A 451952-nucleotide genomic window follows, 5' to 3' on the forward strand; every position below is an offset into this window, starting at 1 on the left:
GCACGGTGCGCTACGTCGGCGATCCCGTGGCCCTGGTCGTCGCCGAGACCCGCGCGCAGGCCGTCGACGCCGCCGAGCTCGTCGACGTCGACTACGACGAGCTGGCGGTCGTGGCCGACGTCGAGTCGGCGCTCGCCGCGGAGGCACCGCTGCAGTTCGAGGAGGTCGGCTCCAACGTCGCGACGGCGCGGTACGACGGGGACCGCTCGGACCCCTTCGCCGGTGCCGACCGGGTGGTCCGGGCGCGCCTGGTCAACCAGCGCATCGCGGTGGCGCCGATCGAGCCGAACGCGATCCTGGTCGAGCCCGGCGACGGCTCGCTGACCGTCCACGTCTCCACCCAGCAGCCGCACATGTCCCGCGACCTCCTGGCGCGGGCCACCGGGATCGACGTGGAGGCCGTCCGCGTCGTCGCCCCGCACGTGGGCGGCGCCTTCGGCGGCAAGGCCGGTGTCGGCCCGGACCACGGCGCCGTCGCGCTGGCCGCGATCGCCCTCGGCCGCCCCGTCGCCTGGGCCGAGACGCGCAGCGAGGCAATGCTCTCGATGCAGGGCCGCGGCCAGGTGCAGTACGCCGAGCTCGGCGTCACCGACGACGGCACGATCACCGGCCTGCGGCTCCGGGTGCTCGGCGAGTGCGGCGCCTATGCCGGCTTCGGCGGGGCGCTGGCCGTCGGGCCGACCTACCTCATGGCCCAGGGGCCCTACGAGATCCCGGAGCTGCGCTTCGACGCCGTCGCGGTGATGACCAACACGGCTCCCGTCGGAGCCTTCCGCGGCGCCGGCCGACCGGAGGCCGCCGCCGCCCTGGAGCGCATCCTGGACGTCGCGGCACGCGAGCTGGGGCTGCCGCCCGAGGAGATCCGCCGGCGGAACCTGATCGCACCGGACGCGTTCCCCTACGCGACGAGCACCGGTGCGACCTACGACAACGGGGAGTACGTCGCCGCGCTGGACGAGGCGCTCCGCATCGCCGACGTCGACGCCGCCCGGGCCGAGCAGCAGCGTCGTCGCGACGCGGGTGAGGTGCGTCAGCTGGGCATCGGCATCGCGACGTACGTCGAGATCACCGGCTTCGGCGGCTCGGAGTACGGCTCGGTCCACCTGCACGAGGACGGCTCGGCGACGGTGATGGCCGGGACCTCGGCCCACGGGCAGGGCCACGCGACGTCGTTCTCGATGCTGGTCAGCGACCGGCTCGGCATCCCGCTCGAGAGGATCACCTACCGCCAGTCCGACACGCAGGCCGTGCGGACCGGCGGGGGCACCGGCGGCTCGCGCTCCCTCCAGCTCGGCGGGAACGCCGTGCGCCAGGCGGCCGACGAGGTGCACGACCGCGCGGTCGCGATCGCCGCGCAGCTGCTCGAGGCCGACCCGGGCGACGTCGAGCTCGACGAGGCGGGCTTCCGCGTCGCCGGCGTGCCCGGGGACGCCCTCCCCTGGACCGCGGTGGTCGCGCACGCGCGCGAGCACGACCTGGAGCTGGACTCCGACACCGACTTCACGCAGGACGGCGCGACCTTCCCGTTCGGTGCGCACGTGGCGATCGTCGAGGTGGACACCGAGACGGGCCGGGTCCGCCCGCTGCGCCACGTCGCCGTCGACGACTGCGGACGCATCCTGAACCCGCTCCTGGTGGCCGGGCAGCAGCACGGCGGTGCGGTCCAGGGCATCAGCCAGGCGCTGTGGGAGGAGATGGTCTACGACGAGAGGGGCACCCCGCTCACGTCGTCGTTCGCCGACTACGCCATGCCGACGGCCGCGGACACGATCACGCTGGAGGTCTCCAGCACCGAGACGCCGACGCCGGCGAACCCGCTCGGGGCCAAGGGCATCGGGGAGTCGGCCACGGTCGGCTCCACGCCCGCGGTGCAGAACGCGGTCGTCGACGCGCTCGCGCACCTGGGCGTGCGGCACGTCGACCTGCCGTGCACCCCCGAGCGCGTGTGGCAGGCGATCGCCGACCCGCACCGCGACCCGTGGCGCGAGCCACCCGCCCGCTTCGACGCCCTCGCGTCGGCGGCGGCGGGCACCGACCCCGAGGTCATCGAGGCCTGAGGATCAGGTGCGGGTGCGGCGCTGGAACGACCGGAGCGCCAGCGGCGCGACCACGGCCGTGATGGCGACGGTCCAGATGATCGTGGTCAGCACGGGGTGCTGCAGCGGGAGCGCCGCGTCGTCCGGGGCGGCCCCGGTGTTGCCCCAGAGCTGGCGCACCGAGAGCACCAGGGAGGAGATCGGGTTCCACTCCGCGACGGTGCGCAGCCACGGCGTCATGCCGTCGGTGGGGGCGAAGGTGTTCGCGAGGAAGGTGATCGGGAACATCGTCGTGAACATGACGCCGTTCACCGCCTCGACCGACCGCATCGCGGAGCCGACCCAGATCCCGATCCAGATCATCGCGAAGCCCCACATCAGCAGCAGGACGTAGGCCAGCACCGCGTCGAGGAAGCCGTCACGGATCCGCCAGCCGATGAGCAGCCCGGTCAGCGACATCACCACGATGCCGATGCTGGAGTGCAGGAGGCTGGACATGCTCCGCCCGACCAGCACGGCGGCGGGGTTGATCGGCAACGAGCGCATCCGGTCGACGATGCCCTTGTCGATGTCGGCGGTCAGCCCGACCGCGACGATGAACGAGGAGAACGCGATCGTCTGGCCCATGATCCCGCCGAGCAGCCACTCGCGGTAGCCGCCCGGGGAGCCGCTCACCTGGATCGAGCCGCCGAACACGAACGCGAAGAGCAGCACGAACATCACCGGCTGGATGGTGACGTCCATCAGCATCTCGGGCATCCGCTTGATGTGGATCAGGTTGCGCCGCACGATCGTGAGCGACTGGCGCAGCAGGCCGGTCTCCCGGATCTCGGGGCGCTCGACGCCCGCGCGCACGGTCCGGCTGTCCTGGGTGGTCACGAGACCATCTCCCCTTCGTCGGTGGCGGTGGCGTCCGGGACGTCCTCGGCACGGTGCCCCGTGAGGTGCAGGAACACGTCGTCCAGGCTCGGGCGCTTGAGGCCGAGGTCGTCGACCTCGATGCTGCTGTCGGCGAAGACCGCGGCGATCCGCGTCATGTCGGCCAGGCCGTTGGCGGGAGCGGTCAGCTGTCGCGCCCCGGTGTCGACGTGCACCTCGGAGACGTGGTCCCGCAGCATCGCCTCGGCGACCGGGAGGTCGGAGGCGTGCGAGACGGTCACGACGAGCGCGGCCCGTCCCGAGCGGTCCTTGAGCTCCAGCGGCGTGCCCTCGGCGATCACCCGGCCCTTGTCGATGACGACGATGCGGTCGGCCAGCTGGTCGGCCTCCTCGAGGTACTGCGTCGTGAGCAGCAGCGTGGTGCCCTCGCGGACCAGCTCGCGCAGCACGTCCCACAGCTCGACGCGGCTGCGCGGGTCGAGGCCGGTCGTCGGCTCGTCGAGGAACAGCACCGGCGGCACCGCGATCAGGCTCACCGCCAGGTCGAGGCGCCGGCGCATGCCTCCGGAGTAGTGCTTGACGACCCGGTTGCCGGCGTCGGCCAGGCTGAACCGCTCGAGCAGGTCCTCGGTCGCGCGCTTGATGTAGGAGGACGAGAGGCCGTAGAGCGCGCCGATCAGGCGGAGGTTCTCGCGGCCGGTCAGCAGCTCGTCGACGGTGGCGGCCTGGCCGGTCAGCCCCATGGCACGGCGCACGGCGGCGGGCTCGGTCACCACGTCGTGGCCGGCGACCCGGGCGGTGCCGCTCGTGGGGACGGTGAGCGTGGTCATCATCCGCACGGTGGTCGTCTTGCCGGCGCCGTTCGGCCCGAGCATGCCCAGCACGCTGCCCTCCGGGACGCTCAGGCTGACCCCGTCGACCGCGAGCGTGTCGCCGAAGCGCTTGACCAGGTTGTCGGCCTCGATGGCCGGGGTGGCACTCATGGCGTCAGCCTAGGTGTGATCGCCGACACCGCCGACCGAATACTCCGCCCCGGCCGACGCGAGGGGGTGGACCACGGCTCCCTAGACTGAGGTGGTGCCTGCCGCCGACCCCGCCGTCTCCGTCGACGGCCTGGTGATGAGGTACGCCGACAAGGTCGCGGTCGACGAGCTCTCGCTGACCGTGGAGCGCGCCAGCATCACCGCCGTCCTCGGCCCCAACGGCGCCGGCAAGACCACCACGCTCGAGACGTGCGAGGGCTACCGCAGGCCCCAGCAGGGCACGGTGCGGGTGCTCGGCCTCGACCCGGTGCGCGACCGCGCCGACCTGCTCCCCCGCATCGGCGTGATGCTGCAGGGCGGCGGCGCCTGGAGCGGCGTGCGGGCGATGGAGATGCTCACGCACATCGCCCGGCTGCACGCCCACCCGCTCGACGTCGCGATGCTCGCGGAGCGGCTGGGTCTCGGGGACTGCGGGCGCACGCCGTACCGCCGCCTGTCCGGGGGCCAGCAGCAGCGCCTCGGGCTCGCCATGGCCGTCGTCGGGCGCCCGGAGATCGTGTTCGTCGACGAGCCCACCGCCGGCATGGACCCGCAGGCCCGCCGCACGACGTGGGCGCTGCTCGAGGAGCTCCGCGACGACGGCGTGACCGTCGTGCTGACCACGCACTACATGGACGAGGCCGAGCGCCTCGCCGACCGGATCCACATCATCGACCACGGGCAGCTGATCGCCTCGGGCTCGCCGCTGGAGCTGACCCGCGGGGGCAGGGCCGCGACGATCCGTCTCGTCGTCACCCGGCCGTTCCCGCCCGGCTCCCCCGACTCGCTCCGTGCGGCGCTCGGCACCGGCACCGAGGTCACCCAGCTCGACGAGGTCAGCCTCCTCGTCACCGGTCCCGCCGACGCCTCCACGCTCGCCAAGGTCTCGCGCTGGTGCGAGGAGAACGACGTGCTCCCGGAGTCGCTGACCCTGGGCCAGCGCAACCTCGAGGACGTCTTCCTCCAGCTGACCGGACGGGAGCTGACCCCGTGAGCGGGACCTTCACCCCGAGGCCGGGTGCCGCTCCCCTGCGCCGCCAGGTGCTCGCCCAGGCCTCCATGGAGTCGCGGCTGATGCTGCGCAACGGCGAGCAGCTGCTGCTGGCCGTCGTGATCCCGGTGATCGTGCTGTTCGGCGCGGTCGAGGGCTCGAAGCACGTCAGCCTCGGGCTCGACCACCCGGCCGTCGACGTCTTCACCCCCGGTGTGCTCGCCCTCGCCGTCATGTCCACCGCGTTCACCTCGCTCGCCATCGCCACCGGCTTCGAGCGGCGCTACGGCGTGATCAAGCGGCTCGGTTCGTCGCCGCTGCCCCGCTCCGGCCTCCTGATGGGCAAGGTCGGCGGCCTGCTGCTCATCGAGGTGCTGCAGGTCGCGGTGATCTCCGTGGTCGGGCTGCTGCTCGGCTGGGACCCGCAGCCCGGGCTGCTGGGGGCCGGCCTGGGCATCGTCCTGGGGACCGCGGCCTTCGCGTCCCTGGGCCTCTTCATCGCCGGGGTGCTCCGGGCCGAGGCGACCCTGGCCGCGGCCAACCTCGTCTACCTGCTCCTGATGGCCGGCGGCGCCGTGGTGCTCCCCGCTACGGCGTACGGCGCCTTCGGGGACCTGGTGCGCTGGCTGCCGTCCGGGGCCCTGGGCGACGTCATGCGCGACGCGCTCATCGACGGCCGGACCACCTGGACCGACCTCGCCGTACTGCTCGCCTGGGCCGTGCTCGGCACCGCCCTGACCGCTAGGACCTTCACGTGGGAGTGACCGCCCGCCTGCCCGACCGCCTGCGCCACCTCGACGACTGGCTGCGGGGCTGGGGCTGGGCCTCGCTCGTCGCCAACGGCGTCCTCGTCGTCACCGGCGGCGTGGTCCGGCTGACCGGCTCCGGGCTCGGGTGCCCGACGTGGCCGCGCTGCACGGAGGAGTCGTTCACCCCGCACGGCGCCTACAACGTGCACTCGGTCATCGAGTTCGGCAACCGGATGCTGACCTACGTCCTGGTCGCCGTCGCCGTCGCGACCTTCGTGGCCGCCTGGCAGTCGGGCCGCCGGGACCTGCGTCGGATCGCCCTGGTCATGGCCCTGGGCATCCCCGCGCAGGCGGTGATCGGCGGCATCACGGTGCTGACCGACCTCAACCCGTGGATCGTGTCCTTCCACCTTCTGTGCTCGCTGGCGATCATCGGCGTCGCGGTCCTGTTCCTGCAGCGCGTCGACCACCCCGCACCGGTCGTCGCCCGCGGGCCCGTGGTCGGGTTGGCCTGGGCGACGTTCGCGGCCGCCTGGCTGGTGCTGTACGTCGGCACGGTGGTGACCGGCTCCGGGCCCCACGCCGGCGACGTCAAGGCGCCGCGCAACGGCCTCGACCCGCTCCAGCTGAGCCAGCTGCACGCCGACGTGGTCTTCCTCTTCGTCGGGCTCACGGTCGGGCTGCTCTTCACGCTGCTCGCGACGGGGGCGTCGGCGCCCGCCCGCACCGCCGTGGTCGTCCTGCTGGCCCTCGAGGTGGGCCAGGGCGCCATCGGCTTCGTGCAGTACTTCACCGACCTGCCGATCGTGCTGGTCGGCTTCCACATGCTCGGTGCGGCGCTGATCTCGGCCAGCGTCACGCACGTGCTGCTGCGGGTCCGCGAACCCGCCTGAGCCGCCCCGGGCAGGGCACAGGCGGGTCCACGAAAATGACGACGGCGGCCCGCACCCCCGTGCTCAGGCCTGCCGTCGTCATAGGGGTAGACGCGACGAACCCGGATTTGGTTGCACGAATCCGGAAAGTTTTTTTCCGGGTCCCTCAGCGGGTCAGCAGCGGGTCGAGCGCGACGGCCACGAACAGCAGCGACAGGTAGAGGTTCGAGGAGTGGAAGAGCCGCATCGGCTGGATCGCGGTGAGGCTCTCGGTGCCCTTGGTGCGCCCCCACATGCGGTGCGCCTCGACCAGGAAGCCGGCGCCGAGCACCGCCGCGGCGATCGGGTAGAACAGGCCCGTGCCCGCGACCGGCCACAGCAGCAGCGAGGTCGCGACCATCACCCAGCTGTAGAGCACGATCTGGCGGCCGACCTCGCGGGCGGGGGCGACGACGGGGAGCATCGGGACGTCGACGTTCGCGTAGTCCTCGCGGTAGCGCAGCGCCAGCGCCCAGGTGTGCGGGGGCGTCCAGAAGAAGACGACCATGAAGAGCACGACGGGGACCCACGACAGGGCGCCGGTGACGGCGGTCCAGCCGATCAGCGCCGGGAAGCAGCCGGCGAGCCCGCCCCAGACGATGTTCTGGGTGGTGCGGCGCTTCAGCAGCATCGTGTAGCCGAAGACGTAGAACGCGTTCGCACCGACGGACAGGAGCGCCGAGAGCGGGTTGACCCAGACGGCGAGGATCACCGTCGAGAGGATGCCGAGCACGAAGCCGAAGACCAGGGCCGAGCGCGGCGACACGATGTGCCGCGGCAGGGCACGGCGACGGGTGCGCCGCATCTGCTCGTCGATGTCGCGGTCGTAGACGCAGTTGAACACCGAGGCGGATCCGGCGGAGAACGTGCCGCCGATGACGGTGGCGACCACGAGGCCGAGCGGCGGGATGCCCCGCGCCGCGAAGAACATGACCGGCACGGTGGTCAGGAGCAGCAGCTCGATGACCCGCGGCTTGGTCAGCCCGACGTACGCCGCGACCACGTCCTTGAAGGTCGCCGGAGCCGCTTCCTCCTGCTGGGCAGCAGAGGCCGACTGGCCGACGTACGTCACGGAGATCCTCGGGTGGGCAGGGTCACCCCGGGAGGGGCGCTTGCTGGGTTCGATCGTATCGCGCCGGATGAGTAGGCTCGGTGGTGCCTGAGTACTCCCGCCTGTGACGTTGCACCCTTCACCGCCCTGCGCACCACCTGCGCACCAGGGGCACCGTCGCGAGGCGCACCGCCACGAGAGGAACCCTGTGAGCAGCACCGCTGGACTGGACTGGACCGAGCTCGACGACAAGGCGGTGGACACCGCGCGCGTCCTGGCCATGGATGCGGTGCAGAAGGTGGGCAACGGCCACCCCGGCACGGCCATGAGCCTGGCCCCCGCGGCGTACCTCCTCTTCCAGAAGGTCATGCGGCACGACCCGGCCGACCCGCGCTGGATCGCGCGCGACCGCTTCGTGCTCTCGTGCGGCCACTCGAGCATCACGCTCTACACGCAGCTGTTCCTCGGCGGCTTCGGCCTCGAGCTCGAGGACCTGCGCGCGCTGCGCACCTGGGGCTCCAAGACCCCCGGTCACCCGGAGCTCCACCACACCGCCGGCGTCGAGGTCACCACCGGCCCGCTCGGCCAGGGCGTCGCGAACGCCGTCGGCATGGCCATGGAGGCCCGCCGCGTGCACGGCCTGCTCGACCCCGAGGCCGCCCCCGGCAAGAGCCTCTTCGACCACCACGTCTACGTCCTCTGCTCCGACGGCGACCTCCAGGAGGGCGTGAGCGGCGAGGCCAGCTCGATCGCCGGCACCCAGGAGCTCGGCAACCTGACGGTCGTCTACGACCGCAACCGGATCTCGATCGAGGGCAACACCGACATCGCCTTCACCGAGGACGTCGCGAAGCGTTACGAGGCCTACGGCTGGGACGTGCAGGTCGTCGACTGGACCAACGGCGGCAAGAAGTACGTCGAGGACGTCCCGGCGCTGTACGACGCGATCACCGCCGCCGGCAAGGTCACGGACAAGCCGTCGCTCATCGTGCTCGACACGATCATCGCCTGGCCCGCGCCCAACGCCCAGGGCACCGAGAAGGCCCACGGCAGCGCGCTCGGCGACGCCGAGGTCGCGGCCACCAAGGAGGTCCTCGGCTGGGACCCCGAGCTCACCTTCCAGGTGCCCGAGGAGGTCCTCGCCCACACCCGCCAGCTCGGTGAGCGCGGCTCCGCGTGGGGCGCCGCGTGGGACGAGCAGTACGCCGCCTGGGCGGACGCCCACCCGGAGCGGGCCACCCTGCTGCACCGGCTCAAGTCGCGGGCCCTGCCCGAGGGGCTCGAGGCCGCACTCCCGACCTTCGAGGCCAGCGAGAAGGGCGTCGCCACCCGCGTGGCGTCCAGCGAAGTCATCAACGCCGTCGCACCGCTGATGCCCGAGCTGTGGGGCGGCTCCGCCGACCTCGCCGGCTCGAACAACACCACGATCAAGGGCGCCCCGTCGTTCCTCCCGAAGAGCCGCGGCGTCGAGGAGTGGAAGGCCGACCCCCACCAGGGTCGGGTGCTCCACTTCGGCATCCGCGAGCACGGCATGGGCGCGATCATGAACGGCATCGCGGCCGACGCCCTCACCCGCGTCTTCGGCGGCACCTTCCTGACGTTCTCGGACTACATGCGCGGAGCGGTGCGGGTCGCGGCCCTGAGCCAGCTGCCCGTCACCTACGTCTGGACCCACGACTCCATCGGCCTCGGCGAGGACGGCCCGACCCACCAGCCGGTCGAGCACCTCGCGGCCCTGCGCGCGATGCCCGGCCTCGACGTCGTCCGCCCCGCGGACGCCAACGAGACGGCCGCCTGCTGGTTCACCATCCTCGGCCACACCGACCGTCCCGCGGCGCTCGCGCTGACCCGCCAGAACGTGCCGGTCTTCCCGCGCGGTGCCGAGGGCTTCGCCGAGACCAGCGAGGTCCACCGCGGCGCCTACGTCCTCGTCGACGCCGAGGGCGGCCGGCCCGACGTGATCCTGCTGGCCACCGGCTCCGAGGTGCAGCTCGCCGTCCAGGCCCGCACCCGGCTCGCCGAGGAGGGCGTCCAGGCCCGGGTCGTGTCGATGCCGTGCCTCGAGTGGTTCGAGGCGCAGGACCAGTCCTACCGCGACACCGTCATCCCGCCGATCGTCAAGGCCCGCGTCTCCGTCGAGGCCGGCGTGAAGCAAGGCTGGCGCGAGTACGTCGGCGACCACGGCCGCATCGTCTCGATCGACCACTACGGCGCCTCGGCCGACTACGCCCGTCTCTACCAGGAGTTCGGCATCACGGCGGAGGCCGTGGTCGCCGCCGCCCACGACAGCATCCGGACGGTCCAGGACTGACCCGACCCCGCCTGGGTACATCACGACCAACGCACCACCGGGAGGAACCCATGAGTGACCGTCTGAAGGCCCTTGCTGACGCAGGGGTGTCCATCTGGCTCGACGACCTGTCGCGCGAGCGCATCGAGTCCGGCAACCTCGCCGAGCTCGTCGAGACCAAGTCCGTCGTCGGCGTGACGACGAACCCCACCATCTTCGCCGGCGCGATCGCCGACGGCGAGCGGTACGACGAGCAGGTCCGCAAGCTCGTCGCCCAGGGTGAGAGGGTCGACCGCGTCATCTTCGAGCTGACCACCGAGGACGTCCGCAACGCCTGCGACATCCTGCGCCCCGTCGCCGACGGCTCGTCCTCGGACGGCCGCGTGTCGATCGAGGTCGAGCCCGACCTGGCCAACGACACCGAGGGCACCATCGCCTCGGCGCGCGCGCTCTGGTCGGCCGTGGACCGCTCCAACGTCCTGATCAAGATCCCCGCGACCGAGGAGGGCCTGCCGGCCATCACGGCCGCGATCGCCGAGGGCATCTCGGTGAACGTGACGCTGATCTTCGGCATCGACCGCTACCGCGCGGTGATGGACGCCTACCTCAGCGGCCTCGAGGCCGCGCGCGACGCCGGGCTCGACCTGTCGCGCATCCAGTCCGTCGCATCGTTCTTCGTGTCCCGCGTGGACTCCGAGATCGACAAGCGCCTCGACGCGATCGGCACCGACGAGGCCACCGCCCTCAAGGGCAAGGCAGCCGTCGCGAACGCCTGGCTCGCCTACGCGGCGTTCGAGGAGGTCGTGGCCAGCGACCGCTGGAAGCAGCTCGCCGACGCCGGCGCGCACCGCCAGCGTCCGCTGTGGGCCTCCACCGGCGTGAAGAGCGACGCCTACCCGGACACGCTCTACGTGAGCGAGCTGGTCGTGGCGGACACCGTCAACACGATGCCCGAGAAGACCATGGACGCGTTCGCGGACCACGGCGAGGTCACCGGCGACACGGTGACCGGCAAGGGCGCCGAGGCGCAGGCGATCTTCGACCGGCTCAGCGCGGTCGGGATCGACTTCGACGACGTGCTCGTCGTGCTCGAGGACGAGGGCGTCGACAAGTTCAAGAAGTCCTGGCAGGAGCTCGTGGAGACCGTCCGCGGCCAGATGGAGAAGGCAGGACAGGCGCAGGCATGACGCAGACAGCTTGGAACACCGTCAAGGCCCCGCACGAGGGAGGGTCCGGAGCGGCGTTCGAGCTGTTCTTCGGCTACCCCGACGAGGCCGCGTTCGCACGGACCGTCGAGCAGCTGGCCGACGACCACGTCGCCAGCGGCATCGCCCGCCGCGACCGGACCCTGTGGGGTCCGGCCGCGGAGGACGAGTCCGGCAAGCGGCTCGCGTGGGTCTCCCTCTCGGAGACCTCGCGGCCGCTGGTCGACGAGATCGTCACCCTGCGCGCCGAGCTCCACGGCAAGGGCCTGACCCGGGTCGTGCTCTGCGGCATGGGCGGCTCCTCCCTAGCCCCCGAGGTGATCTGCGGGGCCGCGGGCGTCGATCTCGACGTCCTCGACTCCTCCGACCCGGACTTCGTCCGCACCGCCCTCGAGAGCCGGCTCGCCGAGACCGTCGTGGTGGTGTCCTCCAAGTCCGGCGGCACCGTCGAGACCGACTCCCAGCGCCGGGCCTTCGAGAAGGCGTTCACGGACGCCGGCATCGACCCCGCCGAGCGGATCGTCGTCGTCACCGACCCGGGCTCGCCGCTGGAGGAGCAGTCGCGTGCCTCCGGCTACCGCGTGTTCCTCGCCGACCCCGAGGTCGGTGGCCGCTACTCCGCCCTCACCGCGTTCGGCCTGGTCCCCAGCGGGCTCGCCGGTGCGGACATCGGCGCCCTGCTCGACGAGGCCGAGGCCATCCGGCCCGCGCTCGAGTCCGACTCCGTCGACAACCCCGGGCTGCGCCTCGGCGGCCTCCTCGGCGCCGCGAACCGCGCCGGGGTCGACAAGGTCGTACTGGCGAACTCCGGGGCGGCGTACGCCGGTTTCGGCGACTGGGCCGAGCAGCTCATCGCCGAGTCCACCGGCAAGGACGGGCAGGGCATCCTGCCGGTCGTCGTCGACCGCCTCGACGCACCGAACTTCACGCCGAGCACGACCGACGAGGTGCTCGCGACCTTCGGACCGACCTTCGTCTTCGGCGGCGACCTGCGCCCCGCCTCCGGCTGGGGCGTGCACGTCGACGCCCCGCTGGGCGCGCAGATGCTGCTGTGGGAGTACGCCACGGCGGTCGCCGGACGCGTCATCGGCATCAACCCCTTCGACCAGCCCGACGTCGAGAGCGCCAAGCAGGCCGCCCGCGACATGCTCGACGGCGGCGGCAGCTCGCCCACGCCGCTCTTCGTCGAGGGTCCGGTCACGGTCTACGCCTCGTCGGGCTGGCTGCCGCCGGAGGTCACCTCCGTGGCCGCCGCCGTCACGGCCCTGCTGGCCGACGTCGACAGCACCCACGGGTACGTCGCCGTCCAGGCCTACCTCGACCGGCACCGCGACGCCGAGCTGGCCTCGGTCCGCGACCAGCTCGCCGTGCGCACCGGCCGCCCCGTCACCTTCGGGTGGGGCCCGCGCTTCCTGCACTCGACCGGGCAGTACCACAAGGGCGGCCCCGCGACCGGCGTCTACCTCCAGGTGACCGGCGACCCGCTGGCCGACCTGGCGGTGCCCGACCGGCCGTTCACGTTCCAGGAGTTCCTGACCGCCCAGGCGGTCGGCGACGGACAGGTGCTGGCCGACAAGGGCCGACCCGTCCTGCGGCTGCACGTCAGCAGCCCGGCCGACCTCGACGCCGTACGAGAGGCCCTCGGGTGACCTACACGAACCCCCTCCGCGACCCGCAGGACCGGCGGCTCCCCCGGATCGCCGGCCCGTGCGGCATGGTGCTCTTCGGCGTGACCGGCGACCTGTCGCGCAAGAAGGTCATGCCCGCGATCTACGACCTGGCCAACCGCGGGCTGCTGCCCCCGGGCTTCAGCCTCGTCGGCTTCGCCCGGCGGGACTGGGCCGACCAGGACTTCGCGCAGATCGTCCACGACTCCGTCAAGCAGTACGCCCGTACGGAGTTCCGCGAGGAGGTCTGGAAGCAGCTCGCCGAGGGCTTCCGCTTCGTCCCGGGCAACTTCGACGACGACGAGGCCTTCGAGCGCCTGCGCCGCACGATCGAGGAGCTCGACGAGGCCCGCGGCACCGGCGGCAACCACGCCTTCTACCTCGCCATCCCGCCGGGCTTCTTCGGCGACGTCGTCGGCCAGCTGCAGGAGCACGGCCTCGCGACGCCCGAGGAGGGCTCGTGGCGGCGTGTCGTCGTCGAGAAGCCCTTCGGCCACGACCTGGAGTCGGCTCGTGAGCTCAACGACGTGCTCGGCGGCGTCTTCGACTCGGGCTCGATCTTCCGGATCGACCACTACCTCGGCAAGGAGACGGTCCAGAACATCCTGGCGCTGCGCTTCGCCAACGAGATGTTCGAGCCGATCTGGAACGCCAACTACGTCGACCACGTGCAGATCACCATGGCCGAGGACATCGGCATCGGTGGCCGGGCCGGCTACTACGACGGCATCGGCGCGGCCCGCGACGTGATCCAGAACCACCTCCTCCAGCTGATGAGCCTGGTGGCGATGGAGGAGCCGACGTCCTTCGACGCCGAGAGCCTGCGGATCGAGAAGCAGAAGGTGCTCTCCAGCATCGTGCTCCCGAACCGCCTCGACCTCACGACGGCCCGCGGGCAGTACGTCCAGGGCTGGCAGGGCGGCGAGAAGGTCGGTGGCTTCCTCGAGGAGGAGGGCATCAAGAAGACCTCCACCACGGAGACGTTCGCCGCGGTCACGCTGCACGTCGACACGCGTCGCTGGGCCGGGGTGCCGTTCTACCTGCGCACCGGCAAGCGCCTCGGACGCCGGGTGACCGAGGTGGCGATCGTCTTCAAGCGGGCGCCCCACCTGCCGTTCTCCGAGTCCTCCACCGAGGAGCTCACCCACAACGCGCTCGTCATCCGGGTCCAGCCCGACGAGGGCATGACCATCCGGTTCGGCTCCAAGGTGCCCGGCACCGCCATGGAGATCCGCGACGTCAACATGGACTTCGCCTACGGCGGCTCCTTCACCGAGGCCAGCCCGGAAGCGTACGAGCGGCTGATCCTGGACGTGCTCCTCGGCGACCCGCCGCTCTTCCCCCGGCACGAGGAGGTCGAGCTCTCCTGGAAGATCCTCGACCCGATCCTCGAGAGCTGGGCGAAGAAGGGGAAGCCCGACACCTACGAGTCCGGCACCTGGGGTCCGGAGTCCGCAGACAAGATGCTGGCCCGCGACGGCCGCGTCTGGAGGAGGCCCTGATGATGGAGCTCACCGACACCAACTCGGCCGCGATCGCCGCCGAGTTCGTGCGCGCCCGTGCCAAGGCGGGCTCGCCCGCCATGGGCATGGTGATGACGCTGATCATCGTCGCCGAGGAGGAGGACGCGGAGGTCGCCATGAAGGCCGCCCGCGCCGCCTCGCACGAGCACCCCGCCCGGGTGCTCGGCGTCATCCTCGGTGACGGCCGCGGTGCGCCGCAGGTCAACGCCCAGGTCGGCACTGGCTCCGGCTGGGGCGGCGAGACCGCCCTGATCCGCCTGAAGGGCGAGGTCACCAAGCACCCCGAGTCCGTGGTGCTGCCGCTGCTGCTCCCCGACTCCCCCGTCGCGATCTGGTGGCCGGCGCACCCGCCGGCCGACCCGGCCGGCGACCCGCTCGGCGCGCTCGCGCAGCGCCGGATCACGGACGCCGCGGCCGCGTCCCGGGGCCGCAACCGCGCCATCCACGACCAGTGCAAGGCCTACGCGAAGGGCAACACCGACCTCGCCTGGACCCGCATCACCTCGTGGCGGGCGCTGCTGGCGGCCTCCCTGGACCAGCACGAGCTCAAGGTCACCGGCGCCACCGTCACGGCCGAGAAGATCAGCCCCAGCGCCGACCTCCTCGCCGCGTGGCTCACCGACCGGCTCAAGATCAAGGTCGAGCGGGTCACCTCGCGCGGCCCGGGCATCACCGAGGTCGTGATGGACACCAAGCAGGGTCCGATCCGGATCTCACGGCCCGACGGGAAGCTGGCGACCTTCGCCTCGCCCGGCCGCCCCGACCGGCCGATCGCGCTCAAGCGTCGCGAGCTGCCGGAGCTGCTGGCCGAGGAGCTGCGCCGCCTCGACGAGGACGACGTGTACGCCGCCACCGCGCGTCGCCTGGCGAAGTCCCGGGTCACGTCGTGAGCGCGGCCCTGGTCGAGGTCCACCCCGACGCCGGCGCCCTGGCCACGGCGATCGCGGGCGAGCTGCTCGCCCGCCTCGCCGACGCACAGGCCCAGGGCCGGGAGCCGCAGATCGGCCTCACCGGCGGGACCATCGCCGACGCCGTGCACCGCGAGGTGGCGCGGCTCTCCCCCGGCTCCGAGGTCGACTGGGCCCGGGTCGTGGTCTGGTGGGGCGACGAGCGCTTCGTCGCCCCCGACGACCCGGAGCGCAACGCGGGGCAGGCGCGAGCAGCGTTCCTCGACGCCGTGGGCGTCCCCGCCGCCCACGTCCACGAGATGCCCTCCACCGCGACGGCCGCCGACGTGGGCACCGGCGCCACGGCGTACGCCTCGGAGCTGCGGGAGCACGGCGCCGGCGAGTTCGAGGTGCTGATGCTCGGCGTCGGGCCCGACGGTCACGTCGCCTCGCTGTTCCCCGGCAACGCCGCCCTCGACGTCGACGACGCTGTCACGGTCGCGGTCACCGACTCCCCCAAGCCCCCGCCCGAGCGGATCAGCCTGACCTTCGCCGCCCTCAACCGCTCGCGCTCGGTCTGGTTCCTCGTCAGCGGCGAGGGCAAGGCCGACGCGGTCGCCCGGGCGCTGTCCGAGACCGACGTCCCCGACGTCCACGAGATCCCCGCCGTCGGCGTGCGTGGCTCCGAGGAGACGGTCTGGTTCCTCGACCGCGAGGCCGCCTCCCGCCTCTGACCCGCCTGGGTGCCGAGTCGGCGCATCTGCAGATCTCAGAGGTGCCGAGTCGGCGCATCTGCAGAAGTTCTCCACAGGCCGCACGGTGCGCTGGTTGGCGCCCGGGTCGGTCGGGCATCGACCGGTCATGGACCTTGACGAGATTCTTGCCAGCGGTGCCCTGGGCACCGATTTCCCACTGCCGACGACCGGCCCGTTCACGTACGCCGAGGCGCTGCAGAGCGGTTTGTCCCGCCACCAGCTCAGCGTGCTGCACCAGGAAGGACTGCTGAGACGGCCGATCAAGGGCGTCTACCTTCCGTCCGCGCTCGGCGACTCGCTCAGCCTGCGAGCCGCCTGCCTCTCGCTCGTCGTCCCCGAGGACTGCGTCGTCGTCGACCGTCACGCCGGTTGGATGCTCGGCGCCCAGATGGTGCTGGCGCCGAACGAGCACCTGGACCTCAGGCCGCTGTCGCTCTACCGCCCCGCCGGACACGGCCGGCTGCGCAACAGCATCGCGGCCAGCGGCGAGCGTGACCTGTCGGACGAGGACGTCATCGAGATCGAGGGACTCCGCGTCACCACCCCGCTGCGGACGGCCTGGGACCTCGGCCGGGTGCGCTGGACCGACGAGGCCATCTCGGGGCTGGACGCGATGCTCCGTCTCGGAGGCTTCACGCGCGAGGAGTTCGAGGACGGGTTCGTGCGCTTCCGAGGGATGCGGTGGGTCACGACGCTCCGGGCGGTCGGCCCGCTCGCCGACGGGCGCAGCGAGTCACCGGGCGAGTCGGTCCTGCGCCTGCGCTGTCACGAGTGTGGTCTGAGGATGACGCCTCAGGTCGAGGTCCACCGGGGCGAGCGGCTGCTCGGCCGGCTCGACCTCGGCGACGAGCCGCTGAAGGTCGGTGTGGAGTACGACGGGGCCGAGTGGCACTCGACGCCGGAGCAGCAGGCGCACGACCGCAGGCGTCGCGGGGAGATCCGCGCCGACGGCTGGATCGTCGAGGCCTTCGACGCGGCCGCCGTGTTCGGGCGGGACCGCGCGTGCGAGGCGGTCATCCGCGAGGCCGCGCTGGCAGCGCGGGCACGTCGCGGGCTGCGCCCGGCGGGCTGAGCGTCTGCAGATGCGCCGACTCGGCGTCGTACACGTCTGCAGATGCGCCGACTCGGCGGTCACCGCGTCTGCAGATGCGCCGACTCGGGGTCTCGGTACGCCGGTCGCGAGCTCGTTCCTCGCTCGCGCGGCTACTCGACCTTTGGCGCTGCTTCGTTGTCTCCCGAGCACGCTCGGGAGACAACGGCGCCTAAAAGATGATGTCGCCGGACTTGCGGCGCGAGCGCAGGAGCGACAGGGCCTCGTCGAGGATGTCGGCCGCCTCCTTGTCGGAGCGGCGCTCCTTCACGTAGGCCAGGTGCGTCTTGTAGGGCTCGATCTTCGTCGCCGGGGGCGCGTTCTCCGAGTCGCGGCCCGCGGGCAGGCCGCACTTGGGGCAGTCCCACGAGTCCGGCACGGTGGCCTCGACCGAGAAGGTCACCACCGAGCTGTGCTCGTGCGAGCAGAAGTACGTGATGGCCTGACGGGGTGCGGCCTCGCCGCGCTCCGCCTCACCCATCGGGCCGGCCCCCACACGGCTACCGCGAATTGCGTTTCCTCCACCAGCCACGACCGGTTCCCTTCGTCAGTTCTGGTACGCGTACAGGAGGCCGAGTGCGATGACGCACGCGAACCAGATGGCGCCGACGCCGACCGTCAGCCGGTCGAGGTTGCGCTCGGCCACCGAGGAGCCCCCGAGCGAGCTCGAGACGCCGCCGCCGAACATGTCGGACATGCCGCCGCCACGACCCTTGTGGAGCAGCACGAGCAGGATCATGATCGCGCTCGATGCCATGAGCAGGATGGTGAAGAGGAGAGTCACGCCGGAAAGCCTACGTCACGCCGCGCCGGTCAGAGGACCGGCATGTCGTAGAAACGGCAGATCCCGCCGAACTCGTCGACCTGGAGGCTCGCGCCACCGACCAGGCAGCCGTCCACGTCCGCCTTGGTCATGATGCCGCCGACGTTGGCGGCCTTGACCGACCCGCCGTAGAGCACGCGGACGCCGGCGGCGGCCGCCTCGCCGTGGGTCTCGGCGATCCGCGAGCGGATCGCCGCGCAGACCTCCTGCGCGTCGTCGGGGGTGGCGACCTCGCCGGTGCCGATCGCCCACACGGGCTCGTAGGCGACGACGAGGTCGGCGACCTGCTCGGGCGTGAAGCCGGCGAGCGAGCCGTCGACCTGGGCGAGGGTGTACGGCACGTGCTCGCCGGCCTGGCGGACCTCGAGGCCCTCGCCGACGCACACGATCGGGGTCATGCCGGCCGCCAGGGCCTTGTGGGCCTTGGCGTTGACGACCTCGTCGGTCTCGGCGTGGTACTCCCGACGCTCGGAGTGGCCGACCACGACGTAGCTGCAGCCGAGCTTGGCCAGCATCCCCGCGGAGATCTCGCCGGTGTAGGCGCCGGAGTCCTGGGTCGAGACGTCCTGGGCGGCGTACTTCACCGCGAGGCGGTCACCGTCGACCAGGGTCTGCACGGAGCGCAGGTCGGTGAACGGGGGTACGACGACCACCTCGACCTTGGCGTAGTCGTGCTTCTTGTCCGCGAGGGTCCAGGCGAGCTTCTGGACCAGGACGACGGCCTCCTGGTGGTTGAGGTTCATCTTCCAGTTGCCCGCCATCAGCGGGGTGCGAGCTGTCTTCGGGGAAGCCATGGGTCAGTCCTCCAGGACCTGGATGCCGGGCAGGTCCTTGCCCTCGAGGTACTCGAGGGAGGCGCCACCACCGGTGGAGATGTGGCCGAACGCCGACTCCTCGAAGCCGAGCTTGCGCACGGCCGCCGCGGAGTCACCGCCGCCCACGACGGAGAGGCCGGGGACCTCGGTGAGGGCCTTGGCGACGGCACGGGTGCCCTCGGCGAAGGCGTCGACCTCGAAGACCCCCATCGGACCGTTCCAGAAGACCGTGCGCGCGTCGGCCAGCGCGGCCGCGAACGCGGCACCCGACGCCGGTCCGATGTCCAGGCCGAGGGCGTCGGCCGGGATCTGGTCCGCCGCGACCACGGCGGGCTCCGGGGTGCGGTCGCCGGACGGGAACGCCGTGTCGACGACGATGTCCGTCGGGAGCAGGATCTCGACGCCAGACTCCTGGGCGCGCTGCAGGTAGGACCGGCAGGTGTCGAGCTGGTCCTCCTCGAGCAGGCTCTTGCCGACCTCGTGGCCCTGGGCCTTGAGGAAGGTGAAGACCATGCCGCCGCCGATGAGGAGCCGGTCGGCCTTGTCGAGCAGGTTGTCGATGACGCCGAGCTTGTCGGAGACCTTGGACCCGCCCAGGACGACGACGTACGGCCGCTCCGGGTCGACCGTGAGGCGACGAAGGACGTCGATCTCGGTCGCGACCAGGTTGCCCATGGCGTGCGGCAGCCGCTGCGCGACGTCGTACACCGACGCCTGCTTGCGGTGCACCACGCCGAAGCCGTCCGAGACGAACCCGTCGGCCAGGGCCGCGAGCTGGTCCGCGAAGGCTCCCCGCTCGCCCTCGTCCTTGCTGGTCTCGCCCGCGTTGAAGCGGACGTTCTCCAGCACGGCGACCTGGCCGTCCAGCAGCCCCTCAACCGTCGAGCGGGCGCTGTCGCCCACCGTGTCGGTCGCGAACGCCACCTCGGCACCGAGCAGCTCGCCGAGGCGCGCCGCCACGGGCCGCAGCGAGTACCGGTCCTCGGGGGCACCCTTCGGGCGGCCGAGGTGCGCCGTCACCACGACCCGCGCCCCGCCGTCCGCCAGGGCCTGGATCGTGGGGACGCTGGCGCGGATCCGGCCGTCGTCGGTGATCGTCGTGCCGTCCAGGGGGACGTTCAGGTCGGAGCGCACCAGGATGCGCTTGCCGGTGAGGCTGCCGCCCAGGGACTGGGCGAGCGAGGAGAGGTCGCTCACGGTCAGAGGGTCTCGCCGATGTAGGTGATCAGGTCGACGAGGCGGTTGGAGTAGCCCCACTCGTTGTCGTACCAGCCGACGACCTTGACCTGGTTGCCGATGACCTTGGTCAGCGGCGCGTCGAAGATGCACGACGCCGGGTCGGTGACGATGTCCGAGGAGACGATCGGGTCGGTGGAGTACTTCAGGAAGCGGCCGTCGGCCGCCTTCTCGATGATCGCGTTGACCTCCTCGACCGTGGTCTCGCGGCCGGCCTCGAAGGTGAGGTCGGTGGCGGAGCCGGTCGGGACGGGGACGCGGATCGCGTAGCCGTCGAGCTTGCCCTTGAGCTCGGGCAGCACGAGGCCGATCGCCTTCGCGGCACCGGTCGAGGTCGGGACCAGGTTCAGCGCGGCGGCACGGGCGCGGCGCAGGTCCTTGTGGATGTTGTCCTGGAGGTTCTGGTCCGCGGTGTAGGCGTGGATCGTCGTCATCAGGCCCTTGACGATGCCGAGGTCGTCGTTGAGCGCCTTGGCCATCGGGCCCAGGCAGTTGGTGGTGCACGACGCGTTCGAGATGACCGTGTGGGTCGCCGGGTCGTAGTCCTCGTGGTTGACGCCCATCACGATGGTGATGTCCTCGTTGGAGGCGGGCGCCGAGATGATGACCTTCTTGGCGCCGGCGTCGACGTGGGCCTTCGCCTTGGTCGCGTCGGTGAAGAAGCCGGTGGACTCGACGACGACGTCGACCCCCAGCTCGCCCCACTTCAGGTCGGCCGGGTTGCGCTCGGCGAACGCCTTGATCTCGACCCCACCGACGACGATCGCGTCGTCGGTCGAGGAGACGTCGGCGTCCAGGCGGCCCAGGATCGAGTCGTACTTGAGCAGGTGCGCGAGCACCGCGTTGTCGGTCAGGTCGTTGACACCGACGATCTCGATGTCGGCGCCCGAGGCGCGGACGGCCCGGAAGAAGTTGCGGCCGATCCGGCCGAATCCGTTGATACCTACGCGAACGGTCACTGCGGGTGCTCCTCAATACGATCGGGCATGGCGGTGAGGCCGACCCTATCGCTAGGCGCGAGCGTGCCGACCCCGCGTCCCGGCGTACGTACGAGTAACCGCTCAGGCCTCGTCGGCGAGCATCTCCGGGGTCAGGGACGACTCGGTGTCCGGGATGCCGAGCTCCTCGGCACGCTTGTCCGCCATCGCCAGCAGGCGACGGATCCGGCCGGCGATCGCGTCCTTCGTGAGGACGGGCTCGTGCAGCTGCCCGAGCTCCTCGAGGGACGCCTGCTTGTGCTCGAGGCGGAGGTGACCGGCCAGGCGCAGGTGGTCCGGGACCTCGTCGCCGAGGATCTCCATGGCCCGGTCGACGCGGGCACCGGCGGCGACGGCCGCGCGGGCGGAGCGGCGCAGGTTCGCGTCGTCGAAGTTGGCGAGGCGGTTCGCGGTCGCGCGCACCTCGCGGCGCATCCGGCGCTCCTCCCAGGCCATCAGCGACTCGTGCGCACCGAGGCGGGTCAGCAGCTGGCCGATCGCGTCGCCGTCGCGGATGACCACGCGGTCGATGCCGCGGACCTCGCGGGCCTTCGCCTGGATGCCGAGCCGGCGGGCGACGCCCACCAGGGCGAGCGCCGCCTCGGGGCCGGGGCAGGTGACCTCCAGCGCGGAGGACCGGCCGGGCTCGGTCAGCGAGCCGTGGGCGAGGAAGGCGCCGCGCCACGCGGCGACCGCGTCGCAGCCGCCGCCGGACACGACGGCGGGCGGCAGACCCCGCACGGGGCGGCCGCGCTGGTCGAGCAGCCCGGTCTGGCGGGCCAGGGCCTCGCCGTCCTTGACGACCCGGACGATGTAGCGGCTGCCCTTGCGGATCCCGTTGCCCTGCACCATCACGACGTCGGACTGGTGGCCGTAGACCTCCGCGATGTCCTTGCGCAGCCGCCGGGCCGCCGCACCGGTGTCCAGCTCGGCCTCGACCACGATGCGCCCGGAGACGATGTGGAGGCCGCCCGCGAAGCGCAGCATCGAGGCGACTTCCGCCTTGCGGCAGCAGGTCTTCGTGATCTGGGTGGAGGACAGCTCTGCCTTCACCTGTGCCGTCATCGCCATGGTGCCGATCCTGCCATGTTGGTCAATCACCCTCGCGCCCAGCCGGGGCCCACCCGAGGCCCGGCCGGGGGCCTAGCCGCGCTGGAGGATCCTCGCATAGGCCTCGGCCAGCCGCACCGGATCGTGGCGGGGGGTGCCGTCGCCCAGCGCCACGTCGTCCAGCACCAGCTCGGCGCCGTACGCCGCCACGAGGCCGGCCAGCTCGTCGGCCTCGACCCCGATGCTGCCGCGGTCGGCGAGGACGGTGTGCACCTTGAGGTCGGGGGCGTGCTCGGCGAGGGCGGCGAGGTGGTCCTCGGGGCCGAACCCCTGGGTCTCCCCCGCCTGCTCGTCGAGGTTCAGGACGAGGATCACCCGGGCGTCGGTCTGCACGAGCGCGGCCCGGAGCTCGGGGACCATCAGGTGCGGGATCACGGAGGTGAACCACGACCCCGGACCGAGCACGACCCAGTCCGCCTCGCGGACCGCCGTCACGGCCTGCGGGCACGGCACCGGCTCGGGCGGGTCGAGGTGGATCGCCTGGATGACGCCGGAGGTCGTGGCGACCTCCACCTGGCCGCGCACGCTGGTCAGCGCCTCGGGGTCGTCGGGGTCGAGGCCGCGGACGTCCGCGGTGATGTCGAGGGGCGAGAGCGCCATCGGCAGCACCCGCCCGGTGGCGCCGAGCAGCCGGCCCACCCACTCGAGCGCCTGGACGTGGTCGCCGAGCTGCTCCCACAGGCTGACGATCAGGAGGTTCCCCACGACGTGGCCGCGCATCTCGCCGTCGCCGGCGAAGCGGTGCTGGAGGACGTCGGACCAGGTGCGGCCCCAGTCGTCGTCGCCGCACAGCGCCGCGAGCGCCATCCGCAGGTCGCCCGGGGGCAGCACGCCGAACTCGCCGCGCAGCCGACCGGACGATCCGCCGTTGTCGGCGACCGTGACGATCGCGGTCAGGTCGTCGACGACGAGGTCGTCGACGAGCCGGCGCAGGGCCGTGAGGGAGGCATGCAGGCCGTGGCCGCCCCCGAGGGCCACGACCGACTGGGCGCGCTCGGACGTCACCGGGCCCTCACTCGCGTCCGAGGTCCCGGTGGGCGGCGCGGGTCGCGAAGCCCAGCGCCGACATGCGGGCGGCGATCTCCTCCGTCATGGCCACGCTGCGGTGCTTGCCGCCGGTGCAGCCGACCGCGACGGTCATGAAGCGCTTGCCCTCGCGGAGGTAGCCGTCGGCGACCCCGGCGAGCACGGGGACGTAGGCGTCCAGGAACTCGGCGGCACCGTCGCGGGACTTGACGTACTCGGCGACGTCGGCGTCGTGCCCGGTGTGCGGGCGCAGGGCGGGGATCCAGAACGGGTTGGGCAGGAAGCGCATGTCGGCCACGAAGTCGGCGTCGACGGGGATGCCGTACTTGAAGCCGAAGCTCATCACGGTCACGTTGAGCCGGGTGGCGTCGGCGGACCCGAACGCCTCGGCGATCCGGTCGGTGAGCTGGTGGACGTTGAGGGTGGTGGTGTCGATGACGAGGTCGGCCTCGCTGCGGAGGTCGCCGAGCACCTCCCGCTCGCGGTGCAGCCCGTCGAGGAGCCGGCCGCTGCCCTGGAGGGGGTGCGGGCGGCGTACGGCCTCCTGGCGGCGGACCAGCGCGTCGTCCGTCGCCTCCAGGAACACCAGGGTCGTACGACGGCCCGTGGCGCCCTGGGCGAGGTTGGCCTGCAGCGACTGGAAGAACGAGCCCGACCGCACGTCCACCACGACGGCGATCGGCTGCTCGACGCCCTTGCTCTCGTCGACGAGCCGCACGACGTCCCGCAGCAGGCTCGGCGGCATGTTGTCGACCACGTAGTAGCCGAGGTCCTCGAGCTCCTTGGCCGCGGTGCTGCGGCCGGCCCCGGTCATGCCGGTGACGACGACGAGCTCGCCCCGGTGGGTGTCGCCGACCATCAGGACTCCTCGATCTCGCCGGTCGCGGTGTTGATGCTGGTGATCACGGGACCAGTCTTGCCGCTCGCGGCGCTCTGGGCGACCGCCTCCTTGATCGCGGTGGCCGTGCGGACCCCGATGCCGGGCACCAGGGCGATCTCGTCGACGCTGGCGGTGCGGAGCTTCTTGAGCGAGCCGAAGTGCTTGAGCAGCGTCTTGCGCCGCACCTCGCCCAGCCCCGGCACGTCGTCCAGCAGGCTCTCGACCATGGTCTTGGAGCGCCGGGAGCGGTGGTGGGTGATCGCGAAGCGGTGCGCCTCGTCGCGCACCCGCTGGAGGAGGTAGAGCCCCTCGGAGGACCGCGCCAGGATGACCGGGTCCTCCTGCGAGGGCAGCCAGACCTCCTCGAGGCGCTTGGCCAGCCCGCACACGGGGATGTCGTCGATGCCGAGCTCGTCGAGGGCGCGCTGGGCGGCGGCCACCTGGGGCGGGCCGCCGTCGACGACGACGAGGCCGGGGGCGTAGGCGAACTTGCGGGGCCGGCCCGTCTCGGGGTCGACCAGCATCGGGCCGCTCTCGGTGGACACCTCCTGGCTGCGGGCCTGCTCGTCGAGGAGCCGGCGGAAGCGCCGGGTGATGACCTGGTGCATGTGGGCGACGTCGTTCTGGCCGACCTGCGCCTCGCCCGGCTCGCCCTTGATGACGAAGCGGCGGTACTCGCCCTTGCGGGGCAGCCCGTCCTCGAAGACGACCATCGAGGCGACCACCTCGGTGCCCTGGAGGTTGGAGATGTCGTAGCACTCGATGCGCAGGGGCACCTCGTCGAGCTCGAGGCTGACCTGGATCTCCTCGAGGGCTCGGTTGCGGGTCGTGAGGTCGCTGGCCCGCTTGGTCTTGTGCAGCACGAGCGCCTGCCCGGCGTTGCGGGCCACGGTCTCCTGGAGCGACTTCTTGTCGCCGCGCTGCGGCACCCGGATCGCGACCTTGCTCCCCCGCAGGTCGCCGAGCAGCTGCTCGAACGTCGCCGGGTCCGGCGGCAGCGCCGGCACCAGGATCTCGCGCGGGATCGTGTCGGCCTCGCCGGCGTACAGCTGGAGCAGGAAGTCCTCGACCAGCTCCGGGGTGCCGCCCTCGTCGACGCGGTCGGCGACCCACCCGCGCTGGCCGCGGATCCGGCCGCCCCGGACGTAGAAGATCTGCACGGCGACCTCGAGCGGGTCCTCCGCGAGCGCGATGATGTCGGCGTCGGCGCCGTCACCGAGGACGACCGCCTGCTTCTCGAGGGCCCGCTCCATCGCGCCGAGGTCGTCGCGCAGGCGGGCGGCCTTCTCGTAGTCCTCGGCCTCGGAGGCGGCGTACATCTCCTTCTTGATGCGCCGCAGGAAGGCCGTGGTCTGGCCGCCCATGAAGTCGCAGAAGTCGTCGACGATCGCGCGGTGCTCCTCGGGCGTCACGTTGCCCACGCAGGGGGCGGCGCACTTGTCGATGTAGCCGAGCAGGCACGGCCGCCCGATCTGCTGCGAGCGCCGGAAGACGCCGTTGCTGCAGGAGCGCATCGGGAAGACGCGCAGCAGCACGTCGACGGTCTCGCGGATCGCCCAGGCGTGGCTGTAGGGGCCGAAGTAGCGGGTGCCCTTGCGCTTGGCGCCCCGCCCGACCATCACGCGGGGGAACTCGTCACCGACCGTGACGGCCAGCCACGGGTAGGACTTGTCGTCGCGGTACTTCACGTTGAAGCGCGGGTCGAACTCCTTGATCCAGGAGTACTCCAGCTGGAGCGCCTCGACCTCGGTGTCGACGGTCGTCCACTCGACGCTGGCCGCGGTGGTCACCATCGTGGCGGTGCGCGGGTGCAGGCCGCCGATGTCCTGGAAGTACGACGAGATCCGCGAGCGGAGGTTCTTCGCCTTGCCGACGTAGACCACCCGGCTGCGCGCGTCGCGGAACCGGTAGACCCCCGGCTGCGTCGGGATGGACCCCGACTCCGGGCGGTAGGACAGGGGCGAGCGAGGCACGGGGCAACCCTACGGGGCGACACGGACAGTGCCGGGCGCGCGGGTTCTGGTCTTTTTAGTGTGGTGTCTTACTCTACTTACATGCCCTGTCGCGACCTCTACGGCTACGGCCTCAGCACGACGGCCGACGCCGCCGCTGCCTACACGCGCGGCACCCGCGAGCTGCTCCGGCTCGGCACGGGCGCGGTCGAGGGCGTCGCCGCCTCGATCGTCCACGACCCGACCTTCGCGCTCGGGCACGCGGCCCTCGCGCTGTTCGGGCACGAGCTGTGCGCCCCCGTCGACGTCCGGGCCCGGTTGCGCGACGCCGTGCGGCACGCGCCGCGGGGCTCGGAGCGCGAGCGCAGCCACGTGCACGCCGTCGTCGCGCACGTGAAGGGCGACTCCGCTCCCCTGGTCCAGCACCTGGCGGCGTACCCCCGCGACGCGGTGCTGCTGTCCACCGCCGTCCCCACGATCGCCTTCGCGGGCGTGACCGAGGTGCCCGAGGAGGCCTGGCAGATCGTCGAGGACGCCCGGCCGGCCTACGGCGACGACTGGTGGTTCAGCGGCCTGCTGGCCTTCGTGCGGCAGGAGCAGGGTCGCTTCGACGAGGCGATGGAGCTCTCCTGCCGCTCCCTGGCGCAGGAGCCCGGGGCGGGCCACTCGGCGCACGCCCGCGCCCACGCGCACTACGAGACCGGCGACCACGCGACCGGGCTCGCCTGGATGGACGCCTGGGTGACCGGCGACGGTGCCGGCATCGACAGCATCAGCCACTTCTCGTGGCACGCGGCGCTGCACGAGCTCTCGCTGGGCGACCTCGACGCCGTACGCCGGCGCTACGACGCCCAGCTGCGGCCCGAGCGCGGCCTCGGCTGCCGCGCGCTGGTCGACAGCGGCTCGCTGCTCTTCCGCTGGGCGCTGACCCCCGACGCGGGCGACGTGCCCGACATCCGCGAGGTCGCCGCGGTGGCCGGTCGTGGGGTGCTCGAGGCGCCGGCCACGCCCTTCCTCGCGATGCACGCCGCGGTCACGCTGCTGGCGCTGGACGACGGCCCCGCCCTGCGTCGTCTGGCAACCCACGCCGAGGGGCACCCCCACGCGACGCAGCGCGAGGTCGTCGCGCCGCTGGCCCACGCACTGGGCCTCATGGTCGCCGGGCGCTCCTCGGCCGCCGCCGACGCCCTGGGCCGCCTGCGCGAGCCCGTGCGACGGCTCGGCGGCTCGGACGCCCAGCGCGAGATCGTCGAGGAGGCGCGGATCGCCGCCCTGCTCCGCGCGGGGAGGTACGACGAGGCGCGGGTGCTGCTCGACGAGCGGCTCGACCGGCGGGCCTCGCCGCGTGACGTGCGGTGGCGTCAGGAGACGCTGATCGAGTCCCCGTCGACGGTGATGGCGACCTCGTCGAGCCCCGTGGTGGCCGGGCCGTTCTCGACCGAGCCGTCCTCGATGGAGAACTTGCTGCCGTGACAGGTGCAGTTGATGGTGCCGCCGTCGACGCTGGCCACCAGGCAGCCCTGGTGCGGGCACACCGCTGAGAAGCACTTGAAGTCGCCCTCGGTGGGCTGGGTGACCACGACCTTCTCGTCGGCGAAGACCGCGCCGCCGCCGACCTCGACGTCCGAGGTGGTCGTCAGCGGACCGGCCGACGGCTTGGCCGTCGAGGCGGTGTCCGAGGCGGTCGAGTCCCCGCCCCCGCAGGCGGCGAGGAGCGGCAGGCCGAGACCCACGGTCGCGGCTCCGGCGAGGGCATGGCGGCGGCTGATCCCATCGGTCGTCACGCGGACGAGCCTATCGGGGCGCCCCCAGCCAGCCGCCACTACCGCTTGGCCGCCCGCTTGCTGGCAGCGGACTTCTTCGCGGCCTTCTTGGTCGGCATCCGGGTCGGCGCCGCCTTGGCCGTGAGCTTCCGGGTGGGCTGCTTGGCCTCGCGGCCCTCCAGCAGCGGCGCCAGGAACTGGCCGGTGTAGCTGGTCGGGTCGGCCGCGACCGCCTCGGGCGTGCCCTCGGCCACCACCATGCCGCCGCGCGAGCCGCCCTCGGGCCCCATGTCGACCAGCCAGTCGGCGGTCTTGATGACGTCCAGGTTGTGCTCGATGACCAGCACCGTGTTGCCCTGGTCGACGAGCCGGCCGAGCACCAGCAGCAGCTTGCGGATGTCCTCGAAGTGCAGGCCGGTGGTCGGCTCGTCGAGGACGTAGACGGTGCGCCCCGTCGAGCGCTTCTGGAGCTCCGAGGACAGCTTCACGCGCTGCGCCTCGCCGCCGGACAGCGTGGTGGCCGGCTGGCCGAGCCGGACGTAGCCGAGGCCGACCTCGACCAGGGTCTGCATGTGGCGCGCGATCGCGGGCACCGCGGCGAAGAAGTCGAGCGCCTCCTCGATCGGCATGTCGAGGACCTCGGCGATGGTCTTGCCCTTGTAGTGCACCTCGAGGGTCTCGCGGTTGTAGCGCGCGCCGTGGCAGACCTCGCACGGGACGTAGACGTCCGGGAGGAAGTTCATCTCGATCTTGATCGTGCCGTCGCCGGCGCACGCCTCGCAGCGCCCGCCCTTGACGTTGAAGGAGAAGCGGCCCTGGAGGTAGCCGCGCATCTTCGCCTCGGGCGTGGCCGCGAAGAGCTTGCGGACGTGGTCGAAGACGCCGGTGTACGTCGCCGGGTTGGACCGCGGCGTGCGCCCGATCGGCGACTGGTCGACGTGGATCACCTTGTCGACGTGCTCGAGGCCGGTGATCTTCTGGTGCCGGCCGGGGACGGCGCGGGCGTGGTAGATCTGCTTGGCCAGCGACGTGTAGAGGATGTCGTTGACGAGCGTGGACTTGCCGGAGCCGGACACCCCGGTCACGGCGACGAAGAGCCCCAGGGGGAACGCGACGTCGACGTTGCGCAGGTTGTGCTCCTTGGCGCCGTGCACCACGAGCTCGCGGTCCTTGGTGCGCGGGCGACGGATCTCCGGCACCGGGATCTCGCGGCGGTGGGAGAGGTACTGCCCGGTCAGCGAGTCGGGGTGCGCGAGCAGGTCGGCGACGCTGCCGCTGTGGACGACCTGGCCGCCGTGCTCGCCGGCGCCCGGCCCGATGTCGACGACCCAGTCGGCAACCCGGATGGTGTCCTCGTCGTGCTCGACCACGATCAGGGTGTTGCCGAGGTCCTTGAGCCGGATCAGGGTCTCAATGAGCCGGTGGTTGTCGCGCTGGTGCAGGCCGATCGACGGCTCGTCGAGCACGTAGAGGACGCCGACCAGGCCGGCCCCGATCTGGGTGGCCAGCCGGATGCGCTGGGCCTCGCCGCCCGACAGCGACCCCGACGGCCGGTTGAGCGAGAGGTAGTCGAGCCCGACGTCGAGCAGGAAGTTGAGCCGCTCCTGGATCTCCTTGAGCACCCGCTCGCCGATCTGGCGCTCGCGCGCGGTCAGCTCGAGGGTCTGCAGGAACTCGGCGGTCTCGTTGATCGGCATCGCGCAGACCTCGGCGATGTTGCGCCCGCCCATGGTGACCGCCATCGAGACCGGCTTGAGCCGGCTCCCCCGGCAGGCCGGGCAGGGCACCTCGCGCATGAAGCCCTCGAAGCGCTCGCGGCTGGTGTCGGACTCGGCCTCCCGGTGCCGGCGCTCGATGTAGGAGCGCACGCCCTCGAACTCGGCGTAGTAGGCGCGCTCGCGGCCGTAGCGGTTGCGGGTGACCACGTGCACCTTGGTCGAGTGGCCGTCGAGGAGGGACTTCTGCGCCTTGGCGGGGATCTTCTCCCACGGGGTGTTCAGGTCGAAGCCGAGCTCGTCGCCGAGCGCGCCCATCAGCCGCAGGAAGTAGTCGGCCACGTGGGCCTGGCTCCAGGGCTGGATCGCGCCCTCGCCGAGGGTGGCCTGCGGGTTCGGCACGACCAGGTCGGGGTCGACCTCCATCCGGGTGCCGAGGCCGCTGCACACCGGGCAGGCGCCGAACGGGGAGTTGAACGAGAACGACCGCGGCTCGAGCTCGTCGGTGTCGATCGTGTGGTCGTTCGGGCAGGACATCTTCTCGCTGAACTTGAGCTCGCGCTCCGGGTCCTTGGCCGGCAGGTCGACGAAGTCGAAGAGCACCAGGCCGCCGGCGAGGTTGAGCGCGGTCTCGACCGAGTCGGTCAGCCGCCGCTTCGAGGTCTCCTTGACCGCGAGCCGGTCGACGACGACCTCGATGGTGTGCTTCTTCTGCTTGTCCAGCTTGGGCGGGTCGTCGAGCGTGTGCGTCTCGCCGTTGACGCGCGCACGGGAGAAGCCCTGGGTCTGCAGCTGTCGGAAGAGCTCGACGTACTCGCCCTTGCGGCCGCGGATCACCGGCGCCAGCACCTGGAAGCGGCGACCCTCCTCGAGCGCGAGGACGCGGTCGACGATCTGCTGCGGCGTCTGCCGCTCGATCGGGGCTCCGCAGGTCGGGCAGTGCGGGCGCCCGGCGCGCGCGTAGAGCAGGCGGAGGTAGTCGTAGACCTCGGTGATCGTGCCGACGGTCGAGCGAGGGTTCTTCGACGTGGACTTCTGGTCGATCGACACCGCGGGCGAGAGGCCCTCGATGAAGTCGACGTCCGGCTTGTCCATCTGGCCCAGGAACTGGCGGGCGTACGCCGAGAGCGACTCGACGTAGCGGCGCTGGCCCTCGGCGAAGATCGTGTCGAACGCGAGCGAGGACTTCCCCGACCCGGACAGGCCCGTGAAGACGATGAGCGAGTCCCGCGGGAGGTCGATCGAGACGTCCTTCAGGTTGTGCTCGCGCGCACCCCGGATGATCAGCTGGTCCTGCATCAAAGTCCTTGAGGAGTCGGTCCCGGTCGTTCGAACAAGTGTTCGTCATCCTACGGGCCGGCGGCAAGGGGGCACGCCGCCCGACGGACAGGCTCCACATTCTCACGCCCCGCCGACAGCGCTGAACCGGTGAGCCGAAAGGGTGAGGCAGGATGGCGGCATGTCCGCCCCCGACCTGACCCGGACCGCGCTCGCCGCCGAGCTCCTGGGCGACGCGTCCCAGCGCCTGGTGCGCTCGGTCGACGCCCTGCCCGAGGAGGGCTGGCCGGGTCCGAGCCTGCTGCCCGGGTGGACGCGCCTGCACGTCCTGGCGCACCTGACCTGCAACGCCGAGGCCCTCGCCGCCGTGCTGCGTGGACTGGCCGCCGGTGAGGCCCTCCCCATGTACCCCTCCCAGGAGCGCCGAGACGCCGACATCGAGGAGGCGGCAGCCCTGGGCGCCAGCGAGCTGCGGACCCGCTTCCTCGGCGCGACCACGGAGTTCGCCGACGCCGTCGCGGGCGTCCCCGAGGACGCCTGGGACCGCGAGGTCGAGCGGGTCCCCGGCGGGCCGACGTTCGTGGCCGCGGCCGTCCCGGAGATGAGGCTGCGCGAGGTCGAGATCCACCACGTCGACCTCGCCGCCGGCCCGACGCACACCGACTGGTCCCCCGGCTTCGCCGCGCTCGTCCTGGACGCGATGAGCAGCCGGCCCCGCGGACCCCACGGCCTGACCGCCGACCCCACGGACCTCGACCGGACGTGGACGTACGACGAGGGCGGGCCGGTCGTGACCGGCACCGCCGCCGACCTCGCCTGGTGGCTGACCGGCCGCGGTCGCGGCGAGGGACTGACGAGCGAGACCGGCACGCTGCCGGAGATCGGAGCCTGGTGACCATGACCGAGCCGACGGACGAGACCTACACCGGCGACGTGACGCCCGGGGGCGACCCCGACGTCCGCGACCTGGGCGCGCTGCGCATCACCAAGCTGGCCGTCGACCCCGAGATGTCGAACAACTGCTACCTGCTGACCTGCACCACGAGCGGGGCGCAGGTGCTGATCGACGCGGCCGCCGAGCCCGAGCGGCTGCTGCCGCTCATCGGCGAGGCCGGGCTGACCGCCGTCGTCACCACCCACCAGCACTGGGACCACCACCGGGCCCTGGCCGACGTCGTCGAGGCGACGGGCGCCGAGGTCGTGGCGGGCGTCCCGGACGCCGACGCGATCACCGCGCAGACCGGCGTCGCCGTCACCCGCGCCGTCAAGCAGGCCGACGTCGTCGCGGTCGGCGACTGCTCCCTGGAGGTCATCTCGATCGCGGGCCACACCCCCGGCTCGATCGCCCTGCTGCACACCGACGCCACTGGCCGGCCGCACCTGTTCACCGGTGACTCGCTCTTCCCCGGCGGCGTCGGCAACACCTTCGGCGACGAGGCGGCCTTCGTGCAGCTGATCGACGACGTCGAGACCAAGATCTTCCAGCGGCTGCCCGACGAGACCTGGTTCTACCCCGGCCACGGCGGCGACTCCACGCTCGGCGCCGAGCGGCCCAGCCTCGCGGAGTGGCGCCAGCGGGGCTGGTAGCCCACCTGGCCACCGGTCGGTCAGGTGGCCGTCAGGTGCCCCTCGGCAGACTGGGTGGGTGAACGACCTCGCGGGCCCGCCCGCCATCCGGCTCCACGAGCTCCGCAAGGAGTTCGGCCACGTCGTGGCGGTCGACGGGATCGACCTGACCGTCCCGACCGGGGCGGTCTTCGGCTACCTCGGGCCCAACGGCGCCGGCAAGACGACCTCGCTGCGCATCATGACCGGCCTGATCCGGCCGACCTCCGGGACGGCCGAGCTCTTCGGCCGCAACCCGGCGGTGGAGGGCGTGGGCGCGCTCGACGGCGTCGCGGGCTTCGTCGAGTCGCCGATGTTCTACCCCTACCTCTCCGGGCGCCGGAACCTCCGCCTGCTGGCCTCCCTCGACGGCGGTCGCGACGACGAGCGCGTCGAGGAGGTGCTCGGCATCGTCGAGCTCGACGGGCGCGGGAACGACAAGGTGGGCGGCTACTCGCAGGGGATGCGCCAGCGGCTCGGCCTCGCGGCGGCGCTCCTGCGGCGGCCCCGGCTGCTGCTGCTCGACGAGCCGACCAACGGCCTGGACCCCGGCGGGATGCGCGACATGCGCCGCCTCATCGGCGAGCTCGCGGACGACGGCCTCACGGTGCTGCTCTCCTCCCACCTGATGGGCGAGGTCGAGCAGCTGTGCACCGAGCTCGCGATCATCGCGAAGGGCCGGATCCGCTTCGCCGGCACCCTCGACGAGCTGCGCTCCGGCCACGGCAACGCGGACTACCGGCTCAGCGTCACCGACGTTCGCCGGGCCCTCGCGACCTGCTCGGACCTCGACGGCGTCGAGCTGACCACCGACGACTCCGGCAGCCTGCTGGTCCGCGCCGACCCGGCCGACGCCGCCCGGCTCACGGTGCGGCTCGGCCAGGAGGGCATCGGCATCCTGGCGATGCTGCCCGACGCGCCCTCGCTGGAGCAGCTGTTCTTCGACCTCACCGAGGCCCCCGCCGCCGGCGAGCCGGCCGCCGCGTGAGCACCTACGCCTGGGAGCTGCGCAAGCTGGTCGCGCAGCGCCGCACCCTCATCGGCCTCGTCGTCGCCGTCCTCATCCCGCTGGCCTTCGCGATCGGCCTGGCCGTCAACCCCGCCAAGCCGCCGGCCGCGGGCGAGACGATCGACCCGGACGTCTACATCACCCTCGCCTACAACTCCTCCGGGCTGGTGCTGCCCCTCATCGCGCTCTTCTTCTCCTCGCTGGTGCTGCTGCCGCTGCTCGCCGCCCTGGTCGCCGGCGACATCGTCGCGGCCGAGGACGTCAACCAGACGCTCAAGACGGTCCTGACCCGCTCGACGTCCCGGCTGCGCCTGCTCGGCGCCAAGGCCGGCGCCACCGCGACGTACGTCGTGCTCCTGCTCGTGCTCTTCGGCGTCAGCGGGACGGTCATCGGCGCGGTCGCCGGCGGCGCGAACCCGGTCCCGCTCGGTGGCGTCCCCCTCGGGCCGACCGGCTTCACCCTGGGCGCCCACGAGATCGGTGTGGGCGCGATGCTCGGGCGGATCGCCCTGGCGGTCGCGATCTACGCGATGCCGCTGCTGGCGGTCAGCGCCTGGGGCTTCCTGCTCTCGACCGTCACCCGCAACAGCGGGGCCGCGATCGTCGGCATGCTGGTCTTCAGCTTCGCCAACCAGATCATCGGCTTCCTGCCGAGCATCCCGGAGAGCGTGACCCGCTGGCTGCTCACCGACCAGTTCACCGCCTGGCAGACCGCGCTCGGGACCGCGGTCGACACCGCCCCGATCTGGCACGCCCTGCTGGTCAGCGTCGTGTACGGCGTCCCGCCGCTCGTGCTGAGCGCCTGGTGGTTCCGGCGCCGCGACGTCCTGGTCTGACGGACCCGCTCAGCTGGCGCGCAGGCCGCCGTCGTAGGGCCAGAAGCCGGGCTCCGAGATCGGCGGCAGGCCGTCGAAGCGGCCCAGCTCGCGTCGCGTCAGCGGCTGCGCCGAGATCGGCACCACCGGGGCCGGGGCGACCACGTCGACCGGCGCCGGCCCGGAATTGAGGTCGGCGAAGAGCGTCAGCGAGCGCCGGTCCGGGACGGTCCCCTCGGCGAGGTGGCGCTCGAGGGCGCCCTGCCCCATCCCCGCACGCACGCACAGCGCGAGGAGCTCGGCGTCGTGCCGCTCCACCCAGCGCCACATGGTGGTCGCGGGCAGCCCGAGCGCCGCGGCTCCGGCCATCACGTCGGCCAGCAGCGCCGGGGGCAGCTGGTCGGCGAGGTGCCGCTCGACGTCCAGGGTATTGATCCGGTCGGCGTGGTCGCGGAGGTACCGCTCGCGACGCTGGACCTCGCGGGCCTCGGAGGCGGGCCGGGTCGAGCCGGCGCAGAAGGCGAGGGTGGCGACGAGGACGACGAGGGTCAGGCCGAGGATCATGAGGGCTCCCGAGGGGCGGTGGTGGTCCCCGGTTGTTGCCCGCGGGCGGACGGGGACAAACGACCGCCGCAACCCGGTCTGGACACGTGGTCCAGACCGCTGGACCACGTGTCGGACAGTGGCCGTCGGTCAGTGGTACGTGACCTTGACGGTGTCCGTGGCCGGGACCGACTGGCAGCCCAGCCGGATGCCCTCGGCGAGGTCCTCGGCGTCCAGGACGTCGTTGTGGAGCATGGCCACCTCGCCCTCGAGCAGCCGGACCGCGCAGGCCGAGCACTCCCCCTCGCGGCAGGAGTACGGCGCCTTGACCCCCTTCGCCTCCAGGTGCTCGAGCAGCTTCGTCCCGGGCGCCCAGTCGTCGAAGGTGTACTCCTGGCCGTCGAGCTCGACCTCGAGCTTCACCGGTCCCGACGGCCCCTCCGGCACCGTCGCGTCGAGGTCCGCGGACTCGTCCAGGTCGGTCTCGGCGTCCTCGATCTCGTGCTCGGCGACCTCCTGGTCGTGCAGGTCGCCGAAGGGGTTGCCCCCGAGCGAGACGAACTTCTCCTGGTGCCGGCGCTCGCGCGGGAACTCCAGCTCGCGCAGCGCGGCCACGGTCATCTTCATGAACGGCGGCGGCCCGCACACGAAGGCGTCGTACGTCGGGTAGGCCGACGCGAACGCCTTCATCTGCTCCTGGCTCGGCAGCCCCTGCACCGACTCGAGCCAGTGCACGACCAGCAGCCGGTCGGGGTGCTCCGCGGCCAGGGCGGTCAGCGCCTCGGCGAAGATGACCGACCGCTCGTCGCGGTTGGCGTAGAACAGCACGACCCGACCGGTGCCACGGGCCAGGGCGGTCCGGGTGATCGACAGGACCGGCGTGATGCCGGAGCCGCCCGCGAGGAGCAGCAGGTCGGCGTCGAGCGAGGCCGGGGTGAAGATGCCGCTGGGCGGCAGCACCCGCAGGGTGTCGCCCTCGCGGAGGTGGTCGCAGATCCAGTTCGAGGCGTACCCGTCGGCCGTCCGCTTGACGGTGATGGTCAGCGGGCCGTCGCCGAGGGGGCTGCTCGACAGCGAGTAGCACCGGGCCGCCACGCCGGTCCGGTCGCTCGGCACCGCGACGGTCAGGAACTGCCCCGGGCGGTAGGTGAAGTGCTCCTCGGCCCCGGCCGGGACCTCGAAGCTGATCGAGTGGGCGTCCGCCGTCTCCTCGACGACGTCGACCACCGTCAGCTCGAAGGAGTCGGTGTCCATCAGTATCCGTCCTCGGCGCCGATCGGGAGGTGGCCCTCGCGCACTGCGGCCTCGATGCTGGCCAGCAGGCGCGGGCAGCCTACTTTCACGTCGCGCGGACTCGTGTGACGGGCCAGCTCGGGGCACTGCTCCCGGGCGCCGCCGGACCACTGGATCGAGGTGTGCTGCTCGCTGTTCTTCTTCACGCCGACGACGGCCAGGCAGTCGAGGCAGGCCACCTCGACCAGCCGGGCCCGGGTGTAGAGGCGCTGGTCCTCCGCGGTGCCGGGGCTGGTCGGGACGAAGGACGCCATCAGGTGCCGGCCTCCGCGGCCCGCTTCGCGAGGTTCTCGGCGACCTCCACCTGCCAGTACTCGTTGGCCAGGGTCGTGTCGACCTCGAACTCGAAGCGGTCGACCATCTCGGGCGCGACGTCGGCGACGTCGACGTAGAACTGCTCGTACCACCGCCGCAGCTGGTAGACCGGCCCGTCCTCCTCGCAGAGGAGCGGGTTCTGCACGGGGGCCTTGTTCTTCCAGATGTGCACGTCCTGGAGGAAGCCGCCGCCGAACATCTCGGCGTACTTCTGGCTGATGAACGCCGCGGTCGCGTCGTCGATGCCCTCGGGCTTCTTGACGGTGATGCCGTACTGCAGCGTGAAGGAGTCCGGGCCGGTCGGGAGGTGGCAGTTGATCAGGATGACCTCGGTCCGGAAGCCCTTGTAGTCCACGTCGAGCCAGTTGATCATGTACGACGGCCCGTAGTAGGTGGCCTCGGACTTGAGGAACAGCTCGGCGTCCCCGCCGTACCCGCCCGTCTTGTCGGGGCGGCCCTTCGACTCCATGAACTGGGTCGCGACGTGCCCCTCGAAGACGTTGCGGAAGCTCGTGGGGAACGAGAAGTGCACGTAGTAGAAGTGCGCCATGTCGACGACGTTGTCGATGAGCTCGCGGCAGTGGGAGTCGGTGATCGGCACGACCTCCCACGACCAGGGGGTGTACTCGTCGGTGCCGACTCCGGGGAGCTCGGGCGGCAGCAGGTCGTGGTCGGGGGCGCTGCCCTCGACGTCGTGCCAGACCAGCAATTGCTGGTTGCGCACGGCGGTGGCGTACTTCTGGGTGCGGGCGCGCAGCGGCACCCGGCGGGCGTACGGGATCGCCTTGCACTTCCCGTCGCCTCCCCAGCGCCAGTCGTGGAACGGGCAGGCGATCTCGTCGCCCTTGACGCTCCCCTGGGTCAGGTCGCCGCCCATGTGGCGGCAGTAGCCGTCGAGCACCTGCAGCTCGCCGGCCGTGTCGGCCCAGACGACCAGCTTGCTGCCGAATGCCTCGATGCCGTGCGGCTGCCCGTCCCGGAAGGAGTCCACCAGGCCCAGGCAGTGCCAGCCCCGGGCGAAGCGGGTGGGGGGCGTTCCGTGGTCGAGCTGGCGCGTTTCGCTCATGGCACCATTATGGACCAGAACGAGAACACGTTCTAGTCTGGCGGACATGCACATCGCCCTCTCCCCCGAACACCTCCGGCTCCGCGAGGAGCTGCGGGAGTACTTCGCGGCGCTCGTCACCCCCGAACGGCGCGCGGGCCTCGCCGCCGCGACCGGCCAGTTCGGTCAGGGGGAGTTCGGCGAGGCGGGGGTCTACCAGGAGGTCATCCGGCAGCTCGGCGCCGACGGCTGGCTCGGGATCGGGTGGCCCGAGGAGTACGGCGGCCAGGCCCGCTCGATGGTGGAGCAGCTGATCTTCACCGACGCGGCCGCGGTCGCCGGCGTGCCGATCCCCTACCTGACGCTCAACACCGTCGGGCCGACGATCATGCGCTACGGCACCGACGAGCAGAAGGAGTACTTCCTCCCCCGCATCCTCCGCGGCGAGCTGCACTTCTCGATCGGCTACTCCGAGCCGGGCTCGGGCACCGACCTCGCCTCGCTGACGACCCGCGCGACGCGGGAAGGCGACGAGTGGGTGATCAACGGCCAGAAGATGTGGACCTCGCTCATCCAGTACGCCGACTGGATCTGGCTGGCCTGCCGCACCGACCCCGACCTGCCCCGCCACAAGGGCCTCTCGATGATCCTGGTCCCGGCCGATGCTCCCGGCTTCTCCTACACGCCCGTGCACACGGTCGCCGGCGTCAGCACCAGCGCGACGTACTACGAGGACGTGCGCGTGCCCGCCGCGAACCTCGTCGGCGAGCTGAACGGCGGCTGGTCGCTGATGACCAACCAGCTGAACCACGAGCGGGTCGCGCTGACCTCCTCCGCGCCGCTGGCCCACTCGATCGAGCTCGTGCGACGGTGGGCGCAGGAGACGAAGAACCCGGACGGCCAGCGGGTGATCGACGCGGAGTGGGTGCAGATCGCCCTGGGGCGCGCGCACGCCCGCACCGAGGCCCTGTCGCTGATCAACTGGAAGCTGGCCGCGGACGCCGACGCCGGTGTCTCGTTGTCGCCGGCCGAGGCCTCGGCGACCAAGATCTACGGCTCGGAGCTGGCCACCGAGGTCTACCGGTCTCTGATGGAGGTCGTCGGCCCGAACGCCGGGATCACCGGCGACTCCGAGGGCGCGGTCCTCGCGGGTCGGCTCGAGCGCTACCACCGCTCGGCGCTCGTGATGACCTTCGGCGGCGGCACCAACGAGATCCAGCGCGACATCATCGGCTACGTGGGCCTCGGCCTGCCCGCGGCGAAGCGCTAGGTCTCGCTACACCCGCTCGTTCCTCGCGGGCACTCGACCACCGAAAGGCAGCAGATGGACTTCACCTTCACCCCCGAGCAGGACGACGCCGCCGCGCTGGCGGCGCGGATCCTCACGGACCGTGCCACGCACGAGCGGATGCGGGCCGTCGAGGGCGGCGGCGACCGCTTCGACCGCGACCTGTGGGCCGAGCTGGGCCGGGCCGGGCTGCTGGGGCTCGCGCTGCCCGAGGAGCACGACGGCGCCGGCCTGGGCCTGCTCGAGCTGTGCCGGGTGCTGGTCGAGGTCGGACGCACGGTCGCACCGGTGCCGCTGGCGGCGCACGGGCCCGCCGCCCTGCTGCTCGCCGAGCACGGCACCGAGGCCCAGCAGGCGGCCTGGCTGCCGGCCGCCGCGTCCGGCGGCTGCGTCGTGACGGCCGCGGTCGCCGAGGACCGCTCCTTCTCCCCCGCCCGTCCCACCACCGTGGCGACCGCCGCCGGTGACAAGGCGGAGGACGGCTTCACGCTCACCGGCAGCAAGTCGATCGTGCCGGCCGGGACCTACGCCGACCTGTTCCTCGTCCCGGCCGACACCGGGGACGGCGTGGCCGTCTTCCTGGTCGAGCCGGGCGACGCCGGGGTCGGCGTCGTCGCACAGCGGTTCTCGGACGGCGACGCGGTCGCCCGCCTGGACCTCGACGCGGTGGTGCTCGGCCCCGACCGCCTGCTCGGGGCGGCCGACGGCGCCGCGGCACAGCGGCTCCGGCAGCTGCTCGTGCTGGCCGCCTCCGCCGAGCAGCTGGGCGTCACGGAGGGCGCGCTGGCCCTCACGGCGGCGTACGCGAAGACCCGCGAGCAGTTCGGCCGCCCGATCGGGACCTTCCAGGCGGTGTCGCAGCGGCTCGCGGACGGCTTCATCGACGTGCTCGCGCAGCGCCTGACGCTCTGGCAGGCCGCCTGGCGGCTCAGCCAGGGGCTGCCCGCCGAGACCGAGGTGGCGACCGCCAAGCTCTGGGCCGCCGACGCCGGTCACCGGCTGGCCCACACCACCGTGCACGTGCACGGCGGCGTCGGGATCGACCTCGACGGGACCGCGCACCGCTACTTCACGACCGCGAAGCGCTTCGAGTTCCTGTACGGCGCCGGCACCGAGCAGGCGCTGACCGTCGGGCGGGCCCTGGCGGCGGAGCCGGCTTGAGCGGGACCGTCCGCGAGCAGCTGCTGGCGCGCGCGGGCGACCCCGGGGCCGGTCTGCTCTTCGAGGACGCGGCCTGGACCTGGGACGAGGTCGTGCACGCGTCCGCCGTGCGGGCCGCCGTGCTCGCGGAGCTGCTCCCCCACGACGGACCCCCGCACGTCGGGCTGCTGCTCGACAACGTCCCCGAGTTCGCCTTCCTGCTCGGCGGCGCCGCGCTGTCCGGCCAGGTGGTCGTCGGGCTCAACACGACCCGGCGGGGCGCGGCGCTCGCCGCCGACGTGCGGCGCTCGGACACCCGGCTGGTGCTGACGGACGCGACGTACGCCGGCCTCCTCGAGGACCTGCGCCTCGACGTGCCGGTGCTCCGCGTCGACTCCCACGTGTGGGCGGACCTGCTGGCCCGGCACGCGGACGCGTCGCTACCGCAGGCGTCGGTCACGGCCGACGACCTGCTCATGCTGATCTTCACGTCCGGCACGTCGGGCGAGCCGAAGGCCGTCAACGTCACGCACGAGAAGGTCGCGCACCCGGGGCGGTTCCTCTCCGAGCGCTTCGGGCTCGGGCCGGGCGACGTGGCCTACCTGTCGATGCCGCTCTTCCACTCCAACGCCGTGATGGCCGGCTGGGGGCCGGCGCTCGCGTCCGGCGCCACCGTGGCGCTGGCTCGCCGCTTCAGCGCCTCGGGCTTCCTGCCGGACGTGCGCCGTCACGGGGCGACGTACGCCACCTACGTCGGGAAGCCGCTGACCTACGTCCTGGCCACCCCGGAGCGGGACGACGACGCCGAGAACCCGCTGCGCCTGGTGTTCGGCAACGAGGCCAACGAGCGCGACATCGACGACTTCGCGCGGCGCTTCGGCTGCGTGGTCGTGGATTCCTACTCCTCGACCGAGAACGCCGTCATCGTGCAGCGGGTGCCCGGCATGCCGCCGGGCAGCCTCGGCCGGCCCGTCGAGGGCGTCGCCGTGCTCGACCCGGAGACGAGGGCGGAGGTCCCCGTCGCGGAGTTCGGCCCGGACGGCCGGCTGCTCAACGCCGAGGCGGCGACCGGCGAGATCGTGAACACGACCGGCGCCGGCGCGTTCGCGGGCTACTACCGCGACCCCGACGCCGAGGCCGAGCGGATGCGCGGCGGGATGTACTGGTCCGGCGACCTCGCCTACCGCGACGCCGCCGGCTTCCTCTACTTCGCCGGCCGCACCGCCGACTGGCTCCGCGTCGACGGCGAGAACCTCGCCGCCGCCCCGATCGAGCGGGTGCTGCTGCGGCACCCGGACGTCGCGGAGGCGGCGGTGTACGCCGTGCCCGACCACGTCGGCGACCTGGTCGCGGCCGCCGTCACGGTGCGCCGGCCGCTCGGGGCCGACGCCCTGGCGACCTTCCTGGCCACGCAGCCCGACCTGTCGCCCCAGGCCTGGCCGCGGTTCCTGCGCGTGCTCGACGAGCTCCCGCGCACCGCCACCAACAAGGTGCTCAAGCGCCGGCTCACCGCCGACGGCGTCGCCGACGCCGTTCCCGTTCCCCACCCCTGAGGAGATCCCCGTGGCCGAGACCGTCCAGCAGCTGCTCCGCGAGCGCGCCGCCGACGAGACCGTCGGCCTGCGCCACGGCGACCGGGCGTGGACCTGGCGCGAGCACCTGGACGAGGCCGCCACCGAGGCGGCCGCCCTCATCGCGCTGGCCGACCCCGACCGACCCCTCCACGTGGGCACTCTGCTCGGCAACACCCCGGAGATGCTGCGCGCGATGGCCGCGGCCGGGCTCGGCGGCTACGTGCTGTGCGGCATCAACACCACCCGCCGCGGTGACGGGCTGCTCGCCGACATCCGGCGGGCCGAGTGCCAGCTGCTGGTGACCGACGCCGAGCACCTCCCGCTGCTCGCGGGGCTCGACCTGGCCGGCGTACGCGTCCTGGACGTCTCCTCCGCGGAGTGGGCCGAGCGGGTGGCCGCGCCCGTCACCGTCGAGGAGCTCGTCCCGCACCGCGAGGTCGAGGCGATGGACACGCTGATGATGATCTTCACGTCCGGCACCAGCGGCGACCCCAAGGCCGTCCAGGTGGCCCACCTGATGGTGCTCTTCTCCGGGCTCAACCTGGTCGGCCGGTTCGCGATGACGAGCGACGACGTCTGCTACCTCTCGATGCCGCTGTTCCACTCCAACGCCGTCGTGGCCGGCTGGGCGGTGGCGATCGGCAGCGGCGCGGCAATGGTGCCGGCGAAGTTCTCCGCGTCGCGGTTCGTCGCCGACGTGCGGCACTACGGGGTGACGTACATGAACTACGTCGGCAAACCGCTCGCCTACGTCCTCGCGACGCCCGAGCAGCCCGACGACGCCGACAACACCCTGCGGGTCGCCTTCGGCAACGAGGCCGGCGACCGGGACATCGACGAGTTCGCCCGGCGGTTCGACTGCCAGGTGATGGACGGGTTCGGCTCGACCGAGCTGGCCGTCATCATCACCCGGGAGAACGGCACCCCGCCCGGGTCGATCGGCAAGGGCTTCGACGGCGTCGCGGTCTACGACAGCGAGACCGTCACGGAGTGCGACGTCGCCGTCTTCGACGAGCACGGGGCGCTCGCCAACGCCGACCGCGCGGTCGGCGAGCTCGTGAACACGCAGGGGGCGGGCTACTTCCAGGGCTACTACAACGACCCGGCCGCGAACGACGAGCGGATGCGGCACGGGATGTACTGGTCCGGCGACCTCGCCTACCGCGACGCCGACGGCTGGATCTACCTCGCCGGGCGCACCGCCGACTGGATGCGCGTCGACGGGGAGAACCTCGCGGCGGCGCCGATCGAGCGGATCCTGGAGCGGTTGCCGGCACTGAGCCGCGTCGCGGTGTACGCCGTCCCGGACGCCGCCGTCGGCGACCAGGTGATGGCGGCGATCGTGCTGCAGGACGAGGCCACACTGACGCCCGGCGAGCTCGAGGCGTTCCTCGCGGCGCAGCCCGACCTGTCCCCCAAGGCCTGGCCGCGGTTCGTCCGCCTGGCCGACGACCTGCCCAGCACGGCGACCAACAAGGTGCTCAAGCGCGAGCTGATCGCGCAGGGCGCGACCGCCGGCGACGGCGTGCTGTGGACCCGTGAGTCCCGCGGGACGGCGTACGCCTGACCTACGCTGGCGGCATGGGACCTCGGGGGAAGCGTCGCGGCGCGTGGATGGTGAGGCTGGTCGTCGCGCTGGGACTGCTCGGCCCGGCCGGCCTGCTCACCGCCTGCGGTGACGACGTCGCGACGCCGGGCGCCACCTCCGGGTCGACGATCCCCGTCGGTGACCTCACCGTCCGTCCCGGCGAGCTCGTCTGGGCCGTGGGCTCCACGGTCCACGTCGGCGACCGGAGCGAGGACGTCGGCCGGCGGATCGACCAGTTCGTCGTCGGGCCGCACGGCATCTACTACGTCAGCCACGGGTCGCTCTGGTTCACCGACCTCGACCGCGAGAAGCGGGTGGTGGAGCGGCTCCGCTTCACGAGCCCGGTGCTCTCGCCCGACGGGCGGTACATCGGGTTCCTGGACTTCTCGACCGCCCCCGCCTCGACCGTCGTCTACGACCTCGAGACCGGGCGCGAGACCGTCCGCGACGACTCGGGCATGGGAGACGCGAAGGACGACCTGGCCGACCTCTACGAGGACGCGGAGCCGTTCTTCCTCGGGTTCGACCACGAGGCGGCGTACTCCCAGGGCGTCGACGACTCCGTCTTCCGGATCCCGCTCGACGGTTCGGACGTGACCGTGCAGCGTCGTGGCACGGGGTCCGGCCGGGTCCCGGCGGCGGTGCTGCCGCCGCCCGGGCAGGGACGGCAGATCCGCACCGGGCTCGGCGGGGAGATCTCCCCCGACGGCACGGTCGCCCTCCGGAACCTCATGAACCTGCGCTTCCGCCCGGTGGCGCGGACCGGGGACGGCGGACCGCTCGACGTCGCCCTCGGGGGCGACCGCAACCGGTTCGCCATCGCCGGCTGGCTCGACGACCACCGGGTCTGGGGTGCCGCCGGGCGCGCGCGGGGCGCGGTGTCCCTGGGCCGGTCCGCGACGCTCGTCGCGTGCGACCTGCGGCCCGGAGGGCGCTGCGAGGACCTGTCGGACCCGATCCCCCTGGACGATCACCACACCGTGATGTTCGACGGGCGCTGGTTGGGGTTCTGAGGGGCGCTGGTCCCGGGCTCAGGCCGGCTCAGGCCGGCTCAGGCCGGCTCAGGCCGGGTCGAGGACGAAGATGCGGACGTCGCGGCCGGTGATGCGCTGCTGGTACTTCAGGTAGCCGCCGTACACGCCGGCCGAGTTCGCCATCACCTCGGCGCGCTCCGCCTCGCTCGCGGGCCGGGCGACGGCGGCCTGCGTGATCCGGTCGTGGACGATCGTCAGGTGCGGGTCGGCCTCGAGGTTGTAGACCCACGCCGGGGTGTGCTGCTGGCCGAAGTTGGTGCCCAGCAGCGCCAAGGTGTCGCCGATGGGGATGCTGATGAGCGGCGTCGTTCGCGCCTGCCCGCTCTTGCGACCGGTGGTGGTCACCGTGACGACCGGGAGCCCGGCCAGCAGCTGCGGGACGGTGGCACGCCCCTTGGTCACCCGGAGCAGCGCCCGGTCGAGGTGGCGCAGCGTCTTCGAGAAGAGCCAGGCTCCCGGCTTCGACGAGGCGAAGGCCTGCATCACCCGCTGGAACGGGTTGGGCCGGTGGTGGCGGTACTGCAGGTCGGCGGCGAGTCCCATGGAGGGACGCTAGACCCGGAGGCGGCCGCGTGTCTGTCGGATGGCGAACGCTGCCGCGCTGCGTGCCGTCGACACGGCATCGGCGTCAGCGGCCTGGGACGGGCGACTCGCCGCGGTGATCGACTTCGGGACCTGCGGGGTCGGCGACCCTTCGTGCGACCTGGCGGTCGCCTGGACGCTGCTCGACGCCGCCGGCCGCCGGGTGTTCCGCGAGCGCCTCGACGTCGACGACGCGAGCTAGGCGCGTGGGCGCGGCTGGGCGCTCGGGAAGACGCTGGCCGAGCTCGCGTCGGCGCTCGGCGACCTGGAGGGCGACGCCGACGAGGCGGGGTCGGCACGCGGCTGAGGCGCCGCAGACAGGTCGAGAACCAACGGCCCACTTGTCATCCACAGGCGCTGACCGGGAGCCGGGTCGAACCTAGAATCGACAGCATGTTCGAACCCGCGTCCGCCCCTCCGTCGCCCGGCCCCGCGCCGTCGGTGGCCGAGCTCGCGCGCCTGCTCGACGGGCTGTCGCAGGTGCGGGTGGACAGCGAGCGCGACGGCATCGACCAGCTCGAGGCGCTGGAGCGGGTGAAGTCCGCCTGCGCCGCCGCCCAGGCGCGGATCACCGCGGACCTGGACGTCCGCCGCGCGGCGCGCTCGACGGCGGCTCGCATGTCCGGGTCGGCTCCCCTCCCCGGCCACCGCGACCCGCACAGCGCCGCCGGGCTGGCGTCCGCTGTCGCGCTGGCGCGGCGCGAGAGCCCGCACCGTGGCCGGCGCCACCTCGCGCTGGCCGTCGCACTCGGCGACCTGCCGGAGACGCTGGCGGCCCTGGAGCGGGGAGACCTCTCCGAGGAGGCGGCGCTGGTCGTCGCCGAGGAGACGCAGGACCTTGCGCTCACCGATCGTCGCCACGCCGACGGCCTGCTGGCGGACCGGTGCGACGACCCGTGGGAGGGCCTGGGGCTGGACGAGCTGCGGCGCTGCGTCCGCGGGATCGCGCAGGAGTGCGACGAGGATGCCGTGCGCCGCCGCCGCGCCCGGGCCCTGCGCGGTCGCCGGGTCACGGGCCGGCTGCTGCGCGACGGCACCGCCCAGATCAGCGCGGTCGTGGCCGACTGGCAGCTCGCCGCCGTCCAGTCCTCGCTCGCCGAGGCCGCCGACCGGGCCCGCGCCGCCGGGGACGACCGCACCCGCGGCCAGGTCATGGCCGACACGTTCGTGGCCCGCCTGACCAACCAGGTCACCGCCGTCGCGACCCCCGTCGCCGTCGGGATCGTGATCAGCGCCGAGGCCCTGCTGGGCGACGACGACTCCCCCGCCCACGTCGACGGCGTCGGCCCGGTCCCGGCGTCGATCGCTCGGCGCCTGGTCGCCGCGAGCCCCGACGTCCGCTCGACCGTCCGCCGCCTGTTCGCGTGCCCCGAGACCGGCAGCCTGCTGGCCATGGACTCCCGGGCACGCCGCTTCCCCGCCGGCCTCAGGGACTTCGTCCGGATCCGCGACCAGTTCTGCCGCACCCCCTGGTGCGACGCTCCCGTCCGGCACACCGACCACCCCCGACCGCGCCGTCGCGGCGGCCCCACCGACCGGGTCAACAGCCAGGGCCTGTGCGAGGCGTGCAACTACGCCAAGGAGGCCGCCGGCTGGCGACATCGGACCGTGTCCGAGCCCCACGAGCAGCACACGGTCGAGATCACCACCCCCACCGGGCACGTGCACCGGTCGCGCGCGCCCGCGCAGCCGATGCCGACCTCCGGCGGCCGGCTGCCCGCGGTCCGGATCCGCGATCTCGCGAGCGCCTGACGGCAGCGCGCGAGCGGCGACGGCTCAAGGCCGCTCGCAGAAGGCCGTCGTGAGCACGTAGCCGGCCGCGCCCAGCATGCCCCGGAGCGTCTCGTCGCCCGGGTCCTGGCTCACCACCGACACGCCCGCCCCACGGGCCGCGGCCGCGGACTCGATCCGGGTCAGCGCATCCGGGGACTCGACCTCCGTCACGAGCAGCACCGGTCCGCCGGGGTCGTAGACCGGGGGCGCGGCGACGAGCCGGCCCGCGGCGCCGGGGACCCTCACGGCCAGGTCCACGTCCTCGGCTGCCGGCGCCGCCTCGGCCCGGTCGAGGTCGCGGTGCCACCAGAGCTCCACCGGCACGAGGCCGACCTGCTCGGCGGCGGCCATCCGCGCAGTCTCGAACACCGGCACGACGAACCGCAGACACCCACCCAGGTGCAGCGCGTGGCGCAACAGGTCCACGCCCTCCGTTGCCCACAGGTCGCCATCGGCCTCGCCCGCCGCTGCGTCGTCCACCAGCCACGTCCCTCCCCGGGACAGCGCGATCAGGAAGGCGTGGTCCGTGCGAACCGCGACCACGTCCGGCGAGTCGATCAGGTGCCCGAGGAAGTCCCGGTGCCGGGCCTTCGCCTCAGCCGCTGGAGCCCAGAACCGTGGCGCGTGCGGCACCAGCGACTCACGGCGGTGCGACGCGAGGAGGGTGACCCAATCGAGGTCGGCAGCCGTCAGCCGACGTACACCGCCACCGCGCGTCATGTCCGTGGACCCGTCAGCGCAGCAGCTTCCCCAGCCCGTTGACCAGCTTGACGACGTAGAAGCCCGAGTTGCCGTCGGAGTACCACACCGACTTCCGCTTCACGTCCCACGCGGGCTGCGACATGGCGAAGGCCCCCATGGCGGTGGGGTTGTCGGGCCGGCTGGAGGGCAGCACCTTGTTGTAGTAGCCGGCCTCGACCGGGTGCTTCAGGTCGGTGATGTCGAAGAGCCGCAGCCCCGACAGGATCATCGAGCAGGCGACGATCTTCGGGTTGTCGCGGGTGGGCACCGAGCAGTAGTGGCCGGCGTACCCCTGGACCGGGAGGTTCGCGCCGGGGTCGTTCTTCTGCGCACCGGCACGGGCGGCGGGCTGGTGCACCGCGAGGCGCAGGTTCGAGACCACGTGCGCCTTCTTGGGGTTCGTGATGTCGATGATCCGGGCGGCGCCGACGCCCGCCTTTGACTGGTCCGCCTGGGTGAAGTCGTAGTTGGCGTACTCGTCGACCTCGAGGAGGTAGCTGCGACCGCCGCGGGTGAACGGCTCCGGGACCTGCGGGATCGAGTGCTCGGGCCAGGTGAGGTCCTTGATCACGTGGACCTGGGGGTTGGGCACGCGGTCCTGGATCTCGCTCACGTCGAGGATCCGCAGGCCGCCGGTGGAGAACTTCGCGCCCTGGGACTGGTCGTTGCCGATGTTGGCGACGTACAACGTCCGGCCGTCGGCCGAGAGCCGCATGCCGTGGTAGTTCACGCCGACCTGCTCGAAGACCGGGACGGGCACGGTCGGGTCGCTGACGTCGAGGGCGACCAGCGTCTGGCCGCCGGTGCTGGAGGCGTAGAACGTCTTGCCGTCGGGCGCGAAGCCGCTCTCGTGGCCGAGGACGGGGCCAGGCGTCGAGGACAGCAGCGCCGGGTGCCGGCAGTCGGTCTTCACGTCGTAGAGGTCGAGGAGGCCGGGCAGCGTCGCGGGGTTGCCGGAGACCGCGCCGAGCAGGCCGCGCTTCTTGTTGAGCAGCACCGACTCGTGCGGGGTGTCCATGGCCGCCGTGGTCAGCGTCGCGGTCTGCTTCGGGTGCCGCGGGTGGTCCATGTCGAGCACGATCACGCCGAGGCCGGTGCCGGCGTTGAAGACGACGTCCTTCGGGAACAGCAGCGTCGAGTCGTAGTAGGCGCAGACGTGCCCCTGGCGGTCGCGGTAGCGCAGCACCTTGAAGCCACCGGTCTTGCCCTGGTGGGCGACCCGCTCGGTGTTGCAGCGGTAGTCCTTCTTGATCCGCCCGTCGTCGTAGTCCTTCTGCGGGACGCGCCCCTGGATGTCGGTCTCCGGTCGGGCACCCGGCCCGCAGTCGGCCTGCGGCGTCGCCGCGGGGAAGGACGAGCCGGTGGCGGACAGCACGTCTGAGACGGCCAGGCCGGTCAGCGCCACCGCGAGCGCCGCGGAGGCGACCCCCAGGCGACGCAGGGCGGGGGTACGACGACGCGCGCGGATGACCATGTGCTCTCCAGAGACTCGACTGGTGTGACGGTACCCACCTGACGGGCTGTTCAGCCCCGGATCTCGTCCAACCGGGCGACCGCGTCCTCGAAGCCCGAGACGAGCTCGGCCACGACCTCGGCGACGGGCCGGACGGCGTTCATCCGCCCGACGATCTGGCCGACCGGCATCGAGATCACGTCGGGGTCGTTGCTGGCGCTGATCCGGTTGTGCGCCTCGGCCACGAGGAGGTTCTGCAGCGGCATCGGCAGCGGCGACGGGGCGCCGTCCTCCGCCCAGGCCTCGGTCCACTTCGTCTTGAGCAGGCGGGCCGGCTTCCCGGTGTAGACCCGGGTGCGCACCGTGTCGCTGCTGGTCGCGCGGGTGAAGGCGGTCTCCCAGGCCTCGGAGTTGGAGCCGAGGCCGCGGTACTCCTCCGTGCCGAGCCAGATCGAGCCGGTCCACACGCCCTGGGCGCCGAGCGCGAGCGAGGCCGCCACCTGGCGGCCGGAGCCGATCCCGCCGGCACCGAGGACGGGCACGTCCGGACCGACGGCGTCGACGATGTCGGGGGTGAGGACCATGCTGGCGACCTCGCCGGTGTGGCCGCCGGCCTCGTAGCCCTGGGCGATGATGATGTCCACGCCGTTGGCGACGTGGCTCAGCGCGTGCTTGGCCGCGCCGGCCAGGGCGGCGACCTGGATGCCGTGCTCGTGGCAGGTGTCGATGATGTCCTTGGGCGGCGAGCCGAGGGCGTTGGCGATCAGCACCGGTCGGTGCTGCAGCGCCACGTCGAGGTGCGAGCGGGCCACGGAGTGCAGCCAGCCGAGCACGCCCTCGCGGCCCTCCCCCTCGGGCAGCGGCGGGACGCCCAGCTTCAGCAGCGTCTGCTCCACGAAGCTCACGTGGTCCGGCGGGATCATCGCCTTGAGGTCGATCGAGGTGCCCTCGGTCGGGATCTTCATCGGCATGACGATGTCCACGCCGTACGGCTTGCCGTCCGTGTTGTCGTCGAGCCAGGTCAGGACCCGCTCGAGCTCCTCGGTGTCGTTGAAGCGGACGCAGCCGAGGACGCCGAGTCCGCCGGCCCGCGACACCGCCGCCGCGACGTGCTCGGAGGGGGTGAACGCGAAGATCGGGTGGTCGATCCCGAACTGCTCACACAGCGGCGTGCGCAAGGGCCATCTCCTTCGCCTGGGGGTACTGCGCCTTGCCGGTGGCGTTGCGCGGCACCCGGTCGACCAGGGTCAGCGCGCGGGGCAGCTTGTAGCCGGACAGGTGGGCGCGCAGGTAGGTGCGCAGCTCGTCGAGCTCGAGGGTCGCGCCCTCGCGCAGCTCGACGACCGCGGCCACCGCCTGGCCGAAGGTGTCGTCGGGGACGCCGACCACGAGCACGTCGTACACCGCGGGGTGGCCCTTGATGGCCATCTCCACCTCTTCGGGGTAGACCTTCTCGCCGCCGGTGTTCACGCAGTTGGAGCCGCGGCCGAGCATCGTGACCTTGCCGTCCTCCTCGACGCGGGCGAAGTCGCCGGGGACGGAGTACCGCTTGCCGTCGATCTCGAGGAAGGTGGCGGCGGACTTGGCCGGGTCCTTGTAGTAGCCGACGGGGACCGAGCCGCCGCGGCCGAGGCGGCCGACCTTGCCGACGCTGGTCGCGAGGTCGAGCACCCGGTTGTCCTCGTCGATGACCACGCTGGCCGGGCCGAGCGCGACCACCGGGCCGTCGCTGCTGATGTTGCCCTTCTCCTGCATGCCCATGCCCTGGAAGCCGGTCTCGGAGGCGCCGATCGAGTCGGTGAAGATCGCGTTCGGGAACGCCGCCATCCAGCGCTCCTTGATCGCACGGCTGAAGATCGCGGCGCTGCTGGAGACCGCGAACAGGCTCGCGCCGGAGAAGGTGCCGGCCGCCTCGTAGGCCTCGATCAGCGGGCGGGCCATCGCGTCGCCGGTCATGAAGATCAGCTGGACGCCCTCGCGGTCGATGATCTCCCACGTGCGGACCGGGTCGAACTTCGGCTCGAGGACCGTGAGGTGCCCGGCGAAGAGGTGCATCAGCAGCCCGGCCTGCGCGCCGCCGTGCATGAGCGGGCTGAGCGGGAAGGTGACCATCCGCGGGTCGTTCGCCTGCTTCGACTGGTCGTACTCCTCCAACGGGGTGCCGGTGTAGAAGTCGATGCCGCCGCCGAGCACCCTCCAGAAGTCCTCGTGGCGCCACATGACGCCCTTCGGGAAGCCGGTCGTGCCACCGGTGTAGATGATGTGGAGGTCGTCGGGGCTGCGCTCGCCGAAGCCGCGCTCGGGGCTCTGGGCGCCGAGGGCGTCGTCCCACAGGACCCCGCCGTACGACGACACGTCGGCCTGGTTGTCCGGCTCGAGCACGTCGGGCATCACCACCGCGACGCGGAGCTTCTCGTGCTTCGGCCAGCAGGCCGCCACCAGCGGCGCGTAGCTGCGCTCGTGGACCAGCGCCACGATGTCGGCGTTCTCGAAGAGGTAGTTCAGCTCGCCCTCGACGTAGCGGTAGTTCACGTTGATGTTGACCGCACGGATCTTGACCACCGCGAGCACCGCCACGACGTGCTCGATGCTGTTCTTGGCGAAGATGCCCACGTGGTCGCCGGGGCCGACGCCCTGGCTGGTCAGGTGGTGCGCCAGACGGTTGGCATCGGCCTCGAGCTCGGCGTAGGTCACGGCCCGGTCCCCGACCTTCAGGGCGAGGTTGTCCGGGGCGGCGTCGACAGCGTGCTCGAAGAGATCGGCGATGTTGTGGGCCACGCGGCGAGACTAGAACACGTTCTTGTTTTTGGCTAGGCTCACGCTCATGAGCGACTCCGAGACGGCCGCGCCCGCCCCCGCCCCGCCCCAGGAGCCCCACTGCCTGGTGGAGCAGGACGGCCACAAGCTGATCGTCACGATGAACCGTCCCGAGGCGCGCAACGCGCTGTCCGGGGAGATGCTCGCGATCATGTCGGACGCCTGGGACCGGGTGAACGAGGACGACTCGATCCGGGTCTGCATCCTCACCGGCGCCGGCGGCTACTTCTGCGCGGGCGCGGACCTCAAGGCGATGGACTCCCGCCCGCCGTCGGAGAGCTTCGAGTCGGGCGAGTTCGACCCGTCGGTCATCAAGTCGCTGCTGAAAGGCTTCCGCCTGACCAAGCCGCTGATCGCCGCGGTCGAGGGCCCGGCGGTCGCCGGCGGCACGGAGATCCTCCAGGGCACCGACATCCGCGTGGCCGGCGAGTCCGCGAAGTTCGGGGTCGCCGAGGCCCGCTGGAGCCTCTACCCCATGGGCGGCTCGGCGGTGCGCCTGATCCGCCAGCTCCCCTACACCGTGGCGGCCGAGCTGCTCCTGACCGGGCGCACGATGAAGGCACCGGAGGCCAAGGAGGTCGGGCTCATCGGGCACGTCGTCCCGGACGGCCAGGCGCTGGCCAAGGCGCACGAGATCGCCGACCTGATCGCCGCCAACGGCCCGCTCGCGGTGCAGGCGATCCTCAAGACGATGCGCGACTCCGAGGGCCGGCACGAGGACGAGTGCTGGGCCGACGACGCCCGCGTGGGCGCCGCGGTCTTCGCCTCCAACGACGCCAAGGAGGGGCCGCGCGCGTTCCTCGAGAAGCGCGCGCCGCAGTTCACCGGCACCTGACGCGCCGGCCGGTCGTCAGACCGGGGTGATCGGGAGCGAGCGCCGGGGCTCGAACGCGAAGCCGGCGCCCGTGCTGAACCGGGTCACCGCCACGGCGTCCGCCTCCCGGGCAGGCTCGTCCCGGCGTACGACGTGGGCGGTCCAGTCCGTGGCGGTGCCGGTGACCTCGACGTCGAGGTGGGGGTCGACGGCGCGGACGACGGCCTGCAGCGGCGCGACCTCGCCCGGACCGCAGAGGCCGAGCCAGCCGTCGTCCTCGTGGGCCGGGGACGACGCGACGGTGAGGCTGTCCCCCACCTCCACCGAGACGTACGCCGCCGGGTTGAGCACCGGGTGCAGCGCGAGCGTCCGCAGGGCGCCCGCGACGTCGCGGGTCAGGCCCAGCGCCCGGTGCAGCCGCTCGGCGGCGATCCCCGCGATGCCGACGAGCTGCTGGCGGCACAGGTCCCGCGCCTCGTCGGGCGGCAGCCGCCGATGCACGGCGCGGACGAAGCCCAGGTCGAGCAGGTGCATCTGCAGGCAGACCTCGTCGGCCAGCCGGACCAGGGCGCCGTGCGAGAAGGCACCGAAGTCCAGGTCGGACAACAGCGGCCCGGCGTAGTCGGTGGCCCCCTCGTCCGGACCGGCGGCGGGGATCGGCTCCAGCACGGTCGTCGCCGCCCGGGAGGACCGCAGCGCGGTGCAGCCGGCGGACTCGGTGACCACGGGGTGGGCGTCGTCGATGACGACCGTCCAGGCGCAGTGCGGCGTCCGGCCGGCCGGCGAGCGCGGCGGCCGGTGGATCGGCCGCACCTGCGCGCGCGGGTTGGTCGCGACGGCCGTGGCGTCGAAGGTCGGGTCCTCGATGTCGTGGCACATCGAGCGGACGTAGTCCTCCCCCATCGGCTCGACGTCCATCAGCGCGCCGCAGTGGTCGAGGTGGAACTCGCCGTGCCACGGGTCGTGCACGGTGTAGCGGAAGTCCATGAACTGGGGCGGCGCCCCGATGTCGAGCTGCAGGCCCTTGAAGATCGTGACCACGTCACCGGGCTCGTCCGGCGGGGCGGCGAAGCCCAGCGCCTCCTGCATCCGGCGGGTGTAGACCGGGCTCGCCGCGCTCCACTCCTCGATGGCGACCTGCGCCATCTCCTCGCGCCCCAGCCGGCCGATCACGAACGCCATGCCGGAGCGGTCGATGAGCTGCCCGACGAGGAGCAGCTCGGGCAGCAGGACGGCCAGCTCGGCCCTCGTGAGGTCGGCGTACCTGCTTCGAGGCTCAGCCGACGGCACGGTCCCCCGTCCAGTACGCCGCCCGCAGCGCCTTCTTGTCCGGCTTGCCGAGTCCGGTGAGCGGCAGCGCGTCCGCGACGATCACCTGCTTGGGCGACTGCACCGCCCCCTTGCGCTCCTTGACCATCGCCTGGATCTCGGCGGTCATCGTCGCGACCGACTCCTCGTCGCGTGCGGCGTCCTCGCGCAGCACCACGATCGCCGTGACCGCCTCGCCGAACTTCTCGTGCGGGGTGCCGATCACGCCGACCTGGGCGACCGCCGGGTGCTCGGCGACGACGTCCTCGACCTCGCGCGGGAAGACGTTGAAGCCGCCCGTGACGATCATGTCCTTGGTCCGGTCGACGATGAACCAGAAGCCGTCCTCGTCCTCGCGGGCGACGTCGCCGGTGTGCATCCAGCCGTCGCGGAAGGTCTCGGCCGTCTCGTCGGGCAGGTTCCAGTAGCCACCCGCCAGCAGCGGCCCGGCGACGCAGATCTCGCCGGGCTCGCCGACCGCGACGGGGCGACCGTCCTCGCCGAGCAGCGCCGTACGCAGGAACGCCGACGGGCGCCCGCACGAGGCCAGCCGCTTCTCGTCGTGGTCGCCCTTGGGGAGGTAGGAGATCACCATCGGCGCCTCGGACTGGCCGTAGTACTGCGCGAAGATCGGGCCGAAGCGGTCGATCGCCTCGCGCAGCCGCACCGGGTTGATCGCGGACGCGCCGTAGTAGACGGTCTCCAGCGACGACAGGTCCCGGGTGCGCGAGTCCGGGTGGTCCATCAGCGCGTAGAGCATCGACGGCACCAGCATGGTCGCGGTGATCCGTCGCTCCTCGATGGTGCGCAGCACCTCGGCCGGGTCGAAGCGCGGCAGCACGACCAGCGAGCCGCCCTTGATCACGGTCGGCACGAAGAACGCCGCGCCCGCGTGCGACAGCGGCGTGCACATGAGGAAGGTCGGCGACTCGGGCCACTCCCACTCGGCCATCTGCACCTGGGTCATCGTCGCCATGGCCCGGGCCGTGCCGATCACGCCCTTCGGCTTGCCGGTCGTGCCGCCGGTGTAGGTGATCGAGACGATGTGGTCGGGCTCGAGGGTGACGACCTCGAGGGGTCGTGGCTCGAACGACGCGGCCGCTGCCGCCAGGTCGTGGCCGACGTGGCTGAGCTCGTCGGGCACCGGCCCGATCGTCAGCACCTTCTCGAGCTTGGGGCACCGCTCGAGCAGGCCGAGCGCCCGCTCGACGAACATCGGCACCGGGTCGATCGTCAGTGTGGTGATCTCGGCGTCGTTGATGACGTAGGCGTGGTCGTCGAGCGAGCCGAGCGGGTGCAGGGAGGTACGCCGGTAGCCCTGCGTCTGGCCGGCCCCGATGATGAACAGCACCTCGGGGCGGTTCAGCGCGAGCAGCGCGCCGGCGGTCCCCCGGCCGGCGCCCAGCGACTCGAAGGCCTGCACGAACTGGCTGACCCGGGCGGCGGTCTCCCCGCCCGTCAGCGTCGTGTCGCCCAGGAACATCACCGGCTTGTCGCGGTGGCGCTTCAGCGCCGCCGCCATCAGGTGGCCGTTGTGGGTCCCGAGGCGCAGCTGGTCGGAGGAGTCCGTCATGCCGCCGAGACTAGAACGTGTTTCAGTTCGGGGCAACGGTGCGCGCGAGGACGGCCGACAGCGCCCGGTCGACCGCGTCGTAGACGCCGGCCGCCCGCAGGTCCGCCGTGAGCTGCTCGTTGAGCCCGCCGGGCGTCGCCACCTCGGCGGTCAGCCCGGCGAGGTCGGGCGGGCCGCCGTCGCCGGTCCGCAGCGTGTCGGCGACCCCCGAGAAGACGGCCGCCACGTAGCCCCGGGCCTCGGGCCCGTCGACCCCCTGGGTCGCCAGCCACCCGGCGATCGCGTCGAGGTAGGCGTAGTGCGCCGCGACCGTGGCGGACGCGGCCGACAGCGCGTCGTACGCCGTCTCCTCGGCGACCGGGAGCACCCGCCCGACCCGGGCGAACAGGTCGGTCACCGCCGGCACCGGAGGATGCACCGTCGTCATGCCCTCGCGGGCGGCGGCGGACGGGAGCGGGTTCGCCCGGACGACCTCGCCGGCGGGCGTGGCCCAGCGGGCCAGGTCGGCCAGCGGCACCCCGGCGACCAGGCTCACCACCAGGTGGTGGGTGCCGAAGGTCAGGTCGCCCAGCACCGCCTCGGCCTGCTGCGGCAGCACGGCGACGAGCACGGTGCCGGCGCCGTCGACCACGGCCTGGTTGTCGGCCGCGACCCGCACGGTCGGGAAGCGGGCCGCGAGCGCCTCGGCGTGGGCGCGCCCCCGCGGCGAGAGGAGCACCTGGGGCGCGTCCTCGACCCCCTCGCACAGACCGGTGACGATCGCCGCCGCGAGAGCGCCGACGCCGATGACGCCGTACGTCGGGTCCGTCGGCATCAGGCGAGGACCTCGGCGATCCGGCGCACCTCGTCGGCGCTGCGGCAGCTGAGCAGCAGCGTCGTCACCCCGGTCGCCTCCCACGCCGCGGCCCGGTCGCGCACCTCGGCCTCGGTGCCGATGATGTGCATGTCGTCGACCAGCTCGTCGGGGATGAGCGCGGTCGCCTCGTCCTTCTTCCCGTCGAGGTAGAGGCGCTGCACCTCGTCGGATAGTTCGGCGTAGCCCATCCGCTCGAAGACCTGCTTGTGGAAGTTCTGCTCCTTGGCGCCCATGCCGCCCATGTAGAGCGAGACGACCGGCTTCATCGCGTCGATGACGGCGGCCTTCTCGTCGGCGTCGGCGACGACCTGCACGTGGCAGGTCGCCGCGATCTCGAAGTCGTCGCGCGTGCGGCGGGCGCCCGGGCGGGCAAAACCCTCGTCGAGCCAGGGCTGGTACATCCCCGCCGACTTCGGCGTGTAGAAGATCGGGATCCAGCCGTCGGCGATCTCGGCCGTCTGGGCGACGTTCTTGGGGCCCTCGGCCCCGAGCCAGATCGGGATGTCGGACCGCAGCGGGTGCACGATCGGCTTGAGCGGCTTGCCGAGCCCGACGGCGCCCTCACCGACGTACGGCAGCGGGTAGTGCGGCCCGTCGTTCGTGACCTTCTCCTCGCGGGCGAGGACCTGGCGGATGATGTCGACGACCTCGCGGGTCCGGGCGAGCGGCTTGCTGAACGGCTGGCCGTACCACCCCTCCACGACCTGCGGGCCGCTCACGCCCATGCCGAGGACCACCCGGCCGCCGCTGAGGTGGTCGAGGGTGAGGGCGTGCATCGCGATCGAGGTGGGGGCGCGGCCGGACATCTGGACGATCGACGTCCCCAGCCGGACCCGCGACGTCTCGCGGCCCCACCAGGCCAGCGGCGTGAAGGCGTCGGAGCCCCACGCCTCGGCGGTGAAGATCGCGTCGAAGCCCGACTCCTCGGCGGCCGCGACGAGCTCGCCGACCCCGGCGGGCGGCTGCGCGCCCCAGTACCCCAGCTGCAGTCCCAGTTTCATGTCGCCACCCTCTCAGAAGCCCCGTCGGCCGCTTGCCAGCAGGGTAGAACGTGTTCTACTTTCGTGCCATGTCCCGCACCCTCTCGGCCCCGGTGACGGTGGCCTTCGACTACACCCGCTCGGTCGGACCGGTCCTGGGCCGCTTCCTCGGAGGGCTCCGCGACGGCCGCTTGGTCGGGGCCCGGACCTCGGACGGCCGGGTGGTCGTGCCGCCGCCGGAGTACGACCCCGTGACGCACGCCGCCACCGACGACTTCGTCGAGGTCGCGGCCACCGGGACGGTCACGTCGTGGTCCTGGGTGCCGGAGCCGGTCAAGGGCCAGCCCCTGGACCGCCCCTTCGCCTTCGCGCTGGTCACCCTCGACGGGGCCGACGTCCCGTTGCTGCACGCGCTCGACGTCGCCTCCCCCGCCGACGTCTCGACGGGCATGCGGGTGCGGGTGCGCTGGGCCGAGGAGCGGGTCGGCGCGATCACCGACATCGCGTGCTTTGAGCCGGACGGTGGTTTCGAGACAGGCGCCAGGGCGCCTTCCTCAACCAGCGAGTCGGTGGTTGAGGAGGTTGCGCAGCAACCGTCTCGAAACCACGAACCCGTCACCACCCTCACCACCCCCGTCTCCCTCGACTACCTCTACGCCGCGTCGCCGGAGGAGTCGGCGTTCTACCGCGGCCTGCTGGAGGGCAGGATCCTCGGCCAGCGCTGCCCGGTCTGCCACAAGGTCTACGTGCCGCCGCGCAGTGCCTGCCCGGTCGACGGCGTGGCCACGACCGACGAGGTCGAGCTCGCCCACGTCGGCACGGTCACGACCTTCTGCATCGTCAACGTGCCGTTCCTCGGCCAGCGGATCACGCCGCCGTACGTCTCGGCGTACGTCCTGCTCGACGGTGCCGACATCGCCTTCCTCCACCTGATCCTCGACGTCCCGGCCGAGGAGGTGCGGATGGGCATGCGCGTCGAGGCCGTGTGGAAGCCGCGCGACGAGTGGGGCACCACGATCGAGAACATCAGCCACTTCCGTCCGACCGGCGAGCCGGACGCGGACTTCGCGACCTACCAGCAGCACCTGTGATCTCGACAAGCTCGATCAACGGAGAGTGACATGAGAGACGTTGCCGTCGTCGGGTTCGCCCAGCGACAGATGAGCGAGTTCGACGGCTCCCCCACCTGCGTGGAGCTGCTCGTGCCGCTCTTCGCCGAGTGCTACGAGCAGACCGGGTGGAACCGCCACGACATCGGCTTCTGGTGCTCCGGGTCGTCGGACTACCTCGCCGGGCGGTCGTTCTCGTTCGTCTCGGCCGTCGACGCGATCGGCGTGATCCCGCCGGTCAACGAGTCGCACGTGGAGATGGACGCCGCGTGGGCGCTCTACGAGGCCTGGCTGAAGATCCAGACGGGCGAGGTCGACACCGCGCTGGTCTACGGCTTCGGCAAGTCGTCGGCCGGCGTGCTGCGCCGGACGCTCGCGCTGCAGCTGGACCCCTACAACATGACGCCGCTGTGGCCCGACACCGTGTCCCTGGCCGGCCTGCAGGCCCGCGCCGGCATCGACGCCGCGCTCTGGGACGAGCGCGCGATGGCCGAGGTGGTCAACCGCTCGCTGACGGACGCCGAGAAGAACGAGTACGCCGTGCGCCGGGGCGGCTCGTCGGTCGATGAGCTGCTGGCCCGGCCGATGTACGCCGACCCGCTGCGCAAGCACGACTGCGCCCCGGTCACCGACGGGGCCGCGGCGATCGTGCTGGCCGCGGACGACCGGGCGCGCAGCGTCGCCGACCGGCCGGCCTGGATCACGAGCATCGCGCACTCCGTCGACCCGATCAGCATGGGAAGCCGCGACCTGACCCGCTCCCCCTCGGCGGCTGCGGCCGCCCGGTCGGCCGACTTCGACGGGCTCGAGGTCGCCGAGCTGCACGCGCCGTTCAGCCACCAGGAGCTGGTGCTGCGCAGCGAGCTCGGGCTGCCCGACGACGTACGCCTCAACCCGTCCGGCGGACCGCTCGCGGGGAACCCGATGTTCACCGGCGGGCTGATCCGGATCGGCGAGGCCGCCCGGCGGGTCTGGGACGGCAGCGCGTCCAAGGTGCTCGGCCACGCGACCAGCGGGCCGGCCCTGCAGCAGAACCTCGTGTGCGTGATGGAGGGACAGTCGTGAGCAAGCAGCCGGCGGCCGTGGTCGGCATCGGCCAGACGCACCACCGCGCCAAGCGGGAGGACGTCTCGATGGCGGGCCTGTGCCGCGAGGCGATGGACCGGGCGCTCGAGGACGCCGGGCTGACGCTCGACGACATCGACGCGATCGTGGTCGGCAAGGCGCCCGACCTCTTCGAGGGCGTGATGATGCCGGAGCTGTTCCTGGCGGAGTCGCTCGGCGCGGCCGGCAAGCCGCTGCTCCGCGTGCACACCGCCGGCTCGGTGGGCGGCTCGACCGCGATCGTCGCGGCGTCGCTCGTCCAGGCGGGCGTGCACCGGCGGGTGCTGACCGTGGCCTTCGAGAAGCAGTCCGAGTCCAACGCGATGTGGGCGCTCTCGGTGCCGGTGCCGTTCAACATGCCCGTGCACGCCGGCGCCGGTGGCTACTTCGCCCCGCACGTCCGCTCCTACATCCGCCGCTCGGGGGCGCCCACGCACGTGGGGGCGATCGTCGCGGCCAAGGACCGGCAGAACGCCCTGCTCAACCCCTACGCCCACCTCAAGAACCCCGACACCACCGTCGAGTCGGTGCTGGCCTCGCAGATGCTGTGGGACCCGATCCGCTACGACGAGACCTGCCCGTCGTCCGACGGCGCCTGCGCGCTGGTGATCGCGGACGAGGACACCGCCCGCGGGGCCACCGCCCCGGCGTGGATCCACGGCACCGTGATGCGCTCCGAGGCCACCTCGGCGGCGGAGCGCGACCAGGTCAACCCGCAGGCCGGCCGGGACGCGGCGGCGTACCTCTGGAAGCAGGCGGGCATCACGAACCCGCTCGAGGAGATCGACGCGGCCGAGATCTACGTGCCGTTCTCGTGGTTCGAGCCGATGTGGCTGGAGAACCTCGGCTTCACCGCCGAGGGCGAGGGCTGGCGGCTCACCGAGTCCGGGGGCACGGCGCTCGACGGCGTGCTGCCCGTGAACTGCTCGGGCGGCGTGCTGTCGTCGAACCCGATCGGCGCGTCCGGGATGCTGCGCTTCGCCGAGGCGGCCCTGCAGGTGCGCGGGCTGGCCGGCGAGCACCAGGTCGACGGGGCGCGGCGCGCCCTGGGGCACGCCTACGGCGGCGGGTCGCAGTTCTTCGCCATGTGGGTCGTCGGCGCCGAGCCGCCGACGAGCTGAGCCTCGCGGGGCTCCGGCCTCAGTAGCCCGGGAAGACCTCGCGCAGCTGGGCGAGCGTGACGTTGCCGCTGACGTCGACGCCGGCCGGGGTGTGCTCCGGCTTCAGGCGACCGCTGAGGAGTCGGACGCCGGCCTCGAGCGGTCCCTCCAGGGTCGCGGTGGGTGCACCTGCCTCCGTCACGAGGCGTACGCCGTCGTCGACGACGACCGCGTAACCGGAGTCGCCCAGGGCCACCGTGGCCGGCTCGGCCAGCCGGTCGGGCTTGCCCACGAAGCCGAGCAGGAAGCCGATCCCGCCCGAGAAGTGCTCGGCGAGCAGCGCGGCCGAGTCCGCACGGAGCGTCGCGGCTGGGTCGATGCCGACGGTGACGTCCCAGGCGTGGGCGGCCACCTCGTTCAGTCGCATCCCGAGGGCGGTGACCAACGGCACCGGCTCGGGCAGGAAGCCCAGGTCGACCGTGCGCGTGGCGCGCTCGTCGGCGTCGTACGCCTCGAAGGTCTCGACGAGGCGGGCGTCGTGCTCGACGAAGCCGTCGGCCTGCTCGCGCGGGGACGCGGCGTCCCAGCGGTCCCAGACCTGCTGGTTGTCGGTCGGCGTGCCGGTGACGGAGCCGAGGTTGATCTCGGCGCCGCTGCCGAGGTGCGAGAGGACCTGGGCGACGGTCCACTCCGAGGCGCCGGAGGGGCCGGCGAGGGCGTCGTCGTCGAGCGTCGCGACCAGCGCGGCCAGCTCGTCGTGGTGGGCGCGGAGGGCCGCGATGCTGCGGTCGGCGAGATCGGTCATGTGACGCGCAACACCGCCGCGCCGCCGGTTCTTCCCGCGGGGGTGCCGTTCTCTAGGCTCGGGTCATGATCGAGCTCCGCACCCCGACCCAGATCGAGGAGATGCGCCCCGCCGGGCGCTTCGTCGCCTCCGTCCTCACCCGGCTCGCCGAGGCTGCCGACGTGGGGGTGAACCTGCTCGAGCTCGACGCCCTGGCCCACGAGATGATCCGCGAGCGCGGCGCGGAGTCGTGCTACCTCGACTACCACCCGTCGTTCGGTGCCTCGCCGTTCGGCAAGGTGCTCTGCACGTCGGTGAACGACGCGGTCCTGCACGGGCTCCCCCACGACTACCGGCTGCGCGACGGCGACCTGCTCAGCGTCGACTTCGCGGCCAGCGTCGACGGCTGGGTCGCCGACTCGGCGTACAGCCTGGTCGTCGGGACGCCCCGCGACGAGGACCTCGCGCTGATCGAGACCACCGACCGCGCGCTCGCGGCCGGCATCGCGGCCGCGACCGTCGGCCACCGGATCGGCGACATCTCGCACGCGATCGCCGAGGTCGGCCGCGCGGCCGGGCTGCGGATCAACACGCAGTTCGGCGGCCACGGCGTCGGCCGGACCATGCACGGCGACCCGCACATCCCGAACGACGGCCGCCCGGGCCGCGGCTTCCCGCTGCGCGCCGGCCTGGTGATCGCGATCGAGCCGTGGTTCCTGCACACGACCGACGAGATCTACACCGACGCCGACGGGTGGACGCTGCGCAGCGCGGACGGCTCGCGCGGCGCGCACATGGAGCACACCATCGCGATCACCGCGGACGGTCCGGTCGTGCTGACCGCCCGCGGCTGAGGTCTCGGCGTACGCCCTCTCAGGCGTACTTGACCTGGAGCTCCTTGAGCCCGTGGATCCACCCGTGGCGGAGCCGCTTGGGCTCGGCCAGCTTGGTGATGTCGGGCGCGTGGTCGGCGAGCGCCTCGAAGATCAGGCTCACCTCCTGGCGGGCCAGGTTGGCGCCGATGCAGTAGTGCGCGCCGTGGCCGCCGAAGGCGACGTGCGGGTTCGGCGAGCGGGTGATGTCGAAGGTGTACGGGTCGTCGAAGACGTCCTCGTCGAAGTTGGCGCTGCCGTAGAACAGCCCGACCCGCTCGCCCTGCTTGACGGTCACGCCGCCGACCTCGACGTCGCGGAGCGCGGTGCGCTGGAAGACGTTGACGGGGGTGCCCCAGCGGATCACCTCGTCGACCATCGTGGCCGGGCGCTCCTTCTTCCACAGCTCCCACTGGTCGGGGTTGTCGAGGAAGGCGTTCATCCCGTGCGTGATGGCGTTGCGGGTCGTCTCGTTGCCGGCGACGGTCAGCATGATGACGAAGTAGCCGAACTCGTCGTCGTTGAGCCCGCGCCCGTCCTTGTCGGCGTGCACCAGCTTCGTGACGAGGTCGTCGCGGGGGTTCTCCTTGCGGTCGGCGGCCATCGTCATCGCGTAGCCGAGGATCTCGGCGGCGGCCACGTCCGGCTCCCCGGCGTAGTCGGGGTCCTCGTTGGCGAGCATCTGGTTGGACCAGTCGAAGAGCTTGCGGCGGTCCTCCTGGGGGACGCCGAGGAGGTCGGCGATCGCCTGGAGCGGGAGCTCGGCCGCGACCTCGTCGACGAAGTTGCCGGTGCCCCGCTGGACGGCCTCCTGGACGATCTGGGTGGCCCGCTCGCGCATGATCACGTCGAGGGCGCCGATCGCGCGGGGGGTGAACCCGCGGCTGATGATGTGTCGCGTCGAGGTGTGCTCGGGCGGGTCCTGGTTGATCAGCATCACGCGCTGCAGCTCGACCATGTCGCGCAGCATCCCCTCCTGGAAGCGGATGATCGCGCCGTTCTCCGAGGAGGAGAAGTCCTTGCTGTTCTTGGAGACCGCGGCCACGTCGGCGTGCTTCGACAGCGCGTAGTAGCCGGTGCCGGACTCGACCGACATGCCGTCGCGCGACGCCTGGGGCTGCTCGACCCAGTGGACCGGGGCGTTCTTCCGCAGCGCGAGGAACTGCTCGTGCGGGATCGCGGCCCAGTTCACGTCCGGGTCCGTGAAGTCGAAGCCTTCGGGGATGACGTCGGTCGTGGTCACGGGAGCTCCTTGCTGGCGGCGGTGCTGGTCGGACGGCAATACTGGAACGTGTTCTAGTGGTGATCGTTACATACTCCCGGAATGTTGTGAAGGTCGCCGGGCGGGTGCGGCCGAGTTTTTGCCGTGCGCGTCCCCGGGCGCTTGTGGGCGAACGAGAACGTGTTCTACTTTTGCGTCATGGGCACCCCGGTGATCGTCGACGCAGTCCGCACTCCCCTCGGCAAGCGGGGCGGGTGGCTGTCCGGCGTCCATCCCGCCGCACTGCTGGGCTTCGCGCAGGCGGAGGTGCTGCGCCGCGCCGGGATCGACCCCGACGAGATCGAGCAGGTGGTGGGCGGCGTCGTCACCCAGGCCGGCGAGCAGTCCAACGACATGGTCCGCCGGGCCTGGCTGTACGCCGGCCTGCCCCGGCACACCGGCGGCACCGCCATCGACGCGCAGTGCGGCTCCGGCCAGCAGTCGGCCCACCTGGTGCACGACATGGTGGCCGCCGGCACCATCACGGCCGGCGTCGCGTGCGGCGTCGAGTCGATGTCGCGCATCCCCCTGGGCGCGAACGTCCCTGCCGGCCTCGGCGACCCCCGGCCGGACGACTGGGACATCGACCTGCCCAACCAGTTCGAGGCCGCCGACCGGATCGCGCGCCACCGCGGCCTGACCCGGTCCGACCTGGAGGCGTTCGGGCTGGCCTCGCAGGTCAAGGCCCGGGCCGCGGTCGACGAGGGGCGCTTCAAGCGCGAGATCGCGCCGTACGCCGGTCCTGGCGTCGGTGACGGGCCCGTCGGCGGTCCCGTCGACACCGACCAGGGCCTGCGCGACACGACGCTCGAGGGGCTGGCCGGTCTCAAGCCCGTGCTGGAGGGCGGCCTGCACACCGCCGGCACGTCGTCGCAGATCTCCGACGGCGCCTCGGCCGTGCTGATCATGGACTCGGACCGGGCTGCCGCGCTCGGCCTCACCCCCCGGGCCCGGATCGTGACCCACTGCCTCGTGGGCTCGGACCCGTACTTCCACCTCGACGGCCCCGTCGACGCCACCTACCGGCTCCTGCAGCGCACCGGAATGGCGATCTCCGACTTCGACCTCTTCGAGGTCAACGAGGCCTTCGCCTCCGTCGTGCTGTCCTGGGCCCAGGTGCACGACGTCGACCTCGACCGCGTCAACGTCAACGGCGGCGCCATCGCCCTGGGCCACCCCGTCGGCTCCACCGGCACCCGCCTGATCACCACCGCCCTCCACGAGCTCGAGCGCCGCGACGCCTCCACCGCCCTGATCTCGATGTGTGCCGGTGGTGCCATGGCGACCGGGACGGTGCTGGAGCGGGTGTGAGGGCTCGGGGAAGTTTCACCGGGTACCCGGTGAAACTGGCGCTCCTGTCATGGAATTCCGGCCGACAAGCGCCAGATTCTTGACACCAGTGGCGTGGTGGAGGTCGAGCTCCGGGGGTTCTCCACAGATGTGAGGTCGGCGGCGTACCTGGTCGATCGAGCGGGGATCAGATCACCATGGTCCTCGAACTCATGACGCCATCCGGGCTGCTGCTACGTCGCGATGCGATCGCGAGCGGGTACGACGACAAGCACCTCCTGCGGCTGGTCAAGCGCGGCGACCTGATCCGGATCCGCCAAGGTGCCTACGCGAGCAGTGTCGTCTGGAAGGTGTCGGACGAGCCTGCGCGGCACGCGCTCATCAGCGAGGCAGTCCTGCTCCAGTACGACGACCACGTGGCGCTCTCGCACGACAGCGCCTGTCTCGCCCACGGCGGGCCGAACTGGGGGCTCGATCTGCGCGCCATCCACCTCACTCACTTCCAGGGCGGCGGTCGTGCCACCGCCGGACTCGTCCACCACAACGGCTCCTGCCACGTGACCGACGTGACCAAGCTGCCCACGGGTCACTGGGTCACGAGCCCGGCGCGAACCGTCCTGGACGTGGCCACGCGACACGGAGTCGACGTAGGCGTCGTGGTGGCCGACGATTTCCTGCATCGCGGGCTCACCACCCTCGACGAGCTCCGGATGTGCCACGCCACGCGCCAGGACTGGCCTCACGGACTCGCCGTACGCCTCGTTCTCGACCTGGCGGACGGCCGATCCGAGTCCGTTGGCGAGACGTTGTGGCGCGGCTTGTGCCGGCGGATGCGCCTGCCGCGACCCGAACTGCAGTGGCACGTCTACGACCACAACGGAGTGCTGGTCGGCCGCACCGATCTCGCCTGGCCGCACCACCGCCTGCTGGGTGAGTTCGACGGGAAGTCGAAGTACCTGCGCCTGAGACTCCAGGGCGAGACCATCGAGGAGACGGTGATGCGCGAGAAGGCGCGGGAGGACCGGCTGCGCGAGACCACAGGCTGGCAGATGATCCGCGTGGTGTGGGCCGACCTCTTCCGTCCCGAGCAGACCGCGGCCCGCATTCGGCGGCTGATGAACCGGGCGGCCTGACCGGCCTCCTGTCATGAAACTGGCGCTTGTGTCATGGAGTTCCATGACACAAGCGCCAGTTTCACCGGGTACCCGGTGAAACTGCTACGCCCCGTACACCGGCTCCGGCGCAGGCGCCTCCGCCACAAGAGCCCGGACAGCAGCACCGACGTCGCGCGCGTCCCACCTCGCACCAGCACCGCCAGCACCGCCAGCACCACCATCAGCACCCACCGCAGCCACAGCGGATGGCCCGTGCGCCCACCCGGTCTCGAGGGTGAGGCGGGCGCCGTCGATCTCGAGGACGCGGCCGGTGACGTCGGCGGAGTCGACGGAAGCGAGCCAGGCGACGACGGGTGAGTTGTCCTCGGGCAGGGCCATGGCGGAGGTGTCGAAGGCGCCCTCGGTCATCCGGGTGCGGGCGACGGGGGCGATCGCGTTCACGGTCACCCCGTAGCGCCCCAGCTCCTGCGCCGCCACCAGCGTGAGCCCGGCGATGCCGGCCTTGGCGGCGGAGTACGTCGCCTGCCCGACCGAGCCCTGCAGCCCGGCGCCGGACGAGGTGTTGACGACCCGTGCGGCGCGGGTGCGGCCGGCCTTGGCCTCCGCGCGCCACCACGCGCCGGCGTGCCGCAGCATGGCGAAGTGCCCCTTGAGGTGCACGCGGATGACCGCGTCCCACTCCTCCTCGGAGGTGCTGACGAGCATCCGGTCGCGGACGAAGCCGGCGTTGTTGACGAGGATGTCGAGGCCGCCGTACGTCGTGACCGCCTGCTCGACCAGCGCCGCCGAGTCGGCGAAGTCCGCGACGTCGGCGGCATTCGCGACCGCCCGGCCTCCCGCGGCCACGATCGCGGCGACCACCTCCTCGGCGGGCGACTCCCCCGTGCCCTCGCCGGCGAGCGAGACACCGAAGTCGTTGACCACGACGGCGGCGCCGTGGCGCGCCAGCTCGAGGGCGTGCGCCCGGCCGATGCCGCGCCCCGCCCCGGTCACGATGGCGACGCGTCCGTCGAGAAGCTGGGTCACGAGGTCTCCTGGGGCACAGAGGGAAGGGCGGACAGGAAGGCGGGCGGCTCCCCGCCGCCGTGGCAGGCCACGCGCGCGCCGGAGACGTACGACGCCAGGTCGGACGCCAGGAACGCCGCGACGTGCCCGACCTCGACCGGGGTGGCCATTCGGCCGAGCGGGATGGTGCGCTCGATGGCGACGACCCCGGCGTCGCCGCCGTAGTGGTCGTCGGTGTTCTCGGTCCGGCACAGCCCGACGTCGATCGCGTTGACCCGCACGCGCGGCGCCCACTCCACCGCGAGCGACTGGGTGAGCGCGTCGAGCCCGGCCTTGGCGGCGCCGTAGGCCGCCGTGCCGGGCGAGGGCCGCAGCGCGGACACCGAGGAGATGTTGACGATCGCGCCGCCGGCGGCCTGGCGCTGCATCACCGCGTTCGCCGCCTGCGCCATCGCCAGCGGCGCGAGCAGGTTGAGGCCGACGACCTTGTCGTGGAAGCGGGGCGAGGCGTCCGCCGCCAGGGCGTACGGCGCTCCCCCGGCGTTGTTGACCAGCACGTCGAGGCGGCCGTGGTCGGCGACGATCCCGTCGACGAGCGCGGCCACGGCCTCGACGTCCCGGACGTCGCAGACGCGGTGCTCGGTGCCGGGCGCCGGGTCGGAGGGGGTCCGCGAGCACGTCACCACGACCGCGCCGGCCGCGGCGAACACCGACGCGATGCCCGCGCCGATGCCGGCGCTGCCGCCGGTCACGAGCACGACGCGTCCGGTCAGGTCGAGGGCCAGCGTCATGCTGGTAGCCTACCAAGCAAGCGTTAGGTTTGTCCGATCCACCGCCCCCGTCACCCCACCCAGGAGCGTGCATGACGATCACCTCCGACCTCCGCGACGACGGCATCCGCGTCGTGACGATGTCCCACCCGCCGGTGAACGCGCTGACCGTGCAGGGCTGGTTCGACCTCGCCGGCGCCCTCGACGAGGCGAGCGCGGACACCGCGACCCGCGTGGTCGTGCTGCGCGCCGAGGGCCGGGGCTTCAACGCCGGGGTCGACATCAAGGAGATGCAGAGCACGACCGGCTTCGACGCCCTCCTCGGCGCGAACAAGGGCTGCTTCGCTGCGTTCAAGGCGGTCTACGAGTGCGCCGTGCCCGTCGTCGCCGCCGTGCACGGCCACTGCCTCGGCGGCGGCGTCGGGCTGGTCGGCAACGCCGACTGCGTCGTGGCGAGCGAGGACGCCTACTTCGGCGTCCCGGAGGTCAAGCAGGGCGCCCTCGGCGCCGCCACCCACATGGCGAGGCTGGTGCCGCAGCACCTGATGCGGACGCTCTACTACACGTCCCGGACCATCACCGCGGCCGAGCTGGTGCCGCACGGCAGCGTGCTCGAGGTGGTCCCCCGCGACCGCCTCGACGACGCCGCGCTCCAGGTCGCCGGTGAGATCGCCGCCCAGGACCCGCGCGTGATCCGGGCCGCCAAGGAGTGCCTCAACGGCATCGACCCCGTCGACGTCAACGCGAGCTACCGCTTCGAGCAGGGCTTCACGATGGAGCTGAACCTGATGGGCGTCAGCGACGACCTGCGGGACTCGTTCGTGAATCGGCAGAGCGCGCGGGAGGAGAGGTGAGCGCCACACCCCGCGACAAGCGGATGACGGTCGACGAGGTCGTGGCCCAGCTGCGCGACGGCATGACGATCGGGATCGGGGGCTGGGGGCCGCGCCGCAAGCCGATGGCCCTGGTGCGCGCGATCCTCCGCTCGGACCTCACCGACCTCACGATCGTCAGCTGGGGCGGCGCCGACGTCGGGCTGCTGGTGCGCGCCGGCAAGGTCCGCCGGCTCGTCTACGCGTTCGTCTCGCTCGACAGCGTCCCGCTCGAGCCGAACTTCCAGCGCGCCCGTCAGGCCGGCACGATCCCCGAGGTGGTCGAGCTCGACGAGGGCATGTTCCAGACCGGCCTCCGGGCCGCCGCGCAGCGGCTGCCGTTCCTGCCGATGCGGGCGGGCCTCGGCTCGGACGTCCTCGTCCACAACCCCGACATCGCCACCGTCACCAGCCCGTACGCCGACCCGGAGACGGGCGTCCAGGAGGAGCTCGTCGCGGTGCCGGCCCTCCGGCTCGACGTCGCGCTGGTCCACCTGAACCGGGCGGACCGGCACGGCAACGCGACGTACCTCGGCCCCGACCCCTACTTCGACGACCTCTTCGCGATGGCGGCCGACCGCACCTACCTGAGCGTCGAGCAGGTCGTCGACACCGCGGGCCTCACGGTCGACACCCCGGTCCAGCGGCTGCTGCTCAGCCGGATGCTCGTCACCGGCGTGGTCGAGACGCCGAACGGCGCGCACTTCACGACCTGCACGCCCGACTACGAGCGCGACGAGCCCTTCCAGAAGGCGTACGCCGCCGCCGCGGCCGCCAGCGACGAGGACTGGGCGGCGTTCGAGGAGCGCTTCCTGTCCGGCGACGAGGCGGCCTACCAGCGCGCGGTGCGCGCGTTCCACGAGGAGCAGGCATGAGCGAGCAGGCCACCCGCGCGGACGTCTGCGCCGCGGCGATCGCCGACGCCTTCCGCGACGACGGCGAGCTGTTCGCCAGCCCGATGGGGCTGCTGCCGATGCTCGGCGTGCGCCTCGCGAAGCTGACCAGCAACCCGGACCTGGTCATCTCCGACGGGGAGTCGCTGTTCCTGGCCGGGGTGCCGCCGCTGTTCGCGAAGGGCGTCGTCGTCGAGGGCTGGATCCCCTTCCGCAAGGTCTTCGACGTGGTCGCCCACGGCCGGCGGCACGTGATGATGGGCGCCACCCAGGTGGACCGTCACGGCAACCAGAACATCAGCGCGATCGGCGACTTCGACCGGCCGCGGCGCCAGCTGCTCGGCTCGCGCGGGGCACCGGGCAACACGGTCAACAACCGCACGTCGTACTGGGTCCCGAAGCACTCCCCCCGCGTCTTCGTCGAGCAGGTCGACGTCGTCTCCGGTGTCGGTCCGGCCCGGGCACGCGAGGCCGGCCCGGCCGCGGCGCGCTTCAACGACATCCACCGGGTCGTCAGCAACCTGGCCGTCCTCGACGTGCGCGGTGAGGGCGACACCCTGCGGGTGCTGAGCCTGCACCCGGGCGTCGGGGCCGACGAGGTCCGCGAGGCCACCGGCTTCGACCTCGACGTGCCCGCCGACGTCGTGACCACCCGCGAGCCCACCCTCGAGGAGCTCGTGATCATCCGCGAGGTCCTCGACCCGAAGGGGCTGCGCTTCAAGGAGGTCCCCGCGTGATCGAGCAGCTGCTCCGCACCCCGCTCACCGACCTGACCGGTGTCCGCCACCCCGTCGTGCAGACCGGGATGGGCTGGGTGTCCGGGCCGCGCCTGGTCAGCGGCACCGCCAACGCCGGCGGCCTTGGCCTCCTGGCCAGCGCCACGATGTCCCTCGAGGAGCTCGAGCACGCGATCGTCGAGGTGAGATCCCGCACCGACGCGCCGTTCGGCGTCAACCTCCGCGCCGACGCGGGTGACGCGGTCGACCGCTGCGACCTGCTGATCAGGCACGGGGTCAAGGTCGCGTCGTTCGCGCTCGCCCCGAAGCAGGACCTGATCAAGCGACTCAAGGACCACGGCATCGTCGTGATGCCGTCGATCGGTGCGGCCCGGCACGCCGAGAAGGTCGCGGCCTGGGGCGCCGACGCCGTGATGGTCCAGGGCGGCGAGGGCGGCGGGCACACCGGCCCGGTGCCGACCACGCTGCTGCTCCCGACGGTGCTCGACGCCGTCGACATCCCGGTCGTCGCCGCCGGCGGCTTCTTCGACGGGCGCGGCCTCGCGGCCGCGCTGTCGTACGGCGCCGCGGGGGTCGGCATGGGCACGCGGTTCCTCCTCACCCGGGACAGCGCGGTGCCGGACGCCGTCAAGGAGCTCTACCTCGCCCGGGGGCTCACCGACACCGTCGTCACCGCCAAGGTCGACGGGATGCCGCACCGGATGCTGCGCACCGACCTGGTCGAGGAGATCGAGGAGGGCAGCGCCCTGCGCCGTCTCGTCCCGACCGCCCGGCGGACGCTGGAGTTCAAGCGCACCAGCGGGATGGGCTGGCTGGACCTGGCCCGCGACGGGCGCAGCATGCGCCGGACGCAGGGGCGCACGCTCGCCCAGATGACGCTCGCCGCCAACACCCCCACGATGCTCAAGGCCGGCCTCGTCGACGGCGACACCACGGCCGGTGTCCTCGCCAGCGGTCAGGTCGTCGGCGTGATCGACGACCTGCCCAGCTGCGAGGAGCTCATCGACCGGGTCGTCACCCGGGCGGCCGACGAGCTGCGCCGCGCCGCCGCACACGTGGTCTGAGCCGGGTCGCGCGCGCTCACAGCTTGCGCTGGAAGGAGACCGCCCGGCCGAGCACGACGTACCCCAGCACCTCGTTGACGTCGATCATGTGCCGGTTCTCCTCGGCGTTCCACGTGTCGATCGTCGCGAGCTGCGGCTCCGCCTCGTGCAGCCACCGCAGCATCTCCAGCTTCAGCAGGAGCCCGAGCCGGTGCCCGCGGTGCGCGGCCACGACAGAGGTGTCGTGCTGCTCGCCGATCTCCGGCCGCTCGGTGTCGACCCCGACCACGGTCACCCCCGCGAGCTCGCCGGTCCCGCGGTGCCGGGCGAAGACCTTGTACGGCCGGATGCCGCGCCCCTCCATCGCCGTCTCGTACGCCCGGATCCGCTCGGCGTCGTAGACCTCGTCCTCGATGTCGAGGCCGCCGAGCGGCGCGTCGTTGATCGCCGCCGTCATCACGGCCATCGCCTCGAGCTCCTCCTCCGGCGTCGGCCCGAGGCGCCGGACCAGGTCGTACGCCGCGGCGTGCGGCCGCGCGTCGTCGTACGCCGCGTCGAGCGCCGCCCGGTCGAGGTCGGCCAGCACCTGGCGACGCCCCACCTCGACGTGCTTCTCCTCGAAGCCGTGGCCCTCCGCGAAGCCACGCGCCGCGTCCGCCTCCCACCAGCCGATGCCGACGGTCGTGCGGCCCTCGGAGCGGGCCCGCTCGAGGAGCGTCGCGAGCAGGGCCGAGCCGTGGCCGCGGCGCCGGTGCTCGGGGTGCACCTCGACGTCGAGCCAGGCCAGGTGCAGGTTGTCGCGCCGGCTGACGGCGTACTCCCCCATCGCCACCGGCGCGCCGTCGACCCGCGCCACGTAGCCGACGGCGGGCTCGAGGTCCCAGCCGTAGCGGAACAGCCCGGCCGCCTCGCGCTCGGTCATGTCGTGCTCCCAGGGGGCGCCGGCACGGCGTACGGCGTTGGTCACGGTGACGTACCCGCGCACCGCCTCCCGGTCGTCCGGGTCGAGCTCGACGATCTCCATGGACCGAGCATGAAGCCCGGACGGCCGGCGTGCATCCCGATTATCCTTCGGCGCGTGAACACCCTCGGTCGACGGACCCTCCTCCTCATGATCCCGGTCAACCTGGTGCTCATCGTCTGGGTCTGGTTCGGTCGGGTCGTCTTCGGCGTGGGTGGGTGGTTCTTCCTCATCTTCATGCTGTCGGTCGTGCCGGTGCTGCTCATCGCCCTGCTCGTCACCACGATCCTGGCCTTCACCCAGCCCGGACGACCCCGGTCCCTGACGGGCAGCCAGGCCGTGACCCAGGTGGTCGTGTGGGTCGCGATGTTCGTCTTCGGCGCCTTCATGCCGGACTTCGGCGACACCGACGACAGCCACATCTCGTTGCTCACCCAGGTCTTCGGCCCCAGCGACGCCGCGCTCAGCGCGAGCTACACGATCGCCTTCGGCGCCGCCGCGGTGGTCCTCGTCAGCTACCTCGTGCTGCTGGTGATGCTGATCGCCGACCGGCGCAAGCAGGAGCGGCCGCCACCCCCGAGGGTGACGACCGCTCCCGTGTGATCGGTCAGGCGTTCCCGGTCAGCTCAGGTTGAGCGCCGTGTCGTCCAGCACGAAGCTGGTCTGCAGCGAGGCGTCCTCGGTGCCGCTGAAGCTCAGCGTCACCGTGTGGCCCGCGAAGGACGAGACGTTGAACGACTTCAGCACGTAGCCCGTGGCCTTGTTCAGGTTCGAGTACGTCGCCAGCGTGGTCGAGCCGGCCTTGACGGTCAGCTTGTCGTACGCCGACGTCGTGGTCGTCTCGGCACTGTCGATGTGCAGGTAGAACGAGAACGTCGCGCTGCACCCGGCCGGGATGGTGACCGACTGCGACAGCGTGTCGGTGTGCGTGGCGCCGTAGCCGTTGAGCCACGCCTTCCACGAACCCGTGCGCGCCGCCTCGCCGGTGCTGCTGTCCACGACGCCCGTGGACGCGGTCCAGGGAGCCGCGCTGCCGGTCTCGAAGCCGGGGTTGCCGAGCTTCTGGCCGGAGCAGGTGCCACCACCGGAGCCGCTGACGGTGAAGGTGAACGACGTCGAGCCGGTGGCGCCGGCCGCGTCCTTCGCGGTGGCGGTGACCGAGTAGGTCCCGGCCGTGGTGGGCGTGCCCGACACGGTGCCGCTGGAGGCGCCGATGGTGACGCCGGCCGGGAGGCCGGTCGCCGTCCAGGTGTAGGGCGAGGTGCCGCCGCTGGCCGCGAGCGTGAAGGACGAGATCGCGGTGCCGACCGTGCCGGACTTGTTGCCCGGGTTGGTGACCGAGACGGCCGAGCCGCCCGCGGTGCAGGTCGGGTCAGCGGTCTGCGCGGGGACGCTGACGGCGTTCCACGCGGCCTTGACGGCGTTGAACTGGGCGCAGGTGGCGTCCAGGTTCTTGGCTGCGGTCAGCGTCCAGGTGCGGTACTTCAGGTACGACGACGTCGACGTCTTCATCAGCATCGCGTTGTACATGATCTTCATGGCCTTCTGGATCCCGATGCCGGTCAGCGTGGTGCTGTTGCAGGTCGGGCTGGTCGGCTGGCCGTCGGTGGGGTTGGTGCCCTCGGCGAGCAGGTAGAACCAGTGGTTGCCGGGGCCGGCGGCCGAGTGCACCTCGGACGTCGGGGTCGACGACGAGTAGCAGTTGGCGTCGCCCGCGAGGGACGGGTTGTACATGTAGCGGATCGGGCCGCTGCCGACCAGGTTGACCTGCTCGCCGACGGTGTAGTCGGGACGGTCGGTGCCGTTGTTGGCGTACCACTCGGTGGCCGCGCCGAACGTGTCGGCGACGAACTCCTGGGTGCCGTTGCCCGAGATGCCGCCGGGCGTGGTGTCGTCGACACCGTGGCCGAACTCGTGGGCGACCACGTCGATGGAGCCGATCCACTTGCCACCGGTCTGCGTGTGGCCGACCTGGACCTGGGTGCCGTCGTAGTAGGCGTTGACGTCGTTGAGGCCGACCCGGATCGGCACCCAGCCGCCGGAGCCGTTCATGCCGCTGCGGCCGAGCCACGTCGACAGCATCTGCCGCTCCTGCTCGGCGCTGTAGAACGCGTCCACGCAGCCGGTCTCGCGGTTGGTGGCGTCACCGTTGCCCCACGAGTCGTCGGAGCCGGAGAACGTCACGTTCGTCGCGGCGTCCTGGCAGACGAGGGTGGCGGCGTTGCTGTTCTTCATGGAGTACGTCGAACCCGACAGCGTGGTCGGGATCGTCACCGTGCCGGCGTACGCCGAGCTGCCGGTGCCCTCGAGCACGTGCTCCTTGGTGGAGAGGACCTTGCCGGTGAGCGCGTCGACGTACACCGAGAGCCGCGAGGCCTCGCCGGCGCGGGTGCCGGTGACCAGGGTCTCCCAGGCCAGGCGCGAGGCGCCACGCTGCACGACGACCAGGCGGGTGGCGCCGACCTGCGGGCCCTTGACCTGGCGGGCCGAGGTGGCGCGGGCGGCGGCCTTGCCGACCCGCGGCGTCACCGAGGCGAGCCGGGTGGGACGCGTCTGCGCGACCGAGGTGTCCAGCACCTTGCCGCGCGAGTCCGTGACGACGACGAAGTCGCCGCCGATGACGGGCAGGCCGCGGTAGGTGCGGTCGTACGACGCGTACTGCAGGCCCTGGGAGGACTGCACGGGCCGGGCCCGGAAGCCGTCGTGCGCGCCGATGCGCAGGGCGGGGGCGCGGTCGGCGATCAGCTGGCGGGCGGACGAGGTGGCCCGGGCGTGCGCGTCCGCGCCGCTGGGCCGTGCTGCGTGGTTGACCGAGGATGCGTCCGCACCGGTGGGCACGGAGACGATGGCCACCGCCGAGATGAGGGCTGCTGTGAAGCCCCCGGCGACGAGTCGTTTCACACGACACTCCATTCATGAGGGCTCGAGGGAACCCGGATCTGACGAACAGGAATGGTCCGGCCGCGCGCGAGGCGTGCGACAACTTGAACCGTGCGGAGCCTGTTCCTCCGGAAGGTTTGTGGTCAACGGTTCCGGCGTGCAGGACTGTGCAATGCACGGACCTGCAAATGTCTGCGGGAGCGATCCGGCCGTCAGAGACGTTCGACGACGGTCACGTTGGCCTGGCCGCCGCCCTCGCACATCGTCTGGAGGCCGTAGCGGCCGCCGGTGCGCTCGAGCTCGGCCAGCAGGGTCGTCATCAGCCGGGTGCCGGTCGCGCCGATCGGGTGCCCCAGCGCGATCCCGCCGCCGTTGACGTTGACCCGGTCGTGCGGGGCACCGGTCTCCTTCATCCACGCGAGCACCACGGAGGCGAAGGCCTCGTTGCACTCGAAGAGGTCGATGTCGTCGATCGCGAGCCCGGTGCGCGCCAGGGCGTGTCGGGTCGCCTCGATGGGACCGGTGAGCATCCAGACGGGGTCGTCGCCCCGGACGCTGAGGTGGTGCACCCGGGCCCGCGGGGTCAGCCCGTGCTCGCGGACGGCCCGCTCGGAGGCGACGAGCACGGCGCTGGAGGCGTCGCAGATCTGCGAGGCGACCGCCGCGGTGATCCGGCCTCCCTCGGCCAGCGGCTGCAGGCCGGCCATCTTCTCGAGCGAGGTCTCGCGCGGGCACTGGTCGGTGTCGAAGGAGCTGCCGTCGGCCAGGGTCACCGGCGCGATCTCGCCGGCGAAGCGGCCCTCCGCGATCGCGGTGCGCGCCCGGTCGTGCGAGGCCAGTGCGAAGGCCTCCATGTCCTCGCGGGTGATCTCCCAGCGCTCGGCGATCATCTCGGCGGAGCGGAACTGGCTGACCTCCTGGTCGGCGTACCGCGCCCGCCAGCCCGGCGACTCGGCGAACGGCGTGGAGAAGCCGTACTGCTGCCCGACGAGCATCGCCGCCGAGATCGGGATCGCGCTCATGTTCTGCACGCCGCCGGCGACGACGAGGTCCTGGGTGCCGGACATGACCCCCTGGGCGGCGAAGTGGACGGCCTGCTGCGATGACCCGCACTGCCGGTCGATGGTGACGCCCGGGACGTGGTCGGGCAGCCCGGCGACGAGCCAGGCGGTGCGGGCGACGTCACCGGCCTGCGAGCCGATCGTGTCGCAGCAACCGAGGATGACGTCGTCCACGGCACCCGGGTCGACCCCGGTGCGCTCCATCAGCGCGGTCAGCGTGTGGGCGGCGAGGTCGGCGGAGTGGACGCCCGCGAGCGCGCCACCGCGCTTGCCGACCGGTGTCCGCACGGCGTCGACGAGGTAGGCCTCAGGCACAGTGGATCCCTTCCAGGAGGATCGAGAGGTACTGGCGGGCGATCTCGGTGTGGGTCCGCCGGCCCCCGGGGCGGTACCACGACACCGCGACCCAGACGGTGTCGCGGATGAAGCGGTAGGTCAGCTCGACGTCGAGGTCGTCGCGCAGCACGCCGGCCTCGATGCCGTTGCGGAGCAGCGTCAGCCAGACGTCGCGGGACTGCTCGTTGCGCTCGGCGAGGTAGCCGAACCGCTCGAAGGTCAGCAGGTGGGCGGCCTCGTTCTGGAAGATCGCCACCTCGTCGCGGTGCTTGTCGATCGCCTCGAACGAGACGACGACGGCCTGCTCGAGCTGGTCGAGGGGGCCGGCGTCGCTGGCCAGGATCGCGTCGTACTGCCCGAACAGCTCCTCCTGAAAGGTCCGGAGGATCTCGTCGACCATCGACTCCTTGGAGTCGAAGTGGTGGTAGAGGCTGCCGGACAGGATCCCGGACGCGTCCGCGATGTCGCGGACGGTGGTGTTCTTGAAGCCCTTCTCCGCGAAGAGACCCGCGGCGATGGCGAGCAGCTCCTCGCGCCGGGTCGCGCTCCCTTCCGTCGCGTCAGGCATGCTGGCTGCTCACCGAGACGACCTCGCCGGTCAGGTAGGTCGCGTAGTCGCTGGCCAGGAACACCATCACGTTGGCGACCTCCCACGGCTCCGCGGCGCGGCCGAAGGCCTCGCGCTGCTTGAGCTCGTGGAGCAGCTCGTCGGAGGTGACCTTCGCGAGGAACGGGTGCATCGCGAGGCTCGGGCTGACCGCGTTGACGCGGATGCCGTGGGGCGCCAGGTCAAGCGCCGAGCAGCGGGTCAGGGCCATCACGCCGGCCTTGGCGGCCGCGTAGTGCGCCTGGCCCTCCTGCGCGCGCCAGCCGATCACCGAGGCGTTGTTGACGATGACGCCACGACGGCCCGCGGCGACCATCCGGTTGCCGGCAGCGCGCACGCAGCGGAAGGTGCCGGTCAGGGTGATGTCGAGGACCCGGAGCCACTGCTCGTCGGTCATCTCCAGGACACTCGCGGTGCCGCCCAGCCCGGCGTTGTTGACCATCACGTCCACGCCACCGAGCTCGTCGGCCACGTCCAGGAGCGCGGTCACCTGGGCCTCGTCGGTCACGTCGCAGACCAGCTGCCGGACGCGGTCGGCGCCGAACTCGGCCGCCAGCGCCTCCTCCGCCTCGGCGAGGCGCCGCGCGTGGGTGTCGCTGAAGACGACGGCCTTCGCCCCCTCCTCGAGCGCCCGGCGTACGACGGCGGCGCCGATGCCCGCGCCGGCCGCGGCCGTCACGACCACCACCTTGCCCGCCAGCAGGTCGTGGCCGGCGACGTAGTCGGGGACGGGTTGCTCGGGTCGGGTCGCTGTCATCCACGTGCCTCTCGGGGAAGGCCGAGCACGCGCTCGGCCAGGATCGTGCGCTGGACCTCGTCGCTGCCGCCGTAGATCGAGTCGGCGCGCGAGAAGAGGTAGAGCCGCTGCCACGGGTCGAGGTCGTACGTCGAGCCGTCGCCGCGCGCGACCAGGCCGGACGGGCCGGCCACGTCCATGGCGAGCTCGCCGAGCCGCTTGTGCCAGCGCGCCCAGGCCAGCTTGAAGATCGAGGCGGCTCCCCCGCCGGCGGACGAGTCGTCGCCGCCGGTGACGGCGGCGAGGCCGCGCAGCGCGTGGGCGCGCATCGCCGAGAGCCCGACCGTCGCGTCGGCGAGCCGGTCGCGGAGCAGCGGGTCGTCGATCGCGCCGTTCTCCCGGGCGAGCGCCACGAGCGCGTCGAGCTCGCGGCCGAAGGCGACGACCTGGCCCAGCGTCGAGACCCCGCGCTCGAGGCCGAGCAGCCCCATCGCCACGCCCCAGCCGCGGCCGGGCTCGCCGACGACCAGGTCGGCGTCGGTGGTCGCGCCCGTGAAGAAGACCTCGTTGAACTCCGACCCGCCGGTCAGCTGCTCGATGGGGCGCACGTCGACGCCGTCCTGGTCGAGCGGCACGAGCAGGAAGGACAGCCCGTGGTGGCGCTCGGAGCCGGGCTCGGTCCGCGCGATCACGAAGCACCACTGGGAGAAGTGCGCGTTGGACGTCCACACCTTCTGGCCGTCGACCACCCAGTGCTGCGCCCCGGGGTCGCCGACCAGCCGGGCCTTCGTCTGCACGTTCGCGAGGTCGGAGCCCGCGCCGGGCTCGGAGTACCCCTGCGCCCACAGCTCCTCGACCGCCACGATGCGCGGCAGGAAGCGCCGCTGCTGCTCCGGGGTCCCGAACGCGATCAGGGTCGGGCCCAGAAGCTCCTCGCCGAGGTGGTTGACCCGGGCGGGTGCGTCGGCGCGGGCGTACTCCTCGTGGAAGATCACCTGCTGCAGCAGGCTCAGCCCGCGGCCGCCGTGCTCCTCCGGCCAGCCCAGGCAGGTCCACCCGTAGGCGGCCAGGTGCCTGTTCCACGCGAGCCGCTCCTCGAGCGCCTCGTGGTCGCGACCGGCGCCGCCGAGCCCCCGGAGCGCGGCGAAGTCGCCGCTCAGGTGCTCCTCGAGCCAGGCCCGCACCTCGGCGCGGAAGGCCTGGTCCGTCTCGGAGTAGGTCAGGTCCACGAGTGGTAGCCTACCAAGCAAATGCTTGGTCTGGAGACGCTGCCCGCCCTGCTCCGCGACGCCGCGGAGCGGTTCGGCGACCACCCGGCGTACGTCGAGGGCGTCGGCGACCAGCGACGGACGGTGTCGTACCGCGAGCTGCTGCACCTCGTCGAGACCACCAGCGCGACCTACGTGAGCAACGGGGCGTGCTGCGGCGACCGGATCGTGCTGTGGGGCCCCAACAGCATCGACTGGGCCGTCGCGGCCCTCGCGGTGTCGTACGCCGGCGCCGTGCTGGTCCCGGTCAACTCGCGCTACACCGGGCACGAGGTCGCCGACGTCGTGCGGCGCACGGACGCCCGGATGGTCGTGGTCGACGACGGCTTCCTCGGCCGCGACCAGGTGGGAGAGCTGCGCGCTGCCGGGATCGGGGACCCCACGGACCCGAACCGGGACATCCTGCTGACGGTCAGCACGCTGGAGCACCTGGTCGACTTCTCGCAGCAGAACGACCCGATGGGGCACGGGAGCCGCACCCCCGACGACGTCGCCGACATCCTCTTCACCTCCGGCACGACCGGCCGGTCCAAGGGCGCGATGTCGGCGCATCGCCAGACCATCGGGGTGGCGCGGGCGTGGGCGGAGCTCGGCGGCGTGCGGCAGGACGACCGCTACCTCGTGGTCAACCCGTTCTTCCACTCCTTCGGCTACAAGATCGGCATCGTGGTCGGGCTGCTGACGGGCGCGACGCTCTACCCCGTCGCGACCTTCGACCTCGACGCGACGATGGACCTGATCGAGCGGGAGCGGATCACGCTGCTGCCCGGCGCTCCCACGATCTACCAGTCGTTGCTGGGCGCACCGGGCCGCGCCGCGCGCGACTTGTCGTCGCTGCGGCTGGCCGTCACCGGTGCCGCCGTCGTCCCCGTCGTGCTCATCGAGCGGATGCGGGCGTCGGCGCCGGAGGGGCTGGGCATCGACCAGGTCGTCACGGCGTTCGGGATGACCGAGGCCGTGGTCGTGACGATGTGCCGCGAGGGCGACCCGGCCGAGCTCGTGGCGACCACGTGCGGGCGTGCGGTCCCCGGCATGGAGACCCGCATCGACGCCCCCGACGAGCACGGCGCGGGCGAGCTGCTGGTCCGCGGCGACTACGTCATGCAGGGCTACCTCGACGACCCGGCCGCGACGGCCGAGGCGATCGACGAGGACGGCTGGCTGCACACCGGCGACGTCGGCAGGCTCGACGCGGAGGGCAACCTGACGATCACCGACCGGCTCAAGGACATGTACATCTCCGGCGGCTTCAACGTCTACCCGGCCGAGGTCGAGCAGGCCCTGGCCCGGCTGGACGGCGTCGCCGACGTCGCGGTCGTCGGGGTGCCCGACGACCGGATGGGCGAGGTCGGGACGGCGTACGTCGTGCGCGCCGCCGGCGCGAGCCTGACCGCTGACGACGTCATCGCCTTCAGCCGCGAGCGGCTGGCGAACTTCAAGGCGCCGCGGCGGGTCGAGTTCGTCGACGCGCTGCCGCGGAACCTGTCCGGCAAGGTGCTCAAGAACGAGCTGCGCGGTGGCTGAGGGTCTCGATACGCCGCCTCGTTCCTCGGCGGCCACTCGACCGACGACCGACGAGGACCAGTGGACCCCTTCGGCAGCCACTCGACCGACGACCGACGAGGAGGACCAGTGGACCTGAGCCTGTCCGAGACCGAGCTCGCCTTCCGGGACGAGGCGCGCGCCTGGCTGGCCGCGAACGTGCCGGCCGAGCCGCTGCCGTCGATGGACACCGCCGAGGGTTTCGTCGCCCACCAGGAGTGGGAGGCCCGGCTCGCGGAGGCGCGCTGGTCGGTCGTGTCCTGGCCGCGGGAGGTCGGCGGGCGGGAGGCGTCGCTGGTGGAGTGGGTGCTCTTCGAGGAGGAGTACCACCGCGCCGGGGCGCCGGGCCGCGTCTCGCAGAACGGCATCTTCCTGCTCGCCCCGATCCTCTTCGACCACGGGACGCCCGAGCAGCAGCAGCGCTTCCTCCCCTCGATGGCGACGGGCGAGCGGATCTGGGCGCAGGCCTGGTCCGAGCCCGAGGCCGGCTCCGACCTCGCGTCGCTCACGTCGTCGGCCCGGCGCGACGAGGACCGCGGCGGCTGGCTGCTCAACGGGCAGAAGACCTGGTCCTCGCGGGCCGCCTTCGCCCACTGGGGGTTCGGGCTGTTCCGTTCGGACGTCGCCGCCGAACGGCACCGCGGGCTGACCTACCTCCTCTTCCCGCTGGACGCGCCCGGGGTGACGGTGCGGCCGATCGCCCAGCTCGACGGCGAGGCCGGCTTCGCCGAGATCTTCCTCGAGGACGTCTTCGTCCCGGACGCCGACGTGCTCGGCGCCCCCGGGGACGGGTGGCGGGTCGCGATGTCGACCGCCGGCAACGAGCGCGGCCTGTCGCTGCGCTCCCCCGGGCGGTTCTGCGCCGCCGCCGACCGGCTGGTCGAGCTGTATCGGAACCGCAGTGGTTTCGAGACAGGCGCCAGGGCGCCTTCCTCAACCACCGGGGGGGACCACCACCGCGACCGGGTCGTCGACGCCTGGATCGCGGCGCAGGCCTACCGGCTCTACACGTGGGGCACGGTCACGCGGCTCGCGGCCGGGGGCGACGTGGGTGCGGCGGGCTCGGTCAACAAGGTCTTCTGGTCCGAGCTCGACATCGCCCTGCACGAGACCGCCCTCGACCTCCTCGGCCCGGAGGCGGAGGTCGAGTCGGCCTGGCTGGACGGCTACACCTTCTCCCTGAGCGGACCCATCTACGCCGGCACCAACGAGATCCAGCGCAACATCGTGGCCGAGCGGATCCTCGGCCTGCCGAAGGAGCCGCGGGGGGCCGCCCGATGAGGTTCGAGCTCACCGACGACCAGCGCGACTTCGGCGCCTCCCTCGACCGGCTGCTCGCCGGGGCCGACACCGTGGCGGTCGCCCGCGCCTGGGCCGCTGACGACACCGCCCCGGGGCTGGCCCTGTGGAAGCGGCTCGCCGAGCAGGGCGTCACCTCGCTCGCCGTGCCGGACTCCGGCGCGACCCCGGTCGACCTCGTGGTCGCCTTCGAGGCGCTGGGCCGGCACGCCGTGCCGGGCCCGTGGGTCGAGTCCGCGGCGTACGCCCCGATCGCGCTCGGCGAGGACATCTCGGAGCAGGTCGTGACGGCCGCGGTCGCGCCGCACGTGCCGTACGCCCTGGACGCGGACGTCGCCGACCGGGTGCTGTCGGTCCGGGACGGGGCGCTCCTCGACGCCACCGCCGGCGAGCGACGGACCTCCGTCGACCGGACCCGCCGCCTCTTCGAGGTGGCGCCGGGCGAGTCGGCGCCTGCCGGCGACCTCGTTGCGGCGTTCGACTCCGCGGTGCTCGCGACGTCGGCCCAGCTGCTCGGCTGCGGCGAGCGGCTGCTGGACGACGCCGTCGCCTACGTGAAGCAGCGCCGGCAGTTCGGCCGCGAGATCGGGTCCTACCAGGCGGTCAAGCACGCGCTGGCCGACGTCCGCATCGCGCTCGACTTCGCCCGCCCGCTCGTGCTGGGAGCGGCACTCGCCGGCACGACGCGGACCCGGGACGTCGCGGCCGCCAAGGTGGCGTGCGCCGACGCGGCGTACCTCGCCTCGCGCACCGCGCTGCAGGTGCACGGCGCCGTCGGCTACACCGCCGAGCTGGACCTCAGCCTCTGGATCACCAAGGTGCGCGCGCTGGTGACCGCGTGGGGCACGCCGACGCACCACCGCGGCGTGGTGCTGGCGTCGCTGCTCGACGGCGGGGCCGCCTGATGGACTTCGCGCTGACCGAGGAGCAGCAGGAGCTCGCGGCCACCGTCCGCGCCCTGCTGGCGCGGCGGGCGGACTCCGCCGCGGTGCGCGCGGCCGCGACCTCGGTCCACGGCCACGACGAGGCGCTGTGGCAGACGCTCTGCGAGCAGATCGGGGTCGCCGCGCTCGGCATCCCCGAGGAGCTCGGCGGGGCCGGCTTCACGCTCTTCGAGGCCCTGGTGGCGCTCGAGGAGGTCGGGCGCTCGCTGGCGCCCACTCCCCTGCTGGCCAGTCTCGTGACGTCCGAGGCGCTGCTCGCGGGGGCCGACGCCGACGCGCAGGCCCGGCTGCTGCCCCGGATCGCGGCGGGCGAGGTCGCGGCCTTCGTCGACGGGGCGTCCCCCGTCCTCGACGGGGACCGCGCGAGCGTCCTCGTGCTCGCCACGGACGACGGGCTCTTCGAGGTCGACCCGGCGGCCGCCGTCCGCACCTGGGCGCCGTCGATGGATCAGACGGTCCGGCTCGCGAGCGTGGCCGTCGACCCGGCCTCGGCCGGGCTGACGCGGATCGCCGCCGACGCCGGAGCCGCGCGGGCGCGGGCCGCGCTGGTCGGTGCCGTCGGTGTCGCGGCACTTCAGGTCGGCTGCGCCGCCCGTGCGCTGGAGATGACGGTGGCGTACAGCAAGGAGCGCGTGCAGTTCGGCCGGCCGATCGGGTCGTTCCAGGCGCTCAAGCACCGGATGGCCGACATGCTCGTCGAGCTCGAGCTCGGCCGCGCGGCCTCCTGGCAGGCGTCGTACGCCGTCGCGTCGGCCGCCAGCGACGCGGCCCGGCTCGCGCACGTCGCGAAGGCGTGCTGCGGCGACGCGCTGGCGCTGATCGCGGCCGAGACCGTGCAGCTGCACGGGGGGATCGCGATCACCTGGGAGCACGACGCCCAGCTGGTCTTCAAGCGGGCCCACGCCCTGGGCCAGCTGTTCGGGACGGCCTCCGCCCACCGTGCGCTGATCGACCTCTGAGCCCGGAATCCCTGTTTCCACGGGGGTTCCCGGCCCGAATCTCCGGGTTTCCTCAAGGCCGCCGCAATGGTCTGGCAAGGTTCACCGAAGCCCCTTCAGCACGCACGATCGCGCTGCCACGCTGGTCCCACCAGCACGCACCGACCTGAGACGGAGACCGTCGTGACCACTCGCACCGCTCGCCCCGCCGCCGCCACCGCACCCGCCGAGCTGCCCGCCTCCGTCGCCAACCCGCGCCGCGTCACCTGGTCCGGCCTGCCGAAGACCTCCTGACCCTCAGAACGCGGAGACCGGGCCCCCGGCCCGCTCGGTCCGCGCCAGGGCCCGCAGGACGTCGTCCTGGCCGCGCCGGCGCGCGGCCAGCGCCGCGAGCAGCGCGAGCACCGGCTCCAGCACCTCGGGCTCGAAGGCCGGCGTCGGCCGACCCAGGCTGACGGCCAGGTCGTCCGCGTGCACGACCAGCTCCATCAGCCGCACGACCAGGAAGTCGTCGCGCTCCAGGGAGCAGTCCTGCCAGGGGACGTAGACGGCCGGACCGGCCGCCGCGATCGCGGCGCCGAGCTCGGACCGGGAGCGCTCGAGGATCCCCCGCGACTCCTCCACACCCGGGCCGGCCATCTCGTTGAAGTCGTCGCGGATCGAGGTGTTCTCCGGGGCGTCGACGGGCGCGAGCAGCCAGTCGACCCGCTCGAAGTAGTCCGCCAGCGACAGCACCTGCGCGTGCGGCGGCGAGCCGTGGCCGAGGAACGCGACGGCACACTCCGGCTGGCTGACGAGGTGCCGCACCAGCCCGCCGAGGGTCATCCCGGGCAACACCGACTCCTGCTCCCAGCGCTCCGCGACCTCGGGGGCGGCGACGAGGTCGACGAGGGCGTCGACCGCCCGGACGACGGCGGCGTGGTCGAGGGTCCCGGCGAAGGTCAGCGTCATGCGGGGAGGATAGGGCTGCCCGCCGACAGTGGCGAGGCCCGCGGCGCTCAGGTGAGGATCCGCTCCAGGAACTGCACCTGGCGCGCGACCGACTGCTCGAAGAGCTCCCCGACGTAGATGTCGAAGTGGCCGGCGTCGAGCGCGAGCACCTCGGCACGGTCGCCCAGCCGCTCCGCCACCGCGCGCACGGCGCTGACGGGGGCGACGTTGTCGGCCTCGGCGACGACCAGGAACGCCTCGCAGCGCACCTTCGCGGCGTGCCGCACCGGCCGGTTCGCGGCGATCCGCAGGATCCCGCGCGCGCACATCTCGTTGCGGAAGGTCGGCCCCGTGATCGCCTCGTAGCCCGCGCGGGCGCCCGGCGCCGAGATGACCGCGGTCGAGCCCGGGTCGCCGACGACGGGGACGAGGTACGGCGCCCGCCGCGTCAGCGCGCGGGCGGCGTCGCGCAGGCCGGCGGCCGTGAGCGCCGCGGTCTTGCCGGACCCGCTGGTCTCGCGGACCCCGAGCAGTGCGGCCAGCCCGTCCATGGCGGCACCTTGGCTGATCACGCCGTGGACCCGGGGGTCCTGGGCCGCTACGACGATGACGTGGCCGCCGGAGTACGAGCTGCCCCAGAGCACGATCCGCTCGGGGTCGACCCCGTCGCGGGCCCGGGCCGCGGCGATCGCGGCGTGGTAGTCCTCACGGTGGCGCAGGTGGTGCACGTCCTGGCGCAGCGCACCCCCCGACGTACCGAAGCCGCGGTAGTCGAAGACCAGCACGTCGCACCCGGCGGCCGCGAAGCGCTCGGCGAAGGGCAGCAGGCCCGTGTCGCGGGTGCCGCCGAAGCCGTGCGCCATGACGACGCAGGGGCGGCCACGGTCGGTGGCGAGCACGTCGGTGGTGGCGGAGAGGTACCACGCCTCGCACCGGTCGCCGTGGCTGTCGAACGTGATCGTCTCCATGTCTCTCCTTCGTCCTGGGTGCAACAGTGACCCCATGAGCCAACCACTGCGCGTGATCCCGGCCGCGGACCTGGTGCCCGCCGACCCCACTCCCGGGATGCAACGAACGATCGCCTTCGAGGTCCCGGGCCTGTGGGCGGGCCGCCTCGAGACCGAGCCCGGCAGCACCTCGGGCTGGCACCACCACGACGTCAACGAGTCCAGCCTGTACGTCGTCTCCGGCGTCGTCCGCCTGGAGTTCGAGGGGCGGGAGGGCTACGTCGAGGCCGGCCCCGGCGACTTCGTCCACGTCCCCGCGCACACGGTCCACCGCGAGAGCAACCCCGGCACCGACCCCGCCGTCGTCGTCATCGCCCGCGCCGGCGACGGCATCCCCACCGTCAACGTCGACGAGCCGCCCGCGCCGCACGCCTGAGTCTCAGGGAGCCGTCAGCAGCCCCGCCCGCTCGCCGCCGAGCGTGTCGATCCGGGTGGTCAGGTCCCGCTCCCGGTGGGCCAGGCGGACCCGGACCTCGTGCACCGTGGCGGCCGCCCCGTCGGTGCGCCGGGCGGCCTGCGTGATCCGGTCGCGCACGGCCCAGTCGCTGAAGATGTTGTCGAACCAGACGTCGAACGCCTGGGTCAGCCCGTCGACGGACAGGCCCTGCACGACGGCCTTCACCCCGACGTCGGCGAGCTCGGTCGAGAGGTGCCGCAGCGCGCCGTCGGCGTCGTGGAGGAGCCGCTGCGCCTCGTCCATCCGGTTGTACTTGATGGCGTCGGTGATCAGGCCGCCGCCCAGGAAGGTGTCGTACGTCGCCCAGTCGCTCGCCGCCCCCAGCTTCCGGCGGACCCGCTCCAGCGCTCCGGCAGCCGCCTCCCCCGCGGCGATCGCCTCGCGCACCTCGGTGAGCTCCGCGAGCGCCCCCGCCACCTCGTCCGCGAGGGCGACCAGGCGCTCGCCGGCCGGACCGGGGACGGACCGCAGCCAGAGCTCCTTCGCGGCCATCGCCTTGTCCAGGGCACCGTCCACGTCGCCCAGGGCCGCGAGCTCGGCCTCGGCCCGCACGACCTCCTGCCGGCAGACCGCCGCGGACGACTCGGCCCGCGCCACGGCGTACTCCGCGACCTGCTGCTCGGCCCGCTCCCGGTCGAGCTCGGTGTCCCGTGCGCCCCGCAGCGTGGCCCAGATCCTCGTGGGGCTGAACGTCTCCAGGGCCCGCACGTCCGCCTGCTCGTCGGCCAGCCCCTGCCGCGCGGCCGCGACTGCCTGCTGGGCCTCGGCCTCCGCGGCCGCGGCCCGGGTCAGCCGGGCCCGCACCCGGTCGTGCTCGCGCACCGCCGCCAGGGCGGTCTCGAGCTCGCGGTGGACGGTGGCGGCGTCGTCGTTCGGCACCCGCCGCACCCTACGCGCGCGGCGCCGGGGTGGCGGTGACCTGTCACCCGTCGCGGGGGCGTCGCCGGTTGATCACCCACTGCCCGGCGGGCCTCACGGTGGCCGCGTCGCCGCCATGACGCGGGAAGCACCCGACACGCCGGCCGTCGGGTGCTTCCCGCGTCGTGGCGTCCTCGCGCCGGCGCGGCCTTGGCCGGCGGTGACCTGGCCACCGTTCCCGGGCCCCAGCAGGTGGCTGACCCACCGCCCACCCCGCACCGCCCGGTGGCGGTGACCTGTCAACCGTCGCCCCGGCCCGCAGGTTGACCACCCACCGCCCGACCGCGTCCCGCACCAGCACCGCCACCTCAGTCGGTGGAGCGGTACTCCCCGCGGTAGAACAGCAGCGGCTCCTCGGGGCCGGCCGCGGCGAGCTCGAGCACCCGGCCGATGACGATGAAGTGGTCGCCGGCCTCGTGCACGGCGTGGATGGTGCAGTCGACGTGGCCGAGGACGCCGTCGAGGACCGGGGAGCCGGTGGCCTCGGAGGGGCGCCAGGTGACCGAGGCGAACTTGTCGACGCCGCGCGAGGCCATCGTGTTCGAGAGGTCGGCCTGGTCGGCGGCGAGGAAGTTCACGCAGAACTTGCCGGACCGCTGGATCAGCGGCCAGGCGCGCGAGGTCTTGGCGGGGACGAACAGCACCAGGGGCGGGTCGAGCGAGACGCTCGAGAAGGACTGGCAGGTCAGGCCGACGGGCTGGCCGCCGCTGGTCGAGGTGACGACGGTGACGCCGGAGGCGAAGCGGCCGAGCACGTCGCGGAACCGGCGGGCCGCGGCGACCGCGGCCGGGTCGTCGCTGTGCACGCCGCTCGACTCGCCGGGGCGGAACTCGAAGTCCACGTCGACGTCGCCGAGCCACGAGTTGATCAGGTCCGGGCTGGGCCAGGTCTCGCGTGCGTCGGGGTTCATCCCCTCCGGGATCTCCCGGCTGGCCTCCGAGCTCATGCGTCCCACGGTAGTCACTGCGTCCGGGTCACGGTGTGCGGGTCACTGGTCACGGGTCACTGGCCGCCGCCGAAGTCGTGGCCCCAGTACGACACGGCCGTCGACTCCCGCGCCACCCAGCGGTCGTCCTGCACCGTCAGCCCGTCGGTGCCGAACTCGATGTCGAAGCCGCCGGGCGAGCGCACGTAGAACGAGATCATCTCGTCGTTCATGTGCCGCCCGAGCGTGGCGGACAGGGGGGCCCGGTGCTTGCGGACCCGCTCCAGCGCGCGACCCACGTCGTCGAGCCGGTCGACCTCGAGCATGATGTGGACGCACTTCGACGGGTTCGGCATCGGCAGGAACGCCAGCGAGTGGTGCCGCGGGTTGACGCCCAGGAAGCGCAGCCAGACCTTCGAGCCGGGCTCCTTGCCCACGAACTCCCCCGGCATGCTCATCGAGTCGCGCAGCCGGAAGCCGAGCACGTCGGTGTAGAACCGCAGCGCCTCGACGTCGTCGAGCACGGGCAGCACGATGTGGCCCATCCCCTGGTCGCCGGTCACGAAGGTGGCGGCGTACGGCGTGACGACGGGACGCGACTCGTAGGTGATGCCGTGGAACAGCTCGAACACGTTGTCCCACGGGTCGCTGAAGCGGACCAGCTCCTGCACGCGTCGCTCGGCGAGCTCGTCGGCGGAGCCCTCCTCGAACGCGACGCCGGCCTTCTGCAGGTGCTCGCGGGCCTCCTGCAGCGCCCGGTGGTCGGCGAGCTCCCAGCCCACGCAGCTCAGCTCGTCGACGTCGGACGGGACGACGACGAGGCGGGCGGAGACCTGGTCGATGCGCCAGTACTGGTGGTCGGGGTTCGGTCCTCGTCCCTCGGCGAGCCCGAGCACCTTGCCGGCGAAGTGCTGCCACTGCGACGGGTCGGTGCTGGCCACGCGGACGTAGCCCATCGACTTCACGTCGATCGTCATCAGCGGCTCCGCTCGACGTGGCGGGACAGGAAGGCGGTGGTGATCTCGGCGAACTCGTCGGCCGCCTCGATCTGCGCCCAGTGCCCGCAGTTCGGGAAGACGTGCAGCTGGGCCTTCGGGATCAGCTTGAGCGCGACCATCGCGCCGTCGAGCGGGTTGACGCGGTCCTCGCGGCCCCAGGTCAGCAGCGTGTGCTTGCGCAGCCGGTGCGCCTCGCGCCAGAGCATGCCGTCCTCGGCGGTGTCCGGGTTCCAGAACGACATCCCCATCGAGCGCATCGCGTCCTGCGCGCCGGGCGCGGTCGCGTCGGCGAAGCGCTCCTCGACGAGCTCGTCGGTGACCAGCGACTGGTCCACGACCATGGTCGAGATGAACGCCCGAAGCTTCTCGCGCGTGGGGTCGCCGCCGAAGTCCATCAGGCGCTGGACACCCTCGGTGGGGTCGGCGTGGAAGAGGTTCAGCGAGAGCCCGCCCGGGCCCATCAGCACCAGCCGGCCGACCCGGTCGGGGTGGCTCAGCGCCAGCCGCATGGCGGTGCCGCCGCCGAGGCTGTTGCCGAGCAGGTGCACGCGCTCGATGCCGAGCTCGTCGAGGAGGCGTACGACGAGGTCGGACGAGAACCGGTAGTAGTTGCCGACCACCGGCGGCTTGTCCGAGCCACCGAAGCCGGGCTGGTCGACGGCCAGCGTGCGGAACGACGAGGCGAAGCGGGGCATCGCGGGGCCGAAGTTCGACCACGCGGAGGCTCCCGGCCCACCGCCGTGCAGCAGCACCAGCGGCAGCCCGCCGCCGGTCCCGCTCCCGGACCCGGCCTCGTAGTAGTTCAGCGTGACGTCGCCGGCCTCGGCGGTCTTGACCGCGACGGAGCGGCGGGCCGACTCCTGGGTGATCGTCATCGGGTCAGTACATCCCCGGGTCGACCTTGTGGCCGAACTCGTGGGCGCCGTACATCTGCAGCGCCCGCTCCGGGTCGTTGGCCGCGTGCACGCGACCGGCGTGGGCGTCGCGCCAGGCGCGCTGGAGGTAGGTGCCCTCCGCCAGCGCCCGGCCGCCCGACGCCTCGAAGAGCTGGTCGATCGCGTCGATGGCGCGCTGGCTGCCGATCACCTGGTCGCGGCGCACCTTGAGCCGCAGCCCGAGCGGGATCTTCTCACCGCGCTCGACGTGCGCCTGCTCCTCACGGATGTTGTTGGTCAGCAGCGCCCAGGCGGCGTCGATCTCCGAGGACGCGCGGGCGATCCGGACCGCGGCGAAGGGGTCGAGCGACGCCTTCTCGCCGAGGTACGCCGCGCGGGTGCGCTTCTGCTGCATCTCCACGTGCTCGGCGTACGCGCCCATCGCCATCCCGATGATCGGCGTCGTGATCGTGCCGGTGAAGATCGAGTGGAAGGGCAGCTTGTAGAGGTCGGAGGTGTTCTGCTCCTGGCCGGGGCCGAAGCAGCGGCCGGTGTCGCCCATCGACAGCGTGAACGCCTCGGGGACGAAGACGTCCTCGACGAGGATGTCGTTGGAGCCGGTGCCCTTGAGCCCGACCATGTGCCAGACGTCGACGATGGTGTACTTCTCGCGCGGCACCATGAAGGTCCGGAAGTCGACGACCTGCCCGTCCTCGTTGAAGACGAGGCCGCCGAGCAGCACCCAGCTGCAGTGGTCGCAGCCGGACGAGAAGCTCCACTTGCCCGACAGCGTGAAGCCGCCGTCGGTGAGGACGGCCTTGCCGGTGGGGGCGTACGACGAGCTCAGCCGGGTCGAGGTGTCCGAGCCCCAGACCGCCTGCTGGGCCTCGTCCGAGAAGAGCGCCACCTGCCAGGGGTGCACCCCGACGACCGCGGACATCCAGCCGGTGGAGCCGCAGGCACCCGCGATGTCGCGGACGGCGGTGTAGAAGTCGATCGGGTCGGCCTCGTGGCCGTCGAAGCGCTGCGGCTGGAGCATCTTGAAGAAGCCGACCTCGTCGAGCTCCTTGACCGAGGCCTCGGGCACGACGCGCAGGCGTTCGGCCTCGTCGGCGCGCTCGCGGATCGAGGGCAGCAGATCGCGGACTCCGTCGAGAACAGCCTGGGACTGTGAGCTCGCCATGGGACTTCTCCTGTCGTGGTGGACAGGACCAATACTAGAACACGTTCTTGTTTTGGTCGAGACTGCGGGCCGACTCGCCACCGGCGGGTCGCCCGGCCCTCACCCGTCGGCACCCCGGGTGGCCGCGGCCGCCGCCTCCACGCGCGCGACGTGCGCCGGCCAGTCGTAGTCGCCCGTCATGTTCGCGTCCTGCGCGAAGCGCCCCGCCGCGCCGTCCAGGCCCTCGCGCAGGATGTCGGCGTGCCCGGCGTGCCGGCAGGTCTCGGCCACCATGTGGACGAGGATCTGGTGCAACGTCACCTGGCGTCGCTCCGGCGCCCACCAGGGCACCTCGCCGACGGTGTCGAGGTCGCACGCGGCGACCGTGTCGGCGGCCATGGCCCAGGCGCGGTGGTAGAGCCCGACGACGTCCTCGCGGGTCTCCCCCGGCGTGACGTAGAGGTCGTCGTTCATGTCCGCGCCGTCCGCGTGCCAGGGCAGCTCCTCGCCGTGCGGGCGCCCGAAGGTGTCACCGAAGTAGCCCAGCTCGACGCTGGCCAGGTGCTTGACGAGGCCGAGGAGGTTCGTCCCGGTGGGCGTGAGCGGGCGGCGCACGTCGTACTCCGGCAGCCCCTCGAGCTTCCACACCAGCGCCTCGCGCGCGTTCTGGAGGTAGTCGAGCAGGGTGTCCTTCGGGTCCGCGATCGTCATGACCGACACCCTGCCACCACCCGCGGCCACTCAGCCGGCGCGGAACGAGCGCCGGACCTCGCTCGGCAGCGCACCCGCCCGCTGACGGAAGAACTTCGTGAAGTTGGAGGCCTCCCCGAAGCCGAGGTGCTCCGCGATCCGCCCGATGCCGAGCTCGCCGTGCGCGAGCAGCCGCCGCGCCTCCAGCATCACCCGCTCGTCGACCAGCTCCTTGGGGCTCTGCCCGGTCGCGGCCCGAGTGGCGCGAGCCAGCGTGCGGGTGGAGTAGCCCAGGCGGGCGGCGTACGCCGTGACGTCGCGCTCGCTGCGGAAGTGCCGCTCGACGTCGTCGACCAGCTCGTCGAACACCGGCGAGCGCACGCGTCGCGCCTCGTCGGCCCGTGACGAGAAGTCCAGCAGCGTGGCCGCCAGCAGCAGCCGCAGGACCGCGGCGCGCGTGGCCCCCGCCAAGGGGCGCGGATCCTCGGCCACCGCCACCAGGTCACGGACCCGTCGGGCCAGCGGCGCCGCCGCCTCGCCGACGAGGACGGGCGAGCGGGGCCGGTCGAGCACGTCGCCGCACTCCGGGACCGCGTCGAGGAAGGCGGCCTCGAAGATCACCACGGTGCCGTCGTACGCCGTCATGTCGCCCCACTGGTGCACCTGCCCGGCCCGCGCCCACAGCACCGAGCCCGGCGGGAGCGCGACCTCCTCGAAGTCCACGAGGTGCCGGCCGGCGCCCTCGTCGACGACGACCAGGAAGTGGAAGGCGAGACGCTGCGGCCGCCGGAACTCCTCGGCGGGCGCCCGCTCGCGCAGGTCGGCCACGGACATCACCTCGCAGCCGGGGACCTGCCCCATGCCGGCCGCGAAACCCACGCGGCGGATCGGCTCGTCGTGTCGCACATCCACCATGCTACGTCGCACGCAGACCCGGTCCCGTGCGCGTCGGCGACCTACTTTGAACAGGTAGGACCATCCACGAGAGGAACCACCATGACCAGCATCGCCATCTTCGGCGGCACCGGGTACGCCGGCGGCCACATCGCCCGCGAGGCCGTCCGCCGCGGCCACGACGTCACGTCGTACACCCGCTCCCTGCCCACCACCCCGGACGCCGGGGTCGACACCCGCACCGGCTCCCTGCACGACGCCGACCTGGTCGCCCGGGTCGCCGCGGACGCCGACGTGGTCGTCGTCGCGACCCACGCGCTCGGGGGCGAGGACCCCGACCTGCTCCAGGCGCTGCCCGCCCTGCGCGACGCGGCCCTGGCCTCCGGCACCCGGCTCTCCTTCGTCGGCGGCGCCGGCAGCTCGCTGGTCGCACCGGGCGGCCCCCGGCTGCTCGACGGCGACGACTTCCACGAGGACTGGAAGCCCGAGGCCACCGCCCACGCCGCGGTCCTGGACGCGCTGCGCGCGGACGAGTCCGCGCTGGACTGGTTCTACGTCAGCCCGGCAGCACTGTTCGGCGCCTGGGCCCCCGGCGAGGCGACCGGTCGCTACCGCACCGGCGGCGACGTCCTGGTCACCCAGGCCGACGGCACCTCCGAGATCTCCGGTGCCGACCTCGCCGTCGCGTTCGTCGACGAGATCGAGCAGCCCAAGCACACCCGGCAGCGGTTCACCGTCGGGCACTGAGTCCGCGAGGGCGCCGGCCGGGAGCTGGAGAGCATCAGCGCGGACTCCCCCCGCGCAGGAGCTGGCCGAGCGCGACCCGCCGCAGCCGGTGCCACTCGAGCTGGGCCAGGACGAGGACGGCGAGCACCAGGACGACCGGACCGCCGAGCGCCCACGGCGGGATGCTGATCGCCGGCGCTCCCGTCTGCCCGGTGACCCGCTCCAGCGACAGCTGCCCGAACATCACCAGCGCCGCACCGAGCCCGAGCACCACGCCGGCGACCGCCCCGATCAGCACCGGTGCGAGCAGCTCACCGGCCAGGAGGCGCCGCAGCTGGTGGTCGCGCAGCCCGAGGGCACGCAGGCGCCCCAGGGAGACCGCCCGGGAGTCGGCCTCGCCCGCCGCTGCCAGGGCGACGCCGAGCACCGCGAAGAGCAGCAGGAGCATTGACGCGGCTCCGGCCAGCAGCACCAGGCCAGAGGCGAGCGGAGCCGCGCGGCGGGCGTCCAGCTCGTCGGCGGCGACCACGACGTCGTCGGCCGGGCCGACCCGGGCCAGGAGCGCGGAGGCCGCCCGCGGTCCGACCACCCAGACGGTGTTCGGCTCGACCGCGCCCCCGGCACGCGCGTAGGCGGCGGCGTCGACGACCACCACGGGCTGGACGGTGTCCTGGACGCGCGGAGCGGTGCCGACCACGTGCAGCCGCACCGCGGAGCCGTCGGCGCCGGGGAGCGAGAAGTCGTCCTGCAGGCCGGCCGGTCCGCCGAGGAGCAGGGCCGGGACGTCGGCGGCGTCGTCACGCCCCAGACGCGCGAGGGCAGGTGCGTCCGGCAGCGCGCTGACGGTGAGGAGGTGCGCGTAGGCGGACGCGTCGACCACCGCGAGCAGGACCGTGGCGGCGTCGCTCCCCGAGGTCGCCGGCACGGCCTCCTCGATCCGGGCGGCCGCTGCGGCCCGCACGCCGGGTGCTCCCTCGAGGGCGCTCACCACCTCGGTCGCGGACCCTCCCGGTGCCAGCGTCGCCCGAGCGTCGCCACCGACACCGAGCAGGGCACCGGCAGCCTGGCCGCGCTGCTCGGTGCTGCTCAGCGAGACGGCGAAGGCGAGCTGTGCGACGGTCACCGTGACGACGAGGAGCGGCAGCGTGCGCACACCCGTCTCGCGCACCCTGGCGGCGACGAAGAAGGCGACGCCCCCCGACGTACGACGTGTGGCGTCGAGCAGCACGCGGGCGAGGCTGGGAACCGCGGCCACGACGAGAAGGGCACCGGCGACGCTCCACCAGACCGGTGCACTCGCGGCGGTCGGGTCACCGTCCCCCACCACGCCCCGCTGCCGCAGGGCGACGAGGGAGAGCACGGCGGCTGCGACCACCGCCGCCACGGCCGCGGTGCGGCGCAGCTGCCGACCTCGGGCGGCGACCCGGCGGGCGTTGCGGTTGGCCGGGGTCCGGCGCGGGTCGGTGGCCCGCGACGCGAACATCGCTCCGCGCACTCCGGCCGCCACCGCCGCGAGGAACGGCACCGCGAGCCACCAGGTCCACGCGGCGTGCCCGAGCGCGAGCCGTGCCCCGAGCACCCCGACGACGACCCCGACCAGCACCCACGCGGCGGCCTCGACGACGAGCTCGGCAGCGATCTCGGCCAGGGTCGCGCCTCGTTCGCGGCTGACCAGGACCGAGGGCGCTCGGCGCCGCACGAGGAGGTCGGCGGCCAGGCCCAGCACGAGCAGCGCGCAGAGGAGGAGCGACAGGATCAGGACGTCCGCCTGCCCCCGAGCGGCGGAGACCTGGGAGCGACCGTCCGCCACGACCCTGTCGAGCTCGCTGTCCCAGACGGCGCCGCCGGGCACGTGGGGGGCCGACTTCAGGGCGGCGATGGCCCGCACCAGCTGCTCCGAGCCGGACCACCGCACGGCGTCCGGCCGCGGCGTGGTGTAGACGCGCTCGCGCAGGTCGTCCTCCGGCGCGGCGAGCTGCAGGTCAGGCAGGGCGGCGGCCGAGACGAGGGCACCGGCGGCCGCGGTCGGCACGCCCGCCGTGACCCCCCGCACCGGGTCCAGCAGCTGCGGGACGGGCTGCCACACCGGGTCGCCGGGATCACGTGCCTCGAAGATCCCGCTGACCCGGGCGACGACCGGGCGCCCCTGGTGGTCCTTCATCGTGAGCCGGTCACCGGGCCGGAGTCCCAGCGCCGTCGCCGAGGCCTGCGACAGGGCCACCTGGACGGTCCAGGGACCGGCGTCGGCCGCCAGCTGGGTCTCGGCGCGGTCCGCTCCGACGGTCGCTCGTGGAGGGCCGCCGGAGACGTAGCGGACCTCGGGGCTGCCGGTGGGGGCGCCGAGGTAGGCCAGCGTGAGGTAGCGACCGGGCCCGGCGTCGAGCAGCTGCAGGGGCGTGGTCGTGACCCCGGCGATCCCGCCCCGGACGACGTCGGCGACCCGGTCCGGGAGGAGCAGCTGGGCGCCGGCCACGGCGACCCGCAGCCGGGCGGCCGCGCGGGGGTCCCGCGTGCGGACGTCGTAGAACTGGTCGTCGCGGTCGAAGGTGCCGACGACGACGCCCTGGGCACCGGCCTTGCGCACGGCGTCGGCGAGGGCCTGGTCCGAGGCACGGGTCGTCAGCGGACCCGCCGCCGCCAGGAGCGAGGTCGTGAGCGCGACGACCACGGCCACCAGCACCAGCGGGCCGGGATCGGTGCGCATCCGGCCGACGATGCTCGGCACGTGCAGTCGCGGCCGGGCGGTGATCCTCACTCCCCCTCCCGCAGGAGTGCCGGATCCGCGGCGGCGACCTGCGAGGTCGCCGCCACCGCCGCGATCACCAGGCAGCCGGCCACGAGGCCCGCGGCGAGCAGGGCCTCCGCGGCCCACGGCCAGACGAGGACCGCCGACGGGACCGGCGCCGTCCCGTCCTCGGACCTGACCAGGTCGCGGGAGAACGCGAGCGCCGCTCCGGCGCCCACGCCCACCCCGGTCACGACGAGGGCGACGAGGAGGACAGCGTGCTGCACCCCGACGAGCCGCCGAGCTCCTCCCCGGGGCAGCCCCAGCGCCCGCAGCCGCGCGATCTCGCTCGTCCGCCTCCGGCGGTCCGCACTCACGACGAGCGCAGCACCCGCGAGGAACAGGAGCACCGCCGAGCCGGCGACGGCCAGGTAGGCGACCGGGAGCACCACCTGGAGGGGGCCCTGCGTCAGGTCGGCGGTGACCTGGCCCCGGGTCGTCACGTCGCCGAGCTCCAGCGCGCCCAGTGCGCCGGTCGCCCCTGCGCCGGGGGCGGACACCCAGAACGCGTCCACGACCGGCTCGAGGTGCCCACTGCCGACCAGGGCCCGGGACACGGTGTCCGCGTCGGCCAGGACGGCCACCTGCCCCGGCGCGGAGGGGACCGACGGCACGATGTCGACGACGTCCAGCGTGAGGTTGCCGGTGCCGACCGTGGCGGAGAGTCGCCCGCCCACCTTGGTCCCCACGGCATCGGCCAGCGCCCGCGAGACGGCGACCGGGAGGGACGTCGGCATCTCGAACGACGTGGCCAGCACGTCGCCGGCCTCGTAGCGGAGATAGGCCATCCGGACCTGCGTGCGCGTCGTGAGGACGGTCGCCGCCGCGGTCTGCTTCGCCGAGACCGTCGTACCGACGACCGCACCCTCGGAGCCCAGCACCTGCGCCCGCCAGTCCGAGGAGGCGTCCGAGGGCGATCCTCCCGACCTGGGGAAGCGCAGCGACATCGAGACCCCCGCGACGCGGCCCGTGCTGCTCCCGGCGTCCTCGAGACTCAGCCGGAACGCCACGACCTGCCCGCGCGTCCCCGGCGCCACCGACCACTCCAGGGGGTGCGGGTGCCCGTCCAGGGGCACCGGCGCGGCCTCGAGCGTGCTGCGCAGACCCGTCGCGTCCTGCACGACCAGCGTCGGCACCGCGGTCACCACGACGCCCCGGGGGGCACGGCCGGTCAGCGAGACGCCCGAGCCGTCGGCGGGGACGGGGACTCCGCGGACGGCGTCACGCGGCGCCAGCGCGTCGCCGACGTCGGCCCAGGTCTCGCCTCCGCCGAGACGCCCGCGGAGGAGGGCGCCCGCGTGCCGCGCGTCGATCGCCACCAGCCGGGGCGGCTCGCCCGGGGTCCCCAGGAACGCGCCGAGGGTCAGCGGCCGCGCGACGACCGGCGACACGAGCGATCCGCGGGCGCCCGCCGCCCGCCCGATGCGCGCGGCGTCGGCCGCGGTCGGTGGGGCGTCGAGCACGAGGGAGAGATCCGCACCGACCATCAGGTCCGCCTGGTCGCGCTGCGAGCGCTCCCAGGTGGCATGGGTCGCGACACCGAACGCGGCAGCGGCCGAGGCCAGCGAGAGCAGCACCAGCGCCGTCCCGGCGCCGAGGCGGAGCGCCGACGGGTCCAGGGCGATCGGGAGCAGGGAACGGGAACGGCGCGTGGCGGCCGCGACGCCTGCGAAGAGAGGCGGCAGGGTGCGCACGGCGACCACCGTCACCGCGGCCAGGCTCACCGCGGGCGCGAGCAGCAGCAGGGCGTCACCGGAGGTCGACGTCGACGACCGGGAGTCGAGCTGCCACCAGGCGACGGCGGCCGCCACGAGGAGCAACCCGTCGACGCCGGACCGGGCCCAGGCGCGTCGGCGCCCGGGCGGGCGGGCCGTGTCGGGGGTCGCGAGCGGTGACACGACGAGGACGAGGCTGAGGAGGAGGGCGCCCGCCGAGGCCGCGACGAGGAGACCCGGGGTGAGCGTCGGGCTCTCGACCAGCCGTGCGGCGCGCAGGCTCGGGAGCCGGGTGACCGCGGCGTGCGCGAGCACGGCCGCCGGCACGGCGACGACCGTCGAGACCACCGCGAGGAGGACCGACTCGACCAGCGCCGCGCCGACCTGCTGGCCGGGCGAGAGCCCGAGCGCCGTCGTGAGGTCCCGCTCACGCGTGCGGCTGTCGGCGAGGAGCCGACCGGCCAGCACGAGGGCGGCGACGCCCAGGATCGTGTCCAGCAGCAGGGCGACCAGCAGCGCGGACCGGGTGGCCGCCTGCTGGGCGTGCAGCCGCGCGACGGTTGCGGGCAGCCGCGACCCGACCCGCGTGATCCCGGCCGCGTCGCCCACCCGCTCCGAGAGCAGCGTGGAGGCTCCGGCCAGCGACCCCACCGTCGCGCGCAGCGACGCGTCGTCGGCAGCGGCCAGGTCGGGCCGGCCGTCCACCCGCAGCGCGGCCAGGTCGAGACCGGTGCGCGGGAACGCCGCGTCGTCGACCAGGAACGGCCCGTACGCCGCCGTGGTCACGCCGCTGGCGGTGAAGGCGGGGTCGACCCCCGCACCGGCCAACGGGTCGGTCTCCGAGGCGGGACTCGGCACGCCGCGGAAGGTCCCGACGATGACGACCGTCGTCCGGTGGTCGCTGTCCCCCGTGCCCCGGCCGGGTCCCAGCCGCAGGCGGTCACCGATCCGGAGGCGCAACCCCCGGGCCGCGGCGTCCGGGGCGACTGCCTCGACCGGCGACCCCGCGCCGGCGTCGGGCCACCGGCCCGAGGTCAGGCTCCCGCGTCCCGCGGCGGCGTCGGTGGTCGCGAGGTACCCGAACCGACCCGACTCGCCGATCTGCCGCATCTCGGAGGTCGCCGTCCCGACCAGGGACGGGTGCAGCGGGGCGAGGACGTCCCGGACGACCCCGCGCGCCTCCTGGCGGGCGGGCCCGAGGTCGCTCCCGGCCACGTCCACGAGGTAGGCGGTCACGTCGACGTCGTCCGGTTGCGAGCGCTGCACCTGCTCCGAGAACGACCGCGGTCCCGTCACGCCCAGCAGCAGCGTGTAGAAGCCCACGAGGGTCGTGGCGACGGCGACCAGGACCACGACCGCCGCCAGCAACCGGCGTTGCGCCCAGGCCCGGCGGACCACCAGCCTCAGCACGCTCTGGTCATCTCAGGTCTCGACCCGGCCGTCGGCGATGGTGAGGACGCGGTCCGCCAGGGAGACCAGGACCTGGTCGTGCGTCGCCACCACGGCCGTGACCCCCTCGGACTCGACGATGCCGCGGAGCAGCGCCATCACCGACAGACCGGTCTCGGCGTCGAGCTGACCGGTCGGCTCGTCCGCGATGAGCAGCCGCGGCGATCCGGCCAGCGCCCGGGCGATCGCCACGCGTTGCTGCTGCCCACCCGACAGCTCACCGGGCCGCTGCGCGGCGTGCGCGCCCAGCCCGACCAGGTCGAGGAGCAGCGCGGCCCGGCGCTCGCGCTCGGCCACGGGCGTGCGCCGCAGGCGCAGCGGGACGCCGACGTTCTCGAGGGCGGTGAGCGACGGGAGCAGCCCGAACGACTGGAAGACGTAGGAGACCGTCTCGCGGCGCAGGGTGCTCAGCCCCGCGTCGTCGAGGCCGGTCAGCTCGGTCCCGTCGACCCGGACGGTCCCGGAGTCCGGGCGGTCCAGCCCGCCGAGCAGGTTGAGCAGGGTCGTCTTGCCCGAGCCGGACCGGCCGACCACGGCGAGCATCTCGCCGGACCTGACGTCGAGGGAGACGTCGCGCAGGGCGTGCACCGTGCTCGGCTCGGAGCCGTAGGTCCGCGACAGTCCGCGCGCCGCGACCATCGGCGCACCGCCCACGTCCGTCATCGCTCGCCACCGCGGTCGGAGCGGATCTCGATGCTGTCCTCGGTCAGGGCCAGGCGGACCCGGTGGGTCAGCGCCAGGGCCTCGCGGAACTCCCGCGGCACCTGGACACGACCGGCCCGGTCCATGACCGCGAACTCCTCGGCGATCCCGGGGACGCCCTCCGCCCCGTCGCTGCGCAGCACCTCGCTGCTGGTGCGGCCGTCCCGGATGGCGACCGTGCGCGCCACCTGGCCGCTCACGCCGGCGTCGTGGGTGACGATGACGACCGTGGTCCCCCACTCGCGGTTGGCGGTCCGCAGCGCAGCGAACACCTCCTGGGCCGACGCGCTGTCGAGCTCACCGGTCGGCTCGTCGGTCAGGAGGACCTGGGGGCGGTTCGCGAGCGCGACGCAGATGGCCACCCGCTGCTGCTCCCCTCCGGACATCTGGTGCGGCTTCAGGTCGGTGCAGTGCTGCACGCCGAGGGTCTCGAACAGTTCCTCCGTGCGCTGCCGACGCTCACGGCGCGGCACGCCGGCGAAGCTCTGCGGGAGGTCGACGACCTGGGCGGCCGTGAGGTAGGGCACCAGGTTGCGGCTGCTCTGCTGCCGCACGAAGCCGACCACGTGCCGGCGGTAGTGGACGCGCTCGCGACGCGTCATGCCGAGCAGGTCGTGCCCGGCCACCCGGGCCCGCCCGGCGGTCGCCGCGTCGACGCCGGCGAGCACCTGGAGCAACGTCGACTTGCCGGACCCCGAGGCACCGACGATCGCCACCATCTCGCGGTCGTGCACCAGCAGGTCGAGGCCCTGCAGCGCCTGCACCTCGACGGTGTCGGTCTGGTAGACGCGCAGCAGGTTGTCGCACACGATGACCGCGTCGTGGCCGAACTCCTGCGCTCGCGCGCCCCCGTGTGCCATGCCCTGCTCTCCTCCGTCCACCGATCTGGTCGGTGCGGGCCGCGCGCGGACTCCGGCCTCGCGACGAGACTGTACCCAGCGGCGGCCCCACCGTGGTCTCGATGCGGAGGCGTCGTGACGCGCTCCTAGGAGTTGGCCGCTTCCTTGTCCTGCTCGGCCTTGAGCATCAGCGCGATGTCGATGAGCTGGTCCTCCTGGCCGCCGATCAGCTTGCGGCGGCCGGCCTCGAGCAGGATCTTCGCGCCGGAGACGCCGTAGCGGTCGGCGGCGTTCCCGGCGTGCTTGAGGAACGAGGAGTACACCCCGGCGTACCCCATCATCAGCGTCATCCGGTCGAGCTGGCACTCCTCCGGCATCGCCGGCCTGATCACGTCCTCGGAGGCGTCGACGATCGTCAGGAAGTCGATGCCGGTGCGCCAGCCGAGCTTGTCGCAGACCCCGACGAACGCCTCGAGCGGCGTGTTGCCGGCGCCCGCGCCGAAGCGGCGGACCGAGCCGTCGATCTGGGTGGCGCCGGCGCGGGCCGCGATGACGGTGTTGGCGACGCCGAGGCCGAGGTTCTCGTGGCCGTGGAAGCCGACGCTGGCCTCGTGGCCGATCTCGGCGACCAGCGCCGCGACCCGGTCGGCGGTCTGCTCCATGACGAGGGCGCCGGCCGAGTCCACGACGTAGACGCACTGGCAGCCGGCGTCGACCATGGTGCGGGCCTGCCGCGCGAGCACCTCCGGCGGCTGGGTGTGGCTCATCATCAGGAAGCCGACGGTCTCGAGGCCGAGCTCCCGGGCCAGCCCGAAGTGCTGGATCGAGGTGTCGGCCTCGGTGCAGTGCGTGGCGATCCGGCAGATCTCGCCGCCGTTGTCCTGCGCCGCGCGGATGTCGTCCTTGGTGCCGACCCCCGGCAGCATGAGGAAGGCGATCCGGGCGTTGACGGCCGTCTCCGCCGCGATCCGGATCAGCTCCTGCTCGGGCGTGCGGCTGAAGCCGTAGTTGAAGCTCGAGCCGCCCAGGCCGTCGCCGTGGGTCACCTCGATCACCGGCACGCCCGAGGCGTCCAGGGCCTCGACGATGTCGTGCACCTCCTGCGCGGTGAACTGGTGCCGCTTGTGGTGCGAGCCGTCGCGCAGGCAGGTGTCGGTCAGGCGCAGGTCGAGGTCGCCCCCGTGCGCGTCCTTCCACGTCCGGCTGAGCGTGTCACGGTCGGTGCTCATGTCAGGTCCTGTCCTTCGGAGAAGTGGTTTCGAGACGGTCGCTGCGCGACCTCCTCAACCACCGGTGCTCCGCGCGATGTTCTCGCCCACCTGGGTGGCGGCGGCGGTCATGATGTCGAGGTTGCCGGCGTACGGCGGGAGGAAGTCGCCCGCCCCCTCGACCTCGACGAAGATGCTCACCTTGGTCTGGCCCCGGGTCGCCGGCGACGGGTCGTCGATCTGCGGCTCCTGCAGCAGGCGGTAGCCGGGGACGTACTCCTGCACGGCCTTCTCCATCGCGACGATCGAGGCGACGATCGCGTCCCGGTCGGCGTCCGGCCGGACGGCGCAGAAGATCGTGTCGCGCATGATCATCGGCGGGTCGGCGGGGTTCAGGATGATGATCGCCTTGCCCTGCTCGGCGCCGCCGATCTCGCGGACCCCGCGGCTCGTCGTGCGGGTGAACTCGTCGATGTTGGCGCGGGTGCCGGGCCCGGCGCTGACGCTGGCGACCGACGCGACGATCTCGGCGTACGACACCGTCGCGGCGCGCGAGACCGCCGCGACCATCGGGATCGTGGCCTGGCCGCCGCAGGTGATCATGTTGACATTCATCGCGCCGAGGTGGTCCTCGCCGTTGACCGGCGGGATCACGGCGGGGCCGACGGCGGCGGGCGTCAGGTCGATCGCCCGGATGCCGGCCTCCTCGTAGCGCGGGGCGTACTCGCGGTGCACGTAGGCCGAGGTCGCCTCGAAGATCAGGTCCGGCAGCACGTCCTGCTTGAGCAGCCAGTCCACGCCCTCGTGGCTGGCCTCGAGCCCCTGCTCCTCGGCGAGGCGCAGCCCGTCGCTGGTCGGGTCGACGCCGATCATCCAGCGCGGCTCGACGACGTCGCTGCGGAGCAGCTTGTACATCAGGTCGGTGCCGATGTTGCCGGGGCCGACGATGGCGGCGGTGAGCCGTTCGGTGGTCATCGGGTTCCTCTCACGGGGTCTCGAGACGGTTGCTGCGCAACCTCCTCGACCACCGACGGTCAGTCGGTGAAGGACAGGCGGACGGTGCCGAGACCGTCGAGGACGGCCTCGAAGTCGTCGCCGGGGCGGACGTCGATCGCGCGGTGCACGCTGCCGGGCAGGATCACGTTGCCGGCCTCGAGGGTGACCCCGAAGGTCGCGACCTTGCGGGCCAGCCAGGCCACCGCCGTCACGGGGTTGCCGAGAACGGCGTCGGAGCGGCCCTCGGCGACCTGCTCGCCGTTGCGGGTGAGCCGGGCCTCGATCGAGCGGAGGTCGAGGTCGGCGGGCTTCACGCGGTCCGGGCCGAGCACGTAGCCGGCCGAGCTCGCGTTGTCGGCGATGGTGTCGCCGATCCGGATGTCCCAGTCGCGGATCCGGCTGTCGATCAGCTCGATCGCCGGCGCGACCGCCTCGGTGGCGGCGAGCACGTCGTCCTCGGTGCAGCCCTCGCCCGGCAGGTCGGCGCCGAGGACGAAGCCGACCTCGACCTCGACGCGCGGGTAGCAGTACCGCCCGGCACTGACAGGCCGGTCCTCGGAGACGGCCATGTCCGAGAGCAGGTGGCCGTAGTCCGGCTCGTCGACGCCCATCATCTCCTGCATGGCGCGCGAGGAGAGCCCGACCTTGTGCCCGTGCACGGTGGCGCCGGTCGCGAGCCGGCGCCGGATGTTGAGCAGCTGCACCTCGTAGGCGTCGACGACGTCGATCTCCGGCCAGGTCTCCCGCAGCGGCGGGATCGGGCGGCGGTCGCGCTCGGCGGCGGCCAGGGCGGCCGCGACCTCGCGTCGTACGTCGTCGGAGAGCATGGCCGCCATACTAGAACCTGTTACAGTTCTGCGCCATGAGTGGGTCTCGACAAGCTCGACCGACGAGTGCTGCGCAGCCGCGACCAGTGAGCAGCACGTCCGCCCTGCCGGCCGAGGTCGACGTCGTGGTGGTGGGTGCCGGAGGGGCCGGGATGACGGCCGCCCTGGCGGCCCGGACGCACGGCCTGGACACGGTCCTGCTCGAGAAGAGCGCCTACTTCGGCGGCTCCACCGCGCGCAGCGGCGGGGGCGTCTGGATCCCGGGCAACTACGCGCTGCGCGACGCCGGGCAAGCCGACGCCGCCGAGGAGTCCAAGCGCTACCTCGACGCGATCGTCGGCGACGTGGTGCCCAAGGTCCGTCGCGACACCTACGTCGACCGCGGTCCCGAGGTGATGGACTTCCTCCGCGCGCGCACGCCGGTGCGCTTCGCATGGGTGCCGCAGTACGCCGACTACCACCCCGAGGCGCCGGGCGGCCGCGCCGCCGGTCGCAGCGTCGAGCCGGTCCCGCTGGACGCGAGCTTCCTCGGCGACGAGCTCGAGCACCTGCACCCGGCGTACACCAAGGCGCCCGCGAACCTGATCGTCACGCAGGCCGACTTCCGCAAGATCAGCCTCGGGCTGCGCACCGTCCGCGGGCCGCTGACGATGGCCAAGGTGCTGCTCAAGCGGGTGCTGAGCGGGCTGCGCGGCCGGAAGATGTACGCGATGGGCAACGCGCTCGCGATCGGGCTGCGCCAGGGCCTGCGCGACGCGGGCGTGCCGCTGCACTACGAGACCGAGCTCCGCGACCTGGTGATCGAGGACGGCCGGGTCGTCGGCGTGCGCGTGCTCCGCGACGGCGTCGAGCAGTTCGTGCGGGCCCGCCGTGGGGTGATCCTCGGCAGCGGCGGCTTCGAGAAGAACCTCGAGATGCGCGAGAAGCACCAGCCGCACCCGACGTCGGTCGACTGGACGACCGGCTCGCAGTTCAACACCGGCGGCGGCGTGCTCGCCGGCATCGCCGCGGGCGCCGACACCGACCTGCTCGACGACGCCTGGTGGGGGCCGACGATCCCGCTGCCGTCGGGGCCGTGGTTCTGCCTCGCCGAGCGCAACCTGCCCGGCTCGATCATCGTGAACGCCGCGGGCAAGAGGTACATGAACGAGGCGCTGCCGTACGTCGAGGCCGTCCACGAGATCTACGCCGGCGAGGCGACCGGTGTCTCGCACGTGCCGTCCTGGCTGGTGATGGACCAGCGCTACCGCAACCGCTACCTCTTCGCCGGACTGTCGCCCCGGCAGCCGTTCCCCGGGCGCTGGTACAAGTCCGGCACGGTCGTGAAGGGCGCCACCCTCGACGAGCTGGCCGCCGCCATCGAGGTGCCGCCCTCGGCCCTCGAGGAGACCGTCGAGCGCTTCAACGGCTTCGCCCGCTCCGGTGTCGACGCCGACTTCCACCGCGGCGAGAGCGCCTACGACCAGTACTACTCCGACCCCACCGTGAAGCCGAACCCGTCGCTGCACGTCATCGACCAGGGCCCGTTCTACGCCGTGAAGATCGTCCCCGGCGACCTCGGCACCAAGGGCGGGCTGGTCACCGACGAGCGCGCCCGCGTGCTCCGCGCGGACGGCTCGGTCATCCCCGGCCTCTACGCCGCGGGCAACGTCTCGTCCGCCGTGATGGGGCGGACCTACGCCGGCCCCGGCGCCACCATCGGCCCGGCGCTGACCTTCGGCTACCTCGCCGCCGAGGACATCGCCACGTCGGTGGTCGAGGAGGTTGCGCAGCAACGTACGCCGGGGGTTGAGGAGGTTGCGCAGCAACCGCCCCCGGTGGTTGAGGAGGTTGCGCAGCAACCGCCGCCGGTGGTTGAGGAGGTTGCGCAGCAACCGTCTCGAAACCACCCCGACGACACCGGAGCGGCCTGATGCCCATCGACCCGTCCGTCGCGGTCGGTGCCGATCTCGGCGCCGTGGACTTCTCGTGGGACGAGAGCGACGTGCTGCTCTACCACCTCGCCGTCGGCGCGGGCTCGCGTCCGGGCGACAACCTCTCCCCCGCCGCCCTGCGCTGGACGCTGGACGGCCCCGGGCTGCAGGTGCTGCCGTCGTTCGGCGTCGTGGCGCCGACCTTCCACATGACCGACCCGCCGCCGCTGGACCTGCCGGGGTGCGACATCAACCTCGCCCAGGTCGTGCACGGGTCGCAGTCGGTCACGCTGCACGGCCCGATCCCCACCTCGGGGTCCGGGACCGTCCGCACGCGGATCAGCGAGGTCTGGGACAAGGGCAAGGCCGCGGTGATCTGGCAGGAGGGCGTCGCGACGGCGGCGGACGGCGCGGAGCTTTGGACCACCCGCTCGTCGATCTTCGTGCGCGGCGAGGGCGGCTGGGGCGGCGACCGCGGCTCCTCGTCGCCGGTCCCGCTGCCCGAGCGCACCCCGGACACGGAGACGACGTACGACGTCACGCCCCAGCAGGCGCTGCTCTACCGCCTGTGCGGCGACCGGAACCCGCTCCACGCGGACCCGTCGTTCGCCGAGGTGGCCGGCTTCCCGGCGCCGATCCTGCACGGGCTGTGCTCGTACGGCATCGTGCTGCGCACGCTGACCGACGAGCTGCTCGACGGCGACGCCGCGCGGGTCGGGGGCTTCGCGGTGAAGTTCGCCGGCGTGGTCTTCCCCGGGGAGTCGATCCGGGTGCGCGGCTGGGTCGAGGACGGCCGGATCGTCGCCTCGGCGACCGTCGCCGGGTCCGGTGACCGCGACGGCGCCCCGGTGCTCGGCGACGTGGTGCTCGACCTGGCCTGACGCGGCACCCGCGAGCTCAGGACGGCTTGCGGGCCAGGACGTAGAGCCGCTCGGTGGACTCGTCGCGGGCGGCGAGGGCGCCGCGGTGGTACCACTCCAGGTCGACCAGCCCGGCCGCCTCGACGAGCCGGCGGATCTCGGCCGGGTCGTGCAGCACGAAGTCGAGGTCGATCTCGTGGTCGAACCAGTCGTCGGCGTGCCGGACCTCGGCACCGACGTGCAGCGCAAGCACCAGCAGGCCGCCCGGGGCGAGTGGCCTCGCCAGCGCGGCGAGGGCGCCGGGCAGCTCGGAGGAGGCGAGGTGGATGAGGGAGTACCACGCCAGCACCGCCGCCCAGCCCGCACTGGTCGTCGGGCGCATCAGCCGCCGCAGGTCGCCGACCTCGTAGCGACCTCCGGGGAATCGCCGCTGCGCCTCGGCGACCATCGCCGGGGAAAGGTCGATGCCGGTCGCGTCGGCACCGGCGGCGGCGAGGTACGCCGTCACGTGGCCCGGCCCGGTGCCCACCTCGACCACGGGGTCGCTGCCGGCGGCGGCCGCCACGCTGTCCAGCAGCCACCGCTCGAAGGGCAGCTCCTGGAGCTCGTCGGCCAGCCGCTCGGCGTACGTCGCCGCGACGGCGTCGTACGACGACCGGACGCGGGCGTCGCGGGCCTCGGCACCGTCGGCGAGCACGCTCTCCCGGTCGACCGCGGCCGCGGCGCCGGCCCCACCGCCCGCACCGCCCGCACCGCCGCCGGCGGGGCCGACCTCGACCGGCCCGAGCAGGTGCACCCAGCGGTTGTCCTGCTGGCCGGCCTGGCGCGGCAGCTCGCGGACCAGCGGGCCGAGGGGCGCGTCCCGGGCCGCCAGGCGAGCCAGGCAGGCCTCGACCTCGTGCCGGTCGGCGAACGGGTGCAGCCTCTCGGTCCGGGTCCTCAGCGCGCCGGGCGCCTGCGGGCCGCGCAGCAGCAGCACGGTGACCAGCGCGCGCTCGTCGTCGGCGAGGTCGAGCAGCTCGGCGAGGACCTGGTGGTACTTCAGCGTCCGCCGCCCGCGGTCGGCCCACACGACCCGGACCAGCTCGCGGGTCCGCAGGCGCTTCACGATCGCCTCGATGTCGGCCTCGGACCAGTCGACAACCGGCTCACGGCTGCTGGTCTGGTTGCAGGCGCCCCGGAGCCCCGACAGCGACAGCGGGTAGGACGCCGGGACGGTGCGCTCCTTCTCCAGCAGCGCGCCGAGCACCCGCTGCTCCTCGGCGTCCAGCACGGGGAGCACAGCAGGTGCGGAGACAGTCGGGTCGGCCATGGGCGCGACCCTAGCCAAGCCCCAGGTCCGCGAGCACCCGCTCCAGCGTGCGCAGCCCACGCTGGGCGAAGGCCGGGACCGTGTCCCAGTAGTACGGGATCCCGGTCAGCGCCGGCGCGAGGGTGCAGCCGCGGCCGCGCCGCCAGACGGCGTCGTCGTACCCGCACCGCTCGTCCACGACCTCGCGGAACCTCCCGGCCGCCTCGACGGAGAGCGTCGACCAGTACGGCGTCAGGTCCGGGCCCGGGTCGCCCACCCCGAGCGCGCCGAAGTCGATGACCGCGCTCAGGTGCCCGCCGTCGACGAGCAGGTTCCCGGCCAGCAGGTCGCCGTGGATCCAGACCGGGTCGCCGGCGTGGTCGGGCGCCTCGAGGCAGTGCTCCCAGGCCCGCAGCGCGGCCGGGCCGTCGATCCGGTCGCCGGCCTCGACGATCGCCGAGCGCACCGACTCGTCCCACCCGCGGATCGGGGCGCCCCGGCTGGAGCCGGTCTTCAGCGGGCCACCGGTGGCGTCGACGGCGTGCAGGTCGGCCACGAAGCCGGCCAGCTCCTCGGCCAGCACGAACGGGTCGACGTTGTCGGCGGTCGGCGTCTGGCCCGGGAGCCAGGGGGCGACGGACCAGCGGAAGGGGTACGCCGCGCTCGGCTCGCCCAGCGCCACGGGCACCGGCAGCGTGACCGGGACGTGATTCACCAGCCGCGGCAGCCAGGTCGCGTCGCTGTCGGCCTGGTCGGCGGCCCAGCCGATGATCGGCATCCGGGCGACCAGGTCGTCGCCGAGGCGGTAGAGCGCGTGGTCGGTCCCGAACTCCGCCACCGGCCGCAGCGGCAGGTCGGCCCACTGGGGGAACTGTGCGTCGACGAGGTCGCGGACCAGCCCGAGGGGGACGTCGATGCCGTCGGCGTGGATGCTCACCCGGGCGAGGCTAGGTGTCCGGTGTCGTGGCGTCGACCGAGTTGTCGGCACACTGGCACCGTGCCCGCCGACCCGATCCAGCGCCTGCTGGCCGCGCCGCCGGACCTGCCGGTCGTCGCGGGGCTCGGGGCCGTCGCCGCCGCTCTCGACGACCGGCGCTGCGTCGTCGTGCAGGCGCCGCCCGGCACCGGCAAGACGACGATGGTGCCGCCGTCGGTGGCGGCCTCCGTCGACGGACGCGTCGTCGTCACGCAGCCGCGCCGGATCGCGGCGCGGGCCGCCGCCCGCCGCCTCGCCTCGCTGCTCGGCGAGCCCGTCGGCGCGACGGTGGGGTACGCCGTCCGCGGGGACCGCCGCTCCGGCGCGGCGACCCGGATCGAGTTCGTCACCACCGGCGTGCTTCTCCGCCGCCTCCAGCGCGACCCCGAGCTCGCGGGCTTCGGCGCGGTCGTCCTCGACGAGGTGCACGAGCGCCAGCTGGACGCCGACCTCACCCTCGCGCTGCTGCTCGAGGTCCGCGAGAGCCTGCGCCCGGACCTGCGGCTCGTCGCGATGTCGGCGACCGTCGAGGCCGAGCGGACCGCGTCGCTCGTCGGGGGCGGCACCCCGGCGCCCGTGGTCGCGGTCCCCGGCGCGCTGCACCCCGTCGCCCACGTCTGGAGCCCGCTGCCGGCGGGCGTGCGCCGCGCCGACGAACGCGGCCTCACCCCGGCCTTCCTCGACCACGTCGCCGCGACCGTGCGCCGGGCCCTCGACGAGCAGGCGGGCGACGTGCTCGCCTTCCTGCCCGGGGTGGGCGAGGTGGCCGGGGTGGTGTCCCGGCTGGCGGGGGTCGGACCCGGCGTCGACGTGCTGCCGCTGCACGGCCGGCTACCGTCCGCCGAGCAGGACCGGGCGCTCAGCCCGGGACCCCGACGCCGGGTCGTGGTCTCGACCGCGGTGGCCGAGTCGTCGCTGACGGTGCCGGGCGTCCGGGTCGTCGTCGACGCGGGGCTCTCGCGCCAGCCGCGCACCGACCACCGGCGTGGGCTGGCCGGGCTGGTCACGGTGGGCGTCAGCCGGGCTGCGGCCGAGCAGCGGGCCGGCCGGGCCGGCCGGGAGGGTCCCGGGGCGGCGTACCGCTGCTGGTCGGAGGCGGACCACGCCCACCTCGCGGCGCACCCGGAGCCCGAGATCGCGACGGCCGACCTGACGTCGTTCGCCCTCGAGATCGCCGCCTGGGGCAGCCCCGACCCGGCCGGGCTCGCGCTCCTCGACCAGCCGCCGGCCGCGGCCCTGGACGCGGCGCGCACCACCTTGCGCGCCCTCGGCGCGGTCGAGGACGACGGCACGGTCACGCCCCGCGGCCGGGCCATCGCCGGCGTGCCGGTCGACCCCCGGCTCGCCCGGGCACTGCTCGACGGGGCCGAGGTCGTCGGGGCCCAGCGCGCCGCCGAGATCGTGGCGCTGCTCGCCGAGGACGTCCGCGCGCCCGGCGGCGACCTGGTCGCGGCGCTCCGCGGGCTGCGTCGTGGCGGCCCCGCCGCGGGGGCGTGGCGCGCGGCGGTCGACCGCCTGCGGACGTCGGTGCCACACGGCGGGACCGACACGGACCACCGGCTCACCGACGACGTCGCCGTCGGCCTGGTGGTCGCGCTCGCGCACCCCGACCGGGTGGCGCGGCTCCGGCCGGGCCGCAAGGACGGCTCGACGACGTACCTCATGACCTCCGGCACCGGGGCCACGCTCCCGCCGGGCTCGGGTCTCGTCGGCCTGCCCTGGCTGGCCATCGCGGACGCCGATCGCCGACCCGGGGTCCGCGACGCGACGATCCGCTCGGCGGCGCCGCTGAGCGAGGACCTCGCCCTCGAGGCCGCGTCCGGGCTCTGGCACGAGGCCGACGAGGTCGGCTGGGCCGACGGGCGGGTCGTCGCGCGTCGCGTCACGCGCGTCGGGGCGATCGAGCTCGCCGCGGCGCCCCTCGAGAGTCCCGACCCCGCGCTGGTCGCCGACGCCGTCCGGGACGGGCTGCGGCGCGACGGGCTCGCGATCTTCCGCTGGACCGACGCCGCGGTCGCGCTGCGCCAGCGGCTCGCCTTCCTGCACGGCGCGCTGGGCGCGCCCTGGCCGGACGTCTCCGACGACGCCCTCCTGAACGCGCTCGACACCTGGCTCGGGCCCGACCTCGCGCGGGTCCGGGGCGCCCGCGACCTCCAGCGCGTGGACGTGCTCGCGGCGTTGCGACGCCTGCTGCCGTGGCCCGAGTCCGGCCGGCTCGACGAGCTCGCCCCCGAGACCGTACGGGTGCCCAGCGGGTCGCAGGTGCGGGTGTCGTACGACGGCGAGCAGCCGGTCCTGGCGGTGCGCGTCCAGGAGGTGTTCGGATGGGCCGCGGCGCCGAAGCTCGCGGACGGCCGGGTCCCACTGCTGCTGCACCTGCTCTCCCCCGCCCGCCGGCCGGCGGCCGTGACGTCGGACCTGGCGTCGTTCTGGGTCAGCGGCTACCCGCAGGTGCGCGCCGAGCTGCGCGGGCGCTACCCCAAGCACGCCTGGCCGGACGACCCGACGACCGCGCCACCGACACGGGGCGTGCGCCGCCCGCGGGACGCGCAGGTCAGTCGACCCGGTCGCGGGTCGCGCGGCTGACCGTGCCGGCATCGGGGTCCCAGCGCCGCAGCTCGGTGAGCGTCAGCTCGACGTCACCGTGGCCGAGCACGTCGAGCGCCTGCTGGGCGTCGGCGCGCGGGAGCCGCCGCCCGAGCGTCAGGTGCGGCAGCCAGCCGGGGTGCTGCGGCGACTCGACGTGCGCGCGGATCCGCAGCACCGCCGCCATCAGCTCGTCGTCCACGTCGACCACCCGCGCCAGCGTGATCTTGCGGCCGCCCAGCACCAGCAGCCCCGACGTCCGCACGGTCAGCGGCAGCAGCGGCTCGAGCTCGTCGACGGCGAGCCGCTCCACCGCCGCGGTGATCGCGGGAGCGGCGACCAGCGTGAGGTGCGGGGTGTTGGTCATGCCGCGGTGGTCCAGCTGAGAGCGCAGCCCGGCGTCCCGGAGCGCCTGCCAGTCCGCGACGACCGCCTCGCGGCCGGCGTCGTCGGGGAGCAGCTCGAGCGAGTGGTAGAGCATCACGCCAACCAGGGGGTCGCGCGCCGGGTGTGGGCGGCCTTGCGGGCCGGGTCGAGGCCGTCGTACAGCTTCGCGACCATGCGGGAGCGCGGGTTCGCGTCGAAGACGTCGTGGTGGTCGCGGACGAACGTCCAGTAGAGCGCGTCCCAGTCGTCGCGCCACTCGCCGGGACCGAGGTCGGACATCTTCTTGAGGTAGTTGCTGCCCGAGACGTAGGGCTTCGTCGTGATCGCGTCCGCGGCGGCGAACTGGCTCATCGCGTAGACGTTCGGCACCATCACCCAGTCGTAGGCGTCGACGAACATCTCCATGAACCACTCGTACGCCGCGTCCGGGTCCGTCCGCAGCAGGCACATCGCGTTGCCGAGCACCATCAGCCGCTCGATGTGGTGGGCGTAGCCGGTGTCGAGCACCCGGCGCAGGACCACGTCGACCGGCTCGAGCCCGGTCTCGGCGGTCCACCAGCCCTCGGCCAGCGGCCGGCCGTGCTCGAGCCGGTTGCTGGTGCGCATCGCGCGGCCGCGCTGGACGTAGGTCGCGCGCATGTACTCCCGCCACCCGATCACCTGCCGGACGAAGCCCTCCAGGGACGCGAGCGGCACGTCGCCGGCGCCGTCGGACGCACGGGCCAGCGCCCGGTCGAGCACGTCGCGCGGGGACAGCAGCCCGATGTTGAGGCCGGGGGTCAGCAGCGAGTGGAAGAGCACGCCGTGCGCGCCGGAGATCGCGTCCTCGTAGGGGCCGAACTCGGCGAACCGGTCGGTGAGGAAGGCGTCGTACGCCGCCTGCGCCTCGGCGTGCGAGGTCGGCCAGGCGAAGGAGTCGGCGTTGCCGGGGGCGTCGGGGAACTCGTCGGCGACCCAGGCGATCGCGTCGTCGACGTAGGCGTGCCGGGACTCCGGGGCGGGGACGGCCGGGACAGGGTGGTTGCGCGGCAGCTTCTTGCGGTTGTCCTCGTCGAAGGACCACTGGCCACCGACGGGACTCCCGTCGGCCTCGACCAGGACGCCGAGTCGGCGGCGCTGCCAGGTGTAGAAGGTCTGCATCCGGCTGCGCCCGGAGCCGAGCTGGGCGGCGACGTCGGCGCGGCTGGTGAGGAAGTTCGGGCTCTCGAGCACCTCGTCTGCGGTGAGCTCGTGGCCGGCGTCCGCCAGCGCGGCGGTGAGGTCGCGGCTCAGCCAGTCGTCGACGACGTCGTGGACGGTGAGCGTGAACGGCGCCAGCTCGGCGAGCAGCGCGGCGAGGGCCGCCCGCGAGGTGGTGCGCGCCGAGGTCTCGACGACGTGCACCTCGAAGCCGGCCTCGCGGAGCCGGTCGGCGAAGCGGCGCATCGAGACCCGGTGCAGGACCAGCTTCTGGGCGTGGAAGCGGTACTGCCGGAACAGCAGGTCGTGCTCGACCAGCACGAAGCGCGTGCCGTCCGCGGCGTCGAGGTGCTCCTCGAAGAGCTGGTGCGGCAGCACCAGGTGGACGGGTCGTTCCTGCATGGGCCGAGAGTAGACATACTCGCGGCATGAGCCTCCTGGACAGCTGGACCCGTGGCGAGCACAGCACCGACGGCATGACGCACCCGACGTACCGCAAGGGCAGCGGGCCGGGCGTCGTCGTCATCCACGAGATCCCCGGGCTGACCGACAAGGTGATCGGCTTCGGCGAGGAGGTCGTGGCCGCGGGGTTCACCGTGGTGATGCCGCACCTGTTCGGCGACGCGGCCGGCTCGATGTCGGCCGGTGCCGTCGCGAAGGTGCTGCCGAAGCTGTGCGTGAGCCGCGAGTTCACGGTGCTGGCCACCGGTGAGACCTCGCCGATCGCCGCCTGGACGCGCAGCCTCGCGCGCGACCTGCACGCCGAGCTCGGTGGACCGGGCGTCGGCGCGCTGGGCATGTGCTTCACCGGCGGCTTCGCGCTGGCGATGATGGTCGACAGCTCCGTCGTCGCGCCGGTGCTGTGCCAGCCGTCGCTGCCGTTCGCCGTGGGCCGGGCCCGCGGCGCCGACCTGAACCTCTCGCCCGCCGACCTGGCGACGGTCAAGGAGCGGGCGGCCGGCGGGTGCGAGGTGCTGGGGCTGCGCTACCGCAAGGACGGCGCGGTCGGGACCCGCTTCGACACGCTGAGCCGCGAGCTCGGCGGCGCGTTCCTGCGCGTCGACCTCGAGGGCAAGGGGCACTCCACCGTCACCGAGCACCGCTCCCCCGAGGCCGTCGCCCGGGTGCTCGGGTTCTTCGAGGAGAAGCTGCGCGGCTGAGCGCTGCTGACCGTCGCTCAGCCCGCCGGGCTCCAGCCCAGGGCCGGCCCGAGGTGCGTCGCGATGTCGGTGAGGATCTGCACGTAGTCGTCGTGGGTGAACGAGAACGGCAGGGCGAACGCGACCTCGTCGACCTCGCGGAAGCCGGCGTGGGCGTACAACCGCTCGGCGATCTGCTCGGACGTCCCGACCAGGTCCGGGGCGAACATCATCCGCGCGGGCCCCTGCGGGGTCGCCGTGCGGGCGAGCCGGGAGGCGGCGTACGCCTCGTACGTCGCGACCTGCTCCCGCGACGCGCTGTCGGTCGGGATCACGACCAGGCCCTGCGACACCCGCGCCGCGGGTCCGTCCGGGTGGTGCTCGCGGAAGCGCCGGATGTGGGACTGCTGGATCTCGGCGAAGTCCTCGGACTCCTCGGCCTTCACGACGCTGCTGGTGAGGAAGTTCATGCCGTGCTCGCCGGCCCACTGCGCGGAGCGCAGGCTGGCGCCGCCGTACCAGAGCCGGCTCGCCAGGCCCGCGCTGTGCGGCTGGACGCGGTCGGAGAACTCCTCGATGCCCTCGGTGCCCCGGAACGGACTGACGGCCTCGCCGCGCACCATCCGCAGCAGCCGCTCGACCCGCTCGTAGGTGAAGTCCTCGGCGTCGGCGGTGTCGGGGTAGAGCGCCTCGCGGACGTCGTCCCACCGCATCGGCGGCCCGACGCTGAGCCCCGGGTTGAGGCGGCCGCCCGAGAGCAGGTCCACGGTCGCGAGGTCCTCCGCGAGCCGGAGCGGGTTCTCCCAGCCGAGCGGGATGACCGCGGTGCCCAGCTCGATGCGGCGGGTGCGCTGGGTGGCCGCGGCGAGGATCGCGACGGGCGAGGAGATGCCGTACTGCAGGTGCCGGTGCCGCACCCACGCGCTGTCGAAGCCGAGCTGCTCGCCGAGCTCGATCACCCGCAGGGTCGACTCGTGCCCCGGTGCCGGGTCGGCGCCGTCGAAGAGGCCGATGGTCAGGAAGCCCAGCTTGCGCAGGGGAAGGGACGGCTCGGGCACGCTTCCGAGCCTAGCCAGCGGGTCCTCCCAGCGGACCGCTGAGTGTCCCGGAACCGGATCGTCCGGGACCGCGCCTAGCGTCGCGTCATGGACATGTTGACGGGAGCACAGATCACCGAGGCCGACCTGGCCGACTGGCGCCAGCTGGGGCAGGGCCTGCACACGAGGTACCGCATCGGAGACTTCGCCGCCGGTGCCCGGTTCGTCGCGGCGCTGGCCGAGGCCGGCGACGCGGGCGGCCACCACCCGCGCGTGACGCTGGGCGAGGGGTACGCCGACCTGAAGCTGATCAGCGACGACGCGGTGTACCGCGACGGCGAGGGGGTCGAGCACCTCGTCTCCTGGGTGACCCAGCGCGACGTCGACCTGGCGCGGCGGATCACCGAGATCGCCGCGGCCCAGGGCGTCGACGCCGATCCGGCCTCGCTCACCACCATCGAGCTGGCGCTGGACACGGCGTCCTCGTCGCGGGTCGCGCCCTTCTGGGCGGCGCTGCTGACGGGCGGCACCGCGGCCATGGGCCGCGGCTCGACGGGCGACGACGTCCGGGACGCGACCGGTCAGACGCCGATCCTGTGGTTCCAGGACACCGAGGAGCACGACCCGCCGCGGCAGCGCTTCCACCTGGACGTCTGGGTCGCGCCCGAGGTGGCCGGGCAGCGGATCGCCGCCGCGGTCGCCGCGGGCGGGGTCGTCGTGGACGACAGCCAGGCGCCGTCGTACGTCGTGGTCGCCGACCTGGACGGCAACAGGGCCTGCGTCTGCACCTCCCAGCGGCCGGCCTCGGAGGGCTGACCGGGCCGTCGGGCCGGGGCTAGGCTGCCGGCCATGTGGTCGCTGTGGTCGGAGAACTCGGTGCTCTCGATCCTCTCGCAGGACTCGGTCCTGTCGATCGGGAGCGCGGCGTCCTTCGCGTCGTTCGCCTCGGTGGGGTCCTTCGCCTCCGCGGGCTCCATCGGCTCGTCGATGTCGCTCGCGTCGGTGTTCTCCCACCAGTCGAACGGGTCCGCGCTCTCGCACCAGAGCGGCGGCTCGGTCCTCTCGAGCCAGTCCCAGCACGCCCTGCTCGGCCACCGCACCGGCGGGTCCGTGCCGCCGCGGCTGGTGGGTGCCGGCGTGCTGCTCACCCTCGCCGCGATCGGCGCCCACCGCGCGCTGCGCTGAGGTCGGGGACGGTGCCGTCGCCGTTGCGGATTGGTCACCAACCGCACGTCTGGGGGCACATTTCCTGCGGTTTGTGACCAATCGTGGCGGTCATCGGAGCCCACAGGCCCGCCCGTATCCCCGGGTTCAGACCCCCACGGTCAGCTCGTGCAGCAGCACCGTCGGGTCGCACCCCTCGCCGTTGGGCTCGGTCTCGTCGAGCTCGAAGGAGTCCTCCTGCCGCGCGAGCTGCCGGTGGTGGGCTGCCCAGGCAGTCACTCGCAGGTCGTAGGTCGCGCCCGCGCGGAACGGCTCGTCACCGAACGCGCCGGCGACGACGTGCAGGTCGCCGCCGTCGCGGGACACGCCCGCGTCGAGCACACGCTTGCCGCCCACCCTCGACACAAGCGTGGCGGTCGAGCACCGGTCCTCGACGCACAGGCGGGCGCGCAGGGTCACGACCTCGCTGGGCACCGACGGATCGAGCCTGATCAGGAGGTGCGAGGCCTCGGGCATCAGGTCCGAGCACGTCGTGGTCGAGCACCCCGACAGCCCGAGCAGCACCGCCGACGCCGCCAGGGCAGCGACCCCGCAGCGCACCACCGGCCGACCATCCATGCCCGGAGTCTGTCCAGCGGGGTGGCGCGTCATCGAGGGTCGTGGGCGATCGTTACCCCTTCGAGACGCCCGGCGCGCCAGCCCAAACCTGTTGACCGCGCGGGCGTACGTCGGACAGCCTGCGCGCGTGACCCGTACCCCCGCCCTCCTCCTGCTCGGGGCCATGGGCACCGGCAAGAGCGACACGTCGTACCACGTCTTCTCGCGGCTCTACCGCTCCGGCATCCCGACCGCCCGTCTCGATCTCGACGACATCGGGATGTGCCACCCGGCGCCGCCGGACGACCCCGACAACTTCGTCGTCAAGGCGGAGGCGATGGGGGCCGCCTGGCGGGTCTTCGCCTCCCACGGCGCGCGCTGCCTGGTCGTCTCCGGGGCCATCGACACCCCCGAGCTCGTCGACCTCCACACGAGCCAGCTCCCCGACGCCGACTGGACCGTGGTCCGCCTGCGGATCGGCACCGAGGAGCGCCGGCGTCGGGTGCTGTCGCGCGGGATCCTGCTCGGCTACACCGAGGCCGAGATGGAGCCGACGATCGCTGCCGGCGACGCCGACGAGCGCGTCGTCGAGAGCCGCGACCTCACGCCGCTCGTGATCGACACCGACGGCCTGGACCGCACCCAGGTCGCCGACCTGGTGCTCGCGCGGACCGGCTGGCCGAAGCCGGGCGAGGCGGCCGCGGTCACCGCCTGACGGCGCCGCCCCCGTTCAGCCGGCGAGCGACAGGTCGATCTCGTCCTGACCGTCCTGCTTCACGATGAGCCGCTTCGGGATACCACCGAATCCCTGAACCAGGAACAGGTCGCGGTTGGCGTCCGCGGTGCAGACGTCACCCGTCTCCGAGACCGTCACCGTCACGGTGCTCCCGCTCTGCTCGGCACGCCCGCGCGGAGGGCAGCTCCCGCTGTACAGCGGGGTCGACACGAAGACGATGACCTGCGAATCCGCCAGGTAGCGCGCGTTCGGGACGTCGTCACGCTGCATCGACAGGGGCGCCAGCTCGATGCCGTTCACGACAGTGACGCTCGGTCCGGACCCGGGGTCGTCGCCCCCGCACGCCGACAGCGTCAGGGCCGCCAGCACCCCCACCAGCCCGATCGCACGCCGTGTCCTCATCGCGGCCCCTTCCCGTGCCAGAAGTGTGCCGCGTCGGGTGGACGCCTCGCAGGGACTTGCCGCGACTCCCCCGGCGGGCACGCCGCTGTCCGCGCCGCCTGACAGGCTGACCCCATGTCCCGGATCTCGCTCTCGCGACTGCCGGGCGACCGGGTCCGGGTCGTCGAGGGCGAGGCGGAGCGGACCAGCGCGCTGGCCGACCTCCCGGCGTACGTCGCGGGGCGCGAGCGCGCCGACAGCGACTCCGGCACGCCGCGCTGGGTGTGGGACGACACCGCCCGGTGGTACCCCCCTCTCCTCGCCGCCGGGGTCCGCGTCGGGCGCTGCCACGACCTGCGGCTCGGGCGCCAGATCCTGCGGCGCGCGCCGGCGGTCGACGGAGGGCTGCTCGCGGGCGAGGAGTCCGAGCACTGGGACCGGCTCCGGCCCAGCGCGCCGTCCGACCCGGTGCTCTTCTCGGTCGACGACACCGCCGAGCACCTGCGCGCGGACGTCGAGGACGCCCGCCAGCTGGCCGCGGTCGAGGCGTCCGCGGAGGCGACCCAGCTGCGCCTGCTGCTGGCGGCGGAGTCGGCGGGGGCGCTCGTCGCCGCCGAGATGACGGACGCCGGGGTGCCGTGGCGCAGCGACGTGCACGAGCGGCTGCTCACCGACCTGCTCGGGCCACGCCCGCCCCGCGGCGCCCGTCCCCAGCGGCTCGAGGCGCTGGCGGCGGAGATCCGGCAGGCCCTCGACTCCCCCGGGCTCAACCCCGACTCCCGCCCCGACCTGCTGGCCGCGCTGCGCCGGCAGGGGCTCGAGGTCGCCGACACCCGGGCCTCCTCGCTGCGGGCGCTCGACCACCCGGGGATCGCCCCGCTGCTGCGCTACAAGCAGCTGGCGCACCTCTTCTCGACCAACGGCTGGGTGTGGATCGACCAGTGGGTCCGCGACGGCCGCTTCCGCCCGTCGTACCAACCCGCCGGTTCGACCACCGGCCGCTGGTCCTCGAACGGCGGCGGCGCGCTGTCCTTCCCCGTCCAGGTCCGGCCGGCGGCCGTGGCCGACGAGGGCTGGACCTTCGTCGTCGCGGACGTCGCCCAGCTCGAGCCGCGGGTGCTCGCCGGGATGAGTGGCGACCAGGCGCTGGCGCGGTCGGCCCGCGGCACGGACCTCTACCAGGGCATGGTCGACGACGGCGCCGTCGCGAGCCGCCAGGACGCCAAGCTGGGGCTGCTCGGCGCGATGTACGGCGCCACCAGCGGCGAGAGCGGCCGGATGGTCGCCGGCCTGACCCGGCGCTACCCGGCGGCGTTCGGCCTGGTCGAGGAGGCGGCCAGGGCCGGCGAGCGCGGCCAGGTCGTGCGCACGCTGCTCGGGCGCGGCTCCCCCAGCCTCGGCGAGGCCTGGGACCGCGACCCCGACGACCCGACGCCGGACGTCGAGAGCCTGGCGCGCTACCGACGCGCGTACGGCCGCTTCACCCGCAACTTCGTCGTCCAGGGCACCGGCGCCGAGTGGGCGCTGTGCTGGATCGCCGACCTGCGCAACCGGCTCTGGGCGCTCGGGGGCGGGCCAGAGGACGGGCCGCTCGACGCCCGCCCGCACCTCGTCTTCTTCCTGCACGACGAGGTCGTGGTGCACACCCCGGTCGCTCTCGCGGACGAGGTCGCCGCGGCCACGACCGCCGCGGCGGCGACCGCCGGCGGCCTGCTCTTCCGCGACCTGAGCATCGACTTCCCGCTCAACGTCTCGGTCGTGACGTCGTACGCCGACGCCGGCAAGCCCGGCGCCGCCGTCGAGCCATGAAACTCGCACGACACCGACCCCCTCCGACCGGGAGAATCCTCCGCGATGCTCACCGCCCTGCTCCGTCACGCCAGCCCGCCGTCGCCGCTCGCGGGGCGGCTCGCCGCGCAGTCGCTGCTCTTCGCGCTGGGCGAGGGCACCTTCATGACCGGCTCGGCGGTGTTCTTCACCCAGATCGTCGGGCTGTCGGCCGCCCAGGTCGGGCTCGGCCTGACCTTCGCCGGCGCCGCGTCGTTCGTGGCGGCACTGCCGATGGGCAAGCTCGTCGACCGGTTCGGGCCCAAGAAGATGTGGGCGCTCAGCGCCACCGGCCAGGCGGCGATGTTCGCGCTGTGGCCGTTCATCACGGACTTCCGTGGCTACGTCCTGATGGCGGTCGGGATGGAGGTCATCGGCTCGCTCGGCAACGCGGCCCACGGTGCGTACACGATCGACGTGCTGCCACCGGACCAGCGGGTCCGCTCCCGGGCGTACATGTACTCCGCGCTCAACGCCGGCTTCACGATCGGCTCGATGCTGGGCGGCATCGCGCTGGCCTTCGACTCGAACGACGTCCTGCACGCCATCCCGTGGTTCACCGCGCTCGTCTTCCTCGTCAACGCGCTCGCGATCGTCCGGCTGCCGCGGGCCTCGCACGACGACCGCACCCCGGAGAGCCGCAAGGTCAAGATCCCCGGGCCCGGCCCGCTGCGGAACCCGGGCTGGCTGCTCACCGAGTTCTTCGGCGGCGTCTTCTGGACCAACCAGGTGCTGCTGAACATCGTCATCCCGCTGTGGCTGGTGCAGGAGACCGACGCCCCGAGGGTGCTGCTGGCCTTCCTGTTCGGCACCAACACCGTGATGTGCATCTTCCTGCCGATGGCCGCCGCACGCGGCGTCCACGACGTGCCGACCGCGCTGCGGGCGGTCCGGGTCTCGGCCTGCTTCTTCGTGCTGTCCTGCCTGATCACCCTCGCCACGCACGACACGGTCGGCTGGGTCACGATCGCCCTGGTGTGGCTGGGCCACGTCACGGTGACGGGCGCGGAGCTGTACCTCTCCGCCGCCAGCTGGTCCTTCGAGGCGGAGCTGATGGACCCCCGCCAGCGGGGTGCCTACCAGGGCGCCTCCGAGCTCAGCGGCACCCTCGGTCGCGTCTGGGCCCCGGCGCTCTACACGTTCCTCGCGATGGAGTGGGGCGCGGCGGGCTGGCTGCTCATCGCCGCGATCATCGTGGTCGCGACGATCGGCATCCACCCGTCCACGCGCATGGCACGCCGGTTCCTCGAGCGGCACGTCCCGGCCCAGGTGCTCGCGGACGCGCGCGCCTCCACCGACGAGCCGGACGAGGCGCTCGCCGTCGGGCCGCCGTCGCTCATCGACCCGGTGGATCCTGCGCTGACGCCCCGGCCCTGACGCGGCCCTGCCGAGACCTCAGACGAGACCTCAGACGTGACCGCTCAGCTGCGCCAGCCGGACCGCGAGCGCGTCCACCATCGCGGCGGCCCGCTTCGCGGACACCGCCGAGGAGCGATCGCCGCCCTCGGCGGAGACGGGCAGCACGTCGACGGAGAGCTTGGCGCCCCCGGCCAGGGCCCGCAGCTCGTCGAGCTTGGCCGCGAACGGCGAGCCGCTGCCGGGTGAGTAGTAGTCGAGGACCTCGTCCAGCTCGTCGGCGTACAGATCCGTCTTGGTGACCGCGATGACCAGCCACACCGGCCGGTCGCGGCGCACGGCCATCGACGCGATCCGGTGCGAGGTGATCGCCCAGTCCTCGAGCTCGGCGGCGAGCAGCTGCTCGCGGGTCGCGGTCGCGGTGCCGGTGGTGCCGGCGGTCCGCCGGGGGGTGGCGTAGCCGTTGGCGACCACGTGGATCACGCCGTCGACCGGCTCGTCGTGGAAGACCTCGTCGAGGGCGCCGAGCCGGGTGGCCGCGTTGTCGCCGGGAACGACGAGGAAACGGAAGCCGTGCAGGCGCCGGCCCCGGCGCGTGCGTCGCTCCATGGTGGCCGAGCCGACCTCGGCCACGCCCTCCCCGGAGGTACGCCGGGAGAGCCGGTCGGCCAGCCGCGTCTTGCCGACGCCCGTCATCCCCGTCACGGCGACCGTGGGGAAGCGTCGGCGGAAGATCCCGCCGACCCGCTCGGGCGCCGAGGCCAGACCGGTGAGCACGGTCCCCGCGATCGTCGCGCCCAGGGCGGTGCGCCCCGACGGCGGCAGGATCGTGCGGATGCGGTCGGTGGTGCGGGACACGGGGCCTCCTCGGCCGGTCACGGATCGGGTGGACCTGGAGGTCCGAGCCTACGGTCCGCAGCCGGACGCCCCGGGCCGCACCCGAGGCTCAGGTCCTGCGCGGCGCCAGGATGCAGAACTCGTTGCCCTCGGGGTCGGCCAGCACCTCCCACGGGACGTCGCCCTGCCCGACGTCGACCCGGGTGGCGCCGGCCGCCAGGAACTTCGCGACCTCGGCCTCCTGGTCGTCGGGCCGGAAGTCCAGGTGGAGGCGGTTCTTGCCCTGCTTGGCCCTGTCCACCTTCTCGAACATGATCCCGGGCAGGCGGTCCTCGGACTCCCGGATCTCGAACTCGTAGACCGAGTCGTCGAGGACCACCCAGCCCAGCACGTCGGCCCACCAGTGCCCCAGCGCCTGGGTGTCCTCCGCCGCGATGATGATCTGCTCCCACTCGAGACTCATGCGGGTGATCCTAGGAAGCGCCGCCGACATCCGCGAGGCGATTGATCCGCGGGTCGACCGGGTGCGGGCTCAGTCGTACCAGGAGCGGGCGGGCAGCTCGGCGTCGCGCTCGTCGCGGCCACCTGGGCGGCGATCCGAGCGCGACCGCAGGATCGACTCCGTCGTCACGACGATCGCGGCGAGCACCGACAGCGCCATGACCAGCGACCAGCCGGCCTGGGCGCCGTGGACGATCCCGATCTCGTCGCCGTGGGTGTCGTACGACGCTCCCCACGTCCGCGGGTCGAGCACCACGACGAGCACGACCAGCACCCCGGCGTACACCCCGCACCTCGCCGGACCGGACATGCGCGGCTCCCCTCGTCGACGACGCGCCCCGCCCAGCGTAGGGCGGTGGACGGGTCGGGAGCGGGAAAGCGGCACCGAACCGTGACCGCCCCGCGGGACGTCATCGGGTCCGAGGGCTATCGCGCTCGGATCCGATGACGTCCGGCACGGCACGGGCCCGACCAGTCCAGCGGCACCGGAACGGCGCAAACCCCGTGCTTCCGGCCCGCAGGGGCTACGGTGAGGGAGTTGGCCGGGGATGCTGCAGACATCATCGTGCTGATGCACTCGAGAAGGTGCTCCCGCACTGGTTCACACCGGGCGGGGGCATCCAGCTCGACCATCCGTCTGGCCGAGAATCCAGCCTCATGGCTCCAGGATCGGCCGACGATGCACGACCCCGCAGGACACGACCCCGCAGGACCCGCTCCGACCGACCCGATCCGGGTCGCCGTCCTCGACGAGTCCGAGCTCCTCGTCTCGGGCCTCCGCAGCATGCTGGCCGCCCGTACCGACCGCGTCGTGGTGGTCCCGCTAGGGCACCGCGAGGCGATCCCGGACGACGTCGACGTCGTGCTGTACGACGTGGTGCGGCGCACTTCGAACGGCCCCTCGCTCCGGGCGCTGGCCCAGACGTCCGCCGCGCGCGTCGTCGTCTTCAGCTGGCACGCCGACTGCCCCGGGGTGGCGCACGCGCTCCGGGCGGGCGCCGCGGGCTTCCTCGCCAAGACCGCCACGGCCGCGGAGGTGCTCGACGCGCTCGAGGACGTGCACGCGGGGCGGCCCATCCGTCACGTCGCCCGTGGTCCGCGCTGCCCGCTCCACCACGGGGCGGTCGGGACACCGTCGGGGCTGAGCGCCCGGGAGGCCGAGGTGCTGGACCTGATCGCCCGCGGCCGGAGCAACCAGGAGATCGCCGATGCCTGCTTCCTGAGCGTCAACTCGGTCAAGACCTACGTGCGCACGGCGTACCGCAAGATCGGCGTCGAGCGCCGCACCCACGCGGTCGCCTGGGCGCTCGCACACGGGCTCGGGGCGGGCGGCCCCGCCGGCGGCCGCGCCCCGACGTCACAGCACTGAGCGTCAGTCGAGGCAGAACTCGTTGCCCTCGACGTCCTGCATGACCAGGCAGGACTCGTTGAAGCCGTCCGCCTCCAGCAGCCGGACGCGCACCCCGCCGAGCGCGACGAGCCGCTCGCCCTCGGCGACCAGCGTGGCGCGCCGCTCCTCGCCCACCAGCCCGGTGGCGGCGCGGACGTCGAGGTGGACGCGGTTCTTGACGACCTTGCCCTCAGGCACCCGCTGGAAGAACAGCCGCGGCCCGGCGCCGGTGGGGTCCACGCAGGCGTACGCCGACCCCTGTTGGTCGGGCGGCAGCGAGGCGTCGAAGTCGCGCCACGAGTCGAAGCCCGGGGGCGGCGGCGGCACGACGTACCCCAGCACCTCGCACCAGAACAGCGCCACCCGCTCCGGGTCGGCGCAGTCGAACGTCACCTGGACCTGCTTGACCGACGTCATGGGGGCAGCCTAGGCACGCGCGACTCCGTGGCGCGAGACTGAGCCGGCCCCCTGTCGGATCGGCGGTGCCGCGCTCGTAGCAGGGGCGAGGGGCGGTACGACGCTGCCCGGACGAGGAGAACCCGATGAAGCTGCTGCTCACCTCCGGTGGGGTCACGAACCCGACCATCCACCAGGCGCTGGTGGACCTGCTCCCCCGAGCGTTGGCCGACTGCACCGCGCTCGCCATCCCCAGCGCGCAGTGGGGCCACCCGCACTGCACGCCGACCTCGGCGCGGAACTTCGCGGTCGACGGGACCCCGCCGACCATGACCGGGCTCGGCTGGCGCTCGGTCGGCCTGCTGGAGCTGACCGCGCTGCCCACCATCGACCCGGAGCGCTGGATCCCGTGGGTGCGCGAGGCCGACGTGCTGCTCGTGGACGGCGGCGACGCGACGTACCTCGCCCACTGGCTCCGCGCGTCCGGGCTCGCGGACCTGCTGCCGGAGCTGACCGGGACGGTGTGGGTCGGGGTGAGCGCCGGGAGCATGGTGATGACGCCGCGGATCGGCGAGGACTTCACGAGCTGGCGGCCGCCGGCCGGGAGCGGGGCGAGCAGCGACACCCTCGGTCTCGTCGACTTCTCGATCTTCCCGCACCTCGACCACCCGATGATGCCGGAGAACACGATGGCCGTGGCCGAGCGCTGGCGCGAGGAGGTCGACGGGCCGGCGTACGTCCTCGACGACCAGTCGGCCGTCCGCGTGGTCGACGGCACCGTGGACGTCGTCTCCGAGGGGCAGTGGCGCCACCTGCCCTGACGGGGGTCGACCGACACCGACCCGGGTGTAGGAACGACCCGGCGCCGTTCGTAGTAAGGGTGAGAGCGGGCGACCGGCCCGCAGGAGCTGAGGAGACAGCGATGACGCGGTACCTGATGGCGGTCTACGGACCGGCCGAGCGCAACGAGTTCGGGACCTACGCCTCGCAGGAGGAGATGGACGAGGCCATGGCGGCCACCGGCGCCTTCAACGAGAGCCTGCGCGAGCGCGGCCACTGGGTGTTCGCCGACGGGCTGGGTCCGGTCAGCAACGCCACGGTCGTCGACGGTCAGGGGTCCGCGCCGGTCGTCACGGACGGCCCGTACCTCGAGTCGAAGGAGTACCTCGGCGGCTTCTGGATCATCGAGGCCCCCGACCTCGACGTGGCGCTGGCGCTCGCCGCCGAGGGCTCCCGGGCCTGCCGCGGCAAGGTCGAGGTGCGCCCGTTCGAGGCTCCGTGAGCGCCGCGTGACCGAGGCCGCCGACGCGATCACCCGGGTCCACCGCGAGGAGTGGGCCCGGGTCGTCGCCACCCTGGCCCGCCGCCTCGGGGACCTCGACGTCGCCGAGGAGATGGCGGCGGAGGCGTTCGCGATCGCGGTCGAGCGCTGGCCGCGTGACGGCGTACCCCCCAACCCCGGCGCGTGGCTCACCACCACCGCCAACCGCCGCGCGATCGACCGGCTGCGTCGCGAGTCGCGGCGCGACGACAAGGAGCAGGAGGCCCGGATGCTGTACGACGACGTGCCGGCCGAGCCGCTCGGCGTCATCGACGACGACCGGCTGCGGCTGGTCTTCACGTGCTGCCACCCGGCGCTCGCGCCGGAGGCCCGGGTCGCGCTGACGCTGCGGATGGTCGGCGGGCTGACCGTGCCCGAGATCGCCCGCGCGTTCCTGGTCCCGGAGGCCACGCTCGGGCAGCGGATCACCCGGGCGAAGGCCAAGATCAAGGCGGCCCGGATCCCCTACCGTGTGCCCGCCGCCGAGGACCTGCCCGCGCGGGTGAGTGGCGTCCTCGCGGTGCTCTACCTCGTCTTCAACGAGGGCTACCTCGCCTCCGACCCCGACCAGGACCCGGTCCGCAGCGACCTGACCGGCGAGGCGATCCGGCTCACCCGGCTCGTCCACGCCCTCCTGCCGTACGACGGCGAGGTCGCCGGCCTGCTCGCGCTGATGCTCCTCACCGAGGCGCGTCGGCCGGCGCGGCTGTCGGCGGACGGCGAGCTGGTCGTCCTGGCCGAGCAGGACCGCGGCGCCTGGGACCCGGCGCTGGTGGCCGAGGGGCAGGCGCTGGTGCGCGAGCGGCTGGCCGCCGTCGCGGCCGGGCAGGGGCGGCCCGGCCGCTACCAGATCCTCGCGGCGATCAACGCCGTCCACACCTCCGCGCGCGACATCCGAGACACCGACTGGGGGCAGGTCGTGGCGCTCTACGACCAGCTGGTCCGCGTCGACCCCAGCCCGATCGTCGCGCTGAACCGCGCCGTCGCGGTCGCGGAGCTCGACGGGCCCGAGGTGGCCCTGGCCCTGGTCGACCGGCTCGACCTGGCCGGCTACCACGCCTTCCACGTCACGCGGGCCGACCTGCTGCGCCGGCTCGGCCGCTCCGCGGACGCGCGTGCGGCGTACGACTCCGCCCTCGCCCTGGCCGGCAACTCCGCCGAGGTCGCCCACCTCACCCGCCGGCGCGACCAGCTGGCGCCCGCCGCCGGCACAGACCACCAGCCACCCGCGACGTAACGGCCCGCGCGACCCCTCGTTGAAGCGGTCGTGAACGCGCGTCGTCTCCTGCTGCCGGTGGTCGCCCTCGCTCTCGTGGTGCTCGGCACCTCGACCGCGCAAGGCAGTCCGTCCGAGTCCTACGTCGGCCCGCACACCGGCAACGGCCGGCTGCCGGCCGGGTGCATCGTCGACCGGGACCCGATCAACCCGGACAACCACTGCTACCACATGAAGGTCGGGCTGAACGCGCTCGATTCGCCGAAGGTCGACGTCGACGTGCTCATCCCGGTCTCGCCGGCCGCCGAGCGCGACATGCGCGTCGCCACGCAGGCGGTGCAGATGTGGGACGACGGGCTGCACTACCTCGCGAACCAGATGGGGCTGCCCTGGCTGGTCAAGGGCTTCGCCATGGACGTCCGCACGCACGAGATCCCCGTGGGCGACGACGGCCAGCCGACCGACCCGATCCACCTCGTCGACCCCGAGATCGTGGTGGTCGTGTCGAACCCGGCCGGCGGCATCGGGATCGGCATCGACCCGACGGCCTTCGGCGAGGCGCTGGGGCTGTACGACGACCAGGGCGTGCCCTGCACGCAGGTCCCGAACCCCTTCAGCATGTCCGCGTGGCAGGCCCGCGACGGCTTCGAGCAGCACGACGGCGAGCCCGGCGGCACCTATGTCGAGGACTGCGGCGGGGTGGGCGGCAACGTCTGCTTCGCGGTCAACGGCGCGGTGGACCCGGCGACCGGCGCGAGCGACTTCTTCCCGCTCTTCGACCTGGTGAGCCACGAGTTCGGCCACTGCCTCACCCTCGGCCACGTGGGCGACGGCGCCGACGGCCCGTGGGGCCCGACGCCGACCAACGACATCATGGCGTACAGCACCGATCCGCCGCTGATCAACAAGTGCGTCTCCACGCTCGACGTCGAGGGCTTCGCGCTGCGGATGAGCAACTACCTCGACGTGAACGGCGACGGGCACGTCGACGACCACGACCACCTCGTCCCCAACGACAAGCGCGGCGACGGGACGAGCTCGTTCCAGGTCCAGCACCCCGACGATCACCACTACGCCTCGCCGACCGGCGACCCCGCGGACTGTCCGCAGGCCGACCAGTCGCTGGTCCCCGGTGCCGAGGGCGACTTCATGCCCAAGCCCGTCGCCACCACCCGGCCCCGGCTCCGCGTCGGCGACGTCACCGCCGTCGACGGCCACCTGCACGTCGCGGGCGTGGCGAGGCGCGTGCCGCTGGGCAAGCAGCCGACGGCGTACGCCGGCTCGCGGACGGACGCCGGAGGCGACTCCTACTCCCCCGTGACCGATCTCGAGGGCGTCCGCGTCAAGGTCACCCGGACCGCCGTCGACGCGGTCATCGACGCCGCCCAGGTCTGGCCGGTCGTCGACGGGACCTCACCGGTCGCCTACAGCCTCACGATCAACGGGCGGCGGCTCGACTCCTTCGTGCCGACCGGCGGCACCGACGACCAGCCCGTCGTCATGGACAACGGCACCGGCTACTACCTGCCGCCGGGCACCGCCTCGTGGGACACCACCAAGAACACGGTGACCTTCCACGTGCGGCGCGACTACCTCGCCGACCAGAGCATCCGGGCGCCGTACAACGTCTACGCCGTCACCGGCTACCACGCCCGCTCCAACGACTGGATCGCCAACGACGACCTCGCGCCCGACAAGCTCGACCTCGACCTGGCCGCACCGAAGCTGGGACCCGAGACCCGCGACGCCCCGGTGGCGGACCGCGTCACGAGCAGCACGGCGAAGGTCGGCAGCGGCTCGTTCGTGCCCAGCGACTCGACCTTCGGGGTCGGGCTGGTCAGCGCCACCGACAGCCGCGACCGGGTCCCGCTCCCGATCCGCCGGCAGTCCTCGGCCCTCGTCACCCTGACCTGGACCGGAGACGCCACGCTCGGCCTGACCGTCGGCGGCGGCTCGTCGCAGCAGGTCGTCAAGGACGACACCGGCGTGCTGCAGGTCCTGGTGCCGTGGGCCCGCCGCGACCTCACCGTCACGGTCGACCCGCAGGAGGTCCTCGACCCGACCGACTACACGCTGACCGTCAAGCGCACGACCGTGGTCGCGGACCGCGACGGCGACCACGTCCCGGACGTGGCCGACAGCTGCCCGGGCTCACGCGGCCCGAGCGCCGGTGGCGGCTGCCCCGACCGCGACCACGACACGGTCTTCGACTCCGACGACGCCTGCCCCGGCGTCCCCGGCGCCGGCACCGACGGCTGCCCGACCGCCGGCGGCGAGCGCGTGGTCGTGCTCCTCGACGGCAAGCGCGTCGACGCCGCCAGCGTCCTCACCGCCCACGGCCCGTCCCGCTTCCGCCTCGACGCGCCTGTCTCGCGCGGCCGTCACACGCTCGTGGTGCGGTGGTACGACGGCGCGAAGCTGCTCGCCAGCGCTCGGCGCACCGTGAACTGAGGGTCCCGCCCGCGGCCGTCACCCGTGGCGTCGAGAAACGACGTGGCCGGCGCGACTCACTCTGTAGGTGGCCGCCGCGTAGCCCGGTGACGTCAGGGTGAGTCGCACACTCATCCGGCTCCCGAGGTCTGCCGTGGTCAAGCGGTGGGACTGACGTCGGGCGCCTGACCGATCGAGAGGGCGCCCGTCGGCCAGCCACTGGAAGGAGGCGGCCGCGGCCGGATCCGATCGTCGCCCCACGAGACGGAGGACGCTGCCGACCTGGAGCCTGCCGCGGATGAGACCGCGGTCGAGGACGGTCAGGGCCCCGAGCGCCACGGGGCCTGTGGACGACGTGGTCACGGACCCGTCTGCGTGACCCGGCGCCGACGCCCGGACGCGGACCGACAGCCGCGAGCCGAGATCGCGCGGTTGCAAGGTGAGGAAGCTCGACGTCGCCCCGGGGACGGGGACGCCGTCGCGGTACCACTGGTAGGCGAGTGCCTGGGCCGCCGGCGACCACGTGCCCGGGTCGACGTTCAGCGTCCTCCCGACGCGGGGCGATCCCAGGACGGCCGGAGGGACCACGTCGACCACCGACGGGTCACCCAGGTCCGATGCCCGCACCGGCTCGGCCGTCGAGGCGACCACGATCGCCGTCCGCCAACCGGGTCGGCTGCCGGTCACCTGCAGGCTGAGCCGCTGACCCACCTCCTCCGGGGTGGGGGTGAAGCTCGGCCCATCTGCTCCTGCGATGGGTGACCCGCCCGCCTGCCACTGGAAGTGGAGGTCGACCGGTTGTGGCTGCCACCCCGCCACGACCGCCTCCACGGGCACGCCGACCACAGGTGGGGCGAGGGGAAGCGTGACCGTTCCCTCGGTCACGGCCGACTGTCCCCGCATCGTGAACAGCTCACCCGGTCCGACCAGGAACCGCCCACCACTGGCGGCGCCGCCCACCTCGATCGAGAACACCTGGCTGGACCCCGTGTCGTTGTGGCCCACGATGCCGATCTCGCCGTCAGGATTCCGGAAGGCTGCGTACGACACTCCAGGGCTCGGCGAGCTGTCGATGACGACCGCCCCCGGGTCAGCGGCACGGCTGAGATGGGCCAGGGTGAAGAACTCCGGTCCCCGGCTGACGGCGGCCGTCTGACTGTCGACGTCGACCACTCCGCGGCAGGTGGCACACCCACCCGTGTGGGGACCGTGCTGCTCGTCGAGAGCGAGGTTCCACATCATCAGGCCGGTCGACCCGGCGTCGATCGCTCCCGCGACGAGGTTGTCCATGTCCCATCGGAACGTGCCGGCGAAGCCGTCATCGGTGCCGGTGCACTCGGTGACGACCGAGGGCACGGAGGTCCCCGCCATCTGCGAGGGGCTGCCGCCGTAGCAGTGGAACGCGGCGGCTGCGAACATGCCCGGCGCTCCCGCCTGGACGACGTCGTAGTGACCTCGGTGACTCCAGTTGTGGTCGACCGACCACAGCTGGACGCCCCGCTGCTCCAGCCCGGCGCCCACCGTCTTCGCCAGGCTGATCATCTGCGCGTCCGACATCGTCATCGTCGGGTAGCTGGCACTGCTGTGGAACGGTTCGTTCCCGAGTGTCATGGCCAGCACCGGCATCCCGCGCGTCCTGAGCCAGTCGGCCTGGGCCAGCAGCAGTCGGCCGTAGGCGCCGAGGCTCGCGCTCGTGAGGGCGCCACCGTTGAGGGCGCCCGAGTCCTTCATCGAGGCCGGGGCCGTCCACGGCACGGCCACGAGCTGCAGGTCCGGCCTCAAGGACATGAGTCGTTGGCTCACCACCTCCGTGCTCGTCACCGCCTCCGAGGGAACATCGAGGGTCCCGCTGGAGTCGGACCATCCGAAGGCCCAGGGCGCGGTGGAGAAGTCGGTGGCACTGAGCGGCAGGCGGACCAGGTTCAGGTGTGCTCCATCCGCCCGGCCGGGGTCGAACAGGACCGCGGTCGCCTCGTGGTTGCTCGCGAGGATCCCCGCCGACGCATCCGTGAGCGCGGCACCGGCGCCGATCCAGGTCTGGTGGGTGAGTTCGGGCGAGACGGCGAGCACGCGCGTCGCCGCCTGCTCCACCGGAGCGGACGACGCCAACCGGAGGCCGGGGTCGGAGGGCGACGACCGCCATCCCCGCCACGCCGACGCCGCATCGGCATCGGCCGGGACCCGATCGACCCGTGGACTGCTGGCTGCTCGCACAGGAGCAGACACGAGGCCGCCGGCGGCTGGACCCGCACCGATCACCACCGCCGCCACGGCGAGTGCGAGCGACCTCCGTCGACGGACGGACACCTTCATCTGATCAGGAACCGTTCCCAACCCCCGACGCTCGTCGCGCGTGCCCGGAGCATGCCGTAGCCCTTGCCCGTGTAGTCGAGCTCGGCGGAGACGTAGCGGCCGTTACCGAGGGCATAGATGGCACAACCCGTGCTGCAGTTCCCCACCAGTCGGAAGCCCTCCCAGCTGCCGGACGCGTTGCTCGAGACGCCCCGCATCTCCCCCCAGGCGTAGCCCTGGTAATCGAACTGCGGCATGACCAGCCGTCGGTTGACCAGTGACTGGATCAGGCAGCGACTGGCGCAGTCGCCGATCAGCCGGAAGCGCTCCCAGTCGCTCCCGACCGCCGTTCTCTCCGCTCTCACCATCGCCTGGTCGTTGCCCGTGTAGTTCACCTCCGTCGTCACGTAACGACTGTTCGCCGGGGAGTAGATCGTGACGATGTCGATTCCGGAGCACTCCTGGGCCGGCATCGCACCTGTCTCGGGGAGGTTGCCGGCCTCGGACATCGCCATGCCCCGGATGACCGAACGCCCTCGCTGCAGGCACTCGAAGTCGTAGCCGTCCGGTATCCAGCGACGCGTGTTCCCCTCCATGTAGTACGCGGGGCCTTCGTTCGTGACGACGATCCTGTCGTTCATCGAACAGCCCCAGGCGTCGCCCTCGGCCAGGCTGTTGGCCTGCTCGCCCGAGACGCCGTTGCGGGAGACGTGCCATCCGTTCACCCAGCGCCAGCACACGTTGTCGCCGTAGGTGGGGACGTGGTGGCGGACTGCGTTCCCGTCCACCGCCCAGCACACGCCGTCGTTGCGGCAGACGAGCGTGTTCTTGACGGCCTCGGGGTCGAGCATCGTCGGCTCGTTCGTGCCGGGGAGGAAGGTCTGAACCTCATCGGCCGGCCACGGACCGACGACCTCGTACGAGCGACTGAGCGCGGCGAACGTCTCGGTGTCCGGGATCCAGTGGCGCGTGTTGGAGCCGTCCACGAAGTACGACGCCCCGTCATCCGACTTCACCACCCGCGGACCGACCACGCACGGCCACGCATCGCCCTCGGTGAGCGACGACGCCTGGGCACCCGAGAGACCGGTGGCCGTGACGGCGAATCCGCGCAGGCGGCGCCAGCAGGTGTCGTCGCGTGCGTAGGGGATGTGGTGGCGGACCTTGTTGGCATCCACGACCCAGGAGATCCCGTCGTTGCGCCGGATGATCGAGTTGGCCGGGATGGCCGCGGGATCGAGGCGGCTGGTCTCGGTCCCTCCGTCGGGAAGCTCCTTGATCGCGGCCTCGTCGTACGACGCGACGACCGGCACCCGTCGCTTCCAGTAGTCGAAGGTCCACCCGTCGGCGATCCAGTACCGCTTCCCCCCGCTGATGCGATAGGCCGGGTAGGGCTGCGGCTTGTCGAGCGCCTGGACCACCGTCCCCTCGATCGAGCAGTCGTACTTGGTGGTGGACTCGGGGATCGACGCGGCCGCCTCACCGCTGAGACCGGTCAGGCCGACGGCCCGGCGGTGCACGGCACGGGCGCACACATCGACGGCCTTGCTCGGGATGTGGTGACGTTCGCCGCCCACCACGACCCACGAGATCCCGTCGTTCCGTCGGATGATCTGGCCCTCGACCCTGGCGGGTGACACGCAGTCCTTGGCGGCGGGTCCGGCAGGGAAGCCGTCGATCTGGGTCTGCTCGACCGCGACTGCTTCGAGCCCGCGGTCGACGAGGCAGAAGTAGGTCCACGTCGTGGCGATCGAGTGCTTCTGCAGATCGGCGTCGATCAGGTAGGACTTGCCGGTCGGGCTGGTGATGATCTTGTTCTTGAACGAGGCACCGTCCAGCACGGTGAGCGACAGGTCCTGGTCGTCCGTCCTGCCCTCGCTGTCCGTGAACCTGATGGTCACGGCGTAGGAGCCGGTCTTGGCGGGCGTCCCGACCACCTTGCTCCCCGACAGGCTCATCCCCGACGGGAGGGCACCTCCGGCGATGCGCCAGGATCCGGGCCGGTTGTCGGTGGTCGTGAGGCCGGCGGTGTACTGCTGCCCACGTACGGCGGGGGCGAGCTTGGCTGAGCTGATGGTGGGTCCAGCGAAGTAGTCGCGACGGAACAGGGGCCACGACTTGTCGACGACCTTGTCTGCCTCGGCCTCGAACTTGACGCAGAGGTCGGCGCCCCAGAGCTGGGCGCACCGTTGCATGCTCAGTCCGATGTCGACACTCAGCAGGTGCTCGGCGTTCAACCACGGCACCTGTGTCGGAGCGAAGGTCACCTGGGGGCCCGTGTTCACCTCCACGTAGGGACCCGCGACGCCGTACAGCTCGGTCGTCAGCCGGGCGCTCAGCTGGCCCTTGAGCTGGCCGGTTACGTCCTGGGGGTAGTCGATGTCCTTGGAGAAGTGGGCGGCGGGCGGGTTGAAGCCGTGCGTCAGGCCCCCGGCCATGGAGGCCTGCGCCCATGCGCTGGTCGTGAGCGACCCGCTGATGTCCATGCCGACGGAGGTGCCGAGGGAGGCGCTCGCCTCACCGAAGAACTCGAGGGTCGGCACGATGACGACCGGAACGGGCCCGATGCTGAAGGTGATCGGAGTGAAGCGGATGCTGGGCCCGAGCTGCTGCCGGGCGATGGCGCACGTGCCCGCGGCATCGAGGTGCGCTCCCAGCACGGCTGTCAGGTCCGCGCTGGCCTCGGCGCGGAGGAAGGAGCTCTGGGGGTTCGTGGCATCGAAGCCGGCCGAGAAGGTGAGGGCCAGCGAACCCGTCATCGAGCGCGTCACGCTGAAGTCGGCGCCGGTGTCGCACTTGATGAGACTGGCCAGCCCCCTGGCCGAGATCCGACGACCGGTGCTCGCCGAGACGGCGGTGGTCTCGGTGAGGTCGACCTTGACCTGCTGACTGAAGGAGAGATCGGTGAACGCCTCGGTGAGCTTGGCCGGCACCAGCGTGTACGCCGTTCCCCCGGCTGATTCGTCGACGTCCTGGACTCGGGCGACCAGGCCCGACGGTGTCGCTGCGGAGGTGCCCAGCACGAGCACGGATCCTGCCGTCGCGGTCGGCGGGCCGCTCACCTCGAGCAGCTGAGTGCCGTCGGGCTGCGCGGTCACGTCCTGCACCCGCTCACCGGGGACCACCCGGGTGTCCTTCGCGATCACCGTGTCGTAGAGCACCCGCGCCCGGCCGGGCTCGCTGCGCCGGACACGGGTCCGAGCGCCCAGCACCCGAGGAACCGCCGTGCCGCCGGTGAACTGTCGTGTCGCGGCCGTCACGACGTACCGACCGGTGGGGACCGCCCGGAACCGCGTCGTCTTGTGGATCGTCCTGGCCCATCCCCGGGGTCCGGAGACCCTCACCTTCGGGCGCACTCCTCGCGGGGCCGAGACACGGACGGTCAGTCGGGGCCGGGACGGCTTGGTCCCCGCCGGGTGCGGTTGAGCCCGACGCCCGACGGTCGCTCTGGCCGGCGTGGTGTGGGCGGCGGTGTCGACAGCGGCTGGCCAGGCCTGCACGGGTGATTCGATAATCCCGCCCAACGGCACCAAGGCCACGATGACGCTTGCACAGAGCAGTCTCTTCAACACGCCCGAACCCCCCGAATCGGCGGTGGGAGGGACACGTCGGTATCCGTCGACTCGCCACCAGGGCCGAATGTAGGACCGGGCCGACGCCACCGAGGGCAAAGGGAGTAGATGCCACCTCTAGGGGTGACTCCGTCACCCAGAGGTCTAGCCCGGCGACGTCATGGCGGCTGCGTCACTACTCACCCTTGATGACGAAGTAGCTGCCCCGGATCGTGCCGGCCAGCTTCGACTTCTGACGGGCGAACTTGAAGCGGTCGGCGAGCTCCTCGGGGACCTCCATCCCGTCGGAGAGCTTGAAGCCGACGGCGCGCTTGCCGCCGTCCTCGATCGTGTACATCACGTTGATCGCCAGCCCGGACTCGTAGAAGACGTACGCCATCCGCATCCCGTCGACCTCGAAGGCCGAGGCCTCGAGCGGCTTCGAGGCGATCGTGATGTCGCGCTCCTCCGCGAGCACCCGGTGCACGAAGTCGACCGTCTCGTTCGCCTCGTCCGCGGGCTCGGTGGTGAAGACGTGGTCGTACTTGTTCTTGTAGTAGCGCGCCTCGTTCGCCCGCAGGCCGGCGAGCGCCTCGGTCACCGGGGACGACTCGAGGCCGACCGTGGACACGTCCGTGAAGTCGACGACGTACGACATGGGGCACCTCCGGCGGAGCTGACGGGTGGGTCAGGTGGGGCCACCGTAACCACGTCACCAGGTCACGGACACCATGGAGCAGTGGAGACGACCCAGGCACGCGAGCGGCTCGAGGCCGAGCGGGCGCAGACGCTCAGTCGCCTGGCGAGCCTGACCGGCGACTACGACGAGGTCGTGGCGGCGTCGCGCGACACCAACGCCGACGACGAGCACGACCCCGAGGGTGCGACGATCGCCTTCGAGCGCTCGCAGCTCGGGGCGCTCGTGCGGCAGGCGCGCGACCACCTCGCGGAGGTCGACGCCGCGGTCCAGCGGCTCGCGGACGCGACGTACGGCGTGTGCGAGCACTGCGGCGGGCCGGTCGGCGAGGAACGCCTCGAGGCGAGACCGACGGCGCGCACCTGCATCGGCTGCGCCTCGTAGGGGTACGACGCAGCACCGCAGGCCCGACGAACAGAACAGAGGACCACGTGAAGATCCTGGTGACAGGCGCGACCGGCTACGTCGGGGGCCGGCTCGTGCCGCTGCTCCTCGAGCGCGGGCACGACGTACGCACGACCACCAGCGACCCCGACCGCGAGCAGCCCTGGTGGGGCGACCGCGTCGAGACCGTGGTCATGGACGCGCTGGACGACGAGCAGGTCGCGGCCGCGTGCGAGGGCGTGGAGGCGGTCTACTACCTGATCCACGGCATGGGCGGCGACGACTTCGCCGAGACCGACCGGAAGGCCGCGACCCACCTCGCCGAGGCGGTGCGCCGCCACGGCGTCAGCCGGGTCGTCTACCTCTCCGGGGTGGTGCCGGACGTGCCCGACGAGGAGCTCTCCGAGCACATCACCTCGCGCCGCGAGGTCGAGCGGATCCTCACCGACACCCCCGCGACCGTCGTGGTGCTGCGCGCCGCCGTGCTGATGGGCAGCGGCTCCACGTCGTTCGAGATCATCCGCCAGGTGAGCGAGCGCCTGCCGGTGCACACAGTCCCGACCTGGATGGACTCGCTGGTCCAGCCGATCGCGATCGTCGACGTGCTCGAGGCGCTGGTCGGCGCGCTGGCATACGACGGTCCCTCGCGCCACTTCGACGTGGGCGGACCCGACCGGCTGCCGTACGCCGAGCTCCTGGACTCGTTCACCACCCACGCCGGCCTCACCCGCCCGCAGGTGGGCGTGCCGCTGCTGCCGACCGCCTTGGTCGGGACCCTGGTCGGCAGCCTCACCGACGTGCCCCGGCCCACCGTCGAGGCGCTGGTCGAGAGCCTGCGCCACGACATGGTCGCGGCCGACGAGGACTTCCTCGCCCTGCTGCCCGACGACCATGAGCTGCTCGGGCTGGACGAGTCCTTCCGCCGGGCACTGGCCGAGCCGGCCTCGGCGTCCTCGCCCGCGACCGCCGACCCGATGGGGCCGCTGCCGCAGGACCCGGCCTGGGCCAGCGGCGGCGACACCCGCCCGGTGGCCGCGAAGGTCATCGACGCGGTCAAGGACGTGCTGCCCGGGTCGTGACGAGGCGGCTCAGTCGCCGCTGTCGAAGCCGCGGAACGTCCCGTCCCGCTCGTCGGCGTAGTCCGCGAACTCGTGGAAGTCCATGTTCGCGATCGCCAGGTTGGCCTCGATCGAGGCGATCTCGGGGACGGCGCAGCGGAACGTGCGGCCCAGGAAGGTGTCGAACTCGGCAGCCTCCTCGGGATCCGGGCACGAGAGGTCGACGTAGGCGAGCGTGATCTCTCCCCCGGCCCGTGCCTCCCCCATCGACGGGGCATCCGCCAGCACGGCGTAGCCCACCGGCTCGCCGCCGGCCGCCTGGATGGCCGCGGCCAGCGAGGCGCCCGTGGCGCCGTCGTACGCCGGGTCGTCGATCGGGCTGGACGGCGGTGCCACCAGGTCGTCGAGGTCACCGGCCCCGACGATGTCGACTGGGGTGCTCATGGCGGCGAGGACGGACGCCCAGGCGGTGTCGTCGCTGCGGTCGGTGCGCACGAGCGCGAGGGTCTCCCGCTCGAAAGCGGTGGCGAGTGGCGTGAGGTCCATGGCGGCATTGTGGCGTGCGCGGGGCCACCGCGATGAGTTTCACTGGCGACCGCGGTCTTCACCCACCACCACCCCACGCCGAGGAGCACCCATGTCCGACCCGGTCCCGTCGTCCCTGCGCAAGGTCGTCTCGTGGCACTTCGTGTCCGCGGACGGGGTGGCCGAGGACCCCGACCGCTTCTTCACGACGTGGGACGACGAGACCGACGTGCGGAGCAACGAGGTCATCGCCACCCAGGACACGGTCGTCCTCGGCCGCCGCACCCACGACGAGTGGGCGCCGTTCTGGCCCACCAGCGACATCGAGCCGTTCGCGACGTTCATCAACGCCGTGACGAAGTACGTCGCCACGTCGACGCCCCTCGGCCACGACTGGACCAACACCCACGTCATCGAGGGCGACCTGGCCGACGCCGTACGCCACCTCCGGGCGCAGCCGGGCGGCGACATCGGCGTGCACGCCAGCATCTCCGTGACGCGGGCGCTCATCACCGCCGGCCTCGTCGACGAGATCCGGATGGTGGTGATGCCGACGGTGATCGGGTCCGGGCGGTCACTCCTGGCGGGCCTCCCCGAGCTGAAGCTCGAGATGCTCGGCTGCGAGACGACACCGGCCGGGCACCTGCTGCTCGACTACCGGGTGCGACCCGCGGCCTGATCGCCGGCGCCGATGGCGGCCCCGTCGACGTCCAGCGAGCAGGCGGCGACGTCGTCCTCGCCGACCTGCGGCGGCCTCGTGACCGGGACCGTCAGCAGGAGCGGCTCGCGGACGGTGCCGTCCACCCGGACGGTGCGGGTCGCCGAGCCGACCGGGCGCGAGGTGTTCTCGTCGGCGTACGCCGTGACGGTGACCGTGACCTCGCGCGCGCTCGGCGCGTAGCCGGCCACGGTCAGCGTCGCCTCGACCGAGCCGGCACCGGCGTCGTAGCGGCAGCTGGAGTGCCCCTCGCTGCCGCCCCACCCGACCGTGAGGCCGGGCCGGGGACCGGGGGCAGGGAGGCGCAGAGGGGCCGGGCGAACCGGGTCGTCAGCGCCGAGCAAGAGGCCCCAGACGATCATCGCGGTCGCGAGCCCACCGTGCACCAGGAGGTGGAGGCCCCAGCGGCGACGCCGGCGCCGCCCGGATGAGGGGTCGCTGGCGTCGCGGGTCATGCTCAGGAGTGTCCTCGCGACGAGGCACCCCGTCGATCGTCAGGCGCAGTCGCGGCAGATGTCCGTGCCGGGGGTCTCGCGGCGGGACACGTGCTGGACGAGGTAGCAGGACGTGCAGGTGAACTCGTCGGCCTGCCGCGGGGTGACCTCGATGGAGAGCGTTTCGTGGGACAGGTCCGCGCCGGGGAGCTCGTAGGTCTCGGCGACCTCGGCCTCGTCCTCGTCGACCTTGCCCGAGGTCTTGTCCTGCTCGCCCGAGGTGAGTCGGCGGGCCTCGAGGCTCTCTTCCTTCTGCTCGTCCTCGGTCTTGCGTGATGCGTCGTAGTCAGTGGCCATGTGCGGGATCCTTCCGGGGCGGAGCGCGAATGTTAGCCCCGTCCGGCCCTTCTCCCTGCATCAGGACGCCCCCGCGAGATCCGGGCGAGATCCGCGCCGGTCGGCGGCGGCCCGAATGGTGACGCAGGTCTCCACGACAGCGGTGTTGGCGAGACCCCACAGACGAGTTTCTGGCCGTCCTCCCGCGGGCAGTCTCCCCGCATGTGGACGGCCCTCACGACCGGCGGTGGCGCCTGGATCACGATCAAAGGATCGGGCCACGTGCTGCGCGCGATCGACTGCTCGCGATTCTCCGAGCAGCGCAACACGTCAGCGTGCCAGTCCCGGGGCGACACGACTGTCGGCATCTTTGTCGTCGCGGCGGTCGTGCTGCTGGTCATCGGGTACGCCGCCTGGCGCTGGTGGATGAGGAAGGTCGAGAGGGCCGGACGCGACCGCAAGGACCCGGAGACGTGAGCGGCAGCGGGCTCAGTGGCACCTAGGGTGGCCCCGTGAGCGACGTACTGGACGAGGGACCGTTCTTCCACGGCACCAAGGCCGACCTGGTGGTGGGTGACCTGCTGACCGCCGGCCGGCGGTCGAACTACCGCCCCGAGATCGTGATGAACCACATCTACTTCACCGCGCTGGAGAGCGGCGCCGGGCTGGCCGCGGAGCTCGCGGTCGGCGACGCCGAGCCGCGGGTCTACGTCGTCGAGCCGACCGGTGACTTCGAGAACGACCCGAACGTCACCGACAAGAAGTTCCCCGGCAACCCCACCCGGTCCTACCGCAGCACCGAGCCGCTGCGGGTGGTCGGCGAGGTGCTCGACTGGACCCGGCTGACCCCCGAGGCGCTGCAGGCCTGGCGCGACCGGCTCGTGGTGATCCGCGACGTCGAGCGCGGCGAGATCATCAACTAGCGCCCCGTCAGGACGCCGCCTTCCGCGTGAAGGTGAGGTGGGTGACGCCGGTCGGCGAGGACACCGCCTCGACGTCGTACCCCTCCTCCAGCGCCTCGAGCCCGTCCCAGAGCCGGACGCCGCGGCCCAGCACGATCGGCACCTGGACGACGTGCAGGTGGTCGACGAGACCGGCGGCGAGGAAGTCGCGGGCCATCGTGGGGCCGCCACCGATGCGGACGTCCTGGCCACCCGCGGCCTCGCGGGCCACCTCGAGCGCCTCGGCGGGCGAGGCCTCGAGGAAGTGGAACGTCGTCCCGCCCTCCATCTCCAGCGGCGGCCGCGCGTGGTGCGTCAGCACGAAGGTCGGCGTGTGGAAGGGCGGGTTGGGACCCCACCAGCCCTTCCAGTCCGCGTCGTCCTGCCAGCCGGGCGGGCCGAACTTGTTGGCACCCATGATCTCCGCGCCGATGCCGGGCCCGAACTGCTGGGCGAAGACGTCGTCGACCCCGGTGCTGCCGGTCGGGCTCCAGTAGCGCGTGGCCATCATCCACGCGTGCAGGCGGTGACCCGCGTGGCCGAACGGCGCCTCCAGCGACTGCGGCTCGCCGGTGGCGAAGCCGTCGAGCGAGATGGCCAGGTTGTGGATCCGGGTGCGGGACATCCGCGCTCCTCGAGGGGTGGTTGGGCGTGCGTGGTCGGGCGGTGGTCGCGGTGGCGTGTCGCAGGTCGACGGTCGGACCGCCGACACCGAAGATTCTCACCGATCGCCGACAACCGGCAGGGGCGGCGAACCAATCGCCTCGTCCGGGCATCGGACCGGTGACGCCGTCCCCAGGAGGAACCGTGCCCGTGTCACCCCGAGCCCTGCCGCTCACGCTCGCCGCCCTGCTCGCCCTCGCGCTCCCGTCGGGCGCGGGTGCTGCGGGAGCCGCCGGAGCCGCGGCGCCCACCGCGACCACCGGCCGCGCGGCGGCACCCGTGACTCAGGTGAACGACTGCTGGTCCACCGACAACGGCGAGCCGGTGATCGACTCGTACGACGTCTCCCCCGCCGTCGTCGACACGGACGCCGGCCCGGTCGAGGTCCAGCTCACCGTGCAGGCCCACGACACCGGCGGGCCGGGCCCGGCAACCGGCCTGCGGTCGGTCAGGTTCAGCCTGTGGGCGGCTCAGCCGTACTCCGGCCCCCGCGACGGGCAGTCGTTGGACACCCTCCTGACCCAGGACAGCGACGGGTCGTGGCACGGCTCGGTCACCGTGCCGGCCCACACCGGCGCGACCTACAACTCCCAGATCACCGTCGTCGACGGCGCCGACGAGGGCACGCTCAGCGAGGCCCACCTGGTCTACGAGCAGCAGCAGGACGTCCTCACCGCGACCGGGACGGAGGAGTTCCCGGACGACACCACCGCCCCGACCATGACCGCCCTTTCCGTCAGCAGGACCCAGGTGGACACACGCCGCCGTGCGCAGTCGGTCGACCTCGAGGCGACCGTGACCGACGACGACTCCGGCGTCCAGCGGGTCGACGTCTTCCTGCTCCGCAAGGACCGCACCAGCAACAACGGCGGCATCGACACGGTCACGCTGACCCGGGTCGAGGGGACCGACACCTTCCGTGGCCGGGTGCGGTTCCGGCGCTGGCTGGGCAACTCCCAGCGGGTGCTCTTCGCTGAGGTGGAGGACCGGGCAGGCAACACCCGCCGCTACCGCCGCGAGACCATGGCCGAGCGCGGCTTCGCGTCCCGCATCGACGTCGTGTCCGGGCCGTACAACGTGGAGGGGCCACGCGTCGTCCGGGTGCTGCGAGCGGCACCGTCGATCGACGTACGCCGCCACGGCGGGTGGTACGCCGTCCGCGTCCTCCTCGCCGACCGCCAGGGCATCCGCGCCGCGCAGGTCCGGCTCGCCACGGACAACCCTCCCGCCCAGCTGCACCGTGTCTCGGGCACCGACCGCCGCGCGGTCTGGGCCGGCCGCGTCCACGTCCGCCCCTGCTCGTCGGGGCCGCGGACGACCGACCTGCACGTGCGCACCTGGGACCGGCAGGGCCGCACCGGCAACGACCACTCCCGCGACGTACGCCTCATCACCCGCGACCTCACGCCCGCCTGGGCCCGCAGCGTGTGGCGCAACACCCCGCACGTCTTCACCTTCGACGAGCCGGTCCACGGCATCTCGCCGACGAACGTCGTGGTGTACGACGCGGACGCCGCCGATCCCCACCAGATCGCCGGCACCTGGGCCTGCCGCAACGGCGCCGGGTCGACCGTCGACTGCCTCACCGGCCCGGTCATCAAGGCGACCTTCACCGCCGACGACCCCGACGCCCCCGCCCCCGGCGCCGTCGACTGGTCCCCCGACCACCACCTCGACGTGCTCGACCGCAAGGGCAACCCGTCGGGGCTGCTGCTGTCGCCGATGGTGCTCGACTGATGAGCTCGTCCGGGGTCGAGGGAAAGCGGACCGGTGCGCCTCCGTGTCACCTACGATCCCGGAGCAGCGGGCGGAAGCCGCCGGCACCCCTGACGGAAGTGAGCCCCACGTTGTCGAAGCGCGGCACGATCGCAGCAGTCATCACGGCCTTCCTCGTGGTCACGGGACCGGCCGCACACGCCGGCACCTGGAGCCACACCGACCCGACCGGCGATGCCCGCGTCGGCGCCTCCGGCAGCACCGGCGAGGGTGACATCGGCCGGGTGAAGGCGACGGCGAACCAGCGGACCCTGCGCCTCTCCTGGCGCGCCGCACCCGAGGGCACGTGGACCAACGGGATGTTCTGGCAGCTGGACACCGTCAAGTCGGATGCCGGCCCCGAGTTCATGATCAGCTGGACCTACGACCTGTCGGGCCGCGCCTACCTCGGCCGCATCGAGTCGTGGACCAAGGGCTGGGCGGGCGGTCCGAGTGCCACGCGCTGCAAGGGGCTCAAGGTGGCCGCGGCGAGCGGATCCACCCCCGGGCAGGACTACCGGGTGCCGCTCCGCTGCCTCAAGACCGCTGGCGTCAAGCCCGCCAGGATCCGCGTGAACCTCGAGTCGTCCGACCTGAGCAGCAGCTACGCGCTCGACGCGGCGCGTGGGCACCACCGCTTCGGCCGCTGGATCTCGACGCAGTGAGGCGCACCCTGCTCATCGCGGTCCTGTCCGCGGTGCTGCTCGCGGCGGGCGTCCCCTCGCCTGCCGGCTGGTCCGCGAGCCGCGAGGTCCAGGACGCGGAGACCACCACGATGACGGGTGACGTCGAGATCTCCAGCGTGACCTTCACCCACGGTCGTCGCCACATCAGCATGCGAGCCGAGTTCGCCAGCCTGCCCGACTACGTCGAGTACTACCGCTTCGAGCTCCACGGCCCTCGCGGTCACTCCTGGTCGCTGGGGTGGGCGCACGAGTCCGCGCAGTGGGACGACCACAAGCGCGTCAAGTGGATCTACCTCTTCGAGCCGACGTTCCGTCACCTCCGCTGCAAGGTCGCCTGGCGCCAGGACCTCGAGGCGGGACTCGTGACGGCCCGGTTCCCCACGCGGTGCCTGCGCATCAAGGGCAAGGCCGTGCCGTGGCTGCGCATGCAGTTCTCCGCGGAGGACATCTACGAGGACAGCCACATCCAGGACTGGGCGCCCGGCGGCAACAGCAACAACGGCGACCCGGGTCGGTTCACCAAGCGCATCCGCCGCGGCTGAGGCTCCCGACGTACGACGTGGTCATGGCCATCCCCCTAGCCCCGATCGTCATGGCGTCGTGCGCCGCCCTGTGCGTCGGCGGGGTGGTGCTGATGGTCGTCAGCCGCAACGACCTGGTGGGCAAGCCGCAGAAGGTCAGGAACTTCAACCTCGCCCGCTACCCCCGCATGCCGATCCAGCACACCCCGCTCGCGCCGATCCCGGACCGCTCGACGCGCTGGCAGGTCGGCCTGGGGCTGCTGATCTACCCGTGGATCGGGTTCGTCATCAGCGGCCTGCTGTGGCTCGACTCCCGGCACTGAGTGCAGGACGCGTCAGTGCCGCTTCTGGATCAGCGCGACGTACGCCAGGGCAACGCCCAGGCCCGCGATGACCGGGCCGAAGGAGCGCTGGCCGTCGGAGCCCGCGAAGGTCCAGATCGCGCCGAGGACGATCATGGCCAGCGCAACCAGCGACCACAGGATCTTCAGCGCCAGGGCCGGGCTGCCGTAGCGGTTGTCGAGGTCCGGCTTCACCACGCCGACTCTAGCCGGGCGGCGACGGGCCCGGCCCGCCCATCGGCGATCATGTGCCCATGGATCACCAGCAGGCACCGGCGAAGGTTGTCACCCTCTGCGGCTCGACGAGGTTCGAGGCCGAATTCGCCGAGGTGACCGAGCGGCTCACGCTCGAGGGGTACGTCGTGCTCGGACCCGGCACCTTCGACCTCCCCGACCAGCCGGACGCCGCCGCGGCGCTCAAGGACCGGCTCGGCGCCCTGCACCTGCAGAAGGTCCGGATGGCCGACGAGGTGTACGTCGTGGACCCGGACCCGGGCGGCTACGTCGGTGAGTCGACCCGGCGCGAGATCTCGCTCGCGGAGTCGCTCGGCACGCCGGTCCGCTACCTCAGCCGCGACGAGCACCGCCCCGCGCCGGCCGGGCAGCCCGCGGGGACGGCGACGGTCGCCGACCTCCTGGCCGACTACCCCGTGCAGGTCGACATCCCCGTCGCCTGGGCGGACATGGACGCGATGGGGCACGTCAACAACGTCGTCTACTTCCGCTACTTCGAGACCGTGCGCATCGAGTGCTTCGCCGCGCTCGGCCTGGGCCCGATCGGGAAGGCGACCGACGTCGGGCCGATCCTGCACTCGACGAGCTGCCGCTACCGCATCCCGCTCACCCACCCCGACACCGTCACCGTCGGGGCACGCATCGGGGAGGTCGGCGAGGACCGGTTCGACATGACCTACCGGGTGGTCAGCCACCGTCACGGCGCGGTCGCGGCCGAGGGCCAGGCGCTGGTCGTGACCTTCTCCTACTCCACCGGCACCAAGGCACCGGTCCCGGACGAGCTCCGCACCCGGCTGCTCGAGCTGAGCGACTGAGCGCACTGAGCGCACTGAGCAACAGGCCTCAGCGCGCGGTCGCCGACCCGAGGTAGCCGTAGGTCCACGGCGTGTGCGGCCCGGGCAGGAATTCCGCCCGCACCGGCCCGAGCGCCAGCCCCGACCCGGCGACGAGGGCCGGCACGTCACGGCTCAGGTGGCACCCACCCGCGACCCGGCGCTGCAGCGGGTCGAGCCGGCGCTGCCACCGCGCCATCCCGGCCGTGGGAGCCAGCCCGTGCTCGAGGAACGCGAAGCTGCCGCCGGGCCGCAGCACCCGGCGTACCTCCTCCAGCGCCAGCGCGGGGTCCGGGATGGTGCAGAGCGTGAACGTGCAGAGCACGTGGTCGTACGTCGCGTCCGCCGCCGCGAGCCGCTGGCCGTCCAGCCCGACCCGGTGCACGGGCAGGTCGTGGCGGGCGCGACGCCGCTCGGAGAGCGCCCAGCCGCGGTCGGACGGCTCGACCGCGTCCATCCGGGTGACCGCGCTCGGGAGGTGCCGCAGGTTGAGCCCGCCGCCGAAACCCAGCTCGAGGACCGTGCCGCTCAGGCCGGCGCACGCCTCGGCGCGGAGCTCGCCGATCTCGCGGCCCTTGAGCGCCCGGTCGACGAGCCCGGGCACGACGCGTTTCTCCCACCAGCCGGTCATGCTCCGAGACTAGGCGTCGGCCCGCGCGTCATCACCCGTGCGCGCCGGCCGCGTCGACCGGCCGGCGACCACGCCGCTGGCGGCGAGCAGGACGAGCGCGAGGACACCGCTGCCGACCGCGGCGCGGAACCTCGCCGTGCTGGCGGAGTAGCACTCGGCCCCCACCTCGTCGACGAAGGCACGGGAGTGCTCGCCGCCCGGCCCCTCGTCGTTGTCGTTGAGCGCGGCGTCCCACGGGGCGATGGTGCAGCCGACCTCGCCCACCGGTCCCCCGCCGTTCACGTCCGAGGCGCTGACGTCCACCGACGTGTTGTCGAACGCCAGGAACAGGCCGACCAGCAGCAGCAGGACGGCGCCGAGGAGGCAGGCCAGCGACACGCGACGAGGGGACACAGCGGGACCCTACGACGTACGGGCGCACCCGCGCGGCCGGACGCGTCAGGCACCGTCCTCGGTCAGGCTCGCGGGTGGCAGCCAGTCGGCACCGAGCAGCTCGGCGAGGGCGGTGAGGCCGGTGGTGTCGCCGCCCACGGTGTCGGAGGCGGCCGCGATGCGCTCCACCATCACCTTGCCGACCTGCTCCTCGACGGTGCCCTCGGCGTAGGCGATGTGCCACGGCGAGACCTGGTGGTCGCGGTGGGTGCGGCCGGTCACCTGGCGTCCCGCGATGCCCGAGAAGCGGGCCTGGTGGAAGATCCCGACCCGGGGCTCGGTGCTCGCCACGAGGCCGTCGTCGAGGGTCTCGCCGGCGTGCAGGCTGATCGAGGCGACGGTGGTGAAGACGCAGACCTTCGCCTGCCCGGTCTGGAAGCGGAGCCGCTCGGCCTCGGGGTCGAACCGGTCGCGGCCGTAGATCGTTGCCACCTCGATGCCGGCGTCCCGCAGCCGGTCGGCGATCGGGTCGGCGGCCGTCCCGACGAACTCGACCGAGCACGCCACCTGGCGCTCCGCCCGCACCTGCTGCGCGATCCAGTCGACCGTCGAGTCGACCCGGATCAGTCCGGCCTTCTGGCGGAACCGCAGCAGCGCGGCCCGGCCCTTCGCGACGTTGCGGCCGCGTCGGGCGATGTCCATCTCCCGGCAGAACTCGCCCCACTCCGCGTCGTACGACGCCCTCTCGGCCGGCGTGAGCGTCACCGGCATCCCGGAGATCGGCACCGGCCCCCACGCCGCCGCGCGGTGCAGCATGGCCGGCGGCCGCTCCTCGTCGAGCCAGCCGCGCACCAGCTTGAGGTCGGCGGCGCGCCGGGTCGGGTCGGTGGTCCACGTGGCGCCGTACCTCCCGTGCTCCACCTCCACCCCGTGCCGCTCGAGCGCGGCGGCGAACGTCGCGTCGGGCTTGGTCGCCGAGGTCCACTCCCGCATGGGCTCGCCGAGCACCTGGGCGTACGCCGGCGCGAGGTACGGCAGCTCCAGCGGAGTGTGCCCGGGCGTCGCGGTCGTCGCGATGACGAACGGCGCCTGGTCGTGCGGCCTGCCGTGGCCCGAGATCTTCGCCCAGAGCTTCCAACGCTTCGTGGTCGTACGTCGCAGCGCGTGCGCCTCGTCCGCGATGATCACGTCCCACGTGTGGTCCGTGACCTTGTCCAGCCGGTCCCACGTGATCACGACCCACTCGAGCCCGCCGTCGCCCAGCGCCGCGATGGTGCGGCACCAGTGCCCGATCGTGATTGCCGCGGGTCGGTCGGCGACGACGAGCACCCGCTCGGCGCCACGCAGGTCCCCCACCGCGCTCGCCCCGAGCACCGCCGAGATCGTCTTGCCCACCCCGGGCTCGTCGGCCAGCAGGAACAACCGCCCGCCCGCCTCGGCCCGCGCCGCGATCGCGTCCGCCGCCTCGAACTGGACCCGCCGCGGCTCCAGCGCCTCGGTCGGCTCAGGGTTTGGCGTCGGGCTGTCCGGGTTGAGCGTGTTCTCGACGAACCGCCCGAGCGTGTAGGGACCCGGGGCGTACGGCGCCAGGTGCGCCGGCAGGTCCCGCCCGACGTACAGATGCGTCTTCACCGCCGGGTGCCAGCTCGCCCCGTCGACCTGGGTGCCGTACGGCACGTCCAGCACCCACAGCCGCTCCCCCGGCCCGGCCACCGGCAACGGTCGTGGCGCCGACCGCGGGCTGCTGCGTCGACGACCGCTGGATCGTCGCGTCCTGGCCATCCGAGAACGCTAGCCGGGCCGACCGCGAGAGCGATCTGCCGACTCGCCGGGCGAGAACCTCTCGCGAGGGTCACGATGGGAGACATGTTCATCGATGCCACCCCCGAGGAAGACGCCGACGGTGCCCTCGGTGCGTACTACCAACAGCAACGTGATGCGTGGGGCTTCCTCCCGAACTACGCCGCCGCCTTCTCGACGCGTCCGGACGTCGCGGCCGCCTGGAACGCCCTCAACAAGTCCATCCGCGACGGGATGGAGCGACGCCGCTTCGAGATCGCGACGATCGGCGCGGCCCGGGCACTCGGCTCGACCTACTGCACGGCCGCCCACTCGAAATTCCTGCGGGACGCCTGTGACGACGAGGCCACCATGCTCGCCATCGCCACGGACCCGGACGGCGCAACTCTCGACGACCAGGACCGAGCCGTCTACGAGTTCGCAGCCAAGGTGGCTCAGGACGCAGCGTCGATCCAGCAGGAAGACGTCGATCGCCTCCGCGCGCACGGGCTCTCCGACGCCGACGTCGCGGACGTGGTCTTCGCGGCCGCCGCCCGGTGCTTCTTCACCCGCGTCCTGGACGGCCTCGGTGCGCAGCTCGACGTCCAGACCGCGCAGGCCTTCACCCCGGAGGTCCTGGCCTCGATGGTCGTCGGGCGCCCCGTCGCGGAGGTCTGAGTCTCGACCGACGGCAGACCGGGCTCAGCGCAAGGCGTGCAGCTCGTCGAGAGCGCGATAGCCGCGCTCGACCACCTCGGCGACGACATCTGGTCGCCCGAGACGGATGGTCCACTCGAGCTGCAGGAGGATCTGGGTCGCCACGAGGACCGCGGCGCCCTCCCCGACCACGTCGAGGATCCTCGCCCAGAGCCGTCGCCGTACGTCGTCCAGCGGATCCTGGATGGTGTTCCACAGGAGGGTGACCAGATCGGTCGCTCGCGTGCCGCTGCCGGCGTTCCCGATGTCCACGAGCGCCACGACCGCTCCGTCACGGACCAGGACGTTGCTGGGGTTGAGATCTGCGTGGACCATGTCCGGCGCCGTGGATGGCGGCGGCGCGTCGGCACACGCGAGCCGCACGCGCTCGACCAGGGCCGACACCTCCGAGGAATGCCCTGCGATCTTGCCCACCGCCTGGCGCAGAGACGACTGCTCGGGCGTCTCGTGGAGGTCTGGCCTGACGGGAGCCGCTGCCTGACCGGTGGCGACCCGCCAGGCGTACGACCAGTGGTCGTAGTCCTCGGATGCTTGGCCGGCCTGGAGCTCGACGATCTCCATCAGCTGCTCGACGAGGGACGGGGTGAGCTCCGGCGCGGGAGCCGCGTCCACGAACTCCATCAGGTGCCACACATGAGTGTCGGTGGCCCCCACACCGAGCCAGGCGGGCGTGGGGTAGCCGCGCCAACGCATGTGTTCGACGACTCTCTGAGCTCGCAGGCCCTCGCCCAGGTGACCGGGGTGCGTCGAGGGCGCCGCCTTGAGAACGGCATCTGTCCCTCCGGTCAGTCGGACGCGCACGGCACCCGCGTTGAGACCTCCGGGGAAGCGACCGAGGACCGTGACCTCTGTCCCGGCCACGCTGGCCACGTCGTCCAGGACCTCGGCCGGCAGATCGACCGTCCGAGCATCCGTCATCGCCGCATCGTGCCACGACCGCTCATCGGCAGGTGCGGGTGTTCGGCCCTGCCCACAGGCGGCGGATGGGGCACCCCAAGACTGCGCGGCGCAGTGGGTGGGCGCGGCCAGTCTGAAGTCGGCAGGTTCGGTCGGTGCGTGATGTCACACTCCGCTCATGGAGTGGACGAGGGCAGGAACGGCGGCAGCTGGCTTCAGTGGATATATCCGCTTCGCGGACCTTTCTGAGGCGTCGGTGCCAAGCGGGCCGGGTGTCTACCTGGTGTTGAGCGAGGCCGTTGGAATCCCTGCATTTCTCGCCGATAGTCCGGCCGGGTGGTTCAAGGGCAAGGACCCGTCCGTCAGATCCGACGTGCTCCAGCAGGCATGGGTCGACGGTGCGCAGGTGCTCTACATCGGGAAGGCGAGCGCGGGCGCACGAGGACGTCGGGGAATTGCGAAACGGCTCGACGAGTTCCGGCGGCACGGGGCCGGCGAGCCTGTTGGGCACTGGGGTGGTCGCTACCTCTGGCAGTTGGCCGACGCCGATTCACTGCTAGTCGCGTGGCGTGAAACCCCCGACTCTGAACCCGAGGACCTGGAGTCCGAACTCATCGCTGAGTTCATGAACAGGTGGGGAGCACGTCCATTCGCGAACCGGAAGGCCGGCCGCAGGATCGCTCCAAGCTGACGGCCGCGGCGATTCCGCTTTTGTGGACCAACAGCCACCGGCCGGCCATAGAGTCCGGTCATGACCGGCCCGATCACGCCCAAGGGGCTCGCGGCAGAACTGGGGGTTGCTGCCAGGACGATCCGGCAGTGGCTGAGAGACCAAGGCTGGCAGAGCGTGCCCTACACGCGCTGGGAACTGACGCAGGAGCAGGCCGAGCAGGTCCGAACCCGATTCAGAACCTGAGGCGGTGCTCGATACAGCCAACTCAGCCGGAGGACTGGGTCGTTGGCGGTGGCTGACGCACGCGAGCCAGGCCGACCGCGTGCCTTGCCTCGCCGCGCTAGGCGGCTTGGGTGAGAGCTTCATGAGGCAAGATTCAGCACATGGACCCCATATTCGGCTCGTCTGGTCAGGTCGTCGCTTGGTCTGAAGGCGATGAGATCCTCTCGCTGGACGGCCAATATCTAGCCTTTCTCCACACCGGCAGCATCATCGCTTACAACGGCGACGGGCATATCGGCTGGTTCGACGAGGGCGTCTTCTGGGACTCGAGTTTTCGCGCCGTAGGCATGCTCCGCGACGCGACAGCACGCCTGCCGAGACCCGGACTTGGTGGAGTGCCGGGACGACCGGGTCGAGCGGGACGTCCTGGGCGACCGGGTGTTCCTGGCACTCCCGGCCGACCCGGCAGGAGCAACGCCTGGTCATCGTCGTCTTGGTCATCGTGGCAGCCCTGAGGAACTTCGCGCGCCACCCTCGCGGCAGACTGACGCAGTCGGTGCTCTGAGAAGGCATGAGGCGGGCTTCCGGCTGGGACCTTAGAGACAGCGGGACTAACCGGGCTCAATTTGCGCCACGCCGTTAGGCCAACGCTGGGAGCTCTCGGCGCGCGCCGTAGCTGCATAATCGCGAAACCACACCTCTTGTCGGGTGCGCCCGTAACATTCGGGCCGTGCCGGTGATTCTTGAACTGATGGCGCTTAGTGTCGTGTCCTTATGGGGCGTGACTCTGGCGGCGACCGCCTTCCTGCAAAGGACAGCCGTCAAGATCTGGCTGTGGTTCCTGTCTATCGCCGGAACCCTGGCCACGGTTGCCCTGTCGGAGACCGTCCGACAGAGCGTAGCGGCCGCCTTCAACTAATTTCTGCCGGATCGCTCGCTCCCGCGTTGCGAGAGATTCGCGGTGGAATGACGCAGGTTCCTGCAGCAGTCACTGGGTCGGCTCCCTCGGACGCCGGAAGGCAAACCGTCGCCATGCAGGTCGACCATCTCGCGCGTGAGGCACGTGCGGCGTTAGCAGCCTTCTATAACGCTCTCCACCTCAACCGTTGCGCGGCTCATCTCAGACGGTTCTGGTCCTTGCCCAGTGTCTTGGCTTCCCTGACCACAGGCGACCGCGCTTATCCGTCGACCCGCGCCAGGAGATCCGGGCTTATTGACGATCACGATCGATAATGAGCCATGAGTACGTCGACAACAGGCGCTTCACTGTCCGCGCTTCAGCTAGCCCCCTATGCGTCTGTGCTCGTCTTGATGTGTGACGACCCCGATCCTCGGATCTACTTCGACGCACTGTGTAGGCAGGCAAGGATTCTCAAGGCAAAGGGCCGAGGCGGTCGCGAAGTCACAATCATGGCCAGCGGTCTGGAAGACGCGGACGAGGTGCTACGCGGACGAAGCGCGGGCGACATGACGATCGCTGCCGACGCATTCGCCGCTCGCACCATCAAGTTGCCCACGTGGGCAAAGGACGGCTTCTCAGACGTGGTCCACGACCTCTTCTTCGCCTACCTTCATGGTCGATTGATCGCTGTTCACTGTGACGGCTCCCTAGCGAAAGCGATCCTGGGCTGGATCGATCGCCCGCCTCGGCCCCCGCTGCGGCGCGTGGACGCCGGGGTTCTGAACGAAGCACTGTTGTCGGGCGAAGCAAAGGGTTTGTGGCTGCGTGGAACGCATGTCCGCCGTTCCACGAAGGCCGATGCGAAAACACTGTCGGGCACCGATCTCGGTGCTGCCCTTGATCCTGTACAGGACGCGACCTATTCAATGGGCTCTGCCAAGGCCAACATCCGCACCAACGCAGCCTTCGCGGCGCTAACTGGAATCGTCGGTGTCACCCCGCGCCGATCACGTGTCTGGTTCCGGCCAACTCAATCACTCGCAGACTTCATTGACGTGTGCACCGATCTATTGCTCGCTCTGGATGCCGTCATAGTCGCTGGCAATTCAAACGACCGCCCATTCCCCTGGCTAGCAACGGAATTGCACGCTCTACAAGGCGTGGAGCATGCCTTTGATCTCACGTGGTCGACGCCGCAGTCGCTGCCGACTCTGCAGTGGACGGACGAGATGGAGCAGGCAGCCGAAACTCTTGAACGCGCAACGATCACCGTGAACGGACGAGCCGGAACTCCTGATTTCGAACTTGAGGTGGGCCTAGACGGCCGTGTCGCTGGACGACTTGGTTGCACAGTTACGCGTCTTGACAAACAAACCGAGTTGCACTTCGGTTTTCGAGGAACGCCAACTGACGCGGGTCATGCCCGAGAGGTTCTTGACGCGTTGGAACAGACCGAGTTGCTGACGGTTCATTTCGCTAGTGGACATGCCATCACAGACAGCGCCATCTGGACGAGCCAGGTCAGCGACGCGCCGTTTCCCGCATGGGAGTGGGTTGATTTCGCTGGTTACCGCGTAAACCGCGAGAAGACAGATGTCCCTCTCGATCTCCTGCACGCGTCGATCGCTACCGGGGGCGACGACTCCTTGTTTGCTTGGGTAGTCGACCAGTTCGGGTCGGCCGGCCACTTGACGTGTGATGACGGGGCGAACGAGGTGTGCGACTTCGTGCACCTCGCAGATGACGACACTCTCAGCTTGATTCACGTTAAGGCAGCGGGCACTGACTCGCCGCTCAGAAGACCGAGCGCCGGCAAATACGAGGTGGTCGTCGGGCAAGCCACCAAGAACGTGCGGTATCTCCAAAGTCGCACGCTCGATGAAGCCCTGCGCACCCACTTTGATCGGGCAACCTGGCTGGCCGGTGTGCGACAGCCCGATCGCTCACTACTACTCGCAGCCCTCGCGGCGCGAGATCCCGCGGCTGGGTCTGCGGTGGTGATAGTGCAGCCCCATGTCACTGTGTCGGCGCGACAATCCGCCCGCACGGCACTGACCGGCGCGGACGCCACCCGGATTCGACTCTTGGAGACGATGCTCAACGCTGCCCGGGGATCTATGACCGCCGTCGGGAGTGAACTTCGGGTCATCGGGTCCAGCTAGTTGACGCACGCCGGGCCACTCGGAAGATCAGGGCTTTGAGCCTCCGTCTCAGTGGGCGGAGTTGAGGCGTCCACCAACTGCTCAGCGCTTCCTGTTGGAGCCCCGAGCGAAAAACTAGACGCCGGCGACGTAGGCGGTGAGGAAGTGGACTCCGTGGCGGTCGAGGTTTCCTCGTGCGCGGTCATAGTGCTCAGTGGTCCTGGGGTCGGCATGTCGAGCGAGGATCTATGCGTCACGGAGCGGAACGCCCGCATCTAGGGCGTTGGTGGTCGCCGCGTGACGAAGCGAATGCGGGCTGATGTGACGCGGGATGCGGGCAGCCTTCGCGACCCGGGCGACCGGTGCACGTCGCGGCGGTCGATCGGCTTGCTGGAGACAGGGCGAAGGATCAGTCGCCCGGTGATCCGCTCTCTGCGGCAGGTCTCCAGGACGCGGAGCACCGGGACGGTCAAGGGCATAGTGGCGGGCTTGTCGCCTTTGCCCACGAGGTGCAGGAGGCGGTGGCCTCGTAGGGTCTCGGCGTAGTCTTCGATGCGAACTCGCGGCTGCTTCGGAAGCTCGTAGCGCGTTTTCCCCAGCAGGTAGGCGAGGGTGCCGTGGTGAACGGTGACGGTCTGAGCGACCTGGAGGAAGCGGATCAGTTCGAGCCGGTCGAGGCCTTGGATCCGGGACTCGTCGTTGTGAACCTTCGACAGCCGTGCGTAGACGGCCGGGTCGGACGGGGCGCCCGTCGTTTACGTTAGAAGTATGCCAGCGCTTGAGGAACTACTGACCGCAATGGATCGCACCTCGGCAAACCTCGCCAAACTCGACACGATCTTGCAACTGGCCACTCCGCACTTCCCATCCGGACCTTCCGCCGGCTCTAACCGGGACTACGACAATCTGCGGCGGAACTGGTCAGAAATCCTGTCCGAGTTGCCTCCGATTGACGGCTACCGTCTCGAGGAGCAGCTCCCCGATATCGATGAAGTCGGCCGCAACTTCATCGATTACGCCGACATCGGCGAGCCTCCTTTCGGTGCATGGGAGCAGCTCGAGGCTCCAGGACGCGCGCTCGACGACTACAGATTCCGGCTTGGCAAAGCTCGACGTACCGCCGTGCGCGGCAGGACGGAGACGCTGGTCAGCCAGATCAACAGCGCGCTTCCCCGCGTAGTCATTGCTGTGAAACACCGAGAAGTCGGCGAGTTCTATGCCGACGATGACACGGCCATCGTCGACGAGGCCTTCCGCGAGCTTGATCGCCTGATCGGTGACGGTCCCGCGCGGAGCGGCCGCTGGTCGGATATGGCGCGCCACTTGAGTTTCAGCCAAACCCACGACTGGCGGGACATCGCCAGCTTGGACTGGCCTGATATCAGGGAGCGACTCGACGTGGCTGGAAGTGCAGAGTTCGACCCCATCGCGGTTGGAGACGTCGATCTAGGCCAAGCCGCGGCGTCCCAACCAAGTGGCGGAGTCTCGTCAGGCATCGGATGGGACCGATTGAACGCCGAAGGATTTGAGCGGATTCTGTTCGACTTGCTCCGAGGGCTTCCGGGTTACGAGAACGTCCAATGGCTTATGAAGACGAACGCGCCCGACAAGGGGCGTGACCTGTCCGTGGATCGACACATCTTCGACCCGGCTGGGCCGGTCAAGATCGACCGAACGATCGTCCAGGCGAAGCATTGGCTCGCTACGTCGATTCGTCCGAGCGATGTCCAAGACGCATTGGCCACCCTCTCGCTCTGGGAGCCACCCGCAATCAGAAGCCTCGTGATTGCGACCAGCGGCCGGTTTACCGCCGATGCAATTGGAGTCATCGAGAAGCACAACTCCGATGGCAAAGTACCGCTGATCGAGATGTGGGCGAACAGTCAATTGGAGACCCTCCTTGCCAAGCGCCCCGACATCGTGGAGGCACACGGCCTCCGAACACACTGATGTTTAGCGCCCACCTGGCGCAGCGCGGCCCAGCTGGAGGGTCACGGGAGAACGACGGCTAGTTCGCCTCCCGTACGTCGGGGTCTAGGCCCCAGTCGCAGTGGAGTGTTCGCGGCGGAATCACGCATGACGTCGCGGGCGACTAGAGAAATTTCACACGTTCGGACTCGGGTCGGCCGTCTACGAGCTTTCTGGGCCCTGCGGTGCCTCTTCAGGGTGGGGCTCGGAATCCGCCGTGAGCATTCCGGAGAGGGACGACCACGAGACGCAGCAGCAGCCACCAGGCGTAGACCGAAGTCCTGCTCCACGAGGCTCCATCGGTGAGGAGCCCGTGTCGTTTCGGAGGTTGGCTCCTTCTTGCTCGGAAGGCAGCAGCACACCGGCCGGCTAAACCCCCAGCACCAACCCACTCGTCGGCACCCCGGTGCCGGCGGTGACGAGCACGTGCTCGACGTCGGGGACGGGGTTGACGGAGGTGCCGCGGACCTGGCGGACGCCTTCGGCGATGCCGTTCATGCCGTGGATGTAGGCCTCGCCGAGCTGGCCGCCGTGGGTGTTGAGGGGCAGGCGGCCGCCGATCTCGATGGCGCCGTCGGCGATGAAGCCGGGGGCCTCGCCGCGGCCGCAGAAGCCGAGCTCCTCCAGCTGCATGAGGACGTACGGCGTGAAGTGGTCGTAGAGCACGGCCATCTGCATGTCGGCCGGGCCGAGGCCGGACTGGCGCCACAGCTCGCGGCCGACGACGCCCATCTCGGGGATGCCGATGTCCTGGCGGTAGTACGACGTCATCACGAACTGGTCGGTGCCGCTCCCCTGCGCGGCGGCGGCGACGTACGCCGGCTGCTGGGCCAGGTCGCGGGCACGCTCGGCCGACACGATGACCAGGGCGACCGCGCCGTCGCTCTCCTGGCAGCAGTCGAGCAGGTGCAGCGGCTCCACGATCATCCGTGACGCCTGGTGGTCGTCGATGGTGATCGGTTTGCCGTAGAAGAACGCGTTCGGGTTGGTCGCCGCGTGGCGCCGGTCGGCCACGGCGACGGCGCCGAAGTCGGCCGACGTGGCGCCGTACTCGTGCAGGTAGCGCTGCGCCTGCATCGCCACCGTCGCGGCCGGGGTGCCGAGGCCCATCGGGTAGGTCCACGCGTTGTCGAGGCCGTTGGTGTTGACCTGCTGCGCCGCCGCGACCGAGAACTGCCCGAAGCGGCTGCCCGAGCGCTCGTTGAAGCCGCGGTAGGCCACCACCACGTCGGCCACGCCCGTCGCCACCGCCATCGCGGCCTGCTGCACGGTCGCGCACGCTCCCCCGCCGCCGAAGTTGATCCGGCTGAAGAAGCGCAGCTCGCCGCACCCGAGCTCGCGGGCCACCGCGATCTCCGAGGACGTGTCCATCGTGAACGTCGTGACGCCGTCGACGTCCGCCGGCGTCAGCCCGCAGTCGGCCAGCGCGTGCTGGACCGCCTCGACCGACAGCTGCAGCTCGGAGCGGCCCGACTCCTTGGAGAACTCCGTCGCGCCGATGCCGACGATCGCGGCCTTCCTGCTGAGGCCGGTCATTGCGGGGCTCCGTGGTTTCGAGACGGTTGCTGCGCAACCTCCTCAACCACCGGGGGCGGGGCTCCGTGGTTTCGAGACGGTTGCTGCGCAACCTCCTCAACCACCGGGGCCGACGGTTGCTGCGCAACCTCCTCAACAACCGGGGCCGACGAGATCCGCACGGTACCGGTGACGTGGTCGCCCAGCGACACGGAGCCGCGGACGTCGAGGACCGCGACGCCGTCCTCGACGGAGGCGACGCTGCCGGTGAAGGTGAGAGTGTCGTAGGGGTACGCCGGGGCGCCGAGCCGGATCGCGATGCCGCGGATCTGGACGTCGGGTCCGGCCCAGTCGGTGACGTACCGCTCGACGAGCCCCGTCGAGGTCAGGATGTTGAGGAAGATGTCCTTCGACCCGTGCGACTGCGCCAGGTCGCGGTCGTGGTGCACGTCCTGGAAGTCCCGCGTCGCGATCGCGGTGCTCACCACGAGCGTCGGCGTGATCGGGACCTCCCAGGGCGGGAGCAGGTCTCCGGGCGTCATGCGGTCCTCCACACGGGCAGGGTCAGGTCGTCGTCGATGCGGCGGAAGTCGACCTGCACGGGCATGCCGATGCGTACGTCGTCGGGCTCGAGCCCCACGAGCTCGCCGACCATCCGGACGCCCTCCTCGAGGTCGACGAGGCCGATCAGGATCGGCAGCTCGCGTCCGGGGACGGGCGGGTGCCGGTGGACGACGTACGAGAAGACCGTCCCGCGGCCCGACGCCACCACGTGGCCGCGGTCGAGCGCGCCGCAGTCCGGGCAGGCCGGGCCGGGCGGGAAGCGGAGGTGGCCGCAGGGGTTGCAGGTCTGGATGCGGAGCTCGCCGGCGGCGGTGCCGTCCCAGAAGAACTGGGTGTCGCGGTTCTTCATGGGGCGGAGGACGAAGGTGTCCTCGGGTGGTGGTTTCGAGACAGGCGCTAGCGCGCCTTCCTCAACCACCGGGGCTTCCTCAACCACCGGGGTGGGTGGTTTCGAGACGGTTGCTAGCGCAACCTCCTCAACCACCGGGGGCGCGCCTTCCTCAACCACCGGTGCCGCCTTGGGCTTGAACTTGAGGACGCGGAACAGCATCGTCGCGACGAGCTCGTCGCCGACGTACCACCGGTTGCGGGAGGTGACGAAGTAGCCCTCGCCCATGCCGGTCTGCTTGGGGCCGACGACGGAGTCGAGGGCGGTGGTGACGCGGACCTGCTCGCCGACGCGGAGGTAGCGCTCGTAGGTCTGCTCGCAGTTCGTGCCGAGGACGGCGGTGAAGCCGGCGTCGGTGAGCACCCGCATCATCCCGTGCAGGGGGTCGTCCGCGGGCGGGCGGCCGCCGAGGCCGTACATCGTCCACACCTGGGCCATCGACGGCGGCGCCTCGCCGGTGGCCGAGGGGCCGCGGAAGCGCGGGCTGTCGAGGCCCATCGCCTCCAGCCAGCTGTTGATCGTCGGCTGGTTGACCGGGTCGCGGCCCTCGCGCTCCGCGGCCTCGCCGAGGGCCTGGATCCGCTCGGCCTCGGCCATGATCTGGTCGTGGGAGTCGCTCATCGGGGCACCTTCGGCAGCCCCAGCCCGAACATCGCGATCAGCTCGCGCTGCACCTCCGAGACACCGCCGCCGAAGGTGAGGACGAGGTTCCGCTTCGCCTGCGCGTCGAGGTAGGCCATCAGGTCGCGGGTCGCCGGGTCGGCGGGGTCGCCGTACCGGTGCAGGATGCCGGTCAGCGTCGCGGACAGGTGCTGGACCTGCTCGGAGGCGAAGACCTTCGACGACGACGCGTCGCCCACCGAGATCTCGCCGACTGCGGCCGCGCGGGCGACCTCCCAGTTCAGCAGCTCGTTCACGCGGAACGCCGCGGTCACCTCACCCATGGCGCGTACGACGTCGGGCCGCTCGAGCACACCCACGGAAGTCGCCCACGCCCGCACGCGGTCGCGCAGCCCCTCGAGACGACCGGCGGGGCCGAGCATCACGCGCTCGTGGTTGAGCTGGGTGGTGATCAGCCGCCAGCCCTGGTTCTCCTCCCCCACGAGCATGTCGACGGGGACGCGGACGTCGTTGAAGTACGTCGCGTTGACGTGGTGCGAGCCGTCCGCGGTGATGATCGGCGTCCAGGAGTAGCCGGGGTCCGAGGTGTCGACGATGAGGATCGAGATGCCCTTGTGCTTGGGGGCGTCCGGGTCGGTCCGCACCGCCAGCCAGAGGTAGTCCGCCTGGTGCCCGCCGGTCGTCCACAGCTTCTGCCCGTTGACCACGTAGTGGTCGCCGTCCTTGCGCGCGGTCGTCCGCAGCGACGCCAGGTCGGTGCCGGCGCCGGGCTCGCTGTAGCCGATCGCGAAGTGCACGTCGCCCGCGAGGATCCGCTTGAGGAACAGGTCCTTCTGCTTCTCCGTGCCGTAGCGGATCAGCGTCGGCCCGACGGTCTGCAGCGTCACCGCCGGCAGGTGCACGTCGGCGCGCTGCGCCTCGTTCGCGAAGATCGTCTGCTCGATCTCGCCGAGCCCGTGGCCGCCGTACTCCGTCGGCCAGCCGATCCCCATCCACCCGTCGTCGCCGAGCCGCCGCACCATCGCCTGGTAGGTCTCGCCGTGCCGGTCCACCCCCATCTCGCGGTGGTCGTCGTGGTCGACGAGCCCGGTGAAGTAGTCGCGCAGCGTCGCCTTCAGCTCGCGCTGCTGCGCCGTCAGCTCGAGGTTCTTCGCGGCCGGGTCCTCGACGTGCACGTCCTCGACCGAGGCACCCAGGTCGTGCGCGATGTCGGTGATCCAGGAGAAGTAGCGGTGCAGCGGGTAGGTCACGTCGACGCCCATTCCGCCGTGCAGGTGGTGGCAGGTGCGGAGGGCGGCCGGGCCCTCGGTGGCCGTCCAGTACGCCGCCACGGCGAGGTCGTCGGTCACGTCGAGCCCCGCGCCGATCCGCCACGCGGCGTTCTCGGACGCGAGCGCGATCGTCCGGGAGGCGATGTAGACGTCAGCGACCTGCTGGGCCACGGCCTGGAACTCCGCCAGCCGGCGACCGAACTGCTCGCGGCCCTTGACGTACGCCGCGGTCAGGTCGCGCGCGCCGGCGACGACGCCCGCGGCCGTCAGGCACAGGCCGACGACCGCGTGCTCGCGCAGGCTCCGCGCGGCGTCGCCCTCGAGGAGCTCGGCCGGAGCACCCTCGAGCACGACGGTGTGGGTGGTGCGGCCGCTGGACGAGCCTGACTCGTGCAGCGTCACGCCGGGGCCGGTCGGGTCGACCAGCGCGACGACGACGCGGTCGCCGTCGAGGGCCGGGACCAGCAGCCGCGCCGCGCGGTCCGCGAAGGTCACGCCCACCTTGCGCCCGCTGACCGAGCCCGCGCCGGCGTCGTACGTCGTGGAGGGGGTGTGCGGGATGCCCGCGCCGACCTCCCGGACGGCGGGCGTCAGGAGCACCGAGCCGTCGGCGACGCCGGGCAGCCAGGCGTCGCGCTGGGCCTCCGTGCCGGCGGCCGCCAGCACCAGCGCGCCGCAGCAGAGCGTCTCCCAGACCGGGAGCTGGACGGCGCGGGCGCCGGTCTCGCGCAGCAGCACGCCGACCTCGCCGAGCCCGAGCCCCTCGCCGCCCTGCGCCTGCGGGACCGCGAGCGCGAGCAGGCCGGCGGACGCGAGCGCCGCCCAGGTGGCGTCGAGGTCGTCCGTGGCCCGGTCGAGCGCCTCGGTGACGACCGCGCGCACTGCGTCGGTGGCCTCGGCGGCCTCGGCGTCCGGGACCTCGTACCCGTCCTGACCCACGCGCTTCTCCTGCCGATGTCGGGGTGCCTGACACCCAGAACTGTAACCTGTTCTAGTCTAGGGCGCATGAGCGTGTTCTCCCCGCGGGCGTTGCTGCGTCGACAGGTCTACATGCCCTGGGCCGCCATCCCGCCCGGGGAGATGGTCGAGCTGGCCGGCCGCGGGTCGACGTACGTCACCGACACCCCCGGGCCGCACCCCGACTCCCCCACGATCGTGCTGCTGCACGCGGTCGGCTGCACGGGCCTGCTGACGTGGTACCCCGCCATCAAGCCGCTCTCCCGGCGCTTCCGCGTCGTCACGATGGACCAGCGCTGGCACGGCCGCGGCATCCAGTCCGAGGAGTTCTCGCTGCGCGACTGCGCCGACGACGTCGCGGCGCTCATCGACACGCTGGGGCTGCGCGACGTGATCGTGGCGGGCTACTCGATGGGCTCGATCATCGCCCAGCGCGTCTGGCGCCAGCACCCCGACAAGATCGAGGGGCTCGTGCTCTGTGCGACCACCGACCGCTTCCGCTCGACCGGCCTCGAGCGCGCCTTCCACCAGGGCATGGAGGTCGCGATGCTCGGCACGCGCGGCTTCTCCCGCTCGCGGATCGCGGTGCGCACGGCGCGTACGGCGGCCAAGGCGCTCGACCTCGGACCCTCGGACATCCACGACTGGGCGATGCGCGAGTTCAACAGCACCAGCCCCTGGGCCGTCGGGCAGGCCGTGGCCGCGCTGGGCCGCCACCACTCGCGGCCGTGGCTGGACCGCATCGACGTGCCGACCGCGGTGGTCGTGACGCTGCGCGACAAGGTGCTGCCGCCCGACAACCAGATCGCGATCGCGCGGCGGATCCCGGGCGCGACCATCCACGACATCGACGCCGGTCACGCCGCCTGCGTGCTGCAGGCCGAGACCTTCGTGCCGGCGCTCGTCGAGGCGGCCGTCACCGTCAACGCGCGACGGCGGGACCTGCGGCGCGCCTGAGCGTCAGGCCTTGGCCGGCGTCTTCTTCGCGGGCGTCTTCTTGGCTGGGGCCTTCTTCGCGGCGGCCTTGGCGGCGGCCTTCTTGGCCGGCGGCTTCGTGGACGCACGCTTGCGGATCGGCGTGGCCGTCTCCTGCGCCAGCACGGCCTCCTTCAGCGCGGCCAGCTCGGCCGGGAAGCGCTTGACCAGGTCGTCGACCTCCGGCATCGACTCGCGGCACGCGATCAGCCCGACGTGCACCTTGCCGTTGTTCGACATCACCGTGACGTTGAGGCCGGCGCCGTGGAAGACCGGGCCGAGGGGGTAGAGCGCGAGGATCTCGGCACCCATGAAGTACAGCGGCATCGGCGGGCCAGGCACGTTGGAGATGACCAGGTTGTGGACCACCGGGTGCTTCTCGGCGAGCCGCAACCCGGCGTACGCCCGCACGGCGAGGCCGAAGGTCCGCGGCGCGGCGAACTCCGCCCAGTCCTGCAGGGTCTCCGCGCTGATCGCGCTGTGGTGGTCCTTGGCGTTGCGGTTGTTCTCGGCCATGTCCTCGAGCCGCTCGAGCGGGTCCTCGGTGTCGGTGCCGAGCTTGGCGAAGAGCGCCGAGACCTTGTTGGCGCCGCCCGAGCGCTTCGACTCCTCGCGCACGGAGACCGGCACGGTGGCGAGCAGTGAGTTCTCCGGGAGCTCGTCGCGGTCGAGCAGGTAGGACCGCAGCGCGCCGCCGGCGACGGCCAGCACCACGTCGTTCACGGTCGTGCCGGTGGCGGTCTTGATCGCGCGGATGTCCTCGAGGTCCATGTCGGCGAAGGCGATCGCGCGGTGGCCGGTGATGGTGCCGTTGAACGACGTGCGCGGCGCCGAGAACGGCGCAGCCATGGCGGTGCCCTCGCGGGCACGGCCGACGGTCTTGGTGATCAGCTGGGCCGACGGCGAGAGCAGCTTCGCGGCCAGGACCGGCCGGGTGGCGTTGCTGACGACCGCGCGGGTCAGCAGCTCGGCGCGGTGCGGCGAGCGGCCGTGGCGGGTCTTGGGGCCGAGCGAGAGCGGCTCGGCGTCGGCCTCGAGGCTGCACAGGTGCGAGATGAGGTTCGAGCCCGAGACCCCGTCGACCGTGGCGTGGTGCATCTTGGTGAACACGACGATCTTGCCGTCGTCGTACCCCTCGATGATCCACATCTCCCACAGCGGCCGCGAGCGGTCCAGCTGGAGCCCGGCGAGGTGCCCGGCCAGCTCGTTGAGCTCGGCGTACCCACCCGGCGCGGGCAACGACAGCCGGTGCACGTGCCGGTCGATGTCGAAGTGCGTGTCCTTGACCCAGATCGGGTGGTCGAGGCCGAGCGGGACCTTGCGCAGCTTGCGGGTGAACTCCGGGACGTCGCGCACGCGGCGGGCGATCTCGCTCTTGACGTCGATGAACGAGTAGCCGTTCGGCATGGTGCTCGGGTCCAGCACGATCAGGCCGCAGACGTGCAGCAGCTGCTCCGGGGTCTCCAGGTAGAGGAAGCTGGCGTCGAGTCCTGACAGGCGGTCCATGCGCACATCCTAGGGTCGGAACTGAAACATGTTCTAGTTGCTCAACGAGCGCCCGGCGTCCGCGCCACGGGTGACGACCGTCTCACCCCGTCCCTACCCCCGGGCGGTGGCTCGAACCCTCGGACGCCCACCGGTCTGATCCAGAACGTGTTCTAGAGTCGGGGCGTGTCCTTCCTGCGCCGACAGATCGTCACCGCGGTCCTCACCGCCAACGCCGTCCGACCGCTCCCGGGCTTCCGGCCCGGCCTCGCGTCGTTCTTCCCCGGCTGGATCACCAGCGAGCTCGCCCCGCACCTGCTGACGCTCACCGCAGCCGACGCGGCCGTGCACGCGCGCCGGGCGTCGGGCGGCTCCGACGTACGCCGCAGCCGGGCCGGGCTCGCCCTGGCCGCCGCCAGCGCCGCCGGGCTGACCTTCCTCATCGACCAGTCGCGCCGGGTCAAGGACAAGGCCGAGGACGCGCTCGTCGAGGGCATCGGCGTCGACTACGTCGAGCAGCTCGACGCCGCGCCCACGCCCGCCGAGCTCCGGACGCCGTGGCGCTCGCTGGTCAACCCGTTCCGGATGCGGAACAAGGACGTCGAGGTGATCAAGAACGTCGCCTATGCCCCCGAGACCGGCAAGCGCGGGCTGCTCGACATCTACCGTCCCGCCGACGGCTCCGCGTCCGGCGCGCCCGTGCTGCTCCAGGTGCACGGCGGCGGCTGGACGATCGGCAACAAGGACCAGCAGGGCATCCCGCTGATGCAACACCTCGCCGCGAAGGGCTGGGTGTGCGTGGCGATCAACTACCGCCTCTCCCCCCGCGACGCCTTCCCCGCGCACGTCGTCGACGTGAAGCGCGCGATCGCCTGGGTGAAGGAGCACGTCGCGGAGTACGGCGGCGACCCGTCGTACCTCGCCATCACCGGCGGCTCCGCGGGCGGCCACCTCTCCTCGCTCGCCGCGGTCACGGCCAACGACCCGGCGTACCAACCCGGCTTCGAGGACGCCGACACCACCGTGCAGGTCGCCGTCCCGCACTACGGCGTCTACGACTTCGCCGGCTCGACCGGGCTGAAGTCCGCCGAGCTGATGCGCGACACCTTCCTCGCGCCGAAGATCCTGCAGAAGCGCTGGACCGACTCCCCCGACGACTTCGAGGCCGCGTCGCCGGTGCTGCGGGTGACCGCCGATGCTCCCGACTTCTTCGTGCTCCACGGCGCCCACGACACCCTCGTCTCCGTCGAGCAGGCGCGGCTGTTCGTCGCGCGGCTGCGCGAGGTCTCCGAGAAGTCGGTCGTGTACGCCGAGCTCCCCGGCGCCCAGCACGCCTTCGACGTCTTCCCCTCGATCCGCTCCGCGCACATCGTGCGCGCCATCGACCGCTACCTGCACTGGCACTGGAACACCTGGCGCTCCGGCCAGGAGCCGTCCGACGAGATGGCCGAGCAGGCCGGGACGGGCGCGTCCACCAACTGAGCCCCGGTGATTGAGGCGCCTCCCGGTGGTTGAGGAAGGCGCGCTGGAGCCTGTCTCGAAACCACCCTGCGGTGGTTGAGGCGCCTCCCGGTGGTTGAGGAGGTTGCGCTGGCAACCGTCTCGAAACCACCCTGCGGTGGTTGACGCGCCTCCCGGTGGTTGAGGAGGTTGCGCTGGCAACCGTCTCGAAACCACCCCACCCCTGCCACGACCCGAGGCCGTCTGTGGTCCGGCCTCTGCCCGCCTGGACGTAGTCGCGGTGTAGGGGATTTATTGGATATGTGGTCGCCGTGGGTGCCGGGGCTACTCCTCCCTGAGGTCGCTTTCAGAGTCTCCGTGGGTGCCACTGGCCCGCTGTGGTCGTCGTTCGAAACTTTGCCCGATTATTTTACTTTCGGACTGTCAATCAGGCTCATTCTGACCCCTGGACTGTCGGTGGTCCCTGATTGACTTTCCCCATGAAGACGTTCACCGACGACGGACCGCGCCACGCGATCTCGCGTGCCGTGCGCGATGTCGGCGAACGCATCACGGACGTTGCTGAGACCCCGGTCTGGTCGATGACCGCGGATGAGGCCGGGGCCACGCTGGTGGAGCTGACCCGGCTCTCGGCGAGAGTCGCCGAGCTCGAAGCCCGCGTCGCCGTCCACGCTGCCTCCGTCGACGTCGGCTCGTCCGTCGGCGCGACCTCCACGCAAGCGTGGTGGGCAACTCAGACGCTCCAGACGCATCGGACGGCCGCGGCGAAGATCCACCTCGCCGAGGCCCTCGGCCGATGGCACGTGGTCCGCCAGGCCCTGTCCTCCGGGGCGATCCTGACCGAGCAGGCCCAAGTCATCACCCGGGCCTTGGAGGACCTCCCCGACGACGTTGACCCCGAGACCCGGGTGCTGGCGGAGAAGCACCTCGTCGACCTGGCCGCCGACCACGACGCCGCCGACCTGCGACGGCTCGGCCGCGGCCTCCTCGAGGTCATCGACCCCGCTGCCGGCGAGGACGAGGAGCGCCGCCGGCTCGAGGATGAGGAGCGCAAGGCCCGCCAGAAGATGCGGCTCACCATGAGCGACGACGGGCACGGCGCCTGCCACGGCCGCTTCACCATCCCGGCCGCCCAAGGCGCCATGCTCAAGAAGATCCTCCAAGGCATCGCGGCCCCGAAGCACCAGACCGCAGTTCATGGACCCGGAGTCGAGCGGAAGCCGAGTCCGGAGCGGATGGGTGCGGCGCTCTGCGAGCTCATCGAGCGCTACCCCACCGACCGGCTCCCCAACGCGGGTGGAGTCAACACGACGGTGGTGATCACGATGCCGCTCGAGACGCTCCTCGGTGCCGAGAAGGCCGCCACCCTCGACACCGGCGACAAGATCACCGCCAGCCAGGCGCGCCGCCTCGCCTGCGAGGCCGGCACCATCCCCGCCGTCCTCGGCGGGAAGTCCGAGGTCCTCGACCTGGGCCGGACTCGCCGCTACTTCTCCAAGGCCCAACACCTCGCCCTCGGCATCCAGCAGGGCGGTTGCACCGCCGACGGATGCGACTGGCCACCCAGCATGTGCCACGCCCACCACGACCGCTTCTGGGCCCACGGCGGCAACACCGACCTCAAAGACGGCAGACTCCTCTGCCCACGACATCACGCGCGGGCACACGACCCCACCTTCACCATGACCAAGCTCCCCGGCGGGAAGGTCGCCTTCACCCGGCGGACATAGGCCGACCCGGAGTTGCAGATCAGTAACAGCCGCAGACACCGCGGCACCATCCGGGCGACCATGCGACATGTCGCTCGCACGTCGCGCTGCCCTCAGCGCGCTCGCTCTCGCGGTGGCTGCCCTGTCCTCGTGCAGCGCCAGCGCATGCCCGGTCGCCTCTCCCGGGCTCGCCAGCAACGACTGCAGCGGTGAGATCGAGTTCGGGGACCGCGTCTACGTCATCCAGTACCTCGACCACCGCATCCCCACCGATGAGGTCCTCGAGAAGAAGCTGGTGAGGGGTCAGGCCCTGCCGTGCGACGACACCGCCGATGCCGACTGCAGCGGCGGCAGCGCATCGCGCTCCGTGCCGATCGCGGCCGTCAGGATCCGTGGGATCCCCGCGGACGAGGCACTCTTGCGGAGCAGCGACCGCTTCGGTCGCAAGGCCCTGCTGGTGCCGGCGGACACGAGCTACGCCCCGGTGATCTCGGCGCGGGTGCAGCGGCTGATCGACCGCTACCGCACGCACCCACGGCACGGCCCGTTCGCGGCTCAGGAGAGCGCGCGCAAGTAGCGCCGCGTGATCGCCCGCTGGACCAGGCGCCCGGCCGGACCGCCGGCGCGGGACAGCAGCGTCGCCGGCCGCGAGAAGGCGCGGATGTCGAGGGAGACGGTGCCGTCCGGCGCGCGTCGTACAACGAAGAGCTCCTCGCCGCGCTCCGGGTGACCGGGGAGCGTGCCGTAGGCGAAGCCGACACGGTCCGGCTCCGCCACGACGTGGACGACGCGGACCGGTGCTCGCAGCGCCAGCGGGCCGATGCCCAGGCGGAGAACGCCGGTGCCGCCCTCGGTGACGGTCGGGGCGGCCTCCTCGACGCGGATGCCGGACCGGCGCTGCACCTGCCACGCCAGGATGTCCCGCGACACCCGCTCGAAGCACGCGTCGCCGCGACCGATCACGGCGCTGCGCTCGAGGTGGTGGTAGCCGGCCGGCAAGGCCGCCAGCGTCGCGCCGACCTCGGCGTATGTGAACGTCGGCTCGGCCATGTCGCCATGATGCCCGGTCGCCGATCGTGACCTGCTCGTGACGCCGCAGGGCGCCAACCCGTGTGACGATCGGAGCGGGGTGAGCGGATCAGCACGAGGTGCGGGGCACGTACGGCGGCGGTCGTGGTCGTCGGTCTGCTCGCGCTCTCGTCCCTCACCGGGTGCGACGACGCGACGTCCGCCGAGAGCGGGCCCGTCCAAACGGCCGACACCGCCGTCGACGAGATGACCGCGCACGGCGGGCAGATCTGTCCCGCGCGGCTGCCCCGGTCGGCGACCGACGACAACAGCGTCGGGGGCGGGCCGGTCGCACCCGAGGCGCCGCGTCTCGGAGCGCCCGACGCGGCCTGGATCTGCCGCTACGAGCCCCACCTCGGCCGGCGCACACCCACCGACGGGCGCGTCGTGACGTTCCGCGCGACCGGGGACGCCCGGCCCGTCGAGGCCGAGCGCCTGCCCGACTTCGCCGCGGCGCTCGCCGGTCTGGAGACCGCCGATCCCGATAGGTCGTGCTTCGCGGACCTCGGGCCGCGCTGGATGCTGGTCTACGCGCTCGACCACGACCTCACGGGCGTGGTGATGAACGAGTACGGCTGCGGGGACGTGCGCCTGACTGACGACCCGTTCGACGTCGCGCCGGGCGATGCCACGCAGCCGGGCACGGTGGCCGGCATCCTCAGCGCACCCGAAGGGTTCCTCGCGGCCCTGAAGTCGGCGTACGCCGACGGTGCCTGACCGGGGAGCGCCCGAGGCCGGCCGTGTGGCCCACGCGGGGTCGCTCGGCTCGTAGAGTCACCACCGTGACCCGACTGATCCACCTCAACGGGCCGCCGGGGATCGGGAAGTCGACCCTGGCGCGGCGGTACGCCGGCGAGCACCCGGGGGTGCTGGCCTGCGACATCGACGTGCTGCGGACGTTCATCGGCGGCTGGGAGAACGACTTCGCCGGTGCGGGCGGGCTGGTCCGGCCGGCGGCGCTGGCGATGATCACGGCGTACCTGGCCGGGGGCCACGACGTGGTGCTCCCCCAGATGCTGGTCGACCCCGGGGAGGTCGCACGGTTCGAGGCCGCCGCGACGTCGGCCGGGGCGGAGTACGTCGAGCGGTTCCTCGTCGACTCGCCCGACGGCGCGATCGCGCGCTTCCACCGCCGCGGGGACGAGGCCGAGGCTCAGGATCCCTGGCACGCGCAGATCCGCGCGATCGTCGCCGCCGAGGGTGGGGACGACCGCCTCGCGGCCTGCCACGCCGGCCTCGAGCGCCTGCGGGCCGAGCGCCCGGGTGCGGTGGCGATCACGAGCACCGAGGGCGACGTCGACGCGACGTACGCCGCACTCCTGGCCTCGCTGACCTGACGCCGCACCGGGTTGCGGACGCCCGAGGACGGGAAATCGCAGGACAGCACGGCGTACGCCGTGACAGGTTGCGCCCATGTCGACGGAGTCCCGGGACGAGCGGATGGAACGGGCCGCCGCGACCAACGAGCTGCACCGCCCGGTGGAGGTCACCGGCGAGACCGTGGTCCGGCCAGCCACCCCGGCCTCGGCGACCGTGCACGCGTTCCTCCGCCACCTGGGCGCCCAGGGCCTGACGAGCGTGCCGGAGCCGCTGGCCCTGGACGGCGAGACCGAGACGCTGCGCTTCATCCCCGGCGACAGCGGCGGCGACGGATGGCGGCACCAGCACGACGAGCGCGGGCTGCGCTCCGCGGCCCGGCTGCTGCGCGAGCTCCACGACGCCTCGGTCGGGTGGGTGCCGCCGGACGGCGCGGTGTTCGTGCCGCCGGCCGACGACGAGCGCGACCCGGACCCGTCGTACGGCGACGAGGTCGTCTTCTGCCAGGGCGACCCGGGTCCGTGGAACTTCGTCTGGCACGACCGCGAGGCCGTCGCCCTGCTGGACTGGGACTTCCTGCACCCGGGGCGGCGGGTGGACGACGTGGCCTACGCGCTGATCTGGTTCGCCCCGCTGCGCGACGACGACGACTGCCTGGTGTGGCACCACTTCCCCGAGCTGCCGGACCGGCGGGCGCGGGTCGAGGCGTTCCTCGACGCCTACGGCTGGGCGGGCGACCTGGACGTCGCCGAGGCCGCGATCCAGCGCCGCTGGCGCACCGTTGCCACCCTGCGCGCGCTGGCCGAGGCCGGCGTCGAGCCGCAGCGCACCTGGGTCGAGGAGGGCAGCATCGGCGACGAGCTCGCCGAGATCCGCTGGATCGAGGACAACCGGCGGCTCCTGGACTGACCCGACGAATCAGCGCGGCAGCCCGAGGATCCGCTCGCCGGCGACGTTCCGCAGGATCTGGGTGGTGCCGCCGGCGATCGACAGGCACCGGGTGTTGAGCAGCTCCCACACCGCGTCGCGGACGTCGTCGGTCACCATCGCCGCTCGGTCGCCGAGGAGGGTGACGACCAGCTCGGCGCCGTCCTGCCGGTTCCGCACGCCGAGCAGCTTGGCGACGCTCGACTCCGGCCCCGGGCCCTGGCCGGCCAGCGAGCGCAGCGTCGAGCGCACCCCCAGCAGCGCACACACGGTCGAGAGGGCGACCGAGCGCCCGACGGCGACGCGCTGCGCGACGGTCAGTCCCCCGGCCGCCGCGAGCTCGACGGCGCGCTCGGTGCTCTTGGCCAGCCGACTCGTCGCCATCGCGATCCGCTCGTTGGCCAGCGTCGTGCGCGCGAGCCGCCAGCCGCCGTCGACCTCCCCCACGAGGCAGTCGTCGGGCACGAGCACGTCGTCGAGGAACACCTCGTTGAAGAGCGCCTGGCCGGTGATCTCGCGCAGGGGGCGTACGTCGATGCCCTCGGACCGCATGTCGACGAGGAAGTAGCTGATCCCCTTGTGCTGCGGCGCGTCCGGGTTCGTCCGCGCCAGGCAGATGCCCCAGTCGGCGCGGTCCGCGACCGAGGTCCACACCTTCTGGCCGGTCAGCCGCCAGCCGCCCTCCACCCGCTCGGCCCGGGTCCGCAGCGAGGCCAGGTCGGAGCCCGAGCCCGGCTCGGAGAACAGCTGGCACCACACCAGGTCGCCCCGCAGCGACGGCGTCACGAACCGCTCCCGCTGGGCGTCGGTGCCGTGCTCGAAGATCGTCGGCAGCGCCCAGCCCGCGATCACGATGTCCGGCCGCTCGACCCCGGCCCGCGCGAGCTCCTGGTCGATGACCAGCTGGGTGACCGGGTCGGCGCCCAGGCCGTACGGCGCGGGCCAGTGCGGCGTGAGGTAGCCCGTCTCCACCAAGGCCGCCCGCCGCTCCCCCTCGGGCAGCGCCGCGATCCCGTCCACCCGGGCGGCGACGTCGCCGCGGATCGCGTCGTCCCGGCCGTCGAGGTCCACCTGCAGGGTTCGTCGTACGCCGTCCGCGGCCGTGGCCGCCAGCCGCTCGGCCGCGGCGTCGGTGTCGCCGATCAGCGCGCGCAGCGCGAGCGCGCGCCGCAGGTAGAGGTGGGCGTCGTGCTCGAAGGTGAACCCGATCCCACCCAGCACCTGGATGCACGACTTGGCGACCGCCACCGCGCCGTCGAAGCAGACCGCCGCCGCGACCTCGGCGGAGAACGCCCACTGGTCGTCGTCCCCGAACGCCACCGCCGCCACGTCCCAGGCGGCCGCCGTCACGGACTCGGCGGTCTCCAGCATCTCGGCGCACAGGTGCTTGACCGCCTGGAAGCTGCCGATCTTCTGGCCGAACTGCTCGCGGACCTTGGCGTACTCCACCGCCGTCTCCAGGCACCACCGCGCGACGCCGGACGCCTCGGCCGCCGCGAGCGTCACGGCGGCACGGTGCACGAGCCGGGCGGTCAGCCCGGGCACCGGCACCAGGTCCTCCAGCGCGGCGTCGACCGTGACCGTGCCGCACCGGCGCGACAGGTCCAGCGGCGTCGCCGACGCCACCGTCACGGAGCCGGACGGCACCACGAACCACCGCTCGTCGCGCGCGGCGCCGGAGGGCGCGGCCGCGCCGAGGAGGAGGTACGGCGCCCCCGGGGCGTCCCAGACGACCTGGACGGTGCCGGTGAGCCGGTCACCGAGCACCAGCGACGGCGCCGGCCCCACGGCGACCGCGGCCCCGCTGCCGATCGCGGCGGCGATGCCGTCGGTCTCCCCGAGCAGGGACGCCGCGACCGCCGTGCCGAGGAGCGGACCGGGCACCAGCGCGGCCGCGCACGCCTCCAGCGCGACCGCGACGTCCAGCACCGATCCCCCGCCGCCGCCGGCGGCCTCGGGCAGCCCGATCGTCGCGATCCCCATCGACCCGATGCCCTTCCAGAGCGTCGCGAAGTCGGCGTCGGGGTCCTCCTCGGCCGCCCGGACCACGTCGATCCCGCCCGCGCCGGCCGCCCAGGTGCGCAGGCTGGCCGCGAGGTCGACGTGCTCGTCGGTGATGCCGATTGACACGACCCCTCCCCCGTCTTTCGGTAGTCGAGTAGGTCGCGCAGCGACCGTCCCTCAGTGCTTTCGGTAGTCGAGTAGGTCGCGCAGCGACCGTCCCCGGTGTTTTCGGTAGTCGAGTAGGTCGCGCAGCGACCGTATCGAGACTAGAACGTGTTCCAACTCTATAGGCTCACGACCGTGACGGACATGCCCGCCGACCTGCTGACCCACGCCCTGGCCGCCAAGGGCTTCATGCCCGAGGACGAGGGGCTCCTGCTGCACCGCGTGGCGCGCGAGCGGCTCCCCCACGGCCCGGTGCTGGAGGTGGGGACCTACTGCGGCAAGTCCGCGATCTACCTCGGCGCCGCCGCCCGCGAGGTCGCCAGCCCCGACGGGGTCGTCTTCACCGTCGACCACCACCGCGGCTCGGAGGAGAACCAGGCCGGCTGGGAGCACCACGACGCGACGCTCGTCGACGACGAGCTCGGCCTGATGGACACGCTGCCGGTCTTCAGGCGCACGCTCGCGCTCGCCGGGCTCGAGGACCACGTCGTGGCGGTCGTCGGCCGCAGCACCACGGTGAGCCGGCAGTGGCGCACCCCGCTGTCGATGCTGTTCATCGACGGCGGTCACGCCGAGGAGCACGCCCAGAACGACTACACCGGCTGGGCGCGCTGGCTCGCGACCGGCGCCAGCCTGGTGATCCACGACGTCTTCCCGGACCCGGCCGACGGCGGGCAGCCGCCGTACCACGTCTTCCAGCGCGCCCTGGCGAGCGGCGACTTCACCGAGGTCGAGGAGCTCGGCTCGATGCGCGTCCTACGACGTGTGCGCGGAGACGCCGGCGACCCGGTCACCTGACGCGCCCGACGGCGAGGAGCAGCCGCACTCCAGCGCCAGCTCCTGGAAGTCCGGCACCAGCGTCGCGCCGCGCATGATGTCGGAGCCGCCCGAGCCGTGCCCGAGCGCGTCGACCGCGAGGATCACCGCGGCGGCGGTGTACGTCGTGTGCTCGTGCGGCCAGTTGACCTGGTCGGGGAAGACCCAGCCGGTCCAGTACTTCCCGTCCTCGGTCCGCAGGTGCTGCACGTCGGTGAGCAGCTGCAGCGCACGCTCCCGGTCACCCGCCGCGTCCAGCGCGAGCACCAGCTCGCAGGTCTCGGCGCCGGTCACCCACGGGTTGCGGTCGACGCAGCGGATGCCGAGCCCGGGCTCGACGAAGTCGTCCCAGCGCGTCGCCAGCAGCTCGAGGGCCGCCGGTCCGCGGACGGCGCCGCCGAGAACGGGGTAGTACCAGTCCATGGAGAACTCGGACTTGTCGAGGAACAGGTCGCGGTGCTCGCGCAGCGCGTGGCCCAACCGGCCGCCGGCCAGTTCCCACTCGGGCTGCGGCTCGTCGACGAGCTCGGAGAGCGCCACGCCGGCGCGCAGCGCCTGGTAGATGCTCGACGACCCGGCGACCAGCGCGTCGGCGTTCACGGCACCCGGCTCGCCGTCGGTCCACTCCTGGGACCAGGCGATGCCGCCGAACGGCAGCTGCAGGGAGACCACCCAGTCGAGACCGGCGCGCACGGCCGGCCAGTGGCGGCGTACGAACTCCTCGTCGCGGCGGACCAGCCAGTTGTGCCAGACGCCGACGGCGAGGTACGCCGACATGTTGGTCTCGCCGCTGTGGTCCTCGATCTCGCCGGCGACGATCTTCATCGGCCAGGAGCCGTCGGGGCGCTGGGTGTCGAGGCACCACTGGAAGGCGCGGTCGGACGCCTCGACCTGGCCGCCGACGAGCAGCGCCATCGCGGCCTCGACGTGGTTCCAGACGTCGGTGTGCTCGCCGACGGTCCAGGGCACGGCGCCGCTCGGCTCCTGCATCGCGGCGATCGAGGCGGCGGTGGCCGCGACGTCGTGCACGCTGAGGAGGCCGTCGACGGCCGGGACCCAGGTCGGGAGGTCAGTGGTGGAGTCGGCCAACGATCAGGGCTTCCGGAAGTAGAGCACCATGCTCTTGCCGATGAGCGGGTCGAGCACCTTGCCGGCGACCTGGAGCGCCTTGGGCTGCTTCATGATCTCCCAGACCAGGAGCTTGTGGTACGCCTTGGCGAGCGGGTGGTCGTCGTTCCGCACACCGACAGCGCACTTGATCCACCAGTACGGCGAGTGCAGGCCGTGGGCATAGTCCTTGCCCTCGAACTCCAGCCCGGCGTTGACGACCTTGCCGATCAGCTCCTGGTCGGAGTAGATGCGGATGTGGCCGCCGGGGGTGTTGTGGTAGTCGTCGGAGAGCTTCCAGTTGACGATCTCGGGGAACCAGCGCGGCACCGAGACGGCCAGCGTGCCGCCCGGGCGGAGCACGCGGACGAGCTCCTCGATCGCCTGGATGTCGGCGGGGATGTGCTCGAGCACCTCGGCCGCCACGACGCGGTCGAACTCGCCGTCGGCGAAGGGCAGCGACAGCGCGTCGCCCTCCTTGACGTCGGCCTCGGCGCCCGCGGGCACCTCGCCGGCCTCCTTCATCGCGACGAAGAGGTCGCGCACGCCGGACAGCTCGTCGGCGTCCTGGTCGAAGGCGATCACGTCACCACCGCGGCGGTACATCTCGAACGCGTGCCGACCGGCACCGCAGCCCATGTCCAGGACCCGGTCCCCGGGGCGCAGCCCGAGCCGGTCGAAGTCAACGGTCAGCACTGGTGGTCTCTCCCTCGAATTCGGTGATCACGTTCTCGTACGCCGCCGCCGTGGCCGCGGCCACCGCACGCCAGCTGAACATCTCGTCGACGCGCTGGCGGCCGGCGCGGCCCATCTCGGCGCGGCGCTCCGGGTCGTCGAGCACGGCGGCGATCGCGTGGGTGAGCTCGGCGACGTCGCCCGGGGTGACCAGGTCGGCGCAGAGGCCGTCCGGGCCGACGACCTCGGGGATCGCGCCGGCGCGGGAGACGACCAGCGGGGTGGCGCAGGCCATCAGCTCGGCGGTCGGCAGCGAGAAGCCCTCGTAGAGCGACGGCACGCAGGCCAGCTCGGCCGAGCCCATCAGCTCCACGAGCTCGGCGTCGCTGACGCCGCTCACGAAGCGGACGGCGTCGCCGATCGAGAGCTTGTCGATGAGCTGCTCGGTCCGGCCGCCCGGCTGCGGCTTGGTGACCAGCAGCAGCTCGAGGTCGCGCTCGGTGCGGAGCTTGGCGAAGGCCTCGAGGAGCGTCGCGATGCCCTTCATCGGGGCGTCGGCGCTGGCCATCGCGATGATCCGGCCGGGGACACGCGGCTTGGTCGGGGGCTGGAAGCCGTCGTCGACGCCGAGCAGGATGACCTGCATCTTCGCGGGGTCGACCCCGAAGTCACGGGCGATGTCGCGGGCGGACGACTCCGAGGGGGTCAGGATCTTGCGGGCCTTGCGGGCGACCTTGCCCTGCATCCGCAGGAAGCCGTACCACCGGCGGACCGAGAGCTTCTTGCGCCACGGCGCGGCCTCGAGGTCGATGCGGCGGTCGAAGGTGATCGGGTGGTGCAGCGTCGTGATGAGCGGCAGGCCGAGCTTCTCGATGTCGAGCATGCCGTAACCCAGGACCTGGTTGTCGTGGACGATGTCGAAGTCGTCGACGCGCTTGCGGAGCAGCTTGAGGACGCGCGTGCTGAAGGTCTTCGGCTCCGGGAAGCCGGCCGTGCACATCGTGAGGAACTCCTCGACGTCCACCAGGTCGCGGAACTCCGACGGCTTCGGCACCCGGAACGGGTCGGGCTCGCGGTAGAGGTCCAGGCTCGGGACCTTCGTCAGCGTCACGCCGGGGTCGAGCTCCGGGTAGGGCTGGCCAGAGAACACCTCGACGGAGTGGCCGAGGTTCACCAGCTCCCGGCTCAGGTGCCGGACGTAGATGCCCTGCCCCCCGCAGTGGGGTTTGCTCCGATAGGACAGAAGGGCAATCCGCATCGCCGCGACCTCTCTCTCGATCTCCGGACACGTGCCGGATGTGGGTGTCTGCGCTGACACGCCGGGCCGGACGAAGTGAAACGTGTTCCTATTATGTCTCACCGCTTGCTAGCCTAATGGGCCCGTATCAATTGCCACCTGGAGGCACCGTGAGCAGCGTCAACTCGCTGTCCGTCGAGGACCTGGGGTCCGCGGCACAGCGCGACCGCCGCAAGCGCATCCTGGACGCGACGATCGTCCTGGCCTCGAAGGGCGGCTTCGACGCCGTCCAGATGCGGGCCGTCGCCGAGCAGGCGGACGTCGCCCTCGGCACGCTCTACCGCTACTTCCCCTCCAAGATCCACCTGCTGGTCTCCGCGCTGGGCCGCGAGTTCGAGCGCGCCGAGCTCACGCTCCGCGACAAGCCGATCCCGGGCGACGACGCGGCCGACCGCGTCATCTTCGTGCTCAAGAAGACCACCCGCGGCATGCAGGGCGACCCGCACCTCACCGAGGCCCTCACCCGGGCCTTCATGTTCGCCGACTCCTCCGTGCAGTCCGAGATCCACACCGTGGGCATGCTGATGACCACGATGCTGACCCGCGCCATGCACCCGGGCCAGCTCGAGCTCACCGACGACGACGTCGCGATCGCCAAGGTGCTGGGCGACGTGTGGCTCTCCGCCCTGGTCGGCTGGGTCACCGGGCGCAGCACGGCCGACGAGGTCGCCCAGCAGATCGAGGTCGCGGTCCGCCTGCTGCTCCGCTGAGCGGTCCCCCGAGCCGCCCCGCCGGGCGGCTCAGCCGCCGAACGCGTGGGTGGCGGTCACGCCGCCGTCGATCGCGATCTCGGCCCCGTTGACGTAGGAGCTCTCGTCGCTGGCGAGGTAGACGTACAGCGGCGCGATGTCCGCCGGGTGACCGACCCGGCGCAGGGGAATCTTGCTGGCGCCGTACTCCATCGCGGCGTCGCCCCCGTGCACGCGCGTCATGGGGGTGTCGATCATGCCCGGGTGCACGGAGTTCACCCGGATGCCCTTGGGGCCGAGCTCCATCGCGGCGACCTTGGTCATGCCGCGGATCGCGAACTTCGTCGCGGAGTACGCCGCGCAGGCGGCCATCCCGCCGAGGCCCTCGATCGACGAGGCGTTGACGATCGAGCCGCCGCCGTTCTTGCGCATCGTGCGGGCCACCGACTTCATGCCGAGGAAGCAGCCGAGCTGGTTGACCCGGAAGACCAGCTCGAACTCCTCGACCTCCATCCGCTCGATCTCGCCGAAGCGCAGGATGCCGGCGTTGTTGACGAGGACGTTGACCGGCCCGAAGCGCTCCTCGGTGTCCGCGACGAGCGCGATCCAGGACGCCTGGTCGCTGACGTCGTGGTGGGCGAAGTGGACCGAGCCCGGCGCCACGAGGTCGAGCTCCTTCGCGAGCGCCTCGCCCGCGTCGGTGGCGATGTCCGCGATCACGACCTTGGCCCCCTCGGCCACGAAGGCGCGGCAGATGCCGGCGCCCTGGCCCTGGGCGCCGCCGGTGACGATCGCGATCTTGTCCTTGAGGCGGTCCATGCTCGGTCTTCCTTCTCGGTGGTCAGGCCTGGAGCTGCATGATCGAGTCCGCGGCGAAGCCGACGGCCGGGTCCCGGCCGTCGAAGTAGCCGCCCAGCTGCTGGTCGAGGTCGGCCAGGCTCCACGTGGCGCCGGCCTTGTCGAAGCGCTGCTCGACGACGGGGGCAGCGACCAGGGCGACCATCCCGCCGTACACGACGAACACCTGGCCGGTGATCCGCTCGGCGGCCGGTGAGGCGAGGTAGGCGACCAGCGGCGCGACGTGGTCGGGTGAGTACGGGTCGACCTCCTGGCCCGACTCGTCCTCGCCGAAGACCTGCGCGGTCATGGCCGTGCGGGCCCGCGGGCAGATCGCGTTGGCGCGCACGCCGGAGCTGCCCAGGGCCCGGGCGGTCGACACGGTGAGGGCGGCGATGCCGGCCTTGGCGGCCGCGTAGTTGGCCTGGCCGGGCGGGCCGCTGAGGAAGGCCTCGGACGCCGTGTTGACGACCCGGCCGTAGACCGGCGCCCCGGTCGCCTTGGCCTGGGCGCGCCAGTGGGCGCCGGCGTTGCGGGAGAGCAGGAAGTGCCCGCGCAGGTGCACGCGGATCACGTCGTCCCACTCCTCGTCGCTGAGGTTGAAGAGCATCCGGTCGCGGGTCATGCCGGCGTTGTTGACCACGATGTCCAGGCTGCCGAGGTCGAGGGCGGCCGTGACCAGGGCGTCGGCGGTGCTGCGCTCCCCCACGTCGCCGGGGACCACGGTGGCCGTGCCTCCGCGGGAGCGGATCTCCTCGGCCGCCTCGTCGGCGCCGCCGGGCAGGTCGTTGAGCACCACGCTCGCCCCGGCGTCCGCGAGCGCGAGGGCCTCGGCGCGACCGAGGCCCGCGCCGGCGCCGGTCACGACCGCCACCCTGCCGTCGAGCGAGAGCTGGCCGGACGGGTCGTCGGCTCCCGGGGCCATCAGTCGGCGAGCGAGATCGCCGCGCGCGGGCAGGCCGCCACGGCGCGCTTGACGTTCTCGACGTTCTCGTCGGTCGTCTCCTCGGTGTGCAGCTGCAGGAAGTCGTCGTCGTCCAGCTCGAACACCTCCGGGGCCAGGGCCTCGCAGAGGGCGTTGGACTCGCAGAGGTCGAAGTCGACCTTGATCTTCATGGGGTTCCTCTCTCTCGGGACGTCGGACGGGCAGGGCGACGGATCAGACCATCTTGCGGTGGTCCCACGTCGCCACGTGCTCGGGATGGATGATCACGGCGATCCGCTTGGTGGCCTGCTTGTCGACCATGTCGCGGCCGATGTCGCCGAGCTCCTCGAACGACGAGGCGCCGACCATCCGGGTCGCGACCGCCGCACCGATCGCGTGGATGCGGTCGTGGTCGCGGACGAGCTCGGCGGTGCCGTTGATCGACACCCCGCGCAGCTCGAAGTAGTCGGTGCCGTCCTCGACCAGCGCGCTGACCCGCGGGTCGCGCTCCAGGTTGCGGATCTTCTGGCTGCGGCCGTAGGTCCAGAAGGCGATCTCGCCGTCCAGCACCACGTAGAACAGCGTCGTCAGGTGCGGCGCCCCGTCCTTGCCGATGCTTGCGACCTGCACCTTGAGGTTGGCGTCGAGGAAGTCCGTGACCTCCTGCTCCGACATCTTGACCGCGTCGCGTCCGCTCATGGGTCAGCTCCCTTCGCTCGAGTGGCCCGGGAAGACGTGGGCCGACGGGTCGATGGCCACGGCGGCGTTGTTGACCGCGGTCGCCGCCTCGCCGAACCCGACCGCGATCAGGCGCACCTTGCCGGCGTACTCCGTGATGTCGCCGGCGGCGAAGACCCGCTCCAGGCTGGTGCGCATGGCCGGGTTGACCACGACGTGACGCTTCTCGACCTCGATCCCCCACTGCTGCAGCGGCCCGAGGTCGGCGATGAAGCCGAGCGCGGCGACCACGGCCTGCGCGGGCAGCGTGAGCTGCTCCCCGTCGGCGGTGACGTCGAGCGCCTCGACGTGGCCGTTGCCGCGGAAGGCGGTCACCTCGGCCTTGGTGACGATGCGGACCGACGAGGCGCGGACCTGCTCGACGGTGCGGGCGTGCGCGCGGAAGGCGTCGCGGCGGTGCACGAGCGTGACCGACCGCGCGACCGGCTCGAGGTGCAGGGCCCAGTCGAAGGCGCTGTCACCACCGCCGACGATGACGACGTCCTTGCCGGCGTACGGCGCGAAGCTCGGCACGAAGAACTCCAGCCCACGGCCCAGCCAGCCGTCACCGGCGGGCAGCGGCCGGGGGCTGAACTTGCCGATGCCGGCGGTGATCAGCACCGCGCCGGCGCTGATCTCCCGGCCGTCGTCGAGCCCGACCACGACCCGCTCGTCGCCGTCGGCGCTCGTCTCGTGCCGCAAAGTGGTGGCCGTGCGGTCCAGGAAGTACGCCGGGTCCGCGGTCGTCGCCTGCGCGACCAGGCCCTCGACGAGGTCGCGCCCCTTGATGCTCGGGAAGCCGGCGACGTCCAGGATCTGCTTCTCGGGGTACATCGCCGTGATCTGGCCGCCGAGCTCCGGCAGCGAGTCGACGACGGCGACGCGGAGCCCGCGGAAGCCGGCGTAGTACGCCGCGAAGAGGCCGGTCGGGCCGGCGCCGATGATGAGCAGGTCGGTGTCCACGGGACGCGCGTCGGCGTCGTGGGAGCTGGGTGACGGCACGACGGCGATCCTTCCCCTCCCGGGCGCGGACCCACAAGGGGCACAGACTGGAACGTGTTCTAGTTCGACGAACCTAGTCGGGCCACGGACGGGTGTCCAGCACCGCGCGGCCGGTCAGTTCGTGTCGATGCCCGCGACCAGCCAGCCGCCGGAGGTGTGCACCATCGTCATCTTGACGCGGTACTGCGACACCGAGGTGTCCTTGCCGTCCCGGGTGGTCGCCTGGTTGACGAAGATCAGCGCCTCGACCCGCTCCGACGACGCGCTCATCACGCCGGCCGCGACGACCTGCGACTGCACCTCGGTCTTCGCCGCGACGAAGGCGTCCTTGATCTGCTCCGCGGTCTGGCGGTACTCCGCCGCGAAGGCGTCCGTCATCCGGCTGGTCGCGTCGTCGACCTGGGCGTCGTAGTCCTTGTACGACGTCGAGAGGATCTTCCCGACGTCCTGCGACGCGGTGTCGACCGCGGTCCGGTGCGCCATCTCGCCGGTGACCACCGGTCGCCCGGCGGAGACCACCGGCTCGGAGCGGCCCCAGACGTAGTACGCCTCCGCCCCCGCGACGCCGAGCAGCAGCACCAGCGCGACGACCAGCGCGATGGTGGTCCGTGCGCCGGACGTGCGCGGCTCCTCGTCGTCGGTCGGCGTCTGCAGATGCGCCGACTCGGCGGGCTCGGCGGGCTTCGGCGTCTGCAGACGCGCCGACTCGGGGGGCTCCGGCGTCTGCAGATGCGCCGACTCGGCGGGCTCGGGGACGCCCGAGGCGACGCGGCGCGGACGGGCGGTGGGGTTGCGGGAGCCGACGACGGGCTTGCGCGGCGGGCGGGGGGTCGAGGCCATCGCGATCAGCCCACGAACTGGAGGTGGTTGGTGAGCCAGCGGCCGTCCTCGAGGACGAGGTCGAGCTGGAGGCGGAAGTTCCGCGCGACCGGCTTGCCGCCGGTCTGGTTGTTGGCGACGGTGCCCGAGGTCGCGGCGATCACCGTCGCGCTGTCGGCGTCGACGTCGACGACCCCGGCCCAGACGACGTCGCCGTCCATCACCGACTTGTTCTCGGTCAGCACCTGGGTGACGCCCTTGCTGGAGGAGTCGTACTGCTTGCGGAAGCTGCCGGTCGCCCCGGCGGCGACCTTGTCGATGCTGGCCTGGGCGTCGTCGTAGCGGATGTTGATGAACGCCTCGGCCTCGGTCGTCGCCGCGGCGAGCACGTCGCCGTAGCGGTCCTGGTCGGTCGCGGCGCTCGCCCGGGTGTCGTGGGTGCGGTAGACGAGGAAGCCGCCGAAGACGCAGGCGCACGCGACGAGCAGCGTGACCGCGTAGAGCGCGAGGTTGAGCCCGCGGCGCGGTCGGGGAGCAGCGGTCACGGGCTGGCCACCGGGCCCACCAGGAGCCATTTCCACGAGTCTCCTCCGAGGATCGACAGGTTGCCCTGGTCCTGGAAGCGCACCGGGTCACCGTTCTGGTCGACGGCGCCGTCCACGACGCCCGTCGTGGGATCGTACGAGCCCGTGTAGGAGCGGGGCGGAGAGGGGTTGCCGCTGCCGCCGGGGGCGTACTTCCCACCGCGCATGTTGTACGGCGAGGGGCTGGTGCACCGGGCGGGGAAGATCGGCCCGTCGCTGAGCTGGTCGCCGCGGCGCCACTGGCTCTTGGGCTTGTAGCCCTCGGTGCACGGCTGGACCTTGTTGGCGAACTGCAGGTTCACCCGGCCGTAGCCGTCCGGCGGCGTGCCCGTGAAGCCGCTGGAGATCGTGCGCGGGAAGGTCACCAGCAGCTGCTCGATGCCCGACAGGTGCGAGACCACGACCTGGTTGATGCTCACCGCGTTGCCCAGCAGCACCGGCAGCGTGGGCTCGAGGTCCTGGAGGAGCGCGTCCACCTCGCGGGCCGCCCCGGGCGTCTCCTGCAGGACGGTCCGCAGGTCCCCGTCGCTCTCGCGCAGCGAGTCGGTGAGCAGCTTGAGGTCGTGGGAGAACGAGCGGATGTTCTCGCCGTTGTCGCGCTGGGTCTTCAGGACCGTCATGCCGTTGTCGAGCAGGCTGATCGTCTCGTCCTCGTGCGCGGAGGCCTCGTCGATGAACTTCCCGCCGTCGTCGATGAGGTGCTGCAGCGGCCGGCCGGTGTCGTCGAAGAACAGCCCCAGCTCGTGCACGGTCACCTGCAGCGCCTTCTTGTCGACCGAGCTGACGAACTGGTCGAGCTCGACGAGCAGGTCGGCCTCGTCGACCGGCAGCGACTTCGCGCTGCCGGCGATCGTGCTGCCGTTCTCGGCGTACGGCCCCTGGTCGTCGGGCGGCTCGAAGTCGAGGTACTGCTCCCCCACCGCCGACAGGTTGTGGACGTACATCGGCGAGTCCATCGGCAGCTTCGTGCCGTCCTTGAGCGCCAGGTCGAGCCGGACGCCGTCGTCGTCGACGTGCATCGCAGAGACCTTGCCGATCTTGTAGCCGCGGTAGGTCACCTCGCTGCCCTCGAAGAGCCCGCCGCTCGTGGGCAGGGTCGCGTGGATGGTGATGCCGCGGCCGAGGACGCGGTCGACGAAGCCGAGGTAGGACGCCGTGACGTAGACGATGCCCACGGCGCTCAGCACGAGGAACGCCGCGATCCGGATCCGGACGCCGGTGGTCATCATGACGTGCCTCCGTAGATCGCGGACGGGGCGTACGTCGGGGACGGCTCACCGCTCGCGAACATCGCGCCCAGGCCGGTGGCCCCCGTGACTCCCGGCAGCCCCGGGATCTCCGGCAGCCCGGGTCCGTCGGGCACCTGGTTGACGACCTGGCAGACCTCGTTGTCCTTGTTCTTGTCCTTCTTGCAGGCCTTCTTGAGCTTCTTGTACGAGTCGGCGTCCTTGAGCACCTTGGCGCACGCCTTGGAGCTGATGTCGCCGCTCTGCAGGCACTTCTGCACGTCGCTGAGGACCTGGCCCGGGTCGGGCGGCTCGACCGGCGGGATCGGCAGGCCGGGGTCGTCCGGGATCGGCACGAAGTCGGAGAGGTTGATGCCGGCGCGGATGTAGGCGTTGGCGTAGTCGCCCTTGACGACGTTCGCGGCCTCCTTGGGGAACGGGAAGCTGATCGCCATGTCCAGGCCGGGGGCCAGGCTGTCGCCCGCGTCGCTGAGCTTGCTGAGCACCGGGCGCAGCTCGGCGAGCGTCTTGATCAGGTCGTCCTTGCTGGCGCCGATCACCCGGGTGCCGACGACGCCGAGGTTGTCGAGCGCCTTGAGCATCCCGATCAGCTCGTCGTGCTGGTCGTCGAGCACCGACACGGCCGGCCCGATGACGTCGAGCGCCTCGCCGATGGTCCCCCGCTCCTCGTTGAGGGTCGCGGTCAGGTTGTTCATCGACTCGAGCGCCGAGATGATGTCGGCCTTCTGGGCGTCCAGGGTGCCGATGACGTCCTCGAGCGAGCCGAGCAGGTGCTTGAGCCGGCCGGTCCGGCCGTCCATCACCTTGTTGAGCTCCTCGGTGATCGTGCCGAGCTGGCCGACGCCGCCGCCGCTGAGCAGGAACGACAGCGCGCCCAGGACCTCCTCGACCTCGGGGTTCCGGCCGGTCGCGGACAGCGGGATGTTGTCGTTCGCCCCGAGGCGGCCCTTGGGCTCCTCGTCGGCCGGCGGCTCGAGGGCGACGTACTTCTCGCCCAGCAGGCTGACCTGGCGGATGTCGGCGATCGCGTTGTCCGGGAGGACCACGTCCTTGCGGACCCGCATGGTGATCTTGGCGTGCCAGCCGACCCGCTCGATGTCGGTGACCTCGCCGACGGTCACGTCGTCCACCATCACCGGCGACTTCGGCACCACGTTGAGGATGTCGGCGAACTCCGCCGTGACGACGTAGGAGTCGCCGTCGCTCACGGGACCGCCGGGCAGTGGCAGGTCGTAGGCGCCGTCGAACTTGCAGCCCGTCGCCAGCAGCGCCAGCGTGGCCGCGAGCACGGTCCAGCGCGCCGCCCTCACGAGCCACCGCCCATGAGCTCGCTCAGACCGGCCGCACTGTCGTCGGCGTACTGCCCCTGCGCCCGGTCCGAGGAGCCGAGCACGTCGCCGACGCTCGGCATGCTGTTCTTCGGCAGCTTCAGCCCGCCGCCGCCGGTCTGGTTGCCGTCGCCGGGACTGGTCTGCTCCTCGGCCGGCTCGATCTGCTTGAAGATCTGGCAGGCCAGGTCCTTGCTGGCCTTCGGCAGGCCGGACTGCTGGACGATCGAGCACAGGAAGCCGTCGAGGTCGCCGAAGGTGCCGTTCACGCCGATCCGCGAGCCGATCGACCCCGACTTGTTGTTGAAGGCGATCGCGAGGTTGCCCAGCGCGAGCGGCGCGACCTGCAGGGCGTCGTCGATGCTGCCCTTCTCGGAGTTGATGTTCTTCATCACCCGGGTGAACTTCTCCAGGTCGGTGACCAGCGCGCCGCGGTTGTCGTGGACGAAGGTGCGCACGGTGCCGACGGCGTCCGCGACGGCCGCCAGCGCCTGCCGGAGCTCGACCCGCTCCCCCGCCAGCTGCGACGAGACGCCGCTGAGGTCCTTGATGAAGGCGCGCACCAGCTTGTCGTTGGTGCCGAGCACCTGGGAGAACTTCGCGAGCTGGGTGACGGTCGCGAAGAGGTCGCCGCTCCCCTGGCCGAACGTCGTGGCCGCCTCGGAGAGGTTCCGGATCATGTCGTTGCCGAGCTGGCCCTCGCCCTCGAGGTTCTTCGCACCGGCCCGGAGCAGGTGGTTGAGCGTGCCGTCCTTGTTGACGCCGTTCGGGCCCAGCGCCTCGGACAGGTCGCGGAGGCTGGCGTAGATCCGGTCCAGCTCGACGGGGACGCCGGTGTCGGGCAGCGCGATGTCGGCGCCGTCCGCCATCACGGTCCCCTTCGTGTACGCCGGGGTGAGCTGGACGAACCGGTCGGCGACGAGCGTCGGGGTGACGATCACGGCCTTGGCGTCGTCGGGGACCTTGTACTTCGCGTCGTAGGTCATCTCGACGCGCACCGAGTTGCCCTCGGGGATCACCGCGGTCACCCGGCCCACGTTGACGCCCAGGATGCGCACGTCGGTGCCCTTGTAGACGCTGACCGCCCGCGGGAAGTGGGCGGTGACCGTCTTCTCCTCGCTGGGCGTGCGCACCAGGAAGAAGGTGGCCGCGAGGAGGGCGACGGCCACGGCCACCACCACGACCCGGAGGTTGAAGGACTTCGTCATCGTCGCCTCACCCCTCGTCCGGGACGAACTCGCCGGTCGGGATCGCGGCGAGGTTGACGACGTAGGCGTCGAACCACGGGCCGGTGCCGATGATGTTGCCCAGGATCGAGGCGTAGGGGCCGACGGCGGCGAGCGTCGCCTTCAGCTGCTTCTCCTTGTCGTTGAGCAGGTCGAGCAGGTCGTCGACCTCGGCGAGCGCCGGGGCGATCTGGGCCTTGTTGTCCGTGGCGACGCCGCGGAGCTGGACCGCGAGGATCCGGGCGTTCACGAGCAGCCGGTGGATGGCGGCCTTGCGACGGCGTACCTCCTGGAAGACGAGGTCGCTGTTCTTCATCAGGTCGACGATGTCCTCGCTGCGGTCCGCCAGCACCTTCGTGACGCCCTTGGAGCTCTTCAGCAGCGCCTGGATCTGCGCGTCGCGGGAGGCCACGGTGCGCGAGAGCCGCGAGATGCCCTCGAAGCTGTCGTGGATCTGCGGCCCGGCCGCGTTGACGGTGCCGGAGACGACGTCGAGGGCCTTCTCGAGCTGGTCGGTGTCGATCCGCTCGGTGGTCGTGGTGAGGTCGCCGAAGACGCCGACGATGTCGTACGCCGACTCGGTGCGGTCGAGCGGGATCACGTCGTCCTGGCCGAGCTGGCCGGGCCCGGCGGGCGTCAGGTTGAGGAACTTCTCGCCCAGCAGGTTGAGCACCTCGACCGACGCCTTGCTGTCCGTGCCGAACTCGACACCGCGGTCCACCTCGAAGGTGACCAGCACCTTGTTGCTGTTCTCGAGGCTGACGTCCTGGACGCGGCCGACCCGGATCCCGCCGACCTGCACCATGTTGCCCTTGTGCAGTCCGGAGGCGTCGGCGAACTCCGCCTGGTAGCTGTCGCCGCCGAACCCGGGGAACTTCGACAGGTTGAAGGCCGCCGCCATCACCAGCAGCATCACCACGACGGTGATCGCGCCGAGGCGGAGGACGCGGGCCTCCGAGCGCCGGCTCACGACTGGCACCTCGCAGCCGTGGAGTTGAACGACAGGTGGTTGAGGTCGTGCCGCAGCTGCTTGATCCCGGGGATGCCCTGCAGGATCGGGATGGTGATCTTCCCCTGGAAGCCGCAGAGGTAGTAGTTGTACCAAGACCCGTAGGTGCCGGTCCGGGTCTGGTCGGTCATCGACTCGGGCAGCCGGTCGAGCAGCGCGGTGAGCACCTCGGTGTTCTTCGGCTTGTTCAGCAGGGCGGCCAGCCGGCGGAGCTCGGCGACGTCCGCCTTGACCAGCGGGCGGCCCTCCTTCAGCAGGTCGGCGACGACGGCCGTGAGCTGCGAGACGTTGTCGAGCGACGAGCCGATCGTGGAGCGGTCGCGGGCCAGGTCGGTCATCCAGCCCTTGAGCTCGAGGACCAGCCGGTTCAGCTGCTCGTGGTGCTGGTCGACGGTCGAGAGGGTCTGGCCGAGGTTGTCGATCACCTCGCCGATCAGCTGGTCGCGGTCGGCGAGCGTGTTGGTGAGCGACGCGGTCTTCTGCAGCAGGCCCTCGATGGTGCCGCCCTCGCCCTGCAGCACCTGGACGAGGTTCATGCTGAGGTCGTTGACCTGCTTCGGGTTCAGCGCCTGGAAGAGCGGCTGGAAGCCGTTGAAGAGCACGGTGAGGTCGAGCGCCGGCTGCGTGTGGTCGACCGGGATCGTGGCGTCGGGCTCCAGCGGCTCCGCGCCGGAGTCGGCGCCCTCCTCGAGCCCGAGGTAGCGGTCGCCCACGAGGTTGAGGAAGCGGATCTCGGCGCGCGAGGCGGTGGTCAGCTGGACCTCGTCCTTGACCCGGAAGGTCACCAGCGCCTCGTTGCGCTCGTAGTGCTCGACCTTGCGGACCTCGCCGACGCTGACGCCGGCGATCCGGACGTCGTCGCCCTTCTCGAGCATCGAGGCGCTCGTGAAGACGGCCTTGAACTCGTGCGCCCCGCCGAAGCCGATGTTGCCCATGATCGCGGCGAGCAGGCCGGTCACCAGGATCGAGACGACCGTGAAGATGCCGAGCTTGATCCCGGCGGCGATGGTGACGCTGTTGCGGCTCACGAGCGCGCACCCCCGCCCCGCACGACGGGTCCGTAGAGGAGCGCGCCGAGCGAGCCGTAGCTGTCGGCCGGGCGCCCCGAGGACTGCGCGAGCATCGCGTTGACGATCGCCTTCTCGCCCTCGGTGCCGGCGAAACCGCTGGTGGGGTTCGCGTCCGTGGTGGCCGGCGCGCGCTGCGGCTGGGTGCCGGGCGTCGTGCTCGTGGGCGGGTTGTCGTCCATGTCGGTGCCGTCGTCGAGCGGCTGCGGGCCGATCGGGACGGGCGGGTTCGGCAGCCCGAGGCACCACGGGCCGTGGCCGACCTCGCCGTAGACCGGCCGGTCGCGTTGGTCGTACTCGCGGTACTGCGGGGTGTTGAACTGGAAGTACTGCCGGATGATGTTGCCGGCGAACACCTTGGCCAGGAACGGCTGGTAGCGCGCGAGCCCCTTGAGCAGGCAGGGGTACTCCGGCGAGTAGACCGCGAGCAGCCGGGTCAGCGGCTCGGTGACCTGCCCGATCCGGATGATGTTGGTCTCGTTGTCGGACAGGATCCGCGTCGAGGTGTCCGCGAGACCGGTGAGGTCGCTGAAGAAGACGTCGAGGTCGTCCTTCTTCTCGATCACCGTCTTGCCGGTGACGGTGACGTTGCGGAGCACGTCGATCAGGTCGGGAGCGGCGATGTCGTAGTCGTCCGCGACCTGCGCGAGGAGCACGAGGTCCTGGCGCAGCGTCGGCAGGTGGTCGTCGATCACGCCGAGGTAGGAGTCGAGGTCGTCGAGCGTCTGGCCGATCTGCTCGCCCCGCCCGCCGAGCGCCGTCGCGAGCGCGTTCAGCGTCTTGTTGAGGTCGGCGGGCTGGACCGAGCGCAGCAGCGGGAACAGGTTGGCGAGGATCCGGCTGAGCTCGACGTTCGTCTCGACGCGGCTGGACGGGATCACGTCCCCGTCGGACAGCGACGCCTTCGAGGGCGAGTCGGGCTTCATGAAGGAGATGTACTTCTGGCCGAACAGCGTGGTCGGCAGGATCTGGACGTCGACGTTCTCGGGGATCGCCTTCGCCGCGGCCGGGTCCAGGGCGACCTTGATCGAGGCCTCCTTGCCGTCCTGGGCGATCTCGCGGACCTGCCCGACCAGGACGCCGTTGATGCGCACGTCGCCGAACTTCGCGAGCTGCAGGCCGGCGCGGTCGGCCTTGATCGTCACCATCGTGACCGAGTCGAAGACCTTCTGGTAGACCGCGATCGAGAAGCCGATGAGCAGCGCGATCGCCGTCAGGAAGGCGATGCCCGCGAGCAGCAGCCGGCGGTGCTCCGCCGGGCTGTCGTGGTGGATGTTGACGAGCACGCGGCTACCCCGTGATCCGCACGGTGGTGGTCGAGCCCCAGATCGCGAAGCTCAGGAAGAAGTCCGCGACCACCACGGTCACGATGCTGGTGCGGATCGCCCGGCCCACGGCCATGCCGACGCCCGCGGGCCCGCCCGAGGCGGTGTAGCCGTAGTAGCAGTGGATCAGGATGATCGCGGTCGCGAGGAAGAGCAGCTTGAAGAACGACCAGAGCATGTCGATCGGTGGCAGGAACTGCAGGAAGTAGTGGTCGTAGGTGCCCGGCGACTGGCCGTAGACCAGCGTGGTGATCAGGCGGGGCGAGAGGTACGACGCGCTCAGCGCCACGATGTAGAGCGGGATGACGGCGACGAACGCCGCGATCATCCGGGTCGTCACCAGGAACGGCAGCGACGGGATCCCCATCACCTCGAGCGCGTCGATCTCCTCGGAGATCCGCATCGCGCCGAGCCGGGCGGTGTAGCCGCAGCCGACGGTCGCGGCGAGCGCGATCGAGGAGATCAGCGGCGCCACCTCGCGGGTGTTGAAGTAGGCGGAGATGAACGCGCTGAACTTCGCGACGCCGATCTGGCTCAGCGAGGCGTAGCCCTGGATGCCGACCTCGGTGCCGGCGAAGAACGCGAGGAAGGCGATCACCCCGACGGTGCCGGCGATGAAGGTCAGCCCGCCCGCGCCGAAGGTGATCTCGGCGAGGGTGTTGATGATCTCGCGCTTGTAGCGACGGATCGCGCGCGGCGTCCAGGCGATCGCCTTGATGTAGAACAGCAGCTGGTCGCCGTACGCCTCGAGGGAGTCGCGACGACCCTGGACGAACGCGCTGCCGAGCGCCGAGATGCTCGCCATCAGAGCCCCGGTGGCGGGACGACTTGGAAGTAGATCGCCGTGATCACGGCGTTCATGAAGAACAGCAGCATGAACGAGACGATCACGGACTCGTTGACCGCGCGGCCCACGCCGCTGGGGCCGCCGCCGGCGTTGAGGCCCTTGTAGGCGCCGACGATCGCGGCGAGCCAGCCGAAGATGATCGCCTTGACCATCGAGATGTAGAGGTCGGGCAGCGTGGCGAGCGCCGTGAACGACGAGAGGAAGGCACCGGCCGAGCCGCCGGTGACGATCACGATGAAGAAGTAGGAGCCGCCGATCCCGGCGCCGATCACCAGGCCGTTGATCATCATCGAGACGAACATCGTCGCGAGCACCCGCGGGACGACCAGGCGGGCCAGGGGGTCGACCCCGAGCACCTCCATCGCGTCGATCTCCTCGCGGATCTTGCGGGCGCCCATGTCGGAGCAGATCGCGGAGCCGGCCGCGCCGGCGATGAGGAGGGCGGCGGCGATGGGGGCCGCCTCGCGGACCACGGCGAGGACGGCGGTGGCCCCGGCGAAGGACTGGGCGCCGAGCTGGCCGGTGAGGTTGCCGACCTGGAGCGAGATGACCGCGCCGAACGGGATCGAGACCAGCAGCGTCGGCATCAGCGTGACGCTGGTGATGAACCAGGCCTGCTCGAGGAACTCGCGGGCCTGGAAGCGCGTGGTGAAGATCAGCTTCGTGACGTCGACGACCATGGCAGCGATCTCGCCCGGCCCGCGGATCACGGACACAGCGGAAAATGCCATCGGTCACCTCCCCACGCTTGTCTAGACGGCGGCCACAGACTAGAACGTGTTCTTGTTCGCGGCAATGGGCGCCACGGCGTGTCCCACCCGCTGATCGGTCCGCCCGGATCGGCCCTCGAGGTGACGCCTGTCACAGGCTAGGCCGGGGCGCGGTCCTAGGATGCGGAATGTGGAAGACACCGGCGCCTGGGCAGATTTCTCCCACGACCCCCGCGATCCGGCCCACGCCGGGCTGCGGGCCGCGGACCGCGACCGGGACGCCGCGCAGCACCTGCTGACCGAGGCGTACGCCGACGGCCGGCTCGACCGCGCGGAGTTCGACACCCGCAGCGAGCAGGTGGCCGCCGCCCGCACCCTCGGCGAGCTCCCGCCGCTCCTGGCCGACCTGGTCGCCGCTCCCGTCCGCGGCTCCCGGCTCCCGGCGCGCACCTCCCCCGCCGAGATCCAGGCCCAGGCCCAGCGCGCCTACGAGTCCGACCGCCGCGAGGCGTTCCTCGGCTTCCTCGGCCCCAGCCTGATCTGCCTGGTGATCTGGCTGGTCATCAGCTGGGGCTCCTTCGGCAGCTCGTTCTTCTGGCCGGGCTTCGTGATCGCGGGGACCGGCATCAACGTGGTCCGCACGCTGGTCCGGCGGCAGGACATCGTCGACGAGCACGTGCGACGGATCGAGAAGAAGCAGGCCAAGGACGAGGCCAAGGAGCTGCGCGCCCGGGAGCGCCCCGACGCGGACCCGGCGCCCCGCGACGACGACGGGACCGCTTCGTGACCCGCTCCGCCCGGGAGACCGGCCGCGTGGTCGTGCAGCACCCGTCGGCGGTGCTGCTCGCCGCCCAGCTGGTGGCCGTGCTGGCCTACCCGTTCCTCGACGAGTCGACCACGGGGCGGGCCCTGCTCGGCGTCGTGGGCACGGCGGTCGTGCTGATCGCGGTGTGGGCGGTGCGTCGTACCCCCGCCCTGTCCTGGGTCGCCGCCCTGCTGGGCGTGCCGGCGATGGTGTTCACCGTCGTCGAGGCCTTCCACCCGGGCAACGACGCGATCGTGCTGGTCAACGCGCTGCTGCACGCGCCGTTCTACTTCTTCGTCTCCTACGCGATGATCCGCTACCTCTTCCACGACGACCGGGTCACGCGCGACGAGCTCTACGCGACGGGCGCCGCCTTCACGGTGGTGGCGTGGGGCTTCGCCTACGTCTACGCCGCCGTGCAGGTCGTCTGGCCGGGGTCCTTCATCGGCGCGAGCGGACCAGGCGACCGGAGCTGGTTCGAGCTGCTCTTCCTGTCCTTCACCACGCTCACCAGCGTGGGGCTGTCCGACGTGACGCCGGTGCTCCCGAACGCCCGCTCGTTCGTGATGGTCGAGCAGGTCGCCGGGGTGCTGTACGTCGCATTGGTGGTCGCCCGGCTGGTGGGGCTCACCGTCGCCCGCAAGGCCCGCTGAGCTCCGCTCAGCCCTCCCAGCCGGCGGGCCGGTGCTTCTTCGGCAGCTTCGAGACCACGAGCCGGTAGGACTCGTCCACGGCCTCGAGCAGCTCGTCGTCGGGGATGGCGCCGTCGTACGCCAGGTCGTTCCACCCGGACCGCCCGATGTAGGCCATCACGGTGGCGTCGCCCGGGTAGCGCTCGAGCCACTCGTCCGCGACTTCCCGCGAGGCGCCGCCCTTGACCCCGACTCCCCCGCTGCCGAGGAAGGCGAAGATCTTGCCGGCGGCGCCGTCGCCGACCTTGATGACCGGGTGCTCGTGGTCCCAGGGGTTGTCCGGCCAGGCGCCCGGCTTGGCCAGGCAGTGCTCCTGCATCGTGGCGACGTCCATGCGGTCAGTCCTCGTCGCCCTCGTCCTCGTCGTCGAGCAGGCCGTCCTTGCGGGCGGCGGCCACGATGCGGCGTACGTCGGCGAGCGAGCCGCACCCGTCGTCGATCAGCTGGTTGCGGGCCGTCGCGAAGGCCGCACCGAGCTCGGCGCGGGCGGTCTCGGAGACCTCGTCGCGGGCCGGGTTGAGGATGCTTAGCTCCTCCTCGGTCAGGTGGTGGTTGACCACCTTGGCGAGCTCCTCGACCGCGTCGTCGAACGCCTGGGTGTCGGTGCCCTTGAGCTCGAGGACGGCCAGCAGGGCCTCGTGGCCCTCGGCGTGCTCCTCCTGGCCGTGCTCGGCCTCGTGCTCGCCGACCGCCTTCTTGCGCTTCAGCTGCGGGTAGACGTGCTCCTCCTCGGCGGTCGCGTGCGCGACGTGCAGCGCGGCGAAGGCCTGCCGCACGGCGTCGCGGTCGGAGCTGGAGTCTCGGAGGTCGCGCAGCAGCGCCTCGAAGCGGCGGTGGTCGTCGAGGATCAGGTCCACGACGTCCCCGCTGACGGGTCGGCCCAGGTCGATGGTGGTCATGCCCCGAACTCTAGGGTGGAGCCGATGACGGAGCACCCGGGGACCACGCGCGACCGTCCCCCGCTGGCTGCCGTGGCGCGGGTGCTGGTCGTGACCGTGGTTCTGTCGGTGGTGCTCTCGCTGCTGCACGTGCCGTCGGCCGTGCTGTTCGGCTCGCTGCTGGGTGGGATGGCGCACGCGCTGACGTCCCCCGTGGAGATCCGGGTGCCGGCCACGGCGTTCCGCCTCGGCCAGGCGCTGATCGGCGTCACCATCGGCTCGCTGGTCAGCCTCTCCGCGCTCGCCGGCATGGGCAGCGCGCTGCTGCCGATCACCGCCGTCACGGTCGGGACCGTGCTGGTCAGCCTCGCGGCCGGGCGGCTGCTGGCGGTGCGGCGCGACGTGTCCGAGGTGACCGGCGCCTTCGCGATGATCGCCGGCGGGGCGTCCGGCGTGGTCGCAATCGCCCGCGAGCTGGGGGCGGACGACCGCGTGGTGACGGTCGTGCAGTACCTCCGGGTGCTGCTCGTGCTGCTCACCATGCCGCTGGTGACCGCGCTGGTCTTCCACCCCGAACGGGGCGTCGGGACGTTCGAGGTCGGGAGCGCGACGCTGGTGCAGGACCTGGCGTACGTCGCGGTCGCGCTCGCCGGCGGGCTGCTGATCGCCCGGTTCGTGCCGGTCACGACCGCGACCCTGCTCGGCCCGCTGGCCGTGGCTGCCGTGGTGAGCTCCGCGGGGTGGCTCGGGACGCCGTCGGTCCCCGTGGCGCTGCAGTGGGCGGCGTACGCCCTGATCGGGGTGCAGGTGGGGCTGCGGTTCACCCGGGCCAGCCTGGCGTCGATCACCCGGATGCTGCCGGTCGTGCTGCTGATCATCGTCGCGATGATCGCGCTGACCGCCGCGATGGGTGCGGCGCTGGCGTGGCTGACGCCGGTCGACGGGCTGACGGCGTACCTCGCGACCACGCCGGGCGGGCTGTTCGCGGTGCTGGCGACGGCGGCCGACAGCGGGTCGGACGTGACCTACGTGATGGCGGTGCAGCTGTTCCGGCTGCTGGTGATCCTGCTGCTCACGCCGGCGCTCGCACGACTCCTTCGAGCTCGTCGCGGCTGACGACCGCGCGCGTGCGGCGGCGGTAGCGCCAGACCTGGGTGAGGCCGACCGCCCAGAGGACGTACTGCGCGCTCATCGCCCAGCGGAACGCCGACGGCGGGTAGGTCGTGCTGCCGCCCGGCGTGCGCCAGTCGAGGATCAGCCCGATCGTGACGACCAGCAGCAGGCTGGCCAGGAAGCCGCCCTGGTTGATGATGCCGCTGGCGCTGGCCAGCCGCTCCGCGGGGTTGGAGGTGCGGCCGAGGTCGAAGCCGATCATCGAGGCCGGTCCCCCGATGCCGACGACGAAGGCGAGCACGACGAGCACCGGCAGCGGGGCGTTGCCGGGCCACAGCAGCACGACGGTCCAGATCGTGACGATCGCGCTGACGATGGCGAGCACCGCCGTCGAGCGGTGCCACGGGTGGGCGCCGACGAGCCAGCCGAGGACCGGGCCGGCGCACATGATCGCGACGACGATGACGGTCAGCAGGAAGCCGGCGGTCGCCGGGCTGCGGCCCTCGCCGCGCACGAAGAACGGGTAGCCCCAGAGCAGCGCGAGCGTGGTCGCGGAGAACTGCGTGGAGAAGTGCATCCAGAAGCCGAGTCGGGTGCCGGGGTGCGCCCAGGACGCCGCGAGGCTGGTGCGGACCGCCGCGAAGGACAGGCTCGGGCCGCGCAGGGTGCGGGCGGCCGGTGAGTCGCGCAGCACGAGCAGCGCCAGCACGCCCAGGACGATGCCGGCCGACGCGGCGATGAGGTAGGCCGTGGTCCAGCCGAGGTGGCTCAGCGCCCAGGTCATCGGGATGGCCGCGAGCAGCGCACCGGCCTGGCCGATGGTGCCGGTCACCTGGGTGACGAACGGGATCCGTCGGGTGGGGAACCAGCTGCTCACGAGCCGCAGCACGCAGATGAAGGTCATCGCGTCGCCCATGCCGACGAACACGCGCGCCACCAGGGCGAGCGGGTAGCTCTCGGCAAGCGCGAAGCCGGTCTGCCCCAGGGTCATCAGCAGGGTTCCGGTGAGCAGCACGCTGCGGGAGCCGAAGCGGTCGACCAGGAGCCCGACGGGCACCTGCATGCCGGCGTACACCAGCAGCTGGAGCATCGTGAACGTCGCCAGCTGCGAGGCGGAGATGTCGAAGCGGTCGGCGGCCGTGAGGCCGGCGACGGCGAGGCTGGAGCGGTGGAAGACGGCGACGAAGTAGATCGCGAGGCCGACGAGCCACACGGACCAGGCGCCGCTCTGGACGGGACTGCGGGAGCGGCTCACTTCCGGGATTTTACGCTGCCCTCTCCCGGGTCACCTGGTTGCCTCCATCATCTGGCGGAGCTCCTTCTTGAGGCCCGAGATCTCGTCGCGCAGGCGGGCGGCCAGCTCGAACTGCAGCTCGCCGGCGGCGCCCTTCATCTGGTCGGTCAGCTCCTGGATGAGCTGGGCCAGGTCCGAGCTCGGCATGCCGGCGAGGTCGGCGGCGTGCTGGCCGGCCGCGGCCTTGGACAGCCCGGGCACCGGCTGCTTGGCCTTGACTCCCCCGGCGCGACCCTTGGCCTCGGTGCCGGCCCAGGTCTGCAGCAGCTCCTGGGTGGTCTCGTCCTCGCGCGCCAGCATCTCGGTGATGTCCGCGATCTTCTTGCGCAGCGGTGTCGGGTCGATGCCGTGGGCGGTGTTGTAGGCGACCTGCTTCTCGCGACGCCGGTTGGTCTCGTCGATCGCCCGCTCCATCGAGGGGGTGATCTTGTCGGCGTACATGTGGACCTGGCCGGAGACGTTGCGGGCGGCGCGGCCGATCGTCTGGATGAGCGACTTGTCGGAGCGCAGGAAGCCCTCCTTGTCGGCGTCGAGGATCGCGACGAGCGACACCTCCGGCAGGTCGAGGCCCTCGCGCAGGAGGTTGATGCCGACGAGGACGTCGTAGTCGCCCAGGCGCAGGTCGCGGAGCAGCTCGATCCGCTTGAGGGTGTCGACCTCGGAGTGGAGGTAGCGGGTGCGGACGCCGGCGTCGAGGAGGTAGTCGGTGAGGTCCTCGGACATCTTCTTGGTCAGCGTGGTGACGAGGATGCGCTCGTTCTTGTCGGTGCGCAGCCGGATCTCGTGGATCAGGTCGTCGATCTGGCCCTTGGTCGGCTTGACCACGACCTCGGGGTCGATCAGCCCGGTCGGGCGGATGATCTGCTCGACGGCGTTCTCGGGGCCGCCGATCTTGTCCAGCTCGTAGTTGCCCGGCGTCGCGGAGAGGTAGATCGTCTGGCCGATCCGGTCGAGGAACTCCTCCCAGCGCAGCGGCCGGTTGTCCATCGCGCTCGGCAGCCGGAAGCCGTGGTCGACGAGGTTGCGCTTGCGCGACATGTCGCCTTCGTACATCCCGCCGATCTGCGGCACCGCGACGTGGGACTCGTCGACAACGGTGATGAAGTCCTCGGGGAAGTAGTCGAGCAGGCAGTTGGGCGCGGAGCCGCGGACCCGGCCGTCCATGTGCATCGAGTAGTTCTCGATGCCGGAGCAGGAGCCGACCTGGCGCATCATCTCGACGTCGTACGTCGTGCGCATCCGCAGCCGCTGGGCCTCGAGCAGCTTGCCCTGCTTCTCGAAGGTCGCGAGCTGGTCCTCCAGCTCGAGCTCGATGCCCCGGATCGCGCGCTCCATCCGCTCCGGGCCGGCGACGTAGTGGGTCGCCGGGAAGAGGTAGAGCTCCTGGTCCTCGGTGAGCACCTCGCCGGTCACGGCGTGCAGCGTCATCAGGCGCTCGATCTCGTCGCCGAAGAACTCGATGCGGACCGCGTGCTCCTCGTAGACCGGGAAGACCTCGAGGGTGTCGCCACGGACGCGGAAGGTGCCGCGGGTGAAGGCCATGTCGTTGCGGGTGTACTGGATCTCGACGAGCTGGCGCAGGATCGAGTCGCGGTCGCGCTCCTCGCCGACCTTGAGCCGCAGCATGCGGTCGACGTACTCCTGCGGGGTGCCGAGGCCGTAGATGCAGGAGACCGTGCTGACCACGATCACGTCGCGCCGCGTCAGCAGCGAGTTGGTCGCGCTGTGCCGCAGCCGCTCGACCTCCTCGTTGATCGAGGAGTCCTTCTCGATGTAGGTGTCCGTCTGCGGGACGTAGGCCTCGGGCTGGTAGTAGTCGTAGTAGGAGACGAAGTACTCGATCGCGTTGTCCGGGAAGAGCTGGCGCAGCTCGTTCGCGAACTGCGCGGCCAGCGTCTTGTTGGGCTGCAGCACCAGTAGCGGGCGCTGCACCTGCTCGGCCACCCAGGCCACCGACGCCGTCTTGCCCGTGCCGGTCGCACCCAGCAGGACGACGTCCTTGACGCCCCCCTTCACCCGCTTGGTGATCTCCGCGATCGCGGTCGGCTGGTCGCCGGAGGGCGAGTAGTCCGAGACCACCTTGAAGGGGGCCACCCGGCGCTCGAGATCGGTCACTGGTCGCATGTCCTCCAGCGTACGGGCGACCTCCGACAGTGGGGATGTCGTCGCGTGTGGCGGGTGGGCAGAGCTGGCTCAGGTTGCTGGTCCGTCCGCAATATGACCCCATGACGACGACCCCCAAGGCTGTGGCGATCTATGCGCGGATCAGCAGCGACACCGACGGCACCGGCGCAGGTGTGGCGCGTCAGGTCCAGGACTGCCATGCCCTGGCCGAGCGCTTGACGTGGGCGGTCTCGGGTGAGTACCTCGACAACGATGTCTCCGCCTATTCGGGCCGACGACGCCCCGAGTACGAGCGCCTCCTAGGCGACATCGGCGACGGCTTCATCGATGGGGTGCTCGTGTGGCACCAGGACCGACTGCACCGCAGACCGATCGAGCTGGAGCAGTTCTTCACCGTGATCGACACCGCGGGGATCGCGAACAACGTGAAGACAGTGACCGGAAACAGCGATTTCGGAACCGGCGACGGGGTGTTCATTGCCCAACTGATCGGGGCTGTCGCAGCCAAGGAATCTGCCGACAAGTCCCGCAGGGTGGCACGCAAGAACGACCAGAACGCAGCTGAGGGCAAGCCACACCGCGGGTCCACCCGGCCCTACGGCTACCGCAGTGACTTCACCACCATCGACCCCGAGGAAGCGTGACTGTTCCGCGTCATGGTCGATCGCCTCCTCGCCGGGGAATCGACCCGCTCGATCGCGTCCTGGCTCAACGCTGAAGGACATCCAACGGTGACGGCGCCGACTGGCGCACCAGCACCCTGCGCGGGATGCTGCTCAACCCCCGCTACGCCGGACAACGCGTCCACCCAGGTCAGATCGTTGGGCCCGGGCCATGGGCACCGATCATCGATGAAGACATTCACCGCAAGATCGCGATCGCGTTCCAGGAACGAGCATCCTCGGGTCGACGCGCTCCCCAGCGATACCTCCTCTCGGGGCTGCTGCGCTGCGGACGCTGCGAAAACCGGCTGTTCTCCAGCCCTCGCGCGGACCGCCGCCGCTACGTATGCCTCTCGGGTCCTGACCACGGCGGCTGTGGACGCCTGACCGTGACCGCGCCTGCACTGGAAGAACTCATCACCGAGGCAGTCCTCTACCGCCTTGACAGCCCTGAGCTAGCCGACACGATCCACGGACGCGGCAGCAGTGACGACCGCATCCAAATCCTCTCTACCGACCTCGATGCCGCGGACGCGCGCCGCGAGGAACTGTCTACGGCCTACGGCGAGGGCACCATCGAAATTGCGGAATGGCTCATCGCCCGACGACCCATCGAGCAACGCATCGAGCAGACCACGCGTGCTCTCGCTCGCCTGACCAAGACCAGCAACCTGACGACCTTCATGGGCACTGGTTCGGAACTGCGCGCAGCCTGGGCCGGACTGAACCTCGACCGGCAACACGCCATCGTCAAAGCGGTCCTCGACCACGCCGCTATCGCACCCGGCCGTGCTGGCGTCCAGAGCGTTGAGCTGGAGCGGGTTTCACCGATCTGGCGCGTCTGACCCTCACCGCACCGTCTAGCCATGGCGGTTGATCGGGCACGGTGCGGCGTGGCCGCACCCCCACCCGCGTTCGTCCCTCACGCGCGCGGGGCCCCTGCGGACCCGAGACACGCCGCACCGAACCGCACCCGATCAACCACGCCCCAAAAGATGGTGCGCAATCAGGATGGGTCCCACTCGCTCGGCCCGAAGCATCCCGATTCGTTGCAGCGCAGACACACCCAGAAATCGGCGACCTCTCGATATCCGCGCGGTAGCTGGGCGAGCATCTGGCCCGCCACGGTGTCCCCGAGCGCCCTTGCTGCCTCGGCCCCGGTGAACCACCGCAGCACCCGACTCCCGCAGACCGGGCAGAACTGGCGGAACAGCTGAGCCAACGCCAGATCGGGCACGAGCTCGATCAACGATTCCGACAACGGGTGTGGACCACCCCGCGCACGTTCATCGGCCCGTCGGGCCTCCTGAAACCGCCCACCCTGCGCACTCCTGCGTCGTCTGCTCATGACGCCTTCCTCTCCCGCCTGGCGTCGGGGTCGGGAACCCGTCCGCGCTGCGCTGCCGGGTGGGTTCCCGACCCCGCCAACCAGGAGGGCAGCGACCCGTGTCATGACCCGCCGATCACACACGCGCACCGGGATCGCTTGATCGGCGCAGGACCGCTCGACCCATGCCGCGATCGCAGCCACATCCACGCCGCTCATGCCCACTGAGCCCAGACCGCCGGCGGACCATGCCACGCCGGCTCGTCGTCGGAATGCCACACACGCACCGGAGCGCGTTGACCCAGCAGGTCAGATGCGCGCGCGATCACGTCCTGCGCCGAACGCCCCACACGTGCACTCGGACGGGCCGGAACCCCTGCGCCACGTCGTAGCGATGCCGTCCGTGGATGCGCTGGTCTGCAAACGACTTTGCGACGTACTTCGACAAGTAACCCGACGCCCGCCGCGCTTCTCCCCGAGCGCCAGCGCCCATCGCTCAACCGCTTGATGTGTACGAACCTGTGCCCCCACGCAGATTCGATCAACGAACGTTTGATGTAGCGACACGCCGCAAAGTGCAGGTGCAACCGCTCCTGGTCCTTGTGAAACGCGGGCACCCAGGCGTACGGAAACGCCTCACCGTCAAGCGCCGAGCGGAGACGACGGAAAACAATCCGACATCTCTGCGTGCCTGAGCTGCATCGGTGCAGAACGGGGGCCCGTAAGTCAGCGTTCCCAATCGCGTCAGCTCATTGGACACGCAGTAGCGACGCAGCCGGGCACGTGCCCGACGGGCCGCCTCGAACCGAGCCCGCTCCCGACGAGCCGCCTCCAGTTCAGCCAGCTCCACCGGATCCTCGACCACAGTCCAGCCCGACCCAGTACCTCGAGGTCGCTTGGAGATGAAACAGCCGCCGGCCTCTCCCGCGCCGGGATACAGGGACAACGACCAACCCGCACCAACAGCGGGTACACGAACAGAGCGACCAGACGCAGAGACCTCGCACGACGCAGCAACAGAATGTTGCTGGTTCCGTGCGGTAGTCGCTAGTTGTGCCGGTCAGCTACAGCCCTGGATACGCGCTCTACCGTCCAACGCGTCCCTGCCGACAGTCCCGCCGCGGTCTCTCCTGTGTGCGGAACCCGTTCTTCATCGTCTCTGTCGGGCTCTCCCCGATCCCTTCGAACCAAGCACCGCCAGCATCCGCTACGAACTACACCTATGCAAGCTCCAACCCGCGAATCGTCTAGAGCACGTCCGCAGGCGACGACGAGTTGTGTTGCAGATCAAGTCAAGGTGAGACATGCGTGTGTCGAAGGCTGAGGCTGGTGGCGGGCGCTACCCCCGGTTAGTAGTCGTAGACATCTCTGCTGCGTTGATTCTCCCAGCGATAGCGACGCTCCCACGCTTCGTCTGATTTGTCGTCCATGTAGTCGGATTCACTGAAGACCATGTGCTCGGCTTCGCCGTCGATAGACAGAACCTTCTCCTTGGTCAGCCCCGTCCCGTGCAAGAGCGAGAAGCTGAGCCGAGCATTTGCTAACGGGATACCGGTCAGGTCGACACCACGAAGATCGGCACCAGTGAGATCGGCGCCTGACAGGTTGGCCCGCACCAGGCGCGCTCCTCGCAGGTTGGCACCCGTAAGGTCGGCGCCGCGCAGATCGCTGCCGCTGAGATCTGCCCCTGACATATCAACGTCTTGCAATTGCGCGCCCGTGAAATCAACGCTATCCACAGTGGCATTAGCAAAGGATGCCCGACGAGCAGTCACATCCTGCAATATGGCGTTACTGAGCGTCGATTGAGCCAAATTGGCGGCTATAAGCGACGCCGAGTGGAGGTTAGTCGCAGTCAGGTCGGATAGGCGCAGGTCCACCGACGCTGGAAACGTGACGTCGGCAAGGTTGCCAGCCGTGAGCTTGCAAGATCGAAGATTGACCTGCCCTTCGCCTGCGAGATGCTTCCTTCCTAATTCAGTAAGCGCGGCGATAACGTCCAGCGGAACATCCATGGAGATCCCGCGGGAACTATCGCGCACGAACGCTGCGAGTACCTGACTCACAGTGGCACGATCGCCAGGCGAATCGTTTGCCACTCTAGAAAGGGCGTAGATGCCACCGAGCCGGATGCTCATCGCCTCGTCGCCGAGTTGCTGCACGGCCTCGGTGTATCTACCTGTCGCGTTTGCATCGCGATCCAACTGATGACGCAGATGGGTGTACAGCAGCGTCACTCCAGCGCCGATCGCCGCAATGGTGGCCAGGACTGTTCTACGTTCTTGAGTGAGCGCGTCCGCCCTTTGAGCGGCACTCAGACCTCCAGACGGGATGAGGTTCGGTGGCAGGAAATACAGAAGGACGTATGCCGCAAGCGCAGCTGTTAGGCCAGCCATCACCATCATGCGAAGGCCATTAATCGGCGTGACGTGCAACTCATTTCGCGCATAGGCCCTGCTCCTGAACCACCGGCGCCACCCAGGCGCTTGGTAAAGAATGGCTAGCGCCAAGAGAATAGGCGACCAGTTTTGAGCAATTACGGCGGCCGCCTGACTGGCGATCTGACTCCAGTCGAATCGCAGCCGCATGGCGCGGATTGCAAGGTAGATGGAGGGAGCAACCACTGTAAGGGCTGCGACTCCTGCAAGTAATTCGACACCGTCAATATAAATTGGCGAGCTGTTACGCAGCAATGCAGCAACGGAAAGCGCACCTGTGACTGCAAGACACACTGTGACCCAGCCGCCGGGTAGCTGCTCTAAGCGATCAAACAATCCGATCGAATTATCGAGCTCTAGGGCGGTGGTTGCGGCGAGCGCCCCGCCGATGAAGAACCCCGACCATTCCGGAACACTGGAACCCGGGTCAAAGAACTTGGCCACGTGCAAATAGACCGTAATGCCGACGCCGATGATTAGCCACATCAACGGGAGCAATGCCCATGGCCAATGATCCCAGGCGACGCTCGCGACCCATCTCGCTCCAATACTTATAGGCTCCGAGATCAGTATTACGAGGAAGCCGAGCACGCCCGCAAGAAGCAGGCAGTATCGAGTCCGCAAGCGGAGGCGTTTAGACACGTGGTCGTCGTCGTCATCGCGGTGGCCATGGTGGACAACCTGCTCGTCAAGAAACCTCACCGCGAGACGGTATCTGACAACCGCCCCCTGGGGGCGTCATCTAGCACTCAAGGAACCGCCCCTTGTTTCAAGGCCGGATTCCGTCAGGGCTCGCCGCAGTTCCCCTCACTCGAAGTTGAGGTGGGAGCGGGTGTACTTGCGACTAGCGAGGTTGGCAAGCCAGGTCTGTCCGGCTCCTTCGGACGGCACGATCCGGCCCGACGCCCGCCGACGCGCTTGTCCACAGAAGCGACACCCGCCCCTTTCCTCGATCTCCGAGTTGGCATATAATCGTATACATGTTCGATGCATCGAAAGGCGGATCTCGGACCCTCGTCCACGAGCTCACCCGCCTGCCGGAGGCGGCCAGCGATGCCGAGCGGATCGACCGGATCCGGGCAATGGAGGAGGCGAAGAACGCTCTCTGCGCGGCCCAAGCCCGTGAGGCGGCGGCGCTCGACGCGTCCGTCCGGGCCGAGCGCGAGCAGGCTGGAGTTCGCGCCGACAAGCGCGGGGTCGGGATCGGGGCGCAGGTCGGGCTGGCCCGCCGCGAGTCGCCGCACCGCGGCGCGATCCTGCTCGGGCTCGGCAAGATCCTCGCCACCGAGATGCCGTGGACGCGCAGGGCGATGGAGGCCGGCGTCCTGTCGGAGTACCGCGCCACCCTGCTCGTGCGCGAGACCGCTCAGCTGACGCTGGAGGACCGGCAGACCATCGACCGCGAGGTGGCGGGCGACCTCACGCGACTCGAGCAGCTCGGCGACCGGGAGCTGGTCGCGGAGGTCCAACGCCGGGCCTACCAGCTCGACGCCGACTCGGTGCTGCGGCGGGCCCGCCGTGCCGAGTCCGACCGGACCGTCACCATCCGGCCCGCGCCCGACGCGATGGTCTACCTCACCTCCCTCCTGCCGATGGCCGCCGGCGTCTCGGCGTACGCCGCCCTCACCAAGCAGGCCGACAGCCTCCGCGCCGCCGGTGACGCACGCTCGCGCGGCCAGGCGATGGCCGACACCGTCGTCGAGCGGCTGACCGGGCGCGCCAGCACCGCTCCGGTCCCGGTCAGCGTCGGCCTCGTGATGACCGACCGCACCCTGCTGGCCGGGGACGACGAGCCCGCCGAGCTGCTCGGGCACGGCGTCGTCCCGGCCGGCTGGGCCCGCGACCTCGTGACGTCGGCAGCCGGCGCCGGCGCCGGCGCGGCGTGGTTCCGCCGTCTCTACACCGCCCCGACCACCGGCCGGCTGCTCGCCCTGGACGCGCTGTCCCGCACCTTCCCGCAGGGACTCAGCCGCTGGATCGCCCTGCGCGACCGGGCCACGTGCCGAACGCCCTGGTGCTCCGCACCCGCCCGGCACGCCGACCACGTGGTCCGGGCCGCCGACGGGGGTCCCACCTCGGCCGCCAACGGCCAAGGCCTCTGCGTCGCCTGCAACCTCGCCAAGGAGGGTCTTGGCTGGACCGCCCGACCACGACCCGGGCCGCGCCACACCGTCGAGATCGTCACCCCGACCGGACACACCTACCGGTCGACCGCTCCCCCGATGCCGGGGACCCGACCCCGCATCAGGGTCGACCGCGCCTTCAGCGAGGTCGAGCTCGAGCTCGCCGCCTGAGCCGTCTGCGATTAGGCCTGTTCCGCGACCTGGGACGCCTCGGCGCCCACCCTCGGAGTCCGGGGCGTGACGAGCAGGGAGATCGCGACGTAGAGGAGCGCGATGACGGCGAACGCCCAGAAGTTGTGCGTGAGGTCGTTCGCCGTGTGGAAGCTGTCGTCGGAGTAGGTGCCGCTCGAGGTGAGGTCCTCCCGCCACGACCGGGTCCACAACCCCAGGAGGCCGAAGATCATCGCGGCGCCCAGGGCCCGTCGCAGCAGCGCTTCGTCACGGAAGAGACTCGTGACGGGATCGTAAGTCGCAACATCCCGCCGGCGGGACACACTTCGGCGGACACTGTCCGCATGGGGCGATCACGCAGGGCGACGGCCGCTCTCGTCGCGGCCGCGCTGATCGTCGTCGTCGGCCTCGGGGTCGCCGCGGCCCTGGTCCTCGGCCGCGACGGCGGCCAGGAGCAGGACGTCGTCCTCGACGGCCGGTGGCAGATGACGCACGCCGTCGCCGATGACCTCGACGTCGGCTTCGCTGGAGGCGAAGGCACCCCGACCCTGGTCTTCCACCTCGGCGAGCAGGCGCTCTCGGGGTGCGAGGTGATCGGGTGGGAGACCACCGTCGACGGATCCGAGGTGCACTTCGGCGACCTGGACGTCGGCCACATGATGACCTGTCCGCCTGGGCGCCAACCCGACCCCCTTGACGGGCATTACGCCGACCTCCTCGCCACCGTCGACCACGCAGAGCGCAGCGACGACCGGCTGGTGCTCACCGGCCCCGGCCTGGAGCTGACCTTCGCGCCGCTGCCGGTCCACCGCTACCACGGCCGCTGAGGCGAGCCGGGCACCAGACTCACACCGGGCTCGCGTCCTCCACCAGCAACCGGTGCAACGCGGCGAGGCCGCGGGAGGTGTGGCTCTTGACCGTGCCCGGCGCGATCGACAGCTCGTCCGCGGTCTCCTCGACGCTCAGGCCCAGCCAGTGCCGCAGGACCACGGTCCGTCGCTGCATCGGCGGCAAGAGTCGCAGCGCGGCCAGCAGGTCCAGGTGCTCCGCCGACTCCGTCGCGGCCGCCGACGGCAGCCGGGTCAGCTCCTCCTCGGACATCCGGCTGCGCCGACGGTGCCAGGGCCGGCGCCGGTCGTCGAGGTCCGCGTTGACGATCACCCGCCGGGCGAACGCCTCCTCGGAGCCGCGGGTCCGCACTTGCGGCCAGGCGAGGTACAGCTTCACCAGCGCCTCCTGCAGCACGTCCTCGGCGCGGGCGTCGTCGGCGCACACGGCGTACGCGATCCGGCGCAGCCTGTCCTGGCTCGCCGCGACGAACTCGACGTACGACGCCTCGTCCCGGCCCGCAGCTCCGCCCGCAGCACCGCTCCCGGCACCACCCACAGGACGGCTCACTCGGACGTCCCGGCGGCGACGAAGCGGACGAAGTCGGCGAAGTCGCGGACGACGACGCCGCCCTCGAAGGGCTCGTAGAACGCGTGGCCGCTCCGGCGACCGTCGGCGAGCACGAAGTAGGTGTGCCCGTCGATCCGCACCTCGGCGACCGACTGGCGGGCGTACTGCTCCCTGTTGCCGGTGTCGACGTCGGTCCGTTGCCGCACGATCTCGACGCCGGGCTGCGCGACCAGCACCTTCGAGGTGTCGTCCGCGAAGTGCACCAGCCGGTCGGCGAAGCGCGGCTGGTCGAGCACCGAGGCCGTCTCGTTCTCCGCCCAGAGCGCGAAGTCGGAGGTCCAGCGGTCCGGGTCGTCGAGGCTGCCGTACGTCGCGGTGCTGCCCGCGTCCTGGAAGCCGGCCCACCAGAAGGTGCCGTCCGTGCCCTCGAGCGGCGACGTCGACGGGCTACCGGCCCCGTCGCGGGCAGGCGCCTGCCACTTCACCTCGATCGCGTACGAGTGGGCGACGCCGGCCGCCGCCCCACCCGCACCGACCGGGTCGGCGATCGAGCGGACCACGGCGGCCTCGGGCGCGATCCACAACCGGCCGTCCGGCGCGATCGCCGCGGGGCCGTGGTTGCCGTACTCCTGCGCCCACGACGGGATCTCGTCCGTGGAGAAGGTGTCGATCCGACCCGTGCCGGCCTCGACCCGCAGGTCCGAGAGCGACCGGGGCGCGACCACGCCGCCGCTCGCGACGACGTCGGGTCGGTGCTCCCGGGCGCGCTCGGGGCCGGACCCCAGCGGCAGCAGCTGCGAGGCGACGAGCACGCCCGCCGCGACGAGGCCGAGGGCGCCACCCGCGCGCCGTCGGCGACGGGTGCGTCGCGCCCGGCGGCCGGCCGCGAGGTAGTGCTCCGGCGGGAGCGGGGCGAGCCCGTCGAGGCGTGCGTCAAGGGCGGGGCCGACATCGGTGGTTTCGATCATGGTCCCCAGACGTACGGCGGCCCGACGGCGTTGTCATGCACCCCGCAAGATTCCCACGCCGGACAGACGCCCGCCCGGGCTACCGCGAGGCCAACCGCCCCGCGAGGTACGGCGCGGTCGCGCCCACCCCGGCCGCCGCGACGTCCGCGGGCGTCCCGGTCGCGACGACCTGCCCGCCGCCGTCACCGCCGCCCGGACCCAGGTCGACCACCCAGTCCGCGGTCGCGATCGTGTCGAGGTCGTGCTCGACCAGCACCACCGTGTTGCCGGCGTCGACGAGACGGTGCAGCTGACGCAGCAGCAGGGCGATGTCGGCCGGGTGCAGCCCGGCGGTGGGCTCGTCGAGGAGGTAGAGCGCGTGCCCCCGTCGGGCGCGCTGCAGCTCGGTCGCCAGCTTGATCCGCTGCGCCTCTCCCCCGCTGAGCTCGGTGGCCGGCTGCCCCAGCCGCAGGTAGCCCAGGCCGACGTCGCGCAGCGTCCCGAGGCTGCGTGCCGCGGCCGGCACGTCCGCGAGGAAGACGGCGGCGTCGTCGACCGACAGCGCCAGCACGTCCGCGATGCTCCTGCCCCGGTAGGTCACCGACAGCGTCTCGTCGTTGTAGCGCGCGCCGTGGCAGGCGGGGCACTCGGAGTAGGTCCCCGGCAGGAACAGCAGCTCGACCGCGACGAAGCCCTCGCCCTGGCACGTCTCGCAACGCCCCTCGGGCACGTTGAAGGAGAACCGCCCGGCGGCGTACCCGCGAGCGCGCGCCTCGTCGGTGGCAGCGAAGACCTTGCGGACGGCGTCGAAGAGACCGGTGTACGTCGCCAGGTTGGACCGCGGGGTGCGCCCGATCGGCCGCTGGTCGACGCGGACCAGCCGGTCGAACGCCTCCAGCCCGGCGACGTCCGCGACGTCGACCTCGAGGTCGGCGTCGTCCGGGTCGTCCACCGCCTGCCCGAGGTACCCGCGGACGACCTCGGCCAGCACCTGGGTGACCAGCGTCGACTTGCCCGACCCGGACACCCCGGTGACGGCGGTGAGCACGCCGAGCGGGACGTCGACCGAGACGTCCTGCAGGTTGTGCCGTGAGACCCCGCGCAGGTGCAACCAGCCGGCCGGCTCCCGCAGCGGGTGCTCGAAGGCCGGCTCGCGCCCGAAGAGGTACGCCGACGTGACTGACTCGTCCACCGCCTCGAGCCCGGCGACCGGCCCGCTGTAGAGGACCCGTCCGCCGCCCTCGCCGGCGCCCGGCCCGATGTCGACGACCCAGTCGGCACGGCGTACGACGTCGAGGTCGTGCTCCACGACGAAGAGGGAGTTCCCCGAGGCCTTGAGGCGGTCCAGCACGTCGAGCAGCGGGGCCGCGTCGGCCGGGTGCAGCCCGGCGGACGGCTCGTCGAGGACGTAGACGACGCCGAACAGGCCGGACCGCAGCTGGGTCGCGATCCGCAGCCTCTGGGCCTCGCCGGGCGAGAGGGTGGTCGAGCTGCGCCCGAGGCCGAGGTAGCCGAGCCCGAGGTCGAGCAGCACCTCGATCCGCGCCACCAGGTCCGTGCAGATCCGGACGGCGACCTCGTTCGTCGACTCCGGCAGCGCCGCCACCGGACGCAGCAGGGCGACCAGGTCGGTCAGCGACATCGCGTTGACCTCGGCGATGGACGCGCCGGCCACGGTGACGGCCAGGGCCTCGGGGCGCAGCCCGCTGCCGTGGCAGACCGGGCACGGGACGCTGCGGACGAAGCGCAGCGCCCGCTCACGCATCCGCTCGCTCTTGGAGTCCGACAGCACGTGCATCACGTGGCTGCGCGCGCTCCAGAACTTGCCGTAGTAGCCGTGGTCGATCCGGTCCCGCTCCGGCTTGATGAGCACGGACGGCTGCTCGTCGGTGAACAGCAGCCAGTCGCGGTCCTTCTTGCGCAGCGCGCGCCAGGGCACGTCCACGTCGATGCCGAGCCCGGTCACGATGCTGCGGAGGTTCGCGCCCTGCCAGGCACCCGGCCATGCGGCGATCGCGCCGTCGCGGATGCTGAGGTCGCGGTCCGGGACGAGCAGGTCCTCCGCGACGTCGTGCACGACGCCGAGGCCGTGGCAGCGCAGGCACGCGCCGCTGGCGGTGTTCGGCGAGAACGCCTCGGCCGCCAGGTGCCCGGCGCCGGCCGGGTAGGTCCCGGCGCGGGAGTAGAGGATGCGCAGCAGGTTGGACAGCGTCGTCAGCGTGCCGACCGTCGAGCGCGAGCTCGGGGCGCCGCGCCGCTGCTGGAGGGCGACCGCGGGCGGCAGCCCGGTGATCTCCTGAACGTGCGGGGCGCCGACCTGCTGCAGCAGCCGACGGGCGTACGGCGCCACCGACTCGAAGTAGCGGCGCTGCGCCTCGGCGTAGAGCGTGCCGAACGCGAGCGACGACTTGCCGGACCCGGACACCCCGGTGAAGGCGACCATCGCGTCGCGGGGCAGGTCGACGTCGACGTCGCGCAGGTTGTGCTCGGTGGCGCCGCGCACGCGCACGAAGGAGTCGTTCCCGGGGGTGTCCATCGGGACGCCGTACCCGTTGCGCCGGGGGCTACCCCGGACCGGCAGGTGTCGAACGACTCAGACAGGGGGCAGGCGCGCGTCAGCACCGCGTGCGCACCTCGGCCACGCAGCGGTCCGAGCCGGCGCCGCCGTCGGCGCTGTCGCGACCGGGCCCGCCGTCGAGGCGGTCGTCCCCGGCGCCCCCGAGCAGCTCGTCGTCGGCGTCCCCGCCGAGCACCCGGTCGTCACCCGCGCCGCCGCGCAGCTTCGGCCCGGGCTCCTCGCCGCAGTCGCCGACCGCGACCAGCCGGTCGTCGCCGTTGCCGCCGGCCAGGATGATCCGGCAGCCGTAGGTCCAGAGCCGGTTGGCGCCGTCTCCGCCGATCACTCGGGCCCGGCCGCGGCCGGAGTAGGCGTCGACGTCCTCGATCCCGCTCAGCGTCGCGTCCGCGACCGCCGGGTCGTCGAAGGTCATCGCGTCGCCGAGGCGGACGGCGTACGCCTGGTCGTCGGCGACCACGAGCCGGTCGGTGCCGGCGCCGCCGTCGAGCACGCCCGCGCCGGCGTCCGGCAGCGTGAAGGTCGGGCGGACGTGGAAGCGGTCGTTGCCGCCGCCGAGGTCGACGCGGGCGTAGGAGCTCGCCCAGACGGTCTCCTTGGCGTCGCTGCCGCGGAAGGTCAGCGACGCACGGCCCGGCACCGGGAGCCGATAGTCGTCGACGCCCGAGAAGGTGAACTCGCGGCCGCCGTCGCGCTTCGCCACCCCGGCGGTCGCGTCGACGAGCCACTCGCCGCCCACGCCGTCGGGCCACTCCCACTCGAGGACGTCGCGGCCGGTGCCGAGCACCAGGCTGCTCACGGCGTTCGCGGCGGTCGCCTCGACGACCACCCGGTCCCCGGAGCCGCCGGTGTCGACGACGTCGCGGAGCGGCACGTCGGGCTGACCGACGAACACCTGGTCGCGGCCGCCGCCGGTCGTGATCGTGTCGGCCTCCGCGTCCACCGCGTCCTCCGGCCCGGTGCGGCGCGCGTCATTGCGGTCCCCCGCCCACACGTCGTCGGGCTCGCCGGCGCCGGTGAAGGTGTCGGCGCCCTCGCCCAGCACGACCACGACGTACGCCGTCGCGCCGGCCTCGACGGTGACGTCGTCGTTCCCCATGCCGGCGTACACCGTGCGCGTCTCGTCGGCGGCCGGGTCCGACGCGGGCCCCGGGCCCTTGGTCACGCAGACCCGGTCCGCGCCGCCGGCGGCGCGGACCTCGGGCACCCCGCGGGAGACGATCACGTCGGGCCCGTCGGTGCCGCGCACGACGTCGCTGCCGGGCTCCCCGACCACGGTCGCGGGCTCGCCCTGGCAGGTCGGCGCACCGAGCCGGGCACCGGCGGAGGACAGGGGCACCACGAGGGCCGGAGCCAGGGCGAGGAGCAGCGCACCTGCGGCGCTGACCCGGACAGCGGGGCGGGACATGGCAACACCTCGAGACGTGGAGACCCGCCGATGCTAGGCCGCCGACGTGGGCAACGCGGGGACGCGTGGCCGCCCCACTAGATTGACCTCGTGAGCCGTCGCCCCCGTTCCTCGACCGAGAGGCTGATGCGGATCCTGCGCCACACCCTGCTCACGATCGTCGGGGTGCAGCTGGGTGTCGCGATCGGCATGTCGCTCGTCGACTCCTACCGCCGCCGGGGCAAGAAGCCCAAGCCGTTCCCGGTCACCGCGCCGCGCACCGTCGAGATCGGCGAGGGCACCGTGACGACGTACACCTACGGCGCCGACCTCTACGCCGACATGCTGGCGGCGATCGAGGGCGCGCGGCGGCAGATCCTCTTCGAGACCTACATCTGGAAGGGCGACGAGGTCGGCGAGCAGTTCAAGGCCGCGCTGGCCGCGGCGGCCGACCGCGGCGTCGAGGTCTACTGCATCTACGACGGCTTCGCGAACCTCGTCGTCTCGCCGCGCTTCAAGCACTTCCCGGCCAACATGCTGGTGCTGCGCTACCCCGTCTACACCGCCGGGCTGCGCTTCTTTGACCTGCGACGCTACGGCCGCGACCACCGCAAGATCCTGGTCGTCGATGACTCGGTCGGGTTCGTCGGCGGCTACAACATCGGGACGCCGTACGAGACCGAGTGGCGTGACACGCACGTGCGCATCACCGGCCCCGGGGTCTGGGACCTCAAGCGCGCGTTCGCGGACTTCTGGAACCTCAACCGGCGCCGCCGGATCCGGCACAGCGAGCGGCCGCTGCTGCTCGAGACCGCGTCGACCTGGGAGCCCCAGATCCGCTTCCACCGCAACGTGCCGCGGTTGTGGATGTTCCCGATCCGGTCGATGTACCTCGAGGCGATCAACCGTGCGAGCCACAACGTCTGGATGACGCACGCCTACTTCATCCCGGACCAGGACTTCGTGGACGCGATGAAGGACGCCGCGCGGCGCGGGGTCGACGTGCGGCTGCTGGTGCCGCTGAAGTCGAACCACATCGTGGCCGACTGGATCTCGCGCGGCTACTTCTCCCAGCTGCTCGGCGCCGGCGTGCGGATCTTCCGCTTCCGCGACGCGATGGTGCACGCGAAGACGTCCACGGTCGACGGCACCTGGTCGACGGTCGGCACCGCCAACGTCGACCGGCTCAGCCTGCAGGGCAACTACGAGATCAACGTCGAGGTCATCGACGAGTCGTTCGCGAAGACGCTCGAGGAGATCTACGAGGTCGACGAGTCGAACAGCCTCGAGCTCACCAGCAGCGAGTGGGAGGCGCGCGACCTGCACCGCAAGTTCACCGAGTTCGTGCTGGCCCCGCTGCGTCCGCTGCTCTGAGGTACGCCGTCAGGCGGTCGCCCCGAACGCCCCGAACGCTCCGCCCGGTCCGAGGGCGAGCGCGGCGAAGCGCTCGCCGACCAGGCGGTGCGTGGCGGCGTCGGGGTGCAGACCGTCCGGCAGCGGCAGCAGCACGTGGTCGGCCTCGCCGTACAGGTCGCGTCCGTCGAGCAGGTGCAGGTGCTGGTCGCCCGCGGCCCGGCGCTCCGCGACGATCCGGCTCAGCTCCTCGCGGACGACCGTGAGCGTCAGCTTCCCCTGGGCGACCTCGGCGGGGTCGCCGCCGGCCAGGAAGCGGATCCGGCCCTCGGCGAAGCCGCTGAGGTCCGGCGTGCTGGGGCCGGGGGTCTCCTCGTGGATCGGGCAGAGGATCGGCGACACCACCAGCAGCGGGGTCGTGGGGTGCCCGTCGCGGATCGTGTCGAGGAAGCCGTGCACCGCGGGGCCGAGCGCCCGCCGCCGCATCAGGTCGGTGTTGACCAGGTTGATGCCGATCTTGACGCTCACCAGGTCGGCCGGGGTGTCCCGCATGACGCGGGCCGTGAACGGGTCGAGCAGCGCGCTGCCGCCGAAGCCGAGGTTGACGAGCTCGACGCCCCCCTCGCGGGCGGCGATCGCCGGCCACGTCGTGCTCGGGCTCGCCGCGTCGGACCCCTGGCTGATCGAGCTGCCGTGGTGCAGCCAGGTGCGGCGCCCGGCACCGGGGGCCGGGGCGTCCGGCTCGACCGGGGCGTCCGTGCGGAGCGCGACCAGGTGGGTGATCTCGTTGTGGGGCAGCCAGATCTCGACGACCTTGTCGCGGTCGGGCAGCCCGTCGAAGCGCACCGTCCCCGGCTCACCGGCGTGGTGCGTGGTGCCGCCCGTGGTCATGTCGATCTCGAGCACGTGGCCCGCGCTGCCGTGCGCCTGCGCGGCGGGCTCCCCGTCGACCAGCAGGTCGTAGGTGCCCTCCGGTCGCGGCGGCGCCCCGACGTACGACATCCGCGTGCGGAGCGTGTCCAGCTCGACGACGGTCGCGCGGGTCCGCAGGACGAGGCGTACGCCGGAGGGCTGGGCCTCCGCCATCGCGAGCTGGCCGTCGGCGGCCTGCGCGCGGGCCCACGCGGGCAGCCGGTGCGGGGCCAGCCCGCGACCCGTGTCCTCGAGCTCGGCCGCGCCGCGGACCAGCCCGGCGGTGATCGGGGTGCTGGCGAGATAGGTCATGTCCCCACCCTCTCAACCGGGTGGGCGGCTCCCGCGACCGGTCAGCGCGCGACCGAGACCGCCACCGTGCCGGCGGCGCCGGGCACGACCTTCAGCGTCAGCCGTCCGCGGTGCCCCGCGACGACCCGGTGCGGGCCGTGGCCACCGCGGTAGCTGACGGTGTAGGTCCGGCCGGGGCGGTAGGCCCGCGGGGTGCGCACGGTGGCCGGGTTCGCCGCGACCAGCGTGAAGCGGGACCGGGTGGCGTCGTCGAGCATGCTCCAGTCCTGCGCGGCGCTGCGGTGGTTGCGGACGCGGTAGCCCCACTGGCGCCAGTGCTTGTCGACCGAGCGGTACGACACCGAGGCCGGACGGGTGCGGTGCTCGCGGACGACCTTCCGCAGCTGCGGGAGGTACTGCTCCAGGTCGCGCGCCCAGTAGGGCCACGAGTGGGTGCCGGGGCCGTAGTCGTCGTAGGTGTAGGCGACGTGCGCCGCGTCCGCGGCCTGCACGAAGTAGCCCGTCGACTCGTGCACGAGGCCCTCGATCCCGGAGCCGGCGGGGGTCGTCGGGCTGGGCTCGTCGTACGGCCCGGTGGCGCCGTTGCCGCACCACAGCGCCAGGTCGGTGTCGGCCAGGTTGGTGACGATCGAGGCCGGGTTGTGGCCCTTCCAGTTGAGCTCGCGGGTGGCCGGGTCACCGAACATCGCGTCGGCCGGGACGCCGTCGAGGGTGGTCGCGATGACCGAGACGATGCCGGTGCCGATCGAGCGGGCCCGCGGGTCCTCGAAGATGTCCGGAGCGCCCGAGAAGGACGCCGCCGAGACGAACAGGTCGGGGTGGCGGGCGGCGTACGAGAAGGAGCCGAAGCCGCCCTGCGAGAGTCCGGCGATCGCCCGGCCCCAGCGGCCGCGGACGGTGCGGAGGTTGGCGTCGATCCACGGGACGAGCTGGTTGATGTGGAAGGTCTCCCAGTTCGCCGTGCCGAGGACGGTCTCCTGGTCCACCCAGTTCGTGAAGAACGAGCCGCCGTTGGAGTCGTAGCCCATGTCCGGCATCACCACGACGAACGGGAAGGCCCGCGAGGTCTGCCGCGCGCGGCCCATGTCGACCCAGTCGTTCGCGCCGCCGCTGGTGCCGTGGAAGAGGTAGAGCGACGGGTAGCGGCGGTGCGTCCGGCCGTAGCCGACTGGCAGCAGGATCGTCACGCGCACCGGCCGCTCGAGCTGCTTCGTCGCCACCACGAGGTGCCACTCGCGCCGGCTGGTCCGGGTCGCCTTCACCACGTGCAGGCCGTGGCCGTCGCGGAAGTGCGGGCGCCCCTTGGTGAGGGCTGCGTCGGCCGCTTCGGCCGCGGCCGGCGCGAGAGGCGCGGCGGTGGCGGCGTGGACGGCGGGCGCGGCGTACGACGGCGGCGCGGCGTCGGCCGGGACCGGGGCGAGCGCGGCGGCCGCGAGGGCGGCGGTGAGCGCGAGACGGCGGAGCGGGGCGAGGGACCGGGCGGGAGGGGTCTGCACCCGGCCGAACCTAGACGGGCGACGGCCCCACGTCGAGAGCCACGTCGAGCGCCGTGTCGAGGCAGAGGTCAGGGCCGGGTGACCCGGGCCGGCAGGTGCGTGCGCGGCGCCATCCGGGCGCCGTGGCGCGGCCGGCGCAGCCCGGCGGCGGCGAGCAGCGCGGGGACCCGGCCGCGGTGCGGGCGCCACGGCTCGAGGTAGGCCTCCAGCTCGGCGTCGTCGAACGGCGTGCCGGTCAGCGCCCAGCCGACGTCCTTGGCGACGTGGTAGTCGAAGAACGAGACGGCGTCGGCGTCGCCGTACGCCCGCTGGCGGACCTCGGCGCTGGTCCACACGCCGATGCCGGGGAGGGTCCGCAGCCGGCGGTCGGCCTCCTCGACGGGCAGGTCGACGGTGCGCTCCAGCGCGTCGGCGACCCGGGCCGCGGTGACGATCGTGCGCGAGCGCGCGGGGTCGATGTGCAGCTTCAGCCACTCCCACGACGGGATGGCGCGGAGCTGCTCGGCGGTCGGCTGGATCCAGAGCTTCTGCTCGACCCCCGGGCCGGGCGCGCGCTCGCCGAAGCGGTGCACGAGCATCCGGAAGCCGGCGAAGGCCTCCTGCCCGGTGACCTTCTGCTCGATGATCGCCGGGACCAGCGCCTCCATCACCAGCCCGCTGCGGCCGACGCGCATCGTGTCGAACCGACGCCAGGCCTCGACGAGCACCGGGTGCCGCGGCTCGAAGCCGGTCACGTCGTCGTCGGCCCCCAGCAGGCCGGGCACGGACGCGAGCGCCCAGTCGGCGCCCGGCCCCCAGGCCTCGGCGTGGATCTCGCCGTCGGCGGCTCGCACGTCGATGACCAGGGTGGCGACGCCCTCGGGCGTGCGGAGGCCGCGCCAGTGGCGGCCGGCGAGGTCGAGGCGGTAGGTCGGATCGCCGCCGCCGTGCCGCTGCTGCCGCAGGATGTGCGCGGCGGGGCAGGCCCAGTCGGGTCGCCACACACGGGTGCGGGCGGCCTCGGACGACATGCGCACGACGCTAGCCGACCGCGCCGACGCCCGGGCACGGACGCCGGGCGGCATACCCCGACGCGCGTCCTACAGTGACCCGCATGACGCTCCAGATCGCCGACGAGCACCGTGTCCGCACGCTGACCCTCGACCGGCCGGAGGCGCTGAACGCCTTCAACGAGGAGCTGTACGACGCCACCGCCGAGGCCCTGCTGGCGGCCGCCGAGGACCCGGCGGTCGCGGTGGTCCTGCTCACCGGCAACGGCCGCGGCTTCAGCGCCGGGACCGACCTGCTCGAGATGCACGCGCGCACCACCGACCCGGCGTTCGTGCCCGGGAAGCACGGCTTCCAGGGGTTCCTGGACGCGCTGGTCGCATTCCCGAAGCCTTTGGTCTGCGCGGTCAACGGCCTGGGGCTCGGCATCGGCGCGACGATCCTCGGCTTCGCCGACCTCGCGTTCATGTCGGCGACCGCCCGGCTCAAGTGCCCCTTCACCAGCCTGGGGGTGGCGCCCGAGGCCGCGTCGTCGTACCTCCTCCCCCTGCTGGTCGGGCGGCAGAACGCCGTCTGGCTGCTGCAGTCCTCGGCGTGGGTCGACGCCGCGACCGCGCGGGAGATGGGCCTGGTGTGGCAGGTCTGCGAGCCCGACGACCTGCTGCCGACCGCCCGGCGGCACGCCGAGGTCCTGGCGGCGAAGCCGGTCTCGAGCCTCGTCGCGGTCAAGCGGACGATGACCGAGCCGCTGCGCGCCGGGATCGCGGCGGCGCGGGAGCGGGAGAACGCCGCGTTCGCCGAGCTGATGGGCGGCCCGGCCAACCGGGAGGCGCTGACGGCGTTCGCCGAGGGACGCGAGCCCGACTTCACGGCGCTGCCGCCCGGCTGGTGAGGCTCAGCCCGCCGGCTTCGGGTCCGGCACGTCGTCGAAGGAGTCCGGCGTCTCGATCCAGGTGAAGTGGTCGTGCGGCCAGACCAGCACCATCACCTTGCCGACGACGAGGTCGGTGTCGACGTACTCCTCGCCCTTGCGGCAGCCGAGGTACGGCGCCTTGCACAGGTGCGCCGACGAGTCGCGGGAGTTGTGGCGGTTGTCGCCCATCACGAAGACGTGCCCGGCCGGCACCGGCCCCGCGCGCCAGTGGCACGACTCGACCATCGGCCCGTTGCAGGTGTCCTGCTCGACGATGTAGCCGCCCTCGCGCAGCGGCTGGCCGTTGACCGAGATCCGGCCGCGGTCGTCGCAGCACACGATCACGTCGCCGGCCACGCCGATCACCCGCTTCACCAGGTGGCCGCCGGTCGGATAGAGCCCGATGTGCGACATCCCCCGCGCCAGGAGGCTGGTCGGCCCCTTCGCCTCGTCGGGGTCCAGCCAGCCACCCGGGTCCTCGAAGACGATGACGTCGCCGCGCTCGGGACCGCCGGACCAGTACGACGGCTTCTCGACCAGGATCCGGTCGTTCTTCACCAGCCCCGGCTCCATGGACTCCGACGGGATGTAGAACGCCTGCACCAGGAAGATCTTGATCAGGATCGCGAGGGCCACGGCGACGACGACGAGGATCAGCGTCTCCTGCCAGAACGGTCGTCGCCGACGCGCCTGCCCCTCGCCCATCCGGTCCCCCGCGGCCTTCCCGAGCCGCCCGTGCGTGCTCCGCCGCAGCAGTATCACCCGGGAGGGGGCCCGGCGTCAGGACTCTGACCCGGGTCGGGGCGTCCGGCCCGCCTCGCCTTGGCGATCGTCTCCTCGACGACCGCGTCGAGCCGCGCGCCCGCGGGCCAGCCCGCGTAGTGGCAGACGAACACCACGATCTCCCGCAGGGCGGCGTCGTCGAGCTCGCCGTTGGCGTACGCCGCGGGCACCTGGATGCCGAGCACGTCCGCCGAGCCGGTGGCCGCGAGCATCCCGATGAGCAGCAGCCGCCGGTCGCGGTCGGAGAGACCGGGCCGGTTCCAGATGTCGGCGAAGAGGTGGTCGGCGGTGTAGCCGAAGAAGGCGTTGCCCTGTCCGTCGGCGGCCCCGCCCATGTCGAAGCCGTAGACCTGCTCCATCTTCTCCAGGCCGCGGCGGCGGGTCTCGGGCAGGTGGTCGAACGTCCCGGGCTCACTCATCGGTGCCCTCCTGGGCGTGGTCGGGCGGGGTGGTCGTCGGCAGGCCCAGGCCGGGCCCGAGGCGCTCGAGGGCGAGCCGGGCGAGGGGCACGTCGATGCCGAGGTCGTCGGCGAGCTCGGTGGCGAGGCGCAGGTCCTTCTCCCCCAGCGCGCGCACGTGGCCGAGGACGTCGAACCAGAAGTCGTCGGGGTCGACCGGGGCCGTCGTGGCGCGGTGCATGATCGCGCCCGGCCCGCCGGTGACGGCGTCGGTGTGCCGGACCACCCGGCCCAGCTCGAGCAGGTCGAGCCCGGCCGCCTCGGCCAGCCGCTGCGCCTCGGTGACGGCCGTGAAGGCGACGAAGTGGACGAGGTTGCGGGCCAGCTTCATCCGGGTGCCCGCGCCGACCGGCCCGGCGTGCACCACGTGCGAGCCCAGGGTCGCGAACGGCCCGGCGCAGGCGGCGAAGGCCTCGTCGCTGCCGCCCACCAGGATCGCCAGCGTGCCGTCGGCCGCTCCCATGGCGCCGCCGCTCACCGGCGCGTCGACGAGGCGTACGCCGTGCCGCTCGGCCGTGATCGCGAGCTGGCGCGGGGTGGCGGGCGCGACCGTGGAGTGGATCGCGACCGTGAGCCCGTCGTGCGCGGCGCCGAGCACCTGGCCGAGGACGTCGCGCACCTGCTCGTCGTCGCGGACCATCACGCACACGAGGTCGACGGCGGCCGCGAGCTCGGCGACGCTGCCCGCCGCGGTCGCGCCGGCCGCCTCCAGCTCCGCGAGCGGCGCCGGCTCCACGTCGTACACCCAGAGCCCGGCGGGCCGGGTCGCGAGCCGCAGCGCCATCGGCCTGCCGATGTTGCCGAGCCCGACGAAGCCGACGCGGGTGTCGTCGCCGGTGCGCGTGGTCACCGGAAGACCTGCCCGCCGTCGACGGCGAGGACCTGGCCGGTGACCCAGGCGGCCTCGTCGGAGAGCAGGAAGAGGCAGGCGCCGACGAGGTCCTGCGGCTGGCCCATCCGCTTGATCGCGAGCCCCTTCACCAGGTCCCTCGCCGCGTCGCCGGCCTGCACCCGCGTGGCCTCGGTGTCGGTGGGGCCGGGGGCGACCGCGTTGACGCGGATCCGCATCCCGCCGAGCTCGTGCGCGAGCTGCTGGGTCAGGCCGTTCATGCCGACCTTGGCGAGGCCGTAGAAGCCGGAGTAGAGCCAGGCCGCCGTGCTGCTCTGGTTGACGATCGCGCCGCCGCCGCGGGCCTGCATGTGGGGGTAGCAGGCGCGGGTCATCAGCAGCGCGCCGTCCATGTTCACCGCCATGAAGCGGCGGTAGTAGTCCCAGTCGACGCTGACGAGCAGGTCGAACTCCATCGCGCCGTAGATCGCCGCGTTGTTGACGAGCAGGTCGATCCCGCCGAGCTCCTCGACGGTGCGCGCGGCCAGCGCGAGCGTGGACTCCGGCGACGACACGTCGGTCTCGACGAACAGTGCGCGACCGCCGGCCGCCTCGATGGCGGCGGCCACCCGCTCCCCCGCCGCGACGTCGATGTCCGCGACCACGACGGCCGCCCCCTCGGCCGCGAGCGCGTGTGCGTAGGCCTCGCCGATCCCCTGCGCCGCGCCCGTGACGACGGCGACCTTGTCCTGGAAACGCATCCCGCTCCTCACGCCGGCTCCCTCATGCTGGTTGGGCGATCGTCTTGGTCTCGAGGTACTCCTCGAAGCCGGCCACGCCCATCTCCCGGCCGAGGCCGGACTGCTTGTAGCCGCCGAACGGCGCGTCGGGGCTGAACCACACGCCGCCGTTGACGGCCACCGTGCCGGTGCGGATCCGGGCGGCGACGGCCCGCGCGCGCTCCAGCGAGCCGGACTCGACCGAGCCCGAGAGGCCGTACGCCGACGCGTTGGCGATCCGCACGGCGTCGTCGTCCCCGTCGTGCGCGATCACCACCAGCACCGGGCCGAAGATCTCCTCCTGCGCCAGCCGGCTGGTGTTGTCGAGCCCGGCCACCACGGTCGGCTCGACCCAGAAGCCGTCCTGCTCGATGACGTGGCCGCCGGTGGCGAACGTCCCGCCCTCCTCCTCGGCCAGCCGCAGGTAGGCCTCGACCCGGTCGCGCTGCACCTGCGAGATGACCGGGCCGCAGATCGCGCCGGGATCGGTCGGGTCCTTGGCGCCGATCGACGCCATGGTGGCGGCGGCGACCTCCACCGCCTCGTCGTACCGCGCGCGCGGCACCACCAGCCGCGTCGTGATCGCGCAGCCCTGGCCGGCGTGGAGGCAGGCGGTGAACGCCGTCGCGGCGGCGGCCGCGGCGAGGTCGGCGTCGTCGAGCACGATCGCCGCGGACTTGCCGCCCAGCTCCAGGAAGACCCGCTTCAGCGTCGGCGCCGCGGCCGCCATGATCGCGCGGCCGGTGGCGGTCGAGCCGGTGAACGACACCATGTCGACGCGCGGATCCGTGGTCAGCCGGGCGGCCACCTCGTCCGACCGCGGGGTGACGACGTTGAGGACGCCGGGCGGCAGGTCGGTGCGCTCCGCGGCCAGCCGCCCGAGCTCGGCCGCCACCCACGGCGTGTCCGGGGCCGGCTTGAGCACCACGGTGCAGCCGGCGGCCAGGGCCGGCCCGACCTTGGCGAGGTTGATCTGGGTCGGCACGTTCCACGGCGTGATCGCGGCGACCACGCCGACCGGCTCGCGGCGCACCGTCCGGCGGGAGGGGATGCCCATCGGCCGCGCCACCCCGAGGTCGGTCTCCCAGGCGTAGCCCTCGGCGAGGTCCGTGACCCAGCGCAACCCCTCGACCGGCACCTCGAAGCCGGCCGCGACCATCATGAAGCCGGGCATGCCGACCTCGGCGGTCGTCAGCGCCTCGAAGGACTCCCGCTCCTCCAGCAGTGCGGCGTGCAGCTGACGGAGGCAGCGCACCCGCAGGGCGACGTCCGTGGACCAGTCGGTCTCGTCGAAGGCCCGCCGAGCGGCGGCGATCGCGGCGTCCACGTCGTCGGCCGTCGCGTCGGGCGCCTGCCCGATCTCGCGACCGGTGGCCGGGTTCAGGACGGCGTACGACGCCCCGTCGCTCGCCTCCGTGAGCCGACCGTCCACCAGCAGGCGGGCGGGGGCAGTCACGGGCGCTCCCCCTTGGCCGCGTGCTCCCCCGCGTCGACCGGCGGCGGCCAGACCGTCGACGGCAGGTCGGCCAGCCGGTAGTGCCCGGGCTGCGTCATCCCGTCCAGCCCCATCCGGTCGAGCAGGCCCTGCGGCGCCCTGCCGGACCCGGCCAGCGCGAGGAACGTCGTGGCAGTCGAGCCGAGGTCGAACCAGTCGCGCTGCCAGCCGATCTCGAGGCCATCGGGCCCCGCGACCAGGCCGAACCACGAGCCGCCGATGCCGAGGATCTCGTACTCCTTGCCGGAGTCGTCCGCGATCCCGGCACGCTGGCGCCAGAAGCCGATGACCATGCCGTTCGACTCGTCCATCACGGTCGCGACGTAGTCGTAGTGCCAGCCGTCGAGGCCGGCCATCTCGGTGCCGAGCGCCCAGTCCCGGATCTGCTCGCGGCCGACGGCCATGAAGTGCTCGTCGGGGGTGTACATCCAGCCGTACGTCGCGTCCTCGGCGTACGAGTCAGCGAGCACCCGCCAGTCGTTGCGCCGCTCGGCCTCCCGGTTCGCCGCCAGCCAGCCCTGCCAGAACGCGTCCATGTCGCTGCGGTTCACGAGTCCTCCTCTACGCCCAGCGCCCTCGCCGGGCAGTACCGCACGGCGTCCTCGACCTGCGGCCGCAGGTCCTCGTCGGGGTGCTCCTGCAGGACCACGACCCGGTCGGCGCCCTCGTCGAAGCCGAACACGGTCGGCGCCTCGCCCTGGCACATCCGGTGCGCCTGGCACAGGTCCAGGTCGGCGGAGACCCTCATCGCGCTCACCGCCCGGCCCGCCGTCGGTAGCGGACCCGGCACGGCTGCTCGAGCTGGATGACCATCTTGGAGACGTCGTCGCGGTAGGACTCCGACGGCTGCGCCATCGCGAACTCGTAGTCGCGCAGCAGCACCGAGAAGATCGCCTTGAGCTGCATCATCGCGAAGGCTGAGCCGACGCAGCGGTGCCGGCCGGCGCCGAACGGGATCCACGTCCAGCGGTTGAGCAGGTCCTCCTGCCGGGGGTCGAGGTAGCGCCCCGGGTCGAAGCGGTCGGGCTCGGGGAAGTCCTCGGGGATCCGGTTCGACACCTTCGGGGTCGCCCCGACCATCGAGCCGGGGGCGATCGTGTGCCCACCCAGCTCGACCTCCTCCTGCACCACGCGCAGCAGCAGGATCAGCGGCGGGTGCAGCCGCAGGGTCTCCTTGAGCGCGGCCTCGAGGCGCGGGATCGCGCGCAGCGCCTGGAAGGAGATCTCGGAGCCGTCCGCGTAGAGGTCGTCGAGCTCGGCGGTGACGTCGGCCAGCACCTCGGGGTGCCGCAGCAGCTCGATCAGGGTCCACGCGGCGGTCCCCGACGAGGTGTGGTGGCCCGCGAACATCATCGAGATGAAGATCCCGGTGATGGCGTCGGCCGAGTAGTGCGGCGACCCGTCCGGCTCCGTCAGCGAGACCAGCACGTCGAGCAGGTCGCGCTCCTCGCGCGGGACGGCGCCGCGGGCGACCCGCTTGTCGATGATCGCCTGGACGAGCCCCACGAGCTCGAGCCGGGCGGCATCCCGCTCGCGGAAGCTCGCGATGTCGGCGTACGGGTCGACGAACGCGAGCGCGTCGGTGCCCTTCTCCAGGCGGTGGTAGTGGTGGGCGAACGACGCGTCGAGCTCCTCGCGGAACGGCGTGCCGACCAGGCAGGCCGACGTCGTGTAGATCGTGAGCTCGGCGAACCAGTCGAGCAGGTCGATCTCGCCCTCGTCGCCCCAGTCCGCGACCATCCGGCGGATCTCGTGCTCGATCGTGGCGGCGTGGCCGCGCATCATGTCGCCGCGCAGCGCCTGGTTCCGCAGCATCTCCTGCCGCTGTTCGGGGGTCGCGTCGAAGACGACGCCCTCGCCGAAGATCGGCGTCATGAAGGGGTACGCCGCGCCCTGGTCCAGCACGGAGTCCGGCGCGCGGAAGAACGCCTCGTTGGCCTCGGCCCCGCTGACCAGCACGACGTCGCGGTCGGCCAGCCGGAAGCGGCCGACGTCCCCGCACTCGTCGCGGACCCGCTGCAGCAGGCCGATCGGGTCCTCGCGCAGCTCCTGCAGGTGGCCGTGCGGGTCGTCGGGGTGCCGGCGCGAGACCTCGCGCACTCCGGTGGTCGAGGAAGGCGCGCCAGCGCCTGTCTCGAAACCTCCGTCAGGATCCGGGCCGCTCATGCTTCCTCCACGGGTGCTTCGGGCGTGACCTCGACGAGGTTCAGGTGGACGCCGCGGCGGGCGCCGACGACGGTGGCGATCGCGTCGGCGATCGCGGCGGGCTTGAGGAAGTGCGGGTGCCGGGCGTGCCCGAAGCGGACCCACTGGGTCAGCACCTCGCCGGCCGCCTCGTCGCTCCAGTCGGTGCCCATCTCGCTCCAGGTGGGGCCGGGACGGACGACGCTGGCGCGGACGCCGGTGCCCTCGAGCTCCATCTGCATCGCCTGGACCATGCCCTCGAGGCCCCACTTGCCGGCGGTGTAGGCCGCCATGAACGGCCGGGCCCGCACGGCGACGTCGGAGGACACGAAGACGACGTCGCCGCGGCGCCGCTCGACCATCGCGGGCACGAAGGCCCGCACCAGCCGGTGCGCCCCGGTGACGGCCAGGTCGAGCTCGCGGGCGAACCGCTCGGTCTCGACCTCGTGGGTGACGCCCGGTGCCACGGCGCCCGCGTTGGAGACGAGTACCTCCACGTCACCGAGGTCGCGGGCGACCGCGGCCGCGAAGGCCGCGACGGAGTCGGCGTCGGTCACGTCGAGCGCATGCGCTACGGCCTCGCCCCCGACCGCGCGGACCTGCGCGGCGACCTCCTCGCAGCGCTCGACGCGCCGGGCGCCCAGGGCCACGGGGTGACCGGCGGCCGCGAGGGTCAGGGCGGTGGCCGCCCCGATCCCGGAGGACGCTCCGGTCACGACGGCGGGCCTGCGCTCGGGGTGCGGGTGGCGGGTCATCGCATCTCCACGCGGATCGGCAGCCGCGCGAAGCCGCGCACGCTGGTCGAGTGCACCCGCCTGGCGGCTGGGGTGTCGACCTCGAAGGTCCGCACCCGGCGTACGAGCTCGTCGAGCGCGACCCGGGCCTCGAGCCTGGCCAGGTTGGCCCCGAGGCAGAAGTGCCGGCCGCCGCCGAAGCTCAGGCTCTGCGCCAGCTCGGCCGGGTCGCGGTGCAGGTCGTAGCGCGCGGGCTCGCTGAAGACCCGCTCGTCGCGGTTCGCGGAGCCGAGGACGAGGAGCAGCTTGGCACCGGCGGGCGCGACCCGGCCGTGGAGCGCGACGTCCCGCTTCAGGTGGCGGGCCAGCATCTGGCTCGAGGTGTCGAAGCGCAGTGTCTCCTCGATCCACGGCCCCACGAGCGCGAGGTCGGCGGGATCGGCGAAGACCTCGTCGCGCTGGTCCGGTTGGGCGGCGAGGTGGTGCAGCGCGTTGCCGAGCAGCTTGGTCGTGGTCTCGTTGCCGGCCACGCCCATGAGGAAGAGGAACGCCACGATCTCGTGGTCCTCGAGCCGGTCGCCGTCGACCTCGGCGGCGAGCAGCGCGGAGGTCAGGTCATCGCCGGGGCGACGCTTCCGCTCGGCGAGGAAGCCCTCGTAGTAGGCGATCAGGTCGAGCGCCGCCGTCATGCCGACGGGGGGTACGTCGTGGACGCCCGGCTCGCGGTGCACGGTCAGGTCGCCCAGCCGGCGGATCTCGTCGCGGTCGGCCTCGGGCACGCCCATCAGCTCGGAGATGACGTCCATCGGCAGCCGGCCGGCGACGTCGGTGATCCAGTCGAGGCTGCCGGACTCCCCGGGGCCGGGCAGGACGGCGTCGAGGTGGTGGTCGGTCAGGCGCTGGATCCGCGGCTCGAGCTCGCGCACCCGGCGCGGGGTGAAGCCCTTGGAGACGAGCGACCGCAGCCGGGACTGGCGGGGCGGGTCGAGCGCGAGGAAGGACATCACCCGGTGCGCGTCCTTGTGCCAGGCACTCGCGTCCAGCGAGACGCCCATGGCGTTGGAGTACGTGTCGTCGTCGCGCACGGCCGCCGCGATGTCGGCGTGGCGGGAGAGCACCCACAGGTCGTGCTGCTCGTCGTGGTGCAGCGGGTCCTCGTCGCGCAGCCGCGCGTAGACCGGGTAGGGGTCGTCCTGGAAGGCGTAGTCGTAGGGGTCGAACGCGATCGGCGCCCCGCCGACGTGCTGGTCGGTGACGGTCACTGGCCCTCCATGGTGTGGCCGTGGCAGATCGCGGCCACGACGTCGTCGAGCCGCTCGCCCATCTCGGTGTAGGTGAGCACGCCCATGCCGGCCTGGAGCAGCGCGCCGGAGAACGCCAGCACCAGCGCCTCCAGCACCCGCGGGTCGGCGGGCTCGCCGATCGCGTCGCGGAAGCGGTTGGCGAACTCGGTCCCGATCTCGAGCCGCAGCCGCTCGACCTCGGGGTCGTGGGCCAGCAGGGCCGTGGTCGCGGCGGCCGCGAGCTCGGGGGCGCCGGCGAGCATCGTGGCCATGTGCCGGGTCACGGCCTGCAGCCGGTCGACGGCCCGCGGGCCGGCGGGCTCCGGCCCGGGGTCGGTCACGAGCCGGCGCCAGAACAGCTCGGCGAAGAGGTGGTTGCGGGAGGCGAAGTAGGTGTACGCCGTGGCCGACGAGACCCCCGCCCGGACCGCGACCGTGCGGATCGTCAGCGCGTCGACGCCGACGGCGCGCAGCTCCTCGTCACCGGCGACGAGGAGCCGCTCGACGGTCTCGGCCTGGCGGGTGTTGAGCCCGGACCGCGGACCGGCGGAGTAACTGGACACCTGTCCAATCTAGAACGTGTTCTCGTTCGAGCGCAAGGGTGTCGGTGCGATCGGACAGGATGGGCCCGTGCTGCTCACCGAACTCGTCGCCACCTCCCGCACCGTCGCCGCCACCCGCTCCCGCAAGGCCAAGGTGGCCGCGATCGCGGAGCTGCTGGCCACGGCCGCCCCCGACGAGCTCGAGACCGTGACGTCCTACCTCGGCGGCACGCTGCGCCAGCGCCGCACCGGCCTGGGCTGGCGCGGGCTGAGCACCCTCCCCGACCCGGCCGACTCCCCCAGCCTCGAGGTCACCGAGGTGCACGAGACCTTCGACGCGATCGCGGCGATCAGCGGCTCCGGCTCCCAGGCGGCCCGGGCGACGGCCGTGGCCGACCTGTTCTCCCGCGCCACCGAGGACGAGCAGGAGTGGCTGCGCGGCCTGGCCACCGGCGCCGTCCGGCAGGGCGCCCTCGACGCCCTGGTCCAGGAGGCGGTCGCCGCCGCCGCGGGCGTCCCGCTCGGCGCCGTACGCCGCGCCGCGATGCTGGTCGGCGCCACCACGCCGGTCGCGGTCGCCGCGATGACCGGCGGCGAGGAGGCGCTGGCCGCGTTCGGGCTGGAGGTCGGCCGGCCGGTCCTGCCGATGCTCGCCTCCAGCGCGCCGGACCTCGAGGCCGCGATCGCCAAGGCCGGCGGCGGGGAGGTCGCGGTCGACACCAAGCTCGACGGCATCCGGATCCAGGTGCACCGCGACGGCGACGAGATCCTCATCGCCACCCGCACCCTCGACGACATCACGGCCCGACTGCCCGAGGTCGTCGAGATCGCCCGGGCCCTGCCCGCGGAGCGGCTCGTCCTCGACGGCGAGGCAATTGCGCTCGACGACGCCGGCCGGCCGCGGCCGTTCCAGGAGACCGCCTCGCGGACGGCCCAGGCCGCCGGGGTGGTCGTGACGCCGTACTTCTTCGACGTGCTGCACCTCGACGGCGAGGACCTCCTCGACGCCCCCGGCACCGAGCGGCTGGCCGCCCTCGAGCGGCTGGTGCCGGAGGCGTACCGCGTCCCCCGCCTGGTCACCGCCGACCCGGAGGCCGCCGCCGACTTCCTCGCCGACGCCATCGCCGGCGGCCACGAGGGCGTGGTCGTCAAGAACACCGCCGCGGCGTACGACGCCGGCCGCCGCGGCGCCGCCTGGGTCAAGGTCAAGCCCGTCCACACCCTCGACCTCGTCGTGCTGGCCGTCGAGTGGGGCAGCGGGCGCCGCGAGGGCTGGCTCTCCAACATCCACCTCGGCGCCCGCGACCCGGACACCGGCGAGTTCGTCATGCTCGGCAAGACCTTCAAGGGCATGACCGACGAGATCCTCGCCTGGCAGACCCGGCGCTTCACCGAGCTGGCCCTCGACCCCTCCGAGGTCAAGGCGCACTACGTCGTCCCCGTCCGCCCCGAGCAGGTCGTCGAGATCGCCATCGACGGCGTCCAGCGCTCCACCCGCTACCCCGGCGGCGTCGCCCTCCGCTTCGCCCGGGTCGTGCGCTACCGCGACGACAAGGCCCCGCACGAGGTCGACACCCTCGAGACGGTGCGGGGCTTCCTCGCCGGCTGACGACCCAGGCTTCTGCGGTTGATCGGTGCCACCTGGTGACACCGATCAACCGCAGAAACGACCAAGGCGAGCCGCGGACCAGCCCGGTCGGCTCCGGGCGCGCGTCGACCCGGTTGTGCGGTGGATCCGGTTCACCAGGTGAACTGGATCCACCACACAGTCACCCGCCCCACTCTTCCCGACCTGCCCCGCCCCCTAGCCGACCGTCGACGCACCAGGGAGATCCGTCACACTCGTCGCACAGGTGTGTCACACCCTGTTGCACGCGGGATACGCTCGCTCAATGCCTCCCACTCCGGCACGCGCTCCCGAGACCGATGGTCGCCGCTCCGCCGCCGCCCAGCGCCGCAGGGCGCGCGAGCGCGAGATCCTCGCGGCGACGCGGGCGCTGTTCGACGAGCGCGGGGTGCGCGACGCGCAGATCGAGGACATCGCGAAGGCGGTGGGGATCAACCGGGCGATCGTGTACCGCCACTTCACCGGCAAGGAGGAGCTCTTCGCGCTCACCCTGGTCGGCTACCTTGACGAGCTGCGGACCGCCCTCGCCGAGGCAGCGGCCGCGCACGAGGACGCCCGGGACCGGCTCGAGGCGATCGTGGGCGCGTTCGTCGACTACGGGCTGGCCTACCCCGCCTTCATCGACTGCGCGCAGACCCTGATGCGCCGGCGCGGCCCCGAGCTCCTCGACGAGATGAGCGAGAGCGCGCTCTTCCGCCTCGGCCGCGGCATCTCCGGCTGCCTGGCCACGCTCACCAGCGCGCTGCAGGCCGGCGTCGACTCCGGCGACTTCCGGGTCTCCGACCCGTCGCTGCTCGCCAACACGCTCTACGCCAGCGGGCTCGGTGCCCTGCAGCTGGCTCGGGTCGGGATCCTCGTCGACGAGGCCGCACCCGGCATCCCCAGCGTCGGCGAGATCTCGCCGCAGCAGGTCAAGGACTACCTGGTGGCGTCCGCGACCGCGCTCGCCACCATGCCCTGACCGACCAGCAACACGGCCGACCCGGCGCAGCCCGTCAGCCCTCCGGCGGGTCCTCGAGGCGCGGCGCACCGTCGGGCGCAGGAGTCCGCGCGAGGTTCATCGTCAGCGCGAGGGTCGTGTAGTACCCGACCGTGACCACCACCTCGACCAGCCGCTCCTCACCGAGGGCGGCCAGGGCAGCGGCGTACGACGCGTCGTCGACCTGACCGGTCTCCAGCAGCGCCCGCGCGAGGTCGGCGACCAGCGCCAGCTCGGGTCGGCCGCTGGCGGGCCGGCGCCCGGCGGCGACGTCGTCGGTCACCGACGGCGGCACGCCCTTCGCGGCGGCGAGAGGCTGGTGGAAGCCCCACTCGAACTGCTGGTGCCAGTGCCGCGCGACGACCAGGACGGTGAGCTCGAAGAGGTCGTCGTCCAGGACGCTGCCGAAGCGGAGGTGCTCCCCCACCAGCTGCAGTCGCGTCATCAGCTCGGGGCTGCGGAGCAGCGGCACGAACGGTCCGACGAGCCCGCCCCGCGGGCCGGCCGTGATCCGCTCCACGGCCGCCCGCTGGGCGTCGGTCAGGTCGCCGTCCTCCGGCATCCCGATCCGGACGGGCTCGTCGGCACTCATCCGCGTGCGGGTCAGCGCTCCAGGATCGCGACGACGCCCTGGCCGCCGGCGGCGCAGATCGAGATCAGCGCGCGGCCCGACCCCTTCTCCGCGAGCAGCTTGGCGGCGACGTTGATGATCCGGCCGCCGGTCGCGGCGAACGGGTGGCCCGCGGCGAGCGAGGAGCCGTTCACGTTGAGCTTGCTGCGGTCGATCGAGCCGAGGGGGGCGTCGAGGCCGAGGCGCTCCTTGCAGAACACCGGGTCCTCCCAAGCCTTGAGCGTCGAGAGCACCTGCGAGGCGAAGGCCTCGTGGATCTCGTAGAAGTCGAAGTCCTGCAGGGTGAGCCCGTTGCGGGCGAGCATCCGCGGGACGGCGTACGCCGGGGCCATCAGCAGGCCCTCGCCGCCGTGGACGTAGTCGACCGAGGCGGTCTCGGAGTCCGCGAAGAACGCGAGCGGCTCGAGGTCGTGCTCGGCGGCCCAGTCCTCGGAGGCCAGCAGGACGGCGGAGGCGCCGTCGGTCAGCGGGGTGGAGTTGGCGGCGGTCATGGTGGCGGCCTCGCCCTTGCCGAAGACCGGCTTCAGCTTCGCGAGCTTCTCGACCGAGGAGTCCGGGCGCAGGTTGTTGTCGCGCTCGACGCCGCGGAACGGCGTCACCTGGTCGTCGAGGAAGCCACGGTCGTACGCCGCGGCCAGCTTCTGGTGCGACGAAGCGGCCAGCTCGTCCTGGTCCTCGCGGGTGATCTGCCACTCGAGGGCGGTCAGCGCGGCGTGCTCGCCCATGGAGAGGCGGGTCCGCGGCTCGCCGTTCTGCGGGATCTCGAGGCCGATGTCGCCGGGCCGGATCTGGCCGAGGGCGACGAGCTTGCCCTTGGTGTCGCGGGCGGCGTTGACCTTCATCAGCTTCTTGCGCAGCTTGTCGCTGATCGCGACGGGCGCGTCGGAGGTGGTGTCGGTGCCACCGGCGATGCCGGAGTCGATCTGGCCGAGCGCGATCTTGTTCGCGACCTGGATCGCGGCCTGGAGGCCGGTGCCGCAGGCCTGCTGGATGTCGGTGGCGGGCGTCTCGGGCGACAGCTTCGAGCCGAGCACGGACTCACGCGTCAGGTTGAAGTCGCGGGCGTGCTTGAGCACGGCACCGGCGACGACCTCGCCGACGCGCTCGTTCTCGAGGCCGAAGCGGGTCACCAGGCCGTCGATCGCGGCGGTCAGCATCTCCTGGTTGGAGACGGACGCGTAGACGGAGTTCGAGCGGGCGAACGGGATGCGGTTGCCGCCGATGACGGCGACGCGACGGGTCGTGGAGGTCATGGACACATCCTTGCCCTTCCCGCCCTGCTGGAGAAGGCTATGAGGGGCACGTCACGAAATGTGGACGCAGTGTTACACGTCTAGTTACATGTTCCCCGAGCGAGCCGTCGGGCACCCCTGACGGCTCGACCCACGACTACTGGAGGAACCCTCCCCATGAGCGACAAGTACCAGAGCTTCACGGCGTCCCCGATCGGCAAGCTGCTCGTCAAGAACCTCGGGCTGCCCGCCCCCATGAAGCTCGACCGCTACACCGAGGGCGCCCCGCTCGTCGACGGCACGGTCGTGGTCGGCGGTCGCGGTCGCCTGGCCGAGTCGCTCCCCGGCCTGCTCGACACCCTCGGCATTGCCTCGACCGAGGTCGCCGAGGAGGGCGCGACGTACAAGGGCCTGGTCTTCGACGCCACCGGCATCACCGGCTCGGCCGACCTGGTCGCGCTCCGCGACTTCTTCACCCCGCTGCTGCGCAGCCTCGACCGCTGCCCGCGCCTCGTCGTGCTCGGCACGCCGCCGGAGCTGCTCGAGGGCGGCGAGCGCGTAGCGCAGCGTGCGCTCGAGGGCTTCACCCGCAGCCTCGGCAAGGAGATCGGCCGCGGCGGCACCGTCCAGCTCGTGTACGTCGCCGAGGGCGCCGAGGCGGCCACCGCCTCGACCCTGGGCTTCCTGCTCTCCCCCAAGTCGGCCTACGTCTCGGGCCAGGTGGTCCGCATCGGCGCGACCGGCTCGGTCAAGGCCCCGGCCGTCCAGGACTGGCAGCGCCCGCTGACCGGCAAGGTCGCCCTGGTGACCGGCGCGAGCCGCGGCATCGGCGAGCAGATCGCCCGCGTCCTGCACCGCGACGGCGCGACCGTGCTGGGCGTGGACGTGCCCCAGGCGGCCAGCGAGCTGCAGGTCGTCATGAAGGAGATCGACGGCGACTGGCTGACCCTCGACATCACGGCGGCCGACGCGCCGCAGCGCATCGCCCACCACCTCAAGGAGAAGCACGGCGGGGTCGACGTGGTCGTCCACAACGCCGGCATCACGCGTGACAAGAAGCTGGCCAACATGCAGGAGGACCGCTGGGACTCCGTCATCGCGGTCAACCTCACCGCGCCCGAGCGGATCACCCGCGAACTGCTCGACCAGGGCGTCGTGAACCCGAACGGCGCCATCGTCGGCGTCGCCTCGATCGCGGGCATCGCCGGGAACGTCGGGCAGACGAACTACGCCGCCTCCAAGGCCGGCGTCATCGGCTTCGTGGACTCGCTGGCCGGCGAGCTCGAGGACGGCATCACGATCAACGCCGTCGCGCCGGGCTTCATCATCACCGCGATGACCGCGGCCGTGCCGTTCGCGACCCGCGAGGTCGGCCAGCGTCTCAACGCGATGTCCCAGGGCGGCCTGCCGGTCGACGTGGCCGAGACGATCGCGTGGTACGCCAACCCCGGCTCCAGCGCCGTCAACGGCAACGTGGTCCGCGTCTGCGGCCAGATGATGCTGGGGGCCTGAGATGACCGAGCCCCGCGTGGTCGAGGGGACGCCCGGCGCGCTGCCGCAGCTGCTCAAGGCGGCGCTGCCGTCGTTGCCGGTCGTGAACCTGCTGCCCGGCATCCGCAAGAGCGGGTCGACGCTGCCCGACCTGGCGCTGACGCGTCACGACGTGCCGGTCGACCCGGCCCACGCGGCGGCGTACGCCTCCGTCTGCGGCTTCCCGACCAAGGACGTGCTGCCGCTGACCTACCCGCACATGCTGGCCTTCGGGCTGCACATGGCGATCATGACCGACGGGTCCTTCCCGTTCCCGGCCATCGGCACCGTGCACCTCGAGAACTCCATCACCCAGCACCGGGCGATCACGGCCGACGAGCGGCTGCAGGTGACGGCCCGGCCCGAGCACCTCCGCCCGCACGCCAAGGGCCAGGTCTTCGACATGGTCACGACCGTGCACGCGGCCGGCGAGCTGGTGTGGGAGGAGACCTCGACGTTCCTGCGGCGCGGGCGCGGCGACGCGGACGCCCCGGCGGGCACGCCGCTCCCCCAGGTCGAGCCGACCGGGACGCGGTGGCCGCTGGCCGGCGACCTCGGCCGGAGGTACGCCGCGGTGTCGGGCGACCACAACCCGATCCACCTCTACCCGCTGACCGCGAAGGCGCTGGGCTTCCCCCGGCAGATCGCCCACGGCATGTGGAGCAAGGCCCGCTGCGTCGCGGCGCTCGAGAACCGGCTCCCCGACGCGGTCCGCGTCGACGTCGCCTTCAAGAAGCCGATCCTGCTCCCCGGCACGGTGGCCTTCGGCTCCCGGCCCGAGGGCGAGGGCTACGCCTTCTCGCTCAGCAACCCGAAGAGCGGCGCCCCCCACCTGGCCGGGCTCACGACCGCCCTCTGAGGCCCGCGGCCGCGATGGCCGCGGCGCCGAGCAGCGTCAGCGCCGTCGAGACCAGCACCGCGGTGTTCCACCCGTCGACGACGCCACCGCCGGTGTGCGTCGCGACGGTCACGAAGAGCGTGATGCCGATCGCGGCGCCGAGGTAGCGCGAGGTGTTGTTGGCGCCGCTGCCCATGGCCGCCCGGTCGGGCGGCACGCTGGCGACGGCCTCGCGGCCGAGCACCGCGTTGAGGACGCCGGTGGCGATGCCGCTCACGGCCATCGGCACGACCAGCCGCCACGGGCTCGAGTCCGCGGCCAGGCCGTAGCCGCAGGCCTGACCGACCGCCACGCCCACCAGCAGCAGGGCGACGGGGAACGGCCCCTCGAGCGGGTGCGGCAGCCGCCGCACGAGCATCGAGGTGACCACGCTGGTGCCGGCCCACGGGACGACCAGCAGGGAGGCGACCCACAGGCTGGTCCCGAGGCCGAGCTGGGCGACGGTCGGGACGAACGACGACATGCCGATGATCCCCAGGCCGAGGACCAGCGAGCCCATCGTGGCGCCGCGGAAGCGGCGGTTGCCGAGCAGCGTCGGGTCGAGCAGCGGGGTGCCCACGCGGGACTCCACCAGCACGAAGGCCGCGAACCCCAGCACGGCGAGCACGGCCAGCACGACGGTGGGGGTGTCGATGCCGTTGCGGCCCTGGGTGAGCGCCGAGACGAGCAGCGTCATGGCCGCGACGAGGAGCACAAGGCCGGGCACGTCGATCGAACGGGCGCTCGCAGCGCGCGACTCGGGCATCGCGCGGACGGTCGCCGCGAGCAGCACGGCGGCCAGGACCGCGGTGACGGCGTACGTCTCGCGCCAGCCGGTGCCGACGTCCAGGGCGGCCGCGAGGACGGCTCCCGACGCGATGCCGAGGCCGACGCTGGCGCCCCAGACCGAGGTCGCGTGCACGCGCTCGGGTCCGGGCGGGAAGTGGTGGGCGAGCAGCGCCAGGCCGCAGGCGAGGATGGCCGCACCGCCGGCGCCCTCGAGGACGCGGGCGGCCACGAACAGCAGCGACTCCTGCGCCACGGCGCACAGGACGGCGCCCAGGGCCAAGGCGGCCAGGCCGGCGACGTACACCCGGCGGCGGCCGAAGGTGTCGCCGAGCACCCCCGAGGCGAGCAGGGCCGCGGCCAGGCCGACGCTCATCGAGCTGAGGATCCAGGCGCGAGCCACGGCGCCGGCGCCGAGGTCGGCGGCGGTGGCCGGGACGGTGGCCATCGGCGTCACGTAGGTGACGAGCACGAGGGCGGTCCCGAGGGCCACGAGCGGCAAGAGGAGACCGCGCTCCCCCGTCGACGCGCCCGCGGCACCCGAGTCCGCGTTCGAGCCAGTAGGTTTGACATTCAAACTCATGCGCAGGACGCTAACACCCCACCCCGACGAAGGGAACCCGCCGGTGCCCAGCGCCACCCCGCCGATCACCCTGGCCGAGCTGCCCGGTCGACCGTGCCCGATCGCGGCGTCGCTGGAGGTCGTCGGCGAGCGCTGGTCGTTGCTGGTGGTCCGCGAGATCCACCTCGGGAACACCCGCTTCTCGGGCATCGTGCGCGGCACCGGCGCGCCCCGCGACCGGGTCGCCGCGCGGCTCCGGGCGCTGGAGGCGGCAGGCGTCGTCGAACGACGTGCCTACTGCGACGCTCCCCCGCGCCACGACTACCACCTGACCGCGTCCGGCCGCGCGCTCGTGCCGGTGCTCGACGCCCTGCTCGCCTGGGGCAAGGAGCACGCCGTCGCCCCCACCGACCCCGATCGCGACCGTCACCTGACGGTGCCGAAGGAGCCCCGATGACCAGCACCGCCCCCGAGAGCTGGGGCCCCGCACGCTCCCGCACCGTGACCTGGCACGACCCGATGATCGGGGCGAGCGAGGGACTGAGCCGCCCCGGGCTGGACTACCTGCAGGCGATGATCGACGGCGAGCTGCCGCCGCCCCCGATCTCCGGGCTCGTGCAGATGGGCCTGGTCTCGGTCGAGCCGGGGCGCGTGGTGTTCACCTGCCTGCCCGACGAGTCGGCGTACAACCCGATCGGCGCGGTGCACGGCGGCCTGGTCTGCACGCTGCTCGACTCCGTCGCCGGGTGCGCGCTGCACAGCACGCTGCCGCAGGGCAAGGGGTACACCTCGGTCGAGATCAAGGTGAGCTACCTCAAGGCCGTCCGGGCCACGAGCGGGACCCTGACCGCCGTCGGCACGGTCGTGAAGGCCGGCTCGCGGGTCGGCTTCACCGAGGGCGTCGTCACCGACGCGTCCGGCGCCGTCGTGGCGACCGCGACCAGCACGCTGCTCGTCTTCGACCTGCCGACCGCCTGAGCCCGTCGCCCGCACGGGGCTGCGCCTAGCAGCCGGAGCTGGGACCGGTGCACTACGCCACCCTGGCCGATCGGCCATTTCTGCCGGGAACGCTCGCCTGCGCCGGAGGGGCGGACCTAGCCTGCGAGCGTGATGGCAGCTCGGGAACGCACCAGCGCCCTGCTCGGAGGACTCCTCCTGGCAGCGGCGGCACTCGCGGGCGCCGCGCTCTCGGTGCCGGCCGCGGGCCCGTCCGGCGGCTCGCCCGGTGACACCGTGACGGGGACGATCGACACCCGCGTCGAGCCGGCCTTCGCGGCGAGCTGCATCGGCTACTGCCAGCACCCCACGAACGCCGCCAAGGTGTTCCGCTGGGGGCTCGAGGACTGGCGGCAGGAGTTCGAGACCGGCTCGCTCAGCGACCACTGGCACACCAGCGTCGACGACGCGATCGGCCAGCAGCAGGGCATGCTGACGATCAAGGCAGCCAGCGACTCGGGCACCGTGCGGGTCTGGCCCGACGACCAGTCGGCGACCACCGGCCGCTGGGAGTCGCGGGTGCGCGCCTTCGAGAAGACCACCGACGGCACGCCGTACCGCTTCACGTGGGAGCTGGTCCCGGTCGGCGCGGACGCCTGCCAGGCACTGACGATCGTGCTGGCGTCGTACGTCCCCGGCGACGAGGTCGCGACCGGCTCCGTCACGACGCTGCCCGACCACCAGTTCACGTTCTCCCGCAAGCGCGACCTGCGCTCGCGCGCCTGGCACACGTACGCCGTCGAGGTGACGCCCACGCGGATCTCGTGGTTCGTCGACACCAAGGTGATGCGGACCGAGCGGCGCCCGGAGGTGCTGTCGGGGCTGGAGTACCGTCCGCAGTTCGTCATGGAGGCCGTCGACGGCTCCGAGATGCGCGAGTCGTGGATGCAGATGGACTGGGTCCGCTACTACACGCTCAAGCGGCCCAACGCGAAGCCGGTCAAGGCGCCGCCGATGGACCTGACCACCCTGACGACGCTGCCGACCTGCTGAGCCCGCGTCAGTCGCGCAGGCCCGTCGCGATCTCGGCGAGCGCGTCCTCGAGCGTGACGGACGGCGTCCAGCCCCACCGCTGGGCGCGGGTGGCGAGCAGGCGACCGGTCCACGCGGGCTGGTCGTCCCACACGGGCTCGACACCCACGGCCGTCGTGACGGTCTCGACGTAGTCGCGCACCGTCGCCGGTCCGGCCGCGACGTTGACCGGCGTGCAGCCGCCCTCGACCGGACCCTGCTCCGGGTCCGTGCCCGCGGCGATCCGGCCGGTCGCGACGTCCGCCACGAACGCCGCGAGGTCGTCGAGGTGGACCCAGGCGAAGCTCTGCTGCGGGACCGCGTGCCGGGCCTGCTCGTGCTCGCGGATGGCGGCGGGGCGCAGGGAGTTCCACACCGAGGTCTCGCCGGCGCCGAGGATGGCGGGCGGGCGGACGAGCACGCGGGTGAGGCCGTCGACCTCGGCCAGCGCGGCGTCGGTGTCGCGCTTGGTCACCGAGTAGTCGTCGGCGTCGTCCGCCACCAGCGCCGACGCCTCGTCGACGTCCCCCGCCTCGGGCGAGCGGTCGTAGACCGCCCCCGTCGAGATGTGCACGAGACGCTCGACGCCGGCCGCGCTCGCCGCCCGCGCGACGACCGGCGTCCCGTCGACGCCGATCCGCTGCTGGGTGGCGCGGTCCGAGCCCATCGGGTGCACCGTCGTGACGACCGCGGTCGCCCCCTCCACGACCTCCGCGGCGAACGACTCGTCGAAGAACTCCCCCACCCGCTCCTCGACACCGTCGAGCCGCGGCGCGGTGCCGGGACGGCGTACGACGGCGCGCACGGTGGCCCCCCGCTCGACGAGGGCCGCGCACGTGCGCGCGCCGACGAGGCCGTTGGCGCCGGTGACGACGATGATCGGAGGCGAGGTGGTGTCGGTCATCCCGCCAGCCTTGCAGGCTCGGGCAACTTCCTCACGACCGCTGCCGGATCAGCCCCTCCTGGGCGACGGTGGCGACGAGCAGGCCGTCCTGGGTGAAGACGCGGGCCAGGGCGAGGCCGCGCGAGTTCGACGCGGACGGCGAGGCCTGGTCGTAGAGCCACCACTCGTCGGCACGGAACGGCCGGTGGAACCAGATCGTGTGGTCGAGCGAGGCCATCTGGACCGACGACGGGTTGGTCTCGTGGGCCGACAGCGTGGCGCCGAGCAGGGACATGTCGCTGGCGTAGGTGAAGGCCGCGAGGTGCTCGACCGGGTCGTCGGAGAGCCGGCCGTTGATGCGGATCCACATCCGGGCGCGAGCCGGGCGCGAGTCGTCGGCGGGCAGCCCGCGCAGCGAGGTGCCGAGGTGCCGCGCCTCGAGCGCGCCCCACTCCTTGGCGAGCTGGTCGCTGTCCTTGTTGCCGGCCTTGCGCATCAGGTCGACGAGGTCGAGCCCCTGCTCGGGAGGGGGTACGTCGGCGGGCATGACGTCCTGGTGCTCGAAGCCGTCCTCGGCGCGCTGGAAGCTCGCCGTGAGGTAGTAGATCGGGCGGCCGTGCTGGCGCGCGACCACGCGCCGGGTGGCGAAGGAGCGCCCGTCCCGGATCCGCTCGACGTCGTAGATGATCGGCACCGAGGTGTCGCCGGGCAGCAGGAAGTACGAGTGCAGCGAGTGCGTGACGTAGGCCGGGTCGACGGTGCGCACGCCGGCGATCAGCGCCTGGGCGGCCACCTGCCCGCCGTACACGCGCGGCCGCTCGGTGTCGGCCTCGCGTCCGCGGTAGAGGTCGACGTCGAGCTGCTCGACGTCGAGCAGCGAGACGAGGTCGGAGACGGGAGCGTTGTCAGCCACGGTGTCGGATCAGCCCTTCCTGGGCGACGGTGGCCGCGAGGACCCCGTCCTGGGTGAACACCCGCGCGAGCGCGAGCCCCCGACCGCCGGAGGCCGAGGGGCTCTCCTGGTCGTAGAGCCACCACGCGTCGGCGCGGAACGGCCGGTGGAACCACACGCTGTGGTCCAGCGAGGCGACCTGCATGCCGGGGCTCGTCACGTGCACGCCGTGCGGCACGAGCGTCGAGCCGAGCAGCGTCATGTCGCTGGCGTAGGTGAACGCCGCGAGGTGCTGCAGCGGGTCGTCGGAGAGCTCGCCGTTGACCCGGATCCAGAGCCGGGCCCGCGCGGGTCGGGCCGGGTCCTCGGGCAGGCCCGAGCGCGAGGTGCCGACCGAGCGCACGTCGAGGGCGGCCCACTCGCGCTCCCACTCCTCGGTGTTCCCGCTTCCCCGCGCCCGGAACATCGCCCCGAGGTCGATCCCCTCCTCGGGCGGGATCACGTCGGGCATCGCGTCCTGGTGCTCGAAGCCGTCCTCGGCGCGCTGGAAGTTGGCGGTGAGGAAGTAGATCGGGCGGCCGTGCTGGCGCGCGGCGACGCGGCGGGTGCCGAACGAGCGCCCGTCGCGCAGCCGCTCGACGTCGTAGATGATCGGGACCGAGGTGTCGCCCGGCCGCAGGAAGTAGGAGTGCAGCGAGTGCGCGACGTACGCCGGGTCCGTGGTGCGCGCGGCGGCGAGCAGCGCCTGGGCCGCGACCTGCCCGCCGAAGACCCGCTGCAGCGAGGTGTCGGGCTGGCGACCGCGGAACAGGTCGTCGTCGAGCGTCTCGAGGTCGAGCAGGGCGACGAGCTCGTCGGCTGAGGCGGGCACGGTGACTCCTGGTGGGGCGAGCGGTCAGGGGCGGTCGATGTCCGGCGAGCCGGAGCCCCCGGCGGAGTCCGGGTCGTCGAGCCCGGCGAGGAACTGCTCGAACTGCTGGCCGATCTCCTCACCGGTCGGCAGCGGCTGGTCGTCGGCGAGCAGGCTGCTGCCGTTCTCCTCGGCCCGCTCGAAGGCGTCGTACTGCCGCTCGAGCGCCTGCACGACCTCCTCGACCTCGTCGTTGGCGGCGAGGTAGCGGGCGATCTCGACCTCGCGGTCCTCGGCCTCGGCGGCCAGCCCGGAGAGGTCGATCGTCAGCCGACCGGCCTTCTCGACGTTCTCGAGCAGCGCGCCGGACGCCTTCGGGTAGTCGAGCTGGGCCAGGTAGTGCGGGATGTGCGCCACGAAGCCCTGGGCGTCGTGGCCCCACTCGCCGAGCCGGACCTCGAGCAGCGCCTGGGCGCTGGAGGGGATCCGCAGCTCGCCGCGCCACGGGCTGTCCCCGGAGATCAGCGCGGGGTTGTTGGCGTGGTGGGTGATCGCGATCGGGCGCGTGTGCGGCACCGCCATCGGCACCGAGCCGACGCTGACGACGCGCGAGACGCCGAAGCGCTCGACCACGTCGCGGACCGCGCGGGCGAAGGCCTCCCAGCGGTTGTCGGGCTCCGGCCCGCTCAGCAGGAGGTACGGCGTCTCGCCGCTGTCCTGCAGCAGCCGGACCACCAGGCGCGGCGCGTCGTAGGCCTCGTAGTGGTCCCGCACGAACGACATCGCCGGTCGCCGGGCGCGGTAGTCGTGGAACTGGTCGACGTCGAAGGTCGCGACCACGCGGCCCCCACCGTCGTTGAGGTCGATGAGGTGCTGAGCGGCCAGGGCGCCGGCGTTGCCCGCGTCGAGGAACCCGTCGAGGACCACCACCATCGTGAGCGCGGTGGTGTCGTCGAGCTCGGGCACGTCGTCGACGATGTGCACGAGTCGGGGTTCCTGGGACACGGGGGCGTCCTTCCTCTGGGGCGTACGGGCCGCTCGGACAGGGCTGCGGGGCAGCCTGACCGCCGAGGAGCAGCGCCGGTCCCGCCCACGATATTCCCCCTGCTCCTCCGCGCGCCGGGCGGCGGGCCGCGAGGTGACGACACCCACACCCGCGATCTGCTGCCGGCGTTGTTACCGAGGGGTAACGTTGCCCGCGCACCATCCACCGCCCTCAGTCAGTTCCCCCGAGGAGACTTCTGTGTCGAGAGAGCCACGACAGCTGCGCGAGGTCGTCTTCGTCGACGGCGTCCGCACCCCCTTCGGTGTCGGCAAGGCCAGTGGCCAGTACGCCGAGACCCGCGCCGACGACCTGGTCGTCAAGTGCATCCGCGACCTGCTGCGCCGCAACCCGAGCCTCCCTCCCGAGCGCGTGGACGAGGTCGCGATCGCGGCCACCACGCAGATCGGCGACCAGGGCCTGACCATCGGCCGCACCGCCGCGCTGCTCGCCGGCCTGCCGCAGAGCGTCCCCGGCTTCGCGATCGACCGGATGTGCGCCGGCGCGATGACGGCCGTGACCACCACCGCCTCGGGCATCGCCTTCGGCTCGTACGACGTCGCGATCGCCGGCGGCGTCGAGCACATGGGCCGCCACCCCATGGGTGAGGGCGTCGACCCGAACCCGCGGATCATGTCCGAGCGGGTCGTGAACCCCGACGCGCTCGTGATGGGCAAGACCGCCGAGAACCTGCACGACCGCTACCCCACGATCACCAAGGAGCGCGTCGACGCCTACGCCGTGCGCTCCCAGGACAAGACGGCCGCGGCGTACGACGCCGGCAAGATCCAGCCCGACCTGGTCCCGGTCGCGACCCGCTCCGCCGAGGCGGGCTGGGGTCTTGCGACCACCGACGAGCCCATGCGCCGCGGCACGACCATGGAGTCGCTGGCCTCGCTGAAGACGCCGTTCCGCTCGCACGGCAAGGTGACCGCCGGCAACGCCGCGGGCATCAACGACGGCGCCACCGCCGCGCTGCTCGCCGACGAGGAGACCGCCCGCGAGCTGGGCCTGCCGGTCCGGATGCGCCTGGTGGCCTACTCCTTCATGGGCGTCGAGCCCGAGGTGATGGGCGCCGGCCCGATCCCGGCGACCGAGAAGGCCCTGCGCCAGGCCGGTCTCACCATCGACGACATCGGCGCCTTCGAGGTCAACGAGGCGTTCGCCGTGCAGGTGCTCGCGTTCCTCGAGCACTTCGGCATCGCCGACGACGACGCCCGGGTGAACCCCTACGGCGGCGCGATCGCGATGGGCCACCCGCTGGCGTCGTCCGGTGTGCGGCTGATGACGCAGCTGGCGCGCTCCTTCGAGGAGCGCCCGGAGGTCCGCTACGGCCTCACCACCATGTGCATCGGCATCGGCATGGGCGGCACCGTCATCTGGGAGAACCCCCACTACACCGGAGAGGCGGCCTGACATGGCTGAGGTCTCGAGCTCGACCCACGAGGCGCTGCTGACGCGCGCCCAGGAGATCTCCTCGGACGCCGAGCGCGTCACCGAGGCGAAGCTCCGCAAGGTCACCCTGCCGGCCGCCCACGGGCAGAGCCCCGCCGTGATGGGCCTGATCACCCTCGACAACGGCGAGGACCACACCAAGCCGAACACCTTCGGCCCGCGCGGGCTCCTGTCCCTGGACGCCGCGATCGACGCCGCGCTCGCCGACGACGAGATCACCGCGATCGGCGTGACCGGCAAGCCGTTCATCCTCGCCGCGGGCGCGGACCTGACCAGCATCGCCGGCGGCGGCGAGGACGGCGTCCGCATCGTCGCCGAGCTCGGCCACGCGGTCTTCCGCAAGCTGCACGACGGCGTCGACGGCCGCTCCAAGCCGTCGTTCGGCTTCGTCAACGGCCTCGCCCTCGGCGGCGGCCTCGAGGTGGCCCTGCACTGCGACTACCGCACCGTCATGGACAGCGCGCCGGCGCTGGGCCTGCCCGAGGTCATGCTCGGCCTGGTCCCCGGCTGGGGCGGCGCGTTCCTCGTGCCCAACCTGATCGGCCCGGACAAGGCCGTGACCGTGATCCTCGAGAACCCGCTCAACAACGGCAAGACGCTCGGCGGGCAGGCGGCCTTCGACCTCGGGCTCGCCGACGCGGTCTTCTCCGGCGCGGACTACCTCGAGCAGTCGCTGCTGTGGGCGGCCTCCGTGCTCAGCGGCGAGGTCACCGTCGAGCGGGCCGAGCCCGACCGCGGCGCGGCCTGGGACGCGGCCGTCGCGCGCGGCCGCCAGGTCGCCGAGTCGAAGACCGGTGGGGCCTCCCCCGCCGCGGCCCGGGTCGTCGAGCTGATCGACGCGGCCCGCGACAACGACCGCGACGCCGGCTTCGCCCGCGAGGACGACGCCCTCGAGGCGATGTCGCGCACGCCCGAGCTGATCGCCTCGCTCTACGCCTTCGACCTGGTGCAGAAGCGGGCCAAGCGTCCGGCCGGCGCGCCCGACAAGGCCCTGGCCCGCAAGGTCACCAAGGTCGGCATCGTCGGCGCCGGCCTGATGGCCAGCCAGCTCGCGCTGCTGTTCGTACGCCGCCTGGACGTGCCGGTCGTGCTGACCGACCTCGACCAGGAGCGGGTCGACAAGGGCGTGGGCTACGTGCACGCCGAGATCGACAAGCTGCTCGCGAAGGGCCGCGTCAACCAGGACAAGGCCAACCGGCTCAAGGGCCTGGTGTCGGGCGCGATCGACAAGGCCGAGGTCTTCGCCGACGTCGACTTCGTCATCGAGGCCGTCTTCGAGGAGATGTCGGTCAAGAAGTCGGTCTTCGCCGACGTCGAGAAGGTCGTGTCGCCCGAGTGCATCCTCGCGACCAACACCTCCTCGCTCTCCATCACCGAGATGGCCGCCGACCTCGAGCACCCCGAGCGGGTCGTGGGCTTCCACTTCTTCAACCCGGTCGCGGTGATGCCGCTGCTGGAGATCGTGCGCGGCGAGCGGACCGACGACGCCACCCTGGCGACGGCCTTCGCCACGGGCAGGTCGCTGAAGAAGACGACGATCCTGGTCAAGGACAGCCCGTCCTTCATCGTCAACCGCCTCCTCGGCCGCTTCATGGGCGAGGTCGGCCGGATCGTCGACGAGGGCACCCCCGTGCCGGTCGCGGACGGCGCCTTCGCGGGCGTCGCGCCGATGCCGCCGTTCATGCTGCTCTCACTGGTGGGTCCGGCGATCGCGCTGCACAACAACGAGACGCTGCACCGGGCGTTCCCCGACCGCTTCTACGTCTCTCCCGCGTTGGAGCGGGTCGTGGCCGCCCGGAAGTCGTCGTACTACGGCCCCGACGGCGGGATCGACCCCGAGATCGAGGCGCTCCAGGAGAAGCCGGCCGACCCGGTCGTGCTCGACCGTGCCGAGGTGCGCACCCGCGTGCTCACCGGCCTCGCGGACGAGGTTCGCCGGATGCTCGACGAGGGTGTCGTCGCCGGGCCCGAGGACCTGGACCTGGCGATGATCACCGGTGCCGGGTTCTCGTTCTGGAACGGCGGGCTCACGATGCTCCTCGAGCGCGAGGGTCTCGGGAAGTTCCACTAGTCCGGCAACCTCCGGGCGACGGATAGCATCACAGGGGTGTCGGGCCTGCGGGCCCGACACCCCTGTCGTCTTCCCGAGGAGCCCCGTTGATCTTCATCACCGCCAAGTTCCAGGTCCTGCCCGAGCACGCGGAGGACTGGCCGGAGATCTCGCGGTCGTTCACCGAGGCGTGCCGCGCCGAGGAGGGCTGCCTGTGGTTCGACTGGTCGCGCAGCCTCGACGACCCGCACGAGTACGTCCTGGTCGAGGCCTTCCGCGACGGCGACGCCGGCGGGGCCCACGTCAACAGCGACCACTTCAAGCAGGCCCAGGCCGAGCTCCCGCAGTACCTCGCCGCGACGCCGCGGATCGTCAGCCAGGAGGTCGACCAGGACGACTGGAACGAGCTCGGCGAGATGAAGGTCGAGCGCTGAGGTGAAGCGGCTGGCCGCCCTCGTCGCGGTGGTGCTCACCGCGCTCGCCCTCGTGGTGTCCGCCGCGCCGGCGCAGGCTGCCGGGCAGGCCTGGGTGGAGAAGGCGCAGAAGCGCCTCAACGTCCTGCACTGCCAGGCCGGCCCCGCCGACGGCGAGTTCGGCGCCTGGACCCGCTCGGCGGTGATCCGCTTCCAGTCGCGGCACGGGCTCGCCCAGACCGGCAAGCTGAGTGCGCCGGTCCGCAAGCGGCTCTACGACGAGAAGGCCCAGCGCTGCGACCAGCGGCCGGTGCCCAAGGGCTCCGGCACGGGACGCCGCCTGGTCATCAGCCAGGGGCAGAACTGGCTCTGGCTGGTCGGCCCGAAGGGTGGGGTGGTCGCCCAGGGCGGGATCATCGACAACCCGTCGGTCCTGAAGAAGGGCAGCTACCGCACCGGCTCCTACTGCGGCCGCGCCGCCCGGATCAAGAAGAACTCCACGACCAGCGACGCCGTGTGGCTGGACAACTTCGTTCGGTTCGCCCCGTGCGGCGTGGGCTTCCACCGGATCCCGACCTACAAGTCGAACGGCGCGCAGATGCACGCCGACTGGCTGCTCGGCACCAACATGACCGAGTCGCACGGCTGCATCCGGCTGACCCGCGGGCTGTCGCTGAAGGTCTGGAGCTTCACCACCCGGCGTACGCCCGTCCACGTCGTCTGACCTCGCTCACCCCGCGTCGCGCGGGAGCCGCACCCGGAAGGTGCTCCCTTTCCCCAGCTCGCTCTCGACCGTGACCGTGCCGCCGTGCCCGGCCACGATCGAGGCGACGATGTCGAGCCCGAGGCCGGTGCCGGGGATGTGCTGCCCCAGCGCCTCGCCACCCCGGAAGAACCGCGTGAAGACGTGGTCGACCTCATCGGGGGCGATGCCCCGACCGGTGTCCGCGACCGCCAGCTCGAGCTCGCCGTCCGACCCGTCCCCCGTGGCGCGCAGGGAGACGGTCGCGGACGAGCCGGGGGCGGCGTACTTCACGGCGTTCGACAGCAGGTTGTCGAGCACCTGGCGGATCCGGAGCTCGTCGACGACGGCGTGGAGCGCGGGGCCGTCCGGCGGGAGGTCGGTGACCACGGTGACGCCGGAGGCGTCGGCGAACGCCCGGGCCGCCTCCACGGCGTCGTGGACGAGCGCCACGAGGTCGAGGTCGACGCGCTGCAGCTCGAGGCTGCCCTCGTCGGTCTGGCCGACGTGCAGCAGGTCCGACAGCAGCGAGCGCAGGCGGACCGCGTTGCGCTGGACGACGCGGAGCTGGTCGAGCACCTCCTCGGGCAGGTCGTCGTTGTCGCAGAGGATCTCGAGATAGCCGAGCACCGACGTGAGCGGGGTCCGCAGCTCGTGCGAGACCGACGAGACGAACTCGTCCTTGACCTTCATCGCCCGCATCAGGTCGGTGATCTCCTGGTAGGCCAGGACCGAGCCGAGCCGCTCCCCCGCGGGCCCGCGCACCTGCCGGGCCGAGGTCGAGAACGCCGCCCGGGAGAGCGGGTCGTTGCCGACCCAGTAGGTGTAGTCGTCGAACTCCTCGCCCTGCACGGCGCGGTAGGACGGCATGTCCTCCTTGCCCATCAGCGTCCGGCCGTCGGGGAAGTAGACGTGCCCCAGCTGGCCTGCGGTGCCGGCGTGGCCGTCCGGGAACGGCAGGCTCATCGTCTCGCGGTGCCGCCGGTTGCTGCGCTCGTAGCGGCCGTCGGGGCCGATCAGAAGCAGCCCGACGTTCACGGTCTCGAAGATCGCCTCGAGCGTGTGGTGCTCCCGCTCGAGCGCGGCGTGCGCGGCCTCGAGACGCGCCGCCGCCTCCCGCTGCTCGGTGACGTCGATGATCTGGGAGATGAAGTGCAGGGTCTCGCCGTCGGGGCCGCGGACGGCCGCCACCGACAGGTCGCACCAGACGGTGTGCCCGCGGGCGTGCCGGTAGCGCTTCCGGACGCGATAGGTGTCGATCTCCCCGGAGCGGGCCCGGCTGAACAGCTCGAGGTCGCCCTCGAGGTCGTCGGGGTGGGTGAGCTCCTGGAAGCCCCGGGCGCACAGCTCGTCGTCGGCGTACCCGAGCATGTCGGCCAAGGCCCGGTTGGCCATCAGCACCCGGCCGTCCAGCCCCACCAGGGCCATGCCGATGGGTGAGTTCTGCAGGGTCAGCCGCCACAGCTCGGCACTGTCGGACGGTCCCTCCACGCGTCACCTCCTGGCTCCGAGCACGTGCTCCCACCGTAGGGGACCCCGATCCCGGAACGGCGCGCGCCCGCACCGTCGCATTCCGGCCACAGGCCGTCCGGATCGTGGCAGCATCACGCCATGCGAACTCCCCGGCGCGCCAGCGTCGCTGCCCTTGCCCTCGTGGCCCTCCTCGCCGGCGCCCTCACCGGCACCGGTGCCGGTGCCGCCAGCGCTGCCGACCCGACGGTCTTCACGGTCCGCCCGAGCGTCAACCAGGTGTACGTCGTCGACGCCACGCCCGGCGCCCAGCTGGAGCTGCTGGACGGCGCCTCGGCCGTCGTCGCGACCGGCACGGTGGACTCCGCGGGCAGCCTCGCCTGGCGCGAGCTGGACGCCGGCGCCTACACCGTCCGCACCGCCGGCGACCCCGCGTCCGCGACGCCGGTGACGGTCGCCGACTTCGACGACGCCCCGCCGCCGCAGTCGTTCTACGACGGCCAGACGCTCACCAAGGGTTTCAACTACATCACCACCCGCGACGGCACCACGCTGTCGGCGAACGTCGTGCTGCCCTCGGGCAACGGGCCGTTCCCGACGGTCGTGGAGTACTCCGGCTACGACCCGAGCAACCCGGCGAACACGACGTTCTCCCAGCTCTACACCAACCTCGGCTTCGCCTACGTCGGCGTGAACATCCGCGGCACCGGCTGCTCGGGCGGCTCGTTCCTCAACTTCGAGCCGATCCAGAGCCTCGACGGCTACGACGCCATCGAGACGATCGCGGCGCAGCCGTGGGCGGCGCACCACGAGGCCGGCATGGTCGGCATCTCCTACCCCGGCATCTCGCAGCTGTACGTCGCGCGGACCCAGCCGCCGCACCTGTCGGCGATCACGCCGCTGTCGGTCATCGACGACACCTATCGCGGCACGCTGTACCCCGGCGGCATCCTGAACACCGGCTTCGCGGTCCCGTGGGCCGCTCAGCGGCAGGCCGACGCGGCGCCGTACGGCGAGGGCTGGGAGCAGCCGCGGGTCGACAAGGGCGACACCGTGTGCGCGGACAACCAGGCGCTGCGGCTGCAGAACCCCGACCCGCTCGCGCTGATCCGGGACAACCCGTTCTACGACCAGCGGTACTACGAGCCGCTGAACCAGAGCCACTTCGCCCCGAAGATCGACGTGCCGGTCTTCCTCGCCGGCGCCTGGCAGGACGAGCAGACCGGCGGGCACTTCCCGGCGATCCTCGATGACTTCTCCTCGTCGCCGCACCTGTTCGCGACGATGACGAACGGCTCGCACACCGAGTCGCTGAGCCTCGGCGTCTTCGGTCGGTACGCCGACTTCCTCGACCTCTACGTCGGCCACCGAGTCCCGGGCAACGCCAAGTCGTTCGTCGCCCCGATCCTCGCCAACGCCCTGACCGGCGTGAACGGGCAGTCGCTGCCGCCGGGTCCGACGTACGACGGCATGAGCTACGAGCAGGCCAAGAAGTCCTACGAGAGCGCCAAGCCGATCCGGATCCTCTTCGAGGAGGGCGCCGCCCAGGGCGCGCCGTCCGGTGCGCCGCTGCCGCGCTACGAGAAGTCCTTCTCCTCCTGGCCGATCCCCTCGGCGACGCCGCGGTCGTGGTTCCTCTCACCCCACGGCGCGCTGCGGTCGGACAAGCCGGCCCACGGCCCCGGGAAGGCGAAGCCGCGCTCCTACCGCGCGGACCCGGCCGCCCTGCCGGCGACCGACTACACCGGCTCGAGCAGCGGCATCTGGAAGGCGCACCCGGCCTACGACTGGCGGCAGATCCCGGCCGGCAAGGGGCTCGGCTGGGTCAGCAAGCCGCTGCGGAGGACCGTGGTCGCGATCGGCACCGGCTCGGTCGACCTGTGGGTCCGCACCCCCGCCCGCGACACCGACCTCGAGGTGACGCTGAGCGAGGTGCGACCGAACGGCACCGAGGTCTACGTGCAGTCGGGCTGGCTGCGCACCAGCCACCGCAAGCTCGACCGGGCCGCGTCGACGCCGATCTCGCCGGTCCACACCGACCTCGAGGCGGACGCCGCTCCCCTGCCGACCGGACGCTTCACGAAGGTGCGCGTCGAGCTGTTCCCGTTCGCCCAGGCGTTCCGGGCCGGCTCGCGGCTGCGGATCACCGTCGACGCCCCCGGCGGCGCGCGGCCGCTCTGGGCCTTCGACACGATCGCCCACGGCGAGCGGGTCCGGATCGCCGCGGACCGTCGGCACCCGTCGAAGCTCGTGCTCCCGCTGGTGAAGGGCGTCGCGGTGCCGAAGAAGGCGCCCGCGTGCGCCTCGCTGCGCAGCCAGCCCTGCCGGACGTTCGCCGGGTAGCCGCGCTCAGGGTCGCGGCAGGGAGGGGTCGAGGTCGGCGTACCGGTGGAACCACGGGCGCGCCTCCTCGAGCTGGGCCGCGACCTGCAGCAGCAGGCCGTCCGTCCCGAGGGCGCCGACCAGCTGGATGCCCAGGGGCAGGCCGGCCGCGGTCCAGTGGGTCGGCACGCTGATGGCCGGGCGGCCGGTCAGGTTGGCGAGCTGGGTGTAGGGCACCCAGCCGAGGTTGTCCTGGATCAGCTGGTCGATCATCCCGGTGGCCGTGAGGATCCTGCCGCCGCGCGTGCGCGCGACGACCCGGGCGGCGCGCTGCAGGTTGCGCGGCGTGGTGAGCTCGCCGACGGCCAGCGGCGGCCGGGCCAGGGTCGGGGTGAGGAAGAGGTCGTGGGTCTCGTGGAAGCCCGCGAGCGCCCGGGTGTGGTCGTTGACGCGGGCGAGCGACTGCAGCAGCGGCAGCATCCCCGCGGCCCGGCCGAGCTCGGCGGTGGCCAGGGTGTCGGCCTCGAAGTGGCTGTCCGGCGAACCGAGGCGGCGCTTCACGTCGGCGACCTGGGCGTACAGCTGGGCGAACCAGATCGTCAGGAAGTCGCGCGCCAGCGCCTCGTCGTCGTGCGGCGGCGCGACCTCCTCGACCTCGTGACCCAGCTCGGTCAGCAGCGCGGCGGCCTGCTCCACGGCGGCGACGGCCTCGGGGTCCGGGCTGGCGTTGATCGCGGACGAACAGGAGTACCCGATGCGCAGCCGGCCCGGCCGCTCCCGGATCGCGTCGGCGAACGACGTCGTGGGGCGCGCTCCGTCGTACGGCGCCCCGGCGTCGGGCCCGATGATCGCGTCGAGCAGCGCGGCGCTGTCGCGGACGGTCCGGGACACCACGCCCTGCGTGACCATCCCGAACATCACCTCGCCGGTCTGCGGGCCGGACGGGCCGATGCCCCGGCTGGTCTTGAGACCGACCAGGCCGTTGCACGCGGCCGGGATCCGCACCGATCCCCCGCCGTCGTTGGCGCCGGCGGCCGGCACGATGCCCGCCGCGACGGCCGCGCCGGACCCGCCGGACGAGCCGCCCGGGGTGTGGCCCACGCTCCACGGGTTGCGGGCCGGGCCCCACAGGTCGGGCTCGGTGAGGCCCTTGGCGCCGAACTCCGGGGTGTTGGTCTTGCCGAAGACGACCAGGCCCGCGTCGAGGAACCGCTGCGTCACGAGCGCGTGCCGGTCGGCCACGTCGTCGCGGAGCGCCCGCGAGCCGTTGGACGTCGGGTAGCCGGCGTACTCCTGGCCGAGGTCCTTGACCAGGAACGGCACCCCCGCGAACGGCCCCGACAGCCCGGGGTCGGCGGCCTGCGCGTCCGCCACCTCGTCCAGCGGCACGACGACCGCGTTCAGCGCCGGGTTGACGGCGTCGCGGCGCTCGCGCGCCAGGGCGAGGAGCTCGGCGGCGGTCACCTCGCCACCGGCCACCAGGCCGGCCAGGGTCGTCGCGTCGGAGGTGAGGTACTCGCTCTGGTCCATGGCCGGAGCCTAGGGCTACCCTCACGCGGATGAGCCGGATCTTCCAGACGAGTGTCGCCTCGGTCTACCCCCACTACGTGGCGAAGGTGGAGCGCAAGGGCCGCAGCCAGGCCGAGCTCGACGAGGTGATCACGTGGCTGACCGGCTTCGACGCCGCCGACCTGGAGCACCACCTCGCGGCCGGGACGACCTTCGAGGAGTTCTTCGCGCAGGCGACCCTCAACCCGCACGTCCACCTGATCACCGGAGTGGTGTGCGGGATCCGGGTCGAGGAGGTGGAGGACCCGCTGATGCAGCAGATCCGGTTCCTCGACAAGCTGGTCGACGAGCTCGCCCGCGGCAAGGCGATGAGCAAGGTGCTGAGGGGCTGACGTGCGGCTCAAGCGGGGGCGACCCGACCTCGGCAGGTACGCCGACCGCTTCGACGTGCCGGCGGCGGCCCCCGCCGGGGCCGCGGGCGGTGACGCGCTGTCCGTGACGTTCCTCGGAGTCGCGACGCTGCTGCTCGACGACGGCGAGTCCGCGATCCTGACCGACGGCTTCTTCAGCCGGCCGTCGCTCCCGACGGTCGCGCTGCGCCGGCTCTCCCCCGACCTCGCCCGGATCGACGCGTCGCTCGCCCGCGCCGGGATCGAGCGGCTGGACGCGGTGCTCCCGGTGCACACGCACTACGACCACGCCCAGGACTCCGCGGTCGTCGCCGAGCGGACCGGCGCCGTGCTCGTCGGAGGCACGTCCGCGGCCAACATCGGACGCGGGCACGGCCTGCCCGAGGAGCGCCTCCGGGTCGCGGCACCCGGCGAGCCGATGACCTACGGCGCCTTCACGCTCACCCTCGTCGAGTCGCACCACTGCCCGCCCGACCGCATGCCCGGGACCATCGACGAGCCGCTCGTGCCGCCGGCCAAGGCCGCGGCGTACCGCTGCGGCGAGGCCTGGTCGATCCTCGTGGAGCACACCAGCGGGCGGACCGCGCTGCTGCAGGGCAGTGCGGGCTACCTGCCCGGCGCCCTCAGCGGGCGCCGCGCCGACGTCGCCTACCTCGGGGCCGGCCAGCTCGGGGTGCAGAGCCAGGAGTACGTCCGCACCTACTGGGCCGAGACGGTCCGCGCCGTCGGGGCGCGCCGTGTGGTCCTGACCCACTGGGACGACTTCTTCCGGCCGCTCGACCGCCCGCTGCGGGCGTTGCCGTACGCCGTCGACGACCTCGACGTCACGGTGCGCGTCCTGGCCGACCTGGCCCGGGCCGACGGCGTGAGCCTGCACTTCCCGACCGTGTGGCGCCGCGAGGATCCGTGGAGCGGGCTCGGCTGAGGGGTCTCAGACGCCCCAGAGCGCCGCGACGTGCCGCGCGTCGGTGCCGCAGCAGCCCCCCAGCACGGTGACGGCCGGCAAGGCAGGCACCAGGGCGGCGTACGCCGCGGTGAGCTCGCCGAGGTCGCCGTCGTCGAGCTCCTCGGCCTCGTCCAGCTCGGCGTGGGTGAGCGTGGAGGCGTTGGGGCGGAGGCCGAGGATGCGGCTCGTCCACGCCCCGCCGTCGAGCCCGGGCGCGACGTGCGTCGGGTGGGCGCAGTTGACCAGGAAGTAGTCCGGCGCGGCCACCTCGTCGACCCCCTCGACCGCCGCCACCAGCGGGGTCCCGTCGGGCAGCCGGCCGTCGGTCTCGACGGTGAACGAGATCGCCACGGGCAGCCCCGCCTCCCGGGCCGCCCGGACGATGCCGACGGCCTCCTCCGGGCCGGTGAGCGTGTACGCCGTCACGAGGTCGGCCCCGGCGTCGGCGAACGCCCGGACCTGCGGCGCGTGGTAGGCCTGCGCCTCGTCCGGGTCGGCCCGCTCCCCCGCGCGGTAGCCGTCGCCGCGCGGCCCGATCGTGCCCCCGAGCAGCACGTCGGACAGGTCGTCGTGACGGCCGCGGATGCCTCGCATCAGCTCGACGGACGCCCGGTTGACCCGGTCGAGCGCCGCGGCGTCGTACCCGACCCGGGCGCCCCAGTCCGGGTTCGCCCGCCAGGTCGGCGTCTCGAGCAGCAGGCCGACACCGGCCCGCCGGGCGACGTCGGCGTACCCGTCGAAGTACGCCGTCAGCAGCTCCCGGCCGCGCGCGTCGTCGACGAGGGGGAACGCGGCGAACTCGGGCAGGTCGACGCCGTGGTGGAAGATCAGGTCGGTCTCGAGGCCGCCGTCGGTGGCGAACCGGGTCCCCGAGAGCTGCGGCAGCGTGGAGTCCATGCTCCAGAGTGGTCCCCTCCGGCCCCGGCCGCAACGATGAGTCGGCGTGATGGTCGCAGGTCGGGGCTGGCCGGGCCGGCGGGCCGGCCGAGCCGGGTGGGGCCGGGTACGCCGGACGTCATGCGGACGGTGGAGGCCCCTGCTCCGTCCGTACGACGTCCCGAGCTGCAGGACGTCCGACGATCTGGTCGCCCTGGCGACCACATCGCATGACGTCCCGATCAGGATCCGAGGCCGACGTCCAGCATCGGGACGTCCCGGCAGGCGTCGGGCACCAGGTCATCGAGCCCCGGGAACGACCGGGTCCGCGAGGTGCCGCCCTCCACCTGATCGCCCAGGTGCACCGTGTGACCCTCGGACGTGATGGCCACCTGCCGCCCGCTGCCCGTCACCGATGTCCCCTCCGGCCAGACGATCACGGACCCCTTCCCGTACGGCCCGACGAAACCGACACACCGGCCGCCCACCAGACCGAGCTCACCCATGACGCCGACACCCGCCGTTGGGCCTTCCTCGGAGCCCCAGCCCCGCGTGCGCCCGTCGACGAGCACGGTCACTCCCCCCGCGTCCACGGCACGGGGCGGGATGTCGATGACGTAGGGCTTGATCCACCGGACGTAGACGACCGCACCGGCTGCCACGAGCGCGACCAGTACTACCAGCACGACCAGCGTCGCCCGGCGCTTCGGTGCCCCGTCCTCGACCTCGACCTCAGGACCCATCGACCAGCTCGCGGTCCCCGAGCGGCGCGTCGAGCCGGGCGTCGACGGTGTAGAGCACCCCGACGTCGCTGCACGAGCCGGCAGCGACCGACTCGGTCACCGTGATCACGACGCGCTCGGGCGACTCGTCGACGTCGACGGACGCGTGGTCGCGGCACTCGCTGCCGACGTACGACACCCGGACGACGTTGCCGTCGAGCACGACCGGGTCCGACCAGCGCACCTGCTCGTCCTCACCGGCGCAGTGGACGAGGAGGACACCGGCCAGCACCAGGCCGGCGGTCGCCCCGACCACGACCAGGACCCACGCGGCCGCAGCCATCCCGAAGCGGTCGGTCCCCGTCATGGGGCCACTCTGGGCCAGCGACCGGCCACGCGGCCGGCGGGAGCACGGACCGTCGCCGAGTCGTGACCGGCGTACGTCGGTGCCGCGACCGCGCCGAGACCGGCGCGAGATCAGGCCGTGATCGCCGCGGTGTCGTCCGGGGACGTGCCGAGCAACCGGTCGCGCAGGGCGACCAGGTCGGAGACGGCGTCGAGGAAGCGGACGGTGCTGTCGCCCACCTGGAGGTCGTCGAAGTAGTGGTGCCGCATCGCGACCCGGGCCAGGTGGTGCTCGTCCTGCTCGAGCCGGTCGCTGACCAGCGCGGTCAGGTCACCCACGGAGTCGGCGTCGACGACGTCGGCGCAGCGGCTCACCGGGACCTCGGCGCGCAGCCGCTCGGCGTCGCGGTGCCGGTCGGTGAGGAAGATCGGCTTCTCGGTGCGGAGGTAGAGCCAGTCCAGGCCCACCGACGACACGTCGGTCACCATCGCGTCGCAGTCCGGGATCACGGCGAGGATGTCGCCGGTCGTGATCGAGACGTGGCCGGCGGCCGGGTCGCGGCGGGCCGCCTCGGTGACGAGGGCGAGGACGTTGCGGTGCGCCCGGCGCACGTCGGCGACGGGGCTCGTCTCGATCTTGGGGTGCGGCTTGTAGACGAGCCGCACGTCCGGCACCGCCAGCAGCGCCCGCACGATCTGCGTGCCGAGGGTGTCGAGGGAGGTGTAGTCGTTGTAGTCCGCGTCGCCCTCCCAGGTGGGCGCGTAGAGCACGGTACGACGCCGGCTGCTCACCAGCAGCGACGACGGTCGCAGGTCGAGCTGCGGCCGTCCCGTCCGCACCAGGCGGCGGGTGTCGAACTCCAGCAGCCCGGCCTCGTGCCGCAGCACCGCGGCCTCCCCGGCCACGAACACACGGTCGTAGGCCTTGGCGTTGTTGCTCGCCATGCTCTGCTTGTCGCTCTCCCCGTGGTTGATGTGCACGTGCAGCATCCGACCGTTGATGAGCGACTGGAAGTTCAGCATCGAGTTGTTGCAGTACAGGACCACCCGGGCGTCGAGGTCGTCGTACAGCGCCGTCAGCTCGGGGAAGGTCGGCGCGCACAGCACCGGCAGCCGGGTGCGCCCGCGCAGCAGGGTCGCGGACTCCTCGTCACGCACGACGATGCCCACGGCGTGCTCGTCGTGCAGCCGCTCGAGGACGGCCAGCCACTGGACCAGCTGGTAGGTCCGGGACGGGTCGTCCGCGAAGTAGGCGATGACGGAGACCTCGGGCACTCAGCAAGCCTAGTCGGGCCACGTGAACAGCGGGAGAACGGCCCGTCGCCTCAGTCGAAGCTCGCCCGGATCAGGTCGCCGCCCCGCCCGGCGAGGTCGTCGACGGTCAGGTGGTAGCGCTCCTCGAGCACCACGTCCGCGTCGGCGTGCGCCTCGGCGTGCGCGTCCTGGAGCGCCGTCATCAGCGCCAGCGGCTCCTCGGGTCCGTACCGCTCGGCGAGCCACAGCAGCGAGGCCCAGGCGATGCCGTAGTTGGTGCCCATGTCGCGCCGGAACGCGACGTTGTCCGGCATCGCGTCGATCCCCCGCTCCGCCGCCTGCCGGGCGCCGTCGGCGAGGTAGGTGTCGGGCTCGGGGAGCCACGCGTAGTAGTCCGCGATCCCCTCGGTCACCCACGCCGGCACCCGGTCGAGGGCGTGCAGCGCCACGTGGGTGAACTCGTGGCGGATCACGATCCGCTGGTTGGTGGACGACTCGGTCAGCATCGACGGGGACAGCAGTGCGCGGGAGGCGAAGGCCTCGCCCTCCTCGTTGCGCACGTCGACCGCGATGCCGCCGAGCTGGGCCACCTCGGCGAGGTCGATGCCCTCGGTCCGGAACGCCCCCGGGTCGGAGAACGCGATGAGCAGCATCGCGTCCGTGTGGTCGGGCAGCACCTGCTGCAGCGGCTCCAGCGCCGCCTCGGCCGCCGTCAGCAGCTCGGGCGCATGGGAGGCCGAGCCGTCGTCGGTCACGACCCCGAAGTGGCCGCGGAAGGCGACGTGCACCCCCGGCAGGTCCCACGGCGCCTGCGAGACCTCGTCCCGGGAGACGACGTCGGCCACCACCCGCCAGCGCCCGCCGAGGCGGCGGAACTCCATGCGGTGCTCGGTCGAGACGGGCTGCTCGTCGAAGCGCCCGAGCTGCACCAGCTCGTCCACCTCGGCGACGAACCGGTCGGCGTCGCGGACCGAGACGTCGGGCATGCCCACGTCGTACGAGAACGAGGCCAGCGGCAGCGAGCGGTACCGCTCGAACCACGCGACCTGCGCCGCACGGTGCGGTGCGCCGACCCCGGCGAGGAACCCGCGCCGGTCGTGGGCCAGCGTCGCCCTGGCCCGGTCGACCAGCAGCGCCTCGACGGCGGCCCGGCGCGGGTCGCTCGGCGCCGGGTCCGTGGAGGCGGACGGCGAGCCCGGAGCGGTGGCGGCCGGGGCCGCCGAGGACGACGTACGCCGTCCCGCGTCGTCGCAGCCGGTCGCCACGAGCGCGACCAGGACGGTGAGTCCGGTCGCCACGAGGCGGACGGCAGGTCGGTGCACGGCTCCCCCGGTGACGTCGCCGTCAGGCGGTCGGCGCCTCCTTGCGCTCCCCCTCGTCGGTGACGAAGCTGTGCCGCTGGCCGTAGACGAAGTAGATGACGAAGCCGATCGCCATCCACACGAGGAACCGCAGCCAGGTCTCGAGGCTGAGGTTGACCATCAGGTAGACGCAGACCAGTGCGGCGACGATCGGCAGCACCGGGCTGAACGGCACCTTGAAGGCCCGCTCGAGGTCGGGGCGGGTCCTGCGCAGGATCGGCACGGCGATCGAGACGAGAGCGAACGCCGACAGCGTCCCGATGTTCACCATCTCCTCGAGCTTGTCGATCGGGGTGAACGCCGCGACGGCGGCGACCAGGCCGCCGATGGTGAGGGTGATCCGGACCGGGGTGCCCGTGCGGGCGCTGGTCTTGCCGAAGGCGTGCGGCAGCAGGCCGTCGCGGCTCATCGAGAACAGCACACGGACGGCGCCGATGAGCAGCGTCATGACGACGGTGGTGAGACCGGCGACGGCACCCGCGGCGATCAGCGTGGCGAAGCCGTCGTGGCCGACGGACTGGAACGCCGAGGCCAGCGCGGCCTCGGTGTCGATCTTGTCGTAGCGGACCATGCCGGTGATCACCAGCGCGACCGCCATGTACAGGATCGTGCAGATCACCAGCGAGAAGATGATGCCGCGGGGCAGGTCCTTCTGCGGGTTCTTGGCCTCCTCCGCGGTCGTGGCGACCACGTCGAAGCCGATGTAGGCGAAGAACACGATCGAGGCGCCGGAGATGATACCGAGCACGCCGTACGTCGACGGCTCGAGGCCGAAGGCCCACTGGATGAGCGGCTGGGTCAGCCCGCCCGCGGTGGGGGTGTCGGCGGCCGGCGGGATGAACGGCGAGTAGTTGCCGCCCTTGATGAAGAACAGCCCGGCCACGATCACGAACAGCACGATGAAGAGCTTCACGCCGACCAGCACCAGGTTGACGCGCATCGACTCCTTGATGCCGACGGCGATCAGCGCCGTCAGCACCAGGACGAGCAGCAGCGCGGCGAGGTTCACGTGGCCCCAGGAGAACGTCGCGGGGTCGGCCGGGCCGACCGAGTCGGGCCAGCCGAGCCCGATCTCCTCGAGGAAGGTCACGAAGTAGGTGCTCCAGCCCTGGGCGACCACGGAGGCGCCGAGCATCAGCTCCAGGATGAGGTCCCAGCCGATGATCCAGGCGACGAGCTCGCCCATGGTGGCGTAGGAGAACGTGTACGCCGACCCGGAGACCGGCACGGTCGAGGCGAACTCCGCGTAGCAGAGCGCCGCGAGGCCGCAGCACGCCGCGGCGATCGCGAAGGAGAACACGACGCCCGGCCCGGCGAACTGGGAGGCGGCGGTGCCGGTCAGCGTGAAGATGCCGGCACCGATGATCACCCCGATGCCGAAGACGGTCAGGTCGAGGGCCGACAGGGACTTCTTGAGCTTGAAGTCCGGGTCCTCGGTGTCTTCCATGGACTGTTCGACGGACTTGGTGCGCAGCACGTTCATGCCGCAGAACGTAACCCCTCGCGACGCTCAGCCGGTGGAGGTGGGCGAGGGACTCTCCGGGGACGGGGACGCGGACCCGGACGCCTTGCCGGACGGGCTCCCGGAGGGTGACCCCGACGGGCTCCCGGACGGCGACGCCGACGGTGACGAGGAGGGCGTCGGCGACGGCGTGGACTCGGGCGGCAGCAGCGAGTCGGGGTCGTACGTCGCGACGATCAGCCGGCCGGCGCGCTTCGCCAGCGACTCCGGCGTCAGGCCGAGCTGCTGCTGCAGCACCTCGTCGGGGTCGGCGCCCTTCGCGGCCATCGCGTCCAGCAGCGACCACAGGGCCGGGCTGCCGAACGCCGAGGCGACGTACTCGCACGCCCACCAGGAGACCGCGTAGTGCTGGCGCGCGTCCGGGCCGTTGAAGGTGTCGTCGCCGGGCAGGCCGTCGAGGCCGGCCTTGGCGGCCGCGAGACCCTCGGGGCTGATCGCGCGGTCCTGCGGCGCGAGCGGGCGGACGGAGACGTACTCCGCCAGCCCCTCGCTGAGCCAGACCGGTGCCCCGTCGTCGTGCGCGCCCACGGCGACGTGGGTGACCTCGTGGCGCACGAGCCGCTCCTGCTCGCGGCCGGAGCGCCCCAGCATCGACGGGTTCAGCACGAAGCGCGTCGCCGCCAGCCGACGGCTCCCCGGCGCGACCGGCACGGGGAAGGCCACGCCGTCGAGGGTCTCCGGGTCACCGGTGGGCAGGTCGTCGATCGAGCTCAGGAAGTCGTTGGTCGAGAGGGCGTAGACGACCACCGCCCGGGTCCAGGGGTAGGGCACGAAGGCGGACACGCCCGCGATGGCGTCGACCACCGAGCCGACGACGGTGCCGGCGTGCTGCACGCTCCCGGCGTCGAAGATGCCGAGGACGCCCGGCCCGGTGCGGACCTCGATCGGGCCGGAGTCCCACGGCTGCGGCTCGACGTGGTTGCGCTTCTCCCAGGCGGCGTCGGTCGTCGACGCCAGCACCATCCGGGACGAGCCGGGCCGCGCCGGTCGGAAGAGGTAGCGGTCCGGAGTCGTCACGGGCCGGTCGTCGAAACCATCCAGCTGCATCCGCACCCGGACCACCGCCCAGTAGGCGTCGCCGTCGCGCACCAGGCTCGCCGGGTCGAGGGTGTAGTCGAAGGTCGAGAGCGGGAGCTGGGTGAGGTTGGCGAAGTAGGTGTGCTGCCGCTGCGCGAAGCGGCGGCCCGGCGCCAGGCCCTTGTCGTACGTCGTGGGGTCGGCCTCCCGGACCGCGGTCGCGCGGCGGTCCAGGGCCTTGGTGATCGCGCGGGCGACGTCCGCGGCGACGGGCGCGCGGGGCGCCGGCGGCTCGTCCGAGCCGTCGTCCGAGCACGCGACCAGGCAGCTCGCCGCGAGGGCGAGCGCGAGGAACCGGCTAGCCGAGCCGGTCGGCATCGACCGTGGCCCGGCCCTCGGCGAGCGCGCTCATGTCCTCGACGATCCCGAGGGCGAGCGCCTGCGGGGTGAGCCCGATCCGCTCCAGGATCGCGTTGCGCTTCGCGTGGTCGAGGAACTCCTGCGGGATGCCGTGCAGGCGGAAGGGCGTGCGCACGCCGGCGTCGTTGAGGGTCTGGAGCAGCCTCGAGCCGACGCCGCCCACCCGGCCGCTGTCCTCGATGCTGACGACCAGCCGGTGCTCGCGGGCCAGGTCGACGATCGCGGGGTCGACCGGCATGACCCAGCGGGGGTCGATGACGGTGACGCCGATGCCCTGGGCGACGAGCCGCTCCCCCACCTCGACGGCGGTGCCGGCCATCGAGCCGATGCCGACGACGAGCACGTCCCGGGGGCCGTTGCGCAGGAGCACGTCGGTGCCGCCGGCCTTGCCGACCGCCGGGATGTCCTCGGGCGGCGGGCCCTTGGGGTAGCGCAGCACGGTCGGGGCGTCGTCGACGTCGACGGCCTCGTCGAGCAACTCGCGCAGCCGGGTCGCGTCGCGCGGGGCCGCCAGCCGCAGGCCCGGCACCACCTGGAGGATCGACATGTCCCACATGCCGTTGTGGCTGGCGCCGTCGTCCCCGGTGACGCCGGAGCGGTCCAGCGCGAAGGTGACGCCGCACTTGTGCAGGGCGACGTCCATCAGCACCTGGTCGAAGGCGCGGTTGAGGAACGTGCCGTACAGCGCGACGACCGGGTGCAGCCCGCCGAGCGCGAGGCCTGCGGCGGACGTGGCCGCATGCTGCTCGGCGATGCCGACGTCGAAGGTGCGCTCGGGGAAGCGGGCCTGGAAGGCGTCGAGCCCGACCGGGTGCATCATCGCGGCGGTGATGCCGACGACGTCCGGGCGGCGCTCGCCGACCTCGACGATGGCGTCGGAGAAGTAGTCGGTCCAGATCCGGCCCTTGGGCTTCTCGGCGCCGGTCTGCACGTCGAAGGGGCCGGGCGCGTGGAACTGGTCGGCCTCGTGCCGCTCGGCCGGGTCGTAGCCGTAGCCCTTGCGGGTGATCGCGTGCACGATCACGGGGCCGTTGAACTTCTTGGCCTGGCTCAGCGCCTGCTCCATCGCGGCGCGGTCGTGCCCGTCGACGGGACCGACGTACTTCAGGCCGAGGTCCTCGAAGAGGCCCTGGGGCGCGAGGGCGTCCTTGACGCCCTTCTTCATCGCGTGGAGGGCGTCGTACGCCGCCGGGCCGACGCCCGGCACCGCGTTGAGCCGGCGCTTGACGAGGTCGAGGACGTTCTCGTAGCGCGGGCTCGTGCGCAGCGCGGTCAGCGCGGTCGCGAGGCCGCCGATCGTCGGCGTGTAGGAGCGGCCGTTGTCGTTGACGACGATGACCAGGCGGCTCTTCTTCGCGATCGCGATGTTGTTCAGGGCCTCCCACGCCATGCCGCCCGTGAGGGCGCCGTCGCCGATGACCGCGACGACGTGGCGGTTCTCGCCGCGGATCGTGTAGGCCTTCGCGAGGCCGTCGGCGTAGCTGAGCGCCGTGGAGGCGTGGGAGTTCTCGACGATGTCGTGGTCCGACTCGGCCTGGCTGGGGTAGCCGCTCATGCCGCCCTCGCGGCGCAGCGTGCCGAAGTCGCCGGCGCGGCCGGTGACGAGCTTGTGCACGTAGGACTGGTGGCCGGTGTCGAAGACGATGCGGTCGGTCGGCGAGTCGAAGACGCGGTGGATCGCGAGCGTCAGCTCCACGACGCCGAGGTTCGGACCGAGGTGACCGGTGTTCGTCGCGACCGTGCGGATCATCAGGTCGCGGATCTCGGCCGCCAGGGCCTCCAGCTGGGCGTCACCGAGGTCGCGCAGGGCGCGCGGCGAGGTGATCGAGTCGAGAGTTCCCATAGCGGCCGAGTCTACGCGGCTAGAGGGTGACGACCGCGATGGCGGGCTCGTGCAGGCTGCCGAGCCAGACCCGGCCCTCGTGCTCCCGGACGCCGGTCACCATGTGGTAGCCCGGCGTGTCGACGTCGACGTCGTGCACCAGGGCCCCCGCGTCGTCGTACGCCTGGACGCGGACGGTGCGCTTCGGCTTCGGCTGGACCCTCTCGGGGATCCGGGTGACCTGGCGGCGCAGCCAGGGCGGGCTCGTCTGGAGCCGCTCGACGACCGGGTCGCGCGGTGAGGCGATCGTGACCCAGACCAGGCCGTCGGAGCCGCGGGCGATGTTGTCGGGGTAGCCCGGCAGGTCCTGCACGAGGAAGTCGCGGGTGCCGGCCCGCTCCCCGGTGAGCCAGTGGCGGACCACCGTGCGGGCCCCGGTCTCGGCGACCGCGACGTACGACTCGTCCGCGCTGAGCGCGACCCCGTTGGCGAAGGCCAGCCCGTCGAGCACCACATCGACGGCACCGTCCGTGCCCAGGCGGAGCAGCCGCCCCGTGCGGGTGTTCTGGACGAAGTCGTCCTTCCAGCGGTCGATGCCGAACTGCGTGGAGGAGTCGGAGAACCACACCGTGCCGTCGCCCGCGATGGCGGCGTTGTTGCAGAAGCGCATCTGGCGGCCGGCGACCGAGTCCGTGACCCGCTCGACCGCGCCGCTCGCGGTGTCGACGCGCAGCAGGCCGCGACGCGCGTCGCACACCAGCAGGCGACCGTCGCCGTCGAGCTCGAGCCCCAGGGGGCGCCCCTCGGTCTGGGCGACCCGCTCGATGCGGCGGCCGTCGTGGGAGACCCGGTAGACGCTGCCGTCCTCGGTCCCGGTGAACACCGACCCCTCGTCGGGACCGTGGGTCGCGACGACCACGTCCTCGGCGCCGTGGGAGGGGACGAGGACGACGTCGATGCGCTGGCTGCTCACCGGGCCATCGTGGCGCACCGGTCAAGCCCCGTCGCTCAGCCCGCGAGGGAACGGACGACGAGCACGACCGCGCTGGCCGCGCTGATGACCAGCACGGCGGGCCGGACGACGTGGGCCGGGAGCCGACGCCGCAGCGGGATCCCGGCGACCACGCCCAGCACGACGGCCGGGAGCAGCACCGCGCACGCGTGCAGCTGGTGCAGGGTCAGGTCACCCGAGATCGTCAGGCCGACCAGGCTGATCGCGGCGCCGATGAGGAAGTAGACCGCCATCGTGCTGCGGATCTGGTGCGGCGGGCGGTGCTGGTAGAGCAGGGCGTACGGCGGCCCGCCGATCGAGGTGGCCGTCCCGGTCACGCCGCCGATGAAGCCGGCGACGCTCAGGCTGGTGCGGGTGATCGGCACCGTCACGACCTTCCAGGTCAGCAGCACCGCGACGAGCACCATGCCCCCGACGGAGATCCCGAGCTCGCGCTCGGACAGGTGCGACACCACCCAGACGCCGAGGGCGGTGCCGACGATGCGCGACGGGAGCGACCAGTTGAGGCCGGGCCAGTCGATGTCCTCGTGGTCGTGCAGCAGGGTCACGCACGGGAGCAGCAGCGCGAGCGCGATCAGCACGCCCGGCATCAGCTGCGGCTCGGCCATCGTGATGACCGGCGCGGCGACCAGGCCGATGCCGAGGCCGACGACGGCCTGCATGGTGCTGCCCACGAGGACGGCCAGGAACACGAGCGCCAGGGCACCCGTGGAGACGCCCGCGATCACGCGGGGGTCACGCGGTGGTGGGGGCGACGGCAGCGGCGTACGCCGGCGAGTCGAGCAGGGCGGGCAGGGCGATGCCCGCGGCGGCGGTGAGGTCGAGCGTCGGCGCCACGGCCGGGTCGACGAAGACCATCTGGCGACCCTCGTGGCACTCGATCCCGGCGTCGGTGAGGGTGGTGGCCCCGACGAACAGGGTGAACTCGTCGTCCTGGCCGCAGTGCTCGTGGAAGACCAGGAACGGGCCGAGCGCCTCGAGACCACCGTCGAGGCGGACCCCGGTCTCCTCCTCGAGCTCGCGGTAGGCCGCCTGCTCGTAGGTCTCGCCCTCCTCCACGCTGCCGCCCGGGAAGCCCCAGCGCTCGGGGTCGATCACCGGGTGCTCGTCGCGCTCCTGGAGCAGGACCCACCCGCGGGGGTCGACGAGGGCGACGCTGGAGAACCGGTGCACGGCGCTCAGGTTACCGGCGAAGGCCTGCCGACCCGGCGCCGCCGTGGCATCGTGCGGGGCATGCAGCGGCACCACTCGGGACCGAGCTCCCGCCGTACGTCGTCGGCGACGGCACTCCTGGCCACGATCGTCCTCGCGGCGACCTCCTCCACCGTCCTGCCCGCCTCCCCCGTGGCGGCCGCCCACGCCGACCCGCGGGGCCAGGCGGCGCCGCTGGTGACCGGCTACGTGCTGGACGGCGCTCCCGACCGGCTGGTCCACGACAACGCCTCCGGGCTCGACGAGCTCGGCGTCGACGGCGTCGCCCTCGACTCCGACGGGGCCGGCGTCGCCGACCCGAGCGACGGCGCCGTGCGCCTGCTGGGCACCGCGCACGACGACGGCCTGCGTGCCGAGCTGCTGATCCACAACTACAGCAGCGAGATCGGCGACTTCGACTCCACCGCGGCGGCCCGGCTGCTCCGCGACGACGACCACGTGCGGGCGGTCGCCCAGCGGCTCGCCGACATCGCCGTCGACCAGGGCTGGGACGGCATCACCGTCGACCTCGAGTCGCTGCACCGCAAGGACGCCGACGGGCTGGTGCTGCTGATGAGCGAGCTGCAGTCCCGGATGCCGGCTGCGAAGACGGTCACCGTCGACCTGATGGCCTCCACCGACCTGCGGGAGTTCCGGGCCCGCGGCTACAGGCTGGCGGCGATCGCCGGGGTGGCCGACGTGGTCGCGGTGATGACCTACGACCAGCACGGCCCCGGCTGGTCCGGCCCCGGGCCGGTCGGCGGCCTCGCGTGGCAGCGCGACGTCCTCGACACCCTGACCTCGAGGGTGCCGGTGGACCAGGTCGACCTCGGCGTGGCCGGCTACGGCTACACCTGGCCGAAGCACGGCACCGGCCGCACCGTGACGGTCCCCGCCGCCCGCCGACTCGTGCAGAAGGACGGCGCGAAGGCCGTCTGGAAGCGCCGGGCGGCCGAGTGGACCGCCCGCCTCTCCAACGGCACGGTCCTGTGGTGGTCCGACGGCCGGTCGTTCCGCAAGCGGCAGGCCCTCGCCGCGTCGTACGGCGTCCGCGGGCTCGCCCTGTGGCGGCTCGGCTCCACCGACACCCTTTGACTGCCCCGGTGGTTGAGGAGGTCGCGCAGCGACCGTCTCGAAACCACCCCTGGCGTCACCCGGTGGGTGATGAAGGCGCCCTGGCGTCACCCGGTGGTTGAGGAAGGCGCCCTGGCGTCACCCGGTGGTTGAGGAAGGCGCCCTGGCGCCTGTCTCGAAACCACCACGCCCTGTGTGGTCGATCGGTGTCACCGGATGACACCGATCAACCACATAGGCGCCACGGACGGGGGTACCGTCGAGCCATGTTCGGTCTGGGCGTCTTCGAGCTGCTCATCATCGCGATCGTCGTGCTGGTCCCGATCGCGCTGCTGGTGCTCGTGGTCACGATGCTGTCGAACCGCCGGCGCTGAGCCCGCGGGTCAGAGCCGCGCCACGAACCGCCGCCCGCGGATCGCCTCCTCGACGAGGCCGACCGCGCGGCGCAGGCCCTGCAGGCGGGCGTCCTCGGCCTGCCAGGTCTGCACGGCCGCCTCGACGACGTCGAGCAGAGCCACGTCGCGCAGGTCGGAGCGGGCCTCGCTGATCCCGCGGCGCGCCGCGGCCTGGGAGGCCTCGACGTGGAGCACGGCGAAGCGGGCCAGCACGACCAGGTGGCGCCGGAGCGCGGGATAGCCGCGGTAGTCCGGCGGGCAGATGTCGAGCAGCCAGTTGTGCGCCGTCCGCTCCCAGTCGGGGGCGTCGGGCGGGCGGACCTCGGCGGGCCAGCCGGGCGGGGCGACGTACGTGGGCATGGCTCGAGCGTACGCCATGGTCGAACACCTGTTCGACCGAACGGTGGTCCCGGCGGTCAGCCCACCGCGAAGCGCGCTTCGAGCTCCGCGAGCAGCGGGTCGCGCAGGCCGACGCAGTCCAGCGCCCAGAACGGCTCGGCGTAGACCAGCCGCCCGGTCATCCACTCCTCGCGGGCGTCGAACGCGACCACCTGGAACGCCGGGTCCGGGATCCGCACCGACGGCCGCTCGAAGCCGAGCGCGCTCCCCCGCTCCCACCCCCGGGCGCCGTAGAAGTCCGGCGAGCCCTCCAGGAACACGGCCGGTGCGCCCGAGGCGCGGGCGGCCGCGACCGCGGCGCTCAGCAGCGCCGTCCCGGTCCCGGACCCCTGGTGCGACGGCAGCACGCCGAGCGGGCTGAGCACCAGCACCTCGACCAGGGCGCGACGGGCGTCCACCCAGGAGCGGCTGAGCTGGACGTGGCCCACGACCGCTCCGTCCGCCTCGGCCACGAGGCTGGTGCGGGTGGCGCCCGAGGCGTCCAGTGCGTCGACCATCGCGACGACGTCGTCGCCGTGCCCGTCGAAGGCCTCGCGCACCACCCGGCGTACGCCCTCACGGTCCGCGGGCCGCGCCTCCCGGATCGACGTCGCGCTCATCCGCGGTCCGCCAGGAAGCTCAGCCGCACCTCGCGGACGGGGTTGTCGACGTTGAGGTCCACGAGGCAGATGCTCTGCCAGGTGCCGAGCGCCAGGCGACCGTCCAGCACCGGGACGGTGGCGTAGGGCGGCACGATCGCGGGCATCACGTGCGAGCGCCCGTGGCCCGGGCTGCCGTGCCGGTGCTGCCACCGGTCGTCGGCCGGGAGCAGGTCGGCGAGGGCGGCCAGCAGGTCGTCGTCGCTGCCGGCGCCGGTCTCGAGGATCGCGATCCCGGCGGTGGCGTGCGGCACGAAGACGTGGAGCAGCCCGTCGCCGCGGCCGGCGGCGTACGCCGTGCAGTCGGCCGTGAGGTCGAGGACCGCCTCGCGGTCGCCGGTGCGGTAGGTGCGGGTCTCGGAGTCCATCGGGCCATCCTGTCAGCCGGCTCCCCAGCGGGTTGCCGGTGACGCCGGGGGTTACCGCGACGAAACGACAACGTCTCGCGCGCGACCCACCCGAGCCGTGCCGGGACGCTAGCCTCCGCGCATGGAGGTGCTGTCGGTGTCGTGGCGCTCCGACCTGGCCCTGCTCGCCCTCGGGGGCAGCACGGTCGAGCACCACCGCAACTTCGTGGCCGTCCGGTCCCCCGACCGGCCCACCGCGACCTGGGCCAACTTCCTCCTCCTCCGCCGGCGACCCACCACGCCGGAGCTGGGCCGCCTCGACGACCTCTTCCGCGAGACGTTCCCCGATGCCCGGCACCGGGCGTACGCCGTGGACGACCCGCACGCGACGCCGGACGACCTCGACCCCCTCGAGCGTGCGGGCTTCCGGGTCGCACTCACCGAGGCCCTGACCGCCGCCGAGCCCGCGGCGCCCCGCAGCCCGCACCTGTCCGCCCGCGTGCGTCCTCTGCACGGCGACACCGACTGGCAGCAGCGCGTCGAGCTGGTCGCGGAGTGCTCGGGCGCGACCGCCGACACGGTGCAGCGCCGGGTCGCGACCGAACGCCGGATCGCGGAGCGGAGCGGCGGGTGCTGGTTCGGCGCGTTCGAGGGCGAGCGGATGGTCGCCGGGATCGGCACCGTGCCGACCGGCGACGGCGTGGTCCGGATGCAGGCCGTCGACGTGCTCCGCGACTTCCGCGGCCGCGGGCTGGCCGGGACCCTCGTGCACCTCGCGGGGCGCCAGGCGCGCGAGCACCCGGGCGTGGAGCGGCTGCTGGTCGTCGGCAGCCGGGACGGGCACGGGCTGCCGGTCTACCGCGACCTGGGCTTCCGCACCGTCGAGCGCCAGGCCTCCGCCGAGCGCGCGGGCCAGCCGTAACTCACACGGTCGTGCTGTCGCCGCCGCTGCCGTCGGTGAGTCCGCCGGCGCACGAGGCGAACGGCTCGGGCGCGGTGTGGCCGTCGCCGAAGGCGGCGACGAACAGCGCCAGCCGCGGGTCGTCGGCGCCCGTGAGCCGGAGCTGGCGCTCCCAGACCGTCACGACGACCGGCGCCGGCAGGCCGTCGTACGGCGACATGATCCCGTCCTCGGGCAGCGCCGCCTCCAGCGTCGCGACGTCGGCCGCGTCGAGGTCCGGGTCGTAGGTGATCCAGACGCCGCCGTGCTCGAGGTCGTGCACGGCGTTCTCGTCGCGGACCGGGGCGTCGTAGGCGCCGCAGTCCAGCCACTCGGGGTCGTGCGGGCCGCCGGCGGGCGGGACGGCGTCGTAGTCGACGTCGCCCGACACGTGGTCGGTGCGCTCGTCGACGAACACCTGCACGTCGTCGAGGTTCGCGGCCGCCACCGTCGCGTCCTGGGCGTCCTGGTCGGCCCGCACCTGCTGGACGGCCACCGGGACGAGGACGGCGAGCGCGATCACGAGGACCGCGGAGCCCATCGCCAGCACGATGGGCCACCGGCTGCGACGCGGCTCGGGGGCGGGCTCGCGCTCGGGTCCGTACACCGGCCCGGGCGCGGAGTCCGACTGGGCGTCCGACTCGGCGTCGGTCTCGGGACGGGGCGGGAAGAGCTCCGACATCAGCGCTCCAGGGCGCGCTCGACCCGCTCGACCTTGGCGGTCAGCTGGCCGTCGTACCCCGGGCGGATGTCGGCCTTGAGCACCAGCCCGACCCGCGGCGACACGGCGGCGACGACCTCGACGGCCTGCTTCACGACCGCCATCACCTCGTCCCACTCGCCCTCGATGTTCGTGAACATCGCGTTGGTCTCGTTGGGCAGCCCGGACTCGCGCACGACGCGCACGGCGGCGGCCACGGCCTCGGACACACCGCCCGTCTCGTCGGCGGCGGTCGGGGAGATGCTGAAGGCCACGATCATGTCCCCAACCTAGCCCGGGCGGTGGAGGATGGCCCGGTGACGGGGTGGCGCGCGGGCGCGGTGGCAGGGGTGGCGGCGCTGGTCGCGCTCGCCGGCTGTACGCCGAGCGCGGAGGCCCCGGCGCCGGACAGCTCGTCGCCGGCGGCTGCGGCCTCGTCGTCCGAGCCGGCTCCGGAGCCCACCCCGGCGGCCCAGCACCACGTGGTCCCGGCGGTCATGCTCAGCTCGGTGATCCGCACCCCGGACGGTCCGATCGACACCGGCATCGCCCACCCGGCGACCTTCCTGCAGACCCGGACCGGCTTCGTCGTGCAGGACACCCGCGGGGCGACGTACGCCGTCGAGGGCGGGGACGTGCGCCGGATCGGGCGCTCGGACCCGGCGTGGACCCGCCTCACGGCGGACCCGGGCGGACGGTACGTCGCCTTCGCGGGGGCCGGCAGCGGCGACCTGCGCGTCTACGACAGCGTCCGGCACCGGATCGTGCTGGCCGACCGGATCCCGACGTCCTGCGACGTGATCGCGTGCGTCTTCCTCGACGACCATGCCGCCTACACCCCGAGCGCGGTCCCGAACGACTACATCGCCCAGCCGTACCGCCGGCCGATGGTCGATCAGCACGGGACCCGCACCGTCCGGCTCCTCCAGCAGCACCGCCTCTCCCCCTCGGGCGGCTACGTGACGTCATTCGGAGCGCAGGACAGGCTCCGGGTCCGCACCTTCGACGGCGGCGACGACGTCACCCCGGCGATCCCGGACGGCCCGGTCCGCCAGCTGGTCTGGCTGGCGCCGGACTCGTTCACCGTCGAGGTGGAGACGGCCTCGCTGATCTCCCCGCCGGACGGCGACGTCTGGCACCTGCTCAGCTGCTCGATCCCCTCGGGCACGTGCGAGAACGCGCTGACCGGCGTGACCGGCACGGCCCTCTCCATCCCGGGCACCCCGATCCGCAGCTCACCGCCGCCGAGCTAGGACCCGGCTACCCGCGGGTGGTCGCCGTCTCGTCGTCGAGCCCGGGCACGAGCGTCCGCAGCCGGGCGAGCGCGTCGCGCGCCTGCGACTTCACGGTGCCCACCGACACCCCCAGCGCGTCGGCGGTCTGCCGCTCGGTGAGGTCCTCGTAGTAGCGCAGCACGACCACCGCCCGCTGCCGCGGCGCGAGCAGCGCGAGCGCCGCGCGCAGGTCCAGGCCGTCGCTCCTGTCGACACCCGGGGGCGCCACCCGGTCCGGCAGCACCTCGGTCGGCACCTCCCGCCACCGTCGGCGGCGCCAGCGCGACACGCTCTCCCGCGCCAGGATCGTCCGGACGTACGGCTCCGGGTGGTGCGCGATCCGGCCCCAGTGCGGCACGGCCTTGACCAGCGCCACCTGCACCAGGTCCTCGGCGTCGTCGTGACTGCCCGTGAGGAGGTACGCCGTCCGCAGCAGCGCCTGCCGACGGGCCGCCACGAACTCCTCGAACCCGGCCCGACCGGGCCCGGCCGACCGCCCCGACGCGTCAGGCCCGGACACGTCGCCTCCACCAGCGCAGCCCGAGCCCGCCCGCACCGAGGGCGAGCACGCCGAGAAGCACCGTCAGCCGCGGGTCGAGCGGCGTCGGCGGCTCCACCCCCGCCACCGTCGGGTCGGCCAGCAGGTCGGTCGCGAGCTGGAGGTTGAGCGACTCGTGGGCGGTCGAGCGGATCAGCGTCTCGGCGCCGCCCGACGGCACCGTCACCCGCACCACGTCCATGCCCTCGGAGCCCGGCCCCAGCTCGCGGAGCGTCACCACGTGCTCGGGGTCGGTCCAGCCGAGCACGGACACCGTGCTCCCGGTCCGCGGGACCCGCACGAGTTGGGCCTGTCGCGGTCCTCCGGCCCCGCCGTCCGAGATCGGGCCGGCCAGCAGGTCGCCCGGGGTGACGCCCGGGTCCAGGGTGGCGAACCGGGTCGCCGTGGCGTCCAGCGCCCGGCTGACCACCAGCCCCTCGTCCCCGGGCACGCGGAACCTCGTCAGCGTGGCGCTCGGGTCCTCGACCCGGCTGACGACGACGCTGTGGTGCGAGCCGTCCCTCAGCAGGAGGCCTGCCCCGGCGGCGGCGACGTACCGCGCGCCCCGCCCCTCGGTGGCGGCCGCCGGGCCCGGCTCGCCGACCGTCCAGATCTGCGGACCGTCCGACGACGCACCGAAGCCGCTGCCCCCTTCCGCGGCGCTCTCGGTGATCTGGCCGGCGTCGACGACGAGGTGGTCGGCGTCGGCCCAGGCGAGCGTCATCGGCATCAGCCCGTGCTCGACGGTCGGGCGGTACGCCGTCACCTCGCCCGTCGTCGTGTCGTAGAGCCCCACGCCCACGACCGGGACCTCCGCCGAGCCGGGGTTGGCGGCCCCCGACGGGGTGCCGGTCAGCCAGTAGGCCACGTGCCGCCCGTCGGGCGACAGCGCCGCGTCGGTGATGCCGAGCTGGTACGCCGCGTCGGGGAGGTCCAGGAAGCGGTAGTCCCCCGTCTCGGCCGAGATCCCCACCAGCGCGAGGTGGCTGCCGACCATCTCCCCGCGAGCCGCGGGGAGCAGCGCGGCGAGCTGCCCCAGCGGACCGCCCTCCTCCGTGCCGTCCAGCCAGGGGCTCGGCGACCAGATCCGGTCCGGCAGCCCCGGGGCAGGACCGGCGGGCGCCGGGTCGGGCACCCGTCCCTGCTGCCAGGTCACCCCGGCGATCCCGACCAGGACCAGCACGGCGACCAGCGCGATCGCGACGGTGCCGGCGCGGCGCACCCGCCCGTAGCGCCGCCCCCGCTCCCACAACCCGGTCTCGGGCAGGGCGGACGGCGCCTCGTCGGCCAGCGCGGCCAGGCGTTCGTGCAGCGTGCTCATGGGTCCTCCTCGACCAGCCTCACAGACCACTACGTCGTCGGAGGCGCAGAAGGAGGGGGAAGTCGGGTGAGAACTTCCGCGCCGGGCCCTACGGTCGGCAGATGCACTACCCCGACAAGCCCCGCCCCGGCGACCGCGTCGCCGTCCTCTCCCCCGGCACCGCGCTGCCCGCGGTCTTCCCGCACCCCTTCGACCTCGGGCTGCGCCGCCTGGAGGAGCGCTACGAGGTGCGCGCGGTCGAGTTCCCCACCACCCGCAAGCTGGGCGCCAGCCCGGCCCAGCGGGCGGCCGACGTGCACGCGGCGTTCGCGGACCCCGACATCCGCGCGGTGCTCACGAGCATCGGCGGCAACGACCAGATCAAGGTGCTGGCCCACCTCGACGCCGACCTGCTGCGGGAGAACCCCAAGCCGTTCTTCGGGCTCAGCGACAACACCAACCTCCACCACTTCCTGTTCGGCCAGGGCCTGGTGTCCTACTCCGGCGGGACCGTGATGACGATGCTCGGCCGCGACGGGGCGATGCACGAGCAGAGCGCGCGCTCCTTCGAGGCGGCGCTGTTCGGCAGCGGCTGGTTCGACCTCGAGCCGGCGGTCGACTTCACCGACATGAACCGCGACTGGGGCGACCCCGCGCACCTCGAGACCGAGCCGCCGATGCTGCCGGGCACCGGCTGGCAGTGGCACCAGGTCGCCGCCGACAGCCCTCCCGTCGAGGGCCGGCTGTGGGGCGGCTGCCTGGAGATCGTCGACTTCCAGCTCCGGACCGGTCGCTACCTCCTGGAGGACGCGGCGTACGACGGCTGCGTGCTGTTCCTCGAGACGTCGGAGGAGCTGCCGAGCGCCCAGTACGTCGGCGAGGTGCTCATGTGCCTCGGCGAGCGCGGGCTGCTGCAGCGGTTCTCCGGGCTGCTCATGGGTCGGCCCCGCGCCTGGGTCTTCGGGACGCCCGACGACCCGTCCTTCCGCGCGGCCTACGTCGAGGCGCAGCACGCGGCGGTGCTGGCCGCGTTCGCGGAGTACTCCCCCGACGTGCCGGTCGTGCTCGACGTCGACCTCGGGCACACGGACCCGAACCTCGTCGTCCCGCACGGCGGGGACTGCCGGATCGACCCGGCGGCGGGGACGGTCAGCGTCCGCTACTGACCGGCACCCGGCTCAGCACGGTCCGCGACAGCACCAGCAGCCACACCGACGCGTAGACGACGCTGGTCAGCACGTCGGTCAGGTGGTGCGCGCCCTGGTAGAGCCGCGCCAGCAGCACGAACACCGGCAGCACCAGCAGCAACCAGACCCAGCGGCGCGAGGCCCGTGCGTAGACCAGCGAGAGCAGCACGATCCCGCCGTACGCCGCCACGGCGGTCGCCACGTGGCCGGACGGGAAGCTGTGGTCGGGCACCAGGCCCGGGTCCAGGATCTTGACCGGCGGCCGCTGGCGCGTGTCGATCGAGGTGGTGATCGCGTAGAGCCCGCCGATGCCGGCGGCGACGAGCCCCATGAACAGGGCCGGCAGCCAGGTGCGGCGCCACACGCAGAAGACGACCGCGGCCAGGGCGGCCACGCCCCAGCCGACCATGGTCTCGCCGAAGAACGTGCCGATGTCGCCGAGCGGGTTCAGCGTCGACGAGCGCTGATCGGCGAACCAGCGTGAGACGTCGTTGTCCCACGGGTTGACCGAGCTCTTGAGCTGGTGGGTGATCAGCCAGCCGAAGCCGACCACGACGCCGAGGATGGCGGCCCAGGAGACGACGACGATGCCGGCGGCTGCGGCCGGACGAGGTGCACGGGACATGCGCGTCAGTCTGCGGCATCCCCGCCGGAGAACGCCGACGGCCCGCCGTTCCCGGGGGGGAACGACGGGCCGAGCGGGTGTCGATCAGGCCTTGCGGAGGTTCCGCAGGACGTACTGCATGATGCCGCCGTTGCGGTAGTAGTTCGCCTCGCCGGGGGTGTCGATGCGGACGACCGCGTCGAACTCCACGTCGCCGGCGGTGACCTTGACGGTCTTCGGCGTGCTGCCCTCGTTGAGGGCGGTGATCCCGGAGATCGAGAAGGTCTCCTCGCCGGTCAGGCCGAGCGACTCGGCGTTCTGCCCCTCGGGGAACTGCAGCGGGATGACGCCCATGCCGATCAGGTTCGAGCGGTGGATGCGCTCGTAGGACTCGGCGATGACGGCCTTGACGCCCAGGAGCGAGGTGCCCTTGGCCGCCCAGTCGCGCGACGAGCCGGAGCCGTACTCCTTGCCGCAGAGCACGACCAACGGGGTGCCGGCCGCGGCGTACGCCTCGGAGGCCTCGTAGATCGTGGTGACCGGCGCGTCGTCCTGGGTGAAGTCGCGCGTGAAGCCACCCTCGGTGCCGGGCGCCAGCTGGTTGCGCAGCCGGATGTTGGCGAAGGTGCCGCGGATCATGACCTCGTGGTTGCCGCGGCGCGAGCCATAGCTGTTGAAGTCGCGGTTCTCGACACCGTGCTCGGCGAGGTACTTGCCCGCGGGCGAGTCCTTCTTGATCGCGCCGGCCGGGCTGATGTGGTCGGTCGTGACCGAGTCACCCAGCTTGAGCAGCACCCGCGCGCCGTCGATGTCCTCGACGGGCGTGGGCTCGTCGGGCATCCCGTCGAAGTACGGGGGCTTGCGGACGTAGGTCGACTCCGGGTCCCAGGCGAAGGTCTTGCCCTCGGGGGTCGGGAGCGACTGCCACTGCTCGTCGCCGGCGAAGACGTCGGCGTAGTCCTTGCTGAACATCTCGGAGGTGATCGCGGTCGCGATGACGTCCTCGATCTCCTGCGCGGAGGGCCAGATGTCCTTCATGAAGACGTCGTTGCCGTCCTGGTCCTGGCCCAGCGGGTCGTTGAACAGGTCGACGTCCATCGAGCCGGCCAGAGCGTAGGCGACGACCAGCGGCGGGGACGCGAGGTAGTTCATCTTCACGTCGGGGTTGATCCGGCCCTCGAAGTTGCGGTTGCCCGACAGCACCGACACGACCGCGAGGTCGTTGTCGTTGACGGCCTGGCTGACCTCGGGGATGAGCGGGCCGGAGTTGCCGATGCAGGTCGTGCAGCCGTAGCCGACGAGGTTGAAGCCGAGCTTGTCGAGGTACGGCGTCAGGTTGGCCTTCTCGTAGTAGTCCGAGACGACCTTGGAGCCGGGCGCGAGCGTGGTCTTGACCCACGGCTTGCTGGTCAGGCCCTTCTCGACGGCGTTCTTGGCCAGCAGCGCCGCGCCGATCATGACCGACGGGTTCGACGTGTTGGTGCACGACGTGATCGCGGCGATCGCGACGGCGCCGTGGTCCAGCTCGAACTTCGTGCCGTCCGCCAGGGTGACCAGCGCCGGGTTGCTCGGGCGGCCGCCGTCGGCCGGGGCCGCGGAGACGTAGTCCTTCGGCGGGGCCGAGCCGTTGCCCTCGTGCGAGGGCGCGTCAGAGGCCGGGAAGGTCTCCGCGACGGTCTCGTCGTACCCCTGCTCGTCGCCGCTCTCGTCGACGTAGTCGGCGAGCGCGCCGCGGAAGCCCTCCTTGGCCTCGGACAGCGAGACGCGGTCCTGCGGGCGCTTGGGGCCGGCGAGCGACGGGACGACGGTGGAGACGTCGAGCTCGAGCTTCTCGGAGTAGCGCGGCTCGGCCGACGGGTCGTGCCAGAGGCCCTGCTCCTTGGCGTAGGCCTCGACCAGCGCGAGCTGCTCGTCGGAGCGGCCGGTGAGCTTGAGGTACTTCGTGGTCTCCTCGTCGATCGGGAAGACCGCGATCGTGGAGCCGAACTCCGGGCTCATGTTGCCGATCGTGGCGCGGTTGGCCAGCGGCAGCGCCGAGACGCCGGGGCCGTAGAACTCGACGAACTTGCCGACGACGCCGTGCTTGCGCAGCATCTCGGTGATCGTGAGGACCAGGTCGGTGGCGGTGGTGCCCTCGGGCAGGTCGCCGTTCAGCTTGAAGCCGACCACGCGCGGGATCAGCATGGAGACGGGCTGGCCGAGCATCGCCGCCTCGGCCTCGATGCCGCCGACGCCCCAACCGACCACGCCGATGCCGTTGACCATCGTGGTGTGGGAGTCGGTGCCGACGCAGGTGTCGGGGTAGGCCTGGAGCTCGCCATCCACCTCGCGGGTGAAGATCGTGCGGGCGAGGTGCTCGATGTTGACCTGGTGCACGATGCCGGTGCCGGGCGGGACGACCTTGAAGTCGTCGAAGGCGCCCTGGCCCCACCGCAGGAACTGGTAGCGCTCGCGGTTGCGCTCGTACTCGATCTCGACGTTGCGGCCGAACGCCTCGGGCGTGCCGAAGACGTCGGCGATCACCGAGTGGTCGATGACCATCTCGGCGGGCGCGAGCGGGTTGATCTTCGACGGGTCGCCGCCGAGGTCGGCCATCGCCTCGCGCATGGTGGCGAGGTCGACGACGCACGGGACGCCGGTGAAGTCCTGCATGATCACGCGCGCCGGCGTGAACTGGATCTCCTTGCTGGGGTCCGCGTCCGCGTCCCAGCCGGCGATCGCCTTGATGTCGTCGGCGGTGATGTCCGCGCCGTCCTCGGTGCGGAGGAGGTTCTCCAGCAGGACCTTCAGGCTGAAGGGGAGGCTCGCGACGTCCAGACCCTCACCCTCGACCGCGTCGAGGCGGAAGATCTCGTAGGACTTCCCGTCCACGTCCAGGGTGCCCTTGGCACCGAAGCTGTCCTGACTGGCCATCCGTCGTCTCCTCGTCGGTTGCGTCGATCGCTCGGGCCCATCTTGCCGCCGGAGCGGTGGGCGGGGGAAGTAAGGGAAGCCTTATCCCCCGCCGACCCGATATGTCTTGATGTCAAGATACATGAAGTCGAGACATCGGACAACGGCGGCGCCCGGGGCCAACGGGGTCGTGGTCATGCTGCGGAACGTGCCGTCGACTGCTCGCGGGCGCGTCGAGTCGTCCGGCGGGTGATCTCGAGGGACACGGCCAGCACGCCCAGGCTGACGAGAGCCGTGGCCACCCAGGCCAGCGCGGGCTCCCCTGCGAGGAGGTGGAACACGATCGCCGGCACCGCGAGTGCCCCAAGGGTTGCGCAGCCAACCGCGAGTGCCACCGCGCGCTCGCGACCGGTCATCCGCTCGTCGATGGCCTCGCGTGCGAGCAAGCGACGACCGGGTCGTCGCACCCAGTGCCAGAGCACCAAGTTGAGGCCCACCGTCGCCGCGAGGATGACCACGACAGCGACCGCTCCCGCACCGTTGCCCCTCACGAGGCTGATCACCAGCATCGGGACGAGCAGCACGACCGTCAGGGCCGAGGATGTCGTTGAGACGACGAGCCGTCGCCTCTGGGCTCTCGGCAGGTCCGAGAGTCTCCGGGGACGATCGGACCAGTTCCCTGCCGCCTCCTCGTAGTCGTGCCCGAAGTCCGAGGGAAGAGACACTCGATCGATCCGGTCGAGGACCAGCACGAAAACGCTCGCGGCCACGACCGTCGCGAGGAGAGAGACGTGCCCCGCGCTCTCGACGTAGCCGATGAACCCCGTCACCGTGGCGGCCAGCACGACGGTGAGCAGGAGGCGTTGGACCGGGCTGCGGTCTCGGCCGGTTGCCGTCACCGCCGTGACGTGCCCTTGTCGGAGCGATCACATGCGTCGCTGCTTCATCACGGGATGCAGACGGGGTCGCACTTCCCACGGCCAATTCGCCGTGGGAAGTGCAGCTTGACCTGCATCCCGTGATGAAACGTCCGGGCCCAGGTCCAGGGCCGGCGCGCCAGGGCTCAGCCCTGCGCCAGCTCCGCGACGTGCTGCCACTTCTCCCAGCCCGCCATGCGGGACTCGTAGTCGGCCTTGGCGATGCCGATCGGCGCGACGCCGAAGAAGACGCGCAGCGGCGGCTCGTCGGCGTCGACGACCTCGAGCACGGCCAGCGCCGAGGACTGCGGGTCCCCCGCGCCGGCGGCGCCGGCGCGCGCCTTGCGCATCTCGGCGACCTTGTCGCGCATCTCGTCGTACGCCGGGTGCGGCTCGGACCGGACGGCCGACGCGCCCGACCAGTCGGTCGAGAAGCCGCCGGGCTCGATCAGCGTGACCTTGATGCCGAAGTCGGCCACCTCCGCGGCCAGCGACTGGCTGAAGCCCTCCAGCGCCCACTTCGACGCGTGGTAGGCGCCGAGCAGCGGGAAGGCCGAGATGCCGCCGATCGACGACACCTGCAGGATGTGGCCGGAGCCCTGCTCGCGCAGGAACGGCAGCGCGGCCTGGGTGACCCACATGGCCCCGAAGACGTTGGTCTCCAGCTGGTCGCGGAACTCCTGCTCGGTGAGCTCCTCGACGAAGCCGAAGTGGCCGTAGCCCGCGTTGTTGACGACGACGTCGAGGCGACCGAAGTGCTCGTGCGCCTGCGCGACGGCCGCGAAGTCCGCGTCCCGATCGGTCACGTCGAGCTGGATCGGGAGGATCGCGTCGCCGTACCGCTCGACGAGGTCGTCGAGCGTCGAGGTGTCGCGGGCGGTGGCCGCGACCCTGTCGCCGCGCTCGAGGGCGGCGACGGCCCACTCGCGGCCGAAGCCGCGGGAGCTGCCGGTGATGAACCAGGTCTTCTCAGTCATGGTCCCGACGCTAGGACCTCGAGTGCACTCCAGGACAAGCCGGGTCGGGCTAGGATCCCCTGCTTGTGTCCGCTCTCCCTGCTCCCCCGCTCCTGGGGAGCGTGAGGCGCACGACGCGGACCTACGCCCGTCTGCTGCTCGCGGGGATCCGCCGCCAGTCGACCTACCGGCTCGCGGCGTTCGGCGGCCTGGTCGCCAACACGACCTTCGGCCTGCTCAAGGTCGCGATCCTCTTCGCCACCGTCCGCGCGGCGGGCGGGGAGCTCAACGGTTACGACATCGGCTCGATCAGCGCCTACATCTGGATCTCGCAGGGAATGCTCGGCTCGGTCAACCTCAACGGCCGCACCGACATCGCCGACCGGATCAAGGACGGCTCGATCGTCGTCGACTTCCTGCGGCCGCTCGACGTGCAGGCGGCCAGCATCACCTCCGAGGTGGGCCAGGCGCTCTTCGCGCTGCTCCCCCGCGGCCTGCCGTCGGTCGCGATCGGCGCACTCGTGGTGGGCATGGACGTCACCTCGTCCCCGCTGGGCCTGGTCGCGGGGGCGCTGAGCCTCCTGCTCGCGCTGGTCGTCAGCGCCACGACCGTCTACCTGGTCGCCGCGGCCGGCTTCTGGCTGGTCGAGACCCGCGGCCTGCAGATCCTCTACATGGTCGTCTCCGGCTTCCTGGCCGGCCTGTTCGTCCCGATCGACCTGTTCCCGACCTGGCTGCGGGTCCTCGCCGAGGTGACGCCGTTCCCGTCGATGATGATGTACCCCGTCGACGTGATCTCCGGGCGCAGCACGGGCCTCGACGCGCTCGGCCTGATCGGGCTCCAGGTCTTCTGGCTCGCCGCCATGGCCCTCGTGGGGCACCTGATGACCCGCGCCGGCCGGCACCGCCTGGAGGTGCAGGGTGGCTGACCTGCAGACCGCGCTGCGCCCCTACCGCGCCGTGCTCGGCTCCCGGGTGCGCTCGCAGCGCAGCTACCGCGCCAACTTCGCCGTCGACCTGCTGAGCTCCTTCCTCGTCGGGCTCGTGGAGCTCGCCGAGGTCTGGGTGCTCTTCCACAACGTCCCGCGGATCGGCGGCCTGGACTTCGCGGCCATCCTGGTCGTCTTCGGCCTGGCCGACGTCGCCTTCTCCGTGGCCGACCTGGCCTTCGGGCACTGCGACAACCTGCCGACGTACCTCCGCGCGGGCACCCTCGACGTCTTCTACCTCCGCCCCCAGCCGCTGCTGCTCCAGCTGATCACCAGCGACATCTCGCTGCGCCGCCTCGCGCGGGCGGTCGTCGGGCTGGTCGCGCTCGTCGCGGGGCTGGTCGTGGCGGACCTCGACTGGTCGGTGTCGGCGGTCGCGCTGCTCGTCGTCGCGGTGGTCAGCGCCACGGCGACCTTCGCGGCGATGTTCGTCTGGGCGGGAGGCGCGCAGTTCTTCCTCGTCGACGGGGCCGAGGCCACCAACGCGTTCGTGTACGGCGGGCGGTACGCCGCCACGCAGCCGGCGAGCGTCTGGAACAGGCCGCTCAAGGTGCTGTTCGGTTTTTTCTTCCCCATGGCCTTCACGGCGTACCTGCCGGCGATCACCCTGCTCGGGCTGCCCGGTCCCGAGTGGATGCCCGGGTGGCTGGGCTGGTGCGCGCCGCTGGCGGCGCTGTGGACCTGGACGATGGCCCTGCTCGCCTGGCGGCTGGGCGTGCGGCACTACCGAGGAGGCGGCGGATGAGCGAGCCCGTGATCGTGATGGAGGGGCTGGGGCGCGACTTCAAGGTCCGCGACGGCCTCACGCGCCGGACGGTGACGGCCGTCGGCGCCCTCGACGCGCGCATCGACGCCGGCGAGGCGGTCGGCTACATCGGCGCGAACGGCGCCGGGAAGTCCACGACCATCAAGATGCTCACCGGCATCCTGGTGCCCACCCGCGGATCGGCGACCACGTGCGGCCTGCGGCCGGTGCCCGACCGGCGCCGGCTGGCCCGCGAGGTCGGCGTCGTCTTCGGGCAGCGGTCCCAGCTGTGGTGGGACCTGCCGGTGCGCGAGTCCTTCCGGATCCTGGCAGCGATCCACGGCCTCGGGGCCACGCAGGAGACCGAGCGCACCGACGAGCTGGTCGAGCGCCTGGAGCTCGAGGAGTTCCTCGGCACCCCGGTGCGCCAGCTCTCGCTGGGCCAGCGGATGCGCGCCGAGGTGGCCGCCGCCCTCCTGCACTCCCCCCGCCTGGTCATCCTCGACGAGCCGACGATCGGCCTCGACGTCCTCTCCAAGCAGCGGCTCCGCGAGTTCCTCGTCGCCGAGCGCCGCACCCACGGCACCACCCTGGTGCTCACCACGCACGACATGGGCGACGTCGAGCGGCTCTGCGACCGGGTGCTGCTGGTGGACCGCGGCTCGCTGGTCTGGGACGGCACCCTGACCGGGCTCTCCCGCACCGTCGGCGCACGCCGGGTGCTCGTCGTAGACCTGGTGGAGTCGACCCCCGACCTGCTCGGCATCCCCGACACCGAGCACCTCGGCAGCGAGGGCGGCGGGCTGCGCCAGCGCCTCGCCTTCGACGCCGAGCACACCACCGCGGCCAAGGTCCTCGCGGCGGTCTCCGAGCGCGTCGAGGTGCTCGACCTCGCGGTCGAGGAGCCCGACGTCGAGGACGTCGTACGCCGGGTCTACGCCAGCCGGCGCTGAGCAGCACCGTCCCGACCCTCGATGGGCCGCGACGCTCAGCTGGCTCGCCGGCTCAGAAGCCCAGCAGCTTGCCGAACGCCGAGTAGAAGGTGTCGAACACCCTGGCGATCGGATTGCTGGGCCCCTCCGTACTGGACTTCTGCCAGAACAGCGGATGAGAGCCGGCGAACTCGTCGTCGACGAGCGGAGTCCTGCCCCACAGGTACGGCCAGAACACCTCGGTCCGGTTGACTCCCACGATCAGGCGCGAGTCGAAACCCATCACCAGGTGCTGGTCCATCCTCGTGGACCTGCCCTGGGGATTCGTCGCGACGACGTCACCAGTGCCCTGCACGATCAGGCTGCCGGTGCCTCCGAACATGATGTAGCGCACCTGCCACGTCGCGAGGGACTGGATGCCCCATCGCCACCGCGTCGTCAGGTCGGGAGTGCCGATGACGCCGACCACGTGCTTGGGGCGCATCACCAGCCCCGGGTGGTCCTGGAAGTCGATCCGCATGAGGTACGAGTCGGGGTCGTCGGGTGTCGCCAAGGTCGCCGAGGTGTGGTTCCCGTCGCCCGTGATCCGGCTCAGGCCGTAGAGCCCGGCCGCGAAGCTGACGAAGGGCGACGACCAGTTGTAGAGGAGCCGGCTGCGTACCTTCCCCTGAACCGGGCGAACGTGCTCGGACCGCGCGGACAGCACCTCGCCGGCGCCCAGCTGGACCACCAAGGTCCGCTCCGCGACCGCGGCATGGAGGCTGGCCTCCTCGTGCTGCGAACCAGCCGCCAGGTGGATGGGCTTGTGCGCCCGGGTCACCAGCGGCATCAGCACGAAGTAGCTGAGGATCCGCAGCAGTCCCGGCGTGACGACGAGGAGCAGGGCCGTCCACAGCAACCACCTCCACGACCGTGCCCAGAGGTCGACGACCCGTCCCGCCCAGGAGCCCTGCGCTTCCTGCAGGCTCTCCTCCTCGGCGCGTGTCTGGGCCAGCTCCGACTCCTTGTTGTCGATCTCCCTCTTGGCCGGCGCCAGCCCGCTGTCCTCACGCACCTGTTCGAGCTTCTGACCATCGGTGAGCGTCGGGTCCGCAAGGACGGCGGCATCGGTCTCGGCCTCGGAGAGGGTGCGTTCGAAGGTGGCCAGCGCTTCTTCCGCCGCCTCGAGTGCCTGCTGCGCGTCCTCGCACGGGTTCGGGCCGATCGGAGACACCTGCTCGGGCAGCTTCTCCAGGCGGCTGCAGATCTCGTCCCGACGCCCCTGGACCACGGACTCCTGGTCCGCGACCTTCTGGCGCCCTGCATCGATCTCGGCGTCGATCGCTCTCGTGAGGGACTCGGTGGCCGTCCGCTGGGACTCCGCGTACGTGTCCTCGAGCTCCGCGAGATCAGCCTCCAGCTGCGCACGTTCCCGCGTGACGTCGGTGAGACGATCGCGATCCGCCTCGGCCGTCTGCAGGACCGGGATCAGGGCGGACATCAGCAGGAGCCCGAGGAACAACGAGAAGACGACCGCCGCGACCAGGCCGACCTTCCTCAGGAGGAAGCCGAGAACAGCCGAGACCAGACGCACTCGCGCCACTGTAGTTGCGCGTCAGCGTGTGCCGGCGCCGACTCTCGTCAGCAGCGCGACGCACTCGACGTGGTGCGTCATCGGGAAGAGGTCGAAGGCCCGCAGCCGCTCCAGCGTGTAGCCGTGCTCGGCGAAGATGCCGACGTCGCGGGCCAGCGCGGCCGGGTCGCAGGCGACGTACGCCACCGCCCGGGGCGCGCGGTCCACGATCTGCTCGACGACCTGGCGCCGGGCACCCTCGCGGGGCGGGTCCAGCACGACCAGGTCGAAGGGCTCGTCGTACGACGATGCGAGGACGTCCGCGACGGCGCCGCACTCGATCTTGGTGCGCGGGAAGTCGGCGAGGTTGGTGCGGGCGTGGCCGGTGGCGAGCCGGTCGCCCTCGATGGCGACGACGCGACCCTGCTGGCCGACGGCCTCCGCCAGGAAGCGGGCGAAGAGCCCGACACCGGAGTAGAGGTCCATGACCTTCTCGCCGGCCTGCGGCTGGAGGAAGGCGAGCACGGTCTCGACGAGCACCCGGGGCGCGCCGGGGTGCACCTGCCAGAAGCCGTCGGCTTCGACGGCGAAGCCGTGGCTGCCGTCGAGCCGCGTCGTGACCCGCTCGTGCACGACCGAGGTCGCCGTGGCGGCGGTCCGGTCGAGGGTGGAGCCCGGCGGGTGGACCTCGCGGGCGTCGTGGCGGGCGATCAGGCAGTCGTCGACCGGGACGGCCTCGCGGGAGCGGTGCTTGCGCATCGCCCGCTGGCCGCGCGGGCCCTGGGCGTACTGCACCCGGGTGCGCCAGCGCAGCCCGTCCTCGTCGCCGGCGACCTGCTCGACGGCGACCGGGACGTCGATCTTCGCCAGCCGGGCGAGCTGCTCGCGGACCACGGCGGCCTTGAGGTCGCGCTGGCGCTGGAGGCTGACGTGCTGGAAGTCGCAGCCGCCGCAGAGGTCCGGTCCGGCGTGCGGGCACGGCGGCTCGACACGGTCGGGCGAGGCCTCGAGCACCTCGACCGCGTCACCGCGCCAGAAGCGGTCGCCCTCGGTGCCCTCGGTGATCTCGACGACCACGCGCTCACCGGGGATCGCGTGCCGGACGAAGACGACGCGGGCCTCGGGCTCGGGGAGCCGGACGATGCAGTGGCCGCCGTGCGCGACCGGGCCGACGACGGCCTCGAAGCGCTCGCCGACCTTCGAGGCGCCCTTGGCCTTGCGGGCGCGGACGTGCCGGCTCACCGGTCCACCTGGCGCCGCGGCGGCGTCGCCTGCTCGCTGACCTGGCCGCGGCGCAGGTCGCCGGGACGCACCCGGGTGAGCTCGCGCTCCTCGCGCTCGCGGGCGATCTGCGAGGACCGCAGCTGGTACGGCACCGACGTGACCATGACGCCGGGGGCGAACAGCAGCCGGCCCTTGAGCCGCAGCGCGGTCTGGTTGTGCAGCAGCTGCTCCCACCAGCGGCCGACGACGTACTCCGGGATGTAGACCGCGACGACGCCGCGGGGGTTCGCCTTCTTGATCTCGAGCGTGTAGTCGACGATCGGCTTGATCAGCTCGCGGTACGGCGAGTGCAGCACCTTCAGCGGCACCCCGAGGTTGCGCTCGTCCCACTCCTCCAGGAGCCGGTTGGTCGCCGGGCCGTCGGTGGAGACGTAGACGCCCTCGAGCACGTTGGGGCGGGTCGCCTTCGCGAACGCCAGCGCCCGCAGCGTCGGCTTGTGCAGCTTCGACACCAGCACGATCGCGTGCACCCGCGTCGGCATGACCTTGTCCTCCTCGTCGGCGGCGAGCTCGACGGCGACCTGGTCGTAGTGCGTGCGGATCCCCCGCATGATCATGAAGAAGACGATCATCGCGAGGATCGTGATCCAGGCGCCGGCGAGGAACTTGGTGATCAGCACGATCACGAGCACGACGCCGGTGAAGGTCAGGCCGATCGAGTTGATCACCCGCGAGCGGAACATCCGCCGGCGCTCGGCGGGGTCCTGCTCGGTCCGCAGGTGGCGCGTCCAGTGCCGGATCATCCCCAGCTGGCTGAGGTTGAAGGACACGAACACGCCCACGACGTACAGCTGGATCAGCCGCGTCGGCTCGGCGTTGAACACCTGGATCAGGATGATCGCCATCACGGCGAGGAAGACGATGCCGTTGCTGTAGGCGAGGCGGTCGCCGCGCGAGGCCAGGGCGCGCGGGGCGTAGCCGTCCTTGGCGAGGATCGAGCCGAGCACCGGGAAGCCGTTGAAGGCCGTGTTGGCGGCCAGCACCAGCAGGATGCCGGTGACGGTGACGACGAGGTAGAAGCCGGGCGAGAAGTCGTGGAAGACGGCGCGGGCGATCTGCGCGATCACCGGGTGCTGGTCGTAGTTGGCCGGCACCCCCTGGCCGTTCTGCTTGAGCCGGTCCAGGTCGGACGGGTCGACGAAGCGCAGCCCCATCTGCTTGGCCAGGATCGTGACGCTCAGCATCATCGTGATCGCGATCGCGCCGAGCAGGAGCAGCGTGGTGGCGGCGTTCTTGCTCTTCGGGCGCTTGAAGGCCGGCACGCCGTTCGAGATCGCCTCGACGCCGGTCAGGGCCGCACAGCCGGACGAGAAGGCCCGCGCGAGGAGGAACATCAGCGCGAAGCTGGTCATCGAGTCGTCGTAGCTCGGGTCCGGCGTGATCGTGAGCACCGCGCTCTCGACCTGCGGCAGGTCGCCGATCGCGAGCTGGGCGAAGCCGTAGGCGCACATGCCGAGGATCGAGACCATGAAGAGGTACGTCGGGATCGCGAAGTACGACCCGGACTCGCGGATGCCGCGCAGGTTCAGCGCCATCAGGAACAGCACCATCGCCGTCGCGAACAGCGCCTCGTGCCCGTCGAGCGCGTCGATCGCGCCGGCGGCATACTGCGCCCCCGAGGACACCGACACGGCCACGGTCAGGACATAGTCGGCGAGCAGCGCGCTCGCCACGGTCGTGCCCGCCTTGGACCCGAGGTTGACCGTGGCGACCTCGTAGTCGCCACCGCCGCTGGGGTAGGCGCGCACCACCTGGCGGTACGACGCGACCACGGCCGCCATCACCAGGGCGACGGCGATGCCGATCTTCCAGGACCAGACGTACGCCGAGGCGCCGGCCAGCGACAGCATGATGAAGATCTCGTCGGGCGCGTAGGCGACCGAGGAGAGCGCGTCGCTGGCGAAGACCGGGAGCGCGATCCGCTTGGGCAGCAGCGTCTCACCGAGCTGGGAGCTGCGCAGCTTGCGCCCCAGGAGGATCCTTTTGGATACGTCGCCGACTCCCACGAGCGGCAAGGCTAGACCACGAACGCCCTGCGGTACCGTCTGCGTCGTGCACGTCGTCATCATGGGCTGCGGCCGCGTCGGTTCCACGCTCGCCCGGAGCCTCGAGGACCGCAACCACACCGTCTCGATCATCGACAGCGAGCCCGACGCGTTCCGACGCCTCGGGCCGGGCTTCAACGGGGACAAGGTCACCGGCTACGGCTTCGACCAGGAGGTCCTCGAGAAGGCCGGCATCCGTCGCGCCGACGCCTTCGCGGCGGTCTCGAGCGGCGACAACTCGAACATCATCGCTGCCCGCGTGGCGCGCGAGACGTTCGGCATCCAGCAGGTCGTGGCCCGGATCTACGACCCCGGTCGCGCCGAGGTCTACCAGCGTCTCGGCATCACCACGGTCGCCACGGTCAAGTGGACGGCCGACCAGGTCCTGCGCCGGATCCTCCCGGCCGGGGCCGAGCCCGACTTCCGCGACCCCTCCGGCACCATCCGCGTCGACCAGGTGCCGGTCACCGAGGCCTGGATCGGCCACCGCACGGTGGACTTCCAGATGCAGTCGAAGAGCCGGATCGCCTGGATCGACCGGCTCGGCGAGGGCATGCTGCCCACGAAGGACAGCGTGATCCAGGAGGGCGACCTCCTGCACCTGGTGATGCGCGAGGAGAACGCTGCGCACGCCTACTCGATCTTCGACCACGGCCCCGAGGACAACTGATGCGCGTAGCCATCGCCGGTGCCGGCGCCGTCGGGCGGTCCATCGCCCGCGAGCTGATCACCAACGGCCACGAGGTCCTGCTGATCGACAAGTCCCCCGCCTCGATCAAGCCCGAGCGGGTCCCGGACGCCGAGTGGCTGCTGGCCGACTCCTGCGAGATGTCCTCGCTGGAGGAGGCACGTCTGGACCAGTGCGACGTCGTGATCGCCGCCACCGGCGACGACAAGGCCAACCTGGTCACCTCGCTGCTGGCCAAGACGGAGTTCGGGGTCCCCCGCACCGTCGGCCGGGTCAACCACCCGAACAACGAGTGGCTCTTCACCGAGGCCTGGGGCGTCGACGTCAACGTCTCGACCCCGCGGATCATGTCCGCGCTGGTCGAGGAGGCGGTCACGGTCGGCGACCTGGTGCGCCTGTTCACCTTCCGCCAGGGCAACGCCAACCTCGTCGAGATGACGCTGCCGCAGGACTCGCCGTACGTCGGCAAGCCGATGGGGCTGATCCCCTTCCCGGAGAACTGCGCCCTCGTGACGATCCTGCGCGACGGCCAGGTCTACGTCCCCGACGTCGAGCAGCCGGTCGAGGCCGGCGACGAGCTGCTGTTCGTCGTGCCCGCCGACGTCGAGGACCAGCTCGAGCGGCTGCTCGCGCCCGGCACCCACGGCGGCTGACCGGGCCCTGCTGAGCCGGGGTCAGGCCGGCTCGGGCTCCTGCACGGGCGTGTGGTTGCGCGACAGGATCCACGCCATGCCGGCGAGCGCGGCGAGCTGCAGCGGCCAGCCGAGCACGATCTTGAGGATGCCCAGCGCCGCCACGGCGGTGTCCGCGTCGAGGGCGCCGGACGAGCCGGCGAACCACAGCGGCGCCTGGACGACGACGCGGAGCAGGCAGGGCAGCACCAGCAGCCAGGTCAGGGTCGTGCAGAGCTTCACCACGGCCTTGTCGCGGTGCCACGCGGTCGGGTCGCCGGTGACGCTGCCGACCATGAAGCCCACCAGCGGCCAGCGCACGAGGCAGGTGGTCGCGAGCACGGCGGTGTACGCCGTGTTGTAGATGATGCCGGGCAGGAAGTACGCCAGCGCCTGGTCGTCGGCGCTGCCGCCGTTGCGCGCCGACATGTTCACGAAGAACCAGCCGATGCCGATCCCGACCAGCGCGTTGACGACGAACTGGACCGAGGAGCGCTGCACCAACCGGACGACCAGCAGCACCAGCGCGGCGCCGACGCTGACGGCGACCGCGAGCCTGAGCTCGCGGGTGGTCAGCCACATCAGCGTGAAGAGGAGGGTGGGGACGGCCGCCTCGACCATGCCGCGCTTGCCGCCGAGGGCCTTGGCGAGCTGGCCGCGCACGACCGACTCGACGGTCTCGACCGTCGCGGGGGCCGCGGCGGGCGTGGTGTCCTGCTCGCTCACGGGATCAGCTCGTAGCGGGGGTTGTAGATGATCCGGACGCCGTCGTGCTCACCGATCCGGCCCTGGATCTCCATCGCGCGGCCCGGGGCGATGCCGGCGATCCGGCGCCGGCCCAGCCAGACCACGGTGATCACGCCGGAGCCGTCGAAGAGCTCGGCCTCGAGGGCCGGCACGCCGCCGCGCGGGCGCAGCGTGACGGTGCGCAGCGTGCCGCGCAGCCGGACGCGCTCCCGGTCGGGGGCGTCCGCGATGGTGTCCAGCCCCGACTCGGCGTACGTCGCCCGCAGGTCACGGGCGTGCTGGTCGGTGGAGTTCGCCCACTTGCTGATGCTGCGCCGCAGGCGGCTCTTCTCGTGGGGCATGCGCCCGATCCTACGGGGGCGTCTGACTACAGGGCGCCGGGCTCGACCTTGCGGGCCGAGTCGGGCAGCCGGATCGGCAGCACGTCGCCGACGGGCATCGCGCCGTCGCCGCGACGGACCGCGATCGTGGCGATCGCGTCCTCCCAGGCGCCGGACGTCTCCGCCTCGAGGGCGGGCCGACCGAGCAGGGTCGCGCGCAGCATCCAGCGTGGGCCGTTGATCCCGATCACGCGGGAGGGCTGCATCGCCGCGGTGCCGTCCGGGCGACGGGTGGGGAGCTGGCAGAGCAGCTCGGTGCCCCAGCGGCCCTCGCGCTCGGTGGCGGTGCCGCCGCGCTGCGCCATCTCCCCGGCGATCTGGGGGCGGACGTCGCTCCACAGGTCGCCGTTGCGCGGGGCCGCGAAGGCCCGGATGTCGAGGGCGCCGTCGGGGCCGGCCAGCAGCACGGACTCGACCGCGCCGGTGCTCTCGTCGACCTGGATGCGCAGCTCGCGCTGGCCGTCGGGCAGCAGGAGGAGGGAGCCGAGGTCCACGCGCTCGCCGTCGCCGGCGGGCAGGTCGTCGACGTCGAAGGGGCCTGTCACCGGAGCGGCCTCGGACTCGGCCGCGGCGAGGTCGCCCTCGGACGCCTCCGTGGCGTCGGGCTCGGTGGACTTGCGGCGGAACTTCACGAACGACTCCTCGATCCGGGCTCGGTCAGGACCGACCGAAGCCTCCGGTAGAACCGTAACCCCCGTCACCCCGCACCGAGTCGGGGAGTTCCCCGACCTCGATGAACGCCGCCCGCTCGAAGCGCTGGATCACCAGCTGGGCGATCCGGTCGCCGCGCCGGAGCTCGATCGGCTCGGCCGGGTCGTGGTTGATCAGCATCACCTTGATCTCGCCGCGGTAGCCCGCGTCCACCGTGCCCGGGGTGTTCACGATCGAGAGCCCGTGGCGCGCGGCCAGCCCCGAGCGCGGGTGCACCAGCGCGACGTACCCCTCGGGCAGCGCGAGCGCGATCCCGGTCGGCACCATCGCCCGCTCCCCCGGCGCCAGCGTCACGTCGACGGTGGTGAGCAGGTCGGCGCCGGCGTCGCCGGGATGGGCGTACGCCGGCAGCGGGAGGTCCGGGTCGAGGCGGACGACGTGCACCGGGAGCTCGGGCTGGCGGGGAGGCTGGCTGTCGGGCTGGCTGTCGTGCTGGGAGGTCACGGCCCGGACGCTACCGCCCCACCCCGGCCACCGGCCGCGGCCGGTCGAGACCCTACGATTCACCCGTGGACCACGACGAGCGCCTGGGTGTGCCCCTGCGCTGGTGGGTGCAGGGCACGATGCTGGTCGCCAGCCTCTGGCTGGCGGTGATCGTGGCCGTTCCCGGGCCGATCGCCTGGGTCGTCACCGCGATCGCCTTCGGCCTGCTGGCGCTGGCGTTCGTGTCCTACGGCTCCGCCCGGGTGAGCGTCGGCGACGGCGTCTTCCGCGCCGGTCGCGCCCACATCGAGACCCGCCACCTCGGCCCCGCGGTCGCCCTGGACGCCGAGGCGACCCGCCGGACCGCCGGCCAGGAGGCCGACGCCCGCGCCTACCTGCTGCTGCGGCCCTACCTCAAGCGCGCGGTCCGGGTGCCGATCACGGACCCGGCCGACCCCGCGCCGTACTGGCTGGTCAGCAGCCGCCGTCCGGACGAGCTGGCCCGGGCGCTCGCCGGCCCGCATGACAACTCCGCTGCTGGGTAAGGTCTGACCATGGCATCTGGTTCTAAGGTCTGGTCCGCGTTCTCCCTCGCAGCAGCCATCGGCGCTGCGACGGTGATGAAGAAGACGCTCAACACCTCGTGGAAGGCGGCGACGGGCAAGAACCCGCCGGCGAACCCGGCCGACCCGGACGTCGACATCTGGGAGGCCGTGATGTGGGCGACCGTCAGCGGCTCGCTGATCGGCATCGCCCGGATGCTCGCGACCCGCCGGGCCGCGCACTACTACGCCCGCTCGACCGGCCACCTGCCGCCCGACCTCCGCAAGGACGGCCAGGACGCCGACAAGGCGCCGGCCACCACCAGCTGACACCACGAGCGTCACCCCCACCGACACGACGAAGGGCCGCACCCCACGGGGTGCGGCCCTTCGCGCGTCCGGTGCGACGACGGATCAGTCGCAGTCCTTGCAGATCATCTTCTTCGCGTCCGCCAGCTGCGAGCGGTGGTGCACGAGGAAGCAGCTCATGCAGGTGAACTCGTCCTCCTGCTTGGGCTTGACCTCGACGGCCAGCTCCTCGTGCGACAGGTCCGCGCCGGGCAGCTCGAAGGCCTCGGCGGCCTCGGCCTCGTCCTCGTCGACCTTGCCGGAGTTCTTGTCATGACGGCGCGCCTTGAGCTCTTCGATGCTCTCCTCGGACTGCTCGTCCTCGTTCTTGCGCGGTGCGTCGTAGTCAGTCGCCATGCGTCACTTCACTCCCTGGAACCCTGAAGCCATTCCCTCTTGTCCGTATTTCTCCCCCGCCGTCGGCGCCAGATTGTGCACCATCCCCGAAGGGTCGTGCACGTGGGTTCGACGACGTGTCGCGTGAACAGCAGGTGACGGGCCGCTATTCCCGGGCGAGGGGTGCGTCGGAGCCCAGGAAGCCCGCCTCGCGCACGGCCTCGCGGAACTCGTCGAAGCCGTGTGCCGGAGCACACATCAGGAGGTGCTTCCCGCCGGCGCCGACGGTCAGCTCCGTGGTCGCGCCGGCGACCCGGGCGACCAGGGCACCGGCGGCGTGGTCCCAGAGGTTGACGCCCTCCTCGACGTAGGCGTCGAGGGAGCCCTCGGCCACGTGGCAGAGGTCGAGGGCGCACGATCCGAGGCGGCGGATGTCGCGCACCCGGGGCAGCAGGCTGACCATCGCACGGGCCTGGATCTCGCGCAGCCCGGCGTCGTAGTTGAAGCCGGTCCCGACCAGGCGCTGGCCCAGCGGGGCGGGGGCGCGTACGACGATGGCGTCGCCGTCCCGCGTGGCGGTGCCGGCGCCCGGATCCCGCGCGTCGGCGTCCAGCCACGCGACGTACTCCGTGCCGGTCGCGGCGTTCAGGACCACGCCCGCGACGACGGTGCCGTCGACCTCGGCGGCGATGGAGACGGCGTACTGCGGCAGGCCGTAGAGGAAGTTCACGGTGCCGTCGATCGGGTCGACGATCCAGCGGACCCCGGTGCTGCCCGCGACGTCGTCGCCCTCCTCGCCGAGGAACGCGTCGTCGGGGCGCTGCTCGCCGATCAGCCGACGGATCAGCTCCTCGCTGGCCCGGTCGGCCTCGGTGACGACGTCGACCTCGCTCGACTTGGTGGCGGCGACGGTGACGCCGTGGGCGGCGGGGCCGCGGACCAGCTCGGCGGCCCGGCGGGCCACGTCGAGCGCGATCCGGGCGAGCTCGACGCTCACTGTCCGCAGAGCGCGGGGCGCTCGCCCCGCGGGTTGGCGCAGCAGCCGACCGGGCAGCGGTCCCACATCGGTGGGACCGAGCCGACCGCGGCGCGCTCGGGCTCCTCGCCACGCTCCACGGCGGCCCGCTCGAGCAGCAGGTCGCGGACCGTCGCCACGAAGCGCGGGTCGATGCCGGCCGTCGCGGCGCGGGACGCCGGCAGGCCGAGCTTCTCGGCGGTCGCGAGCGCCTCGGTGTCGAGGTCGTAGATCACCTCCATGTGGTCGGAGACGAAGCCGACCGGCACGATCACGACCGCGCTCGCGCCGTCGTCGTGCAGCTGCTGCAGGTGGTCGTTGACGTCGGGCTCCAGCCACGGCACGTGCGGCGGGCCCGACCGGGAGCAGAAGACCAGCTCGTGGCGGTGCCGGCGACCGGTCTCCTCGCGCACCCGGTCGACCACCTCGGCGGCGACGCTGCGGTGCTGCGCGACGTACGCCCCACCCTCGGGGCCGCTGCCGTCGTTCATCGCCTCGGGGATGGAGTGGGTGACGAAGGCGATCTGTGCGCCGTCACGCGCGTCGTCGGGCAGCTCGGCGAGCGCGGCCAGGGTGGCGTCGACGACGGACTCCACGAAGCCGGGGTGGTTGAAGTAGTGGCGCAGCTTGTCCAGCTGCGGTGCGTCCTCGACGGCCGCGACGGCGTCGGCGAGGTTCTCGCGGTACTGCCGGCACGAGGAGTACGACGAGTAGGCGCTCGTCACGAAGCAGGCGGCGCGGGTGATCCCGTCGGCGGCCATCTGCGCGAGCGTGTCCGCGAGGAACGGGTCCCAGTTGCGGTTGCCCCAGTAGATCGGCAGGTCGATGCCGGCCGCGTCGAGGTCGTCGCGCACCGCGGCGATGAACTCGCGGTTCTGGTCATTGATCGGCGACCGGCCGCCGAAGAGGAAGTAGTGCTCCCCCACCTGCTCGAGCCGCTCGCGCGGGATGCCGCGCCCGCGGGTGACGTTCTCGAGGAAGGGCACCACGTCGTCGGGCTTCTCGGGGCCGCCGAAGGACACCAGCAGGAGGGCGTCGTACGGCGCGGTGTCGGAGGGCATGTCGACATCGTAGAGAGCGGTGCAGATTCGGCCGCGTCCGCGTCACGGTCCTACGCTCGCGTCGATGGTCACGTCCTACCGCCGGGTGCTCACGGAGCCCGGCACGCTGCGCTTCAGCGCGACCGGTCTGGTCGCCCGGCTGCCGATCTCGATGGTCGGGCTCGGCATCGTGCTGCTGGTGTCCGCGTCGACGGGTTCGTACGGCGTCGCCGGCGGCGTGTCCGCGGCCTACATGCTCGCCAACGCCGGGCTGGCGATCCTCCAGGGCCGGCTGGTCGACAACCTCGGGCAGGCCCGGGTGCTGGCGACCGCCGCGGGCGTCTTCGGCGTCGCGATGGCCCTCCTGGTGCTGTCCGTCGAGGCGGACTGGCCGATCCTGGCGTCGTACCTCCTCGCAGCCGTGGCCGGGGGCGCGCTTCCCCAGATCGGCTCGTGCGTGCGCGCCCGCTGGTCGCACGCACTGAGCGACCCGGGCGACGTGCAGACGGCGTACGCCATCGAGGCTGTCGCCGACGAGGCCGTCTTCATGCTCGGCCCGATCATCGTCACGGTCCTCGCGACCGCCTGGGACCCGGTCGCCGGCATCGTCGTCGCGGTCGTCGCCTGCGTGCTCGGCACCTTCGCCTTCTGCGCGCAGCGCTCGACCGAGCCGCCGGCGCACCCGCACCATCGCTCGGCCGGCCGACGGGCCCCGATGCCCTGGGCGACGGTCGTGCCGCTCGCCGTCGTCTCCGCCGCGCTCGGCACCCTCTTCGGGGCGGCCGAGGTCGCCACGGTCGCGTTCTCCGGCGAGCAGGGCGCCACGACGTACGCCGGCCCGCTGCTCGCCCTGTGGGCGCTCGGCAGCCTGGTGGCCGGTGCGCTCACCGGCGCCGTCACGTGGCGCCGCGGCCCGGCGATCCGGGTCCGCTGGGGCGCCTTCGCGATGTTCGCCGCCATGGTGCCGCTGCACTTCGTGGACTCGGTCTGGCTGATGGGCGTGGTGCTGCTGGTCGGCGGGCTCGCGATCGCGCCGACCCTGATCGGGACGCTGTCGCTCACCGAGCAGACGGTGCCCGCGGGGCGGCTCACCGAGGGCATGGCGATCATGCAGACCGGCCTGGTCGCGGGCGTGGCCCCGGGCGCGACCCTGGCCGGCATCGTCATCGACGCGCAGGGCGCGTCGGCGGCGTACCTCGTCTGCGTCGCCGCCGGCCTCGTCGCCGCTCTCGCCGCGCAGGCGCTCCCCCGCCACTAGGCTCGACACGTGGACGGACGCGTGGACGAGTGGCGCAACTGGGCGGGCCTCGAGGCGACCCGCCCGACCCGGGTGGAGCAGCCGACCAGCACGGCCGCAGTCGTGGCCGCGGTGGAGCGGGCCCGGGCCGAGCGGACCACGCTGAAGATGGTCGGCACCGGCCACAGCTTCACCGGCATCTCCGCGCCCGAGCACACGATGCTGCGGCCGGGCGGGCTCGCCGGGATCGTTGCCGTCGACCGCGACGCGATGACGGTCACGGCGCTCGCCGGCACCCGCCTGCGCGACCTCAACACCGGCCTCGAGGGGCTCGGCCTGAGCCTGCACAACATGGGCGACATCGACGAGCAGACCCTCGCCGGCGCGATCTCGACCGGCACCCACGGCACCGGCGGCGTCGCGGCCGGGCTGGCCGCCCAGGTCGCCGGGTTCGAGCTGGTCACGGGCACCGGCGAGGTGCTCCGCGCGACGGCGTCCGAGAACCCGGACGTGCTCGACCTGGCCCGGGTCGGCCTCGGCGCGCTCGGCGTCCTCACCTCGATCACGTTCCGCGTCGAGCCGCTCTTCGTGCTCGAGGCGACCGAGACCCCGATGTCCTGGGACGAGGCACTGGACGGGTTCGACGAGCGGGTCGCGCAGCACCACCACGTCGACACCTACTGGTTCCCCCACACCGGCCGGATGCTCACCAAGACCAACGACCGCCTCGACATCGGGCTCGACGAGGCCGAGCCGCTGTCCCGGGTCCGTGCGTGGTGGGACGACGAGTTCCTCAGCAACACGGTCTTCGGCGCGGCGAACCGCGTCACCAACCGCTTCCCCGCCTCGATCCCCCGCTTCAACCAGGTCAGCAGCCGCCTGCTCGGCGCCCGGACCTACAGCGACGTGGCCCACCGCGTCTTCACCTCGCCGCGCGGCGTCGTCTTCCGGGAGATGGAGTACGCCCTCCCGCGCGAGGCCGGCCTGACCGCGCTGCGCGAGGCCCGGCGCGCCTTCGACGCCTCTGGGCTGCGCATCACCTTCCCCGTCGAGATCCGCACCGCCCCCGCGGACGACGTCGCGCTGTCGACCTCCGGCGGCCGCGACTCCTTCTACCTCGCCTTCCACACGCACCACCGCTCCGACTGGGCCGAGCACACGGCGTACCTCTCCCTCATGGAGGCCGTCATGCGCGACCACGACGGCCGCCCGCACTGGGGCAAGCTGCACACGATGACCGCGGACGACCTCGCCCCGGCCTACCCCCGCTTCGCCGACTTCCTCGCCCTGCGCGACCGCCTCGACCCCGACCGGGTCTTCGCGAACGCCTACCTGCGGAGGGTGCTCGGCGACTGACCGGGCCGGCGACCGAACCTTTCCGGGACCTCGGCACGTCTGGGCAGGTGACACGGGCCGACCGGGCCCGGCAGGCTCCGACAGGGAGGATGCGGATGGGCACTCGGGAACGTGACCGTGCGGAGTTCGGGGAGTTCGTGGTCGCCCGCTCCGCGGCCCTCCACCGCGCGGCGTACCTCATGGTCGGCGACGTCGCGCTGGCCCAGGACCTCGTGCAGGAGGCCCTCACCAAGACGTACGTCGCGTGGCCACGGCTCCGCGACAAGGCCAACGCCGAGGCGTACACGCGCAAGGCGATCACGACGACCGCGATCTCGTGGTTCCGCCGCAAGGGCTGGAACAACGAGAAGGCCACCGGCGCCCTGCCCGAGGCCGGCGCCCGTCGCCACGACGACCACGCCGACGGGGTGGCCCAGAGCGCCTGGCTGTGGGAGTGCCTGCTCCGGCTGCCCGTCCGGCAACGCGCGGCCGTGGTGCTGCGCTACTACGAGGACCTCACCGAGGCGCAGACCGCCGAGGCCATGGGGTGCGCCGTCGGCACCGTCAAGAGCCAGGTGTCCGCGGCCCTCGTCAAGCTCCGCGAGCAGCTCGGGGACGACCCCGACCTGCTCCCCCTTCAGGACCTGGTGGTGAACCGATGACCGAGAAGCTCAAGACCCTCCTCCACGAACGCGCCGAGCACGTCGACTTCGCGACGCCCGACGTGGACGCCCTGACCCGGGCCGGCGACCGGACGATCCGCCGTCGCCGCGGCATCGTGGGCCTGGCCTCCCTGGCCTCCGTCGCGATCGTCGGCGCGCTCGTCGCGACGGCGTTCACGGGCAGCAGCACGCCCGACGGCGCCCCGACGGCCGACGACCCGGCCGGCACCGACCGCAGCCTCAGCTGGTCGGTCGGTGCCTTCATCCACGACGGCGGCGCGACCGTCGACACCGGCCACGAGATCAACGCCTACGTCGAGACCAGCGTCGGCTACGTGATCGCCGACCCCGACGGCACCGTGTGGTCGGTCCGCGACGGCCAGGTCACCGAGATCGGCCGGGTCGACACGAAGTACCCCCGACTCGTCGCCGACCCCACGTCCCCGTGGGTCGCCTGGGTCGACGCCTCGAACCAGGGCAGTCCCTCGTTCTTCGCCTTCGACCAGGAGAGCCTCGAGAGCCAGTCCTTCGGCAGCGGCACCAGCACGTCGGGCGGCACGCTGGCCGACGAGAAGGACCCGACGTACGCCTACGCCCTGGACGGGACGACCCTCTACCTCCGGGACACGCGCGGAGCGGTCGCCCTCGACCTGGCGAGCGGCACGGAGAAGGTCGTCGACCCGACGGCACGCAACGGCTTCGACGTCGTCACCGTGCACGACGGCCTGATCGCGTCGCGCACCGACACCGGCACCCGGATCGGGCGGACCACGAAGGACGGCTACGTCTTGGACCAGGCGTACGGCAGCACCGGCTCCTTCTCGCCCGACGGGTCGTACTACACCTCGGACGCGGACGAGCCGTCCGTCTGGGACCTGTCCACGAAGCAGAAGCTCCCGGTGCCCGGACTCGACGGCTACTACTTCGCGACCGGGTACGCCTGGCTCGACGACGACACCCTCGCCGTCATCGCCGCGAAGAAGGAGACCGCGCCGGCCGAGCTGCTGACCTGTGAGATCCCCGCCGGGACGTGCACGTCCGAGGTCGAGCTCAGCACCTTCGAGCACATCGACTTCCGGCTGCCCTCGGGCGAGGGCATCGAGTAGCCGAATCCGTCCGGCCCCGCCAGTGCCGCTCAGACGCTGGCGGGCCCGGTCGGCATCGGCGCCTGCCAGTGCCGCCAGATCGCGACCAGGCGCCAGGTCGTGCAGAGCCCGGCACCGGCGACGGCGACGACGAGCACCGGCAGGTCGAGGCGCGCGCCGCCGACGGCGACGAAGGCCCCGGCCAGCGCCGGGATCGCGTAGAGCTCGCCCCGGAAGATCGCCGGCACCCGCGAGGCCAGCACGTCTCGGACCATGCCGCCGCCGATCCCGGTGACCATCCCCATCAGGGCGGCCGGGACCGGGCCGAGGCCGTAGGCCAGGCCCTTGAGCGCCCCGGTCACGCAGAACAGCCCGAGCCCGAAGGCGTCGAAGACCGTGACGGTCCGCTCCATCCGGCCCAGTGCCGGGTGGAAGTAGAAGGTGAGCAGCCCGGCCGCGACCGGGACCAGCAGGTAGCGCCAGTCCGCCAGCGCGGCCGGCGGCGTCGCGCCGATCAGCACGTCGCGCAGGAAGCCGCCGCCCAGACCGGTCGTCCCGGCGAGCACCAGCACCCCGAAGACGTCGAGGTCCTTGCGCACCGCGACCAGGGCTCCCGAGATGGCGAAGACGAAGATCCCGACCAGGTCGGCGACGACCAGGGTGACGGAGGGCTCGGGGGTCGGCACCCGCCGAGGTTACCGAGCCGGAGCCCCCGGCGCCGATCCGGCGCAAGTGCGCCCAGCCACGCCGCGTCACCAGTCGGTGCGCTCCCGCTCGCTGGCGTAGGCTCGCCCCACCGAAGAGACAGTTGAAGTTGGCAGGAGCAGAAGCACCCATGGCGCACCTCACGCTCGCCGGAGTGAGCGACGACGGGAAGCGCCTGCTCCTGGTGGACGAGGCAGGGGCCGAGTTCACCGTCGACATCGACCCGCGACTTCGGACCGCCCTGCGCGGGGACGCCCGCCGATTGGAGAACCAGATGGACAGCGCACTCCGTCCTCGCGACATCCAGGCCCGGATCCGGGCCGGGGAGACGCCCGAGGCCGTGGCCGAGGCAGCGCAGACGAGCGTCGACCGGATCATGGCGTTCGCCGCCCCGGTCCTGGCCGAGCGCCAGCACGTCGCCGACCGCGCCCAGCGCTCGTCCGTACGCCGTCGCGCCGGTGACGGCGCCGGTGGCGCCCGCACCCTCGGGGACGCGGTCACCGCGCACCTGCGCTCGCTGAACGTCGACCCCGACAGCGTCGAGTGGGACGCCTGGCGTCGCGAGGACGGCCGCTGGGCGCTGACCGGCGACTTCGCCGCCACCAAGCGCAGCGGCTCGGGCCACTTCACCTACGACGCCCCCGGCAACTACGTCACCGCGGACAACGACGACGCCCGCTGGCTGCTGGGCGAGGCGACGGCCGAGCCCCAGGACGCGACCGCACCCGGCGGCGAGGCCGCCGCCGACGAGCCGCGCGACGACCTGCGCAGCGCCCGCCAGCGCCGCCTCACCTCCGCGGTCGACGAGGAGCTCCCGCTCGGCGACGACGCGATCGAGATGGTCACCGGGGACGCCGCTCCCGCGGCCCCCGCACCGGCCGTCGACGACCTGGGCGGCGACCAGCCGCTCGAGGCGTTCCTCGACGACCAGCCCCCGGCCGCGTCGGTGGCCGAGCCCGCCGCCGACGTCCGCGACGAGGCGGCCGACGCCGCCGCCCGCGACGACGAGCACGTCGACGGTCCCGCCGACGACGAGCCGCCGGCCCGCCGCCCGGTCAAGAAGCGTGGCGGCCGCGCCTCGGTCCCGAGCTGGGACGAGATCATGTTCGGCGGCGGCAAGAACGACTGACCGCGCCCGCCGGTTGCCCACCCGGCACCCGCGGTCCGTTGGTCGAGCTCCGCTGGCTGCCCACCCGGCACCCACGATCCGTTGGTCGAGTAGCGAGCGCAGCGAGCGTATCGAGACCCCTGCCCGTCGCCGTTACTTCCCGGTAGTCTCCCGCCATGTCGTACTTCGTGACCGGCGCCACGGGCTTCATCGGCCGTCATCTCGTCCAGGAGCTCATCGACCACCGCGACGGCGAGATCTTCGTGCTGGTCCGCAAGGGCTCGCTGCCCCGCATGGAGGCGCTCATCAAGCGCTGGGGCTCGGACCGGGTGATCCCCGTGACCGGGGACCTCTCCAAGCCCGGCCTCGGCGTCGCGAAGCGCTGGATCGCCGACCACAGCGGTTCGATCGACCACTTCTTCCACCTCGCCGCGATCTACGACATGACCGCGGACGACGAGACCAACGAGACGATGAACGTCGGCGGCACCCGGAACGCCGTCGCGCTGGCCGACTCGCTGCGCGCGGGCTGCTTCCACCAGGTCTCCTCCGTCGCGGCCGCGGGCGAGTACGCCGGCACCTTCGACGAGTCGATGTTCGCCGAGGGCCAGCACCTGCCCTCGCCGTACCACCGCACGAAGTACGAGTCCGAGCGCATCGTGCGCGAGGAGTGCACGGTGCCGTGGCGCGTGTACCGCCCCGCGATCGTGGTCGGCGACTCGCAGACCGGCGCCATGGACAAGGTCGACGGGCCGTACTACTTCTTCCCGCTGATGAAGCTGATGCGCGACAACCTCCCGGCCTGGCTGCCTCTGGTCGGGGTCGACCTCGGCGACACCAACGTCGTGCCCGTCGACTACGTCGCCAAGGCGATGGACCACCTCGCCCACCTGCCCGACCGCGACGGCGAGGCCTTCCACCTCGTCAACCCGGAGCCGCAGCCGGTCGTCGACATGATCAACGCCTTCTGCGCGGCCGCCGGCGCCCCGCAGTTCGCCACCCCGATCGACCGCCGCCTCTCGCAGTCGCTGCCGTTCTCACTGGTCCCGCGCGGCCTGCGGCCCTCCTCGATCGTCTCCGGGCTGGTCCGCAACGGCGCCGTGCAGTCCGTGCTCGACCAGGTCACCGGCCGGATCGGCGTGCCCGCCGAGGTGCTGGCCCACGTGAACTTCACCGCCGTCTTCGACTCCCGCCGCACCGAGAAGGCACTGGCCGGCTCCGGCCTCGGCGTGCCCGACCTCGAGAGCTACGCCCGCACGCTGTGGGGCTACTGGGAGGAGAACCTCGACGAGGCCACCGGCCGCGACACCGCCACCCGCGAGGCGCTCACCGGGAAGTACGTCGTCATCACCGGCGCCTCCTCCGGCATCGGCCAGGTCACCGCCCTCAAGGTCGCCCAGGCCGGCGGCATCCCCGTCCTGGTCGCGCGCGGCAAGGACAAGCTCGAGGACACCCGCCAGATCATCGAGCTGCGCGGCGGCACCGCCCACGTCTACCCGTGCGACCTCTCCGACCTCGAGGCCATCGACGCGCTCTGCGAGCAGATCGCGGCCGAGCTGCCGTCGGTCGACTACGTCATCAACAACGCCGGCCGCTCGATCCGCCGCTCGCTGAAGCTCAGCCACGACCGCTTCCACGACTTCGAGCGCACCATGCAGCTCAACTACTTCGGCGCGATCCGCCTCGTCATGGGGCTGCTGCCAAAGATGCGCGAGCAGCGTCGCGGCCACATCGTGAACATCAGCTCGATCGGCGTGCAGACCAACCCGCCGCGGTTCTCCGCGTACGTCGCGTCCAAGTCGGCCCTCGACTCGTGGAGCAACGTCGTGGCGTCCGAGCTGGTCGGCGACGGCATCACCTTCACCGGCATCCACATGCCGCTCGTGCGGACGCCGATGATCGCCCCCACCAAGATCTACGACAAGTTCCCCACCATCTCCCCCGCGCAGGCAGCCGACACCGTGATCCGTGCGATGGTCGAGCGCCCGCACGAGATCAACACCGCCTTGGGCAACGCCGGCGCGATCGCCCACACGATGGCGCCCAAGCTGACCTTCCGGCTGCTCAACATGGCCTACCACGTGTTCCCGGACTCGGCCGCGGCCAAGGGCGACGGCGGCACCCGCGAGTCCGAGCAGATCATGCTGGCGAAGGTCTTCAAGGGCATCCACTGGTGAGCGTCAGCCGCGCTCGACCGGCCGCCCCGGGTCGGTGATCCAGCCGCTCCAGCTGCCGGGGTAGAGCGCGGCGCGCACGCCCGCCAGCTCCAGCGCGATGATGTCGTGGACGGCGGTGACGCCGGACCCGCAGTACGCCGCCACCTCGCCGGCCGCGCCCCGCTCGGGGGTCGCGCCGACCCCGGCGTACACCTCCGCCAGCTCGGCGGGTGAGCGGAACAGCCCCTCGTCGGTCAAGTTCCGCGACGTGGGCACGTTGACGGCGCCGGGCACGTGGCCGGCGACCGGGTCCACCGGCTCGGTCTCGCCGCGGTAGCGCTCGGCGGCCCGCGCGTCGACCAGCACCGGCACGTCGGGCACGTCCTCGGCGGACACCACGGGCATCCCGCCGGGCACGGCCGTGAAGTCGCCGGGAGCGACGTCGACCGCACCGGTCTCCACCGGTCCGCCGGCCGCCACCCAGTGCGACCAGCCGCCGTCGAGCACCCGGACCTCGGGGTGCCCGTGGAAGCGCAGCAGCCACCACGCCCGGCCGGCGGCGTGGGCCGACCAGTCGTCGTACACCACCACCGGGCGGTCGCCGGACACGCCGACCCGGCGCATCGCGGCCTCGAACACCTCGGTCGACGGGAGCGGGTGCCGCCCACCGGCACCCGGCGGCGCGGCGAGGTCCGCGTCCAGGTCGACGTACACCGCCCCGGGCACGTGCCCGGCCGCGTGCTCGGGCGCCCCGGGCGGCCCGCCCATCCGGTAGCGGACGTCCAGCACGGTGACGGAGCCGAGCAGCGAGCGCAGCTCGGAGGCGGAGACGAGCGGGGAGACGTGAGGACCGGTCATGCGACCCATCCTCCCCGAGCGTCCTGTGACAGGATTCCTGCCCGTGGCCGAACTGCATTTCTTCACCGGGACCATGGACTCCGGCAAGTCGACGCTGGCGCTCCAGACGAACCACAACCACGCCGCGCGCGGCCGGGTGGGGCAGATCTTCACGAGCCACGACCGGGCCGGCACCGCGACCATCTCCTCGCGCCTCGGCCTGACGCACGAGGCCCAGGAGGTCGCGCCGGAGTTCGACTTCTGGCGCTTCATCGTGATGACGCTGACCCAGGGCGGGCGGATCGACTACCTGATCTGCGACGAGGCCCAGTTCTACACCGCCGAGCAGATCGAGCAGCTGGCCAAGATCGTCGACGAGCTGCAGCTCGACGTCTTCTGCTTCGGCATCCTCACCGACTTCCGCACCCGGATGTTCCCGGGTGCCGCGCGCCTCGTCGAGCTCGCCGACCGGATGGAGGTCCTGCAGGTCGAGGCGCTGTGCTGGTGCGGCAAGCGCGCCACCCACAACGCCCGCACCGAGAACGGCGCGATGGTCGTCGAGGGCGAGGTCATCGTGGTCGGCGACGTCGACGACCCGGACGAGGCGCCGGCCGACGTGGCCTACGAGGTGCTCTGCCGCCAGCACCACCGGCGCCGCCTCACTGCGGCCCGCGCCAAGGCGGTCAGCCTCGCGCCGGAGCCGCTTCCGTTCGGCTGAGGCGCGCAGGACCTTCCTGAGAAGTCGCTGAAAGTAAAGAGATCTCCCCATCCGAGCGGTCGGACGCGGCGAACGACTGGTTGAAAGATGGACGTCCGCAGCGGACGTTCCCTAGCTCGACGATGGGAATCATCATGGCTCGCAACATCCTCACCTCCGGCGCCACCCTCCTCGCCGCGACCGCGGCGACCGGCGCCCTCGTCCTCGCCTCCCCCGGCCTCGCCCAGGCGGCGACGTACTCCCAGGGTCAGGCGAACGACGAGCACTCCGTGACCAACGGCACCGGCGACGCCGACGCACGTTCCAAGGCCACCCAGGGTGGCAAGCTCCGCGTCTTCACCGAGGCGGACGGCGGCACGACGGCCGGTCCGCTCGGCGGCACCACCAGCACCCCGACGGAGGCCTCGGCGCAGGCCTCGCTCAGCAAGCGGGTCCCGGTCGCCAAGGGCACCTACCGTGTCGTCGTCAACTACCAGGGTCTGCAGGGCCGCGAGAACGACCGCGGCGACAACTCGCAGTCGCGCGTCGTGCGCCAGTCGGTCGTGAAGTACGTCGCGCAGTCCGGCGGCGGCGACCGTCAGGTCGACCGCGTGCAGCAGGTGCCGACCAACAAGTCCTCGAAGAGCACCACGCTGTTGATCACCGTTCCCGACGGCTCGAGCGGCTACCTCCGTGTCAAGGCGATCCTCAAGGCGCTGTCGACCGCCGACGGCAAGTCGAGCTTCGCCCACGGCGACGCCTCGGCCTCGAACATCGTGTTCAAGGTCAACCGGATCTGATCCAGCACCTCCAGCACAGCTGTCGCGTCGCCCGGCTCCCCGAGCCGGGCGCCGCTGCGCGTCCGGCGTACGCCGTCAGTCGACGATCAGCGGGATCATCATCTCGTCGGCGGTCAGCGAGCCGTGCAGGCCGACGAGCGTCGCCTCGTAGGCGAAGTCCGTCGACGACATCACCGCGGTGTCGTCGTGGCAGGCGACCATCACGTCGCCCAGGCGGGGCAGCACGCCGGCGTCGACGGGGCCGAACCAGCCCCGGGCGATCGCCTCCTGGCGGGTGAGCACGTCGGCCCGGTCGCCCAGGAAGGCCCGCCACGTGGCCGCGACGTCGTCGACGGCGCCGCGCCGGCAGTAGAGGTGCCGGAAGCGCGCCTCGCCCCCGAGCAGGGCGACGCCGTCGCGCAGCTCGAGGTGCTCGTCGACGTCGACGCGCCGGTCGAGGGGCGAGTCGACCATGCCGTGGTCGGCCACGACCATCAGGCGCACGTCCGGGGGCAGCGCCTCGCGCAGCTGCTCGGCCTCGGCGTCGATCATCGACAGCTGCTGCAGCCACTGGTGCGAGTGCACGCCGTACCGGTGGCCGGTCCAGTCGAGGTCGCCGTCGTAGAGGTAGGTCAGCGCGGGCCGGTCCGACGACGCCAGCAGCGCCGCGGCGATCCGCTCGCCGACCTTGTCGGCGCCGACGTACTCCGCCCCCCGGTGCGCGGCGCGGGTCAGCCCGCTGCCGGCGAACTCGCGCTTGTTCACCACGGTCATCGACACGCCACGCGCCCGCAGCCGCGCGAAGGCGGTCGGGTGCGGCTGCCAGGCCAGCGGGTCCACGTCGCGGTCCCACGCCAGGGCGTTGAGGAGGTCGTTCGTGCCCGGCACCCGGGAGGTGAAGCCGACCAGCCCGTGCGCGCCCGGCGACAGGCCGGTGCCGAGCGAGGTCAGGCTGGTCGCGGTGGTCGACGGGACCCCGGCGGTGCCGGGCTGCTGGGCGGCCAGCAGGTCGGAGAGGTACGGCGCGTAGTCGGCGTGCCGCTCAAGCAGCCGGGCGCCCAGCCCGTCGATGAGGAAGACGACGTACGCCGCCGCGTCGGGCAGCACGAGGGCGGGCGGACCGTCCTCGATCGGCTGGCCGAGGGCGGCCGCGACCGCGGGCACCACGTCGCCGAGCGAGCGGTGCCGGTAGTCCGGCTCCACGAAGGAGACGGGACCGCCGAGGGTCAAGAGAGGTGCGTCCGGGCCGAGAGCGACTCGGCGAAGGACAGCAGCCCGGCCACGGCGTCGGTGCCGTCGGCGGCCGCGGAGACCCGCAGCGAGAAGTCGTCGGAGGCGAGCACGCCGGTGTAACCGTGGTCGGCCTCGCACTCGGGGTCGTTGCAGCCGGCCGGCTCGAGGTCGATCCGGCTGACGCCGCCCCAGCCGATCGTCATGACGGCCTCGGCGGGCGGGGTCGGGCCGGAGGTCGGGTTGGCGATCATCCGGGTGACGACCACGGACTTCACGGCCGAGAGCCGGATCGCCTCGGTGGAGGTCGAGGTGTACGGCTCCGGGAGCAGGTCGTCGGCCGGGTGCTCGTCGGTGTGCGCCAGGATCAGCCGGCTCGGGGTCAGGACGACGACGCTGAGGTGGCGACGCACCTCGTCGCGCTCGAAGGTCGGCTCGTGGTGGACGTAGTACGACACCACCTGCTCACCGCCGATCGCCGCGGCGACGCCCTCGGTGACGACGTCGGGGTAGTAGCCGGTGCGGTCGATCGCGTGCCGGAGGTCGAGCGAGCGGTCGTGGTCGGTGGAGCTTCTGGCCATGTGGGCAGTCTGTCACGCGCGGGCGACATCGCCGCTTCGGGCGGGCGCCGCCCTGGGGACGGCTCAGGTGGGCAGGGTGTCGCCGGGGTGCTCGGGCATCCGGCGCACGAACCAGTCCGAGCGCGGGTCGGCGACCGGGTCGACGCGGGCCGCCGCGGTCAGCACGGTCGCGCCGTCGGCCCCGGCGAGCACCAGCGAGAGCTCGAGCGAGCTGATCTGGGGCAGGTCGTTCTGCAGCTGGGAGACGCGGCGGATCAGCCGCTCCACCTCGGCGACGTCGACGACCTCGCTGCCGCGGTAGCCGAAGAGCATCGGCGAGGACTTGATCTCCCGCACCATCGCGGCGGCGTCACGCTCCCCCAACGGCGGGATCCGGTAGGACCGGTCGGCCAGCAGCTCGGTGAGCGGGCCGGAGATGCCGAACGACACGACCGGGCCGAAGAGCGGGTCCTCGATGCTGCGGACCGCGACGGGCACACCGGGGCGGGCGTTCTTCTGCACCACGAAGCCGGCCCGGTCGGCACCGGTGATCCGGGCGCCGAGCGAGTCCCACGCGTCCTCCATCTCGGCCGGGGTGTCGATGTTGCGCCACACGTGGGCCTGGTCGGGCCGCTCGCGCAGGTGGTCGGCGGTCGCCTTGAGCACGACGTCCCAGCCCAGCTCGCGCCCGGCGGCCTGGGCCTCCTCGAGCGTGGTGACCGGCCGGGTCGCCCAGAGCGCGATGCCGTAGGCGCCGAGCAGCGCGGTGAGCTCGTCGAGCCCGAGCTCGGTGCCGTCAGGGTGCGCCCGCAGCAGCTCGTTGACCAGCTTCTTGGCGGCGAGGTGGTCGACCTCGTCCGGCCCGGGCGGCGGCCCGTCGGGGGTGCGCAGCCACACGGCGTACTCGACGACGCGCGCGAGCGCGCGGACGGCGGCCTCCACGGCGGGGTACGACGGCACGGAGCCGCGCCCGGCGGTCGAGCCGGCCACGTCGGGCACGCGCAGGAGCTCGGGGATGCCCTCGGCGCCGAGGAACGACGAGACGAGCGGCTTGTCGGACTGCTCCCCCACGGCGGCCAGCACGTTGGCGACGTCCTCGCCCGACACGTTGAGCGGCGGGATGTAGACCGCGACCACGGAGTCGATCTCGGGGTCGTCGATCGCGGCGTCGAGCGCGTCCTCGAAGTCCTCGGCGGTCGCCTCGGCGCCCAGGGCCACCGACTTGTTGACGACCAGCCCGACCGCGGCGGCCGCGTCGGCGGCGAGCAGCCCGAGCGCGTCGGAGTTGCCGACGATCGCGACCCGGCGCCCGCGCGGGAGCGGCTGGTGGGCGAGCAGCTGGGCGACGTCGAACATGTCCTCGAGGGTGTCGACCTGGATCACCCCGGCCTGGCGGAACATCGCGTCGACGGCCTGCGGGGGCGCGGCGATCTTGCGCACGGCGTGCCCCATCGGGACGCCCTGCGTCGTCCGCCCCGAGCGCACCGCGATGATCGGCTTCCGCAGCGAGACGCGGCGGGCGATGCGGGAGAACTTGCGCGGGTTGCCGATGGACTCGAGGTAGAGCAGCACGACCTCGGTGGAGTCGTCCTCCTCCCAGTACTGCAGGAGGTCGTTGCCGGACACGTCGGCGCGGTTGCCGGCGCTGACGAAGGTCGACAGGCCGAGCCCGCGGTTCTGGACCTTCTCCAGGATCGCCGAGCCGAGCGCGCCGGACTGGCAGAAGAAGCCCGCGCGGCCCCGGGCCGGCATGACCGACGAGAGCGAGGCGTTGATCGAGACTCCGGGGTCGGTGTTGATGATGCCGAGACAGTTCGGCCCGATCAGCCGCAGGCCGTAGGAGCGGGACAGCCCGACCAGCCGGCGCTGGCGCTGGCGGCCCTCCTCGCCGGTCTCGGCGAAGCCGGAGGAGATGACGACCAGGCCGTGCACGCCCTTGGCGGCGCAGTCGAGCACCACCTCCTGCACGGACTCGGCCGGCACCGCCACGATGGCCACGTCGACGTCGTCGGGGATCTCGCTGACGGACTTGTACGCCGGCATGCCGGACACCGCGGCGGCGCTGGGGTTCACGGCGTACACGCGTCCGGTGAAGTCGCCCATCACCAGGTTGCGGACCAGCGCCTGCCCGATCGTGTCCTGGCGGCGGCTGGCGCCGATGACCGCGACCGAGCGCGGATTGAAGAACTTCTCGATCGAGGCCGACTCCGCGCGGTGCTCGCGGTTGATCATCACGCCGATGGCGGTGTCGGTCGGGTCGATGGGGAACTCGAGCATGAGGACGCCGTCCTCGTACTCGCTCGCGACGCGGTAGCCCGCGTCGCGGAAGGTCTGGATCATCCGGCTGTTGTCCGGGAGGATCTCGGCCACGAACCGCTCGACGCCCCGCTCGCGCCCCGCCTGCGCGAGGTGCTCGAGCAGCAGCTGGGCGATCCCGCGGCCCTGGTGCTGGTCCTCGACGAGGAACGCCACCTCGGCCTCGGCGGGGCGGACGACGTCGTACCGCCCGACCGCGATCATCTGGCCCGAGAGCGTCAGGACGAGCGCGACCCGGTTGACGTGGTCGACCTGCGTGAAGCGGGCGACGTCGCGGTCGGAGAGGTGGGGCATCGGGCTGAAGAAGCGGTAGTACTTCGACTGGTCCGAGACCCGGGCGTAGAAGTCGACCAGCAGCTCGGCGTCGCCGGCCTGGATCGGCCGGATGTGCGCGGCCCGGCCGTCGCGCAGCAGCACGTCGGCCTCCCAGTGGCGCGGGGCCTCCGGGATGTCCGGCATCTCCGGGACTGTCTGCTCGGGAGCGGTCACGCCGGAAATCTACCTGCTCCCGCCCCCGGCGTGGCCGGTGTCGCCGGACCGGGCGCACCGGGGACAATGGCCCCATGGCTCGGCGTACCACGAAGCAAGACCTCCCCGACGACTTCGAGGAGCACATCCTCGACATCGACGTCGGCGACGAGATGCGGTCCTCCTTCCTGGAGTACGCCTACTCGGTCATCTACTCGCGCGCGCTCCCGGACGCGCGCGACGGGCTGAAGCCCGTGCAGCGGCGGATCCTCTACACGATGGACCAGATGGGCCTGCGCCCCGACCGCGGCCACGTCAAGAGCGCCCGCGTCGTCGGCGAGGTGATGGGTCGCCTGCACCCGCACGGCGACACCGCGATCTACGACGCCCTGGTCCGGATGTCCCAGCCGTGGTCGATGCGGGTCCCGTTCATCGACGGGCACGGGAACTTCGGCTCCCCGGACGACTCCCCCGCCGCGATGCGCTACACCGAGTGCCGGATGTCGCCGGCCGCGGTCGCGATGACCGCCTCGATCGACGAGGACACCGTCGACTTCAAGCCCAACTACGACAGCCGCGAGTTCGAGCCGACCGTGCTCCCCGCGGCGATCCCGAACCTCGTCGTCAACGGCAGCACCGGCATCGCGGTCGGCATGGCGACCAACATGGCCCCGCACAACCTGGTCGAGGTCGTCCAAGCGCTGCGGCACCTGATCCAGCACCCGAAGACCGACGTCGACGGGCTGATGCGCTTCATCCCGGGCCCCGACCTGCCGACCGGCGGCAAGATCGTCGGGCTCGAGGGCATCCGCGACGCCTACCTCACCGGCCGCGGCACCTTCCGGATGCGCGCCACCGCCCGGGTCGAGTCGATCAACGCCCGTCGCAAGGGCATCGTCGTGACCGAGCTGCCGTACGGCGTGGGCACCGAGAAGGTCATCGAGCGGATCAAGGTGCTGGTCCAGGGCAAAAAGCTCACGGGCATCTCCGACATCAAGGACCTCACCGACCGCGAGAAGGGCCTGCGCCTGGTCATCGAGGTCAAGAACGGCTTCCACCCCGAGGCGCTGCTCGAGCAGCTCTACCGCCAGACGCCGATGGAGGACACCTTCGGCATCAACAACGTCGCGCTCGTCGACGGCCAGCCCCGGACCCTCGGGCTCAAGGAGATGCTGCAGGTCTTCCTCGAGCACCGGCTCGAGGTCGTGCGCCGGCGCTCGCAGTTCCGCCGCAACAAGAAGGCCGACCGGCTCCACCTGGTCGACGGCCTGCTCGTCGCGCTGCTCGACATCGACGAGGTCATCCAGGTGATCCGCACCAGCGACGACTCGGGGGCGGCCAAGGAGCGCCTGATGTCGGTCTTCGACCTCAGCGTCGCGCAGGCCGACTACATCCTCGAGATGCAGCTGCGCCGCCTGACCCGCTTCAGCCGGATCGAGCTCGAGAAGGAGCAGGAGCAGCTGCGCCGCGAGATCGAGGAGCTCGACGCGATCCTCAACGACGTCCAGCTGCGCTGGAAGGTCGTCTCCGACGAGCTCGCCGAGGTCGCCAAGACGTACGGCACCCCCCGGCGTACCGTCCTGCTCGAGTCGTCCGGCACCTCCGTCGCCTCCGCGGCCGTGCCGCTCGAGGTCGCGGACGACCCGTGCTTCGCCTTCCTGTCGTCCAGCGGGCTGATGGCGCGCTCGACGTCGGCGGAGCCGGTCGGCTCCGGCGGGGCCCGCACCAACCACGACGTCATCGTCTCCGCGGTCCGCACCACCGCCCGCGGCGAGATCGGCGTCGTCACCTCGCTGGGCCGCGTGGTCAAGGTCGGCGTGCTCGACCTGCCGGCGATCCCGTCGTCGGCCAACGACCCGAACCTCCAGGGCGGCGTGCCCCTCAGCGAGGTCCTCTCGCTGGGCCAGGGCGAGCGCGCCCTCGCGCTGACCGCGCTCCCCACGGACGGCCCCGGCCTCGCGCTCGGCACCCGCCAGGGCGTCGTGAAGCGGGTCAACCCCGAGGTCCTCTCCCGCGACGAGTGGGAGGTGATCGGGCTCAAGGACGGCGACGAGGTCGTCGGCGCCCTCGACCTCACGACCGGCACCGAGACGCTCGCCTTCATCACCTCCGACGCCCAGCTGCTGCACTTCGGCGCCGACGGCGTCCGGCCGCAGGGCCGCTCCGGCGGCGGCATCGCCGGCATCCGGGTGACCTCGGGTGAGGGCGTCGTCTGGTTCGGCGCGGTCGACCCTTCGGACGCGGTCGTCGTGACGGCGTCCGGCTCGTCGACGGCGCTGCCCGGGACCGAGCCCGGCGCCGTCAAGGTCACGCCGTTCACCGAGTACCCCCCGAAGGGGCGCGCCACCGGCGGTGTCCGGTGCCACCGCTTCCTCAAGGGCGAGGACACCCTCGTCTTCGCCTGGGCCGGCACCGCTCCCGCCCGCGCGGCCGCGTCCAGCGGGTCCCCCATCGACCTGCCCGCGGCCGACGGACGCCGGGACGGCTCGGGGATCCCGGGGAGCCAGGCGATCGCCGCCTGCGCCGGTCCGCTGGCGGCGCGACTCGGCGGCGCGGAGACCCCGGCCGCGGAACCATCCGTGTGACAGGCTGCCCACCATGCTGACCCGTCGCTCCCGGACCCGCCCGCGTCGCGCCACCACCCTGCTGGTCGCCGTCGTCACGACGCTGGGCCTCGGGCTCGCGCTGAGCTCCTGCGGCGGCGACGACAAGGCGGCGGCGAGCGGGAAGTCGCCCGACGAGGTGATGGCGCTCGCGAAGAAGACCCTCGACGACACCACCGGGGTGAAGCTGTCGCTCGCGACCAGCGACCTGCCCGACGGCGTCACCGGCATCACCAAGGCCGAGGGCACGGGCACCCACGCCCCGGCCTTCGACGGCACGATCACCGTGGTGCTCACCGGCCAGTCCTTCGACGTGCCCGTGATCGCCGTCGACGGCGTCGTCTACGCCCAGATCCCGCTGACGCCCGGCTGGCAGGACGTCGACCCGTCGGAGTACGGCGCCCCGGACCCGGCCCAGCTGATGAGCCCCGACAAGGGCTTCTCCTCGCTGCTGCCCGCGACCACCGGGCTGGAGAAGGGCAACAGCATCCGCGGCGGCTCGGACAACAGCGAGATCCTGACGGAGTACTCCGGCACCGTGCCCGACACCGCGGTCAAGAACGTCATCCCGACCGCGACCGGCGACTTCACCGCGACGTACACCGTCAGCGACAGCGGCGAGCTGCGCGAGGCCAAGCTGACCGGCGTCTTCTACCCGGACTCGGAGTCGATGACCTACACGATCGGCTTCGAGGACTACGGGACCGACAAGGACATCACCGCCCCATGACGGTCCGGGACGGCGCGGTGACGGGCCAGCCCCGGCTGCTGCTCGGCCTCGCGGCCGTCGCGGTCGCCTTCGCCGCCGCCGACACGTACGTCGTCGTGCTGGCGCTGCCGGACATGATGACGAGCGTCGGCATCCCGATCGACCAGCTCCAGCGCGCCGCCCCCATCGTGTCGGGCTTCCTGCTCGGCTACGTCGCCATGCTGCCGCTCATCGGCCGGATCGCGGACCTGCGCGGCCGGGTCCCGGTGCTGGTCGCCGCCCTCGTGCTGTTCGCGGTCGGCTCGCTGGTCACCACGCTGGCCTACGACATGCCGACCCTCGTCGGCGGTCGCTTCCTGCAGGGCGTCGGGGGCGGCGGGCTGGTGCCCGCGACCCTGGCGCTGGTCGCCGACCTCTACCCCGCCAACCGCCGCGGCGTCCCGCTCGGCATCGTCTCCGCCGTCCAGGAGCTCGGCAGCGTCGTCGGCCCGCTCTTCGGGGCCGTCGTGCTCGCCGTCGCCGACTGGCGGGCGATCTTCCTGATCAACCTGGCGGTCGGCCTGGTCCTGGCCGCGGCGATCCGGGGGTTGCGGTTTGGTCACCAACCGCAGGTTTCGGAGGGTCCGGGACGCGGTATGCGACCAATCGATCGTTCCAAGGACGGCGCCCGCCCGCGACCCGACGCCGTCGGCGCCCTCCTGCTGCTGATCACGCTCGTCACCGGGGCGCTGGTGTTCGTCCGCCCGACGCAGATCCTGCAGGACATCACCTGGGGCCAGATCTTCATCCCGTTCGCCGGGGACGGGCGCTGGCTGACCCCGGTCGGCGTCATCGCGCTGGCCGCCGCGCTCCTCCTCGTCGTCCGGTGCTCGACCGCGGCGCGTCCGCTGGTCGCCCTGCCCGGCTGGGTCCGCAGCGTCCGTGAGGCCGACGTCGTCGGTGCGCTGTTCCTCGCCGTCGCCCTCGGCGGCGTGATCCTCGCCTTCGCCACGGCCGACCCCAAGATCCAGGTCTTCTCCGACCAGGGTCTGTGGTACCTCCTCGGCGCCGCCCTCGCCGCCGTCGCCTTCGTCCTGCACCTGCGCCGCGCCGAGGCGCCGTTGGTGCCGCGCGGGGCGCTGCGGCGCACCCCCGCCTGGGGCGCCCTCCTCGTCAGCTTCTTCGTCGGCGCCGCCCTGATCGCCGCGCTCATCGACATCCCGCTGTTCGCCCGCACCACCGTCTACCCCGACTCCCAGCTGATGGCCGCGCTCGTGCTGGTCCGCTTCCTGGTGGCGCTGCCCGTCGGCGCGGTCCTCGGGGGCTACCTCACCCGCACCCTGCCCGCCGGGGTGGTGGCCGCCGTCGGGCTGGTCCTGGCCGCCGCCGGCTTCCTGCTGATGAGCCGCTGGGGGCTCACGAGCCTGGACGACCTCTCCGCCAACGTCCCCCTGCTCGTCGGCGGCTTCGGCTTCGGGCTCGCTCTGGCGCCCGTGAACGCCGCGGTGCTCGCCAGCACCGACGACGACGTGCACGGCCTGGCCAGCGCGCTGGTGGTGGTCGCGCGGATGGTCGGCATGCTGGTCGGCATCTCGGCCCTCACCACGATCGGGCTGCGCCGCTACTACGCCGAGCAGGCCGACCTGCCGACCGCCCGCTCGGTCTGCGACGGCAAGAGCCGCTGCGCCGAGTTCACCGACCTGCTCCGCGTCGCCGGGATCGCCCAGGAGCACACGGTCTTCGCCGGTGCCGCCGTCTGCGCCCTCGTCGGGGCCGTGCTCGCGCTCCTGTTGTTCCGAGGCGCGGCGACCCGCGCGGTCGAGCCGGCGCACCTCCTGCACACCGCCGGGTGACCAGCGCCACGCTCTCGTCGTACGAACCCGTCACCCACCCGCCACGCCGCTCCGCTAACGTGCCCGACGTGGCTGACTTCGAAGACCTGCTCGCTGCCAACCAGGAGTTCGCCGCCGACTTCAAGCTCGGCGGCTTCGACGGCGTCGCCCATGCGGGCGTCGCGATCGTGACCTGCATGGACTCCCGCATCGACCCGCTGAACATGCTGGGTCTCAAGGCGGGTGACGCCAAGATCTTCCGCAACCCGGGTGGCCGTGTCACCGAGGCCGCCCTCGAGGCGCTCGTCCTCGGCGCGCACCTCCTCGGCGTCCGCCGGATCCTGGTCATCCCCCACACCCGCTGCGCCATGGCGAGCAACACCGAGCAGGAGATCCGCGACAAGATCGGCGAGTCCGCCGGCGTCGACGCCTCGTGGGCGGAGTTCCACGTCGTCGAGGACCAGCTCGTCGCCCTCGAGGAGGACGTCCGCAAGGTGCGCGCGCACCCGCTCGTCCCCGACTCCGTCCTCGTCGGCGGATTCGTCTACGACGTCGACACGGGCCTGCTCGACCAGAAGTTCTGAGGCGTCAGGGCGGACGCCGTCAGCCCGCGTGCACCCGCGGCGTGAACCTCTCGCGGCGCCGACCCGGCCCCTGGTCGTAGTACACGTACGTCGGGTCCCGCACGTCGTCCGTGGTGCTCACGACGACGAGCGCCCGCACCCACCGCGGCGATCCCAGGCAGGTGCGCGGAAAGGCGACCGTCAGCGTGTTCGCCACGAGGTCGACGTGGGTGGCGACCTCGCAGCGGTGGTCACCGTCACCGGTGAGTGTGGCCGTCCCTGCCCAGTTGCCGCGGCCGGCGCGTACGTGCACGTCGGTGTACTCCAGCTGATGGGTGCCGGGCCACTGCAGCTCCAGGTTGGCCCGGAGGCGCGGGCTCTGGCGGTTCAGCTCCCGGAACACCGCCACCGCCTTGATCCGCCGCAGGCCGTGCCGGACCCGGAGCCGCGTGACGTCACCGTTCGCATGCTGCGGAGCCGGCTCGGCCACCGGCTCGTCGACCGTGAAGTCGACGTAGCTCACGTCGTGCCGGGCGTCACGCGCGGTGACGGACTCGGCGTTGGCCGGACCCGTCAGCGCGAGGCTTCCGGCGAGGGCAACGGTGAGCGTGAGGACCAGACGTCCGAGCGAGGCGGCCATGGCAGCACCCTAGGATCTGCCGGCCACCGGCGAAGGGGAACTGCGATGCGGGCAGCGGACGTGGTGGGCTCGCGAAGGGCCTACCTGGCCCTGCTCGGTTCCGTAGGCTCGCCCCGTGAGTGTTGACGACCTGCTCTTCCTGCTCGGCCCCGCCAGCGCGCCGGTGCTCGCACCGCTCGCTCTCGTGACCCTGCTGGTCCTGGGACGACCTCGCACCGAGGTGTGGCTCGCGTCCGGGCTCTTCACCGTCGTCGCCTGGACCTGGGCGACCTACTGGTGGTGCCTGGACAAGCTCATGGTCGAGTACGTCGACAACCGCTCGATCCACGTCGCGATGGACGTCGCCCAGGCCGGCTGCGCCCTCGCCTCGATGGCGCTCGTCGTGACGGCCGGCCGAGCGGCGTACGCCGTCGCCGACGCGCGGCGCAGGGCGTCGGACGACGTGGGCTGGTTCGCGTACGCGCCCCTCGGTCCCCACGACCCGGCGCTGGGGCGCGCTGTCCGGAAGGTCAGCCTCGAGCACGACCCGTACGGCGGACCGTTCTGGGACGACGAGGGCTGCCTCGGTGAGGACTTCCCCGACCTCCACGACCTCGTCGGGCTGTCCTCCGGGCTCTACGACGACATGATGGCGTGGCACGAGGACTGGCTGGAGCACGGCAGCAGCCCGTCGCCGGACTGGACCGAGACCCACGACGCCCAGCACCGCGAGCTGGTCCGGCGGCTGCGCACCGAGGTCCACCCCTACATCAGCGTCACCCCCGGTCCCGCCTGACTGCCGCAGCAGCGACGAGCGCCGCAGCCACGAGCGCCAACCCGACCGGCCGTGCCCAGTCCGAGAGGGCGTGCGAGTCGTGCGCAGAGATGAACTCCAGGACGCCCAGGTCGTCGGCCCACTCGACGCGCGCCCACCCGTAGGCGTACAGGAGAGCGGCCAGTCCTCCGACCAAGCCGCCGGCGAGACCGAGACCTGCCCAGAGCTCCTGCCGCAGGTGCCTGGCGCAGAAGACGGCGACAGCCAGGAAGACCAAGGCCTCACTCGCGTAGAGCAGGAAGAACCTCATGGAGGCGTAGTCGACGACGTACACGGCCTCACGGTAGGGGCCGTCGGCCAGATCGTGAGGGAGGATGCCGTCCGCACCGCACGATTGTGCGTGGGATCAAGAGTTGAGCATCGAGATCTTGATCTGGCGCACAATGACGAGGTTCACGCAGCATGCCTCAGGCGTAGGGCGCCCTGTGGCTCGTGAGCCAATGCAACACCATCGCGAGGAACAGCGACACGATCCTCAGTGCAGCCACGGTTGTGGACCGTGCGTGTGAGCAGTCAAGGCACGCGCACTCAGCGCCTGTTCGACGTGAATCGCCCTCGTCGCACGGATCTTGTCCGGGTCGACCGTCAAGGTGAGTCGCGCGTTGTCTCGTGGGCGGAGGCGCGCGCGGGTGCACGAAGCGTGAAGGGGTACAGGGATCCTGGTGTCGCTCACCCGGTGCATGTGCTTCGGAGGTGGGCCGCGCGCCGTGACATCTTGCGACCGCGGCTTAGTTCGCCGACATGACCGGGTCCGTCCCTACTGGACAGCAAGGGACGACTGCGCTGCCGAGCGCTGGCCCTAGAGTCCCCGGCGGCTCAGCATCTGGCCGCACAGGGACCAGTACACGTCCGCGTCCGAGCGCTCGAGATTGCTCGTGTCGTCGACTCCACCGAGAAACAGTGGAATCCGATAGCCGACACATTCGGTCGAGGTCAGTGGTGCTGTGTCTCCAGAGTCTCGCCGCCACTGGCTGTAGTACGACGAGGCCAGAGCAGCGTCGTGATAGTCGATCAGCTCCGACTCGTGAAAGTCACGAAGAGAACCCGGCATCTCCAGCACCTCGCCGACACCCACGTCGAGCATCAGGATCTGAGGCTGGCCGTCGCGGTCCGGTCTCGACCGGTCCACAGCGAACTGGCGTCCCAGCCAATCGACGGCGAAGCACTGGACCCGTTCGGAGAACGCGGGGAAGGCATTGAGCGCCAGCCCCTCCAGGCAGGAGCCGAGGCAGCGTCGAACCAACGCAGCAAGCCACCCGTGAGGGACGCTCCGCCGACAGCTGACGCGCGTCTATCGACGTCGTCCGGCACGAACCCGGGGACCGGCCGGTCCGCAGGGAAGAGCGAGGTCAGCCCGGAAAGGTCCACGTGAGTCGTTGTCCGATCCCTCAGGCGTCGAGCGCCTCGACGTCCACCTCGTAGGCGCCCTGCACGATGAACTCCTTGCGCGGCGCGACCTCGGAGCCCATCAGGAGCTCGAAGACGGTGGAGGCCGCCTCGGCGTCATCGACGGTGATCCGGCGCAGGGTGCGCTGGCGCGGGTCCATCGTGGTCTCGGCCAGCTGGTCGGCGTCCATCTCGCCGAGGCCCTTGTAGCGCTGCACCGGGTCCTTCCAGCGCACGTTCTTCTTCGTGAGCTCGGCGAGCTTCCGCTGGAGCTCGTCGTCGGAGTACGTGTAGACGTACTTGTCCATGCCCTTCTTCGGGTTGGACAGCTCGATCCGGTGAAGCGGAGGGACGGCGCTGTAGACGCGCCCCTCGTTGAGCAGCTCGGGCATGTACTTGAAGAACAGCGTCGCCAGCAGGCAGCGGATGTGGGCGCCGTCGGAGTCGGCGTCGGCCATGAAGATGATCCGGCCGTAGCGCCGGGCGTCGAGCTCGAAGGTGCGCCCGGAGCCGGCCCCCACGACCTGGATGATCGAGGCGCACTCGGTGTTCTTGAGCATGTCGCCGACCGAGGCCTTCTGGACGTTCAGGATCTTGCCGCGGATCGGCAGCAGCGCCTGGAACTCCGAGTTGCGCGCGAGCTTGGCCGTGCCGAGCGCCGAGTCACCCTCGACGATGAAGAGCTCGGTCCGCTCGTTGTCGTTGGCGCGGCAGTCGGCCAGCTTCGAGGGCAGCGCCGAGGACTCCAGGGCGTTCTTGCGCCGCTGGGTCTCCTTGTGGGTGCGGGCCGCGATCCGGGTCTTGGAGGCGCCGACGACCTTCTCCATGACCAGCTTGGCCTGGGCCTTCTCGGCGCGCTTGGTCGAGGTGAGGAAGGCCTTGAGCTCGGCGGCCACGACCTTGCGTACGACGCTGCGCGCGGCGGGGGTGCCGAGGATCTCCTTGGTCTGGCCTTCGAACTGCGGCTCCGCGAGCCGGACGGTGACGACGCCGGTGAGGCCCTCGAGCACGTCGTCCTTGATCACGTCGGCGTCGTTGACCTTGAGCGCCTTGGTCGAGCGCATCACGTCGTTGAAGGTCTTGGTGACGGCCTGCTCGAAGCCGCTCACGTGGGTGCCGCCCTTGGGCGTCGCGATCACGTTGACGAACGAGCGGACCTCGGTGTCGTAGCCCATCCCCCAGCGGACCGCGATGTCGACGTGCAGCTCGCGCTCGACCTCCTGCGGGGTCATGTGGCCCTGCTCGTCGAGCAGCGGGACGGTCTCGGTGAAGGTGTCCATGCCCTGGAGGCGGACGATGTCGGTGACCGGCTCGTCGTGGGCGAGGAACTCGACGAACTCCGCGATGCCGCCGTCGTGGCGGAACTTCTCCTCCACGGGGGTGTCGCCCCGCAGGTCGCGGATGACGAGCTCGAGGCCGGGCACGATGAACGACGTCTGGCGGGCGCGGCCGAGCAGGCCCTCGAACTCGAACCGGGCGTCCTTGGTGAAGATCTGCCGGTCCGGCCAGAAGCGGATCAGCGTGCCGGTCTTGCCCTTGGCCACGCGCTTGCCCTTGCGGGTCAGGCCGGACTGCGCGGTGAACGGCGCCTTCGGACCCTCGCCCTCGAACACCCCGGGGACGCCGCGGTGGAAGCTCAGGCCCTGCTGGCTCGGGGAGCGGTCGACGTCGATGTCCATCCGCGCCGACAGCGCGTTGACCACCGAGAGGCCGACGCCGTGCAGGCCACCTGTGGCGACGTACGACCCACCGCCGAACTTGCCACCGGCGTGCAGCTTGGTCGCCACGACCTCGACGCCCGGGAGCCCGGTCTTGGGCTCCCTGTCGGTCGGGATGCCGCGGCCGTCGTCGTGGACCTCGACGGAGTCGTCGGCGTGCAGGGTCACCTCGACGCGGTGCGCGGAGCCGGCCAGGGCCTCGTCCACGCCGTTGTCGATGATCTCCCACAGGCAGTGCATGAGACCACGCGTGTCGGTCGAGCCGATGTACATGCCCGGGCGCTTGCGCACCGCCTCGAGGCCCTCGAGGACCAGGAGATGCGCGGCGTTGTACGTGTTGTCGATCGTGGGCCTGCCTTCGGTGGTGGAGCTGTCGTGCCGGTCGTCACAGCGGTCCTCGTGGGACGGGCAATCCGTCTGGTGCTGCGCCTCCGAATCTACCTGCGACACGCCGGACAACGCAGAAGGCTCGCCTGCCGTGGCAGCGAGCGGAGCGGGTCTAGCGTGATCAGCGTTGGGGATCACGTCACGATGTGGACACGATGGCTTCTCGGGATCGTCGAAGAGCAACCTGCCGCCCCCGGCAACCGTCACACTGAAGCAGGGCTAGACGTCTCCTCCACACGTGAGTTCCCGAAGCATGGAAACCCTCGGACCGGGGAAGACACTCCATGATGGGATGAGGTGTCACGGGACACGTGGCAGCGGGAATCTTTCACCCCCGTCGCTACGTTGAACAGACACCGATCAAGAATTGAGGCCGATGTGACCACTGCAGTTGCCCCCAGCACCGCCGCGCTCACCGCCGCGGACCGCTGCGACCGATGCGGCGCCCAGGCCTACCTCCGCGTGGAGCTCCAGACGGGCGGCGAACTCCTGTTCTGCGCCCACCACGCGCGTGAGCACGGCGACAAGCTCCGCGAGATCGCGGCCCACGTCATCGACGAGACGCACAAGCTCGGTGACAAGCCCGCGGTCGTGCCCGACACCGACCACTGACCCCCGACACGACATCGGCTCCGGACCCCGGTCCGGGGCCTTCGTCATTTCCGCGCCCGCTCCGGACGTCCCCTGACGCTGTGGAAGGGTGTGCCGCGTGAGCCCGGTCGAAGTCCTCGTCGCCCTGATGCTCGCCGTCGGCGTGGTCGGGATCCTCGTGCCGATCCTGCCGGGCTCCGTGCTGGTCCTCGCCGGCGTCCTCATCTGGGCGCTCGACACCGGCAGCGCGACCGGCTGGGCGGTCTTCGGGATCGCCGCGGCCCTGCTCGTCGTCGGCACCGTCGTGAAGTACGCCGTCCCGGGCCGTCGCCTGCAGGGCGCGGGCATCCCCGCCTCGACCCAGTGGGCCGGCGCCGGCGCCGCGGTCGTCGGCTTCTTCGTGATCCCCGTGGTGGGGCTGTTCCTCGGCTTCGTCGTCGGGGTGTACGCCGCCGAGCGGCACCGTGTCGGCGCGGCCGCGGCCTGGCCGTCCACCAAGGCGGCGCTGCGGGCGGTCGGCCTGAGCATCGTCATCGAGCTGGTCGCCGCGCTGCTCGCGGTCGCGGCCTGGGTCGTCGGTGTCGTGGTCACCTGATGGCGGTCCTGCTGGCCCTCTTCGCGGCGCTCACCTACGGCCTGGCCGACTTCGTCGGCGGCTTCTTCTCCCAGCGGGTCAGCCCGTGGGCGGTCGCCCTGTGCGCCCAGCTCGGGGGCGCCACGCTGGTCCTCCTGCTCACGCTCGTCACCGAAGGCTCCCCCACCGGCGCCGATCTCGCGTGGTGCGTCGTGGCCGGTCTCGGCAACGGCTTCGGCACCGCCTTCCTCTACCGCGGCCTGTCCTCGGGCCGGATGGGCGTGGTGGCCCCGATCTCGGGGGTCGGCGCCGCCCTCGTCCCGGTCGTGGTCGGGCTCGTCGCCGGTGAGCGGCCGGCCGCGCTGGTGTGGGTCGGGATCGTCGTGGCACTGCCCGGCATCTGGCTGGTCTCCCGCGAGCCCGACGCGGCCGCGCCCCGCCTCGGGGCCGGAGTCGTGGACGGCGTACTCGCCGGTCTGGGGTTCGGCACCCTGTTCGCCGCGCTCGCCCAGATCCCCGAGGAGGCCGGCTTCCTCCCGCTGGCGCTCAACCAGCTCGTGGCGGCCGGCGCCGTCGTCGCGGTCGCCGTGGTGCTGCGGCAGCCGTGGGTGCCGCGCGAGCCGCGGGCGGCCGCCGGGGTGCTCAGCGGCGCCCTCGGGGCGCTCGCGACGGGCTCGTTCATGGTCGCCACCCGCAGCGGCTTCCTGACCGTCACCGCGGTCATCGCCTCGCTCTACCCGGCCTTCACCGTGCTGCTCGCGGCCTCCGTTCTCCGCGAGAAGGTCCACCGCGCCCAGGGGGTCGGGCTCGCGCTCTGCGCAGTTGCCATCGGTCTCGTGGCATCAGGCTGACCCCGGTCGGGTACACATGAGGCATGAGCGACAACACCCCCACGACCCCCGACTCCGCCACAGCCGCTGGTCCCACCACTCCTGACCCCACCTCCACGGTCACGCCGGGCAGCCCCAGCACCCGCCCCACCTCCGGCGACAACCCGCTGCGCGGCTCGCGCACGAGCGGCCTCTGGGCCGCCGTCGTCGCCCTGGGCATCCTGCTGGTGCTGCTCATCATCTTCATCGCGCAGAACACCCAGACCGTGCAGGTGACCTTCCTCGGCTGGGACGGCTCGGCCCCGCTGTCGGTCACCCTGCTGATCGCCACCGCCGCCGGTCTCTTCCTCGCCACCGCCGCGGGCTCCCTGCGGATCCTGCAGCTGCGGCGCCGGGTCAAGCGCGACAAGAAGGCGTGACCGACCTCCTCGGCGACGCCCGACGCGTCCCGAGCGGTCGCGGCCTTTTCTTCGCAGCGCACCACCCGCTGGTCCTCCTGGTCCTGCTGGTGGTCGTCGTGGCCGTCGTCCTGGTCCTGTCCCGCCGAGGGCGCTGAGCGGGCCAATTCACCGAAAGGGTGGACACGAACGGGCCAGACCGAGTGGCCCGATGGGGTGGTATCCCCCTGCCCGGTCGACCGATGTCGGCGTTCGTGTGACGGCCGTCTCTGTCGTGATGTCACCTACGGATTCACAGCCAAGTGACACCTAAGGGGATTCTCGATGTCATCGCTCCGTTCCGTCCGTCGCCTCGCTCTCGGGGCAGCCACCGCAGGTCTCGTCCTGCCCCTCCTCGGCCCATGGACCACCGCTGACGCGGCTCCGGCCGATGGTGCCAGCACGCAGATCGTGACCGAGTCCACGGTCGTGCGGCAGGCCGAGAACACACCGCCGACCGCGCCGTGGGTGTTGTACACCCGCGCAGATACGCCGCCCACCGCCGCCGCCTTCGTCGACGGACCGGCCTCCCCACCGCTCGGGAGCGACAGCCTGCAGCTCAGCACCGCCACGGGAGCCGAGAAGGTGTTCCTGTTCAACTACGACCACGTCGGCACGCGACTGACCGACATCGCCAAGATCAGCTACTCGACCTACCGCCAGACCGGCACGGGCTCGCAGCTCCCCGCGATGAACCTGCAGGTCGACTACAACGGAGCGGCCGATGGCGGCTTCACGACCCTGGTCTTCGAGCCGGTGTACAACACGTCGCAGCAGTCGGTCGCAGAGGGCACCTGGCAGAGCTGGACCGGCACGGGCACCGGCATCTGGTGGTCGACACGGCCCATCAACGGCCAGTGTGCCGGCGCTGTCTACAGCTGCCCCAATTCAGCCAGCGACACCGGCCTGACGCCCTGGAGCCAGATCGTCGCCAACAACCCGGACGCCGTGATCACCGGCGGTGTCGGCGTCAACCAGGGCACCGGCAACGCCGGCCTGCTGTCGAACGTGGACGCGTTCACGTTCGACCGGACGACGTACGACTTCGAGCGCGTCGGCGACCGCGACGGTGACGGAGTCAAGGACGACGTGGACAACTGCGGGTCGACGGCCAACGCCGACCAGTCCGACCAGGACGGTGACGGCCTGGGCGACGCCTGCGACCCCGACCGGGACGGCGACGGCATCCCCAACGAGAGCGACACCAACAGCAAGGACGACTGCAAGAACGGCGGCTACGCACGCTTCACCACGCCGGCGTTCAGGAACCAGGGTGACTGCGTCTCCTACTTCGCCAAGCAGAAGTAGCTTGCCCCGCGCAACCCTCCGGACGCGACAACACCCCGCCCTCCCGAGAGGAACGGGGTGTCGGGTGGCGCCGAGCACTGGGGGGTTGCGCGGGCACCACCGCTGTTCATGATCGCGTGCGGGCCGCACCCACGGCATCGTCCGATCGGGCACAACACGTGGCCCGGACGGGCTGGCCCTGGCTCGCGTCGGCGGAAATGTGAAGAACCGCCGGGGTCTCGGGTCCCCGGCGGTTCATGAGAAATCTAGCGCGGCACGATCGGCCGGGCAACGATTTCTGCTCAAGGTTCCCGCAAGATCGGGAAGCCCTGCGGAGTTCGCGGCCGCGCTGGCGGTTTCCGCCCGGCTGGTGGCCGCCGTCCATGCGTCCGGCTGGGCAAATGAGCAACTGAGAGCTGATGATGACTGAGCGACATCATCCGAGGGCGGATAACTCTGCGTGGGTCGTGGCAGGCGCTCTCAAGTTTCCAGCCGGCGGCATCGAGCGTCCCGTGACGATGTGAGCAGCGCCGGCGACGACGAGGAAGTCCCGGGGTGTGACGAGGTGTCTGAACCCATCGATAGCCCGATGCCGCTGAACGAGGAGCGCGAGCCTGCCCAGCAGGCGCTCGAACGTAGTGAAGAGCGCCACCGGCTCGTGGCTGGCGTGACTCGTGAGGTCATCTGGGATGCGGATCTGTTGACGGGACTGACGAGCTGGTCGGGTGCTGTACGAGACGTCTTCGGCATGCAGCACGATCTCGTGGACATCGACTTCGAGTGGTGGCGCGCGCGCATCCACCCCGCTGACGTCCCCGATGTCCTTGCAGCCCGTGATGCCGCCCTCCGTTCACCCAGCGGGCGATACGGGATCGAGTACCGGTTGAGGCACGAGGCCGGCCGCTACGTCATCGTCTCGGCACGTGGGCAGGTCCTACGCGATGCGGAAGGCGTCGCCGTGCGCTTCCTCGGGTCGATGCTGGATGTCACCGACTTCCGACGTCAGGAGGAGGAGCTCAACTTCGCCCGGCGCGTGGCCGAGAAGGCCAACGACGCGAAGAGCGAGCTTCTTCGTCGCCTGGTGGTCGCTCAAGAGGACGAGAGGGCGCGGATCGCCGCCGACGTCCATGACGATTCCGTCCAGTCCATCGCGGTCCTCGATCTGCGACTCGGGAGCCTCGAACGCCGGCTCGGAGACTCGGCACCCGACTTGGTGCCATCCATCAACGAGCTGAGGGCGGCCGTCAGAGACGTCTCCAGGGGGTTGCGCGACCTCCTCTTCGAACTCGAGCCCGCCCACAGCGGGGCTGACCTCACCGAGACTCTCCGCTCCGCCACGGCACAGATCTTCGAGGAGGTCGACCTGGACTGGACAGTCGGATTCGATGAGGGCGCCGGACCGATGCCGGTGGATTGGCCGAATGACGTCGCACGCGCCCAGATCCTCCGGATCGTCAAGGAGGCCCTGATCAATGTCCGGAAGCACGCAGCGGCCACGCGGGTCGATGTCGTCATCCGACGGGTCGACGGAGGGGTGGAGATCGTCGTCGCGGACGACGGCGTCGGTCCCGCGGGCACCCAGAGTCCTCCCCGCCCCGGTCACCGAGGCCTCGCCACCATGCGGGACCGCGCGGAGATCGCCGGGGGTTGGTGCACGGTCGAGGCAACCTCACCCGGGACCGTGGTAAGGCTCTGGCTACCGTCCACGAGTCCGGGTCCAGCCGGGAGCAGCTGAGGCCCCACCACGCCGGGGTTGCTTGCTCGGTGCCGTGCAAGAGACCTGAGCACCGCCTCCGACGTGCGGTCTCGTCGTTCAGGTGCTCAGGTGCTCAGTCGAGGTAGTCGCGCAGGACCTGCGAGCGCGACGGGTGCCGCAGCTTCGACATCGTCTTCGACTCGATCTGGCGGATCCGCTCGCGGGTCACGCCGTAGACCTTGCCGATCTCGTCGAGGGTCTTCGGCTGGCCGTCGGTCAGGCCGAAGCGCATCGAGACGACGCCTGCCTCACGCTCGGAGAGCGTGTCGAGGACGGCGTGCAGCTGCTCCTGGAGGAGCGTGAACGACACCGCGTCGGCCGGGACGATCGCCTCGGAGTCCTCGATGAGGTCGCCGAACTCGGAGTCGCCGTCCTCGCCGAGGGGCGTGTGCAGCGAGATGGGCTCACGGCCGTACTTCTGGACCTCGATGACCTTCTCGGGGGTCATGTCGAGCTCCTTGGCCAGCTCCTCCGGGGTGGGCTCGCGGCCCAGGTCCTGGAGCATCTGGCGCTGGACGCGCGCGAGCTTGTTGATGACCTCGACCATGTGGACCGGGATCCGGATGGTGCGGGCCTGGTCGGCCATGGCGCGGGTGATGGCCTGACGGATCCACCACGTGGCGTACGTCGAGAACTTGTAGCCCTTGGTGTAGTCGAACTTCTCGACCGCGCGGATCAGGCCGAGGTTGCCCTCCTGGATCAGGTCCAGGAACAGCATGCCGCGACCGGTGTAGCGCTTGGCCAGCGAGACGACGAGACGCAGGTTGGCCTCGAGGAGGTGGTTCTTGGCGCGGCGGCCGTCCTCGGAGATCCACTCGAGCTCCTCGTGGATCTTCGGCGTGATCTTGCCGCCCTTGGCCAGCTTCTCCTCGGAGAAGAGGCCGGCCTCGATCCGCTTGGCGAGCTCGACCTCCATCTCGGCGTTGAGGAGCGGCACCTTGCCGATCTGCTTGAGGTAGTCCTTGACGGGGTCGGCGGTCGCGCCGGCGACCATGACCTGCTGCTCGGGCTCGTCGGTGTCGTCGGCGGCCGAGACCACGAACGTCGCGGACTTCTCGTCCTCGACGATCGTCGGGTCGGTCTTGACGTCCTTCTCGAAGACGTCGTCCGGGATGTCCGGGAGGATCTTCTTGCCGTCGGCGCCGATGGTGGCGGGCTCGACGGCGGCGTCGGCCGTGGCGGCCGCAGCCTTCTTGGCCGGGGCACGCTTGGCCGGAGCCTTCTTCGCCGGGGCCTCGGCCGTGGCGGTCGCGGTGGCGCTCGTCGCGGCCGCGGTCTTCTTGGCCGGGGCCTTCTTGGCGGCGGTCTTGGCCGTCGCGGTGGCGGTCTTGCGCGGCGCGGCGGCAGCGGCGACGGCACGACTGGTCGCGACAGGGATCTGGACCGAGATGCCGAGACCGCTCAGGTGACCCAGCAGTGCCTTGAGGTGGCGGGGTTCCACCTGGGCGTCTTCACTGGCCTGGCGCACCTCCTCGGGCGTCAGGCTGCCGGTCGGGGTGCCACGCTCGATCAGCGCGGCAACGGCAGGGTGCGTGAGCACCTCGGCGGGGAGCATCTTGCGTGCGTTCGAGGACACGAACACCTCTCGTCAACAGACAGTCACAACACGTGCGGACCACATGGGGGCGCGGCAAGGCCCGCTATCGTCAAGAGCCGCGTCGTCATTCTGCCACGGCACCGGTGAGCAGGTGGCATTCCCCCCGCTCCCGCCGACAATCCGTACGCCGTCAGGCCTGCTGCGCCTTCGCGGCGGCCTTCTTCTCCTTCTTGAAGTCCCGCACCTTCTGCAGCGAGGCCGGGTCGACGACGTCCGCCACCGAGCGGAAGCCGTCCTCGGCGTAGGCCCCGACGGCGGTCTCCCAGCCCTCCGGACGGACGCCGAGCTGCTTGGCCAGCAGGGCCACGAAGATCTGCGCCTTCTGCTTGCCGAAGCCCGGCAGCTCCATGACGCGCTTGAGCAGCTCCTTGCCGGAGCCCGTTTCGGACCACAGGCGGGAGGCGTCGCCGTCGTACTTCTCCTCGACGATCGCCGCCAGCGCTTGCAGGCGGGTGGCCATCGAGCCCGGGAAGCGGTGGATCGCCGGGGTGGTCGCGGCCATCGTCGCGAACTCCTCCGGGTCGGCCGCCGCGATCCGCGCGGGGTCGAGCGTGCCGAAGCGGTCGAGGATCTTCGCCGGGCCGCGGAACGCGTGCTCCATGGGGTACTGCTGGTCGAGCATCATCCCGACCAGCAGGGCGAAGGGATCGTCGCTCAGGACCTGGTCGGCGGAGGTGTCGCCGGTGATGTGGATCGCCATGGGGCAAGGATGCCCCATGGCGGCACGGTCAGGTGAGCCTCAGTCGCCGGCCTTGACCGCCAGCACGGCGCAGTGCGCGTCGAGCAGGATGCGCTGGGCGTTGCTGCCCAGGATCAGCTTGCCGACGGGCGAGCGACGGCGCAGGCCGATGACGATCAGCTCGGCGTCGTTGGCCTCGGCGATGCTGATGAGGTCCTCGGCGGGCTCGAACCCGCGGACCAGCTGACGCAGGTCGTAGGTCACGCCCGACTCGTCCAGCCGCTTGCGGACGGCGTCCATCTCGGACTCGGCCTTCTTAGCGGCCGAGGCGTCGAACTCCTGACCACCCCGGTGGGAGTTCACGACGACGAGCTTGGTGCCACGCAGCTTCGCCTCGTCGATCGCCTTGCCCAGTGCCGCTTCGCCCTCCGGCTTGGGCACGTAACCCACTACGACGGTCCCCATCGACCCTCCTCGTCCTCATCAGTCGGGCGCGCTGCCCACGAGGCACGCTAACCGATCCGCGCACGCCGCGGGAGCCTGTGGACGAGCGACGCGCGCGCCGCCGGGATCGGGGAGGGTGGTCGCGGAGGTCGCGATGGAGGGAATCACCGAGCCCGTGCCGACCTGGCTGCACACCGCGCTGCGCCGGGCGGTGCTGGACCACGCGCGTGCGGAGCGGCGTCGCAGCTTCGCCCCGTTGGTGCACGTCGGCACCCCGGGCGGGTCGGAGGCGGTCTTCGCGCTGACCCCCGACGAGCCGTCCGACCACGCGCTGCGGACCGACCTCGTCGCCGCGCTGGTCCGCCGGACCGTGCTCCCGTCCGCCGAGCCGATCGTGTGGCTGACCCGGCCCGGCGACCTCACCGTGCAGGACCACGACCTGCTCTGGCTGTCCGCGGCGCGGGCGGCCTGCGCCGAGGCCGGGCGGCCGCTCACGCTGGTCGTCGTCACGCGGACCGCCTGGCGCGACCCGCGCAGCGGCGTCGGGCGGGTCTGGAAGCGGCTCCGCGAGCGCTGAGCTCACTCCCAGGTGTGGACCGGCTCGTTCGTGTGCATGCCCTGGATGTACTCGAGCAGGGTCGCGCGCAGGGCGTCGTACCGGTCGAGGTCGGACCGCTTGCCCATCCGGCGGACGAACCACTCCGAGCCGGTCACGCCGGTGAGGCAGCGCTGCTCGATGATGCCGAGCAGGCGGTCCCGCTCCTCGGGCGCGGCGCCCCAGGCGTCCAGGCCCTGGTGGGCCAGGGGCAGCAGCCGGCGCAGGATCAGCTCGGTGGCGCGCACCTGGCCGACCCCGGGCCAGTAGATCTGCGCGTCGATCCCCTGCTGGGCCGCGACGTGGAAGTTCTCCTCCGCGGCGCTGAAGGACATCTGCGACCACAGGGGGCGCTCGCTCTCGGCGACCGCGCGCACCAGGCCGAAGTAGAACGCCGCGTTGGCCATCGTGTCGGCCACCGTGGGGCCGGCCGCCAGGAGGCGGTTCTCGACGCGAAGGTGCGGCACTCCCCCGGCGACGTCGTAGACGGGGCGGTTCCAGCGGTAGACCGTGCCGTTGTGCAGGCGCAGCTCGGCGAGCTGCGGGGTGCCGCCGGCCTCGAGGACCTCGAGCGGGTCCTCCTCCTCGGTGACCGGCAGCAGCGCCGGGAAGTAGCGGACGTTCTCCTCGAAGAGGTCGAAGACCGAGGTGATCCAGCGCTCGCCGAACCAGACCCGGGGCCGGACGCCCTGGGCCTTGAGCTCCTCGCTGCGGGTGTCGGTGGCCTGCTCGAAGAGCGGGATCCGGGTCTCCTGCCACAGCTGCTTGCCGAGGAGGTACGGCGAGTTGGTGCCGACGGCCAGCTGCACGGCGGCGATCGCCTGGGAGGCGTTCCAGTAGTCGGCGAACTGGTCCGGCGAGGTCTGCACGTGGAACTGCGTGCTGGTGCAGGCCGCCTCGGGCACGATCGAGTCGGCCGTGGTCTTGAGCGACTCGGTGCCGGTGATCGAGATCGTGATGTCCTCGCCGCGGGCGTTGAGGATCTGCTCGCTGAGCAGGCGGTAGCGCGGGTTGGCGCTGAGGCTCGCGAGCCCCATGTGGCCCTCGTCGAGCGTCGGCAGGATGCCGATCATCACCATGTGCGCGCCCACCTCGGCGGACTTGCTCTCGGCGTCGTTGAGGCTGCGGCGCAGGTTGTCCTCGAAGGTCGTGAGCCCACCCTCGCGGAGCTTGGCCGGCGGCACGTTGATCTCGATGTTGAACTGGCCGAGCTCGGTCTGGAAGTCGGGGTCGGCGATCGCGGCCAGGGCCTCGGCGTTCTTCAGGGCCGGGTCGCCGAGCTCGTCGACGAGGTTCAGCTCGACCTCGATCCCGGTCATCGGGTCGTCGGTGTCGAAGCGCGCCTCGCGCAGCATCCGGGCGAAGACGTCGAGGCAGCGCCGCACCTTCTCCCGGTGCCGGGTCCGGTCGGCCCGGGAGAACTCCTGCGCGTCTACCTCTTCACCCATGACCGCACCCTAGGCGCAAACCCCGCTCAGGTGGAGTGACGACCGCTCCGGGGACGGAGGTGGCCCCACCCCTCCTCCCACTCCCGCGGCGGCACCGCCCGCTGCAGCAGGGCGGCCACGAGGCCGGCCGGGTCCGGTGGGTCCGCACCGTCGGGCGTGACGGCCTCGCACCGGTCGAGGGCGCACCAGGCGAGGGCGCCGTGCCCGGCCAGCCAGGCCGCGAAGGCCAGCAGTGCGGCCGGTGCCGCGGCCAGCGCGTCGGGCGCCCGGCGCAGCAGGTCGGTCCAGAGCTCGACGTGCGCCCGGACGTCGGCGCGGTCCACCTGCTCCCGGGCGACGTCGCGGACGTCCGGCACCCGGACGGCGGTGAGCAGCCGCGCCGCCTCGACGTCGTCGGGCAGCGTCGCATCGCGGACCAGGCGGCGGACCGTGCCGGCGACCCAGACCTGCTCGGTGCCGTCGTCGCGCCCCCATCGGGGCAGGGCGGCCACGGCCGCGGCGACCGCCGCCGCCCGCTCGGGGTCCGGCGCCAGGGAGGCCGCCAGCTCGTCGCGCGACCCGTGCGTGACGCGCCCGTCGAGGACGGCCTGCGCGGCGAAGGGGTGGGCGCTGACGTCGTACGGCACTCCCCCGGCGGGCACGCCCAGTCGCCCGCCCGGGGCGAGGGAGAACCAGCGGCCGTCGTGCGCCCGGAAGGCGTCGAGGACGTCGATGCCCGACGACCGGGCCTCCCGGCGCAGCGCCCCCACCGCGCGGGACGCGGCCGGCCCGTCCGCGGAGTAGGCCACGAGGACGACGTGGCGCACGCCGTGCTCGCGCGCAGGGCCGAGCAGCATCTCCACCACCTCCGTGACCTCGTCGGGACCCGGCGGCAGGTCCACCCGGGCGTGGAACGGGCGCGGGCCGCCGAAGGTGAGCATCACGAGGGAGTCGGTCGGCTGGAAGCCGAGCACGACGGGGACGGCGGCGAGGAGGTCCTCGGGGGTGCGGGCGGTGAGCGTGGTGGGTGTCATGCGGGGAGCCTCCCCGTGGGGGCGGACGGTCGACGCGTGCGCGCTGCGGGCCTGTGGACGACGGGTGCGCCCGGTGACATCCGGGACGGTCGGTGGGCCGCGCTACGGTCCTCGCGTGCGTACGTCGGCGTCGGTCCTCCACCTGGACCTGGACGCGTTCTTCGCCTCCGTCGAGCAGCGTGACAAGCCGTCGCTGCGCGGCAAGCCGGTGGTCGTGGGCGGCGTCGGCGGTCGCGGCGTGGTGGCGACGGCGTCCTACGAGGCCAGGAAGTACGGCGTGCGCTCGGCCATGTCCACGCGCGAGGCGCGGTCCCGCTGCCCGCACGCAGCCTTCCTGACCGGGCGCTTCCACGCCTACCGCGAGGCCAGCGCGATCGTGATGGGGCTGCTCCGCTCCGTCTCGCCGCTGGTCGAGCCGCTCTCGCTCGACGAGGCCTTCGTGGACCTCGCCGCGGCCGACCTGCCCGACCTCGAGCTCGCGACCTGCGTGGCGGTGGCCGAGGACCTCCGCGCGCGGGTGCACGAGGCCACCGGCGGGCTGACGGCCTCGGTGGGGCTCGGCACGTCGAAGTTCATCGCCAAGGTCGCCAGCGACCTCGACAAGCCCGACGGCCTCACCGTGGTGCCGCCGGGGACCGAGCGCGACCTGCTCCGCCCGATGCTCGTGACCGTGATCCCGGGGGTGGGTCCCGCCACGGCCGAGCGGCTGCGCCGCGCCGGCATCCAGACGGTTGCCGACCTCGAGCTGGTCGACCTCGAGGAGCTGGTCCGGCTCGTGGGCAAGGCCCACGGCAACGGCCTCTTCCACCTCGCCCGCGCCCAGGACGACCGCCTCGTCGTGGCCGAGCGCGAGGCCAAGTCGGTCAGCGTCGAGGGCACCTACGACACCGACCTCACCGACCGGAAGCTCATGGAGGGGCTGCTCACGCGCCAGGCCGGCGAGGTCGCCGAGCGGCTGCGCAAGCACGGGCTGTCGGGCCGCACGGTCTCGATCAAGGTCCGCCTCCACGACTTCACCACGCTGAGCCGCTCGAGCACGCTGAGCTCGCCGACCGACAGCACCGCCACCGTCGCCCGGATGGCCCGCGGGCTGCTCGCCGACCTCGACACGTCGGGCGGGGTGCGGCTGCTCGGTGTCGGCGTCTCCGGGCTCGCGGACTGGATCCAGGAGGACCTCTTCGGCGAGACCACCGAGGAGGAGGTGGAGCCGCTGCCCGAGGTCGAGGTGCCCTCGTCGCGCCGCCGCACCTGGTCGCCCGGCATGGACGTCGAGCACACCACGATGGGCCGCGGCTGGGTGTGGGGCGCCGGCCGCGGGGTGGTGACCGTGCGCTTCGAGACGGCCGCGAGCGCGTCCGGCCCGGTGCGGTCCTACCCCGACGACGATCCCGAGCTCAGCGCGTGGCGCCCCGCGGATCCGGACGAAACCGCACCCGCTCCCCCGGCCTGAGCTGCGCGCACTGCCACAGGTCGTCGGGGTGCACGACCGCGACCACGGGGTACCCGCCGGTCGGCGGGTGGTCGGCCAGGAACACCACCGGGCGCCCGCTCGGCGGCACCTGGACGGCGCCCAGGACCATCCCCTCGCTGGCCAGCTCGCCGTCGCGCACGCGCTGCAGCGGCGGCCCGTCGAGGCGCAGCCCGACGCGGTTCGAGTCCGCCTCCACGACGTACGCCGGCCCGCAGAGCGCCGCGAGGGCACCCGCCCCGAACCAGTCGACGCGCGGCCCGGGCAGCACGCGCAGCGGCCCCGTCCGAGGCGGCCGCGGGGTGTCCAGCGGGGCGGGCCGACCGGTCGCCGCACCGACGGGGAGCTCGTCGCCCGCCGCCACCCGGGGCGGCCCGACCCAGGCCAGCGTGTCGGTGGAGCGGGAGCCGAGCACCGGCGCGACGTCGAGACCGCCGGCGACCGCGACGTACGACCGCACGCCGCTCGCGGGCCGGCCCAGCCGCAGCTCCGCCCCGGCGGGCAGCCACTCGGCGCGGGTGTGGCCGCGACCGGCGCCGTCGACGGACACCGGGAGCACCGCACCGGTCACCGCCACCCAGCACCCGTGAGTGGCGCGCAGCACCAGGCCGCCGAGCGTCACCTCCAGCACCGCGGCCGACGACTCGTTGCCGACCAGGCGGTTGGCGAGCGCCGCGGCCGGCCGGTCCAGGGCGCCCGCCCGGGGCACCCCGAGGTGCGCATGACCGGGCCGACCCTCGTCCTGGACCGTCGTGAGGGCACCCACCTCCCACACCTGCAGCACCGTCGGGCTCATCGCGCCACGAACCGGACCCGGGTGCCGGGCGCCAGCAGGGCGGGCTGCTCGCGGGCGGGGTCCCACAGCACGGCGTCGGTCCGCCCGAGGAGGCGCCAGCCGCCGGGTGACTCCGTCGGGTAGACCCCGCACCACCGGTCGGCGAGCCCCACCGAGCCGGCCGGCAACCGCGCCCGCGGCGACTCCAGCCGCGGCACCCACCGCTCCTCCGGCAGCCCGGCGAGGTAGGCGAAGCCCGGCGCGAAGCCGCAGAACGCCGCGGTGAAGTCCACGGCCGTGTGCGCGGCGACGACGCCGGCCTCGTCGGTCCCCCAGGCCTCGGCCACGACGGCCAGGTCGGAGCCGTCGTAGGTCACCTGGATCTCCACGAGCGGCCCGTCCACGGACTCCTCGGTCGGCGTCCACCCGGCGAGCGCGGCCTCCAGCGCGCCGACGTCCGCGACCCCGTCGAACAGCACGGTCCGCGCGGCCGGGACGACCTCCTCGCAGCCGCCGGCGAGCCCCGGGACGGCGGCGAGCGCACCGGACCTCGCCCAGGTGGCCAGGGACAGGGCGGCGCGGGCGTCGTCGACCTCGACGAGCAGCGCGTGGCGTCCGACCGGGCGGGAGTGCACGCGGCCAGTCTGCCGGAAATAGGTGAAGGGCTCCCGGTGGTATGAGCACCAGGAGCCCTTCGAGTTGACCGGAAACGGTGACGCCCGGCCCACCGAACCGGAGCTCCGACCCCGCCGTCCCCGTCACCGGGCCGACGCCGCGAGTTGCCTCGTGGTGTGGGTGTTCGTCCTGCTCGATCTCCAGCTCTTCCCCGGCGAACCGGCGTCGATCTGGTAGGGAGAGTTCTACGTGGCCCGGGTCACGCGGCGCAAGGCTTTCCGGCACATTCCCGCGACATTCCTGCGGTCCCACAGGCTCCTCCACAGAACCGGCCGTTTCTCCACAACAGGGGCCCCGAGTGCACAGGTTCGTGCACAGCCCCTGTGGAGAAGATCCGGGCCGCCACCGGGTGGACTCAGAGGCCGCGCAGCTCCCAGCCGGCCGCCTCGAGCGCCCGGCGTACGGCGTGGGCGTGGGCGACCGCGCCGGGGCTGTCGCCGTGGACGCAGACCGAGTCGACCGACGCCGCCAGCTCGACCGCGCGGGCCGCGACCTCGTCGTCGTCGGTGAGGACGGCGCCGCGCACGGTGCGCGGGAGCAGCCGGCCGTCCGGGCCGTAGCCGCGGTCCGGGAACCCCTCCAGCAGCACCCGCCGACCGGCCGCCTCCGCGAGCCGCAGCGAGGCCCCTGGCATGCCCAGCACCGGCAGGTCGCCGGACCCGGCCAGCACCGCCGCCGCCTGCTCCTCGTCGTCGAGGACCCGGTGGTAGAGCGCGCCGTGCGGCTTGACGTAGCGCACGGTCGTGCCCGCCGACGACGCGATCGCGGTGAGCACCCCGACCTGGTCGAGGACCTGCTCGCGCAGGTCGTCGAAGGCCACGTCGCGCGGCACCCGGCCGAAGTTCTCGCGGTCGGCGTAGGACACCTGCGCGCCGACGGAGACGCCCCGTCGTACGGCCTCGGCACAGACCGCCCGCATGATCGCGGGGTTGCCGGCGTGGTAGCCGCAGGCGACGTTCGCACTGGTGACCACGGCGAGCAGCGCGTCGTCGTCGGTGACCTCCTCACCGAGGTCCGCGTTGAGGTCCAGGATGCGCATGAGGCCGAGGGTAGGACCGCCACTAGGGTTTCCCGAATGCAGCCTCCCCTGGCGGACCGTCGCCCCACCACCCGCGAGATCCACGGCGAGAGCCGCGTCGACGACTACGAGTGGATGCGCGACAAGGAGTCCCCGGACGTCGTCGCCCACCTCGAGGCCGAGAACGCCTACACCGCCGCGCGCACCGAGCACCTCGCGCCGCTGCGCCAGCGGATCTTCGACGAGATCAAGGCCCGCACGCTCGAGACCGACCTGTCGGTCCCGACGCGCAACCGCGGCCACTGGTACTACGGCCGCTCCTTCGAGGGTCGTGAGTACGGCGCCAGCTGCCGCGTCCCGGTGACCGACCCCGACGACTGGACGCCGCCCCGGCCGGCCGCGGACGCCACGCCCGACGAGCCCGCGCTGCCCGGCGAGGAGCTCCTGCTGGACCTCGACCAGCTGGCCGAGGGCCACGACTTCTTCTCGCTCGGCGGCTCGGCGATCAGCCCCGACGGCCGGCTGCTCGCCTACTCGGTCGACGTGGTCGGCGACGAGCGCTACACGATCCGGGTCCTCGACCTGGCGACCCGCGAGCTGCGCGACGACGAGATCACCGGCGCCATCGGCGGCGCCGTCTGGGACCGCGCCGGCGAGCACGTCTACTACACGACCGTGGACGAGTCCTGGCGCGCCGACAAGATCTGGCGGCACCGGCTCGGCACCACCCAGGCCGACGACGTGCTGGTCCACCACGAGCAGGACGCGCGCTTCTGGGTCGGCATCGGCCGCACCCGCACCGACCGCTTCCTGATGATCGCCGCCGGCTCGAAGACGACGACCGAGTACCTCGTCCTCGACGCCGACTCCCCCGACGCCGGCTTCGTGGTGTTCGCGCCTCGCGTCGAGGGCCTCGAGTACTCCCTCGACCACGCCGTCATCGCCGGCGAGGACCGCTTCCTGGTCCTGCACAACCACACCGGGGCGGACTTCGAGCTCGGCAGCGCGCCCGTCGCGCCGACCGCGCCGGACGATTGGGCCCCCCTGGTCGCCCACGACCCCGCCGTACGCCTCGAGGACGTGGACGCCTTCGCCGGCCACCTCGTCGTGCACCAGCGCAGCGAGGGCCTCACCCAGCTGCGCATCCTCGAGCTCGGCGAGCAGGGCGTCGGCGACGACTACCTCGTCGAGTTCGACGAGGAGATCTACACCGTCGCGTCCGGTGGCAACCCCGGCTTCCACCAGCCGACGGTCCGGGTCGGCTACGCCTCGCTCGCGATCCCTTCGTCGGTCTACGACTACGACGTCCGCACCCGCGAGCTCACCCTGCTGCGCCGTGCGCCCGTCCTCGGTGGCTACGACCCGGCCGACTACGAGGAGCACCGGCTCTGGGCGACGAGCCCCGACGGCGCGCAGGTCCCGATCTCGATCGTGTGCCGTCGCGGCGCCCGCGACGCCGGCCCGATCCCGGTCCTGCTCTACGGGTACGGCGCCTACGAGGCGTCGATGGATCCCTACTTCTCGATCGCCCGCCTCTCGATGCTCGACCGCGGCGCCGGCTTCGCGATCGCGCACGTGCGCGGGGGCGGCGAGATGGGCCGGCACTGGTACGACGACGGCAAGCTCTTCCACAAGCAGAACTCCTTCACCGACTTCGCCGCCTGCGCCCGGCACCTCATCGCCGAGGGCTGGACGACCCCCGAGCGCCTGGTCGCCGAGGGCGGCAGCGCCGGCGGCCTGCTGATGGGCGCGGTCGCCAACCAGGCGCCGCAGCTCTTCGGCGGGATCGTCGCGGCCGTCCCGTTCGTGGACGCGCTGACGACGATGCTCGACGCCACGCTGCCGCTGACGGTCACGGAGTACGACGAGTGGGGCAACCCCGAGGCGGACCCGTCCGTCTACGCCTGCATGCGGGCCTACGCGCCGTACGACAACGTGGTCGCGATGGACTACCCGCCGATCCTGGCGGAGACCTCGCTCAACGACACCCGGGTCCTCTACGTCGAGCCCGCGAAGTGGATCGCCAAGCTGCGCGCGACGGCCACGGGCCGCCAGGACTTCCTGCTCCGCACCGAGATGTCGGCCGGCCACGGCGGCGTCTCCGGGCGCTACAAGTCGTGGCACGACCGGGCCTTCTCGCTGGCCTGGATCCTCGACCGGATGGGCCTCGCCGACACGACGCCCTGAGCGGCTCGTTCCGGGTGCTGCTGAGAAGTCCCTGAGAGTTCGGGGAAAGGGCAACTCTGACCCATCCCCACGCGTCCTTGGTTACGAAGGCTCCATAGATCCGATCGCCACCCAGGTGGCATCCCGCGGGAATCACGGGGTACGTCGGGACGTTGGACAGGACGTGTGGCTCCACTCGGTGGGGCCCATGAGAAGAGGAGGGCGTCCCATGGCAGTTCGCACCGCAACCCGTTCCCGCGAGATCGAGGGTCGCGACAGCGTCGGCCTGTACCTCGACGAGATCGCGCGCAACCCCCTCCTCGACGCCGTCACCGAGGTCGAGCTCTCCAAGACGATCGAGGCCGGCCTCCTGGCCGAGGCCCTGCTCGCCGAGGGCCGCGTGGGCCGCCGCAAGGGCGGCGCCCCCATGTCGGCCACGCAGGAGGAGCTCGAGTGGCTGGCCGAGGAGGGCCGCAAGGCCGTCGACACGTTCATCACCGCCAACCTGCGGCTGGTCGTCTCGATCGCCCGCAAGTACGGCCGGGCGCAGATGCCGATGCTGGACCTGATCCAGGAGGGCAACACCGGCCTGATCCGCGCGGTCGAGAAGTTCGACTACACCAAGGGCTACAAGTTCTCGACGTACGCCACCTGGTGGGTGCGCCAGGCGATCACCCGCGGTATCGCGCAGCAGGCCCGCGTCGTCCGCCTCCCCGTGCACGTGGTCGAGGAGCTCAACCAGGTCGGCGGCGCCCGCCGCACCCTGGAGCGCCAGCTGGGCCGCGACCCCGACCCGACCGAGATCGCCCAGGAGCTGGGCATGGACGTCGACCGGGTCCTCGACCTGATGGCCTGGGGCCGTGAGCACGTCAGCCTCGACTCCCCCGTCGACGAGGACGGCGACACGTCGCTCGGCGACCTGATGGCCCAGGAGACCACCCCCGGCCCCGACCTGTCGGTGCTCGACGTGGAGGCGCGCGACCGGCTCAACAGCCTCGTGGACCACCTCGACGACCGGGCGGCCGACATCATCCGGTCGCGGTACGGCCTGGTCGACGGTCGCCAGCACAAGCTGGCCGACATCGGCCTCAAGCACGGCATCTCCGCCGAGCGGGTCCGCCAGCTCGAGCGGGAGGCGCTGCAGAAGCTGCGCCGCGTCGCCGACCCGGACCTGGCTGCCTGACCTACCTCGTCAGCTCCTCGAAGACCTCCGTCACCCGGTGACGGAGGTCTTCGCGCGTCCCGGTGTTCTCCACGACGTACGTCGCGATCGCGAGCCGGTCCTCCCGCGAGGCCTGGGCCGCGATCCGGGACTCGGCGTCCTCGCGGGTCCAGCCGCGGTCGCCGGTCATCCGCTCGACCTGCAGCTCGGGCGGCGCGTCCACCACGATCACCGCGTCGAAGCCGTCGGCCCGCCCCGACTCCGCCAGCAGCGGGATGTCGTGCACGACCAGCGCCCCCTCGGGCGCGGCCGCCTCGAGCTCGGCGTACCGCTCGAAGACCAGCGGGTGCACGATCCCCTCCAGCGTCCGGCGCTTCTCCTCGTCGTTGAAGACCAGGCGGCCGACCGCCGGCCGGTCCATCTCGCCGTCGGGGGTCAGGATCCCCGGCCCGAACGCCTCGACGACCTGCGCCAGCCCCGGGGTGCCGTGGGCGACCACCTCGCGCGCCAGCACGTCGGCATCGATCACCACCGCCCCCAGCTCCGCCAGGATCGCCGACACCGTGCTCTTGCCCGAGGCGACGCCGCCCGTGAGTCCTACTCGCATGGGCTCATCCTGCCGGACGGTCCTCGAGCCTCGTCGCGGCTGCGGGGGCAGCCTTCCTGATCCTCTTCGCCGGGGACACGGCCGTGGCGGACGTGCGGCCGTAGGCCTTGGCGACGACCTGGAAGCGCAGCTTCTTGCCCACGTCGCGGGGACGGGGCCGGAAGGAGGCGTACGTCGCCCGCGCCACCGGCTTGCCGGCGACGAACCACCGGTAGACCGTGCGCACGCGCTCCGGGTCCCACGATCCCGGGGTGGCGTGCACGCGCTGGCCGACCCGGGGCCTGCCGAGGATCGCCGGCCGCTCCACGTTGTGGATGGGACCCCGGTGCACGCGACGCCCGAAGCGGGCGTCCTTCCCCGTGATGGTCGCGCCCTCGGCCACGACGATGTCGCCGGCGTACCGCTGCCTGCCGTAGCCGGGCGCGTCGAACGACAGGTGGTAGGTGCTGGCGGGCAGCGGACCCAGGTCGTAGCTGCCGTCGCCGGCCGTCGTGGCGCCGAACCCCGGATCCAACCACTGGGTGTCCTCGGGGTCGGCGAAGGTCACATACACAGCAACCCCCGCGAGGGGAGCCCCCTTGGGGCCGGTCACGGTCCCGTTGATGTGGCTGCCAGGGGCGAGCTGGACGTCCTTGCCCGTTGCGGTGCCACCGTCCGGCACGTGGATGTTCGTCGCCCGGAACACGGTGACGCCGTTGTCGTACCACTCGGGGGCATGGTCGCCGGCGGGTGCGGCGACGTGCACGAGGAAGTCGTTGTGCTGCAACAGGGCGCTGGTGATGGGCGCGATGATGAGGTCGTAGGTGCCGTCGTCGGCGGTCTGCGTCTCTCCCACCGTCTGAAACCCCTCGCAGCCGCAGTAGACGATCGCCTGGACCTCGGCGCCGGCCACTGGGAGGCCGGCGTTGTCGGTCACCGTGCCCATGATGTGGATCGGCTCCTGCGCCGCCGCAGTCGACGTCGCCGCCCCGGTGCTGACGAGTCCTGCGACTGCCAGGGCCACCGTCAGCAGCCAGACGCTCGGTCGGGTCGAGGTGCGCAGGCGTGGCATCAGTGGTGTTCTCCCCCAGAGGACGACGGCGTCGTGGTCCGTCGTGAGACTGCTCGAGCATAAGTCGGTTCCCGTGCCGCCGTGGCGTGATGGGCTGACTGCGTCGGGGCGGGAACCTCCCGGGCCTCTCGGGGATCTTCCTCATGACAACGCCTACACGAGTCGGGAGACGGCATGCGGGTGCCCACCTGGGAAGCGGCCTACTGCGAGTTCTTCGTGGCTCGCCGCCGGCGCCTGCTCGGGATCGCCTACGCCATCCTCGGCAGCTGGCCGGCTGCGGAGGACGCGACCCAGACGGCCTTCGTGAAGCTGTACGTCCACTGGCCGAGGATCGATCCCGCGGCCGTCGACGCCTACGCCCGGCGCACGGTGGTGACCACGAGCATCCGGTCGGCCCAGAAGCGCGCCCGTGAACCGCTGACGGACGCGGTCCGGGACGCCGCGGCCCGGGAGGTCGACGTGGACGTGCGGGTCGACCTCACCCGGGCCCTCGCCGACCTGTCCCCGCGCGACCGTGCCGTCCTCGCGCTCCGCTTCCTCGAGGACCTGTCGGTCGCGGAGGTCGCGGAGCTGCTCGGCGTGGCCGAGGGCACCGTCAAGAGCCAGACCAACCGCGCGCTCGCACGCCTCCGGGCCGGCGAGACGACCGCCACCACCGAGAGGAAGTCCTCATGAGCTCCGACACCGACATCCAGCGGGCCTACTCCCGCGTCACCGACGACGCCTCGAGCGGACCCGACCTCGCCCAGGTCCTGGCGCGGGGCCGCGGCGCGCGGCGACGTCGTACGCGCCTCCGCGTCGCGGGGGTTGCCGGCGCCGTGGCGGTCGTGGTGGCCGCGGGGGTCGCGGCGCCCCGGCTCGGCGGGTCCACCGAGGTCGTCGCACCCGCGGCTCCGCCCGCCGCGACCGACCACGTCGAGGGCACGGACGTCGACGACACGATGGTGAGCGCGGTCGCTGCGCACCTCCCCCAGCTCGAGCAGCCCCGTGACGTGTTCCCGAGCGACACCCACCACAACGGCCCGATGCCCGACGAGGACTTCGCCACGGCCACCGACTGGCAGGCGGAGTACGACGTCGACGGCGGGGGCTTCTTCCGGCTGCTGCTGGCGCACGCCGACAAGCCCTACGTGCCGCTCTGCGACGACTGCCTCCGCACCGCGGTGCCCGGCGGCCGGATCGGCACCGACTGGAGCAGGTCGTACGCCGAGACGGACGCGGACCACCCCTGGACCTTCCGCGTCGTGTTCCAGGGCGACGACGGCCGCGTCGCGATCGCCACGGAGAAGGTGGCCGGTGCGACCCTGCGGTCGGCCCGGCAGGCGCGGACGTTCACCGACGCTGAGCTGGCCGAGCTCGTGCAGGACGGCAGCCTCACGTTCCCGGAGCCGGTCGGCTGACCGTGGGGGCGGCCCGCTCGACCGTCTTGGTGCAGGGGGCAGGATGGCGTGGTGACCCCACCGGACAAGATCTGCGCCTCGTGCGGGCGCCGGATCGAGTGGCGCAAGAAGTGGGAACGCGACTGGGAGCAGGTGCGCTACTGCTCGAGCTCGTGCCGCCGGCGCGGCGTGACGTCCACCGACCGGGCTCTCGAGGACGCGCTCCGCGAGCTCCTCCGAACCGCGGGTGCCCGACCCGTCGACGTGAGCGAGGCCGCGGGCGTCGTCTCGGCAGCCACGGGGACGCCGCGCCAGGAGCTGGACGAGCCGGCCCGACGGGCCGCTCGCCGCCTGGCGGCGCACGACGAGGTCACCATCGTCCAGCGCGGCAGAGCCGTGGACCCCTCCACCGCCAGGGGGCCGATCAGCGTCCGGGTCGCTCGCTGACGGTTCGAGCAGCCCGGCCGAGCCGCCCGGACGTCATCGCTGCGGTACCTGCTCGAGAACGCGGCCCGGGCTCACCGGGCCGGACGGACCCCGATCCTGGTCGTCGCGGTGGGGGTGGCCGTCCTGATGGTCTTTCCGCGCGAGGTGGCCGTGGCGGCCGGGTGGCCCGGAGCCCTGGCAATGACCCGGAAGCGCAGCTTCTTCCCCAGGTCGCGCACGCGGGGGCGGTACGACGCGTGCGTCGCCCCGGCCACCGGCTTCCCGTCGACGAGCCACTGGTAGCTCCTCTTCACGCGCTGGGGGTCCCACGAGCCCGATGTGGCGCTCACTTTCCGTCCCACGACGGGCTTGCCGACGATCGCGGGGCGCTTCAGGTTGCGCACGGGGCGGAAGCTCACGTCCCTCCCCGCGGCGGTCTCCCCCTCGCCCACGACGACGACCGTGGGGTAGCGCTGCTCCGAGTAGCCGGGCGCACGGAACGAGAGACGGTAGGTGCTGGCCGGCAGCGGTCCCAGGTCGTAGGTGCCGTCGTCGGCCGTCCTGGTGGGGAAGCCCGTGTCGGCCCAGCCGCCGTCGTTGGGGTCGGCGAAGTCGGCCACGACCACGGCGCCGGCGAGAGGAGCCCCCCGGGGCCCGGTCACGGTCCCGGTGATGTGGCTGCCGGGGGCGAGCTGGACGTCCTTGCCCGTCGCGGTCCGACCGTCCGGCACGTGGATGCTCGTCGCCCGGAACACGCTGACGCCGTTGTCGTACCACTCGGGGGCATGGTCGCCGGCGGGTGCGTCGATGTGCACGAGGAAGTCGTTGTGGTCGAAGTAGGACTCGGTGATGGGCGGGATGACGAGGTCATAGGCCCCGTCCTCGGCGGTCTGCGTCTCTCCCGCTGTGTGAAACCCCTCGCAGCTGCAGTAGACGACGGCCTGGACCTCGGCGCCCGCCACCGGGAGGCCGCCGTTGTCGGTGACCGTGCCGGTGATGTGGATCGGCTCCGCCGCCGACGCGGTCGTCGTCACTGCGCCGGCGCTGGTGAGTCCCGCGATCGCCAGGACCACCGTCAGCAGCCAGACGCTCCGGCGGGTCGAGGTGCGTGTGCGTGCCATGAACGTCTCCCAAGAGGACGACGGAGGCCGGCGCCCCGTCGTGAACGCTGAGCATAGGTCGGTTCTCGCGCGGCCATGGCGGGATGTCGGTGACTGGTGACCACCGGGCCTCGACAGCCGACGTCCTCGCAGCGAGGGGTGCGGGCGGTCAGGCGCACGTGTAGCGGGCATGGGGAGCCGGCCGGAAGACAGCCCGGATCCTCACGTTGGTCCCGGTGGAGACGGCGCGCGACTCGGCAAGGACACCGTCGATCTGGGGCAACTCGAACCCGCAGGTCGACGACACCAGATGATTCCAAGAGGCAGGAAGTGGGGCTGTGTGCTGCCACGCCCACGGCTGCGCACCTACCGATGTCCGCTATCGACGTGGTGACATGTGGCCATGCAGATGCAACCTGAAGTGCCGAAGCCATCCGAAGTCACAGTGAAGGCATCGATGGCCAGGTTGACATTCGGGAAGTTGACGGAAGCGTGGAAGGGCGAAGCCACAGACTTCACTCCCCTGCTTGCTGCACAGCTCGACGCCCTCGGCGATGCCATCAATGTCGACCTGACCTCTCTCGGTGAGTCAGAGGTGCCGACCACGGGAGGCCGACGCATCGACATCGTTGCGCAGGACGATGGCGGATCCGAATTCGTCGTCGAGAACCAGTACGGGCGTGCTGATCATGACCACCTGACACGAGGGTTGGCGTATGCCGTGGCTCGAGAGGCAAGAGGGTTAGTCGTTGTCGCTGAGCAGCACAGGGACGAGTTTCGCGCCGTCGCGCAGTACCTGAACGACCTCGCCACCTGAACGACCTCGCCGAGCACTCTCCGGAACGCGGCATCGCTGTCTGGCTCGTGGAGGCGAAGGCAGTCCGGATCGAGGACAGCAAATGGGCGCCCCTGTTCACAGCGGTCGTGCAGCCGAACAGGTTCACTGCCACTGTCGAGCAGGCGAAACAGCTTGAGACCACGGTCAAGACGCTCGAGGACTTTTTGTCGCAGGTCTCTGACGAATCACTCAGAGACGCACTGAATTCCCTGGAAGCACAGTGGACGCTTGCGGGACACCGACGCAGATTCGGACCGAACCACATGGTGCTCATGGCCAAGGGGCCATCGGTCAATGGTCTGCGCACGGTGGTGACGGTCTTCAACGACGGGACCGTCATGGTTCCCTTCGGTTCCTACGCTGGACAGAACAGCGGCATCGCCGTCGAGGCACTGACTACTGATTCATTCCGCACCGGTGCCAACGAACTCTTCGATTTCGGCGGCGCCGAGAAGCAGGCGCGCACGAGCGCAGGCTGGTTGACCCCCGAAAGTGTCGACGCACTGATGAAGTTCGCCCAAGACGTATCCATGGCGTACCAACAGGCACTCGACGTAGCGAACTGACAGGCGGATCGGACCCCATCGCTAACGCTAAACAGCTCTCCGGTTGCGACATCAAGGCTGGGGCACGCTGCTTTGAGTGGTCCGTCTGGCGGTCGTTCTGACTAGAGAGTCGCGAGCTGGGCCGCCCCACCTGAGCACCATCCCGGACGAGCACGACTCCTCCTCCTTTTGGCGCATTGACCGTGCGGGCTTGCCTATCCGCTCGACGAACGGTAGAATCGAACACATGTTCGATAGCACAGCGGCTCGGCTCGCTTCCTTGCGCGCCTGGACCGACCAGCTCCGGACAGCCCACGAGGGCCTGGACGACGCGGGCCGGATCGACATGCTGCGCGCGCTCGAGGAGCTCGCGTGCGCGGCCCGGGCAGCGCAGGCGATGGTCACCGTGGACTTCGACGAGTCCCAGCGAGCCGCCCAAGCAGCCGCGGGGGTACCCCAGCGTCGCCGGGGCAGCGACGTCGCCGGTCAGGTCGCACTGGCTCGTCGCGAGTCTCCGCACCGCGGTCGTCAGCACCTCGGCCTGGCCAAGGCGCTGCGCGACGAGATGCCCGACACGATGGAGGCGTTCCGTGACGGACGGATCACCGAGCACAAGGCCACCCTCCTGGTCCGCGAGACCGCCTGCCTGAGCCGCGAAGACCGCCGCACGGTCGACGCCCGGCTCGCCGGCAACGCGGACGCCCTCGAGCGGATGGGTGACCAGGAGCTGGCCGGTGCCGCCGCGAAGCTGGCCTACCAGCTCGACCCCGAGGCGATCGTCGAGCGCCGCCGTCGCGCCGAGACCGACCGGCGCGTGACCCTGCGCCCGGCGCCGGACGTCATGAGCCAGCTGTCGGCACTCCTGCCGATGAAGCAGGGCGTCTCCGTGTACGCCGCCCTCACCCGCGAGGCGGATCGCCTGCGCGCCGCGGGCGACGAGCGCTCGCGCGGCCAGATCATGGCCGACGCACTGGTCTCCCGGGTCGTGGGTGGCGCCGCCGACGGCGGCGCGGCCGCGCCCGACCCCCACGTGATGATCAACCTCGTCGTCTCCGACGACGTCCTGCTGGGCGCCAGCAACGAGCCCGCCCACGTCACGGGCTACGGGCCTGTCCCGGCCGACCTCGCCCGCAGCCTCGCGAGCAGCGCCCGGGTCTGGCTCCGTCGGCTCTACTCCTCCTCCGCGACCGGCTCGCTCGTGGCCATGGACTCGCGCGCCCGCTGCGTCCCCACCGCCATCGCCGCCCTCATCCGGGCACGTGACCAGCGCTGCCGCACCCCCTGGTGCGACGCCCCGGTGAGACAGGTCGACCACGTGAAGACCGTCGACGAGGGCGGAGGCACCACCGTCCCGAACCTCCAGGGCCTCTGCGAGGCCTGCAACCACACCAAGCAGTCCCCCGGGTGGCGGCAGCGTCCTCGGCCAGGCCCACGGCACGTGGTCGAGACCACCACCCCCACCGGTCACACCTACCGGTCGACCTCACCGCCGCTGCGCCACCCCTCCTTCGTCGAGGTCGGCCCCGGGCACTGGGCTCGCGTCGCCTGAGAGGACCGACCGGCCGTCAGTCGACCAGGGCTTCCAGCGTGCGCACCAGCGTCGGGTCCACGAACGGCAGCCAGTCCTGCGCGTCCGGGTTCGCCAGGAAGAAGCCGAGGCACCGCTCGGTCGGCACCGTGACCTGCCAGAGCGCGTCGTCGTCGCCCTGGAGCGCGACCGTGAAGAACACAGGTGGGGGCGAGTCGATCATCGAGCAGCCGGGCTTCTCCTGGCTCGCTTGCCGCAGGCGCCGCAGGACCAGCCGCGCGTCCCGATCGGTCAACGGCAGCGCGTCGAGCCGGTCGTACTCGTAGGAGTGATACTCGGCCCCGTCACGCGTCCGCCAGCGGCACAGCGAGCCGTGCTCGAGGTGCATCAGCCGCAGCTCGTGCTGCGTCGGCATCTGGTAGGCGTCCGGCTCCGCCGTGCACGCCACGCCCTTGACGGGCGGGGCGTCCGCCTCGGCCGCGTCGTCCTCGTTGCACCCGCCGAGCAGCCCGAGCACGAGCAGCAGCGGGAGGCACAGCAGCCGGTCACGTCGCATACGGCAGTGTCACCCCGGGCGGCCGCGCGCGGGCGTCGGGCGGGAGAACGGTGACCGGATCGAGCCCGGCCCCACCCGTCTCCTAGGGTCGGCCCCGTGACCGACGACGTGGACCTGAGCCCCGGGGACCGGGTGGCGCTGCTGCTGCCGGGCTCCACGGCGTACGTCGAGCTGGTGCTTGCCCTGCTCGCCGCCGGCATCTTCCCGATCCCGCTCGACCCGCGGCTCACCGCCCACGAGCGCGAGCGGATCCTGGGCGGGCTCGAGCCTCACCTGGTGGTCGAGACGGAGGAGCAGGCGACGGCGCTCGCGGCCCGGATCCCGAGCGTCCCCGCCGACCCGGGCGACCTTCTCCCCCGCGGCCGTCCGATGCACGTGACCAGCGGGACCACCGGCACCCCGAAGGGTGTCGACAGCGGCCTGCTCGGTGAGGCCCAGGCGGCGGCGCTCGTGGCCGAGGAACGCGAGCTCTGGGGCTTCTGCGCCGACGACGTCAACCTCGTGATCAGCCCGATCTACCACTCGGCACCGCTGCGGTTCGCGATGGGCACGCTGCTCGCGGGCGGCCGGGTCGTCGGGCTCGACGGACCGGGCGGCTTCGACCCCGCGACGATCACCGCGACGATCCAGCGCGAGCGCCCGACCACGATGTTCTGCGTGCCGACCCACCTGCAGCGGCTCTTCGGGCACTGGGACGCGGTCGGCGTCCCCGACCTCACCTGCTTCCGCCTGGTCGCGCACGCCGGCGCCCCGTGCCCCGACGCGGTCAAGCGCCGCCTGATCGAGCTCTTCCCCGACGGCTCGACGTGGGAGTTCTACGGCTCGACCGAGGGCCAGTTCACCGCCTGCCGCAGCGAGGAGTGGCTCGAGCGGCCCGGCACCGTCGGCCGGGCGCGGCCGGGCCGGACGCTCGCGCTGGACGACGACGGCACCATCTGGTGCACCGTGCCGGAGCACGCCCGCTTCACCTACTACGGCGCCCCGGAGAAGACCGCCGAGGCCTGGCGCGACACCCCGGACGGCCCCGCCTTCTCGGTCGGCGACCTGGGGCGGCTCGACGCGGACGGCTACCTCCACCTCGACGGACGGCGCACCGACCTGATCATCAGCGGCGGCGTCAACGTCTACCCGCTCGAGGTCGAGAACACCCTGCGCGAGCACCCGGGCGTCGAGGACGTCGCGGTCTTCGGCGTGCCCGACGAGCAGTGGGGCCAGCGCGTCTGCGCGGCCGTCGTCGGGAGCGCCGCCGAGGCCGAGCTGACGGCGTACGTGCGGGAGCGGCTCGCCCCGCCGAAGCGGCCGAAGACCTGGCGCTTCCTCGACGAGCTCCCGCGCACGCTCACCGGCAAGGTCCGGCGCGACCGGCTCTGAGGGGCGGGTGCGCGGTCAGGCGCTGGCCGTCGCCTGCGCACCGCTGAAGGTACGGCGGTACTGCTGGGGACTCACACCCCGGGCGCGGGCGAAGTGGTGCCGCAGCGTGGCCGCGTTGCCGAAGCCGACCTCGTCGGCGATCCAGTCGATCGAGTGGTCGGTGAGCTCGAGCAGCTCCTCGGCGGCCTGCACCCGCTGGCCGGTGACCCACGTGTGCGGCGTGGTGCCGGTCTCCGCGCGGAAGCGTCGGGCGAAGGTGCGCGGCGACATGTGCGAGCGCCGGGCGAGCTCGTCGACGCTGAGGTCCAGGCCGAGGTTCTCGAGGATCCAGGTGAGCAGCGGGCCCAGGGTTTCGGCGTCGCAGTCGGGGACGGGCCGGGAGATGAACTGCGCCTGACCGCCCGAGCGGTGCGGCGGGATGACCATCCGGCGCGCAGCCGCGGCGGCGGTGCGGGCGCCGAACTGCTGGCGCATCAGGTGCAGCGCGGCGTCCAGGCCTGCGGCCGAGCCGGCGCCGGTGACGATGGTGCCGTCCTGCACGTAGAGGACGTCCTCGTCGACGTGCGCCAGCGGGAACGCCTCGGCGAGGTGGCCCACGTGCCGCCAGTGCGTCGTGCAGCGCCGCCCGTCGAGCAGGCCGGCCTCCCCCAGCACGAACGCCGCCGTGCAGTGGGCGAAGACGAAGGCGCCGCGCGCGTGGGCGGCCGCCACCACCTCCGCGACCTCGGGCGACGGGGTGCGGTAGTCGCGCTTCGGCGCCACGCAGATCAGGTCGGCGCCGGCCGCGGCGTCGAGGCCGTGGTCCACGTGCAGGTCGTAGCCCGACGGGCCGGCCACCCGGCCCGGCCGCGGGGTGGCCACGACGAAGTCGAAGACCGGGTTGTCGTCGTCGGGGTGGTAGGGCTCGGCCCACACCTCGCACATCGCGCCGAGGCCGAAGGGCTCGACGCCGTCCTGGACGAGCACGGCCACGGATCGCATGGAGCCAGCATGGCGCACGGATGGCAGTAAATCAACGCACCCTGACTTTTCTGCCACTGGTGGCGGGATCGCCACGGGCGCAGGATTACTGCCATGACCTTCCTGATGATCCTCCTCGCCGTCTCGCTCCTGCTCAGCGTCCAGGCCGTGCGCCTGGTCCTCCACGACGGGCGCGGTCCGCAGCGCCCGCCCGCCTCGCACGTCGAGGACCCGCGGTTCCGCTCCCCCGCCCTGTTCGGCTGACCTGCCGCGACCGGCCCGCGGTTCGCCTGACGGTCCGGACGCGGCCACCTAGGGTGGCGCCATGCCCCGCCACCTGCAGGCCGCGCTCGGCCTCGTGCTCGTCGGATCGGCCCTCCAGATCGCCCTCCCGGCGGGTGCCGCGGGCGCCGCGGACACCCCCACGCACAGCGTGACGGTGACCGGCGAGGGCGTCAGCACCTACCCGGCCTACGCGCCGCAGGTGCAGCGGTACGCCGTCCGCACGACGTCCGGGACCGCCGGGACGATCGACGTCACGGCCACCACCAGCGACCCGGACGGCGCGATCACCGTCAACGGCCGGCCGGCCACGAGCGGGGAGCCGCTGGAGGTGACCGGACTCGCGCCCGGCGACGAGGTGGCGGTCGCGATCGACGACGCCGGCGGCAGCTCCCACCAGGCGTTCGTCTACCTCCCGGCCGGCTTCCCCGAGCTGGCGGCCAGCGGCACCCGGCCCGCCGACGGGGCGCCGTACGTCTTCCTGGGGCTGGGCAGCTTCCTGTCCGCCACGTCGTTCCAGACCGCGGTCGACGCGCGCGGCGTCCCGGCCTACGTGCGCGAGGCGCTCGAGCCGCACGACTTCCGGCCGCAGCCCCACGGCCCGGCGTACACCGTCTTCGAGCCGGTCAAGGACAGCCCGGACGACCAGGAGTACGGCTACCGGGTCCGCGAGCTCGACCGGCAGTTCGCCGTGACGCGGACCCGCCGCCTGCGCCCCGTCCCCCGCCTCGGCATCACGCCGGACAACACCGACTTCCATGACGTGCAGTACGCCGCCGACGGCCGCGTCGTGATGATCGGCTACCACCGCGACGTCCGCCCCCACGGGCGCACGTGGCTCGACGCCGTCATCGAGATCGTCGGCCCGAAGGGCAAGCTGCAGTTCGCCTGGTCGACGCAGGGTCACGTGAAGCCGAAGGAGGCCTACGTCCTCGGCGCCAAGGGCCAGGACTACGCCCACATCAACTCCGTGCAGCTGCTCCGCAACGGCGACCTGCTCGCGTCGTTCCGCAACCTCGGCCAGGTGATGCGGATCGCCACCACCCGCCACGGCGGGCACCGGCCCGGGGACGTGGTCTGGCGGATGGGCGGCGTCGAGAACGAGTTCCGCTTCAAGGACCCGGGGTACGCCGGCTTCTGCGCCCAGCACGACGCCCGGATCCTGCCCAACGGCCACCTGATGCTCTTCGACAACGGCTCGCGCGCCGACTCCGGCGGCCCGATCGCGCCGCAGACGGCCGACATGTGCCCAGACCCGTCGGACCGCGACGGCGCCCGCGTCGCGCGGCCGCAGAGCCGCGTCGTCGAGTACGCCGTCGACGCGCGCCGCCGCGTCGTACGCCGGGTCTGGAGCTACGCCGTCCCCGGCCGCTACGCGCCGTTCGCCGGCAACGCCCAGCGGCTGCCCGGCGGCCACACCCTCGTGGGCTGGTCGAACGCGGAGAACAACGGCCCGGAGCCGGCGCCCATCACCAGCGAGGTCACCCGCGGCGGCAGCGAGATCTGGTCGCTGAGCGCCCGCGGCTGGTTCTCCTACCGCGCCTTCTCCGGTGAGGCCCCCGACGCGATCCGGCCCGAGATCGAGGTCTCCGGCCTCGACGACGGGTCGCCGCACCCCGTCGGCAGCACGGTCGTCGTCGACTACACCTGCAGCGACCGCGGCGGCTCGGTGCTGGTGTCCTGCGCCGGCCCGGTGCCGTCCGGCACGCCGTGGACGGTCACCGGCTCGCCGTTCGTCGTGACCGCCCGTGACGGGCAGGGCAACAGCACGCGCAGCAGCACGACGTACTGACCGGATCCGGACACCGCAGGGACGCAGAAGGGCCCGGCCACCGTGAGGTGACCGGGCCCTTCGCGTCGCAGCGGCTCGACGAGCCGCCGTCAGTGGATCAGTTCGAGCCGCCCGTGAGCTTCTCGCGGAGCGCCTGCAGCGCCTCGTCGGAGGCGAGCGAGCCGCCCTCGGCCTCGGGGGCCGACGACTCGTCGTCACCGGTGGAGCCGGTGGCGGAGGAGTACGACGTGGCCTCGCCGGCCTCGGCCTCGGCGACCTTGGCCTCGGCCTGCTGCTTGACGTGGGCCTCCCAGCGGGCGTGGGCCTTGGCGTACTGCTCCTCCCACACGGCGCGCTGGTCGTCGAAGCCCTCGAGCCACTCGCCGGTCTCCGGGTCGAAGCCCTCCGGGTAGACGTAGTTGCCCTGCTCGTCGTACGTGGCCGTCATGCCGTAGAGCGTCGGGTCGAAGTCCTCGACCTCGGTGGCGGCGGGGTTCTCGTTGGCCTGCTTGAGCGACAGCGAGATCCGGCGACGCTCGAGGTCGATGTCGATGATCTTGACCATGACGTCGTCGTTGACCTGGACGACCTGCTCGGGGATCTCGACGTGACGCTCGGCGAGCTCGGAGATGTGCACCAGGCCCTCGATGCCCTCCTCGACGCGGACGAACGAGCCGAAGGGCACCAGCTTGGTGACCTTGCCGGGCACGATCTGACCGATCTGGTGGGTCCGGGCGAAGTGCTGCCACGGGTCCTCCTGCGTCGCCTTGAGCGACAGGGAGACACGCTCGCGGTCCATGTCCACGTCGAGGACCTCGACGGTGACCTCGTCGCCCACGGCGACGACCTCGGACGGGTGGTCGATGTGCTTCCAGGACAGCTCCGAGACGTGGACGAGACCGTCGACGCCGCCGAGGTCCACGAACGCACCGAAGTTGACGATGGAGGACACGACGCCCTTGCGGATCTGGCCCTTCTGGAGCTGGGTCAGGAAGCCGTGGCGAACCTCGGACTGGGTCTGCTCGAGCCACGCACGGCGCGACAGGACCACGTTGTTGCGGTTCTTGTCGAGCTCGATGATCTTGGCCTCGAGGACCTGGCCGACGTAGGGCTGCAGGTCGCGGACGCGACGCATCTCCACCAGCGAGGCGGGCAGGAAGCCGCGCAGGCCGATGTCGAGGATGAGACCACCCTTGACGACCTCGATGACGGTGCCCTCGACGACGCCGTCCTCTTCCTTGACCTGCTCGATGGTGCCCCAGGCGCGCTCGTACTGGGCGCGCTTCTTGGACAGGATCAGCCGGCCTTCCTTGTCCTCCTTCTGGAGAACCAGGGCCTCGACCTTGTCACCCACGGAAACGACCTCGGACGGGTCGACGTCGTGCTTGATCGAGAGCTCGCGGGAGGGGATGACGCCTTCGGTCTTGTAACCGATGTCGAGGAGGACCTCGTCACGGTCGACCTTCACGATGGTGCCTTCGACGATGTCGCCATCGTTGAAGTACTTGATGGTGGCGTCGATCGCTGCGAGGAAGTCCTCTTCGGAACCGATGTCGTTGATCGCGATCTGGGGCGCGTCGTAATCGGGAAGAGTGGAGACGGTGCTCGTCATAAGGGAGATGGGTCCTTGGATGGATGGAGTCGTGCGGGCACGCGAAGAAGTCGTCTTCACTGGCGAGTGAGCGTGAATCTGCTAGGTCTGAGACTCAGGCAGACTTCTTGCGCAGTATGAACAGTACGCCGGGGCGCGCGCGGGAGTCCAACCGGCGGCCGCCGCCTGCGGAGCGCCGACCCACGCTCACGGGAGCGCGTGCACGTCCCCGGTCCGGGCGACCGCCCGGAGGAGCACGTCGGCGCGGTCGGCGACCGGGCTGCTGCCCCGTCGGCCGGCCAGGTCGACCAGCGCCCAGAGGTCGGCCGCCCGGGCCAGCTGGAGCGCCGCGTCCGCGGTGCCGCCGCGCCGGGCGACGTACGTCGTGAGCACGGACTCGACCAGCGCGGGCTGCCGATCGAACCGCAGCAGGTTGCCCAGGTCGGTGAACGGGTGGCCGGCGTGGGCGAACTCCCAGTCGAGCAGCCCGGTGACGGCCAGGGAGTCCGGGTCGACCAGCAGGTTCTTCGGGTTGAGGTCGCTGTGCACCAGGCAGCGGCGGGTCACGGTGTCGAGGAGCGCCTGGGCGTCCACGGCCAGCTCCCGCAGCCCGTCCAGCTCGGCGGGCGTCCACCAGCCGAGTCCCGGCTCGGCCTGCTCGACGAAGGCCGGGAGCCCGTCGAGATCGCCCCACGAGCCGATCGTGAGCGTGCCGTCGACGAACGGCCCGGCCTCGAGCATCGGCATCCCGCCGAGGTCGGCGAGCAGCTCGCCGAGGTGCGCGCCGAGCCGCGCCAGCCCGCTCGCGTCCAGGCGGGGCACCAGCAGGTCGCCGCGCTCCCCCGGCAGGAAGGAGGTGACGAGCAGCGCCGGCATCCCGGTGACCGGGTCGGCGCGACGCGCCTCGAGCACCTCGGGGACCGGCACCAGTCCCCGCACGAGTCGGAGCAGCGCGGCGTCCACCTCGTGCGCCGCGTCGCCGCGGTGGCCGGGCCGGGCGTAGATCCGCACGACGCTGCGCTCCCCCGCCGCCTCGGCGAGGAACGTCTCGCCGGACCAGCCGCCCTCGAGCGGGGTCAGCGAGGAGAAGTCGGTGTCCACGGACGCATGCTGCCACGCGGCCCCTCCCGCTACCGTCTGCCCATGGCACTCGTGCAGCCCACGTCACCCCGGGGCCTCCTGCAGGCCCTCGTCGCCCTGCCCGTCCAGCTCGCCGTGGCCGCGACCCAGACCACCCTGCAGCTCGGCGTCCTCGCCTCGCCGGAGGGTCCCGTCCGGAGGCCGGGCGGGTACGCCGACCTCCTCCAGCGCGTGGCCGACCTGACGGCGCCCGACCGGCCGCTGGGGCGGCTGCTGATGCGCGACGGCGGCCTCGACCGCCTGCTGGCGGCCGGCGGTCCGGTGGAGCGGCTGCTCACCGACGGCGGCGCCCTCGACCGGCTGCTCGCCGAGGACGGCGCCCTGGACCGGCTGCTGGCCGAGGGTGGGGCGCTCGACACCCTCGTCGCCCGCGAGGGTGCGCTCGACCGGCTCCTGATGGAGGGCGGGGCACTCGACCGGCTCACCGCGTCCGGCGGCGTGCTCGAGCAGCTGCTGCGCCCGGGTGGCCTCGCCGACCGGATCGTCACGGAGGACGGCTTCCTGGAGAAGCTGGTCGCCGACGGCGGGACGCTCGACCGGCTGGTCGAGCTCGGCGACACCCTCGAGGCGATCGGGCCCCGGCTCACCGAGCTGGCCGCGATCATCCCGTCGCTGTCCGCGTCCGCGGACTCGCTCGGCAAGGCCGTCGGCCCGCTCGGCGACCTGGCGGGACGGATCCCCGGCAGCCGCCGCAAGGCGGCCTCGACCGCGCCGTGAGCGGACCCGCCTGCTCGCAGTAGCCTCCGGACGTGGATCCCGCACCCGAGCACCCGCCCGTGAGGGTCGAGCGACGACCGGTCGACGAGGCGGAGTCCCGCCGGGCCAACGGCCCCGACTGGGACCGCTACGCCGACGAGTACCAGTCCACCCACGGCGAGTTCCTCGGCGACGCCGGCTTCGTCTGGGGGCCGGAAGGCCTGACCGAGGCCGTCGCCGGCGTGCTCGGACCGGTCGCGGACCGCGACGTGCTCGAGGTCGGCTCCGGCGCCGGGCAGTGCTCGCGCTGGGTGCGTGCGCAGGGCGGCCGTTCCTACGGGCTCGACCTGTCGCTGCGCCAGCTCCAGCACTCGCGCCGCATCGACGACGAGACCGGCATCGCGGTCCCCTCCGTGCTCGGGACCGCCACCGACCTGCCGTTCCGCGACGACAGCTTCGACATCGTCTTCTCGTCGTTCGGCGCGCTGCAGTTCGTCCGCGACCTGCCCCGCGCCGTCGCCGAGACCGCTCGCGTGCTGCGGCCGGGCGGGCGCTACGCGTTCTCGATCACGCACCCGACCCGCTGGATGTTCCCGGACGACCCGACCGAGGCCGGGCTGGTCGCGAGCCAGTCCTACTGGGACCGCACGCCGTACGTCGAGGTCGACGACGCGACCGGGGTCGTGTCGTACGTCGAGCACCACCGCACGCTCGGCGACTGGGTCGCGGTGCTGAGCCGCGCCGGCTTCCTGCTGACCGACCTCGTCGAGCCCGAGTGGCCGGCGGCCCACGACCGCGTCTGGGGTGGCTGGTCGCGCACCCGCGGCCTGGTCACGCCGGGCACCGCGATCTTCGGTGCCCGGCTGACCGGCTGAGCCTGGTTGCTACTTCGCTCCGGCCGGAGCCGGCTTCTTGGTGGTCGTCACCGGAGGTGCCGGAGGCCCGGCCTGGTTGCGGCCCAGGAAGAGCAGCCCCAGGCCGATGAGCAGCAGCGGGATGCCGACCGCGTAGCCGACGACCGGGACGGTCGTGGTCAGCAGCGTGAGCTGGTCGGCCTGCGGGCCGACCTCGTCGGCACTCTTCTTGAGCTGGTCGTCGGTGAACTTGATGTCGATGACCGCGACCGGGTCACCGTCCGCCGTCGACTGCTCGATGTGCTCGACCTGGTTCTGGATCGCCCCGGTCGTCGGCTCGACGAAGATCTCGCTCGTGCTGTTGAGCAGCCCGTCGACACCGTCGGCGATCTCGATCGGCTGGTCGCTGATCGTCACCTTGTAGACGTAGCACTCGATGCCCTCGACGTCCTCGGTGCGGTCGTAGACCGCGTCGACGGCCGCGCCGACGTCACCGCTCCAGTAGGGGTACGTCTTCTTCTGCGCGTCGAAGGGCCACTTGTTGATGAGGCCCTCGTGCGGCGCCGCGTCGGCCGGGAGGTACTTCGGGTCGTTCACCGCGAGGCCCGTCACCCGGTCCTCCGCGAAGTTGTCGGTGCCGGCGTTGATCAGCAGGTCCTTCGGGTCGTCCGAGGACACGCAGTCGGCGGTCTGGTCGCCCTCCTCGGCCTTGACCAGGCAGCTGGAGTTCGACATCACCACCACGTCGTCGTCCGACTTCGCGGAGTCCGCGTGGGTGATCGAGATCGCCACGACCGGCGAGGTGTTCATGCCACCCGAGCCGTCCGACAGCTGGGCCGTGCCCGACAGGTACGTCGTGTTGTTGACGTCGATCGGGGTCTTCTTGAGGGCACCGGGTGCGTAGAACTGACACAGCACCGCGAGAACCACGAGGAAGCCACCCACGAAAGCGAGCGACACTCCGATTTTCTTGCGCACAAATACCCCTCCCAAAGCACGTGCAAGTGACCGCAGAGTAGCAGTCAGGTAACGCCGGCGAGCCCGATTCGCGAGGCCCGTCCGGGCGGGTCGCGGAACCCTCTCACGACGTCCCGCCCGCGAACTACAGTGACGCCATGTCCTCCGCCGTCACGGACGCCCAGCCGCGTCGTACCGCCATCTTCGACGGCATCCGCGGCGTGGCGATCGTGCTCGTCGTGCTGTCCCACGGTTGGGCGCTCTGGCCGATGGACGGACTGATCTCGCACGCGGTCACCGGCGCTCTCTTCCAGAGCGGCAACTACGCCGTCTCGGTGTTCTTCGTGGTCGGCGCGTTCGTCGCGACCCGCGGGCTGCTGCGCGCGGTCGACAGCCCCGGCGGGCTGCGCCCGGGCGTCGCGCTGGCGCGCCGCTACCTCCGCCTCAGCGGGCAGCTCTACTTCCTGCTCCTCACGGTGCTCGCCCTGTCGGTCTTCGACCTCACCGACAAGACCCCCGACCGGGTGACCCGCTCGTCGCTGCTGCACATCGCGACCTACACGTGGAACTGGTACCTCCAGGGCCACTCCGCGTCCGCCCGCTCCGACCTCGGCCACCTCTGGTACCTCTCGGTGGACCTGCAGGTCTTCGTGCTGATCCTGTCGCTGGTCTACCTGCTGCGGCGCCACCGCGGCTGGCTGGTGGTCGCGCTCGCCGGTGTGCTGCTCGCCGTCGTGGTCTGGCGCACGAACGTCGCCGGCACCGAGCTGCTGTACCAGTCGCTGCTGCGCACCACCGTGCGGATGGACGCACCGATAGCCGGAGCCCTGGCCGCGGCCGCCCTGCCCTACCTCACCGGGCTGGTGCCGTGGGCCCGCCGGATCGCGGCGGTCAGCCTGTTCGCGCTCGTGCCGCTCCTGCACCTCAACGTCGACAACAACGCCTACTTCGGCTGGACCGGCCTGCTCCTCGACCTGGCGCTCGTCGGCTTCCTGGTCGGGTGCTCGCTGACCAGCCCCCCGCCGTTCGTGACACGGACCCTGGGCAGCCGGGTGCCCGCGTACCTCGGTCGCGAGTCGCTCGCGATCTACCTGTGGCACTACCCGGTGTTCTTCTTCATCGCCCACCACACGACCGACTGGCGCTGGCAGGCGCGCACGATCGCGGCGTTCCTGCTGGTGGCGCTGATGGTGACGATCAGCAACGTGCTCGTCGAGCGCCGGGTGCGGGCCGCGCTGGCCGCGCCGGTCTGGCGCGAGCTGTCCGGCGGCCTGCCGGCCTACCTGCGCGAGCGGCGCCGCAGCCGGTCGATGCGGGTGAGCACCGCCGAGACCCGCTCGTCGGAGACGCCGAGCCGGCGCTTCACCCGGTCGTAGACGTCGAGGGCCACGCGGTCGGCGCCGATCGCGGCCTTGCGGGCCAGGCTCTCCTCGGGCCGCGCCTGGTAGTTCGTCGAGCGACGGACGGCCTTCTCCTCCTCGGTGAAGTAGTAGAGCGCCATCGAGCGTCGTGCCACGTCCGGCGGACAGGTCAGCCCGTCGGGGTGGCCGTGGAAGGTGTCGAACGCCGTCGTGAAGACGAGCATCCGGTTGCCGGCCGGCGTCACGCGGGCCTGGCAGGCGGTCATGTCCTTGTCCCAGAGCTCGAGCTTGCCGCCCCACTCGTCGCGCCACTCGGTGTTGAGGTAGAGCAGGATGTTGACGCGCCGCGCCCAGTTCTCGTGGGTGTGGTGGGTCGTGAAGTCGGCGTGGATGTTGAGGTGCCCGCCGGTCAGGGTCTGGTGCAGCCCGCCGCCGTCCATCGACCAGTCGGGCATGAGGTTCTCGATGCCCGTGAGCTTCTCGAGGTAGGCCACGAACTCCGGCGAGCAGAACTCCTGCGCGACGTCGTGCAGCGTGGGGCCCCACGAGTCGGGCTGGGTGTTGGAGTACTTCGTCTCGTTGACGTGGAGGTACCCCTTCCAGAACGGGTCCGAGATGCCGGGGAACTCCCCCGCGGCCTTGTCGAAGGCCTCCGGCCGCAGCACGTCGTCGAGCACGAGGTGCGGGTAGGGAGTCGCGGAGCGGTACGCCGCGGCCCGCGCGGGGAGGTCCTCCTCGAGGCGGGCGAGGTCGACGAGCGTGAGGTCGGACATGGCCGGAACTATGCCACGAAGGCCCGGCGGTCCCGGGGCGGTCACGGTAGAATCGAGCGCGGCTCCCCTGGGAGGCAGTCACCGCCGGTGGCTGGTCGGGAGCCGTGATCCGGGAGAGACATGTCCACGCCGTACGCACCGTCCACCCCGACCCCGTCGACACCCCGCGTGGGTGTGCTCGTGGTCGCCTACAACGCCGCCGGGACGCTGGCCGCGACGCTGTCGCGCCTCCCCCAGTCCTTCGCGGACAAGGTCGACCACGTCCTGGTCTGCGACGACGCGAGCTCCGACGACACCTACGAGGTCGGGCTGCGCTTCCAGAGCGGGTCGACCCTCCCCCTGACCGTCGTGCGCCACCAGGAGAACCTCGGCTACGGCGGCAACCAGAAGGCCGGCTACGCCTGGGCCATCGAGCACGGGCTGGACATCGTCGTGCTGCTCCACGGCGACGGGCAGTACGCCCCCGAGCGCATCGAGGACCTGGTCGCCCCGCTCGCCAACGGCGACGCGGACGCCGTCTTCGGCTCCCGGATGATGGAGCGCGGGCATGCGCGCGAGGGCGGCATGCCGCTCTACAAGTTCGTCGGCAACAAGATCCTGACCCGCTTCCAGAACAAGGTCACCGGGCTCGACCTGACCGAGTGGCACAGCGGCTACCGCGCCTACCGCGTCGACGCGCTCGCGGACCTCGACCTCGCGTCGTACACCGACGCCTTCAACTTCGACACCGAGATCATCCTGGGCCTGCACGCGCTCGGGAAGAAGATCGTCGAGGTCCCGATCCCGACGTACTACGGCGACGAGATCTGCTACGTCAACGGCATGAAGTACGCCAAGGACGTGAGCGTCGACGTCGTGCGGTTCAAGATGCGCCGGATGGGCTTCGGCGAGACGGCCACGCCCGGTCCCGACCTCGACGCCTACGAGCTCAAGCCGTCCGAGCACTCCTCGCATGGCGTGCTGCTGCGCTGGCTCGCCTCGATCGCGCCGGCGAAGGTCCTCGACGTCGGCTGCTCCGACGGCCAGTTCGCCGCACTCGCCGGCGCCCACGGCCACCAGGTGACCGGCGTCGACCTGGTGAAGCACGAGGGCGTGGCCGAGCGCGTCGAGCACTTCGTCGAGGCGGACCTCAACGCCGGGCTCCCCGAGGCCGCCGGCAGCGGCTACCGCGCGATCGTCGCCGGTGACGTGCTCGAGCACGTGGTCGACCCGCTCCGCCTGCTGAGCGACATCGCGGGTCGGCTCGCCGACGACGGCGAGGTGCTCGTGTCGGTGCCGAACTTCGCCCACTGGTACCCCCGCGCCCGGGTCGTCTCCGGCACCTTCGACTACGACCAGCGCGGCCCGCTCGACCACGGCCACGTGCGGTTCTTCACCCGCAAGAGCTTCGAGCGCCTCATCGAGCAGTCCGGCCTGAGGATCGTGGAGCGGGAGACCGTCGGGTCGCCGTTCGACGTCCTGGACCGCGGCAGCGCCGACAGCCGCGCCGCGCGGATCGCGGGCCGAGTCGCCGTCGCGGACCGCGCCGCCACCCGCGCCTGGCCCACGCTCTTCGGCTATCAGTTCCTCTACCGCCTGGCACGGGCTTGAGCGATGACGTCGGGCACCGGCGTCGTCGGTTCGCGACCGCCGCGGGTGTCGTCGTCGGCGGCGCGGCGTACCTCCTGACCCTGCTCGACTTCGGGACGAGCACCACCCGCACCGCCAACGGGCTCGGCTTCGCGTCCAACTTCTTCGACCTGCAGGCCCGCGCCTTCATGGCCGGCCACCTCTACGTGCCCGACGGCAGCCTGAGCATCGAGGGCTTCATCCAACGGGGGCACGAGTACGAGTACTTCGGACCGTTCCCGGCGCTGCTGCGCCTGCCGGTGCTGATGACCACGCAGCGCTTCGACGGCCGGCTCACCGTCGTCTCGATGGCGCTGGCCTTCGTGCTGCTCGCCGTCGTCACCAGCCGGCTGCTGTGGCTGGTGCGGGACCTGATGTACCCCGGCACCGAGGTCACCCGGCTCGAGGCGACCGCGCTCGGGGTCTTCCTGGCGCTCGCCCTCGGCGGCACCACGCTGACCTACAACGCGTCCCTGCCGTGGGTCTACCACGAGGTCTACGCGTGGGCGGTCCCGTTCGTGGTCGGGGCGATGTACTGGATGCTGCGGGTGCTGCGGCGTCCCGACGCCGCCTCGATCGGCTGGCTGCTGGTCTTCGCCCTGGGGGCGGTCACCACCCGGACCACCGGCGGCTGGGCGGTCTCGCTCGGCGCGCTCGGCATCGGCGTCTGGATGCTGACCGGGAGGCTGGTGCACGTCCGCCGGCGCACCGGCCTCTGGCTCCTCGGCGTCGGCGTCGTGGCGCTGGGCGTGGGCGTCGCGATCAACTACGCGAAGTTCCGCCACCCCTACCTCTTCCCGCTCGAGGACCAGGTCTTCAGCAGCATCAACGCGCACCGGCGCGAGGCACTCGCGGTCAACGGCGGGACCATCACCGGCCCGCAGTTCTTCCCGACCGCGTTCATGGCCTACTTCCGCCCGGACGGGATCCGCTTCGTCGACTACTTCCCCTACCTGACCCTGCCGGCGCACCCGGCCCAGGCGTACGACGGCGCCTTCCTCGACCAGAGCTACCGCACCGGCAGCGTCACGTCCTTCATGCCGTGGCTGCTCGCGCTGACCGTGCTCGCCGTGGTCGTGCTGTTCCGGCCCGGCGTCGACCTGCACCGCAGGATGCTGCGCGTGCCACTGGTCGCCGGGGTGCTCGTGACGGGCGGCGTGATGGCCTACGGCTACTTCGCCTTCCGCTACACCTGCGAGTTCGTCCCCGCCCTGGTCATCGGTGGCGCGGTCGGCACCTGCGCCCTGGTGCACGCCGTGCAGCACCGGCCGCGCTGGCTCTCGGTCCCGGTGGTGGCCCTGACGGTGCCGCTCACGGCGTTCTCGATCGGCGCCTCGATGATCACCGGCTACAGCGCCGCCGCCACGACGTACGGCGGCCCGCGACTCATCGACTACCTGTACCTCCAGCAGCGGCTGAGCGGTCCCGAGCAGGCCGGGCTCGTCCGCACCTCGACGGACCTGCCCGCCAGCGCCCCGGCCGACGTGCTGCTCGTGCGCGGCGACTGCGACGAGCTCTTCCTCTCCACCGGCGAGGACGCGCAGCCGTGGCTGCTGGTCGAGCGGCGCAGCGCGGTCGTCGTCGCCCGCCTCGGCCGGGACACCCAGCCGGCCCGGGTGCCGCTCGTGCGGGTCGACACCGAGGTGCCGAGCAACGTCTGGCTCGAGACCGACGGCGAGGGTCGCGCCCGGCTGCTGCTGATCACGAACCTCGGCACCCAGCCCGGGCAGTGGTTCGACGTGCTGTCCCCCGGTGTCGTGCGGATCGGCGTGCTCGACCGCCCCGAGCTGGGCTACGCCGAGATCAGCTCGACGCCCGGCGGCCCGGTCGGCTTCCTGCGGACCTCGGAGTACGGCGACGACGGGGTGTCGCGCGTGATCGACATCCAGCTCGCGGACGACCCGGCGCGTGCGGCCGCCAAGGGCATCCGGCTCAGCGTCCAGCCCGGTCTCACGCCGCCCCTGTGCGCCAGCCTCGAGGCCGAGGGCTGACGTGCGCGTCGCGTTCCTCACCTGGCGGGACTCCACGCACCCGGACGGCGGCGGGTCCGAGGTGTTCGTGGAGGAGGTCGCCCGGGAGCTGGTGCGCCGCGGGCACGACGTGACCATGCTCTGCGCCCGGCACGACGGGGCCGCAGGGGACGACCAGCTCGACGGCGCACACGTCCGGCGTCGGGGTGGCCGGCTCACGGTCTACCCCCGCGCCCTGCTCTGGCTGGCCACCCGCGGGCGCCGCGTCGACGTGGTCGTCGACGTCATCAACGGGCTGCCGTTCGGGGCGCCGCTGGTACGCCGTCGCGGCCTGGTCGCGCTCGTGCACCACGTGCACCAGCGGCAGTGGCAGATCATCTACCCCGGGTTCTGGGGCCGGCTGGGCTGGTTCGTCGAGCACCGCGTCACGCCGCGGCTCTACCGCGGCTACCCGCACCTGACGGTCTCGGAGGCCTCGCGCACCGACCTGGCCGCGATGGGCATCCCGCACGACGCGCTGACGGTGGTCCGCAACGGGGTGTCGTCACGACCGGTCGACGCGGCGAGGTCGACGACCCCGCGGCTGTGCGTGCTGGCCCGGCTGGTGCCCCACAAGCAGGTCGAGCACGCCTTCGGCGTCGTCGCGCGGCTGCGCGCCGAGCTGCCGGACCTGCGCCTCGACGTGGTCGGCGAGGGCTGGTGGCACGACGAGCTGGTCGCCGAGGCCGCCCGGCTCGGCGTCGAGGACCTCGTGACCTTCCACGGCCACGTGTCGGACGCGGAGCGCGACCGCCTGCTGGCCGAGGCGTGGGTGATGCTGCTGCCCTCGGTCAAGGAGGGCTGGGGCCTGGCCGTGCTGGAGGCCGCCGTGCAGGGCACGCCCACGGTGGCCTACCGCGACGCGGGCGGCGTGACCGAGTCGGTCGTGGACGGCGCGACCGGGCTGCTGGCCGACGACGAGGCCGACCTGTTCCGCCTCACGCGCGCGCTGGTGCTCGACGCCGGGAGACGCGACACGCTCGGCCGACGGGCGGCCGAGCGTGCGGTGGAGTTCACGTGGTCGGGGACGACCGACGTGGTGGAGCAGGTGCTGACCGGAGCGGCCAGCGTCAGGACTGGTCGCCGTAGACCATGATCGGCTGCTCGGCCGGGTTCATGTCCGGTGCCTTCGTCTGCGAGTAGACCAGCCCGTACATCGACACGGACGCAGTCAGACCGCCAGCGATAGCGGGCAGCAGAAACTTCAACAGCAGCGGCACGGTGCCTCCCTCTCCCAGGTCGTGGCGAATCGTATCAGCGGGAGCCACGTCCCGAGGCTTTCCCGCGACGACGCCCGGCACGGCGTACGCCGAGGGCGGCCCCGGTCAGCACGCACCCGAGCGCGAGCACGTCGACGAGGCCCGTCATCACGCGTGCCGGCGTCCCGGTCGCGGCCGGCGGGACGGCCGCCCCAGGCACGCGGTAGAGCGCCACCAGCCGGTCGGCGTACACCTCGTCCAGGCCGGTGACGTCGAGGTCCGCGGCCGCCGGGTCGTCGCGGTAGACGAGCGCCCACGTGACGTCGTGCGCGGCCAGCGCCTGCGCGGCCGGCTCCTCGAGGAGCGCGGCGCCGAGGTCGCGCACCCGGACGCTCTCGCCCCGGATCGTGGTCGGCCCGACCTGGAGGACGTCGGAGACCAGAACGGGCCGGTCGACCATCCGCAGGGCCGGGTCCGACGAGGTGAGCCCGTGGCCCCAGGTGAAGCCGCGGTAGGAGCGCCACGGCAGCGTGGCGACCTGGGCGCCGGGCGGGCCGGAGTCGACGAGGTCGGCCGCCCGCTGCAGCCCTGCCGGGAAGTCCACCGGGTCGACGGTCGGCCACGTGGTCGCGGCGCCGTCCGGCAGCAGCAGGACCGGCAGCGGCACGACCAGCAGGCCCGCGGCCAGCACCACCTCCGAGCCGTGCCGCGTGGCAGCGGTGAGGACCGCGTCCGCCACGACCGCGAGGGCTACGACCGCCAGGACGGCGAAGGGCGCGAGGAACTTCTGGCTGTCGCGCAGCAGCCCCGCTCCCGGCACCGTGTCGACCAGCCACGCCACGAGGTCGGTGCCGCCCGGGACGCTCGAGGCGAAGGCCAGCAGCAGCCCGCCGGCGCCCAGCGCGGTGAGGCGTACGGCGTCGGGCCGGCCCAGCAGGCGGACCAGACCACCCCGCGCCCAGGCGACGGCCAGCGCCGCCACGACCAGCACGGCCGTGACCGTGGACCACCAGGTCTCGCGGGTGCCGGGGACGCTCTGGGCGTCCCAGATCCCGCCGAGCCCGAGCAGCGCCGTCAGCACGCCCCCGGGCCCCTCGTCGCCGGCGGAGAAGGCGTCGACCCCGGCCGGGTCGGAGGTCGCCGTCGCGGCGCCGAGCAGCGACGGCACCAGCCACGGGAGCTGGAGCAGGACGCAGAGCGCGACCAGCCGCCAGGTCCGGGCCGAGCGACCGGCTCCCGCGACCAGGGCCGCCGCGGACCCGAGGACCCCGCCGGTGGGGGTCAGCGACGCCAGACCGAGCCAGCCCGCGGTCGCCCCGAGATCACCCCAGGCACCCGAGTCGCGGAAGCGGCGGCCGGCGAGGAGCAGCCACGGCAGCGTCGCGTAGCCCGCGAGCAGCGCCCACTGGCCGAGGGCGAGCCGCTCCACGACGTACGGGTTCCACACGGCGAGCCCGCCGGCCAGCAGCCGCGCGCCGGTGCCGAGCCCGCCGACCAGGCGGTGCAGCCCCCACCCGGCCAGCGCGAGGACGAGCGGGAGGACCAGGCGGGCGAGCACGCCGCCGTCGACGACCTGGGTCAGGAGGGCGACGACCGCGTCGAGCGGCACGGCGCGCGGGGCGCCGTCGCCGAGCCCGACGGACGCGAGGGTGAGCGGCTGGTGCGGGACGAAGACCAGGTCGCGGGCCAGCGGGTGGCCGCTGCGGGTCAGCAGCGGGAGGCACAGCACGACGGCCAGCAGCGCGGGCCAGGCGTCGAGGGCGATCGCGGTCGGGCGCACGGACGGACGCGCCACGCGATCCTCCTCGACGAGCCGTGCGGGACGGGCGCCCGGGCGGGCGGCATCCATGCTCTAGTTTATTCAGCCGGCGACAGCCGCAGCGGCGGACTCGAGGAGACACAGTGGCAGAACGGCCCGCAGGGTTCGAGGCGGCGTACGCCGTCGCCGACCCGATCCCGGGCTGGATGACCCGCGACCAGGCCGCGGTGCTGCACGCCGCCGCCGGCGCGGTGCCCGCCGGTGGCGCGGTCGTCGAGATCGGCAGCCACCACGGGCGCTCGGCCGTCGTGCTCGCCGCCGGGCTGCGCGAGGGCGCGCGGCTCGTCGCGGTCGACCCCTTCCCCGACGACTGGCGCTACGGCGCGGCCGGGACCGAGCAGCGCTGCCGCGCCAACCTGGCCCGTGCCGGCGTGGCCGACCGCGTCGACCTCCGGGTCGCGACGAGCGCCGACGTCCGCGCGAGGTGGGACGGTCGCCTCGACCTCGTCTACGTCGACGGCAAGCACGACCACTGGACCGCCCGCGCGGACCTCGGCTGGGCGGACCACGTCACCCCCGGCGGCTGGGTGCTGGTGCACGACGCCTTCTCCTCGTTGGGGGTCACCACCGCGCTGCTGCGCGTGCTGGCCACGTCCCGGACGCTGCGCTACGTCGGACGCACCGGTTCGCTGGCCCGGCTGCAGGTCGCGCCGCCCTCGACCGCCGACCGCCTGCGCCTGCTCGGTGAGCTGCCGTGGTGGGCCCGCAACCTCGTGGTCAAGGTCCTGCTGCGGCTCCGGCTCCGCCCCCTGGCGCGCGCGCTCGGTCACGGCGATGCCGCGGACCCCTACTGACACCGCCTAGGCTCGACCCGTGACGACGACCACCACCGCGGCCGCAACCGGCGGCCTGCGGGGACTCCTCCGCGGCAGCGCCGGGATCGCCGTGGCGATGGCGGTCATGAACGTCGCGACCTACGCCTTCCAGATGGTCGCCGCGCGGGTGCTCGGCCCGGCGGCGTACGGCGCCATCGCCAGCCTGATGGCGCTGCTGATGGTCATCGCGGTGCTCCAGCTCGGTCTGCAGGCCACCGCCGCCCGCCGGATCTCCGCGACGCCCGAGAACGTCGCCCAGATCGAGCACGTCATCATGGGCGTGACCTACCGCGCGGCGTTCGGCCTCGGCGCGGTCATGCTCGTCGCCTCCCCCGCCGTCTGGGTGCTGCTGCGCCTCGACAGCGTGCTGCCGGCGATCCTGCTCGCGATCTCGGCGGTGCCCCTGACGATCATGGGCGGCCAGGCCGGCATCCTGCAGGGCGAGCGCCGCTGGGGGCCGCTCGCGGCGATCTACCTCGGCGTCGGCGTCCCCCGGGTGCTGATCGGCACGATCTGCATCGCGATCAGCCCCACCGAGACCAGCGCCATGCTCGGCGTGATGATCGGGCTGTTCGTCCCCGCCCTCGCCGGGTGGTGGGCGCTGCGCCGCGGCCGCGAGGCCGGCGCCACCAGCGACCTGCACGAGGCCCGGCCGATGGCCGGCGAGACCGCCCGCAACTCTGCCGCGCTGCTGGCCTTCTTCGTGCTCTCCAACGCCGACATCGTCGTGGCCCGCAACGTGCTCGACTCCCACGCCGCCGGGTTGTACGCCGGCGGCCTGATCCTCACCAAGGCGGTGCTCTTCCTGCCGCAGTTCGTCGTGGTGGTCGCGTTCCCGTCGATGTCGACGGTCGAGGAGCGCCGCAAGGCGCTGCTCCGCAGCCTGGCCCTGGTGCTCGGGCTCGGGGTGCTGTGCACGCTCGGGGCCCTGGTGCTCTCGGGCGTCGCGATGGTCTTCGTCGGCGGCTCGGACTACGACGAGATCCAGTCGCGGCTGTGGGCCTTCGCGGTCCTCGGCACCCTGCTCTCGATGCTCCAGCTGCTGGTCTACTCGGTGCTCGCCCGCCAGGGCACCCGCTCGACGTGGTTCGTCTGGGCCGCCGTGCTGGCGCTGCTCCTCGCGAGCGTCTGGGTCGCCACGCTCGGCGGCCTGCTCGCGCTGGTCGTCGTCGTGGACGGCGCGCTCTTCGCCCTGCTGCTGGCGCTCAGCCTGTGGCGGATGCGTGCGCCGGCGGCACCGGCCGCCTGACCGCGGCTAGTGCGCGGCCTCGTGCCAGCTGTGCCCGGTGCCGACCGACACGTCGAGCGGCACCGCCAGGTCGGCCGCTCCGCCCATCTGGTCGCGCACCAGCGCCTCGAGGGTGTCCCGCTCCCCCGGCGCGACCTCGAACACGAGCTCGTCGTGGACCTGCAGCAGCATCCGTGAGGCCAGCCCGGCCTCGGTGAGCGCCTCCTGGACGTGCAGCATCGCGATCTTGATGAGGTCCGCGGCCGAGCCCTGGATGGGCGCGTTCAGCGCCATCCGCTCGGCCATCTCGCGCCGCTGGCGGTTGTCGCTGGTGAGGTCGGGCAGGTAGCGGCGGCGGCCCCAGATGGTCTCGGTGAAGCCCGAGCGCCGGGCCTCCTCGACGATGCCGCCGAGGTAGTCGCGGATGCCGCCGAAGGTCTGGAAGTACTCGTCCATCAGGCCCCGCGCCTCGCCCGGCTCGATGCCGAGCTGCTGGCTCAGGCCGTAGGCCGACAGCCCGTAGGCCAGGCCGTAGTTCATCGCCTTGATCTTGGCGCGCATCTCGACCGACACGTCCTCGGCCGCCACGTCGAAGACGCGGGCCGCTGTGATCGAGTGGAAGTCGTGGCCGGAGCGGAAGGCCTCGATCAGCAGGGCGTCCTCGGAGAGGTGCGCCATGATCCGCATCTCGATCTGGCTGTAGTCCGCCGTCATCAGCGACTCGTAGGGCGCGCCGTCCGGGCTCCGGCCCACCACGAAGCCCTCGCGGATCCGGCGGCCGTCGGCGGTGCGGATCGGGATGTTCTGCAGGTTGGGGTCGGTGCTCGAGAGCCGCCCGGTCGCCGCGATCGTCTGGTTGAAGGTCGTGTGGATGCGACCGTCCTCCGCGACCGTCTTGAGCAGGCCCTCGATCGTCTGGCGCAGCCGGATCTGGTCGCGGTGGCGCAGCAACGACTCGAGGAACGGGTGCGGGCTCTTGAGCGCCAGCGACTGCAGCGCGTCGGCGTCGGTGGTGTAGCCGGTCTTGGTCCGCTTGGTCTTGGGGAGGTTGAGCTCGTCGAACAGCACGACCTGCAGCTGCTTGGGCGAGCCGAGGTTCACCTCGCGCCCGATGGCGGAGTACGCCGCCTGCGCGGCCGCGCGGACCTCGGTGTCGAAGCCGGCCTGCAGCGCCTCGAGCAGGTCCACGTCGACCGCGATCCCGGTCTGCTCCATCGTCGTGAGCAGGTCGACCAGCGGCAGCTCGACGTCGGCGAGCAGCTGGGTGCCGCCACGCTCCTCGAGCTCGACGTCGATGGCCTCGGCCAGGTCGAGGACCGCGCGCGCGTGCAGCATCGCGGTGTCGGCCGCGGCGGTGTCGCCCTCGAGGTCGTCGAAGGCCAGCTGGCCCTGCCCGTCGTCGGCGCTGGCGCCCTTGAGCTCGCGCTTGAGGTAGCGCAGGGTCAGGTCGGCCAGCTCGTAGGAGCGCTGGTCGGGACGGCAGAGGTACGCCGCCAGCGCGGTGTCGCTGACCAGCCCGGCCAGCGGCCAGCCGCGGGCGGCCAGCGCGAGCATCGGGCCCTTGGCGTCGTGCAGCACCTTGGCGGTGGCGGCGTCGGCGAACCAGCCGGCCAGGGCGGTGTCGTCCTCCGGGCTGAGCCCGGTGGTGTCGATCCAGGCGGCGGTGCCGTCCTGCGCGGCGAGGGCGACCGAGGCGACGTCACCCGTGCCGGCGCCCCAGGTGCCGCCGACGCTGACGCCGGTGCGCGTGCCCGCCTCCGCCGTCGCGTGCTCGGCCAGCCAGGCGGCGACCTCGCCAGCGGCCAGGACGCTGCCGGCCATCTCGAAGCCGGAGTCGTCGATCTCCTCCTCGGACTCGAGCGACTCGAAGAGGCGGTCGCGGAGCACCCGGAACTCGAGGCCGTCGAAGAGCGTGTGCACCTCCTGGCGGTCCCACGGCTGGCGGACCAGGTCGTCGGGGCCGACCGGGAGGGGCAGGTCCACGACGAGGCGGTTGAGGTGGCGGTTGCGGATCACGTCGCCGAGGTGGGCGCGGAGGTTCTCGCCGGCCTTGCCGGTGATCTGGTCGGCGTGGGTGATCACGTTGTCGAGGCCGTCGTACTGGTTGATCCACTTGGCCGCGGTCTTCGGGCCGACGCCGGGGATGCCCGGCAGGTTGTCGGAGTCCTCGCCGACGAGGGCCGCGATCTCGGGGTAGCGGTACGGCGGGACGGCGTACTTCGCCTCGACGGCCTCCGGGGTCATCCGGGCCAGCTCGCTGACGCCGCGCATCGGGTAGAGCACCGTCGACGTCTCCGACACGAGCTGGAGGGAGTCGCGGTCGCCGGTGAGGATGAGCACCTCGTAGCCCGCCGCCACCGCCTGCGTCGTGAGCGTCGCGATGATGTCGTCGGCCTCGTAGCCGTCCATCTCGAGGTGGCCGATGTGGAGGGCGTCGAGGACCTCCTGGATCAGCGGCAGCTGGCTCTTGAACTCGTCGGGGGTCTTGTTCCGCTTGGCCTTGTAGTCCGGGTACTCCTCGAGGCGGAAGGTCTGGCGCGACTTGTCGAAGGCGACCCCGACGTGCGTGGGGACCTCGTCGCGCAGCACGTTGATGAGCATCGAGGTGAAGCCGTAGACCGCGTTGGTGTGCTGCCCGGTCGTGGTGGAGAAGTTGTCCACCGGGAGGGCGAAGAAGGCGCGGTAGGCCAGCGAGTGCCCATCGAGCAGCAGCAGGCGCGGGCGGGTGGTCTCCGTGGGCGAGGCAGTCACGCGGCGACTCTAGCCGCCGCCACCGACGGTCCGGGCGTCGGCAAGAATGGCCCCATGAGCGACGAATCGGGAGCCGGCATGTCCGTCGAGGACTACATCGCGTCGATGCCGCAGGGCATGGGCGGGTTGAACGAGAAGATGGGCATCGAGCTCACCGAGATCTCCGCGGAGCGGGTCGTCGGGACGATGCCGGTCGAGGGCAACACCCAGCCCTACGGGCTGCTCCACGGCGGCGCCTCGGTGGTGCTCGCCGAGACCCTCGGCTCGGTCGGCTCGGCGGTGCACGCCCACCCGGACCGGCTCTCGGTCGGCATCGAGATCAACGCCACGCACCACCGCTCCGCGACGACCGGCACGGTCACCGGCGTGGCGACCGCGATCCACCTGGGCCGCACGATGGCGACGTACGACGTGGTGATCACCGACGAGCGCGGCAAGCGCGTCTGCACCTCGCGCATCACGTGCGCGCTGCTCCCCCGCGAGCGCTTCGCCGACTGAGCGGCCCGCTCAGCCGGCGGTCGGGGCCTGCGAGCGCCGCATCGAGCGGCGCGCGGCGAGCACCTGGGTCAGCTGACGACCGCTGGTGCGGTGGGCGGCCGGGCTCTGGGCGGTGAGCTTGGAGCGCACCGCGTGGGTGCTGGCGACCCGGAGCACCGCCTGCGGGCCGAGCGCGAGCCGGGCCATGAAGCGGTTGGCGTCGCGCGAGGCCGACGCGGCCGCCGTGGCGACGCAGCCGATGCCCTCCTCCTCGGCGAAGCAGACCGCGGCGTCCATGAGCGCGCGGCCCACGCCCTTGCGGCGGAACTGCGGGAAGACGTGGGGCGAGATCGCCTGCACGGTCTGGTCGAGGTTGAGCGGGCTCAGCGTGGAGATCCGCAGGTGCACGGCACCGGCGACCTCGCCGTCGTACTCCGCGACCACGAGCCGCTCCACGGGCGACGACGCGGCCGCCTCGATGATCTGCACCAGGTCGGCGACCTGCTCGTCGTGGTCGGCGCGCCGCAGCACGTCGGACCACAGCACCGCGAGGTCGGGGGCGTCGGAGGGCAGCGCGCTGCGCAGGGACACCAGCGATCGGTTCATGGCTCACGCCTTCCGGATGGTGCAACGGACGTGGTGCGGCCTGGGTCCCCCGAACCGCGACTCAAACGGCGAGACTACGCTCAGCCTCCCCGACTTGTCAGAGGAGTCCCCTTGATCCCCGGAATCGGCACCCTGGTGAACGTCGCCACGGTCCTCGTGGGCGCGACGATCGGGGTCCTCCTCGGGAACCGGCTGCCCGTCCGCACCCGCGACGTCGTCACCGACGCGCTGGGCCTCGTCACGCTGCTGATCGCCGGCACGTCCGCGGTCGCCGTACTCGATCCCGACCTGTCGCGCGCGGTCGGGAGCAGCGCCCCGATGCTCGTCGTGCTGGGCTCGCTGCTCATCGGCGGGATCGTCGGCTCGCTGCTGCGGCTGGAGCAGCGGGTGGAGAGCCTCGGTGGCTGGCTGCAGCGCCGTCTGTCCGGCGACACCGGCTCGGTGGAGCGGCACCGCTTCATCGAGGGCTTCGTGACCGCCTCGCTGCTCTTCTGCACCGGTCCCCTGACGATCCTCGGCTCGCTCAACGACGGGCTGGGCAACGGCGCTGACCAGCTGTTCCTCAAGGCCGTGCTCGACGGGTTCGCTGCCATCGCCTTCGCCGCGTCCTTCGGTTGGGGCGTCGCGGCCAGCGCGGTGACGGTGGTCGTGGTCCAGGGCAGCCTCACGGTGGCCGGCTTCTTCCTCGGCGACGTGCTGCCCGACCCGCACCTGGCCGCGCTCACCGCGACCGGCGGGCTGCTGCTCGTGGGCGTCGCGCTGCGCCTGCTCCGGATCCGGGAGATCCCCGTCGCGGACCTGCTGCCGGCCCTGGTCGTCGCGCCCCTCCTGGTGCAGTTCGCGGCTGCGATTCATTGAGGTAACGGTTCGGTCACGAGAGCGTGCGCTCCCCACGACGGCCACAGGCCCGGTCCTACGGTGAGCGGGCTAGGCACCCCAACCTCCGGGAGTCGGGTTGCTGTGAAGTGCACCAACGCGACAGAAAGGTTCACCCCGTGAATCGATCCACCACCGCCACATGGACCAAGCTGATGGCCGGCACCGCCGCGCTCGGCTTCGTCCTGACTGCCTGCGGGTCCAGCGACGAATCGCCGGACGCCAAGGACAGCAGCTCGAGCAGCCCCTCCGCGTCGTCGTCCGAGTCCGCCAGCGGATCCACCGACGAAACGTTCACGAACGACAAGTGCAAGTCGGGCCAGACCAGCGCCGACACGTTCAAGGTCGGCGGCATCCTGCCGCTCACCGGCAACCTCGCCTACCTCGGCCCGCCCGAGATCGCGGGCGTCGGCCTGGCGGTCTCCGAGATCAACGCCGCGGGCGGTGTCGACGGCGCCAAGGCGTGCCACGACATCCAGGACTCCGGTGACTCGACCGACATGTCGATCTCCACCTCGTCCGCCGGCACGCTCGTCGCCGGCAAGCCCTCCGTCGTCATCGGTGCCGCCTCCTCGAGCGTCTCGCTCAACGTGGTCGACACCTTCGCCGACAACAAGATCGTCGAGGTCTCCCCGGCCAACACCGCCGTCGACCTCAGCGGCTACTCGCCCTACTACTTCCGGACGGCTCCGCCGGACGGCATCCAGGGCAACGCGCTCGGCACCCTGATCAGCACCGACGGCTACACGAAGGTCGCCTTCCTGGTGTTCAACGACACCTACGGCACCGGCCTGCGCAACGCGGTCCAGGAGACCATCGAGGCCGCCGGCGGCCAGGTCGTGTACGGCGGCAAGGGTGACGGCGACGAGTTCCCGGCCGGCCAGACGACGTTCTCGTCCGAGGTCAGCGGTGCGCTCGCAGCCAAGCCCGACGCCATCGTCGTGCTCGCCTTCGACGAGACCAAGCAGATCATCCCCGAGCTCGCCTCGCAGGGCTGGGACATGTCGAAGGTCTACCTGTCGGACGGCAACACCGCCGACTACAGCAAGGACTTCGAGCCGGGCACCCTCGAGGGCGCCCAGGGCACCATCCCCGGTGCCGACCCGGACGCCACGTTCAAGGACCGCCTCAACGGGTGGGCCGAGGTCGGCGAGGGCAAGCCCCTCTCCGACTACGCGTACGGTGCGGAGTCCTACGACGCCACCATCCTCGCGGCCCTCGCGGCCGTGAAGGGCGGCGACACCAGCTCCGAGACGATCCAGCAGAACTTCGCTGACGTCTCCGGCGCGACCGACGGCGAGGAGTGCACGTCCTACGCGGACTGTGTCGCCCTGCTCGGCGACGGCAAGGAGATCAAGTACACCGGTCCTTCGGGCATCGGTCCGATCGACGACCAGAACGACCCGTCGTCGGCCTTCGTCGGCATCTTCAAGTACAACGCCGACAACAAGAACGAGCTGTCCACCTCGGTGGAGGGCTCCAAGTGACCTTCTGATCCCTGATCAGAAACCACTGCTCCACTGCTCCACGGAAAGGCCCCGGACCTCTGGTCCGGGGCCTTTCCCAATTCCGACCCTTCACGAGCGGACCTTCGGGTCCGGCAGCGCGCTCGGGCCGACCGCCGACCGCACGGCGGCCGGAGGGCCGAGGGGGCGGGCGGGCGGTGGCTGGGACTGGCCCCCCTGGAGCGAGGAACGAGCGGAAGGGGTGGTTCCCGCCCGCCCGCCCCCTCGGACCGCAGGACGCCGGGCGGGCGCGCCGTGGTCCGGTGGCGCGGTGCCGGACAGGTCGTGAGCCGGCCTCCCGCGCGGCGCCAGCCGCCTCCCCACCGCCCGCCCGCCCCCTCGGCCCTCCGGACGCTGCGCGTCCTCCGTGCCGGGGGTGTCCTCGCTCCGGTCCGCTGAGGTTGGTGGTCGGTGGTCGGTGGTCGGTTGCACAACGAAACGACCCGCCCGAGACAGCTCGGGCGGGTCGTTTGTGCGGTGCTGCGGTGGGTCAGTGCGCGGGCGGGGCTTCTCCGTCGCGCTCGGCGTCGACGTCCTCGGCGAGGGTGCCGAGGTAGAGCTCGATGACCTTGGGGTCGTTGGCGAGCTCGCGGCCGGTGCCGGTGTAGGCGTCCCGGCCCTGGTCGAGGACGTAGCCGCGGTCGCAGATCTGCAGGCAGCGGCGGGCGTTCTGCTCGACCATGACGACGCAGACGCCGGTCTTGTTGATCCGGCGGGTGCGGAGGAAGGTCTCGTCCTGGCGGACCGGGGAGAGACCGGCGGAGGGCTCGTCGAGGAGCAGGACCGACGGCTCCATCATCAGGGCCCGGGCCATGGCGAGCGACTGGCGCTCACCGCCGGAGAGGGCGCCGGCGCTCTGGTTGCGGCGGTCGTGGAGGACCGGGAAGAGGTCCCACATGGCGGCGAGCCGCTCACCGACCTTCTTGGGGCGCAGGAACAGCCCCATCCGGAGGTTCTCCTCGATGCTCAGCGACGGGAAGACGTTGTTGGTCTGCGGGACGAACCCGACGCCCATCTCCACGAGCTGGTTGGTGCGCAGGTTGGTGATCTCGCGGTCACCGAGCATCACGGAGCCGGAGTGCACCTTGACCAGGCCGAACATGGCCTTGAGCAGGGTGGACTTGCCGGCGCCGTTCGGCCCGATGATGCCGATCATCTCGCCCGGGTAGGCGACCAGGCTGCAGCCGTTGAGGATGTTGACGCCGGGCAGGTAGCCCGCGACGACGTCCTTGGCCTCGACGACGGCCTGCTGGGTCTGCGGCTTCTGGGTCTGGGGCTGGACGGTCATCAGGCTTCCTCACGCTCGGCGGCCTCGGCGGCGACTTCCTCGGCGATCTCTTCCATCTTCTCGTCGCTCAGCAGCGCGTCGTCACCGAGGTCGGTGTCGTGGTGCGCACCGAGATAGGCGTCGATCACCGCGGCGTCCGACATCACGCTGTCGGCGGGGCCCTCGGCGACCAGGCGACCCTCGGCCATCACGGCGACCCAGTCGGAGATGTGGCGGACGACGTGCATGTCGTGCTCGACGAACAGCACGGTCATGCCCTCGTCGCGCAGCGACTGGATGTGCCCCAGCAGCGACTGCGTCAGGGCAGGGTTCACCCCGGCCATCGGCTCGTCGAGCATGATCATCTTGGGGTCGCTCATCAGGGCGCGCGCCATCTCGAGCAGCTTGCGCTGGCCGCCGGACAGGCTGCCGGCGTAGTCGTCGCGCTTCTCGAGCAGCTTGAAGCGGGCCAGGAGCTCCTCGGCCTTGGCCTCGATCTCCTTCTCCTGACGACCCCAGAGCGGCTTGAAGACCGACTTGAAGAGGTTCTCGCCGGCCTGGTTCTGGGCCCCGAGCATCATGTTGTCGATGACGGTCATCCGGCTCAGCGCCTTGGTGAGCTGGAAGGTCCGGACCATGCCGGCCTTCGCGACGCTCGAGGCCGACGTCTTGTCCAGCTTGGCGCCGTCGAAGGACCACGCCGCGCCGGTCTTGGCCGACGTGGGCCGGTCGAAGCCGGTGATCAGGTTGAAGAACGTCGTCTTGCCGGCACCGTTCGGACCGATCAGGGCCGTGATGACCCCGCGCTGGACCTCGAGGTGGTCGACGTCGACGGCGGTCATGCCGCCGAACTGACGGGTGATGTTGTCGACCACGAGGATCGAGTCGGGCTTGGCCGCACCAGGGGTCCGGTCGACGTCCGACATCAGCGCCTTGCGGGCGGCCGGGTCGGCGTGGACGACGCCCTGGGTGGATGTGGACTCAGACATTGAACCGGAGCTCCCTCTTGTCACCCAGAATGCCCTGCGGTCGGAAGATCACGATCAGCATGAGCGCGACACCGACGACGATGAACGAGAACTGCTCGGTCTGCTGGCCGTTCATGATGCTGTCGGGCACGTAGCCGTTGGCGATGCCCTTGATCATGATGCGGGCGGAGTAGAAGATCACCGCGCCCAGCACCGGACCGAAGATGGTGGCCGCGCCACCGATGAGCAGCGCGGTGTAGCAGAAGAACGTCAGCGAGCGGCCCATGGAGTCGGGCTGCACCGAGGACGGCAGGACGTAGAGCATGCCGCCCAGCGCACCGAAGAGACCGCCGATGACGAGCGCCTGCATCTTGATCGCGAAGACGTTCTTGCCGAGGCTGCGGATCGCGTCCTCGTCCTCGCGGATCCCGCGCAGGAGGCGGCCCCACGGGCTGCGCACGAGCAGGAACACGACGAGCAGCGAGATCCCCACGAGGACCCAGGCCACGAAGCGCACCCACCAGCCGCTGACCCCGGTGTTCTGGTAGTTCGCGGGGAAGAGGAAGAACACCAGGAAGACGAACAGCAGGACGGTCGCCACGATGCTGGCCCGGCGGACCGTGCGGTTGGCGATCCAGCCCTTGCGGGCGATCAGCACGGCCAGCGTGATCAGGCCGAGCGCCACGAGCCACAGCACGACGCGGAGACCGGCCGAGCCGTTGGCCACGTCGAGGTAGTTGAACTCGCTGAGCGTGAGGTTGCCGCTGCCGAAGAACGAGAGGTTCGTGAACGGGTCGCGGTACGACTTGCCCTGGAGGCCCTGGGCCGCGCCGGTGAAGTCGGTGAGCAGCGACGACCTGCCGACGTACCTGATGATCTCGGCGGCCGAGATCGTCACGATCGCGAGGTAGTCACCGCGCAGCTTCAGGGTGGGTGCCCCGAGCACCAGCGCGAAGACGAGCGCCGCCGCGAAGCCGATCAGCACCGCGACGACGAGCGGGATGCCGTGGCCGACCGAGATCGCGAAGCCGTAGGCCCCGAGCAGCATGAAGCCCGACTGGCCGATGTTGAGCAGGCCGGTGAAGCCGAAGTGGATGTTGAGCCCGATCGCGGCGATCGCCACGGCGGCCGTCTGCGGGGAGATGGCCTCGCGCAGCATCGCGCTGAGGATGGTCTGAAGGGTGTCCATGGCAGCGCTTCCTAACCGACACGCTCGGCGCGGCCGAGCAGGCCCTGGGGCCTGACCAGCAGCAGCAGGATGAGGATGAGCAGGGCGGTGGCGTACTTGAAGTCACCCGGCATGCCGAGCACCGGGGAGAGCTCCACCACGAGCCCGATGACGAGCGAGCCCACGAGGGCGCCGAACGCCGTCCCGAGACCACCGAGGGTCACCGCCGCGAAGAGCAGCAGCAGGATCTGGAGACCGGAGTCCCACTTGATGCCGTTGGTGACGAGGGCGTACATCAGGCCGGAGAGGCCCGCGAGGCCCATCGCGACCGTCCAGACGAGGCGGATCACCTTGTCGACGTCGATGCCCGACGCGGCGGCGAGCGCCGGGTTGTCGGACACCGCCCGCGTGGCGCGGCCGACGCGGGTGCGGAGCAGCGCGAAGCCGACGGCCGCGAGCACGATGGCCGCGATGGCCATGGCGACCAGCGACTGGTTGGTGATCGTGACCGGGCCGATCGTGCGGACGCTCGGGTTGGCCTGGTCGACGCGGACGGTGCGGGCGCCGACGAAGTACTGGAAGCAGTACTGCATCGCCAGCGAGAGGCCGATCGTGACGATCATCAGCTGGGTCAGCCCCAGCCCGCGACGTCGTAGCGGCTGCCACATGATGCGGTCCTGCAGCCAGCCGGTGAAGGCGCAGATCGCGATGACGACCAGTCCCCCGAGCCAGATGTTCATGCCCTGGAGGTTGATGAAGGCGTAGCCGAGGATGCCGCCCAGGCCCACCTGCTCGGCGTGGGCGAAGTTGGAGAGCCCGGTGGTGCCGTAGATCAGCGACAGGCCGACCGAGGCGAGCGCCAGCAGCAGCCCGAGGCGCAGGCCGTTGACCGAGCTCTGGATCAGCTCGTCGAGCTTGCTCTCGCTGGCGTCGTACGACGACGTCCGGATGTCGATGAGGGCCGGCTTGGTCGCCCCGAACTTGGCCTGGACGGTGACCGTGCCCTCCGTGACCAGGTCCTTCGGGAGCGTCGACTCGTCGATCTTGACGGCGTACTCGCCCTCGTCCTTGACCTGGATGTTCCACTTGCCGGACTCGTCGGTCGTGACGGTCTGCTCGGCGCCGGCCGGGTCGGTGATCGTGATGTCGACGCCGGCGAGGACGCCGGCCTCGGTGCGCAGGGTGCCGGCAATGCACGCGGAGGTCGGGCTGGGCAGGCAGAGCGTGCCCGCGGCTCCGGCCGGCGGTGCGAGCAGCAGGAGCAGTGGTGCCACGAGAAGCATCAGGATCAGTCCTGCTGCCCCGCGCCCCAGGGCCCGCTCACGGACTGTGTGTCGAGACGTCAACTCGGGGTCCTCCCTCCGGGCACCCGGCTGGGTGCTGCCCGGCAGTCTAGAGGCCCGCGAGGGAGCGGTGGCGACATCGGCGAAACGCCACGGCTGGGAATCTCGGGCGGTTACCGACTCGTGATCTTCACGAGACGCCGGTGTGTCCGCCCGGACGGTGTCGGCTCAGCCCGCGATGCCGGGGCCGTGGGTGACGACGCCCTCGGCGACCTGGCGCATCGAGAGACGCAGGTCCATCGCGGTCTTCTGGATCCAGCGGAAGGCGTCCGGCTCGGAGAGCTCGAGCTGCTGCTGCAGCACGCCCTTGGCACGGTCGACTGCCTTGCGGGTCTCGAGCCGGTCCTGCAGGTCGGCCACCTCCGCCTCGAGCAGCTGCACCTCGGCGAAGCGACTGACCGCCATCTCGATCGCGGGCACCAGGTCGCTCTGGGAGAACGGCTTGACGACGTACGCCATCGCGCCGGCGTCGCGCGCCCGCTCGACGAGGTCGCGCTGGGAGAAGGCGGTCAGGATGACGACGGGGGCGATCCTCTTGCCCGCGATCTGCTCGGCCGCGGCGATCCCGTCGAGGACGGGCATCTTCACGTCCAGGATGACCAGGTCGGGTCGCAGCTCCTCGGCGAGCGCCACCGCGCGGGCGCCGTCACCGGCCTGCCCGACGACGGAGTAGCCCTCCTCGGTGAGCATCTCGGCGAGGTCCATGCGGATCAGCGCCTCGTCCTCGGCGATCACCACGGTGCGCGGGGTGGCGCGCGGGGAGGGCGCCTGCTTCGACTCGGTCACGGGGCAAGGCTATCGGCTGCGGCGCCGACGGCTCGTGCTCGGCCGCGTCGGTGTCCGGCCAGGCACCCCGTCGGGCGCCCGGGTCAGGCGTGGAACGCCGGGCGCTGGGTGACGACCGGTCGCGGCTCGAGGGCGGCGAGGAACAGCTCGACGTCCTCGCGCTCGACGCGCCGCCGGCTGAGCTCGGTCGAGGCGGCCCGGGCGTTGTCGACCGCCCGCACGTGGCTGCTGCGCGCCCATTCCCACACCTTGACCATCGCCGACCTCCGCGTCACCCGTGAACCGTTGAGGACTTTAACTGTAGTGGATTAGTTGTCTTTGACCAAGGTGCGGGCGAAACCTTTGCTTCCGGTAGCGTTCGGCCTACCCAGCCGGGTTGGCGGAACGGCATACGCGGTGGTCTCAAACACCACTGCCCGCAAGGGCTTGTGGGTTCGAATCCCACACCCGGCACCACTGTCGGAGGTCTCTTCGATCATGAGGACATGCCCCATGTTCGACCTCCCGAGACCGTCGCGAGCGCTCTGCGCGCGTCGGCGGCCGGAGTGCCTGACGCGGAGAACGCGGAGCAGCACGGCGTCGCGGTCAAGACCATTCGCCGCTGGCGTCGCGACTACCAGCGCCGTGGGCTGCCTCGCGGCCAGTCACACCTCGCTCCTCCATGCCCGATCTGCGACCGCGCCCACCTGGAGGGCGCGGCCTACAGCGAGCTGCTCGGCTGGTACCTCGGCGACGGCTACCTCAGCCGTGGACGTCGTGAGGTCTTCAACCTGCACGTGTACAACGACGCTCGCTACACACAGGTGAACCTCCACATCCTCGCCCTGATGCGCCAGGTCAAACCAGGCAGCCGACCGCACACCCGCCTGCTCAAGGGGTGCGTCGTCTCGACCGTGTCGTGGAAGCACTGGCCCTGCCTGTTCCCGCAGCACGGCCCGGGTCGCAAGCACGAGCGCCCGATCGTCCTGGAGGACTGGCAGCGCGCGATCGTCGTGGAGCACCCGGGCGACTTCCTGCGCGGGCTCTTCCACTCCGACGGGTGCCGGGTCGCGAACTGGGCGAGCCGGGTGGTCGACGGCGAGCGCCGACGTCACGACTACCCCCGGTGGCAGTTCACCAACACGTCCGAGGACATCCTCGGACTGTGCGGCTGGGCGCTCGACCTGGTCGAGGTCGCCTGGCGGCGCTCGAACGCGAAGACGGTGTCGGTCTCCCGGCGCGCGGCCGTCGCAGCCCTGGACGACCTGATCGGGCTCAAGAGCTGATCAGGTGCTCCGGCGGTACGCCGGGGCCACCTCGTTGATGGCGTCGCCCATCCGGTGGATGCGCAGCGCGTTGGTGGAGCCGGGGATGCCGGGAGGCGCACCGGCGATGATGACGACGAGGTCGCCCTCCTCGACGCGGCCGATCTGGAGCAGCTGCTCGTCGACCTGGCGGACCATCTCGTCGGTGTGCTCGACCGTCTGGGTCTTGAAGGTCTCGACGCCCCACGACAAGGCGAGCTGCGAGCGGACCGACGCCTCGGGGGTGAAGGCCAGGATCGGGATCGGGCCGCGCAGGCGCGACATCCGGCGGGCGGAGTCGCCACTCTGGGTGAAGGCGACGACGTACTTCGCCTCGACGCGCTCCGCGACCTCCTCGGCGGCCTTGGCGATCACGCCGCTGCGGGTGTGCGGGTCCCAGTCGATCGAGGCGAAGACGCCGGGACCGGTGGACTCGGTGGCGTGGTTCTCGGTGGAGGTGATGATGCGGGCCATCGTCTCGACGGTGTGGATGGGGTACTCCCCCACGCTCGTCTCGCCGGAGAGCATCACGGCGTCTGCGCCGTCGAGGACGGCGTTCGCGACGTCGGAGGCCTCGGCGCGGGTCGGCGCCGGGCTCGAGACCATCGACTCCAGCATCTGGGTGGCGACGATGACCGGCTTGGCGTTGAGGCGGGCCATCTGGACGATCCGCTTCTGGAGGAACGGCACGTCCTCGAGCGGGCACTCGACCGCGAGGTCGCCGCGGGCCACCATGAAGCCGTCGAAGGCGGCCATCACCTCCTCGAGGTTCTCGATGGCCTGGGGCTTCTCGATCTTCGCGATGACGGGCAGCATCTTGCCCTCCTCGCGCATGATCCGGCGCACGTCCTCGGCGTCCTTGGCGTCGCGCACGAAGCTCAGCGCGATGAAGTCGACCGACAGGCTGAGGGCGAAGCGGAGGTCCTCGATGTCCTTCTCGGACAGCGCCGGCACGGACACCGCGACCCCGGGCAGGTTGATGCCCTTGTGGTTGCTGACCTTGCCGCCGACGAGGACCTCGGTGTGGACGTCCTCGCCGTCCACCCCGGTCACCCGCAGGCGGATCTTGCCGTCATCGATGAGGATCGGGTCACCGGGCTTCACGTCGCCGGGCAGGCCGGCGTACGTCGTGCCGGCGACCTTGTCGTCGCCGGGGACGTCGCGGGTGGTGATCGTCCACTCCTGGCCGCGGCGGATCTGGACCGGGCCGTCGCCGAAGGTCGCGAGCCGGATCTTGGGGCCCTGGAGGTCGGCGAAGATGCCGACCCCGTGACCGCTGGCGTCGGAGGCCTCGCGCACCAGGCGGTAGGCCTCGGCGTGGTCCTGGTGGGTGCCGTGGCTCATGTTGAGCCGGGCGACGTCCATGCCTGCGTAGACGAGCTCCCGGATGCGTCGCGGGGACGCAGTCGCAGGGCCGAGGGTGCAGACGATCTTGGCTTTGCGCACGCTCAGACCCTACCGGCGTTTGAACGTTCCAACAACGTAACTCGCGAGTAGCCGGGACGGGCCGGACCACCGGGGCGCGACGCCGCGGTGGTCCGGCCCGGCCTCAGACGACCAGCGGGCGCTCGGTCGGCAGGATCGGCGCCGGGAGCGTCGTCGAGCCGGTGAGGAACCGGTCCACCGCGGACGCCGCGGCCCGGCCCTCGGCGATCGCCCAGACGATGAGCGACTGGCCGCGGCCGGCGTCGCCGGCCACGAAGACGCCGGGCACCGAGGAGAGGTAGCCGTCGTCGCGCGCGACGTTGCCCCGCTCGTCGAGGTCGACGCCGAGCTGGTCGACGAGGCCCTCCTTCTCGGGACCGGTGAAGCCCATCGCGAAGAGCACCAGCTCGGCCGGGATCTCGCGCTCGGTGCCCTCGATCTCGGTCAGCCTGCCGCCCTCGAAGGTGACGTCGACCAGGCGCAGCGCCCGGACGTTGCCGTCCTCGTCGCCGAGGAACTCCTGCGTGGAGACGGCGTAGACCCGCTCCCCCGCCTCCTCGTGCGCCGAGGAGACCCGGAAGGTCATGGGGTACGTCGGCCACGGCTGTCCCGCGGGCCGCGACTGCGGCGGCTCCGGCATGATCTCCAGCTGCGTGATCGAGGCCGCACCCTGGCGGGTGGAGGTGCCGAGGCAGTCCGCGCCCGTGTCGCCGCCGCCGATGATGACGACGTGCTTGCCGGTCGCGACGATCTGCTCGCTCCCGTCCGTCGTCGGCTCCTCGCCGAGCGAGACGCGGTTCGACTGCGGGAGGAACTCCATCGCCTGGTGGATGCCGCCGAGCTCGCGGCCGCTGATCGGCAGGTCGCGGGCCTGGGTGGCGCCCATGGCGAGCACGACGGCGTCGTACCGCTCCCGGAGCCGGTCGGCGGTGAGCTCGTCCTCGCCGACGTTCACGCCGGCGCGGAAGACGGTGCCCTCGCGGCGCATCTGGTCTAGGCGCCGGTCGAGGTGCTTCTTCTCCATCTTGAACTCGGGGATGCCGTAGCGGAGCAGGCCGCCGATCTTGTCGGCGCGCTCGTAGACCGCGACGGTGTGACCGGCACGGGTCAGCTGCTGCGCGGCGGCCAGGCCGGCCGGGCCGGAGCCGACCACCGCGACCGTGCGGCCCGAGAGCCACTCCGGCGGCTGGGGCCGGACCGCGCCGGACTCCCAGGCCTTGTCGATGATCGAGACCTCGACGTTCTTGATCGTGACCGGGTCCTGGTTGATGCCCAGCACGCAGGCGGTCTCGCAGGGGGCCGGGCAGAGGCGACCGGTGAACTCCGGGAAGTTGTTGGTCGCGTGCAGGCGCTCGATCGCGCCGTCCCAGTCGTCGCGCCAGACCAGGTCGTTCCACTCCGGGATGATGTTCCCGAGCGGGCAGCCCTGGTGGCAGAAGGGGATGCCGCAGTCCATGCAGCGGCCGGCCTGCTCGGTGATGATCGGCAGCAGGGCGCGGCCGATCCCCTCGGGGTAGACCTCGTTCCAGTCCTTGACCCGCTCGTCGACCGGGCGCCGGGTGGCGACCTCGCGGCCGGTCTTCAGGAAACCCTTGGGGTCAGCCATGGAGTGCCTCCATCATCGCGTTCGCCGTCTCCTTCTCGTCCAGGCCGTCGGCTTCTGCCTTTGCCTTGACCTCGAGGGACTTGCGGTAGTCGGTGGGCATGATCTCGGTGAAGCGCGTCAACGAGGTCTCCCAGTCGGCCAGCAGCTCCTCGGCGACCGTCGAGCCGGTCTCCTCGAGGTGCGTGCGGACCAGGTGCTCCAGCTCGGCCGCGGCCTCGCCGGCCACGGGACCGAGCTCGACGAGCTCCCGGTTGACCCGGTGCTCCTTGAGGTCGAGGACCCAGGCGACGCCGCCCGACATGCCGGCCGCGATGTTGCGCCCGGTCTTGCCGAGGATGGCGACGCGGCCGCCGGTCATGTACTCGCAGGCGTGGTCACCCACGCCCTCGGTGACCAGGCGGGCGCCGGAGTTGCGGACGGCGAACCGCTCGCCCACCCCGCCCCGGATGAAGACCTCACCCGACGTCGCGCCGTAGGCGATGACGTTGCCGGCGATGATCTGCTCGTTGGCGTTGAAGGTCGCGGCCCGGTCGGGGCGCACGACGATCCGGCCACCGGAGAGACCCTTGCCGACGTAGTCGTTGGCGTCGCCCTCGAGCCGCAGGGTCATCCCCCGCGGCACGAACGCGCCGAACGACTGGCCGGCCGAGCCGGTGAACGTGAGGTCGATGGTGCCCTCGGGCAGCCCCTCCCCGCCGTACTTCTTGGTCACCTCGTGGCCGAGGATCGTGCCGACCGTGCGGTTGACGTTGCGGATCTTCACCTGCGCCCGCACCGGCTCGCCGGAGTCGAGCGCGGCCTGGGCCAGCGGCACCAGGTCGGTGACGTCGAGCGCCTTGTCGAGGCCGTGGTCCTGGCCGGTCGTGTTGCGCAGCGCCGCGCCCTCGGGGAGCTCGGGCTTGTGCAGGATCGGCGTGAGGTCGAGGCCGACGGTCTTCCAGTGCTCGACCGCGGTGCCGACGTCGAGCGTCTCCACCGCGCCGATCGCCTCGTCCAGCGTGCTGAACCCGAGCTCGGCCAGGATCTCGCGGACCTCCTCGGCGATGTACTCGAAGAAGTTGACGACGTACTCGGCCTTGCCCGAGAAGCGCTCGCGCAGGACGGGGTTCTGCGTCGCGACGCCCACGGGGCAGGTGTCGAGGTGGCAGACGCGCATCATGATGCAGCCGGAGACGACGAGCGGCGCCGAGGCGAAGCCGTACTCCTCCGCCCCGAGCAGCGCGGCGACGACGACGTCGCGGCCGGTCTTGAGCTGGCCGTCGGTCTGCACGACGATCCGGTCGCGCAGGCCGTTGAGCAGCAGCGTCTGCTGGGTCTCGGCGAGGCCGAGCTCCCAGGGTCCGCCGGCGTGCTTGAGCGAGGTCAGCGGGGCCGCGCCCGTGCCGCCGTCGTGGCCGGAGATCAGGACGACGTCGGCGTGCGCCTTGGAGACGCCCGTCGCGACCGTGCCGACCCCGACCTCGGAGACGAGCTTCACGTGGACCCGCGCCGCCGGGTTGGCGTTCTTGAGGTCGTGGATGAGCTGGGCGAGGTCCTCGATCGAGTAGATGTCGTGGTGCGGCGGCGGGCTGATGAGGCCCACGCCCGGCGTGGAGTGCCGGGTCTTGGCCACCCAGGGGTAGACCTTGTTGCCGGGCAGCTGGCCGCCCTCACCGGGCTTGGCGCCCTGCGCCATCTTGATCTGGATGTCGTCGGCGTTGGTGAGGTACTCCGACGTGACGCCGAAGCGCCCCGACGCGACCTGCTTGATCGAGCTGCGCCGCTCCGGGTCGTGGAGCCGCTCGGCGTCCTCGCCGCCCTCACCGGTGTTGGACTTGGCGCCCAGCCGGTTCATGGCGATCGCGAGGGTCTCGTGCGCCTCCTGGCTGATCGAGCCGTACGACATGGCGCCGGTCGAGAAGCGCTTGACGATCGCCGAGACGGGCTCGACCTGCTCGATCGGGATCGGGCTGCGGCCGGTGGCCTCGGCGCTCTTGAAGTCGAAGAGCCCGCGCAGCGTCATCAGGCGCGTGGACTGCTCGTTCACCCGCTGGGTGTACTGCTTGAAGACGTCGTAGCGACCGGCGCGCGTGGCGTGCTGGAGGCGGAAGACGGTCTCCGGGTCGAACAGGTGAGGCTCGCCCTCGCGGCGCCATTGGTACTCGCCGCCGATCTCGAGCTCACGGTGCGCCGGCGCGATGCCGCCGCGGGGGTACGCCGTGGCGTGGCGCCGCGCGACCTCCTGGGCGATCGTGTCGAGCTCGATGCCGCCGAGCTTCGACGTGGTGCCGGTGAAGTAGCGGTCGACGACCGACTGCGAGAGCCCGAGGGCCTCGAAGATCTGGGCGCCGGTGTAGGACGCGACGGTCGAGACGCCCATCTTCGACATGACCTTGAGGACGCCCTTGCCGAGCGCCTTGATCAGGTTGGCGACGGCCTTCTCGGGGTCGGCGGTGACGTAGTAGCCCTCGCGCGCGAGGTCCTCGACGGACTCCATGGCGAGGTACGGGTTGACCGCGGCCGCGCCGTACCCGACGAGCAGCGCCACGTGGTGGACCTCGCGGACGTCGCCGGCCTCGACGAGCAGGCCGACCTGGGTGCGGGTCTTCTCGCGCACCAGGTGGTGGTGCACGGCACCGGTCAGCAGCAGCGACGGGATCGGGGCGAGCTCGACCGTCGAGTGCCGGTCGGAGAGCACGATGACGCGGGCACCGCCGGCGATCGCCTGCGACACCTCCTGGCAGATCTCCTCGATCCGCCGGGCCATCGCATCGCCGCCGCCCTCGACCTCGTAGAGGCCGCGGGCCACGTGGGTGATGAAGCCCGGCATGTCGCCGTCGCGGTTGATGTGGCGGATCTTGGCGAGGTCGTCGTTGCTGATCACCGGGAACGGCAGGACGACCTGGCGACAGGACGCCGGCGCCGGCTCGAGGAGGTTGGCCTCGGGGCCGATGCTGCCGTTGAGCGAGGTGACGAGCTCCTCGCGGATGGCGTCCAGCGGCGGGTTCGTGACCTGCGCGAAGAGCTGGGTGAAGTAGTCGAAGAGCAGCCGGGGCTTCTCGGAGAGCGCCGCGATCGGGGTGTCGGTGCCCATGGAGCCGATCGGCTCCGCCCCGGCGTTGGCCATCGGCGTGAGCAGGACGCGCAGCTCCTCCTCGGTGTAGCCGAAGATCTGCTGGCGCCGGGTGACCGAGGCGTGGGTGTGCACGATGTGCTCGCGGTCGGGGATGTCGTCGAGGTGGATCAGGCCGGCGTGCAGCCACTCGTCGTACGGGTGCTCGGCGGCGAGCTCGGACTTCACCTCCTCGTCCTCGATGATGCGGTGCTCGTCGGTGTCGACGAGGAACATCCGGCCGGGCTGGAGGCGGCCCTTGCGCACGATCGTCGCGGGGTCCAGGTCGAGCACGCCGACCTCGGAGGCGAGGACGACGAGGCCGTCGTCGGTCACCCAGTAGCGCGAGGGGCGGAGGCCGTTGCGGTCGAGGACCGCGCCGATCTGCGAGCCGTCGGTGAAGACGACGCAGGCCGGGCCGTCCCACGGCTCCATCATCGTGGCGTGGAACTCGTAGAACGCACGGCGCTTGGCGTCCATCTCGGCGTGGTTCTCCCACGCCTCCGGGATCATCATCAGGACCGCGTGCGGCAGCGTGCGGCCGCCCATGTGCAGCAGCTCGAGGACCTCGTCGAAGGACGCGGAGTCCGAGGCGCCGTCGGTGCAGATCGGGTAGAGCCGCTCCAGGTCGCCGCCGAGCAGGTCGGAGTCGAGCAGCGCCTCGCGCGCCCGCATCCAGTTGCGGTTGCCCATGACGGTGTTGATCTCGCCGTTGTGGGCGATGAACCGGAACGGGTGGGCCAGCGGCCAGCTCGGGAAGGTGTTGGTCGAGAACCGCGAGTGGACGACCGCCATCGCCGACGCGACGCGCTCGTCGGTCAGGTCCGGGAAGAAGTTGTCGAGCTGGTCGGTCGTCAGCATGCCCTTGTAGGCCAGGGTGCGTGAGGACAGCGACGGGAAGTAGACGTCGGTCTCGTGCTCCGCGCGCTTGCGCAGGCAGAACGCCATCCGCTCCAGGGCCATGCCGCTCACGCGCTTGCCGTCGCCGGCCACGAAGAGCTGGCTGAACGCCGGCATCACGCCGAGCGCGGTCCTGCCCAGGATCTCGGGGTTGATCGGGACCTCGCGCCAGCCGAGGACCGCAAGGCCCTCCTCGCGCGCGATCTCCTCGATCCGGGTCCGCGCGGCGGCCACCGTCTCGTCGTCGCCGGGCAGGAACGCCGTGCCGACGGCGTACGCCGACGCCGCGGGCAGGTCGAAGTCGACCACGGCGCGCAGGAACGCGTCGGGCACCTGCAGCAGGATCCCGGCACCGTCGCCGGAGTTCGGCTCGGCGCCCGCGGCTCCGCGGTGGTCGAGGTTGCGCAGGGCAGTGAGAGCCTTGGCCACGATGTCGTGGCTGGCATCGCCGGTCAGGGTCGCGACGAACGCCACGCCACACGCGTCGTGCTCGTGGCGGGGGTCGTACAGCCCTTGGGGCGGCGGGAATGCGTGCGAAGTGGGCACCGGGCATTCTCCCGTCGTCGTCTGTGCCGCCGTGACCCGGAGTCCCGGGGCACGTGCCGGCAGGATCGGCAGTGCAGGATGGCCGCGCGAGGCGGCCGAGCAGGGGACGACTCTGGCCCAAGCGGAGCGCTCAGGCTATCACCGGGGAGCGTCGGTGGGCGGTCCTGCCTGAGGCGCGGACTCGGTCGCCGCGGCGGGCCCGCGCCCGTCGTCGTACACCTGCGTCTCGCGACCGGGGCGCAGCCGGCTGCTGACCACGAAGTAGATCGCGGCGGCGACGAACAGCACGATCGAGGTCCACACGTTGAAGCGCAGGCCGCCGACGTCCTTGAGCTCCACGTCGTCGATCCGGAGCATCTCGATCCAGCCCCGGCCGAGCGTGTAGGCCATGACGTAGAGCGCGGCCACGCGGCCACGGCCGAGCGTGAAGCGGCGGTCCGCCCACACGACCACGACGAAGGCCGCGAGGTTCCAGAGGAACTCGTAGAGGAAGGTGGGCTGGAAGGTGGAGTACTGGAAGTAGCCGACGGGGCGGTTGTCCGGGTCGATCTCGAGTCCCCACGGGAGGTCGGTGGGCTTGCCGAAGAGCTCCTGGTTGAACCAGTTGCCCCAGCGGCCGAGCGCCTGCGCGACCAGGACCGTCGGCGCCATGGCATCGAGGACCGGCAGCAGCCGGATCCCCTTGCGCCGGGCCCCGAGCCAGACGCCGAAGATGCCGAGGGCGATCGCGCCCCAGACCCCGAGGCCGCCGCGCCAGACGTAGAGCGCCTCGATCGGGTGCCGGCCCTCGCCGAAGTAGAGCGCGTGGTCGGTGGCCACGTGGTACAGCCGACCGCCGACGAGGCCGAACGGCACGCCCCAGACCGCGAGGTCGGCGATGTCGCCGGCGGTGCCGCCGCGGGCCACCCAGCGGCGCTCGGCCAGCCAGATCGCGACGATGATGCCGAGGATGATCGCGAGGGCGTAGCCGCGGATCGGCAGCGGGCCGAGGTACCAGACGCCGGAGGACGGGCTGGGGATCGAGAGGGCGGTCATCGGGTCAGCTCTCCTTGCCGAGCAGGGTGTGGATGTCGGCGGCGAACTGGGCGGCCGAGGTGCCCTGCGTCCACAGGACCGGGACCTGGTCCTGGCCGTCGATGGCGCTCACCTGGGTGCTGTGCACGACCTCGTAGCCGCCGCTGGGCAGCTTCTCGCCCTTGAGCACGGCGATCGCGAGCGGCTTGCCGACCGAGGCGATCGTCTTGATGTCGCCGGTGAGGCCGATGAAGGACGGGTCGTAGCGGTCCAGGTAGGTACGCAGCGCGGACTCGGTGTCGCGCTGGGGGTCGGTGGTCACGAAGACCACGTCCACCTTGCTGCGGTCGGAGGCGTCGAGGCGGGTCATCGCCGAGGCGAGCGCGGACATCACGACCTGGCAGATGTCGGGGCAGTTGATGTAGCCGAAGAACACCAGCGTGAGCGGCTTGGTGGTGTCCTTCGCCAGCGAGAACGGCTGACCCTCGGTGTCGGTGAGGGCCGTGTCCGGGACGGTGTACGGCTGGTCGAGCACGGCACCGCGGAACTCGGCGCCCGCGTCGTCGCCGCCGCAGGCGGTGAGCACCAGGAGCAGGCCCGCGACCAGCCCGGCCAGCAGTCCCCGCGTCGTGCGGTCAGCCACGCCGTACGCCGTTCGCCAGGTCGTCGGTGAGGGCGCTGAGCGCCCGCAGGCCGGCCGCGCGGTCGTCCGGGTGGTCGAGCAGCGTGCGCACGAAGGCCGAGCCGACGATCACGCCGTCGGCGTACGACGCCACCTCGGCGGCCTGGTCGCCGTTGCTCACCCCGAGGCCGACGCCGACGGGCAGGTCGGCCCCGCCGTCCGGGCTCAGTGCACGGGTGCGGGCGACGAGCGGACCGGCGAGGTCGCTGGTCGTGGTGCGGGCACCGGTGACGCCCATGACGGCGGTGGCGTAGACGAAGCCGCGGCAGGCGGCCGTGGTCATCGTGACGCGGTCGTCGGTGCTGGAGGGGGCGACGAGGAAGACCTTGTCGAGGTCGTGCCGGTCGGCCGCCGCGATCCACTCGGGGGCGCTGTCAGGGGTCAGGTCGGGCGTGATGAGGCCCGCTCCCCCGGCGTTCGCGAGGTCGGCGGCGAACCGCTCGACTCCGTAGCGCTCGACAGGGTTCCAGTAGGTCATGATCAGCGTGGGCGTGCCGGTGGCGGCGACGGCCTCGACGGTGCGGAGGACGTCGGAGGTGCGGACGCCGCGCTCGAGGGCCTGCTGGGCGGCGGCCTGGATGGTCGGACCGTCCATCACCGGGTCGCTGTAGGGCAGGCCGATCTCGATGACGTCGCAGCCGGCGTCGACCATGGCGTGGAGCGCGTCGATGCCGCCCTGGACGTCCGGGAAGCCGGCGGGCAGGTAGCCGACGAGGGCCGCGCGGCCCTCGCCGCGGGCGGTGTCGAACGCGGTGCGGACGCTCATGCGGGAGCCCCCGACCGGTCGGCGCGCGGGTCGCTGTCGGGGTCGCCGACGGGGCGCTCGGTGACCTGGTCGGGGTCGCCCAGACCGAAGTACTCGATCGCCGTGCCCATGTCCTTGTCGCCGCGGCCGCTGAGGTTGATCAGCACGGTCGCGTCGGGGCCCTTCTCGGCCGCCAGCCGCTCGGCGACGCGCAGGGCGCCGGCGATCGCGTGGGCCGACTCGATCGCCGGGATGATCCCCTCGGTGCGGCTGAGCAGCGCCATCGCGGCCATCGCCTCGTCGTCGGTGACGGGGAGGTAGGTCGCCCGGCCGATCGCCGACAGGTGGGCGTGCTGCGGGCCCACGCCGGGGTAGTCCAGCCCTGCCGAGATCGAGTGCGACTCGACGGTCTGGCCGTCGGCGTCCTGCAGGACGTAGGTGCGGGCGCCGTGCAGGACCCCGCGGTCGCCGGCGTGGATCGTGGCCGCGTGGCGGGGCGTGTCGACGCCCTCGCCGCCCGGCTCGAAGCCGTAGATCGCCACGTCCTCGTCGTCGAGGAACGCGGTGAACAGGCCGATCGCGTTCGACCCGCCGCCGACGCAGGCGGCGATGGCGTCGGGCAGCCGGCCGGTCAGCTCGAGGACCTGCTGGCGCGCCTCGTCCCCGATGCTGCGGGTGAAGTCGCGGACCATGCTGGGGAACGGGTGCGGACCGGCGGCGGTGCCGAAGAGGTACGCCGTGTGGTCGACGCTCGCGACCCAGTCGCGCAGCGCCTCGTTGATGGCGTCCTTGAGGGTGGCCGAGCCGGAGTCGACCGGGACCACCTTCGCGCCGAGCAGGTGCATCCGGGCGACGTTGAGCGCCTGCCGCTTCGTGTCGACCGAGCCCATGTAGACGGTGCAGTCGAGGCCGAAGTACGCCGCAGCGGTGGCGCTCGCCACGCCGTGCTGGCCGGCCCCGGTCTCCGCGATCACGCGGGTCTTGCCCATGCGCTTGGTCAGCAGCGCCTGGCCGAGCACGTTGCGGATCTTGTGGGCCCCGGTGTGGTTGAGGTCCTCGCGCTTGAGCAGGATGCGGGCGCCGACCTTGGCGCTGAGCCGCTCGGCCTCGTAGAGCCGGCTCGGGCAGCCGGCGTACTCCCGCAGGATCGTGTCGAACTCGCCGACGAACCCCGGGTCGGCCATGGCGTCCTGCCAGGCGACGGTCAGCTCGTCGAGCGCGGCGACGAGCGCCTCGGGCATGAAGCGCCCGCCCCAGCCGGCCTCGGGTCCTCCGAACCAGCCCTGGGCGTCCGCGTCGTACGACGTCGGCGTGGTGTCCGTGGTCATGCCGTGCTCCCCTCGTTCGTCTCCAGGCCGGTCATCTGCTCGACGGCGCGACGTGCGTCGCCGTCCTTCACCAGCGCCTCGCCGACCAGGACCGCGCGGGCCCCCTGGTCCACGAAGCGCTGCACGTCGGCGGGCCCGGAGATCCCGGACTCGGCGACGAGAACACGGTCGTCCGGCACGAGCGGCGCGAGGCGCCCGAACGTGTCGTGGTCCACCGCGAGCGTCTTGAGGTTGCGGGCGTTGACGCCGATCAGCTCGGCGCCCAGCTCGATCGCCCGCTCGGTCTCGGGCTCGTCGTGGACCTCGACGAGCACGGTCAGCCCGAGCTCGCGGGCCTCGTCGTACAGCCGGCGGAGCAGGTCGTCGTCGAGCGCGGCCACGATCAGCAGGGCCAGGTCGGCACCGGCGGCGCGGGCCTCGACCAGCTGGTAGCTCGTGACGATGAAGTCCTTGCGCAGCAGCGGCGTCCCGACCGCGGCGCGCACGGCGCGGAGGTCGGCGAGGCTGCCGCCGAAGCGGCGCTGCTCGGTCAGGACGCTGATCGCGGCGGCCCCGCCGTCGGCGTACTGACGGGCGAGCACCGTGGGGTCGGGGATCTCGGCGAGGTCGCCCTTGCTGGGGCTGCGGCGCTTGACCTCGGCGATCACGCTCGAGCCCGCCGCGCGGAAGTGCGGCATCGGGTCGCGGGGCGCGTCGACGTCGGCGAGGGCGGCCCGCAGGTCGGCCAGGCCGAGCTCGGACTCCCGCTCCGCGAGGTCGATCCGTACGCCGTCGACGATGTCGTCGAGCACGGACATGTCTCCTCCAGGGATCGAGCGGGGGGTGTGAGGTCAAGCCTCTCACCCGCAGGGTGAAGCGGGCCGGGTGGGCTCAGGGGGCGAGCCAGGCACCGACGGGCAGGTTGCGGGCCACGGTGAAGGTCGTCACGACGACGGCCAGTGCGATCCACAGCCAGCGCGGGACGGCCAGCGGCTCGAGCGCCGCTCCCCCGCGCCACAGGGCGACGAGGCGGCGGCCCCAGAGCGCGACGACCACGGGCGCCGCGAGCACGAGCAGCAGGTTGCTGGACGCCGCTGCCCCGAGGTCGAGGTGGGTCAGGTCGTTGACCGCGCGCAGGCTGCCGCACAGCGGGCAGCTGAAGCCGAGCAGGGCCGTCGGGCAGTAGCCCCACGAGCCAGACGTGTGCGGGTCGCGCAGGTGCAGCGCCAGCGTGCCGAGCGCCGCGACCGCTCCCACCGCGAGCGGCGGCGCGAGCCGGACCGCCCGCCGGACCGCACGCGAGTGCTCCGTCGGCGGACGCGCGGCGAGGACGGTCACGGCACGACCGTCAGTGGTCCGAGGTGTGGAGACCCATCTTCGCCATCACGAAGAAGATCACGAGGGCGCTGACGCCGATCGCGCAGCCGACCCAGAACATCGCCATGCTGACCGGGGTCAGCATCAGCGCCACGCCGCCCACCACGAAGCCGAGCAGCCCGACGCCGACGGCGGTCCAGGCTGCGGGGGTGTTGCCGTGGTTGTCAGACATGCGGGCTCCTCGGAGGCGGGGGTACGTCGTGCGGTGCTGCTCGTCGTGCAGGCACAGTCTATTCAGCGGGGCGTGCGGGCGTCAGGCGGTGGGGTCGCGACCCTCGTCCATGGCCTTCCACAGGTCGATGCTGGTCTGGTCCTCGACCGGGACGGCGGGCGCGGGGGTGTCGGCGCCGGGGGCGTCGTACCGGCTGCCCATCTCCGGCCACTGCGGCGCGAGCCGCACCGCGAGGGCGCCCGCGACGACGGCCAGCACCGACCCGACGGCCGCCGCCCAGAACCACCCGGTGTGCGTGGTGGAGGCGTCGGTGATGCCCACGCCCCCGAGGTCGCGGCGCAGGGTGTCCCCGACCGACGACCAGCCGACGACCACGGTCGCGAGGACGCCGAGCGCGGCGAGCAGCCCCAGGCCGGCCACGAGGCGCCGCACCAGGCCGCGGCTGACCAGCACCACGCCCCAGGTCGCGAGGACGACCAGCGCGAGGGCGCCGGCGGCCGGCATCTTGCCGGAGTCGACGGACAGGGCGAGGCTGGAGAACTGCTCGCGCTTCTCCCCGCTCACGGTCGCCCAGGTCTTGTTGCCGGCCACGGCCGCGAGCGCTCCCCCGGCCAGGCCGAGCAGCACCACGGGGCCGAAGGCGCGGCGGGGCTTCGCGCTCGCGCCGCTCGTCACCGGCTCACTCATCGGCGGGCGTCAGCGGGAGCAGGTCGGCGTCGAAGCAGGTGCGGTCGCCGGTGTGGCAGGCCGCGCCCTCCTGGTCGACCTTGACGAGCAGGGTGTCGCCGTCGCAGTCGAGGCGGACCTCCTTGACCCGCTGGACGTGGCCGGAGGTGTCTCCCTTGACCCAGTACTCCTGGCGGGAGCGCGACCAGTACGTCGCGCGGCCGGTCGACAGGGTGCGGGCCAGCGCCTCGTCGTCCATCCAGCCCAGCATCAGGACCTCGCCCGTGTCGTGCTGCTGCGCCACGGCCGGCACGAGGCCGTCGTCGGTGCGCTTGAGGCGGGCGGCCACGGCGGGGTCGAGGGAGGTCGTCACCCCCTCATTGTCCTGCACGACCGGTCAGCCCTGCTGCGCGACCCAGGAGTCGTGGAGGCCGGCGTAGACGCCACCCTCGACCGCGACCAGCTCGGCGTGCGGCCCGCGCTGCACGACCCGGCCCTGGTCGACGACCACGACCTCGTCGGCGTTCTCGGCGGTGGAGAGGCGGTGCGCGATCGTGACCGACGTGCGCCCGCTCATCAGCCGCTCCAGGGCCCGGCCGATCCGCATCTCGAGGGCCGGGTCGACGGCGCTGGTCGCCTCGTCGAGCACCAGCAGGTCGGGGTCGGCGAGGTGCGCGCGGAGCAGCGCGACGAGCTGGCGCTCGCCCGCGGACAGCGACTCCCCGCGCTGGCCGACGCGGGTCTCGAGGCCGAGGGGCAGGCCGGCGACCCAGTCGCCCAGCCCGAGCTCGTCGGCGCTGTCCAGGATGTCGTCGGCGCTGGCGTCGAGGCGGCCGTAGCGGACGTTCGCGGCCAGGGTGTCGTCGAACAGGAAGCCCTCCTGCGGCACCAGGACCACGCTGCGCCGCAGCGAGACCTGCCCGACGTCGCGGACGTCGATGCCGTCGAGCAGCACGGCGCCCTCGGACGGGTCCATCAGGCGGGTCAGCAGCTTGGCGAAGGTCGACTTGCCGGAGCCGGTCTCGCCGACGATGGCGATGCGGGTGCCGGAGGCGATGTCGAGCGTGACGTCCCGCAGCACCGGCGGACCGCCGGGGTAGGCGAAGGTGACGCCCTCGAAGTGGACGTCGATCGGGCCGCGGGGCAGGCTCCGGCCGCCCTCACCCGGGTCGACGAGGTCGGCCGGGGTGTCCAGGATGCCGATCACCCGGCGCCACCCGGCGATGGCGTTCTGGGCGTCGGTGAGGATCTGCGTGCCGAGCTGGACCGGCCCGACGAACAGCGTCACGAGGAACGCGAAGGCCAGCACCTTGCCGGCGGTGATGTCGCCGGCGAAGCCCAGCCAGATGCCGACGATCAGCACGCCGGCGTTCGCGAGGCCTGCGGAGATGCCGCCGAGGGAGAACGAGAAGGCGGTGAAGCCCTGGGCGCGGGTGCTGGCGGTCTTGTGCGCCTCGATCGCGGTGTCGATGCGGGACTGGGTGCGGTCCTCGACGGCGTACGACCGGACGACCGCGGCGCCGACGACGGGCTCCGAGATCGCGGAGAGCAGGATCCCGACCTGGCGGCGGACCATGCCGTAGGCGTCGGAGAGACGCCGCTGGAAGAAGCGCAGCGACAGGAACAGCGGCGCGAAGCAGACCCAGACGACGATCGCCAGCTGCCAGCTGTAGATCACCATGATCACGGTCGCAACCAGCATCTGGCCGACGCTGACGACGAAGATCAGGCCGCCGAACACGAGGAACTGGCTGACCTGGTCGACGTCGCTGGTGACGCGGGCGACGAGGGCACCGCGGCGCTCGGTGTTCTGGGTGAGCAGCGGCAGGTCGTGCACGTGGCGGAACGCCTTGACGCGCAGCGTCGCCAGGCCGCGCTCGGAGGCGGTGAAGAGGCGGCTGGTCATGGCGTACGACGCCACGCTGGTCACGACGACGGCGACGGCCGCCACGAGGCCCATGAGGGTCGTGAAGCGGACGTCGGGGCCGCCGGGGCCGTTGAGCCCGCGGTCCAGGGTCTGCTGCACCGCGATGGGCACGACGACCTGACCGAGGCTGGCGACGATCGCCAGCAGCAGCGTGCCGACGATCCCCTCCTTGAGCTCGGGCGAGTAGGCCACGCCGCGACGGATGGTCTCGAAGGCCTTGATGTCCTCGCCGGTGTCCATCCGGGTGCCGCTGGGCGGCGGGGTGCTGGTCGTCGTGCTCACGGCGTGCCTCCGACCATCTCGACCTCGTCGAGGTGCTCGTTCTCGTAGGCGTTGACGAGTCGGGCGTAGGCGGGGCTCCGGGCCAGCAGCTCCGCGTGGGTGCCGCGGTCGGCGATCCGGCCGTCTTCGAGGTGGACGACCTCGTCGGCCAGCCCGATCGTGGCCTTGCGGTAGGCGACGACGACCAGCGTCGTGTCGGTGTCGCCCGCGCGCAGGGCCGCGAGGATCCGGGCCTCCACCTCGGGGTCGACGGCCGAGGTGGCGTCGTCGAGGATCAGCAGCCGCGGGCGGCGCACGAGGGCGCGGGCCAGCGAGATCCGCTGGCGCTGGCCGCCGGACAGCGACGTGCCGCGCTCCCCCAGCCGGGTGTCGAGGCCCTCGGGCAGCGCGGCGACGAAGCCGTCGGCCTGGGCGGCGCGCAGGGCGGCCCAGACGTCCTCGTCGGCCAGGTCGGCGCCGAGGGTGACGTTGCCGCGGACGGTGTCGTCGAAGAGGAAGGCGGTCTGCGGCACGATCGAGACGACCGAGGCGAGCTCGCCCCGCGCGAGGTCGCGCAGGTCGGTGCCGTCGAGCAGGATCCGCCCGTCGAGCGGGTCGACCAGGCGGGTCAGCAGCGTGGTGAGGGTGCTCTTGCCCGAGGCCGTGCGGCCGACGAGGGCCACGGTGCGGCCGGGCTCGACGGTGAACGACACGTCGGCGAGCAGCTCCTGGTCGGGCTCGTAGGAGTAGGCCAGGTGCTCCAGCTCGAGGCGCGCGCCGGCGCCGGTGGCGGCCGCCGTGGCGCCGTACCGCATCTCGCCGGTGGCCTCGATGACCGAGGACACGCGGCGGAAGCCGACGACGCTGCGGGGGAACTCGCCGAGCAGCCAGCCGATCGAGCGGATCGGGAAGGACACGATCGTGAGGAGGTAGGCGACGGTCACGACGTCGCCGGCGTCGGTGGCGCCGGACAGGACGCGGCTGACGCCGAAGGCCAGCACGACGAGCACGCCGATGTTGGGCAGGGCGGCGAGCGCGGGGTCGAAGGCCGCGCGGATCCGCCCGGCGCGGATGTTGACGTCGCGGAGCTCCTCGGCCTTGGCGGCGAAGCGGGCCATCTCCTCGCCCTCGCGACCGAGGGTCTTGACGACGAGCGCGCCGTCGAAGGACTCGTGGGCGATCTCGCTCACCTCGGCGCGCAGCTGCTGGGCGCGCGTCATCAGGGGCGAGCCGAGCCGCTGGTAGACGAGGTTCGCGGCGATCACGGCCGGGAAGACGAGCAGCCCGACGACCGCGAGCACGAGGTCGGCGACGAACATCTGGCCGACGGCGATCACCATCATCGCGAGCGTGCCGACCGCCATCGGCAGGGGCGCGATCGGGCCCCAGGCGGCCTCGACGTCGGAGTTGGCGTTGGAGAGCAGCTGGCCGGTGGGGTGGCGCTGGTGCCACTCCATGGGGAGGGAGAGGTACTGCCGGGTGACGGCGCGGCGGGTGTGGGCCTGCATGCGGTACTGCATGATGCCGGCGCCGAGGCGGCGCGCGACGATGCCGACCGCGCGCAGGATCGCGACCGCGAGGAAGAGCCCGAGGATCGCCCAGAGCAGTCCGCTGCCGATCTCGCCGTCCCGGAACGCCGGCACCAGGACGTGGTCGGTGGACCAGCCGAGCACCCAGGCGTCCGCGACCGTGAGCGCGCCGAAGAGCACGCTGCCGATGGTCGAGACCGTGAAGATCCAGGGCTCCCGGCGGATCGCCACGGCGAGCACCGCGAAGCCCTCGCGCGTCGTGGATCCGCGCCGCTCGTCCGTCACCGTCCTGCACTCCCCGTCTGCCGCGTCGCGGCCCTCTGCACCAGCGACTCACACTAGAGCCGGGCGCCGACGGCCCACGAATCGCGTTGCGCATAACCTCGGCCCATGACCCGGCATTCCCTGGCGCGCCGCGAGCGCCACGACCTGTGCGACCTGGCCCTCGCCCTCGGCGAGGACGCCGACACCCTCTGCGGCACGTGGGACGCGAAGGACCTCGTGGCCCACCTGCTCGTCCGGGAGCACCGGCCGCTCGGCGCGATCGGCATCGTGGTCCCGCCGCTCGCAGGGCTGGCCGAGCGCGAGATGGCGCGGGTGCGCCGGCGCGACTTCGCGGTGCTGGTCGAGAGGCTGCGCGACCCGAGCCTGCTGACGCCGTACGCCCTGCCCGGTGTGGAGGAGCTCCTCAACACGGCGGAGTACTTCGTCCACCACGAGGACCTGCGCCGCGCCCAGGCCGGGTGGGAGCCGCGCGTGCTCGATCCCACCGACGAGTCTCGGTTGTGGGCCGCGATCAAGGTCGCCGGCCGCGGGCTGGTGCGACCGGCCGGCGTCCCCGTGCGGATCGAGCGCACCGACACCGGCGCCACCGCGACCCTGCGCCGCGGCGCCGACCCCGCCGTCGTGAGCGGGCTGCCGTCCGAGATCGCCTTCTTCCTCTTCGGCCGCGACGCCGTGCGCGGGCTGTCCTTCTCAGGGCCGCAGGAGCGGGTGGCCAAGCTGCGGCGGTCGGACCTGGGCATCTGACACCGGGCCGACGTCAGTCGAGGTGGCCCGTCGCCGGGTCGATGCCGGCCAGGAAGTCGCGGATCGACTCCTCCAGCTGCGCGACGTCCGGCCACGACCCGTCCTACCTGGCCGAGCTGAAGCCGTAGCCCGGGTTCGGACCCGACACCCAGGTGAGGTCGACCTGCCCGCGCCGCCCCGACCGGCGCACGTCGAACACCTCGCCGTCGACCACGAGACGCGTCGGGTTCGCCATCTCCTGCCCCCTCCTGGCGCATGGACGCGACCATTGTGCGTGGGATCAAGTTCTGGCACCGGATTTCTTGATCCCATGCACACTCGCGCCGCTGGGGCGGGAAACCGTCGGCGATGATCGGGTGATGGACGCGACGTCGGCGGCGCTCGAGGAGCTCCGGGTGCGCGTCGTCGCGCTGGGGTGGGTCACCGACTTGCTGGTCGCCGGGTCCCTGGCCACCGGGGACCACCGGCCCGGGGTCAGCGACCTCGACCTCGTGGCCCTGGTCGACGGACCGATGTCGACCGCGCGGGTCGACGCCGTGGCAGCGATGCACCGCGAGCTGGACGCGGGCGTGGCAGCAGGGCTGGCGCTGGGCTGCGTGTACGTCGACGCGACCCGTCTCACCGACGCCACCCTGCGGCACCCGACCTGGACCCACGGCCGGCTGGTCGACCGCGTGCTGTCGCGCGTCACCCGCGCCGAGCTGGTCCGGCACGGGCACGCCCTGCAGGGCCGCGCGCCGTCCGCCGCGCTCCCGGCCATCACGGACGACGAGGTCCGCTACGCCGTGCGTGCCGACCTGGCCGGCTACTGGACCTGGGCGATCCACCGCCCCTGGCTCTGGCTGGACACCGCGTTCGCCGACCTGAGCCTCACGACGATGGCGCGTGCACGGCACACCCTCGCCACGGGCACGCTGCTCACCAAGACCGCAGCACTCGACCACCTCGCCGCACCTCCGTGGCTCCGCGACCAGGTCCGGGCGCGACGGAACGGCACCCGCGTGCGCTCGCCGAGGGTCCGTACCGCCGCGGTCGGCTGGGTCGATGCGGTGCGCACGGTGGCGCGGGCGCGACACCGCCGCTGAAGGGGTCGCCGGGCCGTAGGTGATGCTCGCGTATGGGGGCGGTCGGCCTATGTCCGCCGGGTGAAGGCGACCTTCCCGCCGGGGAGCTCGGTCATCGTGAAGGTCGGGTCGTGTGCTCGGGCGTGGTGCCTTGGGCAGAGGAGGCGGCCGTCCTTGAGGTCGGTGTTGCCGCCCTGGCTCCAGAAGGGGTCGTGGTGGGCGTGGCACATGCTGGGTGGCCAGTCGCACCCGTCGGCCGTGCACCCGCCCTGCTGGATGCCGAGGGCGAGGTGTTGGGCTTTCGAGAAGTAGCGGCGGGTGCGGCCGAGGTCGAGGACCTGGGACGTGCCGCCGAGGACGGCGGGGATGATCCCGGCCTCGCAGGCGAGTCGTCGGGCCTGGGAGGCCGTGATCTTGTCGCCCGTGTCCAACGTCGCAGCCTTCTCGGCTCCGAGGAGAGTCTCGAGAGGCATCGTGATGACCACGGTCGCGTTCACGCCGCCGGCGTTGGGGAGCCGGTCGGTGGGGTAGCGCTCGATGAGCTCGCAGAGCGCGGCACCCATCCGCTCCGGGCTGGGCTTCCGCTCGACTCCGGGTCCGTGGACGGCGGTCTGGTGCTTGGGGGCGGCGATGCCCTGGAGGATCTTCTTGAGCATCGACCCTTGGGCGGCGGGGATGGTGAATCGGCCGTGGCAGGATCCGTGGCCGTCGTCGCTCACGGTGAGGCGCATCTTCTGGCGGGCCTTGCGCTCCTCCTCCTCGAGGCGGCGACGCTCTTCCTCCTCTCCGGCGGCGGGGTCGATCACGTCGAGAAGACCTCGGCCGAGCCGTCGCAGGTCGACGGCGTCGTGATCGCCGGCCAGGTCGACGAGGTGCTTCTCCGCGAGCACGCGGGTCTCCGCGTCGACGTCGTCGGGGAGGTCGTCAAGGGCCCGGGTGATGACCTGGGCCTGCTCGGTCAGGATCGCCCCAGACGACAAGGCCTGACGGACGAGGTCCCAGCGGCCCAGGGCATCCGCCAAGTGGATCTTCGCCGCGGCCGTCCGATGCGTCTGGAGCGTCTGGGTGGCCCACCACGCCTGGGTCGAGGTCGCGCCGACGGACGAGCCGACATCGACGGAGTATGCGTGGACGGCGACGCGGGCTTCGAGCTCGGCGACTCTCGCCGAGAGTCGGGTCAGCTCCACCAGCGTGGCACCGGCCTCGTCGGCGGTCATGGACCAGACGGGAGCGTCGGCGACGTCGCTGATGCGTTCGCCGACGTCGCGGACCGCACGCGAGATCGCGTGGCGGGGGCCGTCGTCGGTGAACGTCTTCATGGGGAAAGTCAATCAGGGACCACCGACAATCCAGGGCTCAGAATGAGCCGGAAAGCGACCCTGAAGGTAAAATATCAGGACAAATGTTCGAACGGCGACCACAGCGGGCAAGTGGCACCCACGGAGACTTCGAAAGCGACCGCAAGGGGGACTTGCCCCGGCACCCACGGCGACCACATATCCAATAAATCCCCTACAACGGAGCTACGTCCAGGCGCGCACAGGCCGGACCACCGATGGCCTCGAGCCGTGGAGGGGTGAGGTGGTTTCGAGACAGGCGCTAGCGCGCCTTCCTCAACCACCGAAGGCAGCGCCCTCCTCAACCACCGGAGGCGGCGCCTTCCTCAACCACCGGGAGGCACCTCAACCTCCTCAACCACCGCAGGAGGTGGTTTCGAGACAGGCGCTAGCGCGCCTTCCTCAACCACCGCGAGGAAGCCTCAGCGGACGGGGTGCCCCGCGGAGGCTAGCGACGACTTCACGTCGGCGATGCGGAGCGTGCCGAAGTGGAAGACGGTGGCGGCGAGGACGGCGTCGGCGCCGGCGTCGACGGCGGGCGGGAAGTGCTCGACGCGGCCGGCGCCGCCGGAGGCGATGACGGGGATGCTGACCTCGCGGCGTACGGCGCGGATCAGGTCGAGGTCGAAGCCGTCCTGGGTGCCGTCGGCGTCCATGGCGTTGAGGAGGATCTCGCCGGCGCCGAGCTCGGCGGCGCGGGCGGCCCACTCGAGGGCGTCCAGGCCGGCGGACTTGCGGCCACCGTGGGTGGTGACCTCGAAGCCGGAGTCGGTCCCGGGGGCGCGGCGGGCGTCGACGGAGAGCACGAGCACCTGGTTGCCGAAGCGGTCGGCGATCTCGGCGACGAGCTCGGGGCGGTTGATGGCGGCGGTGTTGACGGCGACCTTGTCGGCCCCGGCGCGGAGCAGCCGGTCGACGTCCTCCACCGAGGACACTCCCCCGCCGACGGTCAGCGGGATGAAGACCTCCTCGGCGGTGCGCGAGACGATCTCCATCGTGGTCGCGCGGCCCTCGAACGACGCGGAGATGTCGAGGAAGGTCAGTTCGTCGGCGCCCTCGGCGTCGTACAGCCGGGCCAGCTCCACGGGGTCGCCCGCGTCACGCAGCTCCTGGAAGTTGATGCCCTTGACGACGCGGCCGGCGTCGACGTCGAGGCACGGGATGACGCGTACGGCGAGGCTCACGGCGCGCCCGGGAGCGTGAGGGCCAGCGCGTCCTCGAGGGTGAAGCGGCCCTCGTAGAGCGCGGTGCCGATGATCGCGCCCTCGACCCCGTCGCCGACCAGGCCCTGCAGCGCCTCGAGGTCGGACAGCTCGGTGATGCCGCCGGAGGCGACCACGGGACGCGAGGTGGCGGCGCAGACGTCGCGCAGCAGCTGGAGGTTCGGGCCCTGGAGCATGCCGTCCTTGTTGACGTCGGTGACGACGTACCGCGCGCAGCCCTCCGCGTCGAGGCGGGCGAGGACGTCGTAGAGGTCACCGCCGTCGCGGGTCCAGCCCCGTGCCGCGAGGGTGCGGCCGCGGACGTCGAGGCCGACGGCGACGCGGTCGCCGTACTCCGCGATCGCGGCGGCGCACCACTCCGGCTGCTCCAGCGCGGCGGTGCCGATGTTGACGCGTCGGCAGCCGGTGGCCATCGCGGCAGCGAGCGACTCGTCGTCGCGGATGCCACCGGACATCTCGACCTGGATGTCGAGGGTGCCGACGATCTTCGCCTGCAGCTCGCGGTTGTGCCCGCGGCCGAAGGCGGCGTCGAGGTCGACGAGGTGCAGCCACTCGGCCCCCGCCTCCTGCCAGCGCAGGGCCGCCTCGATCGGGTCGCCGAAGCGCTTCTCGGAGCCGGCGACGCCCTGGACCAGCTGGACGGCCTGGCCCCCGGCGATGTCGACGGCGGGCAGCAGCTCGAGGTAGGCGCTCATGCGGAAATCCTAGGTTCGGGGGTGGGGTACGGCGGGGGCGGTCTCAGCGTCGCCGGAACAGCATCGTGTGCAGCACGGGAGCGGCGAGCAGGCTGACCATCGCGAAGACGGCCCGCACCTCCCACTCGGGGCTGACGATCCAGACCAGCAGGTTGAGCAGGAGCAGCAGGCAGACCGTGATCGTGAGGTTGCGGCGGCGCCGGGCGGCCAGCAGCCCGGGCTGGACGCGCGGCAGCGGCAGCCAGCCGACCAGGCGACGGCGCCTCGCCTCGGCGCGCTGGCGGCGCTCCTCCTCCTGGGCGCGGGCGGCGGCGCGGATGGCGTTCTCGCGCTCCCGCTCGGCACGCCGGGTGGCGCGCTCCTTGCTCATCGGGCCGTCACGAGGGTGCTCACAGCGACCGCACCCAGTTGCGCAGGAGGGCGGCCCCGGCGTCGCCGGACTTCTCGGGGTGGAACTGGGTGGCGGTGAGCGGGCCGTTCTCGACGGCCGCGACGAAGCGGTCGCCGCCGTGCTCGGCCCAGGTCACCAGCGGCGGCCGGGTGCGGCCGTTCGTCTCGAGGACCCAGTCACGGACGGCGTACGAGTGCACGAAGTAGAACCGCTCGTCCTCGAGGCCCTCGAAGAGACGCGTGCCGGTGGGGGCCTCGACGGTGTTCCACCCCATGTGGGGTACGACGGGTGCCTGCAGGCGCTCGACGACGCCGGGCCACTCGTCGCAGCCCGCGGTCTCGACGCCGTGCTCGACGCCGCGCTCGAAGAGGATCTGCATGCCGACGCAGATGCCCAGCACCGGCCGACCGCCCGCGAGACGCCGCCCGATCAGCCGCTCGCCACGGATCGCGCGCAGGCCGGCCATGCAGGCGGCGTACGCCCCGACGCCGGGGACCAGCAGCCCGTCGGCGGCCAGGCACTCCTCGAAGTCGGACGTGAGGCTCACCGAGGCGCCGGCGCGCTCGACGGCCCGCACGGCCGAGCGGAGGTTGCCCGAGCCGTAGTCGAGGACGGCGACCGTGGCGCTCAGAGCGCACCCTTGGTCGAGGGGATGCCGGTCTCGCGCGGGTCGATCGCGACGGCGTCGCGGAAGGCCCGGGCGAACGCCTTGAACTGCGTCTCGACGATGTGGTGCGGCTCGCGGCCGGCCAGCACCCGCACGTGCAGCGCGAAGTGGCCGTGGAAGGCCAGCGTCTCGAAGACGTGCCGGGTCAGCGAGCCGAGGTAGCCGTTGGTGGAGCCGCCGAGCACGACGTACTGCTGCCCCTCGGGCTCGCCGGTGTGCACGCAGTACGGCCGGCCGGAGACGTCGACGACGGCCTGGACGAGCGCCTCGTCGAGCGGCACGGTGGCGTCGCCGAAGCGGCGGATGCCGACCTTGTCGCCCAGCGCCTGTCGCAGCGCCTGGCCGAGCGCGATCGCGGTGTCCTCGACGGTGTGGTGCGCGTCGATGTGGAGGTCGCCCTCGGTCTGCACGGTCAGGTCGACCAGCGCGTGCCGGGCGAACGCCGTGAGCATGTGGTCGTAGAACCCCACGCCCGTCGAGATGTCGTGGCGGCCCGTGCCGTCGAGGTCGACCTCGACGAGCACCTTGGACTCGCTCGTCTGCCGCTCGATGCGTGCTGTCCGACTCATCTGCCTGCCTCTTCCATGACCTCGACCAGTGCCTGCTTGAACGCCGTCATCTCCTCCGCGGTGCCGATCGACACCCGGAGCCACCCCTCGGGGCCGACCTCGCGGATCAGCACGCCCCGCGCGAGCAGCCCCTGCCAGACAGCATGACGGTCCGGGAAGGTTCCGAACAACGCGAAGTTGGCGTCGCTGTCCGCGACGGTGTGCCCGCGCTCGCGGAGCCACGCGACCGTCGCGTCGCGCTCGGCGCGCAGGTCGTCGACCCGGCCGAGCAGCTCGGGGGCGTGCCGCAGCGCCGCCAGCGCGACCGCCTGGGTGACGGCGGAGAGGTGGTAGGGCAGCCGAACGACGCGGATCGCGTCGCAGATCTCGGGCGACGCGGCGAGGTAGCCCAGCCGGGCGCCGGCCAGCGCGAACGCCTTGCTCATCGTCCGGCTCACCACGAGGTTGCGGTGCTGCGGGAGCAGCTCGAGCGCGCTGGGGGTGCCGGTGCGGCGGAACTCGCCGTACGCCTCGTCGACCACGAGCACGCCCTCGTCGCCGACCGCCTCGCACAGGGCGCTGACCGCCTCGGGCGGCAGCGCGGTGCCGGTCGGGTTGTTCGGCGACGGCAGCAGCACCACGCTCGGGCGCCGCTCCTCGACCAGCGCCCGCGCGGCGTCGAGGTCCAGCGAGAAGTCGTCCTCGCGCCGGCCCTGCACCCAGTCGGTCATCGTGTCGCGGGCGTACTCGGGATACATGGAGTACGTCGGCGCGAAGCTGAGCGCGCAGCGACCCGGGCCCCCGAAGGCCTGCAGCAGCTGCAGCATGACCTCGTTGGAGCCGTTCGCCGCCCACACCTGCGCGGGCGAGATGCCGTGCGGGGTGTCGCGGGAGAGGTACGCCGCCAGCGCGGACCTCAGCTCGGTGAACTCGCGGTCCGGGTAGCGGTTGAGCACGCCGGCCGCCTCGGCGACCGCGGTCGCGATGTCCGCGACGACGGCCGGCGAGGGACCGTAGGGGTTCTCGTTGACGTTGAGCTGGACGGGCACGTCGAGCTGCGGGGCGCCGTAAGGCTGCAGGCCGCGCAGCTCCTCGCGCAGAGGAGGGAAGTCCATGCCGCGCCCTAGGAGTCGAACCGGACGCGGATCGCGGCGCCGTGACCGGGCAGGTCCTCGGCCTCGGCGAGCGTGACGACGTGGTCGGCGACCTCGGCGAGGCCCTCGCGGGAGTAGTCGATGACGTGCACCGACTTGGTGAACGCGCGCACCGACAGCCCCGACGAGTGGCAGGCGCAGCCGGCCGAGGGCAGGACGTGGTTCGAGCCCGCGCAGTAGTCCCCGAGCGAGACCGGCGCGTGCGGGCCGACGAAGACCGCCCCGGCGTTGCGCACCCGGGCGGCCCAGGCTGCGGCGTCCTCGGTGTGGATCTCGAGGTGCTCGGCGGCGTAGGCGTTGACGACGTCGAGGCCCTGCTCGAGGTCGTCGACCAGGACGATGCCGGACTGCTGGCCGCCGAGCGAGGTGCGGATCCGCTCGGTGTGCCTGGTCGCGAAGACCTGCTTGTCGAGCTCGACGTCGACCGCGGCGGCGAGCTCCTCCGAGGTCGTGACCAGGACCGAGGCGGCCAGCGGGTCGTGCTCGGCCTGGCTGATCAGGTCGGCGGCGACGTACGCCGGGTCGGCGGTGTCGTCCGCGAGGATCGCGATCTCCGTCGGGCCGGCCTCGGAGTCGATGCCGACCTGGCCCTTGAGCAGGCGCTTGGCGGTCACGACGTAGATGTTGCCCGGCCCGGTGACCAGGTCGACGCGGCGGCACGGGCCGACGCCGTAGGCGAACATCGCGATCGCCTGGGCGCCACCGACGGCGTACACCTCGTCGATGCCGAGCAGCGCGCACGCCGCGAGGATCGTCGGGTGCGGCAGGCCCCCGAAGTCCCTCTGCGGGGGTGACGCGAGCGCGATCGAGCGCACGCCGGCCGTCTGCGCCGGGACGACGTTCATCAGCACGCTGGAGACCAGCGGCGCGAGGCCGCCGGGCACGTAGAGGCCGACCCGGTCGACCGGCACCTTGCGGTGGGTCACCCGGGCGCCGGGGCCGAGGTCGGTGACGACGTCGTGCTCCAGCTCGGCCGCGCAGGTGGCGCGCAGCCGACGGATCGACTCCTCCAGCCCGGCCAGGATGTCGGGGTCGAGCTGCTCGAGCGCCTGCCGGATCGTCTCCGGAGCCACCCGGATGTCGTCGACGACGCAGCCGTCGAAGCGCTCGGAGAAGTCGCGGATCGCGTCGAGCCCGCGGGTGCGGACCTCCTCGCAGATCGCATGCACCGCCGGGACCGCCGCCTCGACGTCGAAGTCGGCACGCGGCACGGCTTCGCGGTAGTCGACGGGCGCAGCGGGGTCACCGGCTGCGCCACGGAGGTCGATGCGGCGGATCATGGGCCGATTCTACGAGGCGGGCTCCCCCACCGACGACTCGCGATGCGGGCTGGGACGACCCGCGCTGCACGGACGGCTACTGTCAGCCGTGTGAGCGACGCCCTGCCGATGTTCCCGCTGAACGCGGTGCTGTTCCCCGGCGTGAGCGTGCCGCTGACGGTCTTCGAGGACCGCTACCGCGCGCTGGTCCACCATCTGCTCCGGGTGAGCAACCCCGAGGAGCGGGTGTTCGGCTCGGTGGGCATCCGCGAGGGCTACGAGGTGGGCGACCACGGCGCGCAGTCGCTGTTCCGGGTCGGGTGCCGGGTCCAGCTCACCGAGGTCGAGTCGCACCCGGACGGCACCTTCGACATCGTGGCGGTGGGCCTGGAGCGGATCGAGCTCGAGCGCCTCGAGACGACCGGCACCTTCCCGGTCGGGCACGTGGTCGACCGGCCCGAGGCACCGGCGTACGTCCCGGACGAGGTGCTGGACGCGGCGCGCGCCACCTTCACGGCGTACCGCATGGCGCTGACCGACATCCGCAGCGACCCCTACACCGGCAGCCTGCCCAAGGACCCGACCTACCTCTCGTGGACGCTGGCCGCGGTGGCACCGCTCCCCCTGCAGGAGCGGCAGGCGCTGCTCGAGGCCGAGGACGCGACGACCCGCCTCACGATGGTCACCGACCTGCTCCGCTCCGAGCTCCGCGCGATGAACGTCATCCCGTCGCTGCCCGCGACCGAGGTGGCCCGGACCCGCTGGTCCCCCAACTAGCGCACGCGCGATGGCGAAGAAGTCGGGTGGGGGTACGCCGGCCACGGTCGCGCTGACCAAGGCCGGGATCGCCTTCACCCTGCACGCCTACGAGCACGACCCCCGCGCCGCGTCGTTCGGCCTCGAGGCGGCCGAGGCGCTCGGCGTCGCCCCCGAGCGGGTGCTCAAGACCCTCCTGGCCTCGCTCGACGGCCGGCTCGTCGTCGGCATCGTCCCGGTCACCGGCCAGCTGGACCTCAAGGCCCTGGCTCGCGCGCTCGGCGGCTCGAAGGCGGTGATGGCCGACCAGGCGGCCGCCGAGCGGGCCACGGGGTACGTCGTCGGCGGCATCTCGCCGCTCGGCCAGAAGCGCCCGCACCCGACCGTGGTCGACAGCAGCGCCCTCGACCACCCGACGGTCTACGTGTCGGGTGGTCGACGCGGCCTGGACCTGGAGATCGCCCCGGCCGACCTGGTCCGCGCCACCGGGGCGGTCACGGACCGGATCGGCCGGTAGCCGCTCAGTTCGTCGTGATCCGCACCAGGGCGTGGGCGGCGTCGTCCTCGAGCCACGAGCTGATGCCGAAGCCGGAGAGCGGCTCGAGGTTGTCGGCCACCTCCTGGTCGTCGCCGACCAGGTTGACCAGCCAGCCGTCCCCGGCGTCGAAGTTGACGAAGAGGATGGCGCTGGCCCGGTCGGCGTCCGGCACGACGTCCTGGAAGACCTCGGAGTCCCCGAGCCCGCCGTCCGCGAGGACCTTGGCGCGGTAGTCGGCGTTCGGGCCGATGGCCGCGACGTCACCGTCCGCGTCGAGGTCGAGCGTGCCCTGCTCGTCGGCGCCCAGCTGCGGCCGCACCTTGTCGAGGACGTCGTCGATGGCGGCCGGGTCACCCTTGACCTTCGCGGCGATCGGCAGCTCGGAGAGCCCGCTGCCGTTGGCGAACGCCTCGGGGTCGAAGTCGCTGCTGATCCCGACCGCGAACGACTCCCCCGCCAGGGTCTCGGCGTCGTCGGGCAGGTCGAGCCCCGACTGCTCCGAGAGCTGGGCGAGCAGCTCGTCGGCACTGGTCTCGCCCCCGGAGTAGGAGGCGACCTGGTCCAGCGCCTCGCCGAACCAGCCGTCCTGGAGCCCGACGCCCAGGGCCGCCGCGGTGTCCTCCGGCAGCGTGGCCAGGACGTCGTCGCCCTGGTCGCTGGCGTAGAGGCCGGTCTGCTGGAAGCCGGGGTCGCCGGCCACCTCGAGCTCGAGCGCGCCGTCGGCGAACCGGATGGTGGCTGCCGCGCCCTTGAAGTCCTTGAGCGCGTCGGTCACCTGGCTGGGCGCGGCGGTGGAGGAGCCGGTGTCGTCGCAGGCCGTCTCGCCGTCGGCCGAGGCCGCGCACGACGACATGGAGGAGGCGCCGGTGAGCATGCCCAAGCCACCGAGGTTCTCGGCGAGGAACGCGCCCGCCGCGGGGGCGGCGTACATGTTGACGATGCCGGCGTCGCCGACCTCGTCGGTCCACTTCCGGTAGTCCTCGTCGTCGGCGAGGGAGGCGTCGGCCGCGTCGTCGGCGACGCCCTGCGCGATCTCCTCGGTCTCGGCGACCACGGCCCAGTCACCCTCGATGGCCCAGCCGCCGGTACCGGTGCCCGCGGAGTCCGAGGAACCGCCCACGCTGTCGTCGCCGCCGCCGGCGCAGGCCTGGATCTTCTTCAGGCCGGCGTCGGCCTGGTCGGCGTCCTTGACCTGCACCACGAAGACGGGGACCGGCTGCTCCTGGCCGGTGTCGACGGCGGCGACCGCCGCGCGGTCGCCCAGCCACGGCTCGATGTCGTCGGCGTAGTCGAGGTCGGGGCAGGCGTCGCCCTCCTGCACCTGCTCGAAGATCTTCTCGCGGAGGTCGTCCTCGGTGTCGAGGCCGATCTGGTCCTTGAACGCGGGGAACTTGCGCAGCGTCCGGATCGCCTCGATCTTCTGCCCGCCGCTGGGGTCCAGGTCGACGCTGACGTAGCCCAGGGTCGTGTCGGGCAGCGCCTCGGCGGGCTGTGGCCCGGAGCCGAAGAAGGAGGTCGCGGCCCAGATGCCGCCGCCGACCAGCGCCAGCCCCACGAGCGCGCCACCACCGATCAGGGCCTTGCGGCCACCGCCGCCGGTGCGGGGCTCGGCGCCCGGCTGCCAGGGGGCGCCACCACCCTGGGTGAGGTACTCGGGCTGGCCCGGGCCGGTGGGCGGCGGGCCGGTGGGACCGGGACCGACGGGCCCGGAGCCCGTGGGTCCGGAGCCGGTGGGCGGCGTGGTGCTGGACATGTGCGGACCCCCTGGTGTGCCGGTGGGGACCCGTCGCCCCACCGAAGTGCAGGCGCTGAGCCTACCCATCCGGAGGCCTCGGGAACCTCCTGGTTCAGTCCTGGGAGTGGCGCTTCGCGAGCCCGAAGAAGACGACGACCAGACCGACGAGGGCACCCGACGGGAACGCCGCGAACGGGCTCCGCCCGGTCACGGCGAGCTGGCCCGGCAGCACGGTGCCGTCCTTGGCGGTGGCCGCCAGCGCCTGGGGGTCGCCGGGCCCGAGCGCGACGCCGACCCGGAGCATCAGCCACGCGGCCAGCACCGAGCCCCCGATCACGCAGGCCAGCGTCACCAGCTCGGACCGGTCGAGCAGCACCGCGACGGCCGCGCCGACCAGGAGCCCGGCCACCACGGCGACCAGGACGTAGACGCCGGTGCCGGAGAACGCGTCGCGCAGCCCCTGCTCGTCCTGGAGCCAGCGGTGCTTGACGACCGTGCCGCTCGGCGGCGTCCAGAGCTTCTCCCACACCACGCCGGCGAGGGCCCCGGTCACGGCGAAGGCGACGAGGGCCAGGACCGCCTGGCGCACGAGCGGGAGCACGCCCCCGCGGGTCAGCTGGTCAGACATCCGGGCCCGAGCAGCTGCTTGAGGTCGGCGAAGAGCGCCGGGCTGGGTGTGACGCGCAGCCGGTCGTCGAGCTTCATCACGGTCGTGGCGTGCCGGGTCAGCAGCCGCAGCTGGACCTCGGTCATGCCGGGGTGGGTGCCCAGCACGTCGCGCAGCTGCTCGACGACCGGGCCGGTGCACCGCGTCGACGGCAGGCTGATCACGACCGGCCCGGACGGGCCCTCCGACAGGTCGGGGACCGAGACCTCCTGGCCGTGGATCTCGGGCTGGTCCTTGCTCTTGGAGAGCCGGCCCTTGACGGTGAGGATCGCGTCCTCGACCAGGTGGGTGCTGGCCAGCTGGTAGGAGCTGGGGAAGAGCAGCACGTCGATCGCGCCGTCGAGGTCCTCGAGCGTGATCATCGCCCAGGCGTCGCCGCGCTTGGTGATCTTGCGCTGCACCGAGGTGACCAGCCCGCTGATCGTGATCGGCGAGCCGTCCGAGCGCTCCTCGTCCAGCATCAGCTGGCCGATGGTGCAGTCGGTGCCGTTGGAGAGCACGTGCTCGAGGCCCAGCAGCGGGTGGTCGGAGACGTAGAGCCCGAGCATGTCGCGCTCGTGGCCCAGGAGGGTCATCTTGTCCCACTCGTCGATCTCGGGGATCGTCACCGAGATGCCGAAGCCGCCACCGGCGTCGTCGTCGAGGCCGCCGAAGAGGGAGTCCTGCCCGATCGCCTCGTTGCGCTTGATGTCGATGTACTGGTCGACGGCGCTCTCGTGGATCGCGACCAGCGCGCGCCGCTTGTGCTTCATGTCGTCGAACGCACCGGCCTTCACCAGCGACTCGATGACCCGCTTGTTGCAGACGACCGGCGGGACCTTCTCCATGAAGTCGTTGAAGTCTAGGTAGCGGCCCTTCTCGGCCCGCGCCGCCACGATCCCGTCGACGACGTTGCCGCCGACGTTGCGGATGGCGGTGAGCCCGAAGCGGACGTCGTTGCCGACCGGGGTGAAGTTGGACGACGACTCGTTGACGTCGGGCGGGAGCACCTGGATCTTCATCCGGCGGCACTCGTTGAGGTAGATCGCCGACTTGTCCTTGTCGTCCTTGGTCGAGGTGAGGAGGGCGGCCATGTACTCGGCGGGGTAGTTCGCCTTGAGGTAGGCCGTCCAGTAGGAGACCAGGCCGTACGCCGCGGAGTGGGCCTTGTTGAAGGCGTAGTCGGAGAACGGGAGCAGGGTGTCCCACAGCGCCTTGATCGCGCCGGCGGAGTAGCCGCGCTCGGACATCCCCGCGGAGAAGCCGGCGAACTGCTTGTCCAGCTCCTCCTTCTTCTTCTTGCCCATCGCGCGCCGCAGGATGTCCGCCTGGCCCAGCGTGTAGCCGGCGAGCTTCTGGGCGATCGCCATCACCTGCTCCTGGTAGACGATCAGCCCGTAGGTCTCGCCGAGCACGTCCTCGAGGGCCTCGGCCAGCTCCGGGTGCAGCGCCTCCACCGGCTCGCGGCCGGTCTTGCGGCGGGCGTACTTGTTGTGGGAGTCGGCGCCCATCGGGCCGGGGCGGTAGAGCGCGCCCACGGCGGAGATGTCCTCGAAGGTGTCGGGCCGCATCGAGCGCAGCAGCGCCCGCATCGGGCCGCCGTCGAGCTGGAAGACGCCGAGCGTGTCGCCGCGCTGGAGCAGCTTGTACGTCGCCTCGTCGGTGAGCGGGAGGTCCTCGAGGACGACGTCCTCGCCGCGGTTGGCCTTGATGTTCTTGACCGCGTCGTCGAGGACCGTGAGGTTGCGCAGCCCCAGGAAGTCCATCTTGATCAGCCCGAGGGCCTCGCAGGTCGGGTAGTCGAACTGCGTGATCATCACGCCGTCGGCCGGGCGCTTGAGCATCGGGATGATGTCGAGCAGCGGCTCGCTGGACATGATCACGCCGGCGGCGTGCACGCCCCACTGGCGCTTGAGCCCCTCGATGCCGATGGCGGTGTCGACGACGCGCTGGACGTCGTTGTCGCCGTCGTACAGCGCGCGGAACTCGCCGCCCTCGCCGAAGCGCTTGTGCGCCGGGTCGAAGATCTCCTTGAGCGGGACGTCCTTGCCCATCACCGAGGCCGGCATCGCCTTGGTGATCCGGTCCCCCATCGCGAAGGGGTAGCCGAGGATCCGCGAGGAGTCCTTGACCGCCTGCTTGGCCTTGATGGTGCCGTAGGTGACGATCATCGAGACCCGGTCGTCGCCGTACTTCTCGGTGACGTAGCGGATCACCTCGCCGCGACGGCGCTCGTCGAAGTCGATGTCGAAGTCGGGCATCGAGACGCGGTCGGGGTTGAGGAACCGCTCGAAGATCAGGCCGTGGACCAGCGGGTCCAGGTCGGTGATCCGCATCGCGTAGGCGACCATCGAGCCCGCACCGGAGCCGCGGCCCGGGCCGACCCGGATGCCGTTGTCCTTGGCCCAGTTGATGAAGTCGGCGACGACGAGGAAGTAGCCCGGGAAGCCCATCTGGGTGATGACGCCGACCTCGAAGTCGGCCTGCTTGCGGACGGCGTCGGGGATGCCGTTGGGGTAGCGGAAGCGCAGCCCCTTCTCGACCTCCTTGACCAGCCAGGAGTCCTCGTTCTCGCCGGGCGGGCAGGGGAAGCGCGGCATGAAGGTGCCGTTGCCCTCGGTGAACGAGACGTCGCAGCGCTCGGCGATCAGGAGGGTGTTGTCGCAGGCCTCGGGGTGGTCGCGCCACAGGTCGCGCATCTCGGCCGCGGACTTGAGGTAGTAGCCGTCGCCGTTGAACGCGAACCGCTGGCCGGGGCCGTCGCCGGCGGGGATGTCCATGGTGCTGCCGGAGTTGATGCAGAGCAGGTGCTCCTGCGACTTCGCGTCCGCCTGGTCGACGTAGTGGGAGTCGTTGGTCGCGAGCAGCGGGATCTGCAGGTCCTTCGCGAGCCGCAGCAGCCCGTCGCGCACCCGGGTCTCGATGTCGAGGCCGTGGTCCATCAGCTCGAGGAAGTAGTTCTCCCGGCCGAGGATGTCCTGGAAGTCGGACGCGACCTGGCGGGCGGCGTCGTACTGCCCGTGACGCAGGTGCACCTGCACCTCGCCGGAGGGGCAGCCGGTGGTGCCGATGATCCCGCGGCTGTGCTGCGCGAGCAGCTCGCGGTCCATGCGGGGGTGCTTGAAGAAGCCGTCGCGCCAGGCGCCCGTGGAGAGCCGGAAGAGGTTGTGCATCCCCTCGGTCGACTCCGACAGGAGCGTCATGTGGGTGTAGGCGCCGCGGTTCGAGACGTCGTCGGGACCGCCGCCGTAGAAGTTGACGCCCTTGCGCTCGAAGCGCGAGATGTTGGGGGCGAAGTACGCCTCGATGCCGATGATCGGCTTGACCCCGGCCTGCTTGGCCTTGCGGTAGAACTCGTAGGCCCCGAACACGTTGCCGTGGTCGGTCATCGCCACGGCCGGCATGCCGAGCTCCGCGGCCCGCTCCGTCAACGCCCCGAGCCGAGCCGCCCCGTCGAGCATGGAGTACTCGGTGTGCACGTGGAGGTGGACGAAGGAGTCGGTGGCCATGGTTCGCAGGTGCTCCAGGAGGTGGGTGCGGGCGTGCAGGGAACCGAGGACGCGTGCCACTGGCCCTGTCCTGCGTCGATCCTGGGGGAAGAACGCCAGCCTACGCGACCTCGTGGGACCACGGTGGCAGGGCGCACCGACAGTCCGGGCGGTCGGCGCGGATCAGCCGTCGGAGGCCGCGTCGAGGCTCTCGGTGACGATCGCGTCGACGATCCGGCCGAGCCGGTCGGCCCCGAGCGCGGGCGCCCGCACGGCCATCTGGACGGCGATCTCGCGCTCCCGCGCCGGGTCGCGCCAGGGGCCGCCCTTGAGCGGCTGCACGGCGCGGGTGAGCGCCGCACGACGCGCCAGCAGGTCGCCCAGCTGCTCGTCGACGTCGTCGATCAGCCCGCGCAGGAAGGTCAGCGGGTCGGCGCCCGGCCAGGCCATCCGGATGTCCGGCGCACGCTCCTCGTTGGCCGAGCCGTCGGTGCGCTCCAGGTCGACCAGGCCGCGGCGCTCGTAGAACCCCCGGGCCGGCGCGTTGCTCTCGAAGACCCACAGGCAGAAGCCGGCGGGCCGCAGCCCCTTGACCAGGTCGAGCAGGGCGCTGCCGATCCCGGCACCGGCCGCCTCGGGGGCGACGTACAGGTCGTCGAGCCAGTCGCCGTGCACGCGGGCGTAGCCGAGCGCCACGCCGTCGGCCTCGGCGACCCAGACGTCCTGGTCGGCCAGGTCCCACCCGGCGACCCAGGCGCGCACCTCGTCGTCGCCGTGCACGCCGGGCGGCATCGCCGGCACCGCCGCCGCCCGCGCCCGCAGGTGCAGGGCCGCGACGTCCGGCAGGTCGGCGGGACCGGCCGGGCGCAGCACCAGCTCGTCCATCAGTGCGACTCGCGGACGACCTCGAGGGCCGCGGCCAGGTCGTCGGGGTAGGTCGAGGAGTACTCGACCTGCTCGCCGGTCTCGGGGTGCTCGAAGCCGAGGCGTACGGCGTGCAGCCACTGCCGCTCGAGCCCGACCCGCTTCGCGAGCGTCGGGTCGGCGCCATAGGTCAGGTCGCCGACGCAGGGGTGCTTGAGCGCCGCCATGTGCACGCGGATCTGGTGCGTGCGGCCGGTCTCGAGGCGGACCTCCAGCAGGCTGGCGAAGCGGTGCGCCTCGAGCGTCTCGTAGTGCGTGACGCTGGCGCGACCGTCGGCCATCACGGCGAACTTGTAGTCGTACTTCGGGTGGCGGCCGATCGGGGCGTCCACCGTGCCCTCGTGCGGGTCCGGGTGGCCCTGCACCAGCGCGTGGTAGGTCTTGTCGACCGTCCGGTGCCGGAAGGCGTTCTTGAGCAGCGAGTAGGCCCGCTCGGACTTGCAGATCACCATCACTCCGGACGTGCCGACGTCGAGGCGCTGGACGATGCCCTGACGCTCGGAGGCGCCGCTGGTGGCGATCCGGAAGCCGGCCCCGACCAGGTGCCCCACGACGGTCGGCCCCGACCAGCCGGGCGAGGGGTGCACGGCCACGCCGACGGGCTTGTCGATCACGACGATGGAGTCGTCGTCGTGGATGATCTTGATGCCCTCGACGATCTCCGGGACGACGACGAGCGGGTCGACCAGCGTCGGGATCGTGACGTCGACGACGGCACCGGGCAGCACCCGGTCGCTCTTGCCGACACCGGAGCCGTCGACCTGGACGTGGCCCTCGGCGATGAGCTCGGCGGCCCGGGTGCGCGAGAGCCCGAACATCCGCGCCATGGCGGCGTCGACGCGCTCGCCCGCGAGGCCGTCCGGCACCGAGAGGACGCGGTGGTCGCCCGTGCTCACGACGCGCTCCCCTCGTCCGTGGTCGCGGTGGGCTCGTCGGTCGTCGCGGTCGCGCCGGCCTCGTCGTCGCGGTGCCGCGCGCCGTCGATCCGGACGCCCCGGAAGGCCTGCACGAGGATCAGCCCGGCCGCGACGTTGATGCACATGTCGGCGACGTTGAAGACCGGCCAGTTCGGGAGCATGAGGAAGTCGATGACGTGGCCGCGGAGCACGCCCGGCGTGCGGAACAGCCGGTCGGTCAGGTTGCCGGAGACGCCGGCGAGCAGGAGGCCGAGGGCCACCGCCCACAGCGGGCTGCCGACCCGGCGGCTGAGCCACAGCACGACGAAGACGGCGGCGATGGCGACGCAGGTGAGGGCGACGGTGTACTCGGTGCCGGTGCTGAACGCCGCCCCCGGGTTGCGGGTGAGGTGCAGGACCAGCAGGTCACCGACGACGGAGACGTCCGGGCGACCGGTGAGCCGGTCGACGGCGAGCAGCTTGGTGCCGACGTCGACGGCGTACGCCGTCAGGGCGACGACTGCGAACAACAGCCCCAGCCGGGCTCGGCGGGGGTGTCGTCGGGACGGGTGGGGACCGGTGTCGTCGCTGGTCAGCGACGTTCCTCGCGCTGCTTGCATGTCATGCACAGTGTGGCACGCGGGAAGGCCATGACCCGCATCTTCCCGATGGGGTTGCCACACGACTCGCACACGCCGTACGTGCCGTCGTCGATGCGCGCGAGGGCCCGCTCGATCTGGGCCAGCTTGTCGCGCTCGTTGCTCAGCACGGTCAGCTCGTGGTCGCGCTCGAAGCTGGTCGCGCCCATGTCCGCCTGGTCGTGACCGGCGCCGTCACCGGCGTCGCGCATCAGGCCGGAGAGCTCGGTCTCCTGCTTCGCAATGATCTCGCTGCTGTGCTCGCGCTGCTCCTGGAGCTCGTCGAGGACCTCCTTGAGCTCGGCCTTGGTCCAGGCGCCCTCGCCCTCCTTGACGACCAGGTTGGCGGGCGTCGTGGCCGCGGACTTGCGGGCCGGGGTGGCCTTCTTCACAGGTGCTGCCTTCTTCGTGGGGGTGGAGGGGGCGGGAGCGGTCTTCTTCGCGGCGGCCTTCGTGGCCGGGGCCTTCTTCGCCGGCGCCTTGGCGGCCGGGGCCGCCTTCGTGGCGGGGGCCTTCTTCGCGGGCGCCTTCGTGGCGGGAGGCTTGGTGGCGGCCGGAGCCGCCTTCTTCGCCGGGGCCTTCGTCGCCGGGGCCTTCTTCGCCGGGGCCTTCTTCGCGGGAGCCTTGGCGGCCGGGGCCGCCTTCTTCGCCGCGGCCTTCTTGGCGGGCGCCTTCTTCGCGGGTGCGGCCTTGGTCGTGGCGGCCTTCTTGGCCGGGGCCTCGTCGGCCGTGGCGGAGCGGCGGGAGATCACCTTGCGGGCGGCGGAGGCCGCCTGTCCGGCGAGCGACTTGCGTGTGCTGCGAGCCATGGAAACGGGCCTCCCTCGGACCGGACCACCCGTGGCGGCAGCCACAGTGTGGACGGAGGGTAGCCGCTCGGGACGAGCCTCTCAAAACCGCCGCACCGCAACGACAGCACCGCGGCCGGCCCCCGAGGGGACCGGCCGCGGTGCGGCGTCAGTGGTGGAGCGGAGCGATCAGCCCTCGTCCTCGCCGAGGATCGAGCGGAGCCGCTTGGGGGCGGGCTGCTCGTCACCGGCGGGGGCAGCGGTCTCGGAGGAGCCGTTGAGCGCCTCCAGCTGCTGGGAGAAGTAGCTCTTGAGGCGGGAGCGGTACTCGCGCTCGAACGAGCGGAGGTTCTCGACCTCGGCGCTCAGCTTGTCGCGCTCCTTCTCGAGGTCGCCGAACATCTGCTGGCGACGCTCGGCCGTCTCGGAGTCGAGCATCTGCGCACGGGTGCGCGCGTCGGCCTCGAGGCGGTCGGCCTTGGTCTTGGACTCGGTCTCGAGCCGCTCGGCCTTGGTGCGGGCCTCGCCCACGATCTTGTCGGCGTCGTTCTTGGCCTCGTCGACGAGCTCGTCGGCGTTGCGCGTGGCGATCTCGAGCAGGCGGGCCGCAGCGTTGGAGGCCTGCGGGACCGTCTCGACCTTGATCGTCTCGACGGGCGCGGCGGCGGCAGCCGGAGCCGCGACGGGGGCCGGAGCCGGCGTCGGGGTCGGCTCGGGAGCACGCTCCTCGACCTTCGGGGGCTCGGGCGCCTTCTCGGGCGTCGACACGGGCGCGCCACCCTGGGCGGCGGACAACTTCGACCGCAGGTCGTCGTTCTCCTTCGTGAGCCGCGCGAGCTCGGCCTCGACCTCGTCGAGGAACTGGTCGACCTCCCCCATGTCGTAGCCCTCACGGAGCCGGACAGGAGTAAAGCGCTTGTTGCTCACGTCCTCAGGCGTCAGCGGCATGACCTCACCCATTCATAGATCGTCAGAAGAACTGTCGGTCGAACAATAGCGCCTGCCCGGGGGCAGGGGTTACTCGCGTCGGGGGCCCGCAGACCTACGCGCGGAGCAGGTAGGCGTCGTTGAGCCCCAGCAGAACATAGGCCAGCACCATCACGATCAGGAAGCTCAGGTCGAGCACCACCTGCCCCAGGCGTAGCGGCGGGATGACCCGGCGCAGCGCCTTGATGGGCGGGTCCGTGAGGGAGTAGACGACCTCGAGGAGGACCAGCAGGGGGCCCGAGGGACTCCACGAGCGGGCGAACACCTGGACCCAGTCCACGACGAACCGGATCCACATCAGACCCAGGAAGACCCAGAGGAGTACGTGGAGGACCGTACCGACGGCATGCAACAGGAGGGGTCCTAGCTCTGGTTGAAGAAGCCGCCCTCGGCGATCCGCTGCTTGTCCTCGGCGGCGACCGTGACGTTGGGCGGGGAGAGCAGGAAGACCTTGTTGGTCACGCGCTCGATCGTGCCACGCGTGGCAAACACGAGGCCGGCCGCGAAGTCGACGAGGCGCTTGGCGTCGTTGTCGTCCATCTCGGAGAGGTTCATGATCACCGGGGTGCCGTCGCGGAAGTTCTCGCCGACCGTGCGCGCCTCGTTGTAGGTGCGCGGGTGCAGGGTCGTGATCTTGGACAATTCGGCTACCACTCCGGTGGGGCCCGGCGCCGGACGGCGGCGCTCGGACAGGTCGGACACGGGGGCGGGACGGGGCTCCCGCGACCTCGGCGCGCGGCCGGTCGGCGCCACGGCGGGCACGTCCTGGGTCTCGTCGTCGCCGTCGTACTCGTCGTCGTACCGGCCGGTGTCCTCGAGCAGGCCGAGGTACTCGCCGATCTTGCGCATCGAGCCGCTCATGACTGTTGTCCTCCGGTGCTGACGCACCCCTGGTGAGGGTGCTGATCTGGTGTGTTGACCCTACTTGACACGCGGCCTCGAACCGAGGATCGCGCTGCCGACACGCACGTGTGTCGCGCCGGCCCTGACAGCGTGCTCGAGGTCGCCGCTCATGCCCGCCGACAGCCAGGTGGCCGCCGGGTGCGCGGAGACGAACGAGCGGTGGAGCTCGGCGAGCCGCGCGAAGGCGGCGACGGGGTCGCCCCCCAGCGGCGCGACCGCCATCAGGCCGCGGAGCACGAGGTGCTCCGCCTCCGCGACGCGCCCGGCCAGCGCGGGCAGGTCGGCCGCGTCGGCGCCCGCCCTGCCCTCGGCACCCGGGGGGTCGAGGCTGACCTGGAGCAGCACGTCGAGGGGCTGCTCCCGCGCGCCGGCGCCCTTGGCGAGCGGCCCGACGAGCTTGGCCCGGTCGACCGACTCGACGACGTGGGAGTACGACGCCACGGCGGCGGCCTTGTTGCTCTGGAGCCCGCCGATGAAGTGCCAGGTGAGCGCTAGGTCGGCGCACGCGGCGGCCTTGGCCTCCGCCTCCTGGTGGCGGTTCTCCCCCACGTCGGTGACCCCGAGGTCGGCGAGCAGGCGCACGTCGGACTCGGGGAAGAACTTGGTGACCACGACGAGGCGCACCTCGTCGGGGTCGCGGCCCGCGTCGGCGCACGCGCCCGCGATCCGCTCGCGGACGGTGGCGAGGCCGGCGGCCAGCTGGTCGTGGCGGCTCATGACATCCACACGAGCCCGGCGAGCCGGCCGGCGGCCGCCCCGTCGCGCCGGTAGGAGTGCAGGTCGTCGCGCTCGAGCGTGCAGGCACGCAGCTCGGTCACCTCGACGCCCGCGGCCGCGAGCTGGGCGCGGACACCGGCCCCGAGGTCGAGCGCCGGGGTGCCCCAGGTCGTGACGGCGTACGTCGTCGGGACCGCGGCCGCCACCTCGGCGCGCAGCTCCTCGGGCACCTCGTAGCAGCCGCCGCACACGTGCGGGCCGACCCAGGCGGTGAGGGTGCCGGCGCCGGCGTCGCGCATCCGCTCGACCGTGCGGGTGACGATGTCGAGCGCCACCCCCTTGCGCCCCGCATGGACGGCGCCCAGGACGCCGGCGGCCGGGTCGGCCAGCAGCACGGGGACGCAGTCGGCGACCCGGATCATCAGCCCGACGCCGGGCGTCGTGGTGACGAGCGCGTCCGCGGTGGGGATGTCGCTGAGCGGCGGCGGGCCGGGCGCGTCGACGGTGCGGACCTCGGCGCCGTGCTCCTGGTCGAGCCGGGCGAAGCGGACGCCGCAGGCGTCCTCGACGCGCGGCAGCTCGGTCGCGAAGTGCGGCCCCAGCCCCTGCAGGTCGACGGAGGAATCGGTGAAGGCGACGTCCACGCGGACGTCGCCTTCCCGGGTGTCGCGGTAGTGGAACACGTGCCTACTTGAGGAAGTCGGGCACGTCGAGGTCGTCGTCGTCGAACTGGACCTGACGCGGCGCGGGCTTGGCCTGCTGCGGCGCCGGGGCGGCGTCGCGGCGCTCCTGCTGCACCGGGGTCGACGGCGGGACCGACGAGCGGAACGTGACGGCGCCGGCCGGCACCTTCTCCTCGCGGCGGGTGGCGACCTGGGCGGCAGCCGCGCGGGTCTCCTCCTGGGTCTGCTGCTGCTTGGGCTCGCGACGCAGGACGGTGCCCTCGTCGCGACGCTTCGGCATGCCGCCGTCGAAGCCGGCCGCGATGACGGTCACGCGGACCTCGTCGCCGAGGGCGTCGTCGATGGTCGCACCGAAGATGATGTTGGCCTCGGGGTGCGCGGCCTGCTGCACCAGCGCGGCGGCCTCGTTGATCTCGAAGAGGCCGAGGTCGGAGCCGCCGGCGATCGAGAGCAGGACGCCGTGGGCACCCTCGATGGAGGCCTCGAGCAGCGGGCTGGAGACCGCCATCTCGGCCGCGGCCATCGAGCGGTCCTCGCCACGGGCCGAGCCGATGCCCATGAGCGCGGAGCCGGCGTTGGCCATGACGGACTTGACGTCGGCGAAGTCGAGGTTGATCAGGCCGGGGGTGGTGATCAGGTCGGTGATGCCCGAGACACCCTGCAGCAGGACCTGGTCGGCCTGCTTGAAGGCGTCGAGGATCGAGACGTTGCGGTCGCTGATCGAGAGCAGCCGGTCGTTCGGGATCACGATGAGGGTGTCGACCTCGTCGCGCAGCTGCGAGATGCCCTCCTCGGCGGAGTTCGCGCGGCGGCGACCCTCGAAGGCGAACGGGCGGGTCACGACACCGATCGTCAGGGCGCCGAGGGAGCGGGCGATCCGGGCGACGACCGGGGCGCCACCGGTGCCGGTGCCACCACCCTCGCCGGCCGTCACGAAGACCATGTCGGCCCCCTTGATGACTTCCTCGATCTCGTCGGCGTGGTCCTCGGCGGCGCGTCCCCCGACCTCGGGGTTGGCGCCGGCACCGAGGCCGCGGGTGAGCTCGCGGCCGATGTCGAGCTTGACGTCGGCGTCGCTCATGAGGAGCGCCTGGGCGTCGGTGTTGATCGCGATGAACTCGACGCCCTTGAGCCCGACCTCGATCATCCGGTTGACGGCGTTGACACCACCACCACCGATGCCCACGACCTTGATGATGGCCAGGTAGTTCTGTGCTGCTGCCACGGCGGATTCGCCTCTCGCTGATCGTGTCCGAGGTCTCGGACTGCTGTTGGGGTGACCGCCGGTCGGCGGTCGGGTTGTCGAGCTGGTGATTCGGGTGGAGCTGGAGGTCGGGGAAGGACGAGAGCCGGAAACTGTAACCCTGAACCTGAGGGTTATAGTTATGTCAACCTCGCCGTGGTCACGACAGTAGGCAGTGGCGTCGGCGAATCCGTGGCGACACGCCCGTGTCGCTCGACGAAGCCGGATTTTTCTGCAGTCCCCGGACGGAACCGGACGGGTCAGCGCGTCCCGGAGGTGGTCGGCTGGCCGGGGACGCTGACGTCGTAGGTCTGCGCCGGGCGCTTGAGGAGGGCCGCGATGACCTCGGCCTTCTGGGCGGACTCGTCCGCGCTCCCCCACTCGACGGTGCGGCCGTCCTCGAGCACGAGGGTGATCTGGTCGACGGTGGCGACCTCGACGTGGTCGACGGTGCCGGCGAGGGCGCGGGGCAGGGCGCCGACGACGCGGGCGGCCTCGCGCAGCGCGTCGCTGCGGGTGTCGCCCTGGGTCTGGACGCGGGGCAGGCCCGCAGGGGCCCGGGCGTAGTCGCGGAACAGCACGCCCTGGTCGTCGAGACCTCGGATCCGCCCGCCCATGTCGACGACGGCGACCGCCACCCGCTCGGTGACCGTGACGAGCACCTGGTCGGGCCACTGGCGGGTCACGTCAGCGGAGCGGACCTCGGCGAGCGACTCGACGCGCGAGCGGATCCGGTCGAGGTCGACGCGGGCCAGGGGCTCGCCCGAGGGGACGGCGGCGGCGTCGCGGATCTCGCGGGCACTGATCGTGCTGACGCCCTCCACCCGGACGCCCTGGACGGCGAGGAACGAGGAGAAGTAGACGGCCCAGATCGCACCGGCGACGAGCCCGACGAGGACGAGCAGCGCGACGACGTACTTCCACGCCAGCCAGCGCCGGGCCCACTGCCGACGCGCGAACCGGCGGCGGCTGCGGACGGTGGTGGCGCTGCCGGCGGGCTCGGCGGTCGCGGTCCTACGCATCGCCACCCCCGGCCGGGTCGTGCGTGGCCAGCAGGTCGAGCACGCGCGGCCCGAGCTGGGTGACCGTGCCGGCGCCCAGGGTCAGGACGAGGTCGCCCGGGCGGGCGCGCCGGACCAGCTCGGCAGGAACGGCGTCGAAGTCGGGGACGAACGCGACGCGCTCGGCGGGCAGCGGGACGGCGCCGGCGACCAGGGCGCCGGTCACCTCGGGGTCGGCGTCCTCGCGCGCGAGGTAGACGTCGAGCACCACCACCTCGTCGGCGGCGCCCAGCGCCTCCCCCATAGCGACGCCGAAGATCCGGGTCCGCGAGACCAGGTGCGGCTGGTAGGCCACGACCACGCGACCCTCCCCCGCGACCGAGCGCGCGGCCTGCAGGTCGCCGGCGATCTCGACGGGGTGGTGGGCGTAGCTGTCGTAGACGCGGACCCCCGCGGCCTCGCCCTTGCGCTCCATCCGGCGGCGGGTGCCGGTGAAGCCCTCGAGGCCGCGGCGCAGGCCGTCGAAGTCGTGGCCGAGCCGCAGCCCGACCGTCAGCGCGGCCAGCGCGTCGAGGACGTAGTGCCGCCCGGGGATCTGCAGCGTGAGCGTCCCGAGCTCGACGTCGCCGTCGTGCACGGTGAACCGGGAGGTCGAGCCCTCGAAGACCAGGTCGGTGGCGCGGACGTCGGCGTCGGCCGACTCCCCCACCCCCACGACCGTGAGGCCACGGCCACGGGCGTACGCCGCCAGGTCGCGCGCGCCGTCGTCGTCCACCACGCAGACCAGCAGGCCGCCGGGATCGATCCGGTCGGCGAACTCCGCGAAGGCGGCGCGGTAGGCCTCCTCGGTGCCCCAGTTGTCGAGGTGGTCGGCCTCGACGTTGGTGACGACCGCGGCGTACGGCCGGTAGACGAGGAAGGCGCCGTCGCTCTCGTCGGCCTCGGCGACGAACAGGTCGCCGCCGCCCTCCTGGGCGTTCGTGCCGGTCTGGGCGAGGTCGCCGCCGACGGCGTACGTCGGGTCGGCGCCCGCCGCCTGGAGGGCGACCGTGAGCAGCGAGGTCGTGGTGGTCTTGCCGTGCGTGCCGGCCACGGCGACCACGCGGCGCCCGGCCATCACGGCGGCGAGGGCCGCGGAGCGCGGGAGCACGCGCAGGCCCTGTCGCACGGCCTCGACGTACTCCGGGTTGTCCTCGCGGACCGCCGTCGAGACCACGAGGGTGTCGACGTCGTGGACGTGCTCGGCCGCGTGGCCGAGGTGCACCTCGGCGCCCAGCCCGCGCAGCGCCTCGAGGGTCGGCGAGTCGGTGCCGTCGCTGCCGCTCACCGCGAGGCCGCGGGCGAGCATGATCCGGGCGATGCCGGACAGGCCCGCTCCCCCGATGCCGACGAAGTGGACGCGCCCGAGCCGGTCGGCCGGGAGGATCGTGTCGGGGACGGGGACCCTCATCGGGCGCACTCCTGGACGATCCGGGCCAGCCGCTCGTCGGCGTCGCGCGGCACCAGGGCGGCCGCGGCCGCGCCCATCTCCGCGAGGCGGTCGGTGTCGGTCACGAGGGCGGGTACCGTCGCCGCGACCCACTCCGGGGTGACGGACGCGTCGTCGACCAGCAGCGCACCACCGGCGTCGACGACGGGCCGGGCGTTGCGCTCCTGCTCGCCGTTGCCGATCGGGAGCGGGACCAGGATCGCGGGGAGTCCGGTCGCGGCGGCCTCGACCGTGCTGTTGGCCCCGGCCCGGCACAGGACGAGGTCGGCGGCGGCGTAGGCGAGGTCCATCCGGTCGACGTACTCGAGGACGACGTACGGCGCGTCCGTGGCCGCCGGCTCGGCGCCGCCGTGCTTGCCCTGGACGTGCAGCACCTGCACCCCGGCGGCCGAGAGGGCCTGGGCCGCTCCGGACACGGCGCGGTTGAGGCGGGTGGCCCCCTGGGAGCCCCCGGTGACGAGCAGCGTCGGACGGTCCGGGTCGAGCCCGAAGAAGGCCCGCGCCTCGGCCCGGCTCGCGGCGCGGTCGAGCTGGGAGATCATCCGGCGCAGCGGGAGGCCGACGTACTCGGCCCCGGGCAGCGGGGTGCCGGGGAAGCTGACCGCGACCCGCGTGGCGATCCGGGCGCCGGCCTTGTTGCCGAGGCCGGGCAGGGCGTTCTGCTCGTGGACGACGAGGGGCAGCTTGCGGCGGCGGGCGGCGAGGTACGCCGGCACGGAGACGTAGCCGCCGTACCCGACGACGACGTCGGGCCGCACGCGGTCGACGACGGCGAGCGCCTCCTTCACGGCGCCGCGCAGCCGCGCGGGGACGCGCAGCAGGTCGCCGTTGGGCCGCCGCGGCATCGGCACCGGCGGGATCAGCTCGAGCGGGTAGCCGGCGGCCGGGACCACCCGGGTCTCCAGGCCGCGCGCGGTGCCGAGGCAGGTGATCTCGACGGACGGGTCGAGCCGGCGCAGGGCGTCGGCGGTGGCGAGCAGGGGCGAGGTGTGGCCGGCGGAACCGCCGCCGGCGAGGAGAACGCGCATCGGAGCGAGTCTAGGGATGGCGGACCGCCCCTAGAGGGAGCGGCCCGACACCTTGCCGGCGGACAGGCCGGCCGAGCGGTCCCGGCGCCGCTGCGCCAGGGCCCGGGCGGCCTCGGGCTCGCGCCGCGCGAAGCCGATGACCAGCCCCAGCGCGACGAGGGTCGGGACGAGCGAGGACCCGCCGTACGAGACGAGCGGCAGCGGGATGCCGATGACGGGCAGCAGCGCGAGCACCATGCCGACGTTGATCATCATCTGGCCGACCAGCCAGACGACGATCCCGAAGATCGTGTAGCGCACGAACGGGTCGGCGGTCTCGCGGGCGATCCGCACGGCGGCGTAGGCGATCGTGAGGAACAGCGCGATCACCAGCAACGTGCCGACCAGCCCGAGCTCCTCGCCGAGCACGGCGAAGATGAAGTCGGTGTGCGCCTCGGGGAGGTCGCCCCACTTCTGCTGCGAGGCGCCGATCCCCTGGCCGAACCAGCCGCCGGTCGAGAGCGCGTAGAGACCGTGCGCGGGCTGCCAGCCGGTGTCGTGGAAGTCCTTGAACGGGTCGGCGAAGTTGGTGATGCGGGCGAGCCGCTCGGGGCTCGCCGCGGCCAGGAAGACCGCGACCACGCTGACGATCGAGATCGCCATCACGAAGAACCGGGCCGGCGCACCGACCACCCAGAGCATCCCGAGCAGGATCGCGAAGAGGACCAGCGCGGTGCCGAGGTCGTGGCCGAAGATGACGAGGCCGGTGGCGAGCAGGAGGCCCGGCACCACGGGCATCAGCACCTGGTGGAGGCTGCCGAGCCGGCGGTCCTTGTGCGCGTAGACGTGCGCCGCCCACAGGATCAGGGCGAGCTTGGCGATCTCGGCGGGCTGGATGACGATCGGCCCGAGCGCCACCCAGTTGCGGTTGCCGTTGATGGTCACGCCGATGAAGGCGGTGAGGAGGAGCAGCCCCAGCGAGACGAAGTAGCCCGGCCAGGCCAGGCGGCGGATCCACTGCGGCGAGAGCCGGCTGGCGACGAACGCCGCCGGCAGCCCGATGGCCACCCACATCAGCTGCCGCTCGACGACGGCGTAGCTGTTGCCGTCGTTCTTCTCGTAGCTGTAGACGCTCGACGCGCTCAGCACCATGATCACGCCGATCGTGAGCAGCAGCGCGGAGGCGCCCAGCAGGAGGTAGTACGCCGTCAGCGGGCGGTCCAGCGCCTCGCGGAGCGAGGTGTACCAGCTCGTGGCGGTGCTGCGGGTGCCGGCGGACGCGGCGGTGCCGGCCAGCGGACGGGTGTCCTCGGGGTTCGCGGTGGTCACCCTCGCGCCCCCTTCCGTCAGTCTGTCGTCCCGGTCCTGGCCCGCACGGCGGCGGCGAAGGCGTCGCCCCGCTCGGCGTAGTTGGTGAACATGTCCATGGAGGCACATCCCGGAGCCAGGAGAACCGTGTCGCCGGGTCGGGCGAGCTGGTCCGCCGCCTCCACGACGCGCCCCATGGGGCCGTGCTCGTGACCAGTCTCGCCGTCCTCGATCGAGATGACGGGGACATCCGGCGCGTGTCGTGAAAGCGCCTCGGCGATCACCTGACGGTCGCGGCCGAGGAGCACCACGCCCCGCAGCCGGTCGCGCACGGCGAGCACGAGGTCCTCGAAGCGGGCTCCCTTGGCGAGCCCGCCCGCGACCCAGACGACGTGGTCGTAGGCCTGCAGCGAGGACTGAGCGGCGTGGGGGTTGGTGGCCTTCGAGTCGTCCACCCACGCGACGCCGTCGGCGACGGCGACCGTCGCGATCCGGTGGCCGTCCGGCTGGAAGCCGCGCAGCCCGTCGCGCACGGCGACCTGCTCCACGCCGAAGGAGCGGGCCAGCGCCGCGGCGGCCAGCGCGTTCTGGACGTTGTGCGGAGCGGCACCGCCGGGCGAGCCCAGGGCGAGGTCGGCGATCGTGCAGAGCTCGGCGGCGCTTGAGTCGCGCTGCTCGATGAAGGCCCGGTCGACCAGGATGTCCTCGACGAGGCCGAGCATCCCGACCCCGGGCATCCCCAGGGTGAAGCCGATCGCGCGGGCACCCTCCTCGACGTCGGCGTCGCGGACCAGCCGCTCGGTCTCGGCGTCGGCGACGTTGTAGACGCAGGCGCGCTGGACCCGCTCGTAGATCCGGCCCTTGTCGGCGGCGTAGTCGGCCATGGAGGCGTACCAGTCCAGGTGGTCCTCGGCGACGTTCAGGACGGCGGCGCTGTGCGCGCTCATCGAGTCCGTGTAGTGCAGCTGGAAGCTGGAGAGCTCGACCGCGAGGACGTCGTACGGCTCGGGGTCCATGACCGCCTCGACGATCGGGAGCCCGACGTTGCCGACCGCGATGCTGCGGCGCCCGGCGGCCCTCAGGATCGCGTCGAGCATCTGGACGGTCGTGGTCTTGCCGTTGGTGCCGGTGACGCACAGCCACGGGGTGTCGTGGTTCGGGTCGCGCAGCCGCCAGGCCAGCTCCACCTCGCCCCACACCGGGACGCCGCGGGCGCGGGCCTGCGCGAGCAGCGGCGCGTCGGGGCGCCAGCCCGGCGAGGTGACGAGCACGTCGACGTCGTCGGGCAGCGTCGCGGTGGCACCGGGCTCGAGGCGGACCGTCGCGCCCAGCACCTCGAGGAGCTCGGCCTTCTCGGCCTTGTCGTCCGTGGTCGTCTCGTCGAGGGCCAGCACGCCGGCCCCGAGGTGGTTGAGGTTGTCGGCCGCGGCGAAGCCGGAGACGCCGAACCCCGCGACGACCGCGCGGACGCCGTCCCAGGAGTCGTGCCGGCCCAGCGCCCGGACGTCGGGACCGCTCAACTGCCGGCCACCCACTCGGCGTAGAAGACGCCGAGGCCGGTCGCGACGCACAGGCCGGTGATGATCCAGAAGCGGATCACGACCGTGATCTGCTCCCAGCCGAGCATCTCGAAGTGGTGGTGCAGCGGGGTCATCCGGAAGACCCGCTTGCCGGTGCCCGTGAGCCGCCGGGTGATCTTGAAGGTCGTCACCTGGATCATCACCGAGAGGGTCACGGCGACGAACAGTCCGCCGAGGATGATCAGCAGCATCTCGGTGCGGGTCAGGATCGCGAAGCCGGCCAGCGCGGCACCCAGGCTCAGCGAGCCGGTGTCACCCATGAAGATCGCGGCCGGGGAGGCGTTCCACCACAGGAAGCCGAAGCAGGCGCCGGTGATCGCGGCGGCGATGACGGCGAGGTCCAGGGGGTCGCGCACCTCGTAGCAGGTGGGGCTCGGCGAGATCCGGCACGACTGGTTGTTCTGCCAGATGTTCACGAGCGTGTAGGCGCCGAAGACCATCACGCAGGCACCGGTCGCGAGGCCGTCGAGCCCGTCGGTGAGGTTCACCGCGTTGCTGGTGCCGGTGATGACCAGCCAGATCAGCAGGATCACCACGACGGTCGGCAGCGCGAAGCCCTCGAAGTCGCGGATGAAGGAGATGTGGTGCGAGGCCGGGGCCCGGCCCCGGTCGTCGGCGAGGGCCGGCGAGAGCGCCAGGATCCCGAAGACGACGCCGACGACGGTCTGGCCGATCATCTTCGCCTTGCTGCGCAGGCCGAGGCTGCGCTGCTTGACGATCTTGATGAAGTCGTCGACGAAGCCCACGAGGCCCATGCCGACGAAGAGGAAGAGGAGCAGGAGCGCGGAGGCGCTCGGCATGCTCTGGGTGATCAGCTTCGCGGCGAAGTAGCCGATGACGGTCGCGGCGATGATGACGACGCCGCCCATCGTGGGCGTGCCGCGCTTGGTGTGGTGGGTGGTGGGCCCGTCGTCGCGGATCTCCTGGCCGTAGCCCCACCCGGTGAAGACGGTGATCGCGAACCGGGTCCCGATCAGGGAGATCAGCAGGGCCAGCCCTCCGCCCAGCAGCACGGCTCTCATCGCGCGGTCACCTCCCCTTCCAGCAGTACGTCGGCGATCGACTCGAGTGCGGCGCCCCGGGACGCCTTGACCAGGACGACGTCCTGCGGCGAGACATTCTCCCGCACCCAGAGCAGTGCCTCGGCACGCCCCGCCGTGACGATCGCCTCACCGGTCCAGCCCGGCTCGGCCGCGGCGCCGTCAGCGAGGCCGCGCGCGGGCTCCCCCACGACCAGCAGCACGTCGACGCCGGCGGCGGCGACGTGCCGGCCGACCTGGCGGTGCGAGTCGTCCGCGGCGTCGCCCAGCTCCTTCATCTCGCCCAGGACCGCCACCGTGCGTCGCGACGAGCGGCCGCCGATCGCCACCAGGGCGTCGACCGCCGCCACCATCGAGGCGGGGTTCGCGTTGTAGGCGTCGTTGACCACGATCAGCCCGTCGGCGCGCTCGCGCAGGTCCATCCGCATCGGCGAGGCCGACGCGGCGGCGCTGAGCGCCGCGGCGACGTCGGGCAGCGCCAGCCCCGTGGCCAGGGCCATCGCCGCGGCCGCGGCGGCGTTGGCCACCTGGTGCCGCCCGGTCTGGGTCAGCCGGACCGGCTGCCAGTCGCCGGCGTACCCGATCTCGAAGGAGGGGCGGCCGAGGTCGTCGAGCTCGACGCCGCGCCACGCGACGTCGGGGACGGTGCCGCTGCCGGCGTCGCCGAAGGTGGAGACGGTGGCCCGGGTCCGGGCGGCCATCGGGGCGACGAGGTCGTCCCCCGCGTTGAGGACGGCGGTGCCGTCGACCGGCAGCGCCTCGACGATCTCGCCCTTGGCGACGGCGATCGCCTCGCGGCTGCCGAACTCGCCCACGTGCGCGGTGCCGACGTTGAGGACCGCGGCGATCCGCGGCGGGGCGATGCCGCAGAGGTAGGCGATGTGGCCGATGCCGCGGGCGCCCATCTCGACGACGAGGTACGCCGTGGTCGTGTCGGCCCGGAGCACGGTGAGCGGGACCCCGAGCTCGTTGTTGTTGTTGCCGAGGGTCGCGACGGTCGGCCCGGCGGTGGCGAGGACCTGGGCGAGGTAGTCCTTGGTGCCGGTCTTGCCCTGGGAGCCGGTGAGGGCCAGGACGGTGGCGGGCAGCAGGTCGACCACGTGCCGGGCCAGCACGCCGAGCGCGGTGACCGGGTCGTCGACCAGCACGGACGGGACCCCGGTCGGGCGCGAGCCCAGCACGGCGTGGGCGCCCTCGGCGAAGTCGTGGCCGTCGACCCGCTCCCCCGCCACGGCGACGAAGAGGCCGCCGGGCACGCGCTGGCGGCTGTCGACGTACGCCGCCCCGTCGACGACGTGCGTGCGGCCGCCGTCGTCGGTGGCGTCGACCGTGCCACCGACCACCGCGGCGATCTCGGCGAGCGTCATCGCGATCATCGGCTGCGCAGCTCCGCCCGGACGACCTCGCGGTCGTCGAAGGGGTGCACCACGCCGGCGACCGTCTGGCCGGTCTCGTGACCCTTGCCGGCGACGACCACGATGTCGCCGGGACGCGCGCGACGGACCGCCTCGCGGATCGCCGCGCGGCGGTCGCCGATCTCGAGCACCTCGGCCCGGCCGCCGGTCGCGCCGGCCAGCACGGCCGCCCGGATCGCCGCCGGATCCTCGGTGCGGGGGTTGTCGTCGGTGACGACGAGGACGTCGGCGAGCCGGGAGGCGATCTCGCCCATGATCGGGCGCTTGCCGGGGTCGCGGTCCCCCCCGGCGCCGATCACCACGATGACGGCGCCGTCGGTGAGCGGGCGCAGCGTGCGGAGCGCGGCCTCGACCGCGTCGGGCTTGTGGGCGTAGTCGACGACCACGACGAAGTCCTGTCCGGCGTCCACGCGCTCGAGGCGGCCGGGGACCCCGCCGGCGGCGGCGATCCCGTCGGCGACCCGTGCGGTGTCCACGCCGACCTCGGCGCAGGCGGCGATCGCGGCGAGGGCGTTGCCGACGTTGAAGTCGCCCGGGAGCGGGACGGCGGCGTCCACGGCGATCCCGTCGGGACCGAGCACGGTGAAGCGGGAGCCGCCGGCCTCGAGCTCGACGTCGACGGCCTGCCAGTGGGCGTCGCGGCCGGTCAGGGAGAAGGTGCGGATCGGGATCGTCGCCTCGGCGGCCAGCCGACGGCCGTGCTCGTCGTCGACGTTGACGAGCCCGAGGCGCGCGCGCTCGGGCGTGAACAGCGACGCCTTGGCGCGGTAGTAGTCCTCCACGTCGGCGTGGAAGTCCAGGTGGTCGCGGCCGAGGTTGAGGAACACCGCGACGTCGAAGACGACCCCGTCGACGCGTCCCATCACCAGCGCGTGGCTGGAGACCTCCATCGCGCAGACCGCGACCCGGCGCTCGCGCATCATCGCGAACAGCCCGTGCAGGTCGGGTGCCTCGGGGGTGGTCAGCGTGGTCCGGAGGTCGGTGCCGGCGACCCGGGTGCCGACCGTGCCGATGACGGCGGCGGGGATCCCGGCCTGCTGGAGGCCGCCCTCCGCCAGGCGGGTGGTGGTGGTCTTGCCCTGGGTCCCGGTCACGCCGATCATCCGCAGCGCCGTCGCGGGGTTGCCGTAGACGCGCGCGGCCAGCCGGCCGAGGACGGCGCGGGGTCGCGCCACGACCAGGAGGGGTACGCCGGGGGCGTCGACGGCCGCGGCACCGTCCGGGTCCGTGAGGATCGCGACGGCGCCGGCACCGACCGCCGTGGCGGCGTACTCGATCCCGTGGACGCGGGTGCCGGGCAGGGCGGCGTACACGTCGCCGGGGAGGATCCGCTGGGAGCTCAGCGACAGGCCGGTGACGTCCGGGGCCGCCGCGAGGTCGCCGCTGGTGGTCGTGTCCGCGTCCTCGCCCTCCAGCCACGCGGCCAGGTCGGCGAGGGGCGTCGCCACGGGGCGCCGCGGGCGCGCCGACAGGAGGTTCTCGTCGCTCACCACGCGAGGAGGCTATCGCCCGCGCTCACCACTCCACCGGGAGGTGGGAGGGTCGCGTGCCGGTCGGCGGGACGGCGTAGCGACGCAGGGCGTAGCTCATGATCTTGGAGAAGGCCGGGCCGGCGACCGAGCCGCCACCCCCGCCGTTGCGGGGGTTCTGGACGACGACGTAGATCGTGAACCGGGGGTCGTCGGCCGGGGCGAAGCCCGCGAACGACACCGTGAAGGTGCCGTCGTAGCAGCCGCAGTCCGTGCCGGCGCGCTGCGCCGTGCCGGTCTTGCCGGCGACGCGGTAGCCGGGCACGGCCGCACCGGGGGCGACGCCGACCTCGGGGTCGACGACGCGCTCCATCATGTGCGCCATGCCGGTGGCGGCCTTCGGGCTGACCACGCGCCGCGTGGTCGTCGTGTCGGTGCCGACCTCGACGCCCTCGTCGGTCGTGGCGTGACCCTCGATGACGCTGGGCGAGACCCGGACGCCGCCGTTGGCGATCGTGTTGACCGCGGCGATCATCTGCACGGCGTTGACCGAGAGGGACTGGCCGAAGGCGATGCGGTCCTGGTTCTGGTGGGTCCACAGGCTGCCGTCGGGCAGGATGCCCGGGGTCTCGCCGCGGACGCCGATGTTCGTGCGCTGGCCGAGGCCGAACTTCGTCAGGTAGGAGAACAGCTCCCCCGTGTCGAACTTGTCGGCGGCGAGCACGGTGCCGATGTTCGAGGACTTCGCGATCACGCCGGCGAGCGTGAGCCTGATCAGGTCGTGCGGGAACCAGTCGCGGATCGGGTGGTCCTCGCGCGTCAGCACGCCGGGCACCTTGAGCTCGGTGTGCGGGGTGACCTTGCCGGCGTCGATGAGCGAGCTCAGCGTGAGCACCTTCTCGACCGAGCCGGGCTCGAAGACGTCGCTGATCGCGCGGGAGCCCAGGTCGTCCTCGTTCGCCTCGAGCGGGGCGTTCGCGTCGAAGGTCGGGTAGTCGGCCAGCGAGAGCAGCTCACCGGTGCGGGTGTCCATCACGATCGCGACGCCGGAGTCGCCGCGCGAGGCCTGGACGGTCTGGCGCAGGACCCGCTGGGTGTACCACTGCAGGTCCTGGTCGATCGTGGTGTGCAGGTCCTGGCCGTCGACGGCCTTGCGGATCGTGCTGTCGCCCAGCGGGATCCGGTTGCCGCCGCCGACGTCGTAGCGCGAGGAGCCGTCCTTGCCGGCGAGCTGCGTCTGGAAGGTGCGCTCGAAGCCGCCGAGGGGCTCGTCGGTGCCCATGAAGCCGATGAGGTTCGCGGCGACGTCGCCGGCCGGGTAGTCGCGGACCGGGTCGCGCCGGGTGGCGATGCCCTTGAAGCCGGCCGCGGCCGCCGCCTGGACGACGTCGGTCGCCTTGGTCGACGGCACGCGTCGGGCGATGAACTCGAAGCGGCTGCCCTTGGCGCGCAGCTTCTTCAGCGTGGAGAAGTAGTCCACGTCCAGCCGCTGGGAGAGGAACTTCGCCAGCTCGGGGGCCTTGTCGGTGGTCATGTACGGGTCGGCCACGACCATCAGGCCCTCGACGGAGTCCGCGAGCGGCTGGCCGTTGCGGTCGAGGATGTCGCCGCGCTCGGCCGGCAGCACAACCTCGACGACGCCCTCGGCGGCCGCCATGGCGGCGTACGACTTGGGGTCGATCCCCTGCAGCTGCACGAGGCGGGCGCCGAAGACCGACAGCACCATCGCGATGATGATGAAGCCGAAGCGCAGCCGCAGGTGCGGCGCTCCGCGGAGGCTGCCGCGGGGACGGCGGGGGCCGGGACGGCCGGCTCGCGTCAGCGGGCGGGTGGGGCGCACGGCGTACTCCGGTCTCAGCGGCTGGTGTCGGCGGGGCTGTTGTTGTTCGTGTGACTCTTGTTGTTCTTCTTCTTACCGTCCCCGTTGCCGCTGGACCCCGTGGGCGCGCCGGTGGCGGGTGCCTCGACGTGGGTCGGCGGCGGGTTGAGGATCGCCGGGAGCGCGGGCTGGGCCGGGTTGATCGGGATGTTGCCCTCGAGCGTCGCGGGCGTCGCCTCACCCGTGATCGAGCCGTCCTTGAGGTTGAGGAACGCCGGGGAGCCCGCGGTGACCATGCCCATGTTCCGCGCCTGCTGGGCGACCCGCTGCGGGTCGCGGAGCACGTCCAGCTCCATCCGCAGGGTCTGCTCGCGGGCGGTGAGCGTGCCGGCCTGCGCCTCGAGGGAGGTGGCGGCGAACGACGCCTGCTGCATCGAGGTGTTGAACATCAGCAGCCCGACGACGCCGCCGAGCAGCACCAGGGACACCAGGGTCACGAACGGCACCCGCGCGGCGCGCACCCGGCGCCGGGGCACCACGGTGAGCCGGGCCCGCTCGACGGCGGCCTCGGCGATCCGGGGGACGCGCGTGCGGAGCTGGTAGGCGGGGCTGCTCATGGGGCGACTCCTCGGTCGGGGCGGACACGCTCGATCGCTCGCAGCCGGACGGAGGCTGCGCGCGGGTTCTCGTCGATCTCGTGCTGGTGGGCCTTCTCGGACCCGCGGGTCACCAGCCGCAGGGCCGGCTCGGACCCCTCGGGCACGAAGGGCAGGTCGTGCGGGACGGTGCTGCGCGTCGAGGCGGTGAAGGCCTGCTTGACCAGGCGGTCCTCGAGCGAGTGGTAGGACTCGACGACCACCCGGCCGCCGACGTTGATCGCGTCGATCGCGGCGGGGATCGCGCGACGGAGCACGGCCAGCTCGTCGTTGACCTCCATCCGCAGCGCCTGGAAGGTGCGCTTCGCGGGGTGGCCGCCGGTGCGCCGCGCGGGCGCCGGGATCTCGGCGTACAGCAGCTCGACCAGGCGGCCCGAGGTCGTGAACGGCGCGGTCGCGCGGTCGCGGACGACGGCGCCGGCGATCTTGCGGGCGAACTTCTCCTCGCCGTAGTCGCGCAGCACCCGGGTCAGCTCGGCCGCCGAGTAGGTGTTGAGCACGTCGGCGGCGGTCGGGCCGCGGGTGCCGTCCATGCGCATGTCGAGGGGCGCGTCCTCGGCGTAGGCGAAGCCGCGCTCGCGGACGTCGAGCTGCATGGAGGAGACGCCGAGGTCGAAGAGGACCGCGTCGACGTCGCGGAGGCCCTGGTCCGCGATCACGTCGGGGAGCTCGTCGTAGACCGCGTGCACGCCGGTGAAGCGCTCGCCGTACGCCGCCAGCCGGGTGCGGGCCAACTCGAGGGCGGCGGTGTCGCGGTCGATGCCGATGACGCGGGCCCGCGGGCAGCGCTCGAGGACCGCCTCGGTGTGGCCGCCCAGCCCGAGCGTGCAGTCGACCAGGACGGCGTCGTCCCGGTCGAGCGCAGGCGCGAGGAGGGAGACGACCCGGTCGAGGAGCACCGGGACGTGGGAGGGGGTCGGCATGGTCCGGCTCTACCGGCCCAGGCTCGCGACGAGCAGGAAGGTGACGGCCAGTCCGACGGACGTGGCGGCCGAGAACACCATCACCGTGGCGGCCTCGCGGGCCTGGTGACGCACCCGGCGTACCGGTGCCAGTGGTGTGGTGCTCATGTCTCGACCCGTCTCGACGCTGTGGGTGGTGCCTGCTGGTGCTGTGGTGGTGGAGCGAGGAATCCGCCGGACCAGGTCCCTGCCCGCTCCCTCGAAGGGAAGGTGCAATCTGACGCCGGGGAAGGTGCTCAGATGGCGATGTCGTCTGGTGCCGGGGAAGTGACCCCAGATGACGTGAAGGGAGCGGGCCCGAGACCTCGTCCTGCGGATTCCTGTGCTGTTGTGGTGGAGCGGGGTGGAGCAGGTGGTGCCGGTCGGGGTCAGACCCCGGGGAAGACCTCTTCGCTGAGCTCGGAGAACTTCTCCTCCTGCTCGGCGGAGTACTGCTGCCACCGGGCCGGGTCCCAGATCTCGATCCGGTTCATGACGCCGATGACGACGACGTCGCGGCTGATGGAGGCGTACTCGCGCAGCATCGGCGTGATGGTCACGCGACCCTGCTTGTCGGGCATCTCCTCCGAGGCGCCGGCGAAGAGGAAGCGGGTGTAGTCCCGCGCTCCCTTCACCGTGACCGGAGCCTCCTGGGCGCGGCGGGTGAGCTCCATGAAGTCGGCCATCGGCCACACCGTCAGACAGCGTTCCTGTCCTCGAGTCACCACGAGCCCCTCCGCCAGTTGGTCCCTGAACTTGGCCGGGAGGAACAGCCGCCCCTTCTCATCGAGCTTCGGGGTGTAGGTGCCCATGAAGAACATCGAGCACCTCCCCTTCCACCCGTTGACCGGGCGGCTCCTCCACTGCGCACCACTTTACTCCACTTCACTCCACCGTCAACCACATCGCGCGTGTCCGCGCCTCGATCTGCCCCCGTTTCCCGGGTGGCCGACCCCTCCCCTCCCCCGGGCGTTCGCGCTGGTCAGCGCCCTGCCCACGCCCGGATCGGGGCGTGGGGGTGCCGCGGTGGAGGAAAGTGGAGGGAGAGGTGGAGCGCCGGGGAGGACCGGCGACATCGGTGGCCGCAAAGCGCAACCAAACCGTGACCCCGCGAGTCAGATGCATCGAGGAACCGGACGCGTATGTTTCCGGGACGCCACTACGGTGGAGCCAGACCGACGTGCACGGGGAAGGAGCGGGAGTGGGATCTCCGCATGAGGACGGGGCCGATCTCGAGACGCTGGCGCGGGTGGTGGGACGCGTGCGGACCAACATCGAGCGGGTCATCGAGGGCAAGCCGGACGTGGTGCAGTCCGCCCTGGTGGTGCTGCTGGCCGAGGGTCACCTGCTGATCGAGGACGTCCCCGGCGTCGGCAAGACGATGCTCGCCAAGACGCTGGCGCGCAGCATCGACTCGACGGTGCGCCGGATCCAGTTCACCCCCGACCTGCTCCCCTCCGACGTCACCGGGGTCTCGGTCTTCAACCAGAACACCCGCGAGTTCGAGTTCCGCCCCGGCGGCGTCTTCGCCAACATCGTGGTCGGCGACGAGATCAACCGCGCGTCGCCGAAGACCCAGTCCGCCCTCCTCGAGTGCATGGAGGAGCGTCAGGTCACGGTCGACAACATGACCTACCAGCTCGACACGCCGTTCATGGTCATCGCGACGCAGAACCCCATCGAGATGGAGGGCACCTACGCCCTCCCCGAGGCCCAGCGCGACCGCTTCATGGCCCGGGTGTCGGTGGGCTACCCGGTCGAGGCCGCCGAGATCGCGATGCTGAACTCCCACACCGGCCACAACCCGCTCGACGACCTCGAGTCCGTCACCGACGCCGCCGAGATCCGCAAGCTGACCGGCATCGTGGCGCAGGTCTACGTGTCCGAGGCCGTGCAGCGCTACACGGTGGCCCTGATCGGGGCGACCCGTCGCTCCGAGGACCTCACGCTCGGCGCCTCGCCGCGCGCGACGCTGCACCTGGTGCGCGCCGCCAAGGCGATGGCCGCGATCCACGGCCGCGACTACGTCCTGCCCGACGACGTGCACACCCTCGCCCGCCCCGTGCTCGCGCACCGGCTGCTGCCGAGCGTCGAGGCCGCGATGACCGGGCGCTCCACCACGACCATCCTGGACAGCATCATCGCGGCCGTGCCGGTGCCCGAGGGCACCCGTGCGTGAGGCCCTCGCCGGCCTGACCGTCCGCGGACGGGCGTTCCTGGCTGCCGGGGTGACCGCGGTCCTGTGCGCGGTCGTGCTCGGGCAGCCCGCCCTGACCCGCGTGGGCGTGCTGGTGCTCGCCCTCCCGCTGGTGACGGCGTTCGTGATCGGGCGCAGCCGCTACCGGTTGGCGCTGGTCCGCACCGTCACCCCCCAGCTGGTCGCCGCGGGGCAGCCCGCCCGGGTGAACCTCGCGCTCACGAACGAGGGCCGCACCCCGAGCGGCGTGCTGCTCCTCGAGGACCACGTGCCCTACGTGCTCGGCACCCGGCCGCGCTTCGTGCTCGACGGCATCGGCCACGGCTGGCGCCGGCACGTGACCTACCAGGTCCGCTCGGACGTGCGCGGCCGCTTCGAGATCGGCCCGATGTCGGTGCGCGTCAGCGACCCCTTCGGCCTGGTCGAGCTCGGCCGCGCCTTCCGCACCACCGTGCCGCTCACCGTCACGCCGCGCACGGTGCCGCTCCCGCAGATCCCGCTCGGCGGCGCCTGGACCGGCTCCGGCGACAACCGGCCGCGGGCCTTCGCGATCGGCAGCGCCGAGGACGTCACGGTCCGCGAGTACCGCCGCGGCGACGACCTGCGGCGCGTCCACTGGCGCAGCTCGGCGCGCACCGGCGAGCTGATGGTGCGGCGCGAGGAGCAGCCCTGGCAGTCGCGGGCGACCCTCTTCCTCGACAACCGGCTGCGCTCGCACCGCGGCCAGGGCATCGCCTCCTCGCTCGAGGCCGCCGTCTCGGCCGCGGCCTCCATCGCCGTGCACCTGAGCCACCGGGGCTTCACCGTCCGGCTCGTCACGGCGACCGGCGAGGACCCCAGCGCCGCGTGGCACTTCCGCGACGCCGACCTCAACACCGGTCCGCTGCTCGAGGCGCTGGCCGTCGTGCAGGCGGTCCACCAGCCGCACCTGGACACCGGGTGGCTGGCCGAGGGCACCCACGGCGGCCTGACCGTCGCGGTCTTCGGCGCGGTCGAGCCGATGGACGTCCCCGTGCTGCGACGGATGCAGCACCAGGCCGGCTCCGCACTGGCGATCGCCCTCGACGTCGAGTCCTGGATCTCCCCCGCCGCCGGCGACCGGAGCGCCACCACCGCGCTGGCCCAGCAGGGCTGGCGCGCCGTCCCCCTGCTCCCCCGCGACCGGCTCGACGCCACCTGGCAGGAGCTCGGCCGCAGCGCCGCGCGCGGCACCCGGGCCGGCGGCATCACCGTCACCCCGGTCGCCCCCGCGGCCGCGTCCCCGACGACCGGGTCCCCGACGCCCGGCTCCCCCGTCCCCGGGAGCGTGCGATGAGCCGGCGCAGCGGGCTGCTGCCGACCGCGGTCCTCGGCGCGACCGCCGCGGCCACGACCTGGATCGCCATGTGGTCCTGGCGCGGCTTCACCCAGATGCCCGGGCGCTTCCTCGGCCCGCTGTTCGTCCTCGCCGTCCTGGTCGCCGGCGTCGGCGCGCTCGCCCGCTGGTGGCGGGTCCCGGTGGCCGGGGTCGTCGGGCTCCAGGTCCTGGTCTCGGGGCTGGTGGCCAGCACCCTGCTCAGCGGCTCGCCGATCCCGGTCGGCCCGGCCTGGGCCACCCTCGTCGAGAACTTCTCCGCGGCGACCGAGAGCGCCAACAAGTACGCCCCGCCGGTCCCGGCCCACGCGCCCGGCGTCCACCCCCTGCTGATCGTGGGCGGTCTCGCCTGCCTGCTGCTCGTCGACCTGCTGGCGTGCACGCTGCGCCGGGTCTCGCTCGCGGGGCTGCCGCTCCTCACGGTCTACTCGCTGCCGGTGAGCATGCTCGGCGGCGGGGTCACGTGGTGGGTCTTCGCGCTCACCGCGGCCGGCTTCATGGCGCTGCTGTTCCTCCAGGAGAGCGAGCAGGTCGCCCGCTGGGGGCGCCCGCTGGGCGAGGACCCCGCGGTCGCCGACCCCGCCGGCTTCGGCGTCAGCGCCGGAGCGGTGCGGGCCAGCGCGGGCACCATCGGCGGCGTCGCGACGGCCCTGGCGATCGTCGTCCCGCTGGCGATCCCGACGTTCGGCGTGCACCTCTTCGACTTCGGGCGCGGCCCCGGGGGCGACGGCGAGATCAAGATCGTCAACCCGATCACCGACCTCAAGCGCGACCTGGTCCGCGGCGAGAACGTCGACCTGCTGCGGGTGACGACGAACGACCCGCACCCGGCCTACCTGCGCATCTCGGTGCTGAACCGCTTCTCCGAGAACGAGTGGAGCTCCGGCGACCGCGACGTCCCCACCAACAACCTCGCCGACGGGGAGCTGCCGCCGCTGGTCGGGGTCGCGACGACGGTCGGGCGGACGTCGTACGACTACGACATCACCGCGACCGACGCCTTCCAGTCCACCTGGCTGCCCACGCAGGCACCCGTGACGCGCGTGGTCGCCGCCGGCGACTGGCGCTACGACGCCTCGACGCGCGACTTCCTCGCCAGCTCCGACGGCCTCGACACCGCGGGCCTGAGCTGGTCGATGACCGGGGTGCAGCTCGACCTCGACGCGGCCTCGCTGGCCAAGGCGACCTCGTCGTCCGGGCTGGTGAGCAACGACTACACCGACCTGCCTCCCGGCATCCCGAGCGTCGTGCGGACCTACGCCAACGAGGTGACCCGCGAGGCGCCCAGCCGCTTCGAGAAGGCCGTGGCGCTGCAGCGCTGGTTCCGCGAGACCGGCGGCTTCGAGTACAGCCTGGACGTCGACCCCGGGACCGGCACCGACGACCTGGTGGAGTTCCTCACCGAGGGCAGCGGCCGCAAGGGCTACTGCGAGCAGTTCGCCTCGGCGTTCGCCGTGATGGCCCGGATGCTCGGCATCCCCGCACGGGTGGCCGTCGGGTTCCTGCAGCCGACCTCGGCCGGCCCGAACACCTGGGTCTACCGCTCGCACGACCTGCACGCGTGGCCCGAGCTGTTCTTCCCCGGCTCCGGCTGGGTCCGCTTCGAGCCCACCCCGGCCGGCCGCGGCACCGACGCCCCCGGCTACACCCGTCAGAACGTGCCTGCCCCCGACCCCACCGGCGGTCCGGGCAACGTGCGTCCCAGCGACGAGCTCCCGAGCCGCGGCGACAGCAGCAGCGCCGCCGCCGTGCCGACCCCGGAGGCGGCCACCCCGAGCGACACCGGGTCGGGCTTCCCGCTCGTGCCGGTCCTCGGCTCGCTGGCCGGCGTGGCCGTCGTGCTCGGCCTGCTCCTGCTCCCCCGCGGCCTGCGTCGTCGGCGCCGGGACCGCCGGCTGGTCGGCGGCGCGGAGGCGGCCTGGGCCGAGCTCCGGGCCACCGCGCTCGACCTCGGCATCCCGTGGCCGGAGTCCCGCTCCCCGCGCGCGACCCGTGACCACCTGGTGGCCTACTTCGGCACCCCGGTCGACGAGAACACCCCGGAGCGGCCCGCGCACGGACCCGACGTCAACCCCGAGGGCGTGCGCGCCCTCGACCGGATCGTGCTGGAGCTCGAGCGGTTGCGCTACGCGCGCGCCACCGACCACGTCCCGCACGTGCGGGCCGAGGCGCAGACCTGCCTCGAGGCGATGGCGGGCGGCGCCACCCGCTCGGCCCGGCGCCGGGCGGAGTGGTGGCCGCGCTCGGTCGTCTCCCGCGCCGAGCTCAGCACCCTCCCCCGCCGCGGCGGCTCCCGGCCGACCCAGGCGACGTACGGCGGGGTCGTCGACCACGTCGGGTGAGCGACGGGCTGCTGGTCGCCGGGGCGCTGGCGCAGGTGACCGAGGCGCGGGCGCAGGACGTCATACAGACGGAGCGAGTGGGTGCTCGCTCCGCATGACGTCCCGGGCCGGGGCCGGGTGGGTCAGTAGCCGCCGCCGTCGTCGCGACGACGGCGCCAGCGGTCCTCCATGCGGTCCATGAAGGACGACGAGGAGGGGGTACGGCGGGGGCGGCGGATCTTGCTGCCCGAGCGGCCGCCGTCGATGACGGTGAAGCCGTGCGCCGGGTGTCCGGCGGTGCGGGGGTCGGCGGCCGCGGCCTGCTGGCCCCGCAGCGAGGTGACCGCGATCGTGGCCGAGGCCAGCATGATCACGAACCCGACGATGCCGACGATCCAGAGCTCGGTGATGGCTCCGGTCATCAGGACGGTGACGCCGACCGCGAAGGCGGCGCCCGCGGCGATCGCCCGGCGACGGGCCGAGCGGCGCAGCGACGTGCCGCGCAGGGTGGAGGCGAGCTTGGGGTCCTCCTCGACGAGGGCGCGCTCCATCTGCTCGAGCAGTCGGAGCTCCTCTTCGGAGAGCGGCACCGTTCCTCCACGGGGTTGGTCAGAGGGTCACAGGGGTGACCGGGTCTGGCGTGTCCTCAAGTCTAGGCAGCGGCTGGTGATCTCGGTAGGCGGGTTCGGGATTTTCGTGAGGAACTCTTGAGGCGGGACCGCCCGACCGGTCAGGAGAGCAGGCTGGCCGGGTGCACCGCGGCCGCCCCGAACCGCCGGGTCGCGCGGTCGACCGCCCGGTCGGCGTCGGACCAGCCGCGCTCGCGCTCCCCCAGCACCAGCTGCCGCTGCACGGTCTCGCGGGGCACCAGCCCCTCCACCCGGACCCCCACCAGCCGGATCCGGGCCCGCTGCAGGCCGAGGGCGTCGTAGAGCCGGGTCGCGGTGGCGTAGACCTCCTGGGTCACGTCGGTCGCCTCGGCCAGGGTGCGCGAGCGGGTGATCGTGGTGAAGTCGGCGAAGCGCACGGTGATCGCCACGGTCCGGCCGGCGACGCCGGCGACGCGCATCCGGGTGGTGACCTTGGCGGTCAGCCGCAGCAGCTCGCGCACGATCACCTCCCGGTCGTCGGCGTCGCGGCCGAAGGTCTCCTGGGCCCCCATCGACTTGTCGGGGTCGCCGCCCCCGAAGGCCGCGACGTTGCGCGGGGTGATCGCCCGGCGGTCGCTGCCCCAGGCCAGCTCGTGGAGGTGCTTGCCCAGGCTGTCGCCGACGGCGCGCTGGAGGGTCCGCAGCGGGGTGTGGGCGACGTCGCCGACCGTGACCAGCCCGAGCCGGTGCAGCATCGCGCGGGTCTTCTCGCCGACGCCGTACAGCTCCCCCACGTCGAGCGGGTGCAGGAAGGAGGTGATCTCCTCGGGCGGCACGACCACCACCCCGTCGGGCTTGGCCCGCCTGCTGGCGAGCTTGGCGACCGAGACCGAGGCGGCCACGCCGACCGAGCAGGTGATGCCCTGCTCGTCGTGGATGGTCGCGCGCAGCTGCTCCGCGATCGCGACCGGCGAGCCGAGCCGGCGCACCGAGCCGCGGACGTCGAGGAAGGCCTCGTCGAGCGAGAGCACCTCGACCAGCGGGGTGACCCGGCGGAAGTTCTCCATCACCGAGGCCGACACCTGGCCGAACAGCTCGTAGTCGGGCGGCACCACCACCGCCTGGGGGCACAGCCGCCGGGCCCGGGTGTGCGGCATGGCCGAGCGGACGCCGTACCGGCGGGCGAGGTAGTTGGCCGACAGCACCACCCCGCGGTAGCCGCCGCCGACGATGACGGGGACGTCCTGCAGGTCGGGCCGGTCGCGGGTGGCCACCGAGGCGTAGAAGGCGTCCATGTCGACGTGCAGGATCGGCGTCGAGGTGGACAGGTCGGCCCTCATGCCGACCCCGGCGGGCTGCTAGCCGGCGAGCACGTGCAGCTGGGTCGCGAGGGGGAGGTACTCGGGGCGGGTCGAGACGGCGTGCTCGAGCTCGACGAGGGCCGCGGTCGCGCCGGCCTCGAGGTCGAGCAGGGAGCTGGGCACCAGGTCGGCGAAGACGCGTACGCCGTGGACGGCGGTCGCCTCGAGGCCGGCGGCGGCCAGCAGGTCGGTGAGCTCGTCGCGGGTGAAGCGGCGGCCGGAGCGGCCGGAGCGCCCGGACGGGGCGGTGTCGTCGAGCAGCGCGAGGGCCTGGGCGAAGTGGCCGGCCATCGCCCGGGCGACGACGGCCGCGTGCCGCTGGGCGACCAGGAGGCTGAGCGCCCCGCCGGGGCGCAGCACCTCGCGGATCCGGGCCAGCGCGGCGGCCGGGTCGTCGACGACCTCGAGGACGCCGTGGCAGAGCACCACGTCGGCGCGGCCGGCGCCGACGACGTCGAGCAGGTCGCCGAGGTCGCCCTGCTGCCCGGCGACCTCCACCCCGCGCTCGCGGGCGCGGCGGGCGAGGGCGGCCAGGGCGTCGGGGCTGGGGTCGACGACGGTGACCCGGTGGCCGAGCTCGGCCACGCGCACGGCGAAGCCGCCCGTGCCGCCGCCGATGTCGAGGACGTCGAGGGCCCCGGCGCCGGCGTCCAGGACCGGGCGCAGGGCCTCCCACACCACGGCCGTGCGGGCGGTGCCCCGGCGCTCGCTGGGCCGCTCGGGCCGCTCACTCGCAGACATGCCGCCCACCCTAGTGGGACCGGGGGCCGGGTCATCCCGGGCTCCCGGGGCTGCGGTGCCACAGCTTGCGGGCGACGTCGCGGGCGTCGTCGCCGGCCGGCTTGATGTCGGCGTACGGGGACATCTTGAAGCCGCTCGAGTGCACCAGCACCCGGCGCTGGCCCATCCCGCCCGCCGTCGGCGCCTGCGCCGCGACCGGCCGTGGCGAGCGGCTCTCCGCCGCCCCCGCCACCGCGCCCTCGGTGCCGACGCCGCCGAAGCCCTCGGGCACGACCGCCATCGCCGCACGGACCGCCTCGAGGCCGGCCTCCGCGCTCGGCGCGTCGCGCCACAGGGCGAACAGCGCGGGCAGCTCCCAGCAGCCGGTCGCCCGCAGCGAGACGCCACGTCGGCCGGTGCGGCGCAGCTCGCCCCGCACGACCAGCAGCCAGGAGTGGAAGACGGTGGCGGCGTACGGGCCCTGGGCGTCCTCGAAGAACGTCGCGTCGACCGGCCCGGTCGCGTCGTCCAGGGTCAGGAAGATGACCCGGCGACCCGAGCGGATCGGCGGGGTCTGGGTGGCGACCTTGACGCCGGCCACGAGCAGCTCGGCCTTGCTGCGCCGGGCGAGCAGGTCCTTGCTGCGGGTGATCCCGAGCTCGTCGAGGAAGCGGGCGTAGGTGTCGACGACGTGGCGGCTGACGTCGAGCCCGAGGATCTCCAGCTCGGCGCGCATCCGCTCCTCGGCGTCCATCTCGGGCAGCCCGCTCACCTCGCCCTCCCCCGGCGCGTCCCCGAGGTCGAGGGCGAGCTGGACCGACTCGACCGGTCGCGGGGCGAGGCTCGCCCGGGACTGGGCCGCGGCCTTCGCCCAGACGCCCTGGTCGGCGAGCGGGTGCCGCTCCAGGGCGGCGGAGCCCTCCCGGGCCCCGGGGTCGGTGCTGTTGCGGGCGCCGGCCTCGGCGGCCCGGGCCGCCGCCACCGACGGGACCCGGCGGGCCGCCAGCCCCCGGCCCCGCCCCGCGCGCTCCAGCGCGCGGGAGTGCCGGTCGAGCTCGGCGACCTGGAGCAGCAGGTCGCGCCGGGTGACCCGGCCGCGCGGGCGGACCCCACCCTGGGGCACGTGACCGGGCTCCGCGGCACCGTCGGCGCCCGCGCGGCGGTCGCCGCGCAGGTCGCCGGGGATCGCGTAGACGGCGTCGAACCCGCCGGCGAGCACCAGTCGCTCCACGATCGGCCGGGAGATCCGCGCGCGGTGCCAGAAGTCGGTGAGCGAGTGGTAGGGCCGGGCCGCGACGACCCGCGCCACCTCGCCCTCGTTGATGCCCTTGACCTCCGCGAGCGCGAGCCGGAGGCCGTAGCGGTCGTCGACCCGCTCGACGCGGTAGTGCTGCTCGCTGGCGTTGACGTCGAGCCCGAGGACCGCGATGTCGAGCTGCCGGGCCTCCTCGAGGATCAGGCGCTTGGGGTACATCCCCGGGTCGTGGGTGAGCAGCCCGGCCAGGAAGTGCGCCGGCCAGTGCGCCTTGAGCCAGGCGGACTGGAAGGTCGGCAGCGCGAACGCGGCGGCGTGGGCCTTGCAGAAGCCGAAGGAGGCGAACGCCTCGAGGACCTTCCACAGCTCCTCGACGACCCGGAGCGGGTAGCCGTGGCCGAGCGCCCGCGGGAAGAACCAGGCCTTCGTGGCGGCCATCCCCTCGACGTCGCCGAGCGAGCGGCGCTTCTCGTCGGCCTGGGCGTAGGTGATCCGGGTGAAGCGGGCGATGATCTCGATGACCTGCTCGTGGAAGACCACCACGCCCTGGGTCGAGCCGAGGATCGGGCGCAGGTCGGGGTGGAGGTACGTCGGGGCGCGCCAGCCCTGCTTGGCCTCGAGGTAAGGGGTGATCATGTCGCTCTTGACCGGGCCGGGCCGGAACAGCGAGATGTCGGTGATGATGTCCTCGAAGCTCTCGATGCCGGACTTGCCGACCAGCTCGCGCTGCCCCGGGGACTCGATCTGGAAGACCCCGAGGGTCTTGGCCGACGAGATCATGGCGTAGGTCGCCGGGTCGTCGAAGGGCACCTGCTCCTGGTCGTCGAGGTCGATCTCCACCTCGTCGACCCGCCGGATCTCCCCCAGCGCGTGGGCCATCGACGACTGCATCCGGATGCCGAGCACGTCGAGCTTGAGCAGGCCGAGGTCCTCGACGTCGTCCTTGTCGAACTGGCTCATCGGGAAGCCGGCGTACGACGCCTCGACGGGCGTCCGGTCGAGCAGGGTCGCGTCGGAGAGCAGCACGCCGCACGGGTGCACGGCGATGTGGCGGGGCAGCCCGTCGAGCCGCTCCACCAGCCCGAACATCAGGTCGAGCCGCTCCTCGCCCAGGCCGCTGGCCCGCAGCTCGGGCAGCTCGCGCAGGGCGTTGCGGGCGTCGCGGGCCCGGATGTGCGGGAAGGCCTTGGCGATCGCGTCGATCTCGCCGGGGGGCATCCCGAGCGCGGCCCCGACGTCGCGCACGGCGTGGCGCACGCGGTAGGTGTCCATCATCGAGACCGTCACGCACCGCTCGCCGGAGTAGCGGTCGAGGATCCGCTCGTAGACCTCGAGGCGACGGGCCGACTCCACGTCGACGTCGATGTCGGGCAGCGCCTGGCGCAGCGGCGAGAGGAAGCGCTCCATCAGCAGGTGGTGACGGATCGGGTCGACCCCGGAGACGCCGAGCAGGTAGTTGACCAGGCTGCCGGCTCCCGAGCCGCGGGCCGCGCACCGGACCCCCATCTCGCGGATCAGGTCGGTGACGTCGCCGACGGTGAGGAAGTAGGAGGCGTAGCCCAGGTCGCGGATCAGCTCGAGCTCGTCGTCGAGACGCTTCCAGATGACCTGCCGGGGCGCCGAGCCGAAGCGGTCGCCGACCGCGCCCTCGCAGCGGGCGCGGAGCAGGCCGTCCGCAGGGGTGGCCCCGGGCGTGAGCCGGGGCGCGCGGTCGCGGCTGGCCAGCTCGAACTCCGGGAAGTGCACCTCGCCCAGCCCGAGGTCGGCGCGCGGGTCGAGCGCGCACCGGTCGGCGACCGCGCGGGTGCGGGCCAGCAGCTCCCGGGCGGCCCGGACCGGGTCGCCGGCGAGCCCGGAGGCGCGGCAGATGTCCTCGGCGACCTCGGCCATCTGCTTGCCGGACTTGAGGAAGCCCTCGGCGTTGCCCCGGTCGAGGTGGCGCCGGTCGAGGGCGACCAGCCGGCGGGCGGCGTCGAGCACGTCGACGGTGGGGGCGTCGCGCCGGTCGGCGTAGCGCACCGCGTTGGTCAGCACGGTGCCGAGCCCGGCCTGCCGGGCGACGCCGGCCATCCGGGCGGCGTGCGGGGTGGTGCCGGGGCCCCAGGCGCCGCCGTCGACGGAGCGACCCCCGGGCAGCCGGTGGGAGACCAGCTCGACGACCAGCTGGGAGCGCGGGACCAGCGCGAGCCACGGGGCGAGCGCGGCGTGGGCCAGGTCGTCGCGCCGCCGGGTCGCGGCCGCCCCCAGCTCGGAGCCCGGGCCGAGCAGGACCAGGAGGTCGCCGTCGGCGAGCGGCCCGGCCAGGTGCCGGGCGAGCAGGTCGAGGTCGAGCACCGGGCTCCCGCGCTCCCCGGCCAGGTGGGTCGCGGAGACCAGGCGGCACAGGGCCGCCCAGCCCGCCCGGCCGCCGCCGGCCAGGAAGGTCACCCGCGGGAGCCGCTCGTCGCGGAACGCCCCGCCCCGCACGGGCGTCCGGGCCCGGACCGGCGCCGGGCCGGACGGCGCCGCCCCGACCGGGCGGTGGGCCAGGTCGACGCCGAGGACCGGCCGGATGCCGGCACCCAGGCAGGCCTTGGCGAACTTGACCGCGCCGTAGGTGCCGTCGCGGTCGGTGAGCGCCAGGGTGTCCATCTCCTGCTCGGCGGCGCGCTCGACCAGCGTGTGCGGGTGCGAGGCGCCGTACTGCAGGGAGTAGCCGGAGGCCACGTGGAGGTGGGGGTAGGGGTCGGGCACGGTGACCTCGCTAGCCCACCGCGCGGGCGCGAGCGGGCGTCGAGACGTGCGGGACCAGGCCGAGCGACTGCTCGACCACGGCGAGGAAGCGGTCGGCGTCGCGGACCAGGTCGTCGGCCTCGCGCTCGGTGACCGCCCGGGTCGAGCCGGCCTCGGCGGCGGCCCGCTTGGCGGCCCCGGCCGCGAAGAAGCGCGCCCACTCGGCGAGCTCGGGGGCCACCTCGGCGAGCAGCACCCAGGCGTTCTTCTGGGGGCGGCGGCGGGCCGGGGCGGGGTGCGCCCGGGCGGCGAGCAGCGCGGCCGCGGACCGCAGGGCGGCCACGTGGGCGCAGGCGTAGCGGGTCGGGACCTCGTCGGCCGCGATCGCCTCGCTGAGCGACTCGGCGGCCCGGACGAGGTAGGAGTGGGTGGTGGCGGGCAGGGCGTAGGGGTTGACGTCCACGGCGCGCCTCAGTCCGCGCAGCCGACGAGCAACCAGTGACCGTCGCTCCAGTCGAAGGAGAGGTCGAAGACCCCGCCGCGGTCGTCACCCTCGACGGCCGCCCCACGGCCGGCCTCGACCCGCCACAGCTCGCGCTCCCCCACCAGGTCCGGGCTCGCGACGCGGACGGCGGTCCCCGTCCCGCAACCCGCCCCGGGACCGGTCGCCGGCTCGTCCGAGCCGATCACCGCCCGGGCGTCGGCCGACTGCCACCAGGGCGTGGTCTCCACCCAGTGCGCGAGCACGGCCCGCACCTTCCACAACCGGCCGCGCCACAGGAACTGCTCGGGACCCTCCACCCCGGTCACCCAGCCCTTGCGCACGTCCACGGGGTCGTCGTAGCGCCTCATTCGATCGTCCTTCCCTGCCTGCTGCTGCACCGTCGACCCGCTGGACCCGACCCCGGAGCCCCGGCGGGGCGGGGGTCGAGGTCGCCCCGCCGGGGGTGTTCGAACAGATGTTCGAACACGAGAACCGTACACCCCGCCGCGGACAGTCCGTCAAGGTCGACCCGGCGAGAAAACCCGATGATGTCGTAGCGACATCATTGTGACGGCATTATGGTGTCGTCATGACGTCATACGAGGAGCTCGGCCGGCCCGACCACCGCCCGGCCGGCTTCGACCTGCGGGCACCGTGGCGGTTGCTCCGACGGCGACGTGACCTGCGGCTGCTGGTGACCGCGAGCCTGGTCTCGCTCAGCGGGGACTGGATCCTCGGCATCGGCCTGGCCTACGCCGTCTACGACCTGACCGGCTCGACGCTGGCCTCCACCGGCACCCTGCTCGCCGGGCTGCTCCCCCAGGTCCTGGCCGGGCCCCTGGCGGGCGTCCTGGTGGACCGGTGGGACCGCCGCCGCACGATGATCGCCACCAACCTCGCGATGGCGGTCGGTCTCCTCCCGCTGCTCCTGGTCACCGGGGCCGACCGGGTCGGACTGGTCTACGCCGTGCTGGTGGGCCAGTCCCTGCTCGAGGTGTTCTTCGCCCCCGCCGAGCAGGCGATGCTGCCGCGCCTGGTCGACGAGGACGAGCTGGTCACCGCGAACGCCGTCAACGGCCAGGCCCGCAACCTCGCCCGCCTGCTCGGCGGGGCGCTGGGCGGCACCGCGGCCGCTGTCGGCGGCGTCCCGGCGGTCGCCGCACTCGACGTGCTGACCTTCCTCGCGGCCGCCCTGCTGCTGCGGGCGATCCGCACGAGCGGGCGGGTCGAGCGGCGGTCGACCGAGGCGGCCGAGGCGGCCGTGCAGCGTCGGCTCACGGCACTCCGCGACGAGCTGCGCGGCGGCATCCGGGCGGCGAGCCGCGAGCCGGCGATCCGGGTGCTGCTGGTGTTCCTGCTCGTCACGAGCGCCGGTGAGGGGATCATGGGCACGCTGTTCGCGCCGTTCGTCCGCGACGTGCTGCAGGGCAGCGGCCAGGCGTACGGCGTGATCTGCGCCGTCCAGGCCGTGGGCGGTCTCCTGGGCGGGCTCGTCGTGGCCGGCCTGGCGCACCGGCTGTCCCCGCTGGCGCTGCTGGGCGCCGGGTCCGTGCTGTTCGGACTGGTCGACCTCGCGATCTTCCTCTACCCCACGGCGTACGTCGCGATCTGGCCGGCGGTGCTGGGCATGGTCGTGGTGGGGATCCCGGGCGCTGGCGCGGCGGCGGGGCAGATGACGATCTTCCAGCAGCACACCTCGGACGCGGAGCGCGGCCGGGTGTTCAGCCTGGTCGCGCTCGCGCAGACCACGGCCGGCGTCGCCGGGACGGTCGCGGCTGGCCTGCTCGGCGAGAGCATCGGGATCGTGCCGGTCCTCGCGTTCCAGGGCGTGGGCTACGTCGTCGCCGGGACCTACGTCACCCTCGCCCTGCGCGGCGACCGCTCAGGACGACCTCAGGGGGCGGTGGACGAGTCGAGCCCGGCCTCGTCGGGGTGCGACGACAGCCAGGCACCGCGCATGTAGGCGCTGGAGTCGCGGTGCCAGAGCAGCACCAGCAGGGCCAGGTCGAGCAGCACGGAGACCACCGAGATGACCAGGAAGACCGGGGGCGGGTCGGTCCGCAGGATCGCCAGCGACCCGATGCCGATGAAGACCACCAGCGCGGCCAGCGAGATCCGCGCCCAGCCGTGCCCGTCGCGGACGAACATGATCAGCACGCCCGCCAGCGCGGCGAAGACGATGCACAGCACGATCGCCACCGGCGTGAACGCGGGCGGCTGGACGTCCACCCCGCCGTCGGCGCGACCGGCCGCCCAGGAGCGCACGAGCTCGTCGTGCAGGACGACCGTGAGCAGGGCCGTCAGGACCGTGAGCGCGATCAGCGCGACCAGCACGCGCACCGCGTTGGTCACCGAACCCGGCTGCTGCCGTGCCATCTGGAGCTCCTCAACCGATCGGTGTCGTGGGTGTGGGCCGGGCGCCGCACCCTCGCTAGGGTCGCAGTATGCCCAGCGAGCACCCGTCGATCACCCGATTTCGAGATGAGCACGCGCGCCGCGGAGGCACCGGCGAGGTGGTCATTCTCCCTGACGCCGTCCACACCGCCGCACTGGCCGCCGAGGCGCTCGGCTGCGAGGTCGGCGCGATCGCCAACAGCCTCCTCTTCGACGCGGCCGGCAGCCCGGTCCTGATCCTCACCTCGGGGGCGCACCGCGTCGACACCGACAAGGTCGCGAGCGAGGTCGGCACGGGGCCGCTCAAGCGGGCCAAGCCCGAGTTCGTGCGCCAGCACACCGGCCAGGTGATCGGCGGCGTCTCCCCGCTCGCCCACCCGGCGCCGGTGCCGACGTACCTCGACTCCTGGCTGCGCCGCTACGACGTCGTCTGGGCGGCCGCCGGCCACCCCGCGGCGGTGTTCTCGACGACGTACGACGAGCTCCTCGCCCTCACCGGCGCCACCGAGATCGAGGTCGCCTGAGCCGTGGAGTCCTTGCCCCTGGTGTTCTCGAGCGGCTGGGCCAGCGGCGTCAACGCCTACCTGGTCGTGCTGGTCCTGGGCACCTACGACCGCGTCCGCGACGTCGCCTCCGTGCCCGACGTGCTGGGCCGCTGGGACGTGCTCGGCATCGCGTTCGTGCTCTACGCGATGGAGTTCGTGGCCGACAAGATCCCCTACATCGACTCCACGTGGGACCTCGTCTCGACCGCGATCCGGCCGACCGCGGGCGCCGTCATCGGCGTGCTCCTGGCCGGTGACGCCGACTCGCTGGACCAGGCCGTGCTGGGCGTCGTCGGCGGCGGCACCGCCCTGCTCTCGCACCTGGTGAAGGCGGGCGGACGACTCGCCCTCAACTCCTCCCCCGAGCCGGTCACGAACATCACCGCCAGCGTCGTCGAGGACTTCGCCGTCCTGGGGGTCGTGTGGTTCGCCGTGGTCCACCCGCGGACCGCCGCGGCGGTCGCGGCGGTGTTCCTCGTGGCCGGGCTGGTGATGCTCTACTTCGTCGCGAAGCTCGTGCGCCGGGGCTGGCGCCGCTGGAGAAAGCGCGAGCCCGCGACCGCCTGACCGGGTTAGCGTCGGTCCCGTGGACCTCACCGACCCCGACCAGCGCGCCGCGGTGACCGCACGCCTCGCCGGGCTGTACGCCGGCCAGCCGGTCGTCGTCGGCCCGACCGTGCTCGCCGGCACGACGTCGTACGTCGCCTGGTTCCGCGCCCGGGGCTGCCCGGTGCTCGTGCTGGCGACGGCCCGCGGGGCCGGGGCCGTCCCGGTCGACGGCGACTGCGTGGTGGTCGACGTGACGCCCCCGCCGACCGTGTCGGTCACCGAGGAGCTGCGCACGCACGACCGGCTGGCGCGGCACCTGCCCGCGGAGGTGGTGGCGGCGGTCGAGGCCTTCGACCCGGAGCGCCGCGGCACGTGGTTCACCACGCCGTTCGTCACCACCGACGAGCCGATCCTCGGTCGCCCGGCCACCGGGGGCCGCCCGGCGTCCTTCCTCGCCCTGGAGGACAAGATGCTGGCCGACGAGGTCTGGGACGCGGCCGGTGTGCGGCGGGCGCCGTACCTCATCGCCCCCGTCGACGACGCCGCCCTCGCCCGCGCCACGGACGAGCTCGCCGGCCCGCTGGGCGCCGTGTGGTCGGGGGACGCGCGCGACGGCTTCAACGGCGGCGGCAACTTCGTCCGGTGGATCCGCGAGGACGCCGACCAGGCGGCCGCCATGGCGTTCTTCGCGCCGCGCTGCGACCGGGTGCGGGTGCTGCCGTTCCTCGACGGGGTGCCGTGCTCGATCCACGGCTTCGTGCTGCCCGACGGGACCGCCGCGCTCCGGCCGGTCGAGATCGCGATGCTGCGCGACGTCGAGCACCGCTCCTTCGTCTACGGCGGGCTCGGCACCTTCTGGGACCCGCCCGAGGCGGACCGCGCGGCGATGCGCGACGTCGTGCGCCGGGTGGGGGCGCACCTGCAGGCGGCGCACGGCTACCGCGGGGCGTTCGGCGTCGACGGCGTGCTCACCGCCGACGGCTTCCTGCCCACCGAGCTCAACACCCGGATGTCCGCCGGCGCCACGACCGTCGCCGAGGTCGACCGCGAGTTCTTCACGCTCCTGCAGGCGAACCTCGTGGCCGGCGTCGACACCGGCCTGACCGTGGCCGACGTCGAGGCGCTGGCGCCGCTGATGGACGCGGAGCGGCACGGCAAGGTCGTGGCGTTCGCCGACGAGCGCTCCGTCGGTGGCCCCGACGCCTACGACGTCGCGTGGGACGGCCGCGCCTTCGCCCGCGCCGACGCGCCGACCGGCAACGTGCTGTCGGTGGCCGACACCCCCTCGGGGATGTTCGCCAAGGTCGACCCCTGCAGCGTCCTGACCCGCGGCGGCCGGCTCGCCGAGGTCAACCTCGCATTGATGGCCTTCCTCGACCGGGAGTACGCCGTCGGCTTCGGCGACCTGACGGCGGCGCCGGACCTGCGCTGAGCCCCGGCGTGCGGCCGGACCGTAGGGTTCGGCCATGGCGCGCGTGGTGGTGGTCGGTGGGGGCTTCGGCGGCCTCGCGTCCGCCGCGCGCCTGGCCAAGACCGGCCACGACGTCACCCTCGTCGAGCAGTCCGCGACGCTCGGCGGCGCCCTGTCGAGCGTGACGCTCGACGGCTTCACCTGGGACGCCGGCCCGACCTGGACGGCGCTCCCGGCGGTCGTCCGCGACCTCTTCCGCAAGTCCGGCCGACCGCTCGAGCGCGAGCTCGACCTCGTCCCCCTGGAGGTGGTGCGCGAGCACCGCTTCGAGGACGGGACCTCGGTCGCCGTGCCGGGCGGCTCGCGCGCCGCCCAGCTGGCGGCCTTCGACGCGCTGTCGCCGGGGCTCGGGCAGCAGTGGGTCGACCACGTGGCGTCGTACGCCGACGACTGGGAGGTGCTGCGCCGCGGCTACCTCGAGGTGCCGTGGCAGCCCGACGCACTCCCCCGCGACGTCGCCGCCCGGCTCGACAGCCGCGAGGTGCTGCACAAGCGGCTGCGCCGGACCTTCCGCGACGAGCGGCTCCGGCTGGTCGCCGGCCACCCGTTCCTCGCCGACGGCCACGACCTGCGCAACGTGCCGGCCTGGGCCGGGCTGACGGCCTACCTCGAGCAGCGCTTCGGCGCCTGGACCGTCCCCGGCGGGATGGCGCAGCTCGGCACCGTGCTCGGCGAGCGGATGACGACGCGCCGGGTCACGGTCCTCACCTCGACGCAGGCCCGCGACGTCGTGGTCCGCGGCGGCCGCGCCGTGGCCGTGGCCCTCGAGGGCGGCGGCGAGCTGGACGCCGACGTCGTGGTCTGCGCGATCGACCCGCGACGGCTGCCCGCGCTCGCCGTCCACGTGGCCCGCACGATGCCCGCGATCCCCCCGGTCGTGTGCCACCTCGGCCTGTCGGGCGAGCTGCCCGACCTGCCGCACGAGCTGGTCCTGCACGGCAACCCCACGCTCGTCGTGCGCCCCGGCGGCACCGCACCCGACGGGCACAGCGCCTGGACGATCCACGGCCGCGGCCACCTCGCCGAGGACATCCTGCGCGCGCTCGCGCGCCACCAGGTCGACGTGCGCGCCCACGTCGTCACCCGGCTGGACCGCTCGCCGCGCGAGCTGGTCGAGCAGTGGGGCGGCTCGCCGCTGGGCGTGCTGTGGCAGGGCCGCGCGACGGTGCGCCGCCGGCTGGGGCCGACCACGCCGGTGCCCGGGGTGTACGCCGCCGGGGCGCACGCGACGCCGGGAGGCGGGCTGCCCTTCGTCGGGCTGTCGGCCGCGCTGGTCGCGCAGGCGGTCGGGCCGGCCTGAGGCCGGACCGGGCCGCCGGGGACGCCTCAGACGGTGACGTTGAGCGCCGCGAAGATCTCGAGCGTCGCCCGGGAGAAGTTCAGCGTGTAGAAGTGCAGCCCCGGCGCCCCGCCGGCGAGCAGCTCCTCGCAGAGCTCGGCCGCGATCGCGATCCCCTCGGCGCGCACGGCGTCCTTGTCGCCCTCGTGGGCGGCGATCCGGGCGACGACCTCCTCGGGCACGTCGGCACCGATGAGCTCGCCCTGGCGGCGGATCGCGCTGAGGTTCAGGATCGGCATGATGCCGGGCAGGATCGGGATGTCGACGCCGCGGGCGCGCACCCGCTCGACGAGCGCGAAGTAGTCGGAGGCGCGGAAGAACATCTGGGTGACCGCGAACTCCGCCCCCGCCCGGGCCTTGGCCACCAGCACGTCGGCGTCGTGGTCGAGCGAGGCGGCCGAGGGGTGGCCCTCGGGGAACGCCGCGACCCCGATCCGGAAGTCACCGCGCGAGCGGGCCAGCTCGACCAGCTCGTCGGCGTGCGTGAGGCCGCCCGGCGTGGGCGTCCACTCCCCGCGGGGGCCGGTCTCCGGGTCGCCGCGCAGCGCCATCACGTGGTGCACCCCCGCGGCGGCGTACGTGTCGAGGATGCCCTCGAGCTCCGCGCGCGTGTGCCCCACGCAGGTCAGGTGCGCCATCGGCGTCAGGGAGGTCTCGTTGGCGATCCGGCTGGTGATCCGCACGGTCGAGTCACGGGTCGAGCCGCCGGCGCCGTACGTCACCGAGACGAACGTCGGGCGGTAGGGCTCGAGCGCCGCGATCGCGCGCCACAGCCGCTCCTCGCCCGCCTCGTCCTTCGGCGGGAAGAACTCGAAGGAGAACGAGCGCTCGCCCCGGCCGATCAGCTCGGCCATGCCCACTCCGCGTCCGGTGCCCATGCCGGAAAGTCTAGGAGCGGGGGCGGCCCGGGCCGGCGCCTGTCCACTGACTAGGCTCGCCGCGTGACGAGCGGATGGGACAGTGCGGGCTTCCGGGACCGCCTCCAGGCGACGCTCGACGCCTTCCTCGACGAGCAGGCCGCGCTGCTCACGCCGCTCGGTGACGACGCCGCGCGGCTGATGGCCGAGGGGCGTACGTCGGTGTCCGGCGGCAAGCGCTTCCGGGCCGCCTTCTGCTGGTGGGGCCACCGCGCCGTGGCCGACGCCGCCGGCGTGGCCGTCGACGAGGACGCCCTGCTGCGCGCCTGCGCGGCCCTCGAGCTGCTGCACGCCAGCGCGCTCGTGCACGACGACCTGATGGACGCCAGCGACACGCGCCGCGGCCGCCCGGCCGTGCACCGCAAGCTCGAGCACGACCACCGGGCCGCGGGCTGGCGCGGGGACCCCGAGCAGTACGGCGCCGCAGCGGCCAT

432 protein-coding genes, 1 tRNA gene and 2 pseudogenes (2 of these 435 only partly in view) are annotated in these 451952 nt (G+C 72.4%); 176 read left to right on the forward strand and 259 right to left on the reverse strand.

Going from position 1 to position 451952, the window contains the following annotated elements; all coding sequences use genetic code 11:
- Positions 1-2057, forward strand: partial view of a xanthine dehydrogenase family protein molybdopterin-binding subunit gene (locus H5V45_RS01295; RefSeq protein WP_185251266.1) — the 3' portion only. Its footprint begins 283 nt before the window's first position; the window shows 2057 of its 2340 coding nt (coding positions 284-2340); its start codon lies off the left edge, out of view; its stop codon occupies positions 2055-2057.
- Positions 2058-2060: 3 nt separating this feature from the next.
- Here H5V45_RS01295 and H5V45_RS01300 read toward each other — a convergent pair whose 3' ends face one another.
- Both H5V45_RS01300 and H5V45_RS01305 read right to left on the reverse strand, forming a co-directional pair.
- Positions 2061-2915, reverse strand: coding sequence for an ABC transporter permease (locus tag H5V45_RS01300; protein WP_185251267.1), 855 nt, complete (start codon positions 2913-2915; stop codon positions 2061-2063).
- Complete coding sequence (locus H5V45_RS01305) at positions 2912-3898, reverse strand: ATP-binding cassette domain-containing protein (protein WP_185251268.1); 987 nt, start codon at positions 3896-3898, stop codon at positions 2912-2914. The genes H5V45_RS01300 and H5V45_RS01305 overlap by 4 nt, the downstream gene beginning before the upstream one ends.
- A 94-nt stretch (positions 3899-3992) precedes the next feature.
- Here H5V45_RS01305 and H5V45_RS01310 point away from each other — a divergent pair, with 94 nt between their 5' ends.
- From H5V45_RS01310 to H5V45_RS01320, 3 genes are read left to right on the forward strand one after another with little or no spacing between them, the layout of a single operon-like run.
- On the forward strand, positions 3993-4931 hold the full coding sequence (locus H5V45_RS01310; protein WP_343061369.1) for an ABC transporter ATP-binding protein: 939 nt from the start codon (positions 3993-3995) through the stop codon (positions 4929-4931).
- On the forward strand, positions 4928-5692 hold the full coding sequence (locus H5V45_RS01315; RefSeq protein ID WP_185251269.1) for an ABC transporter permease: 765 nt from the start codon (positions 4928-4930) through the stop codon (positions 5690-5692). The genes H5V45_RS01310 and H5V45_RS01315 overlap by 4 nt, the downstream gene beginning before the upstream one ends.
- Positions 5683-6570: a COX15/CtaA family protein gene (locus H5V45_RS01320; RefSeq protein WP_343061370.1), complete on the forward strand. Its 888-nt coding sequence runs from the start codon at positions 5683-5685 to the stop codon at positions 6568-6570. Before H5V45_RS01315 ends, H5V45_RS01320 begins: the two co-directional genes overlap by 10 nt.
- 145 nt (positions 6571-6715) lie before the next feature.
- Here the strand turns inward: H5V45_RS01320 and H5V45_RS01325 are convergent, their stop codons facing one another.
- The gene (locus tag H5V45_RS01325; RefSeq protein ID WP_185251270.1) at positions 6716-7660 is read right to left on the reverse strand and encodes a heme o synthase; all 945 of its coding nucleotides are present in this window, start codon (positions 7658-7660) and stop codon (positions 6716-6718) included.
- A 187-nt stretch (positions 7661-7847) separates the two neighbouring features.
- On the opposite strand from H5V45_RS01325, the gene tkt reads away from it, so the two are divergent.
- The 7 genes from tkt to H5V45_RS01360 all read left to right on the forward strand — a co-directional run bounded on the left by tkt (position 7848) and on the right by H5V45_RS01360 (position 17038).
- On the forward strand, positions 7848-9950 hold the full coding sequence (gene tkt, locus H5V45_RS01330; protein WP_185251271.1) for a transketolase: 2103 nt from the start codon (positions 7848-7850) through the stop codon (positions 9948-9950).
- Positions 9951-10000: 50 nt separating this feature from the next.
- Positions 10001-11116: a transaldolase gene (gene tal, locus H5V45_RS01335; protein ID WP_185251272.1), complete on the forward strand. Its 1116-nt coding sequence runs from the start codon at positions 10001-10003 to the stop codon at positions 11114-11116.
- Positions 11113-12783, forward strand: a complete 1671-nt coding sequence (locus H5V45_RS01340; RefSeq protein ID WP_185251273.1) for a glucose-6-phosphate isomerase — start codon at positions 11113-11115, stop codon at positions 12781-12783. Before tal ends, H5V45_RS01340 begins: the two co-directional genes overlap by 4 nt.
- A complete protein-coding gene (gene zwf / locus H5V45_RS01345) occupies positions 12780-14303 on the forward strand; it encodes a glucose-6-phosphate dehydrogenase (protein ID WP_185251274.1) in 1524 nt (507 codons plus the stop codon). The genes H5V45_RS01340 and zwf overlap by 4 nt, the downstream gene beginning before the upstream one ends.
- A complete protein-coding gene (locus H5V45_RS01350) occupies positions 14303-15214 on the forward strand; it encodes a glucose-6-phosphate dehydrogenase assembly protein OpcA (RefSeq protein WP_185251275.1) in 912 nt (303 codons plus the stop codon). The genes zwf and H5V45_RS01350 overlap by 1 nt, the downstream gene beginning before the upstream one ends.
- Positions 15211-15945 (forward strand): 6-phosphogluconolactonase, encoded by a 735-nt coding sequence (pgl, locus tag H5V45_RS01355; protein ID WP_185251276.1) that lies wholly within the window; start codon positions 15211-15213, stop codon positions 15943-15945. Before H5V45_RS01350 ends, pgl begins: the two co-directional genes overlap by 4 nt.
- Positions 15946-16072: 127 nt before the next feature.
- Positions 16073-17038 carry a type IV toxin-antitoxin system AbiEi family antitoxin domain-containing protein gene (locus H5V45_RS01360; RefSeq protein WP_185251277.1) on the forward strand — a complete coding sequence of 322 codons (966 nt, stop codon included), beginning with the start codon at positions 16073-16075 and terminating at the stop codon, positions 17036-17038.
- Positions 17039-17228: 190 nt separating this feature from the next.
- On the opposite strand, the gene H5V45_RS01365 is transcribed toward H5V45_RS01360, so the two are convergent.
- The 9 genes from H5V45_RS01365 to uvrC all read right to left on the reverse strand — a co-directional run bounded on the left by H5V45_RS01365 (position 17229) and on the right by uvrC (position 25896).
- Positions 17229-17588, reverse strand: coding sequence for an RNA polymerase-binding protein RbpA (locus H5V45_RS01365; RefSeq protein ID WP_185251278.1), 360 nt, complete (start codon positions 17586-17588; stop codon positions 17229-17231).
- Positions 17589-17603: 15 nt separating this feature from the next.
- Positions 17604-17840, reverse strand: a complete 237-nt coding sequence (gene secG, locus H5V45_RS01370) for a preprotein translocase subunit SecG (RefSeq protein WP_185251279.1) — start codon at positions 17838-17840, stop codon at positions 17604-17606.
- 29 nt (positions 17841-17869) lie between these two features.
- Positions 17870-18673, reverse strand: a complete 804-nt coding sequence (tpiA, locus tag H5V45_RS01375) for a triose-phosphate isomerase (RefSeq protein WP_185251280.1) — start codon at positions 18671-18673, stop codon at positions 17870-17872.
- Between the two features lie 3 nt (positions 18674-18676).
- Entirely contained in the window at positions 18677-19891 is a 1215-nt protein-coding gene (locus H5V45_RS01380; RefSeq protein WP_343061371.1) for a phosphoglycerate kinase, read from the reverse strand.
- A 2-nt stretch (positions 19892-19893) separates the two neighbouring features.
- Positions 19894-20889 carry a type I glyceraldehyde-3-phosphate dehydrogenase gene (gap, locus tag H5V45_RS01385; RefSeq protein ID WP_185251281.1) on the reverse strand — a complete coding sequence of 332 codons (996 nt, stop codon included), beginning with the start codon at positions 20887-20889 and terminating at the stop codon, positions 19894-19896.
- A 102-nt stretch (positions 20890-20991) separates the two neighbouring features.
- Entirely contained in the window at positions 20992-21978 is a 987-nt protein-coding gene (gene whiA / locus H5V45_RS01390) for a DNA-binding protein WhiA (RefSeq protein WP_185251282.1), read from the reverse strand.
- A gap of 72 nt (positions 21979-22050) precedes the next feature.
- Complete coding sequence (locus H5V45_RS01395; RefSeq protein ID WP_185251283.1) at positions 22051-23022, reverse strand: uridine diphosphate-N-acetylglucosamine-binding protein YvcK; 972 nt, start codon at positions 23020-23022, stop codon at positions 22051-22053.
- 7 nt (positions 23023-23029) lie between these two features.
- Positions 23030-23902, reverse strand: coding sequence for an RNase adapter RapZ (gene rapZ / locus H5V45_RS01400; protein WP_185251284.1), 873 nt, complete (start codon positions 23900-23902; stop codon positions 23030-23032).
- Positions 23902-25896, reverse strand: a complete 1995-nt coding sequence (uvrC, locus tag H5V45_RS01405) for an excinuclease ABC subunit UvrC (RefSeq protein ID WP_185251285.1) — start codon at positions 25894-25896, stop codon at positions 23902-23904. Before uvrC ends, rapZ begins: the two co-directional genes overlap by 1 nt.
- An 81-nt stretch (positions 25897-25977) precedes the next feature.
- Between uvrC and H5V45_RS01410 the strand changes: the two genes are divergently transcribed.
- Positions 25978-27348, forward strand: coding sequence for a tetratricopeptide repeat protein (locus H5V45_RS01410; protein ID WP_246415829.1), 1371 nt, complete (start codon positions 25978-25980; stop codon positions 27346-27348).
- Here the strand turns inward: H5V45_RS01410 and H5V45_RS01415 are convergent.
- On the reverse strand, positions 27237-27659 hold the full coding sequence (locus H5V45_RS01415) for a Rieske 2Fe-2S domain-containing protein (protein WP_185251286.1): 423 nt from the start codon (positions 27657-27659) through the stop codon (positions 27237-27239). The genes H5V45_RS01410 and H5V45_RS01415 overlap by 112 nt on opposite strands.
- A gap of 38 nt (positions 27660-27697) precedes the next feature.
- Positions 27698-30652 carry an excinuclease ABC subunit UvrA gene (uvrA, locus tag H5V45_RS01420; RefSeq protein WP_185251287.1) on the reverse strand — a complete coding sequence of 985 codons (2955 nt, stop codon included), beginning with the start codon at positions 30650-30652 and terminating at the stop codon, positions 27698-27700.
- 160 nt (positions 30653-30812) lie between these two features.
- Here uvrA (H5V45_RS01420) and H5V45_RS01425 point away from each other — a divergent pair, with 160 nt between their 5' ends.
- The 4 genes from H5V45_RS01425 to H5V45_RS01440 are packed head-to-tail and all read left to right on the forward strand — an operon-like array spanning position 30813 to position 34081.
- Positions 30813-31526 carry a maleylpyruvate isomerase family mycothiol-dependent enzyme gene (locus H5V45_RS01425; protein WP_185251288.1) on the forward strand — a complete coding sequence of 238 codons (714 nt, stop codon included), beginning with the start codon at positions 30813-30815 and terminating at the stop codon, positions 31524-31526.
- Positions 31527-31528: 2 nt separating this feature from the next.
- The gene (locus H5V45_RS01430) at positions 31529-32218 is read left to right on the forward strand and encodes an MBL fold metallo-hydrolase (RefSeq protein ID WP_185251289.1); all 690 of its coding nucleotides are present in this window, start codon (positions 31529-31531) and stop codon (positions 32216-32218) included.
- Between the two features lie 58 nt (positions 32219-32276).
- Positions 32277-33224: an ABC transporter ATP-binding protein gene (locus H5V45_RS01435; RefSeq protein ID WP_221633849.1), complete on the forward strand. Its 948-nt coding sequence runs from the start codon at positions 32277-32279 to the stop codon at positions 33222-33224.
- On the forward strand, positions 33221-34081 hold the full coding sequence (locus H5V45_RS01440; RefSeq protein WP_185251290.1) for an ABC transporter permease subunit: 861 nt from the start codon (positions 33221-33223) through the stop codon (positions 34079-34081). Before H5V45_RS01435 ends, H5V45_RS01440 begins: the two co-directional genes overlap by 4 nt.
- A 9-nt stretch (positions 34082-34090) precedes the next feature.
- Here the strand turns inward: H5V45_RS01440 and H5V45_RS01445 are convergent, their stop codons facing one another.
- The 4 genes from H5V45_RS01445 to H5V45_RS01460 all read right to left on the reverse strand — a co-directional run bounded on the left by H5V45_RS01445 (position 34091) and on the right by H5V45_RS01460 (position 37277).
- Complete coding sequence (locus tag H5V45_RS01445) at positions 34091-34624, reverse strand: hypothetical protein (RefSeq protein ID WP_185251291.1); 534 nt, start codon at positions 34622-34624, stop codon at positions 34091-34093.
- 129 nt (positions 34625-34753) lie between these two features.
- Complete coding sequence (locus H5V45_RS01450) at positions 34754-35857, reverse strand: ferredoxin--NADP reductase (RefSeq protein WP_185251292.1); 1104 nt, start codon at positions 35855-35857, stop codon at positions 34754-34756.
- Positions 35857-36150 carry a hypothetical protein gene (locus H5V45_RS01455; protein ID WP_185251293.1) on the reverse strand — a complete coding sequence of 98 codons (294 nt, stop codon included), beginning with the start codon at positions 36148-36150 and terminating at the stop codon, positions 35857-35859. Before H5V45_RS01455 ends, H5V45_RS01450 begins: the two co-directional genes overlap by 1 nt.
- Positions 36150-37277 (reverse strand): 3-ketosteroid-9-alpha-monooxygenase, oxygenase component, encoded by a 1128-nt coding sequence (locus H5V45_RS01460; protein ID WP_185251294.1) that lies wholly within the window; start codon positions 37275-37277, stop codon positions 36150-36152. Before H5V45_RS01460 ends, H5V45_RS01455 begins: the two co-directional genes overlap by 1 nt.
- A gap of 46 nt (positions 37278-37323) precedes the next feature.
- Here H5V45_RS01460 and H5V45_RS01465 point away from each other — a divergent pair, with 46 nt between their 5' ends.
- From H5V45_RS01465 to H5V45_RS01485, 5 genes are read left to right on the forward strand one after another with little or no spacing between them, the layout of a single operon-like run.
- Positions 37324-38526, forward strand: a complete 1203-nt coding sequence (locus tag H5V45_RS01465) for an acyl-CoA dehydrogenase family protein (RefSeq protein ID WP_185251295.1) — start codon at positions 37324-37326, stop codon at positions 38524-38526.
- Positions 38527-38580: 54 nt separating this feature from the next.
- The gene (locus H5V45_RS01470) at positions 38581-39705 is read left to right on the forward strand and encodes an acyl-CoA dehydrogenase family protein (RefSeq protein ID WP_185251296.1); all 1125 of its coding nucleotides are present in this window, start codon (positions 38581-38583) and stop codon (positions 39703-39705) included.
- A complete protein-coding gene (locus H5V45_RS01475) occupies positions 39702-41237 on the forward strand; it encodes a long-chain-fatty-acid--CoA ligase (RefSeq protein ID WP_185251297.1) in 1536 nt (511 codons plus the stop codon). Before H5V45_RS01470 ends, H5V45_RS01475 begins: the two co-directional genes overlap by 4 nt.
- Before the next feature lie 10 nt (positions 41238-41247).
- Positions 41248-42825 (forward strand): fatty-acid--CoA ligase FadD1, encoded by a 1578-nt coding sequence (gene fadD1 / locus H5V45_RS01480; protein ID WP_185251298.1) that lies wholly within the window; start codon positions 41248-41250, stop codon positions 42823-42825.
- Between the two features lie 14 nt (positions 42826-42839).
- Positions 42840-43859 carry a hypothetical protein gene (locus H5V45_RS01485; RefSeq protein WP_185251299.1) on the forward strand — a complete coding sequence of 340 codons (1020 nt, stop codon included), beginning with the start codon at positions 42840-42842 and terminating at the stop codon, positions 43857-43859.
- Between the two features lie 48 nt (positions 43860-43907).
- Here H5V45_RS01485 and H5V45_RS01490 read toward each other — a convergent pair whose 3' ends face one another.
- Positions 43908-44423 carry a nitroreductase family deazaflavin-dependent oxidoreductase gene (locus H5V45_RS01490; RefSeq protein ID WP_185251300.1) on the reverse strand — a complete coding sequence of 172 codons (516 nt, stop codon included), beginning with the start codon at positions 44421-44423 and terminating at the stop codon, positions 43908-43910.
- 40 nt (positions 44424-44463) lie between these two features.
- Here H5V45_RS01490 and H5V45_RS01495 point away from each other — a divergent pair, with 40 nt between their 5' ends.
- Entirely contained in the window at positions 44464-44664 is a 201-nt protein-coding gene (locus tag H5V45_RS01495) for a phosphotransferase (protein WP_221633851.1), read from the forward strand.
- Positions 44665-44855: 191 nt separating this feature from the next.
- Positions 44856-46214 carry an HNH endonuclease gene (locus H5V45_RS01500; protein ID WP_185251301.1) on the forward strand — a complete coding sequence of 453 codons (1359 nt, stop codon included), beginning with the start codon at positions 44856-44858 and terminating at the stop codon, positions 46212-46214.
- A 24-nt stretch (positions 46215-46238) separates the two neighbouring features.
- Here H5V45_RS01500 and H5V45_RS01505 read toward each other — a convergent pair whose 3' ends face one another.
- From H5V45_RS01505 to H5V45_RS01520, 4 genes are read right to left on the reverse strand one after another with little or no spacing between them, the layout of a single operon-like run.
- Positions 46239-46955 carry a hypothetical protein gene (locus tag H5V45_RS01505; RefSeq protein WP_185251302.1) on the reverse strand — a complete coding sequence of 239 codons (717 nt, stop codon included), beginning with the start codon at positions 46953-46955 and terminating at the stop codon, positions 46239-46241.
- 13 nt (positions 46956-46968) lie between these two features.
- The gene (locus tag H5V45_RS01510) at positions 46969-48450 is read right to left on the reverse strand and encodes an LVIVD repeat-containing protein (RefSeq protein WP_185251303.1); all 1482 of its coding nucleotides are present in this window, start codon (positions 48448-48450) and stop codon (positions 46969-46971) included.
- A 50-nt stretch (positions 48451-48500) separates the two neighbouring features.
- Entirely contained in the window at positions 48501-49607 is a 1107-nt protein-coding gene (locus H5V45_RS01515; RefSeq protein WP_185251304.1) for an NAD(P)H-dependent flavin oxidoreductase, read from the reverse strand.
- Complete coding sequence (locus tag H5V45_RS01520) at positions 49588-51207, reverse strand: AMP-binding protein (protein ID WP_185251305.1); 1620 nt, start codon at positions 51205-51207, stop codon at positions 49588-49590. The genes H5V45_RS01515 and H5V45_RS01520 overlap by 20 nt, the downstream gene beginning before the upstream one ends.
- A gap of 46 nt (positions 51208-51253) precedes the next feature.
- On the opposite strand from H5V45_RS01520, the gene H5V45_RS01525 reads away from it, so the two are divergent.
- Positions 51254-52081, forward strand: coding sequence for a crotonase/enoyl-CoA hydratase family protein (locus tag H5V45_RS01525; protein WP_185251306.1), 828 nt, complete (start codon positions 51254-51256; stop codon positions 52079-52081).
- Between the two features lie 15 nt (positions 52082-52096).
- Here the strand turns inward: H5V45_RS01525 and H5V45_RS01530 are convergent, their stop codons facing one another.
- The 4 genes from H5V45_RS01530 to H5V45_RS01545 are packed head-to-tail and all read right to left on the reverse strand — an operon-like array spanning position 52097 to position 56798.
- Complete coding sequence (locus H5V45_RS01530) at positions 52097-53350, reverse strand: hypothetical protein (protein WP_185251307.1); 1254 nt, start codon at positions 53348-53350, stop codon at positions 52097-52099.
- Complete coding sequence (fadD8, locus tag H5V45_RS01535; protein ID WP_185251308.1) at positions 53337-54941, reverse strand: fatty-acid--CoA ligase FadD8; 1605 nt, start codon at positions 54939-54941, stop codon at positions 53337-53339. The genes H5V45_RS01530 and fadD8 overlap by 14 nt, the downstream gene beginning before the upstream one ends.
- 22 nt (positions 54942-54963) lie before the next feature.
- Positions 54964-55755: an NAD(P)-binding domain-containing protein gene (locus H5V45_RS01540; protein WP_185251309.1), complete on the reverse strand. Its 792-nt coding sequence runs from the start codon at positions 55753-55755 to the stop codon at positions 54964-54966.
- On the reverse strand, positions 55755-56798 hold the full coding sequence (locus H5V45_RS01545; protein ID WP_185251310.1) for an LLM class F420-dependent oxidoreductase: 1044 nt from the start codon (positions 56796-56798) through the stop codon (positions 55755-55757). Before H5V45_RS01545 ends, H5V45_RS01540 begins: the two co-directional genes overlap by 1 nt.
- 68 nt (positions 56799-56866) lie before the next feature.
- Here H5V45_RS01545 and H5V45_RS01550 point away from each other — a divergent pair, with 68 nt between their 5' ends.
- Genes H5V45_RS01550 through H5V45_RS01560 form a run of 3 tightly spaced genes read left to right on the forward strand, consistent with a single transcriptional unit; the run spans position 56867 to position 60111 of the window.
- Positions 56867-57868: a Zn-ribbon domain-containing OB-fold protein gene (locus tag H5V45_RS01550; protein WP_185251311.1), complete on the forward strand. Its 1002-nt coding sequence runs from the start codon at positions 56867-56869 to the stop codon at positions 57866-57868.
- Between the two features lie 30 nt (positions 57869-57898).
- Complete coding sequence (locus H5V45_RS01555; protein WP_185251312.1) at positions 57899-58951, forward strand: thiolase domain-containing protein; 1053 nt, start codon at positions 57899-57901, stop codon at positions 58949-58951.
- Positions 58948-60111, forward strand: coding sequence for a thiolase domain-containing protein (locus tag H5V45_RS01560; protein ID WP_185251313.1), 1164 nt, complete (start codon positions 58948-58950; stop codon positions 60109-60111). The genes H5V45_RS01555 and H5V45_RS01560 overlap by 4 nt, the downstream gene beginning before the upstream one ends.
- Positions 60112-60130: 19 nt before the next feature.
- On the opposite strand, the gene H5V45_RS01565 is transcribed toward H5V45_RS01560, so the two are convergent.
- Positions 60131-60895 carry a maleylpyruvate isomerase family mycothiol-dependent enzyme gene (locus H5V45_RS01565; protein WP_185251314.1) on the reverse strand — a complete coding sequence of 255 codons (765 nt, stop codon included), beginning with the start codon at positions 60893-60895 and terminating at the stop codon, positions 60131-60133.
- Positions 60896-60960: 65 nt separating this feature from the next.
- On the opposite strand from H5V45_RS01565, the gene map reads away from it, so the two are divergent.
- Positions 60961-61728 carry a type I methionyl aminopeptidase gene (gene map / locus H5V45_RS01570; protein ID WP_185251315.1) on the forward strand — a complete coding sequence of 256 codons (768 nt, stop codon included), beginning with the start codon at positions 60961-60963 and terminating at the stop codon, positions 61726-61728.
- A 19-nt stretch (positions 61729-61747) separates the two neighbouring features.
- On the opposite strand, the gene H5V45_RS22520 is transcribed toward map, so the two are convergent.
- On the reverse strand, positions 61748-62989 hold the full coding sequence (locus H5V45_RS22520) for a cytochrome P450 (RefSeq protein ID WP_185251316.1): 1242 nt from the start codon (positions 62987-62989) through the stop codon (positions 61748-61750).
- 177 nt (positions 62990-63166) lie between these two features.
- Here H5V45_RS22520 and H5V45_RS01580 point away from each other — a divergent pair, with 177 nt between their 5' ends.
- Positions 63167-64318 carry a steroid 3-ketoacyl-CoA thiolase gene (locus tag H5V45_RS01580; RefSeq protein WP_185251317.1) on the forward strand — a complete coding sequence of 384 codons (1152 nt, stop codon included), beginning with the start codon at positions 63167-63169 and terminating at the stop codon, positions 64316-64318.
- Between the two features lie 176 nt (positions 64319-64494).
- Positions 64495-65430 carry a type IV toxin-antitoxin system AbiEi family antitoxin domain-containing protein gene (locus H5V45_RS01585; protein WP_185251318.1) on the forward strand — a complete coding sequence of 312 codons (936 nt, stop codon included), beginning with the start codon at positions 64495-64497 and terminating at the stop codon, positions 65428-65430.
- Between the two features lie 84 nt (positions 65431-65514).
- Here the strand turns inward: H5V45_RS01585 and H5V45_RS01590 are convergent, their stop codons facing one another.
- Positions 65515-66438, reverse strand: a complete 924-nt coding sequence (locus H5V45_RS01590; RefSeq protein WP_185251319.1) for an SDR family oxidoreductase — start codon at positions 66436-66438, stop codon at positions 65515-65517.
- Positions 66435-67208: an SDR family oxidoreductase gene (locus H5V45_RS01595; RefSeq protein ID WP_185251320.1), complete on the reverse strand. Its 774-nt coding sequence runs from the start codon at positions 67206-67208 to the stop codon at positions 66435-66437. The genes H5V45_RS01590 and H5V45_RS01595 overlap by 4 nt, the downstream gene beginning before the upstream one ends.
- A 71-nt stretch (positions 67209-67279) precedes the next feature.
- Between H5V45_RS01595 and H5V45_RS01600 the strand changes: the two genes are divergently transcribed.
- The 4 genes from H5V45_RS01600 to H5V45_RS01615 are packed head-to-tail and all read left to right on the forward strand — an operon-like array spanning position 67280 to position 70753.
- Complete coding sequence (locus H5V45_RS01600) at positions 67280-68041, forward strand: enoyl-CoA hydratase family protein (RefSeq protein WP_185251321.1); 762 nt, start codon at positions 67280-67282, stop codon at positions 68039-68041.
- Positions 68038-68934: a CoA transferase subunit A gene (locus H5V45_RS01605; protein ID WP_343061372.1), complete on the forward strand. Its 897-nt coding sequence runs from the start codon at positions 68038-68040 to the stop codon at positions 68932-68934. The genes H5V45_RS01600 and H5V45_RS01605 overlap by 4 nt, the downstream gene beginning before the upstream one ends.
- Positions 68931-69689, forward strand: coding sequence for a CoA-transferase subunit beta (locus tag H5V45_RS01610; protein ID WP_185251322.1), 759 nt, complete (start codon positions 68931-68933; stop codon positions 69687-69689). The genes H5V45_RS01605 and H5V45_RS01610 overlap by 4 nt, the downstream gene beginning before the upstream one ends.
- A complete protein-coding gene (locus H5V45_RS01615; protein WP_185251323.1) occupies positions 69686-70753 on the forward strand; it encodes a nitronate monooxygenase in 1068 nt (355 codons plus the stop codon). Before H5V45_RS01610 ends, H5V45_RS01615 begins: the two co-directional genes overlap by 4 nt.
- Positions 70754-70769: 16 nt before the next feature.
- On the opposite strand, the gene H5V45_RS01620 is transcribed toward H5V45_RS01615, so the two are convergent.
- Positions 70770-71756, reverse strand: a complete 987-nt coding sequence (locus tag H5V45_RS01620) for a GNAT family N-acetyltransferase (RefSeq protein ID WP_185251324.1) — start codon at positions 71754-71756, stop codon at positions 70770-70772.
- Between the two features lie 54 nt (positions 71757-71810).
- On the opposite strand from H5V45_RS01620, the gene H5V45_RS01625 reads away from it, so the two are divergent.
- Positions 71811-72296 carry a hypothetical protein gene (locus tag H5V45_RS01625; protein ID WP_185251325.1) on the forward strand — a complete coding sequence of 162 codons (486 nt, stop codon included), beginning with the start codon at positions 71811-71813 and terminating at the stop codon, positions 72294-72296.
- Between the two features lie 18 nt (positions 72297-72314).
- Here the strand turns inward: H5V45_RS01625 and H5V45_RS01630 are convergent, their stop codons facing one another.
- The 5 genes from H5V45_RS01630 to H5V45_RS01650 form a co-directional block, all read right to left on the reverse strand.
- On the reverse strand, positions 72315-74594 hold the full coding sequence (locus H5V45_RS01630) for a M4 family metallopeptidase (protein ID WP_343061373.1): 2280 nt from the start codon (positions 74592-74594) through the stop codon (positions 72315-72317).
- Between the two features lie 191 nt (positions 74595-74785).
- A complete protein-coding gene (locus H5V45_RS01635; protein ID WP_185251327.1) occupies positions 74786-75949 on the reverse strand; it encodes an acetyl-CoA C-acetyltransferase in 1164 nt (387 codons plus the stop codon).
- Positions 75942-76538, reverse strand: a complete 597-nt coding sequence (locus tag H5V45_RS01640; RefSeq protein ID WP_185251328.1) for a TetR/AcrR family transcriptional regulator — start codon at positions 76536-76538, stop codon at positions 75942-75944. The genes H5V45_RS01635 and H5V45_RS01640 overlap by 8 nt, the downstream gene beginning before the upstream one ends.
- Complete coding sequence (locus H5V45_RS01645) at positions 76531-77334, reverse strand: SDR family oxidoreductase (RefSeq protein WP_185251329.1); 804 nt, start codon at positions 77332-77334, stop codon at positions 76531-76533. The genes H5V45_RS01640 and H5V45_RS01645 overlap by 8 nt, the downstream gene beginning before the upstream one ends.
- Positions 77331-78542, reverse strand: a complete 1212-nt coding sequence (locus tag H5V45_RS01650; RefSeq protein ID WP_185251330.1) for an acyl-CoA dehydrogenase family protein — start codon at positions 78540-78542, stop codon at positions 77331-77333. Before H5V45_RS01650 ends, H5V45_RS01645 begins: the two co-directional genes overlap by 4 nt.
- Positions 78543-78563: 21 nt before the next feature.
- On the opposite strand from H5V45_RS01650, the gene H5V45_RS01655 reads away from it, so the two are divergent.
- From H5V45_RS01655 to H5V45_RS01670, 4 genes are all read left to right on the forward strand, one after another.
- Positions 78564-80105 carry a FadD3 family acyl-CoA ligase gene (locus tag H5V45_RS01655; RefSeq protein ID WP_185251331.1) on the forward strand — a complete coding sequence of 514 codons (1542 nt, stop codon included), beginning with the start codon at positions 78564-78566 and terminating at the stop codon, positions 80103-80105.
- A gap of 108 nt (positions 80106-80213) precedes the next feature.
- Complete coding sequence (locus H5V45_RS01660; protein WP_185251332.1) at positions 80214-81404, forward strand: acyl-CoA dehydrogenase family protein; 1191 nt, start codon at positions 80214-80216, stop codon at positions 81402-81404.
- Positions 81401-82327, forward strand: coding sequence for an acyl-CoA dehydrogenase family protein (locus H5V45_RS01665; protein ID WP_185251333.1), 927 nt, complete (start codon positions 81401-81403; stop codon positions 82325-82327). The genes H5V45_RS01660 and H5V45_RS01665 overlap by 4 nt, the downstream gene beginning before the upstream one ends.
- Complete coding sequence (locus H5V45_RS01670) at positions 82327-83325, forward strand: acyl-CoA dehydrogenase family protein (RefSeq protein ID WP_185251334.1); 999 nt, start codon at positions 82327-82329, stop codon at positions 83323-83325. The genes H5V45_RS01665 and H5V45_RS01670 overlap by 1 nt, the downstream gene beginning before the upstream one ends.
- A 276-nt stretch (positions 83326-83601) precedes the next feature.
- Here the strand turns inward: H5V45_RS01670 and H5V45_RS01675 are convergent, their stop codons facing one another.
- Both H5V45_RS01675 and H5V45_RS01680 read right to left on the reverse strand, forming a co-directional pair.
- A complete protein-coding gene (locus H5V45_RS01675) occupies positions 83602-84255 on the reverse strand; it encodes a maleylpyruvate isomerase N-terminal domain-containing protein (RefSeq protein ID WP_185251335.1) in 654 nt (217 codons plus the stop codon).
- 47 nt (positions 84256-84302) lie between these two features.
- Positions 84303-85202: an alpha/beta hydrolase gene (locus H5V45_RS01680; RefSeq protein WP_185251336.1), complete on the reverse strand. Its 900-nt coding sequence runs from the start codon at positions 85200-85202 to the stop codon at positions 84303-84305.
- A gap of 34 nt (positions 85203-85236) precedes the next feature.
- Here H5V45_RS01680 and H5V45_RS01685 point away from each other — a divergent pair, with 34 nt between their 5' ends.
- Positions 85237-85617, forward strand: coding sequence for a cupin domain-containing protein (locus tag H5V45_RS01685; protein ID WP_185251337.1), 381 nt, complete (start codon positions 85237-85239; stop codon positions 85615-85617).
- A 3-nt stretch (positions 85618-85620) separates the two neighbouring features.
- On the opposite strand, the gene H5V45_RS01690 is transcribed toward H5V45_RS01685, so the two are convergent.
- From H5V45_RS01690 to H5V45_RS01720, 7 genes are all read right to left on the reverse strand, one after another.
- Positions 85621-86577 (reverse strand): hypothetical protein, encoded by a 957-nt coding sequence (locus H5V45_RS01690; protein WP_185251338.1) that lies wholly within the window; start codon positions 86575-86577, stop codon positions 85621-85623.
- A gap of 347 nt (positions 86578-86924) precedes the next feature.
- Positions 86925-87563: a flavin reductase family protein gene (locus H5V45_RS01695; protein WP_246415832.1), complete on the reverse strand. Its 639-nt coding sequence runs from the start codon at positions 87561-87563 to the stop codon at positions 86925-86927.
- 56 nt (positions 87564-87619) lie between these two features.
- Positions 87620-88519: an iron-dependent extradiol dioxygenase HsaC gene (gene hsaC, locus H5V45_RS01700; RefSeq protein WP_221633859.1), complete on the reverse strand. Its 900-nt coding sequence runs from the start codon at positions 88517-88519 to the stop codon at positions 87620-87622.
- Positions 88519-89415 (reverse strand): 4,5:9,10-diseco-3-hydroxy-5,9,17-trioxoandrosta-1(10),2-diene-4-oate hydrolase, encoded by an 897-nt coding sequence (gene hsaD / locus H5V45_RS01705; RefSeq protein ID WP_185251339.1) that lies wholly within the window; start codon positions 89413-89415, stop codon positions 88519-88521. The genes hsaC and hsaD overlap by 1 nt, the downstream gene beginning before the upstream one ends.
- 4 nt (positions 89416-89419) lie before the next feature.
- The gene (gene hsaA, locus H5V45_RS01710) at positions 89420-90598 is read right to left on the reverse strand and encodes a 3-hydroxy-9,10-secoandrosta-1,3,5(10)-triene-9,17-dione monooxygenase oxygenase subunit (protein WP_185251340.1); all 1179 of its coding nucleotides are present in this window, start codon (positions 90596-90598) and stop codon (positions 89420-89422) included.
- 99 nt (positions 90599-90697) lie between these two features.
- Complete coding sequence (locus H5V45_RS01715) at positions 90698-91288, reverse strand: DinB family protein (RefSeq protein ID WP_185251341.1); 591 nt, start codon at positions 91286-91288, stop codon at positions 90698-90700.
- 30 nt (positions 91289-91318) lie between these two features.
- Positions 91319-92173 (reverse strand): helix-turn-helix domain-containing protein, encoded by an 855-nt coding sequence (locus H5V45_RS01720; RefSeq protein ID WP_185251342.1) that lies wholly within the window; start codon positions 92171-92173, stop codon positions 91319-91321.
- A 90-nt stretch (positions 92174-92263) separates the two neighbouring features.
- Here H5V45_RS01720 and H5V45_RS01725 point away from each other — a divergent pair, with 90 nt between their 5' ends.
- Positions 92264-92908, forward strand: a complete 645-nt coding sequence (locus H5V45_RS01725; protein ID WP_185251343.1) for an NAD(P)-dependent oxidoreductase — start codon at positions 92264-92266, stop codon at positions 92906-92908.
- 34 nt (positions 92909-92942) lie between these two features.
- Here the strand turns inward: H5V45_RS01725 and H5V45_RS22525 are convergent, their stop codons facing one another.
- From H5V45_RS22525 to H5V45_RS01760, 7 genes are all read right to left on the reverse strand, one after another.
- Complete coding sequence (locus tag H5V45_RS22525) at positions 92943-95642, reverse strand: FtsX-like permease family protein (protein ID WP_185251344.1); 2700 nt, start codon at positions 95640-95642, stop codon at positions 92943-92945.
- Positions 95639-98797 (reverse strand): FtsX-like permease family protein, encoded by a 3159-nt coding sequence (locus tag H5V45_RS01735; RefSeq protein ID WP_185251345.1) that lies wholly within the window; start codon positions 98795-98797, stop codon positions 95639-95641. Before H5V45_RS01735 ends, H5V45_RS22525 begins: the two co-directional genes overlap by 4 nt.
- A gap of 12 nt (positions 98798-98809) precedes the next feature.
- Complete coding sequence (locus tag H5V45_RS01740) at positions 98810-99499, reverse strand: ABC transporter ATP-binding protein (RefSeq protein ID WP_185251346.1); 690 nt, start codon at positions 99497-99499, stop codon at positions 98810-98812.
- Entirely contained in the window at positions 99496-100398 is a 903-nt protein-coding gene (locus tag H5V45_RS01745) for an ABC transporter ATP-binding protein (RefSeq protein WP_185251347.1), read from the reverse strand. Before H5V45_RS01745 ends, H5V45_RS01740 begins: the two co-directional genes overlap by 4 nt.
- Before the next feature lie 125 nt (positions 100399-100523).
- Positions 100524-101606, reverse strand: coding sequence for a 4-hydroxy-2-oxovalerate aldolase (gene dmpG / locus H5V45_RS01750; protein ID WP_185251348.1), 1083 nt, complete (start codon positions 101604-101606; stop codon positions 100524-100526).
- A 54-nt stretch (positions 101607-101660) separates the two neighbouring features.
- On the reverse strand, positions 101661-102560 hold the full coding sequence (locus H5V45_RS01755) for an acetaldehyde dehydrogenase (acetylating) (RefSeq protein WP_185251349.1): 900 nt from the start codon (positions 102558-102560) through the stop codon (positions 101661-101663).
- 59 nt (positions 102561-102619) lie between these two features.
- Positions 102620-103408, reverse strand: a complete 789-nt coding sequence (locus H5V45_RS01760; protein ID WP_185251350.1) for a 2-keto-4-pentenoate hydratase — start codon at positions 103406-103408, stop codon at positions 102620-102622.
- 86 nt (positions 103409-103494) lie between these two features.
- Here H5V45_RS01760 and kstD point away from each other — a divergent pair, with 86 nt between their 5' ends.
- Together kstD and H5V45_RS01770 are read left to right on the forward strand one after the other, a co-directional pair.
- Positions 103495-105321, forward strand: coding sequence for a 3-oxosteroid 1-dehydrogenase (gene kstD, locus H5V45_RS01765; protein WP_343061374.1), 1827 nt, complete (start codon positions 103495-103497; stop codon positions 105319-105321).
- Entirely contained in the window at positions 105321-106202 is an 882-nt protein-coding gene (locus H5V45_RS01770) for a MaoC/PaaZ C-terminal domain-containing protein (RefSeq protein ID WP_185251352.1), read from the forward strand. The genes kstD and H5V45_RS01770 overlap by 1 nt, the downstream gene beginning before the upstream one ends.
- Positions 106203-106218: 16 nt before the next feature.
- Here the strand turns inward: H5V45_RS01770 and H5V45_RS01775 are convergent, their stop codons facing one another.
- Both H5V45_RS01775 and H5V45_RS01780 read right to left on the reverse strand, forming a co-directional pair.
- The gene (locus H5V45_RS01775; RefSeq protein ID WP_221633861.1) at positions 106219-107493 is read right to left on the reverse strand and encodes a DUF480 domain-containing protein; all 1275 of its coding nucleotides are present in this window, start codon (positions 107491-107493) and stop codon (positions 106219-106221) included.
- A 10-nt stretch (positions 107494-107503) separates the two neighbouring features.
- Positions 107504-108409, reverse strand: coding sequence for a phosphotransferase (locus tag H5V45_RS01780; RefSeq protein ID WP_185251353.1), 906 nt, complete (start codon positions 108407-108409; stop codon positions 107504-107506).
- 60 nt (positions 108410-108469) lie between these two features.
- Here H5V45_RS01780 and hrpB point away from each other — a divergent pair, with 60 nt between their 5' ends.
- Entirely contained in the window at positions 108470-111034 is a 2565-nt protein-coding gene (hrpB, locus tag H5V45_RS01785; RefSeq protein WP_185251354.1) for an ATP-dependent helicase HrpB, read from the forward strand.
- On the opposite strand, the gene H5V45_RS01790 is transcribed toward hrpB, so the two are convergent.
- Together H5V45_RS01790 and H5V45_RS01795 are read right to left on the reverse strand one after the other, a co-directional pair.
- Positions 111003-111518, reverse strand: coding sequence for a 2'-5' RNA ligase family protein (locus H5V45_RS01790; RefSeq protein ID WP_185251355.1), 516 nt, complete (start codon positions 111516-111518; stop codon positions 111003-111005). The genes hrpB and H5V45_RS01790 overlap by 32 nt on opposite strands.
- Positions 111515-113002, reverse strand: a complete 1488-nt coding sequence (locus H5V45_RS01795) for a cryptochrome/photolyase family protein (RefSeq protein WP_185251356.1) — start codon at positions 113000-113002, stop codon at positions 111515-111517. The genes H5V45_RS01790 and H5V45_RS01795 overlap by 4 nt, the downstream gene beginning before the upstream one ends.
- A 26-nt stretch (positions 113003-113028) precedes the next feature.
- Here H5V45_RS01795 and H5V45_RS01800 point away from each other — a divergent pair, with 26 nt between their 5' ends.
- Positions 113029-113760, forward strand: coding sequence for a dienelactone hydrolase family protein (locus H5V45_RS01800; protein WP_185251357.1), 732 nt, complete (start codon positions 113029-113031; stop codon positions 113758-113760).
- A 17-nt stretch (positions 113761-113777) separates the two neighbouring features.
- Here H5V45_RS01800 and H5V45_RS01805 read toward each other — a convergent pair whose 3' ends face one another.
- Positions 113778-114797, reverse strand: coding sequence for an LLM class flavin-dependent oxidoreductase (locus H5V45_RS01805; protein WP_185251358.1), 1020 nt, complete (start codon positions 114795-114797; stop codon positions 113778-113780).
- 87 nt (positions 114798-114884) lie between these two features.
- On the opposite strand from H5V45_RS01805, the gene H5V45_RS01810 reads away from it, so the two are divergent.
- Positions 114885-115592 carry a VOC family protein gene (locus H5V45_RS01810; RefSeq protein WP_185251359.1) on the forward strand — a complete coding sequence of 236 codons (708 nt, stop codon included), beginning with the start codon at positions 114885-114887 and terminating at the stop codon, positions 115590-115592.
- A 33-nt stretch (positions 115593-115625) separates the two neighbouring features.
- The gene (locus tag H5V45_RS01815) at positions 115626-115961 is read left to right on the forward strand and encodes a hypothetical protein (protein ID WP_185251360.1); all 336 of its coding nucleotides are present in this window, start codon (positions 115626-115628) and stop codon (positions 115959-115961) included.
- Between the two features lie 126 nt (positions 115962-116087).
- Here H5V45_RS01815 and H5V45_RS01820 read toward each other — a convergent pair whose 3' ends face one another.
- Positions 116088-116558 carry a hypothetical protein gene (locus H5V45_RS01820; protein WP_185251361.1) on the reverse strand — a complete coding sequence of 157 codons (471 nt, stop codon included), beginning with the start codon at positions 116556-116558 and terminating at the stop codon, positions 116088-116090.
- 127 nt (positions 116559-116685) lie between these two features.
- Here H5V45_RS01820 and H5V45_RS01825 point away from each other — a divergent pair, with 127 nt between their 5' ends.
- Entirely contained in the window at positions 116686-117252 is a 567-nt protein-coding gene (locus H5V45_RS01825; RefSeq protein WP_185251362.1) for a hypothetical protein, read from the forward strand.
- A gap of 15 nt (positions 117253-117267) precedes the next feature.
- Here the strand turns inward: H5V45_RS01825 and H5V45_RS01830 are convergent, their stop codons facing one another.
- Complete coding sequence (locus H5V45_RS01830; RefSeq protein WP_185251363.1) at positions 117268-117573, reverse strand: hypothetical protein; 306 nt, start codon at positions 117571-117573, stop codon at positions 117268-117270.
- 216 nt (positions 117574-117789) lie between these two features.
- Here H5V45_RS01830 and H5V45_RS01835 point away from each other — a divergent pair, with 216 nt between their 5' ends.
- Positions 117790-119463 (forward strand): bifunctional 3'-5' exonuclease/DNA polymerase, encoded by a 1674-nt coding sequence (locus tag H5V45_RS01835; RefSeq protein ID WP_185251364.1) that lies wholly within the window; start codon positions 117790-117792, stop codon positions 119461-119463.
- 45 nt (positions 119464-119508) lie between these two features.
- Positions 119509-120858, forward strand: coding sequence for an MFS transporter (locus H5V45_RS01840; protein ID WP_185251365.1), 1350 nt, complete (start codon positions 119509-119511; stop codon positions 120856-120858).
- Between the two features lie 30 nt (positions 120859-120888).
- Here H5V45_RS01840 and H5V45_RS01845 read toward each other — a convergent pair whose 3' ends face one another.
- The 3 genes from H5V45_RS01845 to H5V45_RS01855 form a co-directional block, all read right to left on the reverse strand.
- A complete protein-coding gene (locus H5V45_RS01845) occupies positions 120889-121695 on the reverse strand; it encodes a hypothetical protein (protein WP_221633863.1) in 807 nt (268 codons plus the stop codon).
- Positions 121696-121783: 88 nt separating this feature from the next.
- Entirely contained in the window at positions 121784-122137 is a 354-nt protein-coding gene (locus tag H5V45_RS01850) for a VOC family protein (RefSeq protein ID WP_185251366.1), read from the reverse strand.
- A gap of 69 nt (positions 122138-122206) precedes the next feature.
- Positions 122207-122485, reverse strand: a complete 279-nt coding sequence (locus tag H5V45_RS01855) for a hypothetical protein (protein WP_185251367.1) — start codon at positions 122483-122485, stop codon at positions 122207-122209.
- A gap of 369 nt (positions 122486-122854) precedes the next feature.
- Between H5V45_RS01855 and H5V45_RS01860 the strand changes: the two genes are divergently transcribed.
- Entirely contained in the window at positions 122855-123544 is a 690-nt protein-coding gene (locus H5V45_RS01860) for a response regulator transcription factor (protein WP_185251368.1), read from the forward strand.
- A gap of 3 nt (positions 123545-123547) precedes the next feature.
- Here the strand turns inward: H5V45_RS01860 and H5V45_RS01865 are convergent, their stop codons facing one another.
- Positions 123548-123982, reverse strand: coding sequence for a VOC family protein (locus H5V45_RS01865; protein ID WP_185251369.1), 435 nt, complete (start codon positions 123980-123982; stop codon positions 123548-123550).
- A 125-nt stretch (positions 123983-124107) separates the two neighbouring features.
- Here H5V45_RS01865 and H5V45_RS01870 point away from each other — a divergent pair, with 125 nt between their 5' ends.
- The 4 genes from H5V45_RS01870 to H5V45_RS01885 all read left to right on the forward strand — a co-directional run bounded on the left by H5V45_RS01870 (position 124108) and on the right by H5V45_RS01885 (position 128949).
- Complete coding sequence (locus tag H5V45_RS01870) at positions 124108-124782, forward strand: Type 1 glutamine amidotransferase-like domain-containing protein (RefSeq protein ID WP_185251370.1); 675 nt, start codon at positions 124108-124110, stop codon at positions 124780-124782.
- 101 nt (positions 124783-124883) lie between these two features.
- Positions 124884-125243 carry a YciI family protein gene (locus H5V45_RS01875; RefSeq protein ID WP_185251371.1) on the forward strand — a complete coding sequence of 120 codons (360 nt, stop codon included), beginning with the start codon at positions 124884-124886 and terminating at the stop codon, positions 125241-125243.
- A gap of 7 nt (positions 125244-125250) precedes the next feature.
- Positions 125251-126519: a sigma-70 family RNA polymerase sigma factor gene (locus H5V45_RS01880; protein WP_185251372.1), complete on the forward strand. Its 1269-nt coding sequence runs from the start codon at positions 125251-125253 to the stop codon at positions 126517-126519.
- Between the two features lie 30 nt (positions 126520-126549).
- Positions 126550-128949, forward strand: a complete 2400-nt coding sequence (locus tag H5V45_RS01885) for a zinc metalloprotease (protein ID WP_185251373.1) — start codon at positions 126550-126552, stop codon at positions 128947-128949.
- Between the two features lie 18 nt (positions 128950-128967).
- Here the strand turns inward: H5V45_RS01885 and H5V45_RS01890 are convergent, their stop codons facing one another.
- The 3 genes from H5V45_RS01890 to H5V45_RS01900 form a co-directional block, all read right to left on the reverse strand.
- Positions 128968-130998: a glycoside hydrolase family 30 beta sandwich domain-containing protein gene (locus tag H5V45_RS01890; protein ID WP_185251374.1), complete on the reverse strand. Its 2031-nt coding sequence runs from the start codon at positions 130996-130998 to the stop codon at positions 128968-128970.
- Between the two features lie 239 nt (positions 130999-131237).
- Entirely contained in the window at positions 131238-134432 is a 3195-nt protein-coding gene (locus H5V45_RS01895; RefSeq protein ID WP_185251375.1) for a putative Ig domain-containing protein, read from the reverse strand.
- 535 nt (positions 134433-134967) lie between these two features.
- Positions 134968-135429 (reverse strand): phage tail protein, encoded by a 462-nt coding sequence (locus H5V45_RS01900; RefSeq protein WP_185251376.1) that lies wholly within the window; start codon positions 135427-135429, stop codon positions 134968-134970.
- 81 nt (positions 135430-135510) lie between these two features.
- Here H5V45_RS01900 and H5V45_RS01905 point away from each other — a divergent pair, with 81 nt between their 5' ends.
- The gene (locus tag H5V45_RS01905; protein WP_185251377.1) at positions 135511-135852 is read left to right on the forward strand and encodes a TraR/DksA C4-type zinc finger protein; all 342 of its coding nucleotides are present in this window, start codon (positions 135511-135513) and stop codon (positions 135850-135852) included.
- Positions 135853-135899: 47 nt separating this feature from the next.
- Complete coding sequence (locus H5V45_RS01910) at positions 135900-136931, forward strand: NAD(P)H-binding protein (RefSeq protein ID WP_221633865.1); 1032 nt, start codon at positions 135900-135902, stop codon at positions 136929-136931.
- A 9-nt stretch (positions 136932-136940) separates the two neighbouring features.
- Here the strand turns inward: H5V45_RS01910 and H5V45_RS01915 are convergent, their stop codons facing one another.
- Positions 136941-137456 carry a DUF6924 domain-containing protein gene (locus H5V45_RS01915; protein WP_185251378.1) on the reverse strand — a complete coding sequence of 172 codons (516 nt, stop codon included), beginning with the start codon at positions 137454-137456 and terminating at the stop codon, positions 136941-136943.
- Between the two features lie 91 nt (positions 137457-137547).
- Between H5V45_RS01915 and H5V45_RS01920 the strand changes: the two genes are divergently transcribed.
- Positions 137548-138114, forward strand: coding sequence for a dihydrofolate reductase family protein (locus H5V45_RS01920; RefSeq protein ID WP_221633866.1), 567 nt, complete (start codon positions 137548-137550; stop codon positions 138112-138114).
- Here H5V45_RS01920 and H5V45_RS01925 read toward each other — a convergent pair.
- Together H5V45_RS01925 and H5V45_RS01930 are read right to left on the reverse strand one after the other, a co-directional pair.
- Complete coding sequence (locus tag H5V45_RS01925) at positions 138090-138608, reverse strand: hypothetical protein (RefSeq protein WP_185251379.1); 519 nt, start codon at positions 138606-138608, stop codon at positions 138090-138092. The genes H5V45_RS01920 and H5V45_RS01925 overlap by 25 nt on opposite strands.
- 39 nt (positions 138609-138647) lie before the next feature.
- Complete coding sequence (locus tag H5V45_RS01930; RefSeq protein WP_185251380.1) at positions 138648-138944, reverse strand: DUF4193 domain-containing protein; 297 nt, start codon at positions 138942-138944, stop codon at positions 138648-138650.
- A gap of 201 nt (positions 138945-139145) precedes the next feature.
- Between H5V45_RS01930 and H5V45_RS01935 the strand changes: the two genes are divergently transcribed.
- Entirely contained in the window at positions 139146-139400 is a 255-nt protein-coding gene (locus H5V45_RS01935; RefSeq protein WP_185251381.1) for a hypothetical protein, read from the forward strand.
- A 35-nt stretch (positions 139401-139435) separates the two neighbouring features.
- Complete coding sequence (gene arr, locus H5V45_RS01940) at positions 139436-139846, forward strand: NAD(+)--rifampin ADP-ribosyltransferase (RefSeq protein ID WP_185251382.1); 411 nt, start codon at positions 139436-139438, stop codon at positions 139844-139846.
- 7 nt (positions 139847-139853) lie between these two features.
- Here the strand turns inward: arr and H5V45_RS01945 are convergent, their stop codons facing one another.
- On the reverse strand, positions 139854-140489 hold the full coding sequence (locus H5V45_RS01945) for a dihydrofolate reductase family protein (protein WP_185251383.1): 636 nt from the start codon (positions 140487-140489) through the stop codon (positions 139854-139856).
- A 188-nt stretch (positions 140490-140677) separates the two neighbouring features.
- Between H5V45_RS01945 and H5V45_RS01950 the strand changes: the two genes are divergently transcribed.
- From H5V45_RS01950 to H5V45_RS01965, 4 genes are all read left to right on the forward strand, one after another.
- Positions 140678-142264, forward strand: a complete 1587-nt coding sequence (locus tag H5V45_RS01950; RefSeq protein ID WP_185251384.1) for a hypothetical protein — start codon at positions 140678-140680, stop codon at positions 142262-142264.
- A gap of 98 nt (positions 142265-142362) precedes the next feature.
- Entirely contained in the window at positions 142363-142947 is a 585-nt protein-coding gene (locus H5V45_RS01955; protein ID WP_185251385.1) for a hypothetical protein, read from the forward strand.
- A complete protein-coding gene (locus H5V45_RS01960) occupies positions 142944-143510 on the forward strand; it encodes a hypothetical protein (protein WP_185251386.1) in 567 nt (188 codons plus the stop codon). Before H5V45_RS01955 ends, H5V45_RS01960 begins: the two co-directional genes overlap by 4 nt.
- 23 nt (positions 143511-143533) lie before the next feature.
- Positions 143534-143812, forward strand: coding sequence for a hypothetical protein (locus H5V45_RS01965; protein ID WP_185251387.1), 279 nt, complete (start codon positions 143534-143536; stop codon positions 143810-143812).
- Between the two features lie 12 nt (positions 143813-143824).
- Here H5V45_RS01965 and H5V45_RS01970 read toward each other — a convergent pair whose 3' ends face one another.
- Entirely contained in the window at positions 143825-144025 is a 201-nt protein-coding gene (locus H5V45_RS01970) for a hypothetical protein (RefSeq protein WP_185251388.1), read from the reverse strand.
- A gap of 59 nt (positions 144026-144084) precedes the next feature.
- Here H5V45_RS01970 and H5V45_RS21475 point away from each other — a divergent pair, with 59 nt between their 5' ends.
- A complete protein-coding gene (locus H5V45_RS21475; protein ID WP_221633868.1) occupies positions 144085-144879 on the forward strand; it encodes an acyl-CoA thioesterase in 795 nt (264 codons plus the stop codon).
- A gap of 28 nt (positions 144880-144907) precedes the next feature.
- On the opposite strand, the gene H5V45_RS01980 is transcribed toward H5V45_RS21475, so the two are convergent.
- From H5V45_RS01980 to H5V45_RS01990, 3 genes are read right to left on the reverse strand one after another with little or no spacing between them, the layout of a single operon-like run.
- Positions 144908-145528 (reverse strand): class I SAM-dependent methyltransferase, encoded by a 621-nt coding sequence (locus tag H5V45_RS01980; RefSeq protein WP_185251389.1) that lies wholly within the window; start codon positions 145526-145528, stop codon positions 144908-144910.
- Positions 145529-145537: 9 nt separating this feature from the next.
- A complete protein-coding gene (locus H5V45_RS01985) occupies positions 145538-145921 on the reverse strand; it encodes a hypothetical protein (RefSeq protein ID WP_185251390.1) in 384 nt (127 codons plus the stop codon).
- A gap of 45 nt (positions 145922-145966) precedes the next feature.
- On the reverse strand, positions 145967-147613 hold the full coding sequence (locus H5V45_RS01990) for a DEAD/DEAH box helicase (RefSeq protein ID WP_343061375.1): 1647 nt from the start codon (positions 147611-147613) through the stop codon (positions 145967-145969).
- A gap of 153 nt (positions 147614-147766) precedes the next feature.
- Here H5V45_RS01990 and H5V45_RS01995 point away from each other — a divergent pair, with 153 nt between their 5' ends.
- Positions 147767-148357 (forward strand): carboxymuconolactone decarboxylase family protein, encoded by a 591-nt coding sequence (locus H5V45_RS01995; protein WP_185251392.1) that lies wholly within the window; start codon positions 147767-147769, stop codon positions 148355-148357.
- Positions 148358-148381: 24 nt separating this feature from the next.
- On the opposite strand, the gene H5V45_RS02000 is transcribed toward H5V45_RS01995, so the two are convergent.
- The gene (locus tag H5V45_RS02000) at positions 148382-149314 is read right to left on the reverse strand and encodes a phosphotransferase (protein WP_185251393.1); all 933 of its coding nucleotides are present in this window, start codon (positions 149312-149314) and stop codon (positions 148382-148384) included.
- A gap of 157 nt (positions 149315-149471) precedes the next feature.
- On the opposite strand from H5V45_RS02000, the gene H5V45_RS02005 reads away from it, so the two are divergent.
- From H5V45_RS02005 to H5V45_RS02025, 6 genes are all read left to right on the forward strand, one after another.
- Positions 149472-149984, forward strand: coding sequence for a hypothetical protein (locus H5V45_RS02005; RefSeq protein ID WP_185251394.1), 513 nt, complete (start codon positions 149472-149474; stop codon positions 149982-149984).
- 60 nt (positions 149985-150044) lie between these two features.
- Positions 150045-150209: a YfeC-like transcriptional regulator gene (locus H5V45_RS02010; protein WP_185251395.1), complete on the forward strand. Its 165-nt coding sequence runs from the start codon at positions 150045-150047 to the stop codon at positions 150207-150209.
- Between the two features lie 140 nt (positions 150210-150349).
- Positions 150350-150703: a 4-fold beta flower protein gene (locus tag H5V45_RS22815; protein ID WP_425491419.1), complete on the forward strand. Its 354-nt coding sequence runs from the start codon at positions 150350-150352 to the stop codon at positions 150701-150703.
- Positions 150704-150918: 215 nt separating this feature from the next.
- Entirely contained in the window at positions 150919-151107 is a 189-nt protein-coding gene (locus H5V45_RS02015) for a hypothetical protein (RefSeq protein ID WP_185251396.1), read from the forward strand.
- A 392-nt stretch (positions 151108-151499) separates the two neighbouring features.
- Positions 151500-153251: a hypothetical protein gene (locus tag H5V45_RS02020; RefSeq protein ID WP_185251397.1), complete on the forward strand. Its 1752-nt coding sequence runs from the start codon at positions 151500-151502 to the stop codon at positions 153249-153251.
- A gap of 747 nt (positions 153252-153998) precedes the next feature.
- Positions 153999-155180, forward strand: a complete 1182-nt coding sequence (locus tag H5V45_RS02025) for a restriction endonuclease (RefSeq protein WP_185251398.1) — start codon at positions 153999-154001, stop codon at positions 155178-155180.
- Positions 155181-155567: 387 nt separating this feature from the next.
- Here the strand turns inward: H5V45_RS02025 and H5V45_RS02030 are convergent, their stop codons facing one another.
- From H5V45_RS02030 to H5V45_RS22180, 4 genes are read right to left on the reverse strand one after another with little or no spacing between them, the layout of a single operon-like run.
- Positions 155568-156734, reverse strand: a complete 1167-nt coding sequence (locus H5V45_RS02030) for a lipid-transfer protein (protein ID WP_185251399.1) — start codon at positions 156732-156734, stop codon at positions 155568-155570.
- Positions 156731-157255 (reverse strand): MaoC family dehydratase, encoded by a 525-nt coding sequence (locus H5V45_RS02035; RefSeq protein ID WP_185251400.1) that lies wholly within the window; start codon positions 157253-157255, stop codon positions 156731-156733. Before H5V45_RS02035 ends, H5V45_RS02030 begins: the two co-directional genes overlap by 4 nt.
- The gene (locus H5V45_RS21635) at positions 157252-158286 is read right to left on the reverse strand and encodes a bifunctional MaoC family dehydratase N-terminal/OB-fold nucleic acid binding domain-containing protein (protein ID WP_185251401.1); all 1035 of its coding nucleotides are present in this window, start codon (positions 158284-158286) and stop codon (positions 157252-157254) included. The genes H5V45_RS02035 and H5V45_RS21635 overlap by 4 nt, the downstream gene beginning before the upstream one ends.
- On the reverse strand, positions 158283-160496 hold the full coding sequence (locus tag H5V45_RS22180) for an acyl-CoA dehydrogenase family protein (protein WP_185251402.1): 2214 nt from the start codon (positions 160494-160496) through the stop codon (positions 158283-158285). The genes H5V45_RS21635 and H5V45_RS22180 overlap by 4 nt, the downstream gene beginning before the upstream one ends.
- 66 nt (positions 160497-160562) lie before the next feature.
- Here H5V45_RS22180 and H5V45_RS02050 point away from each other — a divergent pair, with 66 nt between their 5' ends.
- Positions 160563-161471, forward strand: a complete 909-nt coding sequence (locus H5V45_RS02050; protein WP_185251403.1) for an alpha/beta fold hydrolase — start codon at positions 160563-160565, stop codon at positions 161469-161471.
- Positions 161472-161474: 3 nt separating this feature from the next.
- On the opposite strand, the gene H5V45_RS02055 is transcribed toward H5V45_RS02050, so the two are convergent.
- The gene (locus H5V45_RS02055) at positions 161475-162995 is read right to left on the reverse strand and encodes a WS/DGAT/MGAT family O-acyltransferase (protein WP_185251404.1); all 1521 of its coding nucleotides are present in this window, start codon (positions 162993-162995) and stop codon (positions 161475-161477) included.
- Between the two features lie 165 nt (positions 162996-163160).
- Between H5V45_RS02055 and H5V45_RS02060 the strand changes: the two genes are divergently transcribed.
- The 3 genes from H5V45_RS02060 to H5V45_RS02070 all read left to right on the forward strand — a co-directional run bounded on the left by H5V45_RS02060 (position 163161) and on the right by H5V45_RS02070 (position 166721).
- Entirely contained in the window at positions 163161-164456 is a 1296-nt protein-coding gene (locus H5V45_RS02060; protein WP_185251405.1) for an alpha/beta hydrolase fold domain-containing protein, read from the forward strand.
- Positions 164457-164914: 458 nt separating this feature from the next.
- A complete protein-coding gene (locus H5V45_RS02065) occupies positions 164915-166165 on the forward strand; it encodes an HNH endonuclease signature motif containing protein (RefSeq protein WP_185251406.1) in 1251 nt (416 codons plus the stop codon).
- A 67-nt stretch (positions 166166-166232) separates the two neighbouring features.
- A complete protein-coding gene (locus tag H5V45_RS02070) occupies positions 166233-166721 on the forward strand; it encodes a hypothetical protein (protein WP_185251407.1) in 489 nt (162 codons plus the stop codon).
- Here the strand turns inward: H5V45_RS02070 and H5V45_RS02075 are convergent.
- The gene (locus H5V45_RS02075) at positions 166700-167194 is read right to left on the reverse strand and encodes a DUF1990 domain-containing protein (protein ID WP_185251408.1); all 495 of its coding nucleotides are present in this window, start codon (positions 167192-167194) and stop codon (positions 166700-166702) included. The two genes, H5V45_RS02070 and H5V45_RS02075, sit on opposite strands and share 22 nt — an antisense overlap.
- A 123-nt stretch (positions 167195-167317) precedes the next feature.
- On the opposite strand from H5V45_RS02075, the gene H5V45_RS02080 reads away from it, so the two are divergent.
- The 3 genes from H5V45_RS02080 (at position 167318) to H5V45_RS02090 (ending at position 169438) form a co-directional block, all read left to right on the forward strand.
- Positions 167318-167929: a hypothetical protein gene (locus tag H5V45_RS02080; RefSeq protein ID WP_185251409.1), complete on the forward strand. Its 612-nt coding sequence runs from the start codon at positions 167318-167320 to the stop codon at positions 167927-167929.
- Positions 167930-167994: 65 nt separating this feature from the next.
- Positions 167995-168549 carry an AAA family ATPase gene (locus H5V45_RS02085; RefSeq protein ID WP_185251410.1) on the forward strand — a complete coding sequence of 185 codons (555 nt, stop codon included), beginning with the start codon at positions 167995-167997 and terminating at the stop codon, positions 168547-168549.
- 76 nt (positions 168550-168625) lie between these two features.
- The gene (locus H5V45_RS02090) at positions 168626-169438 is read left to right on the forward strand and encodes a phosphotransferase (protein WP_246415834.1); all 813 of its coding nucleotides are present in this window, start codon (positions 168626-168628) and stop codon (positions 169436-169438) included.
- A gap of 9 nt (positions 169439-169447) precedes the next feature.
- Here the strand turns inward: H5V45_RS02090 and H5V45_RS02095 are convergent, their stop codons facing one another.
- Positions 169448-171586 carry an acyl-CoA dehydrogenase family protein gene (locus H5V45_RS02095; RefSeq protein WP_185251411.1) on the reverse strand — a complete coding sequence of 713 codons (2139 nt, stop codon included), beginning with the start codon at positions 171584-171586 and terminating at the stop codon, positions 169448-169450.
- Between the two features lie 183 nt (positions 171587-171769).
- Here H5V45_RS02095 and H5V45_RS02100 point away from each other — a divergent pair, with 183 nt between their 5' ends.
- Positions 171770-172423 (forward strand): class I SAM-dependent methyltransferase, encoded by a 654-nt coding sequence (locus tag H5V45_RS02100; RefSeq protein ID WP_185254415.1) that lies wholly within the window; start codon positions 171770-171772, stop codon positions 172421-172423.
- On the opposite strand, the gene H5V45_RS02105 is transcribed toward H5V45_RS02100, so the two are convergent.
- The 3 genes from H5V45_RS02105 to H5V45_RS02115 are packed head-to-tail and all read right to left on the reverse strand — an operon-like array spanning position 172382 to position 175481.
- Positions 172382-173530: a glucosidase family protein gene (locus H5V45_RS02105; RefSeq protein WP_185251412.1), complete on the reverse strand. Its 1149-nt coding sequence runs from the start codon at positions 173528-173530 to the stop codon at positions 172382-172384. The two genes, H5V45_RS02100 and H5V45_RS02105, sit on opposite strands and share 42 nt — an antisense overlap.
- Positions 173531-173533: 3 nt before the next feature.
- Entirely contained in the window at positions 173534-174244 is a 711-nt protein-coding gene (locus tag H5V45_RS02110) for a methyltransferase domain-containing protein (RefSeq protein ID WP_185251413.1), read from the reverse strand.
- Positions 174231-175481 (reverse strand): glycosyltransferase family 4 protein, encoded by a 1251-nt coding sequence (locus tag H5V45_RS02115; protein WP_185251414.1) that lies wholly within the window; start codon positions 175479-175481, stop codon positions 174231-174233. Before H5V45_RS02115 ends, H5V45_RS02110 begins: the two co-directional genes overlap by 14 nt.
- Before the next feature lie 149 nt (positions 175482-175630).
- Between H5V45_RS02115 and H5V45_RS02120 the strand changes: the two genes are divergently transcribed.
- Positions 175631-176230 carry a TetR family transcriptional regulator gene (locus H5V45_RS02120; RefSeq protein ID WP_343061376.1) on the forward strand — a complete coding sequence of 200 codons (600 nt, stop codon included), beginning with the start codon at positions 175631-175633 and terminating at the stop codon, positions 176228-176230.
- A 30-nt stretch (positions 176231-176260) separates the two neighbouring features.
- Here H5V45_RS02120 and H5V45_RS02125 read toward each other — a convergent pair whose 3' ends face one another.
- From H5V45_RS02125 to H5V45_RS02195, 15 genes are all read right to left on the reverse strand, one after another.
- Positions 176261-177028 (reverse strand): glucose 1-dehydrogenase, encoded by a 768-nt coding sequence (locus H5V45_RS02125; RefSeq protein WP_185251416.1) that lies wholly within the window; start codon positions 177026-177028, stop codon positions 176261-176263.
- 22 nt (positions 177029-177050) lie between these two features.
- Positions 177051-177971: a 3-oxoacyl-ACP reductase gene (locus H5V45_RS02130; RefSeq protein ID WP_185251417.1), complete on the reverse strand. Its 921-nt coding sequence runs from the start codon at positions 177969-177971 to the stop codon at positions 177051-177053.
- Positions 177971-178162 (reverse strand): ferredoxin, encoded by a 192-nt coding sequence (locus tag H5V45_RS02135; RefSeq protein ID WP_185251418.1) that lies wholly within the window; start codon positions 178160-178162, stop codon positions 177971-177973. The genes H5V45_RS02130 and H5V45_RS02135 overlap by 1 nt, the downstream gene beginning before the upstream one ends.
- Before the next feature lie 43 nt (positions 178163-178205).
- Positions 178206-178670: a pyridoxamine 5'-phosphate oxidase family protein gene (locus H5V45_RS02140; protein WP_185251419.1), complete on the reverse strand. Its 465-nt coding sequence runs from the start codon at positions 178668-178670 to the stop codon at positions 178206-178208.
- Between the two features lie 3 nt (positions 178671-178673).
- Entirely contained in the window at positions 178674-179690 is a 1017-nt protein-coding gene (locus H5V45_RS02145; RefSeq protein WP_343061377.1) for an NAD(P)/FAD-dependent oxidoreductase, read from the reverse strand.
- 114 nt (positions 179691-179804) lie between these two features.
- A complete protein-coding gene (locus H5V45_RS02150; protein WP_185251420.1) occupies positions 179805-180530 on the reverse strand; it encodes a hypothetical protein in 726 nt (241 codons plus the stop codon).
- A 5-nt stretch (positions 180531-180535) separates the two neighbouring features.
- Positions 180536-181084: a hypothetical protein gene (locus tag H5V45_RS02155; RefSeq protein WP_185251421.1), complete on the reverse strand. Its 549-nt coding sequence runs from the start codon at positions 181082-181084 to the stop codon at positions 180536-180538.
- Entirely contained in the window at positions 181051-182322 is a 1272-nt protein-coding gene (locus H5V45_RS02160) for an MlaD family protein (protein WP_185251422.1), read from the reverse strand. The genes H5V45_RS02155 and H5V45_RS02160 overlap by 34 nt, the downstream gene beginning before the upstream one ends.
- Positions 182319-183650, reverse strand: a complete 1332-nt coding sequence (locus H5V45_RS02165) for an MCE family protein (protein ID WP_185251423.1) — start codon at positions 183648-183650, stop codon at positions 182319-182321. Before H5V45_RS02165 ends, H5V45_RS02160 begins: the two co-directional genes overlap by 4 nt.
- Positions 183647-184876 (reverse strand): MCE family protein, encoded by a 1230-nt coding sequence (locus H5V45_RS02170; RefSeq protein ID WP_185251424.1) that lies wholly within the window; start codon positions 184874-184876, stop codon positions 183647-183649. Before H5V45_RS02170 ends, H5V45_RS02165 begins: the two co-directional genes overlap by 4 nt.
- 7 nt (positions 184877-184883) lie before the next feature.
- Positions 184884-185864, reverse strand: a complete 981-nt coding sequence (locus tag H5V45_RS02175; RefSeq protein WP_185251425.1) for an MCE family protein — start codon at positions 185862-185864, stop codon at positions 184884-184886.
- Complete coding sequence (locus tag H5V45_RS02180; protein WP_185251426.1) at positions 185861-186931, reverse strand: MCE family protein; 1071 nt, start codon at positions 186929-186931, stop codon at positions 185861-185863. Before H5V45_RS02180 ends, H5V45_RS02175 begins: the two co-directional genes overlap by 4 nt.
- Positions 186928-188256 (reverse strand): MCE family protein, encoded by a 1329-nt coding sequence (locus H5V45_RS02185; protein ID WP_185251427.1) that lies wholly within the window; start codon positions 188254-188256, stop codon positions 186928-186930. Before H5V45_RS02185 ends, H5V45_RS02180 begins: the two co-directional genes overlap by 4 nt.
- Positions 188257-188260: 4 nt before the next feature.
- Entirely contained in the window at positions 188261-189100 is an 840-nt protein-coding gene (locus H5V45_RS02190) for an MlaE family ABC transporter permease (RefSeq protein ID WP_185251428.1), read from the reverse strand.
- Entirely contained in the window at positions 189100-189873 is a 774-nt protein-coding gene (locus tag H5V45_RS02195) for an MlaE family ABC transporter permease (RefSeq protein ID WP_185251429.1), read from the reverse strand. Before H5V45_RS02195 ends, H5V45_RS02190 begins: the two co-directional genes overlap by 1 nt.
- A 169-nt stretch (positions 189874-190042) precedes the next feature.
- Here H5V45_RS02195 and H5V45_RS02200 point away from each other — a divergent pair, with 169 nt between their 5' ends.
- Together H5V45_RS02200 and H5V45_RS02205 are read left to right on the forward strand one after the other, a co-directional pair.
- Positions 190043-190639 (forward strand): DUF1707 domain-containing protein, encoded by a 597-nt coding sequence (locus H5V45_RS02200; RefSeq protein WP_185251430.1) that lies wholly within the window; start codon positions 190043-190045, stop codon positions 190637-190639.
- Positions 190636-191310, forward strand: a complete 675-nt coding sequence (locus H5V45_RS02205; RefSeq protein WP_185251431.1) for an ion channel — start codon at positions 190636-190638, stop codon at positions 191308-191310. Before H5V45_RS02200 ends, H5V45_RS02205 begins: the two co-directional genes overlap by 4 nt.
- 7 nt (positions 191311-191317) lie before the next feature.
- On the opposite strand, the gene H5V45_RS02210 is transcribed toward H5V45_RS02205, so the two are convergent.
- Both H5V45_RS02210 and H5V45_RS02215 read right to left on the reverse strand, forming a co-directional pair.
- A complete protein-coding gene (locus H5V45_RS02210; RefSeq protein WP_185251432.1) occupies positions 191318-191683 on the reverse strand; it encodes an MmcQ/YjbR family DNA-binding protein in 366 nt (121 codons plus the stop codon).
- A gap of 4 nt (positions 191684-191687) precedes the next feature.
- Positions 191688-192248, reverse strand: a complete 561-nt coding sequence (locus tag H5V45_RS02215; RefSeq protein WP_185251433.1) for a hemerythrin domain-containing protein — start codon at positions 192246-192248, stop codon at positions 191688-191690.
- A gap of 24 nt (positions 192249-192272) precedes the next feature.
- Between H5V45_RS02215 and H5V45_RS02220 the strand changes: the two genes are divergently transcribed.
- Positions 192273-193343 carry an AbrB family transcriptional regulator gene (locus tag H5V45_RS02220; protein ID WP_185251434.1) on the forward strand — a complete coding sequence of 357 codons (1071 nt, stop codon included), beginning with the start codon at positions 192273-192275 and terminating at the stop codon, positions 193341-193343.
- On the opposite strand, the gene H5V45_RS02225 is transcribed toward H5V45_RS02220, so the two are convergent.
- Together H5V45_RS02225 and uvrB are read right to left on the reverse strand one after the other, a co-directional pair.
- The gene (locus H5V45_RS02225; RefSeq protein ID WP_343061378.1) at positions 193300-194595 is read right to left on the reverse strand and encodes an MFS transporter; all 1296 of its coding nucleotides are present in this window, start codon (positions 194593-194595) and stop codon (positions 193300-193302) included. The two genes, H5V45_RS02220 and H5V45_RS02225, sit on opposite strands and share 44 nt — an antisense overlap.
- A gap of 30 nt (positions 194596-194625) precedes the next feature.
- Positions 194626-196758: an excinuclease ABC subunit UvrB gene (uvrB, locus tag H5V45_RS02230; protein WP_185251435.1), complete on the reverse strand. Its 2133-nt coding sequence runs from the start codon at positions 196756-196758 to the stop codon at positions 194626-194628.
- A gap of 101 nt (positions 196759-196859) precedes the next feature.
- On the opposite strand from uvrB, the gene H5V45_RS21490 reads away from it, so the two are divergent.
- From H5V45_RS21490 to H5V45_RS21495, 3 genes and pseudogenes are all read left to right on the forward strand, one after another.
- Positions 196860-197402 (forward strand): recombinase family protein, encoded by a 543-nt coding sequence (locus H5V45_RS21490; RefSeq protein WP_221633870.1) that lies wholly within the window; start codon positions 196860-196862, stop codon positions 197400-197402.
- A gap of 101 nt (positions 197403-197503) precedes the next feature.
- Positions 197504-197623 (forward strand): annotated as a pseudogene (locus H5V45_RS22190) (recombinase family protein); the annotation flags it as partial.
- Complete coding sequence (locus tag H5V45_RS21495; RefSeq protein WP_343061632.1) at positions 197606-198265, forward strand: recombinase zinc ribbon domain-containing protein; 660 nt, start codon at positions 197606-197608, stop codon at positions 198263-198265. The pseudogene H5V45_RS22190 and the gene H5V45_RS21495, both read left to right, overlap by 18 nt.
- 1831 nt (positions 198266-200096) lie before the next feature.
- Here H5V45_RS21495 and H5V45_RS22530 read toward each other — a convergent pair.
- Positions 200097-201887 (reverse strand): pentapeptide repeat-containing protein, encoded by a 1791-nt coding sequence (locus tag H5V45_RS22530; RefSeq protein WP_185251436.1) that lies wholly within the window; start codon positions 201885-201887, stop codon positions 200097-200099.
- A 278-nt stretch (positions 201888-202165) separates the two neighbouring features.
- Here H5V45_RS22530 and H5V45_RS02245 point away from each other — a divergent pair, with 278 nt between their 5' ends.
- On the forward strand, positions 202166-203479 hold the full coding sequence (locus H5V45_RS02245) for an HNH endonuclease (RefSeq protein ID WP_185251437.1): 1314 nt from the start codon (positions 202166-202168) through the stop codon (positions 203477-203479).
- 11 nt (positions 203480-203490) lie between these two features.
- Here the strand turns inward: H5V45_RS02245 and H5V45_RS02250 are convergent, their stop codons facing one another.
- Positions 203491-203712 carry a hypothetical protein gene (locus H5V45_RS02250; RefSeq protein WP_185251438.1) on the reverse strand — a complete coding sequence of 74 codons (222 nt, stop codon included), beginning with the start codon at positions 203710-203712 and terminating at the stop codon, positions 203491-203493.
- Between the two features lie 111 nt (positions 203713-203823).
- Here H5V45_RS02250 and H5V45_RS02255 point away from each other — a divergent pair, with 111 nt between their 5' ends.
- Entirely contained in the window at positions 203824-204306 is a 483-nt protein-coding gene (locus tag H5V45_RS02255) for an META domain-containing protein (RefSeq protein ID WP_185251439.1), read from the forward strand.
- A 19-nt stretch (positions 204307-204325) separates the two neighbouring features.
- On the opposite strand, the gene H5V45_RS21655 is transcribed toward H5V45_RS02255, so the two are convergent.
- The 4 genes from H5V45_RS21655 to H5V45_RS02275 form a co-directional block, all read right to left on the reverse strand.
- Positions 204326-204877: a sigma-70 family RNA polymerase sigma factor gene (locus tag H5V45_RS21655; protein ID WP_343061380.1), complete on the reverse strand. Its 552-nt coding sequence runs from the start codon at positions 204875-204877 to the stop codon at positions 204326-204328.
- Positions 204874-205845: a hypothetical protein gene (locus tag H5V45_RS21660; RefSeq protein ID WP_185251440.1), complete on the reverse strand. Its 972-nt coding sequence runs from the start codon at positions 205843-205845 to the stop codon at positions 204874-204876. The genes H5V45_RS21655 and H5V45_RS21660 overlap by 4 nt, the downstream gene beginning before the upstream one ends.
- A gap of 79 nt (positions 205846-205924) precedes the next feature.
- On the reverse strand, positions 205925-208360 hold the full coding sequence (gene uvrA, locus H5V45_RS02270; RefSeq protein ID WP_185251441.1) for an excinuclease ABC subunit UvrA: 2436 nt from the start codon (positions 208358-208360) through the stop codon (positions 205925-205927).
- Positions 208361-208439: 79 nt separating this feature from the next.
- Positions 208440-209807 (reverse strand): calcium-binding protein, encoded by a 1368-nt coding sequence (locus H5V45_RS02275; RefSeq protein ID WP_185251442.1) that lies wholly within the window; start codon positions 209805-209807, stop codon positions 208440-208442.
- 90 nt (positions 209808-209897) lie between these two features.
- Between H5V45_RS02275 and H5V45_RS02280 the strand changes: the two genes are divergently transcribed.
- The gene (locus H5V45_RS02280) at positions 209898-211160 is read left to right on the forward strand and encodes a phospholipase D-like domain-containing protein (protein ID WP_343061381.1); all 1263 of its coding nucleotides are present in this window, start codon (positions 209898-209900) and stop codon (positions 211158-211160) included.
- 9 nt (positions 211161-211169) lie between these two features.
- Here the strand turns inward: H5V45_RS02280 and H5V45_RS02285 are convergent, their stop codons facing one another.
- The 3 genes from H5V45_RS02285 to H5V45_RS02295 form a co-directional block, all read right to left on the reverse strand.
- Positions 211170-212363, reverse strand: a complete 1194-nt coding sequence (locus H5V45_RS02285) for an SGNH/GDSL hydrolase family protein (protein ID WP_185251443.1) — start codon at positions 212361-212363, stop codon at positions 211170-211172.
- Between the two features lie 41 nt (positions 212364-212404).
- A complete protein-coding gene (locus tag H5V45_RS02290; protein ID WP_185251444.1) occupies positions 212405-213859 on the reverse strand; it encodes an alpha/beta hydrolase-fold protein in 1455 nt (484 codons plus the stop codon).
- Positions 213860-213927: 68 nt separating this feature from the next.
- The gene (locus H5V45_RS02295; protein WP_185251445.1) at positions 213928-214869 is read right to left on the reverse strand and encodes a DNA-3-methyladenine glycosylase family protein; all 942 of its coding nucleotides are present in this window, start codon (positions 214867-214869) and stop codon (positions 213928-213930) included.
- A gap of 83 nt (positions 214870-214952) precedes the next feature.
- Between H5V45_RS02295 and H5V45_RS02300 the strand changes: the two genes are divergently transcribed.
- Positions 214953-215738 carry an enoyl-CoA hydratase/isomerase family protein gene (locus tag H5V45_RS02300; protein ID WP_185251446.1) on the forward strand — a complete coding sequence of 262 codons (786 nt, stop codon included), beginning with the start codon at positions 214953-214955 and terminating at the stop codon, positions 215736-215738.
- Positions 215739-215741: 3 nt separating this feature from the next.
- Here H5V45_RS02300 and lepB read toward each other — a convergent pair whose 3' ends face one another.
- The 11 genes from lepB to H5V45_RS02355 form a co-directional block, all read right to left on the reverse strand.
- Positions 215742-216464 (reverse strand): signal peptidase I, encoded by a 723-nt coding sequence (gene lepB / locus H5V45_RS02305; protein ID WP_185251447.1) that lies wholly within the window; start codon positions 216462-216464, stop codon positions 215742-215744.
- A gap of 53 nt (positions 216465-216517) precedes the next feature.
- Positions 216518-216961 (reverse strand): carboxymuconolactone decarboxylase family protein, encoded by a 444-nt coding sequence (locus H5V45_RS02310; RefSeq protein WP_185251448.1) that lies wholly within the window; start codon positions 216959-216961, stop codon positions 216518-216520.
- The gene (locus H5V45_RS02315; RefSeq protein WP_343061382.1) at positions 216954-217850 is read right to left on the reverse strand and encodes an NAD(P)-dependent oxidoreductase; all 897 of its coding nucleotides are present in this window, start codon (positions 217848-217850) and stop codon (positions 216954-216956) included. The genes H5V45_RS02310 and H5V45_RS02315 overlap by 8 nt, the downstream gene beginning before the upstream one ends.
- Positions 217847-218590, reverse strand: a complete 744-nt coding sequence (locus H5V45_RS02320; protein WP_185251449.1) for an SDR family oxidoreductase — start codon at positions 218588-218590, stop codon at positions 217847-217849. Before H5V45_RS02320 ends, H5V45_RS02315 begins: the two co-directional genes overlap by 4 nt.
- A 22-nt stretch (positions 218591-218612) precedes the next feature.
- Positions 218613-220064 carry an aldehyde dehydrogenase gene (locus H5V45_RS02325; RefSeq protein ID WP_185251450.1) on the reverse strand — a complete coding sequence of 484 codons (1452 nt, stop codon included), beginning with the start codon at positions 220062-220064 and terminating at the stop codon, positions 218613-218615.
- The gene (locus H5V45_RS02330; protein WP_221633872.1) at positions 220061-220654 is read right to left on the reverse strand and encodes a hypothetical protein; all 594 of its coding nucleotides are present in this window, start codon (positions 220652-220654) and stop codon (positions 220061-220063) included. The genes H5V45_RS02325 and H5V45_RS02330 overlap by 4 nt, the downstream gene beginning before the upstream one ends.
- Positions 220651-220851: a ferredoxin gene (locus tag H5V45_RS02335; RefSeq protein ID WP_185251451.1), complete on the reverse strand. Its 201-nt coding sequence runs from the start codon at positions 220849-220851 to the stop codon at positions 220651-220653. The genes H5V45_RS02330 and H5V45_RS02335 overlap by 4 nt, the downstream gene beginning before the upstream one ends.
- Before the next feature lie 5 nt (positions 220852-220856).
- Positions 220857-222203 (reverse strand): cytochrome P450, encoded by a 1347-nt coding sequence (locus H5V45_RS02340; protein WP_343061383.1) that lies wholly within the window; start codon positions 222201-222203, stop codon positions 220857-220859.
- Between the two features lie 62 nt (positions 222204-222265).
- Positions 222266-223042 (reverse strand): SDR family oxidoreductase, encoded by a 777-nt coding sequence (locus tag H5V45_RS02345; protein ID WP_185251453.1) that lies wholly within the window; start codon positions 223040-223042, stop codon positions 222266-222268.
- The gene (locus tag H5V45_RS22535; protein ID WP_343061384.1) at positions 223039-224283 is read right to left on the reverse strand and encodes a cytochrome P450; all 1245 of its coding nucleotides are present in this window, start codon (positions 224281-224283) and stop codon (positions 223039-223041) included. Before H5V45_RS22535 ends, H5V45_RS02345 begins: the two co-directional genes overlap by 4 nt.
- Positions 224280-224867, reverse strand: coding sequence for a TetR family transcriptional regulator (locus tag H5V45_RS02355; RefSeq protein WP_185251454.1), 588 nt, complete (start codon positions 224865-224867; stop codon positions 224280-224282). The genes H5V45_RS22535 and H5V45_RS02355 overlap by 4 nt, the downstream gene beginning before the upstream one ends.
- Before the next feature lie 67 nt (positions 224868-224934).
- On the opposite strand from H5V45_RS02355, the gene H5V45_RS02360 reads away from it, so the two are divergent.
- Both H5V45_RS02360 and H5V45_RS02365 read left to right on the forward strand, forming a co-directional pair.
- The gene (locus tag H5V45_RS02360) at positions 224935-226455 is read left to right on the forward strand and encodes an ATP-dependent DNA ligase (protein WP_185251455.1); all 1521 of its coding nucleotides are present in this window, start codon (positions 224935-224937) and stop codon (positions 226453-226455) included.
- Between the two features lie 283 nt (positions 226456-226738).
- Complete coding sequence (locus H5V45_RS02365) at positions 226739-227434, forward strand: TetR/AcrR family transcriptional regulator (RefSeq protein WP_185251456.1); 696 nt, start codon at positions 226739-226741, stop codon at positions 227432-227434.
- A 34-nt stretch (positions 227435-227468) separates the two neighbouring features.
- Here the strand turns inward: H5V45_RS02365 and H5V45_RS02370 are convergent, their stop codons facing one another.
- Positions 227469-228044 (reverse strand): carboxymuconolactone decarboxylase family protein, encoded by a 576-nt coding sequence (locus H5V45_RS02370; RefSeq protein WP_185251457.1) that lies wholly within the window; start codon positions 228042-228044, stop codon positions 227469-227471.
- 11 nt (positions 228045-228055) lie between these two features.
- Entirely contained in the window at positions 228056-229336 is a 1281-nt protein-coding gene (locus H5V45_RS02375; protein WP_185251458.1) for an acetyl-CoA C-acetyltransferase, read from the reverse strand.
- 156 nt (positions 229337-229492) lie between these two features.
- Between H5V45_RS02375 and H5V45_RS02380 the strand changes: the two genes are divergently transcribed.
- Both H5V45_RS02380 and H5V45_RS02385 read left to right on the forward strand, forming a co-directional pair.
- The gene (locus tag H5V45_RS02380; RefSeq protein ID WP_185251459.1) at positions 229493-230827 is read left to right on the forward strand and encodes a 3-oxoacyl-ACP reductase; all 1335 of its coding nucleotides are present in this window, start codon (positions 229493-229495) and stop codon (positions 230825-230827) included.
- A 1-nt stretch (position 230828) separates the two neighbouring features.
- Positions 230829-231704: a MaoC/PaaZ C-terminal domain-containing protein gene (locus H5V45_RS02385; RefSeq protein ID WP_185251460.1), complete on the forward strand. Its 876-nt coding sequence runs from the start codon at positions 230829-230831 to the stop codon at positions 231702-231704.
- Here H5V45_RS02385 and H5V45_RS02390 read toward each other — a convergent pair.
- Positions 231688-233091: an MFS transporter gene (locus H5V45_RS02390; protein WP_185251461.1), complete on the reverse strand. Its 1404-nt coding sequence runs from the start codon at positions 233089-233091 to the stop codon at positions 231688-231690. The two genes, H5V45_RS02385 and H5V45_RS02390, sit on opposite strands and share 17 nt — an antisense overlap.
- Positions 233092-233134: 43 nt before the next feature.
- Between H5V45_RS02390 and H5V45_RS02395 the strand changes: the two genes are divergently transcribed.
- The 3 genes from H5V45_RS02395 to H5V45_RS02405 all read left to right on the forward strand — a co-directional run bounded on the left by H5V45_RS02395 (position 233135) and on the right by H5V45_RS02405 (position 235059).
- The gene (locus H5V45_RS02395) at positions 233135-233527 is read left to right on the forward strand and encodes a winged helix-turn-helix transcriptional regulator (RefSeq protein WP_221633874.1); all 393 of its coding nucleotides are present in this window, start codon (positions 233135-233137) and stop codon (positions 233525-233527) included.
- Entirely contained in the window at positions 233524-234048 is a 525-nt protein-coding gene (locus H5V45_RS02400) for a PaaI family thioesterase (RefSeq protein ID WP_185251463.1), read from the forward strand. The genes H5V45_RS02395 and H5V45_RS02400 overlap by 4 nt, the downstream gene beginning before the upstream one ends.
- Positions 234049-234180: 132 nt before the next feature.
- Positions 234181-235059: a family 16 glycosylhydrolase gene (locus H5V45_RS02405; protein WP_246416003.1), complete on the forward strand. Its 879-nt coding sequence runs from the start codon at positions 234181-234183 to the stop codon at positions 235057-235059.
- 7 nt (positions 235060-235066) lie between these two features.
- On the opposite strand, the gene H5V45_RS02410 is transcribed toward H5V45_RS02405, so the two are convergent.
- From H5V45_RS02410 to H5V45_RS02425, 4 genes are read right to left on the reverse strand one after another with little or no spacing between them, the layout of a single operon-like run.
- Positions 235067-235981, reverse strand: a complete 915-nt coding sequence (locus tag H5V45_RS02410) for an NAD-dependent epimerase/dehydratase family protein (protein WP_185251465.1) — start codon at positions 235979-235981, stop codon at positions 235067-235069.
- Between the two features lie 31 nt (positions 235982-236012).
- Positions 236013-236873: an acyl-CoA thioesterase domain-containing protein gene (locus H5V45_RS02415; protein WP_185251466.1), complete on the reverse strand. Its 861-nt coding sequence runs from the start codon at positions 236871-236873 to the stop codon at positions 236013-236015.
- On the reverse strand, positions 236866-237723 hold the full coding sequence (locus H5V45_RS02420) for an acyl-CoA thioesterase domain-containing protein (RefSeq protein WP_185251467.1): 858 nt from the start codon (positions 237721-237723) through the stop codon (positions 236866-236868). The genes H5V45_RS02415 and H5V45_RS02420 overlap by 8 nt, the downstream gene beginning before the upstream one ends.
- A gap of 24 nt (positions 237724-237747) precedes the next feature.
- Positions 237748-238707, reverse strand: coding sequence for a PAC2 family protein (locus H5V45_RS02425; RefSeq protein WP_343061385.1), 960 nt, complete (start codon positions 238705-238707; stop codon positions 237748-237750).
- A gap of 238 nt (positions 238708-238945) precedes the next feature.
- On the opposite strand from H5V45_RS02425, the gene H5V45_RS02430 reads away from it, so the two are divergent.
- The 4 genes from H5V45_RS02430 (at position 238946) to H5V45_RS02445 (ending at position 243386) form a co-directional block, all read left to right on the forward strand.
- Entirely contained in the window at positions 238946-240160 is a 1215-nt protein-coding gene (locus H5V45_RS02430) for an acetyl-CoA C-acyltransferase (RefSeq protein WP_185251468.1), read from the forward strand.
- A gap of 1 nt (position 240161) precedes the next feature.
- Complete coding sequence (locus H5V45_RS02435; protein ID WP_185251469.1) at positions 240162-242270, forward strand: 3-hydroxyacyl-CoA dehydrogenase NAD-binding domain-containing protein; 2109 nt, start codon at positions 240162-240164, stop codon at positions 242268-242270.
- 86 nt (positions 242271-242356) lie between these two features.
- Positions 242357-242683, forward strand: coding sequence for a putative quinol monooxygenase (locus H5V45_RS02440; RefSeq protein ID WP_185251470.1), 327 nt, complete (start codon positions 242357-242359; stop codon positions 242681-242683).
- 1 nt (position 242684) lies between these two features.
- Positions 242685-243386, forward strand: a complete 702-nt coding sequence (locus H5V45_RS02445) for a L,D-transpeptidase family protein (protein ID WP_343061386.1) — start codon at positions 242685-242687, stop codon at positions 243384-243386.
- A gap of 6 nt (positions 243387-243392) precedes the next feature.
- Here the strand turns inward: H5V45_RS02445 and H5V45_RS02450 are convergent, their stop codons facing one another.
- Positions 243393-244895 (reverse strand): ATP-binding protein, encoded by a 1503-nt coding sequence (locus H5V45_RS02450; RefSeq protein ID WP_185251471.1) that lies wholly within the window; start codon positions 244893-244895, stop codon positions 243393-243395.
- Positions 244896-245015: 120 nt separating this feature from the next.
- Between H5V45_RS02450 and H5V45_RS02455 the strand changes: the two genes are divergently transcribed.
- A complete protein-coding gene (locus tag H5V45_RS02455; RefSeq protein WP_185251472.1) occupies positions 245016-247217 on the forward strand; it encodes a CocE/NonD family hydrolase in 2202 nt (733 codons plus the stop codon).
- 6 nt (positions 247218-247223) lie between these two features.
- Here H5V45_RS02455 and H5V45_RS02460 read toward each other — a convergent pair whose 3' ends face one another.
- Positions 247224-248726, reverse strand: a complete 1503-nt coding sequence (locus H5V45_RS02460) for an amidase (RefSeq protein ID WP_185251473.1) — start codon at positions 248724-248726, stop codon at positions 247224-247226.
- Positions 248727-248755: 29 nt separating this feature from the next.
- On the opposite strand from H5V45_RS02460, the gene H5V45_RS02465 reads away from it, so the two are divergent.
- Together H5V45_RS02465 and H5V45_RS02470 are read left to right on the forward strand one after the other, a co-directional pair.
- The gene (locus H5V45_RS02465; protein ID WP_185251474.1) at positions 248756-249097 is read left to right on the forward strand and encodes a DUF2200 domain-containing protein; all 342 of its coding nucleotides are present in this window, start codon (positions 248756-248758) and stop codon (positions 249095-249097) included.
- 1 nt (position 249098) lies between these two features.
- Entirely contained in the window at positions 249099-250040 is a 942-nt protein-coding gene (locus tag H5V45_RS02470) for an MBL fold metallo-hydrolase (protein ID WP_185251475.1), read from the forward strand.
- A 6-nt stretch (positions 250041-250046) separates the two neighbouring features.
- Here the strand turns inward: H5V45_RS02470 and H5V45_RS02475 are convergent, their stop codons facing one another.
- The 11 genes from H5V45_RS02475 to H5V45_RS02525 all read right to left on the reverse strand — a co-directional run bounded on the left by H5V45_RS02475 (position 250047) and on the right by H5V45_RS02525 (position 261585).
- A complete protein-coding gene (locus H5V45_RS02475) occupies positions 250047-250958 on the reverse strand; it encodes a homocysteine S-methyltransferase family protein (protein ID WP_185251476.1) in 912 nt (303 codons plus the stop codon).
- A 221-nt stretch (positions 250959-251179) separates the two neighbouring features.
- Positions 251180-251680, reverse strand: coding sequence for a hypothetical protein (locus tag H5V45_RS02480; RefSeq protein ID WP_185251477.1), 501 nt, complete (start codon positions 251678-251680; stop codon positions 251180-251182).
- Positions 251670-252026, reverse strand: coding sequence for a hypothetical protein (locus H5V45_RS02485; RefSeq protein WP_185251478.1), 357 nt, complete (start codon positions 252024-252026; stop codon positions 251670-251672). The genes H5V45_RS02480 and H5V45_RS02485 overlap by 11 nt, the downstream gene beginning before the upstream one ends.
- Before the next feature lie 110 nt (positions 252027-252136).
- Positions 252137-253279 carry a CDP-glycerol glycerophosphotransferase family protein gene (locus tag H5V45_RS02490; protein WP_185251479.1) on the reverse strand — a complete coding sequence of 381 codons (1143 nt, stop codon included), beginning with the start codon at positions 253277-253279 and terminating at the stop codon, positions 252137-252139.
- Positions 253280-253329: 50 nt separating this feature from the next.
- On the reverse strand, positions 253330-254556 hold the full coding sequence (locus H5V45_RS02495; protein ID WP_185251480.1) for a hypothetical protein: 1227 nt from the start codon (positions 254554-254556) through the stop codon (positions 253330-253332).
- Positions 254557-254602: 46 nt separating this feature from the next.
- On the reverse strand, positions 254603-256102 hold the full coding sequence (locus H5V45_RS02500; RefSeq protein WP_185251481.1) for an APC family permease: 1500 nt from the start codon (positions 256100-256102) through the stop codon (positions 254603-254605).
- Between the two features lie 27 nt (positions 256103-256129).
- On the reverse strand, positions 256130-257536 hold the full coding sequence (locus H5V45_RS02505; RefSeq protein WP_185251482.1) for a hypothetical protein: 1407 nt from the start codon (positions 257534-257536) through the stop codon (positions 256130-256132).
- Positions 257517-259421 (reverse strand): 1-deoxy-D-xylulose-5-phosphate synthase, encoded by a 1905-nt coding sequence (gene dxs, locus H5V45_RS02510; RefSeq protein ID WP_185251483.1) that lies wholly within the window; start codon positions 259419-259421, stop codon positions 257517-257519. Before dxs ends, H5V45_RS02505 begins: the two co-directional genes overlap by 20 nt.
- Positions 259422-259440: 19 nt before the next feature.
- The gene (locus tag H5V45_RS02515; RefSeq protein WP_185251484.1) at positions 259441-260373 is read right to left on the reverse strand and encodes an SMP-30/gluconolactonase/LRE family protein; all 933 of its coding nucleotides are present in this window, start codon (positions 260371-260373) and stop codon (positions 259441-259443) included.
- A gap of 35 nt (positions 260374-260408) precedes the next feature.
- Positions 260409-261140 (reverse strand): sulfite exporter TauE/SafE family protein, encoded by a 732-nt coding sequence (locus H5V45_RS02520; RefSeq protein ID WP_343061387.1) that lies wholly within the window; start codon positions 261138-261140, stop codon positions 260409-260411.
- Between the two features lie 7 nt (positions 261141-261147).
- Positions 261148-261585: an NUDIX domain-containing protein gene (locus tag H5V45_RS02525; RefSeq protein ID WP_185251485.1), complete on the reverse strand. Its 438-nt coding sequence runs from the start codon at positions 261583-261585 to the stop codon at positions 261148-261150.
- Positions 261586-261645: 60 nt separating this feature from the next.
- On the opposite strand from H5V45_RS02525, the gene H5V45_RS02530 reads away from it, so the two are divergent.
- Complete coding sequence (locus tag H5V45_RS02530) at positions 261646-262698, forward strand: glycosyl hydrolase family 18 protein (RefSeq protein ID WP_185251486.1); 1053 nt, start codon at positions 261646-261648, stop codon at positions 262696-262698.
- Between the two features lie 245 nt (positions 262699-262943).
- The gene (locus H5V45_RS22200; protein ID WP_281385813.1) at positions 262944-263051 is read left to right on the forward strand and encodes a twin-arginine translocase TatA/TatE family subunit; all 108 of its coding nucleotides are present in this window, start codon (positions 262944-262946) and stop codon (positions 263049-263051) included.
- A gap of 9 nt (positions 263052-263060) precedes the next feature.
- On the opposite strand, the gene H5V45_RS02535 is transcribed toward H5V45_RS22200, so the two are convergent.
- From H5V45_RS02535 to H5V45_RS02545, 3 genes are read right to left on the reverse strand one after another with little or no spacing between them, the layout of a single operon-like run.
- Positions 263061-263432, reverse strand: a complete 372-nt coding sequence (locus H5V45_RS02535; RefSeq protein WP_221633876.1) for a hypothetical protein — start codon at positions 263430-263432, stop codon at positions 263061-263063.
- 56 nt (positions 263433-263488) lie between these two features.
- Positions 263489-264070, reverse strand: a complete 582-nt coding sequence (locus H5V45_RS02540) for a GNAT family N-acetyltransferase (protein ID WP_185251488.1) — start codon at positions 264068-264070, stop codon at positions 263489-263491.
- Positions 264067-264477 (reverse strand): YjbQ family protein, encoded by a 411-nt coding sequence (locus tag H5V45_RS02545; protein WP_185251489.1) that lies wholly within the window; start codon positions 264475-264477, stop codon positions 264067-264069. The genes H5V45_RS02540 and H5V45_RS02545 overlap by 4 nt, the downstream gene beginning before the upstream one ends.
- 121 nt (positions 264478-264598) lie before the next feature.
- On the opposite strand from H5V45_RS02545, the gene H5V45_RS02550 reads away from it, so the two are divergent.
- Positions 264599-265378, forward strand: a complete 780-nt coding sequence (locus H5V45_RS02550; RefSeq protein ID WP_185251490.1) for a GNAT family N-acetyltransferase — start codon at positions 264599-264601, stop codon at positions 265376-265378.
- A 1-nt stretch (position 265379) separates the two neighbouring features.
- On the opposite strand, the gene H5V45_RS02555 is transcribed toward H5V45_RS02550, so the two are convergent.
- Entirely contained in the window at positions 265380-266078 is a 699-nt protein-coding gene (locus tag H5V45_RS02555) for a DUF3105 domain-containing protein (RefSeq protein ID WP_185251491.1), read from the reverse strand.
- Positions 266078-266377, reverse strand: coding sequence for a thiamine-binding protein (locus H5V45_RS02560; protein WP_185251492.1), 300 nt, complete (start codon positions 266375-266377; stop codon positions 266078-266080). The genes H5V45_RS02555 and H5V45_RS02560 overlap by 1 nt, the downstream gene beginning before the upstream one ends.
- Positions 266378-266413: 36 nt before the next feature.
- Here H5V45_RS02560 and H5V45_RS02565 point away from each other — a divergent pair, with 36 nt between their 5' ends.
- On the forward strand, positions 266414-267349 hold the full coding sequence (locus tag H5V45_RS02565) for a hypothetical protein (RefSeq protein ID WP_185251493.1): 936 nt from the start codon (positions 266414-266416) through the stop codon (positions 267347-267349).
- A gap of 7 nt (positions 267350-267356) precedes the next feature.
- Here the strand turns inward: H5V45_RS02565 and H5V45_RS02570 are convergent, their stop codons facing one another.
- On the reverse strand, positions 267357-267890 hold the full coding sequence (locus H5V45_RS02570) for a SigE family RNA polymerase sigma factor (RefSeq protein ID WP_185251494.1): 534 nt from the start codon (positions 267888-267890) through the stop codon (positions 267357-267359).
- Complete coding sequence (locus H5V45_RS02575) at positions 267877-269229, reverse strand: hypothetical protein (protein WP_185251495.1); 1353 nt, start codon at positions 269227-269229, stop codon at positions 267877-267879. Before H5V45_RS02575 ends, H5V45_RS02570 begins: the two co-directional genes overlap by 14 nt.
- Before the next feature lie 101 nt (positions 269230-269330).
- On the opposite strand from H5V45_RS02575, the gene H5V45_RS02580 reads away from it, so the two are divergent.
- On the forward strand, positions 269331-270374 hold the full coding sequence (locus H5V45_RS02580; RefSeq protein ID WP_185251496.1) for a S66 peptidase family protein: 1044 nt from the start codon (positions 269331-269333) through the stop codon (positions 270372-270374).
- On the opposite strand, the gene H5V45_RS02585 is transcribed toward H5V45_RS02580, so the two are convergent.
- The 4 genes from H5V45_RS02585 to H5V45_RS02600 all read right to left on the reverse strand — a co-directional run bounded on the left by H5V45_RS02585 (position 270358) and on the right by H5V45_RS02600 (position 275785).
- Complete coding sequence (locus H5V45_RS02585) at positions 270358-271020, reverse strand: phosphatase PAP2 family protein (RefSeq protein ID WP_185251497.1); 663 nt, start codon at positions 271018-271020, stop codon at positions 270358-270360. The two genes, H5V45_RS02580 and H5V45_RS02585, sit on opposite strands and share 17 nt — an antisense overlap.
- 84 nt (positions 271021-271104) lie before the next feature.
- Positions 271105-273912 (reverse strand): aconitate hydratase, encoded by a 2808-nt coding sequence (locus H5V45_RS02590; RefSeq protein ID WP_185251498.1) that lies wholly within the window; start codon positions 273910-273912, stop codon positions 271105-271107.
- A 173-nt stretch (positions 273913-274085) separates the two neighbouring features.
- A complete protein-coding gene (locus H5V45_RS02595; RefSeq protein WP_185251499.1) occupies positions 274086-274736 on the reverse strand; it encodes a hypothetical protein in 651 nt (216 codons plus the stop codon).
- A 218-nt stretch (positions 274737-274954) separates the two neighbouring features.
- On the reverse strand, positions 274955-275785 hold the full coding sequence (locus H5V45_RS02600) for an SDR family oxidoreductase (protein ID WP_185251500.1): 831 nt from the start codon (positions 275783-275785) through the stop codon (positions 274955-274957).
- A 101-nt stretch (positions 275786-275886) separates the two neighbouring features.
- Here H5V45_RS02600 and H5V45_RS02605 point away from each other — a divergent pair, with 101 nt between their 5' ends.
- Genes H5V45_RS02605 through H5V45_RS02615 form a run of 3 tightly spaced genes read left to right on the forward strand, consistent with a single transcriptional unit; the run spans position 275887 to position 278451 of the window.
- On the forward strand, positions 275887-276693 hold the full coding sequence (locus tag H5V45_RS02605) for an ABC-2 family transporter protein (protein ID WP_185251501.1): 807 nt from the start codon (positions 275887-275889) through the stop codon (positions 276691-276693).
- The gene (locus H5V45_RS02610) at positions 276686-277498 is read left to right on the forward strand and encodes an ABC-2 family transporter protein (RefSeq protein ID WP_185251502.1); all 813 of its coding nucleotides are present in this window, start codon (positions 276686-276688) and stop codon (positions 277496-277498) included. The genes H5V45_RS02605 and H5V45_RS02610 overlap by 8 nt, the downstream gene beginning before the upstream one ends.
- Positions 277495-278451, forward strand: a complete 957-nt coding sequence (locus H5V45_RS02615; protein ID WP_185251503.1) for an ABC transporter ATP-binding protein — start codon at positions 277495-277497, stop codon at positions 278449-278451. Before H5V45_RS02610 ends, H5V45_RS02615 begins: the two co-directional genes overlap by 4 nt.
- Before the next feature lie 52 nt (positions 278452-278503).
- On the opposite strand, the gene H5V45_RS02620 is transcribed toward H5V45_RS02615, so the two are convergent.
- From H5V45_RS02620 to H5V45_RS02630, 3 genes are read right to left on the reverse strand one after another with little or no spacing between them, the layout of a single operon-like run.
- The gene (locus tag H5V45_RS02620) at positions 278504-280003 is read right to left on the reverse strand and encodes an AAA family ATPase (protein ID WP_185251504.1); all 1500 of its coding nucleotides are present in this window, start codon (positions 280001-280003) and stop codon (positions 278504-278506) included.
- Between the two features lie 21 nt (positions 280004-280024).
- Positions 280025-281224, reverse strand: a complete 1200-nt coding sequence (locus tag H5V45_RS02625) for a methyltransferase (RefSeq protein ID WP_185251505.1) — start codon at positions 281222-281224, stop codon at positions 280025-280027.
- Positions 281221-283272: an APC family permease gene (locus tag H5V45_RS02630; protein WP_343061389.1), complete on the reverse strand. Its 2052-nt coding sequence runs from the start codon at positions 283270-283272 to the stop codon at positions 281221-281223. Before H5V45_RS02630 ends, H5V45_RS02625 begins: the two co-directional genes overlap by 4 nt.
- Positions 283273-283318: 46 nt before the next feature.
- On the opposite strand from H5V45_RS02630, the gene H5V45_RS02635 reads away from it, so the two are divergent.
- On the forward strand, positions 283319-283981 hold the full coding sequence (locus tag H5V45_RS02635) for an NAD-binding protein (protein ID WP_185251507.1): 663 nt from the start codon (positions 283319-283321) through the stop codon (positions 283979-283981).
- Positions 283981-284652: a potassium channel family protein gene (locus H5V45_RS02640; protein ID WP_185251508.1), complete on the forward strand. Its 672-nt coding sequence runs from the start codon at positions 283981-283983 to the stop codon at positions 284650-284652. The genes H5V45_RS02635 and H5V45_RS02640 overlap by 1 nt, the downstream gene beginning before the upstream one ends.
- A gap of 21 nt (positions 284653-284673) precedes the next feature.
- Here the strand turns inward: H5V45_RS02640 and H5V45_RS02645 are convergent, their stop codons facing one another.
- The 4 genes from H5V45_RS02645 to dut are packed head-to-tail and all read right to left on the reverse strand — an operon-like array spanning position 284674 to position 286892.
- Positions 284674-285396 (reverse strand): DUF3159 domain-containing protein, encoded by a 723-nt coding sequence (locus H5V45_RS02645; RefSeq protein WP_185251509.1) that lies wholly within the window; start codon positions 285394-285396, stop codon positions 284674-284676.
- The gene (locus H5V45_RS02650; RefSeq protein WP_185251510.1) at positions 285393-285758 is read right to left on the reverse strand and encodes an OB-fold nucleic acid binding domain-containing protein; all 366 of its coding nucleotides are present in this window, start codon (positions 285756-285758) and stop codon (positions 285393-285395) included. Before H5V45_RS02650 ends, H5V45_RS02645 begins: the two co-directional genes overlap by 4 nt.
- 26 nt (positions 285759-285784) lie before the next feature.
- Complete coding sequence (locus H5V45_RS02655) at positions 285785-286429, reverse strand: DUF3710 domain-containing protein (protein ID WP_185251511.1); 645 nt, start codon at positions 286427-286429, stop codon at positions 285785-285787.
- Positions 286430-286454: 25 nt separating this feature from the next.
- On the reverse strand, positions 286455-286892 hold the full coding sequence (dut, locus tag H5V45_RS02660) for a dUTP diphosphatase (protein WP_343061633.1): 438 nt from the start codon (positions 286890-286892) through the stop codon (positions 286455-286457).
- Positions 286893-287017: 125 nt separating this feature from the next.
- Between dut and H5V45_RS02665 the strand changes: the two genes are divergently transcribed.
- The gene (locus tag H5V45_RS02665) at positions 287018-287476 is read left to right on the forward strand and encodes a DUF3093 family protein (protein WP_185251513.1); all 459 of its coding nucleotides are present in this window, start codon (positions 287018-287020) and stop codon (positions 287474-287476) included.
- Positions 287477-287485: 9 nt separating this feature from the next.
- On the forward strand, positions 287486-287803 hold the full coding sequence (locus H5V45_RS02670) for a DUF4235 domain-containing protein (protein ID WP_185251514.1): 318 nt from the start codon (positions 287486-287488) through the stop codon (positions 287801-287803).
- Positions 287804-287887: 84 nt separating this feature from the next.
- Here the strand turns inward: H5V45_RS02670 and H5V45_RS02675 are convergent, their stop codons facing one another.
- The 3 genes from H5V45_RS02675 to H5V45_RS02685 form a co-directional block, all read right to left on the reverse strand.
- Positions 287888-288178 (reverse strand): DUF4193 domain-containing protein, encoded by a 291-nt coding sequence (locus H5V45_RS02675; protein ID WP_185251515.1) that lies wholly within the window; start codon positions 288176-288178, stop codon positions 287888-287890.
- Between the two features lie 145 nt (positions 288179-288323).
- Positions 288324-289154 carry an inositol monophosphatase family protein gene (locus H5V45_RS02680; protein WP_343061390.1) on the reverse strand — a complete coding sequence of 277 codons (831 nt, stop codon included), beginning with the start codon at positions 289152-289154 and terminating at the stop codon, positions 288324-288326.
- Complete coding sequence (locus tag H5V45_RS02685; RefSeq protein WP_185251516.1) at positions 289151-290233, reverse strand: ferrochelatase; 1083 nt, start codon at positions 290231-290233, stop codon at positions 289151-289153. The genes H5V45_RS02680 and H5V45_RS02685 overlap by 4 nt, the downstream gene beginning before the upstream one ends.
- A 64-nt stretch (positions 290234-290297) precedes the next feature.
- On the opposite strand from H5V45_RS02685, the gene H5V45_RS02690 reads away from it, so the two are divergent.
- The 4 genes from H5V45_RS02690 to H5V45_RS02705 all read left to right on the forward strand — a co-directional run bounded on the left by H5V45_RS02690 (position 290298) and on the right by H5V45_RS02705 (position 294552).
- Positions 290298-291470 (forward strand): MFS transporter, encoded by a 1173-nt coding sequence (locus H5V45_RS02690; RefSeq protein WP_185251517.1) that lies wholly within the window; start codon positions 290298-290300, stop codon positions 291468-291470.
- Positions 291471-291479: 9 nt separating this feature from the next.
- Positions 291480-292805, forward strand: coding sequence for a D-arabinono-1,4-lactone oxidase (locus tag H5V45_RS02695; RefSeq protein ID WP_185251518.1), 1326 nt, complete (start codon positions 291480-291482; stop codon positions 292803-292805).
- 95 nt (positions 292806-292900) lie between these two features.
- The gene (locus tag H5V45_RS02700) at positions 292901-293446 is read left to right on the forward strand and encodes a SigE family RNA polymerase sigma factor (RefSeq protein WP_185251519.1); all 546 of its coding nucleotides are present in this window, start codon (positions 292901-292903) and stop codon (positions 293444-293446) included.
- Positions 293443-294552: a hypothetical protein gene (locus H5V45_RS02705; RefSeq protein WP_185251520.1), complete on the forward strand. Its 1110-nt coding sequence runs from the start codon at positions 293443-293445 to the stop codon at positions 294550-294552. The genes H5V45_RS02700 and H5V45_RS02705 overlap by 4 nt, the downstream gene beginning before the upstream one ends.
- A gap of 29 nt (positions 294553-294581) precedes the next feature.
- Here H5V45_RS02705 and H5V45_RS02710 read toward each other — a convergent pair whose 3' ends face one another.
- The gene (locus tag H5V45_RS02710; protein WP_185251521.1) at positions 294582-295217 is read right to left on the reverse strand and encodes a TRIC cation channel family protein; all 636 of its coding nucleotides are present in this window, start codon (positions 295215-295217) and stop codon (positions 294582-294584) included.
- Between the two features lie 149 nt (positions 295218-295366).
- Between H5V45_RS02710 and sepH the strand changes: the two genes are divergently transcribed.
- Together sepH and H5V45_RS02720 are read left to right on the forward strand one after the other, a co-directional pair.
- Entirely contained in the window at positions 295367-296365 is a 999-nt protein-coding gene (gene sepH / locus H5V45_RS02715) for a septation protein SepH (protein WP_185251522.1), read from the forward strand.
- Positions 296366-296520: 155 nt separating this feature from the next.
- Positions 296521-298521, forward strand: coding sequence for an SDR family oxidoreductase (locus H5V45_RS02720; protein ID WP_185251523.1), 2001 nt, complete (start codon positions 296521-296523; stop codon positions 298519-298521).
- A 3-nt stretch (positions 298522-298524) separates the two neighbouring features.
- On the opposite strand, the gene H5V45_RS02725 is transcribed toward H5V45_RS02720, so the two are convergent.
- On the reverse strand, positions 298525-299358 hold the full coding sequence (locus tag H5V45_RS02725; protein WP_185251524.1) for a sulfurtransferase: 834 nt from the start codon (positions 299356-299358) through the stop codon (positions 298525-298527).
- A gap of 43 nt (positions 299359-299401) precedes the next feature.
- Between H5V45_RS02725 and H5V45_RS02730 the strand changes: the two genes are divergently transcribed.
- Together H5V45_RS02730 and H5V45_RS02735 are read left to right on the forward strand one after the other, a co-directional pair.
- A complete protein-coding gene (locus H5V45_RS02730) occupies positions 299402-300055 on the forward strand; it encodes a thymidine kinase (protein ID WP_185251525.1) in 654 nt (217 codons plus the stop codon).
- Between the two features lie 134 nt (positions 300056-300189).
- Positions 300190-300834, forward strand: a complete 645-nt coding sequence (locus H5V45_RS02735) for a hypothetical protein (protein WP_185251526.1) — start codon at positions 300190-300192, stop codon at positions 300832-300834.
- A gap of 75 nt (positions 300835-300909) precedes the next feature.
- Here H5V45_RS02735 and H5V45_RS02740 read toward each other — a convergent pair whose 3' ends face one another.
- From H5V45_RS02740 to H5V45_RS02750, 3 genes are all read right to left on the reverse strand, one after another.
- Positions 300910-302043 (reverse strand): alkaline phosphatase family protein, encoded by a 1134-nt coding sequence (locus H5V45_RS02740; RefSeq protein ID WP_185251527.1) that lies wholly within the window; start codon positions 302041-302043, stop codon positions 300910-300912.
- Positions 302040-302624, reverse strand: a complete 585-nt coding sequence (locus H5V45_RS02745) for a DUF5998 family protein (RefSeq protein WP_185251528.1) — start codon at positions 302622-302624, stop codon at positions 302040-302042. Before H5V45_RS02745 ends, H5V45_RS02740 begins: the two co-directional genes overlap by 4 nt.
- Before the next feature lie 63 nt (positions 302625-302687).
- Entirely contained in the window at positions 302688-305408 is a 2721-nt protein-coding gene (locus H5V45_RS02750; protein WP_343061391.1) for a bifunctional acetate--CoA ligase family protein/GNAT family N-acetyltransferase, read from the reverse strand.
- Positions 305409-305482: 74 nt separating this feature from the next.
- Here H5V45_RS02750 and H5V45_RS02755 point away from each other — a divergent pair, with 74 nt between their 5' ends.
- From H5V45_RS02755 to H5V45_RS02770, 4 genes are all read left to right on the forward strand, one after another.
- Positions 305483-307972, forward strand: coding sequence for a DNA gyrase/topoisomerase IV subunit A (locus H5V45_RS02755; RefSeq protein WP_185251529.1), 2490 nt, complete (start codon positions 305483-305485; stop codon positions 307970-307972).
- 13 nt (positions 307973-307985) lie between these two features.
- Positions 307986-308720, forward strand: coding sequence for an LppX_LprAFG lipoprotein (locus tag H5V45_RS02760; protein ID WP_185251530.1), 735 nt, complete (start codon positions 307986-307988; stop codon positions 308718-308720).
- Positions 308717-310531: an MFS transporter gene (locus H5V45_RS02765; RefSeq protein WP_185251531.1), complete on the forward strand. Its 1815-nt coding sequence runs from the start codon at positions 308717-308719 to the stop codon at positions 310529-310531. The genes H5V45_RS02760 and H5V45_RS02765 overlap by 4 nt, the downstream gene beginning before the upstream one ends.
- Positions 310532-310599: 68 nt before the next feature.
- The gene (locus H5V45_RS02770; protein WP_185251532.1) at positions 310600-311094 is read left to right on the forward strand and encodes a carbonic anhydrase; all 495 of its coding nucleotides are present in this window, start codon (positions 310600-310602) and stop codon (positions 311092-311094) included.
- Positions 311095-311113: 19 nt separating this feature from the next.
- Here the strand turns inward: H5V45_RS02770 and H5V45_RS02775 are convergent, their stop codons facing one another.
- Positions 311114-311713, reverse strand: coding sequence for a hypothetical protein (locus H5V45_RS02775; RefSeq protein ID WP_185251533.1), 600 nt, complete (start codon positions 311711-311713; stop codon positions 311114-311116).
- A gap of 115 nt (positions 311714-311828) precedes the next feature.
- Here H5V45_RS02775 and H5V45_RS02780 point away from each other — a divergent pair, with 115 nt between their 5' ends.
- Positions 311829-312488, forward strand: coding sequence for a hypothetical protein (locus tag H5V45_RS02780; RefSeq protein WP_185251534.1), 660 nt, complete (start codon positions 311829-311831; stop codon positions 312486-312488).
- Here the strand turns inward: H5V45_RS02780 and H5V45_RS02785 are convergent.
- The 3 genes from H5V45_RS02785 to H5V45_RS02795 form a co-directional block, all read right to left on the reverse strand.
- The gene (locus H5V45_RS02785; RefSeq protein ID WP_185251535.1) at positions 312469-312801 is read right to left on the reverse strand and encodes a hypothetical protein; all 333 of its coding nucleotides are present in this window, start codon (positions 312799-312801) and stop codon (positions 312469-312471) included. The genes H5V45_RS02780 and H5V45_RS02785 overlap by 20 nt on opposite strands.
- Positions 312802-313326: 525 nt before the next feature.
- Entirely contained in the window at positions 313327-313770 is a 444-nt protein-coding gene (locus tag H5V45_RS02790) for a T6SS immunity protein Tdi1 domain-containing protein (protein ID WP_185251536.1), read from the reverse strand.
- Between the two features lie 145 nt (positions 313771-313915).
- Positions 313916-315976 carry a DNA gyrase subunit B gene (locus H5V45_RS02795; RefSeq protein ID WP_185254428.1) on the reverse strand — a complete coding sequence of 687 codons (2061 nt, stop codon included), beginning with the start codon at positions 315974-315976 and terminating at the stop codon, positions 313916-313918.
- Positions 315977-316396: 420 nt separating this feature from the next.
- Between H5V45_RS02795 and H5V45_RS02800 the strand changes: the two genes are divergently transcribed.
- From H5V45_RS02800 to H5V45_RS02830, 7 genes are all read left to right on the forward strand, one after another.
- Positions 316397-316630 (forward strand): DUF7455 domain-containing protein, encoded by a 234-nt coding sequence (locus H5V45_RS02800; protein WP_185251537.1) that lies wholly within the window; start codon positions 316397-316399, stop codon positions 316628-316630.
- Positions 316631-316727: 97 nt separating this feature from the next.
- Positions 316728-317204: a DUF456 family protein gene (locus H5V45_RS02805; RefSeq protein ID WP_185251538.1), complete on the forward strand. Its 477-nt coding sequence runs from the start codon at positions 316728-316730 to the stop codon at positions 317202-317204.
- The gene (locus tag H5V45_RS02810; protein WP_185251539.1) at positions 317204-318034 is read left to right on the forward strand and encodes a DMT family transporter; all 831 of its coding nucleotides are present in this window, start codon (positions 317204-317206) and stop codon (positions 318032-318034) included. The genes H5V45_RS02805 and H5V45_RS02810 overlap by 1 nt, the downstream gene beginning before the upstream one ends.
- A gap of 23 nt (positions 318035-318057) precedes the next feature.
- Positions 318058-318432 carry a LapA family protein gene (locus H5V45_RS22205; protein WP_185251540.1) on the forward strand — a complete coding sequence of 125 codons (375 nt, stop codon included), beginning with the start codon at positions 318058-318060 and terminating at the stop codon, positions 318430-318432.
- A complete protein-coding gene (locus H5V45_RS02820) occupies positions 318429-318569 on the forward strand; it encodes a hypothetical protein (RefSeq protein ID WP_185251541.1) in 141 nt (46 codons plus the stop codon). The genes H5V45_RS22205 and H5V45_RS02820 overlap by 4 nt, the downstream gene beginning before the upstream one ends.
- 292 nt (positions 318570-318861) lie before the next feature.
- Positions 318862-319758, forward strand: a complete 897-nt coding sequence (locus tag H5V45_RS22540) for a thrombospondin type 3 repeat-containing protein (RefSeq protein WP_343061392.1) — start codon at positions 318862-318864, stop codon at positions 319756-319758.
- Between the two features lie 499 nt (positions 319759-320257).
- On the forward strand, positions 320258-321472 hold the full coding sequence (locus H5V45_RS02830) for a PAS domain-containing protein (protein WP_185251543.1): 1215 nt from the start codon (positions 320258-320260) through the stop codon (positions 321470-321472).
- Between the two features lie 94 nt (positions 321473-321566).
- Here the strand turns inward: H5V45_RS02830 and H5V45_RS02835 are convergent, their stop codons facing one another.
- The 3 genes from H5V45_RS02835 to H5V45_RS02845 all read right to left on the reverse strand — a co-directional run bounded on the left by H5V45_RS02835 (position 321567) and on the right by H5V45_RS02845 (position 324234).
- Complete coding sequence (locus H5V45_RS02835; protein WP_185251544.1) at positions 321567-323075, reverse strand: RNA polymerase sigma factor; 1509 nt, start codon at positions 323073-323075, stop codon at positions 321567-321569.
- A gap of 145 nt (positions 323076-323220) precedes the next feature.
- Positions 323221-323790, reverse strand: a complete 570-nt coding sequence (locus tag H5V45_RS02840) for an HhH-GPD-type base excision DNA repair protein (RefSeq protein ID WP_185251545.1) — start codon at positions 323788-323790, stop codon at positions 323221-323223.
- Between the two features lie 39 nt (positions 323791-323829).
- Positions 323830-324234: a universal stress protein gene (locus H5V45_RS02845; RefSeq protein ID WP_185251546.1), complete on the reverse strand. Its 405-nt coding sequence runs from the start codon at positions 324232-324234 to the stop codon at positions 323830-323832.
- A gap of 133 nt (positions 324235-324367) precedes the next feature.
- Here H5V45_RS02845 and H5V45_RS02850 point away from each other — a divergent pair, with 133 nt between their 5' ends.
- Positions 324368-324790: a hypothetical protein gene (locus tag H5V45_RS02850; RefSeq protein WP_185251547.1), complete on the forward strand. Its 423-nt coding sequence runs from the start codon at positions 324368-324370 to the stop codon at positions 324788-324790.
- Between the two features lie 2 nt (positions 324791-324792).
- On the opposite strand, the gene H5V45_RS02855 is transcribed toward H5V45_RS02850, so the two are convergent.
- Both H5V45_RS02855 and H5V45_RS02860 read right to left on the reverse strand, forming a co-directional pair.
- Entirely contained in the window at positions 324793-326256 is a 1464-nt protein-coding gene (locus H5V45_RS02855; RefSeq protein ID WP_185251548.1) for a glutamate-cysteine ligase family protein, read from the reverse strand.
- Between the two features lie 26 nt (positions 326257-326282).
- On the reverse strand, positions 326283-327269 hold the full coding sequence (locus H5V45_RS02860; protein WP_185251549.1) for a DUF4192 domain-containing protein: 987 nt from the start codon (positions 327267-327269) through the stop codon (positions 326283-326285).
- A 115-nt stretch (positions 327270-327384) separates the two neighbouring features.
- Between H5V45_RS02860 and H5V45_RS02865 the strand changes: the two genes are divergently transcribed.
- Positions 327385-328719, forward strand: a complete 1335-nt coding sequence (locus H5V45_RS02865) for a DNA polymerase IV (RefSeq protein WP_185251550.1) — start codon at positions 327385-327387, stop codon at positions 328717-328719.
- On the opposite strand, the gene H5V45_RS02870 is transcribed toward H5V45_RS02865, so the two are convergent.
- From H5V45_RS02870 to H5V45_RS02880, 3 genes are all read right to left on the reverse strand, one after another.
- Entirely contained in the window at positions 328664-329533 is an 870-nt protein-coding gene (locus H5V45_RS02870) for a 5-oxoprolinase subunit C family protein (protein ID WP_185251551.1), read from the reverse strand. The two genes, H5V45_RS02865 and H5V45_RS02870, sit on opposite strands and share 56 nt — an antisense overlap.
- Complete coding sequence (locus H5V45_RS02875; protein WP_185251552.1) at positions 329530-330147, reverse strand: carboxyltransferase domain-containing protein; 618 nt, start codon at positions 330145-330147, stop codon at positions 329530-329532. The genes H5V45_RS02870 and H5V45_RS02875 overlap by 4 nt, the downstream gene beginning before the upstream one ends.
- 395 nt (positions 330148-330542) lie before the next feature.
- The gene (locus H5V45_RS02880) at positions 330543-331226 is read right to left on the reverse strand and encodes a LamB/YcsF family protein (protein ID WP_185251553.1); all 684 of its coding nucleotides are present in this window, start codon (positions 331224-331226) and stop codon (positions 330543-330545) included.
- A gap of 36 nt (positions 331227-331262) precedes the next feature.
- Here H5V45_RS02880 and H5V45_RS02885 point away from each other — a divergent pair, with 36 nt between their 5' ends.
- Entirely contained in the window at positions 331263-333392 is a 2130-nt protein-coding gene (locus H5V45_RS02885) for a S9 family peptidase (RefSeq protein ID WP_185251554.1), read from the forward strand.
- Positions 333393-333600: 208 nt separating this feature from the next.
- The gene (locus H5V45_RS02890) at positions 333601-334554 is read left to right on the forward strand and encodes a sigma-70 family RNA polymerase sigma factor (RefSeq protein ID WP_185251555.1); all 954 of its coding nucleotides are present in this window, start codon (positions 333601-333603) and stop codon (positions 334552-334554) included.
- A 1-nt stretch (position 334555) separates the two neighbouring features.
- Here the strand turns inward: H5V45_RS02890 and coaE are convergent, their stop codons facing one another.
- The gene (gene coaE, locus H5V45_RS02895; RefSeq protein WP_185251556.1) at positions 334556-335140 is read right to left on the reverse strand and encodes a dephospho-CoA kinase; all 585 of its coding nucleotides are present in this window, start codon (positions 335138-335140) and stop codon (positions 334556-334558) included.
- Positions 335141-335144: 4 nt separating this feature from the next.
- Positions 335145-336191, reverse strand: a complete 1047-nt coding sequence (locus tag H5V45_RS02900) for a carboxypeptidase-like regulatory domain-containing protein (RefSeq protein ID WP_185251557.1) — start codon at positions 336189-336191, stop codon at positions 335145-335147.
- A 180-nt stretch (positions 336192-336371) separates the two neighbouring features.
- Here H5V45_RS02900 and H5V45_RS02905 point away from each other — a divergent pair, with 180 nt between their 5' ends.
- From H5V45_RS02905 to H5V45_RS02915, 3 genes are read left to right on the forward strand one after another with little or no spacing between them, the layout of a single operon-like run.
- Positions 336372-336866, forward strand: a complete 495-nt coding sequence (locus H5V45_RS02905) for a sigma-70 family RNA polymerase sigma factor (protein ID WP_185251558.1) — start codon at positions 336372-336374, stop codon at positions 336864-336866.
- Positions 336863-337591 carry a hypothetical protein gene (locus tag H5V45_RS02910; RefSeq protein ID WP_185251559.1) on the forward strand — a complete coding sequence of 243 codons (729 nt, stop codon included), beginning with the start codon at positions 336863-336865 and terminating at the stop codon, positions 337589-337591. The genes H5V45_RS02905 and H5V45_RS02910 overlap by 4 nt, the downstream gene beginning before the upstream one ends.
- Positions 337592-337642: 51 nt before the next feature.
- On the forward strand, positions 337643-338017 hold the full coding sequence (locus H5V45_RS02915) for a DUF2256 domain-containing protein (protein ID WP_221633887.1): 375 nt from the start codon (positions 337643-337645) through the stop codon (positions 338015-338017).
- Positions 338018-338088: 71 nt separating this feature from the next.
- Here H5V45_RS02915 and H5V45_RS02920 read toward each other — a convergent pair whose 3' ends face one another.
- On the reverse strand, positions 338089-339117 hold the full coding sequence (locus H5V45_RS02920; RefSeq protein WP_185251561.1) for a carboxypeptidase-like regulatory domain-containing protein: 1029 nt from the start codon (positions 339115-339117) through the stop codon (positions 338089-338091).
- A 376-nt stretch (positions 339118-339493) separates the two neighbouring features.
- Here H5V45_RS02920 and H5V45_RS02925 point away from each other — a divergent pair, with 376 nt between their 5' ends.
- From H5V45_RS02925 to H5V45_RS22210, 3 genes are all read left to right on the forward strand, one after another.
- Complete coding sequence (locus H5V45_RS02925) at positions 339494-339913, forward strand: hypothetical protein (protein WP_185251562.1); 420 nt, start codon at positions 339494-339496, stop codon at positions 339911-339913.
- Positions 339914-339960: 47 nt separating this feature from the next.
- Positions 339961-340500 (forward strand): hypothetical protein, encoded by a 540-nt coding sequence (locus H5V45_RS02930; RefSeq protein WP_185251563.1) that lies wholly within the window; start codon positions 339961-339963, stop codon positions 340498-340500.
- 226 nt (positions 340501-340726) lie between these two features.
- Entirely contained in the window at positions 340727-342028 is a 1302-nt protein-coding gene (locus H5V45_RS22210; RefSeq protein ID WP_185251564.1) for an HNH endonuclease, read from the forward strand.
- Positions 342029-342044: 16 nt separating this feature from the next.
- Here the strand turns inward: H5V45_RS22210 and H5V45_RS02940 are convergent, their stop codons facing one another.
- Complete coding sequence (locus tag H5V45_RS02940) at positions 342045-342563, reverse strand: hypothetical protein (protein WP_185251565.1); 519 nt, start codon at positions 342561-342563, stop codon at positions 342045-342047.
- Positions 342564-342659: 96 nt separating this feature from the next.
- Here H5V45_RS02940 and H5V45_RS02945 point away from each other — a divergent pair, with 96 nt between their 5' ends.
- Positions 342660-343934: an AMP-binding protein gene (locus H5V45_RS02945; protein WP_185251566.1), complete on the forward strand. Its 1275-nt coding sequence runs from the start codon at positions 342660-342662 to the stop codon at positions 343932-343934.
- 15 nt (positions 343935-343949) lie between these two features.
- Here H5V45_RS02945 and H5V45_RS02950 read toward each other — a convergent pair whose 3' ends face one another.
- A complete protein-coding gene (locus H5V45_RS02950) occupies positions 343950-344915 on the reverse strand; it encodes a GlxA family transcriptional regulator (RefSeq protein ID WP_185251567.1) in 966 nt (321 codons plus the stop codon).
- Positions 344916-345008: 93 nt separating this feature from the next.
- On the opposite strand from H5V45_RS02950, the gene H5V45_RS02955 reads away from it, so the two are divergent.
- Positions 345009-345158, forward strand: coding sequence for a hypothetical protein (locus H5V45_RS02955; RefSeq protein ID WP_185251568.1), 150 nt, complete (start codon positions 345009-345011; stop codon positions 345156-345158).
- Positions 345159-345219: 61 nt separating this feature from the next.
- A complete protein-coding gene (locus tag H5V45_RS02960; RefSeq protein ID WP_185251569.1) occupies positions 345220-346968 on the forward strand; it encodes an aryl-sulfate sulfotransferase in 1749 nt (582 codons plus the stop codon).
- A 97-nt stretch (positions 346969-347065) separates the two neighbouring features.
- Here the strand turns inward: H5V45_RS02960 and rpsA are convergent, their stop codons facing one another.
- Entirely contained in the window at positions 347066-348559 is a 1494-nt protein-coding gene (rpsA, locus tag H5V45_RS02965; protein ID WP_185251570.1) for a 30S ribosomal protein S1, read from the reverse strand.
- A 186-nt stretch (positions 348560-348745) separates the two neighbouring features.
- Positions 348746-349639: a phosphotransferase gene (locus H5V45_RS02970; protein ID WP_185251571.1), complete on the reverse strand. Its 894-nt coding sequence runs from the start codon at positions 349637-349639 to the stop codon at positions 348746-348748.
- Between the two features lie 42 nt (positions 349640-349681).
- On the opposite strand from H5V45_RS02970, the gene H5V45_RS02975 reads away from it, so the two are divergent.
- Both H5V45_RS02975 and H5V45_RS02980 read left to right on the forward strand, forming a co-directional pair.
- A complete protein-coding gene (locus H5V45_RS02975; protein WP_185251572.1) occupies positions 349682-350395 on the forward strand; it encodes an ABC transporter in 714 nt (237 codons plus the stop codon).
- A 32-nt stretch (positions 350396-350427) separates the two neighbouring features.
- Complete coding sequence (locus H5V45_RS02980) at positions 350428-351249, forward strand: class I SAM-dependent methyltransferase (RefSeq protein ID WP_343061394.1); 822 nt, start codon at positions 350428-350430, stop codon at positions 351247-351249.
- A gap of 9 nt (positions 351250-351258) precedes the next feature.
- Here the strand turns inward: H5V45_RS02980 and H5V45_RS02985 are convergent, their stop codons facing one another.
- Complete coding sequence (locus tag H5V45_RS02985; RefSeq protein WP_185251573.1) at positions 351259-352188, reverse strand: porin PorA family protein; 930 nt, start codon at positions 352186-352188, stop codon at positions 351259-351261.
- Between the two features lie 155 nt (positions 352189-352343).
- Here H5V45_RS02985 and H5V45_RS02990 point away from each other — a divergent pair, with 155 nt between their 5' ends.
- Entirely contained in the window at positions 352344-353561 is a 1218-nt protein-coding gene (locus H5V45_RS02990) for an acyltransferase family protein (protein WP_185251574.1), read from the forward strand.
- Here the strand turns inward: H5V45_RS02990 and H5V45_RS02995 are convergent.
- Entirely contained in the window at positions 353465-354319 is an 855-nt protein-coding gene (locus H5V45_RS02995) for a 2OG-Fe(II) oxygenase (RefSeq protein WP_185251575.1), read from the reverse strand. The genes H5V45_RS02990 and H5V45_RS02995 overlap by 97 nt on opposite strands.
- 168 nt (positions 354320-354487) lie before the next feature.
- Between H5V45_RS02995 and H5V45_RS03000 the strand changes: the two genes are divergently transcribed.
- Genes H5V45_RS03000 through H5V45_RS22545 form a run of 3 tightly spaced genes read left to right on the forward strand, consistent with a single transcriptional unit; the run spans position 354488 to position 359032 of the window.
- A complete protein-coding gene (locus tag H5V45_RS03000) occupies positions 354488-355909 on the forward strand; it encodes a bifunctional glycosyltransferase/class I SAM-dependent methyltransferase (protein ID WP_221633890.1) in 1422 nt (473 codons plus the stop codon).
- Complete coding sequence (locus H5V45_RS03005) at positions 355906-357918, forward strand: hypothetical protein (protein WP_185251577.1); 2013 nt, start codon at positions 355906-355908, stop codon at positions 357916-357918. Before H5V45_RS03000 ends, H5V45_RS03005 begins: the two co-directional genes overlap by 4 nt.
- Before the next feature lies 1 nt (position 357919).
- Positions 357920-359032 (forward strand): glycosyltransferase, encoded by a 1113-nt coding sequence (locus tag H5V45_RS22545; RefSeq protein WP_185251578.1) that lies wholly within the window; start codon positions 357920-357922, stop codon positions 359030-359032.
- Here the strand turns inward: H5V45_RS22545 and H5V45_RS03015 are convergent.
- Both H5V45_RS03015 and H5V45_RS03020 read right to left on the reverse strand, forming a co-directional pair.
- Entirely contained in the window at positions 359007-359204 is a 198-nt protein-coding gene (locus H5V45_RS03015) for a hypothetical protein (RefSeq protein WP_185251579.1), read from the reverse strand. The two genes, H5V45_RS22545 and H5V45_RS03015, sit on opposite strands and share 26 nt — an antisense overlap.
- On the reverse strand, positions 359191-360930 hold the full coding sequence (locus H5V45_RS03020) for an MmpA family trehalose lipid delivery protein (protein WP_185251580.1): 1740 nt from the start codon (positions 360928-360930) through the stop codon (positions 359191-359193). Before H5V45_RS03020 ends, H5V45_RS03015 begins: the two co-directional genes overlap by 14 nt.
- A gap of 107 nt (positions 360931-361037) precedes the next feature.
- Here H5V45_RS03020 and H5V45_RS03025 point away from each other — a divergent pair, with 107 nt between their 5' ends.
- Entirely contained in the window at positions 361038-361748 is a 711-nt protein-coding gene (locus H5V45_RS03025) for a class I SAM-dependent methyltransferase (protein ID WP_221633891.1), read from the forward strand.
- 19 nt (positions 361749-361767) lie between these two features.
- Complete coding sequence (locus H5V45_RS03030; protein WP_185251581.1) at positions 361768-363018, forward strand: polysaccharide biosynthesis protein; 1251 nt, start codon at positions 361768-361770, stop codon at positions 363016-363018.
- A gap of 6 nt (positions 363019-363024) precedes the next feature.
- Here H5V45_RS03030 and polA read toward each other — a convergent pair whose 3' ends face one another.
- The gene (polA, locus tag H5V45_RS03035; RefSeq protein WP_185251582.1) at positions 363025-365748 is read right to left on the reverse strand and encodes a DNA polymerase I; all 2724 of its coding nucleotides are present in this window, start codon (positions 365746-365748) and stop codon (positions 363025-363027) included.
- 54 nt (positions 365749-365802) lie between these two features.
- On the opposite strand from polA, the gene H5V45_RS03040 reads away from it, so the two are divergent.
- Positions 365803-366246 (forward strand): hotdog fold thioesterase, encoded by a 444-nt coding sequence (locus H5V45_RS03040; protein ID WP_246415842.1) that lies wholly within the window; start codon positions 365803-365805, stop codon positions 366244-366246.
- Positions 366247-366255: 9 nt separating this feature from the next.
- Here the strand turns inward: H5V45_RS03040 and H5V45_RS03045 are convergent, their stop codons facing one another.
- Positions 366256-366831 (reverse strand): GNAT family N-acetyltransferase, encoded by a 576-nt coding sequence (locus tag H5V45_RS03045; RefSeq protein ID WP_185251583.1) that lies wholly within the window; start codon positions 366829-366831, stop codon positions 366256-366258.
- Between the two features lie 111 nt (positions 366832-366942).
- Between H5V45_RS03045 and H5V45_RS03050 the strand changes: the two genes are divergently transcribed.
- Positions 366943-367689, forward strand: a complete 747-nt coding sequence (locus H5V45_RS03050; RefSeq protein WP_185251584.1) for a DUF554 domain-containing protein — start codon at positions 366943-366945, stop codon at positions 367687-367689.
- A 137-nt stretch (positions 367690-367826) separates the two neighbouring features.
- A complete protein-coding gene (locus H5V45_RS03055) occupies positions 367827-369194 on the forward strand; it encodes an ABC transporter substrate-binding protein (RefSeq protein WP_221633892.1) in 1368 nt (455 codons plus the stop codon).
- Between the two features lie 508 nt (positions 369195-369702).
- On the opposite strand, the gene H5V45_RS03060 is transcribed toward H5V45_RS03055, so the two are convergent.
- From H5V45_RS03060 to H5V45_RS03085, 6 genes are all read right to left on the reverse strand, one after another.
- Complete coding sequence (locus H5V45_RS03060; RefSeq protein WP_185251585.1) at positions 369703-370500, reverse strand: ABC transporter ATP-binding protein; 798 nt, start codon at positions 370498-370500, stop codon at positions 369703-369705.
- On the reverse strand, positions 370500-371468 hold the full coding sequence (locus H5V45_RS03065; protein WP_185251586.1) for an ABC transporter ATP-binding protein: 969 nt from the start codon (positions 371466-371468) through the stop codon (positions 370500-370502). The genes H5V45_RS03060 and H5V45_RS03065 overlap by 1 nt, the downstream gene beginning before the upstream one ends.
- Positions 371461-372636 carry a branched-chain amino acid ABC transporter permease gene (locus tag H5V45_RS03070; protein ID WP_185251587.1) on the reverse strand — a complete coding sequence of 392 codons (1176 nt, stop codon included), beginning with the start codon at positions 372634-372636 and terminating at the stop codon, positions 371461-371463. The genes H5V45_RS03065 and H5V45_RS03070 overlap by 8 nt, the downstream gene beginning before the upstream one ends.
- An 11-nt stretch (positions 372637-372647) precedes the next feature.
- A complete protein-coding gene (locus tag H5V45_RS03075; protein WP_185251588.1) occupies positions 372648-373898 on the reverse strand; it encodes a branched-chain amino acid ABC transporter permease in 1251 nt (416 codons plus the stop codon).
- 228 nt (positions 373899-374126) lie between these two features.
- The gene (locus tag H5V45_RS03080) at positions 374127-374744 is read right to left on the reverse strand and encodes a response regulator (RefSeq protein ID WP_185251589.1); all 618 of its coding nucleotides are present in this window, start codon (positions 374742-374744) and stop codon (positions 374127-374129) included.
- 83 nt (positions 374745-374827) lie between these two features.
- Positions 374828-375019 carry a hypothetical protein gene (locus H5V45_RS03085; protein ID WP_185251590.1) on the reverse strand — a complete coding sequence of 64 codons (192 nt, stop codon included), beginning with the start codon at positions 375017-375019 and terminating at the stop codon, positions 374828-374830.
- A 95-nt stretch (positions 375020-375114) separates the two neighbouring features.
- Here H5V45_RS03085 and H5V45_RS03090 point away from each other — a divergent pair.
- Both H5V45_RS03090 and H5V45_RS03095 read left to right on the forward strand, forming a co-directional pair.
- Positions 375115-375200: transfer RNA gene (locus H5V45_RS03090), tRNA-Leu, on the forward strand.
- 29 nt (positions 375201-375229) lie between these two features.
- Positions 375230-376009: a helix-turn-helix domain-containing protein gene (locus tag H5V45_RS03095; protein WP_185251591.1), complete on the forward strand. Its 780-nt coding sequence runs from the start codon at positions 375230-375232 to the stop codon at positions 376007-376009.
- Here the strand turns inward: H5V45_RS03095 and pyk are convergent, their stop codons facing one another.
- The 14 genes from pyk to H5V45_RS03165 all read right to left on the reverse strand — a co-directional run bounded on the left by pyk (position 376010) and on the right by H5V45_RS03165 (position 393560).
- Entirely contained in the window at positions 376010-377473 is a 1464-nt protein-coding gene (gene pyk / locus H5V45_RS03100; RefSeq protein ID WP_185251592.1) for a pyruvate kinase, read from the reverse strand.
- Positions 377474-377576: 103 nt separating this feature from the next.
- Entirely contained in the window at positions 377577-379058 is a 1482-nt protein-coding gene (locus tag H5V45_RS03105) for a glutamate synthase subunit beta (RefSeq protein ID WP_185251593.1), read from the reverse strand.
- Positions 379051-383595, reverse strand: coding sequence for a glutamate synthase large subunit (gene gltB / locus H5V45_RS03110; protein ID WP_185251594.1), 4545 nt, complete (start codon positions 383593-383595; stop codon positions 379051-379053). Before gltB ends, H5V45_RS03105 begins: the two co-directional genes overlap by 8 nt.
- Before the next feature lie 138 nt (positions 383596-383733).
- Positions 383734-384630, reverse strand: coding sequence for a prolipoprotein diacylglyceryl transferase (gene lgt, locus H5V45_RS03115; protein ID WP_185251595.1), 897 nt, complete (start codon positions 384628-384630; stop codon positions 383734-383736).
- 4 nt (positions 384631-384634) lie between these two features.
- A complete protein-coding gene (locus tag H5V45_RS03120) occupies positions 384635-385252 on the reverse strand; it encodes an SCO family protein (protein WP_185251596.1) in 618 nt (205 codons plus the stop codon).
- On the reverse strand, positions 385245-386057 hold the full coding sequence (gene trpA / locus H5V45_RS03125; RefSeq protein WP_185251597.1) for a tryptophan synthase subunit alpha: 813 nt from the start codon (positions 386055-386057) through the stop codon (positions 385245-385247). Before trpA ends, H5V45_RS03120 begins: the two co-directional genes overlap by 8 nt.
- Positions 386054-387364, reverse strand: a complete 1311-nt coding sequence (trpB, locus tag H5V45_RS03130) for a tryptophan synthase subunit beta (RefSeq protein ID WP_281385814.1) — start codon at positions 387362-387364, stop codon at positions 386054-386056. The genes trpA and trpB overlap by 4 nt, the downstream gene beginning before the upstream one ends.
- A complete protein-coding gene (gene trpC / locus H5V45_RS03135; RefSeq protein WP_185251598.1) occupies positions 387361-388161 on the reverse strand; it encodes an indole-3-glycerol phosphate synthase TrpC in 801 nt (266 codons plus the stop codon). The genes trpB and trpC overlap by 4 nt, the downstream gene beginning before the upstream one ends.
- 73 nt (positions 388162-388234) lie before the next feature.
- Positions 388235-388681, reverse strand: a complete 447-nt coding sequence (locus tag H5V45_RS22550; protein ID WP_185251599.1) for a DUF2752 domain-containing protein — start codon at positions 388679-388681, stop codon at positions 388235-388237.
- Between the two features lie 10 nt (positions 388682-388691).
- Positions 388692-388892: an HGxxPAAW family protein gene (locus H5V45_RS03145; protein WP_185251600.1), complete on the reverse strand. Its 201-nt coding sequence runs from the start codon at positions 388890-388892 to the stop codon at positions 388692-388694.
- 81 nt (positions 388893-388973) lie between these two features.
- Positions 388974-389579, reverse strand: a complete 606-nt coding sequence (locus tag H5V45_RS03150; protein WP_185251601.1) for a Trp biosynthesis-associated membrane protein — start codon at positions 389577-389579, stop codon at positions 388974-388976.
- Positions 389572-389931, reverse strand: coding sequence for a phosphoribosyl-AMP cyclohydrolase (hisI, locus tag H5V45_RS03155; protein WP_343061395.1), 360 nt, complete (start codon positions 389929-389931; stop codon positions 389572-389574). Before hisI ends, H5V45_RS03150 begins: the two co-directional genes overlap by 8 nt.
- A 24-nt stretch (positions 389932-389955) precedes the next feature.
- A complete protein-coding gene (locus H5V45_RS03160; protein ID WP_343061396.1) occupies positions 389956-391767 on the reverse strand; it encodes an ABC transporter ATP-binding protein in 1812 nt (603 codons plus the stop codon).
- On the reverse strand, positions 391764-393560 hold the full coding sequence (locus tag H5V45_RS03165) for an ABC transporter transmembrane domain-containing protein (RefSeq protein ID WP_185251603.1): 1797 nt from the start codon (positions 393558-393560) through the stop codon (positions 391764-391766). The genes H5V45_RS03160 and H5V45_RS03165 overlap by 4 nt, the downstream gene beginning before the upstream one ends.
- Positions 393561-393665: 105 nt before the next feature.
- On the opposite strand from H5V45_RS03165, the gene H5V45_RS03170 reads away from it, so the two are divergent.
- On the forward strand, positions 393666-394304 hold the full coding sequence (locus H5V45_RS03170) for a TIGR03085 family metal-binding protein (protein ID WP_185251604.1): 639 nt from the start codon (positions 393666-393668) through the stop codon (positions 394302-394304).
- A gap of 103 nt (positions 394305-394407) precedes the next feature.
- Here H5V45_RS03170 and H5V45_RS22225 read toward each other — a convergent pair whose 3' ends face one another.
- On the reverse strand, positions 394408-394539 hold the full coding sequence (locus H5V45_RS22225) for a hypothetical protein (protein WP_281385815.1): 132 nt from the start codon (positions 394537-394539) through the stop codon (positions 394408-394410).
- Positions 394540-394663: 124 nt separating this feature from the next.
- On the opposite strand from H5V45_RS22225, the gene H5V45_RS03175 reads away from it, so the two are divergent.
- On the forward strand, positions 394664-395389 hold the full coding sequence (locus H5V45_RS03175) for a nucleotidyltransferase domain-containing protein (RefSeq protein ID WP_185251605.1): 726 nt from the start codon (positions 394664-394666) through the stop codon (positions 395387-395389).
- Positions 395390-395436: 47 nt separating this feature from the next.
- Here H5V45_RS03175 and H5V45_RS03180 read toward each other — a convergent pair whose 3' ends face one another.
- The 8 genes from H5V45_RS03180 to hisD all read right to left on the reverse strand — a co-directional run bounded on the left by H5V45_RS03180 (position 395437) and on the right by hisD (position 402663).
- Complete coding sequence (locus H5V45_RS03180; protein WP_185251606.1) at positions 395437-396687, reverse strand: HNH endonuclease signature motif containing protein; 1251 nt, start codon at positions 396685-396687, stop codon at positions 395437-395439.
- A gap of 440 nt (positions 396688-397127) precedes the next feature.
- A complete protein-coding gene (gene hisF, locus H5V45_RS03185; RefSeq protein WP_185251607.1) occupies positions 397128-397889 on the reverse strand; it encodes an imidazole glycerol phosphate synthase subunit HisF in 762 nt (253 codons plus the stop codon).
- Positions 397886-398623: a bifunctional 1-(5-phosphoribosyl)-5-((5-phosphoribosylamino)methylideneamino)imidazole-4-carboxamide isomerase/phosphoribosylanthranilate isomerase PriA gene (gene priA, locus H5V45_RS03190; protein ID WP_185251608.1), complete on the reverse strand. Its 738-nt coding sequence runs from the start codon at positions 398621-398623 to the stop codon at positions 397886-397888. Before priA ends, hisF begins: the two co-directional genes overlap by 4 nt.
- A gap of 43 nt (positions 398624-398666) precedes the next feature.
- A complete protein-coding gene (locus tag H5V45_RS03195) occupies positions 398667-398993 on the reverse strand; it encodes a hypothetical protein (RefSeq protein WP_185251609.1) in 327 nt (108 codons plus the stop codon).
- A gap of 19 nt (positions 398994-399012) precedes the next feature.
- Positions 399013-399645 (reverse strand): imidazole glycerol phosphate synthase subunit HisH, encoded by a 633-nt coding sequence (hisH, locus tag H5V45_RS03200; protein WP_185254434.1) that lies wholly within the window; start codon positions 399643-399645, stop codon positions 399013-399015.
- A complete protein-coding gene (gene hisB, locus H5V45_RS03205; RefSeq protein ID WP_185251610.1) occupies positions 399642-400250 on the reverse strand; it encodes an imidazoleglycerol-phosphate dehydratase HisB in 609 nt (202 codons plus the stop codon). The genes hisH and hisB overlap by 4 nt, the downstream gene beginning before the upstream one ends.
- A complete protein-coding gene (locus H5V45_RS03210; protein ID WP_185251611.1) occupies positions 400247-401344 on the reverse strand; it encodes a histidinol-phosphate transaminase in 1098 nt (365 codons plus the stop codon). The genes hisB and H5V45_RS03210 overlap by 4 nt, the downstream gene beginning before the upstream one ends.
- Positions 401345-401352: 8 nt before the next feature.
- Complete coding sequence (hisD, locus tag H5V45_RS03215; protein WP_185251612.1) at positions 401353-402663, reverse strand: histidinol dehydrogenase; 1311 nt, start codon at positions 402661-402663, stop codon at positions 401353-401355.
- Between the two features lie 90 nt (positions 402664-402753).
- Between hisD and H5V45_RS03220 the strand changes: the two genes are divergently transcribed.
- Entirely contained in the window at positions 402754-403419 is a 666-nt protein-coding gene (locus H5V45_RS03220) for an LON peptidase substrate-binding domain-containing protein (RefSeq protein WP_185251613.1), read from the forward strand.
- A gap of 10 nt (positions 403420-403429) precedes the next feature.
- Positions 403430-403915, forward strand: coding sequence for a Cys-tRNA(Pro) deacylase (ybaK, locus tag H5V45_RS03225; RefSeq protein ID WP_185251614.1), 486 nt, complete (start codon positions 403430-403432; stop codon positions 403913-403915).
- Between the two features lie 4 nt (positions 403916-403919).
- On the opposite strand, the gene H5V45_RS03230 is transcribed toward ybaK, so the two are convergent.
- The 26 genes and pseudogenes from H5V45_RS03230 to mraZ all read right to left on the reverse strand — a co-directional run bounded on the left by H5V45_RS03230 (position 403920) and on the right by mraZ (position 432130).
- Positions 403920-405689 (reverse strand): DUF3352 domain-containing protein, encoded by a 1770-nt coding sequence (locus tag H5V45_RS03230; RefSeq protein ID WP_185251615.1) that lies wholly within the window; start codon positions 405687-405689, stop codon positions 403920-403922.
- 94 nt (positions 405690-405783) lie between these two features.
- Complete coding sequence (locus H5V45_RS03235) at positions 405784-406299, reverse strand: hypothetical protein (protein ID WP_185251616.1); 516 nt, start codon at positions 406297-406299, stop codon at positions 405784-405786.
- On the reverse strand, positions 406284-409826 hold the full coding sequence (dnaE, locus tag H5V45_RS03240) for a DNA polymerase III subunit alpha (protein WP_185254435.1): 3543 nt from the start codon (positions 409824-409826) through the stop codon (positions 406284-406286). The genes H5V45_RS03235 and dnaE overlap by 16 nt, the downstream gene beginning before the upstream one ends.
- Before the next feature lie 162 nt (positions 409827-409988).
- Positions 409989-410690 carry a GNAT family N-acetyltransferase gene (locus H5V45_RS03245; protein ID WP_185251617.1) on the reverse strand — a complete coding sequence of 234 codons (702 nt, stop codon included), beginning with the start codon at positions 410688-410690 and terminating at the stop codon, positions 409989-409991.
- On the reverse strand, positions 410690-411556 hold the full coding sequence (locus H5V45_RS03250; RefSeq protein ID WP_246416024.1) for an RluA family pseudouridine synthase: 867 nt from the start codon (positions 411554-411556) through the stop codon (positions 410690-410692). The genes H5V45_RS03245 and H5V45_RS03250 overlap by 1 nt, the downstream gene beginning before the upstream one ends.
- Before the next feature lie 65 nt (positions 411557-411621).
- A complete protein-coding gene (gene lspA / locus H5V45_RS03255; RefSeq protein ID WP_246415846.1) occupies positions 411622-412155 on the reverse strand; it encodes a signal peptidase II in 534 nt (177 codons plus the stop codon).
- 62 nt (positions 412156-412217) lie between these two features.
- Positions 412218-413072: a TraR/DksA family transcriptional regulator gene (locus H5V45_RS03260; protein ID WP_185251619.1), complete on the reverse strand. Its 855-nt coding sequence runs from the start codon at positions 413070-413072 to the stop codon at positions 412218-412220.
- Between the two features lie 168 nt (positions 413073-413240).
- On the reverse strand, positions 413241-414011 hold the full coding sequence (locus H5V45_RS03265) for a DivIVA domain-containing protein (RefSeq protein ID WP_185251620.1): 771 nt from the start codon (positions 414009-414011) through the stop codon (positions 413241-413243).
- 82 nt (positions 414012-414093) lie between these two features.
- Positions 414094-414390: a YggT family protein gene (locus tag H5V45_RS03270; protein ID WP_185251621.1), complete on the reverse strand. Its 297-nt coding sequence runs from the start codon at positions 414388-414390 to the stop codon at positions 414094-414096.
- A gap of 11 nt (positions 414391-414401) precedes the next feature.
- Positions 414402-414899, reverse strand: coding sequence for a cell division protein SepF (locus H5V45_RS03275; protein WP_185251622.1), 498 nt, complete (start codon positions 414897-414899; stop codon positions 414402-414404).
- A 60-nt stretch (positions 414900-414959) separates the two neighbouring features.
- Positions 414960-415658, reverse strand: coding sequence for a YggS family pyridoxal phosphate-dependent enzyme (locus H5V45_RS03280; RefSeq protein WP_185251623.1), 699 nt, complete (start codon positions 415656-415658; stop codon positions 414960-414962).
- On the reverse strand, positions 415655-416341 hold the full coding sequence (locus H5V45_RS03285; RefSeq protein ID WP_185251624.1) for a laccase domain-containing protein: 687 nt from the start codon (positions 416339-416341) through the stop codon (positions 415655-415657). Before H5V45_RS03285 ends, H5V45_RS03280 begins: the two co-directional genes overlap by 4 nt.
- A gap of 279 nt (positions 416342-416620) precedes the next feature.
- Positions 416621-417566 (reverse strand): annotated as a pseudogene (ftsZ, locus tag H5V45_RS03290) (cell division protein FtsZ); the annotation flags it as partial.
- A gap of 278 nt (positions 417567-417844) precedes the next feature.
- Positions 417845-418606 carry a cell division protein FtsQ/DivIB gene (locus H5V45_RS03295; protein ID WP_185251626.1) on the reverse strand — a complete coding sequence of 254 codons (762 nt, stop codon included), beginning with the start codon at positions 418604-418606 and terminating at the stop codon, positions 417845-417847.
- A complete protein-coding gene (gene murC, locus H5V45_RS03300) occupies positions 418599-420035 on the reverse strand; it encodes a UDP-N-acetylmuramate--L-alanine ligase (RefSeq protein WP_185251627.1) in 1437 nt (478 codons plus the stop codon). The genes H5V45_RS03295 and murC overlap by 8 nt, the downstream gene beginning before the upstream one ends.
- Positions 420032-421102 carry an undecaprenyldiphospho-muramoylpentapeptide beta-N-acetylglucosaminyltransferase gene (gene murG, locus H5V45_RS03305; RefSeq protein ID WP_185251628.1) on the reverse strand — a complete coding sequence of 357 codons (1071 nt, stop codon included), beginning with the start codon at positions 421100-421102 and terminating at the stop codon, positions 420032-420034. The genes murC and murG overlap by 4 nt, the downstream gene beginning before the upstream one ends.
- 30 nt (positions 421103-421132) lie before the next feature.
- The gene (ftsW, locus tag H5V45_RS03310; RefSeq protein ID WP_343061397.1) at positions 421133-422410 is read right to left on the reverse strand and encodes a putative lipid II flippase FtsW; all 1278 of its coding nucleotides are present in this window, start codon (positions 422408-422410) and stop codon (positions 421133-421135) included.
- A 17-nt stretch (positions 422411-422427) separates the two neighbouring features.
- The gene (gene murD / locus H5V45_RS03315) at positions 422428-423909 is read right to left on the reverse strand and encodes a UDP-N-acetylmuramoyl-L-alanine--D-glutamate ligase (RefSeq protein ID WP_185251630.1); all 1482 of its coding nucleotides are present in this window, start codon (positions 423907-423909) and stop codon (positions 422428-422430) included.
- On the reverse strand, positions 423906-424991 hold the full coding sequence (gene mraY, locus H5V45_RS03320) for a phospho-N-acetylmuramoyl-pentapeptide-transferase (protein ID WP_185251631.1): 1086 nt from the start codon (positions 424989-424991) through the stop codon (positions 423906-423908). Before mraY ends, murD begins: the two co-directional genes overlap by 4 nt.
- On the reverse strand, positions 424988-426376 hold the full coding sequence (locus tag H5V45_RS03325; protein ID WP_343061398.1) for a UDP-N-acetylmuramoyl-tripeptide--D-alanyl-D-alanine ligase: 1389 nt from the start codon (positions 426374-426376) through the stop codon (positions 424988-424990). Before H5V45_RS03325 ends, mraY begins: the two co-directional genes overlap by 4 nt.
- Before the next feature lie 5 nt (positions 426377-426381).
- A complete protein-coding gene (locus H5V45_RS03330; protein ID WP_185251633.1) occupies positions 426382-427917 on the reverse strand; it encodes a UDP-N-acetylmuramoyl-L-alanyl-D-glutamate--2,6-diaminopimelate ligase in 1536 nt (511 codons plus the stop codon).
- A 22-nt stretch (positions 427918-427939) separates the two neighbouring features.
- Positions 427940-429733 (reverse strand): peptidoglycan D,D-transpeptidase FtsI family protein, encoded by a 1794-nt coding sequence (locus tag H5V45_RS03335; protein WP_343061399.1) that lies wholly within the window; start codon positions 429731-429733, stop codon positions 427940-427942.
- Positions 429734-429747: 14 nt separating this feature from the next.
- The gene (gene ftsL / locus H5V45_RS03340; RefSeq protein ID WP_185251634.1) at positions 429748-430329 is read right to left on the reverse strand and encodes a cell division protein FtsL; all 582 of its coding nucleotides are present in this window, start codon (positions 430327-430329) and stop codon (positions 429748-429750) included.
- Complete coding sequence (rsmH, locus tag H5V45_RS03345) at positions 430326-431291, reverse strand: 16S rRNA (cytosine(1402)-N(4))-methyltransferase RsmH (protein WP_185251635.1); 966 nt, start codon at positions 431289-431291, stop codon at positions 430326-430328. The genes ftsL and rsmH overlap by 4 nt, the downstream gene beginning before the upstream one ends.
- 9 nt (positions 431292-431300) lie before the next feature.
- Positions 431301-431438, reverse strand: coding sequence for a hypothetical protein (locus tag H5V45_RS03350; RefSeq protein ID WP_185251636.1), 138 nt, complete (start codon positions 431436-431438; stop codon positions 431301-431303).
- Between the two features lie 260 nt (positions 431439-431698).
- Entirely contained in the window at positions 431699-432130 is a 432-nt protein-coding gene (mraZ, locus tag H5V45_RS03355; protein WP_185251637.1) for a division/cell wall cluster transcriptional repressor MraZ, read from the reverse strand.
- A gap of 380 nt (positions 432131-432510) precedes the next feature.
- Between mraZ and H5V45_RS03360 the strand changes: the two genes are divergently transcribed.
- From H5V45_RS03360 to H5V45_RS03370, 3 genes are read left to right on the forward strand one after another with little or no spacing between them, the layout of a single operon-like run.
- Positions 432511-433488: an AAA family ATPase gene (locus tag H5V45_RS03360; protein WP_185251638.1), complete on the forward strand. Its 978-nt coding sequence runs from the start codon at positions 432511-432513 to the stop codon at positions 433486-433488.
- Positions 433481-434821, forward strand: a complete 1341-nt coding sequence (locus H5V45_RS03365; RefSeq protein WP_185251639.1) for a DUF58 domain-containing protein — start codon at positions 433481-433483, stop codon at positions 434819-434821. Before H5V45_RS03360 ends, H5V45_RS03365 begins: the two co-directional genes overlap by 8 nt.
- Complete coding sequence (locus H5V45_RS03370; protein WP_185251640.1) at positions 434818-437202, forward strand: transglutaminase TgpA family protein; 2385 nt, start codon at positions 434818-434820, stop codon at positions 437200-437202. Before H5V45_RS03365 ends, H5V45_RS03370 begins: the two co-directional genes overlap by 4 nt.
- Positions 437203-437324: 122 nt before the next feature.
- Here the strand turns inward: H5V45_RS03370 and H5V45_RS03375 are convergent, their stop codons facing one another.
- The 6 genes from H5V45_RS03375 to H5V45_RS03400 form a co-directional block, all read right to left on the reverse strand.
- Positions 437325-437771 carry a DUF3040 domain-containing protein gene (locus tag H5V45_RS03375; RefSeq protein WP_185251641.1) on the reverse strand — a complete coding sequence of 149 codons (447 nt, stop codon included), beginning with the start codon at positions 437769-437771 and terminating at the stop codon, positions 437325-437327.
- A 140-nt stretch (positions 437772-437911) separates the two neighbouring features.
- Positions 437912-439111, reverse strand: coding sequence for a DNA polymerase IV (gene dinB / locus H5V45_RS03380; protein ID WP_185251642.1), 1200 nt, complete (start codon positions 439109-439111; stop codon positions 437912-437914).
- 18 nt (positions 439112-439129) lie between these two features.
- Positions 439130-439873, reverse strand: coding sequence for a methyltransferase (locus H5V45_RS03385; protein WP_185251643.1), 744 nt, complete (start codon positions 439871-439873; stop codon positions 439130-439132).
- 31 nt (positions 439874-439904) lie between these two features.
- Positions 439905-443840, reverse strand: a complete 3936-nt coding sequence (locus tag H5V45_RS03390) for a DNA polymerase III subunit alpha (protein WP_185251644.1) — start codon at positions 443838-443840, stop codon at positions 439905-439907.
- Between the two features lie 10 nt (positions 443841-443850).
- Positions 443851-444282, reverse strand: coding sequence for an SAV_6107 family HEPN domain-containing protein (locus H5V45_RS03395; RefSeq protein WP_185251645.1), 432 nt, complete (start codon positions 444280-444282; stop codon positions 443851-443853).
- 8 nt (positions 444283-444290) lie between these two features.
- Positions 444291-444671 (reverse strand): DUF6504 family protein, encoded by a 381-nt coding sequence (locus H5V45_RS03400; RefSeq protein ID WP_185251646.1) that lies wholly within the window; start codon positions 444669-444671, stop codon positions 444291-444293.
- A 221-nt stretch (positions 444672-444892) separates the two neighbouring features.
- Here H5V45_RS03400 and H5V45_RS03405 point away from each other — a divergent pair, with 221 nt between their 5' ends.
- Positions 444893-446266 carry an MFS transporter gene (locus H5V45_RS03405; RefSeq protein ID WP_185251647.1) on the forward strand — a complete coding sequence of 458 codons (1374 nt, stop codon included), beginning with the start codon at positions 444893-444895 and terminating at the stop codon, positions 446264-446266.
- Here the strand turns inward: H5V45_RS03405 and H5V45_RS03410 are convergent.
- Complete coding sequence (locus H5V45_RS03410) at positions 446197-446679, reverse strand: hypothetical protein (RefSeq protein ID WP_185251648.1); 483 nt, start codon at positions 446677-446679, stop codon at positions 446197-446199. The genes H5V45_RS03405 and H5V45_RS03410 overlap by 70 nt on opposite strands.
- 68 nt (positions 446680-446747) lie before the next feature.
- On the opposite strand from H5V45_RS03410, the gene H5V45_RS03415 reads away from it, so the two are divergent.
- Genes H5V45_RS03415 through H5V45_RS03430 form a run of 4 tightly spaced genes read left to right on the forward strand, consistent with a single transcriptional unit; the run spans position 446748 to position 450562 of the window.
- Positions 446748-447221: a YbaK/EbsC family protein gene (locus tag H5V45_RS03415; RefSeq protein WP_185251649.1), complete on the forward strand. Its 474-nt coding sequence runs from the start codon at positions 446748-446750 to the stop codon at positions 447219-447221.
- A gap of 3 nt (positions 447222-447224) precedes the next feature.
- A complete protein-coding gene (locus tag H5V45_RS03420) occupies positions 447225-447809 on the forward strand; it encodes a DUF4126 family protein (protein ID WP_185251650.1) in 585 nt (194 codons plus the stop codon).
- Positions 447810-447828: 19 nt separating this feature from the next.
- Positions 447829-449223: a hypothetical protein gene (locus H5V45_RS03425; RefSeq protein ID WP_185251651.1), complete on the forward strand. Its 1395-nt coding sequence runs from the start codon at positions 447829-447831 to the stop codon at positions 449221-449223.
- Between the two features lie 34 nt (positions 449224-449257).
- Entirely contained in the window at positions 449258-450562 is a 1305-nt protein-coding gene (locus H5V45_RS03430; RefSeq protein WP_185251652.1) for a phytoene desaturase family protein, read from the forward strand.
- Positions 450563-450588: 26 nt separating this feature from the next.
- On the opposite strand, the gene metF is transcribed toward H5V45_RS03430, so the two are convergent.
- Complete coding sequence (gene metF, locus H5V45_RS03435) at positions 450589-451479, reverse strand: methylenetetrahydrofolate reductase [NAD(P)H] (RefSeq protein ID WP_185251653.1); 891 nt, start codon at positions 451477-451479, stop codon at positions 450589-450591.
- 63 nt (positions 451480-451542) lie between these two features.
- Here metF and H5V45_RS03440 point away from each other — a divergent pair, with 63 nt between their 5' ends.
- A protein-coding gene (locus H5V45_RS03440) for a polyprenyl synthetase family protein (RefSeq protein WP_185251654.1) crosses the window boundary here: on the forward strand, positions 451543-451952 show its 5' end (the start). It continues 667 nt past the right edge of the window; 410 of the gene's 1077 nt are visible here — the first part of the coding sequence; the start codon lies at positions 451543-451545; its stop codon lies beyond the right edge, outside the window.

The organism is Nocardioides luti (assembly GCF_014212315.1).
In the GTDB taxonomy this organism is placed as follows: Bacteria; Actinomycetota; Actinomycetes; order Propionibacteriales; family Nocardioidaceae; genus Nocardioides; species Nocardioides luti.

Excerpts from the sequence above, each read along its gene's own strand:
- H5V45_RS01640 (WP_185251328.1), bottom strand. The coding sequence starts at position 76,538 with ATGCCTGACGCGACGGAAGGGAGCGCGACCCGGCGCGAGGAGCTGCTC.
- rsmH (WP_185251635.1), bottom strand. The coding sequence starts at position 431,291 with ATGCCGACCCCCTCCCACGTCCCGGTGCTCCTCGACCGGGTCGTCTCC.
- uvrB (WP_185251435.1), bottom strand. The coding sequence starts at position 196,758 with ATGCGACCAGTGACCGATCTCGAGCGCCGGGTGGCCCCCTTCAAGGTG.
- H5V45_RS02760 (WP_185251530.1), top strand. The coding sequence starts at position 307,986 with ATGCTGACCCGTCGCTCCCGGACCCGCCCGCGTCGCGCCACCACCCTG.
- H5V45_RS21475 (WP_221633868.1), top strand. The coding sequence starts at position 144,085 with ATGGATCACCAGCAGGCACCGGCGAAGGTTGTCACCCTCTGCGGCTCG.
- H5V45_RS02160 (WP_185251422.1), bottom strand. The coding sequence starts at position 182,322 with ATGATGACCACCGGCGTCCGGATCCGGATCGCGGCGTTCCTCGTGCTG.
- H5V45_RS02380 (WP_185251459.1), top strand. The coding sequence starts at position 229,493 with ATGAGCGACAAGTACCAGAGCTTCACGGCGTCCCCGATCGGCAAGCTG.
- H5V45_RS03060 (WP_185251585.1), bottom strand. The coding sequence starts at position 370,500 with ATGACCGTCCAGCCCCAGACCCAGAAGCCGCAGACCCAGCAGGCCGTC.
- H5V45_RS02130 (WP_185251417.1), bottom strand. The coding sequence starts at position 177,971 with ATGGCCCCGGGAGCCGACGACCCGTCCGGCCAGCTCTCGCTCGACGGC.
- H5V45_RS02735 (WP_185251526.1), top strand. The coding sequence starts at position 300,190 with ATGGCTCGCAACATCCTCACCTCCGGCGCCACCCTCCTCGCCGCGACC.
- H5V45_RS01865 (WP_185251369.1), bottom strand. The coding sequence starts at position 123,982 with ATGACGTCGGTCAAGCAGGTCCAGGTGACGTTCGACTGCGCCGACCCG.
- H5V45_RS02755 (WP_185251529.1), top strand. The coding sequence starts at position 305,483 with ATGGCTCGGCGTACCACGAAGCAAGACCTCCCCGACGACTTCGAGGAG.
- H5V45_RS02960 (WP_185251569.1), top strand. The coding sequence starts at position 345,220 with ATGCCCCGCCACCTGCAGGCCGCGCTCGGCCTCGTGCTCGTCGGATCG.
- H5V45_RS02725 (WP_185251524.1), bottom strand. The coding sequence starts at position 299,358 with ATGACCGGTCCTCACGTCTCCCCGCTCGTCTCCGCCTCCGAGCTGCGC.
- H5V45_RS02100 (WP_185254415.1), top strand. The coding sequence starts at position 171,770 with ATGCCCGCCGACCTGCTGACCCACGCCCTGGCCGCCAAGGGCTTCATG.
- H5V45_RS22225 (WP_281385815.1), bottom strand. The coding sequence starts at position 394,539 with ATGGCGAACCCGACGCGTCTCGTGGTCGACGGCGAGGTGTTCGACGTG.
- H5V45_RS01680 (WP_185251336.1), bottom strand. The coding sequence starts at position 85,202 with ATGGAGACGATCACGTTCGACAGCCACGGCGACCGGTGCGAGGCGTGG.
- H5V45_RS01875 (WP_185251371.1), top strand. The coding sequence starts at position 124,884 with ATGACGCGGTACCTGATGGCGGTCTACGGACCGGCCGAGCGCAACGAG.
- coaE (WP_185251556.1), bottom strand. The coding sequence starts at position 335,140 with ATGCGAGTAGGACTCACGGGCGGCGTCGCCTCGGGCAAGAGCACGGTG.
- H5V45_RS02580 (WP_185251496.1), top strand. The coding sequence starts at position 269,331 with ATGCACTACCCCGACAAGCCCCGCCCCGGCGACCGCGTCGCCGTCCTC.
- lepB (WP_185251447.1), bottom strand. The coding sequence starts at position 216,464 with ATGGGCGAGGGGCAGGCGCGTCGGCGACGACCGTTCTGGCAGGAGACG.
- priA (WP_185251608.1), bottom strand. The coding sequence starts at position 398,623 with ATGAGCGCCTACCTCGAGCTGCTGCCCGCCGTCGACATCGCCGGGGGC.
- H5V45_RS01915 (WP_185251378.1), bottom strand. The coding sequence starts at position 137,456 with ATGGACCTCACGCCACTCGCCACCGCTTTCGAGCGGGAGACCCTCGCG.
- H5V45_RS03145 (WP_185251600.1), bottom strand. The coding sequence starts at position 388,892 with ATGTCTGACAACCACGGCAACACCCCCGCAGCCTGGACCGCCGTCGGC.
- H5V45_RS01340 (WP_185251273.1), top strand. The coding sequence starts at position 11,113 with ATGACGCAGACAGCTTGGAACACCGTCAAGGCCCCGCACGAGGGAGGG.
- rapZ (WP_185251284.1), bottom strand. The coding sequence starts at position 23,902 with ATGGTCGGCGACACCCACCGGGGCGAGCTCGTCGTCGTCACCGGCATG.
- H5V45_RS01430 (WP_185251289.1), top strand. The coding sequence starts at position 31,529 with ATGACCGAGCCGACGGACGAGACCTACACCGGCGACGTGACGCCCGGG.
- H5V45_RS01670 (WP_185251334.1), top strand. The coding sequence starts at position 82,327 with ATGGACTTCGCGCTGACCGAGGAGCAGCAGGAGCTCGCGGCCACCGTC.
- H5V45_RS02150 (WP_185251420.1), bottom strand. The coding sequence starts at position 180,530 with ATGGCCTCGACCCCCCGCCCGCCGCGCAAGCCCGTCGTCGGCTCCCGC.
- H5V45_RS01925 (WP_185251379.1), bottom strand. The coding sequence starts at position 138,608 with ATGACCCGCGACGCCAGCGACCCCTCATCCGGGCGGCGCCGGCGTCGC.
- H5V45_RS01510 (WP_185251303.1), bottom strand. The coding sequence starts at position 48,450 with ATGGTCATCCGCGCGCGTCGTCGTACCCCCGCCCTGCGTCGCCTGGGG.
- H5V45_RS03195 (WP_185251609.1), bottom strand. The coding sequence starts at position 398,993 with ATGAGCAAGGAGCGCGCCACCCGGCGTGCCGAGCGGGAGCGCGAGAAC.
- H5V45_RS01860 (WP_185251368.1), top strand. The coding sequence starts at position 122,855 with ATGCACGACCCCGCAGGACACGACCCCGCAGGACCCGCTCCGACCGAC.
- H5V45_RS02025 (WP_185251398.1), top strand. The coding sequence starts at position 153,999 with ATGCCAGCGCTTGAGGAACTACTGACCGCAATGGATCGCACCTCGGCA.
- H5V45_RS01540 (WP_185251309.1), bottom strand. The coding sequence starts at position 55,755 with ATGCCGACGGACCCGACGTACGGCGTCATCGGCGTCGGCGCTCTCGCG.
- H5V45_RS01595 (WP_185251320.1), bottom strand. The coding sequence starts at position 67,208 with ATGACGCTGGCCCTCGACCTGACCGGACGCGTCGTGCTCGTGACCGGC.
- H5V45_RS01610 (WP_185251322.1), top strand. The coding sequence starts at position 68,931 with ATGAGCGAGCAGGCCACCCGCGCGGACGTCTGCGCCGCGGCGATCGCC.
- H5V45_RS03430 (WP_185251652.1), top strand. The coding sequence starts at position 449,258 with ATGGCGCGCGTGGTGGTGGTCGGTGGGGGCTTCGGCGGCCTCGCGTCC.
- H5V45_RS02720 (WP_185251523.1), top strand. The coding sequence starts at position 296,521 with ATGTCGTACTTCGTGACCGGCGCCACGGGCTTCATCGGCCGTCATCTC.
- H5V45_RS02640 (WP_185251508.1), top strand. The coding sequence starts at position 283,981 with ATGCGCGTAGCCATCGCCGGTGCCGGCGCCGTCGGGCGGTCCATCGCC.
- H5V45_RS01465 (WP_185251295.1), top strand. The coding sequence starts at position 37,324 with ATGCACATCGCCCTCTCCCCCGAACACCTCCGGCTCCGCGAGGAGCTG.
- H5V45_RS02850 (WP_185251547.1), top strand. The coding sequence starts at position 324,368 with ATGGAGGGAATCACCGAGCCCGTGCCGACCTGGCTGCACACCGCGCTG.
- H5V45_RS02065 (WP_185251406.1), top strand. The coding sequence starts at position 164,915 with ATGAAGACGTTCACCGACGACGGACCGCGCCACGCGATCTCGCGTGCC.
- H5V45_RS03065 (WP_185251586.1), bottom strand. The coding sequence starts at position 371,468 with ATGTCTGAGTCCACATCCACCCAGGGCGTCGTCCACGCCGACCCGGCC.
- hsaA (WP_185251340.1), bottom strand. The coding sequence starts at position 90,598 with ATGGCGAGCTCACAGTCCCAGGCTGTTCTCGACGGAGTCCGCGATCTG.
- H5V45_RS01655 (WP_185251331.1), top strand. The coding sequence starts at position 78,564 with ATGCTTGGTCTGGAGACGCTGCCCGCCCTGCTCCGCGACGCCGCGGAG.
- mraZ (WP_185251637.1), bottom strand. The coding sequence starts at position 432,130 with ATGTTCTTCATGGGCACCTACACCCCGAAGCTCGATGAGAAGGGGCGG.
- H5V45_RS01800 (WP_185251357.1), top strand. The coding sequence starts at position 113,029 with ATGAGCCTCCTGGACAGCTGGACCCGTGGCGAGCACAGCACCGACGGC.
- hisD (WP_185251612.1), bottom strand. The coding sequence starts at position 402,663 with ATGATCCGCCGCATCGACCTCCGTGGCGCAGCCGGTGACCCCGCTGCG.
- H5V45_RS01965 (WP_185251387.1), top strand. The coding sequence starts at position 143,534 with ATGGCCATCCCCCTAGCCCCGATCGTCATGGCGTCGTGCGCCGCCCTG.
- murC (WP_185251627.1), bottom strand. The coding sequence starts at position 420,035 with ATGAGGGTCCCCGTCCCCGACACGATCCTCCCGGCCGACCGGCTCGGG.
- H5V45_RS01795 (WP_185251356.1), bottom strand. The coding sequence starts at position 113,002 with ATGCAGGAACGACCCGTCCACCTGGTGCTGCCGCACCAGCTCTTCGAG.
- H5V45_RS02375 (WP_185251458.1), bottom strand. The coding sequence starts at position 229,336 with ATGACCTCCACGACCCGTCGCGTCGCCGTCATCGGCGGCAACCGCATC.
- H5V45_RS02870 (WP_185251551.1), bottom strand. The coding sequence starts at position 329,533 with ATGAGCCCGACGGTGCTGCAGGTGTGGGAGGTGGGTGCCCTCACGACG.
- H5V45_RS01745 (WP_185251347.1), bottom strand. The coding sequence starts at position 100,398 with ATGGCACACGGGGGCGCGCGAGCGCAGGAGTTCGGCCACGACGCGGTC.
- H5V45_RS01815 (WP_185251360.1), top strand. The coding sequence starts at position 115,626 with ATGTGGTCGCTGTGGTCGGAGAACTCGGTGCTCTCGATCCTCTCGCAG.
- H5V45_RS01685 (WP_185251337.1), top strand. The coding sequence starts at position 85,237 with ATGAGCCAACCACTGCGCGTGATCCCGGCCGCGGACCTGGTGCCCGCC.
- dmpG (WP_185251348.1), bottom strand. The coding sequence starts at position 101,606 with ATGAGCACCGACCGTGACACGCTCAGCCGGACGTGGAAGGACGCGCAC.
- H5V45_RS03230 (WP_185251615.1), bottom strand. The coding sequence starts at position 405,689 with ATGTCCAGCACCACGCCGCCCACCGGCTCCGGACCCACGGGCTCCGGG.
- H5V45_RS02345 (WP_185251453.1), bottom strand. The coding sequence starts at position 223,042 with ATGACCCGCCACCCGCACCCCGAGCGCAGGCCCGCCGTCGTGACCGGA.
- H5V45_RS02650 (WP_185251510.1), bottom strand. The coding sequence starts at position 285,758 with ATGCCCCACGAGAAGAGCCGCCTGCGGCGCAGCATCAGCAAGTGGGCG.
- H5V45_RS02250 (WP_185251438.1), bottom strand. The coding sequence starts at position 203,712 with ATGATCTTCGGCCTCCTGGGGTTGTGGACCCGGTCGTGGCGGGAGGAC.
- H5V45_RS02285 (WP_185251443.1), bottom strand. The coding sequence starts at position 212,363 with ATGACCTATCTCGCCAGCACCCCGATCACCGCCGGGCTGGTCCGCGGC.
- H5V45_RS01445 (WP_185251291.1), bottom strand. The coding sequence starts at position 34,624 with ATGATCCTCGGCCTGACCCTCGTCGTCCTCGTCGCCACCCTCGCCTTC.
- H5V45_RS03265 (WP_185251620.1), bottom strand. The coding sequence starts at position 414,011 with ATGGGTGAGGTCATGCCGCTGACGCCTGAGGACGTGAGCAACAAGCGC.
- H5V45_RS02670 (WP_185251514.1), top strand. The coding sequence starts at position 287,486 with ATGGCATCTGGTTCTAAGGTCTGGTCCGCGTTCTCCCTCGCAGCAGCC.
- H5V45_RS03075 (WP_185251588.1), bottom strand. The coding sequence starts at position 373,898 with ATGCTTCTCGTGGCACCACTGCTCCTGCTGCTCGCACCGCCGGCCGGA.
- H5V45_RS03275 (WP_185251622.1), bottom strand. The coding sequence starts at position 414,899 with ATGAGCGGCTCGATGCGCAAGATCGGCGAGTACCTCGGCCTGCTCGAG.
- H5V45_RS02170 (WP_185251424.1), bottom strand. The coding sequence starts at position 184,876 with ATGACGAAGTCCTTCAACCTCCGGGTCGTGGTGGTGGCCGTGGCCGTC.
- H5V45_RS22200 (WP_281385813.1), top strand. The coding sequence starts at position 262,944 with ATGTTCGGTCTGGGCGTCTTCGAGCTGCTCATCATCGCGATCGTCGTG.
- H5V45_RS02860 (WP_185251549.1), bottom strand. The coding sequence starts at position 327,269 with ATGACACCCACCACGCTCACCGCCCGCACCCCCGAGGACCTCCTCGCC.
- H5V45_RS01455 (WP_185251293.1), bottom strand. The coding sequence starts at position 36,150 with ATGGCGTCCTTCGTCCCGACCAGCCCCGGCACCGCGGAGGACCAGCGC.
- H5V45_RS03260 (WP_185251619.1), bottom strand. The coding sequence starts at position 413,072 with ATGGCTCGCAGCACACGCAAGTCGCTCGCCGGACAGGCGGCCTCCGCC.
- H5V45_RS01760 (WP_185251350.1), bottom strand. The coding sequence starts at position 103,408 with ATGCTCTCCGACGACGTACGACGCGAGGTCGCGGCCGCCCTGGCCGCC.
- H5V45_RS02940 (WP_185251565.1), bottom strand. The coding sequence starts at position 342,563 with ATGCGACGTGACCGGCTGCTGTGCCTCCCGCTGCTGCTCGTGCTCGGG.
- H5V45_RS02535 (WP_221633876.1), bottom strand. The coding sequence starts at position 263,432 with ATGCCCACGTACGTCGCCCCGCCCGGCTGGCCCGCCGAGGTCCGCCCG.
- murG (WP_185251628.1), bottom strand. The coding sequence starts at position 421,102 with ATGCGCGTTCTCCTCGCCGGCGGCGGTTCCGCCGGCCACACCTCGCCC.
- H5V45_RS01980 (WP_185251389.1), bottom strand. The coding sequence starts at position 145,528 with ATGACCGGCTGGTGGGAGAAACGCGTCGTGCCCGGGCTCGTCGACCGG.
- H5V45_RS02460 (WP_185251473.1), bottom strand. The coding sequence starts at position 248,726 with ATGGACCAGAGCGAGTACCTCACCTCCGACGCGACGACCCTGGCCGGC.
- tal (WP_185251272.1), top strand. The coding sequence starts at position 10,001 with ATGAGTGACCGTCTGAAGGCCCTTGCTGACGCAGGGGTGTCCATCTGG.
- H5V45_RS02505 (WP_185251482.1), bottom strand. The coding sequence starts at position 257,536 with ATGCCGACCGGCTCGGCTAGCCGGTTCCTCGCGCTCGCCCTCGCGGCG.
- H5V45_RS01645 (WP_185251329.1), bottom strand. The coding sequence starts at position 77,334 with ATGACAGCGACCCGACCCGAGCAACCCGTCCCCGACTACGTCGCCGGC.
- H5V45_RS02300 (WP_185251446.1), top strand. The coding sequence starts at position 214,953 with ATGACGCTCCAGATCGCCGACGAGCACCGTGTCCGCACGCTGACCCTC.
- H5V45_RS02465 (WP_185251474.1), top strand. The coding sequence starts at position 248,756 with ATGAGCCGGATCTTCCAGACGAGTGTCGCCTCGGTCTACCCCCACTAC.
- H5V45_RS01425 (WP_185251288.1), top strand. The coding sequence starts at position 30,813 with ATGTCCGCCCCCGACCTGACCCGGACCGCGCTCGCCGCCGAGCTCCTG.
- H5V45_RS02700 (WP_185251519.1), top strand. The coding sequence starts at position 292,901 with ATGGGCACTCGGGAACGTGACCGTGCGGAGTTCGGGGAGTTCGTGGTC.
- H5V45_RS01620 (WP_185251324.1), bottom strand. The coding sequence starts at position 71,756 with ATGGAGATCGTCGAGCTCGACCCGGACGACCGGGAGGCGGTGCGCGGG.
- H5V45_RS02125 (WP_185251416.1), bottom strand. The coding sequence starts at position 177,028 with ATGGACCGCCTCAAGGACAAGATCGCGATCGTCACCGGCGGCGCCCAG.
- H5V45_RS01580 (WP_185251317.1), top strand. The coding sequence starts at position 63,167 with ATGGGCACCCCGGTGATCGTCGACGCAGTCCGCACTCCCCTCGGCAAG.
- H5V45_RS02990 (WP_185251574.1), top strand. The coding sequence starts at position 352,344 with ATGTCCTCCGCCGTCACGGACGCCCAGCCGCGTCGTACCGCCATCTTC.
- H5V45_RS02765 (WP_185251531.1), top strand. The coding sequence starts at position 308,717 with ATGACGGTCCGGGACGGCGCGGTGACGGGCCAGCCCCGGCTGCTGCTC.
- H5V45_RS02475 (WP_185251476.1), bottom strand. The coding sequence starts at position 250,958 with ATGGACTCCACGCTGCCGCAGCTCTCGGGGACCCGGTTCGCCACCGAC.
- H5V45_RS02400 (WP_185251463.1), top strand. The coding sequence starts at position 233,524 with ATGACCAGCACCGCCCCCGAGAGCTGGGGCCCCGCACGCTCCCGCACC.
- H5V45_RS01470 (WP_185251296.1), top strand. The coding sequence starts at position 38,581 with ATGGACTTCACCTTCACCCCCGAGCAGGACGACGCCGCCGCGCTGGCG.
- H5V45_RS03400 (WP_185251646.1), bottom strand. The coding sequence starts at position 444,671 with ATGAGGCGCTACGACGACCCCGTGGACGTGCGCAAGGGCTGGGTGACC.
- hsaD (WP_185251339.1), bottom strand. The coding sequence starts at position 89,415 with ATGACGATCACCCAGGAGTCGGCCCGCCGCTCCGTCGCGGTCAAGACC.
- H5V45_RS02975 (WP_185251572.1), top strand. The coding sequence starts at position 349,682 with ATGGCACTCGTGCAGCCCACGTCACCCCGGGGCCTCCTGCAGGCCCTC.
- H5V45_RS01460 (WP_185251294.1), bottom strand. The coding sequence starts at position 37,277 with ATGAGCGAAACGCGCCAGCTCGACCACGGAACGCCCCCCACCCGCTTC.
- H5V45_RS03405 (WP_185251647.1), top strand. The coding sequence starts at position 444,893 with ATGACGTCATACGAGGAGCTCGGCCGGCCCGACCACCGCCCGGCCGGC.
- H5V45_RS02190 (WP_185251428.1), bottom strand. The coding sequence starts at position 189,100 with ATGGCGAGCATCTCGGCGCTCGGCAGCGCGTTCGTCCAGGGTCGTCGC.
- H5V45_RS03210 (WP_185251611.1), bottom strand. The coding sequence starts at position 401,344 with ATGGACTTCCCTCCTCTGCGCGAGGAGCTGCGCGGCCTGCAGCCTTAC.
- H5V45_RS02335 (WP_185251451.1), bottom strand. The coding sequence starts at position 220,851 with ATGAGGGTCTCCGCCGACCTGGACCTGTGCCAGGCGCACCGGATGTGC.
- H5V45_RS01495 (WP_221633851.1), top strand. The coding sequence starts at position 44,464 with ATGGCGAACGCTGCCGCGCTGCGTGCCGTCGACACGGCATCGGCGTCA.
- H5V45_RS03045 (WP_185251583.1), bottom strand. The coding sequence starts at position 366,831 with ATGAACCGATCGCTGGTGTCCCTGCGCAGCGCGCTGCCCTCCGACGCC.
- rpsA (WP_185251570.1), bottom strand. The coding sequence starts at position 348,559 with ATGACGAGCACCGTCTCCACTCTTCCCGATTACGACGCGCCCCAGATC.
- dinB (WP_185251642.1), bottom strand. The coding sequence starts at position 439,111 with ATGAGGGCCGACCTGTCCACCTCGACGCCGATCCTGCACGTCGACATG.
- H5V45_RS02590 (WP_185251498.1), bottom strand. The coding sequence starts at position 273,912 with ATGGCCAGTCAGGACAGCTTCGGTGCCAAGGGCACCCTGGACGTGGAC.
- H5V45_RS02310 (WP_185251448.1), bottom strand. The coding sequence starts at position 216,961 with ATGAGTGAGCCCGGGACGTTCGACCACCTGCCCGAGACCCGCCGCCGC.
- H5V45_RS02135 (WP_185251418.1), bottom strand. The coding sequence starts at position 178,162 with ATGAAGATCAAGGTCGACTTCGACCTCTGCGAGTCCAACGCCCTCTGC.
- metF (WP_185251653.1), bottom strand. The coding sequence starts at position 451,479 with ATGGGCACCGGACGCGGAGTGGGCATGGCCGAGCTGATCGGCCGGGGC.
- H5V45_RS22210 (WP_185251564.1), top strand. The coding sequence starts at position 340,727 with ATGTTCGATAGCACAGCGGCTCGGCTCGCTTCCTTGCGCGCCTGGACC.
- H5V45_RS03170 (WP_185251604.1), top strand. The coding sequence starts at position 393,666 with ATGACCCGGCATTCCCTGGCGCGCCGCGAGCGCCACGACCTGTGCGAC.
- H5V45_RS02275 (WP_185251442.1), bottom strand. The coding sequence starts at position 209,807 with ATGTCCCGCCCCGCTGTCCGGGTCAGCGCCGCAGGTGCGCTGCTCCTC.
- H5V45_RS02295 (WP_185251445.1), bottom strand. The coding sequence starts at position 214,869 with ATGTCGTCCGAGGCCGCCCGCACCCGTGTGTGGCGACCCGACTGGGCC.
- H5V45_RS02545 (WP_185251489.1), bottom strand. The coding sequence starts at position 264,477 with ATGGACTCCGAGACCCGCACCTACCGCACCGGCGACCGCGAGGCGGTC.
- fadD8 (WP_185251308.1), bottom strand. The coding sequence starts at position 54,941 with ATGACGGACTCCTCCGACCAGCTGCGCCTCGGGACCCACAACGGCCAC.
- H5V45_RS02480 (WP_185251477.1), bottom strand. The coding sequence starts at position 251,680 with ATGGGTCCTGAGGTCGAGGTCGAGGACGGGGCACCGAAGCGCCGGGCG.
- H5V45_RS01995 (WP_185251392.1), top strand. The coding sequence starts at position 147,767 with ATGTTCATCGATGCCACCCCCGAGGAAGACGCCGACGGTGCCCTCGGT.
- H5V45_RS02745 (WP_185251528.1), bottom strand. The coding sequence starts at position 302,624 with ATGGCCAGAAGCTCCACCGACCACGACCGCTCGCTCGACCTCCGGCAC.
- H5V45_RS02550 (WP_185251490.1), top strand. The coding sequence starts at position 264,599 with ATGGAGGTGCTGTCGGTGTCGTGGCGCTCCGACCTGGCCCTGCTCGCC.
- H5V45_RS02615 (WP_185251503.1), top strand. The coding sequence starts at position 277,495 with ATGAGCGAGCCCGTGATCGTGATGGAGGGGCTGGGGCGCGACTTCAAG.
- H5V45_RS01715 (WP_185251341.1), bottom strand. The coding sequence starts at position 91,288 with ATGACGATCGCGGACCCGAAGGACACCCTGCTCGACTACCTCCAGAAC.
- H5V45_RS21660 (WP_185251440.1), bottom strand. The coding sequence starts at position 205,845 with ATGATCGAAACCACCGATGTCGGCCCCGCCCTTGACGCACGCCTCGAC.
- H5V45_RS02585 (WP_185251497.1), bottom strand. The coding sequence starts at position 271,020 with ATGTCCCGTGCACCTCGTCCGGCCGCAGCCGCCGGCATCGTCGTCGTC.
- H5V45_RS21490 (WP_221633870.1), top strand. The coding sequence starts at position 196,860 with ATGACGACGACCCCCAAGGCTGTGGCGATCTATGCGCGGATCAGCAGC.
- H5V45_RS02855 (WP_185251548.1), bottom strand. The coding sequence starts at position 326,256 with ATGGGTGAAGAGGTAGACGCGCAGGAGTTCTCCCGGGCCGACCGGACC.
- H5V45_RS01770 (WP_185251352.1), top strand. The coding sequence starts at position 105,321 with ATGCCCATCGACCCGTCCGTCGCGGTCGGTGCCGATCTCGGCGCCGTG.
- H5V45_RS02210 (WP_185251432.1), bottom strand. The coding sequence starts at position 191,683 with ATGGACGTCGCCACGATGCAGGAGCACTGCCTGGCCAAGCCGGGCGCC.
- H5V45_RS01920 (WP_221633866.1), top strand. The coding sequence starts at position 137,548 with ATGTCCGACCCGGTCCCGTCGTCCCTGCGCAAGGTCGTCTCGTGGCAC.
- H5V45_RS02675 (WP_185251515.1), bottom strand. The coding sequence starts at position 288,178 with ATGGCGACTGACTACGACGCACCGCGCAAGAACGAGGACGAGCAGTCC.
- H5V45_RS21635 (WP_185251401.1), bottom strand. The coding sequence starts at position 158,286 with ATGAGCGACTCCCACGACCAGATCATGGCCGAGGCCGAGCGGATCCAG.
- H5V45_RS01755 (WP_185251349.1), bottom strand. The coding sequence starts at position 102,560 with ATGACCACCGAACGGCTCACCGCCGCCATCGTCGGCCCCGGCAACATC.
- H5V45_RS02890 (WP_185251555.1), top strand. The coding sequence starts at position 333,601 with ATGGCAGTTCGCACCGCAACCCGTTCCCGCGAGATCGAGGGTCGCGAC.
- H5V45_RS02950 (WP_185251567.1), bottom strand. The coding sequence starts at position 344,915 with ATGCGATCCGTGGCCGTGCTCGTCCAGGACGGCGTCGAGCCCTTCGGC.
- H5V45_RS01835 (WP_185251364.1), top strand. The coding sequence starts at position 117,790 with ATGTCCCGGATCTCGCTCTCGCGACTGCCGGGCGACCGGGTCCGGGTC.
- H5V45_RS02155 (WP_185251421.1), bottom strand. The coding sequence starts at position 181,084 with ATGGCTCCTGGTGGGCCCGGTGGCCAGCCCGTGACCGCTGCTCCCCGA.
- H5V45_RS03180 (WP_185251606.1), bottom strand. The coding sequence starts at position 396,687 with ATGAAGACGTTCACCGACGACGGCCCCCGCCACGCGATCTCGCGTGCG.
- H5V45_RS03040 (WP_246415842.1), top strand. The coding sequence starts at position 365,803 with ATGAGCGACGAATCGGGAGCCGGCATGTCCGTCGAGGACTACATCGCG.
- H5V45_RS03245 (WP_185251617.1), bottom strand. The coding sequence starts at position 410,690 with ATGGACGAGCTGGTGCTGCGCCCGGCCGGTCCCGCCGACCTGCCGGAC.
- H5V45_RS01585 (WP_185251318.1), top strand. The coding sequence starts at position 64,495 with ATGGTCCTCGAACTCATGACGCCATCCGGGCTGCTGCTACGTCGCGAT.
- H5V45_RS03150 (WP_185251601.1), bottom strand. The coding sequence starts at position 389,579 with ATGAGTGAGCCGGTGACGAGCGGCGCGAGCGCGAAGCCCCGCCGCGCC.
- H5V45_RS01675 (WP_185251335.1), bottom strand. The coding sequence starts at position 84,255 with ATGACGCTGACCTTCGCCGGGACCCTCGACCACGCCGCCGTCGTCCGG.
- H5V45_RS01555 (WP_185251312.1), top strand. The coding sequence starts at position 57,899 with ATGAGAGACGTTGCCGTCGTCGGGTTCGCCCAGCGACAGATGAGCGAG.
- H5V45_RS02055 (WP_185251404.1), bottom strand. The coding sequence starts at position 162,995 with ATGGACCGCCTGTCAGGACTCGACGCCAGCTTCCTCTACCTGGAGACC.
- ftsL (WP_185251634.1), bottom strand. The coding sequence starts at position 430,329 with ATGAGCAGCCCCGCCTACCAGCTCCGCACGCGCGTCCCCCGGATCGCC.
- H5V45_RS02575 (WP_185251495.1), bottom strand. The coding sequence starts at position 269,229 with ATGAGCACGCTGCACGAACGCCTGGCCGCGCTGGCCGACGAGGCGCCG.
- H5V45_RS02920 (WP_185251561.1), bottom strand. The coding sequence starts at position 339,117 with ATGGCACGCACACGCACCTCGACCCGCCGGAGCGTCTGGCTGCTGACG.
- trpB (WP_281385814.1), bottom strand. The coding sequence starts at position 387,364 with ATGACCACGGACACCACGCCGACGTCGTACGACGCGGACGCCCAGGGC.
- H5V45_RS02705 (WP_185251520.1), top strand. The coding sequence starts at position 293,443 with ATGACCGAGAAGCTCAAGACCCTCCTCCACGAACGCGCCGAGCACGTC.
- H5V45_RS03105 (WP_185251593.1), bottom strand. The coding sequence starts at position 379,058 with ATGGCTGACCCCAAGGGTTTCCTGAAGACCGGCCGCGAGGTCGCCACC.
- H5V45_RS02560 (WP_185251492.1), bottom strand. The coding sequence starts at position 266,377 with ATGATCGTGGCCTTCAGCATCTCCCCGACCGCCGCCGACGAGACGGGC.
- H5V45_RS22205 (WP_185251540.1), top strand. The coding sequence starts at position 318,058 with ATGAGCGACAACACCCCCACGACCCCCGACTCCGCCACAGCCGCTGGT.
- H5V45_RS02005 (WP_185251394.1), top strand. The coding sequence starts at position 149,472 with ATGGAGTGGACGAGGGCAGGAACGGCGGCAGCTGGCTTCAGTGGATAT.
- H5V45_RS01305 (WP_185251268.1), bottom strand. The coding sequence starts at position 3,898 with ATGAGTGCCACCCCGGCCATCGAGGCCGACAACCTGGTCAAGCGCTTC.
- H5V45_RS02910 (WP_185251559.1), top strand. The coding sequence starts at position 336,863 with ATGAGCTCCGACACCGACATCCAGCGGGCCTACTCCCGCGTCACCGAC.
- H5V45_RS01500 (WP_185251301.1), top strand. The coding sequence starts at position 44,856 with ATGTTCGAACCCGCGTCCGCCCCTCCGTCGCCCGGCCCCGCGCCGTCG.
- H5V45_RS03370 (WP_185251640.1), top strand. The coding sequence starts at position 434,818 with ATGAGCCGGCGCAGCGGGCTGCTGCCGACCGCGGTCCTCGGCGCGACC.
- H5V45_RS02000 (WP_185251393.1), bottom strand. The coding sequence starts at position 149,314 with ATGACGGATGCTCGGACGGTCGATCTGCCGGCCGAGGTCCTGGACGAC.
- H5V45_RS01665 (WP_185251333.1), top strand. The coding sequence starts at position 81,401 with ATGAGGTTCGAGCTCACCGACGACCAGCGCGACTTCGGCGCCTCCCTC.
- H5V45_RS03175 (WP_185251605.1), top strand. The coding sequence starts at position 394,664 with ATGGACGCGACGTCGGCGGCGCTCGAGGAGCTCCGGGTGCGCGTCGTC.
- H5V45_RS02880 (WP_185251553.1), bottom strand. The coding sequence starts at position 331,226 with ATGCGCATCCTGGACCTCAACGCGGACCTCGGTGAGGAGGTCACCGAC.
- H5V45_RS02530 (WP_185251486.1), top strand. The coding sequence starts at position 261,646 with ATGCAGCGGCACCACTCGGGACCGAGCTCCCGCCGTACGTCGTCGGCG.
- H5V45_RS02455 (WP_185251472.1), top strand. The coding sequence starts at position 245,016 with ATGCGAACTCCCCGGCGCGCCAGCGTCGCTGCCCTTGCCCTCGTGGCC.
- H5V45_RS01945 (WP_185251383.1), bottom strand. The coding sequence starts at position 140,489 with ATGTCCCGCACCCGGATCCACAACCTGGCCATCTCGCTCGACGGCTTC.
- H5V45_RS03070 (WP_185251587.1), bottom strand. The coding sequence starts at position 372,636 with ATGGACACCCTTCAGACCATCCTCAGCGCGATGCTGCGCGAGGCCATC.
- H5V45_RS02810 (WP_185251539.1), top strand. The coding sequence starts at position 317,204 with ATGGCGGTCCTGCTGGCCCTCTTCGCGGCGCTCACCTACGGCCTGGCC.
- H5V45_RS03385 (WP_185251643.1), bottom strand. The coding sequence starts at position 439,873 with ATGTCTGCGAGTGAGCGGCCCGAGCGGCCCAGCGAGCGCCGGGGCACC.
- H5V45_RS02405 (WP_246416003.1), top strand. The coding sequence starts at position 234,181 with ATGGCAGCTCGGGAACGCACCAGCGCCCTGCTCGGAGGACTCCTCCTG.
- H5V45_RS02685 (WP_185251516.1), bottom strand. The coding sequence starts at position 290,233 with ATGCCCTCCGACACCGCGCCGTACGACGCCCTCCTGCTGGTGTCCTTC.
- H5V45_RS01505 (WP_185251302.1), bottom strand. The coding sequence starts at position 46,955 with ATGACGCGCGGTGGCGGTGTACGTCGGCTGACGGCTGCCGACCTCGAT.
- H5V45_RS02840 (WP_185251545.1), bottom strand. The coding sequence starts at position 323,790 with ATGGCGATCCACATCACCGGCGACACCTCCGCCGACCAGGTCCTGAGC.
- H5V45_RS01930 (WP_185251380.1), bottom strand. The coding sequence starts at position 138,944 with ATGGCCACTGACTACGACGCATCACGCAAGACCGAGGACGAGCAGAAG.
- H5V45_RS02485 (WP_185251478.1), bottom strand. The coding sequence starts at position 252,026 with ATGACGGGGACCGACCGCTTCGGGATGGCTGCGGCCGCGTGGGTCCTG.
- H5V45_RS02255 (WP_185251439.1), top strand. The coding sequence starts at position 203,824 with ATGGGGCGATCACGCAGGGCGACGGCCGCTCTCGTCGCGGCCGCGCTG.
- H5V45_RS02030 (WP_185251399.1), bottom strand. The coding sequence starts at position 156,734 with ATGACCGGCCTCAGCAGGAAGGCCGCGATCGTCGGCATCGGCGCGACG.
- tpiA (WP_185251280.1), bottom strand. The coding sequence starts at position 18,673 with ATGGCTTCCCCGAAGACAGCTCGCACCCCGCTGATGGCGGGCAACTGG.
- H5V45_RS02555 (WP_185251491.1), bottom strand. The coding sequence starts at position 266,078 with ATGTCGGAGCTCTTCCCGCCCCGTCCCGAGACCGACGCCGAGTCGGAC.
- map (WP_185251315.1), top strand. The coding sequence starts at position 60,961 with ATGATCGAGCTCCGCACCCCGACCCAGATCGAGGAGATGCGCCCCGCC.
- H5V45_RS01775 (WP_221633861.1), bottom strand. The coding sequence starts at position 107,493 with ATGGCCGACCCGACTGTCTCCGCACCTGCTGTGCTCCCCGTGCTGGAC.
- H5V45_RS02435 (WP_185251469.1), top strand. The coding sequence starts at position 240,162 with ATGGCTGAGGTCTCGAGCTCGACCCACGAGGCGCTGCTGACGCGCGCC.
- H5V45_RS01725 (WP_185251343.1), top strand. The coding sequence starts at position 92,264 with ATGACCAGCATCGCCATCTTCGGCGGCACCGGGTACGCCGGCGGCCAC.
- uvrA (WP_185251441.1), bottom strand. The coding sequence starts at position 208,360 with ATGGACACCCCCGGGAACGACTCCTTCGTGCGCGTGCGCGGCGCCACC.
- dxs (WP_185251483.1), bottom strand. The coding sequence starts at position 259,421 with ATGGGAACTCTCGACTCGATCACCTCGCCGCGCGCCCTGCGCGACCTC.
- H5V45_RS01545 (WP_185251310.1), bottom strand. The coding sequence starts at position 56,798 with ATGAAACTGGGACTGCAGCTGGGGTACTGGGGCGCGCAGCCGCCCGCC.
- H5V45_RS02365 (WP_185251456.1), top strand. The coding sequence starts at position 226,739 with ATGCCTCCCACTCCGGCACGCGCTCCCGAGACCGATGGTCGCCGCTCC.
- H5V45_RS03250 (WP_246416024.1), bottom strand. The coding sequence starts at position 411,556 with ATGGCGCGGATGTTCGGGCTCTCGCGCACCCGGGCCGCCGAGCTCATC.
- H5V45_RS01900 (WP_185251376.1), bottom strand. The coding sequence starts at position 135,429 with ATGTCGTACGTCGTCGACTTCACGGACGTGTCCACGGTCGGCCTCGAG.
- H5V45_RS02220 (WP_185251434.1), top strand. The coding sequence starts at position 192,273 with ATGACGGAGCACCCGGGGACCACGCGCGACCGTCCCCCGCTGGCTGCC.
- H5V45_RS01740 (WP_185251346.1), bottom strand. The coding sequence starts at position 99,499 with ATGACGGACGTGGGCGGTGCGCCGATGGTCGCGGCGCGCGGACTGTCG.
- H5V45_RS02020 (WP_185251397.1), top strand. The coding sequence starts at position 151,500 with ATGTGTGACGACCCCGATCCTCGGATCTACTTCGACGCACTGTGTAGG.
- ybaK (WP_185251614.1), top strand. The coding sequence starts at position 403,430 with ATGGCGAAGAAGTCGGGTGGGGGTACGCCGGCCACGGTCGCGCTGACC.
- H5V45_RS02215 (WP_185251433.1), bottom strand. The coding sequence starts at position 192,248 with ATGACCACCATCGACCTGGGCCGACCCGTCAGCGGGGACGTCGTGGAC.
- H5V45_RS03295 (WP_185251626.1), bottom strand. The coding sequence starts at position 418,606 with ATGCGTAGGACCGCGACCGCCGAGCCCGCCGGCAGCGCCACCACCGTC.
- H5V45_RS01485 (WP_185251299.1), top strand. The coding sequence starts at position 42,840 with ATGGGACCTCGGGGGAAGCGTCGCGGCGCGTGGATGGTGAGGCTGGTC.
- H5V45_RS03095 (WP_185251591.1), top strand. The coding sequence starts at position 375,230 with ATGCCCCATGTTCGACCTCCCGAGACCGTCGCGAGCGCTCTGCGCGCG.
- trpA (WP_185251597.1), bottom strand. The coding sequence starts at position 386,057 with ATGAGCGTCCGCACCGCGTTCGACACCGCCCGCGGCGAGGGCCGCGCG.
- H5V45_RS01870 (WP_185251370.1), top strand. The coding sequence starts at position 124,108 with ATGAAGCTGCTGCTCACCTCCGGTGGGGTCACGAACCCGACCATCCAC.
- H5V45_RS02885 (WP_185251554.1), top strand. The coding sequence starts at position 331,263 with ATGCAGCCTCCCCTGGCGGACCGTCGCCCCACCACCCGCGAGATCCAC.
- H5V45_RS03325 (WP_343061398.1), bottom strand. The coding sequence starts at position 426,376 with ATGACGCTCGCCGAGATCGCCGCGGTGGTCGGTGGCACGGTCGACGCC.
- H5V45_RS02010 (WP_185251395.1), top strand. The coding sequence starts at position 150,045 with ATGACCGGCCCGATCACGCCCAAGGGGCTCGCGGCAGAACTGGGGGTT.
- sepH (WP_185251522.1), top strand. The coding sequence starts at position 295,367 with ATGGCGCACCTCACGCTCGCCGGAGTGAGCGACGACGGGAAGCGCCTG.
- H5V45_RS01935 (WP_185251381.1), top strand. The coding sequence starts at position 139,146 with ATGTGGACGGCCCTCACGACCGGCGGTGGCGCCTGGATCACGATCAAA.
- H5V45_RS01850 (WP_185251366.1), bottom strand. The coding sequence starts at position 122,137 with ATGAGTCTCGAGTGGGAGCAGATCATCATCGCGGCGGAGGACACCCAG.
- H5V45_RS02195 (WP_185251429.1), bottom strand. The coding sequence starts at position 189,873 with ATGGCATTTTCCGCTGTGTCCGTGATCCGCGGGCCGGGCGAGATCGCT.
- H5V45_RS03350 (WP_185251636.1), bottom strand. The coding sequence starts at position 431,438 with ATGAGCACCACACCACTGGCACCGGTACGCCGGGTGCGTCACCAGGCC.
- H5V45_RS02035 (WP_185251400.1), bottom strand. The coding sequence starts at position 157,255 with ATGACGCCCGGAGACCTGCTCCCGCCCTGGGAGGTCCCGATCACGCCG.
- H5V45_RS01810 (WP_185251359.1), top strand. The coding sequence starts at position 114,885 with ATGGACATGTTGACGGGAGCACAGATCACCGAGGCCGACCTGGCCGAC.
- H5V45_RS02115 (WP_185251414.1), bottom strand. The coding sequence starts at position 175,481 with ATGCGGATTGCCCTTCTGTCCTATCGGAGCAAACCCCACTGCGGGGGG.
- H5V45_RS01450 (WP_185251292.1), bottom strand. The coding sequence starts at position 35,857 with ATGGACACCGACTCCTTCGAGCTGACGGTGGTCGACGTCGTCGAGGAG.
- H5V45_RS02500 (WP_185251481.1), bottom strand. The coding sequence starts at position 256,102 with ATGAACGTGCTGCGCACCAAGTCCGTCGAACAGTCCATGGAAGACACC.
- H5V45_RS01525 (WP_185251306.1), top strand. The coding sequence starts at position 51,254 with ATGAGCGACTCCGAGACGGCCGCGCCCGCCCCCGCCCCGCCCCAGGAG.
- H5V45_RS02845 (WP_185251546.1), bottom strand. The coding sequence starts at position 324,234 with ATGGGGACCGTCGTAGTGGGTTACGTGCCCAAGCCGGAGGGCGAAGCG.
- H5V45_RS02540 (WP_185251488.1), bottom strand. The coding sequence starts at position 264,070 with ATGAGCGCGACGTCGATCCGGGAGGCGCGGCCCGCGGACCGTGAGGGC.
- H5V45_RS02140 (WP_185251419.1), bottom strand. The coding sequence starts at position 178,670 with ATGAGCGGACGCGACGCGGTCAAGATGTCGGAGCAGGAGGTCACGGAC.
- mraY (WP_185251631.1), bottom strand. The coding sequence starts at position 424,991 with ATGAGAGCCGTGCTGCTGGGCGGAGGGCTGGCCCTGCTGATCTCCCTG.
- H5V45_RS01360 (WP_185251277.1), top strand. The coding sequence starts at position 16,073 with ATGGACCTTGACGAGATTCTTGCCAGCGGTGCCCTGGGCACCGATTTC.
- H5V45_RS01695 (WP_246415832.1), bottom strand. The coding sequence starts at position 87,563 with ATGAGCTCGGAGGCCAGCCGGGAGATCCCGGAGGGGATGAACCCCGAC.
- lgt (WP_185251595.1), bottom strand. The coding sequence starts at position 384,630 with ATGACCGCCCTCTCGATCCCCAGCCCGTCCTCCGGCGTCTGGTACCTC.
- hsaC (WP_221633859.1), bottom strand. The coding sequence starts at position 88,519 with ATGACGATCGACGTGAAGTCGATGGGCTACGTCCGCGTGGCCAGCACC.
- H5V45_RS02050 (WP_185251403.1), top strand. The coding sequence starts at position 160,563 with ATGAGCGTGTTCTCCCCGCGGGCGTTGCTGCGTCGACAGGTCTACATG.
- H5V45_RS01550 (WP_185251311.1), top strand. The coding sequence starts at position 56,867 with ATGTCCCGCACCCTCTCGGCCCCGGTGACGGTGGCCTTCGACTACACC.
- H5V45_RS02320 (WP_185251449.1), bottom strand. The coding sequence starts at position 218,590 with ATGCGTTTCCAGGACAAGGTCGCCGTCGTCACGGGCGCGGCGCAGGGG.
- H5V45_RS02690 (WP_185251517.1), top strand. The coding sequence starts at position 290,298 with ATGGTCACGTCCTACCGCCGGGTGCTCACGGAGCCCGGCACGCTGCGC.
- H5V45_RS02245 (WP_185251437.1), top strand. The coding sequence starts at position 202,166 with ATGTTCGATGCATCGAAAGGCGGATCTCGGACCCTCGTCCACGAGCTC.
- H5V45_RS03280 (WP_185251623.1), bottom strand. The coding sequence starts at position 415,658 with ATGAGCCGCCACGACCAGCTGGCCGCCGGCCTCGCCACCGTCCGCGAG.
- H5V45_RS02775 (WP_185251533.1), bottom strand. The coding sequence starts at position 311,713 with ATGGCCGCCTCGCTCGGACGTCTGGTCCTCACGCTCACCGTTGCCCTC.
- H5V45_RS02070 (WP_185251407.1), top strand. The coding sequence starts at position 166,233 with ATGTCGCTCGCACGTCGCGCTGCCCTCAGCGCGCTCGCTCTCGCGGTG.
- H5V45_RS01820 (WP_185251361.1), bottom strand. The coding sequence starts at position 116,558 with ATGGATGGTCGGCCGGTGGTGCGCTGCGGGGTCGCTGCCCTGGCGGCG.
- H5V45_RS22815 (WP_425491419.1), top strand. The coding sequence starts at position 150,350 with ATGGACCCCATATTCGGCTCGTCTGGTCAGGTCGTCGCTTGGTCTGAA.
- H5V45_RS02385 (WP_185251460.1), top strand. The coding sequence starts at position 230,829 with ATGACCGAGCCCCGCGTGGTCGAGGGGACGCCCGGCGCGCTGCCGCAG.
- H5V45_RS02075 (WP_185251408.1), bottom strand. The coding sequence starts at position 167,194 with ATGGCCGAGCCGACGTTCACATACGCCGAGGTCGGCGCGACGCTGGCG.
- trpC (WP_185251598.1), bottom strand. The coding sequence starts at position 388,161 with ATGTCCGTGCTCGACGACATCGTCGACGGCGTACGGATCGACCTCGCG.
- H5V45_RS03235 (WP_185251616.1), bottom strand. The coding sequence starts at position 406,299 with ATGTCTGACCAGCTGACCCGCGGGGGCGTGCTCCCGCTCGTGCGCCAG.
- H5V45_RS01855 (WP_185251367.1), bottom strand. The coding sequence starts at position 122,485 with ATGTCCGGTCCGGCGAGGTGCGGGGTGTACGCCGGGGTGCTGGTCGTG.
- H5V45_RS02600 (WP_185251500.1), bottom strand. The coding sequence starts at position 275,785 with ATGACTGAGAAGACCTGGTTCATCACCGGCAGCTCCCGCGGCTTCGGC.
- H5V45_RS01490 (WP_185251300.1), bottom strand. The coding sequence starts at position 44,423 with ATGGGACTCGCCGCCGACCTGCAGTACCGCCACCACCGGCCCAACCCG.
- H5V45_RS01565 (WP_185251314.1), bottom strand. The coding sequence starts at position 60,895 with ATGACCGATCTCGCCGACCGCAGCATCGCGGCCCTCCGCGCCCACCAC.
- H5V45_RS03415 (WP_185251649.1), top strand. The coding sequence starts at position 446,748 with ATGCCCAGCGAGCACCCGTCGATCACCCGATTTCGAGATGAGCACGCG.
- H5V45_RS02370 (WP_185251457.1), bottom strand. The coding sequence starts at position 228,044 with ATGAGTGCCGACGAGCCCGTCCGGATCGGGATGCCGGAGGACGGCGAC.
- H5V45_RS01600 (WP_185251321.1), top strand. The coding sequence starts at position 67,280 with ATGACGATCACCTCCGACCTCCGCGACGACGGCATCCGCGTCGTGACG.
- H5V45_RS01840 (WP_185251365.1), top strand. The coding sequence starts at position 119,509 with ATGCTCACCGCCCTGCTCCGTCACGCCAGCCCGCCGTCGCCGCTCGCG.
- H5V45_RS01350 (WP_185251275.1), top strand. The coding sequence starts at position 14,303 with ATGATGGAGCTCACCGACACCAACTCGGCCGCGATCGCCGCCGAGTTC.
- hisB (WP_185251610.1), bottom strand. The coding sequence starts at position 400,250 with ATGAGTCGGACAGCACGCATCGAGCGGCAGACGAGCGAGTCCAAGGTG.
- H5V45_RS02390 (WP_185251461.1), bottom strand. The coding sequence starts at position 233,091 with ATGAGTTTGAATGTCAAACCTACTGGCTCGAACGCGGACTCGGGTGCC.
- H5V45_RS02410 (WP_185251465.1), bottom strand. The coding sequence starts at position 235,981 with ATGACCGACACCACCTCGCCTCCGATCATCGTCGTCACCGGCGCCAAC.
- H5V45_RS02995 (WP_185251575.1), bottom strand. The coding sequence starts at position 354,319 with ATGTCCGACCTCACGCTCGTCGACCTCGCCCGCCTCGAGGAGGACCTC.
- uvrA (WP_185251287.1), bottom strand. The coding sequence starts at position 30,652 with ATGCAGGACCAGCTGATCATCCGGGGTGCGCGCGAGCACAACCTGAAG.
- H5V45_RS02955 (WP_185251568.1), top strand. The coding sequence starts at position 345,009 with ATGACCTTCCTGATGATCCTCCTCGCCGTCTCGCTCCTGCTCAGCGTC.
- H5V45_RS01410 (WP_246415829.1), top strand. The coding sequence starts at position 25,978 with ATGCCCTGTCGCGACCTCTACGGCTACGGCCTCAGCACGACGGCCGAC.
- H5V45_RS02900 (WP_185251557.1), bottom strand. The coding sequence starts at position 336,191 with ATGCCACGCCTGCGCACCTCGACCCGACCGAGCGTCTGGCTGCTGACG.
- dnaE (WP_185254435.1), bottom strand. The coding sequence starts at position 409,826 with ATGGCCACCGACTCCTTCGTCCACCTCCACGTGCACACCGAGTACTCC.
- whiA (WP_185251282.1), bottom strand. The coding sequence starts at position 21,978 with ATGGCGATGACGGCACAGGTGAAGGCAGAGCTGTCCTCCACCCAGATC.
- H5V45_RS02090 (WP_246415834.1), top strand. The coding sequence starts at position 168,626 with ATGTCGACGGAGTCCCGGGACGAGCGGATGGAACGGGCCGCCGCGACC.
- H5V45_RS03410 (WP_185251648.1), bottom strand. The coding sequence starts at position 446,679 with ATGGCACGGCAGCAGCCGGGTTCGGTGACCAACGCGGTGCGCGTGCTG.